Below are 458,519 nucleotides of genomic sequence, written 5' to 3'. Positions count from 1 at the left end.
TCGTCGCCACGGCGTCGAGCGCCGTCGTCTGATAATTGGGGCACGTATCCAGTCCGCACACCTCCGCGCCTGCCGTGGCGAGATAGCCCGTGCCTGCCACGCCGAAGTTGCGTTCGTCCCAGTTCATCGCCGTCGCCAGCAGGGACGTCCACCGTTCGCTCGACGGTTGTGCTCCGACACCCTGTGTGTACGAATCTCCGACGAACGCGGCGACGAGTTGCGGTGCCGCAGCTTCGGTGGTCGGCGAAGCGCTGGTGGTGGTGGCCGGCGGCTGCGAGGTGGGCGGAGTGAAGGCAGCGACAGAAGCGGTGTCCGGAGCTGCTTCGCGCGTGGAGTTCACGAACAGGGCAACAGCGACGAAGGCGAGCGCAGCGACGACTGCTATCGCACCACTGACCTTCCACCACACATCTCGCGCCGCACCGCGCAAACCGGCCATGACGGTAGATTCTGCCCGACGCAACAGTTCGACGGTCCGGTTATTTCTGCGCGACTCGGAGAAAGACCGAAAGCGTCGGTCGAGAGTGGCGAGGATCACCTCGAGTTTCGCGGGCGCCCGATTACTGCTTATCGTCGCACCGCAGAGGGGTCTGGCAGTGCTGCCAGCGGGGGACGGTCGGCACGTCGGGAGTCCGAAATCGGGTTCCGTAGACCCGATGAATGCTCACAACGGGACATTTACTTGATTGTGCTCGTGAATCAAACGAATGAATTGTGAGGAGAGACGCGGCTTCTCATCCGGTGCACGGAAATGAATTACCTATGTAACGATTGAGCCACGCAGTGACACGTTGCGAGTTGTACGAACGAACGAGGAGCGCGAAAGCATGGAGATACAGGATTATCTGAGAATCCTGAAGGCGAGGTGGATCATCATCGCCGTCACCGTGATCGTCGCCATCCTGGGTGCGTTGGGCGCGTCCCTGTTGACGACGCCGCTCTACGAGTCGAGCGCACGGATGTTCGTCTCCACCTCCGGTGGAACGTCGGTGAGTGAGACGTACCAGGGCAACCTGTTCTCGCAGCAGCGAGTGGCGTCCTACTCGGAGTTGGTGACCAGCGAGGCACTGGCAGCCCGAGTGCTCGACGTCCTTCCCCTCGGACTGACGCCGTCGCAGTTGGCCGCGAAGGTCAAAGCGTCGTCGACTCCCGACACTGTTCTGTTCGACATCACCGTCACCGACCCGTCCCCTGCGACTGCTCGCGACATCGCCAACGCAATGGCCTCGGAGCTGACGACCCAGGTACGCGACCTGGAGACCCCGGAAGACGGCGGAACCCCGTCGGCGGGCGTCAAGACCTTCCAACAGGCCGACGCGTCCGCATCACCGGTCAGCCCGAACACCAAGCGCAACCTCGCCCTCGGTGCCGCCGTCGGTCTGTTGCTCGGTATCGCACTTGCCGTATTGCGTGATCGTCTGGACAACACCATCAAGGACCGTCGAGAGATCGAGTCGATCTCCGGCAAGGCGTTGGTGGGTACCATCCCGTTCGACAAGGAGCGCAAGACGCATCCGGCCGTCGACTTCCAGGATCTCGCCCAGTCGTCCAGTGCCGAGGCCTTCCGTGAGCTCCGCACCAACCTGCAGTTCCTCGAAGTCGATCATCCTCCGCGCGTCATCGTCGTCACCAGCGCGATTCCGAGCGAGGGCAAGACGACCACAGCGGTGAACCTGGCCGTAGCGCTCGCCGAAGCCGGACACCACGTCGTTCTCGTCGAGGGCGATCTGCGTCGCCCCCGCATCTCGAAGTACCTGGGTCTCATCGGATCCGTCGGCCTCAGCACTGTTCTCGCCGGACAGGCCAAAGTGGACGAGGTGCTGCAGCCGACCAGGTACGAGGGTCTACAGGCTTTGGCGTCCGGCCCGCTGCCGCCCAACCCGTCCGAGCTGTTGGGCTCGGAAGCATCTCGCGCACTGATGGTCGAGCTGCGCTCCAAGTTCGACTACGTGATCGTCGACGGCGCTCCGCTGCTGCCGGTCACCGACTCGGCCGTTCTCACCACCCACAGCGACGGCGCTCTTCTGGTCACCCGCTACGGGCACACCAAGAGCAACGAATTGTCCAGGGCCATCGGCAATCTCGAAACCATCGGGGCGCACGTCCTGGGTGTGGTGCTGGCATTGACGCCTTCGAAGAAGGGCGACATGTACAGCTACTCGTACAACTACTCCGCTGACGCCAGCCTGCCCAGGCAGACGGCACCGCCGGTTCCCGCGCCTCAGGCTCCGGTTGCAGCGCCGGCTCCTCCGACCCCCGCGGCGGCACCTGCTGCGCCGCAACCTGCCTCGGTGCGTCCGGGATCGACCCAGACTGCATCGGCTGCACCGAGCGCAGCCGCACGTACCGCAGCCCCCGCCGCCGCACCGTACTCCCGGGCACGTCGCGCCGAGACACCCGGCGATGTGCCCAGAAACGGCGTCGAGAACCCCGGTCTGAGGAAATGAGCACTGGGCGACCGTGTTCATCACGATCGCCCAGAGCTTCGCTTGGACCCTCCACTGATGACAACCCCGCAAAGGTCATCGTGGCGAGTGCGACCGGGTCCATCTACAACCGGGACGGTTCGGTTGCGACGGTCACCGCGGTGGCACAGCGCGACAACTTGTCTCAGTCGCGGGTCCAGCAGCAGGCAGCGCAGGCGCACACTCGGGTGTGCTCGCGCCGACCTGTGAGGGTGGCTACGAGACGGCGAATCATGGCGGTCACGCCGCATATTCGTGACCGATCACAGTATGGATGGGTCCGACTTCGGCCCGTCCGGATCGGGCGCATAACGCGAGATGTGGAGCGCGACCAAGCCGGTCGATTCCAGAGCCTCGAGTCTGGGAGATGGGGGTCGGGGTGTCGGTGCGCGGTTTCGTGAAGATGGTGATCGCGGGCTGGCGCGTCGTCGCCGTGTCCATCGTGCTGTCGATGGCGACGGCATTCGGAATCACCTCGCTGATCACGCCGGTGTACGAATCACGCACTCAGATGTTCGTCTCCAGCTCGGGGTCCACGACTGTGAGCGATACGTACGTGGGGAACTTGTTCGTGGGGCAGGCCGTGTCGTCGTACGCAGAATTGGTGACCAACGAGGCTGTGGCCTCGAGAGTCGTCGCCGATCTCGCGCTCGATCTCACTCCGGCGGAGTTGATCGACAAGGTGTCGACGTCGTCCTCGCCGGATACCGTCGTGTTCGATATCGTCGCCACCGATACCTCGCCGGAGCTCGCGCGCGATATCGCGAACACCATGGCCGCGGAAGTGAGTGCAGTAGTTGCGGAGCTCAACGCTCCCGGGAACGGGGAGCCGCCCTCGGTGGAGTTGAAGACCCGCCGTCAGGCCGAAGCGTCCGATGCACCGATCAGCCCGAATGCCCGGGCCTATCTGGTGGGCGGAGCAGTAGTGGGACTTTTCATCGGAACCGTGTTGGTGCTCGCCCGTCACCGTGTGAGCGGGACCGGACGCTAGGCGCGTCGCGCGACCGCCGACACTGCGCGGGCAAGTGCGTCGGACAGTTCACTCTCGCTGGTGGAACGAGCGGACAGGTCCTGATCGTCGAACACGGCCTGGGACGCGCCGATGGCGAACAGGATTCTCCAGGTGGCCTCGGCATCGGCGTCGCTCGTTCCGAACCTCGCCGACAGCCAGCCGGTCACGGTGTCGGCCAATTGATGGTTGGTGCGAACGATCCGTGTGGCGAACAACTCTCCGTCGGTCGTGTTGCGGGACTGGATGAAGAACGCGCGCATGGCACCCCGGTGCTCGGCGAACACCGCGAGCGCGGCTTCGGCGAGCATCTGCACAGCTCGGTCGTCGTCGGATTCTTGTTCTGCGGCTGAAAATGCCGCTGCAGCAGCAAGTTCGATGCGAGTCAGCACGTCTTCCTGGGCTGCCATCAGCAGGCCTGTTCGATCTCCGAAACGATGGTAGATGGACCCGTTGGACCCGCCGTAGCGCTGGGCGACGGCAGCGATCGTCACCGCCTGTAGGCCGCCCTCGTGCAGCAACTCGATGGTCGCCGCCACCATTCGCGCAGTGGATCCTTCGCTGCGGGACTGCACGGGCGTACGCACGGCCCCATGCTAGTCGGCTCGTAGGGCTTGCCAAATTAGAGTGAGCATTCTAGTTTGAGGATATGACGACGATCACAGTGCGCGGACAGCGGTTCGGCGGGGTTCCCAGGGATCACTGGAGGCGTGTCAACGACTCACTCGACCCGGACACCGATTTCGTGCAGATCTATCGAAACCTGGCTGTGCACGAGTTCCCGTGGGACATCACGCAGGCGCTGTCTTTCGCGCTGTTCCGGACGTTCGCGGTACCGGGTATCGGCAAGCTCCTCGACGACACCGGTGCATTCACCGGGGCCACTCAGAAGCGCTACGACGACACGGTGCTGCTGCTCGAGGTGCCGTTCCTGCGGGGCTTCGACGACGAGCAGGGCCGTGCCGCGATCCGCCGGATCAATCAGATGCACCGAAGCTACGACATACCCAATCACGAGATGCTGTACGTGCTCGCGACTTTCGTCGTCGTTCCGCAGCGCTGGATATCCGTGTGGGGTAAACGGCATATGACCGACATCGAAGTACGAGCATCGGTCAGGTATTTCCGAACGCTGGGCAAGCACATGGGGATATCGGACATGCCCGACTCGTTCGAGGGCTTCGCGCACTTGATGGACGACTACGAAGCGGAGTACTTCGCCTTCGATCCCGGCGCTCGACGCGTCGCCGACGCCACTCTGGCTCTACTCGCCTCGTTCGTCTCACCCGTCCCGAAGGGAGTCGTTCGCGTGGTGAGTCTCGCTCTCATGGATGCGCCGCTGCGGAATGCGTTGGGCTACAGCCACCCTCCTCTGGCGCTGGAGCGGCTCGTCACAGCCGCGATGCGTGCGCGGGGACGTGCTCTGCGACTGTTTCCTGCTCGCCTCACGCAGCGACGCAATGCCGACTCGCAGCGAATGCGTTCCTATTCGGACGGATTCGACATTGCCCAACTGGGCACGTTTCCGGGCGGGTGCCCTGTGCGTTCCGTCGACGCACATGCGTCTCGAAGCGGTCGCGCTACGAGTTCGTCACCGGCGATCGAATGACGATTCTCCCGCACAGTCAGTGGGCGTTATCGGTCGGACACTGGTCGGACTAGCGCAAAGTCAACTACCGTCCAGTGTGTGGAACTAGGAAAAACCGGTTTCGGAGATCGAATCAACGCACTGTTGACTCAGCATGCCGAGAAGGCCGGCGAGTCCCTCAATACCTATGCACGTCGGGCGATCATCACTCGGCTCGTCACGGAACTCGAACGGGAGTCCTCGCCGGAGGTGGCCGCGGTGCTGGCGGACGCCCGTAGCTTCGAATCCGAGAGCATCGAGTTGTCCGATCTCGATTCGACGGCTCCCCGACAGACGCACCTGCTCATCGACGATGTGGACAGGGTCGCCGCCGTACGAGCTACGGGCATGATCGGCAGTCCGCGTGACGAGCAGTTCGACAAACTGGCCCGGATGACGTTGCGAGCGATGGGAGCGCAAGGCGCGTCGATCTCGTTCGTCGACGATCGAACGCAATTCATCAAAGCCAGCGTTGGAACCACGGGAACAGCAGCGCAGCCGCAGACTGTGGCGGTGGAACGGTCTGCGTGTCGTGTCGTTGTGGAAACCGGAGAAACGTTGGTGGCCCCGGATATCAGAGAGCATGCGCTACTGAGGGATCACGCGACTTCCGAACTGATCGCATACATGGCAGCGCCGATCAAGTCCGAAGCAGGTTATACCGTCGGGATTCTGGATGTGTGGGACTACCGGCCGCGCAAATGGACGGCCGGTCACGTGAAGACCCTCGAAGACATCGCCTGGCTCATTCGTCAGAGAATTCCCTTCTAGCAGTTTGTTTTCCGGTGACGGCAATACTTCCGATGGTCGCCGAAAAGTCGCGGTGAGTGATAAGTGTTTGGTGTTTCGAAATGTCGAATGCCAAATGGCCTGACCGCTCGGCTGGCATGAATATCGGAAGGAACCGTGCATCGTGCCGGACTCTCACGGACCAACGATGATGAGATCGACAACACCGCACTCGGTGAAGCTGCGTTTCGGGAGGAATGTATCCGATCGAATTCGTATCGACCCGGTTCGCACGATCGCCGCCGTTGTTGTCGATGTGATCGCCGCAGTCATCGGCGTAGCCGAAGGTGTTCAATGGCGGTCCGGCAGTATCGCTGCGTTGGGTTGGCACCCATGGCTGTTCGTGCCGACGCTCCTTGTGCTCCTGGCCTCGAGGAAGCTCTACCGACGAGGTCTCCGGCGCAATTTCATCGATGAGATCGGCCCGGTCCAATCCGCCGTGGCTTTTGCGACTCTGATCACGCTCGCCCTTGTTCTGGCAACCGAGACATCCTATGCCCCAGGCCCGGTCATGGTCCGAGTCTGGCTGTGCGCGGCAGGCACACTCGCGATCGCCTGTCTGGCCCGTGCGTGGATGCAACGCTGGTTCCGAACGAGACACCACTCGAGTGCGCCGACCCTCATCGTCGGCAGCGGTCCCGTATCCGAGCAACTGGCGCACAGAATGAAGCAGTTCTCCGAATACGGGATGGATCCGATAGGGACGGTCGATTCCGTCTCAGACGCGAATCCCGCCGTGCATCAGGAACTCTCGAATCTCGGAACACTCACCGACCTGGCTCGATTGGTCCACGTGCATCGAGTGGAAGAAGTTGTGGTTGCGTTTGCTTCAGCTCCCCACGAAGAGGTGGTAGCAGCGATCCGTGCAGCACAGAACGCCGGTACTCGCGTCTGGCTCGTGCCTCGCCTGTTCGATACCGTCGGCGTGCACGCTCATATCGAGCATCTCGGCGGGTTGCCGTTGATGGTCCTGCGTCATGTCGATCCGAGAGGGTGGCAGTTCGTTCTCAAGGGCGTATTGGACAGGATCGGCGCGGGAGTGGCTCTACTTCTTCTCTCGCCGGTATTCCTTCTGCTCACGGTGCTCGTGCGGTTGAGCTCCCCGGGCCCTATCTTTTTCGCACAACAGCGAATCGGCCGGGATGGAGTCCCCTTCGACTGCTTGAAGTTCCGATCGATGCGCCCACCGCGGGACTCCGATGCCGATTTCGTTCCGGTCGAGGGGGCAGCACCCGGTGGAGTGGAAGGCGTGGACCGACGCACCAAGATCGGCAAGATCATGCGACAGACCTCACTCGACGAGCTCCCGCAGTTCATCAATGTGCTTCGCGGCGACATGAGCCTGGTCGGACCCCGTCCTGAGCGCCCGGAGTACGTCGACCTGTTCGCTGCGCAGATCAGACGCTACGGAGAGCGGCATCGCGTCCAAGCAGGTCTCACCGGATGGGCTCAGGTGCACGGATTGCGGGGCCAAACACCCATCGCGGATCGCGCGGAATGGGACAACTACTACATCGAGAACTGGTCCATCTGGCTCGATATCAAGATTGTGTTTCTGACCTGTATTGCAGTCCTGAAGCGATCAGAAGACTGACCGGCGCAGTCGGTCGGACGGGCATAGCTACACCCGGTCCTTACCCGGCTGGTGCGTCGGATCGATGAGGAACAGGCTGCTGCCGTCCAATCCGTCTCGGCGGTGGATGTTTCCGCGCAACCCGGCTTCGACCAGTCGCGCCGCGATCTCGTAGATCTCCTCGAGGCGATCGTCGGTGAGATCGGGCCTGATCGCGAGATGGATCTCGTCGCCGATGTGCCGCAGCACCGCCTCGAAGTTCGGGCTCACCGAGCTGTAGAGCTCCTCGCATTGGACGACCAGCGCGTCGGACATCACGAAGTCGTCCTCGGCTCCGAGCAACGGGATGACGCCGAAGTCCTCGAGAAGGTTGATCAGCTGTACCCCACTACGTCCGGCCGCAGTCGATCGATCCGCCAGCACACCGGATTCCACTTCCTTCGTCGTGAAGATCAGTGTCGCCTCGGCGCTGGGATCGAGCAGACCCAGATCGGCGCGCATCGCCGTCAACAGCAGCGAGTGCATCCGGATGATGTACGCGTGCTCGCTCTGCAGACGTTCGTGTGCCGGAGCGGGGATTCCCGTTTCGGGAGCCAGCGGGGCGAACACCCGACGGTCGATGCCCGTCGACAACTCCAACGCCAACGGATGAACCCGCCTGCGCGCGACCACCAATGCGGCGGAGAGCGCCAGATTCAACCGGTCGTAGGCCTTGTTCAAGGACTGCGTCGCAGCCGTGAGATCGCCGACCGGAGTCGAGACCACCGCTGCCGAAATCTCCTCCGCCACAACCCGATCGACATTCGACAGGGCGAACAGCAACTCTTGATACCGCGCCGTCACCTGATCGCGGCTCCACGAGTCGCTCTCACCCGACTGGCGCACCTGACGGTCGACGGCAGTGTGCAGTGCGGCCACCTCGCGGGAGATGACGTCCTCGTTGGCACCGACCCGACGCACACTGAGCGCCGCCCACGCCGCACCGAGGGCAGCGATGACGACGACGATCAAAGTCCACACCTGAACTGCCGTGACACCCGACTCCGAGGCAGCTACGACGCTGGTAGTCATGGGCTACATCATGCCCGAGTGTGTTACACGTTGTCCTTCTTTCGCCGCCCTAACCTGTGGCTGCGACATCCGGCAGGACCTGCGCCGCGATACGACGGGGGTCGTTCTCGGGTAACGACTCGATGAGGATTCGTCGTGGATGCGATGCCGCTCCGGTGATGAGGTATTTCTGGCCCGGTCGTACGCGGGCTGCTTCGTCGATCACTTCGTCCGGCCACTCGGATTTCGGAGCGGAGTCGGTGTCACGCAATGCGTCGGCGACGATGCGGCGTGGATCGTACTGGCGAAGATCCATCGACTCCCACTCCGAACGGCGCAGCGGAACGCCCATTTCGTCTTCTGCCGCGGTGCGGGTGGACTCGACGAAACTGCGCACGGAGCGCACGGTCCGTGCCAGTTGATGGGCGTATCCGGGTAGTCGCGATGGGCCGAGGACGAAGCCGGCGATGATCGCTACCAGGAACAGTTTCTCGAAGGTCAAGCCGAACATGATGTGAGCTCCGGTTTCGGTGAAGTCAGGATGCGTCGAGCCGCTCGGCGGTCGTGTATCTCGGTGATCACCACGGCCGCACCGAACAGGGTGGCCATCGGCAACGCGACCAGGAACATGGACAGGACGTCGGCGGCGGGAGTGACGAGCGCACTGAACAGGGCGATTCCGACGACGCTGAGCCGCCAACTGCTACGTAGTCGATGCGCAGAAAGGATGCCGAGGCAGTTCAACATCACCAGCAATGCCGGCAGTACGAACGCGATACCGGTCGCCAGCACGATCTTCATCACGAAGTCCACGTAGTACGAGGCGTTGAGGATGGTGCTGTCCTGGTCCGAGGAGAACCCGGCGAGCACGCTGACCATACGCGGGAAGATGGTGAACCCGAACACGCAGCCGGCCACGAACAGTGGCGCTGCTGCGGCCGAGAAACCGTAGACGTACTTCTTCTCCCGACGCGTCAAACCTGGTGCGAGATAGGCGAACAGCTCACGCAACCACACCGGAGACGACACGATCACACCGGCGAACAGCGCGATCCTCAGTTCGAGATCGAAAGCGCCGGTGACGGTGTCGAAGTTCAGGCTGGCATCACGGGAGAGGGCGAGCTCCTCGACGGGCGCACGGAGGATGTCGAGAATCTGGTCGGTGAGGGCGAACCCGATCGCCACGCCGACGATCAGCGACACCGCCGCGCGCACTGCGCGGCGACGAGCCTCGCGCACATGCCCGGCAAGGGGCATCGTTCCTCGCGCGGCGGTGGCTGTGCTCATGATGCGTGTCGGTACGGAACCGGAACGGACGCGTCGGCGAATGTCGGTTCCGTGGTGGCGGTGGTCTCGTCACGCGTCGCGGTCTTCTTGTCGTCGCGCACTTCGTCTTTCAGGATTCGCATCGACTGACCGACGCCCTTGGCGAGGGAGGGGAGCTTGGTCGAGCCGAACACGAGCAGCAGGATGGCGAGAACGATGAGGGCGTGCCATCCGGTGAGGTTGTGCAACATGGTGATTCCTTAGCTGGTGGGTGGTGTGAGGTGGGGGTGATCAGTTGGTCGGTGCAGAGCCGACATTGGGCGGTCCGCCCGCCGGGGGAGTGCCGCCGCCCATGGGGGCCTGGCCGCCACCGCCGCCGCCTCCGCCCGCGGGGGCAGCGCTCATCGTCGGTTCGGTGGTGGCGTCGATCGCCACCGCGAGCGATCCGACGTAGCCGGAGGCGGGATCGCCGCTGAACGTGCCCATCTCCAGCTCGTAGCCGTCGCCGAAGACATTGTCGTTGTCGAGGCTGCCCATCTGGGTCAGGTTCTTCGCCGACTCGGGATAGACGTCGGTCTTGTCCTGATAGATCGCCTCGAGCATGTCCTGCGGGAACGCGACCTGTGAGGTGGCAATGGCGTTGTCCACGTTGGTCGCCGACGAGGCGTCGGGGTATACCTCGAAGTGCATGTGGGTCCAGCGACCGGAGTAGCAGCCGGGAACGACGGTCTCGAAGGTGACGGTGCCGTCGGAGCCGGCCGCTTGGATGCCGCGCAGATACGTCTCGTCCTCGACCCCCTCGGAATACATCGAGTACTGGCCCTCCGCATCGCACTGCCACACGTACACGGCCGCACCCTCGTACGGTCGACTGTCGTTCGCCAGGTCGGTGAGCGTGAAGGTGAACGTGAGGGGCACTCCGCTCACCGTGGTTCCACCGTCCAGGCTGGAGGTGATGTCGCTGCGGACGATGCCCGATTCCTCGAGGACGTTGACGCCGTTGGTGCCGTCGGCCGGGTAGGGGCCATTGGTTTCCTGGGGGATCTCGCTCGTCGCCGTCGAGGTGGTCGTCGACGCGGCCACCGTGGTGGCGGCGGAACTTCCGGCGCTGGAGGTGCTTGAGCATGCGGCCAGAGCGAACGCGCCCGCTCCTGCGCCGACGAGACTCAGTACACGGCGGCGGGTGACGAGGGTGGTGATATCGAAGCCTGCGCCCTGGTCGACGACCTCCTCGGTGGGGCGGTCGAGAAGACGTCCCTCGTAGGCGGGTCCGTCGGGTGTATCGGTCGGCTCGGGGATTCGGGTCATCGTCGTACGTCTCCTTCGTTGCGGCACTGAATGTTTCGGTAGTGCCAATACTCTGGGACGTTGCGGTGAGGACCCTGGACCTCCGCTGCGAGGTTCCTGTGAACGGTGCGACCCGATGGAAGGCCTCTTAGTAGCTAAGGCTAACCTCATCATGCGTACCGATCTGAAGGACTGTGATGACTCTTCGTGTGACCACCCGCTTCGCTGCACTCCTCACCGCTGTCGCGGCCGCGTCCTTCGCGCTCGCCGGGTGCAGCTCGACGGAAACGACCGACAGCCCGGCCGCCGCCGCGTCCACCGGCTCGTTTCCGCTGACCGTGCAGCACATGTACGGCGAGACCACCCTCGACGCAGTGCCCGAACGGGTCGCGACGTGGGGATTCGGCACCACCGACGCGGTGCTCGCGCTCGGTGTCGTCCCGGTGGCGATGCCCTCGGCGGAGTACGGCGGCGGTGACGATCTGATCTACCCGTGGGTGTCCGACGCGATCGAGTCGTCCGGCGGTCCGGCCCCGGTTCTGCTCGACAACGTCACCGACGCACTGTCCGTCGAGAAGCTACTCGCCACCGACCCGGACGTGCTGTTGGCTCCGCATTCCGGGTTGACGCGGGCCGAGTACGACGCGGTGACCGCAGCCGGAGTTCCCGTCATCGCCCCGCCGGAGGAACTGTGGTCGACGCCGTGGCGCGATGTCATCACCACCACCGGTGATGTTCTCGGGGTGCCGGACAGGGCGCGTGATCTCGTCGCCGATCTGGATTCTCAGGTGCAGGACGCAGGCGCACGCCATCCCGAATTCGACGGCCGCACAATCGCATACGTGTCCGAGGCTGCCGACGTGTACTACCTACTACTGCCGTCGGACCCCAGAGTGGAGATGCTCGAGAACCTCGGCTTCGTCTCGCCTGCATCGGTGACCGACCTCGCGACCGACGACGCCACCTACTCGACCACGGTCTCGGCCGAGAACATCTCCACGATCGACGCCGATGTGGTGTTCACTCAGGTCGACACCGACGACGCCCTGCAGCAATTCCTCGATTCGCCTGTCTCACGCCAGATTCCGGCAGTCGCCGCCGGTGCTGTCGCCGGATTCGTCGGCCAGGAAGCCGGAGCTGCAGTGGGCCCGACGGCACTGTCGATTCCGTACTTCCTGCCGACTCTGGTCGACGGACTCGCAGCCGCTGTGAACACCGACCGCTGACGACGATGGGCAATGGTGGACGGCATTCGGACGAGCCCGGAGGCATCTGCGCGCGAGTAGTCTGACCGCGACGACATCGGTCGATTCCGGGAGTGCATTCATGACCTCACGCTTGCCCGACGTGTTCAGCCCGTCTGCAGTGCAGTACGGCGAGACCGTCAGAGTGGACGACCGCACGACCATTCTGCCGGTATCGCGTCGATCGGCTCGGGGAGCAGAGACCGCGGTGGGGGTGTTCACCATCACGGACGGCACGGCGGTGTGGACCCCCGCAGTCGATACCGGCCGCATCCAACTGATCGGGGTGCTCACCGGCCTCGTTGCTGCGACATTGGGATGTGCTGCGGTCCTGAGGCGGCCGCCGTGGCCGACCGTCACCATCGATCGTTGACCCAGGTCACGCCCGACGAAGGACGTCGCGGGTGAGCTCGAGCTGGCCGAGATGCTGGGCCAACTCGCGCACCAGGTGCGTCAACACCCATTCCGGGGTTGCGGTTGCGAGCTCCGGGCGGGTGGTACCCATGACGGTTCGATCGCGAATCCCCTCGCGTACTGCGACATTCACCCACTCGGGCAGACGCGACCGAACCTCGTCGACCCGCGTGATCAGATCGTCGATTCGGCCTGTGGCAGTGAACTCGGCGGCGCGATCCCGCGGGATCTTCAGACCGGCGATCACCGAACCTGCCCAGTACTCGATCACGGCCACGCTGTGGAACACGATGGCGTACGGACTGTTGGCACCCGGCAGGTCCGGCTTCGTGTTGGCCGGCTCGTCGCCCAGGTCCCGCAGGATCTCCGTCATCGACGACAGGCTCGCGCCCGTGATCGCCAGAAAGGCGTCAGCGACACGGCTTTCGGCGTCGTCCTGCTGCGAGGTCACCACGGGTACGGCTCGCAGTCGTCGAGGAAACAGCCGTACGGATCACGTCCCGGTTCGCCGTGCATCACCGGACCGTACACCCGATCGCCTGCCCTTGCGCCTTGCGCCTTGCCCCGGCCCTCGGGACACGGACGCCGCTACGACCGCGGGATCAGATTCGACGCGTGACCCGAACCACCGCATCGCGCAACGTCTTCGAGTGCACACCCGTGCCACTGACCGTTCTGGAACGTTCGAGTGCGGTGTCGATGCGCCACGAGGAGGCGTCGAACAGGGCGGTGATGTCTGTCGCGGTGACAGTGGCCTCGTGCGGTGGCTGCTCGTCGTCCCCGTGTGAATGATGATGCCCGCCGTCGTGCAGATGACCGACGATGAGCAGCGAACCGCCAGGCGCAACCCACTGCGCGATGTGTCGATAGAAGTCCAACTGCGGAGTCGACGGATGCGCGTAGTGGGTCGTCACCAGATCCCAACGGTCGGTCGGGTTCCACGTCGTGAGGTCGGCTTCGATCCAGGTGACGTCGACCCCCGCTGACCGCGCCTGCTTCGCGGCGGTGTCGAGGGCAGCGGCGGAGATGTCGGCACCGGTGACTCGCCAGCCCTGCTCGGCGAGCCAGATCGCTTCTGCTCCGGCACCACAGCCTGCGTCGAGCGCGGTACCGGGCGTCGATCCGGCCGTCTCCTGCACGAGATACGGATTCGCCGCGACGGTGCGGGATGTTCGGTCATCCCAATGGTGCTCCCAGTACTCCTTGTCGAATGCGTGCGTCATGTGCTGAGTCCTCTCCCGGTGGTGTTCCGGGATCAGAGTGACAGCCCGTTCATAGATATGGCAAGTATGTTTGCCATATCAGCAAGTTGCGCTGAGTCAGAAAGGTGCGTCGGTGATCATTCGATTTCGGCCTGCGCGCTTCGCCTGAAACATCAGCGCGTCAGCTCTGTCGAGTGTGCTGCGAAGACCTTCGTTCGGTCGCTGGAGCGTGTACCCGGCCGAGAACGTCACCCCCGATGACGTGGTGGCGGCGGCGAGAGCCTCGAGTGATCGAAGAGCACCGCGACGATCGCAATTGCGCAGAGTGATCACAAATTCCTCTCCGCCCCATCGAGCCAGGAGTCCATCGACGCCGATGCAGCTGCGGGCAGTCGACGCGAAGTCGCGGAGCAACGCGTCGCCGGCGGCGTGGCCGAAGTGGTCGTTGAACTGCTTGAAATGGTCCAGATCGAGAACCGCGACGACTGTGTCGACCGAATCGTCGTCGACGAGGGACACCGCGTAATCCGACCAGCCGCGACGGTTGAGTGCCCCGGTCAGTTGATCCGTTCGGGACGCGAGCAGGATGCCGTCCTCGACCTCTTTCCGTTCGGTGATATCGAGAGCGGCACCGAGCGTCCACTCGGCATCGGACGGACCGGTGAAAGGGACCAGAGTCAGCAGAACCCAGCGAATCTCGTCGTTCGGTAGAACGAACCTCACCTCGACCTTCACGGGTTCGTCCGCGGCCGTTCCAGCGGCCATCAGGTCCTCGACGCTGCCGTGGAGCGGGAGGTCGTCCGGGTGAGTGTGCACCGTCGCGGATCGACCGATCAGTTCCGAGGAGGGCAAGCCGACGAGTTCGCAGTAGGCCGCATTGACGTCGACGAAGAGCCCATCGGCGTCGGAGAGAGCCTGCGCCACGGGGCTGGAGGCGAACATGCGTCGGTACCAGTGATCCTCCACGACGCAACGACCCGCTTTCTCCCCTTCCCGGATGGGGAGTGTAGTTGAGGCCTGTGGCGCATTCGGCTGCCTGCAGCTCCGTCCGGCCGACTCGTGCGGGAACTGTCGCCGGTCAGCGGCAGATTGGCACGAATGTACGACTTTCGGGAACCGTGTGCGCGTGCGCACCGTCCAAGGGGTTGGGGTGGCCGGCCGACGATGGGGTCTCGATGACGACGAAGTGGCGAGAAGTGACGAGCATCGAGTGCCAACAGGATTTCGACGACCTGCTCGACGTCTGTATCGACATCGCCGCCGAACGGATCAGCGAGAACTGGGGACTGCACCCGGTGGCCGTCGTCAACGACCTCTCCGGCGGGCAGCGGGTGCTCGCACCGCAGCAGCCACTGGGAGACGGGGAGTCGCACGCGGCGATGCACGAGCAACTCGTCCGCGATCTGCGCGCCGTCGCCGATGATCTGCGGTCGTACGCCATCGTCTCCGACGCCACCGGCGAGGAGGCGTCGGGCACCTATCTCGAGGTCTTGCTCGAACACCGCGAATATGCGATGCGGATACTCGTCCCGTACCTGATGCCCGACGCCACGACCTTCGATCTGGGTCCGACGAAAGCTTCGGTGGGGCAACGACTTCTGTGGCCCTGACCGCTCCGCGAACGCGCGCGCGTTCGCCGAATGCGCGCGATATCGTGCCCGGATCGGTGGCGAATCCGAACGCGTCCGACAAGTGCGCGCGCGTGTGCGAAACCGGGGGCGTCGGCCTCCTCCAGGGGATTGGCACTCTCACCCGTCGAGTGCCAAAATAGAGGCACATTCTCACTCGAAAGGAGTCCGCAGTGACCGTCACCTCTCCCCACTTCGATACACGTGATTCGGACGACGACATGCCACCGAAGTGGTGGAACCGGCGCATTCGTACCCGCGCGCAGGTGACCGAATATGCCGTCATGTTCGGTGCGATGTCGATCGTCTCGTTCTGGGCCGCCGGGCTCGGCATCGCAGCAGGATTGATTGCCGTCGCCTCTGCTCTGTGGGCCGATCGCAGCCCCGACCTCTCCGGCCCGCGCGCCGATCGCAGTGACACCGCGCTGGCCATCGGAACCGGAATTCTCGGCATCGTCATCGGCGTGGGCTTCGTCGCGATGGTGTTGCCGTACTGGTGATGGAGCGACTTCGTCGCACGTGAGCGGAACTTCGTAGCCCACTACGAATTACCGTTCACGACCGAAGCGCCTGCCTCGAGGCCGGTCGACCGCACTGCGGTCGGCCGGTTTCGTCGTTTCGAGGAACATTTCTCATGTATCTGCGACGGAGCGTTGCACCAACCAGTTTTATGTGTGACGCTGTGTTGCGTACACATTGTTCGGACGCAGGCGGAAGGACCACCATGACTGCAGTCGACGACGCACGAACGCTCTACCGAGACAGGCTGCACGCACTGTCGACGGCATCGGTGCACCAGCACTTCGACGCCTTCCTCGACATCCCCTGGGACGAGCCCGAGTACGCGATCGTTCCCGACGATCCGCGCTGGGTGCTCCCGGACGCGGACCCGCTCGGTCACACCGACTGGTACAAGTCGCTTCCCCTGGACCGGCAGATTCACATCGGGATGTATCGCCAGGCCAGCATGGTCAAGGTCGGCCTGCAGTTCGAGCAGATCCTCATCAGCGGCCTCATGCAGTACGCCCTCACGCTGCCCAACGATTCACCCGAATTCCGGTACTCGACGCACGAGGCCACCGAAGAGTGCCACCACACCCAGATGTTCCAGGAACTGGTGAACCGCATCGGCATCGACGTGCCGGGTGGGCCCGCATGGTTCCGCAAGATCGTGCCCGTACTGACCCTTTTCGCGAGCCGATCCGCACCGTTCGGATTCTTCGTCGGAGTGCTGGCGGGAGAAGAGCCGATCGACCACATGCAGAAGGGCGTCCTGCGCGCCGGTAGCGTCGGACACCCCTTGGTCCAGCGAGTGATGCAGATTCACATCGCCGAGGAAGCACGACACATCGGCTTCGCCCATCAGTACCTCGAGCACAAGGCCCCGCGGCTCGGACGCTTCGAGAAGGCGTCGATCTCGATCCTCATGCCCGTCATCATGCGACTGCTGTGCGACGTGATCATGAAACCGAGCAAGCAGATGCGACGCGACCTCGCCATCCCCGACGAGGTTGTCGACGCCGTGTGGTGGAACAGCGAACCGTCACGAAAGGCATTGCGCGACACCTTCGGTGACGTCCGAATGCTGGCCGGCGAGCTCGGACTGATGAACCGCGTGTCCCGACGCGTCTGGCGCGCCCTCGGTATCGACGGACGCCCCTCGCGTTACCGCAGCGAGCCGTCGTTCGGCTGACTCTCGTCGAGGACGCTTTCGAGGGGCACCTGCGGGATCGCGATCCCGCGGGATGCCCCCAGTCCCTTGACCTGCAGCCAAATGGTGTCGGCCAGGAACGTCGCGAAATGATCGAGACCGGTGCGATGTTCGGTCTGCCCGCTCCAACTGCGCACCGCACCCATGCAGCCGGAGACGAGGCCCGCAACCCACGGCCGCACCAGCGACCAGTCGTCGGTGGTCAGGTCTGCGTGCACCAGTGACAGGAATGCCGCGACGCTCACTTCCAACTGCTCGGCCAGCAGAGCGTTGGTCTCCTCGAGAGGCGTGGGTGACTCGGCACTGACGTCCTGCTCGACGAATCGCGTCCACGCGGGATGCTCGGCCACCCAGCGTACGTAGGTGCTCACCATGCGATGCACCGCGTCGCGAGGAGTGCCGGTCAACGCGAACGACGAGACCAACGTGGCCGTCAACTCCGAGCAGATGGCGCGCTGAATGGCCGTGTCCAAGTCGGTTCGATCGCGGAAATGCCGGTACAGCCCGGTGCGGTGCACACCGGCCTCGGCCGAAATCTGAGCGGTGGTGAGCCGCTCACCGGGTGCGATATCGCGCGCCAGAACTGTCATGGCCGCGTCGATGATGTGGCGTCGGCGATCGGTGTTGTGCTGTTCCCAACGCCGCTTACGGCCATCGGACTCCGGGCGCTGGCCACCGTCACTCATGCTGCATGTTCTCACGTCCACATCGGGTGAGGACGTCAGTTGCTGCGTTTACGAAGCGCGAACAGCACGCCCGCCGCACCGACCACGACGACGACCACCGCGACGATCCAGATCGGAAAACCGCTGCTGTCCTCGGGCTCTTCTGCGGCAGTCGGTGTCGTTTCGGTAGGGGCGGTGGCTGCGGTTGCCGCCGACGTCGGGGACGCCTGGGTCAGTTGGAACGGAATGCTGCCGGTGATCGGATGCCCGTCTGCGGAGACCACTCGGTAGCCGATGGTGTACTCGCCCGCCGCACCGAGCCCGTCGAGATCGACGGTCACCGTGCTGCCGTCGACGACGGGATCCGATGCCCCCCATTGGGTTCCATCGGCTCCGACGACGGTGACGGTGGCGAAGTTCGACTGCACGGACTGATTGAACGTCAGGGTCACCTCGTCCGGGGCGGCGTCGAGCACGGAGTTCTCGGCGGGGTTGCTGGACTGCAGAGTTGCGTGCGCAGCTGCCGGGGCGATCGACAGTGCCGTCGCGGTGAGAATGGCGGCGGCAATCACGGCCAGGCGTTTCATCGGGTGCTTTCTTGTTGTGGTGCAGGGTTATTCGTGCGGGGGCTCGCCGGTGACCTTGTGGTCGGCGAAGTTGAGGCCCTCACGCACGAGCCGGGCGAGGTGACCGTCGGCCAGTCGGTAGATGACGTTGCGGCCGTCGCGTCGGGTCTCGACGAGTCCGGTGAATCGAAGCTTGGCCAGATGCTGGCTGACGGCGGTGCGGGAGGTTCCGGTGGCCGTGGTCAAGGCGCTGACGTCGGCAGGGCCCCGGTCGAGCAGCCAGAGGATGTGCAGTCGCGTGGGGTCCGAGAGCATCCGAAAGGTGTCGCTGGCCGTGGCCAGGCGTGCGGAGTCCGGTTCGACGGCATGGTCGAGACTGATGCGCGGTTCCTTCTTCGGTGGCATCGAACGTCGTCTCCCTACGCGGAGGCGACCACCGACACTCGGGAGCGACTCCACAGGCGTGCTGCGGACAGTGCCGCAAGTGTAGCCAAGCCCGTGAGCACCAGCGCCGCGGTGAACAGTCCGAACCGGGCCCCGACCCAACCCGCAATCGGATAGGTGAGCAGAAATGCCGCGTGTGACAACGAGAACTGCGCCGTGAAGATGGACGTTCGGGTGCTCTCGTCGGATTCACGACGCAGAATCCTCGCCGACGGGGTGTTGATCATCGACGTCCCGACGCCCAGCAGCACCCACGTCGCGGCCAGCGCAACCCAGGCGGTCGACCCTCCGTGCAGGGTCGCCACCAGTGTTGCTGCGGCAGTTCCCATCACGGCCGTCGCAGCCCCGGTGAGCATGAGGGTGTGATCGTTCGTAGATCCGAGGGCTCGCGGGATGCACAGTGCTGCGACCATCGAGCCGGCGCCGTAGCAGCCGAGAGCGATGGCCAGCTGGCTGCTCGATCCGCCGAACAGATCGCGGACGTAGAGAACGGAGTTGACCACCACGAGAGCAGTCGCCGCAGCGACCACCGTGTTCAACGCGATCAGTCCCTGAAGTTCGGTATTCCTGACGAACGTCGCGATGCCCGAGGTCGATCGTCGGATCTCGGGTGCGAGGTGTCTCGGAAAGTCGGTACCGACCACCATCACCGCGGAGACGACGAACCCCACAGCCGTGCCGACGAACAGCGTGTGGAAGCCGATGACCGTCAACAATGCGGCGGCGATCAGTGGGCTGACCAGTGATTCGAGGTCGTAGGCCAGTCGCGAGAGCGTCAACGCGCGGGTGTACTGCTGTGCGTCGGGCACCACGGACGGAATGACGGCTTGGAAGGTGGGAGTGAAGGTGGCCGACGCCGCCTGCAGAACGAAGATCAGGACGTAGACCTGCCACACCTGATCGACGAACGGCAATGCCAGTGCGGTGAGCGCCCTGACGGCGTCGGCGCTGACCAGCACGAGCTTGCGGGGGAGCGTGCCGGTCAGTGACGACACGATCGGAGCGACGAACACGTACGCGATCATCTTGATCGCGAGAGCGGTACCGAGCACGGCTCCCGCGGCACTGCCGGCAATGTCGTAGGCGAGCAGTCCCAGCGCCACCGTCAACAGTCCGGTGCCCAGCAACGCGACGACCTGCGCGGTGAAGAGGCGTCGAAACGCGGGGTTGGCGAACAACATGGATTCAACGTACACACATGTGCGCAAGTGCGCACTCGTGACGTCTACGAAAACGGCGCAGACAGGGTCGATAACGCGACTGGCCGCACGTGAAGCGATGTCTTTCGGTAGCGTCGTGCAGAATTGAGCGCAGTCGGTCACATCGAGTATTCAGAGGTGGTTCATGACCGTAACTCGCAACACGTCCAACGAGTTGATGCGTCGAGCCGTCGACCGACTGCCGTCGATGATCGGGTACTGGGACAGCTCGCTCAGCAATGTCTTCGCCAACCGCGTGTACGCCGACTACTTCGGAATCGAACCGCAGGATCTGGTCGGTCAACACATCGGCACACTGCTCGGCGAGGCGCTGTACGAGTTGAACCTGCCGTACATCACCGGTGTCCTCGCCGGCGAGCAGCAGCAGTTCGACCGCACGCTCATCGATGTCAACGGTGCTGTGCGCGTTTTTCAGGCCACCTACGTCCCCGATCTCGTCGACGGCGTCGTGGTCGGGTTCACCGAGTTGGTCGTCGACGTCAGTGCGCGCGCCGAGATCGAACGCGAACGAGATCGCGCGATCCGGCTGTTCCAGAACGTGATGGAGAACGCCCCGATCGGCAAAGCCGTGATGACCCGCGACGGACGCTGGCTCCAGGTGAACAAGGCGCTGTGCGAACTTCTGGGATACAGCGCAGAAGAGTTGCAGCAGAAGACATTTCGTGATCTCACGCATCCCGACGACATTCCCCTCGCCGACGAACATCTGAAGGGACTGGCCGATGGGACGCTGACGAAGGTGGCGTCGGAAAAGCGGTACATCCGTAAGGACGGAGCCACCATCTGGGTGCAGCGCAACGTGACCGTGGTGCGCGACGCCGAGGCCGGTGACATGATCATCGCGCAGATCCAGGACATCACCGCACGCAAGAACGCGGAAGCGACTCTGGAACGCCAGGCGCTGATCGACGACCTCACCTCCTTGGGAAATCGTCGACGACTCATGGCCGAATTGAACAGTCTCAAGGAACTGTCCAGCGATCGGCCGGTCGGAGTACTTTTCGTGGACGTCGACGCATTCAAGTCCATCAACGACCGATTCGGCCACGTCGTCGGCGATCGCGTGCTCGCCGCCATCGGACGTCGCATCCTCGACAACATCCGCGCCGAGGACATCGCCTGCCGAATCGGCGGAGACGAGTTCGTGGCCCTGCTGCACTCCGCCAGATCGGCCGAAGGAGTCGAACGCCTCGCCGACCGAGTCCGCGGACTCCTCGCCGGCCCCTACGATATCGACGGCACCGACATCCCGGTATCGGTGAGTGTCGGATGGAGCTGGGAACCGACCACCGACCCGGACCACCTACTGCGCATCGCCGACGAGCGAATGTATTCGTCCAAGCGCGCCTGAGGTCCGGATCGATGTGGGATTCGGTCGGTCAGAAAGCAACGGAGTCGTATTGATTCGACTCGAAGGGTTCTAAGCGATGACGACCTCGACGCCCTTGCTCTCGAAGGCGTCGATCTGGGCCCGAGATGCCTCGGAATCGGTGATGAGTGTGGTGCCCGGCGGGATGGGAGCCCAGGCGTGGAAGGGCTTCTGGCCGAGTTTGGCCGAGTGCGCCAGGATGTAGGTCTTCACTGCCCGCTCCATCATCAGTTCCTTGAGCTGGGTCTGCTCGTAACCCGCCTCGCAGATACCGAAATCCGCGGTCACCGCATCGGCTCCGAGGAACGCTCGGTCGAACGAGACTCGCCGCAGCGATGCCTCGGCCAGTGGACCGACGAACCCCTGACTCACGTGCCGCAAGGTTCCGCCGATGCACTCCACATGCACCTCGTCCGCGTCGACCAGTGCTTCGAGAGCGGTCAACCCCGCGGCGATGACGGTCAGATCGACCGCGGTGCGCAGAAACTCCGCCATTGCTCCGACCGTGGTGCCGGCGTCCAACAGAACCGTCTCACCGGGCTCGATGTACTCGGCCGCCTTGGCCGCGATGAGCCGCTTGGCGTCGTACCCCTCGAGGGATCGCTGTTTCACCGACGCCTCGTGGCGGCCGCCGATAGCGATGGCGCCGCCGTAGGTGCGGGCCAGCAGTCCTTGCTTGGTGAGGTGGTCGAGATCGCGTCGGATGGTCGAGGCCGTCACCTTGAACAACGCCGACAACTCCTCGACGCTGGTCAGACCGCCCGACTTCGCCAGCCGCACGATCTCACCGCGTCGGGCCTCCGATACTCGCAACACCCACCCCTGTCAGCTCAGTAGCGCTGGGCTGGTGGCCAATTCGGCCGCCTGCCGCAGAGCTTCGATCATGCTACCGGCCTCGGCAATGCCCTTGCCGGCAATGTCGAATGCGGTGCCGTGATCGACGGACGTGCGAATCACCGGCAGGCCGACCGTGATGTTGACTCCGGCCTCGATCCCGAGCACCTTGACCGGTCCGTGCCCCTGGTCGTGGTACATGGCCACGATGAGGTCGTAGTCGCCACGACCGGCCAGGAAGAAGGCGGTGTCGGCGGGCAGGGGACCGACCGCGTCGATGCCCTCGGCCTTCAACTTCTCGACGGCCGGGACGATCTTGAGGTCCTCCTCGCCGTAGCCGAACAAGCCGTTCTCGCCTGCATGCGGATTGATCCCGCAGACACCGATTTTCGGTTGGGCGGTGCCGGAGCGAACCAACGCCTCGTGTCCGCGACGAATGGTGCGCTCGACCAGCCCCGGTTCGATCTTGGCCACCGCGTCGAGCAATCCGATGTGGGTGGTGACGTGAATGACCTTGAGCTTGGGCGTCGAGAGCATCATCGACACCTCCTCGGTGCCGGTCAGGTGCGCCAACAGTTCGGTGTGACCCGGGAAGATGTGCCCGGCAGCGTGCAGCGCCTCCTTGTTCAGCGGCGCGGTGCAGATCGCCTGAACCTCGCCGCGCACCGCGAGTTCGCTTGCGACACGGATGTAATGGAAGGCCGCATCGCCCGCGGCTGCGGACAACTCGCCCCACTGGAGGTCCGCGGGGAGGAGATCGAGGTCGATGACGTTGATCCGACCCGGTGTGAACTCGGCGTCCTCGACACGCTGCACGGAGACGATCTCCACGTCGGTGCCGAGCACCTGCGCCGCCAGTCGTAGACGCGACGCGTCGCCGATCACTACGGGCCTGCACCGCTCGAGAGTGGCAGGGTCGATCATGGCGGGCACGATCACCTCGGGACCGATTCCGGCGCCGTCGCCCATGGTTACCGCGATGTAGGGCTGAAGTGTTGTGGTCATGCCAATGCCTCACTGTGAGAGAACGAGTGTGTGCTGTCGACGCCGCGCAGGTACGCGGTCATCGCGACGAGACTGTCCGGTCCGCCGAAGCTGCCGGGCCGTGTGGCGACGTATCCGCCTGCAGCCGTGCGGGACACGACTGCTCCGTGATGGATCTCGGCGATCGGATGAAGAGTGTTCACGCCCAGTGCGTCGAGAACGCGGCGAGCGGTTTCGCCGCCGGTGAGAACGAGTCCCACGGTTCGATCGCGGATGGCTCGGGCGACCAGATCGGCCAGCGCGGCCGAGATCTCGCTCGACCGAGCGGGATCGACCGGACCGGCCACCGTCAGGAGGGCAGTGCCGGCGTCGACGGCGTTGCGCACCGGAGTGGGATCGGTGCCGGCCAATAGGTGGTCGACGTGAATCCGGACGTGCGTCGCGCCGGAGCGCTCCAGTTCCGATACCTGCTGTACCGCAACGGCTTCTGCAGTTCCGACCACGACGAGAGTGGGGACGGGGTCGATCGGCGCAGCACCGGGAGTGCGTGGCTGCAGTGTTCTGGCCACCGCCGCGGCGAGCGCCGAGGTGCCCACCAGGCGGATGCCCGGTACCTGCGCCGACAGCTCGACGATGTCGTCGAGGTCTGCGTCCGAACGCACGTCGAACACTGCCACAGCACCGGAATCGACTGCAGCACCGAGCCCGTCGATTCCGTCTGCGAGTGCGACGGGCCTCGTGGGGACGTGCCCGAACAGGTCGGCTATCGAGGCAGGGGCATCGACCGTCTCGAGCGCCCACCGACCGCTCTCGTTCAGGGGCACCCCGTCGATGTACGGAACTCCGTGCTCGACGGTTCGGCCGAGGGCAGGAAGCCCGGCGGCGAAGACGACCGGTCCGGTGGCGAGGAGGCTCTCCACTTCGGCAGCGATGTTGCCCCGCAACATCGAATCGATCTTCTTGATCACCCGAACATGAGTCGGAAGAGTGCGCACCGAGGTCAGGACTCGGTCGGCGGCCTCGGCACCGGACATGACTCGGGTGCCGAGATCGACCACTCGGACGTCGCTCTCGCCGTGAACGTCGCCGATGTCGATACCGAGGGAGACGTCACGATCGAGAAACAGTGCCGCAGTTTCGGCTGCTCCCGACAGATCGTCGGCAAGTATCAGGATCTGGGGGCGCTGCGCGTTGCTCATCGTGCCTCACCCCTTCGTATCTGCGCTATGTGCGCATATGACGGTAGCATTATTGCGTGTTTCGCGCACTATTGTCATAAAGATGTTCCGCCGCACTGGACGATGGTCTGGCCGGTGATGCTGCGCGCGTGCGGTGACAGCAGGAAGGCGACGGTCTCGGCAATCTCGTCGGGATCGATGAGGTGACCCAGAGGTGGAGTGATCGGCGGAGTGGCGACCCGCCCCGGATCGCGGAGCATCGGAGTGTCGGTGGGTCCGGGGGCGACGACGTTGACAGTGATGCCGCGGCTCACCAACTCCATCGCCCACGACCGAGCCATGCCGACCAACGCGGATTTCGTGGCGACGTACTGACTCTTTCCGGCCACCCCGGTCATGGTTCTGCTTCCGATCAGCACCACCCGGCCACCGTCGTGCAGACGGGCGGCCAATCCATCGACCAGAACCTCGGCGGCGGCGACGTGTACCCGCCACATCTGCTCACTGTGCGCAGGATCGAGATCCCCGAGCCGGCCCGACCGCTGCACGCCTGCGGCGTGGACGATCGAATGCGGATCCGGCAAGTCGTCGATCAGATCGGAGACGGCCCGGGTGTCCGCAAGATCGACGCCGATCCAGCGGTTCGGTCCGCCGTCCTCGAAGCCCTGCGCGGGACGGGTCCGACTCAGCCCGGTGACGTGCCACCCACGGCCGGACAGCGTCCGGGCGATCGATGCCCCGATCCCGCTGCTGACCCCGGTGACGATGGCCTCTTGCGTCGAACTCATGCGCTGCCGGCCCGGTCCGATTCGAGCTGGACGTACTTGATCGCCTGACGAAAGTAGGTGTACGCGATGTGAAGCCGACCGTCGGAATCCTCCACGATGGACGGGTACGAGAACTCGCGGTTGGAGCCGTCACGAGAATTGTTGGTGAGGCAGTAACCGTCGCCGACATCGAGATCTCGACGGACAGGCCACGTCACCCCGCCGTCGGACGAGATGGCCAGCGTCATCGGCGCTCTCGGAGCTCCCCAGAACGCGGCGCGAGCATCACCGTCGTCGAGGGGAGACTGGGCCTCCTCGGTGCCGTCGGCCAAACCGTCGTCGTCGATCTCGTCGTACAGCGAGACGCGTCGTGCGGTGGCATCGAGCGCAGACGCATGGTTGTAGACCAGTGCAAGCGTGCCGTCGGCCCGGGAGACAACCTGAACCGACGAGTTGTTGTTCGGCAGTTCGGTGGGAACCGGGGCGCTCCAGGAGTCGCCGTCGTCGGTGGAGACGCTGCGGTAGATGTGATCCGCCCACCGGCTCCGATACAGCGCGACGAGCGAACCATCCTTCTGTACAACGATGTTCATGTGAACGCAGCCGACACTGTCCGGAACCACCACCTCACGCCACGTCGTACCGTCGTCGTCCGAGACCATGGCACCGCTGTAGTCCCGATCGCCGACCCATTTGCGCCCGTCGATCTTGACGCAGTGGAACACCGGCAGCAGTAGCCGTCCCGACTCGAGCCGAATCACGGTTTGGCGAACGAAGATTCCGCCGGCGTCGGTCTCGGGAAGCAACACGTGCGCCTCACCCCAGCTCAGGCCGCCGTCGGGGGAGATGCGACGCAGTACCCGTGCGGTGTCCTGGTTGCCGGCGTGCTGCGAGGTCCACAGCAACCACACCTCACCCGAATCACGGACGAACAGAACAGGATTCTGCTCCGACCGCGTCGGATCGTCGGACAGTTGGACGGGGGTGCTCCACTGATGCTCTCCGGCCCCGAGCCGGGAGAACCACACGCTGATGTCCGGAACACCCTCCTGCGTGCCGGCGAACCAGACGCACGCCAGCGCGCCGTCGGGCAGTATCGCCAGGTTGGCGGCGTGATTCTGCACCTGAGGTGCCGGAAGGAACGCGTCGGACCGTCCGGGCTCGGAGGTCTCGCGCACAGCGCCATCGGCGAGGAGATCGCCCGGGGTGAGGAAGCTGGTGTTGCTCATGTTCTACCTTCTGTTCTCGCTCAGGAGTTGAGCGTGACCGCAGCCATGTCGTAGGAGTTGGTGGGACGCAAAGCAATTCCATCGATGCGATTGCGACGGGCGATGACGGTCTTGGGGACGAAGGACCACAGGCAGGGCCAGGTGTCCCAGATCTGACGCTGGGCCTGGGCGAGTGTCTCGTTGCGAGTGGTGTCGTCGGCATCCTCCGAGGCCTTGGCGATGAGGGCGGTGATCTCGGGAAAGATGTACCCGTGGTAGGTGTCTCGGGTCTCTTCCTTGGCGGCGGTACCTGCGTACATGCCCTGCATGATCGTCACGGCCAGCCCGGTGGGACTGGGGTAGCCGTTGCCCAGGATGTCCCAGTCACCCGCCTTGCCCTGACGCCACGTCGAGATGTCACCGCCCGGCTCGAACTGCTGCAACGTCGCACGAACACCCACGGCGGAGAGCATCTGCAGAACCGACTCCATGATGTCGGTATCGGCGGCGAATTCGCCCGTCTCCCAGATGATCTTGACTTCGAGATCACGGACGCCGAGAGCGTCGAGCTCCTGCCTGGCTCGCTGCGGATCGTAGACGTACTCGCCTGTCTCGATGGCCCCGGTCAGGATGCCCGGGACGACGCCGCGTGACGGAGTCGCCGCCCCCTGCATCACCTGGTCGATCAGTGCGTTGCCGTTGATCGCGTAGCTCAGAGCTTTTCGGACGCGAGCATCGGCCAGGGGATGGCCTGCCGGTTTACGGAAGTTGTAGAACAGCTGGTTGAGCCGAACGCCGTCGGTGCGCTCGACGGTGACTCCCGCCAGACCCGCGAGCTGATCGGCCGCGTCCGGAGTGATGGCATCGATGACGTCGACCTCGCCGCTGCGCAGGGAGACGACACGGTTGGACTCGTCGGGCACGAACCGGACGCTGACCGACTCGACCGATGCCGCGGTGCCCCAATAGTTCGGGTTTCTCGCGAGCGAGTAGTTGCCGGTGCCGCGATCGGCCTGGGTCACCACGAACGGGCCGGTGCCGACGCCGTCCTGGAGATCCTCGGGAACGTTGTTCTCCGCGGGCGTGATCAGGATGTTCGACATCAGGTAGTCGAGCACCGGAATGGGCCGTTCGGTGTCGAGAGTGAACGTCGAGTTGTCGATCTTGCCGACCGTGGGCCACTCGGGAAAGAACGTTCCGACGAACGAGCCCGTGACCTGGCTGTACATGCGCAGGGCGGTGTCGACGTCCTCGACTCGGACGGGTCTGCCGTCGGAGTAGGTGATGCCCGGACGTAGATGGACCAGCCACTGCGTCGGCGCGACGAGTTCGAAGCTGTCGGCCAGAACGAGCTGGACCTTCAGCGACGGAGTGATGGTGGTCAGCGCCTCGCGGACGGAGCGTTGCACGGTCAGAGCCGCGTCGAACTGGAGGAGCTTGTTGTCCAGGCTCACCATCGATCGATTCATCGCGAGGCTGACGGTGTTCGGCCCGGGCTTGCCGGTGGGCGTCGCGCATGCCGACATCGCGCCGCCGAGGGTCAGACCCGCGCCGAGGATCAAACTCGAACGGAACAGCGTTCGCCGTGAAAAACGCTGGTTGACAAAGCTTTCGGTCATCATTGACCTCTCGTGACTGACACATCGAAATGTGGATGTCGGTTCGGGTCTCGAAGACCGCCGTCGACGAAAGTGATCGTGGACACAGGGCGACTGTACTACGAAATGCTTGAAGTGCGCAGAAAAATATTGAAGGTTGCGCAAACCGCGCATTAGTGCAATTGTGAGCTGAGTTACAACGAGGCAGTGTTATCGAAAGGTCGACGATGACCCAGGCAATACCAGTAGCGCAGGTGGGGCGATGACCCAGCTCACCGCAAGTCCACCCAGCGTGCCCGCGGCCACGTCCGCCACGAACTCCGTGCTACCCGCGTTCCTCACCGCGCCGATGGCTCGGTACGTGGTGCGTCGACTCGGGCAGAGCGTGCTCACCATCTTCCTGACGCTCACCACGGTGTTCGTGTTGATCCGAATGGCCCCCGGCGACCCGGCCTACTCCATGGCGGGGCCACTGGCCACCACCGAGGATCTGGCGCAGATCCGCACCAACCTGGGCCTCGACCAGTCGATCTTCACCCAGTACGCGCTGTACCTGAAAGGCCTGTTCACCCTCGACCTCGGTACCTCGTACTCCTTCCAGGCACCCGCGCTCGACGTCGTCCTGCAGCGCATTCCGTACACGATCACCCTGGCCTTCGCGGCCATCCTGCTGACCACCGTGGTGTCCATTCCGCTGGGTATCTGGATGGCCCGTCGCGCCGACACCCGCCGCGAGCTGGGCGCGAACGTCGTCACCATCGCCGGCCAGTCGATGCCGGACTTCTGGACCGGCTTGATGCTGCTCACCTTCTTCGCCGTACTGGTTCCGGTACTCCCCGCAGCCGGTTTCACCAGTTGGTCGTCCTTGATCCTGCCCGCAGTCACCGTCGCCATCCTGCAGATCGCACTGATCTCCCGAATGGTGCGACGCGAGATGGTCAGCGCGTACGCCTCGCCCTACGTCACCGTCGCCCGCTCCCGCGGCGTCACCGAGCGAGAGATCACCTGGCGCTACGCCCTGCGCAACTCCTCGATTCCGGTGGTGACCGCCCTCGGCACGCGCTTCGCGTCCATGCTCAACGGCGTCGTCGTGGTCGAGGTGGTCTTCGCCTGGCCCGGTGTCGGCTCGTTGGTGGTGCGCGCCCTCGAAACCCGCGACTACCCGTTGATCCAAGCAACGGTTCTAGTGACCGCAGTGCTCGCCGTCCTCGTGCAGTTGGCCGTCGACCTCTGTTACCCACTCCTCGATCCCCGCGTCCGCCTCGGGAAGGCAGCAAGCTGATGACAGTCGTCGACAAGCCCTCGGACACAGCACGTCCCAGCGCCGTCACCACCAAGGATTTCGCCTCGGCCGGTGCCACGCGCAGGAGACGAGACAGCCGCGTCAAGATTCGGATCGGCAGCGTGTGCGCGCTGGCCGTCATCCTCCCGGTGGCCTTCGCTCGCGTCCTGCCGCTGGCCTCACCCGACGCGACCGACCTCGCCCAACGGCGACTCGCACCGTTGACCGACGGCCACCTCTTCGGAACCGATCAGCTCGGTCGCGACCTGCTGGCGCGAGTGCTCTACGGCGGGCAGGTCTCGCTCACCGTCGGAATCCTCGCGGTCCTCGTCTCCGGCTTGATCGGGCTCACCCTCGGATCGCTGGCCGGCTTCTTCGGCGGCTGGGTCGACGCCGTCGTCTCCCGTCTCCTCGAAGCGCAGCTGTCCCTGCCGCTGTTGATGATGTTGCTCCTCGTCGTGGCATTGTTCGGCCCGTCCATCCCGGTCATCACCTTCGTGATCGCCATCGCGCAGTGGCCCGAGATCGCCCGTCTGACACGATCACTCGTCCTCGTCGAACGCGAGAAGCCGTACATCGCAGCCGCACGAGTGCTCGGACTCGGACGCATCGCGATCCTGCTCCGCCACGTGGTCCCCAACATCATCAAGCAGGCATCGCTGGTCGTCCTGCTGCTCCTCGCCCAGGCCGTACTGCTCGAGAGTGCACTGAGCTACCTCGGTGCCGGACCGCAACGCCCGTTCGCCACCTGGGGACGAATCATCTCCGACGGCCAGGACTACATCACCACCTCGTGGTGGCTCGTCACCCTCCCCGGACTGGTGATCGTGCTGCTCGTCGTCGGAGTCAACCTGCTCGGCGACGGTCTCCGAGATCGACCGGCCGGATCGAGCCTGCTGCGAATGTTCTCCCGCTCGAACAAGAAAGGGCGTGCTTGAGATATGGGCAATCTACTGAAGGTCGACGAACTGCAGATCGAGTTGGTCACCGACAAGGGCCTCATCCGGGCCGTCGACGGCGTCTCGTTCTGCATCGAAGCCGGTGAGACCGTCACCATCATCGGCGAATCCGGATCGGGCAAGTCCACGACGGCCATGGGCATCCTGGGCCTGCTGCCCACCGATCTCGCCGTGCTCTCCGGATCCGTGACCTTCAAAGACACGGAGATACTCGGAAAAGACAAGGAGCTGTGCGGTATTCGAGGCAAGCACATTGCACTCATACCGCAGGATCCGATGACGGCACTGAGCCCGGTACACACCATCGGTAGCCAGTTGCGCGAAGCCGTCCGGCACAGCGGCGTCGCAGGCCGAACTGCGCAGACCACGCGATGCATCGAACTGCTCGAGCAGGTCCGCATTCCCGACCCCGCCGGCCAGCTGAACAAGTACCCACACCAACTCTCCGGCGGCATGCTCCAACGCGTCCTGATCGCCGGCGCTCTCGCGGCCGGTCCCGAACTGATCGTCGCAGACGAGCCGACCAGTGCTCTCGACGTCACCGTGCAGGCCAGCATCCTCGACCTCCTCCTGGAACTGCAGGAGCGCACCGGCATCGGACTGCTCGTGATCACCCACGACCTCGGCGTCGCACGCTTGATGTCCGATCGCATCTACGTGATGAAGAGCGGAGTGTTCGTCGAGAACGGCGGAGCCGAGGAGCTCGTCAATGCTCCGCAGAATCCGTACACCAAGAATCTGCTCGACGCGATCCCACAACTGGGACCGTGGAACGAAGCAGCCGAGAAGGTCGAGGCCACGGTATGAGCGCACCACTTCTGTCGGTCGAGAACCTCGTCGTCGAATACCCGGTTGCCACCGGCACATTCCGTGCCGTCGACACGGTGAGCTTCTCGGTGGACAAGGGCAGCACCATCGCCATCGTCGGCGAATCCGGATGCGGCAAGTCCACCATCGCGAAATCCATCGTGCGACTGCTCACCCCCACGTCGGGACGCATCGTCGTCGACGGCACCGACATCGCGCACCTGTCCGAGAAAGCACTGCGGCCCTTTCGCTCCCGGGTGCAGATGGTGTTCCAGGATCCGTACGGATCGCTCGACCCGCACCTGACGGCCGTCGACATCGTCGGTGAACCGCTGCGGCTCAAAGGTGTTCGCAGCAAATCCGAGCGAGCGAAGAAGGCCGCCGAACTCATCGACCGAGTCGGACTGCCGACAACTGCCCTCGGTCGTCGGCCGGCAGAATTCTCCGGTGGTCAACGCCAACGGATCGGAATCGCCCGTGCGCTCGCGTCGGGTCCGGAAATCCTGGTGTGCGACGAGGCCACGAGCGCACTGGACGTTTCGGTCCAAGCGCAGGTGCTCGAGTTGCTGCGTGAGATCCAACAGCAGACCGGTTTGACCTACGTCTTCATCTCGCACAATCTCGGGGTCGTCCGCGAGATCAGCGAGACGGTCATCGTGATGTCCAAGGGTCGCGTCGTCGAAGGCGGCGATACCGAGGAGGTCCTCGCGCGACCCAAGGAGCCGTACACCCGAGCGCTGCGCGCCGCGGCTCTCGACCCCGCAGCCATGACAGGAATCAAACCACGACATGTCGTGTCGCGGCTCACGAAAACACCGGCAGGAGTTCCCGCATGACCTCGCTCGATATCTCACCCCTCGTCCTCGGGACCATGACGTTCGGTGACACCGTCGACGAATCCGGTGCCGCCAAGATGCTCGACGCAGCGCTGGACGCCGGGGTCACTCACATCGATACCGCCAACGGCTACGCGGGCGGAGAATCCGAACGGATCTTGGCCACCTTGCTCGCCACGCGCCGCGACCGGGTGACCCTGGCGACCAAAGCCGGTATGCCCCATCCCGACGCCGGCGACAACAGTCCGCTGTCTCCGAAAGGCCTGCGGCTCAGCGTCGATGCCAGCCTGGCGCGGTTGAACACCGATTACGTCGATCTGTTCTACCTGCACCAGCCCGATCGTGCGACGCCTCTGGTCGAGACTCTCACTGCGGTGGCAAAGCTGGTGTCGGAAGGCAAGATCAGGGCACTCGGCGTCTCGAACTTCGCGGCGTGGCAGATCGGTGACGTCAACCGAGTGGCCGACGAGGTCGGTGCTCCCCGGCCGATCGTCGCGCAACAGCTCTACAACCTGCTCGCCCGCCGGATCGAGGAGGAATACGTCGAGTTCGCGGCCGTCACGGGGCTGACCACCATGGTCTACAACCCGCTCGGCGGCGGACTGCTCACCGGAAAGCATTCTGCGGCAAACGAACCCACCGATGGCCGGTTCGGCGACTCGCGTCTGGCCGCGATGTATCGCGAACGGTACTGGAACACAGCAATATTCGACGCCATCACGCAGCTCGGTATCGTTGCCGACGATGCGGGGATGCCGCTCACCGAGCTGGCACTACGATGGTTGGTATCGAAGCCCGCGACCGGACCGGTGCTCCTGGGCGGATCCAAGGTCGAGCACCTCGAATCGAACATCGCAGCCCTCGGACGCGGGCCGCTCGACGTGGATGTCGTCGCTGCGTGCGACGAGGTCGGCGCAGCGCTCCGTGGCCCGATGCCGAACTACAACCGCTGAAGGATTTTGATGTCTGCACAGGAATTCGCTGCCCGCGTACGCAATCGCGAGCGCATCCTCGGGTATTGGTCGGTCATCGACAGCCCCGTCTCCACCGAATGGCTTGCACACGTGGGCTGGGACTACATTGCCCTCGACCTCCAACACGGTCTGATCGGCTACTCCGGCATGCTCGCCGGGATCACGGCAATCGACGCCGCGCACGGGCCCGCCGCCCTCGTCCGCGTCGAAGCCAACAACGCCACCGTCATCGGCCGCGCACTCGACGCCGGTGCCGCCGGAGTCATCGTGCCGCTCGTCGACACCGCCGCCGACGCAGCCGCCGCAGTATCCGCGGCGACATACCCACCATCGGGCATCCGGTCCTACGGACCGATGCGCTCACAACTACGCATCGGACCCGATCCCGCCGCGGCCAACCGCGATACCGTCGTGCTGGCCATGATCGAAACCCCACAAGGTTTGGCCAATGTCGAAGAAATCTGCGCAGTGCCAGGACTCGACGGCGTCTACGTAGGACCCTCGGATCTGCGATTGGCCGTCGGCGGATCCTCGCCCACCGACCCCTCCGTCGACGCAGAATTCGACGCAGCCCTGGTGCGAGTGCAGAAAGCCGCAGCCGCAGCAGGAATCACTGCGGGAATCCACACAGCCTCGGGAAGCATTGCTGCGCAGCGACTGTCCGAGGGATTCACCCTCGCCACCGTCGCATCCGACCTGACACACCTCAAAGCCGTGTCGGCCGAGCACCTAACGGCGGCGCAGGGGTAGGCCCGCGGTTCTTTCGTGAATCCACCTGGTACGCGATGTAGAGGTACAGGAAGCCGGTGATCGCACCGCCCAGGCACCCTGCTGCAATATCGAGTGCTGTGGAGCCCGAGTCGATCGCCAAGTGGATCAGAAGGAAGCCGATTCCGATCGCTGGGACGAGGGCCAGAGCGTTGATGTAATCGGCTCGGGTTGCGCCGCACCGCTTGCTCAGGGCCCCGGTCATGACCCACTCGCGAAATGGCTTCTGCATCTCGGCCTCCGACCTCGTATGGTCCATTTTGCCCGTTTTCTCTACGGTACCGGATAGTTCGCGGCGCTGACGATGTCGTGGGAGGGTGCGGGTATGCGTGCTCTGGTGTTCCTCGCGGTCCTCGCGATTCTGTACAAGTGGCCGCTGTTCGGAGACAGCCCCGGCGAGTGGTCGGCACTGCTGCAGGGCATCATGTTCGGCACGATAATCAGTACCGCGGTGACGCCCGCGGGATGGAAGGCGATCCGACGCATCAGAAGTCGACTCGACGGGTCGTACAGTCCGCCCCGGTCCCCGCAGCGGTGAAATCGGGTGCAGCTGACCGCGCTCAGCGCGGCTGGCTGCACCGGATTCGATCGAGAGTCGCGACGATTTCGGCGATCACGCGGTCCATGTGTTCGGTCAGGTCGACCCACGTGTATCGGAGGACCGTCCAACTCTGAGTCATGCCGTTCTGCCTGATCCGATCCCGTTGGAATGCATCGTGATCGGAGTGGAATGCCCAGCCGTCGATTTCGATGGCGACCATCTCGACGAGGAACGCGACGTCGAGTTCGTATTCGCCCCATCGATAGTTGACTGCCCAGCCGCTGATCTTGCGGGCCCGGAACTCGCCGATCAAGAGTCGCTCTCCCTCGGAGCGGGCACCATTCGCTGCGACTTTCAGTAGCCGCTTCGCTTCGGGAGCGCCGGTGCGGCCGGCGTTTCGCGCGTGGGCTTGCTGTAATCGTCCGAGGTCGGTGTGTCGCTGAAGTGCCCGATCCATGATGTGTGATTTCCCGATCGAGGCTTCGAGAACGGTGAGTTCGAGAGACGTGACCTGAAGTCCGCGGCGCTCGACGATGTCCTTGCTGTGGATATCGCGGCGACGGAGTCGGCATCCCTCGGCCCGACTGCGCCCGTTGCGCGGAGTGGTGACGTCGATGATGCTCGGCACCTCGGTGATCACCCCGTGCCAGAATGCCGCGGCCTCGCCGCTGAGCACAGCGTTGGGTCCGGCACCCCACACAGCGCAGCGAATGCGGGCGTTCGCAGTGAACGGGCGGTCGACGACGAAGTACACCCCGCGGTGAATCGTTCTCCACGCACCCGCGCGCACCAAGCGGTCCACAGCATCGCCGCTCAGGCCGCAGAACGCCGCCTGCGCGCGAGTGATGACGCCGTCGTGCTGCGCAAGCCAGTCACCGAGCATGTCCACTTGGACGTGCACCGGGCGGGGGCGGTTCCACGAAACGAATCGGGTGCACTGGACCGCGCTCAGCGCGGTTGGCTGCACCCGATTCTGTGTGTTTGAGTCATCTGCATGGATTGGGTCGCCAAGGAGCTATGCGTGGCAGCGGCCAGTGGTGCGTGCACGGCTGCGGTGCTCATCTGGTCGAGTGTCAACGGTCGGTGGTGGGACCTGACCCTCCCCGCGGTGATCGGCGGAGTGGTCGGACTCATCGTCGGCCTGGTCGCGGTCGCAGGTGGGCATTACGCAGCGCGGACTGCGGTGTTCTGGCCGCCTCGCACTCGCAACCGGTGGAGACATCGATTCGCGCTGTGTTCGGCAGCGGCCGTGACGCTGATGGTTGGGGGACTGCTCGCATGGGCCGAGGCAGCGTCGGTAAATCCTTCTCTGCACCCGGAGTCGTTGACAATGCTCGCAACACTGACATCGGTGAGCTACATATTTGCGTACGTTCTCGCGCCTGCGTCGGCGATCAATGGCTTCGACGTACGCGCGGGGAAGTAGGCCAACCCTGTAGCCGCGCAGCCCAGACACCTCGCAGAAACGTCATAGTCTAGTGAGCCCGACCCCGACACGACTGACCTAAGATCTCAGGGCCGGCAGGTGTCGATTATGTGCCACGGTTACGGCAACGACTGGAATTGCCACTGGTGCAACGAGAGTGACGACGGTGAGAATGAGCGAAGGCCAGGGTGCGGTGTAATCCCACGTCGCGGTCGCGACTATCAGCGCAGCGAGTACAGCTGCGGCCTGAGCACCGACGCGAAGAACGGTAGATACGAGCGGGGGACGGACAGCAAATTGCCCGATCACCACCGGCACATAGTGGCCCTCGTTCACCCGCGACAGCTGTTTGGTCGCGGCCGTCATCATCGCCGCACCGAGTGCGGCGGTCAGGAGACCGAGAAACAACATGCTCGGTATGATACGCAACGGGCGGGCTCTAGGCTGCCAGGATGACAAATGCACGCGATCCGCAGCGACGCAGAGACCCTTCTTGGCTTCGCGAGATTGCTGTGCTTGTCGTCGTTGCACTGGTGTTGAGCGTTTCTCTGCAGACGTTCGTCGGCCGCGTGTACTTCATTCCGTCCGAGTCCATGGAGCCGACGCTGCACGGGTGTGCGGGATGTACGGGTGATCGGATCGTCGTGGACAAGACGACCTTTCGTTTCGATGACCCGGAGCCAGGTGATGTGGTGGTGTTCCGTGCGCCAACCCAGTCGTGGAACGTCGGGTACAGCTCGACGCGGTCGACCAACCCGATAGCAAAAGCGCTCCAAGACGCCGGTTCCTGGGCGGGACTGGTTGCACCCGACGAGAACGACCTCGTCAAACGCGTCATCGCAACCGGTGGCCAAACCGTGCGATGCTGCGATGTGCAAGGTCGCGTCGAGGTGGATGGTCAGCCACTCGAGGAGCCATACGTCGTCATGGACTTCCCCTTCATCGAGAACACGCTCACCTGCGAGACCGCTCCCCAATCCGGACGCTGTTTCGGGCCGGTGACCGTGCCCACCGGAAATCTCTGGATGATGGGTGACAACCGCAGCGGCTCAGCCGATTCCAGAGCTCACCGCATAGACGAACTGGGCGGCACGGTCCCCGTCTCAGATGTCATCGGCAAAGCGCGCCTGATCGTGCTGCCGCCGTCGCGATGGGGCACCATCGAGTCTCCGTCGATTCGGCAACACTGATCAGAATCCGAGATCTCGCTTGCGGCGCTCGCGCTCGAGTCGACGTTGCTCCTCCGCGCGGGCTCGGCACTGCCGAAGAAATTCCGCATCGGCATCGGGATTCTGCGCGGCCTGACGACCGGGGCGCGTCTCGTACTCCGGAAACGCAGAATTGCTGACGCGACGGTTACGGCCGCCGGAACCTCCCCAAATTCCGCCACCGATCGGGCGTCCCGCGAACAACCATGCCAACGAGCCGGCCAACGGGAGAAACACCACCAACAGCAGCCACACGATCTTCGGGAGGAATCGCACTCCGCCGTCGTCGGCCGTGATCACGTCGATCAGGCAGAACACCCACAGCAACATCACCAGCAGACCGAGATACGGCATGTGATCCTCCATGTTCAAGACCGTTCGGTCTGTTGTATCGAGGATCGTAGCGGGATTGCTGTGAAATCAACAGATGGCACAGAATGGACAGGGCGATTCCAAGGTAGGAACAGTCAGTGACCTTGGGAGTAGATGAACAATGACGACTGCCGCGAGTTCCTGGTGAGCAGGACGGTCACGGGGTCGGACGTCGCCTGCGGAGAACGCGAGGTGGACAGCATCTCGGCCTCACAGGCCATACCCAGGGCAGTCCAGGTGCTGGTGGATGCAGCAGAGCACGTGACCGGTTGCAGTGGCGGATAGGAAGGGTTAGCTGCCGATAGTGCAACGTCGTCCTGTTTGCTCGACGCGTCGAATCGCGCCCACCACGCGGGTTGGCCGACGAACTCGGCGTGGGTGAAGGCCTGAACGAACTCGAAGTCACTAGGAACGTCGAAAGCTATGTCTTGCAGTCCCTTCGACACTGCTTCCTGGTCCATGGATTTGCGTTCGCCTGGCTCGAACGACGTGCACGACGCGGTGAGAACGGCGAGGACCACCAGCGTGGGAAGTGTTGTCCACGAATTCTTCATGTCACCGAACCCGAGTGAGATCGGCGTACGCCTCCGGCGGCAGTTCTCGGAAGTCTCCCATTCCCGCTATGCGTCGGCAGCCATCGAGTTCGACCGTGATGCGGGTGGTTCCGGAACCGTCCGGGCGGCGTAAGTCGGCGTACACGAACCGTGTCGCTGGAGTGGAGCACGGCGGCGCGATGGGAGCGGCGGTGAGGATGCCGACCAGTTCGATGCTGCTCGGCCGGTCGAGGGTGGCTGAGCTTCCGGGCACCGTCCCGATCTCGACCGGGAAGGCGGACGCACTGTCGACGACCGGATACGTACAGATCTGCAGAAACCCGACGTCATCAGTAGGCATCACGAGCGCGGGAGGAAACGAAGCGGTTCCACTGGTCTCAGCCTCGATTGCTCGGTCGACGTATTCGGCTGTGGTGTTGAAAAATTCGCCGACAGCGGGTCCCGTACACGTGGTCGCGTAATCATAGTCGTACCCCGTGGGGTGCACGGTTCGGGAGACTTCTTCGAGTTCGCTCAGCGCGCGCAGCGGTTCGTCCTGCAGTCCGCAAGGAACAGCAGGCCACGCCGGACGAAACGCGCGCCCGGACTCGTCGACGAACCACAGCCCTGCGGGTGCTTCCACCGGGTATGCGCAGCTCGCCATCACGTGTCCCGCATAACGCTCCGAGGGAACCGTGAACGCATCCAATGCAGCGCCGACGTCCCCTCGCAGGCGTACCGAATCCAGTGTCAACACGTTGTCGTCACTGAGCGCTCTCTCGCACCGCAGTACCTCGACCGGCTTGAAATACCGCGGGGGATATCCCGGTGTCGGAGCATCTGCGGTGATCTCGGGGTCCCATGGCCCGGATCCGGTGAGCGCGGTGAAAATGTTCTTGGTGATGCAGTTCGGAGTATGCGTCGTACCCGCTGTGGGTGGTCGATACGACTCTGTCTCCAATCCAGAGGAGGGAACGATGTAGCCGCACGCCGTCAACAGTCCGCACGATGCAACAGCCAGGGTTGCCCGAACGGATCTGCGCATGCCTCAGGCTACCCACCCTCGGTTCGATGATTCGGTTGGTTCGCGTATGTCTCAGGCGGCACAGAATCGGGTGCAGCCAGCCGCGCTCGGCGCGGTCGCCTGCACCCGATTCGACCCGGAATGCATGCTGTCAACGGTCACCGCGAATCTCTGGGCACGAACTGGCCGGCGGTGGAAGCGATGAGTGCGATTCCGAAACCCGCGCATTGCAATCCTGTCATGTTCTGTCCCAACACGATCCATCCGAGTACGGCCGCGGTGAGCGGACTGAGGATGCCGAGCAGGGAGACGTTTGCGGAGGGCAGAGTGCGGGCACCGCGGAACCAGAGCGCGTACGCCATCGCACCGCCGATGACCGCGAGCCACGCGTAGCCGAGTACAGCCTCGGCGTCGATGGCCCATGGTCCGTCGTCGACGATCGGAATCAGCGGAATGATCACCATGCCGCCGACAAGTAGTTGCCACGCAGTGGAATTGAGTGGATTGCTGTTCGGCGGTACTCCCCAGCGTTTGGTGAGGACGACGCCGGTTGCCATGCTGGCGGTGCCGATCGCTGCGGCGGCGAGGCCTATCGCGTCGAGTCGAACTGTGCTGGACATGGTTGTCAGCGCTACCCCGACTACGGCGACGAGCGCCCATCCGACCTGAACAGGACGGGTGCGCCCCCACCCGAACGCCGTGGACATCGCGATGATGATCAGAGGTTGCGCAGAACCGACGACGGCTGCAGCGCCTCCCGGAAGTCGATAGGCCGCCACGAACAGCATTGGAAAGAACAATCCGATGTTCAGCACCCCGAGGGCAGCAGTTTTCAGTCGCCAACCGTGTCCGGGAATGCCGGGTGCGATGAGCAGGAGCAGCAGCCCTGCCGGAACCGCGCGAAGGACGCTGGCGGTCATGGGCCGATCCGGAGGAAGAAGTTCGGACGTCACCAAATATGTTGTCCCCCAGACAATAGGGGCCAGTGCGGCTGCGGCAGTGATCCCCAGGGTCGAGGATGCGCCGCGTGGTCCCCGAGTGTGGGTCGAATCAGCACCGGCATGTGATGCCCGCATCGCACCTCCTGGTTCAGGAAACATCTTAACGTTGAACTATCGCTGCGTTGAACGGTATGCGTATGCTTGCCGGACGTCAACTGTTCAGCGGTGAGGGGTCTGTAGGTGTCGAACGAGGCACAGGATGCAGTGGATCGGATCCTGCAACAGTGGAAAGTCGAGCGGCCCGACGTCGATGTCAGCCCCATGGCAGTCATCGGGCGCATCGGCAGAGCCGCATCCATTCTGGACAAGCGTATTCAGGCGACTTTGGCCGAGTATGGTTTGCAGCCGGGAGAATTCGATCTGGTCGCTACGCTTCGACGCGCCGGGGCCCCGCATCGCCTCACTGTCGGTCAATTGCTCGACAGTGCGATGGTCACGTCCGGAGCCATCACGAACCGCTTGAATCGGCTCACCGACAAAGGGTTGATCGAACGCGAAATCGACCCGACGAACCGTCGAGTGGTCATCGTGCAATTGACGCCTGCTGGAATTTCGGCAGTGGACGCCGCGCTACCGGCACACGTGGCCAATGAGGAAGTGCTGCTGGCATCACTGACTCCTGACGAACGAAGCCAACTCGCTGCCTTGCTGAAGCGAATGCTGCTCGACATTCAGCAGTAGCAACCCCGTCGTATCCTTGGCCGCATGGGCGAATCACAGATCGACTTCCGAAGGCCCGCTCTGATTGCCATCGATGTACAGGCGGGATTCGACGATGCTGAGTTCTGGGGTCCGCGAGATAACCCGTCGTGCGAAAGCAACATCGCTGCCCTGCTTCGCTTGTGGCGGTCCAGGTCATGGCCGGTGGTGTTCGTCCGACACGACTCCGACAACCCTCTGTCTCCGTTGTCGCCGAGTAGTTCTGGGCACGCGTTCAAAGACGTCATCGAAGGAAGTCCAGATCTGCTGATCAGCAAGCGGGTCAATTCGAGCTTCTACGGAACCCCGGATCTCGATGCCTGGCTCCGGGCCGAGAGCATCGATCAGGTCGTCATCTGCGGGATCACGACAAATCATTGCTGCGAGACGACGGCTCGCATGGCCGGAAACCTCGGGTACGACACCTACTTCGTCATCGACGCCACGCATACTTTCGATCGAGTCGCGCTCGATGGAACCACTGTGCCTGCCGCGACCTTGTCTGCGATCACCGCGACAAACCTGCACGACGAATTCGCGACTGTCGTCACAACAGACGAGCTGCAACGGCACATCGATTCGTGAACATCGCACTTACGCTCGTACTGATGGTCGGACTGTGCGCGTTCGCCTACAGCGCTGCAATTGGCTTTCGAGGAAAGGCGCTGAACGTCGACTACTACGGACGGGGCGTACCGGACCGGGTGAAGACGACGCCGCACCTGCGTGCCCGAGCGAACAGGCTGTTCGTGGTCTGCGGCGTCGCTGCCGCCACTTCGATGCTGGGTCCGTTGATGTGGCTCTTCGCAGATTTTCAGCGCGAACGAACAACGTGGGAGTTACTCGGTCTGGCCGCCTATGCCTTTGTCGTAGTGATCGTCGGCAGTTACCCGTTCGCAAAAATCAAGAGCCTGTGACTGCTTCGCAGTGGTGTGATTATGTGCCCTGGGCGGCACTTTTTCGCACCACTGCCGAAGGCGCTGGGCCGTCGTAGCGGGCGATCGGGCGAATGATCTTGCTGTCGTGCGACTGCTCGACAATGTTGGCGCACCACCCGACCATCCGACTGCATGCGAAGGTGGGCGTGAACATCGACCGAGGAATTCCGCACAGCTCCATCACGACGCCGGCGTAGTACTCGACATTGGCGTACAGCTTGCGGTCCGGCTTCAGATCGGCCAGCGCAGCGGTGATGACCTTCTCGACCTGCACGGCCTTGTCGATCAGGTCGCCGCCCAACTCCTGAGCCGTATCGCGAAGCATCACCGATCGGGGATCGTCGGTTCGATACACCGGATGACCGAAGCCCATGATGCGCTCGCCTGCAGTAATTTTCGCTCGCGCCCAGGCGTCCGCGGAATCGATGTCGGCAATCTCGTCCAGCCCGTCGAGGGCGCGATCCGGGGCACCGCCATGCAATGGGCCCGCGAAGGCACCGATCGCGGCGCACACTGCGGACGCGATGTCCGACCCCGTCGACGCCACGACTCGCGCGGTGAAGGTCGACGCGTTGAATCCGTGATCGATCGTGGCGGTGAGGTATCGGTCGATCGCTCGGGCGTGGTCGTTCTCGGGCACCTGCCCGGTGATCATGAACAACCAGTTCTGCGCCGTCGTCAGATCATCGCGTGGCTCGATGGGATTCTGGCCGGTCCTAATCCTGTGTACCGCAGCCAGAATGGTCGGCGTCATTGCGCACAGCCGCAGCGCCGTCGTTCGCTTGTCCGATTCCGACGACTCGTACAGCGGCACAGCACCTGCCATTCCCGACAACACCGTCCGCAACGCGAAGAGTGGTTGCTCGGGACCCGACAGTGCCACCGTCTTCACGGCTGCGGCGACGTCCGTCGGCAGCACGCGCAGTGGTGCCACCGTAGGCAGGAACTCGGCGCGTTCGGGGTCGCTCGGCAGCCGGCCCTCGACCATGAGGAACCATGCATCCTCGAACGTCATGTGTAGCGCGATGTCGATCGCCGAGTACTGGCGGTAGTGATAGAAACCCTCGTCGCCTCGTACATCTCCGATCGATGTGGTGGTGACGACGACGTTGTGGAGCCCGCGTGGGGCGTCGAGAACGGTCATGGCTGCACTCCTTTGCGCTGGTCAACCCCTACGATCCGCGCTAATGTTGATTCTTGTCAATGTTGATCGAGTCAATACGAAAGGCGGCCATGACGCACGCTGACGGTCGGAACATGCTCACCACCGCGCAGGCCGCCGCGCGGCTGGGCGTCAAGCCGGAAACGGTGTACGCCTACGTCAGCCGCGGTCTGTTGACCAGCACTCGGCTTCCCGGAGTGCGGGGAAGCGTGTTCGACGTAGACGAGGTCGAAGCCCTCGCGGGACGCGACACTGCTCGGCGCACCGACATCGGTGCCGTGGAACGAATTCGGACTCGGATCACCCTGATCGACGACGGGCATCTGTACTACCGGGGGCGTGACGCGGTCGAGCTCAGCTCACACACTTTCGAGTCGGTCGCACATTTCGTGTGGACGGGTGAGTTGCTGGACGCAACGCGATTCGTCGCCGATCCCGTTGTGGTACAACGATGCCGAGACGCGCTGGGTCTGATGGCACCGAATTGCCGGTCCATCGATCGGATCCGCATCGCCGTCGATATCGCCTCCACCTACCGACCGATGCGATTCGACACCGGATCCACATCCGTTGTCCGCGAGGCAGAGCAGCTGCTGGTGACGGTCGCAGCAGCCCTCGGTCGTGGTTCCGCGGACCTGCCGATCGCCGAATCGCTTTGGGAAGCAATCACGTCCGACGAGACCGATCCGAACGGGTTGACGGTGCTGCAGGCCGCGCTCGTCCTGATGTCCGATCACGGCCTGGCCGCGTCGACACTCGGAGTTCGGGTGGCAGCGAGCACCCGGGCCAATCTGTACTCGGTTGTCGCCGCAGGACTGGGGTGCATCGACGGCCCCCTGCACGGTTCCGCTGCAGACCCCGTCATTCGATTCATGTCGTCAGCGATCGACGATCCGATAGGCGCTCTCGCAACACATTTGAGGTCGGGAGAACGGGTTCCCGGCTTCGGACACGTCATCTACACCGACCGAGACCCACGCGCCGAGGAACTGTTGCGATTGCTTCGGGACCCTGCCCACGGTGCGGACCCCACAGTGGTCGCTGCCGCGGACGTCGTCATCGAAGAGGTGAGCAACAGATTCGATACCTTTCCGAACTCGGACTTCGCTCTCGCCACGTTCACGCTCGCCTACGGGCTCAGGGCGGATACGCCGGAAACGGTGTTCGCCTTCGCCCGCATCGTCGGGTGGACCGCACACGCCCTGGAGGAATACGACGAAGCGCCCCTTCGCTTTCGGGTTCCCGGCATCTACACGGGCACTCGACCGGGAACCTACTGAGGCGTCGGGCAATCCAGTAACGCGAACGCAGCACGCAGCTGCACATGTGCGGCGGCGATCTCCGCTGCATTGCCGGCCAGGTGGTGCAGAAGGGCGCGCTGAAAGATGCCGTCGAGCAGGATGTAGGCGGAGGCCTTGTCGAGCGCAGGAGTGGTGCCGCGAAGTTCGCAGTATCGAGATACGACGCGCCAGATCATGTCCTCGCGACGCTCTTCGATCTCGAGCACGTCGCTACGGAACGAGCCGTCGAACAGGGCCTGATTGCGCAGGTCGTACCAGAGCCGATGGATGCCGGCGTCTGCCGCCAGAGTGGCGAAGTACTTCGCTTCGAAGTCCGCGCAGAGGCCGGTGGCGTCGACCGCGTTGGCCACCACCTCGTCGTAGCGGGTGACACAAATGGCCTCGTATTGGCGAACGGCGTGCGTGATGAGGTCGAGTTTGTCGGTGAAGTAGTAGTGCAGAACGCCGTGCGAGTACTCGGAATTCTGCGCAATCTCCCGTAGTGAGGTGCGGGCATAACCCAATTCGGCCAGCGTGTGCAGCGTCGCCTGGGCCAGTTCGGTTCGTTTGGACTCGAACTTGTTGCGGGCGCGCTCCTCGATACGCGCGCGCGGATCAGCGGTTTGGGTCATGGTCCGTGTCCTTTCCGCGCGTGGTCGTCACCTCAGTGTATGCCCGGCGTCCGATCGGGAAACCTCGGCGTCCGGCAGATCTTGGGCAGTTGTCCAGAAAAAGCTTGACGTCTGTATAAATTCTATCCTAGTGTGATCCACGGCACACGTCAGAAGGGCGGATGTTCCCGACGTCCCCTCCGGTGCCCGACGTCTCAACCCATCTCGGTCCGCCGTGCGGACGGGCCGATCACGAGAGGACTTTTCATGCCAACCGACAAGCGCGTCGTCGTCTACGGAGCGTCGGGATACACCGGCCGACTGATCTGTGAATACCTGCGCGAGTACAACATCCCGTTCCTGGCCGCCGGACGCGACGAAGGCCGAGTCAAGGGCATCATCGACGTGGTTCCCGGAATCGAGACCGTCGAACACGACGTCGTGGAGGTCGAGCACACCGCAGCGGCTCTCGCCGAAGCATTCCGGGGTGCCGAGATCGTCCTCAACACGGTCGGACCGTTCTCGCGGTACGGGCACGAAGTTGCGCAGGCCTGCATCGAGATCGGTGCGCACTACACCGACACCACAGGTGAGCAGGACTGGATGATCGACGCCGAGGCCAAGTACGGCACCGAGTTCGCATCCCGAAACCTCGTACTCACACCGGGTTTGGCGCAGATGTACAGCATCGGTGAGATCGCAGCGAACATCTGCCTCGAGACGCCGGGGTTGGACACACTCGACATCGAGGTCTTCTGGAAGGGACACCCGACGGTCGCGTCGACGAACACGATCCTCACCAACGCCGCGTTCTCCAAGGCCTACTACCTGGAGCAGAACGAGTACGTCGAATGGCCGGACGACGGCGTCATGCAGGTCGTTGTGCCCGGTCAACACGACCTGGGCCTGGCTCTTCCCTGGGGTGGGACATCCCATCCGGTGTGGTTCAAGAACGATCCGCGCGTAGCGAACGCCCGGGCCCTGGGCGGCGTGATCAACAAGCCGCTGATGCTGGCAGTACCCCAGATCATCTCTGCCGCACTGGCTCAGATGGAAGGCAAATCCGACGCGGAGAAGTACCAGATCATCGACACGGTGTCGTCGTCGGTGCGCAGCGAGACGCCCCCACGGGAGAACCCGCGCATCAACACCTCACTCGACTCGGTCTACGCGTCGGGACCACTCGGTCGCGTGCATACCGTGATCCACGGCAACTGCAACTACAAGCAGACCGCTCTGCTCAACGCATACGCAGCGGCGCATCTGCTGCAGGGACCGCCGAAGAAGGTCGGATTCGCCTCCAGCTGCCAGGCATTCGGACATCGGGAACTGCTCGGCGTGCTTCGCGCGTTCGGGCTGGTGCTCGAACCCATCGTCACCGCACACAGCTGAGGACAGGGCCGATGCGCCTGTCCGATTATCTCGACAAGGGTGTGTCACTGGGTCGAGACGCACCCTGTCTCACCATCGGAGACACCACCCGAACCTACGGCCAGGTGTACGACGACACGGTGACGATCGCTGCGGCTCTGCAGCACAACGGGATCGAGGCGGGTGACCGGGTCGCGGTGCTCTCCGTCAACGACCCACTTGCGCTGACCTGCGTCTTCGCCATCTCGCGAGCGGGGGCAGTGTGGTGCCCGATCAATCCACGTAACGAAGCCGACGAGAACCGGCAACTGTTCGACCTGTTCGGTTGCCGATTCCTGTTCTTCCAGAAAGCCTTCGCGGAGCTCGTCGGACGCATTCGTGATCAGCTACCTCGGCTGGAATGGCTCGTCTGTCTGGACGGCGACGTACCGGGAGCAGTGTCGTACGAGCGATGGCTCGCCGAACACGGCTCCGATGCGGTTGCCGACAGACGACCGGCAGACGGGTTGTGCATGATCGCCGGCACCGGCGGGACGACGGGAAAGCCCAAGGGGGTGAGGCTGACCGAGGAGAACATGATGACCTCCACGGCCACCGCACTCATGAGCTATCCCTTCGGGGACCGGCCTCGGTACCTGGCTCTCGCGCCGCTGACCCACTCGGCGGGTGTACTGACGTTTCCCATCCTCAGTCTCGGTGGACACGTCGTTGTGATGGGTGCACCCGACGTCGGAAAGTTTCTGTCCCTCATAGAGAAACACGGGATCACTCACGCGTTTCTGCCGCCGACAGTGATCTACGGTGTTCTCGATCATCCGGATCTCGACATCACGGATCTGTCCTCGCTGCGCTGCCTCTGGTACGGGGCCGCGCCGATGTCACCGACTCGACTGGAAGAGGCCCTCACCCGCATCGGGCCGGTTCTCGGACAGCTCTTCGGTCAGACCGAGGCACCGAACATGATCGCAACACTCGCTCCGGCCGATCACTTCCGCAGCGACGGATCGATCGCCACCGAACGACTGAGTTCTGCAGGCAAGCCGACGCCCCTGACGACGGTGGCGATCATGAACGACGACGGTGGACTGGTCGAACGCGGCGAGCGTGGTGAGATCGTCGTCCGCGGTCCGCTCGTGATGCAGGGCTACCACGAGAATCCCGACGCCACAGCCGAAGTCGGTGCCCACGGTTGGCACCACACCGGAGACATCGGGTACCTCGACGACGACGGCTACCTGTACGTCGTCGATCGTGCCAAGGACATGATCATCACCGGCGGGTTCAACGTCTACTCGGCCGAGGTGGAACAGGCCCTGCTGTCGCACCCGTCGGTGAAGGAATGTGCCGTCGTCGGACTGCCCGACGACAAGTGGGGCGAACGCGTCACCGCGGCAGTCCTGTTGCGACCCGGCCGTGACGCGTCCGACGAGGATCTGATCACCCACGTGAAGGCACGAATCGGAAGCATCAAGGCACCCAAACAGATTCAGATCTGGACCGATCTTCCCCGCTCGAAGGTGGGGAAGATTCTCAAGACCGAAGTACGCAGCACCATGTCTCACTCATCATCGAAGGGAAACACACCATGACCGAGTTCGAGGGCAAGCGAGTATTCGTGACCGGATCCGGAGCCGGCATCGGAAAAGCCATCTCCCAGATGTTCATCGAGCGCGGTGCACGCGTCGTCGTCAGCGACATCGACGAAGGCGCAGCAGCGAAGACGGCCGAGGAGATCGGGGCCGCCGGAATCGCGAACTGCGATGTATCCGACGAGAGCCAGGTGCAGAGTGCGGTGGCACAGGCCGTGGAGATCCTCGGTGGACTCGACATAGTCGTCAACAATGCGGGAATCGAAGTGTCGTCGCCGCTTCTCCAGCAGTCGACGGAGAGCTTCGACAAGATCTACTCCGTCAACGTCAAGGGCACCTTCCTGGTGATGAAGGCCGCGATCGGTGCACTGGTCGAGTCGAAGGGCAATATCGTCAACATCGCTTCGCTCGCCGGAGTGGGCGGAACCGCGTTGCTCGGGTCCTACTGTGCCACAAAGGCTGCGGTCATCCAGCTCACGCGCGTCGCCGCCATCGAGATGCGCGCATCGGGAGTGCGGGTGAACGCCGTGTGCCCGGGATTCGCCGATACCGCAATGGTCGATCGATTGGTCCCGGATTTCGAAGCCGCAACCCAGATCCCGTTCGGTGACCTCGTCGCCGCCAAGCAGGGACGACTGGGCACTCCCGAGGACATCGCGGAAGTGACGCTGTTCCTGGCCTCCGACCGGGCGTCGTGGATCACCGGAAGCCACTACATCCTGGACGGAGGCTTGTCGGCGTCGCTCGTCTAGGTTCGAGGGTGCCCCGTCGTCATCCCAGGGCGACGGGGAGCAACCCTCGAGGCGTCTCGGACGCAATGTTCGCCAGTGCACTGTCCAGCTTCGGATACCGAAACTCGAAACCGCTGCCCGTCAACACTTGTGGACCCACCCAACGACTCTTCAAGACCAATTCGGCCTCGGTGCGGATCACCCGTGCACCGAATTGAAGCAGCCATGCCGGTGTCGGTAGACCGTGACTGCGGCCGAGAGCGATCCTGACCTGCCGCATCAGCTCCTCGTTGGTCACCGGGAACGGAGTGGCGACGTTGACCGGGCCGGAGATGCCAGTGTTGTCGTAGAGGTGATCGAGGACGCGCGCCACGTCGGCGACATGTACCCAGCTGAACATCTGGCCGCCGTCACCCATTGTGCCGCCGAGCCCCACCCTGGCCAGGTCGATGATCGGATTGATCGCTCCGCCGCCTGCACCCAGCACTATCGACATCCGAAGCGCCACTCTGCGAATGGCCACATCGGCATCGAACAGCTCCCGCTCCCACGCGCGGGCGACCTCGACGGAGAATCCCGACCCGATGTCGCCGGATCGTTCGTCCATCGGCCTGTCGCGCGAATCGCGATAGATGGTGCCGGTGCTCGCATTGACCCACAGATTTGGTGCGTTGGGCACGTCCGCCAGGGCGCGGCCGAGTCGAGCCGTCGTCTGGATGCGCGAGGACATGATCGCGTCCGCGTTCGTCTTGTTGTAGCGACAGCTCACCGAGCGGCCGGCGAGATTGACGACCAGATCGGAACCGTCGAGCACATCGACGAGGCTGCGATGGTCGGACCACGTTGCTTCGCTGGATGTTCCGCGGCCGACGGTCCTGACGCGAATGTCATGATCTTCGTAGTATCGACGCAAGTAGCCGCCGATGTAGCCGGAGGCACCGCACAGGACGACGGTCGACGGTGAATCACTCATTGTTCGAGCCCTTCTGGGGACGTCATGCGTTTCAACAGCCCGGCCACGTCGGTGACCAGCCCCCGCGCCACCGGGAGTCGAGCGAGGCGTACGGCTTTTGCAACCACTGGTACGAGCCCGTCGACCAATGTGCGGGTGCGTGCCTGGTTGTCCGAGGAATCGGTGACCCAGTGAAGGGTGACACCCATGTAGATCATCCAGAGCAGCTGTGGGAGCACGTCTTTCAGAGACGTCGGAACCTTCTGCTTCGACGTTTCCAAGGTGGTTCGCATGAGGTCGATGGCCATGGACCTTGCGTCGGACGATTCCTGCGAGAACGGGCTGGAACTGGACCTCGTGGGCAGCGCCAGCTGCAGGAAGGAGCCACCGAAGGCGTGATACGGCTCCATGACGTCCAAGCCGGAATGCAGAACGGCAGCAAGGTTTTCGGACAGCGAACCGCCGTCGACGAGAACGTCGAGGGCGCGCTCGCGGTGGTCGCGCTGAATCACCATGTACAGCTCGTTGACCAGCTCGTCCTTGCCGGCGAAGTAGTAGTACGCATTACCCAGTGAGACGCCCGCTTCGTCGGCGATGCGACGCATCGTGGTTGCTTGAAACCCTTCGTCGCGAAAGAGACGTAGTGCAACCTGGACCACCTTGTCGCGAGTCTCGGACGTGCGAGCCATCGATTCACCTCAATTCTGAACGTGTTCAAAATTGACCATAGGCCTAAATTTGAACATGTTCAAGATGGGAGCGACGACTTTCCGGACTTTCGCGGGTCGGCGGCTCTGCCTTTGCCGCATCGGCAAGCGTCAGTGGCGTGCGAACAGGCGGCAGAGTGCATCGAACCCAGGTTTTCTGGTGTAGTCGTCGCGAAGTACGCCCCACTCGTTCTGCCATCGGTCGTCGGTGACGATGTCCCTCAGGCCGAAGAGCTCGTAGACCATCACATTGCATTCCGAGTTGACGACTGCCTCGGCAACCAGTTCGAGAATTTGCGCTTGCGTGGCTTCGTCTCGGCCCGCTCCTGTCGGCCACCCGGTTTCGGTGACGTGAAACGGGAGAACAGAGGAGAAGCCGGCGACAGTAGCGCGGTGTCGTGCTGTGCGCACGAGATAGGTTGTCGCGTCCGAAATCTCGTGCAGTGGAACCGGATGGAAGACATCGGGGAAAAAGTCGAGTCCCAGGTAGTCGAGCTGAGCGACCAGGGCTGGAGTCAGCGAGCCGGCAAGGCGATGCCAGAACGCCTCATCGGCAAGCCCGGCTGCGTTCACGCCGATGAGGACATCCGCACCTGTCCGCGCACGCTCTTCGACGGCGGCTGCGACTGCTGCGGAGACGGCCTCGAAGCAGCCTGGGCTACCGCCATCGAGCGGTGCAGGCATATTCAGCTCCTCGCCGATCTGAACCTTGCCGCCTCCCCAACTTTGCACGTCGTTCACCGCTCTCCGCACAAACCGCGAAAACCCTTCGGTGTCCGGTTCGGAAGACTGGTAGCTACATACGAGGTCGATTAATCGCCCACTGCCGGCGTACGCGGCGGGGTTCGCAGGAGTAGCTTCGATATTCGCGAAATTCCCTACGCCGGAGCCGAAATGACGGAAGCATCTGACGTAGAACTGCTCGGCACGTCCCTGCAACTCGGTCAACGCAAGAAGTGTTTCGTCCACCCGCTCGGGTGGGGCGTCGACTGGCTGAAACGTCACCAAATCAGCGTTCACCACGCCGGGCCATATGCCGAAGATCATCGATTCCCCCTAGCCGTATACGGTCACTTAGTCGGAGACGGTAGCCGTATACGGTCATGATGTCTATCCTTTATCTGTGCCGACCAACGCTCTACTGAACCCGCTGGTCCTACCGATCCTTGGGTTGCTTGTCGAAGAACCCCGGCACTCTTATGCAATCTTTACCGAGCTCCGGTCTCGTCACGCGCACATGACCGTGCGCAACGGCACCGTCTACACGCTGATCGAGCGCCTTAGAGCAGAAGGCTGGATTCGAAACGACGACTCTCGAACGCCTTCAACCGTCGAAATAACTCCCGAGGGTGTGGAAGCACTCAGGCAGAAAGTGATTCGGCAGGTTATAGACTCGGAATTGATTGACGGACACGCCTTCACTACCGCACTGGCGTATGTCGGCATACTGGACAAACAGGACGCCCGAGAGTTGTTGTCGGTGCGAGCCACAGCGGTCCGCGATGCACTTGCAGGACTGGACGACGTGCTGAGAAAGACCGACGTGCCCCCGCTGCACATGATCGAAGCCCACTACATGCGTTCGAAGCTCGCCCACGACGCTGATTGGCTCGAACAGACCATCGCGGATGTCGATAGCGGGAATCTCGTCTGGGTGACCGGTCGTTGATCGTTGCCGACGTATGCGTGGATCTGATCCGGCCTTCCTTATGTGAGGACGCTGGCGGCGCGGTTCCCGCGCGGCAAAAGCCCCTCGTACGTAGCGTCACTGGTATGAACCACGAACCCGCTGTAGCAAGTCGGCATGTCAGTCAGGTCATCGGGTGTACACCCGAGAAGGTGTACGAGTTCGCGGCGAACCCTGCGAACCTACCGAGATGGGCAGCAGGACTGGCGAACAGTCCCGTGACCATCGAGGGCGACAGACTTCTCGCTGAATCGCCGATGGGACAGGTGACAGTACGTTTCGTGCCACACAACGACCTGGGCGTCCTCGACCATGACGTGACGCTGCCGTCAGGGACCGTTGTGAACAATCCCGTACGGGTGCTGAGCCACCCGAATGGCGCGGAAATCTTGTTCACGGTGCGTCAAATCGAACTCAGCGACGAAGAATTCGAGCGCGACCTCTGGATGGTGGCCGAAGACCTGAGAAGGCTGAAGGAAGTACTGGAAACTCAGTGACCACATTGGTCCATCAACATCGAGACGTACGCGTTCAATCGATCCTCCACAAGTCGCGGCGTCAAGTCGATGCGGCCCGCATCGCGCCACGGGGCGGCCCAGGACTGCACCTCCTCTGAGCAGGCCAGTGCATCGCGTACGCGCCAATACTGTCGCGTCAGAGTGCTTTCGGAGAGAGCGCCGCCGGCCTCTTCGTAGGCGAGGGCGAACCGTGGTCCCCACTGCGGCCCGTGCAGCAGAGCCAGGTTGGTCGAACAATGTGCCACGTCGAGATCCGTCGGCCCCCATGATGCCCCCGCCCAGTCGACAACCCCGGTGATCCTGGGCGCGGCGTTCTGCGATACGTCGAACAGAACATTCCCGGGTTGGAAGTCGCGATGCAGAACTCGCCCGTCGTATGTGGGTACAGGCCTGCGAAGTACGTCGATCGCGGCGGCCCACACAGCCGCTTCGGCTCGTGCAGGGACCACGACGGTATCGGCCGTCGTCCTCGCCTGATACTCACGGGGCCGAGTACTGGAATCCACTGCATGAATCTCGACGAGTTGCTGAGCGAGGAGGGGGACTCTATCGTCCACGCCCGCGTCGGAGAGAACCGTCGAACCCGGCAGATGAGTCATCAGTAGCGAGGGATACTCGCAATGAGTGGCTGTGGAATCGAATGCCAACAGTTCGGGGACCGGTACGGCTGACCTCGAAAGCGTTGTCAAAGCTGCGCTTTCCCGCTCCAACGAGTCCTGTGCGTGCTGCACACTGGCTGGTTCTGTATAGGTGCGCAACACGAGGTTCCGACTGAATCCATCGGTGGTCCAGACGGTCAGCTTCCGCATCTCCGCGGTGATACCGCCGGATAGCATTTCGGACTCGGTGATGCGTTCACCGGTGTTCAGGTGTCGACTCACCCATGCACGAGTGGACGGACGCACTGTCGAGGGTGGTCCGGATTCGGTCACGACGTCACTGCACCAGACGACTCGAGCATGTGCAAGGTTGTTTGCCTGACGGGACAGCGACGATTCGGTACTGCACTGACCGAACGTCACGGAACGACTCCGAGGATCGCGCCCGCTACTGTTGCTCCCGTGAGGTGATAGCTTGCGGTGACAGCTCCGAAGACGAATGGTTGCGGAGTGTGGGGCGTCAGCGCGTTGGTCAATGATGCTGCAGCGGAGGCCAATCCGACACCGAGGCCGACGAGTACGCCCGATGTCACGGCGTCCGCGTCGATGGCGTCGAGAACGAGAGAGATCACGATGGTCGTCGCCACCGAGCAGCAGAGCGGAACCACGTAGTAGGACAACGGGAATCGGCCGCCCGTCTGCGCCCGATCATGCCCGATCGAACGATCCCACGCACGCCCGAACAGGGGACCGAACCAGAGCGCGCCGAGGGCGTAGTACACAACCGCCGCCACGGCTACATACAGCCAGTTCACGACACTGTCCTTCGGCCCGGTTGAGTCGCCCGGTCGACGACGGTCCAAGATCTGGTGGTCATGACGTGATCGTCTCGAGACTGAAGGCCGGTTGTATTGCAGAATTGCGACATGGAAGAAAGGCGGGCCGTGTCGAAGCCCATCGACGTTCACGAACGATCCGGCGTCATGGCTCCCTCGCTTCTTCGTCGCTTCGACGCAACCTGGCACGATCCGGCTGCAGAGGTTCGAGATGTAGTCGACGCGTACTGGAGTGTGCGATGGGAATTGTCCGCGGACGAAACCATCGAGCAGCGAGTCCTCGAGTTTCCGGCAGTCACGGTCAGTGTGGAGACCGGTGCAGTGCCTGCGCCGTTCATGCTCACAAATGTTCAGCGCAGGGCGTGGTCCCGGACGATCGAAGGTCGAGGCTTCGTGTTCGGCGTCAGACTGCGTCCAGCCGGCCTGGCTGTGGTGTCCAACCTCGATCCCACGAGACTTCCCGCAGCGCAACCGATCACCAGAGAACTCGATGACCTCCTCTTCGGCATGCTCGGCGCCGTATCCGCGCAGGATTCGGCTGCCGACCATGCTCGACGGGCAGATTCGGTGATCACCGAGATGGTGGCGAATCGACCACCCACTCCCGAACACCGACTCGCGAACGCCGCGGTCGACGCATTGGCGCAGGGGGCCGGCAGGGAATCCGGGCAATCCGTGGCAGGAAGGCTCGGGGTCAGTGAACGTGCCGTGCAGAGGGCACTGCGATCGACACTCGGGATGGGCCCCAAAGCAGTCGCCCGGCGGGTTCGACTACAGGAAGTGTTGCAGCGACTCTCGCTTCCCGATGCCGACGCTGCCCACATTGCCGCGGAACTCGGATATGTCGATCAAGCCCATCTGATCAACGACTTCCGAGGCGTCGCAGGAATTACGCCGGGCGCGTACCTTCGTGAACTCGCTGCACTCGTCCGCGCCTGAGAGAGGTTCTGCCGAAGGTCCTCTGCGCGCGGATACCTCGGCCTCCGTCACCGTGTCGTGTACCGACTACTCGGAATCGATCGGCGCGCCGGCGTCCAGTGGTGACCGAAGCTGCGTAGTGGAGTACTCGCTGCACTGCGCGCATCGGGTGAGCAGACCATGCGTGCACGAGACGACGTGCGCGAGAAAGCGCTCGGCATGGTCGAGTTCGGCTTGTTGCCGTCGTATTCGAGCCAGATGTTCTTCGATCACCGACGTTCGTTCGGGCTCGTCTCGATGAAGTATCAGGCGAATATCGGCCAAGCTGATTCCGACTCCTTGACAGGCTCGCAGCACCCGCAGTCGTCGTACATGCTCCTCGCTGTAATCGCGGTGGCCCGACGGTAGACGTTCGGGCACAACGACTCCGACGTCGTCCCAATGCCTCAGGACATGGGTGGGAACGTCGATCTGCCGCGCAACTTCTCCGATCTTCACCCACCGATATTCTCACGTTGACTTCAGGTCGACCTGAAGTTTTAAGGTCATCTCCATGACGCCCGAACGTTACGATCTACCGGAGCCCGTCTTCGTGTCCGTGTGCGGCGATCGGGTAGCGACCTACGAGCTGACCCCCGAGTCGGACGCACCATCCACTGACGTCGTGTTCTGCCATGGAACTCCCTGGTCGGCGCAGGTCTGGGCGCAGGCCGCTCGCCACCTCGGCGTCGGTCATCGGGTCTACCTGTGGGACATGCCCGGATACGGCCGCTCCGCGCGGGGACCTCGGGTGCGGACCGATCTGGCCACGCAGATGTCCCGGTTCGCGACGTTGCTCGAGCACTGGAAGTTGGAGCAGCCCTGTGTCGTCGCGCATGATATTGGCGGTGCTGTCGCTTTGGGAGCCCACCTGATACACGGATGCGACTACGGCAGTTTGTTCTTGTGGGACGTGGTGACACTGGACCCGTGGGGGTCCGAATTCTTCAGGCTCGTGGCGGACAACAGTGAGGTCTTCGCTGCGTTGCCGGCGTCCCTGCACACTGCGTTGGTCTCCGAATACATTGCCGGAGCAGCGCATCATCGGCTGGACCCAAACATCGTCGCGATGTTGACCGAACCCTGGATATCCGACGAGGGACAGCCTGCCTTCTACCGACAGATCGCCGAACTGCGGCCCGAGGACACGCGACCGATCGTCGACGCGCTTCCCCGAGTCCGCTGCGACACCTCCATCGGATGGGGCCGACAGGACCCCTGGATTCCCGTCGAACAGGCATATCGATTGCGACAGTTGGTGCCGGGTAGATCGCCTGTGATCACCCTCCCGGGTGTGGGGCATCTGAGTCCGCTCGAAGCTCCAGCACTCGTCCAACAGGCCCTGGACCCGTGGTTGGCGTCAACGTGAGCCGGGCCATCGGTCAAAAGGACCGAAGCTGTCCGCATCTGTTCCTACCGTCGGCATCGCACCTGGAAGACCGGGTGTCGCACGCCGTCGAGAGGAACAGAGATGAATTCGACCGAAACCACAGCGGTGGTTCTGCGCTCGCACCGCACGGATGTCGGTCAGCAGCCGTCCGACCTGCTGGAGGTTCGAGTCGTGGATCAGCGACCTATCGGAGATGGAGAAGTGCTCGTAGAGAACATTTTTCAACAGATCGTTGCTGTGCATGCCTACCTGATGTTCGAGAACCCGGGTCTCCCGCTGTCGGCCTTCGAGGTCGGTGCGCCTCTGTACGGGCCGGCGGTCGGGCGGGTAGTGGAATCTCGATCGGAGATTGCGCTCGGAACCGTCGTGCAGCACAACCAGGGGTGGAGGGACCTGACCGCGATAGCGTCGAACGCGGTATTTCCCGTTCCAGACGGAGTGTTCCCAGGCCCTGAGTACATGCTCAATCAGGGAGTGACGTCCTTCCATGGCATGGTCGACATCGCAGGAGTGGGTGCGGGCGACGTGGTTCTGGTCAGCGGGTCGGCAGGTGGAGTGGGGTCGATCGCAGGGCAGATCGCCAAGGCGCAGGGTGCCGCGTTGGTGATCGGTATCGCGGGTGGTCCGGACAAATGCGCTTACCTCACCGAGCAGCTCGGCTTCGATGCGGCGATCGACTACAAGAACGAGGATCTCGACGCTCGTCTCGGTGAACTCGCACCGAAGGGCATCACCGTCTTCTTCGACACCATCGGCGGCACGCAGTTCGAGACTGCCGTCCGATACGCAGCGTTCGGCGCGCGATTCGCGTTGTGCGGGGCGCTCGCCGGACAGATCGGCGGCGGTGGCGGCGGACATCCGCGTTTGGACATCATGACCGCGATCGTCAAGGAAATTCAGATCCGGCCGTTCACGACCATGCATACCCCCGAACAGATCCAGGCTTGGATCGGCCACTACATCCCCTCGTTCTCGCAGGGCACGATCACTTTTCCACACACTGTGCTGGAAGGTCCCCTGAGTCGAACGATGACTGCGTTGGACGAACTCCTGGCAGGTGACCATCGTGGAAACCTGATCGTGAAGCTGGCCAGTTGACGTGGTTCATTAAACCGTTGCGGGCGGGCCTGGTGGATACTGGGCCCCGTGGTGCTGAGACGAATGGGAACGTCCCTTATCGGAGGCAGAGGGGCCCAGTGGGTTCGCGAGCTGAACGAGCGACACCCCTGGAGTCACAACGACTACTTTCACAGCTGGATTCTGGCGAATCTGCCGGAGCGGCGTGGCTGCGCAGTCGACATGGGTTGTGGTCGAGGCGGTCTGGTGCGTGCGCTGGCTCCGCATTTCGAGTACGTCGTCGGGGCCGACGCCGATGGGGAGATGCGCCGAATCGCAGAGGCAACTTCTGCCGCTGCGGACAACGTGTCGATCACGGATCGCCAACTCGACTCCTGGGCAGACGATTCGATCGATCTCGTGACAATGGTCGCCGTCCTGCACCACCTCGACATGGACGACGCGTTGCGCCATGTCGAACGAATTCTTGCGCCGGGCGGGTGTGCGCTCATCGTCGGGCTTGCACCACCGCGAAGCGTACGAGATCTGCTGTGGGACTCCGTCTCCATCGTCACCAATCCGCTCATCGGATTTCTGCACCGCCCGTGGCCTAGCCCGGTTACGGCACCGCCGGCACCGTTCCCGGTCAAAGATCCGGTGCTGAGCTTCGACGAGATCGGTCACATCGCGAAGAAGCGGCTCCCGGGCGCGATCATGCGACACCGCATAGGGTTTCGGCACACAATCGAGTGGACCAAGCCGGGTGGGTAGTCACACCCACGGTGCTCGACGTTCCCACCACGGCATCGTTCTGGACCGGTCGATCTCTACGGTCACGTCGCGGTACCGCTGATCCAATCGAGCTACTGCGACGCGTAATCGGTGGGCACGACGCCCGTCGCGTCGCATGAGTCGTTCCAATGCGTCGCGCGGCCCGTCGCCGAAGAAGTGGCCGTCGCATCCGGGACAACCCGTGAATCCGGCCAAGATCGGCACCCGATTGTCGAACAACGCTCTGGGCTTTTGGTCGACGCGATCTTCGAGATACTCGACTCGCCGACGCCACTGCGCCAGATATTGGAGTGCCCAACCATCGGTCCGTGCCTTGCGCGGCCTGTGGGGGTTCACCGGACGAACGGGGGCATTGCCCTCTCGTGAAGAATTGTCATCATGTTCGCCATATCGGAGGCGGGGCCGGTGAGTGCTTCGGGTTGGTGACGCGAACGTTACCGCAGTATCGGTACTGGCAGAAGACGAGCGGGTACAGCATGGGGGAGTCGGTCCAGGGAAGGACGAGTATATGTGGGACGCACACAGCCCGGGTGTGCTGCAGTTGCCGTCGGGCAGCGTAGTTCGTGGACGCGCCTTGCGTGACCCGATGCCTGACGGACCTTCACCGGATTTCGGGGTCTACTTGCAGGGCAAGGATCCCGGCGGGTTCGACTGGGACAGTCGCTGGGTTCGTTGGCCCGACTTCTGGCTCCCGTCCGACTCGAAAGAACTCGAGGTCGTGCTTCGAGAAGTGCTGCGACGCTGCGCAACCGAGAGAGTCGAGATTGCATGCACCGGCGGTGTCGGACGAACTGGCACCGCATTGGCGTGTCTCGTCGCGCTCGACGGTCTGCCCGGCGACGCGGCCATCGACTACGTTCGGCGACAATACTCGCCTCGGGCCATGGAAACGCCCTGGCAGAAGCGCTTTGCGAAGACGTTCGTGAAACCGGGCTCTCTGCTCTGAGCAGAATCGCCGACCCGTCGTGGAATCGAGGCCTAGGCTCCGATCATGGGCGAGGTGATACGAATCGATGAGCGTCGAGCAGCACGCGCAGTGGAACCGTTGTGGCGCGAAGTAGTCGGTCGACGGCTACGCGAGCGCAGACACGCTCGCGGTGACACTCTGGCCGATACCGCTGCCCGGGCAGGCATTGCGCCGCAGTACTTGTCGGAGCTCGAACGCGGCCGCAAGGATCCGTCGAGCGAGATTCTTGCGGCCGTCGTCGGTGCATTGGGCACGTCCATGGCGGAGATCTCAGGCCTGGCGCATCACGACCTGTCCCGCGGCGACGCGACCTTGATGGCTGCCTGACGACCCTCTAGCACCTGGTCGACGACGCCGTAGTCACGCGCAGCCGGTGCCGTCAACACCAGATCACGGTCGGTGTCGTGGCGGAGTTTCTCGACGTCGCGTCCCGTGTGCTTCGCGAGAATTGCTTCCATCTCGGCTCGTACTCGAACCACCTCGTCGGCAGCCAGAATCAGATCGGGGATGGTCCCTCGGCCCTGCGCCGCAGGCTGATGCAGCACCACCCGGCTGTGGGTCAACGCCGAGCGTCGCCCCGGTGCTCCCGCCGCGAGCAGTACCGCCCCTGCCGCCACCGCTTGGCCCACACATGTTGTGGCAACGGGTGATCCGATGAATTGCATCGTGTCGTAGACGGCGAGCATGGCAGCCGTGTCACCGCCCTCGCAGTTGATGTACATCGAGATTTCCTGATCGGGGGAGTCGGCCTCCAAGTGGAGCAGCTGTGCGATCATCGCATTCGCCACACCGGCGTCTATTCCGGTACCGAGATAGACGATGCGCTCACTGAGCAGGTGCGAATAGACGTCGACGACGCGTTCGCCGCGCGAATCTCGCGTGATGACATTGGGAATCGTGTACGTGCTCATCGTGCCAACTCCATTCCGAACGACACCCGTCGCGCAGGCATGACCTGATCGAACGAGTCGACGATTGCGTCGACGAACCCGTACTCGCGGGCAGCCTCGGCGGTGAACCAGCGATCGTGCAGAGAGTCGTCGAAGATCTGCTCGCGTGTCTGCCCGGTGTCGTCGGCGATGAGGCCGAGAACCGTATCTCGGGTATGCCGCAGATCGTTGGCCTGCACCTCGACTTCGACGGCCGACCCACCGATGCCGGCGGACCCCTGGTGCATCAGTATTCGAGAATGCGGCAGGGCATACCGCTTACCGCGCGTGCCTGACGACAGTAAGAACTGACCAGCGCTGCAGGCCAATCCGAGTGCCAGCGTCGACACGTCGCAGGGTACGAGGTGCATCACGTCGCGGATGGCGAGCATCGCGGGAACCGACCCTCCCGGTGAGTGAATCCACAGGGCGATGTCGGCGGAGGGATTCTCGGCCGCCAACGTCAGCAGGTGAGTGGTAAGGACGGTGCCGTTGTCGTCGTCGAGGGCACCGTCGAGCACGAGAACCCGATGGCGGAGAAGTTGATTGCGGAGTTCGGGCGGGAACATTCGAGGTGATTCGCTCATGATTCGAGTCTGCGTCCGAATCCGGTTGCACTCCAGTGCTTCTGCTGTGGGCAGCGACTCTGCTCACAGCTTCGTTGTATGTGGAGGGACAATGGTGAGATGACCGCACTCGAGTTCTCCGAATCCATCGTCGTCGCTGCGCCGGTCGACGACGTGTACGCCGTCGTCTCCGACATCACCCGAACAGGAGAATGGAGCCCGATCTGCCAGGAATGCTGGTGGAACGAGGCCGACGGCGGTGGCGTCGGATCGACCTTCACCGGCCGGAACGTGGTGCCGGGCCGCACGTGGGAGACCGTGTCGACAGTGGCGGCAGCCGAACCCGGCCGCGAGTTCGCGTGGGTGGTGGGCGACAACTTCGTCCGCTGGGGCTACACGCTCGACCCCGTGGACGGTGGCACACGCCTGACCGAGAACTGGAACTTCCTGCCGGGCGGTATCGCGCACTTTCACCGCAAGTTCGGCGACGACGCGCAGAAGGAAATCGACACTCGTAGCCAGGCGGCACTCGACGGTATCCCTCGGACCCTGGCGGCAATCAAGCGAATCGTGGAAGCCGAGGCCTGATCGCTGCCGGCCAGGTGTACTCGCTTTCCACTATTCGAGGCCGATGAAGGAAATTCCGCTTGCTGACGCGAATTGTGGACGCTGACTGCACCATCGACGGATATCCTGCCCGCATGGCAGCAACGGTTCTGCGGATATCCACAGTGCTCGAATCACGGGGCCCCGCGGCAGCGATCGTGCTCAGTGACGAGCAGGTCGCGTCCCTCGGTTCCACCAAGACTCCACCGGTTCGGTTCACGATCGGTGGGCAAACGGTGCAGGGGCGCATCGGCCGGATGGGCGGAGAAAATCTGCTCGGACTGAACAAGAGCGTTCGCGCCACACTCGGCGTCGAGGCCGGCGACACCGTCGACGTGACTATCGAATTGGACGACCAGCCGCGGGTCGTCGAGCTACCGCAGGCCTTGGCGCAAGCTTTGGATGCGGATCCCGCTGTTCGCGCAGCGTTCGATGCGCTGTCACCGTCGACGCGAAAAGAACACGCAAGATCCGTCGCCGACGCGAAACGTAACGACACCCGCGAGCGGCGTATCGCGGCCATCGTCCAGTCCCTTCGGTCCTGAGGCCACGTGCTGCCTGCTGCTGTCGAGGCCGCAAACGCGCGCGCATTTGTCAGGTGCGCGCGATTCAGCTGGCGAACAAGTGACCGATTCGCGAGCGTCTCGCGAACGCGCGCGCGTTTGCGATCGACGTCGGGCTCACACCACCGCTGCGGGTCTGCTCGACGCGATGGTCGGTGCAGGCGTACCCGCGGAGCTGAGGCCGGCGAGGATTTCTACAGCCGAGGTGATGTCGGGCAGTGAACGGGTGAAGGGAATGCGTTGATGATCGTCGAAAGCGTATCCCGTTCCGAATCGCAGTCCCGGCGCCAGCAGCAATCCGTGCGAATGGGCTTCGGCGACGAGGGAACTGGATCGAATGCCGTCGGGTAGGGAACACCATAATGCCAGGCCTCCGTTCGGCACTCGAAAGTGCCAGTCCGGCAGTTGATCACGCATCAACGCGACGGTGTGGTCACGAGCAACTCTCGACGCCTCCGCGCGCACCCGACGCACCTCGTCGTATCGACCGAGCAACTCCGTAGCGGCCAGCTGATCGATGACGGACACCGAAAGTTGGCGTCGCGCATAGGTTGCGGCGATTCTCGACAATAGACCTGCCTCGGCTCGAACCCAGCCGACTCGCAGCCCTCCCCACACCGTCTTGCTCGTCGACCCGATCGTCACCGTCGCAATATCCGGGGTTGCCGCCCCGAAAGGTTCGATGTCGGGCGACCCGTCGAGAGACAGATCGGCCGCGACCTCGTCGACGATCGTCAGCACCGCGTGGCGGTGCATGGTGGCGGACAGTTGCCGCCGGGTTCGGAGAGTCAGCCGCGCGCCCGACGGATTGGAGAAGTCGGGCATGAAATACGCCAGCGTCGGAGCGCTCTGTCGAGTGGCTCGATCTGCCGATGTCACGAATTCGTCGGTGTCGTCCGGGTCGATGGGCACCGGGATGCAGCGACCGCCCAGTGAATGAACGAGTTCGACGACACCCGGGTACGTCGGGTGCTCCACCAGCACCCGGGCACCGGGCTCGGTGAACGTGGCCAACACCGCGTGGATGGCGTCGGTGGCACCGGAGGTGACGAGAACGTTGTCGGCCGTGGTCGGTACTCCACGCCCTCGGTAGTACGCGGCAATGGCTTCGCGGAGCTCGAACAAACCGGACGGAGCGTAGCCACCCAGGGAGAAACGATCTCGAATCTTCTCTGCCGCAACGCCGTACGCATCGGACAACAGAGGCGAGGCCGAGGGGGACGCGTTGACGAACTCCAAATTGGCAGTCTCCCGGTCGCCGGCCAGCGATCCCCAGGACGGTAGCGAACCCGTCGGGGAAACATAGGTACCCGAGCCTCGCTGGGCGCTGATCCAGCCGCTCTCCCGAAGATGACGATAGGCCGACGCAACCGTCACCCGACTGACGTCCAAACTGATCGACAGCGCCCGCTCCGCAGGCAGCCGCGTCTGAGCCGATACCTCACCGCTCTCGATGAGCCGACGCAACTCGTCGGCGATCTCGAGGTAGAGGGGACCCCCGGATCTGTTCCGCAGCGTCGACGGGCCGATCCGTGCGGCCAATTCCGGGGCCGAGATCGCGGTCGCATCGTACGAGTCCATGCATGCCACTCTTGCACACTGGACTGCACATTTTCGGCCGAAAGCAGTCCATTGTTGGTCCATGATCGCAATTGGAGCTGTATTGGTCCTGTCCATGGTGGGCGCAGGGTGGACTGTGGTCGCACTGCGCGAGGGTGGACGATGCGGTCCTGCCGGACCACCGCGCAGTCGTGTTCGGTCCGACTGAGACCCGTACCTTGCGCTGGACGACTGGCTGCCGGAAGCAGGCGACAACGAAGCCCGACCCGATCCGGTCGTTCGCCAGGGAGGCCGTCACCGACGTGGATCCACGACGACGAAGGAACCTCGCGCACCGAGCCGCTGCGTTGGCCGAGCGACCTGGCCCCGGTACCGCCGGTGGACCGCTGGCCACGTTCACTCGGCGCATTCGTCACCCGCCGCGACTACGGCGAGGACGGGTACGTTCCCGGCGTCCGGCACAACGGACCCAGGCCGCACCTCGGCGTCACGCTCAACGGCAGGCCACGTCACGCGCGGCCTCGGCGATCGGTGGGTGCTGTTCGTTAGAGTCGATCCGGAACACCTGCGTTTCGTACCGGAGAAGTAAGTCCCTCGCCGAGGAGGCCCGACGTGTCGATCGCTGCGTCACCCGTGGAGTTCTCCACCGCCGGGCTTCCCTCCGTCGAGCGAATACGACGGTGGGAGGGGCACAACTCCGAGGTGCTCATCGGACTGAGATGCCGCAGCCTCGATGGCGCGTCTCTCGAGGCGACCGAAACCAACGTCCAGGTCGGATCGGTCGGCCTGGCTCGCGTCGTCGGAACATCCCATGTCGTCGAGCGAGATGCCGAGTTGATTCGGCTCCGGCCGTCGGACTCGGTGGTCCTGTACTTCAGCCTGGTCGGCGACGCGTTCTTCTACTCCGAGGACGGAGTTCGCACCGTCGGCCCCGGCGAGGTTCTGCTGTGCGATGCAGACAGAGCCTTCATGCGTGGTTTCTCGCACGGCCTCGAGGAACTCGTCGTCAAGATCCCGCGCGGCATCTACTCCGACGTCACCGGCGAGCACTCTCTCGCGGCCCCGAAGGTCTTCGACTTCTCGGCGAACGGCAACGTGCACGCCGCCGCCCTCGCCGCCCGGGTGAGCCGTGCGACTCGCGCCGACGAGCCCACCGCACCGGACGAGCGGACGATCCTCGAGCTGGTCTCCGTCCTGACCGGTGGAACGCGCAGTGACGGCGGTGCGGCGCATCGCGCATCTGCCCGCTCCTATATCGAACGCCGTCTGATGGACGCGTCGTTGTCCGCCACCGACGTGGCCGACGCCATCGGAATCAGCGCCCGGCACCTGTCCCGGGTGTTCGCCGCGGACGGCACCAGCGTGCCCAAGTACATCCTCGAGCGGCGCCTCGCTCGCGCACACACGGTGCTGACTTCACCGTCGGGACGTTCGGCGTCGATTGCCGAGATCGCCGCCTCCTGCGGATTCGCCTCTGCCGCTTATTTTTCCAGCGCATTCTCGGCAAGATTCGGAGCCAGAGCATCGGACGTTCGACGCGATGCCGTGGTGCTGCGCTCGGTGCGTTAGTTTCGCGATTGCGCCACCGTTGTCGATTTACGCCGACATGACGGGATCGATGGCCACCCCCGGTGTGATGCAGGACACTGGTTTGCAAGACCCGAGATCAACGTCGGGCGCAACGAAGGGTGTGTTCCATGCCGGTGTTCGACGACGGCCAGAAGGCCACAGAGTTGCCCGATTCCTCGGTGGTCGAGACCGACGTTCTCATCGTCGGCTCGGGGCCCGCCGGTGGATCAGCAGCGTTGCTGCTGTCCACTCTCGGGATTGCCAACATCATGATCACCAAGTACCGCTGGACGGCCAACACTCCGCGCGCCCACATCACCAACCAACGAACCATGGAGGTCTTCCGCGACGTCGGTATCGCAGACCAGGTATTGGCCGACGCGACCGAGCACGGGCTCGTCGGCGACACCGTCTTCTGCACCTCGATCGCGGGCGAGGAGATCGGCCGCATCCGCACGTGGGGTACCGGAGCCGACCGAGAAGCGGACTACCAGCTCGCGTCGCCGTGCCTGACCGTCGACATTCCCCAGACGTACCTCGAGCCCATTCTGGTGAGGAACGCGACGATGCGGGGAACCCAGGCCCAGTTCTCCACCGAATACCTTTCGCACGTGCAGGACGCCGACGGGGTCAGTGTCTCGGTGATCGATCGACTCACCGGACACCGCTACACGATCCGTGCCAAGTACCTGATCGGTGCGGACGGAGCGCGGTCCAAGGTGGCCGCGGACATCGACCTTCCGCTCGAAGGCGCAATGGACATCGCCGGGTCGATGAACATCACCTTCAAGGCCGATATCGCCGAGTACGTCGGACACCGACCGTCGGTGCTGTACTGGGTGATTCAGCCCGGATCCAATGTCGGTGGCATCGGTGCCGGTTTGGTTCGCATGGTCCGGCCGTGGAACGAGTGGCTCGTGGTCTGGGGATTCGACATCGCACAGCCGCCACCGGTGGTCGACGAGGCCGCCGCCGTCGAGATCGTTCGGAGCCTGCTGGGCATGCCGGAGCTCGACGTCGAGATCACCGGAACATCGTTGTGGGGCAACAACGAAATGTACGCCACGCACCTGCAGAAGGGGCGGGTGTTCTGCGCGGGCGACGCCATCCACCGGCATCCGCCGAGCAACGGACTCGGCTCGAACACCTCGATCCAGGACTCCTACAATCTCGCGTGGAAGATCGCTGCGGTAATCAAGGGCCAGGCGGGTGACGAGTTGCTCGATACCTACTCCGCCGAGCGCGCCCCGGTGGCCGAGCGAATCGTCAAACGCGCCAACCGATCCGGTCGTGAGTTCGCAGACCTGTTTCATGCCCTCGGAGTCACCGACGCCAAGACCGAGGAAGAGATGGTCGAACGCATCGAAGAGCGTAAGGCCAACACGCCTGCGGGCGCGGCGAAGCGGGCCGCGCTGGTGCAGGCAATGGAGATCAAGAACTACGAATTCAACGCCCACGGAGTGGAACTGGGCCAGTTCTACACGTCCACGGCTATCGTTTCGGACGGGGTACTGCCGGAACCGGAACGAGACTCGGACCTGTACTACCAGGTGTCCACCGTGCCCGGATCGCACCTGCCGCACGCCTGGGTGGGCGACCACATGCACAAGCACGCGATGATGGATCTTGCGCCCTACGACCGCTTCACGCTGATCACCGGAGTGGCCGGATCGGATTGGGAGTCGGCGGCGGACAAGATCGGCCACGAGTTGGGCGTATCCGTCGAGGCCGTCGTCATCGGACCCGGACGCGACGTCACCGACCTGTACTTCGATTGGTCTCGGCTCCGTGAAGTGACCGAGAGCGGTGCGTTGCTGGTCCGCCCGGACAAGCACATCTGTTGGCGTGCAAACGAACTCGTGGCAGACCCCGAGGGTGCCCTGCGGCAGGCATTGACGGCGGTCCTGTCGAGATGACCTACGCCTTCGTCTACGAGGCGAACCCGATGCGGGTGCGATTCGGCGCGGGTTCGCTGTCGACTGTGGCCGACGAGCTCGACCACCTCGGGCTGCGGCGCGTCCTCGTTCTCTGCTCGCCGAGCCAGAAGGGCACAGCCGAACGCATTGCCTCGACGCTCGGAGACCGATGCGTGGGCGTGCGGGCCGACGCCGTGATGCATGTGCCGTCGGAGGTGGCGAAAAGATCCAGCGCCGAGGCTCTTTCGCTCGGTGCCGACGGCTGCATCACCGTCGGGGGCGGATCCTCGATCGGCCTCGGCAAGGCCATCGCCCTGGTGCACGGATTGCCGATCGTGGCCGTTCCCACCACGTACGCCGGATCGGAGATGACTCCGGTGTGGGGTCTGACGACCGACGGGCGCAAGGAAACCGGTCGCGACATCAGAGTGCTGCCACGCAGCGTCGTCTACGACCCCGAGCTGACGACCGGTCTTCCGGTCGACATCTCCGTGACGAGTGGAATCAACGCCGTGGCGCACGCCGTCGAAGCGTTGTACGCACCCGACATCAGCCCTATCGTCGCGCTGATGGCCGAGGACGGTGTGCGCGCACTCGCATCGGCGCTACCGGCGATCGTGGCCGATCACCTCGATCCGCAGGCGCGCAGCGATGCCCTCCACGGTGCTTGGTTGTGCGGTGCCACTCTCGGTGCCACGACGATGTCGTTGCACCACAAACTGTGTCACTCGCTCGGCGGTACCTTGAACCTGCCGCACGCTCCGACCCACACCGTGGTGTTGCCGCACGTGTTGGCCTTCAATCAGTCGGCGGCACCGGGCGCAGTGGCGGCGCTCTCGCGTGCGCTCCCCGGCTCCGGTGACCCGGCCACCCGGTTGTGGGAGCTCTGTCGCGCACTCGGCGCGCCACGGTCCCTGGCCGAATTGGGTATGAAGGAGAAGGACATCGACCGAATCGCCGACGACGTGACGAGCAGATCGTACGGAAACCCGCGGCCCGTCACCCATGAGGCCGCCACCGCCGTTCTGCACGCAGCGTGGGCCGGCGGCCCGCCGACCGACATCGGACAGTGAGAGAGACCATGACCGAGCAGACCATGACCGGACAAGCACAGGATGCCGTCGAAGAACAGTTGGTGGAGAACGTACTTCGATCGTTCGACGACTGCACCGACCCTCGATTGAAGCAGGTGATGACCTCGCTGGTGCACCACCTGCACGGGTTCATCCGTGATGTGAGACTGACCGAACAGGAGTGGAACAGCGCCATCGGATTCCTGACCGAGGTCGGTCACATCACCGACGACCGCCGTCAGGAGTTCATCCTGCTCTCCGACGTCCTCGGGGCGTCGATGCAGACGATCAACGTGAACAACCCCGCCTACGAGGACGCGACCGAGGCGACAGTGTTCGGCCCGTTCTTCGTCGACGACGCACCGCGTATCGAGAACGGTGGTGATGCATCGGGAGGTGCTGCAGGACAGCCGTGCTGGGTGGAAGGGACCGTGCGCGACACCGCCGGCACGCCGATCCCCGGAGCACGCCTCGAAATCTGGGAAGCGGACGAGGACGGGTTCTACGACGTTCAGTACGACGACGCGCGAGTCGGCGGTCGAGCACATCTTTACACCGACGACGACGGGCGCTATCGATTCTGGGCGTTGACTCCGACTCCGTATCCGATTCCCCACGACGGCCCCGTCGGACGAATGCTCGCTGCGACCGGTCGCTCGCCGATGCGTGCCTCGCACCTGCACTTCATGGTGACGGCACCGGGGATGCGCACGTTGGTGACGCACATCTTCGTCAGCGGTGACGAACTGTTGGACAGCGACACCGTGTTCGGAGTGAAGGAATCCTTGATCAAGGATTTCGTCGAGCAGCCGTCGGGAACACCGACTCCGGACGGTCGCGACCTCGGCGACAGGACCTGGGCCAGAGCCGACTTCGACATCGTGCTCGCACCGGCCGACATGTGAGACCGCCGGCCCGGACGATCGGTCAGTGGCCGACCGAGCGCCCGGCGGTGATGGAATCGACGTACGGAGTCAGCAGTAGTGCAAAATCATCTGCTGCGGAGGCGATATCGGGTGGCGGCTCGGGGATGTAGCTCAATGCCAGACGCACGATTGCCCGACTGATGACGTCTGCCTGACGCGGGCTCGCGCCCACCCACCCGCGCTGGAACGTCTCGGCCAGACGGTCTCCCGCGCGCTCGATGAGTACGGCACTGTCGGTGGTGATCAGCCGGAGCAGATCCTCGGGTGCGTCGCCACCGTGCAGCGATCGCACCAGGGGATCGAGCGCACTCAACTGGAAGAACGACGAGAAGCCTTGGCGCAGAGCAGCCGATGCGTCGTTCTCGTGTTGATACAGCGCCGTTTCGCACATCGCGACGAAGAGGTCGGTCAATCTGATGGCGTACCCCTGCGCGACGCCGCGTCGTGAACCGAACTCGTTGTACAGGCTCTGTCTGCTCAGCCCTGCTGCCTTGGCGATGTGGCTCATCGTGACGTTGCGCCAGTTGCGCTCGTTCAACAACTCACGCAACGCATCGAGCGCGGTATCGCGCGCAAGACTGGACGCGGCTTCACGGTATCGACCGGGGGTCGACGTCTGTTCGGCTGCGGGCATGAACACGACTCTATCGAACGACCGCATGTGGTCGATCCAGCCAATCCTCTCCGAGGAGATCCCGATCGATGGGATCACCGCTGGCGATGAAGGATCTGATCTGCCTGATGTCCTTCGGGAACCCCACGCCGATGGCCCCGACGAGCCGGCCGTCACGCAGCGCGCATGCGGTGAAGCGGCGGTCGGCAACAGAGCCGCGAGCCACCACGTACTCGTCGGTCGCACCGGTCCACCCCGCGAACTGAAGGTTGACGCCGTGTTGGGTGGACCAGCCCCACGGGACGTCGAGGCTGCCCGGATCCACGCCGATCATCGAGCGGGCAGCCCGGGTGGCCTGATCCAGTGCGCCGTTCCAGTGCTCACTCCGATACGTCCCGCCGAGGATCGTGTTGGGTACCTCTGCCACGTCGCCCGCGGCATAGATGTTCGGTATCGAGGTCTGCATCCCCGCGTCGACCAGAATCCCCGATCCGATCTCGAGGCCCATGTCTGCTCCGAGTTCGACGTTGGGCACCGAGCCGACGGAGACCAGCACGGTGCCGGCGGACCACGAACGACCGTCCGCAGCGGTCACGAGAAGTGTTCCGTCACGTTGCTCGGCGAGGTCGGTGACGGCGACGTCGGTGTGGAACGCGATGCCGTTGTCTGCGTGCAGGTCGACGTACATCTGCGAGATCGTGGCCGGAGCGATCCGGTTGAGCGGTGCCGCTGCGGCCTCGAGCACCGTCACCTCGGCTCCCAGGGACCGAGCAGCCGCGGCCGCCTCGCATCCGATCAGTCCGCCGCCGATCACCAACAGTGATCGGGTGCGCAGAATGTCGGCGTGCAAGGGCTCGACATCGGCGACACCTCGGAGGGTGAACACGTGGCCCGGAAGGTCGAGTTGCCGGGCCCGAGAGCCGGTTGCCAGGAGCAGCGCGTCGTATGGAACCGGGTCGCCGTCGTCGAGCAGCACAGTCGAATCGGTGAGGCCGACAGCCGTGACACCCGAGCGCACGTCGACACCGTCGATCGCCGAGCCGAGCTGCACTTGCTCGATCGACTTGCTTCCGGTCAGCAACTCCTTGGACACCGTCGGTCGGCGGTACGGCGCAGCCCGTTCACTCCCGACCATCGTGATGGATCCGGTGAAACCCTCGGCGCGTAGGGCTTTGGCCGCGGTGTACCCGGTTGCACCCGAACCGATGATCGCGATCGCGTGCGGAACGGACGCACTCACCCGCGCTCGACCTCGACCATCTCGAAATCGACCTTGGCAGCGCCACAATCGGGGCACGACCAGTCGTCGGGAATGTCGTCCCAGCGAGTGCCGGGTTCGATCCCGTCCTCGGGCCACCCCAGTTCCTCGTCGTACTCGAATCCACACTGAACGCAGCGGTAGAGCTTCATGCCTTACTCCTGAAGTCGATTTTCTCGCGGACACCGCAATCGGGGCAGGGCCAGTCGTCGGGTACGTCGGACCATGCTGTGCCGGCCGGAAAGCCCTCGCGCGGAGCGCCGTTGGTCTCGTCGTAGACGAACTCGCACACCGGGCACTCGAAGGCGGCCATCACTTGGCTCCGTGCGCGGCGAGGATCTTCTCCCGCTTGGACGGCTGGATGTTGACCTTCGTGATGTCGCCGTCGTAGTGGTCGAGAACGCGGTGGTCCATCACCTTGCGCCACACGGGTGGGAAGTACGCCAGCGAGATCATGCTCGCGTATCCGCTCGGCAGGTTCGGTGCCCCGTCCATGCTGCGCAGAGTCTGGTAGCGGCGGGTGGGGTTGGCATGGTGATCACTGTGTCGCTGAAGGTGATACAGGAAGATGTTGGTCACGATGTGATCGGAGTTCCAGCTGTGCTCGGGGGTGCATCGCTCGTAGCGGCCGTTCTCCTTCTTCTGCCGCTGCAGGCCGTAGTGCTCGAGGTAGTTGACCGTTTCCAGCAACGAAAAGCCGTAGATCGCCTGAATCACCAGGAACGGCAGCACGATCGGACCGAACACCGCGACGAGCACCGCGTAGAGAACAACGGACATCAGCCACGCGTTCAGTACGTCGTTCCGAATGCTCCACGTGCTCTTGCCCAATCGCTCCATGCGCGTCTTCTCGAGCTCCCAGGACGACTTCAGGCTGCCCCAGACGCTGCGAGGGAGGAAGGCCCAGAAGCTCTCGCCGAACTTCGAGCTCGCCGGATCCTCGGGAGTGGCGACGCGAACATGGTGGCCGCGGTTGTGTTCGATGTAGAAGTGGCCGTAGAACGTCTGTGCCAGCGTGATTTTCGACAGCCAGCGCTCCAGACTGTCCTTCTTGTGGCCGAGCTCGTGCGCAGTGTTGATACCGACGCCGCCCATCACACCGATGCTGATGGCCAGACCGATCTTCGAGGCCAGTCCCAGTCCACCGTCGATTCCGAGCCAGGACAGGTTGTCGGCCGACCAGAGGTAGCAGGCGAACACCAAGCTCGCCAACTGGAACGGAATGTAGGCGTACGTGCAGTAGCGGTAGTACTTGTCTTCTTCGAGCGCCTTCATCACCTCGTCGGGTGGGTTGTCGCCGTCGGTACCGAAGAACCGGTCGAGGATCGGGAGCAACCCGTAGACGAGCAGCGCGCCGATCCACCACCAGACCGGGGACACGGCGTTCCAGCCGAGCTGGTTGAAGGCCCAGACCAGGCCGGTGGCCACGAACACCGCTGTGGGCGGGATCAACCCCATCAGCCAGAGGTAACGCTTTCGGTCGTGCCATTCGGCAACCGGCGTCTGCGCCTGGTTGTCGACATTCGATGCGGTCATCGTCACTCCTCGTGTAAGGCCGATCACTATGGATTGGACAATACACCGAATTTGTCATTCCGGTAGACAAATTTCCAGATTTGTACAAACGGCCCGGCGCTGTGGCCGCGACCACAGAGCCACCGTTCGGACAGATTCAGCTGCTACCTTCCGATTCGTTGTGGCCGGTAACAAACGGTCGCAGCGCACGCAGGTCCGTCTGTATCCCGTCGGGGGTACTTCACAACAGGAGTAGCTATGGACGCATTCATCGCCAAGATCATCGTCGACGTCATCCTCGGGCTCATCGGCAGCGGAAGCGCCGAGAGCGGCAGCACCGCAGTGAGCGCAATTCTGGGTTCCTGACCTCGAACGGCTGCGCCGGTGCGATATCGGCGCAGCCGACCCGAGCGTCGTGTCGCGGTGGGAGGACGTCGTTTGTAGTCTTAGCCGCGACGAAAGGGCACCCATCCAGCCATGAGCTACGACAACGACTACCCGTACGGAGACCATCGCAGCTCTCGTAGTCGCCGCAGGCGTCGTCGTTCCAAGAAGAGGACCGGTCGACGCATCCTGCTCGGTTTCGGGGTCTTCGTCGTGGTTGCGCTCGGACTCGGTGCCTGGCTCGCCTACACGGCCAATACCGCATATACGTACCTCGATCAGGCTCGGGGCTACGCTCAGGCAGCGAAAACTGCTCTGCTGGCAGGGGATACGCAGAAGGCCGAGACCTCCGTGGACGACGCGGTGCGCACCTCGACCCAGGCGAAGGACGCCACCGATTCGCTGATCTGGCAGGCGGCTGCCGCGATTCCGTACGTGGGCCAACCGCTGGACGTCGTCTCGCAGATCACCGACGTCGTCAACGGGCTGACCGTGGATGTGCTGACGCCGTCGGTCGAGGTGGGGGCCACGCTCGACCCGAGTCAGCTGCGCGGGCCCGACGGTGCCATCGACATCGCTGCTCTGCGCGCCGCCTCGCCTGCGCTGTCACAGGCCGCGGCCGCAGCGGACGTACTGAACACGCAGTCCCAGGCCATCGCGGAACCGGAGTTCGTCGCTCAGGTCGGCGACGCTCGAACTCAGCTGCAGGATCAGACGCACGAACTGACGACTCTGTTGACCAACACCGACATCGCCGCCAAGGTGCTCCCCGCGATGCTCGGTGCCGACGGTCCACGCAACTACTTCATGGCCTTTCAGACTCTCTCGGAATCTCGTGGAACCGGTGGACTGATAGGCGGATTGGGCATCGTGCGTGCTGTCGACGGCAAAGTCGCGGTCGACTCGCTCGGCAGCAACCGCGAGCTCCGAATTCCGTACGACCCCATCGATCTCGGTCCGGACTTCTTCAACACCTACGAGAGTCGCTTCCAGCCCACGCAGAATTGGCAGAACAGCAACGTCAGCCCGCACTTCCCGTACGCCGGTCAGATCTGGCAGTCGATGTGGGAGCAGGAAACCGGCGAACGTGTCGACGGCGCTCTGGCCACCGACCCTGTTGCTCTGGGCTACATCCTCGATGTCGTCGGCCCCATCACGATGGGTGACGGTGAGGTGATCGACGGATCGAACGTCGTTCGGATCACGCAGTCCGACGCATACTTCCGGTTCGAGGACGACAACACCGCGCGCAAGGCCTATCTCCAGGACCTCGCCGCCCGAGTGGTCGCGAAGATGCAGGGCAACATCGGATCTCCCAGCGCGCTGCTCGAGGCACTCGGCAAGGCCACCAGTGAAGGCCACATCGCAGTGTGGAGCGCGGACCCGGCACTGCAAGCGATCCTGGGACCGACCAGGATCGGTCACGAAGTTCCCGACAGCCCCGACCCGTACGCCGCGGTGGTGGTGAACAACGGTGCAGGCGGCAAGCTCGACTACTACCTGCAGCGCAAGGTCACCTACTCCGCACAGTCCTGCGACGGCCCGACGCGGACCACCCGCGTGGTCGCCGAGATCACCAACAACGCTGCGCTGCAGGACTACACCACCTACATCGCCGGCAGACAGAACGACTCCACCCGATACGACGGACCCCCGGGAACCAACCGATCGGTGGTGGCGCTGTACGCAACTCAGGGCGCGACCTTGACGAACGCCACCATCAACGGAACTCCTCTGTTTCTGCTGACCGCTGCCGAGCGCGGCCACCCGGTGTTCTACGTGCCGGTCGTCATCGAGCCGGGGCAGACCAAGACCATCGAGTACAACCTCGTCGAACCGACCGTCGCCGGCGAGGCGCAGGCACCGGTTCAGCCGCAATCGGTCCCGGCACCCACCGAAGTGGACTTCCCCGACTGCAACTGATTCCCCGCGTCACCCCTAGGGCAGAATCCCCGGCGTGCGAAGAACTCGACTGTGGATCGCCGGCGCACTCGGGTTGGCGCTCGCCGCCGCGCTCGTGGCGGGACCACTGAGGAAGCCGGCGCTGACGATCCACAACGCGCACTGCTTCGGGTGGAGCGTCAACGACACCGGACCACGGTTGGTGACGCTGGGAGACTCGATGGCCCAGGGCAATTCACGTGTCGACTGGGGAATTCACGGCAACACGTCGTGGTATTCGTACCTCGTGTGCGGAGACGATGCTCCCGCCGCCGATGGTGCCAACTTGGGAATCAACGGCGCGACCACGACGCAGATCCTCGCCCGAACCGACGAAGCGCTGGCCGCGAACCCGGACATCCTCGTCGTCAACGGCGGCACCAACGACCTCGCCCGATCGGTACCGCTGCCCCGGATCATCGAGAACCTACGCGCCACCCTGGACCGGGCACACGACATCGACACGGTTGTGATCGCCACGGTGCCGTCGTCGCGGAAGGTCAGCGCAGACGACCTGAACGACGACATTCGCGCACTGGCCGCCGAGCGCGGCATACCCGTCGCAGAATTCGCGCCACTGCTCGACCGACCCGGAGCCACGTTCGACGGCGTTCATCCCACTGCGAGGACGGCTGCCCGGATGGCAGCGGAGGTAGCCGCGGTGGTCGGAGTTCGGGCGACGTAACAGTCGTCGTGCCGGATGTCGGATGAGCTGCTAAATTCGCCCGATATGCACCGAATGTCGGGGAGGTATTCGGTGGAATCGTAGAAAGCTGGCAGTGGATGATCACACGTCGTCAAGACGCGTGCATCGAAATCTCGTCGACGATGGCCGTTGCGGATCTCGCCCGAACGGTCGTCGACACCGCCGAACGTGGCTTCGGTCGATGGGGTATCGAGTATCTGGGACCGGACGGCACCCGCCTCTGGTTCGGAGTGCACCGTCTCGGATTGGGGAGAAAACGCGAAACGGTGATGCGGTTCATCGTCACCGTCGACGCCGATTTCGATGGCGCACAAGCCCGTTCGCAGATCGAGCAGTTCGTCTGCAACCCGGCATCGGGCACATTCGTGCCCATCGGCCCGCGACAACTGCGGGGGTACCCGACCTATCTCGCGTATCTGCGCGCGATACGGACCGCGGTACTCGATGCGGATCCGGGCGCGCACGTGACGATGGTGCCCGAAGTGCGGACCTGACCGTTCGTGAAGCGGCGACCGACGCGGAATCCAGTCGAAGATGAACGCCGAGGTGCGTGATCAGAGGCGGCCCTGTTGGATCGCAACGACGACGAGAGCGATCATCGCAATCGTGAGGATTGCTAAGAGCGCCATATGAATTGGATCGGTCGAACCCGGCGGTCGAACCTCGTTCGGACCCCTTTTCTGGAGCATGTCACAGACTGTAGGTCACATTCTCGGATTGTGCACAGGATGAGTGGTACAAAGCGAGGTCCCGTCGCAATTGGTTCGCACATGTGTTCGACAAAGAGTAGAGTCGAGATCGGCGGAGCCGGGAGGGAAGCCCGGCTCCGCCGCCCGAATGTGGACGGTCCGTAGAAGGCCCAGTGAAGTGGACGGTGATCCGATGGACGACGTACTGCGCAAGGTCGAGGAACTGAAGGCGTTGGTCGTCGAGCTCGAGGCTCTGGATCGACAACGCGTCGGGCTGGGGGATCGACTGGTGGATCTGGAGCACTTCTTTCGCCGAGCCGGATGCCCCGAACTGTCTCAGCAGGCCCTCGATGCGTTCGTGGTGACCTACGCAGGTCGCGTGTTCGAATTGGCCGATGGCATGCGCGGATAAGGCCGTGTGAGCAAGTTCCCGACTTCTCGGACCGGGTGGTTTCGTCTGTGGTTGACTTGTTCATCCTCGTCGGGACACTAGGAAAGCTGCTCGATCTGTGAACAGTCTTCGCCAATGGTGGTCGCTTCCGGTCGACTACGGGTGGAACGTTGCGTACGCACGGTCCCAACAAGCACTGCACGTCACCAGAATTCTCATCGGAATCTTCTGCTGGTTCTACGCGGCCGCTGCGGCGATCGCCCTGACCATCCCGGGACTCGGAGACAGCGGTGCTGCGCGATGGGCACTGTGGTTCACCGTCGCGACGACGCTGCCCCTCGGGTTGGCCTGGCTGATCGGAGGCTGGCCGTCCTGGCCGATGTCGGTCGCCTTCGTGCTCTACGCCGACATCGTGCTCGCCGCAGTTCTTCTGACCGTCGACAAGCCGTCCGAGATGTTGCCGATGGCTGCGCTGTTCACCGTGATGGGCAGCTACGTCGTTGGCTTTCACGGCCCCAAGCTGTTCACCGCTCACCACCTCTTCGCGTTCGTCACCGTCGCCGCGCTCTACACCTCGGCCATGGTGAACGACCCCGAACGGCGCTTGCAGACCAATCTCTATCTCGTGATGCTGATCCTGGTGATGTTCTCGGCACCGCTGATCTGCCATTCCTTCCTGATGCTGCTGCGCCGCGACGCCACCGGCGCGTTCTACGACCCGCTCACCGGAATGCAGAACCGACGGGGCTTCGACGCGGCGATCGGCAACCTCGACCTTCGTTCCGGTGCGGATGCGGAACTGGCCGCCGTGGTGATCGACATCGACAACTTCAAAGCAGTGAACGATCGATTCGGTCACGAGCACGGAGACACCGTCATTCGTCTGGCCGCGAGCCGAATCCTCGAACTCTTCCCGACACCGGCAGTGACGGTGCGACTCGGCGGCGAAGAATTCGCGATCGTGTGCCTCGCCGAAGTCGACACGGTGATCGACAGATCCGAGGAATTGCGCAGCCGTTTGAGCGAGTCGACCGACCGTTCCCCGCTCACGGCGTCGATAGGCGTCGCGCATGCGGTTGTCGACGCGCGGGGTGTCGCGGAGGACGTCGATGTGTTGCTCAGCCGGGCCGATCGAGCCATGTACCGGGCCAAACGGATCGGCGGCAACCGCGTCGCGGTGTACGACGACGGGGAGCCGTCCGTCCATCCGGTCGACGAACGGCACTGAACGACGGCGTCGACCGCGTTCCGCGACGGAACCGGTCGACGCCGCCGATCGAGGTGTGAACCGCTACGCCACCTCTGCCGCAATCGCGGACCGGGTGCCGACATCGAAGACCGGATCGGTCAGATGCACGTCGAGAGTGTTGCCGGGACCGGCGATGATCGCATTCAGCACCGACGTGAACGCGCCACAGTTCTGGAACTGCGGAATCGTGTACGTCCCCTTGACGTGTGCATCGGCCTGGTTGTTCTGGATCAGATCGATAGCATCGAGCGAACCGGACAGGTTGGCGGTGGTCTCGGCGGTGACGCAGTTGCTACCCGCCGGGATCAGGTCGACCGCAGCCGATCCGGCCGACCCGGTGTCGATGCCCAACGGCTTCACCGAATCGATGCGAATCTTGAAGCTCTGCGCGACGTCGAGATCCAACGTCGGTGCCTCGTCCGGTCCGCCGCGGACGATGGTGCCGGACACCGGGGTCGCGTCGACGATCGAGATCGTGAAGTTCGCCAGCGTCGCGGGACCGAGTTTCAGATCGGCCGATGCCTGCGGCAATTCGAGCGACCCGGTCACCGTGCCACCGACCAGATCGACGTCCGTGGCGAGATCGGTGGTGGGAAACACCACCGGTTGGCCGGTCTTGGCGATGACCGTCGTCGTATCTGCCTGAAACGTGATGGGAAGGGTGTCGGCGGCATTGGCCGGGGCGGCGACGAGCGTGCCCAGGGCGATGCTCGATGCCAATGCCGTCATGGTGACGACAGTCTTGTTGCGGATCTTCACGTGTTCTCCTTCTCGGGAACGGTCGATGTGGAACGAGGTAGGACGGGAATCAGGACAGGGTGAAGGCCGGGTCGGGCTGGACCGACAGGCTGTTGACGGTGCAGTTGCCGGACATCGGCTGGTTCGTCGCGGTGAGCGTGTTCGTCATGTTGTCGAAAGACCCGGCCAACGTGGCGGGCCCGCAGTTGTATCCGACCAGCGAGAAGGCCACGTTGGACACCTCCCCGGTGGTGGCGCTGGTGGGAGTGAGGGTCCAGGGCAGGTTCTTCAGCTGGGGCAGGCCACACAGTCGGTTGGAGCCGCTGATCTGGGCATCGGTGATCGTCGCCGACGAGCCGTCTGCGCTGGTGGTGCCGCTCAGGTTGATGGAGCAGCTCACCGGCAGACCGAACGACGCCGGAGTGCTCACGACGATCGTGCCGGGTGCCGTGAAGGCGGTACCAGCGGGGGAAATGGTGGCGGCGCCGGCGCTGGCGGCACCGACTGTCGCACCGGTGATGGCAAGAGCGGCGACTGCGGTGACGAGTGTGCGAGAGCGGGTCGGCGGGTTGAGCGTCATCGATCGATCCTCCAGTCCAAGACGGATCCGGACCCGGTCGTGGCATCCGGTGGCACCGTTGATTCGGCAGCCGGGAGGGACGTTAGGTTGACGAAACATATGTCGGAAATGGTTTGTTTCAACTCTGTGAGAAGTCACAATCCGGTCGGTATGTTTGTTGTACGCAGTAGTAACTGAATCCGGCTGCTACCCGGAAAGTTAAGCGCAACACCGGCATTCGTCCCATTTTCGCGCCTCGGTCGGGCCTGGCGTTCCTTCGACCTTCACCCCGTGCGTCGTTATCTTTCCGTTATACAAAGTTATCAAAACGAGACAGTCGTGACCGTCTCGGTGACATCTCCGTCGTCGAGCATGGTCGGAGCGAAAGAAAACACCTCGACCAGGTTTGGAATTACAGTTCACCCCCGCGTGACGGGGGTCGTTTTTTCGTGTCAAACTGAGGTGTGACGTTCGCGCTGGCCGAAGCAGGATCTGCAGTCGACACGGACACGGGAGAGTTGACGGTGCAGCCGTATTTCGCCCCGGTCTGTCGGCTGGACAACGGTGCGCTCGCAGCCATCGAAGTGCAGCTGCGCGGCCCGGAGAACGGTCCTCTCGCATCGGCAGATGCGCTCAAGCGCGCAGCCAGGGCCATGGACGCCAAGCGCGAGCTCGACGCGCTCGCGTGGGGTGTGGCCCGGCTCAACCAATCGGTGCGACTGCCGATGCTCGTGTCCATGGACGTCGACTCGCTCGCTGCCCTGGATGCAGCCACCGAAGAACAGTTGCGCCGCGACATCGTGGTCGTCACCGAGGCTGCTCTCGTCGACAGCCCGGCGCGCACTCTCGCCGCAATCGACAAAGCTCGACGCGAAGGCAAAGTGGTGGCCGTCGACGACGTCGGTCGCCGGCCGCAGTCGATGACCCTTCTCCCTCTCATCGAGCCGGACGTGATCATCCTCGCCGAATCGATGGTCTCCCGCCGCCCGGATCTGTCGACTGCGCGTACCGCTCACGCCGTTTCGGCTCAGGTCGAACGAACCGGAGCCGTGGTCGTGGCGAGCGGGGTCGACAGTGCGCTGCATCGGACCCGCGCACTCGGACTCGGTGCCACCTACGGGGTGGGAGAGCTGTATCCGGCCGCGCAATCGACGGAAGAGCTACCTTCCGACGCGGCCGAGGTGATGCCTCCGTTCCCGACCTGGAGCACGCCGACCGTCGCCGCCGAATCGCCGTACGGCATTGCCTCCGCAGGCAAGACGGCAACGCGCAGCACCAAGCGACTGCTGGTGGCGATGAGCACCTCGCTCGAGATGCAGGCCGCGGCTGCTGGGCCGGAGACATTGGTACTCGGCACTTTTCAGCGCGCCGAACACTTCACCCCGACAACCCGCAGCCGCTGGGTGTCGATGACCGAGCAGATCTCCTACGCCGGCGTCTACGGCGTAGGCATGGGATACGTGCAAGAGGGCGGCATCGTGCATGCGCCCCTCGACCCGATGGATCCGCTCGTCGAGGAGTGGAACGTCGTGGTTCTCGGCCCGCACTTCTGCGGTGTGCTGGCAGCAATCGACCTACATCGCGGTGAGGTGGACGCCGACCGTGAGTTCGATTACGTGATGTCCTACGACCGCGCGACCGTAGTTCGTTGTGCCCGAGCAATTCTGGCGCGCTTCTGAGCCCTTCTGCCGAGCTCCCGACCGGCTATGTTTCGGGTGGCCGCGTCAGGGCATACGGCACACAAGCGATTGTGTAGTCCGGACTACTCCATCGCCTAGGCCTCGCACGTTGAAAACACAGCGTGCGAGGCCATCTTCTTTCTTCACGGGGCTGTGGCCCGCCGAATATGGTCGAGTGCCACTTCGCGCAGCTTGCGATTGGAGCGCTGAGACTGCTCGGTGAGCATGTCGAACGCAGCCTCCGGGCCGATGCGATGCATGGCCATCAGGATGCCCTTGGCCTGTTCGATGGGTGCGCGCTTGTCGAGAGCCTTCTGCACATCACTCGGCTCGCCGACGTGAGAAGACTCCCCTGCATCCATGCGCACTATTGTCACCCGAGTTGGAACGCCGCAGGTCAGACACTAGATGACGCGCCGAAAACGCGTCGAAGAGAGTTGTCGCCGTGACCTTGTTCGTAGCGTTCCGTTACCGCGCCGTGATCAGGCCGCAGGGTTGGAAAGTGGCCGCCCGATGAGGAATTCGAGCGTCCGGTACGCGTCGGTACGACGACCGTTGCTCGCGTTGTCGTGATACGCGGCACCGGCGACGACCACTCCCACCGGAATGCGACCCGACTCGATGTCGCGAGCCGTCTGCTCGGCGCACTCACGCAGCACCGGGCAGTCGGCGCACAAACGCCACGCCCGCTCTGCTCGCTTACGTCCATGGCGGGGAAGTTGCTGCGAGTCGTATGCATCCATGTCGTCGATGCACGCACCTTTGAGGCGCCAGACCTGGTCATCCGTCATCGTCGTGATCCGTTTCGCGTCGTGCCGATCGTTCCACGACCTCTGTTCCCCGTTGCGAGAAACTCGAAACACCCAAATACCTTGCGCCGCCCCTGGGCCCGCCGGAGTCGACCGGGTAGGACGGCGCAGACGTCAGGCGGAGTTCAGCGCCGAGTGCCCGACCGACGGCAGCACCAGATCTCGAAGATGCCGCACCCCCGCCGTGAAGGCTCGACACCGGCCTCGAACTGTTGGGTCGTCCTTCGACCGGTGAGCCGCTGCGGGCGAGAAGTCCCCGCGACGGTGGACCTTATGCTCTGGTTTAAGACATGCCCTGAGGCCACGATGAACCCATGATGCCCACTACGCGGGCGCTCGCCCCCCGGAACCGACGATGGCCGTGGCTGGGTGCGGTGTGCGCCGGAATCTCCGTCAACGCGTTCGCCGGTGCGATCGGATTGGCCTCCGGTGCGATCGACCTCGGTGCCGAGGCGCAGGCGCGGTTGCCGATGTCGAGCACATCTCTGGCCGCCATCGCATTGGTCCTGGTGGTCGGTGTCCCGATGGGAGTGGCGGCCGCGTCGGCGCTCGCAGGCGGCGGCAAGACCGGACCCATCGCTCACACGGCCGGGGTGCTGCTTGCTGCCTGGATCGTGGTTCAGCCGATGGTGATCGGTGAAACCAGCTGGCTACAAGGATGTTTCGGTGCGTTGGGCGTCATCGTCGCGGTTCGTGGGTGGCGAATAGCAGCGCTCACCGACCGTCTGACGGCTCGCCGTGCATGACTCCAGAGACGAAAGGGCAGAACGCATGGAAATACTGGTCGCGACGGCGGGGCGTCACGGGGCAACGGAGTCGCTCGGGCAGGAGATGGCGCGGGTGTTTCGGCACGACGGTGTCCAGGTGGATCTGTGTGCTCCCGATTCCGTCGACGACGTCGACCGGTACGACGCTGTGGTCATCGGCAGTGCCGTCTATTCCGATCGTTGGGTCCCGTCGGTCAAGGGCCTGGTAGACCGGGTGTCCCGGTCGGCGCATCCGCCCGTGTGGCTGTTCTCCTGCGGACCGTTGCATTCGAGTGAGCGACCGGTCAACGACACCGCCGATGCCGCACACGCAGTGTCGGTGTTGGATGCCCGTGCGCATCGAACGTTTCCCGGACGGCTCGATGTGGACGTGCTGTCGGCAGGGGAACGGCAGGTGTTCTTCGGTTCCGGTGCGAGCGCCGGAGACTTTCGAGACTGGGTAGCGGTGTGCAACTGGGCGCGGGAGATAGTCGCCTGTCTCACGGTCGCGGAGACGGGCGCGTGACCGACTCCAGCATGGCCGAATCCACTGTCGGCCAGGAGCTTCTGTCGGCCAGGAGAATCGATGTCCCGACTGCCGTCGCGGTCCGCCGGGTGGACTGGCGGTACCTGCTCACGGAGAAGTAGGGCCCTGATCCGTCGACCTCGTCTGCTCGGACAGAGAGCCGGAGTGCGGCAGCCGTTCGACGAGTACCCCACAGATGTCTTCTGCCCAACGGGAGATATCGGCGGGAGATCGGCTGTCGCCATCGGGGGCGTTGATCAACCCGACGATCACCCGCTCGAAACGCGACAGACGTGATCGGTCCAGCTTGCCTCCGAATGTTCGATGCTCGACAGCCCAGTCGGCCTTCGTTCCTTTCGGTCGAGCTTCGGCAGCAGTGCTTCCGTCCACCGGACCACTCGAGAAGAGCCACACCGGAATCGTTCTCAGTTCGGCCTGTTCCCTGGCGACCAACGCGCGCGCGTCTCGGAGCCACCTGCCCATGTACACGCCGCTACCGATGATCGCGGCGTCGTACTCGGCGATGCTGTCGACGTCGGACGCGTCACGAACCTCGACCGTCGACCTGTTGTCGTGGCGGGACAGCTCGCGGGAGAGATCCGAACCGAGCCAGTATCCGATCTCTCGGGTGGATCCGTGGCGGCTGGCGGTCGCGATCAGTACTCGCATGGTGTGTCCCCGTCGTCGGTTCGGTTTCGGTCGAATTGCCGTGAGGTTCGATGAACCACTGTGCACCGTGCCATTTCGCTCTCCATCGGTTCGGCAGTCACGACCACCGCCACTGCCGAATCTCCGGGAGATCCTCGAAGTGCTCTCGGATGTAGGCGTCGTGTCGTGCGAGTCGGTCCTGGCAGTGCTGTCGCAGTTCCTCGGCACCGGCCGGCGCAGTGCGCGCTCGGTCCAGTGCTGCGAGCGCGAGGTGATACCGACTGATCTTGTTCAGCACCACCATGTCGAACGGTGTTGTCGTGGTGCCTTGTTCGATGAATCCGCGAACGTGGAACCGTTGGGGTTCGGGTCTGCCGTGCACCAGTTGATGCACCGCACGGGGATAACCGTGGAACGCGAAGACCACATCGACCGACGCGGTGAACAGATCCACGAACTGCTCGTCGGAGAATCCGTGCGGATGATCGACGACGGGGAGCAGCGCCATCAGATCGATGACGTTGACCACGCGAACCCTGAGTTCGGGAGTCCACGTGCGCAACAAGTCTGCGGCAGCGAGGGTTTCCTCGGTCGGCACGTCGCCGGCACAGGCCAGAACTATCGCGGGGTCCTCGCCGGCATCGGCCACTTCGGTGCCGGCCCAGTCCCAGCGGGACGCACCGGCCGCTGCGTGCGCGCGTGCCTCGGGAAGCGTCAGATACTGCGGGTGACTCTGCTTGTCCACCACCAGAACGTTGACGTGACCTCGACTGCGGAAGCAATGATCGGCAACGGCGAGCAGGGTATTGGAGTCCGGTGGCAGCCATACGCGCACCACGTCCGGCGCCAGGGGAATCACCGCGTCGATCAGCCCGGGACCCTGATGGCTGAATCCGTTGTGGTCGTTGCGCCAACACGTGCTGGTGAGCAGCACGTTGAGCGACGCAACGGGTGCGCGCCAGGGGAGCGTTGCCGCGTGCTGGAGCCACTTGGTGTGCTGGATCAGCATCGACACGCTCACCATGGCAAAGGCCTCGTAGCTCGCGAACAGGCCGTGTCGACCCGACAGCAAGTACGCCTCGAGCCAGCCCTCGCACAGATGCTCGCTGAGCACCTCCATCACGCGGCCGTCGGGACCGAGATCGTCGTCGAACTCGGTGGTCGGCAGCTGCCAGCACCGGTCGGTGGCCTCGAACACGGCCTGCAGGCGGTTGCTCGCGGTCTCGTCGGGACAGAACAGGCGAAAGTTGCCGCCGCCGTTCGGCTGTGCGTTGTCGAGGTAGATATCGCGCATCATCTCCCCGAGTACGGTGGTCGTCTCGTGCGACGTGCGACCAGGGGACTCGACGGTGAGCGCGTAGTTCTCGAGGTCTCGAATGACCAAGGGCTGCAGCAGCACACCGCCGTTTGCGTACGGGGTGGCACCGAGACGTTCGGTGCCCGACGGTGCGAGCTCCCGAATCGACGCCACCGGGGCACCGTTGTCGTCGAACAACGATCGGGGATCGTAGGACAGCAGCCACTTCTCGAGCAGTTCCAGGTGTGCAGGATTCTCCCGGACACCCGACAACGGCACCTGGTGCGCCCAATGGGTGCCCTCGATGCGCTTGCCGTCCACCTCGTGCGGACCGGTCCAGCCCTTGGGCGTACGCAGAACGATGGCGGGCCAGGCGATGTCGCCTCGTGGGTTGCCGCCTCGCGCGGCGTGCCGAACTCTCCCGATCGCATCGTGGGCGCGGGTGAGGGCAGATTCGAGGGCCGGGAACACCTCTCGCGGGTCGGTGCCCTCGACGAAGATCGGTGTCCACCCCTGGCTTCGTAGGAAGCGTTCGACTGCAAGGTCGGCGCTACGACCGAGAACCGTCGGGCCGGAGATCTTTCCATCGTTGAGATGCAGGATCGGCAACACTGCTCCGTCACGGACCGGGTTGAGAAAGGCGGGGATCTTCCACGAACCGGACAGGGGACCGGTTTCGGCCTCACCGTCCCCGACTACACAGGCGACGATCAGATCGGGATTGTCGAACGCTGCGCCGGCGGCGTGGACGAGGGCGTAGCCCAGCTCGCCGCCCTCGTGAATGCTGCCCGGGGTCTGGACGCTCACGTGGCTCGGAATGCCTCCGGGAGTAGAGAATTGACGGCACAGCCGTCGGACTCCGTCGTTGTCGAGCGAGACGTCCGGGTAGATCTCGCTGTACGTGCCTTCGAGGTAGGTGTTCGCCACCATCGCCGGGCCGCCGTGTCCCGGCCCGGTGACGTACAGCCAGTCCGAATGGGTTCGGCGAATCACGCGGTTGAGGAGGGTGTAGATCATCGACAGACCGGGACTGGTGCCCCAATGCCCGAGCAGTCTCGGCTTGATGTGCTCCGTTTCCAGTGGCCGACGCAGCAATACGTTGTCCTGCAGGTAGATCTGAGCCACCGTCAGATAGTTCGCCGCAGCCCAATAACGCAGGTCTGCGTCCAGTTTCTCGGAATCGTATGTGGTGTCGACGGTCGGCGTGGTCATCGGTTCGTGGGAACGACGACGACGGGAACGTCCACCGAATGCAGCACCGCACGTGAGGTGGAACCGAGAAGCATCGACGCGAATCCGCCCCGACCACGGCTCCCCACGACGATCAACTGCGCAGTATCGGACGCACGGACCAGTTCACGAACCGGCCTGTCCCGAACCACCACCCGGTGGATGGTGACGTCCGGATAGTCCTCCGACCATCCGGCCAGGCTCTCCGCCAACGACGTCTTCTCGGCGAGTTCGGAGTCGACCCACGGTCCCTCGTCGTCGCGCGTCAACACGCTGCCCAGTTCGAGGTCGCTCCAGGCGTGCACCGCAATGAGGTCGACCCCCCGCAGCGATGCTTCCTGGAGGGCGAACCCGATGGCCGGTTGGCTGTTGGACGTGCAATCCACACCGACGACGACCGGCCCGTCGCCGACGATGGTCGACTTGATCACTGCCACAGGGCATTTGGCGTGCGATACCACCGCGGTGCTGACCGACCCGATCAGTCCACCGGTGAACTCGCCGAGACCCCTCGACCCGACGACGATCATGGCGGGTGCGACGTCGAAATGCGTCAGGTTTCTTGCAGCGGAGCCGTGCTCGAGTCGAGTGTCGAGAATCAGCGAATTTCCGGCCGCCGTCTTGTGCGCAGCATCGACCGCTGCGGTCAGCACACGCTTGGCCTCTATATCGGGGTCCGTGAACGCGCCCATCCGAAGGCTGATGGCGTCACCGTAGGTTCCCGGTGCAAACAGCGACGACGTGACCAGCTCGAGCGGGGCGTGGCGTCGAACAGCCTCGCGCGTCGCCCAGCGGACCGCGCCGAGGGATGTGGCGGATCCGTCGACTCCGACGACTATCCGGTTCGATGCAGTCATGACCTTGTCCCGTCCATTGACCTTCGCGTGTGGAACACCTCGAGCATTACCGAGTGGGGCCGATGCGGACAGAGGCGGAAGTCCTTCGGTGCGGGGCGGAAGTCCCTACCAGTTACCCCTGGGGGGTATGTCTTGCTATCGTCGATGTCATGCATTCAGTGATCCGACGCAGTCGCCCGGGCTTCGCCTCGGCGACCGGATTGCTGATCGCGCTGACGATCTTCGGGGTGCTGCTGATGCACTCGGTGACACCGACCATGTCGGTGAGCAGCGAACACGCTGCCATGGCGTCGACGACCCACCACGAGGATCCGGTACAGGTGGCAGTCGGTGAGCACGACTGCCCGCCGACGCATCAGATGATGCATCCGTGCGCGGGAACCACGGTGGCGTGGGCTGCGTTGTCGGTCCCGGCGACGAGCGTCGATGTCGTCCACGCCCCGATGTCGGACGACGGTATCGGTGGGCGCACCGACTCCATCTCGGAGCGTGCGCCGCCGTGGACCCTCTGGGAGCTGGACAGATCGGTGACCTTACGAGTGTGACATGCAGTCCGGTGGAGGCACACCACCGGCGGATCGGCATACCCAGATCCCTGTATTTCGCACTTGTTCAAGGAGATTCACATGCGTACAACACTCGTCTCTTCGCTGGCCGCTGCCACCGTGAGCGCATTCCTTCTCGCCGGCTGCAGTAGCGACGACTCGTCGATGGACGGCCATTCGATGGGCTCGCCGAACTCTTCGTCGGAATCCTCGGCGTCGTCTGACCAGGCCGACGCGTCGGCAGAATTCAACGATGCGGACGTGATGTTCGCGCAGATGATGTACCCGCATCATGCGCAGGCGGTCGAGATGGCGGCAATGGTCGAGGGCCGCACCGAGAGTCCGGACGTAGTGGCCTTGGCGTCGGCGATCGAAGCCGCTCAGCAACCCGAGATGGACCGGATGACCGCCTGGCTCACCGAGTGGGGCCAGCCCATGCCCGACATGAACATGGACATGGGCGGAATGGACCACAGCTCGGGCATGGGCATGATGACTCAGCAGGACATGGACGCATTGAGTGCGGCCACCGGTGGCGAGTTCGACAGTCAGTGGCTGACGATGATGATCGAGCACCACGAAGGTGCGATCGAGATGGCGAACGTGGAGATCGAAGACGGGACATTCCCGCAAGCGCAGGAGATGGCTCGCATGATCGTGGCCTCACAGCAGCAGGAAATCGACACCATGCGGACGTTGCTCGGCTGAGCTGCACCGAAGCGAGGGCCGCATCCCCGTATCGGGGGTGCGGCCCTCGAGTAGGCTGAAAAATCGGAGAATCCTTCTCCGTACATCGGTCCGAGGGAGACAGTTCGCAATGGCACGTCGACGGGTTGTGGTCATCGGTGGAGGATTCGGCGGACTCCACGCGGCACGGCGTCTGCGCAACGAAGACGTCGATGTCACCGTGCTCGAGCGCGGTACCTCGCACGTCTTCCAGCCGCTGCTCTACCAATGCGCCACCGGTCTGGTGTCGGAGGGCTCGATCGCCAGTCCGCTGCGACACCTGCTGCGCAAACAGAAGAACGTGTATGTGGCACTGGGTGAAGCGACCTCGGTGACCCCCAGTGTCGACGGCTCAGCGGGTGACGGCGGAGTGGTGACGGCGAGCCGATTCGACGGCTCGACCTTCGAGCTGCCCTACGACTACCTCGTCGTCGCCGTCGGAATGCAGCAGGCGTACCACGGCCACGACGAATACGTGCAGTGGGCACCGGGCATGAAGACCCTCGACGACGCCCTCGCGATCAGGCGAAAGTTGATCTCCGCCTTCGAGATGGCCGAGTCTCTCCCCACCCCCGAGGAGCGCAGGCCGTGGCTCACCTTCGCGGTGGCCGGTGGAGGCCCGACCGGAGTCGAATTGGCCGGTCAGATAAGAGAACTCGCCACCAGAGCGTTGGCAAAGGAGTTCGATTCGATTCACCCGTCGGAAGCGCGAGTTCTGCTGTTCCACGGCGGCGACCGCGTACTCGAATCCTTCCCCGACTCGCTGACGAAGAAAGCGCAACGCACCCTCGATGCCGTCGGCGTGGAAACGCATCTCGGTGTGCACGTCACCGACGTCACGGCCACCGACGTCGAGGTCACAGCCAAGGCCGAACCCAAGACCGTCACACGCTACGACACCCACACCGTGCTGTGGACCGCAGGCGTGGAAGCTGTCCCGTTCGTGAAGCAACTCGCCGACGCCATGGGAGTGGAGCAGGACCGATCGGGACGCATCGCCGTGCAACCGGATCTCTCGATCCCCGGACACCCCAACGTCTTCGTCGTCGGAGACATCATGTCGCTGAACAAGCTTGCGGGAGTCGCCGAGGTGGCCATGCAGGGCGGCCGAGCGGCGGGCGCGGCAATCGCAGCGGACCTATCCGCTTCTGCGCGAAAGGATTTCAAGTACCGAGACCTCGGCACTGCGGCCTACATTGCCCGCGGACACGCACTGGTGCAGGCCGGGCCGCTGCGCATGTCCGGGTTCCTCGGCTGGGTCTCGTGGGGCGTCATCCACATCGCGTTCCTCGCCGGCAACCGCAATCGCGTCGGGACACTGATCAACTGGGCCGCAACCCTGGCCACCGGCACCCGACGCGAACGAGCCATCACCTACGGCGACCCCGAAACGGCGCGGAAGCCGTACAACTGAGACCGACGTCAGTCGCTGTAGGTGTCGACCTGTGGCCTCGACAGGAGTACGGCACCTGGGTTCAGGATTCCGGCCGGGTCGAGAGACTCTTTCAACGCCCGCTGCACCGAAATCGACACTTCATCGTGCTCGACAGTTAGCCACCTGCTCTTCAGCCTGCCCACACCGTGCTCACCGGTGATGGTTCCCCCGAGTGCGAGGGCGCGACGGGTGATCGCATCGAACGCGGACACCGCTGCGGCGCTACTGGCCGGATCGGCGGCGTCGTAGATGATGGTCGGATGCAGGTTGCCGTCGCCCGCGTGCCCGAAGACGCCGATGGTCAGATCGTGTTCGGCAGCAATCTCTTCCACTGAGGTGATCAGATCGGTGATGGCAGAGCAGGGAACAGCGACATCGTCCAGTAACCAGTCGCCGAGACGTTCGAGCGCAGGGAGCGCGAGTCGACGGGCTTCGAGCAGCATCGCCGCCTCCACGGGATCGGAGCCGACGACCACATCCTCGGCCCCGAACTCGGTACAGATGGACTCCAGCACGGTCATAACGGATTCGGCATCGGCGTCGTCGCTCTGAATCAGCAGTAGCGCTGCGGTGGTGTCGCCGATTCCCATCTTCGTCATCTCGTCGACTGCCTTCACCGTGGTGCGATCGAGGATTTCGAGCATCGATGGGGTGATTCCTGCGGAGGCAATCTTCGATACTGCCGAACCTGCCCCTTCGAGAGTGGGAAAGGCGGCGACAAGGGTGTGCGGGTCACGCGGTGCAGGCAATAACCGAACGGTGATCTCGGTGATGATGCCGAGGGTGCCTTCCGAGCCGATGAGTAGATGCGTCAGGTCATATCCCGCAACACCTTTCACGGTGCGCCGGCCAGTTCGTAGGACCCGCCCATCGGCCAGCACCACTTCGAGACCGAGGACAAAATCGCCGGTGACGCCGTACTTCACGCAGCACATTCCGCCCGCATTGGTCGCGACGTTACCGCCGATGGTGCTGAAGGTGACGCTGCCTGGATCCGGCGGATAGAACAGACCGGCCTCCGATGCCGTGGTGCGCAGATCGGAAGTGATGACCCCCGGTTCGACGACGGCGAGGCGGTTGACCCTATCCAGTTCACGTATTCGGGTCATCCTATGCAGACTCAGCACAACCGAGTGGGCAGAGGCGTTGGCTCCGCCGCTCAGTCCACTCCCTGCACCGCGTGGTATCACTGCGATCGAATGCTTGCTTGCTGCCGCCATGCAGGCCACGACATCAGCGGTGGTGCGAGGCATGAGCACCGCTGCCGGAACCTCGCTGTGGGTGAACTGGGACTGATCGCGGGCATACCCGGCCAAGATATCCGGGTCCACGACGACGATGTCGGCGGGCAGAGCATCGACGAGGGCTGCGATGTCGGTGGTTGCAGGAGCATTCATCGGAGATCCTCGACAGCTGCCCGATGTTCTCGAGCAAGTTCGACGTAGTGGTGGGCATTGGTGCCGTTCGCCTCAACAGTCTCTGCATCGAGCGTGCGCCGGATCTTGCCGGGAACACCCGCAACCAACGACCCCGCTGGAATCACGGTGTGCTCGGTGACCACAGCCCCTGCGGCGATCAACGACCCGGCACCGATGACGGCTCCGTTCATGATCACTGCACCCATTCCGACGAGGACGCCGTCCTCGACGGTGCAACCGTGCAGGATCGCACCGTGACCGACGGACACGCTGTTGCCGACAAGAACCGGCATTCCAGGGTCCGCGTGGATGACACAGTTGTCCTGAATATTGGTTCCTGCGCCGATGGTGATGGGTTCGGCGTCGGCGCGCAGCGAGGCTCCATACCAAACACTCGTGTTCTCCTCGAGTGTCACCGCGCCGACGACGGATGCGTTCGGGGCAATCCAGGACGACTGTGGGACAACAGGTCGCTTCGATCCGAGGGGCACAACAACACCTGTCTTCGGGGTGGTCACAGTGCCCGCACCGCCAATCCGCCGTCGACAGGCAAGCAGACACCATTGATGTAGGCCGATTCGTCCGAAGCGAGAAACACTGCGGCGTTCGCGACGTCCCACGGTGAGCCCATCCGGCCGGTCGGACTGCTGGCATGTCGAGCCGCCATTGCCTCGGCTGCAGCGTTCGGGTCCACCAATTGGCCTGTCACCAAGGGAGTATCGATCAGACCGGGGAGAACCGCGTTGACCCTGACGCCCTGGGCCGCATATTGCAGGGCCAGGGCGACGGTCAGCTGATTGACGGCCCCCTTCGTTGCGCTGTAACTCGGGTAGTTGAAGCCGGTGTAGCGAATGCTGGCGGTGGAGGAGACATTGACGATCGAGCCGCCGCCGTGCGCGAGCATCGCAGGCAGGACGTGCTTGCAGGTCAAAAAGACTCCGGTCATGTTGACGGCTACCGATCTGTTCCACTGTGCAAGATCGAGTTCGGTGATGTCTCCGACGCCCGCTGCGCCGACGTTGTTGTGCAACACGGTCGGTGGGCCCAGCGCCTCGATGGCCTCTGCCACTACCGATCGAACTTGCTGCTCGTCGGTCACATCGGCAACCAAAGCCACCGCGCTGCCTCCTGCGGCGGTGATCTCCGCGGCGGTCAACTGGGCTTCGGCGTGGTTGCGGTCGATAGCGGCAACGGTTGCACCTTCGCGGGCGAACGCAAGCGCAGCAGCGCGGCCGTTGCTCAACGCCGCGCCGCTCGAACCGGCACCGAACACCAGCGCAACCTTGCCTTCGAGTCGGCCGGTCATCCCGAGATCTCCTCAACCAGAAGCTCGAATGTCACCGCGACGAGATTGCCGCGCTCGGCGAGTTCGCCGGTGTGCACAGTCCCGTGGCGATCGATGGCGCAGACCGACACGTGCGCCTCGGAGAGCCGGTCACCGTCGACGCTCGCGTGGCCGGAGATAGTCACTTCCGTTGCCGGCCCGTCGGCGACAGCGGTGCCGTCGCCGCGAATCAGCGTGGCCCCGACAAGGCTGCCCAGGCTGCCGCGGACCGATGCGGTCTGCATTCCCGCGTCGATCATGACGCGTCGGATGGCGTCGTGTATTTCGACGCCTGGCCGCACGCGCGTCATGACAGCACGGTGAGAACTGCTGAGCGACACAGCTGTCGGCGACGGAGTGAACACCGGCATTGCGGTCTCGTCGTCCGCGCCGCTGGTGAGAGCAACCGAATCGAAAGCATGCACAATTGCCTCCACCGGAGTGGCGCCGACGATAGTGTCCGGCCAGAGATGACCGCCGCGGAGGACACCGTCCGCGTCGAACCAAGCTGCATGGCAATGCATGAAGCGTTCGCCGTCCCGGCGACCTACCGTTGCACTCCCCGCAACGATGGTGGCAGGCGCTGCGGTCTCGAACGTCTCGCTGTACCAGGCTGCGCGAGAACCGTCGGTGCACAGTGCCGGGATGCAATAGGAGACGCGGGACAATGGTCCACCGAGCAGTTCCACCTGCGCCGAATCGGCACCCAGGCGCGTCAGTGCCTCGTCGATCGCGTCGACAAGGCGGCGGCCGGGAGTCAGCGACAACCGTTCGACCGTGGTCCCCGTCGTAACGGACTCGAGTCGTTGCGCCGCTTGTTCACCCGGGTGCACAAGCGGTTTCAGGACCGTGGAGGCGGTCATGATGCCGTCTCCAGGTTCTTCGCGTACGGGCCCCACTTCTGCTCGGCAAGTTCGTCACGAATCGTTCGCTTGACGATTTTGCCGTAACCGGACTTCGGCAGCGAGTCGCGGAACAGGATGTAGCGCGGAACCTTGTAGCGAGCCATTCGCTCACCGAGCCAGGCTGTGAGTTCCTCGGCCGTCACTGTTCGGTCGGTGCTCCGAACACACACTGCAACACCGACTTCACCCCACTTCGGGTCCGGTACACCGAGCACCGCGACCTCGTCGATCGCGTCATGGGTGAGGATCTTCTCCTCGATGTCGCGCGGGTGAATGTTGGAACCACCCGAGATGAACATGTCCGACGACCGGCCGGTGACGTAGACGAACCCGTCCGTATCCACGACGCCGAGGTCGCCGGTACGAAACCAACCGTCCCTGAATGCCTTTGCGTTCGCCTCGTCGTTGTCGAGGTAACCGGCGAAGACGGCGGGTCCGGCGACGCACAGTTCACCGATGTCGCCGGGCGGAACCTCGTGACCGGTTTCGTCCTGGACGCTGACCAGCATGCCGGTACGCGGATAACCGCACGTGGACGCGGCGAGCCCTGCGGGTATCGGCCGTCCGTGCTCGGCACTGGGGAGGACGGTGATGTTGCCGGTCACCTCGGCGAGGCCGTAATACTGAACCAGGACCTCGCCGAGTACCGCGCGCGCTCGCTGCTGATCCGGGGCGTACATCGGAGCGCCGGCGTAGATCACATGCTTGAGCGAAGAATGGTCGTGCCGGTCCACTGCAGCGTCGTCGACGAGAACCTTCAGAATCGTCGGCACGGTGAACATGTTGGTCACCCGCTCCGATTCGACCAGGCTCCACACGTCTTCGGGAACCAGGCTTGCCGACGAAGGCAGAACCGTCGCGGCACCGCGTGCAACCTGTGGCAACATGTGCACACCTGCTCCGTGGGACAGCGGCGCGACAACGAGTGATACGTCGTGGCGGTCGGTGGTCGGCATCAGATCTGCGAGGTGATTGTTGATGACGAAACCGAGCTGATCGTGCGTCAGAATTGCGGCCTTCGGGGTGCCACTGGTGCCGGATGTGAAGAAGTACCAGGCCGGATCTCCCTCCCAGGTGGCCAGGGTTTCGGGCACCGTCGTCGACGACGTGATGTCGGCGACGGAGTCGGCATTCTCGCTCTCGATCCACAGGACTCCCGCGGGCAGACCGTGCGCGGCCTGGACTGCATCGACGTGCGAGGCGGTCGACGCATGTCCGATCATCACACTGGGCCTGCACACCTCCGCAATGACCACGACGTCGTCATCATGCAGCCGCGAATTGACCGGTGCGAGAACAGCACCCACGCGCCACGTTGCGAACATAGCTTGGATGAACTCGGGATGGTTGGGGCTGTCGAGCATGACGACATCGCCCTTCTGGACGTCACGGCGCTGCAGATCTGCGGCCAATGCGTCGACACGTCGATCCAGATCCTGCCAGGTCCACCTCGTGGTGCCGTGCACGACGGCGGTACTGCCGGGGAGGCGCCGAGCGGTTTGCTTCAATATCTCTGCCAGATTCGCAGCACGTCTCGGCATGCTCATCGGACTCCCTCCAGAACGGTGGCGTAGTTCGCGACTGCTGCTCCGCCCATATTGAAGACCGCGGCCCGATGCGCGTTTGGCAACTGCATGTCTCCGGCCTCGCCGGTCAATTGCATTGCCGCCATGACGTGTTGGGACACGCCCGTAGCCCCGAGTGGATGCCCCTTCGCCTTCAGGCCGCCGGATCGATTGACCGGCAGCAGCCCGTCGGCCTCGGTGCGGCCCTCGGTCAACACCTCGCCGCCCTTACCGGGCTCGGCAAGTCCGAATGCCTCATATTGCAGAAGCTCCGCGATAGTGAAGCAGTCGTGCGTCTCGATCAGGTCCAGCTCCGCGAGGGTGACCCCAGCGGCGGCGAGGGCTCCGCGGAATGCGCGGGCACCACCGTCGAACGCAAGCACGTCATTGCGTCGGGCCAACGCGAGGTGATCGTTGGCTTGATGACGACTGAGAATGCGGACCGAACGGCGCGAAGTGCTAGCAACTTCCGGCAACGCGACGACCATGGCGGCGGCACCGTCGGACACCAGGGAACAGTCGGTACGCAGTAGCCTGCCCACGACAGCAGGGTTCTTGTCCGACGGCGTCGCGCAGAAATCGAACCCGAGATCGCGTCGTAGATGCGCGTAGGGGTTGTCTACACCGTTGCGGTGGTTCTTGGCTGCGATGCGGGACATCGCCTCCCGCGGATCACCGTAGCGGTCGGCGTATTCATCGGCGAGAGAGGCGAATACACCAGCAAAGCTGCCCATGTGCTCCTCGGTTGCCCGATGAGAACCAGAAAGGAGAATGTCGTTGATGGCGTCGTTCGAGGTGGCCGTCATCTTCTCGGCACCCACGATCAACGCGACTCGGCCTCGCCCTGCCTGCAGATAGTCGAGTCCCGTGTAGAGGGCGGCGCTGCCGGTGGAGCACGCATTCTCCACGTGCACAGCAGGAACGAGAGCCAGATCGGGCTGACCGGCACCGACGAGTGCGCCCTCGAAACCCTGCCGGGAGAAGCCGTTGTTGAACACGCCGACAGTGATGATGTCGACGTCCGCGGCGTCGAGTCCCGCGTCGGCGAGAGCGCTGACCGACACCTCGGCGATCAGCGACTCGACGTCCGGGCTCTCACTTTTCCCGAATTGGGTATGTGCCCAGCCGATGATGTGCGGTGCGCTCACGTCTGTCCTCTCGTCATGTCGCGTGAGGCGGATCACGTCCCCACGCCCTGTCATGGTCGTCGTATGCCACGTTGCGGTGCACCGTCGCAGGACGAGAGGACTTGCAGCGAATTCCTCTCGTTGTCGAATGCCGCTGTTGCGACAGCGGGAGGAAAGCTGGACTCGTTTCCCCTCTCTCGGCTCGATGATCGGGAACGGCTGTCGCAACAGACTGAGTGCACATCGACACAGAATGAGGGGCTGACGTGCGCGCAGTGCTCAAGACCGAACCTGCTCCGGGCTTCGACCTGGTGAACGACTACCGCGAGCAGGACCTGGAGCGTGGACACGTTCGCATCGAAGTCGGTGCAGTATCGGTGTGCGGAACCGACCGCGAGACGTACGAGTACGGCCCGGCAGTCCGCGACCTCGGCTTGCGGTTGCCGGTGGTGACGGGGCACGAATGCGCAGGCACCGTGATCGAGGTTGCCCCCGACGTATCCACATTGCGCGTCGGAGATCGCGTTGCTGTCGAGACTCACGTCGCGTGCTCGGACTGCTACCAGTGCGCACTCGGTAATGCCCACAATTGCCTGCGGATGGACCTGCTCGGTCTGACGATGGACGGCGCATTCGCCGAGCGAGTGGTACTCCCGGCGTCGACGTGCTTCCGACTACCGGACGAGCTGACACTCGAAACGGCTGCCCTCCTCGAACCTGCGGGGAGCGCGATGCACGCTGTGCAACGGAGCGGGCTGAACCTGGACGGCGCGCACGTCCTGGTCAGTGGTGCCGGGCCCGTCGGTCTGGCCGCGCTGCAGATTGCTCGCGCGAAGGGAGCCGAAGTGCTTGTGGTCGAACCGAACTCGCACCGCGCCGCAATGGCAGTCGAACTTGGTGGATCGCTGGTGGCGTCGGGTGAACACCTTGTGGAGCGGGTGTGGGAAAGGACCGGCGCGGCGCAAGGCGTCGACTTGGTTCTCGAATGTTCCGGAGCCCTCCCTGCGCTTGCGGCTGGATTCGACGTCGTCCGCCGTGAGGGCACCATCGTGAGCGTCGGGTTGACCAACCGACCTCTCGAACTGAACGCGACACGGCAGTTGATCAGCCGGGGACTGACCCTGCGCGGCAGTTTCGGTCGTCGGATCTGGGATTCGTGGACGGAACTTGCCGGCCTCGTGGCATCGGGAAGCGTTGATCTTTCTCGTCTGGTCTCGCACCGCATGGAACTCGAAGATGTGGAAACGGCGATCGGGATGCTGTCCGGTGACGCATGCAAAGTGGTCCTCTATCCGCAGGGAGTGCCGGCGGAGCTTCGAGATTCGGCCGTGTCGCTCAACGCCCTTTGAAGGGCGGGAACGGATCGAATCCCTCGGCTCTCATGGCATCGGCGACGCGTAATCCGAGGTGCAGGTGCAGACGGACGGTGCCGTCGTCGAGGTCGATGTCGACCGCGTCGCGGATGCGGTCGAGTCGGTAGTACAACGTGGTTCGGTGAATGAAGAGGGCCTCCGCGGCTCCCGGGCCGGATCCAGCGTGGTCGAGGAAAGCCCGCAACGTATCAAGCAATCGGCCGGACGGGTCCACCTCGGCGAGGCGGCGTAGCTCCTGTGGAACCGCGGTGATGTCGAATTCCTGTGTCGGGATCCTGGCCAGTACGCCGAGGACCCCGGCACGTTCCCAGCTGACGACCGAGTCCTCACCGAATCGGCGCGCGATGGTGGCGGCGAGGCCGGCCTGCCGTGCGGACAACCACGCCTCGTTCATCGCAGGTACGAGCGCTCCGATTCCGGCTTCGACACTCGTGCCGCGGCCTGCCACGTCTGCTGCGTCGCGCACCATCGTTCGGGCCTCGGCGACGACAGTGTCCAGGTCGCGTGCGGCAGTCGCCAGGTACACGAGATGCCCGGCGGCGCCGTCCACACTGTGCAGCGCATCGCCGCGACTGCGGGAACGAGCGGCGACCAGCGCATGCCGCAGCGCGATCGCAGTCAGGTCGCTGTCCTTTCCCTGCCGCAAGGCCAGGGTGACTACGCGGACACCTCCGGGTATGACAGCCAGCTCGGCGAGGGCACCCTCGCGCGCAGACTCCTCGGCCCCGAGTGCCGCAGTCACCAGGGCCTCGGATCGACCCGAATCGAGTGGCATTCGGTCTGCCACCATCAACGGGGCGACCTCGTTCGCCACTTCACCGATTCGAGCCAGATCGGCATCGGTGACAGTTTTCTCGGCATCGATCACAAGGATCATGCCCAATGTCTCGCCGCGCCAGCGAATGGGCACGCCTGCACGGGCGTGAAGACCGAGCGCTTCGGACCCGTCGATCCTGCCGGGCTTGGTCCATTGACCGATGCCGCTGGACAGCAGAAAACCGATAGCCTCGCTGCCTGCATCGCGGTTCAGAATAGCTCTGATCCGAACGGGGTCCTCGTCGCCGAAGTGGCGGCTTGCGAACAGCATTCGTACTTCGGGGTCGTTGACGACGACCGATCTGCCGAGCTCATCGGCGAAGCGGTCGACCACAGCTTGGACGCTGTCTCTCGACATGGGCCGAGCGTACGCGTGGTGAGTTCGGCCCGAAGGGGCCCTATACGGTGCGTTCGACAAAGAGAGGAAACTAGGAGCTCGAGGTTCGTCAGTAAACGGTCGTGACTCAGGTCACTGCGGGAGCACAGTGTGTAAGCCCGCCTCATGTGGTGGGTCTCGGATCGAAGACTGGAGTGATAGATGACGTCACGCACCCACCTGCCCGGCGCTGCGACGCCGGACAACGAGATGGCCACCCGCGTGATGCGCAAAGTCGCACTGCGCCTGATTCCGTTTCTCGGGCTCGCCTATTTCCTGAACTACATCGACCGGACGAACATCTCGTTCGCCAAGTTGACGATGAGTGAGGATCTCGGCCTGACCGAGACAATGTACGGACTCGCCAGCGGCTTGTTCTTCGTCGGGTACATCCTGTTGGAAGTGCCGAGCAACCTTGCTCTCCACAAGTTCGGTGCGCGTCGTTGGATTGCTCGAATCCTGGTGTCCTGGGGACTTATTGCGGCCCTGATGGCATTTGTACCCAACGCGACCTGGCTGAACATCGCCCGTGTTGCGCTCGGTATCGCCGAGGCCGGCTTCTTCCCCGGCATCATGCTTTATCTGACGTTCTGGTTCCCCAGGGCAGTGCGAGTCCGACTCGTCGGCGTGTTCATGGTTGCGCTACCACTGTCGAGTGCGTTCGGTGCACCGATCTCGGCGGCGATCATCCAGTACTGGGACGGTCTGTTCGGCCTGGAAGGATGGCGAGTGATGTTCCTCGTCGAAGGAATCCCGACGGTGTTGCTCGGCATCGCGGCATGGTTCTACCTCACCGACCGGCCGCGTGAAGCCAAGTGGCTGAACGCGGATGAACGTAGCTGGCTCGACAAGCGTATGAACTCCGAGCACTCCGAAAAGGCCGAGTCCGGCCACGGGTCCGTTCGTGATTCACTGCGTAACCCGACGGTGTGGCTACTCGGCGTGACGTACTTCGGCATCGGCTACGGGTTGTTCGCGATCAGCTTCTTCCTGCCGACAATCGTCGCCGGATTTGCCGAGCAGTTCAACACCACCTTCTCGATCGCCGAGAACGGAATGATCGTAGCGGTGCCGTTCTTCATCGCCTCGGTTGCGATGATCCTGTGGTCCAGACGATCCGACCGCCGCAAAGAGCGGATGTGGCACCTCATTGCCCCGACTGCCCTTGCTGCAGTGAGTGTTCCGATCGCGATGTACATGAGCTCGCCGTTCCTCACCATGGTGTTCATCACGCTCACCGCAGTGGGAATCTTCTCCGCACTGCCGATCTTCTGGTACTTGCCGACAACCTTCCTCACCGGGGCTGGAGCCGCAGCGGGCATCGCGCTGGTGAACACCATAGGTGCATCGGCCGGACTGGCGGCGCCCTACATGACGGGCTGGCTGCTCGACACCACCGGAACCTCGAAAGCGGGCCTGTGGGTAGTGGGCGCTTTCATGGCCATGGCGGTGGGACTGCTGTTCGTGGTACAGGCTCGACTGCGCAAACTCGATCGAGAACTGGTGTAAGTGTGTTGTAGTAATTCCGGTGTTGGCCCGACCGCAATCATGTTCGGGCCCACACCGGTTGATTGGTTCAGTCGGCTGCGAATCAGCCGATGCCGGGGATGAAGCCGGGGTAGACGAAGTGCCCGGGACCGCCGCCGGGCAGCAGCTGGCCCGTCGAACCCGGATAGTTCATGTTCAGCAGAATCAGCTTGTGCGGGTTGCCATTCGAATCGGCCTGCCAGCAGGAGCCGAGCACGCCGTGAAATCCGGTGCACACGATGCGGGTGCTGTTGCCGTAGGGCGAGGTCAGTCTGTTCTTGCTGACGAAGGGGTTCCAGTAGTCCGGGTCCTGAGGAGTGAGGAAGCCGGTGACGTCCTGTGGGGCCGTCGGACTCGGGTACGGCGGAGGAGTGGGCCATTCGTCGGCCGCGGCGGTTCCCCTGCCGAGGGCGGCGGCACCTGCAATGACACACGCGATGACGGCTGTGCGACGAAACATCTCGATCGACTCCTTCGCTGGGGCTGGTGACCGATAGACCATAGACACCCGCTCCGAGGCAGCACCTCTAAGTTCGAGACATGATCGCAGATCGGTACGGGTCCGTTCTGGCAACGGTATGCGGTGGATTCGTTGCCGGATACTCGATTCGGGAATCGCTCGGCTGGGACATGTTCCACATCGAGTCGTCGGGCAAGTGGTACGGGGCATTCGTTTCCGCGCAATGGGCAGGCTTCCTGGCCGTGTCGACGGCCGTGCTCGTGCTGGCCGTCGCGCATTCTCGGCGCTCCTCGGCACCGGCCGCAGTGGCCGCAGTGCTCGGGGCGGTGGTGATCGCACTGCCGTCGTTCGTGCCGATCGCCGCCAATCAAGCGGTGACCACCAACGCCCTCGGTGCGGGCGCTCTGGTGGGCGTATGCGGTGTGATCGCCGGCGGACGCAGAGTTCCGTCTGCCGGTATCGCAACAGGGCTGCTGGGCTCGATGCTGTTCTACGACGCGATCTCTGCTCTACGAGGACCGCGTGAGGGGCGGTGGATGGATGGTCTGGCACCGTATTACGTCGAGTCGACCGTCCCACTGCTCGTTCTCCTCGTGACCGCAGGGCTTCTTGTCACGATGGCCAGGCGAGCACTCGTGATCGGATTCGAGGCGGCCGATGCTGCAGTCATCGGTGTACTCGCATTCGTGTACCTGATCGTCTACACCTACCTCGGCAACACGGCGTCGACGACGAGGCTGTGGATGTTCGCCGTGGTGATCGCCGTCGTATCGACGTACGCCGTCGCGCTGAAGCTCGACGGTCGCGACGGGAGATACCTCATGCTGGGGTTGGCGATCGCGGTGTCCGGGGTGAACTCGCTGGGATGGTCCAACGCGTCGTGGTGGGTATTCGCTGCCGCCGCTGTGCTGTTCGTCGGCGCAGTACGGGTGGGTCTGCACCGAGACCTGTCGACCCTCGCGCTCGTGCTGCTCGCCGTGGTCACGGCCACCGGTCTGCTCGCGATCGACGACGGTACGGTCAATGTCGTTGGAACCGTTGCGTATTGCACTCTGTATCCGGTCGCCCTCGGCCTGGCCGTCGGATCGATGCAACCGGTGCGCGCGATGGCGTCGAGCATCACGCCCCTGATTCCGTTCGCGCTGACGCTGTTCTGGGTGTCGGCTCCGGTGCCGCCGCGAGAATTCTTCTGGACGGACGGCACATCCGACGACTACGAGCGGCCCATCGTCTCGCTGTATTCGCCGCTGCCCGTGGGTGTGGTGACTGCGGTGATCGTCGTCGCGGCCTGCATTTTCGCCACCCGCGGCGACCGCCCGGACCATCACGATCGAGTCTCGGAATCGTCCGGTCCGTGACGCTTCGGACGGTTGCTCGAGGTAACGTCACCTCATCTTCGGCCGATGTAGAGACTCGACCGGTGTAACTCGACGAAAAGGTGAAACAGCGTGCCACGATCTCGACGACACGGCTTCCGGCGAATCGGTTCGGCTACGGCCGTCGCCCTCGCAGTGGCGATTCTTCCGACCGCGCTGATGACGCCCGTCGCGTCCGCAGACGAATTGCCTGCGGCCACGACGCAGTCGAGCAACGGATCGCGAATCGAGTCGGTGAACACCCTCGACAACCGCCAGGTTCAGCTCCAGGTGTTCTCGGCGTCGATGAACCGCACCATTCCCGTGACGGTGCAGCGGCCCGCCGACGAGAGCGTGTCCCGCCCGGTGCTGTACCTGCTCAACGGCGCAGGCGGCGGCGAGGATGCAGCATCGTGGCAGTCGCAGACCGACGCCGAGGCCTTCTTCTCGGACAAGAACGCGTACATCGTGACCCCGCAGAAGGGCAAGTGGTCGTACTACACCGACTGGCTGCAGGACGATCCGAAGCTCGGTAGCAACAAGTGGAGCACCTTCCTCGGCGAAGAACTGCCCCCGCTGATCGACGCCCAGTTCGACACCAACGGCCGCCAGTCGCTCGCAGCGCTGTCGATGACGGGCACCTCGGTTCTCAACATCGCGATCAAGTACCCGGGCAAGTTCACCGGCGTCGCTGCTTACAGTGGATGCGCTCAGACCTCCGACCCCATCGGTCAGCAGTTCGTGAAGCTCGTCGTCGAGACCTACGGCGGCGGCAACGTCGAGAACATGTGGGGACCGCTCGACGGCCCCGTGTGGCGCGAGAACGATCCGCTGCTCAACGCCGAGAAGCTCCGCGGAACGCAGATCTACATGAGCACCGGTAGCGGCCTGCCGGGTGCACCGAACGACACCTTCGCCAACCCGCGCCTGAAGAACGATCCGGCGACGCTCGCCAACCAGGTCATCGTCGGCGGCGGCATCGAAGTTGCCACCAACTTCTGCACCTCGAACCTGGCCAAGCGCCTCGACCAGCTCGGCATCCCGGCCACCGTGGACTTCCGCCCGATCGGAAACCACTCGTGGGGCTACTGGCAGGACGACCTGCACAAGTCCTGGCCCTTCCTGGCGGGATCGCTCGGCATCTGATCCTCGGAACACCGAACAACGGCCACCTGCACCCCGCGTGCAGGTGGCCGTTCTTCGTTTCCCGAGGCGGTGGATCGGTGCAGAAATCGAACGTATGATCGAACGATGGCACGGCGCGCACAACCTCGACCGGCGTCCGCCGTGCGCCCCTTCAAGTTGCTCCGCCCGCCGCTGAAGGTCTGGATCGACCTGAACATCCTCTATCCACTACCGCCACACCACGCGTCGAAGTTCAACCCCGAGGGATTCGACGTGCGACGCGTCGTACCGGGAGATCTGGTCGAATGGTCCATCACCGTGGACGGGGATTGGCTCGGTCGCGTCACGTACGAGTTGATGTCGCGAGACCGAAGCGAAACCGTCACGCACTGGGTGCCGAGCCGGGCACTCAAGCCCCTGTAGGGACGACAAGAGCTGTAGGGACGAGAAAGCTGTCGGAACGAGAAAAGCCCCGCCTCGAACGGGAGGCGGGGCTTTTCTGTGCACTTACCTTCAGAAGCTGTGCTTGCGTGCCTTCTTGGCGAGCTTGCGGGTGGTGCGCTTCGACGGAACGAACAGGTGAGCGGCGCTGCGGCGACGGTTGCGTCGACGGATCAGCACGAACGCGACGGCACCGGCTGCGGCTGCGATGGCGGCGATGACCGGAGTGCCGACCTTCGCGGCCTGGGCGACATCGTCGCTGTCGATGTTGCGAACCGTGTTCTTGACGTCGTCGGCGACGGCGGAGGCTTTGTCGGCTGCCTTGTCGGCGACCTGGGAGGCCTTCTCCTTCACATCGTCGACGTCGACGTTCTGGACCTTGTCCTTGACCGTGTCCTTGACATCCTCTGCCACGTCGGCGGCCTTGTCGGCAACGTCGGAGGCTGCGTGCTTGGCTTCCTTGGCGGCATCGGTTGCGGTGTCGGCCACGTTCTCGGCCGCGTCGGACACGGAGTCTGCAGCCTGGTGGGTGTTGGCCTTGGCCTGATCCGTTGCACCCTCGGCGCGGAGGCTGTCGTCACCGGTGGCCTCGCCGACCTTCTCCTTCGCAGTCCCGGCCAGTTCCTCTGCCTTGTGCTGAGCCTTGTCGATGAAGTCGGCCATCGGTGCGTACCTCTTTCGTGTAGGTCGTCTCCGGACATCCGGAGCTGGGGGGCGTCGCGGACGACGCCGATAAGTATGAGTCGATCCGGCTGCTCCGAAACATACGTCCTACAGGAGTGTGATGGGTCACTATCGACGGTCGGGGCTTCCGAGTGAGTTCATCGTTGGCGTAGACGGCTCCGCAGTCGCTTCGGCCAGGTCGACCGCGTCGGCTTGTACGCGCCGGCGAGGGCGCGTCGGTCGAAGTCCATGCCTGCGCCGCGCGAGGTGAACAGAAGGAGAGCGATGACTCCTGCGGCCCCGACCACCACGGGAGTCATCGGGTACTGGTCCCGGTCGAGATGGGGGTGTATCCGGTGAGCTCACGGGTCGTTCCGTGGGCTCCACTCCCAACGGAGGGGGTGAGGTTCATGATGGATTCCTCTCATCGGTATGCGTCGAGGCTGCCATTGACATCGCCACTCGTCAATGGCACATTGTGTGATGTAGGTCGCGATTGCCTGCTCGATCGGTCGAAATCGCGGTGGTGTTCGGCAAACAGTGAGGCGCGGCGTGACGAAAAGCCAAGGTCGGTGGCCCGAGTTCGACGGTTCCGACGACAACGTCGAGGACGTTCTCATCATCGGTGCCGGTATATCGGGCATCGGAGCCGCATATCGCTTGCAGCAGATGGCGCCGGAACTCAGCTACGCAATCCTCGAAGGTCGCGAGCGAGCAGGCGGTACCTGGGATCTGTTCCGATACCCCGGTATTCGCTCCGACAGTGACATCTTCACGTTCTCGTTCCCGCACACGCCGTGGCAGGGCGACACACTGCTCGCTCACGGAGAAGACATCCGCAACTACATCGTCGATACCGCCTACGCCAACGGAATCGACGAGCGCACGCGTTTCTCGACCATGGTCACCGCAGCGAACTGGGACTCGTCGACGGACATGTGGACGGTCGACGCCCTGACGAACGGTGTTCCCACGACCTACCGCAGTCGATTCCTGTTCCTGTGCACCGGCTACTTCGACTATTCGGGCGGGTACACCCCCGACCTTCCCGGGCTGGACGAGTTCACCGGTCAGGTGGTGCATCCGCAGCAGTGGCCCGAGGACCTCGATCACTCCGGCAAGAAGGTCGTCGTGATCGGAAGTGGAGCAACCGCAATCACATTGGTGCCCACGCTTGCGGCCGACGCCGCGTCGGTGACGATGCTGCAGCGCTCACCGACCTACATAGCGTCGCTGCCGATGACCGATCCGTTCACCACGATCACCAAACGCCTGCTTCCGGACACGCTCGCGCACAGCGCACTTCGCTGGCGCAACGCCCTGTTGATGGTCGGTTCCTACCAGCTCTGCCGCCGTGCACCGAAGACGGCCCGCAAGGTCTTTCGCGCGATGACGAAAGCCCAACTGCCGCGAGGGTACGACGTCGACAAGCACTTCAAGCCGACGTACGCCCCATGGGACCAGCGGCTGTGCGTCGTACCCGACGGCGATCTGTTCGAGGCCATCCGCTCCGGTCGAGCGAGCGTGGTGACCGACCGAATCGCCGAGATCACCGCCGACGGCATCCTGCTGGAATCGGGCGACGAAATCCCGGCCGACATCATCGTCACCGCAACGGGATTGAAGCTGCAGGCGTTCGGCGGTATCGAGTTGTCGCTGGACGGTGAGCGGCTCGAAGCGCACGACAAGTTCGTCTACAAGGGCCACATGCTCGAGGACGTACCCAACGTCGCATGGTCCATCGGGTACACGAACGCATCGTGGACGCTCAAGGCGGACATGACAGCGCAGGCTGTGGCCAAACTCCTGGTGTACATGCGATCTCACGGATACACCCATGCGATCCCGGACCGGCAGGGCAAGGCTGTCGACTCTCGTCCGGTCGTCGATCTGGCCGCCGGTTACGTCACGCGGTCTCTGAACGAGCTACCGAAATCGGGGACCGAACGCCCGTGGTCGGTGCGCCAGAACTACATTCTGGACAGAATCGACGCACGGTTCGACGATCTGACGGAATCGATGACGTTCGGCCGTGCGGCGAAGTCGAGCGCGGCTGGAACGGACTCGTCGGGAACGACGAACGTGTATCGCATCCAGCCGAGAAAGATCGGTATGCAGTGACGTCGGACATCGATGGACTCACCCTGGCTCACACGATCCGGGGCGAGGGCCCTACCTTGGTGCTCATTCACGGCATCGTGCACCGGCAACACGCGTGGGACAGCGTCGTCGAGACTCTGGCACGGCACCGGCGAGTGGTGACGGTGGATCTGCCCGGCCACGGAGCGTCACCGGAATTACCCACCGAGGAATTCGACCTCGGTCCGTGGATCGTGGCAGAGCTCGAGCGCTTCCTCGAGCACGTGGCCGTGGACGGTGAGAAGCCGCACGTGGCCGGAAATTCGCTGGGTGGGTACTTCGCACTCGAGCTCGCGGCCCGTGGGTCGGTCGCTTCGGCCACCGCACTCTCACCGGCGGGCTTCTTCCGCGGCCACTGGGATCAGACACGAGCACTGCTCGTCTTTCGCTTTCTCAGGGCCGCGTCCCGGGTCATCGGTCCGATCGCACCGGCCGTCATGAGGAACGTCGTCGGTCGTACGATCGCCAACGGCGTGTTCTACGCCAGGCCGTGGCGAGTTCCGGCGGCGACGGCCACGATCGACGCGCTGAGCATCACCACCAACCGTGCGATCGACGCAGCGGGTAACGCGGTGCCGCGCTTCAGCGTTCCGGTCGACGAGACCGTTCCCGTCACCGTCGCGTGGGGGCGTCGCGACTGGGTTCTGCCGGTGTACCAGGCACCGCTGGTGCGTCGAATCTTTCCGCAGGCCGACGTGACGACGTACCCGGGGCTCGGACACGTGCCGATGTCGGACGATCCGGAGTTGGTGGCGTCGATTCTGCTGAGGGGATCACGAGCGGTATCGCAATCGGCATGAGCGTGGCGGTGAAGGTGGACGGTCGTAGCGACCGGTGGCGCGAGCACAGAATCACCCGGCGACGTGAACTGCTCGATCGCACACTGGCAGCAATTCGCGAGCACGGACACGACGTGGGCATGGATGCCATCGCCTCCGCGAACGGTGTCTCGAAAACCGTTCTGTACAAACATTTCACCGACAAGAAGGGTCTCGCCGACGCCGCGATGGCTCGATACGTCGAGACTGCACTGATGCCTCGGATCCAGGACGCGATGTCCGAGGACCTCGACGAGTACCGGCTCACCCGCGCAGTGATCGGTGCCTACGTCACGACGGTCGCCACCGATCCCGACATCTACATCTACGTCCACGCCAACAATGCAGTCAGCGGCAATCATGAGATCATCACCGCAGCGGAGGGGCTGATCGCAGACTTGCTGGCCACGGTCATCATCGACAGATTCGGAGAGCGCGAGTTCTCGACGGCCGGCTCGATGCCCATCGCATTCGCCATGATCGGTGCGGTCCGGCTGGCATCGCACTGGTGGATCTTCGATCGAACCATGACGGCCGACGAACTCGTCGACTACCTCACCATGATGGTCTGGGGCGGAATCGCGGGCATAGCGCGCGCTGCGGGATCGGCTGCGACCTTCACGTCGGAGCCTCACTCGCTGACGCTCGAGGGCTGAGCGCCCCACTCCGGCATCAGCGGTCGAACACCGCGCGAACCGTCGTCGAATCGGGCACGGACTGGCACGCCAATCGGACGCCGTGCTGGAGTTCGTACTCGTCGAGAGTCTCGTTCGCGAGCATGGTCACGGTGCCCTCGGTGAGCGTGTAGGCACACCCGCCGCAGGTTCCTTCGCGGCACACGTACGGCGGATCGAGACCTAGTTCGAGCAGGCGGTCGAGCAGCTTCGTGTCCGCATTCCAGGTGAACTCGGTGTCCATTCCGTCGATCTCGACCCGAGCGGTGACGGAGTTCGCATCGGTTCGGTGGGGCAACTCGGTGTCGGCGGTCCGAAACGGATTGGACTCGAAGGAGGAGAACACCTCTCGATGGGTTCTGTTCGCGGTCGTGCCGGTGCGGGTGAGCCATTCCTCGGCGACGTTCATGTACTGCGCAGGCCCGCACAGGAACGCCTCGCATTCGTCGGGAACTGTCGCGTCCATCGACGCCAGTCCGACAGCGGTGGGCAGCCCCGAATCCGAGGTGTACCAATGGTGAATGTCGAGACGATCGGGAAAGCGAGACCGTAGTTCGGTCAGCTGCTCCCCGAAGATCACCGAGTCACGGTTCTGGTTGGCGTAGACGAGGGTGATCCGATTGTCGTGCTCGAACAGGGCGGTCTTGACGATCGACATGATCGGGGTGATCCCGCTGCCTGCGGCCATGAGGACGAAATCCACGTCCCAGCTCTCGGGTCCGAACATGCCCGACGGTTTAAGCGCCCTCAGTCGCATCCCGCGAACGGCGTTGTCGTGCAACCAGTGTGACGCCACTCCGCCCTGGATGCGCTTCACTGTCACGGTGGGGAGCAGGTCACGGACGGGGGAGCTCGAGAAGGAGTAGCAGCGGGCCACCGAACCGCCGACGGTGCACGGAATCTCGAGGGTGAGAAATTGACCCGGCTCGTAGCGAAACCGGTATTCGTGGTCCTCGGGGACCCTGAAACCGAGAGAGATCGCATCGTCGATTTCGTAGGTCACCTCGGCGATCTCCACCTCGAAGATCCTGTCCTCGGGACCGATGGCAGAGGTATCGAGATCCGCCGATGGTGAGCTCTCGAAAATCGTCACGTGTGCTCGCTCTCCTTGCGTACATGGTGTCGGCCGTCACTGTTCCACACTTCACCACCAATTAATAGGCCATTGACAAATGGCGAATAGGGGGTGACAGTGATCACGTGACCTCGACCATCGACGACGATCATCTGCCGCACGGCGTATCGCGATCAGGCTGCAGGCGAACACGTCTCGCTGCCGTGACGACTCGGCTGCTTCTGCGTCCGGTGACGAACCTGCTTCCGACCTCCCGCGGCGGCATCGAGTTCTCTCGACGCCTCGTCGCCACCTCGATGAACCTGTTCGGCCCTGTGCCGAAGGGAACGACGGTGGACCTGGTGGCCGACGGCTCGGTGCGCGGCGAATGGGTACGAGCGCCCGGCCGAACGCCGGGGCAGCGAGTGATCCTCTACATCCACGGCAGTGCCTACGTCATCTGCTCGGCGCGGACGCATCGTGGTCTGACCGCGAGGCTGTCCAGGTCCACCGGCCTGCCGGTGTTCACGGTGGACTATCGGCTCGCCCCGGAACACCCGTTTCCCGCGGCGGCCGACGATCTCGAAGCCGCGTACCGCTGGCTGCTGAGTCAGGGGTACGACGCTGCGAACATCGTCATCGCCGGGGACTCGGCCGGTGGCCACCTGGCCGCAGACCTGCTGATCGAGAACGACCGGACCGGCACGCCGCAACCGGGAGCGATGGTGCTGTTCTCGCCGCTGATCGATCTCGATTTCGAGCTCTCGGCCCGGATGGAGCGCATACGGACGGACCCGATGATCTCGGCGAAGGCGGCGCGAGGACTGGTCTCGCTCTACACGGACGGCCACGACGCGAGCCTCCCGCGACTACGGCTCGATCTCGGCCGTGTGCGAGAGCTGCCACCGACGCTGATCCAGGTGGGCGGAGCCGAGATGCTGCGGGGCGATGCGCGGCATCTGCACTCGATGATCGACCAGGCAGGAGGCAGCAGCGAACTCGAAATCTGGCCCGATCAGATGCACGTGTTCCAGGCCCTCCCACGGTTGATACCCGAGGCCGAACATGCGCTCGAGCGTGCAGCCCAGTTCGTCACCAGGGCACTCGACAGTCAAGTCGAACAACATGATTCGAAGGAACAGGTGAGCAGATGAGGACCAAGACCGGGAAACCCTCGTACGGATCGAGAGCGGTGGTGACCGGCGCGGGCAGCGGCATCGGCCGTGCGTTCGCGCTGGAACTGGCTCGTCGCGGAGGAGCCGTCATGTGCGCCGACATCTCGTTGCCGCGAGCGCAGGAGACCGTCGCGATGGTGAACGCTCTCGGCGGCACCGGATACGTCGTCGAATGCGATGTGTCGATTCGCGAGAACGTCGAGGAGCTGGCGCTGCGGGCCGGCATCGAATTCGACGGGCCCACCACGGTGGTCATCAACAACGCAGGCGTTGGAATCGGCGGAAAGCCGGTCGGCAGCATCGGTTTCGAGGACTGGAACTGGGCTCTGGGAATCAACCTCTGGGGTGTGATCCACGGCTGCGAGGTGTTCACCCCTGGACTGCGTGCCGCCGGTGAGGGCGGGATCATCAACGTCGCGTCCGCGGCAGGCTTTGCCGCTGCGCCGCTGATGGGTCCGTACAACGTCGGCAAGGCCGCAGTGATGAGCCTGTCGGAAACGATGGCGGCGGAGCTGTCGGGTACCGGTGTACGGGTGTCGGTTCTGTGCCCGACGTTCGTCAAGACCAACGTGGCCGTCGACGGCCGGATCACCGCCGGCTCGTCGCGGCTGGCCGAGTTCGCGATGCGCTGGACCGGACGGTCTCCCGACAAGATCGCTGCCCGAACCCTCGACGCCTTCGACCGGGGTCGGCTCTACGTCGTGCCCCAGTTCGACGCCAAGGCAGTCTGGCGATTCAAGAGACTGCTGCCCGCGGTCTACGTGCGTTTTCTCGGGTTGCTCAATCGTGTGATGCCCGCCGAGCAGCAGCAGGCGAAGAACGAATCTTTCACCTCGACGACCACAGGAGCCTGACATGGCAATGGATTTCGAAGACATGTTGACCAAGATCAAGGACCGTCAGTGGGCCTTGGCGGACATCGACTGGGACGGCCCCGGCGCCGAGACCATCGGTCCCGAGCTGCACGCCAAACTCAAGCCCTTCATGTCGGATCTGATGTGGATCGAGAACGTGGGCGCTCGTGGTTTCGCGGCGATGGCGCTCAAGGCTCCGAACGAGACGCTGGCGGAGATCTATCGCTACTTCCACGCCGAGGAGCAGAAGCACGCCAACGCCGAGCTCGCTCTCATGCGTCGTTGGGGCATGCTCGACGGCGACGAGATGCCCGAGCCCAACATCAACGTCAAGCTCGTGATCGACTGGCTCGACAAGCATTCCGACGGATTGTCGCTGGCCGTGCTGGGCACCGTCATACCGATGCTCGAGGTGGCACTGGACGGCGCGCTGGTGAAATTCATCATGGACGAGATCGAGGATCCGGTCTGTCAGGCGGTCTTCAAGAAGATCAACTCCGACGAATCACGCCACCTGGCAGTCGATTTCGCGGTCATCGAACTGCTCGGTCATTCGCGGATGCGCAAGATCTTGGTCGACACCGTCGGGGCGTGGATGAACCCCGCCCTCATCGTCGGCACACTGCGGTACATCCCGCTGCTGAACAAGATGCGCGACAACATCGTCGAGATGGGCGTCGACGAGGAGCGGCTGTACACCGCGATGAAGCGATTCAAGAGTGTCGGGGAACGCAGCCCGGTGGCCTTGCGGGTACCGATGTATCGCATCGTGCAGTGGCACGGCAGCATCGTGATCAACCGCAAGCACCCGTACCACGTCCTGGCGGACGGGCTGGTGAAGCTCACTCGCCGATACCCGAGCAGGACACTCAATTCCGAGCCGACCTGGGCCAAGGAACTGACCTACGAGCCCGTCGCATGAGCAAGTTCGACGTGCGCGAAGCCGTACTCGACGCGGTGATCGTCGGTGCAGGTTTCGCCGGAATCGGCTCCGCCATCCGACTGCGCAACAGGGGTATCGAGAGCTTCGTCATCCTCGAACGCGGCAGCGCCGTCGGCGGAACCTGGCGCGACAACACCTATCCGGGCGCGGCGTGCGACATCCCGTCCCGGTTGTACTCGTACAGTTTTGCGCCCAATCCGAACTGGTCGCACACCTACTCCGGTAGTAGCGAGATTCTCGACTACATCCACACGATGGTCGACGAGTTCGACATCGAGTCGCGTATTCGATTCGGGCACAACGTCGTCGACATCATCTGGAACGAGGCGTCCGGGCACTGGCACCTGAGCATCGACGGGCATGCCGATGTTCGGGCACGCACCGTGGTCATGGCGTCGGGGCCGCTCGCCAACGCCAGCCTGCCGAACATCCGCGGAATCGACACCTACGAGGGGCGCAAGATTCACAGTGCTCGGTGGGATCACGACTACGACTTCGCGGGTAAGAAGGTCGCCGTCGTCGGAACCGGAGCGAGCGCCGTGCAGATCGTTCCCGAACTGGTGAAGATCGCCGATACGGTCAAGGTGTTCCAGCGCACCCCCGGGTGGACGCTGCCCCGAGTCAATCGGAGAACGCGGAACAGCACGCAGCGTCTGTACGCGCGGTTCCCGCAGGCCCAGACCCTGGCCCGGTCGCTGTGGTTCTGGGGTCACGAATCCGTCGCACTCGGTGTCGTGTGGAAGACCCCGTTGACACGCATCGTCGAAACGGTCGGGCGAGCCCATCTGCGCCGTCAGGTTCGCGATCCCTGGCTGAGGCGGCAGCTGACACCTCGCTTCCGGGCCGGCTGCAAGCGACTGCTGATGACCAGCGACTACTACCCGGCGCTGCAGAAGCCGAACTGCACGCTGGTGACCTGGCCGATCGCGACGCTCTCGCCCAAGGGAATTCGGACCGTGGAAGGAATCGAGCACCAATTCGACGCGATCGTGTTCGCCACCGGATTCGACGTCTCGAATACCGGGACTCCCATACCGATCACCGGACGCGACGGTCGGGTGCTGGCCGACGAGTGGAGCGCAGGGGCCAAGGCGTACAAGAGTATTGCGGTATCGGGCTATCCGAACATGTACTTCACGTTCGGTCCCAACTCCGGCCCGGGGCACAGTTCGGCGCTGGTGTACATGGAGGCGCAGATCGATTACCTCGTCGAGGCGATCTCTCTCGTGCTCGAGGGAAATCTGCACAGCGCCGATGTACGCCAGGACGTCCAGGATGCGTACAACGAGGACATGCATCGCAAACTCGCCAAGACGACCTGGAATTCCGGTTGCAGCAGTTGGTATCTCACCGAGGACGGCTTCAACGCCACCATGTTCCCCGGCTTCGCCACCCAGTACGTCGATCAACTCCGCCACGTCGAGCAGGACGACTTCACCATCGTTCCGCGCCGCGTCGACGTGCCGCTCGAACCGGCACGGGCCGTCGCCCGGTCGTGAATTGCTCCGGAGCAAGCCCGTCGCCGTGCTGACGTTCGGACTGCGATCCTCCTTCCGCCGCGTTGTCGACGTATATCCTGTGGGTCGACGCGCGGCGGAGGTAGGGAGCTCGGTGGAGTATCGAATCGACGACTTGGCCCGAGAGGCCAAGACGACCACTCGCAACGTGCGGGCGTACCAGGAACGCGGTCTGCTGCCGCCGCCCACGCTCCGAGGACGAGTCGGCATCTACAACGACGACCACCTGACGCGACTGAAAGTGATCGACTCGCTGCTCCAGCGGGGTTTCACCTCGGCGCACATCGCGGATTTCCTCTCGGGCTGGGAGCAGGGCAAGGACCTGGAAGAGATACTTGGCCTGCAGGAAATCGTGACTCGCAAGTGGTCGTCGGCCGAGACCACGATCATTCCCGTCGAACTGATCGCGCAATTTCTCGGCGAGGACAACGACGACATCGTTGCCCGACTGATCGAAGCGAAACTGATCAGAATCGACGGGGACCAATGCGAGATTCTCGACCCCACCCTCCTCGAGGTGTTCGTCGATCTGAGCCAGTACGGCTTCACCCTGGAACAACTGCTCGACCAACACGAACGAACCGCCTCGAAGATGAACGCCATCGCCGAGTCGATGGTGGGCAGCGTGACCGACCACCTGATCGCGCAACACGGTCCCGGCTGGCTCCCCAAATCGGGGGAGGTGGCCGAGACGACCGAGATGTTCGAGAAGATGCGCGCACTGGCGATGAAATCGGCACAGGCAGAACTCGCCCGCGCCCTCGATCGCGTCCAGGAACAGGCACTGAGCGACTACCTGTCGCAGACGTTGGCCAGACAGAACGACTAGACACAGTTTGAAGACTGCGACAATCGGACATACCTGGCTCCCGACAGCCGAACGGCGGCTGACCGCCTAAGGGGGCACCATGAGGTTCGTAACACTGATCGTTCTCGTCTGGTTGATCATCGGCGCATTCGCGTCGTACCAGCGCGGAGATTTCGAGAGCGCACCGGAGAACTGCGCAGGCGCAGGCACCATTGCGCTGACCGTCGTCGCAGGCCCGCTCAACTACTTCGGTATCAACCCCGAGGTGACCGACTGCAACGTCACGGTTCCGCAGCCGAGTGAGTGATGTGAGTCGCTGACCGCGCGCCCGCGGAGCGCCTTCCCTAACCTGGGGAGGTGTTCCGCGGACGCCTGCTGCTGTTTCTCGCCTTCGCGATCCCTGTTGTCCTGGTGTCCGCGATCGGTGTCGGCGGATACGTCACGTTCACCAAGGCTCGCGTCGATCCGCTGACCACGGCCGACGCGATCGTCGTACTGGGCGGTGAACACGACGGCCGCGAGGCCTACGGAATCTCGCTCGCCGAACAGGGTCTGGCGAAGACGGTTGTGCTCTCCGACCCCTACGGATCCGGTGACTCGACGATGAAGAAGGCGTGTGCCACATCGTCACAGAAGTTCGAGGTGCTGTGTATCCCGCCGGTTCCGTCGACCACGCGCGGAGAGGCCATCTTCACCCAGGAACTCGCCCGCGAACGCGGGTGGAACCACGTCATCGTCGTCACCTGGCGATATCACCTGCCGCGCGCCCGCTACATCTTCGATCGATGCTTCGACGGCACCGTCACCATGCGTCCGACGCCACGCTCCTACGACTTCTCCCTCGTCGAATGGGAATTCACCTACCTCTATCAGATCGCCGGATTCGTCAAGGCCGGACTGCAGGGGTCGTGCGAGGACTCGACGAGCGACTGACGGATCCGAGTCAGGCGATCTTGTGATAGAGCGTGATCCCGGACTTCCACGCCAGGAACCCGAACATCACCGCGGCGATACCGCCCACCACATTGGCCGCGAAGAACGTTGCAGCGCTGCGATACTGCTGATCCCGAGTGAGCCGAAGCGTGGCCAGCACCACGGTGGCCATCGGGGCCACCGAGGCCAGAAATCCGACGCCCACGAGCGAACGAAACCGGTCCGGTGGATCGAGCGCGAACACCAGTCCCAAGGCCGCGCACGCCACCAGATTCAGTGCGGACAACCGTCGCCGAGACCTGATCGCGTGCGAGAACACGAACTGCCCGAGCGCAGCGAGTCCGCCTCCGGCGGCCACCAGGAGCATCGTCGTCATCGAGCGCTGCCCGTCCTCGGCCTCGTGATCGCCGCGCCGAATGCCATCGCGAGGAGCGCCACCACCGGTGTGGCCAGCAGATAGACCACCGAATTCCATGCACCACGATGCGTCACGGCGTGGAATGCGTACAGACCGAACGTGGTGAACCCGCACGCCAGCCCGAACACTGTTGCACGGGCAACCGGAGCCGGTCGGCCCCACAGATACCCCAACGCCGCACCGACGACGAGGCATCCGAACACGTTCACTCCGAACGTGCTCACCAGCAGCCACCTCGGCGATGCCCGCCACGTCCAGACCTCGTACCGCAACGCCGCACCGACCGCGCCGCCGACCGTGACCGCGACGTATTCGCCGGCCGAACGACGGCGAGATTCGCGACGGTTCGCGCTGTGCAGTCCCTCGATCACCGAAGCGAGCCTAACGGGAGTCGGGTCGGTCGGCCGATCGGGAGAAAGTCCGCCAGGGGGAGGCGAGGTAAAGTCTTCGTGTGACTGCGGACGACATGGGCCTCGGGCCCCAGCACTTCGATGTGATCGTGGAATGGCGTGACCAGGACGTCGTTCTGGCGGTGTCCGGTGAACTGGATCTGGTGACTGCCCCCGATCTGTCCGAGTCGGTCGCTCTCGTGCTCGAGAAATCGCCGACGGCTGTGGTGATCGATCTCAGTGATGTGGGATTTCTCGCCTCTGCGGGCATGTCTCTGCTGGCGTCGACGCATCAGCAGCTCGGCGGCGAGGCCGGGTTTGCAGTGGTCGCGGACGGTCCGGCGACCGGACGGCCTCTCACTCTCGTCGGTTTGGACGAGGTGTTCGGAATCTATGCAACGGTCGACGAAGCATTCGTTGCAATTCATGCGGGTAGATCCTGAACTTTTGGGTAGACGGGATTCATGATGGCGACTCTCTTCGGAGGTGACGACTCACGTACCGACAGCTCGATCTCGACGGCAGGTGCGCGAATGGAAGAACTGCTGTTCACCGGTGAACCTGCCGATGCGGATCGAGCGTCGGAGCTTCGTCGTGAGCTCGGTGACTGGTTGGGCAATGTGGGCGTCGACCCCGATCGTGCGTACGACGTGGTGCTGGCCACGTACGAGGCAATAGCGAACAGCGTCGAGCACGCGTATCGAGACCACACCGATCGCGGGACACTCGACATTCGGGTCACATGTGCCGCGGAGGGTCGGATAGAAGTGCGGGTGACCGATCGCGGGGACTGGGCATCGCACAACTCCGATCCCAACCGCGGGCGTGGTGTCCCGCTGATGCGGGCGCTGGCCGACAGCGCCGCCGTCACCTCGGACCAGGACGGTACGACCGTGCACATGATCTGGAACGCGACCTAGACCCCACCGCCCGATCCGGCACACTGGTGCCATGGTCGACGTGCAGATCGCTACGGCAGAGAAGAAGAAGATCACAGTCCCGAATCTGCGTGTGCTGTGGCAGTTCGTGCGCCCGCACCGCCGGACTCTCTCGCTCGGCCTGACACTCGGTCTGATCGGCACCGGAGCAGCCCTGGCGACGCCGATGGTCGCCAAAGGAGTGCTCGACGGTCTCGGCACCGACTCGTCCCTGATGATGCCGGTGCTGATCCTGGTCGGTCTGCTGGTGGTGGGCTCACTGGTTCTGTATCTGCAGTGGATCGTGCTGGGGGTCCTGGCCGAACGCGTGGTCCTGGACGCCCGTAAATCCATCGTGCGCAAGTACTTCGGTGCCACCGTCGGAAGTCTGGGCACCCGGCCCACCGGAGAACTCGTCACCCGGGTCACCTCCGACACCGTTCTGCTACGCGAGGCCACCTCGAATGCGTTGGTGGCCATAGTCAACAGTGTGGTCGGCCTCGTCGGCGCACTGATTCTCATGGCCGTGCTGGATCTGGTGCTGCTCGGCGCGATCGCCGTGGCCATCATTGCGATCGCGGTGCTGTTCGCTCGCCTGATGCCTCCGATCGCCGTCGCACAGCGGCAATCCCAGGAGGCAGTGGGCCGCCTCGGCGGAATTCTCGACGGCACGCTGCGGGCGATTCGGACCGTCAAGTCCAGCAGGGCCGAGGCCCGCGAATCGGAGCGAGTCATCTCCGAGGCGCGAATCTCCGCGCAGCACAGCGTCAGGGCGGTCAAGATCTCCGCGTTGGCATGGACGTTCGCCGGAGGCGGAGTGCAGTTGGCGATCATCGGAATCCTCGGCCTCGGCGGCTATCGCGTCAGCACCGGAGCACTGGCCGTGTCCAGCCTGATCGCGTTTCTGCTGTACGCATTCCAGGTGATGGGCCCGGTGTCCACACTGGCCACGAACATCACCGCACTGCAGGCCGGTATGGCCGCGGCGGCCCGAATTCGCCAGATCGACGACCTGGTCACCGAGAAAGGGGAGACGGGTTCGAACCGGTCTGAGAAGACCCGTGCGCCCGCTCCGGCCCTCGAATTCCGCAGCGTCACAGCACGATACGCACCGGGTAGGGAGCCGGCCGTGCGCGGGATGGACCTCGAGGTGCCCGCGTGTGGACACACCGCGATCGTCGGACCGTCGGGGGCGGGCAAGACCAGCGTCTTCTCGTTGATCCTGCGCTTCCTGACGCCCGAGGCCGGCGAGATCAGGCTCGGCGGAACCCCGTACGACGAGCTGACCATCGACGAGGTACGAGCCCGGTTGTCCTACGTGGAGCAGGAGACGCCGGTTCTTCCCGGCTCGATCCGAGAGAACCTGCTGTTCAGCCATCCCGAGGCCAGCGAGGCCGACATCTGGGCGGCGCTCGAATCGGTGCATCTGGACTCGGCGATCCGTGCGTTGGACGAAGGGCTGGACACCGACCTGATCGGATCGACCGTCTCCGGTGGACAGCGTCAACGAATTGCGTTGGCCAGGGCTATCGTTCGGCGTCCGGAAATTCTTCTGCTCGACGAGGCAACCGCTCAGGTCGACGGCCGCACCGAGGCGGCGATCCACGAGGTGATCCGATCGATCGCGACCGACTCGGCCGTCGTGACCATCGCGCACAGGTTGTCCACCGTGCTCGACGCCGACACGATCCTCGTGATGGAGGACGGAGTTGTCCGCGCCAGGGGCACGCACTCCGAGCTCATGAACACCGACTCGCTCTACCGAGAACTTGTGGCCGCGTTGCGAATCGGTGACAACACGGCGTTGACCAAGCCCGGCTGAGCGCGTTCTGCCGGTGTCTAGGGGCCGGCGTCGGACTCGGGCTCCGTGGTGCTGCTCTCGTCGTCCGAATCCTCCGTCGAGGTGGTGGTCGTCGTGCGGTCCGAGGACGGGGTTCGGCGCGGACTACGCGTCGTGGTCTCGGGCCGATCCGGAGTCGTCGTCGTGGGGCGAGCGGTGGTGGGTACCGCGACCTGCCATGTGGGCGACGGCGGGACGATGACGATCGTCGAGGTCGGTGTCGTCTCGACCGAACTCAGGCTGTCCGACTTCAGAGCGGGCGGACGAACGGTCTCGCTCGAGTCGTCGAACGCACCACCGAGAGCGCCGATGGTCAAACCCACTGCGACGGCCACGCCGGCGCTCGCCACTGCTGCCGACGCGATGACCTTGTCGCGCATGCACAGACCCTAACGCCGTGGCCGGACCCGGATGGTCGGCAATGATGCGAGAACGTTACCTCAGCGAGCGGAGTGGTGAGAGGTGGACGGTCACTGGGTCGCCAACCGCAGAACATGAGGCAGCGTCTCCGCGATCAACTCCCCGGCCTGCTCGTACACCGAGTGATCACGCCGATACGGGTCGCCGATGTCGAGTGTGTCGACACGGTGCACCGCCCGTGCGTCGGCCAGGGTGGCAACGGTGCTCGCGCCCGACGCGGCAGCGAGACCGGCCGCCTCGAGCAGCGTGAAGGTGCGACGCATCTGTCGCGGTGCAAGGGCGAGAACGGCGTCTCGATGTGCCGCCGTCATCGTCAGAACGAGGTCGGCATCGGCAGCGATCGCAGGCGTGAGGCGTCGGGCGACGAAACCCTCCGGGTCGCCGCCGAGCTGCGTCAGCACCGTCGCAGCCGTCGGGTCCATGGCATGTCCGGTCAACCCCTGCGTTCCGGCGCTGCTCGCGGTCAGCTCGAACCCGCCCTCGCGCGCGAAAGCAGCCGCAAGTCGCTCGGCTGTGGGCGATCGGCAGATGTTCCCGGTGCAGACGAACAGAACGCGCATGCCCGCAACTGTAGTGCTGTGGTCGGGTGCTGCACTGTGCACTGCGGGACGCGCTACAGTGAGCCATTGGCAGGGGGATCGAGACTCGTTCGTGACATCGAGTCTCGGCGTGTGTTCACGGGGAAGTCGACCGAAGGCGGGTAATGACCGAAGTTCTCGGCGTGTCGGTGGGAGCCAGTGCCGTGCGCATGGCTCGCCCCGACGCGCGCCCTCAGGATTCGGGTCGGCTCGACTTCCACCACGACACCGTCGACGCCTACTGGGACCGCGCGGAGGAATTGGCCGCCGAATCGATCGGCGTCGTGCTCTCGCAGCCGGGCGACGGCGGACCGGTGCAAGCGACGGGCGTCGCGTATCGAGACCAGCAGCAGTTCGGCGAGATCCAGCAGGCGATGGCGAGTCAGCGGCTCTACAACTACCGACTGGTTCCCGAGGCGCGAGCAGCGTTGCAGTACCTCGAGGCGTCGGGCGAACTGGGACACTTCGGAACCATCGCTCTCTACGATCTCGGCAGCTCCGGACTGACGATCAGTGTCATCGACCGCGGCACCGGGCAGGTCCTGCTCGCCGAGCGCACCATCGACATCAGCGGCGACGATTTCGATCGGCTCATCTCGGACAACCAGCTCGCCAAGCAGGGCGTCGACATCGCCGACAACCAGGAACTGAGCGAGTTCACCGCGCGATGCCGAGTGGCCAAGGAACAGCTCTCGACCAGCGGCGCGGTCTGCCTGCCCGGTGACGGCGGCGTGATCCTGATCTCGCGCGAGTCGTTCGAGTCTCTGGTGACCGTTCCGATCGAGTACTCGGCACGGTTGGTCCGTGACGTGATCAGTCGGTCGCCCAAGCACGTCGATGCGCTGTTCCTCATCGGCGGTGGAGCACGCATTCCGCTGGTGGAATCGATTCTCACGGCGTGGATCGGCCTCCCCGTCGTAACCCCGGCGAACCCGGAATCGGTGGCCGCACGCGGCGCGGCGCTGCTCGCGACTCCGGTGGCCGACGCACAGCGCCGACCGGGCCCGCAGCCGGGCGTTCGGCAGTCTCCGTCCGATCCCGCATCGTTGACCGGAGCTCCGGACTGGTTGAGCCCGGAGCCCGCTGCCGACAAGCCCGCCGACTCCAAGCGCAAGGTGCGCGGCGCAGTACTGGTCGCAGGCGGTCTCGTCGCAGTCGCTGCACTCGGGTTGTCCCTGGGGTACGGCGGCAGCTCCACGGAGCCGACGAGTGCACCGACCGAGACGACCGCACCCGCCACCGCGGAGCCCACGACGCCGAGGACCACCGTGCCGCCCACCACCGCAGCACCCACCACCACCGTGCCGCCGACCACAGAGGCAGCTCAGGCTCCGGCCCGGACGTACTCCGAGCCGGAATATGTGCCGCCCGCCGCGCCTGCTCCTGCGCCGGCCCCGGCTCCGCTGATCCCCGGCCTGCCGCAGATCCAGTTGCCGCAGATCCAGCTTCCGCCCGCACCGGTGATCGAGTTGCCCCGCTTCTAGCCGGTGCCGGCGGCCGCCCAGTTCAGGGCAGCTGCAACTCCGCGAGAACGGCCAGGTGATCGCTGTCCGGGATCGCCAACGGCTCGACCGACCGGGCGCGGACGTTCTCACTCGTCACCACATGGTCCAGGCGCGCGAGCGGACGCTCCGACGGGAACGTGCGGAACAGGCCGGCACCCGCCCCGTCGGCCGCGTCGGAGAACGGGGACGATGCCAGTGTGCGGAACTGCCGGTGGTCGTTGGTGGCGTTGAAATCGCCGGCGACCAGCACAGTGCCCTGGTAGGTGTCCATGATCGACCGCATCCGGGCCAGGTCGGCATCCCACTCGGTGGTGTGGCGCGGTGTGGCAGGAGACATGGCGTGGAAGGACACGACGGTCAGCTCCTGCCCGTCGACGGTGGTTCTCGCCTGCACCGGTACGAATCCGAAGTTGTCGAGGCGGGTGCCGTCGGTCAGCGGGGTGCGGCTCCACAGTCCGGTGCCATCGGCGACCGGGAGCGCAGCGGTGAAGGAGAACGGCAGAAGGTCGTCGATGCCCGCGGCCTGTAGATCGGTGACCTCTTCCGGGGTCAGTTCCTGGACAGCGAGAATGTCGACATCGTTGCTGCGCACCGCGTCGACGATGGACGCGGCGTCGGCGTCACCGTGCGCCACGTTGATCGTCAGGACCGACAGTTCCGGTCCGGTGTTGTCCGGGCCGTCCGCGAGGAACATCGGCACCTGAACCCCGACCACCGCGATGGTCACCAGTACTGCGACGGCCGATCCGCTACGCGAGCGCGCCGCGGCGAACAACAGCACGGCGACGATCGAGGCGATACCGAGATACGGAGCGCCGACGACGAAGGCAACAAAAGTGATCTCTGTCACACCTATCTGGCGAACGAGGAACATTCCGACTACGGCTGCGAGCAGAGCCCAGCCGATGACCAGCGCGGCGCTGGTTGCAAAACGGCGCATCGCGCGTGTGCCTCCTCATGCGAACCCGAGTTGGGCGTGGATGTGTCAGGTGTTGTCTACACTCGGCATGTGCCCAGCTCAGAGCCATTGTGTAAGTGCCATCACGAACAAGCTGCGCACCAGCATTACCGGCGCGGAACCGACTGCTCGCTCTGTGATTGCCCCCGGTATCGGGGTCAGGAATCACTGCTGTCGAGGTGGTGGCCGCGCAGGTAGTTCGTCCGGGCAAAAACAATCCTACCGTCCGATCGAGTGCGAAGAACAAACCGATTCGTTAGGATTAGGGGCCTGGATACAGGCAATACGGACAAATGCGGCTCGGGGACCGTCCGACATTCGATCCGGTAGGAGAGGCTTCATGTCGAACGATGCAGTGCTGGACAGGCTCGGGACCAGCCTTCGAGTCCTGGAACTCGACCCCATCAGTTACCGACCGCACCCGATACACAATCACGACCGCATCTGGACCGAAACCAACTGTTACGTCGACCTGTGGATCGAAGTTCTGCATTCGTTCGGTGCCGATCCGACCCCCGCTCTCGCTTTCGTGCTGAGCGCCGGATGCGACGGGCGACAGTGGGACTTCGTGAAGATCGCGCCCGAGGACCTACGCACCCTGTACGGCATCGGTGTCGCCGAGATGAACGTGTGGCGCCCGGTGCTCGAGCACGTCGTCGAAGGCCTGGAAGACGGCATCCACGTCACCGTCGAGGTCGACGGCTTCTGGCTGCCCGACACCGCAGGGACCAGCTACCGCAATCAGCACACCAAGACCACCATCGTGCCGAACCTCGTCGATCGCGACGCCAAGGTGATGGGGTACTTCCACAATCGGGGCTACTTCGAGCTCACCGGGGCCGATTTCGACGGCATCTTCAATCTCGCTCCGGAACCGCACGCCGAGGTGCTGCTGCCGTACGTCGAGCAGATCAAAGTGGACGCCGCGGTTCTCGACGCCGGTTTCGGTGACCGTGACCTCGATGTCGCTCGCGCACACCTGGCGCGCCGCGCTCCGGGTAACCCGGTCGATGCGCTCGCCCGTCGTATCATCGCCGACATCCCGCTCGTGCAGACCGCCGGCCCCGACGCCTTCCATCTGTGGTCGTTCGGCCTGCTCCGGCAGTTCGGCGCAACGGCAGAACTCGCCGCGAACTATGTGCACTACCTCGAAGGCCGAGGCGTGGCGGGCGCCGCCGTTGCCGCTCCGCACTTTCTCGCCGCCGCCTCCGGTGCCAAGGCCGTTCAGTTCCGGATGGCACGCGCAGCACGTGGCCGGGACGTGGTGCTCGACGAGCCGCTGATCGAGATGAGCAAGAACTGGATGGCGGCCATGGACATCGTTGCGGGTGCATTGGGCACGTGATCGATCTGCTCGACGGCGTTCGGTGGCGTCTGGCCCGAACCGACGCCGGTTCCGTTCTCGACCCCCGCGACCTACGAGACGATCTCGACTGGATCGACGCGGTGGTGCCGGGCACGGTTGCCACCGCGCTCGGAAGCTCACTGGCAGTGAATCCGGACGATCACGACTGGTGGTTCGTCGCCGATGTCCCCACCGGTGACCATCGCCGGGTGCGAACGAGTTTCGGTGGCATCGCAACCCGTGCCCAGATCTGGATCGACGGCGTCCATCGCCGAACCGTGACGTCGATGTTCGTTCCCGAGACTCTCGATCTGACGGACTGCGGTGACACCGTCGCCATCGCCGTCCACATCGAATCGCTGAGTGCGCATCTGAAGTCTCGACGCGCACGCGGTCGCTGGCGATCGTCGATGATCGCCGCGCAAGGGCTGAGGCACGAGCGGACGACGATGCTCGGACGCGCACCCGTGTACGGGCCCCTTCCGGTACCGGTCGGACCGTGGCGCCCGGTGTCGATGTCGGTGATCCCCGACGTTCGTCGTGTCGCCCTGTCGACGGCGGTATCGGGTACGGACGGCATCGTCACACTGCGCGCCGAGCTCGATGCGCCAGCGGCGGCTCGAATCATGATCGACGACACCGTGTCCGGAGTTCACACGGTCGAACTCGGAACCGTCGAGCACATCGACCGGTCGGTGACGCTACCCGACGTCGAACTCTGGTGGCCCCACACTCACGGCCGACCGCGGACCTATCGCGTCGCGCTCGAGGTGGACGGCGTCGTGCATCCCATGGGCGTCGTCGGGTTTCGTACGGTCGACCTGGACCGCACGGCCGGCGGCGCAATCCTGACGGTCAACGGTGAGAACGTCTTCTGTCGCGGAGGAACGTGGACCCCGCTTGACCCGGTGCGGTTGTGGTCGCCGGAGCCCGAACTGCGGGCGGCACTCGAGCAGCTCCGGTCGGCGGGCCTGAACATGGTGCGCATCGTCGGCACCCTGGTGTACGAGCAGCCCGAATTCTGGTCGCTGTGTGCGGAACTGGGCATCATGGTGTGGCAGGACGTCATGTTCGGCACCATCGACCCGCCCACCGACGACGCTTACACCGCAGCGGTCACCCGCGAGCTCGACGCGTTCGCCGACACCGTATCGGCCAACCCTGCCCTGATGGTCGTCAGTGGTGGAAGCGAGACCCAGCAGCAACCCACGATGGTGGGACTCGCGGCCGATGATCAGCGAATGATGATGCTGGACAGCGTCGTTCCCGATTTTCTCGCCGATCGCCTACCCGGAGTCGCGTACGTGACATCGAGCCCGTCCAGCGTGAGCGGAGAACTGCACACACACGTGGGCGACGGCATCGCGCACTACTTCGGCGTGGGCGGATACCTCCGGCCACTGTCCGATATCCGCACTGCCGGCGTGCGTTTCGCGGCAGAATGCCTGGCCTTCGCAGTCCCGCCGGAGCGGGCGCAGGTGGAGAAATTCTTCGGGTCCGCTGCCGTCGCCGGTCACCACCCGGATTGGAAGGCCGCCGTCCCCCGTGACCGCGGCTCGTCCTGGGATTTCGAGGACGTGCGAGATCACTACGTACGCACGATCTTCGGCGTCGACCCGCACCTGATCCGGCGAGACGACGCAGAGCTGTACCTCGATTACGGCAGAGCTGCGATCGTCGAAGCCTTCACCGAAGCGTTCGGGCGTTGGCGTCGAGCATCCTCGGGGTGCGCCGGAGCCCTCGTGCTGACGCTACGAGACACCGTCCCCGGCGCAGGCTGGGGCATCGTCGACACCGCCGGTGTGCCCAAGGCTCCCTTCTACGCATTGGCGCGGGCAAGCGCCCCGGTGGCATTGCTGTTGTCCGACAATGGACTCGACGGCTATTCGGTGGAGCTGGTCAACGACGGGCCGGCACGCTCGGGCAGTATCCGAGTGGTGTTGCACGCCTCCCGCGGCAGCCACGAGTACGAACGCGCGGTGCACGCCCCGGCGAACGGATCCGTCGCACTGACGGTGGATTCGATCGTCGGTACCTTCACCGACGCCAACCATGCCTACCGCTTCGGCAGTCGAACCTACTCCGCCGTCACGGTCGTGTTCTCGGACGACAATGGTGTGGAGGTGGCGCGAACCACCGCGCTCGTCGGCGCGCAGAGTCGGCAGAACACGGTGGGATTGGTCGCCAGTGTCGTCGAAACGATCTCGGGGAACTGGGAACTGACCGTCCGAGCCGACTGGCCGGCGCAGTACGTCTGCGTCGACATCGACGGCTTCGAGGTGTCGGACTCGTGGTTCCACCTGGCACCGAACGAACCTCGTACCCTGACTCTCGTCGGTCGTGGCGCGAGTGCACCGCGCGGACATGTGCGCGCGCTCAACTCGGTGGAGCGGGCCTCGGTGGCACCGAGGCCGTGAGCAGAAATTCGTAGTGGGCTACGAAGTTCTGTGCACGTGCTGCTAGCGGCTCGTGCTGAGTCTGCCTCGGGCATAGCCGATTCCGGCTGCACCGACGCTTGCCACCACGGCCATCGCGCCCCATGCGCGTGCCGGGTTGCCGCGCGCAGCGGCGCTGGTCTCCCGGCCGACCGCACGAGGCAGAATCTTGGCGGTGTACGCCCGCTCCGAGGACAGTGCGTCCTCGGCCCCGATCAACCGGGCGATGGCGGCCTTGGACACGCCCTCGGCGTAGCTGCGCGTGATGAGGTAGCGCGGACGAGTGCGGTCGGCACTGACCGTGTGATCGACGACGATCGAAGGATCGAACACGATCTGGGCGTCCGGATGCGTCTGGCGCAGACGGATGCACAACTCCGTCTCCTCGCAGCCGAGGGGGACACGTCCGATCCGGCCGATGCCGGAGACGAATCCGCCGAGTGCAACGACGGGCTCACGGCGGAACGACATGTTCGCGCCCATGAGATTGCGGACCTGAGCGGTTTCCGTCGGCTGCCCGCGGTAGGTGCACCCGACGACCCAATCGAGTTCGCCGGGTTCACCCACTACCTCGGCCGGTAAGAAGGCCGGACGCTTGTCCGGCCATACCGGGTATGCAGAGCCCCCAACGGCGTACACGGCATCGTCCGAGTAATGGGACAGAATGGCTCCGAGCCACTCTGTGGTGCGCGGTGAGGCGTCGTCGTCCAGAAAGACGACGATCTCACCGGTCGCGATATCGAGCGAGGTGTTGCGCGCTCCGGAGAGGCCGCGAGGGTGGTTGTTCTCCACCACGTTCACGCTCCGGTGCAGCGGCGAGAACTCGTCGCGTGCGCGTTCGGCCAGTTGCGCATTGTGATCGATGACGACGATCAGTTCGTCGGCAGGCACGTCCTGGTCGAGGACGGCCGTCACGGCGGCCCGGAGTTCGGACCATCGAGCCAACGTGTACGCGCAGATGACTACCGAGGAAGTCGGCAGACTCACGCCGTCTTCTCGCGGAGTTCGAGAACCTCGTTGTAGGACTCCAGAGCCTCGAACTCGAGGTCCATGTCGGTACGGGCGTCGATCGACTCGCGCAACGGGCGCACGATGGACCTGCGCTTGATCCTGCGGGCACGCATGCGTTCGGTCATCAGGGTGCGCAACACCCGGAAGCCGTCCGAGAACGTGCGCAGATTGCTCTGGCCGTAGATGCGGGCCAGTTCGACGCTCGGCACTTCCTCGATGCGCACGGACGCCTCGGCGAAGCGGCAGTTGATGATGGTCTCGATCTCGAAACCGTCGCCCCAGAGCATCATGCCCTCGGCACCCGGCTGATCGACGACGGGCAGGTCGAGGACCGGCACCAGATCGCGCCAGAAGGCGTTGTAGCCGTAGCAGAGATCCGAGAAGCGAGTTCCGAAGAGCGTGTTGGCCACGAGGTGCAGGCCACCGTTTCCTGCGCGGCGCAGCGGCGTGATGTCGTGGCTCCCGCCACCCTCGCAGAACCGGCTGCCCTTGGCGAAGTCGGCACCGGCGATCAGGGCGTCGACGAAGCGCGGGATCTCTGCGGCATCGGCGGAGCCGTCGGCGTCGAACATGACGATGATGTCGCCGGTAGCGGCCTCGAAGCCGCATGCGAGCGCGTTGCCCTTGCCCTTGCGGGTCTGCTTGATGATGCGAATGTCACCGCGAATCTCGCGTGCCGCGTCGATGGTGCCGTCGACGGATCCACCGTCGACCAGCACGAGCTCGTAGTCGTGAGAGAGCAGGGGGAGGACGTGACGAAGGTTCGCGGCCTCGTTGAGCGTCGGGATGACGACACTGACGCGGGGATTCTGACGATTCAACATATCCATTCCACATGGGTCGAGTGCGATGGGCAGATGTCTCCGAGCTCCGTGAATCGACCCCCGCCGCATCCACAGACAGTGCCTTGACGTTCGTTCTGAAGCGTAAGAACCTGTTTCCTTTGACTGAAAGCAAGCTTAAAAGAAGCTGCTGGTTTGTCAAGCTGCAAACAAACCAACTGGAAGATTGTTTGGAGATTCACGTCATAGTTTGTGAACCGAATCAACGAGATCGGTACTGATAGACGATCGTGTCGGCGTCCTGATACCGCACCGACCACGCCGAATTGGTGGCGAGCCACTGCCGGAAACGGGCGACCGCATCGTCGGCGACGAAACCGTAGTACTGCATCGCCTCGAGCGACTGACGAGTCAGCACCATGTAGGTAGGTGTGTCGCTGATCGACGCGTTGTAGTCGATCTGGCCGAGCTTCTCGGGCGTCGGGAAGCCCTCCATGTACTCGGGGCCGAGCGCGTAGAGCGGGACGTCCCAGTATTCGTTGGCCGCGGTCAGTCGTCCGTAGTCCGACGTCGACCGGGCCGGGTAGCCCGAGGAGTACAGCATCGTGATCGCGGTTCCGTTCGGCGACTGCGCGGCCACCGCTCGGGCGTCGTCGATCTGTTCGCGATTCTCGAGGACGATCGGCCACAGGCCGAAGTAGCTCTGCAAGCCCAGTACAGCGGAGCCGATGGCCCCGGCAGTGGCGACCGCAACCGAGGTCCTGGCCGTGAGCCTGCGGGCCCGGGACGGGCGATCCTGGGACGGCGTCCGATCGAACAGCGCCAGGAACAGGGGAACGATCAGGAGCACGCAACCGGGAATCGCATAGAGGTACACCCGGAAGATCGCCTCACCGCCGTAGCTCTGGCCGGCGAGGAGCATGATCGAGCCGAACGCCATCACCATCGGAGCCCAGAACGTCTTCTTGGTGCGCCAGGCGTAGACGGCCGAGGCGAACGCCAGCACGAACACCCCACCGGAGAGTGCGCGGCAGACCAGAGACGTGATCTGTTTGCCGAGCACACCCTCCGCCTCGACGTTGCTCGCGGCGTTCTGCACGGGATCGAACCCCTGGAAGAGTCCGTACGGTGCCACGATCGGCAGTCGCGGATACAGGTATCCCAGCAGGATGATGCCGAGCGGAATCATCAACCACCACGGCTTGGCTCGTCGCGTCACCAGCAGCACGCCGGTGACGGCCATCAGCCAGTACGGGGTCAGTTGGTGCGTGGGGACCAGTGCCGCGAACGGAACGATGGACACGTACGCCGCGGACCTGGTGAGTGTCGAGGACATCAACAGCGCCAGGAAGCCCACGGCGAGCAGTAGCGCCCACGCCTGCGGTGAGTAGTAGTCCTGGCCAACCCAGTTGATGACCTCGGCGAGCATCGCCGCCGTGATCGCTGCGCGCTTGTCGAACTTCATGACCCGTGCGAGGCCGTAGACGGCCGCCGCGAGCACCACGTGGATCATCGGCGCGAACACGTGCGCCAAGGACAGCGTGTCGTATCCGGTGACGTGCTGGAACCAGGCCGAGACGAGGAAGAAGCTGGGCCACTCGCTGTAGATGTCGACGCCGCTCGGTGCCAGTCGGTTCAGATCCAGAACGAACTCCGTGACGGCGACGTGCTTGTACGTCCAGTCGTAGATCGGAGCGGACGTGACGAGCGTGACGGTGAATCGCTGCACCACGATGGCCAGGCCGATGGCGACCACCATGGTGCGAAGCTGATGACGCCGCAACGCGATCAGGAACGCCGCCATGACCAGGACCATGCACAGCACCAGTCCGGGGCCGGTTCCGGCGGTCAACAGCCCGAACTGCGAGTACGTCGCGCGCTCGAGACCCGGCAACAGCGGCAGCCACAGGAAGAACGCCAACGCCAGAATCAGGCCGGCGACGTTGCGTCGCAACGTCTCGCGATCGGTCAGCACGAACCGCACGTGGGCGAGGGCGGACGCTCGCGACGACGGAGCGACGACCTCACGTGCCCGCGAGATCCACACCGGCAGGTCGGGACGGCCGTGCTTGCGGTACCAGAGCAGCGACGACCCGATCAGGGCCAGACACAGCCACAACGTCCACATCCGGGGCGACCAGCGGTAGCCCCACATCGCCGCCGACACCATCAGGGTCACCACCGAGATGCTCAGAATCGGCAGGGCAGCAGGAACCGCGGTGCGAGGAATACGGACCCAGGACAGGATCGCGGCCCCGGGTCCGAAGAACAGCAGGACCGTCAGAAGCACGACGCGAACCAGTGTCGGCAGCGCGATCATGGAGGTCAGACCGGACAGCGCGGCGAGAACGCTGATGTCGGCGTAGCGCAGTCGGCTACCTGCGCGCCGCCGTGTTCCTGCAGCGGAGTCGGTGGTGCCGACGGGCCAGTCGACGGTCCAATCGGACGGAACGAACAGCTTGTGCCGCAGATCCGCGATGGACCGGTATCCGGAATCAGTCGAGGACTGGGTCACGGTTCACCCCCGCCAGAGGAGTACGTTCGCGACCTTCGCGCCTGCTGCGCCGGATGGCCGCGGGGCCCTTGGCGATGGACAGCAGTTCCATCCGGCCGATGCCGTCGGGAAGGTCGGCAGCGAGATCGTCGGGAGGGGAGGCGACCTTGCTCATCTTGGCGGACAACCGAATCGCGCTGCCGAGTCGGCGGACGGCCACCGTGGCGGCCAACATTGCCGATCTGCGGTCGGTGGCGACCGTGTACAGCCACGCGCCGAGTCCGAGCCCGTATCCGCGGGCCTGTACCGCCAACGCCTCCGAATCGGCGCGATGACGGTGCCACACGATGGCGGCGGGCTCGTAGACCAGCTTGTCGCCGGCCATCAGCACTCGGAAGAACATGTCGAGGTCCTCACCGCCGTTGGTCGGAGATCCCACTCCCAACGCCTCGTCGAATCCTCCCAGGTCGAACATCCGCCCGCGGTCGACGGCGAAATTGGCTCCGGTCCCGTACATCCCGACCTGGAACGGAAACAGCGGCACGTCGGCCGGCGGATTCTTCAGGTCGTAGACCCGAGGAGTCACCGAACTCGCCCACCCGACGCGGCGATCGAAGTACGCCTGCGCCTGAGTTCTGATCTCGCCACTGGGGACGATGCCGGACACGCACGTCACCCGATCGGCCCGCCCGAAGCCGCGCGCGATGCTCCGCAACCACCTCGCATCCACGGCGACGTCGTCGTCGGTGAAGGCGACGATGTCGTGTCGGGCCGCCCGCAACCCCGTGTTCCTTGCCCTCGACAGACCCGCCGTCGGCTCGGACACGACGCGAACGCGGGGGTCGCCCAGCCCGCGAACGTACTGCTGCGTGGCATCGGTCGGGGACGCGTTGTCGACGACGACCACCTCGAAGTCGGGGTAGTCCAGAGCGGACACCGACGCGAGCGCGCCCTTCAAGTGCTCGACTCGGTCGCGGGTGCAGATCACCACGGTGATCGGCGGCAGCGTCCCATCGGGGTCGGGCAGCGCGTCGGGCATCGGAACCTGCGCGAGCGACATCGCAGCCCGTCGCACGTCGTGTGCCGCGACCGCGCCGTCGACGACATCGAGTTCGACGAAGCCGAGCGGGTCGAGTCCGCGTCGGATCAACAGGCGGGCACGGCGGTAACCGTCGGAATCGTCGAGGGCGAGAAACTCCGGAAGATCCTGCTCCAGGTCGATGTCACCGATCCACACGGCACCGTCCCATTCGGGAGCCTGGTGTCTGGGGAGCGCGGGAGGTAACACGGGGATGGTCCTTTCGGGGTGACACGTACGGGCAAGTGCAGCTCGGTCTCAGTCGGCGCGATACCGCACCCAGTCGACCGACATCGTCGCCGGAAACGGCGTGGAGTTGTCGGTGGGACCTGGCCAGTCGCCGGCGACCGCGACGTTGAACAGCAGGAAGAACGGCTTGTCGAAGACCCAGTAATCGTCGCCGCCGATCAGGTCGTCCGGAGTGACGGTGGCCAAGGTGGTGCCGTCGATACCGGTGGTCACGCGGCCCGGCGACCGCTCGACCCAGTAGGTGTGGAAGTTCTCGGACAGCGGCTCCGGCGGAATGCCGCCCGCGTCCACTTTCTGGCTCGTCATCGAATCGGGTTGGGGGGCATGGATTCCGGTGTGGTACTGGTCGGCCTGGTTCAGCGTCTCCATGATGTCGATCTCGCCGGACAGCGGCCAGCCGACGGAGTCCAGGTCGGTACCGAGCATCCAGAAAGCCGGATGCAGTCCGGCTCCGGCCGGCATCTTGATCCGAGCCTCGACGCGGCCGTAGGTGAACTCGAACTTGTCCTTGGTGGTCACGCGGGCCGAGGTGTACCCGTCACCGTTGCGCATCGCGTTGACGACCATGTGGCCGTCACCGTCGAGAGACGAGTTCTCGGTCGAATCGGTGTAATTCTGCTTTTCGTTGTTGCCCCAACCGGTCTGGCCCACGTCGTGACTCCAGCGGTCGTCCGACACGGCGTCGCCCGCCGTCCCCGAGAAGTCGTCGTAGACGGTGAATCCGGGCTTGGCGGCGGCAGTGTTGGACGCCGACGTCGTGGAACTCGCGTCGATGGTGCCTCCAGCGGTGGAGTCGGGATCGATGTCGGCTCCGTCCGAGCGGTGAGAAAGCCCGTACACCGTGCCTGCCACGACCAGACCGAGCACGATCAGGAACGCCAGCACGGACGGCCACCGCCGTCGGGGAGGCTCGACGATGAGTCCGGTTCCGGGAAGCCGCGAAACCTCGACGGTCCCCGCGCCGGACTCTCGGCTGGATGCGGCGTGACGACTCACGCGGTCTCGTCGCCGGTCTTCGGTACCCGCGTCGCCTTGAACTGCGACACCGACAGTACGACTATGCCTACGAGGAGCGCATAGGTGGCGATGCGTTCCATGGAGCCGATACCGAGTCCGAATTCGTGTCCGCTCATGTAGGCGAAGTAGCCGGCCAGCCCGACGGCTCCGAGCGCGGTGACCACGACGCGGATGGGGCGTCGCAGGCTTCCGTGGCCGCCCGCGATGACGAGGCCGAAGTTTCCGAACACGAAGAACACGGTGGCCCCGAACGAGTGGATCGGGTAGTTCACGCCCTGGTTGACGACACCTGCGGTGATGGCACCGGCACCTGCGACGACGAAGAACGAGGCGGCTCTGCCGTCGATTCGGCGGACGATGTACCAGGATCCGCCCACGGCCGCGATCGCCACGCCGAACAGCACCATCGACGCGTTGAGCAGAACGTAGAGCTCGCTGCACGGCCAGTTGCCGGTGGGCCCGCAGAACGGGATGCCGAGCTCGCTGATGTAGTTGTTCCGGTAGCTGTAGAGCCCGCGCCACGTGGCCGAGACGATGTACTCGACGAGGACGAACTGCACCACCGACAGGCCGGCCCACCGAGCGACATGGGCGACGAAACTCGAGCGCGCGGGCGCGACGGTGTTCGACGTCGGCCGGTTCGCATCGGGTTTCGTGGGGCGTTTCGCTTCGGTGGTCATGCGGTCTTCTCCTGAGGGGCGAGCAATGCGAGGGGGTCTGCCGCTACGAGATCGAGTGCGGCCTGCACGGTGTGGCTGTCGAAAACATTGTCGTGGAACGACGCCGAGACGAAGACGACCGAACCGATGGTCTCCATCGTGATCATCACCGACTCCGGTCGACCCGGATCGGCGATCACGAAGAAGGCGCGGTCGGCGGGCTCGGCCAACCAGGAGACCGGCTCCAGCTGCCTGACTCTACCGACATCGGAGTACATGAGCTTGACCTTGGGCCGGACCGGTACGCGGTCGTCGAACACACCGGACACGGCCCGGTGCTCTCGCTTGTACTTGATGGTGCTGATCGTCGCCGACGCGATGGGACGGCCCTTGGCGATGGCACCGGCCAGTGCGTCGTTCACGTCCCCGGCCGAGGTGGGATCGATGTCGGTGAAGCCGATCCCGGCCGCGAAGTTGCCGAGCACCACGGACGACGGCGGAAGGTATCGCCTGCAGTCGAACAGGAAGGCAGCAGAACGATCGAGGGGGAACGACGTGCGGGCGAACGCCGAGGCCACCGCAGCGCACATCACCGCGCTGACGCTCGCGCCGGGCAGATGGGATTCCCGCCACCGCCGGATCGCGTCGGTGGTACCGAGCCGGGTCACCGCGGTGGCCACCGCGGCCGAGGGTGCCCACGGCCGAAATGCCGACGGCGACGGGGTGTCGGGTGCGGCGGCCGAGGTGGTGGACTCGTGGTTCGAGCCGGGGCGTACGCGGTCGTAGATCGTGTCGACGACTTTCCTGGGATTGCGAACGACCCAGCGCAGCAGGGCCTTTCGAAGAGGATGGCCGTCGACGGCACGGTCGGCCCACGCCGGAAGCGGTGCATCCGGACGCGCGTCGGCCAGGTACGCGAACAGGTCGACCGGCAACAGAGCGTCGCCGAGACCGTGATTGAGATCGAGGAACAGGTAGCGACCGGCCAGACGCATCCGAAGAGGAATCCCGGGCGCGGACGCGTGCGAGAACTCGGTGAGTTCCTTGGCCAGTTGCTCGCGACCCACGGCCGGTCCATCGGCGATGTGCTCGAGCACCCGTTCCGGTTCGTAGACCCAGCCCGCCGAGGACTGGTCGGCGCGCAGGCCCAGCCGTGTGGCAGGACCGATCGAGGCCAGTGCGAGTACGCGGCTCTGCACCCGGGCGAGATCGCCGAAGTCAGCCGGTCCCAGGACGGTCACGATGCGCGAATCGGACCGCAGCATGTCCAACGAGCTGGCGCGATAGGTCTGAGTCATGGTGCCGTCCTGTGTTGAGCATGGACCGGAATACGGCGCGGTGACGGATCGTCGAGCGGCGGTGGACCGTCCTGGCGCTCACGTGGATGCGGTTCACGGTGCCGAGGTCCACCGTCTCGGGGTTGTCGGTGACGCGATCGAGGCGATCCGGCGTCGTGATCGTCGATCGGCCCGCGAGGTCCGGGGGAGTCCGACGGACCCGGGTTCTCACCGGACTCGCCGTTGCTGCCTGCGGACAGTTCACGAATCCAGCGAACGAGCGGCACGATCAGGACGACGGCACCGAACGCCTCGGCGGCGAGGTACGCCCAGCCGACGGCAGCGATGCCCATGGACGACGACAGTGCCACCGAGCCGCCGATGATGATCGAGGTGGCCACCACCTGCACGATCACGGCCAGTCGCATGCGTCGACGGACGCGGGCCAGACCGTCGTACAGCGAACCGACGACGGACAGTGGGATGGTGAGCGCGGCCAGCTGCACGATGATGGTGCCCTGATCGCGGTAGCCCTGGCCGATCAATCCGAGGCCGAACGGCGCGATGAACGCGAGAAAGATCGACCCGCCCAGTGCGACGATGCACACGAGCGTCATGAACCGCTTGGTCAGGCGGTGGAACTGCGCGGGGTGTGCCGCCACCTCGGCCACGTACGGTCCGATCAGAACGCTGATCAGGATGTAGAGGGCGCTGACGATCGACCAGGTGAGGGAGAAGTACGCGTTCTCCTCGGCACCGAGGGTGGCAACGACGATCATCGGCACGAGCAGCGGAGCGAGCGAGCCGAGAGCGGTGATGCCGTATGCCGAACCGAAGTAGGCCCACATCTCGCGCCTGGGCGGAAGGTCCGGCTTGCCGGCGTACCGCTGTTCGGTCCGGACGTTCTTCATGATCGCGCGCAGGACGAAGATCGACGCCACGACGGCGGGGACCGCCCAGGCGGAAATGATCGAGGTACTGCGCTCGGTCGCGAAGAGGGCCAACAGCAGCACGAACTTGGCGACCGCGTGGAAGACGTTCTTGGCGGCCGCCCAACGTGCGACGCCCAGGCCGGATGAGGTCTGATCCTGCAGCGCGAACACCGCGAGCACCGCGACGAAGAACGGGAACGACACGATCTCGGCAGTGCTGGTGAACATCTCGTCCACCGGCGCGACCAGCAGGAAGCCGCCGCCGAGCACGAACGCGAATGCCGTGACAGTGAGGTAGCCGCGCACGATGAACGACTTGGCCAACCGACCGGAGATCGGCAGGAATCGCTCGTACATCGAACCGAGGCTCAGATTGGACAGCGTCGAGAGCATCACCGCCGAGGTGATGACGGCCGACGCGCTGCCCACTTCGGCAACGGGATACAGCCGACCGGCTGCGGCCCAGAACAGCAGGCCGAGAGCGCCGGTGATGGCCGTCGAGAGCATCAGGGCCATCGAGTTGAGCGCGAGATTGCGATCGGAGGCCTTCGAGCCCGGTCCGCTGTCGGGTTGCGGTCGTTCGACGGCGTCGGCGACCGGGGAAACGTCGACCGAGTGCACGGCATCGTGCCGAGGTACGGTCGGCACCGGCATCGTCGGGCTGTTCATCAGACCCAGGTCGAACCGAGCCGGTTCGATCGGATACCACCGAAGTTGTTCGAGCTGTTCGTGCTTGGGCGGCAGGATCCTGGGAGCGCGGTGCTTCACAATCGAACCTTCCCCACCGGCACGGGCGGCGACGGGGCGGCGATCTCGACGTCGAAGGCAGCAGAGGCGGCCGTCACCAGTTCGGCTCGTACGTTCTCGCGCAGATCGCGACCGTAGAGCGAGTGGTCACCGGAGTCGAAGGAGGTGACAGTGGGTACCGACGATCGACGCTGGAGTCGGCGCATTCCCTCCGGGCCCCGATTGGTCTCGAACCAGGTGGTGTCGCTGGGGGAGAGCAGAACCTGCGTCTGCACCTGACGGTCGCTGAGAATGCGCAACGAGATCTCGGGAACCTGGATCAATCCGCGCCGTCCGAGCCAGATCCACAGTGCGTACGGAATCCGCGGCTGCAGTGCATTCTTGGTCCGCACACCCCAGTGGTGGAGACGGTCGAGTGCGCGCGCCTTCAGCCCCGTTTCCTCGATGTGCATCGAGGAACGCTTGACGAATTCGAGACGACGAGTGGTCCAGTCCAGGGTGTTGAGCAGTACTGCGGCCCGAACCCCCAGTTCCCTGGCGGCGAAGCTGGAATACCATGAGCCCGAGCACATTCCGGCAACCATGACGTTGTCCGGAGTGGTCCCCGACTGCCGGACAGCGGTGAGCGCGTCCTCGTTGCCTTCGTCGCTGTAGAGCCGGGTCAACTCCCCATCGGACACGATTCCGCTCTCGCCGGTGCCGCGTCGATCGAAACGCACCGTGGAGACTCCGAAGCGGGGCAGCAGCCGCGCCAGCTCCACCCACATGCGGACCGGACCGACGCGGTGCTCGTTGGCAGTGGGGTACAGCACCACGGTCGGTCCGCCTGCGCGGCATCGATCCGAGGTGGACCGAATCGCGAAAAGCTGCTGTGCGCCCAGGTATTCGATGTTCTCGCGGATTCCGTCGACCACGGACGTCGAGCGATGCTGCAGCTCGATCCCTCGTGCGCGCTCGACCGGAAATCTCGATGCCGTCCACGTCGCGAGGTAGGCGATGTCGGCCGTCGGGATGATGACCTCGAAATCGCTCGGCTCGAGAAAGTCGTCGTGAGCGGTCAACGTGTGTTCCTGAGCCGCGAGAGTCTCGACCAGCTTGCGTACCGGCTTCGTATCGCCTCGCTCGGCGCGGGTGGCGACGAGCACCGGCGCGTCGGTACTCGTCTTCGCGGCGTCCAGTGCGGAGAAGTCCGCGGCCGAATCGGGATGCAGCACAGCGCCGATGATCGACACCCTGGGATCGGTCTCGGAGTCGGTGGTGACGCTCACCGAATACAGCGCGCGCTGCTCGTGCAGATACGACCGCCCTTTGACGACCGGATCCCACAGCGTCAACGCGGTCAGTGGCCCGCACTCCGCGGCGACCGAACACGCCAACAAGGCACCGACGCGCAGACCGACGAGGCCGACCTCGCTCACCCCGCAACCTCGAACGTAGTCGACGGCCTCGACGATGCTCCGCCGCCAGTGCTCGACCGCGCCCGGCTGATCCTGATCACCCCACGAATCGCCGGTGCCGCGGTAGTCGAACCGCAGCACCAGAAGTCCCTGCTCACAGAGCTTCTGCGCAAGCAGGGTCATACCGCGATACGAATCGACCTGCTCCTTGCCGAGCGGCGGGCACAGGACGACGCCGCCGCGTGCCCGACCGCCGGACGGCACGTGGACGGCGCCGAACAGCGGCGAATCGGACGGGCCGAACCACGTCGGGTACTTGCCGCCCGCCGTACGTGGAGAGGACTCGGCGGGAACTGAGCCGATGCGCCGAGGAGCGGTGCGGGAGCTGTTCACAGATTTGGTCCTTCGTGTACGTACACGGGTGAAGCGGGAACGATCAGTTGCGCAGTGCGGCAGGCCAGCCCGATCGATCGAGTCCGTGGGTGCGGAGCATCGCCAGTGCGATGCGTTCCATGCCGAAACCGACGCACGCGCTGTGGGCGGGTTCACCGTCGACGGTCTCGATGCCGAAGGTGTGCCCGAAGTGATCACGGTGGCAGTTGCACGAGACGACCGCGGTGCCCTCGTCGAGATCTCCGTAGAGCTTGACGACCAGTTCGGTCTTGAGGTTCTCGTTGCGCTGGTTCGCCGCGAGCATGCGTCCGGCGCGACCGAAGAAAGGATCGTTGGCGATGACCGCCTCGGCTTCCAGTCCCAGATCCGCCAGCACCTGGAGCCCGCGCGGTACCCAGCGTTCGCGGTGTGCCACTGCTTCGTCGGGGGTGCCGACTCGGACGAACTCGTGCATCCGAAATGCCTGCATCCGAGCCGGATCCACGGCGGGCTCGTGCCGGAAGCAGTAGCCGTAGATGTCCATCAGCGTGCCCTCTTCGGGCAGCGTGCCGGTGAGCATCGAGTACGACGGGTGGCACGCAGCCGAGACCAGCATGGTGCCCGCGGACTGGAGGAAGTGATCCCAGTCCTTGCCGTCGGACCGTTCGGCCAACAATTCCGCGTGGGCCTTGTTGTCGCCCTCGAACGTGTTGATCGCACCGGTGAGGTTGGGGAACGACGCGATGTAGTCGGTGCGCTCGAACGCTTCTCGCGGAAAGACCGGAGCGAATCGAAACCTGGTGGCCTGACGGCCGTGTTCGGCGACCCCGGCCGCGGTGACTCTGGCGTCGACGAACTCGATGATGTCCTCGAATTCGCCACTGCGCCCGTACAATCCGGGAATCGAACTGGGTACCAACAAACCGGCGTCAATGAGCTCGGCGCGGAAAGCTGCTCGGGCGGAGTCGAGTTCGCTGATCTCTGTCTCCGGTGCGGAATGCGTGGTAGTCATCACTTGCCCTTGTAGACGAGGGAGAGCTGAGCGTTGTGACCCAGAATGCGTTCGTTGCTGACCATGATCGCGGACCCGTGTGCATCACGAAGATGACGGCCGATGCTCATCTCGCCGCCCTGTCGGTAGCCGGAGATGCCACAGATCTGCAGAGCCTTGCCGACGATGTCGATGACGAGCGAGGACGCGGTGACCTTGACGTTGTTGATCTTGAGCGCGAAACCGATGGCTCCGAGCTCCGCGGGGCTGTCGGCGATCGCCTCGAACTTGGCTGCGGCACCGAACACCGTGTCCACCAACTGCTCGTGCACCACCATCAGCTCCGCGAGACGCAGCGCGCTCGGCGGCGGCGTTCCCGGAGTTTTGCGTGCGGCCTTCTGGACCGACTTGCGGGCCTTGGTGACCGCGGCATCGGCGATACCGAGCCACGCGGATCCCCACAGCACGTGCGCCACCGGGAGCATGGTCTGAGCGGAGATGTCGCCGTAGTTGTCGCCGAGGATGTTCGACGTCGTCGTGCGTGCCTCCAGCATGAAGCCGGGACTGCAGGTGCCACGGAAGCCGAGGGTGTCCCAGGTGCCGGTCTTGACCAGCGTCACGTCGGGCTTCTCGCACACCACGAGCACCTGATCGCTCGGCGGGCTGTCCACGCTGCGCCGCGCCGTCGCCAACACGATCTGTGCGTACTCGCCGTAGGAGATGACCGGTGCGTTCTTGCTGAGCGTGATCTGCTCGCCGTCGTACTCCACCGCACAGCTGCTCGAGCGAACGTCGCCGCCGATGTTGATCTCGGTGGTGGCAGACGCCACCAGTATGCGATCGGTCACGATGCGACGCTGCAGGTCTGCCATCGCGTCGGACTTGCCGTGGCGGACGATGCTGAGCACCTGCGACTGGTGCATCACGAAGATCATCGCCGTCGATGCGCACTCGGCACCGAGAGCACGCGAGATCCGCGCTATGTCGGTCAGTGTTGCCCCGCCTCCGCCGAACTCCCGCGGAATTCCGACCCCGAGCAAGCCGGCGTCGCGCAGCGCATCCACCGATTCGGTGGGGAAACGGGCATCGCGGTCGACCTCGTCGGCATAGGTCCGCAGTACGGCCAGCACGTCGGTGATCGACTGGTCGATCGAGCTCTCGTAGACGGTGGTCATGGCCTCAGTCCGTCAGCTGGGCGATGGCCGCGGCGATCGCGTTGATGCTGCCGAACGTCGACTTCTGCAGCATCGTGTCGGGGAACTCGACGTCGAATTCGTCCTCGAGCGCGATCATCACGTTGACGCTGGCATGCGAGGTGAGGCCGCTGTCGTAGAGATCGGCAGCCTCGTCGATGCCCTCCACGGGGACCGGCAGTTTTCCGAATTTCTCCAGAACGGTTCGCACTCGAACCACGTCGTGAGCATTGAGCGTCTGCATCGAAACCTCCACCGATCGCGTTAACCACGAGACCGGACGGCCTCGTCGTCGACTCAGGGTCGGCTGGCTGTGCGCCTTTTCGACCCAAAGTCTCCCCAGACCCCTCCAAACAATATCGTAGATTGTTTAGTAGCGTTACCGGGATGCCCGCATCGGGTTCGAGGACCGCCGTACACTTCGAGTGGAGCGGGGGCTCGTACGGACGCCCGATCGGGCGTCGAAACACAATCTGCGAAGGACTGTCTGGTCTATGGGTGGCGTCTGCGGGGTGTCAGTGGGTACCGGTGCCGTGCGCATCGCGTACATCGCCGACGGCCGCCGCGTCGAGGACTCCATCGACGCAGAGGGCGCACACGACCTGCTGCCGGGCAAGCTCGTCGACCTCGGACCGTTCGAGGACATCGTGCTCGCCGGGTGGGACACCGCAGCCGTGACGGCTCTGCTGGAGACCCTCGGCGACGGCACCGTGCCGAAAGCCCGCATGGTCGACGAGTCCCGCGCCCTTCTCGCCTACGCCCGCACCGTTCCGGAACTGGCCGACAAGGACTACGTCCTGGTCGTCGACCTGGGCAAGAAGGGACTCTCGGCCACCGCACTCGACGTCGCAGGCGAGTACGTCGAGTGGACCGCACGCACCGTCGACATCAGCGGCGACCGCTTCGACGAAGTGGTCCGAGGCATCGTGATGGCGAAGGGAATTCTGCCGGCTCCCGTCGGACCCGAGGGCGACCAGGAGTACCAGGCCTTCTTCCGGGAACTGAAGGAACTGGTGAGCTCGTCGGTGGGCGTCAGGGCTCCCAACCGCGGCCCGATGTTGCTCAGCCGAAAGGAGTTCGAGCGAGAGATCACTCCGCTGGTCTCCGACGCCTTGGACTGGGCCTCCAAGCAGGCACCCGACGCGGTACTGCTGATCGGCGGCGGTGCAGCCATTCCCGCAGTGCGCAGCATCATCGAAGACAAGTGGAACGTCCCGGTCCACGTGCCCGACGCCCCTGCGATGGCCGTCGCCAAAGGCGCGGCACTCGACGAACGACCCGCCCGAGCCTCGCTCGACGCCGATGTGGGAACAATCACTGTTCCGGACGACGCGTCGGAACTGCTCGACGCACCCGAGGCGCTCGCCGCTCCCGACACCCTCGATGCACCGGACACCTTCGTCCTCGACCCCGTCGAGGAGTGGATGGTCGACGGCCTGACCGTCGACCAACTCGCGACCGAGGACCTGACGATCCCGTCGACCACCTTCGAGACCGACCTTCTCGTACCCGTACCCCTCCAGCCCGAGGTGTCGGAACCGGCTGTACCCGAGCCCGGCGTCGTTGCCGAGCCGGTACGCCGCGGCCGCCGCACCTGGTCGATTCGTGACGCGTCCGTACTCGCCGCTGTGAGTGTGCTGATCGTCGCGGTGGTGGGACTGGTGTTCACCCGAGGAAACACGCCGCCACCCACCCCGCTGATCGACCAGCAGATTCCCTTCGATTCCACGTTCGCCGCGGCCCTTTCCGCCGCCGCGGGTCCCGCCGACGAGGCTGCGCCGGGTCCCGTCGAATTGCCTGTCCTCGGGCCCGCTCGACTGTCCGACGCGGACCTGTACGAGCGTGCCTTCAGCTACGACGGCGAGATGTACCAACCGGTCGTCGATCCGGAGCTGCCGGAATAGACCGGGGGTCTCGTTCGCGCGGGCCGCTCGGGGAACGCGACCGGTTCCGTCACGCGCGGGTGCGCAGCCCACCGGGGCGCGCGCCCCGCCGATTCGGCCGAAGCGGTAGCCTGGCGCTCTGGACGGGGTGTACCGCGTCCGAGAAACATTGTCGATCGAAGTGAGGCCTGACGCGTGACTGTGCTGCTTGGGGTGTCCATGGGGACCCGAGCCGTGCGCACGGCGCAGCCCCGAGCCGAGCAGTTCGGGGCACCGGTCGCCGATCCTTCCGGCCTGGTCAGCGACATCGACCGGCCGCTGTTCTTCCGCAACGAACTCATCGACAGCGTCGGCGGGGACCTTCCGCATCTGGCCGCCGAATCGATCGGTGCGGCAGCCGAAACCGAGCCCGAACTCGCCACCGGCGTGGCCTACCGCGACCCCCGTCAGGCCGACGCCCTGCATGCTGCCCTCAGCGGTGCGCACCTGCACAACTATCACCTGGTCCACGAGGTGGAAGCCGTCGTCGAGTACCTGGCGGCGACCGGTGAAGCCCGCAACTGCAGTTCCGTGGCCCTGTTCGACCTCGGAAGTTCCGGACTGACCGTCAGCGTCGTGGACCTGGTTCAGCGCACCGTCGTCGCCTCGCAGCGATCCGGTGAGTACAGCGGAGATCTGATCGACGCCTACGTCCGCAACAATCAGCTCCAACGCCTCGGCAAGCAGTCGACCGACCCGGACATGGCGCTGTTCGAGAAGCGCTGCCGAATCGCCAAGGAACGCCTGTCCACCCAGGACGCGGTGTGCCTGCCCGATGCGAGCGGGATGATCCTGCTCTCCCGTGAGAACTTCGAGCTGCTCATCACCGACCTGCTCGACGAGGCCATCGAGTTCGCTCGCGAGGTGATGATCGGGGCCAACGTTCCCATCGACGCCGTCGTGCTGATCGGCGGCGGCGCACGCATGCCGATCGTGCAGCAACGCGTCGGACCGCTGCTCGAACTGCCGTCGATCGTGCCGACCGAGCCCGAGACCGTCGCGGCACGTGGGGCTGCACTGACGGCACGGCCGCATTCGCGCACGCGAACCGGAACCCGACGATCGCCAGACGCTCGTCGGCCGGTGGAGTCCGCCGCACCGATCGCACCCACGTCGCAGGTACGCGCGGAACCTGCTCCGGTGCCACCTCCGCTGCCCGCTCCGGTCCGGCCGGTCCCGGCTCGCGCCGATTCGCAGCACGCCGCGCCGGCCGCACCAGCGCCAGGGCCCACTGCAGCGCGTCCCGTCCCCGCCCGTCCCTGGATCGCGGCGGCACCGATCGGCGAGGGCTCGAAGTCTCAGGACACGGTGTCCGATGTCCCGGTGTCCGATGTTGCGGTGTCCGACGTCCCGGCCGAGCCGATCGAAACGGTGGAGGGTTTCGCGTCCTCGAGATTCACCGACTCGTCGGAGTCCGGTGCAGTCGAAACGGTTTCGGACACGACACCGGTAGTGGAAGATGTTCTCGACGACCACGTGCAGGGGGCGCGGGTCGACGGGGAGGTCGTTGCGTTGAGTACGAACACGGGGGATTCGTCTGCCGAGGGCTCTGTTGCCCAGTCCGAGGCAACCGACGACGGCAAGCCGGTTCCGTTCCAGCTGAAGAACGTCTACTGGCTCGACGCCGATTACGACGACGACGATGGCGAGGACGATCGCACCCGGGCTCGGCGCAGGCTTCGCACCGGAGGTGTTCTCGCACTGGGTCTTGCGTCGGTGGTGGGCGTCTCCGCGTTCATGCTCACTCAACAGAACACACCGCAGGTGGTCGACACCTCGGTCAGTCGCACCCAGGCGGAGGTGCCGGCGGTCACCACGACGGTGCCCACGTCCGTGGCGCCGGCTCCTGTGTTGCCGCCGCCCGCACCGGAGACCACCGTTGCACCGACCACGGTGCCGCCGGAGACCGAGGTCTACCAGGAGCCGTGGACGCCGGAGCCGACGACGACCACGGCCGAGCCCGCACCGCCGCCGCCCGTCGAGTCCGTTCCTCCGACGACGACGCAGCAGCCGCCGCCGCTGATCCCGGGTTTCCCGGACTTCACGTTGCCGGTGTTCCCGCCGGTCGCTCCTCCCGCTCCCTGATCGAACTCACTTGTCCGCGTGCTTGTTTCGCGGTCGGATGTGCTCGAAGATCAGGATGGTCTCGGTGGCGGCCACGGCCGGGTCGGCACTGAGATTCTCGACGACGAAGTCGCGCAGAGTGGCGGTGTCGACGGTCGCCACATGCACCAGGAAGTCGTCCGCACCGGCAATGAAGTAGATGTTCAGCGTCTCCTTCCGCGAGGCGATCTTCGATCCGAATTCGCTGATGCGGCGTCGAGCATCTGCTTGCAGCCGCACCGAGATCATGGCCTGGATGCCCTGGCCGAGAGCCTCGGGGTCGATGTCGGCGTGAAAGCCGCGGATGACACCGCGTTCGACGAGGGCGCGAACCCGGGCCAGTGCGGTGGACGGAGCGATACCGGCCGCCGCGGCGAGCGCGTTGTTGGGTGTGCGGGCGTCGCGGCGGAGCTCGTCGAGCAGGATGTGGTCGATTCGGTCCAGGGGGACCGGCCGAACATCGTTCGGCTGCGCACCCTGTTCGACCCCCTCGAATGAACTATTGCGTGCCATTTCTCGACTGTACAGAATTATGTTCACTTCCGTTGCGTCGATTTCGTAGATAATTCATAGTTGGCCTACACGGATGGAGCCTCGGCTTCACGTCACCCACCACCGAGGAGGCCGCCATGAAGATCGGAATTCCACGCGAGATCAAGAACCACGAATACCGGGTGGCCATCACCCCGGCGGGCGTGCACGAACTGGTCTCGCGAGGACACGAAGTGATCGTCGAAACCGAGGCAGGGGCCGGATCGTCGTTCACCGACACCGACTACAAGGCCGCCGGTGCGCAGATCCTCACCGATGTCGACGAGGTCTGGGAGACGGCCGACCTGCTGCTCAAGGTCAAAGAGCCCATCGCCGAGGAGTATTCACGCTTGCGCAAGGGGCAGGTGCTGTTCACCTACCTGCATCTCGCCGCATCCAAGGAATGCACCGACGCGCTCCTGGAGTCGGGTACCACAGCCATCGCCTACGAAACCGTCACTGCGGCAGACGGTTCCCTGCCGTTGCTCGCACCGATGAGTGAGGTTGCCGGACGCCTCGCGCCCCAGGCCGGTGCCTACCACCTGATGTCGAGCGAAGGCGGACGTGGAGTTCTCATGGGCGGAGTTCCCGGAGTGCGGCCCGCCAACGTCGTCGTCATCGGAGCCGGCGTTTCCGGAAAGAACGCCACTGCAATCGCTTTCGGCATGCACGCCGACGTCACCGTGCTCGATCTCGATGTGAAGGCGCTGCGCGCCATCGACGATCAGTACCGCGGGGCCGTCAAGACGCTGGTGTCGAACGCCTACGAACTCGAACAGGCCGTTCTGGCAGCAGATCTCGTCATCGGTGCCGTACTGGTGCCCGGCGCGAAAGCACCGAAGCTCGTGTCCAACAGCCTGGTTCAGCGCATGAAGCCGGGTTCGGTTCTGGTCGACATCGCCATCGATCAGGGCGGCTGCTTCGAGGATTCGCACGCAACCACCCACGCCGATCCCACGTACAAGGTGCACGAGTCGGTGTTCTACTGCGTCGCCAACATGCCCGGTGCCGTGCCGCGCACCTCCACCTACGCGCTCACCAACGCCACCCTGCCGTACGTCGTCGCCCTCGCCGACAAGGGTTGGGAAGCTGCATGCGAGGCGGACCCGGGTCTGAAGGCGGGACTGAGCACGCACAACGGCGCCCTGCTCTCGGAAACCGTCGCGGCCGCTTTCGCCTGAGGAGCGGCTGCGCCGCACGTGCACGGAAATTCGTAGCCCACTACGAACTTCTGCTCACATGGGGCGAAGCCGCTCTACGCACTGTGGCGGCCGGAGCGCCGGGTCTTGCGGGTTGGTCCCGCGGCCCGGCGCTCTGCTCGGTTCGAGGTTCCTACGACGGTGATCGGCCGCGCCAACAGCACAGCGATCGCCGTGGTCAGCGGCACCGACAACGCCAGCGCCACACCGCCCACCGCGGACCGAACGATCTCGATGGCCACCGAATCGCCGGTGAGTACGTCCTGGATGGACCGGTCGGCGACGCTGAAGAGCAGCAGCAGCGGCAGCGCACCACCGGCATAGGCGAGCACGAGCGTGTAGACCGTGCTGGCGATGTGGTCACGCCCCACCCGCATCGTGGCGGTGAAGATCTCGCGCCGCGACGCCGTCTCGTCCACCGAGGCGAGCTCGAAGGCGGCCGAGGCCTGCGTGATCGTCACGTCGTTGAGCACTCCGAGCGAGCCGATGATGAAGCCGGCCAACAGCAGGCCGGTGACGCTGACGTTGCCGATGTACGTCTGTACGGCGGTGTTCTGTTCCTCGGACAACCCGGTCAGGTGGGTCATACGGATGGCGACGTAGGACAGCACCGCCGCCACCGCCATGGAGGTCAGAGTGCCCAGCAGCGCCGAGCTGGTGCGCAGATTCACCCCGTGCGCCAGATACAACACGGCGTAGAGGATCACCGCCCCGGCGACGAGGGCGACCGGAATGGCGGGTGCACCGTCGAGCAGGGCGGGCAGCATGAACACCACCAGCACGGCGAACGCGATAAGCAGCCCGACCAGTGCTCGGAATCCCCGCCAGCGCGCGACGACGCAGATGACCACGGCGAACACGCCGACGATCAGTGCCAGCGGCAGTCCGCGGGAGTAGTCGTTGAAGGAGTAGCGGACTCCACCGGCGGGGTCGGTCTGCACGACCAGCCGGATGTCCTCACCGGCGCTCAGGGTTGGTTGGCCGGGCCCGGGCGCGATCTCGAGAACCGTGCGCTTGCCTGCGTCGGCACCGGTGGTGATGTCGACGATGCTGCGCTGACATTCGTACGAGTCGTTGACCGCAGGCGTCGGGTCGCCGGTGAACGCCCGGCCTGCGTCGGGACTTCCGCACGGCCCGATGCTCTGCGAGGTGATGGTGCCTGCCTCGGTGGACACCGCTCCACCGCCTGCGGTCTGGAACGGCAGCGGGATGTCGATGCTCTGCTGGCTGGGCCACAGAGCGATGGCCCCGCCGATCACGGCGATGGCTATGGCGACCAGCAGTCCGACGACGACCTTGGCCGCCACCGGTCCCAACGGCACCGGTGAGTCGCTGTGACCGTGACCATGACCATGACCCACATGAGATCCGAGGCTCGATTTACTGCCGTCGGAAGGACTGCCGTGTGATTCCACGGTGTCAGGCTAGTGGCCGATGCGAGGAGCTCGGTGGCGGGGAGCAGGGGGGGCGTCCCCCGCCACCACCTGACCGACCCGGGGGGGGAGGGGTACGACCAGGGCTCGCGGGCACCGAAGTGCCGTCCGCCAATGTACAGATCATTCGTCGTTCAGGCGGGATCGCCCCGATGTTTTGTGCATCACTTTCAACTACTTTTCGGTAACTTCGTGTCTCACTGCTTGTACGACGCGAGGAAATTGCCGAACCTCTCGATTGCCACGGCCAGATCTCGTGCCCACGGCAGCGTGACGATGCGCACGTGATCGTGGCCGGGCCAATTGAATCCGGTGCCCTGAACCACCAGGATCTTCTCCTGCAGCAGCAGATCCTGGACGAGCTTCTCGTCGTCGTAGATCTCGTGGACTTCGGGATCGAGTCGCGGGAACGCATAGAGTGCACCCCGCGGTTTGACGCACGAGACGCCGTGGATCGCGTTGAGCTTCTCCCACGCGACGTCGCGCTGCTCGAGCAGTCGGCCGCCGGGCAGGATCAGATCCTCGATACTCTGATATCCGCCGAGTGCGACCTGAATGGCATGTTGCGCAGGCACATTGGGGCACAGCCGCGTCGACGCGAGAAGGTCGATGCCCTCGATGAAACCTGCGGCGTGAGCCTTCGGTCCGGTGATCGCCAGCCATCCGGCGCGGTACCCGGCCACCCGATACGCCTTGGACAGGCCGTTGTACGTCAGGCACAGCAGGTCGGGAGCCAGGCTCGCCAGCGAGGTGTGCTCTGCGTCGTCGTAGAGGATCCGGTCGTAGATCTCGTCGGCGAGCAACAGCAGCTGGTGCTTGCGCGCCAGATCGACGATGCCTTGCAGCACCTCTTTCGAGTACACCGCGCCGGTCGGATTGTTCGGGTTGATCACCAGCAGTGCGACGGTCTTCGGTGTGATCTTGGACTCGATGTCCGCCAGATCGGGATTCCACCCGTTCTCCTCGTCGCACATGTAGTGCACGGCCTTGCCACCGGACAGCGTCGTCATCGCCGTCCACAGCGGGTAGTCCGGGGCCGGGATCAAGACCTCGTCACCGTCGTCGAGCAACGCCTGCATCGTCATCGTGATGAGCTCGGAGACTCCGTTGCCCAGATAGATGTCGTCGACGTCGAGCTCGGGGAAACCCGGTTCGAGCTCGTAGCGCGTCACGATGGCCCGTCGCGCCGACAGGATGCCCTTGGACTCCGAGTACCCCTGGGCCACCGGCAGCGCCGCGATCATGTCCCGAACGATCACGTCGGGGGCCTCGAATCCGAACGGTGCCGGATTGCCGATGTTGAGCTTGAGGATGCGATGCCCCTCGGCCTCGAGCCGGGCGGCATGGGCGTGTACCGGTCCGCGGATCTCGTACAGCACGTTCTGCAGCTTCGTCGATTGCTGCAACGTGCGATAACGCGGCTGGGAGTGGATCTGCGGAGTGGTCACCCGTCACATCGTGCCAGGTGGGCGGTATCGGTTTCCACGAGGTTGTTTCGCGCGGGGTTGTTCGAGCGCGTTGTCGGTGCCGGGTGGAACAATCTCGTTCCATGTGCGGACGGTATGCCAGTACCCGGAGTGACAGCGACCTGCAGGCGGTGTTCGACATCGCCGAGACCGTCGGTGCGGAGGTGCCACCGTCGTACAACGTGGCCCCCACACAGACGGTGCGGACAGTGCTCGAACGGTCGCCGAAGGACGAACCCGAGGCCGACGCCGTGCGGCAACTGCGGTCGGTGCGGTGGGGCCTGATTCCGTCGTGGGCCAAGGACGCGAAAATCGGTTCCCGACTGATCAACGCCAGATCCGAGACCATCACCGAGAAGCCGTCGTTCAAGAAGGCGGCAAGCCGTCGGCGATGCATCGTCCCTGCCGACGGGTACTACGAGTGGGAGAAGCGCGACGGAGCGAAGGTGCCGTACTTCTTGCACCAGGACGGCGTGCTCGCGATGGCCGGGTTGTACGAGCTGTGGCGAGACCCCACCAAGGCCGAGGACGACGAAGCACGTTGGGTCTGGTCGGTCACCGTGCTCACCTCGCCTGCCGCCGATGCGCTCGGCCACATCCACGATCGCTCGCCCGTCGTGCTCCCGCCGGATCTGCGCGCGAGTTGGCTCGACCCTGCGGTGACGGACCTCGGTGACGTGCGAGACCTGTTGGCCGCGATCCCGGAACCACGGCTCGAGCCCTACGAGGTGAGTACCGCGGTGAACAGCGTGAAGAACAACAGCCCGGAGCTCTTGACGCCGGTGTAGGGGTGGCTCAGGCGAGTCGCAACCGGCAGATGTCGGCGATCGCGGCCCGCTCGTCCGGCGTCAGCTCCTCGGCGACCGGCGAATCCAGTATGCGACGCAGTCGCTGGAAGTAGGTACGCGCGTCGACGCCGAATGCCACGTAGATGTCCTCGTCGCTGCCACCGCCGTATCCACGCCAGGTTCGGCCGAATGTCAGAATCTCGTGGTCCACCGAATGGGTAGTGGTCCGGCGCATGGTGTTCCCCCTCGTATTACTTGCCTCCCATCATCCGGGTCACGGTTGAAGAGCCGGTGAACACTGCGTTACGTGCGCGTCAGTTCACTAGGGTGGTCGGGGTGACCGCACTCGCCTTCGGATCCTGGCCCTCGCCCATCACCGCAGCAGATCTGTCCTCGGCGGGCCACCCCGTCGAGGGTGGTTGCTTCGTCGGCAGCGAGATCTGGTGGTCGGAACTGCGGCCCGCCGAGCAGGGCAGGACGGCCATCTGCCGCTATGTCGACGGCGAAGTGCAGCCCATTCTGCCCGCACCGTTCAACGCCCGCACCCGCGTCCACGAATACGGCGGGGGAGCCTGGACCGCGACGGCAGACGGAGACATGGTGTTCGCCGAGTTCTCCGATCAACGCGTCTACCGACTCACCCCCGGCGGGGCACCGGTACCGCTGACTCCGAAACCTGCTGTGGCGTCGGCCATCCGGTACGGCGATCTCTCGGTGGTCGGCACCGACGTGATCGCAGTTCGTGAGATGCACGACGCAGGCGCGGTGTCACGAGACATCGTGGCCATCGATCTCGGCGGCGGTGGGGTGCGTTCGCTGGTGGCGGGCTCGGACTTCCTTGCGTTCCCGAGACTCTCGCCCGACGGCACCCGCATTGCCTGGATCGCCTGGAACCACCCGCAGATGCCCTGGGACGGAACAGAATTGCGCGTGGCTTCGCTGGCCGATCCGTCGTCCTGGACGGTGCTGCTCGGTTCCACCGAGGAATCGGTGATGCAGCCGGAATGGATCGACGACGAATCGCTGTACGTCATCAGCGATCGAAGTGGTTGGTGGAACCTGTATTCGGTCACGCTCGACGGTTCGGTGACTCCGCTGGTGACGCTCGACGGCGACTTCGGTGCTCCGCTGTGGCGGTTGGGGTCGAGCTGGTATTCGGTGCTGGACGACGGGAAGCTGCTCACCGTGCGCACCGTCGGCACCGACACGTTGGCGGTGTTCGATCCTGCGTCCGGGGCACTGGAGGACATCACGCTCGACGGTGTGACCTCGGTGGGGCTCGGTGGGCGCGCCGGGTCGACGGTGCTCCTCAAGTGCGGTGGAGCCAGGGTGGCAGCGGGGTTGTTCGCCCTCGACCTGGAATCCGGCGAATTGACCTCGGTACGTTCGGGTTTCGAATCCGTACCCGACAGCGCATACCTGCCCGAGGGACGTCAGGTGACATTCCAGGGGCCCAACCGTGAGGTGCACGCCATCACCTACGCGCCGCGCAACCCGTCGTACGAGGGCTTGGACGGTGAACTGCCGCCGTACGTCGCGTTCGTTCACGGCGGCCCGACAGCGCACGTCGCCCCCGCTCTGAACCCGTTGTTCGCGTACTTCACCAGCCGCGGCATCGGCGTCGTCGATGTGAACTACGGCGGGTCGAGTGGATACGGCCGCGAATACCGCAACCGGCTGCGCGGGCAGTGGGGAGTGGTCGACGTCGAAGACACCATCGCCGCGGTGCAGGGTCTGGCCGACAGCGGGCTCGCCGACCCACGCCGGTTGGCCATCGAAGGCGGGTCCGCAGGGGGTTGGACGGTGTTGGCCGCGCTGACATCTTCCGACGTGTTCGCCTGCGGTGCATCGTACTTCGGCGTCGCCGAGCTGGAGCTTTTCGTCGCCGAGACCCACGACTTCGAGTCCCGCTACATCGACGGGCTCATCGGACCTCTGCCCGAGGCCATCGACCTGTACCGCACCCGCGCGCCGGTCAACAACGTCGACGGATTGTCTTGCCCGGTGCTGTTGTTGCAGGGGCTCGACGATCCGATCGTGCCGCCGTCGCAGGCCGAGCGGTTCCGAGATGCCATGGTGAACAAGGGAATTCCGCACGCCTACCTGGCCTATGTGGGCGAGTCGCACGGATTCCGCAAACTGGAAACGCAGGTGAACGCGCGGGAATCAGAACTGTCCTTCTACGGCCAGGTGATGGGCTTCACGCCGCCCGGAATCCCGGAGCTGCAGTTGTGGCGCCCCTCTAGCTGAGTGGTGGGTGCGCGCGCTTCGCTTCCAGAAATTCGAGGAGCGCGCTGGGGATGGCGCAGTACTTGCTGTTGCCCTCGGACAACCTGCTGCCCACCTCGAACGCTGCCTTCGACGGGCCGTCGTTCTCGAGGATGAGGGCACAGAGGCGCTCATCGGTGCGGCCGGACTCGCAACACTGCTCGACGTGCGCTCGGTCGTCGGGGGTCAACGCCGTCCACCACTCGTCGTAGCGGCGAAAGAGCTTGTCCGCGTCGTCGGTCATGCCTGCTCCCTACTTGTCGGTACGCCTTCGGGTCCGACCATACTCACGGTGTCCGATTCGGGCACTTTTGAGGGGGGTGCTCGGCGACCTCACACCGCTTGTGCAGGGTGCGCGCCCGTGTTTCGACGCGACGAGGGGCGCGCGGTCGATAGAGGGGTCGCTCGGTCGCCTACGTTGCCTCGTGCGGCTCTGTCGGCAGCGTCGCGGATCATCCGATCGACGAGCTCGGGGTGATCGAGATCCGACCAGGCGATGCGCACCACCTGGCGGCCGGTTGCGCGAATGCGATCCTCGCGACGCTTCTCGTCCCACAACACATCGGCCGCAGACTTCCCTTCGGGCACGTAGCGTCCGTACTTCACCTTGCCGTCGAATTCGACAACGGTCTCGAGGTCGGGCAGATCGAAATCCGCGCGCCCGACGAAACCGCGGGAGTCCGTGATCTGCACCTGCAGCTGCGGTGTGTAGCCCAGCTGATGCAGCACTACTCGGGCACGTGACTCCCCGACACTCTCGGACCGGCCGTCCATGAATTCCGCGACTCGACGCGCCATCCGGTTGCCTGGATGGTTCGGACATGAATCCAGCGCTGCGACAACATCTTCGGAGGTGAGCCCGCGGGTTCTCGCAGCGAAGTCCGCGATGCAGACGGCCGTCTCGAACGGAAGCGTACGAGCGCAATCGGCAACCGTGCGCGCCGGACCGGTGACACGCACACCGCCGAGGTCGACGATCTCTTCGTCGGTGTACGGCGAGGTGTGCACTGCTCGAACGGCACTGCTACGACCGCCGCCCCGGGCACGATTGCGGGTGATGTGCACCCGGCTCAGGTCGGCATTCCACACGTCGAGACCATGGAATATCGCTGCGCTCACATGGCTGACCACGGCATCGGGAGCAATGGTCGCGTCGAACACCGCCTCGGCGATGACCCGATGCTTGTCTTCCCTGGGCAGTGCGTCGAATTCGTCTCTGCTGACGAACCGTCCTGGACGGAGTCGACGCCACGCTCGCGTTCGGCAGTAGCGCTGCAACTCTGCGTCGGAAATGCCGCGGGAGAGTGCGTCGGATCGCGAGACGATGCGGGTCATGAACGAATGCTCTCGGGCGCAATCGCTTTCGACAACCCCCCACTCGGCAGATTGTGGATAACCGGTGTGCCTGTGGATAACTCGTAGGAGTGGACCTCACACCCCTACTGACGACTGCGCGCCCCTGCTCTGAGGTGAGCAAGGGCGCGCAGTCGGTGAAAAGGGTGTGAGGTTACTTCCGGCGCCCCGGAACCTTTGCCCCCGGAGCGAATCCGAGTCCACCGGCCTTCGGCTTGGGCGGAGTGCGATCGTCGGATTCACCTGCTGCGTCCGACGCCTCGGCCTTCGGTGCCTCGGCTGCCGGTGCCTCGGACTTCGGGGCCTCGGGTGCAGCGGCTTCCTCGGTCGGCTCGGCCTTCTCGGGCTCTGCAGTCTTCGGCTCAGCGGGTGTCGCGGCGGCCGCACCGGGCGTGCGTGCGCCCGGCTTCTTGAATCCGGACTTCACGGCCAGGCCCTTGGGCTGGACGGTCGGCTTGGATTCGGTTGCGGCCTCGGTGGCGGGTGCCTCCGACGCCGTCGCCTCGGCGGTAGGAGCCTGGGCAGCAGGAGCCGCTGCAGCAGGAGCCTCGGCCTCGGGAGCCTCAGCAGCAGGAGCTTCGGCAGCAGGCTTACCCGGTGCCTTGGCGCCCGGCTTCTTGAATCCGGACTTCACGGCCAGACCCTTGGGCTGGACGGTCGGCTTGGATTCGGTTGCAGCCTCGGTGGCGGGTGCCTCCGACGCCGTGGACTCGGCAGTAGGGGCTTCGGCGGGCTTACCCGGTGCCTTGGCACCCGGCTTCTTGAAGCCCGACTTCACGGCCAGACCCTTGGGCTTGACCGACGGAGTCGACTCCGAGGTCTCTGCGGTGGCAGGTGCTTCGGCCGCCGCGGGAGTCTCGGCAGGTGCAGGTGCAGCGGCCTTCGCGCCGGGTGCTTTGCCCTTCATCTGCAGGCCCTTACCGCCGGGTGCCTTGCCGCCGGCCATGCCGAGACCCTTGGGCTTGGCGGCGGGTTCTGCGTCGGCACTGTCGGCCGGTGCAGCGGAACCGGGTGCCTTGGCTCCCGGAGCCTTGGCCAGACCCTTCATCTTCAGTCCGCCGGCCTTGGGAGCCGGAGCTGCCGGAGCGGACTTCGCCTCGGCCGGTTCCTCGACGGGTGCGATCCGCTCGGCCTCTTCGACCTCGGCGGCATTCTCCGTTGCCAGCTCCTCCTGAGGAGTGCGCTCGCGGGGGATGACCTTGATGTTCTCGGCCAGCACGGAGGACTCGACGCGGGTGATCGACTCGAGCATCAACTGTGCGACGTCGACGACCTCGACGCCCTCGTGTGCGCCGCCTTCCTGACGTGCGGTGACACCGTCGGTGAGCATGACGCGGCAGAACGGGCAACCCGTGGCGATCTTCTTGGGGTTGGTCGCCAGTGCCTCGTCGACCCGGTCGATGTTGATGCGCTTGCCGATGTTCTCTTCCATCCACATGCGTGCGCCACCGGCACCACAGCACATGGACCGCTCACCGTGACGCGGCATTTCCTTGAGGTTGGAGCCCGATGCGGCCATGAGCTCACGCGGGGCGTCGTACACCTTGTTGTGACGGCCCAGGTAGCACGGGTCGTGGTAGGTGATGTCCTGGCTGACCGAGGCCACCGGGATCAGCTTCTTCTGCCGCACGAGTCGGTTGAGCAGCTGGGTGTGGTGGACCACCTCGTAGTCGCCGCCGACCTGCGGGTACTCGTTGCCGAGTGCGTTGAAGCAGTGGGCGCAGGTGACGACGATCTTGCGCTTGTTCTGCTCGACACCCTCGAAGACGTTGTTCAGCGTCTCGATGTTCTGCATGGCGAGCTGCTGGAACAGGAATTCGTTGCCCGCGCGGCGAGCGGAGTCACCGGTGCAGGTCTCGTCGGCACCGAGCACCAGGAACTTCACGCCTGCAGTGGCGAGCAGTTCGGCGACGGCCTTGGTGGTCTTCTTCGCGCGGTCCTCGTAGGCACCGGCGCAGCCGACCCAGAAGAGGTACTCGTAGTCCTGGAACGAATCGGCGTCCTGGCCGAAGACCGGGATGTCGAAGTCCATCTCGTTGATCCAGTTGAGCCGGTCCTTGGAGTTCTGGCCCCACGGGTTGCCCTTGTTCTCGAGGTTCTTGAACAGACCTGCGAGCTCGGACGGGAACTCCGATTCGATCAGCACCTGGTAGCGGCGCATGTCGATGATGTGGTCGACGTGCTCGATGTCCACCGGGCACTGCTCGACGCACGCACCGCAGGTGGTGCAGCTCCACAGCACCTCGGGATCGATGATGCCGCCCTCGATGGCGTCGGCGACGAGCTTGCGATCGGCTTCGTCACGAGCGTTCTGCGGGATGGCGTCGAGCGCCTTCTGGTCGACGTTGCCCTCGGCGTCGACGAGTCCGACCTCGTCGCCCGCCATGTCCTTCTTGCCGCCGGCCAGCAGGTACGGGGCCTTGGCGTGGCTGTGGTCGCGCAGCGACATGATCAGCAGCTTGGGGGAGAGGGGCTTGCCGGTGTTCCAGGCGGGGCACTGCGACTGGCAGCGGCCGCACTCGGTGCACGTGGTGAAGTCGAGCCAGCCCTTCCAGCTGAAGTCCTCGATCTTGCCTGCGCCGAACGCGTCGACGTCGGGGTCGGCCTCTTCCATCTCGAGGACCTTGCCGCCGGACATCATCGGCTTGGCCGGGCCGAGTGCGACGGTGCCGTCGTCCATGCGCTTGAAGTAGATGTTGGGGAACGCGGTGAAGCGGTGCCACGCGATACCCCAGTTGATGCGCGAGCCGACGATGTAGAGCCAGATCATGCCGGACATCAGCTTGATGAAGGCGAACACCGAGACCATGTTCGAGTTGGCCGGCAGGAGCTCGGCCAGGCGCATCGTGAAGAAGTCGGTGTAGGGGTTCGAGTGTCCGTAGGTGGCGATCTTGCCCGCCTTGACGAACACCATGCCCAGGCCCTCGATGAGCACGACGGCCTCGACGAAGTAGGCGGCCTTGAACCCGGAGCCGGCGAAGCGCGACTGGCGCTCGGGCTTACGCGGGTGGTTGAGCTGGCGAATGATGATCAGCGTGGTGATGCCGATGACGGTGCCGAGTCCGAGCAGCTCGTCGATGAGGTGGTAGGCCGCGGTGTCACCGACGATGGGCCAGTGGAACTCGGGGTTGAACGTCTGGCCGTAGGCCTCGAACCAGACGATGGCACCGAGCATGAAGCCGATCATGACCAGCCAGTGCGCCCAGCCGACGGTGCGGAACTTGACCATCTTGGTGTGAGCCAGGAACTCGACGACCATCTGCTTGAAGCGAGGGACTATCGGTCGCCAGCGGTCGGGTGCCGGCTGGCCCAGTCGCACGATGTTGAACATCCGCAGGCCCCCGCGAATGAAGACGTACCAACACACGAGGCTGAGCAGAGCACCGACTGTGCCCAACGTGATCGTCAGGGCGTTCATGTCGCGGCCTTTCGCTAAAGGTGGCAGCTGGAGGGCTACCGCGGGTTCAGCCCGTCGAGCTGGATTCCGGTCTATGTTACTCGCCAGTAGTAATTCCGCTGTACTGATGGGTAACTTAGCATCGCCGGGTGAAGCGATGCTGGTGGGTGCTGAAATGAGGCCGTCCGACGGGTGGGCTGAACTCGTCAGTAGGTTGTCTCGCAGATCACCGTATGCGTAGGCCGTCGAGGTGTTCTCGCAAAGGCAGTCCTTACTTGGCGGGGAGTCGCCGTATCGGTATCCGGCGGAAACCGACGCCGAGTACTGGTTGCGCTCCAGTCTCGGGGGCTACGACAGATTGCAGCGACTTCGATGGAGTCGACGTATGCCGATACCGCGCGGGCGGCGAATCCGACTGTGACAGTGAACAAGTGGTGGAGGTCGGGGCGGTTTCAGAAGGACAACGATCGGTCCGATTTGTACGCTACAATTTCGAGCGCACCACAAGTCTCAGACGCGTCATCGGGGTGACTTTGCGTTTGACGGTTGCTTAGCGGAACTGCCAAGCACCCACTGCACAGAAACGGAACTGAACTCCACATGAAACTTCGCAAACTGGCCGTCACATCGGCCCTCGTCGCAGTCGCGATGGGCCTGGCCAGCGGAACCGCGTACGCGCAGCCCGCCGAGGAAACAGCCCCCGGTGACACCAACTACACCGTCGACCTCGAAGATCGCACGATCGTCACCACCATCGATGCAGGCGTCTTCAAGGTCGCCGACGACGGCAAGACGGTCGACGTCCTCGACGCCGCCGACAACACCCTCGTGACGCTTCCGCTCTCGTTCAACCTCGGCGGACTCAACTTCCCGTACGAGCAGAACGTCGACGACAACGGCAAGACCCTGCGTCTGGTTCCGAACCTCGACTTCACGAAGGCATCGGCCAACTCGCGCAGCATCGGCGCGACGACCGTCGCCTCGCCCGAGGAGAACCTCAAGGCGCAGCAGAACTTCTCGTCGCAGCTCGGTATCGCGACCGCGATCGGTGGCTTCACGGGTACAGCCATCGGTGCTGTTGTCGGTGGACTCGGTTTCCTGGGCGGACCCGTTGGCTTGGCGTCGGTACCGCTCGGTGCAACGGTGGGCGGCATCGCGGGCACGATCATCGCCGGCGGACCCACTCTCGTCGTTGCCGGTATCGACTTGATCAACACGCTGAACGCGGCACCGGGCACCACGGTCTGGGCCAAGTAGCCTTCAGCTCATACGCCGAGCAGGGCCCGCACTCTCACCGAGAGTGCGGGCCCTGTTTCTTTCGAATCCGTCAGGCTCCGTGGATGGTGGCGAGCGAAATGGCCTCGACGACGATGGTGTAGGCGTAGCCGAAGAGTGTGAATCCGACGGACAGCAGTTCGGTCATGGAAGGTTCCGCCTCAGCAGTCGAACGGGTGCACTGTTCGAGCGCGACAATGCGCCTCGCAGCGATGGACTCGTCGGATCATACGGAGCGCGGGTGTGTTTGTCCGAGTGGACGCCTACGAGGTGCGGATGGTCAGACCGGGGTTCTCTGCGAGTACGTCGTTGATGGGGGTGGCGAACAGCTCGGGTCGCTGACCCTGCAGCATGCTGACGACGGTCGCGATCTCGCAGGAGGGCTGGTCTCCCACGTTCGACGCATTGGCGATGCCGACGGCGAGGGTGCCGCTGACGACGGGGCCGCCGCTGTCGCCGCGTAGCGCGCAGATCGAGGTGGAGAAACTGCGGTCCAGGACGTTGTCTCCCAGTGCCACCTGCAGACCGGTGGAAAGAATTGTGCCGCAACTGAATCCGGTTCTGGATCCGGACTTGCAGACCGGCGCGCCCACGATCGGGTCGACCGTGCCGGTGACATGCAGCGGGTCCGCTCCGGGGACTCGCACTGCGTTGCTCTCGAATTCGGCGACGTTTGCGTCGTCGATGTCGATCAAGGCGTAGTCGTTGCGCGACTGGCTCGTTCGGTAGAACGTTCCGAATTTCGAGCCCACGAGACTGCCGTACATCGGGTACGCGCCCGTCAGTGCTGCGGAGCCGGTATCGGTGGTGCTCGGATTGCAGTGGCCTGCAGTGATGTTCACCGATCCGCGCGTCGGGTCGACGGCATTGAACCCGAGCGAGCAACGTTGTCCGAGGCCGGCCGGTGTGCCCGCGAGAAAGCTGTCGCCGCCGAGATACGAACTCGCACGGATCGGGCCTGCCGTCGGTGACGGATCGAAGGGGAGTAGGTCCCACAACGGCCGGACGGCATCGAACATGGCCTGCGGGATCACGAGGGGCGAGGCATCGATCTCGAAGCCGTTGGCGGACGCGGCATCTGCCACGTCGGCGCGGGTAGGTCCGTCCGCCACCGCGACGACGGGGCGTCCGTCGGCGTCCAGCCACGCGCTCGCGACCCCGTCGGAACCGACCGTATCGGTGAAGTCGGCCAGTCGACGTGCCGCGTCGGCCCGATCGAGGAATTGTTGCGGAGTCAGGCCGAGGTCACGGGCCACGGCGTCGGCCAGCGCGGGAGGCAATGGTGGTTCTGCGCTCGCGGTCGGTGCGAACACCGCCATCGTCGCCAGAATCGGAACCGCGACGAACGACAGCCGGAAAGCTCGGCGACGCATAGAAACCTCTCCCCCGGGCATCTCGTGATGTGATGCCGTTCACCCTGGAGTACGACTATAGGCGGTGGAGGGCTCCCGAAGTACCCGACTCAGTCGGTTCGCAGCGTGGCTCCGGTTGCGCGCGTGACCTGATCGATGGGAATGCCCAGGCTGGCGGTGCCGCCGTACTGCGCGAGCGCGAGGTTCGCCTCGTTGCAGTCGGGTGCGCCGCCGCTGTTGGATCCGCTGGTGATGCCGAGGGCGAGTGTCCCGGTCACGATGGCTCCACCGCTGTCTCCTGCGAGAGTGCATGCGGTGCTGGCGAATCCGCGCACGGTGCGGGACGTGCCGTCCTCCATGTAGAGCTGCGTCTCGACGCGATCGGCCGCAACCACTCCACAGGTGAACGAGGACGACTGCCCGGACTTGCAGACCGGTGCGCCGATGACCGGTGATGCCGTTCCGGTGACGGTGACGGTGCTGCCGTTCGCGCCACGGACAGTGGGGCGGTCGAGTCCCGACGCGATGCCGGTGTCGTTCAACGCGATGACCGACCAGTCGAGGCCGTCCTCCGCGCCCAGACTCGACCGATCGAACGACCCGATCTGCGTGCTGCGTGCAATATCGGCCGGATCGGGAAGATAGACCGGTGCGCCGCCGGATCCGGTGGCCTTGTCGGGATTGCAGTGGCCTGCGCTGAGATTGACGGCGGCACCGGAGGGGTCGACGGCGTTGAAGCCGAACGAGCAGATGCTGATGTCGGTGGCCGGAGCGTCGGCGATGGGTCCGGAGGTGGTGACGTAGGTGTCGCCGCCCATCGGAGTCGGGTCGACCGGCTTGTTTCCGCCGGGAGAGAGAATGACCTTGATGTTCGCCAGCAGCGTCGGCAGATTCAGTGCGCTGCCGATCGGGCTGTTCACGAGGTCGATGACGATCTGATTGTCGATGAAGTCGATGGCGGTGCCGTTGATCTGCTCCGAGATCTCGCGGGGGAGGCCCGCGATCCAACTGTTGAGATCGGCCAGCGACTTCTCGAGTCCGTCTGCCGACACGGGCGACTGCGCGGTGGCGTATCCGTCCTTGGCGACGGCCTGTGCCGCAGCAGGCGAGGTGACGGCGACGACGGCATTGCCGTCGGGCCCGATCCAGGCACCGGCGAAGTCGGCGGGACGGCTGGCCCGGAAGTCCGATGCGTATGCGGACAGTTCCTGCGCACGGGCGGCACGATCGAGGTACTCCTGCGGGGAGATCTTCAGATCTCGCTGCACGGCCTCGACGAGCTCGCGGGGAAGCTGATCGGCGGGTGACTGGACGACGGGGTCCGCTGCTGCCGTCCCGGAGAACGAAGCGAGAAGAACGAAAGCCGTCGAACACAGCACTGCGGCACGCAGCGCCCCGGTGTTACGCATGAAATCCCTTCATCGGGTGCTTGGCATCAGCGACCCACCCTAGGGCATCGGGCGCAAAATCAGTGTTCGTGCAGGTCAGGGGTTGGGGACCGGGTCGGTCGTGGTCGTCACCGGAGCCGAGGTCGTGGTGGTGGTCGTGGTCGTGGTGGTGACCGGGGTTGTCGTCACCGGTGTCGTGGTGACCACCGGTGTCGTGGTGGGGACCACCGTCGTCGGCGCGGGTACCGGCGCAGGCGGCGGGGCAGGCTGGGGAGCAGGCGCGGGCGGGACGTACGGCTCGTACGTCGGCTCGTCGATCACTTCCGGAACGACGACGGGCTCGACGGGGCTCGAGGTGGTGGTCGACGGCGTGCGAGTCGAGGTGACGATCGGCGAGCCGGCATCGGTGACGGTCGGAGGCGTCGCGGCGGGGCCGGAGCCGAACACTCCGCTCACTGCCGCGATCGCGAGCACGATGATCACGCCTGCCGCTGCGCCGGCCACGATGGTGGCGATCGTTCGGGAGCGCTCGCTGCGTTCCTTCTTCGCCCCTGCCGATGCGTCGACAACCGGGGTGGCGGGAACGTAACCGGTTGTCGCGGCTTTCTCGTCGACCGGAACGATCGGCTCGGATCGAAATTCCGAATGGTCGAACACCGGAGCGACCGCGGGAATGGCCTCGGAGAAGGCGAGCGACGGTTCCGGCGCGACGACCGGGATGGCGTCGGTGTCGAGGGACTCCGTGCCGTCGTTGCGGGTGACGATCGGCGCGGCACCGGTCACCAGGGAGTTGCCGTCGACGTCCTCGACCTCGGCGAGTACCAGTGCGCCGCGGGTCGCAGCGAGCGGCTCGACGAGGACTCGGCCCGACGAGCGTTCACCGAGGTGCGTCGCGACCGACGGGAGTGCGGCGCTGGCGCCGGTGAGTATCACGGTGCCGGTCCCCGGTACGTCGAGCCGGTGGAGCAACGGCGCGACGAGGTCCGCGAACTCGGCTCGTGTCACCGTCGTGGACTGCGAGACACCGGGAAGTTCGACGCAGATCGTGGCGGTCTCGGCCGTGCTCAGGGTCTGCTTGGCCGCCTCGCACGAGGCGACGACGCCGGCAAGGGCAGCCAGGACTGCCGCGTCGGACAGGTCGATGTGCTCGCGATCGGTCACCACGTGATCGAAGAGTGCGTCGGTGAAGGCGTCTCCGCCGACGCCGGAGACACGGACGGTCCCACCCCCGGGATAGGTGGAGATGTCGGTGCCGGTGGCTCCGATGTCGACCACCGTGACCGCAGCCGAAGAGCTCGGCTGCGCGAACGCGCTCGAGGCTTTGGCGTCGGGCACCAGGGCAACGTCGGCGAGGCCGGTGTGATCGAGGGCGTCGCGCAGCAGGGCGACGGCGGCCCGGGTCCACCGCATCGGGTACGTCATGGTCGTGACGGGCATGTCGCCGACCACGCCGTCCTTCGCCGACACCATCGTCACGAGGCAGTTGGCGGCGTTGGCCATCAGGTCCTCGGCGCGGTAGGCGTCGGCGTCGGGCTCGAGATCCTCCTGCTGACCGACCAGATCGACGAACCGGGTGAACGGGGCCGTGTCGGCCGATTCACCGAGGTGGGCGCGGCCGTCCTCGTCGAAGCGCAGGGTCGTCGGCAGGACGACGATCGTCGGTTCGTCCTCCACCGATGCGCGGTAGGCCGCGACGGACCTGGTGTTGCCCACGGTGATTCCGAGGTGACCGGTACCGCTCATCGAGTGTCCCCTGTCGATCGGTTGTTCGGCTCCCGGTCGGAGGGTGTGCCGCCGCGGGCCGCCGGAACCTGCTCGGATGCAGTCTGCTCGGTGTCCTGGCCGGATTCGGGAGTCTCGGTGGGCGGGTCGGTCGGCTCCTCGACCGGCAGTTCCGGCTCGACCGGTTCGACGAAGATCGGAGGCTTTTCGGGGGTGGTGTCCTCGGGTGCCTCGTTCGCCGGGCGTGTCGAGATCTCGGTCTCGGTCGGCTCGCTCCGCGGGAGGTCGGAGGTTTCGGTCGGAGTCGTCTCCTCCGCGAACGTGGTGGTCGCGGGCAGCGGAACGACGGGAGCGATTTCGGCGGCAGGCTCGAGAACGACGGTGGGGAAGTCGGTCGGGCCACCCGACCCGGAGCCGATCGAGGATGTCGGCGGCACCACCTGGGCATTGTCGATGGTGGGGACCGCGGTATCGGTGGACGTACCGAGTTGCAGCGCGACGAGTGCGGCACCGACGGTCAACGCAGCAGCGAACGCCGCCGCAGCGAAGAGTGGGCGACGGTCGGATCCGGTCGGGGAGATCACCGCGAACCGCTCGGTGACGGCATCGACGGGGAATCGAGCAGCCAGAATCGCAGCACCGCGGGCGGCGGCGACGGCGGAGTCCTTCTTCTGCAGGGTCTGCAGGACCGACGCGTTCCACGCGGCGAGCGCCTCGGCCTCGGGCACCAGCGAGACGTGGGCGAGGCCGTGTGCGTTCATCGCCGAACGCAGAGCGAACACCTGCTCGGCCGTCCAGCGGGCAGGGTAGGTCGCGGCCGCCGCCAGATCACGCGGCTGCAGATCGATCGACGACGCGACCTCGGTGAGAAGGCACAGCAGGGCCATCGACGTCAGCTGCTCGGCAGGCAGAACAGTGCCCTTGCTGCCGCTGACACCCACGCCGTCGGCGAGGGTGTCGAGAAAATGTGTGTAGGCCTCGGACTCGTCGTCGGTCGCATCTCCGAGCGAGACGGTGCCGTCGGGATGAGTGTTGAGCACGGTCTCGTGCAGTGACGCCAGGTGCAGCGAGGGTCCGGGCGCGATCGGATGGGACACGGCGGCGACGGCGCGCTCGTCGTCCAGGTAGAGGCCGACATCCGGTGCGCCGACACTCGCACTGCCGGGCTGCTCGGTCATGGTGCTGCTACCTGTTCTCGACTCGGGGAGTGGTGCTCGGTCGTTATGTCGCTCCCGGTCCCCGCACAGTTACAGGGTCGACGCCCACGCTGGTCGAGGCCCCGTAGCCCATGGCGCGCAGCATCGAGATCAGCTCCGATCGCGACTGGGCACCGAGCCTGCGCCGGATGCGGGCCACATGATGCTCGACGGTCTTCGGGGAGATGTAGAGCCGGCTGCCGACCTCGCGATATGTGACTCCGAGGACGAGCAGTTCGGCGACCTCGGCCTCGCGTTCGCTCAGCGAGCCCGTCGGCTGCGGCGTCGACCGCGGGTTGTCGCGCCCGGTCGAGCTGGGTTGGCGCAACGACCTGGCGATGTGCAGCAGCGACGTCGCCGTCGCAGTATCGGTGACGGTCAGGGCGGCCTCGCTCGCCAGTCGGGCTCCGTCCCATGGCAGCCCGAAGGCGGTGAGGGTGCGCGCGGAGGTCTCCACCTCGGTTGCGTCGGGTCTGCCCTGCAACACCCCGAGCCATGCGCGACCGGCAGCGGCGAGAGCGGCGCTGTACGGGTGAGTCGGAGCGGCAGCGGCCAGGGCCTTGGCGTGCGGCACCAACGCGTCGGGAGTCTGGGCCACGATGGCCGCCTGAACCTGGTACCAGTGCAGCGCCGACGCCCAGACGGGCGGATCGCCGAGCGCTGCGAGCAGATCGGTTGCCTGCGACACCAGATGGTCGACGCGGTCCACCTGGCCGAGTCGTGTTGCGGCCAGTAGCAACTCGCCCAGGGGCAGCAGCGCGAACAGGTCTGTGGAGTACTCGGCGATCACGCTCTGCGCCTGGGTCCATGCCGTGATGAGTGACCCCGAGTCACCGGACCTACGAGCCAGACCCACCCGAATCGCGTGCAGGAACAACTGATTGCGCACGTGCGACACCGGAATCCGCAGTGCCTCGATCGCGGCACCGGCATCGGCGGTCTCTCCCCGCAGCATCGACGCCCAGGCCCCGACGAGGCTCAGCCTGGTGTGCGCCTCGGAACCAGGACGATGTTCGCCGAGTGCCCGCGTCACGATGGAATCCACCCGGGGCAGATCGCCGCAGTGCACCGCGTGCAAGGCCGACACGGCGGCGGCGGTATCCGGTGTGCACGAGCGATCGGATGCATTGCCCGTCAATGTCATTGCCCGCATCAGTGCATTCGCACTCGCACTCGACGCCGCTGCGTTTCGCGAATCGATCGACCCGATCACTCCGGTGACGAGCAGGCTGCCCGACGCGGTACTCGACGTCGGCGCGAGAGCGGACACGGCAGCCATGGAACGGTCGGCGGCGCTGCGATCACCGGCTGCCGCGGCGGACAGGGCAGCCCACACGGCGTCGGGTCCGAGTCGGTCCTCGCCGAGCCACGCGAACAACTGCGCACTGCGCGAGGACATTCCGCGTTGTGCCGCAATCGACGCCGACACTCGCACCGCGGTCCGCAGATCCGCCGCATCGCACCCCGCGGCGCCGTCGAGAATCGCATCGGCGAATTTCGCCGCCTCGTCCAGATTCCCGGTGGCCGCCGCGACCTCGGACCGTCTCGCAGCCAGCATCATCGAATCGAACCCTGCCTCGACTGCCGCGCTGTACAGGGCACCGGCGGCATCGACGGGAGCCGAATCCGCCTGCTGAACAAGGTAATCGGCGAGCCCGGCATGAACGACGCCGCGCTCCGCCAACGCACGGGCCGCGGTGGCGTCGAGCAGGCGGGATCGGGTGGCGACCTCGGTGATCGACGAGAGCAGGACGCGGCAGCGCCCGTCTCCGATCATCTCGATCAGTGGGGCCTCGGCGGACGGAATCAACGTGCCCGTGGTGTCGAGCATGCCGGAGCTGCAGGCCAGATCGACGATCGACTCGACATCGGTCGCACGCGGCACGATCTGCGCGGCCGATGCCGGGTCCGGTGTGACGCCGAACCGAGCTGCGAGCAGCAGTGCCCGTGTGTCGTCGGTGGTCTCGATCAGCATCCGACGGTGTTGTTCGGCAATCGATTCGGCGACCACGCGAAGCGGAGCCGGATCGGAACGGTCCCCGCCGAGCGCACCGAGGGCCGCGTCGACAGCGGCGAGAACTCCGCCGGTCGCCTTCGCGACGGCAGCGGCGAGCGACGCCGAGATCGGCCGGACGGTTGCTGCTGCCCTGGCCGCAATGGCCACCTTGTCCAGCGGAACCAGTGTCAATCGATTGGAACCGGCGGACGCGATCAGCTTCTCGATGCGTGAATCGAAACTGCGCGGCGCGGTGGCGACGATCAGAGTGATATCGGATCGCGTTGCAGCCGCTGCGATCTCGTCGAGACGCTGTTCGGACAGCAGGTGCGCATCATCGACGAGAATCGTCGAGCCGGACGGAGCGTCGGCGATGGTGCCCGCGTACACGTCCGTCGACGCCGCAACGGACTCGAGAACCGCGGATCGGCCGGAGCCGTTCACTCCGACGACGACATGAAATCCGTTGGCGGCGAGAGCATCACGGACGAAACGATCGGCACGCTCGACGCCGACGAGTCCGGAACGCGTACTGGTCACGATCGACCTATCGGCCGGTCAAGCCGCCGAGGGCTCCGCCGAGCCCGTCACCGACGCCGCCGACGACACCGCCGAGCCCGTCGCCGACACCGCCGACCACTCCGCCGAGCCCGTTACCGACGCCCTGTCCGACATCGCCGAGGGTGGGGCCCTGATAACTGGGAACCTGCACGCTCGGTGCCTGCGGAACCTGCACGGCAGGCGGCTGGTAGCTGGGAACGGTCGGAGCAGCGACGGACGGGACAGTCGGAACCGTGGCCGCGCCGTTGTCGGCGGGGGCTGCAGCAGGCGCCCCCGCGACCGGAGCGCCGGTGGCGGGGTCGATCTGCGTGACCGTGCCGTCGGCGTTGACCACCGTGGTCGGTGCGCTCTCGGATCCGGTTGCGGCGACACCGTTCTCGCCGGTGGCCGCCGTCGTCGTGGCGGCATCCGCCACCGCTGCGGTGGTGCCCGGCGTCTCGGTGCTCGAGATCGACGTTTCCGCGTTCGATTCGGCCGGAGTGGTGTTGTCGGAGGTCAACGCCGTTCCCACCGACAGGCCTCCGCCGGCCAGAAGGGCGAGGACGAGAACGGATCCGGCCACGACGCCGGCCTTCTTGCGACCGGACATCCCTGCGTCGGATTCGACGGCGGTTGGCGTCGGTGCCGGCCGGGGGGTGGGGCGAGGCATCGGCGCGGCCGCCGCAGCGGACGCCACTGCCGTGGTGGGCGCCGCGGCCAAGGCTGCGGCGTCGTCGGAGGAGGTGGCGTCGGCGATGTCGCTGCCGAGAATCGCGGCACCGATTGCGACGGTCAGTTCGGGACGCGGTCCGGCGACCACGGGTGCACGCAGTTCGGACGACATCAGCTCGGCGACCAGTGGTATGGCCGAGCTGCCACCGACGAGGACCACCTGGTCGATGTCGGTGACGTCGAGGCCGGCGGCCGTGACGGCGTCGCGTACCACCCCGATCGACCCGAGCAGAGATGCGCGCACCAGTTCTTCGAGCTCGGAGCGCACCAGGCGAACCTCGGTGTGCAGGCCCGGCAGGTCGACCGTCAGGGACGTCGAGGTGTCGTAGGAGAGTTGTTCCTTCGCTTCACCGCAGCGTGCCCGCAGTTCCACCAGCGCGCCGACGGTATCGGGATCGAAGGGATCGAATTCGAAGGACTGGCTGCCCGAGACGGTGTCGAGCACGTACTGCATGATCGCGTGATCGAACTGCGCTCCGCCGTACTCCTGCGAGTGAACCCCGGAGCCGACGGTGCCTGCCTCGGAGCCGGTGCGCATCAGAGTGACGTCGAGTGCGGTCGCACCGAGGTCGTAGACCACGGCCAGGCCATCGGACTGCGTTCCTCGGGTGACTTCGAGCCAGCGCATCGTTGCGACGGACTCCGGGACCAGCGTGACGTCGGTGAGCCCCGCGCGGTCCAGCGCGTCACCGAGAACCTCCGCGGTGTACGCGGTCCAGCGAGTGGGGTGAGTGACGACGACGGTAGGAGCGGACTCGGTTCCGGCGGAGGCCTCGGCGACGAGCGCGCGAGCAGCGGTGGCGTACAGGTCCTCGGCGTGATGGCTGCGGCCGTCGTCGTCGATCAGTTCCACCGGATCGCCGACCCGGTCGGCGAAGCCGCTGATCAGATTCCGAGTGGACCGGTCCCACAGCTCTGCCAGACGCGGGGCTTCGCCCGGGCGGAGGTCGAGTGCCGAACGCTTGACCACCGAGGTGACGGGATCGGTGTCCAGTGCGGCCGCCGCCGTCACCGAACCGATACGTATGCCGAGCCCTGCGTTCATCGTCGTGTCGCCGCCTTCGTCTCGCCCTGCCGTCGGTAGTACTGCCGTTACTCGCACTGTCGGCAGAAGCTACCTATTCGTTACGTCTCACAGCAGGTTAGAGCGTGAAACGAGTGAAATCCCCTAAAGCGCCGAGATCCCCTAATCGAAGTCCCCTGGCAACCCCCGGGGGAGTAGGGGGATCGGCCCCGTTGGGCGGGGGCTCTGCGGTGCATAGCTTTGTGATCAACCACGAAGCACCCCTCGTCAAGGAGACCCACGATGGCTACCAACGCCGTACTCGATTTCATCCTCAGCCTGCTGCGCGACGACCAGGCCGCAGCCGCCTACTGCGCCAATCCCGAGACAACGCTGGCCGCCGCGGGACTCGGCGACGTCACTCACGCCGACATCGTCGCGGTCGCACCTCTGGTCGCGGAGTCGGGACTGTTCGCCGGTGCGGGCAGCCAGCTCTCGGCCATCCTGGGTGCAGGCGGGTCGGCGGGACTCGATGGCGCACTCGCCGGAGGCGCGAGCCTCGGTGGCGGACTGTCCGCCGGACTCGGATTGGCAGCAGGCGCAGTCGCAGGCGGCGGACTCGCAGCGGGCGGCAGCCTGACCGGCGGAATCGACGTCATCGGTGAGATCGCTGCTTCCCTGCAGGCAGCACTCGCTGCAGCGTTGGCAGTCGGAGGCCAGATCGGTCTCGAGCTCGGCACTGCCTTCGGCGGCGCACTCGACGCTCTGATCGGTGCAGGCGCAGGTATCGGCGGCGGGCTCGGCGGCGGCGTGGATCTGGACCTCGACGGTCTGCTCGGCGGAACCGTCGGACTCGGCGCGGCACTGACCGGACTGATCGGAGCAGGCGCAGGCATCGGCGGTGAGATCGGCGGAGACATCGCCGCACAGCTGCAGGCAGCACTCGACGCCGCCATCGGCGCGACCGGTGCCGTCGATCTCGGCGCACTGGCCGACATCCAGGGCGGCCTGGCCGGCGCACTCGGTGCGGTCTTCGGAGTCGGCGGAACCATCGGCGCAGAGCTCGGCGCTGCCCTCGGAGGAGTCTTCGACGCCGCACTCGGTGCCGGAGCCGGACTGGACATCGCCGGCGACCTCGGTGCCGCTCTGACCGCGGGAATCGGCGGCGCACTCGGTGGGCTGGGAACCATCGGAGCAGATCTGACCACCGACATCGGTGCCGCATTGGACGGAGCGCTCGGCGCAGGCGGCGCACTGGTCGGCGACCTCGCAGGCGGAGTCGGCGCGAGCCTGGGCGGTCTCTTCGCCGCAGACGGTGCCATCGCAGGATCCATCGGATCCGCGCTCGGAGCAGTCCTCGACGCAGGTGCCCTCGCAGACCTCGATGTCGACGCCCTGCTGGCCGCGGGCGGCAACCTCGGCGCAGTTGTCGGCGGCGCACTGGGAACCGCACTCGATCTCGACACCAGCGCAGTCGGCAGCCTCACCGCCGCACTCGACGCTGCACTCGACGGCACGATCGGAGCAGGCGCAAACATCGGCGGCGGACTTGTCGGCGGCCTCGAAGGCGGAGTTGCCGGCGGCCTCGAAGGAATCCTCGGAACGGCATTCGGCGTCGGCGGAGCAGCCGGAGCCCAGCTCGGCACCGCCCTCGAATCGGTACTCGACACCAGCGCAGCACTCGACCTCGGAGCCGCACTCGGAGCCGGAGCCGACGTCAGCGCAGGACTCGTCGGAGCGATCGACGCAGCAGTTGCCGCCGGAGCAGACCTCTCGGGAACCGTCGAAGGAGCACTCGCCGGAGTCGGCGGACTCGGCGCAGACCTGTCGGGCGGCCTGGCCGGACTCGGCGGACTGGGCGCGGGCCTCACGGGAGGACTCGCAGGCCTCGGAAACGTCGGTGCCGATCTGACCGGTGGTCTGGCCGGCGTCGGGAACGTCGGTGGCGATCTGGCCGGTGGTCTGGCCGGCGTCGGGAACGTCGGTGGCGATCTGGCCGGTGGCTTGGCCGGCGTCGGAAACGTCGGTGCCGATCTGGCCGGTGGCTTGGCCGGCGTCGGGAACGTCGGTGGCGATCTGGCCGGTGGCCTGGCAGGCGTCGGGAACGTCGGTGGCGATCTGGCCGGTGGCTTGGCCGGCGTCGGGAACGTCGGTGCAGGTGTGGCCGGTGGTCTGGCCGGAGTGGGTGATGCAGGTGCGGGTCTGACCGGCGGCCTGGCCGGACTCGGCAGCCTCGGCGGCGGTATCGCGGGCGGAGTGGCAGGCGGAGTCGCAGGCGGCGTGGATGCTGCGGCCTCGGCCGGTGCCGGACTCGAAGGAGCCGTCACCGGTGCGGTGAGCGGCGGAATCGATGCAGCGGCGTCCGCAGGTGCGGGCCTCGAAGGTGCCGCGGGAGCTGCAGGCTCGGTTGCCGGTGGCCTCGAAGGTGCCGCGGGCGGAGTAGTCGACGCCGGAACCTCGGTGGGCGGCGAGATCGCGTCCAACGTAGGCGCAGGACTGGACACCGGTGCCTCGATCGGAGGCGACTTCGCGTCCACCGTGGGTGCGGGTTTGGATGCTGGTGCGGACGCTGCGGCTTCCGCGGGCGGCGGGTTTGATTCCGCTGCCGACCTCGGTGGCCAGGCCGCGGGCGGCCTCACCGGTGGCCTGCAGTCGGGTGTCGAGGGACTGGCAGACGCAGGCGGCAGCCTTTCCTCCGCGGCATCGGGATCGTTCGATCACTCCAGCTCGTTCGATTCCTCGGCTTCTGCGAACGGCTCCGGCTGGTCGAGCGTCGACTCGGACGTCTTCGGTCAGGGCGAGACCGATTCGAGCCTGTTCAGCGACTCGAGCCTGCACGGTTCGGTGGACTCGGCAGCGGACTCCCTGGGACATGTGACCGTCGATCACGACTTCGACCCGACGCAGCCCTGATCCCCTCGCCTGCGGGTAGGCAATGACATGACTCGGCCCCGAGTGTTCCCCGGCACTCGGGGCCGAGTCGTGGCTAGAGTTCGTTCCTGGGCGTCAGTGGAGCCCGGGTACCGCGGAAGTCGACGAGAACGGTTGTGAGCACGAGCGTATGGACGGGCAATCTACGGAGCTGGCAGAGCTGCTGAGCCGAACCGCGGCGGTGGCGACATCGGCGGGAAGATCCGACCTGGTGGATCGAGTCGAGGCGGCGCGCTCGCGAGTGCTGGATCCACGTCGACGCATCATCGTGGTCGGACCGCTCAAGCAGGGCAAGAGTCAGTTCGTGAATTCGCTGCTCAATCTGACGGTGTGCTCGGTCGGAGACGACGAGACCACCGCCATCCCGACCGTGGTGTCCAATGCCGAGAGCCTGTCCGCGCAGCTCGTACTCGCCGATCCGGGCAACGAACCGATTCGAGTCGATGTTCCGCCCGAGCAGATCACGACGGTCACCCCGTCGAGTCCGCTGGCCCAGGGCCGTGAGGTGTTGCGCCTGGACATCGGGGTGGCGAGCCCGTTGCTCGCCGACGGGTTGGTACTGGTCGACACTCCCGGAGTCGGTGGGCACACGAATCCTCACGCTGCAGGCACATTGGGTCTCATTCCGTCGGCCGACGCGGTGCTCGTCGTGTCCGATGCCTCGCGCGAATTCACCGAGCCGGAACTGTCCTTTCTCCGGCAGGTGCAGGGACTGTGCCCGGCCGTGGCGGTGCTGATCACCAAGATCGACCTGTATCCGCACTGGCGGCAGATCGTCGAGGCCAATCGTGGACACCTGGATCGCGCAGGCATCGACGTGCAGATGTTGCCGGTCTCGTCTCTGTTGCGTTCGCACGCACTGCGTTTGAACGACGAGGAACTCAACGCCGAGTCCGGTTTCCAGCAGCTCTACGCGTTTCTGCGGGACGACGTGGTGGCCCGGGCGGATGTGCTGGCGCGCTCCTCGGTCTCGCTCGATGTCCGTTCCGTCACCGAACATCTGACGCTCTCGTTCGGTAGTGAGCTTGCGGCACTGAAGGATCCGGAGCGGGCCGCCGCGGCCGTCGCCGGGCTGCAGCGCGCCAAGGCCGCCGCCGAGGAGCTGCACAAGCGGTCGTCGCAATGGCAGCAGACCCTCGGTGACGGTATCGCCGATCTCGCCTCCGACATCGATCACGATCTGCGCGACCGGTTGCGGCGCGTCACCCGGGAAGCGGAAGAGACCGTCGACGAGGGGGATCCGGGCAAGGATTGGCCGCAGCTCGGCGAGTGGCTCGAGGAGCAGATCGCCGCGTCGGTGGGCGACAACTTCGTCTGGGCTCACGAACGGGCACTGTGGCTTTCGGAGTTGGTGGCCGAACACTTCGCCTCGTCCGGAGCGGCAGCGTTGCCCGATCTGGATCTCGGTGATCTCGACAACGTCCTCGATCCCGTCTCGTCCCTGGCCGATCTGGAATCCGGTCGTATCGGAATCACCCAGAAGGTCCTGGTGGGAATGCGCGGGTCTTACGGCGGTGTGCTGATGTTCGGCCTGATCACCACGTTCGTCGGATTGAGTCTGCTCAACCCGATTTCGATCGGTGCGGGCGTACTGCTGGGCACCAAGGCGTACAAGGAGGACAAGGAGAACCGCGTCAAAGCGCGGCGGTCCGAGGCCAAGATCGCGATCAGGCGATTCACCGACGACGTCAGCTTCCAGGTGGGCAAGGAGTCCAAGGACCGGCTGCGGCAGATTCAGCGAGTCCTGCGTGATCACTTCACCTCGATCGCCGAGCAGACGCTGCGCTCGCTCAACGAGTCGTTGCGCTCGGCGCAGGAGGCCGCCGCTGCCGACAACACCGACCGTGCCGCTCGCATCGCCGCGCTGGAGAAGGACATGCGGGTGGTGGCCGAACTGAATTCTCGGGCAGTGTCTCTGGTCGAGGACGCTGCCGTATGAGCGTGGCGGCTCTCGCCCGGGCCCGCGACCTCATCTCTGCGGCACGATCGACGTACTCCGGTGATGCCGAAGCGTCCTGGATGCTCGACGAATGCCTGTACCGCCTGGACGAGCCGCTGCGGGTGGCCCTCGCGGGATCACTCAAGGCAGGTAAGTCCACGCTGCTGAATTCTCTCGTCGGCCAGGATATCGCCCCGACCGACGCCACCGAGTGCACGAAGGTCGTCACGTGGTACCGCAACGGCGTCACTCCCGCCGTCACGGCCTGGTACGACGGCGACCGAGCCGCGAACGTGCCGGTGCAACGGCGCGACGGGCGATTGACCTTCGACCTCGGGTCGTTGACGGCCGCACAGGTCGACCGACTCGACGTCGAATGGCCTGCAAGCGCTTTGGCACAGACGACGATCATCGACACCCCCGGTACCTCGTCTCTGTCGCGAGATGTGTCGGCACGCACGTTGGCGATGCTCACGCCCGAGAACTCGTCGTCGGGTGCGGACGCCGTCGTGTATCTGCTGCGCACTCTCAATGCGACCGACGTGTCGTTTCTCGGTCAGATCGGCGCGCACGTGGGCGGCGATTCGGGACCGCTCGGTGTGATCGGCGTCGTCTCGCGAGCCGACGAGGTGGGTTCGGGGCGGATGGACGCGATGATGTCGGCCAAGGAGGTCGCTGCGCGATTCGCGTCCGAACTCGAGGCCACCGGCCTGTGCCAGGCGGTGGTTCCGGTTGCAGGACTGCTCGCGCTCGGCGCGGAAACCCTGCGGCAGAACGAGTTCGCGGCCTTCGAGATGCTGGCGACGGTGCCCACCGAGGATCTGCAGTTGGCGATGCTCTCGGCCGACCGTTTCGTGCGCGCGGAGAGCACGCTCCCGGTCGATGCAGCGCTGCGGGCCAGCATCGTCGACCGGTTCGGGCTGTTCGGTATTCGGATGGCTGTGACGTTGATTCGGCTCGGGGTGCGCGATTCGCCGACGCTGGCTGCCGATCTGGTCGAGCGCAGTGGGCTCACCGAACTTCGGTCGGTGATCGACGTGCAGTTCGGTCAACGTGCCGACCAGCTGAAGTTGCATTCGGCTCTGGTTGCGCTGCAACGGATCCTGGAGTTCAGGCCGGAGTCTCACGCGCTTCGCACCGAGGCCGGCCGAATGCTCGCCGACGTGCACGGATTCGCCGAACTGCGTCTGCTCGGTCGATTGCGTTCCACCACACCGAAACTGCCCGACGGCGGACTGCTCGAGCTGCAGCGCATCATCGGTGGCTTCGGTATCGCTGCCACCGAGCGACTCGATCTGCCTCCCGATGCCGGACGAGCTCAGCAGCGCGACACCGCGCTGGCGGCCGTGCACAAGTGGCGCGCATTGTCCGAGCATCCACTGCTGGACCGGTTCACCTCGACCTCGTGCGCCACGGCGGCCCGCAGCGCCGAAGGAATACTCGCGTCTCTGGCCTGATCTATCGGGCCGAATCGGTCGCGGCGATCCGGTCGATCGCCTGGCGTAGCGGCATCGGTCGGGCAATGTGATATCCCTGCGCCATGTCCACGCCCAGTGTGCACACGTAGTCCCACATCTGTTGGCTCTCCACGCCTTCGACGACGGTTCGTGCATCGAGCGCTTTCGCCAGTCGCACAGCGGCATCGAGGATGGCTCGGCCGCGCGGGTGACTCGATGCTCGCTGAAGCAGAGATCGGTCGATCTTGATGACGTCCGGTTCGAGTCTGTCGAGCAGCTCGAGGTTCGAGTATCCGGTGCCGAAGTCGTCGATGCTGATCTTTGCGCCGAATCGTTTCAGTATGCCCAGGGTGTCTCGGGCTCGACCGTGCTCGTCGAGCAATGCCGATTCGGTGACTTCGATGACGAGCTTGTCGAACCCTCCTGGTGGTGCCCAGGTGATGAGACGGTCGATGACGTCGCGTTCGTCGAGTTCGATTCCGGAGAAATTCGCGGCCACCTGTGGGCGGGTCTCACCGAGCTCGTCTTCGAGTAGGTTCAGATCCGCATCGAGCAACGTGAGAACGATCTTTCCCAACGCCCGGAGATGGCCTGTCTGAGTGGCGTGGTCGATGAACTCCTGAGCGGGAACGACGACCCCGTTCCGTCGCCATCGGACCAGTGCCTCCAGCATCGTCACCCGGCCGGTGCTCACATCGACGATCGGCTGGTAGTGCAACTCGAAATCCTTGTTGCGGAACGCTTCTCCCAGCTCTTGGCGGATCGATGCCCGGTCGTCTGCGATTGCGTTCATGCTTGCAGCGAAGTACATGTGACGGTCACGGCCGCACTTCTTCGCTTCGTACATGGCCGTGTCGGCGTTGTGCAGCAGTGCGTCCGCAGTTGTGCCGTCGTCCGGACTCAGGGCGATACCGATCGATGCCGAGACGTACACCGTCGCGTCGACGAGGGTGATCGGGTTCCGTAAGTCCAGAAGAATTCTGTGCGTCAGAATCTCGAGGCTGTCCAGGTCCTCGCTTCGGGTCACGAGAACGGCGAATTCGTCGCCGCCGAGACGACCGACGATGTCGTGTCGACGTGCAGCCTGCTGCAGTCGTGCAGCAACCGTGCGCAGTACGACATCACCCGCACGATGCCCGAAGCGATCGTTGATCTCCTTGAAGTCGTCCAGGTCGATCCACAGTGCAGCGACTCTCGTGGTCCCGGAATCCAGGAGTTCGGCGAGGCGTGATCGAAAGAACTGCCTGGTGAGCAGACCGGTGTGTCGGTCGAACTGTTCCCGAGCGGCCAGGTCGGCGCTGATTTCGCGTATCCGTGAGGTGTCGTGAACGATTGCAACCGAATGCGGTCCGGCGGGCGAATCGGATTTCACCGGTACGGCACGGAATTCGATACTGATCGGATGCGAAGATCCATGTGCGTCGACGACCGTCCAGCTGTCGAACGCACCGTTGTTCGCCGGACCCGGTTCGATCTCGGGTGAAGGGGCCACGGCTCCGGCCCTTCGATCGATGAGCATCGACAGGCTCGTTCCGATCAATTCGTGTGGCTCGAATCGGGTGATGGCCGTGAAACCGGTGCTGATGGACAGTATCCGGTTCTCGCGATCGAGCACGACGATTCCGGCGGTGACCGTGCCGAAGAGTGCGTCGAGTACGGCGCTCCGCTCCGCTGCCTGGTCCTCGAAGACGCGGCGGTCGGTGACATCGACGGCGCTGCCGATGACCAGTCGGTCGGCGGGGTCGGTCGTACGGACCGTGTGGGCAACTTCTTCGATCCAGCGAATCGATCCGTCCGGACGGACGATGCGATACTCGCATGTCCAATCTTGTTCGGCAGCAGCAGAAACAGTGGCGACTCGGTCTCGGTCCTCCGGGTGCACGGTCGACAGAAGTAGCCGCGGCTCCGCCATGACCCTGTCGCGGTCGAGACCGTAGATGTCCTCGACGCGTGAGTTGACGAACGTCAGCGTGCCGGTGGCGTCGCGCTGCCAGACTATCTCGCGGATGGAGTCGGCAACGAGGTGAAAATTGCTCAGTGCGGCATCGCGAGCCCGCCTCGTGGCGCTGATCTCGCCGACATCGGTCACCACCACGATGACACCCCGCACGTCGCCGTCGGAACCCAGGTAGGGCTGGGTCTGCAGAAGGTAATCGGCGTTGGCGCTGCTGATTTCGCGTATGCGCGACTGGCGATGGTCGAGTGTCGCGTTGAGGTCCTCTTCGAGGCCGGGGATCTCGACCGTGGAGGGAATGGCTGTGAGCGGTCGGCCTCGGTCCGCGTCGATCAACGAGAACAAGCGAACGGCGAGGGGAGTGAAGCGGGTGACGCGCAGTTCGCGGTCGATGATGATCAGTCCGCTGGTGAGCGACGACTGAATGTTGGTGAGATCGGAGTTGGCCTGTTGCGCCTCGTTGGTGCGCGCTTGGAGTTCTTGGTTGAGGGTCGTCAGCTCCTCGTTGGTCGCTTCGAGTTCCTCGTTGGCGGCCTGGGCTTCTTCGGTGGTGGCCTGTAATTCCTCCGAGGATGCCTGCAGCTCTTCGTTCATCGCCTGCAGTTCTTCGTTCGAAGATCCGAGGTCGGCGACGATGGCCTCCAGCGCCCGCTGCGTGGAGTCGAGCTGTGCATTCATGTCCAGGACGGGTGTGGACGAATCCACCGTTCCGTGCGTGGGCGCAGACTCCTCGGCGCGGAACGACACGACAGTCCGGGTCGTGAACTTCGTCGATACCCGAGCGCCCGTGATGCGCACGCGATGGGCCTCGCCGGCCACCAATTCCACAGTTGTGGAATCGGTTTGACGCAGTCGACTGAGTAGCGTCCGCACCGTGAGGCGATAGGGTTCCCGGATGATCTCGGCCACCGCCCCGGTCTGTCTACCCTCGCCGACCGTGCACCATCGTGAGACGTCGCCGATCACCTCGATCAGTACATCGCGGTCGTCGACGATCAGCATCGGAGCCGAGGTGATCTGGAGTATGCGGCGGTATGGGAGTTCGGTGTCGGCGCGAGTCGGGCCTGTGCCGCTCGGGAAATTGGCCCCGCCGGCCGGTGGAGCTTGAAGGCGTCGAGTCATGGCGATGGACGGCAGGCGGCTCGAGTCGCCCCGCCGGTAGATTCGGTGTGTGTAGTCGACCGCGGTGAACACGGCATCGACATTGGAGATTCGCTCCGACAAGCCGAGGACGACGAGCCCGTCCGGCACCAGGGCGTAGTGGCACAGATCCATCACCCGTGCCTGCAGGCGCGGCTCGAAATAGATGAGTGTGTTGCGGAGCGAGATCAGGTGCACCCGAGGAAACGGCGGGTCGTACGCCACATTGTGGCGAGCGATGATCATGCACTCGCGCAGTTCCGGGACGACGGCCCATCCGGCGGTGGACTGATACATCCATCGGTCACGAAGCCGTTGTGGAACGGCCTCGACCTCGGTGGCGCGGTACTGGCCTCGCCGCGCGACGGTCAGCGCAGCGTCGTCGAGGTCGGTCGCGAACACCTTCAATCTGCTGCTCAGCCCACTCCTGTTCTCGACACCATCGAGAGCATCGGCAGCCAACATCGCAATCGTGTAAGCCTCTTCTCCCGTTGCACATCCGGGTATCCACAGGCGGAGGGGTTCGTGAGCCGCCAGCGAACGGACCACGGTCTTCAACCGCAGTCCGACGCTCTCCCACACTGCTCCGTCGCGGAAGAACGAGGTGACACTGACGAGAATCGCTCGTGCGAGTGCACCGGCTTCGGCGGTGTCGTCCGCCAGCGAGGCGGCATACTCGGCCACCGAGATCCCTTTACCGTGTCGACGACGCTCGATCTGTCGACTCAACGTCGAACGCTTATAGCCCGAGTAGTCGATACCGGTGGCCAGGCGCAGGCACTCGACGATCGTCGCCAGATCTGCCGCGTCCGGATCCGGGGTGTCGGTCGAGACCTCCGACCGGGGTCGGTCGTCCGCTGTCCCGTCCGTTGTGGGACCGGTCTTCTCGTCCGCAGGGCGCGCCGATCGTCCGAACAACAGGTCGTGTAGTTCGGTGCCGATGGACTCGGCAGGAGCGGTCAGATTCACCGACCCGGTGTCGAGGGTGGAGGTGGGCATCTGCTCGAAGGCCGCGGTCGTCGGGTCCTGGACTGCAACGACCCCGCCGCCGTCGCGGATCGCGGTCGCCCCGGCGGCACCGTCACCGCCGCTGCCGGACAGGACCACGCCCACGGCGTCGGGGCCGAATTCCGAGGCCAACGACTGCAGCAACCGATCGATGTTCGGCCATGGTCGCTTGTGTGGACTGGGTTGCGGAAGTCGTATCGAGTCCTTCGCGACCACGATGTCCGAGCCGGGAGGCCCCACGTAGACGACCCCCGGTTCGAGCTTCGCTCCCTCCACGGCGGCCACCACTGCCATCGTCGTGTGGTGCGAGAGAAGTTCCACCAGGGCACTGTCCTGATTCGGAGCTCGGTGCTGAGCTACGACGAAACACCAGGAAGCGGCGGCCGGAGCTCCGGAGAGGAACTTGGCGACCGCGTCCAGTCCACCGGCCGAACTGCCGACTCCGACCACCCGCAATCTGGGATGGCCATCGTTTCCGTCAACCATCGGCAGGCACCTTCCTGGACGTGGGCACTCACTCAACCACACGATGACCGGTACCGTGTGTTCTTCGGACGCGCGGACGCGACTCGTCAGCGCCGGGGTGCGAGCGCGACGAGGGTGGTGGCCGCGGAGGTACCCGCGACGACGAACGGCCCCCAGTGCAGGACGCCACCGAGCAACGCGGGAGCGTCGGAGACGAACGTCGAGAACGTGATCGATGCACCGACGGTCAGGATTCCGACCGCGCCCATCAGGACCTTCGACGACGTCGCTGCATTGCGCAGTAGATTCAGTGCGACGAAACCGAGCAGCACGAGCACAGCCGCGGCGGCCCCACTGGACAGCAGCGTGGCCGAGGCAGTGTTGCGGACGTCGGCCGCACTTGCTGTCGAATCTTGTTGCGCTACTGCAGTTTCGACGCCGGAGAGCACAGGCTCCCAGTTCAGGGCGACCGCGGCGGCCAACGCGAGAATCAGTGCCGCTGTCAGTGCCCACAGCGCATTCGCGACCTTCGGCAGTACCGAGGAAGTGGGCTCCTGCCGTGGCCGCAGCGGTTCGACGGCGACATCGGGCCGCGGTGGTTGCGGACGGGGAGGGCGGGGCCTCCGCGATGTCGGGTCGTTCTGTTCATCGGCCACGCGCAGGAGTCTATCCGTCGGCGGTGACGGGCCGCTGTCTCAGCGCAGCACCACCGGCACACCCTCGTACGGACGCAGGGTCATCGGGAAGCTGTTCAGCTCGTCAACGGTGGCGATCTCGTTGTCGTCGAAGACATCGACCGCGCAGGTACCGGGCACCAGGTGCTTGGACTGGATGGTGGCACTGATCTCCTCTGACGAGAAGTTGAGTACCGTCGCTTGGATGGTTCCCTGGCTGAGCTCGTGCACCATGACCAGCAGGCCCTTGTGCGAGACCGTCGGAATGTCGATCTGCTGAGCGGTTGCGATTCCGAACCGCTTGCGCAACTCGATGATTCGCGCCAACTGGCGGGCGAACGACTGTGGGTCGGCCAGCTGCTCGGGGAGCGAGCCGTACAGGCTGCGCCCGCGGGGAATCCCCGACTCCGAGCGCACGGCTTCGGGGAAGTACCCCATCAGATCGTGTGCACCACGGTTGAGCCACCGAGTGTCACCTTCGCGGATGAGGTCGTCGACCTCCTCGGCGTCGATGGGCAGAATGCCGAGCAGATCCCAGCCCGACAGGGCGAACACGCCCGGCTGCAACGCGTTGTACATCGCCAACAGCAGGTGGGCCCGCTTGACGGTGTCGATGTCTCGCTCGTCCATGCGGTCCAGATCGCGGATGCCCAGCGATGCGGTGATCACGCTCGCTGTGGTGCAGGCGATTCCGTTGGTGGTGAACGTTCGGTTGTACGGTGCCCACCGTCCGGTGAGTCGATCGGTCAGCTCACCGCGAATACGGTCGCCCAGATCGCTGCCCTTGACCGCCTCGCCGCCGTAGGTGAACTCGTCCTCGGCGTGCAGGGTGGCGAAGTGGATGAGCTCGAACGTCATCTCGTCGTGGTTCTGCAACGCGTGCACCAGAGACGCCGTGTCGACGCCGTGATCGCGGGCCAAAGTCATGGTGAGCCTGAGGAATTCGGTGTTCCCCATGACGAGGGCATGCTGATATGCCGGGCGGTTGATGAAGTCGTACGACAGATCGGCTCCGTTGGCACCCATGGCCTTGATGTCGTCGATGGTCAGGTTCAGCTCCTGGAAGGTGAACCCGCCCATCTTGCGCACCACGCTGGCGATCAGGTGGTTCGCTGCCTCGGACAGTGGATGGCCCTCGGACCAGCCCGGTCCCTCGGCTCGACGCTCCACACCGAGAAAACCGTTGGCGTCCAACCGCAGTGCGCCTGCACCCAGATCGGCGATGGAATGGCATGCGTCGCCGATCACCAGTCGCATTCCGGCGAAGGAGGGATCGAGCCAGTTGATCGACGGCTGACCGGCCTTGAAGTAGTGCAGGTACACCCAGCGACGTTCGACGCCGTCGATACCGACGACGGGAGGTGTTGCGCTCCAGTTGGTTTCCTTCACGCCGAGCTCGTAGAAGATGACACGCTGCAGCTGACCGATGATGTATCCGGCGCGGGCGAGATTGGCCTCGGCCTCGGCGTCGATGTTCTGAGAATCGGCACCGGCCCGCACTCGCGGCAGCAGATGCCAGTCCTGCGGTTCGATCTCGACCATGTGGTAGATGCCGGGGTAGTCGGCCACGGCCATCTCGGCGAGTCTGAAGTCCGCGCCCTTGCCGGTGTGGCCGGGAACGATGTCGTCGATCACGATGCCGTCGTACGCCGAGGCCACCACGCACAGGCGTCGGAACTCTTCTTCCGATCCGAATGCGGGGTCGATCTGCATGCCGATCCGGTCGAAGTGTCCGTCGACCGAGGGGGTCGGACGCCAACCGTGGATACCGCCTGCCACCTTCACCGGGCCGGTATGCACTGCGGTGACACCGATTTCGGAGAACGCCTGCCACAGCTTCTCGTCGCCGAGAGTGCTCAGGAAACTCGTCTGTGGGGCGTTGATCACCGAGATGGGGTACGCGGTGAACCACACCGGTGCGCGCTCGACGGCGGCGCGCGGATCGGGGTCGGCATACGGGTTCTGCCACATGCTGCCCTTGCCCGAGAGTTGCTCGGCGATCAACTTGGCATCGCGCAGCATCGACTGTTCGGTGAGCCAGTCCACGTACTCGGGGTTCGACGCCACCGGTTCGCTGTCGGGAGTGGGGCTGTTGCTTCGGTTGGCGCGACGCACCGAGGGTCGAAGTGGTTTCGGCCGAGCCGGATAGAACTTCTCGTCGTAGGTGATCTCGCTCGGTTCGTGCTGCACTTCGGGATCCATGTGCCTCCGTAGCCTCGCTTTTCCTCAACCCTACGTAGGGCGCGGCCGATCCGCAGGGTTGTGGTTCCCCTGATCGGTGAGCGGTGAAACCTGGCTCGCCGACCGGTGAAACCTACGCCGAACTACACGGGTGTGATTCGTCAGGGGCCCTTTGCTTCGATATGCGAATGTCATCGAATCGAGACCGCCTGGTGTGGAATGTCTGATTCGGATAGGCCATAGTGAGTCAGGTACCAACTGACCCATCTGTCACATCAGACTCATGAGTCACATCCCCCTCAGCTACAGGAGTTGTTCATGCGACGTCTTGCCCGCACATCGATCCTGGCCTCGACGGCCGCTCTGGCCGCCGCCATCGGTGCGGTCGCCCTCGCACCGGCAGCATCGGCCGAACCGGCACCCGAACCCGTCGGCCCGCTCGGCTCGGTGGTGCTCGAAAGCCCGGACCTGGTGGTGACCATGGCCGCCGTCTGCGACACCACGGTCGAGGACGCACCCGAGGGTGGTGTCGTCGCACTGCAGGTCAAGGTCGACAACGTCGGCGCGGACGACGCCTCGAACATCAACGTCAACTACGGCGCACTGCCGGGCGTGCAGGGTCAGAACACCGAGGCGACCATCGAGGCAGGCGAAGCGGCCACGTACACCGTGCCCTCGGTCGATCGTGAATGGATCGCTCGTCCCGCCGGTGCCGCGGCATTCGCCAGTGCACTCGATGCGAACTTCCTCGACAACATCACCGGTGGCCTGCTCAGCCACAGCTGCATTCCCGCACCGGCCGAGGAGCCTGCCGAGTAATTCCTTCCGCAACAGCTTTCTCCCCGCTGCGCCGCGACGATCCTTGCTGATCGTCGCGGCGTACTGCTGTGGAGGGGCTTCGCCCCATGTGAGTAGAAGTTCGTAGCAGGCACCGAATTTCCATGCACGTGCGGCGCAGCCGCTCCCTCGGGAACAAATTCGCCACACCCTCCGTTGTGCAGGTCAGCAGCCTTGAGTGGATGAGGCTCAAGTTGGAAGTTGACGCAACAGATCGCGTTATGCAAACTTGAGTGGAGTTCGCTCACCCAGGGACTGAATCCACGCAATAACAGGAGGAAACATTATGGCTCGTGCGGTCGGTATCGACCTCGGGACCACCAACTCGGTCGTGTCCGTCCTCGAGGGCGGCGAACCGGTTGTCGTCGCCAACTCCGAGGGATCACGCACCACCCCGTCGATCGTCGCTTTCGCCAAGAACGGTGAAGTGCTGGTCGGCCAGCCCGCGAAGAACCAGGCGGTCACCAACGTCGATCGCACGATTCGTTCCGTGAAGCGCCACGTCGGCACGGACTGGACCGTGGAGATCGACGGTAAGAAGTACACCCCTCAGGAGATCTCCGCGCGCACGCTGCAGAAGCTCAAGCGCGACGCCGAGGCATACCTGGGTGAGGAAATCACCGACGCGGTCATCACCGTTCCCGCGTACTTCGAGGACGCACAGCGTCAGGCCACGAAGGAAGCCGGCCAGATCGCCGGTCTCAACGTCCTGCGCATCGTCAACGAGCCCACCGCGGCAGCTCTCGCATACGGCCTGGACAAGGGCGACAGCGAGCAGACCATTCTCGTGTTCGACCTCGGTGGCGGCACGTTCGACGTCTCGCTCCTGGAAATCGGCGACGGCGTCGTCGAGGTCCGTGCGACGTCCGGCGACAACCACCTCGGTGGCGACGACTGGGACGAGCGCATCGTGACCTGGCTCGTCGACAAGTTCAAGGCTCAGAACGGCATCGATCTGACCAAGGACAAGATGGCGCTGCAGCGTCTGCGTGAGGCCGCCGAGAAGGCGAAGATCGAACTGTCCTCCGGGCAGAGCACCTCGATCAACCTCCCGTACATCACGGTCGACGGCGACAAGAACCCGCTGTTCCTCGACGAGCAGCTCAGCCGCTCGGAGTTCCAGAAGATCACCTCCGACCTGCTCGACCGCACCCGCGCGCCGTTCCAGGCAGTGGTCAAGGACTCCGGCATCGCCGTCAAGGACATCGACCACGTCGTGCTCGTCGGTGGTTCGACGCGTATGCCCGCCGTCTCCGAGCTGGTCAAGGAACTCTCCGGTGGACGCGAGCCCAACAAGGGCGTCAACCCGGACGAGGTCGTGGCCGTCGGTGCTGCACTGCAGGCCGGTGTGCTCAAGGGTGAGGTCAAGGACGTTCTGCTCCTCGACGTCACGCCGCTGTCCCTCGGCATCGAGACCAAGGGTGGCGTGATGACCAAGCTCATCGAGCGCAACACCACCATCCCGACGAAGCGTTCCGAGACCTTCACCACCGCTGACGACAATCAGCCCTCGGTGCAGATCCAGGTCTTCCAGGGTGAGCGCGAGATCGCCTCGCACAACAAGCTCCTCGGCTCCTTCGAGCTGACCGAGCTGCCGCCGGCTCCTCGCGGCGTCCCGCAGATCGAGGTCACCTTCGACATCGACGCCAACGGCATCGTGCACGTCACGGCCAAGGACAAGGGCACCGGCAAGGAGAACACGATCAAGATCCAGGACGGCTCCGGCCTGTCCAAGGAAGAGATCGACCGCATGGTCGCCGACGCGGAAGCTCACGCAGACGAGGACAAGGCTCGTCGCGAAGAGGCCGAGGTTCGCAACCAGGCCGAGTCCCTCGTCCACCAGACGGAGAAGTTCGTCAAGGACAACGAGGACAAGGTCGACGCCGAGCTCAAGGGACGCGTCGAAACCGCCATCGCCGACGCCAAGACGGCTCTCGCGGGCAGCGACATCTCGGCAGTCAAGACCGCCGTGGAGAAGCTCTCGACCGAGTCGCAGGCTCTCGGCACCGCCATCTACGAGGCTCAGGCCAAGGAGCAGGGCGGCGCAGAGGGTGGCGCGCAGGCCGCTGACGACGGTGTTGTCGACGCAGAGGTTGTCGACGAGCCCGCCGACGACACGGACAAGAAGTGACGTCGGAGAACACCGAGCAAGAACCGGTCACTTTCGTGGACAAGCGAAAGATCGATCCCGAGACCGGTGAAGTACGGGAAGGTGACGCAGTTCCGGAGCCCCTCGTGGGCACCGGGGCTGCGCCCCAGCCCGACTCGGTGGACGAAGGGACCGTCGACGGTGACGTAGTCGAAGACCCGCGTGACACGCAGGTTGCCGAACTCACCGCCGATCTGCAGCGCGTCTCGGCGGAGTACGCCAACTACCGGCGTCGCACCGACCGAGAGAAGCAGACCGGAGCGGAGAACGCGAAGGCGTCCGTCGTCTCGCAGCTTCTTCCGGTTCTCGACGACCTCGAGCGAGCCCGCCAGCACGGCGATCTCGAAACCGGACCGCTCAAGGCAGTGGCAGACAAGTTGGCAGGGGTGTTCTCGAACATCGGCCTGACCACCTTCGGGGCCGAGGGCGACGCCTTCGACCCGGCCATCCACGAGGCCGTCTCTCACGAGGGCGACGGCAGCAGTCCCGTCGTCGGGACGCTGATGCGTCCGGGCTACAAGCTCGGCGAACGCGTTCTGCGGACCGCGATGGTCGGCGTGGTGGACAGCGCAGCACAAGAATCGGATGCACCTGCGTCCGACGAGCAGTAAACAGAAATAGCGCGAGAGGAGGAAACGCCCGGTGAGCCAGCGGGAGTGGATCGAGAAGGACTTCTACAAGGAGCTGGGCGTTTCCTCCAGCGCGACTGCAGAAGAAATCAAGAAGGCGTACCGAAAGTTGGCTCGGGACAACCACCCCGACGCCAATCCCGGCAACGCCTCGGCCGAGAACAAGTTCAAGGCGGTCAGTGAGGCGCATGCCGTCCTTGCCGACCCGGCCAAGCGCAAGGAATACGACGAAGCACGACGACTGTTCGCCTCGGGCGGATTCGGTAGCCGCGGTGGCGGTGGATTCTCGCCCGGTGCAGGCGGATTCGGCGGTGGAGGCCAGACCTTCGACGTCGGCGACATCTTCGGTCAGGGCGGCGGCGACGGCGGAATCGGCGACCTGTTCGGCGGCCTGTTCAATCGCGGCGGCGCGCAGCAGCGCACCCAGAGCAACCGGCCCCGACGCGGCAGCGACGTCGAGACCGAGACCTCGCTGCAGTTCCGTGAAGCGGCACAGGGCGTTACGGTCCCCTTGAAGCTGACCAGCCCGTCCTCGTGCACCACCTGCCACGGCAGCGGCGCGAAGCCCGGAACCAGCCCGCGGGTGTGCCCCCGATGCAACGGCCAAGGCGTCGTCAACAGAAACCAAGGCGCGTTCGGCTTCAGTGAGCCGTGCGACGACTGCCGCGGAAGCGGATCCATCATCGACGACCCGTGCGCCGACTGCCGCGGAACCGGAGTGCAGAACCGCACCCGCACCATCACCGTGCGAGTCCCGGCCGGCATCAGCGACGGCCAGAAGGTGCGACTCGCCGGTCAGGGCGAAGCGGGACTGCGCGGTGCACCGTCGGGCGACCTGTTCGTGACGGTTCGGGTCAAGCCCGACAAGGTATTCGGCCGCAGCGGCGACGACCTGACGGTGACCGTTCCGGTGAGCTACGGCGAACTGGTGCTCGGTACCACGCTGTCGGTGCCCACCCTCGAGGGTCGCGTCGGCGTGAAGGTTCCACCGGGAACCGTCGACGGCCGAGTGCTGCGCGTGCGCGGTCGCGGCGTCCCGAAGAAATCCGGTACCGGCGATCTGATGGTGACCGTCAAAGTTGCCGTCCCGCAAAAACTGGACGATGCTGCCACCGACGCTCTGAAGACTTATCTGGAAGCCGAGAAGGCCAGCGGATTCGACCCGCGGGCCGGGTGGGCAGGTGTGTGATGTCGGTCCCTCCCGAGGGTGGATCCGCGAAAGCCGGTGGCGGTCAAGCTGATCCCGACGCCCAGGTCTTCGTGATCTCGGTGGCGGCACAGCTGGCCGGCATGCACGCGCAGACGCTGCGCACCTACGATCGACTCGGTTTGGTCACCCCCCACCGCACCACCGGCGGTGGGCGCCGCTACTCGCCGCGTGATGTCGCGCTGCTTCGTGAAGTACAGCGACTCTCGCAGGACGAAGGCGTCAACCTCGCCGGTATCAAGCGCATCATCGAGCTGACCAATCAGGTCGAGGCATTACAGGCTCGGGTTTCCGAGTTGGCTCAGGATTTGGCCAACGTGCACGCCAGTTATCGACGCGACCTGGTGCCGATCCAGCGCAACGCCCTCGTGGTCTGGAAGCCACGCCACCAGCGTTAGATTCGCTTCACGTTTCTCCCGCTCATTTCTTCGCAAACGCGCGCGCCCTTGTCAGGTGCGCGCAGTTTCGGCCCCGTCTGTTCGCAAACGCGCGCGCTTTTGTCGGGTGCGCGCAGTTTTGCCGGTAATTCGGTCGCCATTTCGCGCGCGTTCAGCGAATGCGCGCGCGTTTGCGGTGGCGAGTGGTGCTGAGGGAGCGAACCTGGGCGGGGCTGGGCTGTGCGGGTCGGGCTCGGTTCACGGGGGCTGCGTTGTGGGTGTCTCGGGCGCATCTCCTCGCAAACGCGCGCGCTTTTGTCGGGTGCACGCAGTTTTGCCGGTGATTCGGTCGCCATTTCGCGCGCGTTCAGCGAATGCGCGCGCGTTTGCGGTGGCGAGTGGTGCTGAGGGAGCGAGCTTGGGCTGGGCTGTGCGGGTCGGGATCGGTTCACGGGGGCTGCGTTGGGTGTCTCGGGCGCACCTCCTCGCAAACGCGCGCGCTCTTGTCGGGTGCGCGCAGTTTTGCCGGTGATGTGGTCGCCATTTCGCGCGCGTTCAGCGAATGCGCGCGCGTTTGCGAGACACCCGGCACCGACCCCTATTCTGGTCGGCATGCAGGCGTGGAGTTCGACGGTCGTTCAGTATCACCGTCTTCGGAACGATCTCGCCGTGATCAGACTCGAGGGCGACGCGGTGCCGTTTCGGGCGGGCCAGTCGGTGTCGGTCACGGTTCCTCAGAACACTGCTCTGACGCGGCGGTACTCACCTGCGTTGCCGCCTTCTCGAGACGGCAAGCTGGAATTCCATGTTCGAGCCGTGCCTGCCGGTTGGGTGAGCGGATCGATCGTCAACGAGACGCGGCCCGGTCATGTGTGGCAGATCAGCGATCCGCAGGGTGGTCTCCATGTCGACGATTCGGGGCGCGATGTGGTCATGATCGCGGGTGGGACCGGTCTCGCTCCGTTGCGGGCGATTCTGCTGGACCTCACACGTCGCGAGCAGCCGCCGAACGTGACGCTCTTCGTCGGCGGTAAGTCGCCTCGTGATCTGTATGCGGGCGACATGCTGTGGCTGATGGCAGCGGAGTTCCGGTGGTTGACAGTGGTACCCGTGGTCGATCAGTTGCACGAGCCGTGGGCGTCGGATCGATGGAACGACCGCATTCATGCCGAGATCGGTTCCAGCGCATCATTTTTCGAGCCGGAGCATTGCTGGGAGGGCAGTGTGGCCGACGTCGTCGCAACGCAGGGGCCGTTCCCGGATCGCCAGATCCTGGTCTGCGGCTCACCGGGTATGGAAGCAGCGACCATGCGCGCGCTCGTCGAAATCGGCACCCCACTCGACACCATCCGCCGCTCGAGCACTGTCCTCTGAACATCAGGGCAGTTGCAGAATCCGACGTAGGTGCGCCAGATCTTCGGCAGAGACTGTCGTGAATTCCGGTGGCGGGGCGTCGGCGATCGCTCGGGCTTTCTCGGCGAGGAGACGTCCGGTAACGGTGAGCCCGATGATGCGGCGTCGGCGATCCTCGGGATCTTCGGTACGCAGAACCAGCTCGCGCTTCTCGAGTTCGCGGACGTTGAGCGAGACGTACGGCGCGTCGGAGGCGAGGATCTCGGCCAGCTCGGTGATCGTCCGATCGCCGGTGAGCAACTTGGTCAGCAGCTTTGCTCGCAGGAAACTCATCCCGGTGGCGTCGGCGACGGCTCTTCGGGTGTCGTGCTTCTCGAGCATCAGTGCGCGCATCTCGCGCCAGACGTGTGCTGCATCGCCGGTCATACGAGCACCGGTTGGTCGATTCGATCGGCGGTTGCGCGTGCCCATCGGCCAGTGGTGACCACTGCGAGCGCGGTGACGATCACGCCTGCGCCTGCGATGACGAACCAGGCAGGAACCGCGGCGGCGGTGAAGCCATCGGAGATCTCGCCGACGATGCTCGCCGTGACGATGGATCCAACGACGGCCACGCCGAGCGACTGGCCCACCTGCCTGCTCGTCGATGCGATGGCCGATGCCACTCCGGCCTGGCTGCGTGGCATTCCGGACACCGCGGTGTTGGTGATCGGGGCGTTGACCATGCCGAAGGATATTCCGAAGATCACGTATGCGACGGCCAGCCATGCGAACGACGTCGTCGGAGTCAGTCGGGTGAGCATCAGTGCCGAGGCCACGAAGCCGACTCCGGCGACGAGCAGCGGAATGCGCGCTCCGAGGGTGCCGACGATGCGACCGGAGATCGGCGCGAAGATCAAGGTCATCAACGCCATCGGCAGGGTGTAGAGACCGGCGTGCAGTGGTGAGTATCCGCGCACGTCCTGCAGGTAGAGGGTGTTGAGGAACAGGAATCCGCCGAGGGATGCGAACGCGCACACGGCGATCACCGTCGCTCCGCTGAAGGGTGCGCTCCTGAAGAACTTCAGTTGGATGAGCGGTTCCTCGATCCGCGACTCGACCACCAGCAGTCCGACGAGAGAGCCGACGGCGACGGCACCGGTGAACACGATCAGCGGGGATCCCCAACCCTTCGCGGGACCTTCGATGATGGTGAACACGAGGGACGCGAGGAACGCGAAGATGAGGAACTGGCCTGCAGGGTCGAATTTGCGTGAGTGTTCGGCTTTGGATTCCGGGACGAACTTCAGTGTCATCGCCAGCGCGAAGATTCCGATCGGAACGTTGATCCAGAAGATCGACTGCCAACCGGCACCGGTGACGAGGACTCCGCCGAGGGCGGGGCCGGCCGACATCGAGATGCCGACGACGGCACCCCACATGCCGATCGCTCCTGCGCGTTCTTTCGGATCGGTGAAGGTGTTGGTGATGATCGACATCGCGACAGGGTTCATCATCGAGCCGCCGATTGCCTGGAGCATGCGGAAGGCGACGAGCCAGCCGAGCGACGGTGCGATGCTGCACAGCAGGGAGCCGAGGACGAACGTTCCGGTGCCGATCAGGAAGAAGCGCTTGCGGCCGTACTTGTCGGCCATCGAGCCGCCGAGCATCAACAGCGATGCCACGACCAGCGTGTATGCGTCGATGATCCACTGCAGACCCGAGACCGATGCGTTCAGATCCGCGCGCATCGACGGCAGCGCGACGTTGACGATCGTGTTGTCGGTGCTGACGAGGAACAGGCTCAGGCAGCAGATGCCGAGCACGAGATACCGGTGTCGTCGAGTCAACTCGCCCACGTTCACCTCCGCGATAATGCTTGTATATCTACAACTATTACATGAGTACTCCTAAATTGTTCGACGAGCAAGTGAGATGCGGGCCAGGCAGGCCCGATAGGGTGTGTGTCACAGACTTGCTCGAACCCGATTGCTCGCTGAATGGAGAACAACAGTGGCTTCCGAGATCGCACCAGGCGACCTGGTTCAGGCGTCCGGGCATGCCGGCCCGTGGAAGGTGCTCGAGATCCGTCAGGGTCTGGCGTTGCTCGAGCATCACGACGGTCATCGGTTGTCGGTACGCACCACCACGGTCGAGGTGGTGCGCAAGGCGTCGAACAGTGAAGGTTCGGCTCGGCAGGCCGAGACGGAGACCGACAGCCCCTCACTGTTCGACGAGAGCTGACCTACCGCCCTCTACCGTCGACTGCGTACTTCTGGCGCAGCGACGTCGAGATCTGCTTGTACTCACGCAGCTTCTCGCTGCGTGCTCGTGCATCGTGCCTGGAGGTGGCCCAGGCGTTCTCCCGCAACAGCTTTCGGTAGTTGCTTAACCGTCTCTCGGTGAGCTCGCCCGCGTCGACGGCGGCTAGTACCGCGCACCCGGGTTCGCGTTCGTGCGCGCAGTCAGCGAATCGACACGACGCGGCGAGTTCGTTGATGTCGGAGAAGGCACTCGCCACAGCGTCTTCCGATCCTTGGACGCCCACCGAACGTAGTCCAGGCGTGTCGAGCAGCACCAGTTCTCTCTCCGGGATGGGCACCAATTCCCGATGCACCGTCGTGTGCCTGCCTTTGCCGTCGCCCTCGCGGGTCGACCCGGTGGCGAGAACCGCACCGCCCAACAGAGCGTTGCCGAGTGTCGACTTGCCCGATCCCGACGGGCCGATCAGGGCGACCGTGCCGCGCAGATGTGCTGCCAGCGAATCGATTCCGCCGTCCGATACTGCACTGGTGCTGCACACGGTGACGCCCGGCGCGGCGGACGACAACACTTCTTCGGCGACGCTTCCGCTGTCGGTCTTGGTTATCGCGAGGACGGGAACAGCGCCGCTGCCCCAGGCAAGGGTGATGTAGCGCTCGACGCGACCGAGGTCGAGGTCGGTGTCCGACGCGACCGTGACGACGACGGTATCGACGTTGGCTGCGAGAACCTGTGTGTCGGATGTGGTTCCGGCGGAGGCGCGTTCGACGGCCGTGCGGCGGGGCAGGATGGCGATCAGCCGGAACGATTCTCCGTCGAGTGCCACCCAATCCCCGGTGCAGACGGCACCGCCCGTACATCGAGCGATTCCGTTCTCGGTGGCGGCGTCGAATCCGCCGCGGTCGACGCGAACTACGCGGGCGAGAACTGCGTCCTGAGAATGCTTTTCGAACTCATCGAGCCAGTGCCGATCGAGGCCGTAGTGAAGTAGAGAGGACATGCGAGGGTTCCTTCGGAGAGGAGTGACGTGGGCTCGGGTGTGCGCTCGTCCAGGTGGCCACGATGCCCACCTCCTCACTGTTGGAATACACAAAAAGAAACCGTCGACGGCAAAGTTACAGCCGTCGACGGTTCGAAGGAAAGCGAATTTATCGGGTGAGGTTGGTGCCCTCCGCCGGCGCTGCGAGCGCGGTCAGGAAGGAGCGGGCCCAGCGATCGACGTCGTGGGCGAGAACCTGCCTGCGCATGGCGCGCATGTGACGCTTGCCCGACTCCGGGTCCTGCTCGAGGGCTCCGATGATCGCGTCCTTCACGCTGTCGAGGTCGTGCGGGTTGCACAGGTATGCCTGTCGCAATTCGGCTGCGGCACCGGTGAATTCACTGAGTACCAGTGCGCCACCGAGATCGCTGCGGCAGGCCACGTACTCCTTGGCGACCAGGTTCATGCCGTCGCGCAGTGGCGTGACCAGCATGACGTCGGCGGCGACGAAGTAGGCCAGCAGGTCGTCGCGGGGGATGGGCCGGTGCAGGTAGTGCACCACGGGGTGGCCCACCTGGCCGTACTCGCCGTTGATGCGGCCCACCTGCTGCTCGATCTCACCGCGCATGGCGACATAGCTCTCGACGCGCTCACGGCTGGGCGTCGCCAACTGCACGATGACGTTCTCGGCCGGATCGACGCGGCCCTCTTCGAGCAGTTCGCGGAACGCGTTGAGCCGAACGTCGATTCCCTTGGTGTAGTCGAGGCGATCGACGCCGAGCATGATGCGCTTGGGGTTGCCCAGGTCCTTGCGCAGTTGCTTGGCCCGATCACGGACGGCCTTGGAGCGAGACTTGGTGTCGAGGTCACCGGAATCGATGGAGATCGGAAACGCGCCGACTCGCACGGTCCGGAAGCCGACCTGCACGACGCCCAACTTCGACCGCACTCCGACGGTTCCGCGGGACGTGGTTCCCCCGGCGAGGCGTCGGGCAAGGTAGAGGAAGTTCTGGGCACCGCCGGACAGGTGGAACCCGATGAGGTCCGCACCGAGCAGTCCTTCGACGATCTCGGTGCGCCACGGCATCTGCATGAACAGCTCGATCGGCGGGAACGGGATGTGCAGAAAGAATCCGATGGTCAGGTCGGGGCGCAGCATCCGCAGCATCTTCGGGACGAGCTGGAGCTGGTAGTCCTGAATCCAGACCGTCGCCCCCTGTGCCGCGGCCTCGGATGTCTTCTCGGCGAAGCGACGGTTCACCTCGACGTAGGCGTTCCACCAGTCGCGGTCGTACTCCGGCTTGACGATGACGTCGTGGTAGAGCGGCCACAGTGTCGCGTTGGAGAAGCCCTCGTAGTACTGGGTGTACTCCTTCTCGCTGATCGGCACCGGCCGCAGCTGCAGGTCGTCCTCGACGAACGGCTCGACGTCGACGTCCGAGACGCCGACCCACCCCACCCACGCGCCCTTGTTGGCACGCAGAATCGGTTCGAGAGCGGTGACCAACCCGCCAGGGCTTCGCTTCCATCGTGTGCTCCCGTCCGGGAGCTTTTCCAGATCGACCGGCAACCGGTTGGCTACGACGACAAAATCCGAACCCTGCGAGGCGTCAGCCACAACTGTCCAATCCGCTTGTAGATCCTTGGGTAAACAGTCCTGCGAAGAGCGTCAGTCGGTCTTCGCTACGGGATCTATACCCAACATCGACAGCAACATGCGGCACTCGTCGGCATCGGTCGCGTAGGCCGCGACGACGCGCTGAGCCTGGCTGGCCGTCTCGTATTCGAGTGGGACGATGTCTTCGTCGGCGATGTCGTTGTCGGTGGAGGTCTTGGCAGGCATGGTGTTCTCCGTACTCTCTGCTGGGCTTACATGGTGTTCGCTGGTCCCGACTCTATGTAAATGTGGCACCCCATCGCCAGTTCCCGATGCCCTAGGCTGCAGCAAATGACCGTTTCTGTGCCGCTCCGCCGTGCTCGGACAGTGGTGGAGGTGCCCTCTCCGGCCACCGGCTCCGCAATTCTGCGTCGCACCGTTCGACGGCATCGCACCCGCCTGATCGTCTCGTCGCTGCTGTTCGGGGTGCATCAACTGTGCGAAACGATGGTCCCGGTGGCGATCGGACTGATCGTCTCGCGGGCCATCGACACCGGTGATGTGACCGCGATGGTGCTCTCGTTGGTCGGTCTGGCGGCCTTGTTCGTCACCCTGTCGTACGCGTGGCGGATCGGTGCCCGCATCATCGTGGTCGCCATCGAGCGGGAGGCGCACCTGGTGCGCGTGGAGGTCGCCGGTCGCGTCCTCGATCCGCGGGGTGTGCGTACCGAGTTGTCGGCGGGCGAGTTGCTGACGGTCTCGACGTCCGACGCCGAGAAGGAGTCCTGGATTCTCGATCTGATCGCACGGGTCTTCGCGTCCGCGGTGGCGGTCGTCGCGTCCGCCGTCGCGCTGATCGTGATCGACGTTCCGCTCGGTCTCGCCGTCGTCATCGGGACACCGGTCATCCTCATCGCGCTGCAACGACTCGCTCCGTTGCTGACCCGTGCTGCCACCGCGCAGCAGGCCGAGGTGGCCGGGGTGTCGGGTATGGCAACCGATCTGGTCAGCGGTGTCCGGCCGCTTCGCGGAATCGGTGCCGAAGATGCCGCGACGCAGCGATTCGTGACATCGAGTCGAACAGCGTTGGCTGCGACTCTGAAGCTCGCTCGCGCGAACAACGTCTATCAGGGCCTGTCGGCAACGGTCAACGCGTTGCTGGCCGTCGGGATCGCCGGTACCGCCGGGTGGTTCGCGCTGCAGGGCCGGATCTCGGTCGGTGAGTTGATCACCGTCATCGGCCTCGCTCAGTTCGTCATCGAACCTCTCACCGGATTGTCGAAGATCCCCGGCGTGGTGGCGATGGTGCGCGGATCCGCCGATCGGCTCGCCCTCGTACTCGGTGCGGAACACGTTCTACCGCAGTCCGAGTCAACGGTTCCGGTAGAGACAGATCTTGCCGTCGACGACGTTCGGTTCCGATCGCTCGACGGTCTCACGTTCCGCACCGAACCGGGCGAGATGCTCGGCGTGGTCACGTACCGGCCGCAGGACGGGGAAGCGCTCGCTACGCTGCTGTCCGGTCAGATCTCCGACGCCGACTACACCGGATCGGTTCGTATCGGCGGTATTTCGGCGGGAGAGATCGATCTTCGACGCGCCCGAGAGACCGTGCTCGTCGAACCCCACATCACCGACCTGTTCGCGGGAACCGTCCGCAGCAATGTCACCGCAGGCCGGGAGCGGCCCGACGCCGAACTCGACGTCGTGCTGCACGCCTCCGCGGCCACCGATGTCGTCGAATTGCACGAGGCCGGTCTCGATCACGCCGTCACCGACCGCGGAGCCAGCCTGTCGGGCGGCCAACGCCAGCGAGTGGCGTTGGCGCGCGCACTGTCGGTCGACGCCCCGGTCCTGGTGCTGCACGACCCCACCACGGCCGTCGACGCCGTCACCGAGCACGCCATCGCCCGCGGCATCGCCGAACTTCGACATACCGAACGAGGCTCGCAGACAACGATCCTCATCACCACGAGCCCCGCGTTGCTGTCGGTGACCCATCGCGTTCTCGTCGTCGACGACGGTCGCGTCGTCGCCGAGGGCACGCACCACCATCTCGCGTCCTCGGACGCGCAGTACAAGGACGCGGTGCTGCGATGACCACCCCCGAACTTCTTCCCATCGCCACAGGTGCTCGCTCCGGTCGGTGGCTGCTGGAACAGCTGCGTCTGCGGAAAGTTCGCACCGCGGTGACGCTGCTGCTCGGCGCGGTTGCCGCGGCCATGTCGCTGGTGCCTGTCTACGTGCTGGGTGTTCTGGTCGACCGTGTTCGCGACGGTGCCGACACCTCGACGATCATCGGTGTCGTCGTCGTGATCTCGGTGGCCGCGGTGATCGGCGGCATCGTCACCGGTTTCAGCGGCTATCTCATCAGCACTCTCGGTGAGGGCATTCTGGCGTCGCTGCGCGAGGCCGTCGTGCGCCGCGCGCTGCATCTGCCCGTTGCGACGTTGGAGCGAGTGGGCAAGGGCGACTTGCTCTCCCGAGTGGGCGACGACGTCGCTGTGATGGCCAAGTCGATCGGTGAGGTGATCCCACAGCTCGTCGGCGCGATCCTGCTCGTGTGTCTGAGCATGATCACGATGCTCGGCATCGATTGGCGGCTCGGCCTGGCGGGGCTCGTCGCGCTGCCGATGTACGTCCTCGCGCTGCGGTGGTATCTGCCGCGCTCGGCGCCGAAGTACGCGGCCGAACGCGTCGCGATGGGGGAGCGAGCACAGTCGTTCGTCAGCAGCATGCAGGGCGCGAAAACCGTTCGTGCGTACGGACTCGAGTCGGCGCACCTGAGCGAGATCGACCGAGCGTCGGCGAAGGCCCGAGACATCGGCGTCGACGTGTTCCGCCTGTTCACCCGCTTCGGATCTCGGAGCAACCGCGCCGAGTGCGTCGGACTGTCGGTGATCCTGCTGGCCGGATTCCTGCTCGTACGAGGCGATTACGTCACCGTCGGCGAGACGACGGCCGCAGCGCTGCTGTTCCATCGCCTGTTCAATCCGATCGGCACCCTGCTGTTCACGTTCGACGACATCCAGTCCGCCGGTGCGTCGTTGGCGCGTCTGGTCGGCGTCATCGACATCCCCGATGAGCGACCCGTCGGCGACGGTTCCGTGCCCGCCGACGCCACCTTGGACGTCACCGATCTGCGGCACGAGTACGAGTCCGGGCACGAGGTGCTGCACGGGGTGAACCTGAAGGTCGGTGACGGCGAGACCGTCGCACTCGTCGGATCCACCGGTGCAGGCAAATCCACGATCGCAGCGATCGCGGCCGGTTCCATGGCGTCGACGGCAGGGACGGTTCGTGTCGGCGGAGCATCACTGGATGCGCTGGGCAGCGACGGGTTACGACGACATGTGGCGATCGTCAGTCAGGAGGTCCACGTGTTCGCCGGCCGATTGATCGACGACGTGCGGCTCGCCGCACCGGCTGCCGGTCGCGGCGACGTCGAAGCCGCGCTGCGTACCGTCGGAGCGTGGGGGTGGGTCGAGGCGCTCGAGAACGGACTCGACACCGCCGTCGGTGAGGGCGGGCACCAGTTGACCGCGGCACAATCGCAGCAATTGGCCTTGGCGCGTTTGGTTCTCGCCGATCCCGCCGTCGCGGTGCTGGACGAGGCCACCGCGGAAGCCGGCAGTTCCGGTGCTCGCGATCTCGAGGCCGCCGCCGAGGCGGCCACGAAGGGACGCAGCACGTTGATCGTCGCGCATCGCCTGACGCAGGCCGCTGCGGCCGACCGCGTGGTGGTGTTGGAGCACGGCCGGATTCTGGAGCAGGGTCCGCACGAGGAGCTGGTCGCGGCCGGTGGACGATACGCACAGTTGTGGGAGGCGTGGCAAGGCCGCTGATCGATATAGGGATTTGCCTAAAGCTATTAGTTTTGGTTACGGTGTCCTCGAATCGACGAGGAGGCCGACATGGCACGCGCAGGATTGACCGCGCAGCGCATCGTGGCAGCAGGAGCGGATCTGGCCGATGAGGTCGGCTTCGATCGCGTGACTGCCAGCGAGATAGCCAGACGCTTCGACGTGAAGGTGGCGAGCCTGTACTCGCATCTGAAGAACTCGCACGAGTTGAACGTCGGGATCGCGCTGCTGGCGTTGGAGGAACTGGCCGATCGGGTGTCCGAGGCCCTGGCAGGCCGAGCGGGCAAGGACGCTCTGGTTGCCGTCGCCGACGCGTATCTCGACTATTCGCGCGAACATCCAGGTCGCTATGCAGCGACGCAGTTTCCGCTCGATCACGAGACCGCTCTCGCGAGTGCGGGCGTGCGTCACTCGGCGATGATGAAGGCGATTCTCCGCGGGTACGACCTCGGCGAAGAGGATCAGGTGCACGCAGTTCGATTGCTCGGCAGTGTCTTTCACGGCTACGCGAGCCTCGATGCGGCCGGCTCGTTCGCTCACAGTGCCCCCGACTCGCAGCAGTCCTGGGTCCGCATCCTCGACGGAATCGACACACTCTTACAGCACTGGAGGCAGTGACATGGAACCGATCTCCGAACGCGACATCAGGTCGTCGTTCGTCAACTCTTCCAAGGGCGACGCCGGTCGGCTCTCCCTTCCCGACATGTTCGACGCTGTGCCGTGGGACGATCTCGACTTCTTCGGTTGGGTCGATCCCAAGCTCGCCGGGAGGAGCTACATCGTCGTTCCTTCGCGAGATCGCCTGCGTGGAATCTCGTTGCGCTACAAAGTCGGTGGGCCGCGAACGGCGCAGATGTGCAGCATCTGCCTCACCACGCACGCCAACGGCGGAGTGTCGTTGATGGCTGCCGCGAAAGCAGGCGAATCCGGCAGGCGCGGCAACACGGTGGGCACCTACATCTGCTCGGACCTCGCCTGCTCGCTCTACGCGCGCAAGAAGAAGACCCCGGCGCTGGGCCGTCAGTTCAAAGAGGACTTCGACGTCCCGACACGAACCGCGGCAGTCGAAGACAACATCGCCGCGTTTCTCGCTCGGGTTCTCGATTGATCAACTGATGGTGGGACCGCGCGCCCCGATCGACGACTGCGCGCCCATACTCTGATGTGAGTAGGGGCGCGCAGTCGGCAAAAAGGGTGTGAGGTCCTGTCGGAGATAGGACCGGTCGACGTCATTCGCCGACAAGACCGAAGTCAGTCCTTGTTCTTCTCCGCGATGAACAGCTTCTCGATGCGCTCCGCCTCGTCCTTCTTTGCGGCGGCTTCGTCGGAACGCTCGGCGGCCTCGGCCAATTCGGCCTCGGACGGCGCAGCGGCCAGCTTCTCCTGCTTGTCGACCTGGGCCTGCTGAGCCTTCTTGCGATCCTCGGCGGCCTTCGCGGCGGCAGCGGCCTGCTCGTCGGCCTTCTTCTTTTCCGCAGCGGCCTTGCGCTCGGCGTCCTGAGCGGCCTCGCGCTTGCGTTGCTCGGCCTCCTGGCGGGCGTCACGTGCGGCTTCCTGAGCGGCGGCGTCGGCTGCGCGGCGATCCTTCTCGGCCGTCTCGCGAGCGACCTTCAGTTCGTCGTCGGCCGCGGCCTTCTTGGCCCGAGCCTCGGCGTCGAGACGTGCTGCCTCGGCGCGGTTCTCGGTGCTGTCGACGAGGGTCTCGCCGCGGTCGGCGAGGCTCTTGTCTCCCAACAGGTTTCCGACGGCGCGGTCCAGCGATCCGAGCGTGTGCTCGTACACCAGACGCGCGGGTGCTTCTGCGTTCATCTTCTCGACGACGTTGGTCTCGATGAGCTGCAACGGAATTCGGGCGATCTTGTACTGGATGCGAAGGATGGTCAGTGGTATGGCTAAAACGCTCATGAAGCGAAACTCCTGGTTCGAGGTAGTGGTTCAGGCCTGGTTGCGGAGCTCTTCGGCCTTCTTGCGATCGGCTTCGGCCTGACGAAGGGCTTCCTGGTGCTTCTGTGCGGCCACCATCTCGTCGGAATCGGCCGCGGCCTGCTCGATGCGACGGTCCTCGTCGGCCTCGATCTGTTCGGCGGTCGCGTCGAGCTCGGCTGCAGCGCGCTCCTGCGCCACTACCTCACGCTTCTCCTGTTCGGCGGCTGCGAGCTGAGTCTGGCGAACCCGATCGGCGTTGGCTTCGGTGACCGCGGCGTTCTCTTCTGCGGCTTCCCGACGGCTCTCCGCTGCGGTGCGCACATCGGCCAGCTCCTCGGCGGCCTCGGTGGCCTGCGCCTCGGCGACCCGCTCCGTGGCATTGGCCTCCTTGCGCTCGCGGGCCTGCGCGGCCTGCAACTGGCCCTCGGCTGTCAACGAGTCGTTGCCGGTCACCGCACCCGCGACCTCTTTGGCCTTGCCCTTGATTCCGTCGAGCAGTCCCTTGCGTGCTTCGCCCGCTACGTTCTCGTCAGTCATGTAACACCAGGTACCCACTGGCTGTTCGAGTAACCCCACGTCGGTATCGGACGATACGATCCCCGACGGACGAATCAGCAGTAAGGAGACGTATGCCAATCGCCAAGATCAACGGCATCGACATCAATTACCAGGTCAAGGGCAGTGGAGACCTGGTCGTTCTCGTCATGGGCACCGGCAGCCCCGGTCGTGTGTGGGAGCTGCATCAGGTGCCGGCGCTCACAGCAGCGGGCTACCGGGTGTGCACGTTCGACAATCGCGGCATCGCTCCCTCGTCGGAGAGCACACACGGCATCACCATGAAGGACATGGTCGCCGACACCGCCGGTCTGATCGAGCTCGTCCGCAACGGTGACGAGAAGGCCTACGTCGTCGGAACGTCGATGGGCTCACGCGTCGCGCAGGAGCTTGCGCTGAGCAGGCCCGACCTGGTTCGCAAAGCGGTGTTCCTCGCCGGCCACGCGCGGGTCGACGAGTTCCAGAAAACACTTGCACAGGGTGAACGAGCCCTCTACGACAAGCGCGTGGAGCTTCCCGGCACCTACTCTGCTGCGGTGACCGCGGTGATGAACCTGTCGCCCGCGACGTTGCGTGATTCTCGCGGGGCGCGTGACTGGCTGGACCTGTTCGAGTTTTCCGCGTCCTCACCGTCTGCCGGAGTGCGCGCTCAGCTGGGCATGGAGGACGATTTCGATCGAACTGCCGCCTATCGCGGGGTGGCGGTGCCGTGTCTGTCGGTCGGATTCGCCGACGATCGGATGATCCCGCCTTACTTGGGCAAGGAGTTGGCCGACGCCATTCCCGGTGCCCGGTACGTGGAGATCGCGGACGCCGGGCATTACGGATATCTCGAGCGCCCCGAGGCCGTCAACGCCGAACTGCTCGGCTTCTTGAAGGCCTGACGGCACCACGGCCCGACCTGCGTTGCTAGGGTCGTGTGGCACCTCACGGTGCAGACTTACCAACCAAACGTTCGCGACGAGTGAGGCGAGATGAGTACCAACCCGTTCGATGACGAAGACGGACGCTTCTTCGTGCTGGTCAACGACGAAGACCAGCATTCGCTGTGGCCGACGTTCTCCGAGGTCCCTCAGGGATGGCGTGTCGTCTTCGGTGAAGACACCCGCGCCGCGTGCCTGGAGTACGTCGAGAAGAACTGGACCGACATGCGTCCGCGCAGCCTGCGTGAGGCCATGGAGGCCGACGCTGCTGCACGCGCATCTGCTGAGGGAACCCCCAGCACCGAGGCCTGAGCTCCGCCTTCTACGAAGGACTCGTACCGCGCCGCCGACGAACTGTCGGTCGGCGCGGTTCTTCTGTGCGGCGGAGCGTCGGGCGCAGTAGTTCCTCGGTGCGCGCGAGAATGCGTGGTCGACGCAGGGTTCGGGCACCCCACTCACCCAGTGTCACACCCGCGGCCAAACCGCAGCCGACGCCGAACGCCGCGAACAACGAGCTGATACCGAGCAGTAGCTGGTCGTTGAGGATCGCGTACAGACCGCGATACAACGCCAGGCCGGGGAGCAGCGGAGTGATGCCCGCGACGGCGACGATCAGCGGCGGAATCAGCGCACGACGTGCCAACAGACCACCTGCGAATCCGACGACGGTAGCGGCGATGGCCGAGGCGATGATCGGTCCCACATTGAGAGTCTGCGAGAGCAGATACACCAGCGAGCCCGCGAAGCCGCCCATGAATGCAGCGGTCAACGCACGACGTTCGGCGTAGCAGGCCAATGCATAGAACAGCGACGCTGCCGCGCCGGCGATCACCTTGGTGGGGACCTGCAGGATGTCCGGTGGGGCCAGGTTGCTGATCTGCGGTAGATCGCTGCCGATCAGCGCAGCCAACCGCAGAGATGTCGCGACGCCGGCGATGATGCCGCCGGTCATCATCAGTACCTCGAAGAATCTGGACACCGCGGTGATCGGTGCACCGGTGATCGCGTCCTGCACCGAGCCGACGAGCGAGAGACCCGAGAGCAGCACGATCACACCGGCCGCGATGATCTGCGACGGCGAGATGTCGATGTTGAGTTGATCCTGGAAGTTGTAGAGGGTGATCGCCGGTGTCGCAGCCACGAAGCCTCCGACGACCTGCTGGAAGAAGAACGGCAGGCCCGCGCGGTTGAGTACGCGCCCAATGCGGTCGATCACCATCGTCGTCAGGAAGCTGACCACAGCAACCAGCGCGCCACCGCCGAGCAGCACACTGATGGCCGCGGCCATCCCAGACCACGCCAGAGTCGCAATCCACCGGTTGTACGGGTGCGGAGCCTTGGTGATCTCGTCGAGCCGCTCGAGCGCCGCACTAGGCGGCACCATCTTCACGCGCACGGCGCGGATGAGACGGTCGACCTCGGCCAGCCGCGTGAAGTCCATCGATCGGTAATGCACGATGCGCATCGTCGACGCCGGGGGACGCGTCGGGCCGCGGTGCGCACTGAGGGTGATCGAGTTGTACGTGACGTCCACATCGCACCGTGCGAGGCCGTACGTCGCGGCGATGAACTGCACCTGAGTCGCGGTATCCATCGCTGCCGTGCCCGAGGCCAACAGAACTTCGCCGACGCGAACCGCGAGATCCAGGACCTCCGCAACCGACGCATCGTCGGTCAGATCGATCGGACGAAGGGGCGACGGTGCTGCGGTCGGTGTATCGATGGTGGCCCGACGCTCACCGGTGAGACGGCTCAGCGAAGCCGTCAGGTCTTGCAGGAAAGTCATGACCGTCTTTACACGTTGCTGGGGTGATCCACCGACAAGGTACCTGTTGACACTGAGCGTCCGATGAACGGATATGATTGCCTCGCTTCACTGCCTCCTTAGCTCAGCGGTAGAGCACTCGCCTTGTAAGCGAGCGGTCAACGGTTCAATCCCGTTAGGAGGCTCCACTCAAGAAGGCCCCTGACCAGCAATTATGCGAGTCAGGGGCCTTTCTGGTTTCCAGGCTAGATTGCCGAGTTGTCACGACTTGTCACAAGTCGTTCCAAACTCGCTGCAGCGAGGGCCAAGGCGTCATCCTGAGAGTGCGCGTAGGTACGCATCGTGAAGGCCGAATCTGCATGCCCCAGCCAAGCCGAAATGACGGCAATGGGGACCCCTTGAAGGTGCATCAGGGTGGCGCATGTGTGCCGAGCATCGTGCAGTCGAATCGGGGTCACGCCTGCCGACTTGCAGACGGCTTGCCAGTAGTTCGAGACGGTGTCCGGGTGGTACGGCTGGCCGCTCTCGTCGCAGACAACGTGGGTGCCGGGACCGTAGGCCTCGCCGAGCGCCAGACGCTCCCGTTGCTGCTGAGTCCGTGCTTGCTTCAACGCTTTCGTCAGTGCTGGAGTCAGCGGAAGACTCCTGGTCGACCTCTCGGTCTTGGTCTCACCCTCGACCACCTTGCCATTCACTGAAACCCGGTTGTTGGAAATCTGCACCCGACCAGCGTCGAAGTCGATGTCGATCCATCGCAGTCCACACACCTCACCTCGCCGGAGGCCAGATAGCGATAGGTGCCACGCATGCCCGTTGCGGTCTGCGTTGGCTGTGGTCAACACGGTCCGAACCTCGGCCTCGGTGAAGGTCTTCATGGCCTTTTTCGTCCGAGGCATCCGGTCGACCAGTGCAGCCACATCGCGGACCAACATGCCTTGCTTCACCAGGCCGGTAAGGACCGCGCTGATCGTGTTGATCATGGGATTCACGGTCTGTGGCCCCCAAGGCCGGCGCGGCTTGCCCTTGCTGTTCGGCAGCGTTCCGGCTACCAGCTCGTTGATCAGTGCATCGATATGAGCCTTGGTGACCTTCTGGACAGGCAGAGACCCGTACTTCTGCCGGAACGGAGCAAGGGCGTGACGTGACGCGCTGAGTGTGGTCGGGCGTACCCGGCGGCCCATCAGCCAGTTCTCGCATGCCGTGTCGACGGTCAGCTCCGAGGATGAAACATGGGTGCCTCGAGCCACCTCATCGAGCACGCGGGCCAGCACTGCCCGTGCTTCCTTCTCGGTGTCGTACCTCTTGCGCGTCTGCACACGCTTGACCTTGATTGAGTGCGTGCCGTCCTCGTTCTGGACTGGGATCTCACGCGTACCGGCGTCGACGGTGACCTGATAGCGGGCCACCTTCTTACGGGTCGTCCGGTCGGTGACCATGTACTTCGTGATCTGAGGCGGGAGCTGCTGCCTAGCCATCAGAGTCCACCGTCCAGCCCTTTTCGCGCATCTGGCGCGCCAACTTAGTGAGATTCGACTTGATGGCGGGGACCATGAAATTCATCTGGACCGTAGGCGGGCCGGTCGAAATTTTTGGTTCGTCTCCAACTCTAACGGGCTGACTTGATGTGGGCAGATCGTCGTCGAACTGCATCTGACGCATGCGGGCCAGAGTGCGAGATGCTTTGAGCCGAGCGATCTCTGGCGACGGATACTCCTCTAACGGGTCGAGCGGGATCTCTCCACCGAACCACCGCACACCGTCGATGGCCGACAACTCGAGACCCGGAGCTACCTCCACAGGGCCGTCGGGAACGTCGCGGTAGACCAGCGAGATTGGCGGGACACCCAGTGCCAGAGCAAGTCTGACGATGGTCGAGACGGACGGCATGGTCTTGAGTCGCTTGTACTCGATGTTGGAGACGATAGAGCGTGGAAGTCCTGCTGCTTCGGCGAGCTTGGCCTGAGAGAGTCCAGCGGCAGACCTCAGGTCCTTTAGATCATTGCCGAGCCTCTCTGCCGACCGCTGCTCCCATTCGGACCACTGCTGTTCCGTCAGTTGCATCATGAGGATGCAATATACGCCAGGTATTGCATTATGTCGATAGGGCTGGTTGAGTCTCACTGGGATGCAATCGCACCCCGTTTTCGTATCTAGAGGAAACATTGGGAGAACGTCATGGCACATCTACTCCAGACGGACCAGGCGTCCAGTCGACTCGGCATCAGCCGCAGCAAGCTCTTCGGGCTAATTCAGTCGGGCGAGCTGCCGTCCGTGAAGGTCGGAAAACGCCGACTGGTTTCCGATTCGGCCATCGATCAGTTCATCGAGAAGCTTGAGGCCGAAGCCAAGCGAACGAACGCTTGAGCAAAACGAGAACCGTCCCGCTCCTGATCCTCGGTTGCAGCCGAGGGAAGCGGGACGGCCAGAACGCCCACCTTGAAAGGCAATTCAATGATTCATTCTAGTCCGCTGAGCCCGAATGAGTACGAGCAGCACGCAACTCGCCTCCTCTTGGCCGCAGTGATGTCCGGCCGACGCTTCGTTGTCAGTGCTGTGTTGTCCTCAATCAAGGCGCGCCGTCCCCATCATTGGATGAATGGACTGATCGTCAAGGAAATGGAGGCCAAGGGCTTGCTCCGGCACGCGGGGTACGGCGGATCGCGCTTTCCATTGGATAGGGGCAAGCCCTCGAATCTTTGGATCTGCAACGGGAGCATGGCCCGGATCAGGGCAATGAATCTACTTGCGGCAGACGGGAAGGGCCGAGATGCCCGCTGAGTGCTCGACGAGCGAATCTGACAATGTCCTTGCTGAAGGCGCGACTCAGGACGAAGACTGCAGCGGGCGGGCGATTCTCGACGACGTGCACTCTGCAATCGGCCGCTACTGCCAGCTGCCCAGCGCCGAAGCCCTGGACGCGGTTACTCTCTGGGTTGTTCACACCCACGTAAGCGACGTCTTCGACTTCGCACCTCGATTGGTAGTCCGCAGCCCCGAAAAGCGTTCTGGCAAAACGCGCTTGCTGGAGATACTCGCAGAGCTCGCTCACTCGCCACTGAGGACCGTGAACGCGTCCGTCCCGTACATCTTCAGATCGCTGAACGAGCCTGGCGGACGCACATTGTTCATCGACGAAGCCGACGCTTTGTTCGGCACCCGCAACAAGGCAGACCAGCACGAGAGTCTTCGCGGCCTCTTGAATGCCGGATTTCAGCGCGGCCTCACCTACGGTCGAATGTCGACCGAGATGCTTCCAGAGGAGTTCGACGCGTTCGCGCCGGCCGTCGTGGCGGGAATTGGCCGGATGCCCGACACAATCGAGGACCGTTCCGTCATCATCCGAATGCGAAGGAGAAAGGACTCGGAAGCAGTCGCTCCGTTCAGGATTCGCCGTGACCGGCCGGCGCTCGAGGTGATGAAGGACCGGATCGCTCTTTGGGCTGTGGACGCCGCCACTCGATTGATGGACGCTCAGCCCGACATGCCGGTCGAAGATCGTGCAGCGGACGTTTGGGAGCCCTTAGTTGCAGTCGCGGACGAGGCGGGCTCGGACTGGCCGTCGAGGGCTCGAAAGGCAGCTCTTGCTTTGACTGCGCAGGCCGAAGTTGACGACGTAGAGGCGAACAAGACACGCATCCTGGCGGACATCCGAGCCGTGTTCGAAGGTAATCCGACAACATATTTCTTCAAGGCAGACGATCTTTGTGCGGCTCTGATGCGTCTGGATGAGTCACCCTGGGCGGATAGGTCGCTGAGCCCATCGAAGCTGGGGCAACAGCTCAAACCTTATGGAATTCGTACTTCGCATAATGCCGACAAGTCTGGACGAGGGTACCGGATTGTCGACTTCCGGGATGCGTTTGAGCGGTACATCCCGGTCCTTACTCCGGAGGCATAGCGGGTTAAACAAGGGGCAGGCTGGGAGTGACTGCGAAGGTAGCGAATCACCTGACGGTTGTCCGTCAAGCTGTCTTGCCCATGAACGACGAGATCCTATGGCGTCCGGTTTATCGCTGGCCGGACGCCATAGGACACCTTAGGACGCCTTTTAGGGACCCCACCAAACTTGGACCAGCGTCCTTCAGGGGCGAGTGGCACATCAACCGAAAGATTGTCCTTTCTCTTCGCTGTGCTTCTTCGCACTGCAAGGCCCGGGACATAGGGGTTGCCTGGGAGAAAGTGGGAACTCGCCGCGGTGAGCGATGAATTGGCGATCAAAAACAACTTCAGCCAGGTTGTCTTAGCTTCGTCGACGAAACGCTGACTCAAGGAACCGAGTTCGGTTGCGGTGCCACTGGAGTGGTCGCATGATTGATTCCCCGTTATGTAGGTCGCCAAGCTGTGGAAGGCAGCCCGGGTTGTCCAACATGTGCGCGGTGGAGACGGTTTTGGGTACAAAGTCGATCATCGTCGTTGTGGGTGTCTAGCTGGCATTGTTTCTTATCGATCTTAGCTATGGGCCCGCGTACCGTAAAGGTGTCCCAAGTCGTTGACCTGCTGATCTCTGGACGCCTTCAAGGTGAAATAGCGAAGTGGACCTGACTTTGTCCGTCCCAAAACTGTATGAACTGAACCTAGTCCACGACCATCAAGTGTCAGAGAGGGGCACCCTGCAATTTCTGCGGCAGGACTCCGCTGGTGCGAGCCTTCCGGTCCGAAAGGGAAGTGAGAGAGATGAAGTGAGTATTGATCCCTGCCCTGGCGGTATAGTCATGAGTGCGACGGGTTTGCTTCACTGGTTACTGCAGGAACAAGCAGAAGCGGTCTGAGAGGTTTTGCAATCCAGGCTGTGGATCGTCTGTCTGCGCACCTTTTCTCAACACAGCGGTTTCACAAGCGTGATGTCCGAAGGTGTGATGTTTGATCAGTAGGCAATCGCTGGGTCTATTTCCTTGCCCGGGCGGGGGGGGGGCCAGTTCGTAGGACGGTATTGCTCTGCCAGGTAGTCGGATGGCGCACTGGTCTCTGGCTGGCTTGGGTTGCCTATTGCTTGAGCATATTGCCTGCGATGATTGATCTGGCCGTACGCGGCTGTAACGCCAGTCCTCTTTGTGCGGCCATAGGGTGTCGATCTGGAAGCTCCGAGGAGATTGATCCCTCCTCATCTCAGCTCTGGTGGAAGGAGATCGAGCATCTCGACAGCGGAGCCATTCCATTGATAGCGGACAGGGGTGGTCTCCCCGTCAGAGCACGCATTGCACGACTGGCCGGTTCGGTATGTGAGGGTCACCGTGTCCGATTCTCCGGTGCGTACGGCCAGATCGGTGAACGGCAGTGCCTCGTAGGTAGCTGTCCCCTGAAAGACGCCCCGGTTGAACATCAGCGCGTGGGATGGCGAGCTGCCAGTACCACCCTCAATGGACACGACGACAGCCGACAACTCGGCGCATGGGTCAAAATTGCTAGCTAGCGGAACATCTGACCATGATCGTCCGGTAATTGGTTCGGGGCCGAGTTTCGCCAGGCCACCAGCGATGGCCTCCTGTTCAGCGGCAACGCCGCATTCGGAAGAAGGTTCCTGCGCCTGCGCGCTTGTTGTCGTTCGACCAGACAGGGGCGATACCGGCTGCCGAGGCGACCCCGTGGTCACCGAGCGAGTTCCGGCCGAACATTCTTGTGCGAGGACGTCACGGAAGCGCGGGTAGGGACCCTCGAAGTACATGCTGCTGACCATCGATGAGCCGCTGAATACTAGGTCGTTCGGAAGTTCGAGGACGTTGGTCACCGTCGCGGGTAGGTCAATGCTGATCACGTTGGCGTTCTGATCTACGTCCAGCTCTTCAGCAACGACGCGGTCGCCTTGCTCCACATACGCCGAATAGGACCCTTCGACTTGGCTGCTCGGACCGATGCTGACATTGACTGTCGGACTAACTCTGGCGGGGTCTGACAGGACTAGAAGAACGGAGAGTTGCTCACGTCCGTTGAACCACCCAGACGTGGGTCGCGGCACAGTGTCGACGAATGATACGGACAGATCGATACCCGACTGGTCGAACCTGGAGAGCGTCATGTTTTCGGCCACCTGGGACGTTGTCGTTCCCCCAGGAGCTCCTGTGCAGTTCACTGTGCTGGGGATGCTCAGGCTCGGTGCCTGGTCACTCGTCGCTCCACAACCCGCCACGGCCGCCGCCGATACGACGGCCACGCCAAGCATTGCGCCAACCCTTTGTCGCGTAACCCCTACAAATCTGTTGCCGCTGCCACTTGAGCTACCCAACGCCTGATCCCTCCACTGTTCCGCGATCTACATCGTGAGCTATATCCGATTTTGGGATATTTGGTTACAGGGCGATGCCCTTGTCCCGTGGAGAAATCGATCTACTCAGCCGAGTACAGGCAGCTCTGCCTGAAGCTCCGCTCGCTGAGGGTCGAAGCCGGGCTGACGCAGGTCACTGTGGCGGGAAGCCTCGGCGTTCCACAGTCGTTCGTCAGCAAGTACGAGTCCGGAGAGCGAAGGCTGGACGTGATCGAGCTCGAGCACGTCGCCCGGGCACTCGGTACAACGGCGTCCCAAATCTTGTTGGCCCTCAAACCGAACGTCTGAGTCGATGTTCGACTTCTGAGTCTCGTCGGAGGGGAATCGCCCGTGTCGCCTATGTGCGTCGCAACACCGTGGAACCGAACCGGCCCACCTGGCGTCTGATGCAGTAGCGGTCTTCGCTACGAGGACGCTGTCAATGACAGAAGTTGTCAGGTCAACGTGGGGGTGATTGGTCCGATGACAAACGAGCTCTTCGTAATGAGCGGCGAGTTGTTCGACGCGTCTCGTCAGATGGACGGCAAGGCTGACGACATAGCGCAGGGGGTCTCGGCTCTAGCTAGATCAGTCGATGACTTGATGGTTGGCGGATGGGAAGGTACTGCGGCAGCTTCCTTCGACTCAGCTTGGATGGACTGGCGGATCGGTGCCGATGAAGTCGTCCAGGCACTTCGCGATGCGGCTGAGAATTTGCAGTGGGCTGCCTCGGAGTATGACGCTCAGGATGCGCAGACCGCGTCCGAGATCGCTGCCAAGGGGCGCTGAAGTGCCCCGGCACAAGATTGACCTCGAACAACTGCAAGTGACCATCGATGCAGTAACTAAGTTCAGCTCCGCAGTCGACTCGGACCTCGAGCGTATGTCCGTGGTCGTCGAACAGATGCAAGTGCACTGGAACGGAGATGCCGCCGCAGCTCAACTGGAAGCCCACAGTCGGTGGGTTGCCGGTGTCGCACGAATGCAAGAGGCCCTTGAGGATCTTCGTCAAGCTGCGCGCACCGCACACGGCAACTACCAGGGCGTCGGCGACATCAACACCCGGATGTGGCCGTGAGCCCACCGATGGTCTGCGTTCCCGACGACTTTCTGACTGCCGCCGATGGCTTCCTACAGGTACATGAGGAAATGAGCGGCCACGTAGTGCAGCTGGGAAGCGTCCTGAAGTCGTCGGGCGGAATGGCTGGTACGGACAGCGCGGGCACCAAGTGGAGCTCTGCGTACGACCCAGCAGCGTTCGATGGCATGGATGCTGCCTCAGCACTTGTCATCGGCGCTGGCCAAATGGCAGACCTACTCAAGGCTACCGGGATCAACCATCAGAATGCCAACGACCAGTCCGTCATCGGTGTCAACCCAGCCTCGATTGCTGTGCCCAGCGATTCGGTACCGATATTCAGGGTTCCCAGCTTCCCTGGGGCTTATGGCGGCACGAGCGACGCACCGCTGTGGTGGGGTCCAATTTCGTCATACGTCCAGGGCGAGGTTTGGCCGAACGGGCATCAGGACCAGCTGCGGGTAGCCGCTGAGGCGTGGCATCTCGCCGGACTCGGGTTGACTTCTGCGGCCATGCACGTTGCGGGTGTGAAGCGGTTGATCGAGGCGCAGCAGACTCCTGAGGCCCCTCAGGTGATCGAGCAATGCACCGTCTTCGTTCGGCAAGTATCCGCAGTTGCGGATCAGTTTGAGGTGCTGTCATCGGCCTGCAGCGCCTACGCGGACTCGATTGACACGGCGCATTCGGAGATTTTGGCTGAGCTGAGTGAGCTCGCCGTGGCCACGGTCGCAGTCGAAGCGGTGGCAGTGATCGCCTCGTTGGCCACGGCCGGTATCGCTGCGGCACCTGCTCAGACTTTGGTTGCGGCAAGGCTGACCGTGGCCGGGGCACGGATCGCATCGACAATCAGAACCTTCACGGTCGCGGCCGAGGCATCGGCGCTCCCCGCCGTGTCGGCCGCCGGAGCGCTCGCCAGAACCGTGGACGAACTGACGCCGTTGCTCTCGGCCCGTGCCATCATGTTCGCAACCGAAGCCAGTGGCGTGATTCCCGACATCGCCGGCATCGACATAGCTGGATCGCGACCCTATCTACGCATAGGCACCAAGGACCAGATCAGGGACAACGCCAGAAGGACAGCAGACGGAGATTTCATCGACCCGAACACTGGAGCGATCATCCCGAAAGACGGCCCCTTCCACTACGGGCACAGGCCGGGCAACGAGTGGTGGCGTATCCAAGAGCAGGCCCGTCGAGAAGGCTGGACGCGGCAAGAGCTCAACGACTACTACAACAACCCGAACCTCTACGACATCGAGGACCCGGCATCGAACATGAGTCACCGCTTCGAACTACCGAGAGAAGGACAATGACAGACCGTGACGGCAGGATCCCGCTTCATTACGCCGCAAAGGACAACGACCTACAAGCAGTCCACACCGAGCTCGCTGCGGGGGTGGATGTGAACGCCACCGACAAACTCGGGTTCACTCCCCTTCACTTCGCGGCCCAGGAGGGTGCAACTCAAGCCGCAACCGCGCTCATCGAACGTGGTGCTGAGGTCGATGCAGCGAACGCCTACGGCAACGCGCCTCTTTGGGTCGCACTGCTGAGCCCATCGGGAACTCCGGAGATGCTGGAGCTGCTCCGGGCGAGCGGCGCGGACGTCAACCGACCGAACAAGTCTGGGCGGTCGGCACTCGATGTTGCGCGCATTCTCGAAGACAGCCCAGTACGCCAGGTATTTTCGGATCTTCTGTGAGGTTGCAGCGTTTGCAGAACGAGGAAGAGGAGCATCTACATGTCCGAAAGCGACCTGACCCCACAGGATCGGGTGCGTCAGGAGGTCGAATCCCTACGAGCAGCAGCGGCACATGTCCAGGCTGAGGTTGCGGCCCTACGAGGTCGAGCAACGTCGCCATCACGTTCGGTAGTAGTTGAGGTAGATGCGTCAGGCTGCTTACGCGACCTGGGGCTGACCCCAAATGCGATGCGCTTGCAGCCTGAGGAACTGTCGAACTTGATCGTGGCCACGTTGAAACGAGCTCGGGAGGATGCTCAGACTCAGTCGGAGAACAAACTTGCAGATTTGGGTGCCAACAAATATCTGAACGACGCGGCAGCATTCGTCCGAGAGTTCACGGGTGAGGCAACCAGACCGCAGACTGGCGAGCGGCTATTCCCCGCCCATGAGAATGAGCTGAGCTGGCTTCAGGAACGTGGTGGATCGATTTTCGACGCGACAGAAAACCGGACAACCGGTAGCTGAAACGTTGCACTGACCCCAAGTGTTGACGCACAGCGTCATTCGGTGGGTTGAACTCGCAGGTTCCTCGAAGTCATTCGGCGCGCATTAGGCCCCGACGTAACGTCTGAGGGGTGACCCTCACGACATTTCCGCAGGCGACCGAGCGTCGGGCACGGGCCTTAGCCGCGTACATGGACGCCAACGTCTTGGATCAGTCTGGCTTCCATTGCTCGAGCGAGCGATCCTGCCGCCAAGACGCTCTCTATCTGAAGAACGGCGCACCGCGTGCGAATCGGTCCTTCTGGGCCGGTCAGATGTCTCACGTCGGACAGTTTTACGACATCGAAACCTCTGGTGTCCCTTGGCGGGTCATGATGGTTGGGATGGAAGTCGGCCGACCTCACGAGCACATCACGCTCCTTGACAGGCGACTGCAACAGCGCGGTGCCATAGACGTCGAGTTCAAGACCCGCAGGCCGCACATGAAAGGAACGACGAGCGCCCTGAGGTTGGCATTCGGACGCAATCCCGGAACCGACTACACGGGCGAGATGCTGACGTTCGACAACGATCCAACCCCTCGGCACGTGATGGAGTGCTACGCCCTTGCGAACATGCGGCTCTGCTCTGCGGTCGTGACTGGAACCACCACGTCAGCGGGGACGCAGAAGATGAGCGAGAACTGCCTGCGCCACCTCGAAGCGACAGTTCGCATACTCGAACCCACCCTCGTCATCTTGCAAGGCGTGGGCATCGGACGCACCGTGATGGCCAGCCTCAAGTCCGCCGAGCTGGTCGATAGGAGCTTGCCCCACCTTCACTACTGCGAACTGGGAGGTGTCACCACACTCGTGGCCGACTTCCCGCACCCGTACCAGCAAGGGAGCAACAGCCACATGAACTGGGGTCGCAGTGCTTCGACCGAGTACCTAGCGACAATTGTCTCGCCGACCATCCGAGCAGCCAGATCCTTTGCGCTGAACTAATCCGCGTGATCGAAGACCCCGGCCCTCCGGGTACGGCCGAATACACTGCTAAGCAGGTTGACACGTGCGAAAGACACTCGATTCGGTTGGCCTTTCGCAGCCGTCGTCAACGAACCCGCCACCGGCCAAGGGCGTCTGCGAGGACTATCTGCAGGAAAATTGCAGGCTCTTACCCCCGAGTTGCCGTGCCAAATGAGCTGAGCTGGCTTGTGGAACTTGGCGGACCGATCTTCGTGCGCCAGCGAAGCGAGACATCCCACTGCTAAATCACTGTACTGGCCCCAAGTCCCTTGCACGCAGCGCGAATGGCGAGTCGCGGTCGTCGGCTGACTGCGGTCAGACGAGGCCGACCAATAATTGGTGCAGTCTTTGTGATCTTTCGTATACCTCTGCCGAGTCGCCCTGATGCACTATGGACAGATGGCCAACACAACGATCCTCGCACGCGCATCTTCGCGTGTCAGCGGAGGACTGGAGTGGGTTGAGCCTGGTGAGGACATCACTGCGAGGTCGTTTCCAAAATACGAAGCTTCAGCGCCCGGTCGACCCATCCGTATGGGCACGGAGCAACTATTACGGATTGCAGTTGCACTTAGGGAGTACAACTTTCGGACTACGCACCTGCAGTTGGTGAACTCAAACATGCTTCCGCTATCGGACCCGGCTCAAGAGCAAGACGTACGCGAAGAAGCGATCATGCTGCTCCTAGTGTCTACAGCCGAGGATGTTCTCTCCTACTTCCGGCAGCGAGCCCGCGGTATACACGTTGTAGCAATCGAGATGCGCGTAGCCAAGGGCGGAGGGCGTATCACTCTTCGCCGCGACGGATGGATCACAGTTCACAACACCCGCAACACTCCGCTGGTGAAGAGCAGTCTCCAGGAGACTTCTGAGCTGGTCGGGATCGTGTGACGGAACTGTACGGAGTCTTCAAGCTCGCCGCGGCCCTAGCGTTGTACCTCTTCTTAGACCCGAGGCTCGCTGGATGGGCGGAGCCGCACGGGCACGTGGGGTCGATAGTCGCGGAGATTGTGAACATCACCGTGAGCGCCGCCGTCGTGTACGCGGTTACCGGCCGATTGCTGCAGCGACCGCGACTAACCGTCAACTGGGTTCATGACCGAGTTGAGACCGCGGGCCCATGCGTTCAGCTCACGCATTCTGCGGCCAACTTTCATCGGATCCGGGTCTTCGATCTTCAGTTGCGGTACGAAGGTTCGTCACTTCTTGCCAAGGGCCTCGCAGGGCTATGCAAGCACCGGGGAGCAACTGTGGTGATGTCGCTCGTTCCCGATCAAGTCGCGATTGTCGTACTCGAAACGAGCGGCGTACTCCACAATACGGCGAGCGTGACCTCGCCAACTACTGTTACTTTCGCAGTTCGCGAACCGCAGATTGACGTCGTAACCAGCTGGATCGAGGTCAGTTTAGAAGCCCACCCCAACTGCGGGGCGTTATCTCCCGTGAAGTGCCGGTATTCCATTCAGGTCGGAGGACTGTGGGGATGGCTATCGAAGCTGCTCGTTCCGGTGTCTTCACCAGTTGAGATGTTCGAACTCAGGAGGGCGTGAATGTCAAACCTCACAGAGGGACAGTTGCACTGCAGTCCGATCCGAGTTCGATCAAGGCTGGGGTTGGAGGATCTGGCTAGGGGACTCCGAGATCAGCGGTATGCGGGGGACGTTCCAGATAGGGGTTGGGGAAGCGTTCTGGACGATGTCGATGACTTCCGGAACCCGTCTCAGCACCGACCTGACGTGCAGTCTCCGGCTGTATCTGAGGGAACCGCTGTGTTGCCTCGCCGACTCAAGGCCCGCTTCTACTGGGACGCTGTCGACGTCAAAGCGAAGAGAATTTTGGCGTCCCGACAAGAATCGGCGGACCCCAGAAGTGTCCATATCTTCTCCGCTGTGGACCTTATTATCGCGGAGACGGTGGAGCCGGACGTTTACGAAGGGGTCTTCACCACACGAAATGAGAAGGAGATAGGTCGATACGTGAACGAAGGGATACGGAGCTCCCTCGCCGAAATTGACCCCAGTGCAACAGTCCAGATGGACAGTCTCGATTTCGCAGTTCCGAGCGATTTTTTCCTCTGGCTAGTTCATCGCTACGACGGTGACCAGCAGCTCGACGCGTCGATCAATCTGGAGATCATTCGAAGGCTGTACTCCGAGGACGGCCTGGCGAGATCAGTAAACCTGGCAGCGGGTGCCCAGATGGATCGTGCAGAGTTGGCTGCTGCAGTCCTGCAGGAGTCAGGAAAGCTAGGACCGGCACAGTTCGCCGTCTACGACTCGGACCTTGACCTGACACTTGAGCTTGAGCTCCACCCGGACGGTAGCTTCCAGATAATCATCGGGCAGTGCTTTTACGAAGACAATCACCCCCGAGCCCTCAAAGGCCCGATGCTTGTTGACGACGCTGTCTACCGAGTTTTGCCGCGAATTACTTCGGCCTATTCGTCCGACTCCACTTGGCCTTCGCCTGGTTATCTCGACCTTATGGACAAGGCGCGCAGGGTCTTGACCCAGCATGCCGCCCAGCCCTAGGCCCGTTCCCACCCACCTTGCCCGGTGCAGTTCAACAAGGGTCGGTCTACCCACCCTCGTTGCACTCGTCCTTGCAGCTACCCCCGCCTCTTCAGGAGACATACATGCGTCGTACCGCACTTGCCGTAATTGGAGCACTATCAGCTGTCCCGCTTGCCTTTCTCTCCTCCACGCCGGCGTCGGCAAATCCGGGCGACATTGAAGCCGTCTTCACCAGCACGGTCAATCCTGATGGCGGCAATTCGGTCACGGGAACTTTTTCCGCGAAGAAGGCGAACCAGCCGTTCTCCTGCGTCATGAGCGACAACGCCGTTAGCGGTGAACTGCTCCTCTACGGCACTAGCGGATCCAGCCAGCCGCCCCGTCCCGTCATATCCGTCACGGATACCGACGTGCCTGATGGCAAATACGCCATCGAGTGGATCTGCTATATGTTCGACACGGAAACCGGTCAATTGGTTCATGACGGAACCACAGCGGCTCTGGCCGGGCAGCCTGGCTACAGTTCGCCGACCATGCTTGAGGTTCCAGCAGTCGTAATCCCAGAGCCTGAGGCTCCGATCTGCACCGGGTCGGCTTGCTTGCCAACCGGATCATTTGGCTTTTGACTTGATTGAAGCGCTTCAGTTCGTGCTGGTGACAGGCCCACGGCGGCAGCGGTGTCTCTACGGCGACCATCTGCCACAAGTGAGCCGCCCCGATGGCAGGTTTTGTGGGATCCTGTCCCGGATGTAACGCCCTGGCCACGGACCGGGATCAAGGGTTAAGCACTCGGCGGACTGACCTGTCGAGCGACGTCCATCCCGACGGCACCAAGGACAGTTCATGTGGATTCTCTTCTACATTTTTGGCGGCTCACGACGTAGTGGCCCTCACCCGAAGTCCTTGAAGGCTCGAATGAATCGCAGAAAGGCAAGCAAGCGGGCAGTCAAGCACCAGATCGCCCACGAGGTCCGGTTGCAGAAGGCGCGGAGAAGGGCCGGACTGACGAGCTCCCAAGATGGTGCGCATCACACGGCTAGTGGGGGCAAGACATACAGCATCCGTCGAGGCTGGGGCCAGGACTAAAAGCACTCGTCGTGTTCTGCGCGACCGGCAGCGATGTCGGCGGCGTAAAGGGCCGTGAAGCACCGAGGACAGGTCCCACGGGTGGCCACGTGAGACAGACAGTCACAACTCTGGCAAGCCGGACAGAGCGCTTCGGCCCACTTGATGCAGCGCTCGGAAGCCGCTGTTATCTCGAATACCTCATTGCATGCTTCGGAAGAGCACACCCGGTCGGCAACCGACCAGCTGTCGTCCGCGTACCGCTCAAGCTTGCGATTGGGCAGTCAAACCGACTAGTCAGTCGGCTTCCAGTGTGCAAACCGTCGAACGTCGAACGGGTATACCTCGAACTCCTCATCGCCATCAAGAATCCCAAGCACGATGTCAGCGGGTTCGTCGTAATACGGGCTGCTCGTCTGATCGACGGGCCACTTACGCCCTGGGTGTGTCTCTACGACAACGGCAGGAAACCCTGCGGCCGGATACCGCCGATTCTTTAACAGAGGCTTCCACGTCACTAAGTCGCCAGGCGCGAACACTTCAGGTTCCATCAAAAAGAAGCGAGCTGCATCGCTGAGCTTGTCCGCGTACCCCGGTTGCGATGCAACCTGCAAGTACGCGGCATCCTGGTTCGCTCGCAACCTTCTGATGTCCTCCAAAATGTCTGCTGGGCTAGACGCGCCTGCCAGGTCGGCATCTTCCTCGGGGACTTGCGACATCACATCGTCGAACTCAGAGCCGTTCATTCTCATGCTCCTTCAGTAGCTTGTCCACGAAGTTGGCCGTCTTCGCCGCGCTGAAATTGGTGTTGCGAACGCTCCCGCCGGTCAACACCTCTAGCGCCACCATGTCGTTGGCTGAAGGCACTCCGGATATCGCGCCGTCCCTGATCGAGCTCCTAGGGAAGCGTGTTCTGCGCCTGCGGCTGCGGCGCTTTTCAATCTCCAACAATGTTTGGACACGTCTGAGCTCGCCCTCCAAATTTTGGATCTTGTCCCGCTCATAAAACGCTAGCCGCGCCTCCACCTCACGAGTGACGTCGTCCTCGTCAACGCCCTTCAGGATTGCAGCCTGGACCAGCGCACGCTGGTAGAGGTCATAGTCACCGCTTACTTTGAACCATGTAGCGTCGGTCACACTGCGTTCAACTCGGTCTACGCCCGCAGATCCCTCAAATACCTTCCGTGCGTTGGCAACCTCAGGGTTAGTCGAGGAAACTCCCGCCAGGGACAGCCGACTCTCGTAGAAGTTCTGCGCCTCATGGGCAAGCGAGGCCCCGGCTGTATAAAAGTGCTGGGCTAGGCCTATAAGCGAACGGAAGGCGTTCGGCAGAGCCTTCCAAGTCTCCAGTCGAAGCACATCCGCACCACCAACATCAACGAATCGTTGGTAGTGGTCGACGAACTCAGGGCCAGCGACCCAAAAGACCTGCCCTTCACCGACTCGGAGACGTCTGTGCGAGCTTGCGGTCGGATCAAAGGCTACGTAACCGGGCTCGTCAGAAACATCTGTGCGTGCCAGACCACTACTAATCGACCACTGCTCACCACGGGTAGCCCGAGGGGCCCCTTCGTAATTAATCACAGGGTTCGCCAAGAACATTGAAGCCTGGTTACCCGACCACAGGCCGAGAACACCTACGACCCTGTATCTTGCGACGCTCATACGGAAACCTTACCTATCCAGGGCGTTTAAGGTGTGCATTGAGTCCCCGAGCTGTCTGGGAGTGTGCTAGGGGTTTGCGAATCACTCCACCGACATGATCTCGTTCGTCGCGCCTAGATACGGGTCGTCTGTCTCGGCCGATATGCTCTCGACAAATCGCGTATGGTCGGCCATCTCATCGCGACTCTGGCCGAAGAAATCTCTGACCCAGATCAGATAATCGTCGTGCTGCGCCCTTGTCCAGTAGAGGACGTAGGGACGCGGGAACGCTCGGTTTGGAGCTTGCATTTCCACGGCGACCTCCCAGCTCCAGCTTTGAGCGTCCCCCGGTCTGACAATGACTTCCAGCAGCGCATGATGCGTAGGGTCCTTGCCGGTGACGTAGTCGGAGAGTCCACCGGGGAACGCCTCTTCGAGCCACTCACCCATTGGCTCCAGGTAATCGTCGAACCCGCGCCGCGTTCTCTTATAGAAGACCCGCTTCCCGTCGGGCGTGCTCGTGTCAACCTTCGTTCTCATCTTGTTGCGCCACAGACCGCCTGTATCGAACGGACTAACGCTCCCTGATGGAGGGGTGGTTGCCGACGGCTTACCGGAGCAAGTCACTAGCGACGAGTAATCGGGGTGCGCTCGACCGACGTACCAGTAGCCAGATGGTTCAAGATCGAGCCCCAGCTCAGCCGCGACAGTCCGTCCCCTACGTGCTGTTTGGAGGGACCGGAAATCAAGAGTCAGTCGCCTAAAAAGTACTTCTTGCCACGTCAGCGCGTCATCGGTCCCAGGGGGCGGTTCCAACTCCAGCAGCCCCTGGGTGCAGATCCCCGCCAGTCTCACGTTCACCAGCACTTTAGTACCAGATGGGCTTAGCCACCGCACGTCAAAAGCGACTACGTCACTCAATCAAATGACACCGTCAGAAGCGGCCTCGCTACCATCCAGGACTCGTGGGCAGAAGTCTGCATCTGTCACAACGTCGACGGTTCGAATCTGGGCCGGTTCCCCTGGGACGAGCAGCGCGGGATCGACGCCGCGTCAGCAGATAGCCCCTGCAGGGCCCTCGCATCCGGGCCTGAGCTTTATTGAGCGATTCTGCGCTTGTTGACGACCACAGCGGCGGGCGATCTGCCGTCGCATAAACGATGGGTTGATGAGACGACGAGGCTTCCCGGCTTCTTCGCTCAGGATCCCACCTAGTCGCAGTTCGTCGTGTCTCAAAAACCTGTCTCATATCTGCTAGTCTCAAAACCAGTGGGGTAATGGGGTAGTGAGACAGGAACGGTTATGGCGGCCATCGGATACGCAAGAGTGAGCACGGTTGATCAGGATCCACAGCTGCAACTCGACGCGCTGGCGACTGCGGGGGTGTTGAGGGTGTTCACGGACCTCGGAGTAAGCGGGGCCAAGGCGGACCGCCCGCAGCTTGCCGCGTGTCTCGATCACCTCAGAACCGGCGACACACTCGTCGTGTGGAAGCTGGACCGTCTCGGTCGCGACACCCGGCACGTCCTCGATGTCATTTCAGACCTCACAGCCCGAGGAGTGACGTTTGCGAGCGTGACTGAAGGTCTCCACACCGAAGGACCGATGGGCAAGGCGATGTTGACGATTATGGCGGCCTTCGCGCAATTGGAACGAGACATCATGCTCGAGCGAACTCGGGCAGGACTTGTCGCCGCAGCGGCGAAGGGCCGTCGTGGGGGAAGGCCCAGTAAAGTCGCCGCGGCCGATGTGGTTCGAGCGCGTGACCTTCTCAGCAAAGGCCTGACAGCTGATGAGATCGCCAAGATGCTGGGAGTCAGTCGTGCCACGGTGTACCGCCACCTTCGCGACTCTCCGGCGGAACCATCGTTGGTTCACCCCGAGGCGGCTCCCTGAGCCTGAAAGCGTCGGTATCGTAATTCGATGCGCACCGACACCGACGCCCTGCCAGTTCCGGAATGGCTTGCTGTGGCCTCGCCATAGCGCTTCGATACCGCAATCCGAGTCAACACCCGGTGGTGGGAGCGAGTTCTCTCGCAGGCCGGCTCAGCTGCCGGTCATCTTCCAGCGTTCAGATCCTGAGTTAATTTTCCGTCGAGACGCCCGTGCACGTCGGCGACGCCAAGTTGGCAGTCGCGTTCTTCAGGTCGACGCGCAAGGCCGTGACCGCATCCGCGTGTCGGTCCCGTTCCCAGGAGTTCAAGCTCCTCCTTCGATATGGTCCCCTTGTGATTACCGGTGACCTCAAGAGCAAGATTGACCGTGTCTGGGACTCGTTCTGGTCGGGCGGCATCAGCAACCCGCTACAGGTGATCGAACAGGTGACCTCGTTGCTCTTCATCCGCCGACTCGACGACCTCCAGATCCTGGCCGAGAAGAAAGCCCGCATTACCGGGAAGATCGAGGAGCCAATATTCCTGCCCGGTCAGGAAAACCTGCGTTGGAGCCGTTTCAAGAACGCTGACGCGGAAGTGATGTTCAAAATAGTCGGGGAACAAGTGTTTCCGTTCCTGCGCGCACTCGGCGGTGGCTCTACGTACTCCGAGCACATGAAAGACGCCCGGTTCACCATCCCGACACCCGCGCTGTTGTCGAAGGTCGTCGACATGCTCGACGACATCCCAATGGCCGAGCGCGACACCAACGGCGATCTCTACGAGTACCTGCTGTCGAAGATCGCTAGTGCAGGCGTCAATGGACAGTTCCGCACGCCGCGCCACATCATTAACCTGATGGTCGCCATGACCGCCCCGTCACCCACGGACGAAATCTGCGACCCAGCCTGCGGAACCGCCGGGTTCCTAGTCGCCGCATCGGAGTATGTCCGGGAAACGCACCCGTCAGCCCTGACCGAACCGACCCAGCGCAACCACTTTCATCGGTCGATGTTCCACGGCTACGACTTCGACCCCGTCATGCTGCGCATCGGCAGCATGAACATGCTTCTCCACGGCATCGAAGCTCCCGATATCCGCTACCGCGACTCACTCTCCGAGGGTGCGAGCGAGGACACCGAGAAGTACACGCTGATCCTGGCCAATCCACCGTTCGCAGGGTCACTGGATTACGAGGCCACCAGCAAGGACCTGCAACGGGTCGTCAAAACCAAGAAGACCGAATTACTCTTTTTGGCGTTGTTCTTGAAGCTGCTCAAGCCCGGTGGCCGGGCAGCAGTCATTGTTCCCGACGGAGTCCTGTTCGGGTCGTCGAAAGCGCACAAGGAACTGCGCAGAGTCCTCGTCGAAGACCAGAAGCTCGACGCGGTAGTCAAGCTGCCCTCGGGTGTGTTCCGTCCCTACGCTGGTGTCTCGACGGCGATCCTGCTTTTCACCAAAACTAATTCCGGTGGCACCGACCACGTGTGGTTCTACAACGTCCAGGCCGACGGCTACTCTCTCGACGACAAGCGCAACCCCATCGCGGCCAACGACTTGCCCGACGTGCTGGCCCGCTGGCAGAAGCGCACCACCACCGAGAAGACGCGGGCGTCCACCGACCAGTCCTTTTGTGTGCCGAAGGCCGACATAGTCGCCCAGGACTACGACTTGTCGCTCAACCGATACAAGGAAATCGTCCACGACGACGCTGAGCACCGGCCCCCACTTGAGATCATCGCCGACATTGAAAAGCTTGAGCTTCAGATCACACAGGGCTTAGCCGACTTGAAGGCGATGTTGTCATGACTGAGATGCTGCCGCTGGAGGAGGCGATTGGCCTGGAGCTTGGATTCCCCTTCAAGTCAGGGACCTTCAACACCGATGGCACCGGATTACCGCTTGTGCGCATTCGCGATGTGGTTCGTGGATTCAGCAATACCTACTACGACGGGTCCGTCGATTCCCGGTACTTGATAGCCAACGGCGACTACCTCATTGGGATGGACGGCGAGTTCAACGTCGGACGGTGGAGAGGGGGCAAGGCAATCCTCAACCAGCGGGTCGCCAAGTTGGGGGAACCGCGGCACGGGGTTGATAAGGACTACGTGGCGAGATTCCTGCCCGCCGCGCTCAAGGCAATTGAAGATCAGACACCCTTCGCGACGGTTAAGCACCTCTCGGCGAAGAAGCTGCGGGCCATTATGATTCCGTTGCCACCGCTCAAAGAGCAGTACCGGATCGCCGCGATCCTCGACAAGGCCGACGCCCTCCGCGCCAAACGCCGCCAAGTCCTCACCAAGTCCGACGCGCTGGTCAGCGCGATATTTCTCGACATCTTTGGCGATCCAATCAAGAACGCCGCTCTGTGGCCTAGCAAGCAGATAGATGAAATCTGCAGGATCGTTCGTGGGTCGTCGCCGAGACCACAGGGCGATCCGAGGTTCTTCGGAGGTGATGTTCCAAGGCTTATGATCTCCGACATCACGCGGGATGGGAAGTGGGTAACACCGACTACCGACTCTCTGACCGAAGCGGGCGCTCTTCGCAGCCGCCCTTGTCCCAGGGGCACGATTGTAATGGCAGTGAGTGGAAATATAGGTCTGGTATCGCGCTTGGCAGTGGACGCTTGCATTCACGATGGCTTCGTCGGATTCCTCGACCTGCATGAGGAGATCTTCCTACCAGACTTTCTTCTTGAGGTTCTCAATCTTTCGAGGCGAATGCATACCAGAAATGCTGCAGGTGCGATCTTCCAAAACATCACAACAACGGATATAAAACGGATGCAAGTCATCATGCCGCCGATCGATCTCCAGATGGAATTTTTGCGTCGTGTTGATCAAGTGACAAAAGCGACTGATCGCCAGCTCGCTGGAACTAAGCAACTTGACAGCCTGTTTGCGGCTGTGCAGGCCCGTGCTTTCCGGGGAGAGCTTTGATAGGCAATTTCGACTTCCTCAAAGCCACTCTCCCGGGCGCGTTCGAGAACTGCGCTCGAGCCGAGTCGTACCTGGAGAGCGACCCTCGTTCTGCGTGCTTCTACAGCCGCCGTGCGGTAGAGGGTCTGGTGAATCACCTCTACGACGTTTTGAACCTTCCGATTCCATACAGGGACGATTTGGCGGCGAAGATCAACGACGCAGCCTTTGCCGCGAAAGCAGGCGCTGGCATCGGGCAGAAGCTGAACCTGATCCGCAAGGTCGCCAACACCGCTGTCCATGAGAACAAACCGATCAGGGTTGACGTCTCGCAAGCGGTGTTAAGGGAGCTGTTCCACGTGATGGTGTGGGCGGCCTACCGCTATTCGCCGAACCCGCAGGCTGTCCCGACGAAGGCCACTTTCGACGCCAAGCTCGCAAGGGGCGCGGCACCGCTGAGCCGGGATGAGCTGGCCAAGCTGGCGCAGAAGTTCAAAGAACAGGACGAAGCACACGCGAAGGCGTTGGCCGAGAAGGATGACCTTCTCGCGACGCACGATGCGGAGATCGCGGCGCTCCGCGTCCAGATTGCCGCCGCACAGGCCGCGAATTCCACACACGATGATCACGACTATTCCGAGGCGCAGACACGCGACCTCTTTATCGACATCTTGCTCGCCGAGGCGGGATGGCCGCTCACCGATCCCCGCGACCGTGAGTACGAAGTTGCCGGAATGCCCAACAAGGACAGTAGAGGCTTCGTCGACTACGTCCTGTGGGGGGCTGACGGCCTACCACTGGCGGTAGTCGAAGCGAAACGCACAACCAAGAGTCCCCAGGTTGGCCAGCAGCAGGCAATGCTCTACGCCGACTGCCTGCAGAAGCAGTTCGGTCGCCGGCCTGTCATTTTCTACACCAGCGGCTACGAACATTGGATCTGGGACGACGCTGCTGGTTACCCGCCCCGCGAAGTCCAAGGCTTCTATACCCGCGATGAACTGGAACTCTTGATCCAGCGCCGCACGACCCGACTCCCCCTTAGCGCCGAAGAAGTCAACACCGCTGTTGCTGGCCGCCCATACCAAGTCCGAGCCATCAAAGCCGTCGGTGGCGCGTTCGACCGCAAACAGCGCCAAGCGTTGCTCGTCATGGCTACAGGGTCGGGTAAGACTCGGACGGTGATTGCGCTGGCCGACCAGCTGATGAAGGCGAATTGGGTCAAGCGGGTCCTGTTCCTGGCCGACCGAACGGCCCTGGTCAACCAGGCGACGAGCGCGTTCAAAGCGAGCTTGCCTTCCGCGACAACAGTCAACCTGGTCACTGAGAAGTCCGCGGACGGTCGGGTGTACGTGTGCACCTACCCGACGATGTTGAACCTCATCAACGGCGTCGAGGGTGATCTGCGCAAGTTTGGGCCCGGTTACTTCGACCTGATCGTCATTGACGAAGCGCACCGATCCGTCTACCAGAAGTACGGCGCGATCTTCGAGTGGTTCGACTCGCTCCTCGTTGGACTGACCGCCACCCCCAAAGACGAAGTTGACCACAACACATACAGGTTGTTCCAGCTCGAAGACGGTGTCCCGACCGATGCCTACAGCCTCGACGAAGCTGTAGGCGAGGGGTACCTCGTGCCACCCGTCGGAATCTCTGTCGGGACGACATTCCTGCGGCAGGGCATCAAATATGCCGACCTGACCGACGACGAGAAGGATCAGTGGGACACCCTCGACTGGGGCGAGGACGACCGACCGGACGAGGTCACCGCCGAGGAGGTCAACCGGTTCCTCTTCAACGAAGACACCGTCGACAAAGTCCTCGCCATCCTGATGGATCAGGGTCACAAGGTTGCTTCCGGTGACCGACTCGGCAAAACCATCGTCTTCGCAAAGAACAAGGACCACGCAGAGTTCATCCAGAAGCGCTTCGATGTCCAATACCCTGGATACGGAGGGCAGTTTGCGCGTGTCATCACCCACGGCATCAGCTACGCGCAGTCCCTGATCGACGATTTCTCCGTGACCGACAAAGCTCCACACATCGCGATCTCGGTGGACATGCTCGATACGGGGATCGACGTCCCCGACGTCGTCAACCTGGTCTTCTTCAAAATGGTGCGGTCGAAGTCGAAGTTCTGGCAAATGATCGGGCGCGGAACCCGACTACGCCCAGATCTGTTCGGTCCCGGTCAGGACAAGACAGACTTCTTCGTCTTCGACTTCTGCGGGAACCTCGAGTTCTTCAGCCAAAATTTACCCGGCTCCGAAGGCTCGACCCAAAAGTCACTCAACCAGAGACTCTTCGAGAACCGCCTGGGACTGATCACTGCACTCGACAACAGCGAGCCCGACCTGCGCGACTCAACCGCCAAGACGTTGCACACCATCGTCGCCGCCATGACCCTCGATAACTTCCTCGTGCGACCGCACCGCAAATGGGTCGAGCACTACGCCAAATGGGATTCTTGGAAAGCTCTGACTCCGGAAGCGGCGACCGAGGTGGCGGAGCACCTCGCCGGGCTGCCCTCGACGGCCAAGGACGATGACGAGGACGCCAAACGGTTCGACCTCCTGATCCTGCGCCGACAGCTTGCTCAGCTCGAAGGCGACGCAGTCGCCGCCGAACGCATCCGTGAACAAGTCCAGAGCATCGCTACGGGTCTACTGAGTCAGCTCTCGATCCCCTCGGTTAAAGCCCAAGAGGCCCTCCTCGACGAGCTTGCCGGCGATGAGTGGTGGGTCGATGTCACCCTGCCGATGCTCGAACTCGCCCGGTTGAGGCTACGGGGCCTGCTGCGTTTCCTGGAGAAGATCAAGAAGGCAAAGGTCTACACCGACTTCGAGGACGCCATCGGCGAACAGACCGTGGTGGCTTTGCCCGGCGTCACACCCGGAACCAACTGGGAACGATTCCGAGCCAAGACGGCCGCCTACCTCAAACAGCACGAGGATCACGTTGCCCTGCAGCGTCTGCGGCGCAACAGACAGCTCACTACCGAAGACCTCGAAGCCCTTGAAGGGATGCTTGCCGCTAGCGGGGCCAGTGCCGTTGATGTCGAGCGGGCCAAACAGGAAGGTGCGGGGCTGGGTTTGTTCATTCGGTCCCTGATCGGGCTTGACCGCCAATCGGCGCTCGACGCCTTCGAGAGTTATCTCGACCGCACGCGCTTCGACGTTAACCAGGTCCGGTTTGTGACTCTGATCGTTGACGAACTCACCGCGAACGGTGTCATGGACCCGGCGCGGCTGTTCGAGTCACCCTTCACCGACAATGCAAAGGAAGGGGCATACTCTCTCTTCCCTGACCAAGACGTCGAGGTCATTGCGGACATCCTGCGGGGTGTTAAGGCCAGCGCGGTGGCCGACGACTCTGTCGCGTGAGTAGTGGGCTGCCGTTGAGTCCGCAACTGATGTGAATAGCAGTGTCGGAGAAGGACACTGGTTCCCTCCGGCGTAGTCAGGTCTGAGCGTTCGGGAGTGACTCCGTTGAGGAATCGACTTGTCACGAGGTTGTCACAACTCGGTACAAACGAACCGACACCCACTGACACCTACTGACCCAGGAACTGCAGGTCAGAGCCAAAACGCGAAACTCAATGGGATGCAACGGAACTCCAGTTAATCGCCTTGTAAGCGAGCGGTCAACGGTTCAATCCCGTTAGGAGGCTCCACTGCTCCGATCCCGCTACTGGGGTCGGAGTTTTTTGTCTGTGCGGGCCGGTGCGGACGGCTCGCGCGCACATACGCCCCTCGTGGGAATTCACGGCGCCTGCAGGAGGTGTGGATTCCGACGAGGGGCGTGGATTGCCGGGTACCCCGACCGTTTCGGTCAGGGCGTACGCGTGGCGGCCAGTCGATGCTGAACGATGGCGACCACAGCCACGACCGCAACTCCGACGGCGAAGAGGCCCACGGCGGCGGGCCATTCGTTGCCGACGGCCAGTAGTTCTCTGTTCTCGCCCTGCCACGGCCACAGTGCACGCAACGACCCCAGCAGCAGGCCGGCAGCGGCGACCATCGCCAGGTCGTGGTAGTTCGCCAGCAACCGTTCGAGCACTCGAACGAAGCTGACCAACCCCACCAGAGCACCCAGGGCGAACACGGCCAGGTACGTCAGGTTCCGCTCGTCGACGGCCGTGAGCGTCGGCGCATACAGGCCGATGACCAGCAGAAAGAACGAGCCAGATACACCTGGCAGCACGAGCGCACATATTGCGATCGTCGCGGCGAAGAACACCAGAATCAACGACGGATTCGACGCCTCGACCCCGGGTAGCGACGTGAGAACGACGACCGCAACAGCGAGAACGGCGAACAGAGCCACGGCGGACAGTCGGGACCGGGTGGTGGGGAAAGCTCCACGACTGATCTCCATGAACGGGATCGCCACAGACATCGCGATCATGCCCATGAACAGTGCCTTGGAGTAGACGGGCTGATCCGTGACGAAATCCGCCATGATCCCCGCCACCGAGAACACCATCAACAGCATGCCGACGCCGACCGTGACGAGCAGCCACCAATCGACCTGACGGATCTCGGCGCGTACGTCGGATCGTGTGAGCACGGCCTTGGGGATGTCCGTCAGATGCTTCGCCGACGCGATTGCCCTGGTGTAGATGCCGGTGACCAGGGCGACCGTGCCGCCGGAGACCCCGGGAACCGTTTCCGCCAGACCGATCAGACCGCCGCGAACGACGTTGGCCGCCAATTCCGTCGCCGGCGGCCGCCCCCTGACAACGTCATCGAGTCCGGGTTGATCCTGCTCCTTGTCACCATGTTCGGAGGGCGTCTGCCGGTTCGTCGTCATGCCCGAATCGTCCCAAACGCCGCAATACTGCTCGACACCGGCTCGACAAGCTCGGGTGTGATCGCACCCGCGAGCGAGCGTTCGACGGTTCGATCCGCGCTACCCATACCCCGCCACGAATCAGCTCCCCGTTCTTGTGAACCCGACGCCGATCGGAGTCGGGTATCCGAAACGGAGGAGCCGATCCGAGGTGGTCGGTCACAGAGACGGCCTCCGCGAACATCGGCGTGGATCCGAGTATTCAGCGGAAGATCAGCTCGTGCCAGAACCGATCACGTCCAGGCCAGTCGAGACCTGTTGTCCCAATAAATTTCCGGCGACTCGGCAAGGTTCGGATCGATCGTCGAGATCAGTTCGCGGTCGATCGACAGAGCGGCGACATTCTGCTGGAGTTGAGCCACTGTGGCCGCGCCGGAGAGCACGACATCGGCCCAGGGTTGGGCGAGTGCACGTGCCAGCGCCAGCGCGTCGCGGCCGATTCCGGCGGAGTCCGCGACGCGGGCGAGTGCAGAATCTTCGGCCACCAGTCGGCCGTTGGCCATGGCCTCTTTGACGACGACGAACCAGCCGGCTTCGTGTGCTCGTGCCAACGCCGGGCCGACGGACGGCTCGAGGGGGTTCCACGTCGACTGCACCGAGCTGAACACCCCGATCTCCAGCGCTGCATGCACCACGTCGGCTTGATGTGGCCCGCTGGTACTGATGCCGATTCGGGTACCACTCTCGGCTAGGGCATGTAGGTCGTCGAGCAGGGCAGTGTCGCTCAGGGCTGGACTGTCCGGGGTGACGCTGTGGATCAGGTAGTGGTCCGGTGCACCGCCCAGGTCGCGCAGAGTCTGCGGCCACTGCTCGGCCAATCGGGCAACCGAGTGCTCTTTCACTTCGTGCACCTCGGCACCCCGCTGGAAATCGGCGACGTACGCGTATCCCCATTTGGAGCCGATCACCAGCGTGTCTCGCCGAGAAGGGTGTCGCGACAACCAGCTGCCGAGGAATCGCTCGGCAAAGCCGTAGGAGCGCGCGACGTCGAAGTGTCTGATTCCGCTGTCCCATGCGGCGTCGAGTACTGCGTGGCACAGCTGCTCGAGGGCTGCCGGATCGAATCGCCCGTCGACGGCATCGGAGTGCCCGACCGTCAGGTACTCGGGGCGTCCGAGGGCGGCAAGGCCGAGACCGAGTTGGGTCATGTCGTCAGTACTTTCGTTGTGCCGTGGCGGAAACAACCACCATATCTGCGATCGGACCGCGCTCGCGTGATCGATACCAGATGTTGCGAGGCAGGATCATCGAGCTGAGACTGTGAACTCGGGGCGCACTCGGTGTGCGCCTGCAGTACGGCCACGAAGGAGAGAGCTGTTGACCGATTTTTCAGGTAAGCCATTGATCGGCGAGATTCGGCTTGCACGAGCTCGAGCCGGATTGAGTTGGGCCGCTGTGGCCGAGGCCATCGACATGCCGGTGGCATGGACGGTGTCGGCACTCTACGGACAGCATCCCCTCAGCCTCGCCCAGGCCGACCTCCTTGCCGAAAAACTGGGCATGCCCGACGGTTCGTTGTTCGAGCTGACCCTGGCTCCCTATCGTGGGTCACTGGACATCTCCTCGGACCCCACGGTCTACCGATTCCACGAGGCGCTGCAGGTGTACGGCCCTGCGCTCAAAGAACTGATCGCCGAGGAATTCGGCGACGGCATCATGAGCGCCATCAACTTCACGATGAACATCGAACGACGACCGCACGATGACGGAGATCGGGTCGTGGTGACGTTCGACGGGAAGTTCCTCGACTATCGATGGACCGAGTAGGCCGAAATCGACAGTAAGGGGGCCGATTCGGAAGATGGGCCGACCAGTGCGCGTCGCATCCATTCGTACACTCTCTCGTCGTTGAGGAGGGTGAAGTGGTGTGCGCTGTTGATCGCCAGACCGTCGTCCGGACGAAGTCCTATGTCACGCAGCTTGTTCCGTCCTCCGGCGCTGTCGGTGCGGACCAGGCCGTCGCCCACGAGGATTCCGATCGGGTGTCGCGGGTTTCCTGTGATGACGGCGGACGCGTGATGATGCCGCACCCCCTCCGGAACCGAGATGTCCGCGGCCGCTCCGACGTCGAATCCGTCGGCGTAGCTGGCATGTCCCTCGTCCTCGGTGATCGCTCCGTGAATCAGGTCGCGGACTCCTGCGCTTCGACGCGCCAGCAGGTTCGCGAACGGACGGGTCTCGGGCGCTGTTGCCAGCGCTGCCGTGGCGACGTGAACGCCGCGCGCAAGCGGCGCACCCAGATGTGGTGTCCCCAGGGTGAATACGTCCGTCAACAGCTCCACCCATCGGCGGCCGTTCTCCGCAGCGTGGTGTGCGGCGCTGCGCGAGACCAGCCCGCCCATGGAATGACCGACCAGGGTGATGCGGTGAACCCTGACGGGCCAGGCAGGCACGAGCTGTTCCAGCAGGTCCGACAGGTCGGCACCGTTGGCGGCAATTCGACGACCGGTGTTGTAGCGCAGAAAGATCGAGGTCGTTCCGGATTCTGAGTCCAGGCGCTGCCCGTACGTGGGTCGCCCACCGAGCCGCCATGCCGATTCGGTCTCGACGAGCCCGTGCAGGAACACCACGAGGTGCGCTCCCGCGTCGGGAAACGCCGTGGCCAGAGCGCGGTACTTCGGAACTACCGGGCGTCCGTCGACACGTATCGACATCGGGTAGGCGAGGACCCGGGAACTGCGCTCCATGTCGTCGCCGATGAGACCGTGCAGGACGGCGATGGTCTGAGCGCCGCGGGTGGTGTGCGACGGTGACGGCCGCGCATCGTCCTCGGTGACCTCGTCGCCGGTCACGTCGGAACTGCCGGTCAGCGCACCGACTGCTGTGGCTGCGCCGGTGCAGGCGGCGGCGATGCTCGCGTAGGTGCCGGCGGCGATCGCGTCGTGCATCAGCTGTATCGGCAAGGCAGCCGGCCCGACGCCGAGTTTCACGGCGGCAAATGTGCGTCGTGCAATTGCCGAGTGAACTGCGCGAACACCACCCGCGGCCGACGCCAGCTCGCGAAGTGCGATTTCTGCGAGTTCACCCAACTCCTGTGTGCGCTGAGTTCTCTTCCCCACTCGATTCAGTGTACGTGTGTCCACTGGATCCGTCAGGGCTGCGATGGCTGCGGTTTTCCCACGTCACCGTCGCTCGAAATACTCGTGGACCTGGCGTACCGACATCGCTCCTTCACCGACCGCGGATGCGACTCTCTTCACCGAGCCGCTGCGGACGTCGCCCGCGGCGAACAAGCCGGGTCGGCTCGTTTCGAGCGTCCCGCACAGCGCTGCTCCGATCTGCAGGGCACCGTCTCCACGAGCGAGAGCTGCGTCCGTACCGGTGACGACGAACCCGTGTTCGTCGAGTGCGATGGCGTCGGCAAGCCACCCCGTGTAAGGCGTCGCTCCGATGAACACGAACAGGGCGTGCGCTCTGATCGTGGCCTGTTCGCCCGTGCGGTTGTTCTCGACCACGACTTCGTCGAGGTACTTCTTGCCGCGGACCTCGCGAACCTCGGTGTGGCGGTGCACGGTCACGTGCGGGTGGTGCTCGATCTGGTCGACCAGGTAACGGGACATGCTCTTTCCGAGATCGTCATTGCGGATGAGCAAGTGGACGTCCGAAACATGTTCGGCAAGAAACACTGTCGCCTGGCCTGCGGAGTTACCGCCGCCGACGATGGCCACCGGGTCGGTCCCGCACATGCGAGCTTCCTGATGAGTGGCGGCGTAGTACACACTCGTGCCTTCCAGTTCCGCGATACCGGGAACGGTCAACTTGCGGTACCGCGCGCCGGTGGCGAGCACGATGGACCGGCCGCGAACCGTGCCGCCGTCAGAGAGCCGGAGCACGTGGTACCCGGCCTCGGACGTCAATCCGGTCACCTCTGCCGAGACCAGGATGCGGGCACCGAACTTGTCGGCCTGGATCACGGCCCGCTCGGCCAATTCGGATCCGGAGATTCCGGCCGGGAATCCCAGATAGTTCTCGATTCGGGAGGAGGTGCTGGCCTGTCCCCCTGCGGCGATCGTCTCCAGTGTCACCGTGTTCAACCCGTCCGACGCTCCGTATACGGATGCGGCCAGTCCGGCCGGTCCTGCACCCACGACGACGAGATCGAACACGTCCTGGGCCGCGTTCGGCACGGAGAGTCCGACGATGCGTGCGAGCTCTGTGTTCGTCGGATTGCGCAGTACCTTCTCGCCGTGCCAGATGACGACGGGAACGTCCTCGGGGGCGATGTCCAGGCTGCGCAACAGCTGCTCCGCCCGCTCGTCCCGCTCCAGATCGATCCATTTGTGAGGCAATCGATTTCGCATTGCGAACTCTCGAAGCCGCAACGTGTCCGGTGAATAGCAGGACCCGATGATCCGGAACCCCGAGCCGAGCCCGATCAGCAGGTGCCGACGCAGCAGGTAAGCCCGCAGGATCAGATCGCTCAGCACTGGATCGTGGGCAACCAGTTCGCGCACCCGCTCGGCGGGAGTGACGAGCAACTCGCCGTCTTCGATCGCTTCGGCGGTGTAGAACGCCACCTGACCTTCGAGCAGTCCGAGCTCACCCAAGAAGCGGCCGGGTCCGTGCACGCGAAGTATCCGACGTTCACCGTCCCGGTCACCCTCGTCGAGAACGGCGACCTTGCCGGACAGAACGACGAAGAAGTCGTTGCTGGGCGCACCCTCGCGTATCAGCACTTCTCCGGTACGAACCGATCGACGTGTGCCACCGACCTCGAGCACTGCGACCTGATCGTCCGTCAGCCGCGGGAACGCGCCGTGCTCGTCCGTGGTCTCGTCGACGACGGCTGGACCGGCGTCCTCAGACGAGATTTCGGTCGACATAACACCACCTCCAAGTTTCTCCGGGCTCCATCGACCGAACGATCGGATGGCCGACGACATGTGCGTGCGCGCTCGCGTGTCTGCCCGGCGAGGAGTCGCAACACCCGACGTGCCCGCACGTCAGGCACAGCCTCAGGTGCACCCACGGGGTGCCGAGACGGAGGCATTCTTCGCAGCCCTGCGGGGTTCTGGGCACCACGGACCGGATTGCATCGACGTGCGGGTCCACTGGCACGAACGTCATGATGTCGCCTCCTTGCCTGCATTCTCCGAAAGCGCTCGATCGAGCCATGCGCGTAGCTGGGGTACCGGGGCTGCACCGGCCTGCCGAGCGAGGACCTCACCCCGATCCATCACCAGCAGGGTCGGCACGGCCCTGACGGTGAATCGTTCGGACGTCAGGGGTGCGGCATCCACGTCGACCTTGACCAGCTTGATCCGGCCCGCGCGTTCTCGGGCGAGCTGTTCGAGCGCCGGGCTGACCATGCGGCACGGTCCGCACCAGGTCGCCCAGAGATCGACGAGTACGGGCACCGAGGGGTGTTCGGCGATCTCCGCGAAGTCCTCGTCCCGTGCTGCGGCGATCCACGGCAGCGGCTCGTGGCAGTTCCCGCACCGGGGTGTCCCGTCCGCTGCGGCAGGCACCCTGTTGACCTTGCCGCAGTGCGCGCACTTCACCTTGTCCGATTCCATGGCGACATCTCCTCTCAGGCCGCCGCGACGGCGGGTTCCGCATACGCGACGACGAGTTCTCCGTCGACCACCGTGACGGTGATGGTGCCGCCTGGTTCGATGTCCCCTCGCAGTAGCGCGCGACCGATCTTGGTCTCGACCTCGTGGGCGATGTACCGACGCAATGGCCGTGCACCGTAGACCGGGTCGAATCCGCGTTCGGCGACGAGCCTGCGCGCATCCGGGGTGATGTCCAGATCGATCCTGCGCTCCGACAAGCGGTTTCGAAGATCGGCGAGCTGCAACCCGACGATGTGCTCGATCTGGGACAGGGTGAGTGGGGTGAACAGCACGATGTCGTCGACCCGGTTGAGGAACTCGGGACGGAAATGCCCACGCAGTTCCGCGAGTACCCGCTCGCGGGCGTTCGGCTCGATCTCGCCGTCGGGTGTGACTCCTTCGAGGAGATGCTGGGAACCGATGTTGGAGGTCATGATGATCACCGTGTTCCTGAAATCGACCTGCCTGCCTTGTGAATCGGTGATCCGGCCGTCGTCGAGCACCTGCAGCAGGGTATTGAACACATCTGCGTGCGCCTTCTCGATCTCGTCGAAAAGCACTACCGAGTACGGCTTTCGGCGCACCGCCTCGGTGAGCTGTCCGCCCTCGTCGTACCCCACGTATCCGGGAGGTGCCCCGATGAGCCGGCTCACCGTGTGCCGCTCCTGGTACTCGCTCATGTCCAGGCGCACCATGTTGTCTTCGCTGTCGAAGAGAGCGCCGGCCAATGTTTTTGCGAGCTCGGTCTTTCCCACGCCCGTCGGGCCAAGAAAGATGAACGACCCGATCGGCCGGCGTGGATCACGGATGCCGGACCTCGCCCGGATCACCGCGTCCGCGACCAGCTGCACCGCCTCGTCCTGGCCGACGACCCTCTCGTGCAGAATCTCGTCGAGCTGCAACAACTTCTGTCGCTCGCCTTCCTGCAGCCGAGCGACCGGGATCGAAGTCCACGCAGCCACGATTTCGGCGATCTCGTCCTCGGTGACCACTTCGCGCAACAGCGGGCTCCGGCCTTGTCTGGTGACCAGCTGCTCCTCTGCCGACTCGAGCCTGCGTTCGAGCTCGACGATCTCGCCGTAGCGCAACTCGGCGGCCCGATTGAGGTCGTAGGCGCGCTCCGCCTCCTCGGCCTCGTGGCGCAAGCGCTCGAGCTCGCTCCGTAGCTCTTGCACCCGGCGGATCGCCTGTCGCTCCGCCTCCCACTGAGCGTGCCGGGCATCGGCCTCGGCCCGCAGGTCGGCCAGCTCCTTGCGCAGCTCGTCGAGACGTGCCTTGCTCGCGCCGTCGGTCTCCTTGGACAGCGCGGCATCTTCGATCTCGAGCCGGGTCACCTTCCGGGTGAGTTCGTCGAGTTCGGCCGGCATCGAATCGATTTCGGTGCGTAACCGAGCGCACGCCTCGTCGACCAGATCGATGGCCTTGTCCGGGAGAAAGCGGTCGGTGATGTAGCGGTGCGAGAGGGTGACGGCAGCGACGAGAGCGCCGTCCTGAATCTTGACGCCGTGAAACACCTCGAGGCGTTCGCGGAGTCCGCGCAGGATCGAGATGGCATCCTCGGCGCTCGGCTCGTCGACGAGGACGGTCTGGAACCGTCGCTCCAGTGCCGCATCGGATTCGATGTGCTTGCGATACTCGTCGAGCGTGGTGGCACCGATCATGTGCAGCTCGCCTCGGGCGAGCATCGGCTTGAGCATGTTGCCGGCGTCGAGAGACCCCTCACCGCCCACTGATCCCGCACCGACCACGGTATGCAACTCGTCGACGAACAACAGAATCCGCCCGTCGGCTGCCTTCACCTCGGCCAGCACCGCCTGCAGACGCTCCTCGAATTCCCCGCGGTACTTCGCGCCGGCCACCAGGGAACCCATGTCGAGTGAGAAGATCGTTCTGTCGCGCAGGCCTTCCGGAACGTCGCCGCGGACGATCCGCTGGGCAAGGCCCTCGACGATCGCGGTCTTCCCGACGCCGGGGTCGCCGATCAGAACCGGATTGTTCTTGGTCTTGCGGCTCAGGATCTGCGTGACCCTGCGGATTTCGGCGTCTCGTCCGATCACCGGATCGAGTTTGCCCGCCCGCCCCTCGGCGACCAGATCGCGTCCGTACTTCTCCAGCGCGTCGTACGCACCTTCCGGGCTGGCCGAGGTGACGCGTTGATTGCCGCGCACCTTCGTCAGCGCTGTGAGGAAGGAGTCCCTGGTGATTCCGTGACGGGCGAGTACTCGCCCTGCCGCAGTGGCCGAACCCTCTTCGGCGAGGCCCATCAGGAGATGCTCCACCGACACGTAGGAATCCTTGAGCCGCTTCGCCTCTCGATCGGCGGCGTCGAGGAGCACGGACAAGCGTCGGGTGATCGTCACCTGACCGGTCCCGGCACCGGGGCCGCTGACCTTGGGCCTTCGCGAGAGTTCACGTTCCAGATCGGATTGCAGGGCATCGACCTCGGCACCGGCCTGCTCGAGCAATCGGGGCACCAAGCCATCCTGCTGACCGACCAAGGCGAGCAGTAGGTGCTCTCCGTCGACCTCGGTGTGACCCATTCTGGTCGCAAGGCTCTGGGCCTCCTGCAGTGCTTCGCGCGACTTCTCGGTCAGGTTGCTGATGTCCATGTGGTTGTCCTCCTTCTGCGGGAAGATGCTTCGAGTGTCTCGATTCGTTCCAGCAGGTCGAGCACGAGCCCGATTGCCGAGTAGTTCAGGCCGAGACCGGTCCGCAGTCGTCGAATGCGGGCTGCATGGGCCACTTCGGTTGGTGCGAAGAACATTTCGCCACCTACGACGCGATCGGCGTCGAGCAGACCGAGGACCACGAGCTTCCGTGCAAGTTCCGGATGCAGCCCCGTACGTTCGGCGAAGGCGTCGGTCGACAATTCGGTGCGTCGAACCAGTACGTACCGGACCACCGGGTTCGGGTCGCTCATGTCTTTGTCCTCGGATCGAAGTTCGATTCTGCGGCCAACTGCTCGAATAGTGCGCGTTCGCGTGCTGTCGGTTTCGACGGCACCATCACCTTGATCTCGGCGTACAGGTTGCCGTTGGTGCCACGTGGATTCGGCATTCCTTCGCCGCGCAGTCGCAGCTTCCTTCCAGTCGACGAGCCCGGAGCCACTTTCACTTTCGCCTCGCCACCCGGGGTGGGAACGGCGACGGTCGCCCCGAGGACCGCCTCCCATGGCGATACCGGGAGGTCGACGTGAATGTCTCGGCCCTGTACTCGGAACCGGGAATGTGGCTCGATCCGTACCACGAGGTACAGATCCCCTGGCGGCGCGCCGCCGTTGCTCCGTCCGCCTTGCCCGGCCAACCGAATTCGCTGGCCGTCCACGACCCCGGCCGGAATGTCGACGTCGTACTGCCGTCCGTCCAGTCCGAGCGTGCGTGTGCCGCCCCGGTACGCCTCCTCGACTGTCAAGGCCAGTTCCGCTTCCTGATCGGCACCGGGAATCGGCCCGTACCCGCCACCGCCGCCGAACATCTGCCCGAAGAGGTCGTCGAGATCGACGCCACCGTCGCCACCGGAACCGAAGTGCACGCGTCTGCTCCCGCGGTCGTATCCTCCGCCGCTGTTCCCGCCACCGCCGTACCCACTCGAGTTGGTGCGGGTCCGTTCGTCGTAATCCTCGGGGACACGCCGAAAGTCGGCACCGAACCGGTCGTAGCGTTTCCGCGTGTCCGGGTCGGACAACACCTGGTAGGCCTCGTTCACCTCCTTGAACGTGTCTTCCGCAGTGGGGTCCTTGTTCACGTCGGGGTGATACTTGCGAGCCAGCTTGCGGTAGGCCTGCTGGATCTCGTCGGTGCTCGCACCCCGCGGGACTCCGAGCGATTCGTAGTGGTCACGCGCCATCGGTGCTCACCCCTCGGGGCGGCTGACGACCACCGACGCCGGCCGCAGTTGCCGTCCGTCCTCTCCGTAACCCGGACGGACGACGTCGATCACGGTCCCGGACGGAAGGTCGGGCCGGACCACCACGCTGACCACTTCGTGCAATTGCGGGGAGAACGGAACTCCGACCTCGTCGTGACGCTCGAAACCGAACCGTGACAGCACCTGCACCGCCTGATCGCGGATCGCCTTGACGCCGTCGACAACGGTCTGCGAATCGCTGTCCGCATGTGCCAACGCAAGTTCCAGATTGTCCAGTACCGGCAGCCACGCCGCGGACACCTTCGTCACCTCCGCGGCCCGTTCTCGCTCCAGGTCCTTGGCATACCGCTTGCGCAGGTTGTCCAGATCGGCAAGGGCTCTGCGCCAGCGGTCGTCGAGTCGAGCCTCCTCGGCACTCGTGGCGGCGTGATCCGGTACCGTTTCGGTTCGATCTCCTTCCGTGACGTCGGCCGCTGGTTCGGGTGTCGAATGATCTGCAGCCCTTTCCATCTCGTGCCTCAGCTTCGATCGAATTCGGCGTCGATCACGTCGTCGTCATCGGTCGAGGCCGCGTCCGCGCCACCGACCTGACGTCCGTCACCGCCGTCCTGTACCGGCACGAGCCCGTAGAGGAGCTGTTGGAGCTCGGAGGCGAGTGGTTGTACATCTGCAGGCGAAGCGCCGTCCTTCACGGCCTTTCTGGCATCGGCGATCAGCATCTCGGCCCGTGCCCTGTCGTGCGGTGGCGCGCTGTCACCGAGTTCGGCGAGTCGCCGTTCCACCTGATACGCAACGGAATCGAGTTCGTTGCGCGCGTCGACAGCTTTGCGCAGCGCCTCGTCATCGCCCCGATTCCGTTCGGCCTCGGCCAGCATGCGTTCGACCTCGCTCGGGTCCAGATTGCTCTGCTCACTGATCGTGATGCTCTGTTCCTTGCCGGTGTCCTTGTCCCTGGCCGTGACATTGAGGATGCCGTTGGCGTCGATATCGAACGTGACCTCGACCTGGGCGTCGCCGCGCGGTGCGGGCCGGATGTCTTCCAGACGGAAACGTCCGAGCGAACGGTTGTCGGCGGCCCGCTCGCGTTCGCCCTGCAGCACAACGACATCCACGGCGGACTGCTCGTCCTCCGCGGTGGAGAACACTTCGCTGCGGCGGGCCGGGATGGTCGTGTTGCGCTCGATGATCTTGGTCATCACCCCGCCCTGTGTCTCGACGCCGAGAGACAGCGGGGTGACGTCGAGCAGCAGCACGTCGGAGACCTCGCCCTTGAGCACGCCGGCTTGAACCGCCGCGCCGAGAGCCACGACTTCGTCCGGATTGACGCCCATATGGGGGTCCTTGCCGCCGGTGAGCCGGCGAACCAGGGCTTGCACCGCCGGGATGCGCGTCGAACCACCGACCAGAATCACTTCGTCTATGTCGTTGGCGGTGACCTTGGCATCACTCATTGCCTGTTTCACCGGGTCGAGGCAGCGCTCCACGAGATCCGCCGTCAGATCCTCGAACTTCGATCGCATGACGGTGGTCGTGAGGTGCTTGGGACCGTCCGAATCGGCGGTGACGAACGGCAGGTTGACCTGGGCCTGGGTCACCGAGGACAACTCGACCTTGGCCTTCTCTGCGGCCTCGAAAAGGCGCTGCAACGCCTGTGCGTCCTTGCGCAGATCGATGTTCTCCACCTGCTGGAAGTCGTCGGCGAGGTAGTCCACCAGGCGTCGATCGAAGTCGTCCCCGCCCAGGTGAGAGTCGCCGGCCGTCGACCGAACCTCGACGACACCCTCGCCGACGTCGAGCAAGCTCACATCGAAGGTGCCGCCGCCGAGGTCGAAGACCAGTACGGTTTCGTGGACCTGCTTGTCCATGCCGTACGCCAGCGCCGCAGCGGTCGGCTCGTTGATGATCCGCAGGACTTCGAGGCCCGCGATGCGGCCGGCGTCCTTGGTGGCGTTGCGCTGCGCGTCGTTGAAGTACGCCGGAACTGTGATGACCGCTTCCTTGACCTTCTCGCCGAGAAACTTGCTCGCGTCGTCGACGAGCTTGCGCAGTACGAGGGCACTGATCTCCTCCGGCGCATACTTCTTGCCCCGCACATCGATGCGGGCCTCGCCGTTGTCACCGGCCACGATGTCGAAGCTGACCGCTCTTGCCTCATCGGAGATCTCGTCGTAGTGGCGTCCGATGAAGCGTTTCGCCGAGTAGATTGTGCCCTTCGGATTCAAGATCGCCTGCCGTCGGGCAAGCTGACCCACCAGCCGTTCTCCGCTCTCGGTGAAGGCCACCACCGACGGCGTCGTCCGCGCTCCCTCGATATTGGAGATCACCACCGGCTCGCCGCCTTGCCAGCTGGCGATGACGGAGTTGGTGGTGCCCAGGTCTATACCCACAGCTGTCGCCATGACTCGTTCCTTTCGATCGGTCCGGCCGGTGAGCATGTGGACGGCGTCGTCCGTTACCCCGACATCGGCGAAGACTTGGTGGTGAGGTGGTTGTACTGGCTGGTACGAGTCGAGATCGACTCGCCTGTCGGGCAACGCAGGTCGAGAAGGTAGCCGGCAGGACGCAGCGCCGAACTGACTTCTTGAGAACGAATCAAGTTGATAGACAGCACTATTCGACGAACCGACGAGGGTCACCGCCCTGAACTCTTTGGTCGCGATCTTCGTCGTCGGCCAGTGTCGGTCGTTCGATATTTCTGTATCCGTGAAAACAGATCGTGATGTTCGAGCCGATACGCGGTGTGGGCAGTTCGCAGCAGCGCACTGAATTGACCGGTAACCCAAAACGTTGGCACATCAACATGTTTCGCGACGTGACCGAAATTCGGCCGGCGCTGCACCTGGCGTGTCTATTCCCTCTACCGGTCGAGTCTCCTCTCTCGGCTGCGAGATTACTAGGGGCAAAACCAAATTCGTTCTTGCGCGGACTGCAGGCCCTTCCCTTTGCCGGTCCGAGGTGTGATGCTTGGCCGTGTCCACCACCTCGAACAGGAGAATCGTCATGGTCACCAAGGCACTGCTGGTCCGACTCGAAGCCAAGCCCGGCAAGGAAGATGCAGTCGAGGAGTTTCTCCGGTCGGCCCAACCGCTCGTCGAACAGGAGCCCGGCACCCGACCCTGGTTGGCGGTACGGTTCGGCCCATCGACGTTCGGCATCGTCGATGCTTTCCCGGACGACGCCGCCCGTGAAACGCATCTGAACGGACCGGTCGGCCAGGCTCTCGGCGAACGGGCGGACGAACTCTTCGCCTCGCCGCCCGAAATAAGCTACCTCGATGTACTCGCCGAGAAGCTCTGACCTGGACTGCACACTTCGTTCACCTGCGAGCCCGACTGTCGTCCTGAATTGTTGTCCCGCTTCGGTTGTCCGCTCGGGTGTGTGCCGACAACATGTCCACGCTGAGTGAAATCGGTTGTCCCAGTTGATTTCCGGTGATTCTGCGAGGTGCGTATCGTTCGTCGATCGGTTCGCGGACACCGGCGCTGTGACGCGCCGACAGGGGTGGGCACGACCGGGTCTCGGCGCGAGTACCGTCGGCTCAGTCTCGGCGGCCGACCACCGGGTTCAGTTCGGAGGCCGCGAGGCCGCCGGGCTCGACACCGGGGAGGAACTCGCGCCACGTGCCACTGATCAGCGTCGGCGATTCCACGACCCGAGCCCCGTCGGCGAAATAAGTGGTGGCCAGTGCTCGGCGCGGCTGTGTCGTCCGGTTCGGCCCGGCGGTGTGGAAGCACAGCGCGGAGTGGAACGACACGTCGCCCACTTCGAATGGCTCCGATGCCACCGCGACGCTGCGCTCGACGAAGCGCTGGGCGACGGCCTCGTCGTACGACGTGCCGACCTTGTCGAACTCCAGGTCTTCGACCTCGTCGAGCACGTCTGCTCCGCGCGCGAACGACAGCGGACCCATTCGGCCAGGGATGGCCGACATCGGCATCCACGCAGTGACCGCCTGGACGGTCTGCAGTGGGAAATGCTCCGCGTCGTGATGCCAGGGCGTGCGTCCACAGCCGGGCTCCTTGGACAGCGCGTTGTCGTGGTAGAGCCGCACGGCCGGTTCGTCCAGCAAGGCCGCGGCCAGGCCGCCGATCCGGGGCGAGAGTGCCACGGCACGCATCAGGTCGTCGTGGAGCCACATCTGCTCCAGTGCGGTGAACCGACCGGCGACGTTCTCGCCGTGCTCGGCGCGCAGTAGCTCCTCGAGGCGCTCGGCGAGGCGTCGTACCAGGGCAGGGGAGAACACGGCGGGCAGTCGGACGAAGGCCTCCCGAGCGAAGGACTCGACCGCGGCCGGGTCGAGGTCGTACGGCTCGGCAAGCTCACGCTCGACCTGCTCGTCGGACGCTGCGTCGACGTCCGGCAGGCCCGGCCCGTCGACCAACTCGGCGGGCACCTGGTCGTTGGCAGCCAGAGTGACGTACCAATCCCACCAGTCCTGATCGTCGCCTGCCCAGTCCTGGTCGATACCGCCATCGCGATTCTGCTGGGGGAGCCGTTCGTTCGTCGGAGCCGCAGGTTCGTTCAGAGCCACAGCAGGGCCGCCTCGTGCGAGAAGGTGTAGGAACCCGACTTGTCGCGACAGGAGGCGAGGTAGTCGCCCAGCACCGGTGCAGCCTCCATCTCCTCCAGCGACACGGAGTCGTCGAAGGCACAGCGCTGCAGAAAGCCCTCGGCGACAACACGATCGGATGTCCCGGTGGTGTACGTGACGCGCTGGTCGCGCACATCCGCGCCGGCTCGGATCAGCGCGTCGCGCACCTGCTCGGCCGTCGTGTACGGGGTCGCGTCACGCACGCCTGCCCGGAAGGCGTCGTAGAACGCCAGGTAGTGGGAGCTCGCCGTGGCCTGCGCGACCAAACCGAGGCCGCCGGGGGCCAGTGCAGCCACGAATCGTTCGGCTGCGGCGTCCAATTCTGTGGGCGGAAGGGCGTACAGCGCGTGGGTGGCCCACACGATGTCGTACCCGGTCCGATCCGCGGGCAGGTCCTGCAGGGTCATCACCAGGTCGTCTCGAGGCACGAACGGTGTGCCGAGGGCTCCGCGAGCCTCGGCCACCGAGAAGGCAGACGGGTCGAGCAGGTCGTAGGCCAGCTCGGGCACCGTCGACAGATCGGTGTAGCGGCGTAGAGCGGTGGGGAACTTGCCGCTGCCGCAGGCCACGTCGAGCAGCGACCAGCCGTCGTGGCTGTGCTTGGCGAGCAGGGCGGGCCAGTCGGCGGCCAGTGCCAGTTGGTGGTAGTCCTCCGTGGCCAGGGCGTAGAAGGCCTCCATGCCCGTGCGGCCGGCCTCGCTCCAGTGCTCGAGACTGCGCTCGGCCGTGTCTCCGTTGCTCATGGCACTCCTCTCGGGAAGCCAACCCCAACGCATTCCCGGGTGCGTCGTGGTTCACTCGATGTGGTGTCCAACATAGCTCCGTATCCGTCGAGCGACGCTGCAGCCGGGTTCCTCGACGCGTTACGCGCCCTGCGGCGTGACTCCGGACCTCTGCCCGGTCTCGCGCCCGACTCCTACGCCCGAGACCACGCCGCTTTCGAGCGACTGTCCGACCAGCGCGGTCTGATCGCCGAGCACCTCGCCGCCCGGCTGGCAGCGATGGGGGACGGACCGATCTCGGTGCTGTCGGTGGGCTGCGGTGACGGGTCGCTTGACGTCCGGCTCGCCGCCGGTCTGGTGGAGCGGCTGTCCGGGCAACCGGTGCGGTACGTGGGTATCGACCCCTGGCCCGGGAGTGTGGAGTTGTTCACCGCCAGGATGGCCGCGCTGACGACCGCCGAGCTCAGCGTCGATGCGCACGTCGCGTCCTTCGGCGACGCCCCGGTCGACGAGGCTTTCGACGTCGTGTTGTTCGTGCACTCGATGTACTACGTCGCCGACGTGGGGGCGACCCTGCGAAGCGCTCTCGACCTGCTGCGGCCCGGCGGTGAGCTGTGGGTGGCCGTTGCACCGTCGGCTGCGCTCAACGCTCTGGTGGGCGTTCTCGCCCCGCCGCTGGAGGGCCACCGGCAGTGGTTCAGTGCCGACGTCGAGAAAGCCTTCGTCGACGGCGGGATCGCAGTGGACGACGTGGCCACTCTGGACGCGTTGGTAGACCTCGCCTCTGCCGGCGACGAGGTACTCGACTTCGCAGTGCAGGCCCGGCTGACTCCCGAGTTGTACGGCACCGTGCGGGCCTATCTCGACGCGGTCTCGGTGCCGGGCACCGACGGCAGACTTCGGGTGCCGCACCCGGTCGACGTGTTCGCCGCAACCCGTCGTCGACCGGTCACGCAGGATCTGCGCCGGCAGTGATGCAATGGCTGTCAGGGCGTGGGGTCGACGAAGATGTCGAGGGCAATGGGTTCTTCCCCGCCGTAGGGAGCGAGATCGGTGATCCCGGATTCGGCAAGGACGTCGATGTCGATCAGAGTTCGGCCGTTGATCTCGCCCTGTTCGCGACCCAGTACGGCGACTGCGGCGTCGGCCATGATCTGTGGCGAACGCGAATGTGCCACTCCGGCTTTGCCTCCGAGGAGGTTTTCCACCGCTGCTGTGGCGATCGTGCTCTGCGGCCACAGGCAGTTGCTCGAAATCGGAAGGTGTGCGAATTCTGCTGCGAATCCGAGTGTCGCGAGCGTCATTCCGTACTTGGCGAGCATGTAGCCGGGATGTTCGCCCAGCCACTTCTGCGACATGTTCAGCGGCGGCGACAGCGTGAGAATGTGCGGGTTCGGTGACTCGGCGAGGTGGGGGAGGCACGCCTGGGTCAAGGCGAACGTGCCGCGGACGTTCACCTGCTGCATGAGATCGAACCGCTTGATCGGAAGATCCTTCGTACCAGCGAGATTGAGCACACTGGCGTTGTTGACGACGATATCGATTCCCCCGAATCGGTCCACCGCCGTCCGAACGGCCTTGGCGATGTCCTCGTCCTTGCGCACGTCGCCGACGACGGCAACGGCGTCACCGCCTGCGGCGACGATGTCGGCGACCGCGGTGTGAACAGTGCCGGGAAGGCGGGGATCGGGGGTGTCCGTCTTGGCGAGAAGCACCACGTTTCCGCCGCGTTCGGCGATGGCGATGGCGATTGCCAATCCGATTCCACGACTACCTCCCGACATCACTGCGGTTCGGCCTTCGAAGCTTCGTTCGGTCATCGGTGACTGCTTTCGTTCGAGTACTGGAGGGCGGTCGAGTGGGTGGATCGTCTGCCGGCGAATGCGGAGAATCGTGCACGTGTCTTTGGATTGAACATCCATTTCTCCATACAGTCAATACTGACTGCTTTTGGGTCGACGGGCCAGACATGCTCGCGCACCGCAGTATTGCTGCGCGTTCGCGAATGGCGCGTTTGCCGTGGGCGCACTCAGCGGCAACACTCGATGCATGCAATCACGCAGCCTCGTCACGCAGAATCGCATTCTGGATGCCGCAGTGCAGGCCCTGGTCCAGTTCGGCTACGCCGGCGCATCGACGGTGAAGATTCAGGAACTGGCGGGCGTGAGCCGGGGTCGCATGTTGCACCAGTACCCGTCGCGGGACGAGTTGTTGGTCGCTGCCGTCGAGCACCTGGCGTCGGGCCGTGTGGATGACGCGGGTGCGCAGGTCGATTGGCCCGCGACGCCCAGCGCCCGGATCTGTGCCGTGGTGGACGCGATGTGGTCGACGTACCAGCAGGACTACTTCTGGGCGGCGACCGAACTCTGGATCGGGGCTCGGCACAACGACGGACTCCGCCGAGCGCTGGTCCCGGTGGAACGCGCATTGAACAGGCGGGTCCGCACCGCGACCGATGCGATGTTCGGTGCACCGTTCACCGAGGCACCGGCATACCCCCTCGTCCGCGAGCTGCTCAACACCAGCATGCGCGGCGTCGCTCTGACGTACGCGTTCGACCGACGGAGGCCGGGTAGCGAGCCGGATCTGGCGATGTGGAAGGACCTGGCGCTGGACCAGTTGCTCGGATCGGACCACGTGACGGAAGCCTGAGCTCCGGTCATTCTCCGACGCGGCGTGAGCGCTGGGGAGGTTCTGTCGAGTAGTTCAGGAGGCGTTCGCGGAGCGCAGGTTCGAGCTGTTCGGCGCGCGGGCTTCTCAGCTGCTCGGCAAGCCGCCGCCGGTATTCGGCCATGTGAAGCCCGAACTCCACGAACACATCTGCCGCCGACGCGCCTCCGTACGGCTCCCATGCCATAGCAAATGCCGTCAGGCGGTCGACCGAGTCGAGAGGTGTCATCGTTCGCTCCTTGGTTCGTTCGTTCCGACGATCTCCGTTCACATATTGACACGAAGACGTTCCTAGTTGCATGGTGAACTGAGAACGGTGCCGTTCCTGTTTGGTGCCGATGACGGAACGTGGAGGTAAGTCATGGCAACGAACGCGGCACTGATGTCTCGAAAGTGGGTGACGGGGCGGGCGGTCGGTCGCCGGATCGAGGAACTCGACCCGGTTGTGGGCAACGAGGAAGCCACGCATCTGAGCCTCGAAGTCCGTTATGGCGACGCCATTTTCGCCCATGCCGCGTACACCGTGGCATTCGCTCGACAGGTGGCGGTTCCGTCGATCGCGCGAATTCTGTACCGGACCGGTACCGGCGACATGATGCACGACGTGCGCAGACGCAACGACGACACGCTGCTCTTCTTCGGCGAGATGCTCCATCACGGGCATTCCAGCGAATACGGCCGATCGATCATCGACCGCATGGAGCAGATCCACTCGCGGTTCGGTATCACCGACGACGACAAGCTGTACACATTGGGTTCGCTGGCCTTCGAGCCGGACCGCATCGTCGAACATCTCGGGTTGAGCGTCTTCACCGACAACGAGCGCGAAGCGCGTTTTCACTTCTGGCGTCAGGTCGGGGAGTACATGGGCCTCGATGTTCCGCAGACGCGAGAGCGCTTCTTGCGCTGGACGTTCGACTACGAGTCTCGGTACGAGCACACTGACGGTGCCCGCAAGATCGTCGATCAATTGTTCCTCGATTGGCAGGAGCGATGGTTCCCCGGTCGGACGAAGCGCTTCGCCGACGGCATTCTGCTGTCGGTGTTCACCGAAGACCTGCGTGCGATACATCGATTGCCCGAGCCGTCGCGAGGCCATCGGCATGTCGTGCCGCCGGCGATCGGTGCGTACCTGGCATTTCAGGGCGTTCGCCCGCATCGGCCCCACCGATCCTGGTCCGATCACTTCGGAACGCGGCATCCCAAGCCACTGGACATTCCCACACTCGGCCACCGCAGGGCCGTCGGACGCACCGAGGGCCCGGCACTGGGAAGCCGTTGATGGACAACAGAGTCACGAGGACTCCGATGTACGCACGCGACGAGGCGGAGTAGTCCCGACCGTCGGGCCCTCCAGTCGTTCGATCCCTCGCACGGCAGTGGACGAATCACGTTGCTCTGACAGATAGTGGTCCGATGGACACGCTGAATCCCGATGTACCCGACGACGTCTTCGCCGACGTGTTGAAGCAGATCTCGCAGTTCGTGCGGTCGCGTGTCGTCCCGCGCGAACTCGAGATCATGAACACCGATGCCATCCCGGAGGATCTGCGCACGCAGGCTGCCGAGATGGGATTGTTCGGCTATGCGCTTCCGCAGGAGTGGGGTGGGCTGGGCCTGAATCTGATTCAGGATGTCGAGTTCGCCATGGAGCTCGGGTACACCTCGTTGGCGTTGCGATCGATGTTCGGCACCAACAACGGAATTGCCGGGCAGGTGCTGGTGGGGTTCGGCACAGAGGAACAGAAGGCGAAATGGTTGCCGGGTATGGCGTCCGGTGACGTCGTTGCGTCCTTCGCGCTGACCGAGGACGGGGCCGGATCCAATCCGGCGGGCCTGAAGACCACTGCGACGGTCGACGGCTCCGGGTGGGTCATCAACGGCAGCAAGCGGTACATCACCAATGCGCCGATCGCGAACATGTTCGTCGTCTTCGCGAAACTGGACCCGAAACCGCTGAGCGGCAACGGTATTGCGGTATTCCTGGTTCCCGCCGACGCTGCGGGAATCGAGGTCGGTGTCAAGGACGCGAAGATGGGGCAGCAGGGATCCGGCACGGCCGACGTGAACTTCACCGACGTACGCGTCGAGGCCGACGCCTTGGTTGGCGGCAACAGCGATATCGGCTACAAGGCGGCGATGACGTCGTTGGCGCGGGGGCGTGTACATATTGCGGCGCTGGCCGTCGGTCAGGCGCAGCGTGCGCTGGACGAATCGGTCTCGTATGCCGCGGCGTCCACGCAGGGCGGTGAGCCGATCGGGAACTTCCAACTGGTGCAGGCCATGATCGCCGATCAGCAGGTCGGTGTGATGGCGGGCCGGGCCATGGTCCGTGAGGCTGCGCGGGCGTGGGTGCAGGAGACCGATCGGCGTATCGCGCCGTCCGCGGTGAAACTCTTCTGCACCGAGATGGTGGGCAAGGTGGCCGATCTCGCCGTCCAGATCCACGGTGGTGCGGGGTACATGCGTGAGGTTCCGGTCGAGCGCATCTATCGGGATGTGCGACTGCTGCGCCTGTACGAGGGCACGAGCGAAATTCAGCGACTGATCGTCGGTGGCGGCCTGATCCGGGCCGAACAGAAGCGTAACTCGTAAGCGCGGTTCGGCTCGATGGAAATGCTCGGAGGGATACTGGTTTCCATGACTGACGCCACGTCCTTCACGATTCTTCGCTCCGACCATGTCGGATTCTCTGTCGGGTCGCTCGATGACGCCCTTCGATTCTGGATCGACGGTCTCGGAGCAACCCTCGAACGGACGGCAGAGATGGGCGGGGAATTTCTGGGAGAGGTCACCGGAGCACACGGAGCGGCAGTTCGGATGGCGGTGGTCACCGTTGCGGGTCAGACGATCGAGCTGCTGGAGTACCGCGATATTCGCGGAGAGTCTGGGTCGTCTCGACCCTACGATCCGGGTTTCGCCCACCTTGCATTCGAGGTCGACGACATCGATGCGGCCCTGACGCGCATAGCGGAGTTCGGGTGGACGGCGCAGGGAACTCCACAACCGATTGCCGGCGGCACCAAGGTGGGCACCCGAGTCATGTACGCAGTGGGCCCGAATGGAGAGACCATCGAATTCATGGAGCCGCCGCGGTGACGATCAGGCAGGTGCGCGCAGGAAGTCAGGTTCCGCAGTAGGTCCGAAAACCGGCACTGAAGTTCTCGGGAGCAGGCAGGGCGTAATCCGCCCGGTCATCGTGTCGGTCGAACGGCGATGTGACGACCTCGAGAAGACGCTCGAAGGGCCCGAGATCGCCGGTAGTCGCAGCCTGGAGCGCAGCGTCGACCAGGTGGTTCCGGGGAATGTATGCTGGGTTGACGCGGTCCATACCGTCGGCGACGGATGAAAAGTCCTGTCCCCGAGCCGAAACCGCAGTCCTCCAACTCTCGAGCCAACTCCTGGAGGCGTCGGGTGGGACGAGGGAGTCGAACGGCACCGAGTTTCCGCGTAGGTTCTCGGCGAGGGCGCGGAAAGTCAGGGTCCAGTCGGCGCGGTGATCCGTGAGCAACCGATGCAGATCGTCGACGAGAGCGCCATCGACTGCACCCTCGTCCAGGCCGAGTTTGGCGGCCATCGCGGCGCCGTAGTGCTGTCGGTAGCGATCCCCGTAGGTGTCCAGGACCGCGGTCAGGGCGGTGATCGCGAGATCGGGAGTCGAATTCACCAGTGGCAGTAGTGTTTCGCCGAATCTCGCCAGATTCCACCCGAGAACGGCGGGTTGGTTGCCGTAGGCGTAGCGGCCACCGTGGTCGATGGAGCTGAACACCGTGGCGGGATCGTAGGCGTCCAGAAAGGCACACGGCCCGTAGTCGATGGTCTCGCCGGAAATCGTCGTGTTGTCGGTGTTCATGACGCCGTGCACGAATCCGACCGACATCCATTGTGCGACGAGGGACGCCTGAGCATCGACGACGGCCTCGAAGAATGCGAGGTAGCGATCCTCGGGTGCTCGCTCGACGAATTCGGGGTAGTGGCGGGCGATCGCGTAGTCCGAGAGGGTCTGCGCGAGTCCCTCTCGTCTGGCAGCGAACTCGAAGGTGCCCACCCGCAGATGGCTCGACGCGACCCTGGCCAGTACCGCGCCGGGCTGCGGACCTCCCTCTCGCACCACCTGTTCTCCGGTCGTGACGACGGCGAGTGAGCGGGTGGTGGGGATGTGCAGCGCATGCATCGCCTCGCTGATCAGGTACTCGCGCAGCATGGCTGCCACCACCGCACGCCCGTCACCACCGCGCGAGAACGGCGTGGCACCGGAACCCTTGAGATGCAGATCGACCCGACGGCCCTGATCGTCGCGAAGCTCACCGAGCAGCAGCGCTCGGCCGTCCCCCAGCAAGGGCTGGTAGTTGCCGAACTGATGACCCGCGTACGCCATCGCCACGGTGGCGGTCTCGGTCGGAGAAACGGATCCGGACAGCACGCCGGCCCCGTCCGGAGTGCGCAGCGACGCAGGGTCGAGCGCGAGTGACCGGGCCAGGCCGTCGTTGAGGATCAGAACGCGAGGATCCGGTGCGTGGGTGCCCTGCCACGGCAACGTGACGCCGGGGACCTGGTCGGCCAAGGTCGACTCGAACCCGAATGGGGGCAGGCTCGTGGTCGAAACGCCCGGTCCGAAAGATTCGCTCATGGTTCAGGGGTACCACGAATCGTGGCACCCAACCTCCCGGGACTGCAGTCCGACTCCGATCAGCCGCGAGAGCCTGCCGTCACGCGGGTGTTCTGCTCACCCTCGACGGTCTCGTACCCGGCCGCCGCATCGAAACGGATGTGCACCCGTCCGTTCTCGTCGTCCACCGACACCCGCGCCCGCACTCGATACACCTCGGCGATGAGTTCTTCGGTCAGCACGTCCGCAGGTGCGCCACCTGCGACGACCTTGCCGTCCTGCAGCACGAGCACCTCGTCGCAGAACATCGCGGCCAGATTCAGGTCGTGCAGCGCGACGATGCTGGTGATCGGCAGACGGGCGACGAGGGCCAGCAATTCGAGCTGGTGATGGATGTCGAGGTGGTTGGTCGGCTCGTCCAGCAACATCTCGCGAGGCTGCTGGGCGAGTGCGCGTGCAATGTGCGCCCGCTGCTGCTCACCACCGGAGAGCGTGCGCCACAACCGATCCGCTTTGTCGGTGAGTCCGGTCTGCGCGAGCGCGTCGTCCACTGCGTCGTTGTCGAGGTCGCTACCGCCGAACGCCCCGCGATGGGGGATCCGTCCCAGACGCACGACATCGCCGACCGTCACGTCGACGTCCGTGTGCGCGTGCTGTCCGACGACCGCGACGGCGCGAGCGATGTGCTTGCGTTTGAGCGAACCGAGCTCGGCACCGTCCAACTCGACGACGCCTGAGGTGGGCGACGCGGCCCCGGCCAGCAGGTGGAGCAGCGAGGACTTACCAGAACCGTTGGGTCCCAACAGGCCAACCGTTCGGCCGGGCGCCGGGTGCAGTGTCACTCCGTCGACCACGAGTGCGCCGCCGCGCTTCCAGGAGACGTTCGACGCGTGCAGTGTCATCGAATTCCTCTCTTGCGAGCCATGATTGCGATGAAGGCAGGGACGCCGACCAGTGCTGTTCCGACGCCGACCGGCAGTGGGGTCGGGGCGAAGGCGACTCGGGAGACGGCGTCGACCCACACCATGAAGATCGCGCCGATGACGGCAGTGGTGGGCACGAGGCGGCTGTGGTTGGGCCCCACCAACAGTCGCGCCGCGTGCGGAAGAATGAGGCCGACGAAACCGATGGCACCGGCCACGCTGACGAGTGTCGCAGTGATCAGGGCGGTTCCCACGAGCAGTGCCAGGCGCACCTTCTTGACGTCGAAGCCGAGCGAGGACGCCACCGAGTTTCCGAACGCGAATGCGTCGAGCACGTACGCGTAGTAGCAACAGACCACTGCGCCGATACCGGCAACGGTCACACAGAGCACGACGTCGTTCCATCGCACTCCCTCGAACGATCCGAGGAGCCAGAACATCACGCCGCGGGTCTCGTCGGAGTCCGCGAACGCGAAGATCACGAAAGATGTGAGCGCCGAGAACAATTGAGTGGTCGCGACACCGGCGAGGATGACGCGGTCGTTTCCGCTACCGGACATGCGGGCAAGGAAGAGCACCAGCCCGAACGCAACGAGCGCACCGATGAACGCGCCGCCCGACAGCCCGAGTGCGGCACCGCCGACACCGAGAACGCCGACCACCACGGCTCCCGTCGACGCACCCGAGGACACCCCGAGCACGAACGGATCCGCCAACGGATTGCGCAGAAGCGACTGCATGATGACGCCGCAGATCCCGAGCCCGACGCCACTGGCCGCAGCGACGAGTGCTCGGGGGAGCCGCTCCTCCCAGACGATCGCGTTCTTCGACACTTTCACCGGCACATCGGTGACGCCGAGATGGTTGAGCACCACATCGCGAACGTTGACCAGCGAGATGTTCGCGGGCCCGAGCGTGATGGCGACGAGAACAGACACCACACACAGCACGACACCGCCCAGCAGAGCCAACCCCCAACGCCACAGGTGGCGGGAGGTCTGCGATCGCTGGGCGGTCCGCCGCGGGGTGATGGTCGCGGTCAGGACGACAGTCCCAGGTCGCGCAGTCCGGCCGACACCTTCTCGACGCCGTCGACGGCCCGGATCGACGGGTTCATCTCCGCGCCGTGCAGCGAGATGTAGCGCTTGTCGCGGACGGCGGCCATCGTGCTGGTGACGGGGTCGGACTCGAGGAATGCGATCTTGTCGGCGAGCAGGTCACCGGGGAAGCGATTGCGGGCCAGGTCACCCAGTACGAGGACGGTCGGATCCCGATCCACCATGGTCTCCCAGCCGACGGCGGGCCAGTCGTCGTCGGTATCGGCGAAGACGTTCGTCATTCCGACCGTTCTGGCGAGCAGATCGGCCGAGCCGCGTCCGCCTGCGATGTACGGGCTCTTGGTGTCTGCGAACCAGAAGGCCACGGACACATCGGCACTTGCGGTTCGCGCGGTGGCGTCGGCCATGCGGGTCTTCAGTTCTTCGACGAATTCGGCACCGCGCTCGTTGACGTCGAAAATCGCCGCGAGTTCGGTGATCTCCTGGTACAGCGACTCCATGGTGAGCGGCGTCGTCCGGGTGTTGCCCCCGTTGACGCTACGACCGGCGTCGCAGTCGGTGGGGGAAAGATACGTGGCGGCACCGGTTTCGGTGAAGCGCGAACGCTGCGCGACGCCGCCCTGCTCGAAGTGGCGTCCGAACGATGCGGTGACGAGGTCGGGTTCGGTATCGACGACGACCTCGTAGGTGGGGGCATTGTCGGCCAGTCGAGGAACCGCGGCGTTGGCGTCTGCGAGGTTGTCGCGGACCGGATCGGTCCAGGATGCGGTGCCCACCATCCGATCCTGCACACCGAGCGAGAGAAGGATTTCGGTGGAGTTCTGGTCGAGTGACACCACTCGCTGCGGGGCGGAGTCGAAGGTGACCGACTCGCCGCAGTTCTCGATCGTCAGCGGATACGACGTCCCGCCGTCGGTGGCCTCCGCGGTGGCGTCGGAGACCTCCTCGGATGCTCCGCAGGCGACGAGCGATCCGATCAGGGCGGCGGCGGCAGCGAGGGTGCCTGCGCGGCGACGAACGTTGAGCACGTGGAATGTCCTTCGGGTTCAGACAGCAACGAGCCGCCGGGGATTGCCCGACGGCGGCACACACCGATGTGCGTATGAGCACAGGCTAACCTTTGTCTTGCGCCGATGGAAATCGTGGCATTCGATCGGGTCCGAAAGGACACGATGCGCGGCATACTCGTCCTATGGCCGACTTCAACCAGATGATCATCGACGAGTTCCGGAGCAACGGCGGACACGTGTCGACGGCGGGGTTCGGTGATGCGCTCGTCGTGCTGCACTCCATCGGAGCCAAGAGCGGTGAGATCCGGTTGAACCCACTCATGGCGATTCCGGAGGACGACAGTTGGCTGATCGTGGGCTCGGCAGCCGGCTCACCGAAACATCCTGCGTGGGTGCACAACCTGCGTGCACACCCCGCCATCGACGTCGAGGTTCCCGGCGACGGTGCCGTCCGAACCATCGCGGTGGCCGTGTCGGAACTCCCCGACGACGAGTGGGACGCGAACTGGCAGAAGTTCTTGGACGCGTCCGAGGGCTTCGCGAAATACGTCGAGACGGCGGAGGGTCGTCGGTTCCCGATCTTTCGGTTGACGCCGGCCTGACTCGATCACGCCGGTGCGGGCGCGGAACTGATGTCGATCGCCGCGCTCGCGAAGTGCTCGGTTCGACCCACTTCGCTCGCGGCACAGGCTCACGGCCGTGGAATCTTTGTCGACCTACAGGTGAACAGTCGGTGTGGTTGCGCTCGATTCCGGGGTGCCGGTCTCGGTGGACGCTGTGTCGACGCGCAGCAGATCCGCTGCAGCACATGCCCGGGGGCACCGGAATTGTCGCGATAACCGTGGTTTCGCGGGTTTCGGATATCGGTTCGGGACCATCGGACCGGAAGGGCCGAATGGCTTCTGTTGGTGCACAATGCTTGTCGAACTGCACTGCTCGACGACGGGGACGAGATATGCACATTGTCGTGGGAACCACGTGTGTCGCCACAGCGGCGGCTCTTCGTCGGTTCGTGTCGCAGGCGTCTGCGCCGTTCGTCGACAGCTCGCGAAACATGATCATCTGCCGAACGTGACCGGCACCGGCACCAGACGGCGTGCTTCCCCTCGGTCGACCCGCGAAAAATCGTCGCGGACAATACTGCAACACAGAAGGATTCGACGTGGCCGCAACCGTGGAGCAAGCCTCCTATGTCTTTCGTGAGTGGCACAAGCGCATCGGGGATCGAGACGCGCCCGCTCTGTCCGAGTTGTACGCCGCAGGTGCGGTTCTCGAAAGCCCCTTGGTTCCGGTGCTGTTCGATCTGCGATCCGGAATAGTCGAAGGACGAATCGCACTCGACAGCTTTCTGCAGGAGACCACGCGCCGGCGATCCGACGAGAACGAATCGCCGTCGCCGGACCGCGTGGGCATCTACACGTTCGACGGGTACCGTCTGGTCTGGGAACACCCGCGTCAGACGGCGAACGGCGACAAACTCGATCTCGTCGAGATCGTGGAGCTCGACGGACCCCTCATCTCGAGACATCGAATCTATTGGGATTGGCACGGAATCGGGCGCATCGATCCCGCCGAACGACCTCGAGTCACTCGACGGGATCGAATCGGTCGGAGCTGACGGTGCACTGCGCCGCACGTCGGTGGTGCTCTCCGGGCGCGGCCCTGCTCAGTGGGTGAGGGTCTTCTCGCGGTCGGCAATCCGGGCCGCCAGGGAGGTCGCGAGTTCGGCGACCTCCGCAGCGAGAGCGTCGGGGGTCTTGGTATCGGTTTCGTGCAGGAAAGTTCTCGACCCCACTGTGGCACCGCAGTATTCGACGATACCGCGTTCGATCTGCGTGCGGAATGCGTCGTACACGCCGTGGCGCTCGAAGCTGTCGGCGTCGTCGCCGGCAAGGGAGACCAGGTGGATGGTGAGTCGATCCAGCTTCTTGACGATGCCGTAGTCGGCAGTGAGATCGTAGGCCCATCCGCTGACGAAGACGCGATCGATCCACCCTTTGAGCAGGGCAGGCATGGACCACCAGTACATGGGGAAGACCAGAACCAGGTGATCGGCGCGGTCGATTCTGTCCTGTTCGGCCCGCACGTCCGCGGGCGTGTTTCCCTTTCCCCGAAACAGATCGAGGTCGCCATCGGCGAACCGTGGGTCGAAGTTCTCCGCGGCGAGATCGGCCGTCTCGACGGCGTCACCTGCAGTGCGGATTGCGTCGGTCACGGATCGGGCGACGTGGTGGGTCAGTGAGTCGGGGTCGGAATGGGAGACTACGACGAGTGCGGTCATGGCTGGTTCCTTCGGTTCGGCGAAGCGGCTATGTACCAACAGTAGGTTACTATTCGTATATAGCGCAAGGAGGTGCCCGATGGCCCGGACGCGACTGTCTCGCTCCGACCGATACGACCAGTTGGTGGCGGTCTCCTGGGCTCTCGTGCGAGCGGAGGGGGCCGACGCTCTGACGCTCGGCCGACTCGCCGAACATGCAGGCGTCGCAAAACCCGTGGTGTACAGCCACTTCGCCTCGCGTGCAGAACTGTTGGCCGCACTGTTCACAGAATTCGACGACCGACAAACGGTCATGCTCGAGGAATCGCTCCGATCCGCGCCCGACTCGTTGAACGGACGCGCACAGGCCATCGCCGACTCGTACGTGGGCTGCGCGTTGGCGCAGGGGCGTGAGCTGACGGGTGTCCTGGCGGCACTGGAGGGCTCGCCCGAACTCGAACAGGTCAAGAGGACTGCCGAACGGGCGTACTCCGAACGATGCCGGTCGATTCTCGAGCCGTACAGCGGATCCGGGGGTATCTCGGCACCCTCGATCACCGCGATCTTCGGTGCAGCGGAGGCGCTCTCTCAGGCGGCGGTATCCGGCACTCTCGCACCGGAGGACGCGACCGATGAATTGACCGAGTTGATCATCGCCGTCGTGGGAAAGCTCTGACCCGCAGCTCACTCGGCGATGAACATCGGCCTACCGACAACCGGGTCGGCCACCACTCGGGCGCGGATCTCGAATACGTCTTCGAGCAGCGTCGGTGTCACGATGTCGCGCGGATGACCGTCGGCGACGATGACACCATCGCGCATGGCCACGATTCGATCGCAGTACCGCGCTGCTTGATTGAGATCGTGTAGCACCATCACGACGGTCTTCCCCCGATTCGCGACCAGATCGACGACCAGCTCCATCACATCGATCTGATGACGCACGTCGAGGTACGTGGTGGGTTCGTCCAGTAGCAGTACTTCGGTTTCCTGCGCCAAAGCCATTGCTATCCAGGTACGTTGACGCTCCCCGCCGGAGAGCGAATCGACAGTTCGGTCGGCGAGGTGGAGGATTCCGGTCGAGGACATCGCTGTGTGCATGGCCTCGTCGTCGTGCCGTCTGAGCATCGACAGGGCACCGAGCCTCGGGTATCGACCCTGTTCGACGAGCTCTCGGACACGCAGCCCCTGCGGTGCGATTGCGGTCTGGGGCAGGATCGCGAGTCGTCGGGCTGTCTCGATCGACGACCGATCACGCAGAGGGGTGCCGTCCAGCCGTATCTGTCCGTGCCGAGGAGCCAAGACCCTGGCCAAGGCCATCAGCAACGTCGACTTGCCCGATCCGTTGGGGCCGACCAACGCGGTGACCGTTCCCTTCTCGATAGCGATGTCGAGGTGCTCCGAGACCGTCCGATTGCGATACCCGAGCCCGAGGTCGACAGCCTCGAGAATCGGTGTGGTGACGTAGCCCGTCATCGGGCGTCCTTTCTGATCAGCCAGATGAGATAGGGAGCGCCGACGAGTGCCGTCACGGCCCCGACCGGAAGCCCTGATACATCCGGTCCGCTGCCTGGGATGTCGATCGACGCACTGAAGGCGAGTAGGTCTGCGGAGGACAGCAACACGGCACCGCCGATCACGCTGACCGGAATCAATACTCTGTGGTCGCCGCCGAGCGCGGCCCGCGCGGAGTGAGGTGCGATCAAACCGACGAACGCGACGGCACCCGCGGCCGTGACGGCCGTTGCCGTGGCCAGTACCGCGATGGCGAGCAGCAACATTCGAGTCCTGTGGGGGCGAATCCCGAGGCCGGTGGACGTCGCGTCGCCCAGCACGAGCGCATTGGCGAGTGACGCACATAGAAGCCCGGCCGGTATCAAAACGATTGCCCAGGGCCACAGTCGATTCCAATCGTCGATAGTCCTGGCATTGAGAGAGCCGATCAGCCAGCGAAGGACCACCCCCATCGGTTGGGCATCGACGACGAGCAGCAGTGACGTCACCGCGGACAGGACAGCGCCGATCAGGATTCCCGCGACCGCCAGGGAGCGTCGGCCCAGGAGGTACAGAGCCAGTCCGGCGCCTGCGGCACCGAGTAGTGACGCCAGGGGCGCGGCACCGGAGGCAGGTAGCACCAGAATCGACAACACAACGCCCAGTGCCGCACCGGATCCCACGCCCGTCGTCGACGGTTCGGCCAGGGGGTTGCGCATGACCGCTTGCAGCAACACGCCGGCCAGTGCCAGGAGTGCGCCGGCGACCAATCCGACGAGCACCCGTGGAAGGCGGTAGTTCCGGACGATGATCTCGTGTGCCCGTAACTCCGACGTGCCGGTCAGTACTCTGATCACCTCGGCCGCTCCGAGTTCGCTGCGCCCCGAGACGAGGTGAAGTATCACCAGGCCGGCGACGCACGTCATCGCGATCACCACGAGGTGACGAGCCTTCATCGCGTGGCGGCCTGTCTGTGCAGAGCGATCAGCAGTACCGGAACCCCGAGAAGAGTCGTCGTGATGCCCACGGGAATCTCGTTCGGATACAGCATGATTCGCGACGCCAGATCGGCGGCAGCGAGCAGGAATGCGCCGATGACGGGCGTGAGCAGAAATACCCGCCGTGAACTGCTCGTGTGCAGAGCCCACCGAGCCAGATGTGGAGACAGCAACGCGACGTAGGCAACCGGACCGCACACCGATGACACTGCGGCGGTGAGCGCAGCGGCACACACCAGTGCGATCAGCCGGGTCGGTACCACGGAGATGCCAAGTCCCGCAGCCACATCGTCCCCGAGTGCAAGGGCAGCGACCCGATGCCGCATGAGCAGAGCGAGCGGGATGAAGACGGCGAGCCACGGTGCCGCGACACCGAGATGGGTCCACCCTCGCTCACCGAGACTGCCGAGCAGATACCGAAAGAGCAGTGGCAGGTTCCCTTCGGTGCCCAGGCTGACCAGCGCGATGACCAGTCCCGACGCGAGAGCGCTGACCGCAGCGCCGAGCAGTACCACGCGGTGCGGGTCGCTGGTCGGTCCGACGGTGGTGATCACCGCGATGCCGGCGACAGCTGCGCCGCACAATGCCAGATAGGGAAGAGCTGTGAGCGGCAACGGAATGGCAAACACGGCAACGGCCGTCATCGCGACAGCTGCACCGGAGGACACGCCGAGAATCTCCGGACCGGCAATCCTGTTGCGCAGTACATCCTGCATCAATGCTCCTGCCAGGCCGAGGGCCGCACCGCTCACCAGGCCCAGCAGCACACGCGGCAGTCGAACGAGCGCAACGTGCCGATGGAGGGGATTCGACGGGTCGAGCACGGCGTGCAGCGCGCGCGCCGGATCGAGAGTCGGCTCACCCAGGCACAGGGCCAGCACGATCACGGCGACGCAGGCGCAGGTACCCGCGGCGTGAACCCCTCTATCGGTAATGGTTATCATTTCGGACACATCATTCTGCAAAGGAGTTCCCATGCGCAAGTTGTCCGGCTCTTCTCGATCGTTCGCCGCACTCGCACTCTCGGTGTTCGCGCTCGCAGCCTGCAGTACTGCCGATGCGGGCGACGTCGACGCGGCATCTGCGGTCACGGTCACCGACGACAGCGGAACGGTGATCGAACTCGATGCACCCGTCGAGCGAATCGCGTGTCTGACGCTCATGTGCGTCGACGCGTTGAAGGAGGTGGGCATGACCCCAGTCGCCTACCGTGAGGAACTTGCAGCCGATCCCCGCTACGCCGGCCCGGATGCCGACATGCGCAAGATCACGGGCGGATTCGGTGAAGAGAACGTCGAGGACATCGCGCTCTCGGAACCGGACCTCGTCATCGGACTCGGGGGAGTACAGGACGGGTTGCGCGGTGCCGTCGAGGAAGTGGCACCGATGTACCTGGTGAACCCGACATCCTGGCGGGATTCGGTCGAATTCCTCCGCACCATAGGCCGTGTGACGGACCGGCAGCAGGAGGCGGACGCCGCTGCCGAGGCGTTCACCGCCGAGGTCGACGCGTCCGCAGGGAAGTGGAGTGGCCTCACGACGCTGTCGATGTACGGCGAACCGGGCAGTCTCGGAGTCGATTCCGTCGACACCCCCGTTGGCTCGCTTCTCGCGGAGGTCAGTGACTATCCGTGGCAGGCGGGAACCGATGCCTTCGCGACGGTATCGGTGGAGCAGATCGCGTCGGTGGATCCGGATGTGGTGTTCGCGCAGGCATTTTCGTCGGGCTCCGACAGCGAGCCTCTCTCGGACCGGCTGGCGAGCAATCCGTTGTGGTCGGGTGTGGCGGCGGCCCGCAACGATCGGGTGATCGAGGTGGACGCCGGGGTATGGGCGACAGGGCGCGGAACGATCTCGTTGCGCATGGTGCTCGCCACTGTGACCGATGAGCTAGAAAGTTCGTAGCCGTTATTGAAAATCATTATCACTTGACGTAGGGTCGGACACCTCGACGATGTCGAGTCCATGGATCGGTTGCACTGCAACCGATTTGCCCATCGAAGAAGGAGAACCATGAACGACAACGAGCTGTTCCGTTCGATCCAGTCGCCGGTATCCCTGGCGACGCACTCCGCGGGCCACAGCAACGCCCTGGTCGAGAATCCCTTCGAGGAAGCCGAGGACTGATCTCGGTGGGGTCTGCACACCACCATGTGCAGGCCCCGGCCGGGCCGTCGCCATGAAACTTGCACCCAGAACCGAACTGTACGAATCCGATTCGGGATTCGTGCTCCGCACCGCCGACGACGAACACTTCGCTCTCGCGCTCGACCGCGAGGAATTCGATCAACTGGCGGTAGCTTTGGACGGCTCCGCGGCACCGGTGTCCGCGAAACCGAAGACGGCGCTGTCCACGCTACTCACCGCAGGCCATGTCGTTCCCGATTCGTCGACCGAGGAGGTTGCGGTGCTCGGCTGCGGCTCTGTCGCTGCTGCGCTGGTGGGAATGCTGGGGCGCGTCGGTAAGTCCACAGGGCGTGCGGCGACTCGATCGATCTCCGTGAGTGACAACGGCGTCGAGACTCTGGGGTCCGGTGGGTCGATCTGCTGTTTCCGTGACGGCAATCGTTACGTCGTTGTGCCCGAGGGGGTCCGGCTGACCGATGTGACGATGCGGCGCGCCGCATCCCGTCGGAACAGGCAACGAATCGAGGACGGCTACGCCCCTCGCGCCGGCGGGCGGCGTCTGATCTCGTCGATCCATCCGGTGTCCGACGCGGCGGCCGAATTCGTGGCGGCTCAGGTTCTGGCGGAGGTCATCGATCCCACGGCCGACCATTGCGTGACGGCGATCGACCTCCGTACGCTGCGGGTGACTCGGCACCCGATTCTGCCTGTACCGGAACCGCCTCGATGACGGAGCGCGAGTACAAGATCGGGGGACTTCGTACCTTCGTCGTGAAGGCGCGGAGTCCGCGTGCCGTGCTGTTGATTCGCACTCCGTACAACAGCGAAGCTCACCTCGCCGAGGCTGCGGGCTGGGCCGTGCGCGGATTCACCACGGTCGTCCAGGACGTGCGCGGCCGATACGGCTCCACCGGGTCGTTTCACCCATATCACGGTGAAGGGGCCGACGGCTTGGCCTGCGTCGAGTGGATCACCGCGCAAGCGTGGTGGTCGCAGGCCCCCTTTCTGTTCCTCTACGGCACGTCCTACGGAGCGCACTGTGCCACCGAAACCGCTGTCGCTGCAGCTGAAGTCGAGGGAATAGCCGGCGTATCGGTCGTCGTGCCCGCTCTGGGGATGGGGGAGACGGCGCGAAATCGAGACCGGGCCTTCTACCTGCAGTCGCGCCTCGGTTGGTGGTCCGAGCACGGCGATGCCGCCCACTCTGGCAAGAGTTCGGCATCGGCCGATCTGCTGGAGACGCTGCCGGTGTCCGACATCGGAGGCTCGTCGAGCCCCCCGATACCCTCGTGGCGCTCGGTCCTGGAGGCCGGCAGGTCGGATGCGGAACGCAGGAACCACGCTGCAGCACAACATTGTCCGCTGCTGGCGCAGGGTGGGACTGCGGACTGGTTCGGCCAGGACACCGTCGACCTCTGGTCGTCGTGGGGCGGCCCGTCGGCACTCGCCCTCGGACCGTGGGATCACTCGATGCGGGGGTCGGGTCGCGCCGAGCGCATGAGCGCATGGCTGGGTGCGGCGCTCGACGGTCGGCCGTGGACCGGAGCGCAGCTGTACGGACACCCCGGTGGTCCGCTGCGGCTGGAGAACTGGCCCACTGCCCGAGCGACGATCGAGCTGCCCGGTGGCAGCTTCGTCGCAGATCCTCTGCAGCCCTTCCCTTCCTGTACACCCGGCACCGATTTTCGTGGACTGGCGACACGCTCGGATTGCCTTGCCCGTCCGGTGCCGTGGCGAGCCGGAGCCGTTGTCGGAACTCCCGTGGTGCGCGTCGACAGCGGCGACTGCGACCGGCACTGGGGCGCGATGCTCGTCGCCCACCGGCGCGGCGGCGAGGTGGAGCAACTGACTCACGGCATGTCCCTCGACTCCGTCGTGCATCTCGCGCCGCTGTCCACACACATTCACGAGGGAGAGGAACTGACACTGATGATCTCGGCCCACGCCTTCCCGCGATATGCCCGCGATCTGCACACCGACGACGATCATCTGTACGGAACCCGAGCGGTGCCGATGCAACGTACCGTGCGCGGCATCGAGTTGGAGATGCCTGTATGAGCGATGTCTCCTTCCGCGCAGACGATCTGGTCGACCCCTTCACCGGATTGATCCGTGCGCTGCATCCGGTCGAGAGGCTCGACGGGATGCCGGAACGGTACGTCGGACTGACGGCGGAGATCGCCGATACCCGTGCGCTCGGACAGTGGCCGTGCGACTTGGTGTCGCTCGGTACCACTTTCGCGGATCCCGCAGGGGCCCGTATTGCGGCGATCGGCGAGGCAGTGGAGCGGTACTGCGGAAACTACGTACCGAACACGCTGCGCTACGCAACTCCCGCAGAACTGCGCGCCGAGGGCGTCCGCCATTGGGGGAACGAGACATTCGAGTTCTTCGCGCCCTGGCAGCTGAACTCTGCAGGCTTTCCGTTCGAGCGTTTCACCCAGAACTCACGAGTCGCCTGGGTCGACGGGACATCGGACGACGGGGCGTGTGTCGCAGTTCCGGCCTCGTACGTGTACCTCAACTGGCGCGGCGGATCTCGCAGGAAGGACCCGTGGATTCATCATCTGAACTACGCCGGCATCGCCACCGGACAGGGGCTCGACGACGCGGCCACACGTGGACTGCTCGAGCTCGTGGAGCGAGATTCGCTGTCGCTGTGGTGGCACTTGAACCTGCCTGCGCGGGGCATAGATCCGGCATCGGTGCCTGGACTCACGGCAGACCTCGGCGATTCACGACTGCGGTGTCATCTCCTCGAGCTGCCATCGTACTTCGGAGTTCCGGTGGTAGCGGCCGTTGTTCATGATCTCGAACTCGGAATCGTCGCAGGCGGCTTCTCGGCGAAGCTGGACCCGGTCGAGACGGCACGCAAGGCCGTTCTCGAAGCGATCCACAGTTGGGTCTTCACCCGAGGGCTGGTCGAGGCAGACGGCTGGGTGTTCGGGTCGATGCGCGCCGGGGTGCTGTCGCCGGGTCTCTACCTGGACCACCGCGTCGATCGCAGCTACCTCGATGCCGCCGGAGCGCGCAGTGAACACGTCCGCGACCTGGGCGCACAAGCCCAGGTGTGGCTCGATCCCCGTACTCAGGCCGCGTACCTTCCCCGCTTCACGAATCCGGCGGAGACGGTATCGATAGACGAGCTTCCCCGCGGCACCGCCGACGGTATACGGAGCGCGCTCGCGGTAGCGGGCCACGAGGTGGTCGTCTGCGACATCACCACCTCGGACGTGGCGTCGACGCCACTGAGGGTGGCCCGGGTCTGTGCCTCTGGCTTGATTCCCAACGCCCCGGCCGCATTTCCCTACTTCGGGCTACCCCGATGGCGCGACATCGCTCGGCAGCACGCGCCCGATTGCGACCCGACCGATCCGAACACGCTGCTGCTCGCTCCGCCTCCGAGCCTGTGACCGCCTTTCGACGCTTCGTCCTTGCGCGTGCGGTCGCCTGGATCGGCAACGCGATGTCCACGGTGGCCGTGCCGATGCTGGTCTATCAGCTGAGCGGCTCGCCGCTCCTCTCCGGTGTCGCCTTCGCAGTGGAGTCGTTGCCCTACCTGATGTTCGGACTGATCGCAGGTGCGCTCGCCGACAGGTACGACCGGCGCGCAGTCCTGCTCGCCGCTCAACTCGGCAGTGCACTGGCTCTGGCCAGTATTCCGGCGGCCCACATGATCGCGTCGGTGACCGTTGCACACCTGATGATCGTTGCGTTCGCCGTGTCGACGCTGTTCGTCTTCTTCGATGCAGCGTCCTTCGGCGTCGTACCGGCCTTGGTGGGACGCCGTCGAATCGCGGACGCGACAGGCACACTGGTCAGCGTCGGGACGGTGATCGGGATCGCGGGACCGTTGCTCGGTGGTATCGCCGCGACGACGCTGGGTCCGCCGGGTGCCATCGCGATCGACGCACTGTGCTTTCTCGTCGCGACGGTGGTCACCTCGACGATCGCGATACCCGTGAGCGCCGCGTCGGCTCGGGGCGGTTCCGATCTCGGCAGGTCGATCGTCGAGGGTGTGGCATTCATTCGGCGGCACCGCGTGGTGCGGGCACTGACTGCGGTCGGCGTCGGGGTGAGCATCGCCAACGGTGTGGTGGTGGGACTGATGGTGGTCGTCGGCGTTCGGCAGCTCGGTCTCGCCGCCGAGGATGCGAGAATTGGATCACTCTATGCAGCAACGGCTCTCGGAGCATTCCTCATCAGTCTGGTCAGTGCACGAATTCAACGGGTGGTCGGGACCGGCGTGATCACGTGCCTCGGCTTGGTGGTGGCCTTCCTGTCGATGCTGGCGTGGTCCGTCACGGGCGCACTCGCTGTGTCTCTACTGCTCCTGATCGTCTATCAGGCCGCCAACACCATGATCGTCGTCAATGGCATCGTGGTTCGTCAGTCCGTCACGCCCGACCACCTGCAGTCCCGGGTGAACACCACGGCGCGGATGATCGCGATGGGTGGAACTCCCTTCGGAGCTGCGGCAGGCGGCGCCGTTGCCGATATGTTCGGCGTGACCGCGGCCGTCGTGCTCGGAGCGGGCGCGCTCGCTCTTGCGGGGGCGGTAGCCCTGCGGCTCGGGGTGCCGCGGCTACCGTTGCTCGCCGTCCTCGCCGAGTCAGCCGAGCGCGAAAGCCAGTAACGGAACGGACAGTCGGTCCAGGCGGAGCAAGTGCGAAAGCTCTTCGTCGTAGAAGCCCGAGATTGCACAGCACGCCGATTCGAGTGCAGTCGCGACCAAATACAGGTTCTGCGCGGCGATGCCGGCGTCGATGTGAAGGGTGCGATAGTGGCGTTCGCTGTATTTGATCAGGGTTCGGTCGAGGCGTCCGACGAGAATCACGACGAAGGGTGCCCGCCGCGCGAATTGTGGCTGCACGAGGCATGATTCGAGTGCGTCGACGCACGGTCCGGTGCCGGTTCTGCTCAGAACGTGTCGATGTGGATCGAAAAGGTAGGTCCCCGGACCGATCTCACCTGTACCGCGGAGGACCACGAGATGCAGGTCGATCGAATCGAGACCGCCTGCCGTCGGATTCATCCGGAAGGTGTGTGGCCTGCCGTCCGGCCGCTCGGTAGTTCGACCGGGCCCCGCTGCCGACCGGAGAAGAGTCGAGAGCCGCAGCGCGTCCATGTCCGCGAATCGGTAGTGCGACCGGCGGTCGCGCAGTGCTGTGCGGAGCTGCATCGGTGGGAGTGGCGGCGGCGACGGCAGAACACATGTCCCGTCGGCTGCGGGGACGGTCGGAAGGCCCGATCCGGTGCCGCGATCGACGAGGCGTCGGTGCACATCATGGACGCGCGCAACCGTGGAATCGAACGAATCTTCGGCCATGGAGCTCGACCCTAATCCAATACGGTAATCAGTGTCGATAAGGCGTCGAATGTTTCGATCGGCGGCCGTTCCTACGGGCGGTGCACGGCGGGGAATCGGTTGCGCAACGCATCCAGCTGGCGGTGCAGCTCGTAGAGCGACTGCTTCTGAGTCTGGGCCTCGTCGCTGTGCCACACATGGCTGCGCGAATCGCCGACTCTCAACGCCTTGCGGGCGAGTTGCTCGGAGTCCTCGATGCGACTCGACGCAGCCGCGATCTCGGCGCTCAGCATGTCGGCGAACACCCTCGCCTGAGCCGCGTCCGAATTCTCTGCCATGTGCGACCACTCTCGATCTCGCGGCTCGACCGTTGATCGTTCGAGTACCGATGATCAGGATAACCAACCGTAAAAAGACCGTTGGACCGGCTTTGGTGTAACGGGAGCGTCGCTGCCGTGCCCGGACTACTACTCGGTGTAGTCGGTAGTAAGCTCCCGTCCATGTCCGAGCCGACGGAAGGATTCGCGCCTCTGCGCGGTGCCTCCGTGGGCGGACTCTCGGCGCTGGTCACCGCCTGGGCGCACACCGTCGGCGGCGGGATGGCCCCGTCCGATGCGTCGATCGTGCTGCTGGCGCTGGTGTGCTCGGCCGTCGGATACGCAACCGCGGTGGCACCGACGGGGGCTGCACCGCGCACTCGACTGCTGGTCGTTCTCGCTGCGACCCAGTCGATCGGCCATCTACTGCTCACCGTCGTCGACAGTCACCATCACGGTCCCATGATCACCGAGCAGATGTTCGCGGCCCACGTGGTCGCCGTCCTGGTCGGTGCCCTGGCCATCAGGGGTGCAGAACTCGGCATCCGACGCGCGGTGACCTCGCTGGGCAGGGCTCTCCCACTACTGGCCGCCCTCGTCGTCGACGACAAGCGCATCGCCCCGCCACTGCCGGTGTACCGGATTCCGGGATCACCGCGACTTCTCGACCTTTCTGGCTGCGGAAACCGCGGGCCACCGGCTCGAACTGCCTGAGCACAACCCACCGTCACACCCGCCTTGCTCGTCAGGCGTCGGGTAGTGCGTTGTTGCCGCATTCGATCCTGTACTTCGCACTGTCGTCGATTCGCGCCGTCTGCGCACGGCTCGATCCGTCGTGCGATGCCACCTCGCGCACATCCGCGCGCCCAGTCATGCCTTCACGAAAGAAGTCCTCGTGTCCACACCGGAAATGGAACGCGTCGCCGATCCTTCCCCGCCCACCCGTCCGACCAGCCCCCGTAGCTGGCGTCCGCTGATCCTGCGGCTGCACTTCTATGCGGGAATCCTGGTCGCACCGTTCATCCTGATCGCCACCATCAGCGGCGGGCTGTACGCCGTCGCGCCGACCATCGAACAACTCGTGTATCGGGACTACCTGCACGTCGACCCCACCGGCCCGGCCGTACCGGTGGCGGATCAGATCCGAGCTGCGCAGGCAGAACAACCCGACCTCACCGTCGCCGCAGTGCGACCGGCCACGGACCCCGGCGACACCACCCGGGTGATGTTCACCGACCCCTCCCTCGGTGAATCGAAGCGGCTGGCCGTCTTCGTCGATCCCTCGACCGCGACGTCCGTGGGCGAGTCGACGGTGTACGGCTCCTCCGGCGCGTTACCTCTACGCACCTGGATTTCCGAGCTCCACCGCCACCTGCACCTGGGTGAGCCCGGTCGGCTCTACAGCGAACTCGCCGCATCGTGGCTGTGGGTGATCGCGCTCGGCGGGCTCTACCTGTGGGTCGAGCGCTACCGGCGCAACCGCGACAAAGCCAGGCTGCTGACCTTCGATCGAAAGTCCAAAGGCCGCAACAGGTCTTTGAACTGGCATGGTGTGGCGGGCATCTGGATCGCCGTCGGTCTGGTATTTCTCTCCGCCACCGGACTCACGTGGTCCACCTACGCGGGGGAGAACGTCACCGAGCTGCGTTCGGCATTGAGCTGGACCACACCTGCCATCACCGAGACCATCGGCTCTTCCGACGCGGCGACGCCCGATCATTCCGGTCACGGCGGGCATTCGATGGACATGGCGGCCGACGCGTCGACGACGAACAGCAATGTCGGACGCATCGATTCGGTCCTCGACATCGCGAAGGCCAACGGTATCGACGGGGCCGTGGAGGCGTCGATCCCAGCGTCGGACGACGCAGCGTTCGTCGTCGCCGAAACCCGCCGGCCCTGGCTGATGTCGAACAACTCCATCTCGATCGACGGCAGCACCGGCACGGTTGTCGACACCCTGTACTTCTCCGACTGGCCGCTCGCGGCCAAGCTGGCTGCCTGGGGTATTCAACTGCACATGGGAACGCTGTTCGGTGTGGCCAATCAGCTGGCCCTGCTCGCGCTTGCAGTTGCGCTGGCATCGGTCATCGTGCGCGGCTACATGATGTGGTGGAAGCGCCGGCCCACCAAGGCAACCGGTCTCACTGCGGGCCGGCCGCCCCTGCGCGGCGGTCTTCGCCGTATCTCGCCGATCTCCGTCGCCGTCTTGGCGGTCGTCGCCGTCGCCGTCGGCTGGTTCGTCCCACTCCTCGGGCTGAGCCTGGTGGCCTTCCTCGCTGTCGACGTCGTGCTCGGCTCGTTTCGTCGAGCTCGGACCAGAGCCGCCAATTCCGCTGCTTCCCAACATGAAAGCGAACTCGCATGAATATCACCCGTCGCACCTCGACGCTGGTGACCGCGCTGTCGGTCACCGGCCTGATGCTCACCGGATGCTCGAGCACCCAGCCGGCCGCCGCGGCGAAGGAGTCCGATTCCGTCGTCGTTCGCGAGCAATGGGTCAAAGCCGCCGACTCCGGTATGACCGCGGCGTTCGCCGAATTGCAGAACACCGGCGACGCGGACGTGCACGTGGTCGGTGCATCGTCACCGGCATCGAGCCGAATGGAATTGCACGAGATGGCAACCGGGGACGACGGAGCGATGGTGATGCGGCCCAAGGAGGGCGGCTTCGTCATTCCGGCGGGCGGCACCCACGTGCTCGCCGCGGGCGGCGACCACCTGATGCTCATGGACGTCACATTTCCGCTGACGCCAGGAGCCGACGCAGAGTTCACCCTCGAGTTCGAGGATGCGTCGACTGCGACGTTCACCGCCCAGGTCAGGGACTTCTCCGGGGCCCAGGAGAACTACGAGCCCGGCACCATGGGCATGAACACGGACGGGTCGGCGACCCCTGCGCCGACGCACGGTGGCTGAGAACGAGAACCGGTCTCCACGCTCGCTGAGCCGGCGACGCCTCCTCGGTGGAGGCGTCGCCGCGCTCGGCGTCGCGGGCGTGGGAGCAGCGACCGGTTACGGAGTCTTCGGCAACCATGCGGCCGAGACGACCACCGGAGCCGACACGGTGCCGTGGCGCGGTATTCATCAAGCCGGGATCGATACCGTTCCGCCGCAGGCACACTCGACGTTCGTCGGTCTGAATCTGCAGGATCGTGTCGGACGCGACGAGCTGATCGGGATTCTGAAGGTCTGGACCGAGGACATCGGACGGCTCACTGCCGGTGCACCCGCGCTGGCCGATACCGAGGCGGAATTGGCACTTCGGCCGGCGCGTCTGACGGTGACGGTCGGACTCGGCACCGGTGTGTTCGATGCGATCGGTCTGCCGGATCGGCGCCCAACGTGGCTGGCGCCGCTTCCTGCGTTCGGAATCGACCGTCTGGAGCCGGGATTCACCGGTGGAGATCTGTTGCTGCAGGTGTGCTCGGACGATCCTGTGACCGTTGCGCACGCAGTGCGGGTACTCGCCAAGAACGTTCGATCGTTGGTGACGATCGCCTGGATGCAGCGCGGGTTCCGGCGATCGCGGGGTACCGAGGAATCGGGCACCACGATGCGCAATCTGATGGGCCAGGTCGACGGCACGGTCAATCCGGCGGCCGGAAGTACGGACTTCGACGGTCTGGTCTGGGACGACGGCAGCGAGCAGCCCTGGATGCAGCACGGAACGTCGATGGTGTTGCGGCGCATTCGAATCGAGATGGATACCTGGGACGAATTGGACCGACCCGGCCGCGAGTTGTCGGTGGGGCGAACTCTCGACACCGGTGCGCCGTTGACCGGAACCGACGAGTTCGACGAGGCCGATTTCGACGTGACCGATCGATTCGGCATTCCGGTCATCCCACCGTCCTCGCACATCGCTCGGGCGCGGCACACTCACGACGGCGAGCGAATCTTCCGGCGGGCGTACAACTACGACGACCCACCTGCTCCCGGCTCGGTGTCGAACTCCGGGCTGCTGTTCGCAAGCTATCAGCGCGATGTGCTCACCCAGTTCCTCCCGATTCAGCGGCGCCTCGCCGAATTCGATGCGCTCAACGAATGGACGACACCCATCGGGTCCGCGGTGTTCGCCGTGCTGCCGGGAGTGGTCGACGACGGCTATCTGGGCCGGAGCCTGCTCGAGTGACGGCCCGACACACGGGTGCGCTCAGAAAGAGGTCGCCAGGGCGACGCCGAGCGCGGTCAGTGTGTCGACGAACTCCACTTCGGTGAAGTCCAGATCGCCGCGAAGCCACCGGTCGAGTAGCTCGGTCGTCCCTGCCACCATCAGGACGGTCGCTGCCTCGGCCCGTGGGTTCGCGGGGTCGGCGTCGAGCACTGCTCGCATCAGCAGTGGTGTGAACGTGTCGACCATCTGTCGGCGTCGCGCCTCGAGTGCGGGATTGGCCGACGCCGAGGTGTACAGCAGGGACGACCGTGGATCGGCGGTGAGCGCGCGCACCAGAACGGCTGCAGTCTGGGCGACGCGGTCCGAGGTCGACCCCTGTTCCTGCACAATCTCTTCGAGAGCAGTTCCCACGGTGTCGATCACGTCGTCGAGAGCGCTCACCAGAATGGCGTCGCGGTCTCCGAAACTTTCGTAGAAGTACCTCTTGGACAGGCCGGCGCGCGCACAGATGCCGTCGACCGTGACGGCGGCGACACCGGACTCCGCAACCACGTCGAGGCAGGCGTCGAGCAGTTTCTCGCGGCGCTCGCGGCGACGTTTGTCTGCGGCGACACCTCGGTAGGGGCGAACGACCGGCGGCATGACTACATCTTGACACGGGGGTGTGCCCAGTAGTGTCGCGAGCCGAACAGTGCGGCGAGGCGGGGACGGGGGTGTCGGCGCTAGACGAGCGTCGGCGCGTTGTCCACGTTGGACAACGCCAGACCCATGCTGGTGGTCATGCCGATCCCGGTCGTGACGGTGACGATGTGCACACGGTCGATGGGCTCTTCCAGCAGGAATTCCGAACCCGGTGCGGAGCAGTACGTTCCCTGCCATCGCTCGACGACGTCGATGCGGTCGACTCCGAACAGCGTTCTCGCTTCGCCGAGCAACACCTCGAAACCGTCTTCGCTCTGGAACGGCGAGGTGGTGATCTCGCGAACGTGGGTGTCGCCCAACAGGATCGACCCGTCCGGTTGTGGGGTGTACATCTGGTGCAGGTCGAGTTCGACGTAGTCGGGATACTCGGCCTGCAGGCGGGCAGCGACGTCTGCAACGGCGGGCAGGTTCTCGAAGCCCGAGTACCTCAGCAGCGACCAGCCGGTGAACAGCGGCGAGGGAAGCGGTGCACGCAGCGGCATGGTGGCTCGCATCATGTGCAGTCGGCACCGCACCAGTCCGCCGCGTTCGGCGCTCTCGGGAAACAGGCGATCGATGTCGTGGTTGACGGTGACGAACGTGGCACCGGCATGCAGGTCGCCGCGGGAGGTGCGAACGATTCCCGGCGCGAACGACGTTGCAGCGGTGCGCCAGTGGAAGTCCACCCCGGAATCGGCGAGCCAGCGTGCGACGGCCGGAGCGGCGGAGCGAGGGTCCACCTGGACGTCCAGAGGCAGGTACATGCCGCCGACCACATCGGTGTCGGCAAGGGGGAGTCGGTTCAGTACCTCGCTGCGGTCCAGCAGCTGTACCTGATCCTCGCCCCGTAGTTCGGCGAACTGCTCGAGCACCGCGAGCTCGTCCTCGTGCCGGGCGACGCAGTGAGTTCCCGATTCCGCTGCCCAGAAGTCGGCTTTTCGGGCGAGGTCGAGCCAGTGACTGCGGCCTGCTCGCGCGTACTCGAGTGCGGTCCCGGATTGCGCTGTGATGCAGGCGTGTCCGAAGTTCTGGACGGAGGCACCTGCGACACGATCGGCATGATCGACCACTGCCACGGTGAGTCCGCGCCGATGGGCGTGATACGCGTGTGCGAGGCCGACGATCCCGGCCCCGACGACCACGACGTCGTACGTCGATGTCATACGGAAAGTCTTTCTGCTGAGGTCATGTCAGGCGTCCATGACGGCGGTGAAGGTCATCCGGTCTCCGCGATAGAGCGACCGTCGGTGTTCGATGGGAACACCGTCCGTGTCGTAGGAGACACGGCCGAGCAGAAACATCGGTGTCCGAGTGTCGACGGTGAGCAGTGCGGCTTCCCTGGCATCGGGGAGGACGGTTTCGATGGTGTCGACAACGCGCCCGAACGTGACTCCCCGGGCTGCCAATTCGGCATAGAGAGACGTTCGGTGATCGAAACTGTCCTGTAGCCCCGGGATTCGATAGGCGGGAATGCGGGTCGTTTCCAGTCCGACTCGCACGTCGCCGGTGGTGAAGACGCGTTCGAGTTGCACCACCTCCGAACCGATCTCGATCGCGAGGAGTTCCGCCAGCACGTCGTCTGCTCGGAACACCTCCCAGCCGACCAGAATTCGAGTGGCGCTCATGCCCTTCTCGCGCGCGGCCTCGGTGTAGGAGCCGATCGCCAACGGCAGTACCACCTTGGGTTCGGCCACCACCGTCGCCCGGCCGCGACGTTCGATTCGACCGGCTACCAACAGTTCTCGGATGGCTTGACGCAGTGTCTCGCGGGACACGTCGTATCGATCGGCGAGATCGCGCTCGGACGGAAACGCGTCGCCCGCAGACATGCCGTCGAGCATCGCGTCGAGGCTTCTGCGGACGATCTGATGCTTGAGTACGCGAGGTTCGGTGTCCACGGCCATGGACCAACCATAGCATCAATTGGTCTAGACCTAATTGTCGTGCGACGTTCACGGTCCGTTCACTCACGTTCCACGTAATGGTCTATACCAAACGGCAGTCTCTTCCCCATGCCGAACTCCACCAGCCCGAACACCAGCACCCCCGTCGAGCTCGTCGTCCTCGACATGGCCGGAACGACTGTCACCGACGACGGTCTGGTACTCGAATCGTTCGATGCCGCAGCCACCGCCGTCGGACTTGCCGACGCCGGTCCGGAACGCGACGACGCCCGCCGCTACGTGCTCGACACGATGGGTCGGTCCAAGATCGAGGTGTTCCGCGCACTGTTCGGAACAGAGGACCGCGCTCAGGCCGCCAACCGCGCCTTCGAATCGGCCTACGACGCCCGCATCGACGCCGGGGTCTCACCCGTACCCGGTGCGGCCCAGGCGATCACGAAGCTTCGCGAATCCGGAATCACCGTCGTCCTGACGACCGGATTCTCGGCACCCACCCAGAATCGCATCATCGACGCGCTCGGCTGGCGGGATCTGCCCGACGCATTCCTCGCACCCGGGAGTGCCGGTCGTGGCCGTCCGCACCCCGATCTCGTGCTCTCGGCCGCCCTGCTCGCCGAGGTGACCGACATTTCCGCGGTCGCCGTCGTCGGTGACACGTCGAGCGACATCCTGTCCGGTCGCCGAGCCGGCGCATCGCTGCTGGTCGGCGTCCTCACCGGAGCTCACTCCGAGACCCAGCTGCTCGAAGCAGGTGCCACCCACGTGCTCGACAGCGTCGCAGACCTTCCCCCCATCGTCCTGCCCTGAACAGCTCTGCCCTGAACATCCACCACACCCCGAACGGACATCACGCCATGATCATCACCTCTCGCCGTCGTGCCGGAACCGCCGCGGCCGTGCTCTCTGCCGCGGCTCTCGTCGCAGCCGGTTGTTCGAGCTCATCCGAGGGAGCCACCACCGATCAGGGATTCCCCGAAACCATCACGCTCGCAGCCATTCCCGCCGAGAACTCCACAGACCTGAAAGCCAGCTACGACCCCGTCATCGAGCGGCTGGAGAACGAGACCGGAGCGAGCGTCGAGTTCATCCAGGCCTCGGACTACGCCGGCGTGGTCGAGGGCCTGATCGCAGGCAACGTCGACATCGCGTTCTTCGGCCCCTTCGCGTACGTCGTCGCAGGCATCAACGGTGCGGAGATGACACCGCTGGGTGCCGTCGTCCAGGACGAGGGAACTCCTCCCGGCTACCAGTCGTACGGAATCGCTCGTTCGGACAATGCCTCGGTGAACGGTCTCGCCGACTACGCAGGCAAGAAGGTCTGCTTCGTCGACCCGAGCTCCACCTCCGGATTCCTCTACCCGACAGCGGGACTCATCGAGGACAACGTCATTTCCTCCGGTTCCGAGGCCGACATCTCCGCCGCGATGACCCCGATCTACGCCGGCGGACACGATGCATCGGCGCTGGCCGTCAAGGCCGGAGACTGCGACGCCGGATTCGCGTTCGACACCATGGTCGACCGCACGATGATCGACAACGGTGAACTTGCACCCGGTGAGCTCAAGACCGTGTGGAAGTCCGAGATGATCGCCGGATCGCTCTTCGCAGCCAACAACGATCTCGGTGCCGACGCCATTGCCACGCTCCAGGACGTCTTCAGCGAGGGTATGAACTCGGATGCCTTCGTGGCCGACGGCATCTGTGCCGAGGAATGCCGCATCACCGACGAGGACGCCTGGGGCGTCGTTCCCGCCCAGGACAGCGATTACGACGGCGTGCGCCACGTATGCGAGGTCACCGGCTCCGAGAAGTGCCAGGGCTGATGATGTCCGCACCGATGGACCGGGGCGACGTGGTGGTCAGTGTTCGCAACGTCACCAAGACATTCGGATCCACCACAGCGCTCGAGAACGTGAATCTCGATGTGCATCACAGTGAGATGTTGGTTCTGCTCGGGCTTTCCGGCTCCGGGAAGTCGACGCTGTTGCGGTGCATCAACGGCTTGCAGCCCGTGACGTCGGGGAGCGTCACTGCACTCGACATCCGGGTCGATCTGGCGAACCGCCGCCGTGTGCGCGAGCTACGCCGAGATGTCGGCTTCGTCTTTCAGCACTTCAATCTCGTGGGCCGGCTGAGTTGCCTCGAGAACGTACTCGTGGGAGGCATCGGCCGACTGTCGATTCCGCGCTACGGCGCACTCACCTACCCGAAAGCGATGCGAGAGGAAGCCCGCGCGTGCCTCGACCGAGTCGGGTTGGCGGACTTCGCCGAACGGCGCGCCGACACGCTGTCGGGTGGACAGCAGCAACGGGTGGCGATCGCACGCACCCTGATGCAGCGTCCGCGGATCGTCCTCGCGGACGAACCCGTCGCCTCGCTCGACCCCGAGAACGCGGGCGTGGTGATGGATCTGTTGCAGCGAGTGTGCAGCGAGGAGAAACTGACCGTGGTGTGCACGTTGCATCAGGTCGATCTCGCCCTCGGCTGGGCCCATCGCCTCGTGGGTCTCCGAGACGGTCGGGTGGTGCTCGATCGCCCCGCCGCCGGTCTCCAGCGTGATGACATCATGCCGATCTATCAACGGATCGCGCCCGACCCCGGGAGCATGACCACGGTGGCACCGACGTGACCGTCACCGTCGAACCGAAGCCCACGAACACTGCAGGGCAGAAGGATCCGCAGCGGCGTCGATGGCTGTTCCCGGCACTGGGTGTCGTCGCGCTCGTTCTCACCGTGCTCTCGGCGGGCTACATCGACTTCGCGCCGACGACCTTGATCGAGGGTCTCGAGGATGTGGGCAACCTGCTCGAGCGGATGCTGCCGCCGCGTGTCGACGACACCGGAAGGATCGTCTCCCTCGCGCTCGACACCTTGCTCATGGCAGTGCTGGGCACCGTGCTCGCAGCGGTCGTCTCGGTACCGCTGGCGTTCCTCGCGGCACGGAACACCTCGCCCCACCCGGCCCTGTACGGCATCGCGCGCGCCGTCATCACCTTCTGCCGGGCGATGCCGGATCTGCTGTTCGCGGTGCTGTTCGTCCGGGCGTTGGGAATCGGTGTGCTGCCCGGCATCCTGGCTCTGGCACTACATTCCATCGGCATGCTCGGCAAACTGTTCGCCGACGCCATCGAAGAGACCGATGTCGGACCACGAGAGGCGCTCCGTGCCGCTGGAGCCGGCTACTACCGGGAGATGATCAATGCTGTGGTCCCGCAGGTTGTTCCGGCGTGGATCGGCGCCTTCGTCTATCGAATCGACATCAACCTGCGCATGTCGGTCGTGCTCGGCTTCGTCGGGGCAGGCGGCATCGGTTTTGCCCTGCAGGACGCTCTCCGCGGACTGATCTACCCGCGTGCTCTCGGAATCGTGTTGGTGATCCTGGTGATCATCGCCGCAATGGAATTGGCAGCGATGGCTCTGCGCCGCATGCTGCTGGTCCCGTCCGCGGCCGGCCCGCAGCGCGATCGACTGATGCGCCTCGGGGCGTCGGCTGTGCTCTTGTTCGCGATCGTGGCGTCGTTCGTGATTCTCGAGTTGGATCCGCGCTCGCTGCTGACCTGGATCGGGCCGTCGATCGAGGTGTTCGGTCGAATGGTCCCACCGGATTTCTCCGCTTTGGGATCGGACCTGTTCGACGCCGCCGTACAGACCGTCGCCATCGGAGTCGTGGCCACCGCAATCGGCATCGTGCTGTCGATTCCCGTCGGAGTTCTGGCTGCGCGCAACGCAACTCCGCATCCCGCGGTGTACTGGGTTGCGCGATCCTGGATTCTGTTGGTTCGGGCTGTGCCCGAACTCATCCTCGCCGTCGTGTTCGTCGCAGCGCTCGGATTGGGTCCGGTGGCAGGAACCTGCGCACTGGCCATCGGATCCGTCGGATTTCTCGGCAAACTCGTTGCGGACGCGATCGAGGAGATCGATCCCGGTCCCCTCGAAGCGGTGGCGTCGGTGGGTGGCGGTTGGTGGAACAGGACATCGAGTGCCGTTGTTCCTCAGGCCATTCCGTCGATGGTCGGTTCGAGCTTGTATCTGCTCGACGTGAACATTCGTACCTCGACCATTCTCGGGATCGTCGGTGCGGGCGGTATCGGCTTTCTGCTCTTCGAGTCGATTCGTACCCTGAACTTCGACGTCGCCGGTGCGATCGTTCTCGTCATCTTCGTCGTCGTGTACATCGTGGAAAGGATCTCCGGATGGATCAGATCACTGCTGGTCTGACACCGGCCGCCGTCTGGACGGGGAGCGGGATCGAGATGTGGGACATCGAGATTCCCGCCCTCGAGTCGGGTGATCTGCTGGTGCGCGTCGATCTCGCCACGGTGTGCGGGAGCGATCTGCACACGGTGTCCGGTCGACGGCACGGAGCGTGCCCGTCGGTACTCGGGCACGAGGCCGTCGGTCGCGTCGTCGCCGTCGGTGATGCCACATCCCCAGCGGCCGTCGGGGATCGGATCGTGTGGTCGGTGACCGTGCCCTGCGGCCGATGCAGTCGATGCGTCCGCGGGTTCACGGCCAAGTGCTCGTCCGTGCGCAAGGTGGGTCACGAATCTGCCCAGAGTCCATGGGTTCTCAGCGGCTCCTACGCCCGACACATCGTGCTTCCTCGCGGTACCGCAGTGGCCCGGGTTCCCGACGCCATGCCCGATGCCGTCGCCGCACCGGCAGCGTGTGCGACGGCCACGGTGATGGCGGCTCTCGATGCCGCGGGTGCTTTGGACGGCCGACGGGTACTGATCGTCGGGGCCGGAATGCTGGGGGTCACCGCCGCCGCGGCGGCATGCGAGCGAGGGGCATCGGTGACGGTCGTCGATCGAGATCCGGAGCGACAGAGACAATCTCGTGCATTCGGGGCCGGTGAGGACGACGGTACGCGAACAGATGTGGCGATCGACTTCTCCGGATCGTCGGAGGCCGTGCAGTCGGCGTTGGGGCGACTCGACGTCGGTGGGCGGCTCGTGCTTGCCGGATCCGTCGCGCCGGGTCCGCCGATCACCGTCGACCCGGAAGCAGTGGTCCGGAACTGGCTGACCATCACCGGCATCCACAATTACGAGCCGCGGCACCTCCATCAGGCCGTTGCCTTCCTACGCGACACCGGCGCGAAGTATCCGTGGGAATCCCTCGTCGAGGCACCGGTGCCGTTGGCCGAACTCGCGTCGGTGTTGCGGCCGACGCCGTCGGGAATTCTCCGATCCTCGGTCGCGCCGTAGGTTCCGGGTCTGTCCACCGGCTCTGTCGTGAACACGCCGGCCGGGGCGTGTCGCCGACAGCGTCGCCCTCGACATAGCGAGCGACGATCACATCCGGCCGATGCGGGCCCGGCGTTCGGATTGCGTTTCGTTCGAGCGGGATACCCGGAGGTCATGCCCGAAGGTGACACCGTGTTCGTATTGGCCGCGAGGTTGCGTCGAGCATTGGACGGCGCATCGTTGCGGGCCGGAAGGCTGCAGGTGCCCGCGCATGCAGTCGAGAATCTGGCCGGGCGAACCGTCGTCGCACACCGGACCCACGGCAAGCATCTACTGACCGATTTCGACGACGGCACGACGCTGCACACGCATCTGCGGATGAGCGGATCGTGGACGGTGGTGCGGGCCGGTCGCTCGATTCCGCAGCGTGTCCGACCCGACGTGCGGGTGCGGCTCGCCGCGGTCGACGGGCCCACCGCCTACGGAATTCTGCTACCGGTCGTCGATTACGGATACACACCGGACATGAACGCGCTGATCGCACATCTGGGACCGGACCCACTGCACTCGAAGTTCGACGCAGACCGAGCGGTTGCCAACATCGCCGCTCAGGGAACGCGGCCGATCATCGCGACGCTGCTGGACCAGAGGGTGATCGCCGGGCCGGGGAATCTGTGGGCGAACGAGCTCTGCTTTCTGCGCGGGCTGTGGCCGTGGACACCGTCGACCGCCGTCGACGCCCAGCGGTTGGTCGCGTTGCTCGAACGAGCGATGCGTCACTCGGCGACGGTCCCGGGTGCGATGCAGGTGACCACCGGGGACACTCGCCGGGGCCGCACGCATTGGGTCGCCGGTCGAGCCGGGAAGCCGTGCCTGCGGTGCGGAACATCGATTCGGGTGGTCGCAGAAGTGAACGGTGACCCGGACAGGCGTCGAACGTGGTGGTGTCCGAGCTGTCAACCGGAGCAATAGCGACGGGCGGTCGATCGCTGTTGTCTCAACGAGATAACCGCGCGCGGGTATCGCGTGTCGCCTGCCGATACCACTGACAGCCATTCCTCGCGAGCAGCGAATCGAAACCCCGTCGTCTCGTCAGAAGGTCGAGTCCGTCGGATGATCGGTCTCCACCAGATCACGGGCCACGAGGTGCAGAGGGAGGTTCTGTTGCTGTGACAGCTTGGCCAACAGCTCGAAGGCCTGCACCGCGTCGAGGTCGTAGCGTTCCATGATCATGCCCTTGGCCTGACCGATGATGTCTCGACTGGCCAGACCGGTTCGGAACTGCTCGTGGTCACGGGCGCTGAGCATCGCGATGGCAGCGTGGGCAGAAAGCGCTTCACCGATGGTCACCGCGTCGGCGTGGAATGCGCCGGGTCGGTCGCTGTAGAGCACGAGCGCACCGAGGTCGTCGGCGTTGCTGTAGAGCTGGAACGCAGCAAGTGATTTGAAACCCTCTTCGACGGCGGTGGCAGCGAATCGAGGCCACCGATCCTCGTCGGTCAGATCGGCGGCGACGACGACGTCGAAGTGATGAACCTCGGTGGAAATGGGTCCTTCGCCGAGCTCGTACTGCAGGCGACACAGCTTCTCCGCGACCGGATCGGTGGACGCGACCACCGTCCGCTCGCCCTTCTTCACCGTGGTGATGCATCCGGTGACTGCACCCGGGATCATCGTGATGGCAGTACGCAGAATCGCATCGAGTGTCTGCGGCATCGAGCGCCGAGTCTCACGCAAGGATCGGGCGAATTCGGCCAAGCTCGAGGCGTCCGCCGATGCAGCTGTGTTGCCTTCGATAGAAGAGTGCGGCATGCACACAGTCCTCTCGCATGGGACCCCTGCCGACTTCGTCGCAGAGATCCGAGATCATGCGCCTTCTGCTGGACGCTCGATTCGGCCGACGGTGTCGGCTCCGTGCATTTTATACGCTGCCTTCGGGACGGTTGTACGTAGAACCGTCGAGCATCGGCGGCGGCACCCGAAAACGCAGCGAGGGCCGCCGATCCGCAGATCGACGGCCCTCGCGGGTGCGTCTTACTTGAAGGTGTCCTTGATGTTCTCGCCGACCTTCTTCACGCCTGCCGAACCCTGGTCCTTCTTGCCCTCGGCCTCGAGGTCCTTGTTGTTGGTGGCGTCGCCCACAACTTCCTTGGCCTTGCCGATGGCGTCTTCTGCTGCGTTCTTGGCCTTGTCGATGAAGCTCATGTGAGTCCCTTTCTCGTTTCGTGCGGTGTCAGTAGTTGGTCGATGCTCGAACCGGAAAGCGCACGGCGAACCTATGAGATCTGGGTCACATCGGACGCCGCGCTCGGTCGACGTTTCGAGGAGCGGCACGGCGGATACATTCGAGCGATGATGGTCGGCAAGGTGGACAGCTTTCAGCGCAGGCACCCGTCAGCGGGTTTCCCGCTCGCAGTTCTGTACAAGTTCCTCGACGATCGAGGTGGATATCTCGCGGCTCTCATCGCGTACTACTCGTTTCTCTCGTTGTTCCCGTTGCTGCTGCTCTTCACCACCGTGTTGGGAATCGTGCTGGCCGGCGACCCCGAATTGCAGAGTCGAATCATCGATTCCGCGATGAGCCAGATCCCGGTCATCGGTGACCAACTCGGTCAGCCGGACCGCCTCAGCGGCGGAACGACCGCCATCGTCATCGGCGTGGTGGGGTCGTTGTACGGCGGACTCGGAGTGTCACTTGCCGCGCAGTACGCGATGAACACCGCGTGGTCCGTCCCGCGAAACGAACAACCGGATCCGATCAAGGGACGCCTGCGAGGGCTGTTGCTGCTGAGCACCGTCGGCACGGCGATCATCGGACTGACCGTTCTCAACGGAGTCGCGTCCTCGGGTTTGTTCGGTTTTGCCGGCGGTGCGTTGGCGCTTGTCGGAGTCGTGGTCGTCAACGTCGTGGTCTTCACCGCCGCATTCCGTATCGGCACCGCCCGAGCCCTGACCGTGCGTGAGGTGCTGCCCGGCGCTGCGATCGCCGCGGTGATCTGGCAGGCACTGCAATCGTTCGGCGGGATCTACATTCGCTATGTCGTCGGCAACGCCAGCGCCAGCAACGGAATCTTTGCAATCGTCCTCGGCCTGCTCGGCTTTCTCTACGTCTCGTCGGTGCTCATCGTGCTGTGTATCGAAATCAATGCCGTACGAGTCGATCACCTGCATCCCCGGGCGCTGTTGACGCCGTTCACCGACAACGTCGAACTCACCGAGGGTGACAAGAACTCCTACACCGGACAGGCAGAAGCGCAGCGCAACAAAGGATTCCAGGACATCACGGTCACCTACGACGAGCCGGATTCGGTGACGGGGGAGGACGCGCCGACCAAGTGACCCGTGTGTCCACTGTTTCTGCTCGCGAGCGGTTCCCCTGTTCGGATGCGAATCGTGGTCACTCCAGGCGGCTCGGAATTTCTGACATGCATGGGAAAAATAATGCGGTGGTGCTAAAGTTGGGTTCATGCCATCGCCCAAGGCGGACCGTCCCGAACCCACATTCATTCAGAACGCCCGTCGCGAACAGCTGATCCACTGCGCTGTCGATGTCATCGCGGAAGCGGGGGCGGAGAAGGCGTCGTTCGTCCGCATCGCCGAGCGCGCCGGAATCAGTCGCGGCGTCATCTCCTACCATTTCGGCACCCGCGAGGAACTCCTCGATGGCGTCGTCCAGCTCGTCTACGCACTCGGTGAACAGGAGGTCGGACCTCTCGTTCGTGCGGCAGGTTCGAGTCGAGAAGCGTTGCTGGAGTTCATCGGCGGCAGCGTCATGTTCTACGCTGCCTACCCTCGGCACATGAAGGCACTGTCGGCAATCTTCGCCACAGCTCCCGCTCGCGGTGAACGATCCGAGCACGGAGCCGAGATGCTCGAAGTTCACGGCCTTCTCGAGTCGGGGCAGCAGACTGGTGAGTTCCGGTCCTTCGACACCCGGATCATGGCCATGACGATTCGCGCTGCTCTCGACGCGGCCGTGTGGCAAGTAGGAGCTGGCGACGATGCGGTGAAGCTGGCCGACGAGCTGCGTCGAACATTCGATGCCGCAACACGATCGGACGGCCGATGAGGAAGTGGCCGGTCGCCCTCGCTGCCGTGCTCCTGGTACTCGCCGGGTGCGCATCTACCTCGGGTCCATCCGACAGCGCGCCCCTCGACGTCGCCACGACCACAGCTACCGTGCACGGGGTTGCTGCGCAGAACACGCGGCAATTTCTCGGCATCAGGTATGCGGAGCCTCCGGTCGGTGATCTGAGATGGTCACCTCCACAACCGCTTCCGACATCCGACGACGATGCCGACGCCACTGCGCCGGGTTCGCAGTGTCCGCAGAGCTCGGCCGAGTCCGGTGGAACACCGACGACGGACGAAGATTGCCTCTTCCTCAATGTGACGACGCCGCTGGTGACGTCGAACGAGCCACTGCCGGTGATGGTGTGGTGGCACGGCGGCGGTTTCACGTCTGGAGCGGGCTCCGCATACGAAGCTCAGCGGATCGCTTCGGAGGGCAATGTCATCGTGGTGACGGTGAACTACCGACTGGGCATGCTGGGTTACCTGGGGCTCCCTGATCTGGACGGGGGCGGCAACTTCGGATTCGCCGATCAGATTCAGTCCCTGCGGTGGGTGAACGACAATGCCGCAGCATTCGGGGGAGACCCCGATAACGTCACCGTGTTCGGAGAGTCCGCAGGCGGTATGGCGGCGTGTGCTGCGTTGACATCGCCTGCCGCGCAGGGGTTGGTGGACAAGGTGGCCATCATGTCGGGGTCGTGTGCGTTGAACTTTCCGACCGACTCGATCTACCCGGGCGTGCCCGAGCAACGACCCTACGTTGCGCTGGCCGACAACGAGGCCACCGGAGCCGAAGTGGCGAAGCAACTGGGATGCTCGGGCTCGGGCGCGATCGAATGTTTGCGTGCGCTGCCCGTCGATGCTCTCGTAGCGCAGGGACAGAATTTCTCCAATCGACTCGCCTACGGTACCGAGCTACTACCCGCCGATCCGGCGCGTGCTGTCGAAGCCGTTGCAGCCCTGGACGTTCCGGTGTTCTCCGGTGGCAACCGGGCCGAACAGAATTCGTTCGTCGGTGGGGCGCTGTTGGCGGACCCGACTTCGGTGACAGCCGATTCGTATCCCGCACTCCTCGCCGATGCATTCGGACCCGAGGCCGACCGCGTCGCCGATCTGTATCCGCTGCAGAACTTTTCGTCTGCGGCGTTGGCATGGGCGTCGGCGACCACCGATGCCGGTTGGTCGTGCCCGACGTACCGAAACAACCGGGCTTTGGCAGTGAATGCGCCGGTGTATTCGTACGAGTTCGCCGATACCGGGACCGCCGACGTCAGTGGCGTCGGTGCGTCCGGTGTGCCACAGGATGCCGCACATGCAACGGATATGCCGTACTTCTTCGACATTGCGGGACACGATCTGCTGAAGACTCCGGCGCAGCACGATCTCGCCCGAACGATGATCGCGTACCTCACCTCGTTCGCCCACACCGGAACACCCAGTGCAGACAATGCACCGCCGTGGCCTCGTACCACCGCAGACGTGAGCCCCGTTCTGCAGTTCGTCTCCGACGACATCTCGGTGATCGACGCCGATGCCGAGCATCACTGTGACTTCTGGAATTCACTCGCGCGCTGACGGATGGGTTCGGTCGACGGGCAAACGCGCGCGCATTCGTCGGATGCGCGCGGAATTGCCGGGTGATCGGGCGCTGATTCGCGCGCGGATGGCGAGCGCGCGCGCGTTTGCGGGGATCTGGGGCGGGTGACCGGCCACTGGTGCGGGTGGCAGACGTGTGCGGGGTCGAAGTTCGCGGGCGTGCGGGCGTGCGGTCGTGCGAGGGCGCGGAGTCACAAACGCGCGCGCATTCGTCGGATGCGCGCGGAATTGCCGGGTGATCGGGCGCTGATTCGCGCGCGGATGGCAAGTGCGCGCGCGATTGCGGGGAACGGGGGACCGGCAGCGGGGGGACCGGCAGCGAGGGACCGGGGAATCGGCAGCGGAGGGCGGGCCGACGATGGCGGACGTCGACGACCGGTGGCGATGGAGTGACCCCTGTCACGAACCGGCTGACCGGTCGGCTGAAACAAACTTCGAGTTCGTTTCGCGAAAGCGCATGCGCAAGCGCTTGTATGCGTCCTAGGCTCCTGCAATCGAGCGACGCGACCGCGTGGCCAGGGGACAAGGGAGTCCACATGTTCAATCACCGTCGGAAGTCCGCGCTGACGATCGGGACCGTGCTCATGGCCGGTTCGCTCGTGCTGGGTCTGACCGCCTGCAGCAGTTCGGATTCGGACAGCGTCAAGGTCGGGCTCATCACCAAGACGGACTCGAATCCGTACTTCGTGAAGCTCCGCGAGGCAGCACAGGCCAAGGCCGATTCCAGCGGAGCCGAGTTGGTGGCCCTGGCCGGCGCATTCGACGGTGACAACGAAGGGCAGGTCGCGGCGATCGAGAACCTGGTCGGCCAGGGTGTGAAGGGAATTCTGATCACCCCGAACTCGTCCACCGGAGTGCTCGACGCGATCAAGAAGGCACGTGACGCCGGCGTCGTCGTCATCGCCCTCGACACCGCAACCGACCCCGAGGACGCGGTCGACGCCACCTTCGCCACAGACAACAAGGCGGCCGGAGTGAGCCAGGGTGCCTGGGTCAAGGGCACGCTCGGCACCACCGCACCCCAGGTCATCATGCTCGACGGCACCGCAGGCGGCACGGTCGACACCTTCCGTCACGACGGGTTCCTCGAAGGCATGGGTCTGACCGACAGTTCGCCGGAGATCGTGGGCCAGGAGAACACCAACGGTGATCAGACCAAGGCGCAGACCGCCATGGAGAACCTGCTGCAGCGCGCTCCGGGCGTCAACGCTCTCTACACGATCAACGAGCCTGCAGCTGCGGGTGCGTACCAGGCGATTCAGTCCGCCGGTCGCGCCGACCAGATCACCATCGGGTCGATCGACGGTAGCTGCACCGGCATCGCGAATGTGAAGTCCGGCATCATCGGCGCGACGGTGCTGCAGTTCCCCGCGAAGATGGCCGAGCAGGGCGTCGACGCAGTGGTGAAGTTCGCGCAGGACGGCACCAAGCCCAGCGGTTTCAACGACACCGGTTCGCAGCTCGTCACCGACAAGCCCGTCGCCGGAATCGATTCCCAGGACACCGCGTGGGGCGAAGCGAATTGCTGGGGCTGATCGCGAATTCCCGGACCGCCGTCGAGTACGAGGACTGATCAGTGAGTACCGAAACCGCTGCGCCTCCCAAGGCACCGAGCCGGTTCAACGTGGGAACCGTCCTGCGTGAACCGCTGCTCGGGCCGTTGGCCGCGCTCGTCATTGCCATCATCGTGTTCAGCTCTATTTCGAGCTCGTTCCTCAACCCGCAGAACGTCTCTCTGATTCTGCAGCAGTCGGTGGTGGTCGGCATTCTCGCCGTCGGCCAGACACTGATCATTCTCACGTCCGGGATCGATCTGTCGATCGGCGCGGTCGCGGTGATGGGCACCATCGTGATGGCACAGTCGGCCGGGGCGAACGGACCGGTCGTAGCGTTGGGTTCGACGCTTGCCGTGTGCGTGGCGTTCGGCGCGATCAACGGCGGATTGGTGACGGTACTGAGACTGCCGCCGTTCATCGTCACGCTCGGCACGTTCACCGCGATCCAAGCGGCCACCAGACTGTTGGCCGGATCCGAGACCTATCAGGTCCCGAGCGGGCCGCTGACATTTCTCGGCACCTCGTTCAAGGTCGGTAGCTTCTCCACCACCTACGGCGTGGTGGTGATGCTGCTGGTGTACGCCGTGATGTGGTACGCGTTGTCCCAAACATCCTGGGGCAGGCATATTTACGCGGTCGGCGGGAGTCCGCAGGCCTCGGACCGTTCCGGCATCAAGTCCGGTCGCGTGCTGTTCTCGGTCTACATCGTCACCGGCGTCATCGCGGCGATCGCGGCGTGGGCGGCTCTCGGACGAATCCCCAATGCCGACCCGAACGCGTATCAGAACGCCAATCTGGAAACGATCACCGCGGTGGTCATCGGTGGAACCAGCCTGTTCGGTGGCCGCGGTACCGTCATCGGAACTCTCGTCGGAACCCTGATCGTCGGTGTGTTGCGCAACGGTCTCACCCAGGCAGGCGTCGACAGCCTGTACCAGAACATCGCGACCGGCATTCTCGTCATCGTGGCGGTGGCCGTCGATCAATTCGCACGTCGGAGGTCACAGTGAACGCCCCTCTCGCTCTGGAAGCGCGTGGTCTGGTCAAGACCTACGGCAGCGTGACGGCCATCAACGGTGCAGATTTCGAGTTGCGGGCCGGTGAAGTGTTGGCGGTGATCGGCGACAACGGTGCCGGGAAGTCCAGTCTCATCAAAGCTCTTGCCGGGGCTGTCATTCCGGATTCGGGTGAGATCCTGATGAACGGATCGCCGGTGTCGTTCAAGAACACGCGCGACGCACGAGCGGCAGGCATCGAGACGGTCTATCAGGACCTGGCCGTCATTCCGGCGCTCGACATCGCCTCCAACGTCTACCTGGGGCGCGAGATCAAGCGTAAAGGCATCAGCGGCAGTCTGTTTCGACGTCTGGACATGCCGAGGATGCGAGAGGAGTCGTCGAAGCACCTGCAGGACCTCAAGATCGGTATCAAGTCGGTCAACCAGGCGGTCGAGACGCTCTCCGGTGGCCAACGTCAGGGTGTGGCCGTAGCACGGGCAGCAGCGTTCGGCCGCGGAGTGATCATCATGGACGAGCCGACTGCCGCACTGGGTGTGCGAGAGTCGGGCATGGTGATCGATCTGATTCGCACCATTCGCGACCGCGGCATACCTGTGGTGCTCATCAGCCACGACATGCCACACGTGTTCGAGGTCGCCGACCGGATCCACATCCACCGCCTCGGCAAGCGGGCGGGCGTGGTCGATCCGAAGAACCGCAGTATGTCCGAGGTCGTCGCGCTCATGACCGGCGCGGAGGAGCCGACCGACGATGAACGCGCCGGGCTCTGAATCGACAAGCCCGGTCGGTGTTTTCGTCGGGCTGGCGACACTCGACGTGATCCATCGAGTGTCGGCAGCGCCGGCACCCAACCAGAAGATCACCTCGAGCGCTCAGTTCGTCGCGGCGGGAGGTCCTGCCGCCAACGCGGCCGTCACCTTTGCCGCGCTCGGCGGGACGGCCGTGCTCGTCACCGCACTCGGAGACGACCCGGTGGCCGCGCTGGTGAAGGCGGACCTGGCTGCGTTCGGCGTCCGCGTGATCGACGCGGCCGCCGGCTCGAGCAGATCGGTGCCCGTCTCGGCGGTGACGGTGATCGAATCGACCGGCGACCGATCGGTCGTCTCGGCCGACGCCGTGAACTCCGACGCCTCGCCGCCCGAGGGGCTGGAGGCCGTCGTCGCCGGTGCCGACGTCGTTCTGGTCGACGGGCACCACCCCCTGATCGCCTGCGCCGCCGCGGAACATGCGGCGGCGCGGGTTACCACGTTGGTCGTGGACGCCGGTCGCTGGAAACCGGTGATGACCGAGCTGATCGAGCACGCCACGGACATGGTGTGCTCGGCGGACTTTCGCGCCCCCGGCACCTCGGACACGGCCGCGAACGCCGCGGAACTCGTTGCATCCGGTGTGCGGACCGTCGTCACCACCCACGGCGGCGAGCCCGTCGAGTGGTGGTCCGAGGGATCGACCGGATCGGTCGATGTGGAGCCGGTCGCGGTGGTCGATACTCTGGGTGCCGGGGATGCGTTCCACGGCGCGTATGCCTACTACTGCACGCAGCCGGGCTCGCTGGCCGAGCGCATCGACAGTTCGGCTCACGTTGCCGCGCTGCGCTGCTCGGTGATCGGCCCCAGAGCATGGCTACGCGAACTTTCCATCAACGGACTCGAAAGCGACAACGGTGAGCATTGACCAGGACGTACAGGAAGCCACCCTCGACGAACTCGTGGAGCTGGCGCGAAAGCTGGCCGTACCGGGTGAGCGGCGCATACTCGGCCTGACCGGTGCACCGGGTGCCGGAAAATCCACTGTGGCACAGCAACTCGTCGACGCGCTCGGGCCCGAACTTGCGGTACTGGTTCCGATGGACGGATTCCATCTCGCCAACGAGGTGTTGATCGAACTGGGTCGGCTCGATCGCAAGGGTGCCCACGACACGTTCGACGACGGTGGATACGCGCGGTTGATCGCGGCCGTTCACGATCAGCAGCCCGGTGGTCCCCTCGTGTACGCGCCGAGATTTCGCCGAGAGATCGAGGAGTCGATCGGTTCCTCCATCCCGGTCCCGTCGACTGTTCCGCTGGTCATCACCGAAGGCAACTACCTGCTGATGGAATCCGATGCGTGGCCGGCGGCGCGGGCGATGATCGACGAAGTCTGGTTTCTGGCTCCACACACGAGAGTTCGGCACGAGAGGCTGGTGGCCAGGCACGAGGCCTACGGAAAGTCGCACGAGGACGCGGAGTTCTGGGCACTGGGATCGGACGAACGCAACGCGGAACTGATCGGGTCCACCGCACGTCGCGCCGATCGAATCCTGCGGCTGACATGACGATTGCGCAGAACCACGAGACACGACAGCGCTGGGCCGACTGACATGCCCACGATGGACGACGTCGCCCGATTGGCAGGTGTATCGGTATCGACTGTCTCGCACGTGCTCAACGGAACTCGCAACGTCAATGCCGCCACCCGGGAACGTGTCGACGCAGCGATTGCCGAGATCGGATACCGCCGCAACGTCGTCGCTCGATCGCTCGCGGCAGGTCGGACTCACACCGTGGGACTGTCGATCGCCGCGTTGACCAACCCGTATTTCGGAAGCCTGGTCCATGCCGTCGAGCAGCGATTGTCCGAGGCCGGTTACGTCTTGATCCTCGGTGATTCGCACGACGAGCCCAGGTCCGAGCGGAGGGTGACGGACTCGTTGCTCGACCGTCAGGTCGACGGCATGATTCTCGCACCCGCGGCGGGCTCCGAATTCTCGACGATTCCCGAGATCGTCCGCAGTGGAACGCCTCTGGTGTTGATCGACCGGATGCTCGACGTCTCCTGCGATCAGGTGGGTCCGGAGAACGACGCGTCGGCGTACGAGCTCACCACCCACCTCCTCGACGCCGGACACCGACGTATCGCGATCGTGCGCGGCATCGAAGGGATCTCCTCCACGACCGAGCGATTCGACGGCTACGCCCGCGCGCTGGCCGATCGAGGAATCGAACTCGATCCTCGACTGATTCTCGACGGCCGGTCCAACGTCGAGGTGGCCGAATCTCGGGTGCGTGAGCTGATGTCCGGTCCGGACCGGCCGTCGGCCCTGGTGTCGATGAACAACTCGATGACGATCGGATCGCTGAAAGCTGTTCGAGGCCTGGGTTTGTCGATTCCGGCGGACCTGGCCTTCGTCTGCTATGACGACTTCGAGTGGTCGGACCTGTTCGAGCCTCGGCTCACGGCGGCAGCTCAGGACGTGCAGACCATCGGCCGAACCGCAGCCGACCTGGTTCTCCGGCGCATCGAGGGACACGAGGACGCGCCCCGATCGATCCGAGTACCGACCACCTTCACCCACCGAAATTCCTGCGGCTGCAGTGCACCTCGAGCCGACGTGCCGGCCGCACCCGAAAGATAGGACAGTTCATGCCGATTGCCAGTCCGGACCAGTACGCCGCCATGCTGGATCGCGCCAAGGAGGGCGGGTTCGCCTACCCGTCGATCAACGTCACCGGTTCACAGACACTCAACGCAGCCCTTCAGGGCTTCGCCGAGGCCGAGAGCGACGGGATCATTCAGGTATCGGTCGGCACGGCGCTCTATCTGTCCGGCAATGCGGTGCAGAACCGCTTCGCCGGCTCCAAGGCGCTCGCACAGTACGCCCACGAAGTGGCGCAGCACTATTCGATCTCGGTGGCGCTGCACACCGATCACTGCCCAGCCGAGAATCTGGACGACTGGGTGCGGCCCCTGCTGGCCGACGCCATCGACCGACGCGGACGCGGACTCGACCCGCTCTACCAATCGCACATGTGGGACGGCTCGGCGGTGCCGCTCGACGAAAACCTGCGTGTCGCTCGGGAATTGCTCGATCTGTCGATGCAGGCGAACACGATCCTCGAAATCGAGGTCGGCGTCATCGGCGGCGAGGAGGACGGCGTCTCGCACGAGATCAACGAACAGCTGTACTCGACCGTCGACGATGCTCGGGCCACGATCGCCGCGCTCGGCGCCGGTGAGCGCGGTCGCTACATGACCGCCCTGACCTTCGGCAACGTGCACGGTGTCTACAACCCAGACTCGGTGCACCTACGCCCGGAAATCCTCGCCGAGATCCAGGCCGTCGTCGGAGCCGAGACCGGTAAGGACAACCCGTTCGATCTGGTGTTCCACGGTGGATCGGGATCCAGCGCAGAAGATATCGCCTCCGCGGTCGCGAGCGGGGTGATCAAGATGAACATCGACACCGACACCCAATACGCGTTCACCCGGTCCATCGCCGGGCACATGATCAGCAAGTACGACCAAGTCCTCAAGGTCGACGGCGAGTACGGCAACAAGAAGGCCTACGACCCGCGATCGTGGGGCAAGCCGGCCGAGACGGCGATGGCGGCTCGGGTGGTCGAGGCGACGCAGATGCTGGGCTCGGCAGGTCGCACGATGCGCTGAGAGTCTTTTTGGTCGAACGTGTCGAAATCTGCGGACCGGTTCCGTCCCAGGGTCGAATGCGGCAAGAATGGCCGCATCGGACGACAGGAGACACCATGGCCGAGTACCTCATGCTCAAGCACTACCGCGGAGCCCCCGAGCCTGCCGACTGGATCCCGATGGACCGGTGGACACCCGCCGAAGTGCGCGACCACATCGAGTTCATGCAGGACTTCGCCGCCGAACTCGAGAAGACCGGCGAATTCGTCGACGCGCAAGCTCTGGCCCCGGAGGGAACGTGGGTGCGCTCGGATGGGGAAGGGAAGCCTCCGGTCACCGATGGCCCGTTCGCGGAGACGAAGGACCTCATCGCAGGCTGGATGGTGATCGACGTCGACTCCTACGAACGCGCGCTCGAGCTGGCAGGGCAGCTGTCGGCAGCGCCCGGTGCCGGTGGGAAGCCGATCGACGAGTGGCTCGAACTGCGTCCGTTCATGGAGGCACCTCCCACCATCGCCGACTGACGACCGTCGTGGATCCACGGATTCTGCGGGAACTGACGCCCGCGGTGATCGGCGTTCTCGTCCACCGCGGAGCAGATTTCGCGGCGGCCGAGGATGCTGTGCAGGAAGCGATGCTCGAGGCGATCTCGACGTGGGTCTCCGAAGCACCGACCGACCCGAAGGGCTGGTTGGTCACCGTTGCCTGGCGGAAATTTCTCGACGCGCAACGCTCCGAGAACGCGCGACGAGCACGTGAGGATCGAGTCGCCGCCCAACCGGATCCCGGCAGTGTCGGCGGCGTCGACGACACGTTGCAGTTGTTCTTCCTGTGCGCGCATCCCTCGCTCGGTCCCGCGGCAGCGGTGGCACTGACTCTGCGTGCCGTCGGGGGATTGACGACGCGGCAGATCGCGCAGGCATACCTGGTGCCGGAGAAGACCATGGCGCAACGCATCAGCCGAGCCAAGCGCACGGTGCGCGACGTGCGTTTCGACGCCCCCGGTGATGTGGGGACGGTACGACGGGTGCTGTATCTCGTCTTCAACGAGGGGTACACCGAGGACATCGATCCGGCGGCCGAGGCGATTCGGTTGGCCCGGCAGCTGGCCAGGTTGTCCGACGACGAGGAAACGGCCGGACTGTTGGCGCTGATGCTGCTTCACCACGCACGCCGTTCGGCCAGGACAGGGCCCGACGGTCACCTCATTCCTCTCGCCGAGCAGGATCGATCTCGTTGGGATACAACGCTGATCGCGGAGGGAGTGCAGATTCTGCAGACTGCGCTCGCCCGAGATCGGTTGGGAGAGTTCCAGGCGCAGGCGGCCATCGCCGCCCTGCACGCCGACGCGTCGCGTGTGGAGGAGACCGACTGGGTGCAGATCGTCGAGTGGTACGACGAGTTGCTCGCTCTCACAGGCAGTTCCGTCGTGCGGCTCAATCGAGCGGTGGCGATCGGGGAGGCCGACGGTCCGGCGGCGGGGCTTGCGGCACTGGGCGAGGTCGATTCGGCCGTCCCGCGGCACACAGCAGCGGCCGCGTACCTGCACGAGAAGTCCGGCGATCTGCAGCGTGCCGCCGAGTTGTACGTGCAGGCAGCCGAGAGGGCGTCGTCGATGTCCGAGCGGCACCACCTGACGCTGCAGGCCGCGCGGATCCGGGCCGAGTGAGCCCCCCTGGGAGCAAGCGAACGGACCGATCGGTTTCGTAATCCGATCGTTAGCGGTAGGAAGCGAAATTCGTGCGACCCTCGTGTGGTGCTGATGCTGCGTGTGGGGCAGAAGAGGAAGAAGCGGACTCGATCCGCTGCGGTCGTGGCGGCTGCGGCGGTGGCGTCGATGCTGATGACCGGAGCGTCGGTGCAGGCGCTGCCGGGGAACACGGGGTCGGCCGACGCGGCTGCGGGCGCCGTCGGCATCCATCAGGTGTCGGCGACCCGAGCGGTACTGAACGTGTTCTCCCCGTCCATGAATCGCGTCGTATCCAACGAGGTGCTGCATTCCCCCGACGACGGACCAGCACCCACTCTCGTGCTGCTCAACGGCGCGCTCGGCAACGAGGACGGCGTGGGCTGGCTCAACAATTCCGGCGTCGAGAAGTTCTTCCTCGACAAGAAGGTCACCGTGGTGGCACCGATCGGTGGCCGGTTCAGTTTCTACACCGACTGGCAGACAACGGATCCGGTGCTCGGCAGCAACAAGTGGCAGACCTACCTCACCCGCGAACTGCCCGCCGCCGTCGACGCAGCCTACGGATCGACCGGCAGGCGCGGCGTGGCAGGGCTGTCGATGAGTGGTGGTCCGGCACTCGACCTCGCGATCCAGGCCCCGGACGTGTTCGACGCGGCCGCGTCCTTCAGTGGATGTCCGGCACCGTCCACTCCGCTTGCCACGGCGGGTATATCGGCGATGATCGCCGGCGGACTCAACAATCCCTTCAATATGTGGGGGCTACCGGGAAGCCAGGGATGGCGCGATCACGACCCATCGCTCAACGTCGAGCGGCTGCGCGGAACCGCGGTGTACGTCAGTTCGTCCCGCGGACTCCCGGGGCCTGTCGATCGCATTCCCGAAGGCGCGATCCCGCCCTTCGGAGGGATGGCGGTCGAAGCGATGGTCAACCACTGCACGTCGATCTTCGTCGACGCTCTGCGCCGAGCCGACGTGCCGGCGACGGTGTCCATGCGCGAGGAGGGCGCGCACACCTGGCCGCTGTTCGAGGATCAGCTACGCGAGGCGTGGTTCACCACGCTGGCACCTGCTCTGGGAACCAGGTGATTGCGCCGACACCGGCGCGGGTACGCGTCGGTGGATAACACCGACGAAGGGACGACTCGAACATGTCGAAGGACGAATTGCACAAGGGCGACAAGGTCGAATGGCAGACCCACGGAACGAAGACCGAGGGCGAAGTGGTGGAGAAGATCACCTCCGATACCGAAGCCGCAGGCCGGACCGTGAAGGCATCGAAGGACGACCCGCAGTACCGGGTCGAGAGCGACAAGTCGGGTAAGGACGCGGTGCACAAGCCGGACGCGCTCGACAAGAAGGACTGACGACACACGGCTCTTCCGATGCACCCGAGTGCGCGGCCTCGGGTGCATCGGAGGATCTCAGGCCTGAGGCACCGAACGTTCTGCGCCCCAACTCCGTTCGATGTAGCCTCGGATCCGCTCGATGTCCTCGGCCGGGATTCTCTCCGGCTCGCCGTGCTCGAGTGGATCGGTGTGGAAGATGTAGAGCCGTGAGGCGAACTGGTCGAACGGCAGCGAACCTTCGCCTGCGCGTTCGCCGTTGCCCGCCGTACCCACCACGACGCCGTCGCCCCAGTCCTGCCCGCTGTCGTTGTTCGGGTTGAAGAAGTACACCCGCATGACACCGTCGGGGTCTGCGGACACCCGCAGAATCGTGATGGCGTGCCACCCCACATACCGTGCCGCACTGTCGGTTACGGCCACACCGGCCGGTTGTGGATGGATCAACGGTTGGTGCCCGTTGTACTCCGGGTGGTACGCGGCGTAGAACTGCCGCAGGAAGACGTCCAGGTCCACGAGATTGCCGGTCGCGACGTCGACGTCGATGTGGAATTCGCGTGCCGACCACCAGCCGTGGAATTCCGGGTTGACCCAGCGGTGCGGATCACCGGGACGATCGGCACAACGCCGGACCATCTCGGCGTAGATGCGATCGAGGTGCGGAACCAACAACAACGACGCGGGATCGAGGTCAACCGGATCGGACGTGGCGACGCCGCTGACGCTCTCGGTCGACGAGATCGACTGCCCCTCGAAGTGCATGACGATCTCCTCGTCACGCGCCGCCCACACCACCATCTGCAGCAGGTAGTCGGGATCGTTGTAAGCCCACATCGACAACGCCCGCGCCGACTGACACGTCGGGTTGTCCCCCTGGCCGACGCCCAGGGGCTGCCCGAGCATCGAGAGCAAACCCCCGAGCAAGCGTGACTCCGGCGCGGGGACGGGCCCGAACGAGGTGATCAGTCGCTCCCGCACCGCAGGAGCGAGTTTCAGCGAGATCTGGCGCCACAGGGACGGCACGATCGGCGGCTGATGCAGAATTCCCCGATCGAGCAGCAGCGCCAATCCGTAGAGGCACTGCGCGGTCTCGGGATACACCGTCTCCTCGATGAGGCGATGAACCAGTTCGGGATACCGCGTCAGGCAGGTCCGGCCGGTATCGGACAGACCGAGCGCCTCGGGCAGAACATACGAGTAATGGTCGACGAGATACTGCGTCAGCGTCGCGTGGTACGGCGAGACCAGACCGGTGTCGTGCATGGCCCGCGCGAATCCACGGGCCTCGAACTGCAATGCCTCGACGTCCATCGCCTCGAGCCGAGACCGGTACACCTCGACGCCCGGGTCCTCGCGGCAGGCATCGGTGGTGCCGAACAGCGCCGTGATCAATCGATCGAGGCCCTGCCCGGAGTTGCCGAGGTCCACGGTCGGGTCGTCGCGATAGATGGCGATGCGCGTGACCATCGCCTTGATGGTGTCCACCTGAATCGGACGCTGGCGCAGAATCCGCCAGATCTCCTCGACCAACTCGTCGAGCACGCTGTCGTACCCGATCTGCTGCGCGACGTAGCCGAACAGATCACGAATCAAATGCGCTGTGCGGCCCAATCGAACTCGCTCCGACTCCGACGGCGGTGTGAAGAGCACGTCGAGGTTGAGTGCGAGAACCTGCGAGAGAAATCGCCGAGCCTCCTCGGCGGTCACGGCAGGATGCTCGTACTCACCCGCGACGATCGCGATCATGCGCAGTTCGCTGGTCGCCTCGAGCACCACGGTGTCGTCGTTGCCGCTACGCAGGCTCGGCCCCACGAACGCCGGGACGAGAATGTCCGGCTGGGCCCAGTCGGTACCTGCGAACAGTCCGGCCTGCTCGAGCATCGCGGCTCGTTCGCGAATTGCGCTGCAACCGCCGGGCTGCAACAACACTCGATGCAGGCCGTCGAGCACCCGCCGTACCTTGGTGTTCTTGCTGAACTCGGGTGCTCCGGCCAGCGCCTCGGTGGCGTGGTCCAGCTGGGCCAGCCGTGACACCAGAGCCTTGTCGACCGGTGCAGAGTCGTTCATCGTCTGCGTCGATGGTTCGTGGTCGTTGCCGAGTTGCTGCTTCACACGTAGAAGTCCAGTTCTTCCTGTTGCCTGAGCAGATCACGCATTCGGTACGGGTCCTCGCCGAAGAAGTACAGCAGGCCCCAGTGAGTACCGAATGCTGTTCTCTTGGTGACGGTTTCCTCGACCGGAGCGGACAGGTCGTTGGTCTCGTAGTAGTCGTCGTCTGCGGTGACATCGGGGATGACGAGATCGCTGACGACGCGTCGCCGCGGGTAGACGCCGAAGCATCCGGCGTGACCGGTGGCGTCGACCACCTCTCTCGGGAAGAAGGCGTCGATCTCCTCCTCGGTGGTCTTCGGGTCGAACGCCAATGCCAGGCCCTGGTACGCGTTGAAGCCGTAGGCGCGCTCGAGCAGCTCGAAGACTTTGAAACCCGGTGGCCGGTAAGCGACTTCACCGAAGTACATCTCGCCGTCGCTGGTGACGAAGTACTCGGGGTGAATGAAACCGAACTCGATGTCGAAGGCCTTGATCAGCTTCTCGATCTGCACCGTGATCTGCTCGCGGTACTTCTCCAGTTCCGGTGTGGCCGGGACGAACACCGAGTAACCGAGCCTGACGTACTCGGAGATGTTGAGGAACTTGATCTTGCCGTTGTGAATCCATGCTTCGACCGCGAATTCCCAGCCGTCGAGGTGCGATTCCATCAGCGCCGGAAATTCCTCGTCGGGAATGGAGTCGACCTCGTCAGGGGTGCGAATGACGCGGTGGCCGAGGCAACCGGCCTTGTCGAAGGCCTTCACATGAATCGGGTCGTTGGGATCGCCGTCGAGCTTGAGCAGCGTCTGGTTGACACGCTTGAGGAATCGAATGACGTCCTCACGGTCGTGGGCTTCCTCGAAGATGCCCACTCGAATGCCGCCGAGCTGAGCACGGCGCTTCATCAAGGACTTGTCGCGCAACAGCATTGCCTGACCGAACAGGCGTGGGTTGCCGAGCAACACCGAGTTGATGGCACCGGCCCACTCCACTGTCTCCTCGTACAACGGAATCGCGACGTCGACGCCCTTGGCCTGCAGGGTCTCGGCGATTTCCAGCGAGCGATCGTTGAGTCGCTCGAAGTTCCACGGGAGGTACGGAATGTCGTGCTCGGTGCAGTACGCCTCGGCCCACTCCGGGGCGACGACCACGTAGCGCCGATCGAACTTGTCCAGTGCTTCCACTGCGGCCAAACTCCAGCCCAGCAGGGCCACGAAACCTTTGTTCGGGTCTTTCTCCAGCCTGTCTGGCCGAGCCATGAAGTTCCTTCCCCTTGATGATTCATCGGTCGAGGTCCTTCGCTCCACCGTACAGAGGCGCAAACGGTCGCTCGGCACCCCTGTCGGTGACGGTGGATCACGAACCCGCCGTACGCAGGTGCTCGGTGCGGTTCACGATCGACAGATCTCCGCCGATCGTGCACGATCGTGACCGACGAGGTGCGGTGCGCGCCTACCGGGAACGAGGAGTGCGGAATGACGGTCGACAAAACCGGTGCCGAGGTCGAGATCTCCCAGCAGGCGGACCGTTTCACCGTCTCGGTGGAGGGTTCGCAGGTCGGCTTCACCGAGTTCGCCGACGACGAGCAGGGCAGACGCATCTTCTTCCATACCGAGGTCGACGCAGCCTACGGCGGACGTGGTCTGGCAACGATTCTCGTGCAGCAGGCGCTCGACGCCACCCGTTCCGACGCCAGGCGAATCGTTCCGATCTGCGAACTGGTGGCCGCCTTCGTGGGTAAGCATCGGGAGTACGACGACATCGTCGAACCGGTCACCGACGAGATCCGGCAGTGGCTGGCCGACCGGCAGGGCTGACCGCGGGAATACCGTCGAACACCGCCGGGTTGAAGCGCGTAGAGTAGTTGCAGAGTCAACTACATTGCCGAAAGGGAGCCCATGCCCGCAGTGACGGTCGACAACATCCTCGCGTTGCCCCGCATCCCCATGCCCGACGCCACCGCCGTCCCCCGGCCGGTCCGGTCGGTCACGACGGCACCGACGGGATACGAGGGGGAGGGCTTTCCCGTTCGCAGGGCATTCGCCGGACTGGACATGTCGTCCCTCGACCCGTTCATTCACATGGATCAGATGGGCGAGGTGAATTACGCGCCCGGTGAGCCGAAGGGGACGCCGTGGCATCCGCACCGCGGGTTCGAGACGGTGACTTACATGATCGACGGGATCATGGAGCACAAGGACTCCCACGGCGGCGGCGGAATCATCAGCGGTGGCGACACCCAGTGGATGACGGCGGGCGGTGGCATTCTGCACATCGAGGCTCCGCCCGAGCATCTGGTGATGTCGGGCGGGCTGTTCCACGGTGTGCAGCTCTGGGTCAATCTGCCGCGCGAGAACAAGATGGCGCATCCGCGTTACCAGGACATCACCGGGAGCAAGGTGGCGCTGGCGTCGAGTCCGGACGGCGGTGCGCTGGTACGTGTCATCGCCGGCGAGATCGCCGGTCTGCAGGGGCCGGGTTCGACGTACACCCCGATTGCGCTCTCGCACAGCACGATCGCGCCGGGAGCGGCGCTGACGCTGCCGTGGAATCGAGAATTCAACGCACTCGTCTATGTTCTCGCGGGAGAGGGCACGGTGGGCGCGGAGAAGCGTCCGATCAGGATGGGGCAGACGGCACTGTTCGGCCGCGGCGACACCATCGAGATGTCCGCATCCGCGGTGGGGGAGTCGCTCGAGGTGTTCGTTCTGGGTGGCCGGCCGATTCGGGAACCCGTCGCGATGGCAGGCCCGTTCGTGATGAACACCAAGTCCGAAGTGCTGCAGGCGTTCGAGGACTACCAGGCCGGTCGGCTCGGAGTCCCCGTCGAATAATCGCGCCTACCGTGCAACGATCTCCGGCATGAGCGACGCAGAACCCGGTATCGGTGGAACACGGCTGTACAGCCGATTGGTCACCCGCGCGGACGGCCCGCTCGAGCCCGCGCGGGCGGCCAGGAGGCTTTCCGCCTACGTCTACGGAAACATCCTGGTCCTCGCGGCGGTCGCAGCATCGACGCCGAGCTCGATCGAGCACGGAACGGCGGCTGTCCTGGTTCTGGCCACTGCGGTGACGACGTTTCTCGCGCATGTGTTCGCGGATTTCGTCGCGGGCAGTCAGATCCCCGAAGCCCACGGTGATGCCACCGACGAGCAACGCAAGTTCAAGGCCGTCGAGGAATTTCGCGATGCCGTTCCCATCCTGAGTTCCGGCACCGTCCCTGCGTTGATGCTGGCCCTCGGTTGGTTGTCGGTGCTCCCGGGCCAATGGTCGGAACTGCTGGCCGGCGCAGTGATCGTGGTGCGCATCGCCACGATTCAGATGGTCACCCAGCGAATTCGCGGCAATCGCTTGACCTTCCGTGCCTTTCTGGGTGGCCTGGCCACCGCTGCGGTTGCTGCGTCGATCGTGCTGGCGAAGGTGTTCCTGGGGCACTAGCTCCCGAACTCGGCGTACAACTCCGGTAGGAAGCCCGCGAGATGGTTCATCTCCTGTCCGCAGTGCAGCAGGAGGTCTCGGGCGAGATCGAGGCCAAGAACGAGGTCCGTCGGGTCCACCGACGCCCCACGGCCGACGGCGCACGCGGCCTGCTTGACGTCCGGTACGTGGAGCCCTCGTAGGTTCAGGAAGAAGCGGCTACGCATCTCGGCACCACCGTCGACAGGGCGCACCTGGTGGGCCAGCCATCCCAGATCCACCGGTGCGATGGAACTGCCCACTCGGCCGAAGACGATCGTCTGATCTGCGGGAACGTCGAATCCGTGCGCGATCGGATCGCGAAAGGCAATGCCCAGCTGCTGCAGCTTCGGACCGACGTATTCGTCCACGAACGTCGTGTTGCCGATGTACTTGGCCTTGTCGGGAATGTCGAGTGACGTTCGATCCTCGGCGAAGTCCGCGTAGAGGTGGGCATCGGGATGCCACAGCTTGTATCGCGCGGCCTCGGTGGAATGCCAGCCGAACCACCAGTCCCACATCGCTGCCGTCACGCGCGGCATCACCGTACGGACCGCCACGAACGTCACCCCGTCGGCGCGGCGACCGTATCCGGTCTCGATCGTGGAGTAGCCGGTGGACGCGAGATCGGTTGTGATCGCATCGAATCCGGGGATCGACTCGGGCGCGAGGGCAGGTCCCGCGTAGGCGTCCGCGACGACCGCCGGTGCGGGCGTCGTCCTCGGTGCCATGTATCGGGCATACGGCAGGTTTCGATCGGCCTCGCGGTAGCCCTGGTAGCGCTCGGTGCACTGGCCGCCCGAGCCGGTCGCCGGGGCAGCTGCCGCCTTGGCGACCGGGCCGACGACGGCGATGGTGGCCGCGGCAGCCGCTCCGATCATGATCTGGCGTCTGGTGGGCCCCCGGCCCGTGTTCCCCCCGATGCTCAACATCGGTTGAGACTAGGTCTCGGAATCGACGGATGTCAACGGCCTGGCACTACACTGCGCGGTATGAGGTCGGCACACTCCAAGGACGACGAGTCGAGAGTGCGTCGGCGCGACGAGATCGCCACTGCCGCCATCGAGGTGCTCGCCACGCAGGGGCTGCGCGGCTTGACCCACCGGGCGGTGGACGCCGCAGCGGGACTCGGCCCCGGATCGGTGAACTACCACGCGCCCACCCGGAGTCGGCTGCTTCACCTGGCTCTCGGTCAACTGTTCGTCCGCGATTTCGAGGTTGCCGGAGCGACGTTCGGCACTCTGGTGGACGTCAAACCGCTCACCGTCGACGTTGTGATATCCCACATCATCGACTTCATCGACGCCATGACATCGGCAGACGCGGTCAAACGGGTGATCGCGCGCCACATCATGCTCGGCGAGGCGCAGCACGACGACGAAATCCGCGAGTTGTTCGACAGTCAACGTGCCGCATTCGTCACCTACACCCAGTGGATCGTCGCCTCGCTGGACTCCGAGGATCCGCCCTCCGACGCCGAAACTCTCGTAGTGATGATCGAAGGTCTCGTTCAGCGGCAAGTGCTGATCGGATCGCGACTTTCCCCCACCTTCATCGAGCAGATGTTGCGCAAGATCATCGTGGCCTCGCCGTTGGTCGAGGGCTGACCGGGGGACGTTGCTTCACCCCAGCAGCGTGCGACGCTCGGTGTGGGTGAAGGTGAAGATCGTTGCGCCGAAGCTGAGCAGTGCGGTCAGAAGCAGCACCTGGGGTCCGGTGATGACGACGCCGATGAAGGCTCCGATCGCTCCGCCCAACGCGAACGATCCGAGAAGGGCTGTGTAGCACAGCCAGTCGTAGCGCGTTCCCCCGCCGAACAGGTGCCGTTCGATACCCTGGCCCAGCTTCACCAGCGTTCCGGTGACGTAGCTCAGCGGAATGTAGGTCTCTTCCTTCTTCGTGAACGCGGTGTTCAGTGCGCCGAGTGCGAAGGCCACCAACAGAATCGGGTAGAAGTTCACGTTCGCCGACGACCATCCCGAGATGGCGATGTCGATGGCTCCCGCTCCGGCGAGCGCGATCGTGGTCAGCACCGTTGCTCCGTGGGGATGGTTCGACCAGTACCGACGGCGGCAGATCGACGAGATCACCACCCCGGCCAGAAAAGAGCCCATGAGCGCGAGAGCCGCTATCGGTGAGGCGCCCGGGGTGACCTCCTTGCCCTCGGGGTGCCCGAAGTGCCCGACGACAGCACGTTCGGTGTTGCCGGTCATGAAGGTCACGAAGTAGCCGGCAGAATGCAAGAACGCCACTGCGCCCACCATCCCGGCCAGTCCGGACAATATCCAGGACAGACGAGCTTCGGGACCGACTGCTGTGTCGCGGCTGATTGCCACCGGAGAAGTCATGACTCGATTCTCCTGGCTACGGGCGAACCGGCAAATCTTTGAGTTGTCAATCACATAACCGACGCCGATTCACCATTCGCCACCATTCCGCGATGCATCACCCTGTTTCCCACGACTCCGCTGTGATCGGCTCGATGCATCACACATCGGTTGTCCCACATCACCACATCGCCGGGTGCCCACGCATGCCGCAACAGGTTGGTTTCGCGAGTCGAGTGCTCGAACAGCACTCGCACGGTCTCGTGCGCCTCCTCGGAGGACATTCCACTGATCGCGACGCACCGCGCCGGTGCCGACAACGCCAGTGCAGTGCGCCCGGACACGGGATGCACTGCGAACAGGGGATGTTCGGCACTGGAATCGGTGTCCGACGCCACCCCGGTCACGCGATGCGTCACGGTTCGTCCGGCCAGGTTCGCTTTCAGGTCGGCGGGCAGTGTGTCGTAGGCCTCGTACTGATCGCTGAACAGCGTGCTGCCTCCGGCTTCCGGTACCTCGACCGCACGTAACGCGGTGTAGGCAGGCGGATTCGGCACATACGTGGTGTCGACGTGGAACGTCGACTTCGGCGGTGTGGTTCGGCCGACGTTGCTGATGACGTTCAGATCGGGGAAGCCCGGCACCGGCGTCTCGCCCTCGGTGAACATCATGTCGCCGAACCGTCGGAGAAACGCCAGGAAACCCGCGTCGTCCAAGGGCTGCTCGCGCAGAATCAGCACGCCGTGTTCGGCCAACAGCGCTCGCAGTTCTTCGGTGTCGGTAGAGCTCAGGTCCAGCTCGGTGATCTCGATTCCCAACGTCACGAGGACAGCTCCTTCACCGACAGTTCGTCGAGCGATCGTGCGAACAGTTCCTCGACGGCGATGCCCGCCGCCGAGGCCATCACCGCGAGCACGCTCGACGGCGAGTACGAGCAGTACAGGCCGGCCTCGAGGAACCACGGCTCCCCGTCGGGGTCGATTCGGAAGTCGAAGAGACCGTAGTGTCGGCAGCCGAGAGAGCGATAGCACGATCGTGCTGCGGCCCAGACCTTCTCGGTGATCGGATCGGAGACGTCGACCATCCACGCCTTGGTCTGCTCCTTCGCGACCAGGTACAGATCTCCGTCCGAGGTGCGATTCAACTTGTCGGCGCTGGTGCGGATCGACTCGACGGCGTACTCCTCGAGCGGAAGACAGATCAGCTCGTCGCCTCGGGCGATGATGCCGCAACGTACCTCCCGACCGAGTGGAACGTACGACTCCACCAGTGCCGCAGACGAGTACGCCAGAGCCTCGCTCACTGCGGTTGCCAGACGGTCGGATTCGCGAACGAGCGCGACGCCCATCGAGTTGTCCGAGTCCACCGGCTTGACGACCACGGGCAGATCGACGTCGATGTCGTCGCCGCAGCGGACCACCACCCCGGTGGGTACGGCGACCCCGGCCGCAGCGACGACGGCTCGGGCACGGGCCTTGTCCGCCGTCATCGCCATCACATCAGGACCGTTGCCCACGTACGGCACGCCCAACAGATCGAACAGACTGCGGTACGTCGTCATCCCGGGCAGGCAGAACATCTGCGGCACCATGACGTCGAAATGCCACGACGACATGATTTCCACTGCCTGTGCCAACGACATCTGCTGCGCCGCAGCCACACTGGCGGCATCGATCGCGCCGGGGAAGCTCCAGAGCCCACCGGGGGAGACGAACGCCACCTCGAAGCGGTAGTCGGGACTCCCGCCGAGCGCGTCGAGGAATCCGCCCGCGTACACCCGTGACAGATCGCAATGGAACTCGTCCACCGACGATCCGACCAACACCAGTACCGACAGGGTCATCAGTCGCCTCCGTTCTCCACGAGTTTGCCGATGTTGAAGTCGATGCGCGACCAGCCACGTCGTGCCAGCAGATTGCGCAGCAACAGGGACGGGATCTGGAGGTGGTGTACGAGAAAGTACGGCAGAGGATCCCATCCGGTCAGGATGGCGTCCTTGCCGCGGAAGATGCTGCGAAGGCGAGCTTTTCGGTTGCCCTCGGAGAACAAGCGCCATATCTCGTGGTAGACCCAGTAGGTCGGCCGAGCCGTCGGACGCGGCACGATCACCGGGTGGCCGTCGTCGAGATACGCGGCCGCCAGGTCGGGATGGTCGTAGAACATCGTGATGGCCGAGTGGGTGCGGGGGTTGCATTCGATCGCGTAGATGTGGCCGTCGGCGGCGGATTCTATGAAGTCGAACGACAGCTGGCCGGTCACGTCCAGAGAAGAGACGAATGTTTCCACCCAGCGCAGGATGTCCGGCTTGTCCACCATCTCGTAGTTGACCTGGAACGCCGAGGACACGCAACAGCCGTACACCTGCAGCCGACCCTGGCGTACCGTGCCGTGCGTGCAGTACTCCTGACCGGCGATGAACTCCTGCAGAATCCACGGATCGTCGTCCGTGATGTGCAGGCTCCTGGCGAACGACGAGTTCCGCTCCGGTGTGCGTGCCGACAACCGCGTCAGGTCCATTCGCCCGACCGGGTTGTACGAGATCCGTTTCAGGATGTATTCGCGACCCGGCGGAAACTCGAAGTCGTCGATCTGGGCGGGATCGGTGATCCGCCGGAAGTCGGGCACGCGAAGTCCCAACGATGTTGCGTGCTCGGAGAATCGAGACTTGTCGTCGACCATTCGCACGGTGTCCGCGTCGCCGTGGATCACTTCGCAGTGCGGGTCGAGCACGGCCCTGGCGTCTGCGTCGTGAATGCTCGCCGCAGGGCTGGCCACGGGGACGAAGACATCGACGTTCTCGCGTCGAACGATGTCCAGCAGAGCCTGCGCGTATCCCGGGGCACCCGGATCGGGTACACAGTGAAATCGGTCGACGGCCCGGGAGAACCGGTGGCCGGTGAAGCGGTACTTGGCCGATTCCACCAGGATCACCCGATGCCCGGCGAGGTGAAAGGAGCGAGCGAGCTGCAGTGCCTTGGTCATCTTGCCGCCGCTGATCAGCACCGTTCTGGGTGACTCGGATCGGCGGGTGGGCGGCGCAGTGCCACCGATCGCGGCCACCGCCGTCGCCGCGAGGTCGACGGGCAGGGTGGCCGCGAGACCGAGCAGCGCGGCAACCGTACGAATCATGTTCGACGGATGAGCGTGACGCCGTCGCGCAGAGGAAGCAGAACCTGCTCCACGCGAGGGTCGTTCGCTACGTAGTCGTTGAATTCTGCGACGGCCCTGCCGTTCTCGGTGGGCTGTTCGCTGTACGGCTGGCCCTGCAGCAGGGTGTTGTCGACCGCGATCACGGCGTTCTCGGCGAGCAGTTCGCTACCGAGCAGATACTCCACGTAGGCGCGGTACCCGGTTTTGTCGGCGTCGATGAACACCAGGTCGAAGCGACCGTCGAGCCGTCGAAGGGTCTCCAGTGCCGGACCGACCTCCACCGTGATGGACGAGCCGGCAGGTGATTCCGCGAAGCAGGACTGCGCGAACTCGGCCACGTACGGATCCACCTCGCACGCGACCACCTCACCGCCTGCAGGCAGAGCCTCGGCCATCGCCAGTGCCGAATAGCCGGTGAACATACCGATCTCGAGTACCCGCTTCGCCCCGGTCATGTGCACGAGAAACGCGAGGAAGCGTCCCTCCACGTGGCCGGAGAGCATCTCCATCTCCAGGGGCCCCGAGCCGGAGACCACGTCGCGTGATCTCCAGTCCTCGGTGCGGGTCCGCGACGCCAGTGTCGCCAGCGCTGCGGATTGGGAGGTGGTACAGGTGTCGAGATACGGGTCGAGTCCCGCTGCGAGATCGCGGGCTCGATGAACACGGGTGGTCAGCTCGTCGGTCACCCCGGCGCCGGCGTCGAGCAGATCTGCTATCTCGCTCAGCTCACGCGCCAGAATGGTCGTCGGGGTCACCGGTCGCGGGGCCTTCGTCACGGCGTCGGCGCGGTGAACATGTCGAGGCCCTCGCCTGCCCGGGGGAAGTCCAGGCAGATCTTCTTGTGCAGCGTCAGGACATCGGCCAGCTCCGATGCGTCGAGGTCGTTGAGGAAGCGGCACGTGCCGATCGGATCGGGCACCGCGGCACGCAGGATCCCGTCGCGTGTCTTGAGGATCGATGCCGTTGCCTCGGAAAGCAATTCGGGTGTCAGGTACGGGCTGTCCAGGGCCAGGCCGATGCTGGACATCACACCGAGTACGCGATCGCGGTCGGCCGTGGACAGATGTCCGCGTTGCTCGGCGACGGTCGTCGAGAGCGCCATGTCGATGTTGATCGCGTGACCGTGGAAGAACGGTGCAGGCGGGGTCAGCTCGAGCGTCGGACTCCAGGTGTGACCGAAGGCGATGACGCGATCGAGATCGATCTCGTGCAGATTGGGGGCCTCGAGTTCGAGCATCGTCGCGATCGCCGAGTAGGTCAGTTTGTCTGCGACCGAACGTAATTCCGCTGTTCCGTCGAGATGGCCGAATCGGGTTCGCAGCAGTTCGGGCCCGTACTGTTCGAGCATCTCGAAGATTTCCAAGTTGCCGACCACGGAGATCTTGATCAGCTCGGCCATGCCGTTGCGCACCTGGTCCTCGGGCAGCGTGCCGAGGAACGAGAAGTCCAGCAGCACCTTCTGTGACGCGTGGTAGGCACCGAGGCGGTTCTTGTGCTTTCCGTAGTTGACGGCCACCTTGATGGACACGCTTGCATCGATCAAGCCGATCAGGGTGGTGGGAATGCGGATGTACGGGGTGTTGCGGCGGTAGCTGGCGCACGCGAATCCTGCTACGTCCGTTGTCAGTCCGCCGCCCACCACCAGTACCGGCTCGGTGCGGACCAGACCGAATGCATCGAACTCACCCACGATGCGCTCGAAGGTCTCCAGCGACTTGGCGGTCTCCGCGATGTGCACCGGAACCACCGTCAGCGCGATCTCGTGGTGATCGAAGTATGCGCTGATCCGGTCGCCGTAGATGTCGTGCACCGCTTCGTCGACGACCATCAGCGCGCGACCGTACGGCCGGTAGCTGTCGGCCAATTCGGTGTTCTCGATCGCGAACACCCCGTCGACGTAGATCAGGTCGTACTCGATGCGCTCGTATCCCTCGACGCGAAACGACCTGTCCCCGGCAACGACCTGGGCCTGAAGATTGCTCACTGGTTACTCCTGGAGGATTGGATGAAAAGGTCAGACAAAACGCGCGCTCCGCAGGTCGGGCTCAGGCGGAGAGCAGAGCTCGGACGCGCTCGGGATCGAGTGCATCTACGGTCTCGGTGGCCGAGTCGAATTCGGTGCCCGCAGTGTTCTCGTTGGGGAATGCCACACAGGTGATGCCCGCAGCCGCTGCCGCCTGGACACCGCCGGCGTTGTCTTCGATGGCCACACTGTCGGACGCGTTCTCGCCCAGCGTCTTCAGCGCGTACTGGTACGAGGCGGGGTCGGGCTTTCCCGGCTCGACCGAGGTGGCGTCGACGATGACGTCGAACGAGTCGGCTGTGAGTTCGGGAGACAGAGCCGCGAGGAGCGCGTCGATGTTCTCTCGCGAGGTCGTCGTCACGAAGCCGACTTTGAGGCCGTTCGCTTTGGCGGAGTCGATCGTGTCGGCGACTCCCGGACGTGTCTTGACGTCGGACTCGCCGATCAGTCGTTGGAAGATCTCCGATTTGGTGGCGTGTACTGCCGCGGCGTCCACCTCGGTACCGGTCTCGGACGCGTATTCGCTGATGCGGTCGGCACCACCGTTCGAGCCGAGCATGGCCCGGTAGTCGTCCCGGGACCAGTTCCAGTTCAGATCGTGCGCTGCGAACGCCTCGTTGAACGAGCGACGCTGCAGTTCGGACGTGTCGACGAGTGTGCTGATCGAGCCGAACAGAATTGCGGGCATGGTTGCCTTTCGGAGCGAGAGACGTTGTACCAGTCAACGTCTCGCGTAAGCGCGATGGGGTGAGTTGGTTCGGGGGGTATGCCCCATCGGAGTCGAACGGGAAACCTTCGAATTTTTTCGGCCGAGCGATCGTCAGCGGGGCCGCACGGGTGCAGCCAGAATGGTCGGTGTCGAGCGGCCGCGCAGTGTCACCGTCTCGCCCGTCGTCCAGTGCGTGCGTTCGTCGTCGGATGCGTGATCGAGCACCGTCGACGACGTCAGCACATCGGTGTCGGGGTCATCCTTGGCGAGATCGGTGAGCCGGGCCGCCTGGTTCACCGTGTCGCCGATGACGGTGTACTCGAAACGCGACTCGGCGCCGATGTTGCCTGCGATGACCGATCCGTACGTGACTCCGATGCCCAGCTCGTAGTCGCCGTCGATGGACAGTTCGGCCGCCAGGGTGCGCGCGGTGCGTAGTGCGGCGGTCGCGGGATCCGGGTGATCGACCGGAGCACCGAAGATCAGCAATGCGGCATCACCCTCGAACTTGTTGACGAATCCGCCGCCTCGCTCACCGTGCTCCACGACGACCGCGAAAAATCGATTGAGCCAGTCCACCACGGCTTCGGCCGATTCTCGTTCGGCGCGAGCCGTCGAACCCACGAGATCGACGAACAGCACCGCCACAGTCCGATTCTCGCCGCCGAGGCGGGGTGCGCTCGCGAGCGCTCGTTGGGCGACGTCCTGGCCCACGTGGCGACCGAACAGCGATCGGAGACGTTCGCGCTCGTCCAGTCCGACCACCATCTTGTTGAACCCGTTCTGCAAACGGCCGATCTCGGAGGCGTCGTAGACGTCGACACGGGTATCGGTCGCCCCGGCTTCGACGCGTTGCATGGCGCTGCTGACCTGCTGTAGCGGGTCCGAGACGGAGCGTCCGACCAGAAACATGCCGCCGAATCCGACGACCAGGGCAACCGCGGAGAGCGACACCATCGCGGGGGAAAGATCGACGTCGGGAGGGATGACGGTGTCGATCAACCTGCCGAGTCCGATGAGGCCCAACCCGAGAACGGGAATCGCTGTGCTCAGGACCCAGATGAGAACGACACGAAGCCGAACACCGAGAGCTGCGGAATCGGTGACCGCACCGACGTCCATCACCGCGGCTGTGATCGGGCGAAGAGTTCGTTCGGCCACCAGGTAACCCAGCGAGCACGTTGCCAAGCCGCCGAAGCTGACGGCGATCGCCACGATGATCGACAGCGCGGCACCGGCCGACGCATTGACCGAGACGAACACCGCGACGCCGAGCGCCCACAGCAGAACGTGGACGCCGAGTTGGCGCAACGGCAGTCGGACGACGGCGATCGCGGTCTCGTCCGTCGGTGTTCCTCCGGTGTGCAGCCACCGAATCAGGAGTGCTGCGACGCGGAGCCCGAGCCCGATACCGATGGCGATCGCGACCGGTAGGTACACGAAAAACGCCAGGTAATTTCGGTCCGACAGGATCTCTTCGGAACCGACCGGCAGCGGCAGGACGAAGCGCGCCAATACGAACACGATGACGGCCCCGATGGCGTTGGCCGACACCATTCCCACCGCGTACAGACGCATGGGTCTGCGTTCGAGGGCAGATCGCAGGGCGGCGATCACCGGTGGTTCTCCGTGTTCGGCACGCTCGAACTCTAGGGGTCCGGCGAAAAGAATCCAGGAACCTCTGCCCGAACGACTACCTGTGTCGCTGAGTACCTGGTAATCTCCGTAACAGTTACCTACAGCTTTTCGACGATGGAAGGAACCACGGCGATGACCAGCACACTGTCCCGGAACGACGTTCTCGAGCCGGAGGACGTTTCCGCTCGTCTGCTCGATTCCGCCGCCCAGCTGTCCTACGATCCGTCCGAGGAAGTCGACTGGGAAGCCGACCTCGATCCCTCCCTCTACGGACTCAATCCGGAGTGGAGCACCCTGTACGGGACGAAGCTGTGGGACGAGATGAGCGAGGAGCAGCGCATCACGCTCACTCGCCACGAGGTCTGCTCCATCATGAGCACCGGTATCTGGTTCGAGATGATCCTGCAGCAGATGGTTCTGCGCGATCAGTACTGCAAGGACTCGTCGAACTCCGACTTCCAGTTCGCGCTCACCGAGATCGCCGACGAGTGCCGTCACTCGATCATGTTCGCCCGCGCCTGCCAGAAGATGGGCATCAAGGCATACCTGCCGCGTCGATCGAGCATCGAACTCGGCCGCGGCTTCAAGGCTCTCGCGTCCGCCGAGGTCGCCTACGGCGGCATCCTCGTCGCCGAAGAGGTGCTCGACGTCATGCAGCGCGACTGGATGCGCGGCGAGAACGTGCTGCCACTCGTGCGCACCACCAGCAAGATCCACGTCGTCGAGGAATCACGGCACATGACCTTCGCGCGCGCTCAGATGCGTGAGGAGATCGCCCAGAAGAGCCCGGCTCGCCGCAAGACCAGTGCGCTCGTCGTCGCGATCGCTGCTCGGCTGATCGTGTCCAACATGGTCAACAAGGAGGTCTACGCAGCAGCGGGCCTCGACGTCGACCGCGCGGTGAAGGAAGCGAAGAACAACGCGCACCACCACACGATGATGCGTACTTCGAGCGAGCACCTGATGGCATTTCTTCTCGACTGCGGTTTGATCACCAAGCCGGCCGAGATGATCTACCGTCGCTTGCACATGCTCTGATCGCACCGCTCCCGCTCGAGGCCGTGAAGGACATCCGATAACCCATGCCGTTCGCGATCACGCAGAACTGTTGCAACGACGCATCCTGCCTGTCGGTGTGTCCGGTCAATTGCATTCACCCGACACCCGACGAGCCGGACTTCGGTAAGACGGAACTGCTCTACATCGATCCGCGCTCGTGCATCGACTGCGGAGCCTGCGCCGACGCGTGTCCGGTGGACGCGATCACGCGCGTCTCGAGACTGACGCCGGATCAGCAGATCTATGCCGACATCAACGCCGACTACTACAAGGACAAGCCCGCCGTGGCCGAGTGGGGCGCGCCCCGATTCCCGGTGGCGACGGTCAACGACCTACCGCCGATCGACATCGCCATCGTCGGAACCGGGCCTGCGGCCTGCTACACCGCTCAGGCGTTGCTGAGGGTGCCCGGCACCAGCGTCACCTTCTACGACCGGCTGCCTGTCGCGGGCGGTCTCGCCCGCTACGGCGTCGCTCCCGATCACCTGGGTACCCGACGCATCAGCGAGCACTTCCGTGGGATCTTCGCCCATCCTCGGGTGACGATGAAGCTGGGCGTCGAGGTCGGCAAGGACGTCGACCACGTCGAACTGGCCCGCAAGTTCGATTCGGTGGTCTACGCCGTCGGTGCCGACAAGGACCGGGCCCTCGAGATCCCCGGTATCGACCTCGACGGATCCGTCAGCGCGCGCACCCTGGTGGGCTGGTACACCGGCCACCCCGACGTTCCCGCCGACACGATCGATCTCGCCGGCGTCGACCGCGTCACCGTCATCGGAAACGGCAACGTCGCGCTCGACGCGGCTCGTATCCTCACCGCCGACCCGGATGGGCTCGACGGAACCGAGATCGCCCCGCACGCGCTGGCCGAGCTGCGTCGCCATCGGGTGAACGAGGTCGTCGTCCTCGCCCGTCGTGGCCCCGAGTTCGCGGCGTTCACCCGTTCGGAATGCAAGGCGCTGGTCGACCGCGTCGGCGTCGACGTCGTCGTCGCAGGACCGGACGGAATCGTCGACGCGATCGATCGCCTGCCGTTGTCCGCTCCCGCATCGGCTCTTGCCGGGGCGACGCGAGTCGAGCTGGGATCTACTGCGCAGGGCCGGCGCATCGTGTTCGCGTTCGGCCGGGCACCGGCTGCTCTGCACGGAAGCGGCTCGGTGGAGTCCATCGAGGTAGGGGTGGGTGAACACGCGGTCACTCTCTCGTCGGAGCTGGTGCTGCTCGCGATCGGATACCGCGGAACTCCGTCACCGGGCATCCCGTTCGACGACATCACCGGCACCATTCGCAACGAGGGTGGTCGTATCACCGCCGCCGACGGCACTCCGGTTCCAGGCTGTTACGTCGTCGGTTGGGCCAAGAGAGGTGCCACTGGTGGCATCGGCGACAACAAGATCGACGCCGAGGAAACCGCCGAAGCGCTGCTGGCCGACGTGCCGACACGCGGGTCTGCGCGTCCGCTCGGGTGGTACGGAAAAGTGAGCGCGGCCCTGGGCGACCGCGTCTCGCGAGTGCGCTGACCGGCCGGTATCGCTCGGTTCTGTTCACCTTGTGTAGCAGTCTCATTCGAGTCTGAGCGATTCGGATGTGCAGCGCGGCGCACAGGGTTACCGTTGAGTATGGCTGAACGGGGGGCCAAGCCCCAGGTTTCTTTTGTGAGACGGACGATGCTGCGCGCAGTCCGATCGTTGTTCAATCCGCTCCGGCCCGACGACTACCTGTCGATGATCAATCCGCTGTGGACCACTCGCGAACTTCGAGGGAAGGTCGAGCGGGTGGTTCCGGAGGGGTCGGAGGCCGTCTCGGTGTACATCCGTCCAGGTTTCGAGTGGCAGGGCCACACGCCCGGGCAGTACGTCCGACTCGGAGTGCTGATCGACGGTCGGTACCACTGGCGGGCGTATTCGATCACCTCCGATCCGGATCCGGTGGACGGCCTGGTCAGTGTCAGCCCCAAGCTGGTGCCCTCGGGCACTGTCTCGCCGTACCTGGTGGGCACCATCAGAACGGGCGATATCGTCCGACTCAGCGAAGTCGAGGGTGAGTTCACTCTGCCGAGCCCGATTCCGGAAAAAATGGTCTTCATCAGCGCGGGCAGCGGGATCACGCCCATCATCAGCATGTTGCGCGCCCTCGACCACCACGATCAGGTGACCGATGCAGTCGTGGTGCACTCGGTGCACAACCGCGAGCAGTTGATGTTCGCGGACACGCTCGACGAGCTCGAAGCCAAGCACGCCGGGCTCACGGTGAAGTTGCGGATCACCAGCGACGAGGGGCGGATGAAGGCCTCCGAACTGGACGAGCTGGTTCCGGATTGGCGTGAGCGTGAAGCATTCTGCTCCGGCCCGGGTGAACATCTGGACGATCTGCGCTCGTACTGGAAAGACCAGGGCGACTACGACAGATTCCATCACGAGAGCTTCCAACCGGTTATCGGCGGCGGAGACGACGCGGGCGAGGGCGGCACCGTGCGCTTCCTCAACAGCAAGAAGGACGTCGAATGCGACGGCGGCACAACCATTCTCGCCGCAGGTGAAGAAGCCGGGTTGGATCTGACCTACGGCTGCCGCATCGGCATCTGCCACACCTGTGTAGGTACCCTCAAAAAGGGGCGTTTACGTGACCTACGTAACGGGGATATCTCCGAACCTACGGGGCAAGCGGTTCGGATCTGTGTCAACACCGCCGAGGGCGACATCGAAATCGAACTCTGATCAACCATCGAACAGGGGAATTCATGACGATCGACGAAACCACCAGGCGTACCGGCACCAGTGACGAACCGGTGAACCCGTTGGCGCACCTGAGCGACGAGACCATTGCCGAACTGGCCAAGGAGTTCGACGCCATTCACGACGAGGTGTACGCCAGCCTCGGCGACAAGGACCGCAAGTACATCACGTCGGTGATCGCCGCCCAGCGTCAGTTGCTGGTCGCGGGGCGTGTGCTGCTTCTCGGCTCCACCAGCAAGCCGGCCTGGCTCGCCGGAACGACATGCCTCGGGATCGCGAAGATCCTCGAGAACATGGAGATCGGCCACAACGTCATGCACGGCCAGTGGGACTGGATGAACGATCCGGAAATCCATTCGTCCGTGTGGGACTGGGACACCGCCTCCACCGCCAGTTCGTGGAAGCACTCCCACAACTACGTGCACCACACGTACACGAACATTCGCGGCAAGGACAAGGATCTCGGGTACGAGATCATGCGTATCGACCCACGTCAGAAGTGGCACCCTGCGTACCTGGCCCAGCCGTTCTACAACGTTCTGCTGATGGCGTTCTTCGAGTGGGGCGTCGCCCTGCACGATCTCGACATCGAGGCCATCCGTCGTGGCGAGAAGCCGATCAAGGATCTCGTCGAGGACCTCAAGGGCATCGGCGTCAAGGCTCGTAAGCAGTTCGTCAAGGACTACGTGGGCTGGCCGATCATCAGCGCCGGTGCGTTCGCGCTGGCGCAGCTGGCTTCGGGTGGCCGGTTGCCCGAGAGCAAGAGGTCGCGTCTGGCGTCCAAGCTGCGTGGGTCGGCTCGGTTCGGAAAGAACCGCAGGACGGCGTCCTTCCTGGACAGCCGGTTCAGTGGAGTGGAGAGCACGTTCCTGTCCACGTTGGCCGCCAACTTCACCGCCAACATCATTCGCAACGTCTGGTCGAACGCGATCATCTTCTGCGGCCACTTTCCCGACCAGGCCTACACCTTCAGCCAGGAAGAGGTCGAGAACGAGACTCGCGGCGGATGGTACGTCCGTCAGCTGGTCGGTGCCGCCAACATCGACGGCGGACCACTGTTCCACCTGATGAGCGGCAACCTCAGCTACCAGGTGGAACACCACCTCTACCCGGACATGCCCAGCACTCGCTACGCGGACGTCGCGCCGAAGATCAAGGACATCTGCGAGCGCTACGAGCTGCCGTACAACACCGGACCGTTCTTTCAGCAGTGGGGCATGGTCCAGCGGACCATCGCACGGCTGGCGTTCCCGGGCGGCAAGACTCGGCCGAAGCCGGGCCCCTACCGTCCTGAGGAGAGCTGGCGTCGTAAGTTCGCCGAGGGTGCCACCAAGGACAGCGAGGCCGCGAAGACGCGTGGGCGCGTGCCCGCAGGGCACCCGGCTGCCGGGCCCGAGCACAACTCCGGTGGCGTCGACGTTGCGCCACCGCCCCGCGGCGACGACTGAGTTTCGTCCGTAGAGAGCCGACAAGAACCGCGGCCACCCGACTTCCGGGTGGCCGCGGTTCTGCGTTGTGGTGGGTCAGGTCATGTCGACGTCCTTGGTCTCGATCAGCCTCTTGGTGCACACCAGACTCAGTACCGACAACAGGGCCAGCATGACGCCGATGGAGATGCTGCCGAATGCGGCCGTGAGCGGCGCGGCGAGCATCGGCGGAATCGCTCCACCGAGAACTCCGGCGAGGTTGTAGCCCAAACCTGCTCCGGTGTAACGGAATCGAGTCTGGAACAGCTCGGGGAGCAGGGCTCCGGTCGGTCCGTAGGCCACTCCGAAGATGGCCAGCGTGACGCACATGCCGATCACGAACGCTGCCGGTGACCCGGTGTCGAGAACGGGGAACAGTGCGATCGACCAGGGTATCGCGATGATGCACGCTCCCATGATCACCCGCCGACGTCCCACCCGATCGGAGTAGGTGGCAGAGACCGCGATCGCGATTCCGAAGATCACCGCGGCTCCGATTCCGGTGATCAACACGAACGGGCGCTCGAATCCGAGTGTCTTGGTGCCGTAGCTCGTCAGGTACGCGGTTCCCATGTAGAAGAAGGCGAACAATGATGCCAATGCACCTGCAGCAGTGATGATTTCGCGCTTCTGGATGCGCCAGGCGTCGAAGATCGGCAGTTTCGTCGGAGCCGCGTTCGCCGGTGCCTGCTCCTCGACGAGCTTGTTGGCGCGAAAGACCGGGGTCTCCTCGATGGCCAACCGCATGTACAGGCCGATGAGTACCAGAACGGCGCTGAGCAGGAACGGGATTCGCCAACCGTAATTGAGGAACGTCTCGTTGGTATCGCCGAGCAGGAGACCGGTCGCGAGGAATGTCGCGCTGGAGAAGATGAAGGCGGCCGACGGTCCCAGCTGGGGGAACATCGCGTAGAACCCGCGTTTGCCGGGCGGTGCGTATTCGGCCGTGAGCAGGGTCGCGCCGGCCCATTCACCGCCGACCGCGAACCCTTGCCCGAACCTGAGCAGTACCAGGATGATCGGCGCGGCCACGCCGATGGTCTCGGCGCCGGGGAGCAGACCGATCGCGAACGTGGACACACCCATCAGCAGCAGTGTCGAGATCAGGGTCTTCTTGCGGCCGATGCGGTCACCGAAGTGTCCGAACAGCACTGCGCCGACGGGCCTGGCGATGAATGCGACGGCGAACGTCGCGAACGAGGCCACCGTGCCTGCGGTGGAGCCGAGGGCCGGGAAGAAGATCGTCGGGAAGACCAGCGCTGCTGCGGTGCCGTAGATGAAGAAGTCGTAGAACTCGATCGTCGTGCCGATGCCACTGGCGACAGCGACCCGGCGGACACTGGTCTTGGTCTGCACCGCAGGTGGCGTCGATGCGGACACACCCGGGTCGTCGGGTGAGACAGTGGTCATTGTTCCTCCGTTTTGTCGGGTATCGGGTAAATGTGCGATACCGAGTGCGACGAACGGTAGTGACCCGGGTCACCCCACGAATACCCCCGGATGGGGGTGTGGGTGGCGGAGAGTGCGCACGTCCGCCGAGGGTTCGACTCAGGCGCACCTCAGGGTTCGCCGGTACCGTTTCGTCACGGGGGCGGAGAGCCCGTTTCTGCGGTCGGTGAAGCGGAGGTGTTCGTATGTCCATAGACCACAATCGAGACGTGTTCGACAGCGCGCGGGTAGCCGCTGCATACGTGGAGTACGCGGGTCCCACCGATGGGTTTCTCGACCGTGGGGAGGCGGCGGCGCTGGTCGCAGCAGCCGGGGTTGCTCGCGGAAAACCGGTACTGGATGTGGGCGTCGGCAGCGGCCGAACCACGGCGCTGCTGCGACTGCTCAGCGACAACTACGTCGCGATCGACTACGCACCGAACATGATCGCGAGCTTTCGACGGAACTTTCCCGACTTACCGGCGCACGTGGCCGACGCACGTGATCTCGCGGACTTCGCCGACGGCGAGTTCGGCTTGGTTGTGTTCAGCAACAACGGAATCGACACCGTGACACACGATGAACGCCGTCGGATACTGGCAGAATTCCACCGAGTCCTCGGCGAGTCCGGAACTCTGGTCTTCTCCACTCTCAACCGCAACGGACCGTCGTTCGGGGAGAAGCCGTTTCAGCTGAGCAGGCCGACCCAGAAATTCACGTTCTCACTCGAGCGCATCGTGACCGCCGTCGGCAGGCGACTGCTCGATCCCGCCGGAGTCGTTCGTAGCGTTGCCAATTGGTGGTCTGCGCGCAGTCGAGTCGTCGATCGCGGAACGTGGGCCGTCGCTCCGCTCGCTGCGCACGATTTCGCTCCGTTCATGCACTTCACCACGGTGACGGATGTGCGACGACTGGTGACCGACGCCGGATTCACCATCTCCGAGATCTTCGCCGACGACGGTTCGATCGTGGCACCCGACGCTCCGACGAGCTCGGCGGACAACTTCACCGTCGTCGCGCGAAAGTAAGGCTCTCAGCCCAGTCGCTCGAGTGCCTCGGTCATCTTCTCCACCGTATCCGGCGCGACCTTCGCCTCGAACCCTGCCTTCAGAAACGGGCCGGCCACCTTGGCGGCACCGTTGAATTCGATTTTCGCGTGGTAGTCGACTCGGGTCGAGCGCGGTCCTTCGGCGGTCAACGTGATGTCGTCGACGCTCGTGGCCGTCTTGTTCTCACCTTGGAACACGACGTGATCGGGCTCGTCGGTGACCAATGTGTAGGTCAGTTCGGTGGTGATACCGAACAATTTCGAGACGTTGTGCCACTGCGTGCCGACGGCAACCGGACCGTCGGAAATCTGTGTACAACTCTGGGTCCCGGGATCCCACGCTGCCGCATTGGAGAAGTCCCGGAGAAATGCCGCTGCCTTCTCGATCTCCACTGCGGCGGTGAATGTTCTGGTGACGTCGACCATGACGCTCTCTCTTTCTTCTTCGTGTGGATCAGTCTTCGAGGCGGACGCCGAGATGGTCGGCGAGACGGCGCATGGTGTCGACGATCTGATCCTCGGTCACCCGGGGGAAGCCGGCCATCTTCCTGAACTCCTGGTCGGTGACGCGTGACCAGTCGTAGACCTGAGTCAGGGCAGTGCGATCCTCGGAGACCGCGTCGAGCTCCCAGGACCACCGCGTACCGCGAGGCTCCATGCCTCGACGACGAGGAATCCATCCGATGCGCCGGTCCTGCTCGAACACGAACACGGTGTTCTCCATGACGTACTCGCCGAGCTCCGGCTGATACATGTCCATCGCGAAGGTGTCGCCCACGGCCCCCAACGGCATCGGGTCGATCGCCCCACGCAGCATTTCCGAGCCGTCGACCGCGGCCTGGACCTCGGGGTTGACGAGCGCGGTGAACACGGAGGCGGGGGGAGCGTCGATCACGCGCCGAACGGTCAACTCGTCGGTCATGGAACACGCCTTTCAGTTGTTTGTGCTGGCTACGGACTTACCCCCGGCTGCGGGGAAAGAAACTCCGATCGCCGTTTTTGCCTCGCAGTGGACACAGCGACGAAACACGACCGCCACCAATCGTTCGTACAGTCGCCGGGTCGGACTCCGCACAATCCAGGTGCGGAGCAGCACCTTGTCAAGGGGTAGCCATGAGTGGAAATACCGTCCGCCTGCAGGCGATCAAAGACGTCGAGGCGTATGTACCGCCTGCGGTCAGCTTCGTCGGAGACGAGAAGCCGGGCGAGATCTTCGGTGAGAACGTCTTCAGCAAGGTCGTCATGCAGAAGCGTCTGCCCAAATCGGTCTTCAAATCGGTGATGGCAACGATCGACAAAGGCAAGAAGCTCGACCCCATGGTCGCCGACGCTGTCGCGTCGGCGATGAAGGACTGGGCACTCGAGAAAGGCGCGACACACTACGCGCACGTCTTCTACCCGCTCACCGGGTTGACGGCCGAGAAGCACGACAGCTTCTTCGATCCGGTCGGTGACGGCAGCGCACTCGCGGAATTCGCGGGCAAGACCCTGATCCAGGGCGAGCCCGACGCATCGAGCTTCCCCAACGGCGGCCTGCGCAACACGTTCGAGGCGCGCGGATACACCGGCTGGGACGTCACCAGCCCGGCATACGTGCTCGAGAACCCGAACGGCAACACTCTCTGTATCCCGACGGTGTTCGTCTCGATGACCGGTGAAGCCCTCGACCACAAAACGCCGCTGCTGCGCAGCCAGCAGGCGATGGGCGGTCATGCCGAGCGCATCCTGAAGCTCTTCGGCCACGAGAACGTCGAGAACATCGTCTCGTTCTGCGGCCCCGAGCAGGAGTACTTCCTCGTCGACAGGCACTTCTTCCTCGCCCGGCCGGACCTGCTCAATGCGGGCCGCACCCTGTTCGGCTCGAAGCCGCCCAAGGGCCAGGAGTTCGACGATCACTACTTCGGTGCCATCCCCGAGCGGGTGCTCGGCTTCATGATGGACACCGAACGCGAGCTGTTCAAGCTCGGCATCCCGGCCAAGACCAGGCACAACGAGGTCGCACCCGGACAGTTCGAGATCGCCCCGATGTTCGAGCGCGGAAACATCGCGGCCGATCACCAGCAACTGCTGATGACGACGTTCAAGACCATCGCCAAGAAGCACGGCATGGAGTGCCTGTTCCACGAGAAGCCCTTCGAGGGCGTCAACGGCTCCGGCAAGCACGTCAACTTCTCGCTCGGAAACTCCGACCTCGGATCGCTGCTGGTTCCCGGCGACAACCCACACGACAACGCGCAGTTCCTGGTCTTCTGTGCCGCCGTCATCCGCGCGGTACACAAGTACGGCGGTCTGCTGCGCGCGTCGGTGGCGTCGGCGACCAACGATCACCGCCTCGGCGCGAACGAGGCTCCGCCCGCGATCATCTCGATCTTCCTCGGCGATCAGCTCGCCGACGTGTTCGATCAGATCGCCAAGGGCGCGGCCACCTCGTCGAAGGGTAAGGGCACCATGATGATCGGTGCCGACACCCTGCCCGTGCTGCCGACCGATCCCGGTGACCGCAACCGAACCAGCCCGTTCGCCTTCACCGGCAACAGGTTCGAGTTCCGTGCACCCGGTTCGATGCAGACCGTCAACGGCCCCATGGTCACGATCAACACGATCATGGCCGAGGCTCTCGACTACATGGCGACCAACCTCGAGACGGCCGTCGCCGACGGCACCGATTTCGACACCGCGGTGCAGAACCTGTTGACGGAGATCATCACCGAACACGGCGCCGTGGTGTTCAACGGCGACGGCTACTCCGACAACTGGCAGATCGAGGCCGAGGCACGCGGTCTACCGAACCTGCGTACGACGCTCGACGCGTTGCCGGAGCTGATCTCGGATTCGGCCATGGAGCTGTTCGAGAAGTACAAGGTCTTCAACCACCGTGAGATGCACTCGCGCTACGAGGTGGGACTCGAACAGTACGCGTTGACGGTGTTCGTCGAGGCTCGTCTGACCCTCGAGATGGGCCAGACCTCCATCCTGCCCGCAGCGGTGCGATACCAGACCGAGTTGGCGCAGAACGTCAGCGCGCTCAAGGGTGCCGGTGTCGACGATGTGGACATGACTGCGCTGCAAGCAGTGTCGGCTCCACTGTCGGAGCTGCGCGCAGCGTTGACGACGTTGAAGACCGCCCTCGAAGCCGACCCCGGCGGCGAGGCACTCGCCGAGGCGACACACGCGAAGGACGAACTGCTGCCGGCAATGGCCGCCGTTCGATCTGCCGCGGACACCCTCGAGGCAATGGTGGCCGACGATCTCTGGCCGTTGCCGACGTACCAGGAAATGTTGTACATCCTGTAGTGCGCTGCGGGCAGGAGTGGAGCCTGCGGAACGACCGGATAGCGCAGTGGTGTGGATAAATGCCCCGGAGGGCACTTATCCACACCACTGTTGTTTTCGGGGTGAGCAATATCTCGAGTCGGAATAGCTCGATGGATCTTTCGGGTTCGGAGTGAACAGTGGCAAAGACTGTGCACGCACTCGTGAGGAGAGAGATTCATGAAGTTGTTTTCCCCGTTGGCACTCGGTGAGCTGAAGCTCGACAACCGGTTGGTGATGGCCCCGTTGACACGCGTGCGTTCCGGCAAGGACGGTGTGCCGGGCCCGCTGGTGGTCGAGCACTACAAGCAGCGCGCATCGCTGGGGCTGATCGTCAGCGAAGGCACCTACCCGAGCCACGCCGGCCAGGGCTTCCCGGGTCAGCCGGGCCTGGTGACGGACGAGCAGATCGCCGGCTGGCGCAATGTCGCCGACGCGGTCCATGCCGACGGCGGACTGATCGTCGCGCAGGTGATGCACGCAGGTCGGGTGACGCACGAGGCGACGACGGGTGGCCACGAGGTCGTCGGACCCAGTGCCATCGCCATCGAGGGGGACACCCACACCTACGAGGGTAAGAAGCCGTACCCCACCCCGCGTGCGCTGCGCGAAGACGAATTGCCCTCCGTGATCGCAGATTTCGTGCAGGCGTCGAAGAATGCCATCGCCGCCGGAATGGACGGCGTCGAGATTCACGGTGCCAACGGCTACCTGTTGCACGAGTTCCTCTCGCCCGCCTCGAACCAGCGCGACGACGCCTACGGCGGCTCGTCGGAGAACCGGGCGCGCTTCGTGGCCGAGGTCGTCGAAGCAGTGGTCGCTGCTCTCGGAGCGGGCAAGGTCGGGATTCGCATCTCACCCGAGCACAACATCCAGGATGCGCTCGAGACGGACGCCGACGACGTGCGCGCCACCTACCGTGCGTTGGTCGAGCGGCTCGCGCCGCTGGGACTGGCGTACCTCAGTGTGCTGCACAAGGATCCGTCGGGCGATCTCGTCCAGGATCTGCGACAGGCGTTCGGCGGACCGGTGCTCGTCAACAGTGGCTTCGGTGAGATCACCACCCGCGACGAGGCGCTTTCACTCCTCGACAACGGAATCGGCGACGCAGTTGTCGTCGGCCGTCCGGCGATCGCGAACCCCGACCTCGCCTACCGTTGGCGCGAGGATCTGCCGTTGAACGAGCCCGATCCGAGCACCTTCTACACCGATGGTGCCAAGGGCTACACGGATTACCCGGCCCTGCAGCACTGAGAGTGCCTGAGGCAGTGGTGCGGTCGAGTGCCCCTGAGGGCACGCAGGAGTGGAGCCTGCGGAACGACCCGAGAACAGAGCCGCACCACTGCGCGGAGTGCACTAGAAGTCGGCGGTCTTGCGGGCCCTGATCTTGCTGACGATCGAGAACACCACGGCGATGATCATCAGTGCGTAGAGCACGATGGTGATCGCGCTGCCGACCAGGATCGACGGGTCGCCCTCGCTGACGGCCAGAGCGCGTCGGAGTGACTCCTCGGCCAGCGGGCCGAGGATCACCGCGATCAACACCGGTGCCAACGGAATGTCATAGCGGCGCATCATGAATCCGACGATGCCGAGCCCGAGCATGAAGATCAGATCCACGATCGAGGCACTCGATGCGTACACGCCGAGGGCCGCGAACACCGAGATGCCGGCGTAGAGGTAGTTCTTCGGGATCTTGAGCAACTGCGCCCACAACGGTGCGAACGGCAGGTTGAGGATCAACAGGACGATCATCGCCACGAACAGGCTGGCCAGTAGGGCCCAGACGATGTCGCCGCTGCGCTCGAACAACAGCGGTCCGGGCTGCATGCCGTACTGCTGGAAGGCAGCCAACATGATGGCCGCCGTTGCCGACGTCGGAAGACCCAGGGCCAGAAGCGCTCCCATGGCCGTACCGGCCGTGGAGTTGCCGGCTGCCTCGGGTCCCGCGACACCGCGAATGGCACCCTTTCCGAACATCGGCTTCGTGCGCTTGCGATCGAGTCTGCGCTCGGTGCCGTACGCCAGGAAGCTCGGCACTTCGGCACCACCTGCGGGGATCACACCGAACGGCACACCGAATGCCGTGCCGCGCAACCATGCCGGCATCGCATCGCGGAACTCGGCCTTGCTCAGCCAGGGGCGTCCCTGCGACTTGATCAGGCTGCGATCCTCGGGTCGACCGATCTTGGACGCGATGTGGATGACCTCACCGAGTGCGAGCATCGCCACGGTGATGACGACGATGTGAATTCCGTCGAACAGGGCGGGTACCTCGAACGTGAATCGTGAAGCGCCCGAGGGGCCGTCGATGCCGATCACGGCCAGGGTGAGGCCGATCAGCAGTGCGGTCAGGCCTTTGAGGGCCGAGTCCGAGACCACGGCCGAGGTGGCGATGAACGCGAACACCGCGAGGGCCAGGTACTCGGCGGGGCCGAAGTTCGTCGCCAACGACGCGAGGGTGGGAGCGAAGAACACCACCAGGGTGGTGGCGACGATGCCGCCGATGAACGCTCCGATGGCAGAGGTGGCCAAAGCCTGTGGGGCGCGGCCGTTCTTGGCCATCCGGTGCCCCTCGAACGTCCCGGCGATTGCGGTGCTGTTGCCGGGTGTGTTCATCAGGATGCCGGAGATGGAATCGCCGAACAGGCCGCCGAAATACACTCCGGCGAACATGATCAGCGCTGCGGTGGGGTCGAGGGTGAAGGTGACGGGCAGCAGCAGGGCCACCGCCATGGCGGAGCCGAGACCGGGTAGGACGCCGACGGCGGTGCCGAGCAGCGCGCCGACGAACACCCAGACCAGGTTCATCGGGGTCAGCGCGGTGCCGAACCCGTCGATCAGATTGCTCAGTGAATCCATCGTAAGTTCAGCTCCGTCAGAAGATCTGGGCGAGAACGCCGCCGGGGAGGGTCAGGCCGAGGCCCGCGGAGAATGCGATCTGAACCGCGCTCGAGACCAGCAGAGCGACGGCGGCGTCGAACACGTAACGGCGACCGCCCAATCCGATCGAGACACCCCAGAACAACAGCGCGCCGGCGAGAACCCACCCGAGCGGATCGAGCAGTGCGATGAACACCGCCACCGATCCGACGGTGATCGACAGGGTTCGCCAGTTGCTGACGGTGCCGGTGTGCGGCACGCCGTCGCCGTCCACCCCACGGTCGACGACGTCGGGCTTGATCAACAGTTGAAGGGTGACCAGCAGGGCGACGACGAAGCAGCCTCCTGCAACGATGGCCGGAAAGACCTGCGGGCCAGGTGATGTGGCGGTGGGCGGAACCTGCATCGTGACGGTTCCGTAGACCAGGAAGGCTCCGAGTGCGACGAGCAGCGCCGGAACGATCAGTCCACTGCGGCCCGTCCAGAACGATCGGGATGTGTCCGTGTCGGTGGTCGTCGTTGTCATACCAGTCCCAACTCCTCGAGAATTCCGGTGATACGTGTCTGTTCGACGTCGAGGAACTCTCCGAATTCGTCTCCGGTCAGAACCGATTCCTTCCAGCGGTTGCGTTCGACGGCCGTGGCCCACTGTTCGGTCTCGACCATCTCGGAGACGATCTCGACCAGTGTCTGTCGGTCCTCGTCCGAGATGCCGGGAGGGGCAACGATTCCGCGCCAGTTGACGAGGTCGACGTTGTACCCCTGTTCGATGAACGTGTCCACGTCGAATCCCTCGAGGGGCTCGGGCGCGGCGACTGCGAGTGCGCGCACATTGCCCGCCTCGATCTGATCGCGGAAGTCGTTGAACCCACTCACTGCCACGCCGACGGTGTTCGACAGCAGTGACGTGAGTACTTCACCGCCGCCGGAGTAGGCGATGTAATTGATTGCGGCCGGGTCGATGTCGGCTTCCTGTGCCAACTGGCCCGCGACGATGTGGTCGATGCCGCCGAGCGAACCGCCGCCGATCGGAAGTCCTCCGGGGTTCGCCCGCCACGCCTCGATCATGTCTTCGAGATTCTGGATCGGTGAATCCCTCGGCACGACGAACACTTCGAAGTCCTCGGCCAGTTTCGCGATCGGGACGGTGTCGGCCAGAGTGGTCTCGGAGTTGTTGATCGCGATGCCGCCGAGCATGACGGTGCCGGTGATCATGACGGTGGTGGGTTGCCCGCTCAGGTTCTCGAGCTGGCTCAGACCGATGGTGCCGCCTGCACCGGGGACGTTGACGACCTGGGCGTTGTTGACGATGCCGTCGCTGCGCAGTGCCTGCTGCGATTCACGGGCGACGAGATCCCAGCCGCCACCTGCGGCGGCGGGCGCGATCAGCGTCAGTTTCGCTCGTGCGTCCGAGCCGCTGGCGCTGCGAGCGGCATCGATACCTGCCACGGTCACCGCTCCCACCACCACCAATGCGCCGACCGTCCGTAGCAGTGTGGGCGATATCGCCATCAGAGACCTTTCGTGTGGTGTGTCACAGCGTCAGGTTAGATACAGTTTGTCTGATTAGTCCAGTTCACAACTCTCCGAGGTGATCCTCGGTGGATACGACCAACGAGCAACGAACAACGGGAGAGAACGTGTCGGTATCGAGCGCAGTGGCAGTGGCGATGAGCAACACACCGGAGGGGCAGGAAGCGTTGCGTCGCGGTGCCGCCGAGGCCGAACTTCGTCAGGCTCCGTTGATCGTATTGTCCGTGGTGGACCGGGATTCGGTGTCCGCGGACGACCGCAACTCCGCGCAGGCCGAGGTCGAACGGACTCTGCCCGGTATCGCGACCATGGTTCGAGTGGAACCCGACGGCGGAGACCCGGCCGGTGCTCTGGTCGACCTCGTCGCGGACGTCGGTGCGGGAATGGTCGTCATCGGTTCCAAGCGTCGATCCGCGGTCGGCAAGTTCTTGATGGGCAGCACCGTGCAGAGAGTGCTGCTCGACTGCCCGGTGCCCGTTCTCGTCGTCAAGGCACCGTGACCACGACGTCGCACGGTAGTATCGGACAAAACTCTCACCACACGACCCTGAGGAATCATGGACAGCGATAAACCCGGGCCGGACACGGCTCCCCGCACTACGGCTACTACGTGCGAGGCGGTGTCCGGCGAATGAGCGTAGTGCTCACTCTCTTGCTCGGCCTGCTCGTCGTTTTTCTCATCACCGTCGCGACCGGCTACTTCGTAGCCCAGGAATTCGCGTACATGACCGTCGACCGCTCCCGGCTCAAGGCTCGCGCCGAGGCCGGTGACGCCGTCGCGGCTCGGACGTTGACGGTCACCAAACGCACCTCCTTCATGCTGTCCGGTGCGCAGTTGGGCATCACGGTCACCGGCCTGCTCGTCGGCTACGTGGCCGAACCGCTGATCGGGCAGTCGTTCGGCGCGATACTGGGCGGCGTCGGGGTTCCGACGGCCGTCGGTGTCGGACTCGGTGCCGTACTGGCGATCACGTTCGCGACATTCGTGCAGATGCTCTTCGGTGAACTGTTTCCGAAGAACTTCGCCATCGCGCGTCCCGAGCCGGTGGCCCGCTGGCTGTCGCTCTCGACCACCATCTACCTCAAACTCTTCGGCTGGTTGATCACCATCTTCGACCAGTCGTCGAACCTGCTGCTCAAAGCGCTCAAGATCGAGCCGGTGCACGACGTGGAGCATTCGGCCAGCCTGCGCGACCTCGAGCACATCGTCTCGGACTCACGCGAGACAGGCGATCTGCCCGACGAACTGTCGACACTGCTCGACCGTATCCTCGACTTCCCAACTCGCACAGTCGAACACGCGATGATCCCGCGTTCGCGCTCGGCCACGGTCCGAGACACCGACACCCTTGCCGAGGTCGCGGCTCTGATGGGCCAGGAGCATTCTCGATATCCGGTGCTCGACGAGGACGACGGCATCGTCGGCGTCGTCCATCTCGCGGACGTCCTGTCCGCGACGGTGCCGGAGTCCACCCCGATCTCCGAGCTCACGCGGGACGCGCTGATCCTCCCGGAGATTCAGAGCCTGCCCGACGCGATGCGCGAGTTGCGCTCGACGAAGAACCAATTGGCCTGTGTGATCGACGAATACGGCGGTCTGACCGGTGTCATCACGATCGAGGACCTGGCCGAGGAACTGGTCGGCGAGATCACCGACGAGCACGACGACGACCTGTCCGATCCGAGCCCGGTCAGTGCCGACGACGGCAGCTGGACAATGGCCGGTGAGGTACACGTCGACGAGGTCGAGCGAGCGATCGGCATCGATCTTCCCGAGGGCGATTACGAGACCATCGCCGGTTTCGCCATCGCGCACAACGGATCTCTCCCCGACGTCGGGGAACGGATCGAAGTGGACCTACCACCGGACAACGCCGATCTGGCGAACGACGAGGAGAGTCCCGTTCGCTTCGTGATCCTGGAGATCGAAGAGATCGACAGCCACGTCCCGTCCCTGCTGACCCTGACGCTCGGCGAGCGTGACCCCGAGCACGACGACGAGTCGGCCGAGACGAAGGAAAGTGTGCACCGATGAGCAACATCTGGGTCTTCCTGGCCGTCACGATCGGCCTCATCGCTGCCAGTGCCTTCTTCGTCGCCGTCGAGTTCGCGCTGTTGGCCGCCAAGCGGCACCGGCTCGAGGACGCCGCTCCCAATTCACGCTCTGCGCGGGCAGCTCTGCGCAGCTCGTCCGAGCTGACAGTCCTGCTCGCCGGCTCCCAGCTGGGTATCACCGTCTGCACCCTCGGTCTCGGTGCGACGACCAAACCGGCCGTGCACTACTGGCTCACGCCGTTGTTCGAGAGCGGCGGCCTGCCGTACTGGTTCGCCGACGTTCTCGGCTTCGTACTCGCGCTGATCGTCGTCACCTTCCTGCACCTGGTGGTCGGAGAGATGGCTCCGAAGTCCTGGGCCATCGCCCATCCGGAGAAGTCCGCGACGATGCTCGCAATCCCGATGCGCGGCTTCATGTTTCTCACCCGTCCGGTGCTGACGGCGCTGAACAACATGGCCAACTGGTGCCTGCGGCGGGTCGGCGTCGAGCCGGCCGACACCGTGGGCACGGGCCAGAACGCGGACGATCTGCGTCAGCTGGTGGAGCATTCGGTGAATGTCGGTGCTCTCGATGCCAGCTACCAGGCGCAGATCTCGAGTGCGCTCGAACTGCAGGAGCTGACGGTCGGTGACCTGGTGCGCGAGTTCGGCAAGCCCACGTCGGTACCGTCGACGGCGACCATCGACGACGTGCGTGAGGCCTCGCGTCGCTCGGGGCATCTGCGGATCCTGGTCAGCGACGCGGATGTGGTCAAGGGAGTGGTGCACGTCCGCGACACGTTGACCGCACCGCAGACCCTCGCCGAGATCACGCGTCCGGCGTACACGCTGGAGTCGACGACCCCGGTGTACGTTGCGCTGCAGTCGATGCGGGAGACCAGGCACCACCTGGCGCTGGTGGTCGACGGTTCTGCTGCCGCTGACGATCCGGCGCGCAGCGTCGGCGTCGTGACACTGTCCGATGTGCTGACGCGGCTGTTGCCCCAACCCGTCTGATTCGATTCCGCCTTCGAACGAGGCATCCCCGCCCGGCCTGCGTGGCCGAGCGGGGATGCTTTGTCGTATCGGGTCGTAGATCTCAGACCGGGGCGACAACCAGCAGGTGTGCCCAGTACGACGCGACGTCGTGGCCGAGTTGGGGGAGCAGAACGTCGTAGAGCAGGTAGGACATCATTGCCGTCGAACTCCTTGTTCAGCGGGTCGTTGCCGACTCGCATTCCGAGACTGTGGGTGACCGAGACTGTGGGTCATTCAGACTCTAGATCACGCGGCCGTCGGTGACATCCATATCGCGCACTCGCCCCCCGTGGCGCACGTCAGCCGATGCAGCCCTGCAGGGTGGTGAAGCTGCCCGCGATTCCGGCACCGTCGCACACCGCGCCGGTCGGGGTGAGGGTGACGGTGGAGCCCGGTGCTGCCACAGCGATGGAGAGCCCGAGGCCGGCTGCCGTGTTCTGTGCCACGGCACCGGGGCCGAATGCGATCGCTGCAGGCGCACCACCGAAACTGCCGTTGCTGACTGCGGTTCCACCGTTCAGTCCGAGTGCAAGGGCTGCGGCATTGTTCATTGCTTCGGCCGAACCCCACCCCTCGAGGCCGAGGCCGGCCGCCGCACTCGCGACGTCTGCGGAGCTGTCGCACTGCGATCCTCCGAGGATCGCAGCGATATCCGCCCCTCCCGGGGCGGTGGTGCAGGCGACCGGCGCTGCTGATGCGGTGCCGGGTACCAGTGCCGCGAACGCGCAGGCGAATCCGAATGCTGCGGCTCCGCCGACAATCCTCTTGGTGTGGAACATGGTGAATGCCTCCCGAGATCGGTGCGTCGGCACCGGTGTGCCGAGCGTGACGGTCGCTGGGCCGTGTTACTGGGGACCCGACTCCCTGACATCGAGTCTCGACCCGCCCGGGCGCAGCGGGGGTTCGGCAATATCTCGAAAACATCTCGTTAGAATAACGCTGAGGTAACAGTGTTGAGGAGTGTGGTCGGTCCCTACGATTGCTTGATGATCGGACGTATCGATGAGGTCGTTTTCGACTGCTCGGATCCGGCGTTGCTCGCGCAATTCTGGGCCGGCGTGCTCGGTGGGAAACCCGCAGTACGCGACGACCGCTGGCATTACGTCGACGTTCCCGGCTTCACCCGGCTGGCGTTTCAGCGGGTCCCGGAGGGCAAGTCGGTCAAAAATCGACTCCATCTCGACGTCGACGTGCCGAGCATCGACGTTGCTGTCGAGCAGGCTATTGCGATGGGTGCGTCGGTGTTCGGCGACCGGCACTCCGACAAGGCGGGATCCTTTCAGGTGCTCCTCGACCCCGAGGGCAACGAGTGGTGCCTGGGACGCCACCCGGGTGAGCTCGGTCGATCAGCGAGTGTCGTGTTCGGCGCGTGATTCGAGGACGGTGGGCATGTTGCCCTCGATGAGTTCGATCAGATCGCTCAATCGGGTACCGACTTCGCGTCCCAGCGGGGTGAGGCTGTACTCCACCTTGGGCGGAATGGTCCCCTGCACGGTGCGAATCACGAGACCATCCCGTTCCAGGGTCTGCAGAGTTTGCGAGAGCATGCGTTCGCTGACGCCGTCGACGCGTCGGCGCAACGCATTGAACCGGTAATCACCCTCGGTGAGCGCCGCGAGCGCGAGCACGCCCCACCTGCTGGTGGCGTTCTGCAACGTCTGCCTCGACGCACAGTCCCGCGCGAAGACGGACGCTTCGAGTGATTCGGTGGCCTCGGACATACCTCCATGCTAGCGCATGCGAAAGGCATAGTGATGACCATGGGGGTTGCACTGCACGAAAAGTAAGTGCATAGTGGGTGAGTACTTGAAACCTCAACCTCAGGAGCTCGATCATGACCACAGCGGTAACCGGAGCAACGGGCAACCTCGGCGGCCTCGTCGTCGACGCACTCATCGAGCGTGGCGTTGCACCCGCCGAGATCGTGGCGGTGGTCCGAAACGCAGACAAGGCTTCGCCACTGGCCGAACGCGGCGTCGTGGTTCGGGTTGCCGACTACTCCGATTCGGCCGCGATGACGGCAGCTCTCGCAGGCGTCGACAAGCTGCTGCTCGTCTCGGGTTCGGAGGTAGGTCAGCGAATTGCACAGCACACCAACGTGATCGAGGCAGCCGAGACAGCCGGAGTCGGCCTCATCGCCTACACGAGCCTGCTGGCCGCCGATACATCCGGAGTGAGCCTCGCGCCCGAGCACAAGGCCACCGAGGAACGCCTCGCCGCGTCCGGCATTCCCGCGGTTTTCCTGCGCAACGGCTGGTACTGGGAGAACTACCTCGGCTCGCTCGCGCAGACCATCGAGGGCGGAGTGCTCCTCGGCGCGGCAGGAAACGGCAAGCTGGCCGCCGCGTCCCGCGTCGACTTCGCGCACGCGGCCGCCGCCGTGCTGACGCTCGACGATCAGGGCGGAAAGATCTACGAGCTCGGTGGCGACGAACGCCTCACCTACGCCGAGCTCGCGGCCGTCATCGGCGAGATCTCCGGCAAGTCGATCGCCTACAAGGACGTTTCCGAGTCCGAGTACGCCGCGATTCTCCAGGGCGCAGGACTGCCCGACTTCGTGGCAACCATGTTGGCCAGCGCAGATGCGGGAATCGCGCGCGGCGAGCTCGACACCGACTCCGGCGATCTGCAGGCCCTGATCGGTCGAGCATCCACTCCGGCCGCAGAAGTACTCCGCGCCGCAGTGTGACGGGCATCGGGGGCGGTACTTGTAGCGTGGGCGCGGTGAATCACTCCTACACGCGCACCATGTTCCTGGCCGCCTCCGTCTCGCTCGTCCTGCTGACGGGTGCGTGCAGCTCGGACTCCGACGCCTCGTCCTCGGCGACGTCCGCGTCCTCGGCTTCGTCCGCCGCCGGTGCCCCGGCCGCCGCGAGCACCTGCCCCACAGCGGCACCCGACGCCGCGGCCACCCCCGACTGGACCCTCGACGGGGACTCGGGCAGCATCGCCGTCGTCGGATCCACCGACACCGCCGCGCCCGCGGTCACCGTCGACACCCCGTTCAGCGTCGCCGAAACCCAGGTCGAAACGTTGGCAGCGGGGGACGGGCCGGTCATCGCGTCCGACGCCGAGGTCTCGGTCTGCTACGTGGGCGTCAACGGACGTACCGGAGAGACGTTCGACAGCAGCTTCGAGCGGGGTGCACCGATCGAATTTCCACTGGACGGAGTCGTCGCCGGCTTCCAGAAGGCCATCGCCGGACAGACCGTCGGCTCGACCGTCGCCGTGGCGGTCACCTCGGCCGATGGATACGCGACCGGCAATCCGGCAGCCGGAATCGAGCCGGGCGACAGCTTGATCTTCGCGATCTCGATCCTGTCCGCGAGCTGAGTGCCTCCGGCAGTGGTGCGGTTGTGCGCCCTCCACGGCACACAACCGCACCACTGCGGCTCCGCCGCACTTACACCGTCGAGAGCTGCTGAATGGTCGTCGCGCCACCCGGGGTGGGTGTCGTGGTGATGAAGTTCGAGTCGTAACCCAGCGATTCGACGACGCCGCGGATCTCACGGAACTGCTCGACGCTGACGTCGGGCGTGCGCTTGAGCACGAATCCGGACGTGCGGTTGGGGCTTCCGACGAACGCCCACGAGTAGTCGTCGGCAATGTAGGCGACGATGTAGTTGGTCGGACCGTCGAGGCTCTCCTGGGTGGGCACCCCCGGGAAGCTCACATGCAGTTGGGCATTGGTGACGGTGTCGTTGACCCTGGCGTTTCCGACGATGCGGTTCTCGCCGCCGGTCCAGGTGGTGCAGGTGTTCTCGACGCGAATGTTGGTTTCGTCGATCATCTGGTAGTTCGCCTGGGTGTCACGAGCGCAGATCAGGTTGAACGGCTGTGGCACCGCGGCAACCTGGTTCCAGGTGCCCAGGTAGCGATCGACATCGAGTGACGGGATCGGAGCCAGCGGCTCCAGGCCGACCGATCCCAGTGGACCGACCGGCTGCGCCTGAGCCGGGGCCGCGGTCAGCAGTGCGCCTGCGGCCAATACTCCGGCAATTGCGGTGCGTCCGAGTGCGGTACGGATGTTCATCAATTCGCTCCTTGTGTTGCGGTTGTGGTTACGGTCTCGCTGGAATCGATTCTGTTCGGCCACCAGATTTTCGGGCCGATGAGGGTGAACAGGGCGGGAATCACGACGGTGCGCACCACGAAGGTATCGAGCAGAATGCCGAGTCCGACGATGATGCCGAGTTGGGTCAGGGTGATCAGGGGCAGGACGCCGAGCACGCAGAAGACTGCTGCCAGAACGATTCCCGCGCTCGTGATGACACCGCCGGTGGCCGAGACGGCGCGCACGATGGCCGATCCGGTGCCGTGCCGAGGCGTCTCCTCGCGGGTGCGAGTGACCAGGAAGATGGTGTAGTCCACACCGAGCGCGACCAGGAACAGGAACGCGAACAGCGGGGTGTTGTCGTCGAGGGCGGGGAAGCCGAAGACGTGCAGGCTCACCCAGCTGCCGATTCCGATCGCTGCTACTGCACTCAATACCGTTGTGGCAACCAGGATCACGGGTGCGACGAGGGCACGCAGCAGTACCAGGAGCACGGCGAGCACGACCGCGAGGATCGCGGGGATGACCACGAGGCGATCGCGGGCGGCTGCGTCGGATGTGTCGAGTGCCTTGGCGTCGCTGCCGCCGACCTGTGCGCGGTCCACGCCAGCGAGTGCGGCGCGCAGGTCCTGTACCACGGCGAACGACTCGTCCGATGCGGGGGCCGCATCGGTGACGACCGAGAGGCGGGTGAGTCCGGTGTCGGAATCCGCGACGCGATCGACCGACACGACACCGTCGATGCCCTGGGCGGTGCCGATGACTGCGTCGATGTCTGCGGTGGGAGCCAGGACCGTCATCGGATCGGCGGATCCGGCCGGAAAGTGTTGCGAGAGAGTGTCGAAGCCTTCGACGGACTCGGCGGTGACACGGAACTGCTCGGTCTGCGAGAGTCCGATCTGCGTTCCGAACAAGGCCGCGCAGCAGGCCAGCAGCGCGACGATGGTCACCGAGGCCGTCGCCACGGGGCGTCGGGCAACATCTGCCGCGATCGAGTGCCAGACGCCCTCCGTGGTGGTGTCACGGTCGGACTCCTTGGGGACGAAGGGCCAGAACAGCTTCGGGCCACACAGTGCCAGCAGGGGCGGCAGTACGAACAGTACGAACACCGCTGCCACGACGAGGCCTGCGGCGGCCAGGGCGCCCAGGCTGCGGGTGCTGGGCAATATTGCCAGGAGCAAGGTCAGCAGCGCCAGGACGACGGTGGCGTTGCTGGCGAGGATGGCGGGCCCGGCCTGGCGAACGGCGTGGCGCAGGGCGAGGCGATGATCGGGCTCGCGCCGCAGTTCCTCGCGGTACCGAGAGATCAACAGCAGCGCATAGTTGGTGCCGGCACCGAAGACCAGCACGCTGGTGATTCCCGACGTGGACCCGTCGAAGGACAGACCGGTGACCTCGGCCAGCGCGGTGCCGACGGTAGTGGCGAATCGGTCTGCGAAACCGATGACGGCCAACGGCACCAACCACAGGATGGGCGATCGGTAGGTGACGATGAGCAGGACGGCCACCACGAGCGCGGTGACGGCGAGAAGGGTGAAGTTGGCACCGGAGAACGAGTTCGCGATGTCGGCTCCGAAGGCCGGTCCGCCGGTGACCTGAGCGGTCAGATCGGGCGACAGGCCCTCGGTTGCTGCGGACCGCAGTTCGGTGATCAGTTCGTTGAGGGTGAAGCCCGACAACTCGGAATCGACCTGAACCAGCGCAATCGCAGCTTTGCCGTCGGGTGCGACGATCGGGGGCGGGCCGGGCTCGTCCGGTACCGAGCGATCCACGGCGATCAACCGGCTCTGCGCGGCAGCTGCGTCCTCGATGTCGGCCGGTGTGAGGTCACCGCCATCGGCGCGGCTCAGAACCAGAATGACGGGTGCGGTGTCGGAGTCGGGGAACTGGGAGAGGAGCTCGTCCACCTGGTAGGACTCGGCCGACGTCGGCAACGAGTTCGGTGACTGGCCGGCGGAGTCGTTGCTGCCGACCAGACCCATCACGGCGACGGACAGAACGAGGACGGCGAGCGCGATCGCCCACGATCCACGGTGCGTCACGACTGCGGCGACGCGGTCCCAGGCTGCGGTGTTCTCGGTTCGAGTGCTGTCCACGTGACAAACAATCTCATTTACTTAGATATTAAGCAACTGAATCTCTTGTGGGCAGTAGTCTGACCATGACCACAGCGAAGGAGTTACCACCGACATGGCCGACCGAAACCAGCTCGAATCCGCGATCTCCGCGGATCTCCGAGCGCTGTCGTCGGTCTCGGAACAGATCGGCCAAGTGTTCGGTGCTCTGCACAGCCTGCGGCCCAACGACTTCCGCGCGCTGCTCCACGTCATGGTTGCCGATGTCGAGGGTGCGCCGCTGACGGCGGGGGAACTGGGCACGATGTTGGGGCTGTCGTCGGCGGCGATGACCTACCTCGTCGAACGCATGATCACCTCCGGGCACATCCGCCGCGAATCCGACGCATCCGATCGACGCAAGGTCATTCTGCGATACGACGAGCACGGAATGGAGGTTGCACGCGGGTTCTTCGGCCCCCTCGGCAGGCGCACGAGCGCCGCGTTGGCGGACCTTCCCGACGCCGATCTCGCCGCCGCGCATCGGGTGTTCGAAGCGCTCATCGGAGCCATGCGAGTACACCACGCCGACCTGGGAGACAGCCGCCGGTCGTAGCGAATGTTCCTGGTCCGATGTTCGAACCGCTGGTGGACGGCCTGCGCAGAATCGATGCTGGACTCCGAGCGTGCGAGTGCCGTAGGGTTGGCGCTGGTTGAGCTAACAGCCGGTCACGGGGAAACGCAGCGAAGTCGGCGTCCGGGTCAGGCTCTATTCTGCTCCCGCTGCATCGATCGGTTTCCCCCTCAGTTCGACCGATCGATGGGATCTGCCATGAGTGTTGAATCTTCAGGCAACAAAGTTCGAACCACCCCGGTGACTGTCGCGGAGAAGTCCGTGTCCGTCGCAGCGACCGGAGCAATCTTCACCGCGCACGACGGCCCCGACGGTTCACTCGTCGTCGCCGTCCACGGCGACATCGACATGCGCAGCGCGCCGATGTTCTCCGATTTCGTCTGCAGCCGCATGTCCAGCAAAAGGCATGTCACTCTCGATCTGTCCGATGTCGAATTCTTCGGCATCGCAGGTCTCACAGTCTTCGATGCAGTCCGTGAGTACACGGTAGGCATCGGCGCATCATGGTCGATCGTCGCAGGACGCTCGGTCTCACGTCTGATCCAGGTCGCCGACCTCGAGTCCACGATTCCGACGGCTCGTCCCTCGAACGACCGGTAGTACTCCGGCGATCACCGCCGCGACAAGAGGTGGGCAGCTCCGATTCAGGGGCTGCCCACTGTTCGTTCGGCCCGATCGCACCACTCCGATTCACAGATCGGACGACCCCGATCTACGGTGTGACCGAAGTTCGGGATCGTCCGAAACTGTTGCAGCACAGGCGAACTAGTCTTTGGTTCCTTCGGAGTCGCTGAAGAACGCCCACTCGCCGTCGTGCTCGACCTCGAGCCGCCACCCCAACTCCTCGTTGTCGGCGCGGCTGTCCTTGAACCAGGCGTGCGCGTCCTCGGAACTGGTGATGTCCTTGGTCTCGACGACGGTTCCGTGCGGATCGATAACTCTGTAATTTGCCATGCAGCCAGGGTGCCCCGATGTCGCAGAACCTAATCCACGTCGGGACGCCGCGGCCGACTCCTGGGATCCGCACACGCGCGCGCATTCGTCGAATGCGCGCGGAATCGCCTCCGAAACGATGAGATTCTGCGCGCGGATGACAAACGCGCGCGCGTTTGCGGGGACCGGGTGGTGCGGGCGACCGGGTGGTGCGGCGACCGGGTGGTGCGGCGACCAGGTGGTGCGGCGACCAGGTGGTGCGGCGACCGGGTGGTGCGGCGACCCGGTGGTGCGGCGACCCGGTGGTGCGGCGAGTGAGTTCCGGTGCACCCTCAGGTGCGCGAGAGGACCGATCGCGCGAAGAACATCAGGTTCGCGGGGCGTTCGGCAAGCCTGCGCATGAAGTAGCCGTACCACTGCGATCCGTACGGGACGTACACGCGTACGTTGCGTCCCGCGTCCACGAGTCGACGCTGTTCGGGATCGCGGATTCCGTACAGCATCTGGAACTCGAAGTCCTCGGACGACCGTCCTGCAGCCGACGCCAGCCTGTCCGCCGCCTCGAGCATCTCCGGGTCGTGCGAGGCCACCATGGGGTAGCCGCGGCCGTTCATCAGGATCTGCAGGCATCGGAGGTAGGAGTCGGAGACCTCGCGTGCACCCTGGAACGCCACCGACGACGGTTCGTTGTACGCACCTTTGCACAGTCGGATACGAGATCTCGGCCCGGACAGGTCGTGGCAGTCGGCCTCGGTGCGCCGCAGGTAGGCCTGCAACACCGTGCCCAGGTCGGGGAAGTCGACGCGTAGTTCGCGGACGATCGACAGGGTCGAATCGGTGGTGGTGTGGTCCTCGGCATCGACCGTCACCCACACCCCGGCCGCGGCGGCGGCCGTACAGATCGTCCGTGCGTTCTCGAGCGCCAGAGTCCGGTCGATTCCCTGGCCGAGTGCGGACAGCTTGAGTGATATCTCGAGCGCGGTTGCATCGGCCTCTCGCGTCGAAAAGCGTTGTACAAGTGAGAGATAGGCGTCCACGGTTGCCTTCGCCTGGCCTCGGTCGGTGGTGTCCTCACCGAGGTAGTCCACCGAGACGAACCGGCCCGACGCCAGCAGGGCGTCGACTGCGCTGACGGCCGCGGGCTCGGATTCGCCCGCAACGAAGCGGTCGACGAGGGACCGGGTGGCGCGTAGACGTGTCACGGTCGCCTGCAGTTTGGGTGAACGTGCAGCCGCGAGCAGGGCCGGACGCAGCGGATTGCTCAGCAGGGTGGTCATCGCGTGCCCTCGCCTTCCTGATGCGGGTAGCCGTGAGTGGTCGGCGGGACGAACGTTTCCTTCACGGTGCGGGCCGAGGTCCACCGCAGCAGGTTCTGCGGTGAGCCCGCCTTGTCGTTGGTTCCCGACGCGCGGGCCCCGCCGAACGGTTGCTGTCCCACCACCGCGCCGGTCGGTTTGTCGTTGACGTAGAAGTTGCCTGCGGCGAATCGCAGTGCCGCATGGGCTTGTTCGACGGCGGTGCGATCGGTGGCGATGATCGCTCCGGTCAACGCGTACTTCGATCCGGTGTCGACGGTGCGCAGTGTCTCGGCATAGGCGTCCGGCCTGCTGTCGTCGTAGACGTGCACGGCCAGGATCGGCCCGAAGTACTCGGTGGTGAAGGCCTCGTCGGTGGGGTCGTCCCCGAGTAGCACCGTGGGGGAGACGAAGTACCCCTCCGAGTCGTCGCAGGTACCACCGGCGGCGATGGTCAGGCCGGGAACGGACTTCGCTCGATCGAGAGCAGCTGCGTTGCGGTCGAACGCCTTTCGGTCGATGACGGCACCACCGTAGTTGGACAGGTCGGTCACGTCGCCGTACTTCAGTGCCGAGACCTGCTCGATGAACCCGTCGCCCATCGAAGCCCACAGCGACTTCGGTACGAAGGCCCTCGACGCTGCCGAGCATTTCTGACCCTGGAAGTCGAAGGCACCGCGAATCATGGCGGTGGTCAGCACATCCGGATCGGCGGAGCTGTGCGCGACGACGAAGTCCTTGCCGCCGGTCTCACCCACGAGCCGTGGATACGAGTGGTAGTTCGAGATGTTGTTGCCCACCTCGCGCCACAGCGTCTGGAATGTCGCGGTGGACCCGGTGAAGTGGATACCGGCCAGCCGTGGATCGGCAAGGGCCACTTCGGAAACCATCGGTCCGTCACCGAGAACCAGATTGATCACCCCGGGTGGAAGGCCTGCGGCTTCGAGCAGCTGGAGCGTCAGATACGCGGCGACGGCCTGCGTGGGCGAGGGCTTCCACAGCACGGTGTTGCCCATCAGCGCAGGTGCGGTGGGCAGATTGCCTGCGATGGCGGTGAAGTTGAACGGGGTGATGGCGTAGACGAAGCCTTCGAGCGGCCGGTATTCGACGCGATTCCACACTCCCTGTGCCGAGACCGGCTGCTCGGCGAGAATCTGTCGGGCGAACGCGACGTTGAACCGCCAGAAGTCGATCAGCTCGCAGGGTGCGTCGATCTCCGCCTGGTAGGCCGACTTGGACTGACCGAGCATCGTTGCCGCAGCGATTCTTTCGCGCCACGGACCGGACAGCAGATCGGCGGCTCGCAGGAACACCGCGGCGCGCTCGTCGAAGGGAAGCTCGCGCCACGCGGGGGCCGCTGCCGTCGCAGCATCGATGGCGTCGCGCACGTCCCGGTGGGTGGCACCGGTGAAGCTACCGATGACCGACGAGTGTCTGTGCGGTTCGACGACGTTCTCGCGCGGGCCGTCGGCCTCTCGGTGAATGCCGCCGATGACCTGACGGATCTCGACGGGGGAACTACGGAGCTCGTCCAATCGGCTGCGCAAGCGGGCACGTTCCGGGCTTCCGGGGGCGTAGGTGTTGACCGGCTCGTTGATGGGGGTGGGGACGGATGTGACGGCGTCCATGGCTGCTCCTCGTCTTCGGTGTGTGCTGCTCATTGAAGTCCGATCCGCACCTCGTTCAATCAGCCCATCGGCCAAAGAATTGGTGATCTACTTGTCCGTATGGCCAACACTGTGTCGCTGCGTTCGATGCTGACCTCGCTGCACAGCGCCGTCGTCGAACTCGTCCTCGCGCCGGTAGGAACGGATATGGAGGTCGAGTCCGTCGCGCTGCTCGATGCCGACGACCTGCGGCTGCCTCCGGGAGCATCCTCCGATCTGACGCTGCTGGTGGGCGTGACCGAGGCCGACGTGGTGCGGTGGTTCGACGATCTCGCGTTGCGCCCGGTGGCGGATCGACCGCTCGCGGTGCTGACCAAGGTCGGCGCCTCGACTGCGCTGTCCTACGGTGCGCGGGAGGCAGGTATCGCACTGGTCGCGGTGCACCAGCAGACACGGTGGGAGCTGTTGCTGTCGATGATGCGGGGAGTTCTCGACCAGGTCCGTGCCCAGAGCTCCGACGACGGACTGTTCGGAGCCGATACCGATCTCTACGAACTCGCGCAGACGGTGGCGTCGCTGACGAAAGGCATGGTGAGCATCGAGGACGAGCGCTCACATGTGTTGGCCTACTCGGCATCCGACGACGCGGCCGACGAACTGCGGACCCTGTCGATCCTCGGACGCGAAGGTCCGGCCGACTACCTGCGCAGACTGCACGAGCGAGGTGTGTTCGATCGACTCCGCCGCACCGACGACGTGATCGACGTACCGGCCGACACCGAACTGGGTATTCGGCGACGCCTCGCGGTCGGGATACGTCGCATCCACGGGAGCGCGACGACTCTCGGGACGATCTGGGTGCAGGAGGGTGCCGCCCCGCTCGCCGCCGACGCCGACGCGGTACTGCGCGGTGCCTCGGCCGTCGCGGCTCGACTGATCACCCGCATCGCGAACGCCCCGACCAACGAGGCCCTGCAGATTCAGCGCCTGCTCGGTGCACGGGGCGGCGGTGTCGACGTCCCGTCGCTCGCGTCGGCACTGTCGATCCCCACCTCGGGATCGGCGGCGGTCGTCGGATTCGCTGCCTGCGGGGAATTCGAGATCAGCACCTTGGCACCGTCTATCCGATTGCACGCCAGCGCTTTTCGCCGTGACTCGTTGGTCACCACCATCGGTGAGAGAATCTACGCACTGTTTCCCGGGGTGGCGTCGGGCACGGGGATCGCGGCGTGGACCGCCGATGCGGTCGGGCGAATCGAGACGCGCACCTCGCTGGCGTTGCGCGCTGCGGTCGCCGCACCGATCGCCGATCTCGACGGGGTGGCCGTGGCCAGATTCGAGGTCGACCGAGTGCTCGACGGCACCACCGGCGAGGTGCGGGTCACGACGCTCGAGGAGTCGAGAACCTCCGTGCTGCTGGGCGAAATCCTGGAACTGATCGCCAATCACGAACAGCTACGAGACCCGCGCATCACCGCCCTCGACCGATACGACGCGACCAACGACTCCAGAATGCGCGAGAGCCTCGAGTCGTACCTGGCGTGTTTCGGTGACGTTCGGGCGGCCGCCGAGCGACTGCACATCCACCCGAACACCCTGCGCTACCGCATTCGCCGCGTCGAGCAGATCCTGGACCTCGATCTCGGCGATTCCGATGCTCGCCTGTTGGTGGAACTGCAGCTGCGCATGTGAGAGCGGCTTCGCCGCACGTGAGCGGAAATTCGTAGCAGGCTACGAAGTTTCATGCACGTGCCGCACCGGTGCTCGACCTGATCACCAGGCTCGGTTCGATGCTCGAACGCATGGTGCTTCGATTTCCGGTGTCGATCTGGTCGAGCAGAATCTCGACGCTCCGGATGCCTACGTCGGTGAACTCCTGGCGGATGGTGGTCAGGGGCGGCGAGAAGAATTCCGCGTCGGGAACGTCGTCGAAGCCGACCACACTGACGTCCTGCGGCACTCGCCTCCCGTGGGCGTCCAGTGCGCGAAGCACCCCGAGCGCCATGGAGTCGTTGCCTGCGAACACCGCGGTGACGTCGGCGTTCCCGGCCAGTTCGCTGCCGGCCTCGAACCCCGATCTCGCGGTCCAGTCGCCGCCGAGAGTGGGCGGTGGCTCCACGCCGGCATCCTCGTGGGCCATCCGCCACCCGGTGACGCGATCGGTGGCCTCGTACCACCCCAGCGGCCCGGCAACGTGCCACACGGCGCGGTGCCCGAGCGAGAGCAGGTGCGCGGTTGCGGCCTTGGCTCCGGCGATCTGATCGACCGAGACCACGGCCAGATCGCCGGCGGGCGAACCCTCGACGGCCACCAGCGGCAGCTCCCCGGCCAGATCGGCGATGTCGCCGCCGTCGGTGCGCAGTGGCGCGATGACGACCACGCCGTCGACGCCCTGCTTCTGCAACCGGCGCACGCAGGTGATGATCGCCGATTCGTCGAAGGAGGTGGGGACGGCGACCACCACCGAGTAGCCGGCGTGGCGTGCTGCGTATTCGACGCTGTAGAGGGTCGAGACCGGGCCGTACAGAGCGTTTCCGGTGCCGACGATTCCGATGGTCTTGCTGCGGCCGGTCACCAGAGCACGAGCGGCGGTGTTGGGGCGGTATCCGAGCTCCGAGATCGCCCGATCCACTTTCGTTCGCGTCGCCTCGGTCACGTTGGGGTGACCGTTGATGACGCGAGAGACGGTCTGGTGGGACACACCTGCGAGCCGGGCGACATCGGTCATGGCTGGTCCGCGTGTCGGCGTCATCGTCGTGCTGCTCCTCTCGCGTCGTCGAAGACAATCACAGCATGCCGGGTCCCTCGGCGCCCGCGAACATGCACGTCAGGTGGGTGTGTTCACCGCCGTGCCGGTCGTGGTGGGCGCAGGCTTGCCCTGCTCGGCACCGGTGAACATCTCGGCGGGCACGGGCACACCGAGATAGCTGCTCGGGGGCGCGGCTTTGTCGCCCTTGTTGCCCTTGCCGCTCGCTGCTCGACGCTTGGTCCAGATGTCGAACGCAACCGCCGCGAGCAGGACCAGGCCCTTGACCAGCTGAACGCGCTCACTGGGTGAGCCGATGAGCGACATTCCACTGTTGATCACGGCGATGATCAGCCCGCCGGTGAGTGCGCCGACGATGCGGCCGACGCCGCCCTGGACTGCTGCGCCGCCGATGAAGGCCGCTGCGATGGCGTCGAGCTCGAAGCCGTTGCCTGCGGTGGGTCCGGCCTGGTTGAGGCGACCGGCGAAGATGATTCCGGCCAGGGCCGAGAGGACGCCCATGTTGACGAAGATCCAGAAGGTGACCGGCTTGACCTTGATGCCGGACAGCGAGGCAGCGTGGATGTTTCCGCCGATGGCGTAGACGTGCCGACCGAACACCGTCTTGCCTGCGAGGGTGGAGTAGCCCATCACCAGCACGGCGAGCAGGATCAGTACGTACGGCAGGTTCTTGAAGCGAGCCAGCTGCACCGCGATGGCGAGTACGAGAGCGGCGGCGAAGGCCATCTTGATCAGGAACAGCGGCAGTGCGTCCACGGTCTGGCCGTACTTCTGCCGACCGGTGCGAGATCGCCACTGGCCGAACACGATTCCGACGACGGCCAGGATCGCGACGAGCAACGTGAAGATGTCAGCCCCACCCAGTGGTCCGAGTCCCACGTTGCCCAGGAAGCCGGGCAGGAAGCCGTTGGACAGTGTGCGCACCGGTCCGGGGAACGGCCCGATGCCCTGGTTGCCGAGAACGATGAGAGTGACTGCGCGGAAGACGAGCATGCCTGCCAGCGTCACGATGAACGCCGGTATGCCGAAGTACGCGACCCAATAGCCCTGCCAGGCGCCGATCAGGCCGCCGACGATCAACGTGATCAGCACCGCCAGTGGCCACGGCACGTTCTGTTGAACCATGAGGACACCGGCGATGGCACCGGTGGCCGCGACGACCGAGCCGACGGACAGGTCGATGTGGCCCGCGATGATGATCACGACCATGCCGATGGCCAGGATGAGGATGTACGAGTTCTGCACCACCATGTTGCTGATGTTCTGCGGCACCAGAAGCTGACCGCCCGTCAGCACGGTGAACAGGACGATGATCAGCGCGAAGGCGATGAAGATTCCGCTCTGGCGAAGGTTGCGCGTGAGCAACCCCCGCACGGTCGACAACTGATTCATCGAAGTACTCCTGTTCCACGGGTCATGAGATGCATGAGCGATTCCTGGGTCGCGTCCTCGCGAGTGACCTCACCGGTGATACGGCCTGCCGACAGTGCGTAGATCCGGTCGCACAGCCCGAGCAGTTCGGGGAGCTCGGAGGAGATCACCAGGACCGCCTTCCCGGCGTCGGCGAGATCGTTGATGATCGAATAGATTTCGAACTTCGCGCCGACGTCGATTCCTCGTGTCGGTTCGTCGAGAATGAGCACATCGGGATCGCTGAAGATCCATTTGCTCAACACGACCTTCTGCTGATTGCCGCCGGAGAGTTTGCCGACCACGGCGGCCACGTTCGGTGCCTTGATGTTCATGCTCTTGCGGAAACCCTCGGCGACCTTGAACTCCTGGTTGTCGTCGACGAAGCCTCCCGTCACCAGCTTGTCCAGGGCGGCGGTGGAGATGTTGCGCTTGATGTCGTCGATCAGATTGAGGCCGTACCGCTTTCGGTCCTCGGTGGCGTAGGCGATCCCGTGATGGATGGCATCGTTGACCGACTTGACGTGAATTTCCTTGCCGTACTTGTACAGTCGCCCCGAGATGTCGATGCCGTAGCTTCGGCCGAAGACGCTCATGGCCAACTCGGTGCGTCCGGCACCCATCAAGCCGGCAAGACCGACGATCTCCCCGCGGCGCAGACTGAGATTAGCCTTGTCGACAACGGTCCGGCCGTGCTGCGTCGGACTGTGCACGGTCCAGTCCTCGATACGCAGAACTTCCTCTCCCACGGTCGATTCGTGCGGCGGAAACCGGTGCTCGAGATCGCGGCCGACCATGAGCGAGATGATGCGATCCTCGGTGACGTCCGGGTCTCGCATATCCAGGGTCTTGATGGTCCGGCCGTCACGGATGATCGTCGTCCGGTCCGCGATGGCCGCGATCTCGTTGAGCTTGTGCGAGATGATCACGCACGTGATGCCCTCGTCCCGCAGACCGCGTAGCAGGTCGAGGAGGTGAGCGGAATCCGAATCGTTCAGTGCCGCAGTCGGTTCGTCGAGAATCAGCAGCGTCACGTCCTTGGACAACGCCTTCGCGATCTCGACGAGCTGCTGCTTGCCGACACCGAGGTCGCTGACGACGCTGACGGGGTTCTCCCGCAGCCCTACCCGGTTCAGTAGGGCTGCGGCCTCGGAATTGGTGCGGTTCCAGTCGATGAACCCGCGCGTGGACCGCTCGTTGCCGAGAAAGATGTTCTCGGCGATCGAGAGGTACGGACTCAGTGCGAGTTCCTGATGGATGATGACGATGCCCTCGGCCTCGCTGCCCCGGATGTCGGAGAACTCGCACGGCTTACCGTCGAACACGATGTCGCCGTCGAAGGTGTCGTGTGGGTACACACCCGACAACACCTTCATGAGCGTCGACTTGCCTGCGCCGTTCTCGCCGCAGATCGCGTGGATTTCGCCGCGATTCACCGAGAGAGTGACGTCCTGTAGAGCCTTGACGCCGGGAAAGGTCTTGGTGATGCCACGCATCTCCAGGATCGGGCTCGTCATCGCCGAACTCACTTCAACTGATCCTCGGTGTAGTAGCCACCCTCGACCAGCAGCTTCTCGTAGTTGTCCTTGTAGACGATCTCGGGCTGCAGCAGGTACGCGGGAACGACCTTGTCGCCGTTGTCGTAATCGGTGGTGTTGTTGGTCTCGGGCGTCTGACCGTCGAGCATGGCCTGAGCCATCGCGATCGTGACCTCGGCCAGCTGACGGGTGTCCTTGTAGATCGTGGAGTACTGCTCACCGGCGATGATGGACTTCACGGACGGCACCTCGGCGTCCTGTCCGGTGACGATCGGGTACGGCTGCCCTGCTGTTCCGTATCCGTTGCTCTTGAGTGCGGAGAGGATGCCGATGGACAAGCCGTCGTACGGCGAGAGCACGCCCTGCACCTTCTGGCCGGAGGAATACGTCTTGGTGAGCAGATCCTCCATGCGCTTCTGGGCGGTGGCCGGATCCCAGCGCAGTGTCGCAGCCGTCTCGAAATCGGACTCGCCGCTGCCGATCTTCAGAGTTCCCTTGTCCAGGTATGGCTTCAGGGTGTCCATGGCACCGTCGAAGAAGAAGGTGGCGTTGTTGTCGTCGGGCGAACCGGCGAAGACCTCGATGTTCAACGGGCCGGCCGGGGCATCGGCCTTGTCGGTGCCGTCCTCGTTCTTCAGGCCGAGACCGACGAGAAGCGACGTGGCCTGGTCGACGCCGACCTTGTAGTTGTCGAACGTCGCGTAGTAGTCGACGTTGGGCGAGTTACGGATGAGGCGGTCGTAGGCGATGACGCCGATGCCGTTGTCCTTGGCTTCCTGCAGCTGGGTGGTGATGGCGGTGCCGTCCACGGAGGCCACGATGAGAAGCTTTGCGCCCTGGGTGATCTGGTTCTCGATCTGGTTCACCTGGGTGGGAATGTCGTTCTCGGCGTACTGCAGATCGACCTTGTAGCCCTGCCCCTCCAGCGCGCTCTTGAGGTTGTCGCCGTCGGCGATCCATCGAGCCGAGGACTTCGTCGGCATCGTGACGCCGATCAGGGCGCCCGCCGTGCTTCCGCCTTCGGCCGGAGCCTGGTCCGCGGTCTTGGTGCTCGATCCACACGCGCCGAGCGTGAGGGTGAGCGCCACCGCGGCTGCGGCGATGGATAGGTGTCGAAACTTCATCGTTTCTCCCTGCGTAGTGGAGTAGACCGTGAAGCGGGGTCCGCCGGGGTGTCCCGTGTGGTTCGCATCACATCAAGACGAAAGTGTGAGCGATAACATCGGCATTGTCAAAGATTTCTTTTTCGCACCCACGTGACCAGTGTGAGCGCTAACATCGGCCGACTCGAGACGACCCGGGACGTACCCGTCGGACGGGTCAGTGCAGTTCGTGCACCGACTGCTTACCGCTCTTGAGCCACCGACTCGGAAGTCGCCCGACCAGCTCTCCCAGCGGATGTACCGCGGCCGAGAGGATCTCGACGGAATCCTGCAGGATGTCGATCGAGATGCTCATCCGCTCGATGTTGGGGGCCACCGACGTCAACGTCTCCGAGAGCTTGACCAACTGATCGAGCGGGCCACCCTTGGCGGTCAGTCGCTCGATGGCTCCGTCCTCGGCGAGGAGCGTTTCGAGGATGCCCTCCTCGGCGATGGCGCGTTCGATGAGGCCGTCCTGACGCGTGAGCACCTCGAGCGGACCGTCCTTGGCCGTCAGTCGTTCCAGCGGTCCGTTGGTGGCGGTGATGCGGTCCAGCAGACCGCCCTCGGCGAGCAGTCGTTCGAGCGGTCCGTCCTCGGCGAGCAGCCGGTCCAGGGGTCCGCCGGGAGCCAGGATTCGCTCGACCGGGCCGCCAGGGGACAGCAGCCGCTCGAGGGTGCCGTCCTCGGAGGTGAGGCGGTCCACGACGCCACCCTGGGCGAGCAGGCGATCGAGTGGCCCGCCTTCCTTGAGGGCGTTGCCCAGGGCGCGGTCGTCGGAGGTGAGCTGGCCGAGCTGGGCCAGCAGTTGCATCGTGCCGCCGCGCGGGTTGGCGAGCGAGGCGACACCTGCGGTGCCGGACGCACCGGTGGCCAAGGCCATCCTGGTGGTCGCCAGAGCGACCTCCGCGACGCCGATCGCCTGTTCGGCGATGGCAATTCCGGCGTGCGCGGGCAGTGTGATCGCTGACACCCAATTCATCGTTTTACTGTAACTGCTCGTAGCCCGGAAAATCAGTGAAGAACCTTCAGTCCGACGACGCATCCGACGATGCCGACCAGAAGCGCAACCTTGAGCAGCGAGGCGGATTCGGCACCGGTGATCATGGCGTACGTGACGGTGAGGGTGGCACCGATTCCCACCCAGACGGCGTAGGCGGTGCCGGTGGGCAACGATCGCATCGCGATCGCGAGGCCGATCATGCTGAGCACCACCGCGACGCCGAATACGACGGACGGTCCGAGTTTGGTGAAGCCCTCGGACTTACCGAGTGCGGTTGCCCAGATCGCTTCGAGGACGCCGGAGACGACGAGAATCAGCCAAGCCATGAGAAATCACTCCTTGCACCGTCTTGTCGCTGTTCGGGTACGGTGCGCTCGTCCGATTGTCGGAAGTGACTTGTACGATCGTACCAATTCGTGTGCACGGTGGCCATGGCGTCAGTAGGCGTACGTGTTCGCCGGTGCCTCGATCCGCGCGACCGCCGACACCGTCATCGTGGGTGTGAACGACGTGTCCTCGGTCGCGGTCGCCGCGTCGACCGTCCCCGAGATCTCCAGCCAGGTGCCGTCCGGAATGTCGTCGAGAGCCGCGCTACCTGCGTCGAGATGGATGCGAACGGATCTGGCGTCGGCCGCGCAACAGATGATGAGAATGCGGGCGAGGTCGAGGCCCTCTCTCGTGCCGTCGGCGCGCGGCGAGCCTCCGTTCGCGGTGGCGACCGCGAATCCGGTGACGCGAATCTCCCGTCCCTCGAGGCTGCCTTCGGTGTCCCTGACCGCGCGTTGTACGACATCGAGCAGTGGAACCTCGGGCACGTACTCGTCCGGCAGGGGTGGAAACGCCGTCCTCTGACGATCGGCCGCCGAGGTGACGGATCGATCACCCACTGCCGAGACTCCCAGCGCGGGCGGTGCGACGAACAGGATGACCGCGAGCGGGACCAGCAGCAGCCAGTACGGTCGCGAATCATGGTCGTGTCCGTCGTCTCCGGGCCCACCGCGGCGGATGTCGGCGACGATCGACGCGATCGCCAGGGCGGCGATCAACACCCCGGCGGTCAGCAGATACGGATGCAGTGACGGTTTGACGTATCGCACAAAGCTTCCGTCCAACGAGATCTTGACCGTGGCTCCGCCGAGGAGCAGCAGCAGCAGATTCTGTACCTCGCGTCTCATCGCATACCCAGGAACACGTAGCCGCTCACCGAGGCGCACACGATCGCCACGACGAAGGTCAGGGGAGCGAAGCGAGCCACGAAGCCGCGTCCGAAGCTGCCCGTCTGCATCGCCATCAGCTTGACGTCGACAGCTGGTCCCACCACCAGGAAGACCAGCCGCGGCAGCAGCGGCAGCATCGACATGCTCGCCGCGACGAACGCGTCGGCCTCCGAGCACAGCGCCAGGGCCACCGCGAGGACGGCCATCACCAGGATCGACAGCAACAACTGGCCGGCGAGATGGGCGAACACCCAGTCGGGGACCACCAGATGCAGCAACGCGGCGGCCGCTGCTCCGAACACGAGAAAGGCTCCGGCCTGCAGCAGGTCCGTACGCGCGGACTCTCGGAACGTCTCCCACTTCGAGGTGCCGTGCCGGTGTTCGCGATCGGCGAGGCGAGCGGTGATCCACTCGGCCTTGCCGAACCTTGTCCACAGCCGGCCCATCACCAGAGCGGTGGCGAGCGAGCCGAAGAACCGTGCCAGAACCATCGCCGGCTCGCCGGGAAAGGCCACCGCGGTGGAGACCAGGACGACGGGGTTGATCGCCGGTGCCGAGAGCAGAAACGCCAGGGCTGCAGACGTCGGAACACCCTGATCCATCAGCCGGCGCGAAACGGGAACGGCACCGCACTCGCAACCGGGCAACGCCATTCCCGCGAGTCCGCTCATTCCGACGGCAGCGGTGGCGTTCTTCGGCACCACCTTCTGCAGCACCGCGGGCGAGACGAAGGCGGCGATGCCTCCGCTGACGAGCACTCCGAGCACCAGGAACGGCGTCGCCTGCACGAAGATCCCGGTGAACACCGTCGCTCCGGTCCGCAGTGCAGGCGACGAGTCGACCCACCGGGCCACGTCGGCACCGAACGCGATGCCCAACACGAGCAGAGTTGCGAATACGTGCATGGATGACACGGGAGGTCGAACCCTGGTGCGGGTGCCCGGGTTCGCGTCGACCATGGTGCTGCCATCATGCCTCCTCGTCGGGGGCTCACAGCAACCTCACAGCGAGAGTCCAGCGAACGGGCAGCATCTCGCGCGATGATGGACACCGTGAGCGAGACACCCGAGGCCCGAGTCCTGATCGTCGACGACGAACCGACGATCGTCGAACTGCTGTCGGTCAGCCTCAGGTACCAGGGATTCGAGGTGGCGACGGCGTCGTCCGGCCCCGAGGCATTGGACAAGGCCCGCAACTTCAGGCCCGAGGCTCTCATTCTCGACGTGATGATGCCCGGCATGGACGGCTTCGGTCTGCTGCGTCGGCTGCGGGCGGACGGAATCGATGCGCCCGCACTGTTCCTGACCGCACGAGACTCCGTGGAGGACAAGGTGACCGGGCTGACCCTCGGTGCGGACGACTACGTGACCAAGCCGTTCTCGCTCGAGGAGGTGGTGGCCCGACTCCGGGTGATCCTGCGCCGTTCGGGCAAGAGCGAGGACGCGCAGCCCTCCCGAGTTGCGTTCGCGGACATCGAACTCGACGACGACACCCACGAGGTCTGGAAGGCGGGAGAGCCGGTCTCGCTCTCGCCCACCGAATTCACACTGCTGCGGTACTTCATGGTCAACGCGGGAACGGTACTGAGCAAGCCGCGAATTCTCGATCACGTGTGGCACTACGACTTCGGCGGAGAAGTGGGAGTGGTGGAGTCGTACGTGTCCTATCTGCGCCGCAAGGTCGATACGGGCGACACCCGATTGATCCACACGTTGCGGGGCGTCGGCTACGTCATGCGCCAGCCACGGTGACGGGCATTCGAGGTCGGATTCGAAGTCTGCCGCTGCGCTTCACCTTGGTCGCCGCGCTGTTGCTCCTGGTCGGTCTCGGCCTGTTGGCTTCGGGGATTGCCGTGACCTCCTCGCTCGAGACGTCGTTGATGCGTCGTCTCGATCAACAACTGATCGAGGCGTCCGTGGGCTGGGCCAGGCCGGGTAACGAACGCCCGCCCTTCCCGGTCGACGAGCCCAATCCAAGTCGCCCGCCGTCCAACTTCTACGTTCGTTTCGTCGCCGACGACGGTACCGTGCGCGGCCCGATCAACGATGTGACAGAGGATGTTCCGGATCTGTCGGGCACGCCGTCGGCGGCCCCGAAAACCGTCGGTTCCGAGGGCGACCCGTCGAAGCAGTGGCGGGTGATCACGGTGACCAACAACGAGGGCTCCACCACCGTCGGAATGTCGCTGAGCGCCAATCAGCAGACCGTCAGCAGACTCGTGGTACTCCAGTTCTACATCGGCGCAGCCGTGTTGCTGGCACTGGCCGTGATCGCCTACTTCGTGGTGCGGCGCAGCCTGCGACCGTTGCGTGAGGTGGAGACCACCGCCGCGGCCATCGCCGCCGGAGACCTCCACCGTCGAGTTCCCGAGTGGAGTGAGAAGACCGAGGTGGGCCGGTTGTCGGCGGCCCTGAACGGCATGCTCTCGCAAATTCAGCGTGCGTTCGCGGCCACTGCCGCCTCCGAGGAGGCCGCGCGCGCATCCGAGGATCGAATGCGCCGCTTCGTCGCCGATGCCAGCCACGAATTACGAACACCGCTGACGACCATTCGCGGGTTCGCCGAGCTGTACCGACAGGGTGCGATGAGTGACATCTCGCTGCTGATGAATCGAATCGAGGGCGAGTCGGCGCGCATGGGCCTGCTCGTCGAAGACCTGTTGATGCTCGCGCGCCTCGACGCGCAACGACCTCTGGACATGCGGCGCGTCGACCTGCTGACCGTCGCCGCCGATGCCGTGCACGACGCCAAGGCCGTCTCGCCCACGCGGGACATCTCCCTGAAAGTGTTGGCCGGGCCGGGAATACCCGAAGTCCGCGGCGACGACGCGCGGCTGCGTCAGGTGCTCGCGAACCTCGTCGGAAACGCCGTACGGCACACGCCGGAATCCGCGTCGATCACCGTGTGCGTCGGGACCACCCAGTCGTCGGTGCTGCTCGAAGTACAGGACACCGGACCCGGTCTGGGCAAGGAAGAGGCCGCACACGTCTTCGAGCGCTTCTATCGAGCCGACTCCTCGCGCACACGCGAGAGCGGGGGCAGCGGGCTCGGTCTGTCGATCGTGGCGGCCCTGGTCGCGGCGCACAGCGGAACTGTGACAGTGCAGAGCGCCCCGGGGCAGGGCGCGACCTTCCGAGTCGAATTACCCCGCGCCGACGGTTGATTCGCGTGCCGTTGCGGCCTTCTTGCGGTCGGCCAGCTTCGTGTACGCGGCTGCAGCGAGTGGCGCGGCGACGAGCATCGACACCAACCGAATCACCTGAACGCACGCGACGAAGGTGACGTCCGATCCCGTCGTCGCGGACACGGCCAGCACGGCGGCCAATCCACCGGGCGTGGTCGCGAGGTAGCCGGTGAGCGTGCTGACTCCGGTGATCGCAGACAGTGCCCAGCCGAACAATGCGCAGATCACCCCGATCGATACGACCAGCAGTGCAGCCCACGGGAAGATGCGACCGATCGCCCGCAGGCTGGAGACGGTGAAGGCGAGCCCCGCCTGCCATCCGATGACGATGAACGCCACCGGCAGCAGCACGGCGGGTACCGAGATGTCGACCGGCCAGCCGAGCAGTTCGCAGGTGCCGGCGACGATCAGTGGTCCGAGGGTGGCGGGCGCGGGCAGTCGGATGATCCGAGCGAGAACGATTCCGGCGATGACGGCAGCGATCAGAAAGGCGGTACCGATGTACCAGGGCGTCGTCAAACGCTCGGACGATGCTGTCCCACCACCGGTGTCGGTATGGAACGCGAACGTGACGATCAGCGGCATCGTGACCACCACGAGTGCGACGCGTAGGTACTGGACCACCGCGACGATGCGCTCGTCCCCGCCGAGTTCTCGGGCGATGGACACCAGACCCGTTGCGCCACCGGCAATCAGGGACAGCGCTCCGGTGACCGGGTCGACATCGCGATGCAGAGCCAGCAGCGCGCCACAGCCTGCACTGACGACCAGTGTCCCCGCACCGACGAGAACTGCGGGAATCCAGTTCTCGCCCAACGCACCCAGTGTGTCGGTGTCGAGCATCAACCCGATCGTCACCGCCAGTGTGCCCTGCGCCGCCATCGATGCCGGACGGGGGACGGCAGCCGGACCGAGGCCGGTCAGCGCGAAGACAACGGCGACGACAAGTGCGGCGAACAGCGACGGTGCCGTCAGACCCAGAGTCGCGAAAAGGGCCCAGCCCCCGACGGATACGGCCGCGAGGCCGATCCATCGGAGGCTGTACCCCAGTACTCGTCTCATCGGTGTGGGAGCACTCATGCTCCGGACTTGACCAGCAGAACCGGGACCGGGATCTCGAGGAGCAGACGCTGAATGGTCTGTCCCATCAGGAACTTTCCGACCGCCGAGCGGTGCCGCGAACCCACCACCAGGATCTCCGACTTCTGCTCCTCCACCAGGGTCAGCAGTGTGTTGACGGCGTCGGGGTCGGGCCTACCCACTGCCACGGTCCAGGAGACCGCGTCGGCGTGGTCGATGTCGGTCAGAGCGGTCTCCACCGACGTGGACACGGCCTGCGTCTCGGCGGCCTCGGCGGACGGTTCGGCCGATCCGGAGAGTGCGTGCAGGACGACCAGGTCCGTCTCGCGGATGCGTGCTTCTCGAACGGCTGCCGCCAGTGCTGCGCGGCCCTCGGGTGAATTGTTGTGCAGTACGCCAACAGTCATGACGGTTTCTCCTACGCGAGATGGGGTGGGGGATCAGCCGAACGGGATCTGGCCGAGGACGATGCCGACGGCAAGCATCGCGAGGGAGACGACCACCGCTCGCCACAGCACCTTCTTGTGGTGATCGGCCAGCGACACTCCGGCGAGGGTGACCAGCAGCAGGATGGCCGGAACCAGCGGGCTCTGCAGGTGGACGGGCTGACCGGTGATCGAGGCACGGGCCATCTCGACCGGGTCGATGCCGTACTTGCCTGCGGTCTCGGTCAGCACCGGCAGGATGCCGAAGTAGAAGGCGTCGTTGGTCATGAAGAACGTCAGCGGGATGCTCAGGATGCCGGTGATGACGGCCAGGTAAGGGCCCATGCCGGACGGGATGACGTTGAGCAGCCACTCCGCCATGGCCTCGACCATGCCGGTGCCCTGGAAGACGCCGGTCAGAATTGCCGCGGCGAGCACCATGGCGACCACCGAGACGATGGACGACGAGTGCCGTGCGATCGCGTCGCCCTGCTCCTTGACCTTCGGGAAGTTGACCGTCAGGGCAATGGAGGCAGCGATCATGAACAGCACCGGGATGGGCAGGATGTCCATGACGAGGATGACGAGGAGGATGACCGTGAGAGCAGCGTTGAACCACAGCAGCTTCGGGCGCAGGGTGTCGCGGTTGGGGTCGAGACCGTCGAAGAACTGACCCGATTCGCCGTCGTCCGATCCGCCGGTGCCTGCACCGCCGGTTGCCTTGCCACCCTTGCGGATACTGCCGCCGCCACCGGAGGCCACCAACTCGGGCTCGTAGATCAGCTTGCCGATGCGTCGGCGCTCCATGATACCCAGGTGAACGGCGAAGAGCAGCACGATGATCAGGCCGACGATCATGGAAGGAACCATCGGAACGAAGACGTCGGACGGGGAGATGCCGAGAGCGGAAGCAGCGCGAACCGTCGGGCCGCCCCACGGAATGATGTTCATCGTGCCGTTGGCGAGACCGGCTACGACCGTCAGAATGACCGGGCTGACACCGAGTTTGAGATACAGCGGCAGCAGGGCGGACGTGACGATGATGAACGTGGTGGAGCCGTCACCGTCGAGCGAGACGACCATGGCCAGAATGGCCGTTCCGACAACGAGTTTCATCGGATCGTTGCGCACCAGGCGCAGAATGCCGCGCACCAGTGGGTCGAACAATCCGACGTCGATCATGATGCCGAAGAAGATGATGGCGAAGAACAGTAGGGCCGCGGTGGGGGCCAGCGACTTGATGCCGTCGGTGATCATGTCACCGATGCCGAGCCCTGCGCCGGCCAGCAGACCGAAGATGACGGGTACGAGGGTGAGTGCGACGACGGGCGTGGCTCTCTTGGTCAGGATCAAGAACATGAAGGCGGCTACCATGAGGAAGCCGAGTATCACCAACATCGTGCACTCCTTCTCGAATGTGTGAGGTGGGTCCGGTTGGACTGCGTGTGTGACTGAAGTTACGTAACCGGCATCACATGGTCGCCGTTGTGCGCACTACCCGCGCAAGCAACGTAAAGAGCCTTTTGCGCATTGTGCTCGAGCCCGCCCGACGCATAGCCTGAACGAGTGCGATTGAGGACCCAGGTGCTGTTGTTGCAGGCAGCGCTGGTGGCGGTGGCCCTGGCTGTGGCGTTCGGGGTGTTCGCGATCAGCAGCGGCAGGCAGGCGAGCGAGGAGTACGGCGAGCGCGCGCTCGCGGTCGCCCGGACGGTGGCGTCGGACCCGGAGGTGCGCTCGCTCGTCGAGCAGTTCTCGGCAGTCGACACCGCAGGCACCGATGCCGCGCCCGCGGGAGTGCTGGCGGGCGGGGCCTTGCAGCGCGCGGCCGAGGGTGCTCGCACCCGTACCGACGCCCTGTTCGTCGTCATCACCGACGATCGCGGTCTTCGCTTGGCGCACCCCGATCCGACGGTGCTGGGTCAGCGGGTGAGTACCGATCCATCCGGTGCGCTGGCGGGCAACGAGGTGGTCGAGCAGGAGCGCGGCACGCTCGGCGACTCCGTACGCGCGAAAGTGCCTGTGCTGGCGCTCGGTTCGACCGACGTGGTGGTCGGCGAAGTGAGCGTGGGCATATCGACCACGGCCGTGCGTACCGAGCTGGTGAAGGATCTGGTCAACGGCGGGCTGGTGACCGGTGCCGTGCTGTTGCTCGGGCTGGCCGGCTCGACCCTGTTGGCGCGCAGGTGGAAACGACTGACGCTGGGGCTCGAGCCGGAGGAGCTCGCCGAATTGGTGCGTGAACAGGAGGCCGTGCTGCACGGCATCGGCGAGGGCGTGGTCGCCATCGATCCGAACGGCGTCGTCACGGTCGTCAACGACGAAGCGCGCTCGTTGCTCTCGATCGACGGTAAGCCGGGGATGCGGATCGAGGACATCGGTCTGACTCCGAGACTGCTCGAGGTCATCGAATCTCCGACGTCCGAACCCGTACTCGCGGCGGTGAACGAGGTCGTGGTCGTCGCAGCCGCTCGAAAAGTGCTGCGTGACAATCGCAATCTGGGTACGGTGCTGACCGTGCGTGACCGAACGGACGTCGAGACGCTGACGCGTCAACTCGACGCGGTGCAGTCGATGTCCGCCGTACTGCGCGCCCAGCGCCACGAGTTCGCGAACCGAATGCATCTGGTCAGCGGACTGCTGCACGAGGGCCACCCGGATCGTGCGTCGCAGTACATCGACGAGATACTCGGTGTGGGGCCGAGATCGGAAACCGTCGAGGGTATCGATGCCCTCTCCGACGCCTATCTGCGGTCGTTCCTGACCGCGAAAGCCGCGCACGCGCGTGAGAGCGGGGTGCGAATGGTGTTGGGCGAGAACACCTGGGTCGGGGGAGAGGTGGCCGTTCCCGTCGACGTGACGACTGTGCTGGGCAACCTCGTCGACAATGCGATCGATGCTGCCAGGCTGGGAGTCCGCCGGCCCGCCGAGGTGGAAGTCGAACTGGTGCAGGACGGTTCGACCCTGCACATCGTGGTCGTCGATTCCGGCGACGGTGTGGATCTGGAAGTCGACCAGGTGTTCGTGGAGGGAGTCTCGACCAAGTCGACGGCGGACTCGCCGGGCGGCCGAGGGGTGGGATTGGCGCTGAGTCGGCAGATCGCACGTACCCGCGGCGGCGACGTGACGCTGGCCGATGTCGGTGGGCAGATCACCGACGAGAACGAACGAGGAGGCGCAGTGTTCATCGCGTCGATCCCGGACGCACTACTGACCGACGAGGTGTCGCAATGAGAGTACTGGTGGTGGACGACGATTTCCGGGTCGCGGATCTACATGCGGCACTGGTGAATTCGCTGGCCGACTACGAGGTGGCCGCGGTGGCGACGAGCATCGCCCAGGCGCGGGAGTTGGCGTCGACGCAGGCGTTCGATCTGGCGCTGGTCGACGTCTATCTGCCCGACGGATCGGGAATCGACCTGGTGCGCGAACTCGAGTGCGACGCCGTGGTGCTCTCCGCCGCGGCGGATCAGCAGACCGTTCGATCGGCGTTGGCCGCGGGTGCCTGGACGTACCTGATCAAACCGTTTCCGCGCTCGGCGTTGGTCGATCGCCTCTCCGGATACCGGACGTACCGCGGCGCTCTCGACCGTTCGGACGAGCTGAGCCAGGCCGACATCGACAGCGGACTCGACGCGTTGCGTCCGCGCGCGGCGGCACCGCTGCCGTCCTCGCAGTCCGTCACCCGTGATCTGGTGCTCGACGCCGTGCGCGCGACCGCCGATCCGATGTCCGCGGGTGAAGTTGCTGCGGCCATCGGCATTTCACGTGCGACCGCGCAGCGTTACCTGGCCACCCTCGTGTCCAAGGGTCGACTGCGCATGCAGCTGCGCTATGGGTCGACCGGCAGGCCGGAGCAGGAGTACTCGCTACCGCCGGGAGCGTGAGACCGCCACGACCACGGCTCCGCACACGGAAATCGCCGCGGTGACCAGAGCTGCGGTGTTCCACCCTTCGGTCAGCGCAGTCGTGCTGTGGCTGCTGATCGATTGGGTCATTCCGCGGGCTCCACTGCCCGCAAATTGGGTCATTCCGCGGGCTCCACTCCCGCCGGCCGGAACGGCCACCACCGCAACGACGGTGACTCCGATGGCGGAGCCGACGTAGCGCGCGGTGTTGTTGGCACCGCTGCCCATACCGCCGCGGCCGGTGGGCACGCTGGCCACGGCCTCGCGTCCGAGAGCGGCGTTGAGTATCCCGCTGGCGACTCCTGCCACGAGCAGTCCCGGCAGCAGTCGCGGCCAGGATGCGTTCTCGGACAACCCCGTGAGCATCACCATGCCGATCGCGACGCCTACCAGACCGACGGCGAGTTGCGTCCGACCGCTCATCGATGCGGGCAGCCTGCGGGCGAGCAAGGCGGTGACCACGGACGTGGCCGACCACCCGAACAGCAGCAGGGCGGCACCGAGCGCATCGATTCCCAGAGCGGTTCCGAGGAATCCCGGCATGTACGACATCAGGGCGATGATGCCGCCGCCGGTGGCCAGCGCGGCGACCGTGGCGGCCAGAAACGGTGGGTGCCGGAAGAGTGTCAGATCGAGCATCGCAGTGGCACCCCGCAATTCGAGGACCACGAACGCGGACAGTAGCAGGGCCGCGAGGACGAAGAGCACGATCGGAGTAACGGCGATCCAGCCCTGCCTGCCCTCGACGAGAGCGGCCAGCAACGCGGCGACGCCCGTGGCCAACAGCAGCGCACCGACCGGATCGAGGCCACGCGGGGCGTCGGACCTGGATTCTTCGACGAGCACATGCGCGGCGACGGCCAATGCGACCGTGGCAACCGCGAGAACCACGTACGCCTCCCGCCAGCTCGCCCAGCGATCGAGTACGGCGGCGAGCAGCGGGCCGAGAGCGATGCCTGCACCCACGCTCGCGCCCCACACCCCGCTCGCCTTCGCGCGCACCGGACCGGCCGGGTGAGTGTGCGCGATGATTCCCAGGCTCGACGCGATGACGGCCGCGCCGCCGAGACCCTGCAGGATGCGGGCGAGGACGAAGATCAGAGTGTCGGGAGAGACGGCGCAGACGATCGCGCCGACGGCCAGCACCGTCGCACCGAGTGCGAAGGTGCGTCGACGGCCGAAGTCGTCGGCGACGGTACCGGTGGTGAGCAGGGCGGCAGCGAGGCCGATGCTCATCGAGCTGAGAATCCAGGTGCGTCCTGCTGCGTCGGACATCAGGTCCGCGGCGGTGCTGTTGATCGTGGCAAGTGGTGCGGTGAACGCCATCAGAGTCAGCAGGGTGCCCAGCGCTGCGATGGTGAGCGCGCGGGTGCTGTTGTCGGTGCTGACGGGCGAGGGTGCAGCGTCGGTCATCGTCGTCCTTTTGGTCTGGTGATCGAACTGTAAACGCCCAACTTGGTTCGGTCAACAGACTGTACTATCGCGTCATGGCACTCGGAATCGACTACGCCCGCCAGGACTGCTCCCTGGCCCGTGCCCTCGAACTCGTCGGCGAGCGATGGACGATGCTCATCGTGCGCGATTGCTTCTTCGGGGTCCGACGCTTCGGTGATTTCCAGGTCCACCTCGACATCTCCAAGGCGGTCCTCGCGCAACGACTCGGCGCACTGGTCGAGGCCGGGCTGCTCGAACGACGAGCCCGCGCCGTCGAGGGCGGACGCGACGACTACGTCCCCACCGCCGCCCTCGAACGACTGTGGCCCGCCGTGTTCGCCCTGAGCTACTGGGGTGAGGAACAGACGGCGAAACCCGCAGGGAAGCGTCGACGGTTCCTGCACGCGACCTGCGGAACCGACCTCGGACCGTTGGGGATCTGCCCCGAATGCGGACTCGCGCCCGGTCCGCACGACATCGACACCGATATCGGCCCGGGCTACGACCCCGACACCCGATCCGACGAGGTGTCCATGCACATGCGGACGCGTCGACGCCTGCTCACGCCTCTGCGGTGAGCGAGGTGCGTCAGTCCGGGACGTGAGCCGCGTGCCCGAGTTCACGCAACGCCGCGCGCAGCTTGGTCGCTGCCTCGTCCTGCGACTCCGCCGACGGATTCGGGTCGGCACCGGAGATGTCGAAGTTGCCCATGTCGTATGCCGGAAACACGTGCAGATGCAGGTGCGGCACCTCGAGCCCGGCGATCAGCAGTCCGGCGCGGGGAGCGTCGAACGCGGTCCTGACCGCCTGGCCGATGATCTGGGCAACGGCAGTGATCTTGGCGAACGCGGCACCGTCGACGTCCTGCCACTGGTCGATCTCCTCGCGCGGAACCACCAGTGTGTGGCCCTGAGTGACCGGTGCGATCGTCAGAAACGCCACCACGTCGTCGTCCTGCCAGACGAAACGTCCCGGGATTTCGCCGGCGATGATCTTGCTGAAAATGGAAGCCATGGGAACAGGATGCCCTACCCGATTCGACCGGGGCCGTTCCACCGGTCGCGTCTCCCAGGTGATTGCCAGGTTCATCGCAGGGTGGGTCCAGCTCGGGGCCCGATTCTGGTCCACATGACAACGAATTCCCTCGCACGAGCAGGCCAGCGGCCCGGCTCGAACGCCACGGCCACTCTCGAGGTGGTCATCCCGGTATACAACGAAGAGGCGGATCTCGAACAGTGCATTCGTCGTCTACACGAGCATCTGGAAGACCGGATCCCGTTCCGGTCGCGCATCACGATCGCCGACAACGCCAGTACCGACGGCACCCTCGCGGTGGCACACCGGCTGGCCGACGAGATCGAGGGAGTCCGGGTTCATCACCTGGACGAGAAGGGCCGCGGACGAGCACTCAAAGCCGTCTGGCTCGCATCGGACGCCGATGTCGTGGCCTACATGGACGTCGATCTGTCGACCGACCTCAACGCTCTGATGCCGCTGATCGCGCCGTTGATGTCCGGTCACTCGGACCTCGCCATCGGATCACGACTCAACCGATCGTCCCGGGTGGTCCGCGGTGCGAAACGCGAATTCATCTCGCGCAGTTACAATCTCATTCTGCGCACGTCGCTGCGCGCACGCTTCTCGGATGCGCAGTGCGGTTTCAAGGCCATGCGCACCGACGTCGCCCGACAGCTGTTGCCGCTCGTCGAGGACACCGGGTGGTTCTTCGACACCGAATTGCTCGTCATCGCAGAGAAAGTCGGCCTGCGTATCCACGAGGTGCCCGTCGACTGGGTCGACGACCCGAACAGCAGCGTCAACATCGTCGACACCGCCGTCAAGGACCTGCAGGGATGCTGGCGCGTCGGCCGCGCCCTGGCCACCGGCGTACTGCCGGTCGCCGAACTGCGTCGAAGCCTGGGACGGGAGCCGCTCGTGCCCGGAGTGCCGCACGGAATGATCAGCCAGATGGTGCGATTCGGCATCATCGGCATCGCCAGCACCGTCGCCTACGCGTTGCTGTACCTGGTGCTGCACTCGTTGATCGGCGCGCAGGCCGCGAACTTCTTCGGACTACTGATCACCGCGGTACTCAACACCGCGGCCAATCGCGCCTTCACCTTCGGCGTCCGCGGATCGGACGGCGCAGGCAAGCATCAACTGCAGGGACTGGCGATCTTCGGTTTCGCTCTGCTCGTCACCAGCGGATCGCTCGCGGTACTGCATGCCTGGGTGCCCGATGTGTCCCGGCACGTCGAACTCGCCGTCCTCATCGTCGCCAATCTCGTTGCCACGGTGTGCCGATTCGTCGCACTGCGGTGGGTCTTCCGTAGCTCCACGTCGTCCGATTCGCAGTCCGCCGGTTCGGAGAAGAATCTGTGACGACGACGATCGAACGCCCCGCCGCGGACGCCTCGGCCGCGCCCGTCACCTCCCCGCGATGGGAGTGGATCGGTCTGGTCGCGTTGCTGGTCGGCACCGGCGTCGCCTACATCTGGGGACTCGGTGCCTCGGGTTGGGCCAACTCCTTCTATTCCGCTGCGGTGCAGGCGGGTTCGGTGTCGTGGAAGGCCTTCTTCTTCGGATCCTCCGACGCCGCCAACTCGATCACCGTCGACAAGCCCCCGATGTCGCTGTGGTTGATGTCGTTGTCGGTGCGCATCTTCGGCCTCAACACCTGGGCGATGCTGGTGCCGCAGGCGCTCCTCGGAGTCGCCTCGGTGGCACTGCTGCGCGCCACCGTCAAGCGTCGCTTCGGCGGCGCGGCCGGTCTGCTCGCAGGCCTGGTGCTGGCCGTCACCCCCGTTGCCGCACTGATGTTCCGGTTCAACAATCCCGACGCGCTGCTCGTGCTGCTGATGATCGCATCGGTCTGGGCACTGCTTCGCGGCGTCGAGACCGGAAAGACCAAGTGGCTGTTGATCACCGGCATGTTCGTCGGATTCGGCTTCCTCACCAAGCAGCTCCAGGTGATGCTCGTCGTACCGCCGCTGGCGTTGACCTACCTGATCGCCGGACCGCCGAAGTTTGTCACCCGGCTGGTGCAGTTGTTCGGTGCACTCGGCGCGATGATCGTCTCGGCCGGATGGTGGATTCTGATCGTGGAATTCTGGCCGGCGTCGTCGCGGCCGTGGGTCGGCGGTTCGCAGAACAATTCGATCCTCGAACTCACGCTCGGCTACAACGGATTCGGTCGGCTCAGCGGTGACGAAACCGGAAGTGTCACCCCCGGCCGCGGCGGTATGGGCGGGGGTATGGGTGCCGACATGGCCGGGGGAATGCCCGGGGGCATGCCCGGTGGTATCTGGGGAGAGACCGGCATCCTCCGCATGTTCGACGCCTCCCAGGGCGGCCAGATCGCCTGGCTTCTCCCGGCCGCGTTGATCCTGTTCGTGGTCGGACTCGTGTTGCGCGGCAGAGCACCTCGAACCGACGGGCAGCGTGCGTCGCTGATCGTGTGGGGATCGTGGTTGCTCGTGACGGGGCTGACGTTCAGTTTCATGGCCGGAATCTTCCACGCGTACTACACCGTTGCTCTCGCACCTGCCGTCGCCGCACTGATCGGCATCGGCAGCGTGGTGCTGTGGCGTCGACGCGACACGTACTGGGTACGCATCGCGATGGCCGCCGCCGTGGCGTCCACCGTGGCGATGGCGTGGGTATTGTTGCGCCGCAGTGAGAGTTTCGTGCCGTGGTTGAAGTGGGCGATTCTCGTCGTCGGAGTTGTTGCCGTCGTGACGCTGCTCGTACCCGCGCTGACCCGGGGCAAGCTGGCGGCGGTGTCGATCCTGGCGGTGATGTTCGCCGGCCTCGCCGGGCCGACGGCGTACGCGGTCGACACGATCGGTACTCCGCACACCGGTGCCATCGTCTCGGCCGGCCCGAACACCGGTATGCGCGGGTTCGGCGGTATGGGCGAGGGCCGTCGCGGTCAGGGCGGTATGCCGGGCGGAATGCAGTTGCCGGCAGGCGTCCAGCTACCGGCCGGGATGCAGCCACCGGCGGGATTCCCGGGACAGGCCGGTGCTCCCGGCCAGATGCCGGGTGGTGCCGAGATGGGCGGCATGGGCGGCGCAATGGGCGGTCTTCTCGAGGGCAGCAAGCCGACCACCGCGATCACCGAGATGCTCGAGCAGGACGCCGACTCCTACACCTGGGTGGCAGCGGCCATCGGAGCCAACACGGCGGCCGGCTATCAATTGGCCACCGAGGAGCCCGTCATGCCCGTCGGCGGGTTCAACGGCACCGACCCGTCCCCGACTCTCGCCGAGTTCCAGCAGTACGTCGCCGAGGGACAGATCCACTACTTCATCGGCGGCGGAGGGATGCCGGGAATGGAGTCGGGTACCTCGGCGGAGATCTCCGCCTGGGTCACCGAGAACTTCACCGCGACCACGGTCGACAACGTGACGTTCTACGACCTCACGCAGTAACACCGAACCACCACGAAAGAGCCCCGCACCATGACAGGTGCGGGGCGCTTTCGCGTCGAGCAGATAGTCTGATGCACTGTGCGCGTACTAGTCATTGGTTCCGGTGCTCGTGAGCACGCCCTTCTACTTGCGTTGAAGGCCGATCCGTCGGTCGAGAAGCTGTTCGTGGCTCCCGGCAACGCAGGCACCGCGAAGCTCGCCGAGCAGCACGTGGTCGATGTCGCCTCCGGTGAGGCGGTGACCGCGCTGGCGAAGAAACTCGACGCCGATCTGGTCGTCATCGGACCGGAGGTTCCGCTGGTACTCGGTGTGGCCGACGCTCTCCGCGAGGCAGGCATCGCCGCATTCGGTCCGTCCGCAGACGCCGCTCGCATCGAAGGATCCAAGGCCTTCGCCAAGGACGTGATGGCAGCAGCGGGTGTCCGCACCGCGCACAGCGAAATCGTCGATTCGCCCGCCCTGCTCGACGCAGCCCTCGACCGTTTCGGCCCCAACTGGGTGGTCAAGGACGACGGCCTGGCCGCAGGCAAGGGTGTCGTCGTCACCACCGATCGGCTCGTCGCCCGCGATCACGCTGCCGAACTCCTCGAGAACGGCCACCCGGTGCTGCTCGAATCGTTCCTCGATGGACCCGAGGTGTCCCTGTTCTGCCTAGTCGATGGCGAGACCGTGGTGCCTCTGCTGCCCGCGCAGGACCACAAACGCGTCGGCGACGGCGACACCGGACCCAACACCGGCGGCATGGGCGCATACACCCCGCTGCCGTGGTTGCCCGAGGGCGCAGTCGAGGAGATCGTCCGTGATGTGGTGAAACCCGTTGCCGCCGAGATGGTGCAGCGTGGCGTGCCGTTCTCCGGTCTGCTGTACGCCGGTCTGGCGATGGGTGCCGACGGCCCGGCGGTCGTCGAATTCAACTGCCGCTTCGGTGATCCCGAGACCCAGGCGGTGCTGGCGCTGCTCGATTCCCCTCTCGGTGAGGTGCTGAACGCGACGGCGACCGGCACGCTTGCCGCACTGCCGCCGTTGCGCTGGAAGGACGGTGCTGCCGTCACCGTCGTCATCGCCGCCGAGAACTACCCCGGTCGACCGCGCACCGGTGACGAGATCCTCGGCTCCGACGGGGAAGGCGTGCTGCACGCAGGCACCGCGGTGAAGGACGGCGCAGTCGTCTCCGCGGGCGGCCGCGTGCTGAGCGTGGTCGGCACCGGATTCGACCTCACCGCCGCCCGCGACGACGCATACTCCCGTATCGCGGGAATCCGTCTGCCGGGCAGTCACTTCCGCACCGACATCGGCCTGGCTGCGGTGGAGGGTCGCATCTCGCTGTAGATGTGCTGCGTCGGCCGGGTTTGTCGAGGCCGGTCGTCGGGGGCAAACGCGCGCGCATTTGTCGGATGCGAGCGAAATCGCCTCCGAAACGACGCGATTTTGCGCGCACATGGCACATGCGCGCGCGTTTGCGAAGGCGTGAGGTACCGAGCGTCCCAGGATCAGTAGGGTCGAAACAATGCACAGTGAATCCCAGCGATCGATGGTCGAGCCGTTCCACGTGATGGATGTGTTCGCCGCGGCGGCCGAGCGGGCGCGCACTCACGGCGACGTGCTCTCGCTTGCTGCAGGTCAGCCCTCGACGCGAGCGCCCGAGCCGGTACTGCGCGCCACCCGCGAGGCCCTGGACGCGCAGCTGCTCGGGTACACCGAGACGCTGGGCATTCTGCCGCTGCGTCGCGCGATTGCCGAGTACCACAGCGCGCGGTACGGCATCTACGTCGACGCCGACGACGTGGTGATCACGACCGGGTCGTCGGGCGCATTCACGTTGCTGTTCCTCGCTGCGTTCGACGCGGGGGACACGGTCGTCATGGCCAGGCCGGGTTATCCGGCGTATCGAAACACGTTGGCGGCGTTGGGCTGTCGCGTCGTCGAACTGGATTGCGTCGAAGAGACCCGGTTCCAACCGACCGTCGCCATGCTCGAGGAACTGCCCGAGCCGCCCGCCGGGCTCATCATCGCGAGCCCGGCCAACCCCACCGGCACGATCATCGACCCCGACGAGCTCGCCGCGATCGCGCGCTGGTGCGACGAGCACGGAACTCTGTTGATCTCGGACGAGATCTACCACGGCATCGCCTACGGGGACGCGCGGACGTCCAGCGCCTGGGAGACCTCCAAGGAATCCGTCGCCATCGGATCGGTGTCGAAGTACTTCTCGATGACCGGGTGGCGTCTGGGCTGGATGCTGCTGCCGACGCGATTGCGCAGAGCCGTCGAACGATTGGCGTCGAACATGACGGTCTGCCCACCGGCGATCTCCCAGGTTGCCGCCATCGCGGCGTTCACCGAGGAGTCCCGCATCGAGCTGGATTCACATGTCGAGCGCTACGCCGTCAACCGCCGCATTCTGCTCGACGGTTTGCCGGCCATGGGTATCACCGACCTCGCACCGGCCGATGGTGCCTTCTACGTGTACGCCGACATCGCGCACCTGACCGACGATTCGCGAAGTTGGTGTGCGCGAGTGCTGTCCGAGACCGGGGTCGCTTTGGCGCCGGGCATCGATTTCGACACCGTACGCGGGAACCACACCGTGCGATTCTCGTTCGCAGGCACCACCGCCGACGTCGAGGAGGCGTTGGAGCGCCTTCGTCGCATGTGAGTGTTTCCACGTAGCAGGTTACGAGGCAGGAGGGGAGCCTGCGGAACGACGGGACGGCACGGCGCTCACATGCGGCGCAGCCGCTCCAGCGCCTCGGCGATATCGGCGGCATCGACGTCGCGGTGGGTCACGAAACGCACCTTGCCCGCGACGGTCACCGCGGCGATACCCGACTCGGCCAACTCGGTGACCGTCGATGCCGGATCGGGAACCGTTGCGAGCACGATGTTCGTCTCCGGCTCGGTCACCTCCCAACCACGCTCGCGCAAACCGGACGCGAGGGTCGACGCGTTGGCGTGATCGACGGCCAGATCACCGATCCGATCCAACGCCACGAGCCCGGCCGCAGCCAGGACGCCGCCCTGACGGACGCCGCCGCCCAACATCTTTCGTACACGCCGAGCCTCGTGAATCCTCGCGGAATCCGAGACCAACATCGAACCGACCGGCGCGCCGAGGCCCTTGCTCAGGCACACCTGAACCGTGTCCGCACCGGCAGCGAGCGAGGCGATCGGAACATCCAGAGCCACAGCGGCATTCCACAGTCGCGCCCCGTCCAGGTGCACCTTCAGCCCGCAATCACGTGCGGCGCCAACGAGATCCGACCACTCGTCCGGTCCGAACACGGTACCGCCTGCGAAATTGTGGGTGTTCTCGAGCGACAACAGCGTGGTCCGCAGCGCGAAGTACGGTCCGTCGCCGCCGGCTTTCGCGCGCACCGTCGACGCGAGGGGACGGCCGGGCCCACCGTCGTGGGGGAGGGCGTCGGGCATTCCGCCCGCCAACCATGCGGCGGTACCGAGCTCGGACCCCAGCACATGGGCGTGCTCGGGTGCCAGGAATCGATCGCCGCGCTGCAGATGCAGCATCAGCGCGATGATGTTGCCCATCGAGCCCGACGGCACCCACAGTGCCGCCTCGAATCCGAGCAGACCTGCAACGGCTTCTTCCAGTGCCGCCATCGTCGGATCGTGATCGAGGACGTCGTCGCCCACTTCGGCGTCGGCCATGGCTTTTCGCATGACCGAATCGGGTCGGGTGATGGTGTCGGAGCGGAGGTCGATCGTTCGATGTGCCACGAATACTGACAATTCCATAGCGCGAAAGCAGTCCGACGAACGGCCTCGAGCTGGCACGATGACTTGAATGTCCGCAGGTCCGACCGAGTCGCAGCACAAGGTGTCGGGTGCGACTCCGAAGGGGGTGCGCCGCCGGCAGGCACTGGCGTCGGCCGCTGCGGACCTTCTCGTCGAAGGCGGATTCGACGCGGTGCGGCACCGTTCCGTGGCCGCACGAGCCGGGCTCCCTCTTGCGTCGACCACCTACTATTTCGAGTCCCTCGGAGACCTGGTGGCCGCGGCAGTCGACGTCGTGGGCACCCGTGAGATCGATGTGATGCGCGGCCGCATCGAGGACGAGGGCAAGTGCTCGAACGAAATGGAGTCGACGGTCGACCTCATCGTCGACCTGCTGATCGGACCGCAGGACGGACACGAGCAGCTGATCGCGAGATACGAACGCTTCATCGCCTCGGCACGCCATCCCGAGCTGCGAGAGGTTCAGCTGCGCCTACGCGCCCAGATCGACGACCTGCTCACCGACGTCCTGCGCCGGTCGGGTCGAACCGTGCAGGAAGAGCAGCTTCGACGACTCGTGGCGGTGGTGGACGGAGCCGTGGTGGGCGCGCTCAGCGAAGTGGACCCCGACCCCCGCCACATGGCCCGAAGCATGTTGCTGGCCGTCATCGACATCGTCGCACCGGCGGAACAGGTGCCGGCGGACTGACTGCTACCGAGCCGAGATGTTCGGCCCCGACTCGGCCCGGTCGGTCTCGCCGGAGTCTGCATCGTGGATCGGTGGCACCTCGCACACGCCGTCCGTGCAGACGAGGCCGTGGTCGTCGCCGACGATCTCCAGAGGACCGCTCATGAGCCTGCAGCGGCCTTCTGCAGGACGTCGGCGAACACCGACGGGTCCTGCGCGCCGGACACACCGAACCGTCCGTCGATCACGAAGAACGGCACACCGCTGATTCCGTAGGCGATGGCCTGCTCCTTGTCCGCGCGCACCGCCGGCAGGAATTCCTCGGACTTCAGCGCCTCGACCACCTCGACACGGTCGAGGCCGACCTCCGCGGCCAGGTCGGCGAGGTCATCGGTGCGGCCGACGTGGCGACCCTCCTCGAAGTAGGCCGCCAGCAGGCGCTCCTTCATCTCGATCTGCTTGCCCTTCGACTTGGCGAAATGCAGCAGCTCGTGCGCCTTGACTGTGTTGGTGTGCTGCAGGGCGTCGAAGTCGTACGCGAGCCCCTCGCCTGCGGCCAGCTCGGTCATCTGCCCCAACATCTGCGTGACCTGGGCGGCCGGCATGCCTTTGTGGGAGACGAGAAAGTCGACCTCGCTGCCGTCGAAGTCGACCGGTGTGTCGGGTGCCAGCTCGAACGAGTGGAACTCCACCTCGAGCGTCCCGCCGTCGGCGGTGAATTCCGCGGCGCCTGCCTCGAAACGGCGCTTACCGACGAAGCACCACGGGCATGCGATATCGGACCAGATGTCGACCTTCACTGTTCGGCTCACGACGCCTCCAACAGCGGAATGCGCTGCGGTTATTCCACGCGGCGTCGACGGGCGAACGAGACGCGTGCACGAACGCGGGCGGTCGGTGGTGCAGTCCTTTCCGAAAGAGTGCAGTCGTCTTCCGAGGCCGACAACTGCGCCACGTAAGCTGGATGCTCGTGAGCATCCCGAATGTCCTGGCCACCCGTTACGCGAGTCCCGAACTGGTGGAGCTGTGGTCTCCGGAGCACAAGATCGCCCTGGAACGCCAACTGTGGATCGCTGTGCTGCGCGCGCAGTCCTCCCTGGGAGTCGACGTACCCAACGCTGCGATTGCCGACTACGAAGCCGTCGTCGACCAGGTCGATCTCGCGTCCATCGCCGAGCGTGAGCGCGTCACCCGGCACGACGTGAAGGCACGCATCGAGGAGTTCAACGCCCTCGCCGGCCACGAGCACATCCACAAGGGGCTCACCAGCCGCGACCTCACCGAGAACGTCGAGCAGCTGCAGATTCTGCGTTCACTCGAACACGTGCACGCGCACGGTGTCGCCGTCGCGAAGCGATTGGCCGAGCGCGCTGCCGAATACTCCTCCCTGGTGATGGCCGGCCGCAGCCACAACGTCGCAGCTCAGGCCACGACGCTGGGCAAGCGTTTCGCGTCCGCGGCGGACGAGCTGCTGCTGGCTCTGGCCCGGGTGCAGGAGCTGATCGCTCGTTATCCGCTCCGCGGAATCAAGGGGCCGATGGGCACCTCGCAGGACATGCTCGACCTCTTCGGCGGCGACTCCGCCAAGCTCGTTGCGCTCGAACGCATCGTCGCCGACCACCTCGGTTTCCGGCACACGCTCACCAGTGTCGGCCAGGTCTACCCCCGTTCGCTCGACCACGAGGTCGTCTCCGCGCTGGTCCAGATCGGTGCCGGACCGTCCTCGTTCGCCCACACCGTTCGCCTGATGGCGGGCCACGAACTCGTCACCGAGGGCTTCCAGGCGGGCCAGGTGGGCTCGTCGGCGATGCCGCACAAGATGAACACCCGCTCGTGCGAACGTGTCAACGGCCTGCAGGTGGTGCTGCGCGGCTACGGCTCGATGGCCGCCGAGCTCGCCGGAGCACAGTGGAACGAGGGCGACGTCTTCTGTTCCGTCGTGCGCCGCGTGGCGCTGCCCGACGCCTTCTTCGCCATCGACGGTCTCATCGAGACGTTCCTGACGGTGCTCGACGAATTCGGCGCGTACCCGGCCGTCATCGCGAAGGAACTCGACCGCTACCTACCGTTCCTCGCGACGACCAAGGTGCTGATGGCTGCCGTGCGCGCGGGCGTCGGACGCGAAACCGCACACGAGGCGATCAAGGAACACGCCGTCGCGGTGGCGCTGGCCATGCGTGAGCAGGGACTGGAACCGGACCTGCTCGACCGTCTGGCCGCCGACGATCGCCTGCCCCTCGATCGCGCTGCCCTCGATGCGGCGCTGGCCGACAAGACGGCCTTCATCGGGGCGGCCGACGCTCAGGTCGCTGCCGTCGTCTCGGCAGTGGAGCGGCTGATCGCGAAATTCCCGGCTGGGGCGTCGTACACGCCGTCGCCGATTCTGTAGTCAGGAGAGGACGTCGGGCAGGTCGGCGACCGAGTCGATCACGTGGTCGGGTTCCATCGCGAACTCGTCCGTGATGCGTCGATCGAGCATGTCCTGACGGAACTTTCCGGTGCGCACGAGCACTCCCGTCATCCCGACGACCTGGGCGGCGAGTACGTCGTTGTCGAGATCGTCCCCGACCATGACGACGTCGTCCGGGTCGACGCCCATTCGCTCGGACGCCGTCCGGAATCCCAGTGGTGCAGGTTTCCCGATGGCTTTCGCGGTGTGCCCCGACGCCTGCTCCATACCGCCGAGGTACATGCCCGTGTCGATGCGCAGCCCGGCACCGGTGCTCCACATCAGCGATCGATGCATCGCAACGACGGGTATGCCTCGGCACAGCCAGTCGTAGACGCGGCTGAGCCGCTCGTGCGTGAACTCCGGGCCTGCGCCGCCGACGACCACGACATCGGGATCATCGGACGTCTCGTCGACGAACTCGATTCCCGGCATGTCGCCTGCGATCTCGCCGTTGTTGATCAGCACCACCCGCGCGTCGGGATAGTTCTCCCGGAGATGGTCCGCAGTGAGTGACGCGGCCGTGACGATTTCGTCCGAGTGCACGTCCAGCCCCACCTCGCGCAGTGCCGTAGCGATCTGCTCACGCGTCTTCGACGTCGTATTGGTCAGGAACGCGCGCGCAATGTCCTTGCTGTCCAGGTACTTCAGAGTGTCCGCTGCCCCTGGCACCGCCTGCCACGACGTGACAAGGACGCCGTCGATGTCGAAGAGAACCCCGCCGATGCTCATCGGCAAACAGTAGTCTCCGGGTCCGGGCCCCGCAGCCTCAGAGCGCCGAGCGCCTACGCTCGGTGGCTGTGAACCCCTACACGATTTTCGCCGAGATCATTGCCGGGACGGCCGAGGCGTCGCGCGTCCACGAAGACGAGACTGCGCTTGCGTTCATGGACATCAGGCCGCTCACCAGCGGACATGTGTTGGTGGTGCCCAAACAGCAGTTCCGAACCCTGGCGGAGTTGCCACCCGAGATCGGGGCGCACCTGTTCGTGGTGGGGCAGAAGGTGGCCGCCGCTGTGCGAGCAAGCAATCCGCGTGTCGCGGGCGTCAACTTCTTTCTCGCCGACGGCACGGTGGCCGGTCAGGAAATCTTCCACGTGCACCTGCACGTCATCCCTCGGATGATCGGCGACGGCTTCGGGCTGCGGGCCCGCCCGTCGTCGCCGCAGCGATCCGAACTCGATCGGCAGGCCGCCGAGATCGCGGCTGCCCTGTAGAGAGCGAGGGCCAACACGGGACCACCGGCAGATGCGCCGGTGGTCCCGTGAAGGTGGTCGGAACGAACTATTCGGCCGTGACCTTCTTCGCCTTGGACAGTGCGTCGGCGTAGACGTTGATGGTGTTGGTGTAGCGGCTGTAGCTCTTGTTGGCGCCGTAATCCCACAGCACCATCTGTTGGTTGTCGACGGCGGAAATGGTGTCGAAGCCGGGGTAGCGGCTGGGAATGTCGGCGAGCTTCACGTCGGCCGCGTTGGCGACGTCGTGGTAGACGAACGCCACATCGGCGTCGACGGTCGACACGTTCTCCCAGGACACCTTCTTCCAGTACCCGTCGTCGGTACCGTCGGGGGTGTACATCTTCAGTCCCCAGCGCTGGTAGTCGCTGAAGTCGGGGTCCGCTGACGGATCGAGTACGTACGCGACGTCGAGTGGCCAGACTCCTACGCCGGTGAGGTCCTGGCGTTCGGAGGCAACCTTCTCGAAATTCGCGACGGCGGCGTCGTAATCGGCTTTGATGTCTGCCAGTTGCGGGGTGTCGAGGTCGACTCCGAGTGAGGACGCAAGCCCCGCGTAGTTCTCGATGGTCTTTGCCGTCGATGTCGTGTCCAAGGTGACTCCCAGGGTGGGAGCGAGCTGATCGATGGTGTCGGCCTTGGACGAATCGGCCGTGGTGGTCAGCTTGCCGAATTGCCCGAACCTCGGGTTGAACTCGCCGATGACCAGATCCGGGTCGAGGCTTGCCGCCTTCTCGAAATCGAATGTCCCCCAGCTCTCGCCGACCGATTCGATGCCGGACAGGTCGGAGCAGCTCAGAATGGGGCTGGTGCTCATCGGCGTCGTCGACCAGATGGCGACGGGTTTGATTCCGTACGACATCAGCGCTGCGGCGGATTCCTCGTCGGCGATGATTCTGGTCGGTTGCGACTCGAGCGAGATGGTCCGACCGCGGCCGTCGGTGTAGGTGAACGGTCCTTCTTCTCGATCGACTGTCTCGACGCGGTCGTTCTCGCTGCACGCGGCCGGGTTGGCGTTCAGGTCGACGACCTGGGTGCGGTGGTCTTCCAGGTCCGTGTCGTTGCTGCTGCACGCCGATGCAGCAAGAAGAACCAGGACCGCGACGCCTCCGACGAGTGCGTGCTGTCGGGATCCGAAGTGGCCCGTCCTGTGGTTGTGGTGGGAAATCATGAGTCACTTCCGTTGTGGGTCTGCCGGTCCGATGTCCTGGGCGGGTGGTGCAGGTCCGACCACTCCTCCGGGCGGACAGATGTTAGCCTGCTGAGGGTCGACTAAGCGAGGGTAGCCTTTCCTTATGCATCTGGGTGGCAAACCTCCTGGCCGCGACCGGTACGACGCACAGCAGCCGATCGAAGGGGATGCACCGAATGGATCAGCAGGGAACAGGGCTCGACGAACTGCGAACGTCGGTCGCAGAGCTGATCGGCTCCGAGCCCGACGCTGTGCCGGTCGATGCGAACCTGTTCGAGTTGGGGCTGGAATCGATCGTGCTGATGCGGTTGGTCGGTAGGTTTCGCAAACAGGGCAGTGCGGTGACGTTCGCCGACCTCGCGGCGCAGCCGACGATATCGGCGTGGTGCGAATTGGTCGGTGCCGCAGACGAACCGGTACCCCGGGCACCCGTCCCCGAGGCGGTAACGGCCGCGCGCACGCTCGACACGGACAGCTTCGATCTCGCTGTACTGCAGCATGCCTACTGGATCGGCCGCAGCGCTGAGCAGCGGTTCGGTGGTGTCTCGCCGCACCTCTACACCGAGTTCGACGGCAGCGCAGTCGATCCCGATCGACTGCGCGTAGCACTCGAAGCCGTGGCCCGCAGGCACGACATGCTGCGCGCTCGGATCACCGACAACGGACAGCAGGTGATCGAATCCACGCCAGGGTGGCGCGGGTTGACGGTGCACGATCTGCGGAGCGAGGACGACGCAACGGACGAGCTGGAACGAACTCGTCAACGCCTGACGCACCAGATGCTCGACATCGAAGCAGGAGAGGTGTTCTCGGCCGATCTGTCGTTGCTCCCGGACGGTCGAACGCGACTGCATCTGGACATGGACATGATTGCGGGCGACGCCGTCAGCTTCAGAATCCTGGTCGCAGATCTGGCCAAGGCATACGACGGACAGGTGCTTCCCACCGTCGATTACAGCTACGCGCGCTACCTCGCCGACCGCCCGCAGGATCGCCGCGAGGCGCGGGCGCAGGCACAGCGATACTGGACCGATCGACTCGACGCGCTGCCCGGTGCACCCACTCTGCCTCTGCTGGAACATCATTCGGGATCTCCGTCGGCGACCAGGCGGTCGTTTCACCTCGATTCGCAGAACTATTCGCTGTTGCAGTCGCGGGCTCGCGCACATGGCGTCACCCCGGCGGTAGCGGTGGCAGCGGCGTTCGCCGAGGTGGTCGGGGCCTGGTCACGTGAGCAGCGATTTCTGCTCAACGTTCCGATGTTCGACCGTGCCCCGACGCACCCCGCTGTCGGTGATCTCGTCGGCGACTTCTCGTCCTCGGTCATGCTGGACGTCGATCTGAGCGAGAACCTGTCGTTCGCCGAGCGGTCCCGGCAACTGAGGGCTCGACTGCACGAGGATGCCTCGCACGTCGACTACTCCGGAGTCGAGGTTCTCCGTGACCTCGGCCGTCGTCGGGGAGAACCGGTACTCGCGCCCGTGGTCTTCACCAGTGCGCTCGGGTTGGGCGAGTTGTTCGACGCCCGCGCGCGGGAAATTTTCGGGGACCCGGTGTGGATCATGTCGCAGGGACCGCAGGTCGTACTGGACGCCCAGATCACCGAACTCGACGGCGGCGTGCTGGTCAACTGGGACATTCGCGAGAACGAGTTCCTGCCAGGGGTTTCCGAGGCGATGTTCGACGCTTTCGAGACGCTGGTTCGCGGACTCGTCGTCGACGGTGACACCGTGTGGTCGGAACCGGTGGGTCGGCTGGTTCCGCCGCGTCAGCTGGTCTCACGAACTCCGTCGGCCGATGTGCCCCGAACGGACGCGTCCCAGGCAGCCGGGAACGAGTCCCTGCACCGCGCCTTCTTCGATCGCGCGTCGCAGAATCCCGATGCGGTGGCGCTCGAGTGGGGCGAGAACGAGTCGATGACGTACGGCGATCTGTGTGAACGAGCGCTGAGAGTGGCTGCGACACTGAAGGATCGAGATGTGGCAGTGGGCGACACCGTAGGGGTGACGCTGCCGAAGGGGCCCGATCAAGTGGTCGCAGTTCTCGGTGTGCTCGCCGCGGGCGGGGTGTACGTCCCGATCGGCGTCGACCAACCGGCGAGTCGCGCTGCTCTGATCGCGCGAAAAGCAGGGTTCGCGGTGACGATCGGAGGAAAGGGTGGCGACGGCCTCGCGGTGTCCGACGCGGTCCTCGGCGACGCTCTGCCCGCCCCACATCTCGGACCCGACACCGCTCCCGCGTACATGATCTTCACCTCCGGTTCGACGGGAGAGCCCAAGGGTGTGGTCGTGTCGCATCGTGCGGCGATGAACACGATCGGCGACCTGGTCGACCGATTCGCGCTGGACGAGCGCTACCGCCCGTTGTGCCTGTCCGAGTTGGATTTCGACCTCTGCACGTTCGACCTGTTCTCGGTGTTCGCCGCCGGCGGCAGCGCCGTGCTCGTCCAGGAGCACGAGCGCAAGGATCCGCAGCGGTGGGCCGCTCTGATTCGTGCGCATCGAGTCACGGTGATCAGCTGCGTACCGCCGCTGCTGGACATGGTCCTCTCCGCCGGTGAGGATCTGGGTGACTCGCTGCAGGTCGTCATGCTCGGCGGCGACAAGGTCGGTGTCGATCTCTACCGCCGACTGAGGGCAGCCGTTCCGGAATGCCGATTCGCCGGACTCGGGGGCGCAACCGAAACGGCCATCCACAACAGCATCTGCGAGGTCGTCGAGGTCGATCCGCACTGGCGTACGGTGCCGTTCGGACTGCCGCTGCGTTCGATGGCGTTGCGGGTCGTCGATGCGCGCGGGTATCCGGTGCCGGACTGGGTGCCCGGCGAGCTGTGGGTGGCAGGAACAGGATTGGCCGACGGTTACCTGGACGACCCCGAGCGCACGAGCGAACGCTTCGTCGAGGTCGAGGGATATCGCTGGTACCGCACCGGCGATCTGGTTCGCTACGGCACGGACTCGATGGTGGAATTCATCGGCCGCGTCGACAATCAGATCAAGATCAACGGGTTTCGCATCGAGCTGGGAGAGATCGAGTCGGTCCTGGTCGGCGATCCCGACGTAGCCGCCGCCGCGGCAGTTGTCGATCGCTCGGGCGCTGCGGTGGTGATGGCAGCGGTGGTGCTCTGCGATTCCGACGCGGATTCCGACGAGACCGTCGCGGGCATCACCGCCAGGGTTGCCGACCGTTTGCCTGCCCACATGGTGCCGGACCGGATGGTGGCACTGCGGGCCCTGCCGCTGACCGTCAACGGGAAGATCGATTCGGCGGCAATCGTCCGACTGTGCCGGGTGGCAGGTGATACCGAGCGGGTCAGGGCTCGTGTCGCGCCTCGAACTCGACTCGAGGGTGCACTCGCCCTGATCTGGCAGAGCGTGCTCGGTGCCGAGGAGGTGGGAGTCACCGACACCCTGTTCGCGCTGGGCGGCGACTCCGTGCTCGCGACCACCATCGTCGCTCGAATTCGCGCGGCTTTCGACGTCACCTCCGTCACGGTGAGGATGCTGTTCTCCGCGCCGACCGTGTCGGGTCTGGCGGAGTCGATGATCGCAGCCGAAGGTGACGCCGAACTGCTGGAGGCGACCGCAGAGATCTACGTATCGATCGAATCCATGACGGAGGACCAACTGCTGGCCGCACTCGACCACCAGCGCACCCCCTGAATCGACATGCCCACCCACTCCTTCCACGATCGGGAATCCACAGTGCACCCAGTCATCGAGCACAACGCTGACTTCGTACCGTTCGACCGGGGCCGCGCCCGAACGTACCTCGACGCCGGACTCTGGCGCGAGACAACACTTCCCGACGTGTTCACCTCGTGGGTGCACCGCTTCGGCTCCAGACGCGCGGTAGTGGACGAATCCGAGGAGCTGACGTACGACGAGCTGTATTCGCGAGTACGAGCGACCGCAGCAGGGTTTGCCGACCGCGGCATCGGGCCGGGGGATCGAGTGGTGGTGCAACTACCCAATTCGGTGTCGTTCGCGGTCGTACTGCTGGCGTTGCTCGAGTGCGGCGCGGTCCCGGTACTGACTCTCCCCGCACATCGCCGACGCGAAATCAACCATCTGGCAGCCACATCGAAGGCCGTGGCGTACGTGATCGCCGACCGGGACGGACAGTTCGACTACCGTGCGCTCGCCGACGAGACAGTGGCGGCGGTACCGAGCATTCGAGACGTCTTCGTCGATGGATCGTGCGGCTCGCACAGTCCGTTGTCCGAGGTCGTCGGTACGCCACGGGATTTTCCGCGCGCGTCCCCTGCGGATATCGCGGTGCTGTTGGTATCCGGCGGAACGACGGGTCTGCCGAAGTTGATTCCGCGTACCCACAACGACTACGAGTACAACGCACGGGCCAGCGCGCAGGTCTGTGAGCTGACGGCCGAGGACGTGTATCTCGCGGTTCTGCCTGCCGCGCACAACTTTCCGCTGGCCTGTCCTGGTCTGCTCGGTGCTCTCGGGGTCGGAGCAACAGTGGTGTTCTCTCGTACCCCCAGTCCCGATCAGGTGTTCGCGGTGATCGAGCGGCATCGGGTCACGGTCACCGCGCTGGTTCCGACGTTGACACATCTGTGGTGCGAGGCGACGGACTGGGAAGAGGCGGACCTGTCCAGCCTGCGCTTGTTGCAGGTCGGGGGAGCGAAGCTGACACCCGAGATCGCCAAGATCGTCGAACCGTCGCTCGGGTGCCGGTTGCAGCAGGTGTTCGGGATGGCCGAGGGGCTCTTGAACTACACGCGGACCGACGACGCACCGGAGCTGGTGATCGGCACCCAAGGACGTCCCCTGTCCGAGCACGACGAGATCCGGATCGTCGACGCCGACGGTCACGACGTACCGGCAGGGCAGACGGGCGAGCTGCTCACCCGCGGCCCATACACGATCAACGGCTACTACGCTGCGGCAGAGCACAATACGACGGCCATCACCCCCGACGGTTTTTACCGTAGCGGAGATCAGGTTCGACGATTGCCTTCCGGTCACCTGGTCGTCACCGGCCGGATCAAGGACGTCATCACCCGCAACGGGGAGAACGTCGCGGCCGACGAGCTCGAGGATCTCCTGCTCACCCATCCCGGAGTTGCCCGAGCCGCGGTGATCGGAGTACCCGATCCCGATGTGGGCGAAAGCATCTGCGCCGTGATCGTGCCGAACGACAGCGCTCGGAACGACAGCGCTGGAAACGACAGCGCTCCGACCGTCGCCGAGGTGCGAGCATTCCTCACGGCCGCAGGCTGCGCGGGGTTCAAGCTGCCCGACCGCGTGGTGACCCGACCGTCGCTGCCCGTGACGGCAATCGGCAAAGTGGACAAGTCCTTGCTCGTCACGCAGTCCTCCGAACGGCAGGCGACTCGATGAAGGCGACGGATCTCGACGACATCAAGCGCCGGTTGCTGGCGGATCGGCTCCGGCGCGCCCGGGGTGGCGAGACCGCCGAGATCGAGCGCGGTCCTCTCGCTGACCTCGAATCGCCCGAATTCGGTGCGCTGAAAGCACGATTCGGCTCCGTCGACGATGTATGGCCGTTGTCTGCGCTGCAGCTCGGGCTGGTCTATCAGGTCGGCGTGGATGCGGACGCCACCGAGCTCTACACCGTTCGTACCGTGAACGAGGTGAACCGGGTTCTGTACGGCGACAGGGTTCGTCGTGCTCTGCAGTCGGTGGTCGACTCCACTGCGGCGCTGCGCACGGCATTCGTCACTCCCGACGGCGGCATGCCGGTGCAAGTGGTTCTGTCGACGGTGCAGGCACCGTTGACTGTGGTGGACCTCGGTAGCTGCTCGGCGAGCGAGATCGACCAGCAGTGGAACCGGATACTCACCGACGACCGGCAGCGGTCGTTCGACATCGTTGCGCCGCCACTGTTCCGGGTCACGCTCGTGCACTTTCCCGACGGTGTCGATCGCCTGTTGACGACCTACTGGTTCGGGTGTTTCGACGGCGGGTCCTCGGCGTTGTTGGTCTCGCGTGTCCTGGAGCAGTACGACGGCGCGAGCCCGAACCTCGATCACGGCTACCGGGAGTATCTGCGCTGGTCGACCTCTCGCGACCGGGCCGAGTCCGAGCGGGCATGGCAGCGCTGGTTCGGCGATGTCGACACGCCCACACTGGTGGCCGAATCGGGTCGGGGCGGCGACGAGGCTCCTCGACGCGTCGAACGGAGACTGTCGCAGGCGGTCTCCGGACGACTGGATTCGATTGCGCGCGAATCCGGGTCGACGCTCTTCACCGTGTTGGCGGCCGCGTGGGCCGGGGTGCTCATGCGCATATCCGGTCGGTCCGACGTGGTGTTCGGTACCGCCGTTGCCGGGCGCCCGATGGAGGTGCCGGGCTCGGAGCATGCCATCGGCGCGTTCATCAGTACCGTTCCCCTCCGGGTCACGGCGGGCGGATCCGATACCGTCGCGGGCATCGCTGCGCGAGTGCAGGATCAGCGCCTGGATCTGATGGCACACGACACCCTCGGTCTCGGCGGCATTCAGAAGGCGATCGGTGCCGGTGCGCTGTTCGACACCCTGCTGGTGCTGCGCAACGCGGCCGGTCCTGCAGTCGACACCGGTGCTCCGTCGGAGCATCGGGTACGACACGTCTCGACCGTCGACGGCTCGGAGTTCCCGGTGTCGATTGCCGTCGACCCGGGTAGCGAGCTGAACCTGTCGGTGACGTACCTGCCCGACTCGGTGGACGACGATCGCGCACGGTATCTACTCGACTCCTTCGAGAACGCTCTGAAAACCGTTGCCGAGCAGCCCGATCTGCCGATATCGCAGTGGCCGTCACCGGCCGCCGAATCGGTGAGCATCGTGGACAACGGTTTCGACGACAGGCTCGAGCGCCTGGGCGATTCCACGATCGCCGAGTTGCTCGCCGACCGGGCCGCATCCATGCCCGACGCGACCGCGCTGGTGTTCGGGGCCGAACGAGTGACGTTCGGAGACTTGGACGCGCGCATCGGTGCGTGCGCACGGGCACTCCTGCGCCGAGGTGCCGGTCCGGAACGCATCGTCGCCCTCGCGCTGCCGCGGTCGGTGGAGATGGTGGTGGCGCTGTTCGCGGTACTGCGCACCGGCTCGGCCTATCTGCCCCTCGAACTCGACTATCCGAGCGATCGCCTCGACCTGATGTTGGCCGACGCACTGCCCACGATCCTGGTGACGACCACCGAGACGCAGGCCCGAGGACTGACGACCGACGCCACCGAGATGATCGTCGACGATCCCGCCGTGGCAGCCGAATTGGCGGAACTTGTCAACCCGTCGGAGTTCGACTCGGGGCCGTTCGCGCCGGGGACACCCGGCCGCCTCGAGCACCCGGCCTACGTCATCTACACCTCGGGCTCCACCGGCACGCCCAAAGGCGTCGTCACCCCGTACCGGGGTCTGACGAACATGCAGATCAACCACCGAGACGAGATCTTCGTTCCGACCATCGCCGCGGCCGGGGATCGGACGCTGCGGATCGCGCACACCGTTTCGTTCTCCTTCGACATGTCGTGGGAAGAGCTGCTGTGGCTCGTCGAGGGCCACGAGGTGCATGTCTGCGACGAGGAATTGCGCCGTGACGGCGAAGCATTGGCGCGATACTGCGAGCAGAACCTGATCGACGTGGTGAACGTGACGCCCACGTACGCCGGGCACCTGCTGGACCTGGGATTGCTGAACGAGCACGACGGACATCGGATTCCGCTGGTGCTCCTCGGCGGGGAAGCGGTCCCCGATTCGTTGTGGCAGCAGCTCGGCGGCGTCGGCTACAACCTCTACGGACCTACCGAGTACACGATCAATGCGCTCGGTGCGGGTACCCGAGACAGCGACACCCCGTCGATCGGTGCACCGATCCTCGGAACCCGCGCGTACGTTCTGGATCAGTGGCTACGTCCCGTCCCCGTGGGATCTGTCGGTGAGCTGCATCTGTCGGGTGTGGGTCTGGCCCGCGGTTACCTGCACCGATACGCACAGACGGCAACCAGTTTCGTCGCCGATCCCTGGTCGCCGGGCGAGCGGATGTACCGCACCGGCGATCTGGTGCGGATCAGGCCCGATGGCCTGTTCGACTATCTGGGCCGTGCCGACGACCAGGTCAAGATCCGCGGCTATCGCGTGGAGACGGCGGAAGTCGAGCGGGCAGTGACGAACTGCGACGCGGTTGCCGGTGCGGTGGTGCGAGCGGTGGAGATCGGCGCGGGTACCCGGGCGCTCGCCGCGTACGTGGTTCCCCGCGATGCCGCTGCGGGCGAGGACCATTCCGCGTTGTTCGGATCCATTCGGGACGAGCTTGCGGCCGTCCTGCCGGAGTACATGGTGCCCACGCTGTTCGCCGCGCTGGAACGCGTTCCGATGACGATCAACGGCAAGCTCGATGTCCGAGCTCTGCCCGCCGTCGATGCCGCGGGCGGCGGTACGTTCGTGCCGCCGCGAACACCGGTGGAGACGATGTTGTGCGAGATCGTCGAGGCGGTTCTCGGGGTCGGCAGGGTGGGTATCGACGACGATTTCTTTGCCCTCGGCGGTGACAGCATCACCTCCCTCGCCGTGGCATCGCGGGCGCGCAAGGCCTCGATACCGCTGGCACCGCGTGAGGTGATGCGCAAGCGAACAGTGCGGATGTTCGGTGCGGAGCTCGTCACCGACGACTCCGCCCGGCCTGCGGTCTCTGCTGCGGCGGTCACCGTGGATCTGTCCCAGGACGAGCTCGACGAATTCGAAAGCAGTATCTGAGTGACCGAGACGACGACCGATACCGCGGCTGCTCCGCAATCCAAGATCGCCGCTGTCCTCCCGCTGACGGCGCTGCAGACCGGCATGTACCTGCAGTCGAGTCTTGCTGCGGCGACACAGGACCCGTACCTGTCGCAGACAGTGCTCGACCTGTCTGCTCCGGTGGATCGCGGCCGTCTCACCCGCGCCCTCGAACATCTGCTCGAGCGTCATCCGAACATCAAAGCGCAGCTGCGCCAGCGCCGTAACGGTGACCTGGTGTGGGTGGTTCCGCGCGCATCGACACCGGAACCGACACCTGTCGTCGGAGAGTGGAACGATCATCTGGGCCGCGACAGGTCCGCCGGATTCGCGTTCTTCGAAGGTCCGTTGATCCGATTCGCGTACTCCACCGATCCTCGGTCGCCACGGGTACTGATCACCTACCATCACGCCCTGATGGACGGATGGTCCGAGGCCATCTTCGTTCGTGAATTGATCGCCCTCTACACATCGGTGGAGTCGGCTGCTCTGCCCCCTGCTCCGGACTTTGCCGACTACCTGGCCTGGACGGCCGGTCAGGATCGTGATGCGGCGCTGGCGCGGTGGGCGCAGTATCTCGACGGCTTCGATTCTCCGACCCTGATCGCAGACGGCGCACCGTCACAGGCGAATTCATCCTCCCGTATCGATCTCGACATCGACGACCGGCTGGGACGACGCGTCGCCGACTACGCGCGGAGCCGCGGAGTGACCACGAACGTGGTGGTGCAGGTGGCGTGGGCGTCGATGCTGGCAGCTCGTACCGGAGCAGTCGACGTGTCGTTCGGAATGGCGAGCTCCATCAGGCCGTTCGATCTGGACGGGGCCGAGGCGATGGTCGGTCTGCTGCTCAACACCGTGCCCGTGCGGCTTCGGTTCGATTCGACGTCGGCGGTCGCAGAGGTGGTCGACGGCCTACAGGCAGACCATCTCGACCTGGACGAGCACCGATTCCTCGGCCTGTCCGACATCGCCGGAACCGTCGGTGGCGGTGAATTGTTCGACACCATCGTCGTGTACCAGAACTATCCGGCACCGGTCCCGAATACGAGCGAGCCGGCCGTCGAGCACCCCGTCGTGGACGAGGTTACGGTACTGGGCGCGCACATGAGTTTTCCGATGGCTCTGATCGTCGGGCCCGACCCGACGCTCTGGGCATTCGTCCTGCACGACGACTCAGCCGTCGATCATCGTTCGGCCACGGTGTGCGCCGAGACCTTCGTCGAGATGCTGGACCGACTGACGAGCCGTCCGGACGTCGATGTGCCGCAGCTCTTGTCGGCCCCGGACGGCCAGGGATACAGCGTCGGGCCACACCGGTCGGTGCCGACGCTGGAAGCGGCCCTTGCAGACAGGTTCGCGCGGTCGAGCGAGGACATCGCGCTGGTGGTCGGCGACAATGAGACGACGTACGGCCGACTCCGGACTCGGGTGTCCGAGGTGTCGGCGCTCCTGCGCGCCCACGGCGTCGGGACCGAGAGCCGTGTCGCTATCGCCCTCGGCAGGGGTACGGACATGGTGGCCGCGCTGCTGGCGACCATCGACGTGGGTGCGGTGTTCGTTCCCATCGACATTCGCTACCCGCGCGAGCGTATCGACCACCTGTTGTCGGATTCGTGCCACGACATCCTGTTGGTCGACGACGCCACACCTGCCGCGCTGGCCGAACTCGAGACCGCGACGAGAACCCGTTCGAGTTCGGCTACGGGGGCGGTGGAAGAACCCTTCGCCCTGAGCATTCCGGGCGACTGCGGGGCATATCTCGTCTACACCTCGGGTTCGACAGGTACACCCAAGGGTGTGCTCGGCTCGAGGAACGCGCTCGCCAATCGCCTGCACTGGGCGACCGAGCGATGGGGCGGACCCACGAGTCGGATTGCCAAGAGCTCGCTGTCGTTCATCGACGGGGCCACGGAACTGCTCACCGGAATCCTCGCGGGTCAACGAGTGGTGTTGGCGCAGGACCACGAGTACGCCGACGCGGGCGCGTTGGCTGCGCTCCTCGAACGATCCGGTGCCGAGCAGATCACCGCCGTCGGGTCACTCGCTGCGGCATTGGCAACCACCTCGACGCCGGAATGCCGTTCGCTGACCGGTTGGATACTCAGCGGAGAGCCGTTGACCAGCAGCATGATCGACGCCATCGGACACGCCACGCCCCACGCCTCGGTACACAACTCCTACGGCTCGTCCGAGGTGGCCGGGGACGTCGCGGTGCATCGCGTCGCAGGTGATCCGACGGTCATCGGAACGGCAGTGAACAACACGGTCCTCGGGTTGCTCGACGGCCGCTTGCTCCCGGTACGGAATGGCGTCGGCGGCGACATCTACGTCTCGGGAGCCCAACTTGCCCGCGGGTACGCCGGCAGGCCTGCGGACACCGCGGCTCGCTTCGTCGCGGACCCTCGCGTCGACGGTGGGCGAATGTATCGCACCGGTGACCGCGCCTGCATCGTCGACGACGGAGCGCTGGAATTCCTGGGACGCGACGACAGGCAGGTCAAGGTCCGGGGACATCGCGTCGAGCTCGGTGAGGTCGAGAACCTCACGGCCGACAGCGAATCCGTGAACGAATGCGCGGTGGTGGCGGTGACGGACAGCGCAGGCGCGACCGTGCTCGTTGCTTACCTGACCCCCGAGAGTGTCGATACCGCGGCAGTACGCGACGCTCTGCGCGCCCGTGTACCCGACTACCTGGTGCCGACGTTCTGGGTGCCGCTCGACCGACTGCCGAACACTCCCAACGGCAAGACGGACCGGATCGCTCTGGTACAGAGAGGAATTCCGGACAGCGAACCCAGCCGCTCACGTGCAGCTGCCACCGACGACGAGCGTTGCCTCGTCGGCCTTTTCGTCGACGCCACTCGTGCGGGTGCCGAGTCCATCGGCGTCGACGACGACTTCTTCGCACTCGGCGGCGACAGCATCACCGCCATCACGCTCGTGTATCACGCGCGGGGAGCCGGGTTGGCCATCACCACGGCGGACGTTTTCGAATGCCGTACCGTCTCCGGACTCGTCCGACGAGCCCGACAGGCCGAATGTGCCGTCGGCGCAGCGGAACCCGACAGCACTACCCCGTTGCTCGATGCAGACGATCTGGCCGAACTGAGCCGACTCGGTGTCGACGCCGATCTCGCACGTCCGGCGACTCCGCTGCAGCAGGGTCTGGCATTCCAGTCCGTTGCCGCCGGGGACGGCGTCGAGGAGATCTACGTCATCGCCACCGAGTTCGAGGTGCGCGGCGAGCTACGCACCGATCGACTCGACGCCGCGCTGGACGCGCTGTTCGATCGTCATCCTGCTCTGCGCTCCCGCTTTCTCACGCTGAGTACGGGGACCACCGTCGCCGTCCGTGATGCAGGTCGGGTGCCGGTCGTCAGGCACGCGGTGGACGATCCGGATTCGTACTCGGCGCGCGCATCGGTGCTCGAGGATCGCCGTACCTTCGATATCGAGCACGATCCGCTCGTGCGAATTCTCGTGCTGGACTGCGGAGAACAGCTGCACCGTGTGGTGCTGACCGTGCACCATCTGCTCGTCGACGGGTGGTCCATGGGGACCGTCGGCACCGAGTTGTTCATGCTGTACCGAGGCCGAGATCTACCGGCTCCGGCTCCGTTCGACGACTACCTGCAGTGGCTGTCGCGTCGGGACGACTCGTCGATCGATGTATGGCGCGAGGCGCTCGGCCCGGACGTCGCTCCCACGACCATCGCGCCGTCCGCACCGCTGACCTCGAACGACCGGTCCGAGGTTCGGGAGATCGAGATCGGCTGGGATGCCGACGACACTGCTCGCCTCACCGACTCCGCCCGTCGGCGATCGGTGACGGCGAGCGAGCTGATCAATGCGGCATGGGCCGTGGTTCTGTCGTCCTTCACCGACAGCGAATCGGTCGTGTTCGGGTCGACGGTATCCGGCCGCCCGACGGACCTGGACCGTGTCGGGGACATGGTCGGGTTGTTCATCAACACCATCCCGGTGCGCGCCGCGGTCGGTCGCGATGCCACCCTGTCGTCGATTCTCGCGGGCCTGCGCGAGTTCTCCATCGCCGTTGCCGCGCATCATCACGTCGGCCTGTCGGACATCCAGAAGGCAGTCGGCCGGGGGACACTGTTCGACACCCTCGTGGTGTTCGAGAACTTCGCCACCGCCGAAACGAACGGTATCGACTCGGAGGACTTCTCGGTCTCGGTCGCCCGGTTCCATACGGTGACTCATTACCCACTGACGTTGACGGTGTTCCCCGGCGAAAGACTGCGGCTGGTGCTCGAATACCGCAGCGACGCCGTGTCGGCGGAGCGCGCACATGCGGTGGCGTCGGCCATGAAGGCAGTGCTTCGAACGTTCGCCGAGCCGGGCGACCCGCCCATCGCGTCGGTGTCCCTCGTGGACGAGTCGACGGCGGCTCGGCTGACCTCGGAGTGCGCCGGCATCGAGCGCGCCTACCCTGACGGAACAATGGTCGACTTGTTCACCGATCGTGTTGCGCAGCAGCCCGATTCGATCGCTGTTCAGGACGACACCACGGTGTGGACGTTCGCGGAGTTGGATCGCGTGTCCAATCGAATTGCACGATCGCTCATCGGATCCGGAATCGGCGCCGAGGACATCGTGGCCGTCGAGGCCCCGCGCACGGCGACGACGATGGCAGCGATCCTCGGCGTGATGAAGTCGGGGGCTGCCTACCTGCCGATGGATCCGAACTGGCCGGTCGAGCGCACTCGCCAGATCCTCGACGAAGCACACCCGGTGGTCACGGTGACCACGGATTCCGTTGCGGCGCTGCAGCCGTCGTCCACGGATTCCGTCGCCGTGACCGATGCGGAGCGTCGGGCATCGTTGCATCCCGATCATCCGGTGTACACGATCTACACCTCCGGTACGACGGGTGTGCCCAAGGGCGTTCTGGTCTCGCATCGAGGCCTGGCCAATCTGTACCACTCGCACCGCGAGAACGTGCACACTCCGGCGATCGCTCGCGCGGGCAAGCCCACCCTGAACGTTGCGCACGCGTGGTCGATGGCCTTCGACGCGTCCTGGCAACCGCAGCTGTGGCTGTTCGGCGGTCACACACTTCATCTGATCGATCCGGGGACCGTCCTCGACCCGGTGGAACTGGCAGCCCGGCTGACGGAGCTGTCGGCGGACTTCGTCGAGGTCGTGCCGTCGTTGCTCGAGCAGATGATGCGAGTGGGATCGATCGACACGCTGTCCACGGTCGGGGTCGGCGGAGAAGCGGTATCTGCGGACCTGTGGAATCGACTGCGCACCAGTGAGACCCTGGTGGCCTACAACTTCTACGGCCCGACCGAGGCGACGGTGGATGCGGTGTACACCTCCACCGAACTGGTGAGCGAGCCGGTGATCGGTAGGCCGGTGACCAACATGCGGGCATATGTGCTGGACCGCAACCTGCGGCTGGTCCCGCCCGGCGTGCTCGGCGAGCTCTACCTGGCCGGTCCCGGAGTCGCGCGGGGCTACCGGCACGCACCGGGGCGTACGGCTCACCGCTTCGTTGCCGATCCCTTCGCTGCGGACGGCACGCGGTTGTACCGGACCGGAGATCTCGTGGCGTGGAACGAGAATGCTGCGCTGCGATACGGCGGCCGCTCGGACGATCAGGTCAAGATTCGTGGCCACCGAGTGGAGGTGGGGGAGGTCGAGGCTCGATTGCGCGACCTCGACGCAGTCGCCGACGCACGAGTGGTGGTCCGAGGTGCCGCTACCGGGAACGCCACGCTCGCCGGGTATCTGGTTGCGGCGTCGGATCGCGAGCTCGACACGAATCTTGCCCGTGCCCGGTTGCGGGGTCTGCTGCCGTCGTACATGGTGCCGGCGTCACTGACCGTGCTCGATGCTTTTCCGCTGTTGCCGAACGGCAAGGTCGATGCCTCCGCATTGCCCGAGCCCGTGTTCTCGACACGGACCGGGCGTGCTCCACGTACCGATGCCGAGCGGCGGATCTGCGCTGCCGTGGCCGAGGTGTTGCATCTGCCCCAGGTCGGTGCCGACGACGATTTCTTCGATCTGGGCGGCGACAGCATCATGGCGATGGAGTTGTCCGCGAGGCTCCGATCGGCCGGCGTCGGGGTGTCACCGCGGCACATCGTGTCGCTCCGTACGCCGGAAACCATTGCAGGTCAGCTCGAGTCGAGCGAACCGTCGAACGCAACCCCTGCTGTCGGCCCCTACGGGGACGTTCCGCTGACACCGATCGTCCGGTGGATGGACGCACTCGACGGGCCCATCGACGAGATCTCGCAGGCGGTGTTGCTCGATGCTCCGGCGTCGCTCACCGAGGACTCGCTGACGCAGCTCCTCGTCCGCCTCGTTGCTCGGCATCCGATTCTGCATTCTCGATTCCAGCGGAGCCCGGGTTCGGAGTCCAGCTTCACGGTGTTGCCGGACGGCACCGCCGATGTGACCGAGTGGATTCGCATCGAGGATTGCGACGGAACGACCGAGTCCGAGCCGGCGGATCGGGTCGCTGCCGAATCACGTTCTGCACGTGCGCGGTTGAATCCGGCCGCGGCGAGGATGGTCGATGTCGTGTGGCTGCGGCACGGACGCGATCCGGCGTCGTCGGGAGAGCTGCTGATCACGCTGCATCACCTCGTGGTCGACGGAGTGAGTTGGCGGATACTATTGCCCGATCTGGTCGGTTGCTGGACGCAGGCCGCCGTCGAGCGAAACCCCGTCGGTCCGTCGATGCGGCAGTGGGCGTACGAGATGCGCAGTCTCGCAGACTCGCCCGAGGTGCTCGCCGATCTCGACTACTGGGCGAGCATCGGTGACGGAGCGGCGCAGATTCCGTCGACGCGGCCACTCGACCCGTCGATCGACACCGGTGCCCGCGTGCGTACCACTCTCTTCGCCCTGTCGGAGGACGAGAGTGCAGGGCTGATATCGGCGGTTCGTACTCACCTCGGGGTCTCCGTCGAACACCTGCTGTTGGCGACTTTCGCTGCGGCAGCGGCGCACTGGACGAATCCCGATGCGGTGGACCCGCAGTCGTTCGTCGTCGATGTCGAAGGTCACGGACGCTCGGGAGTGGCCTCCGACCGAGTGGACGGCTCGGCCGTGGTCGGATGGCTCACTGCGGTGTTCCCGCTCCGTCTGACCGCGAAGCCTCGGGATCACCGCACCTTGACCGCGCACGAGGGGAATCTCCCTGCGGCAGAGTCCGTTCTGCGTGAACTGACAACCGCCGCCAAGGCGTCCAGGGACTCGGTGCCGGGAGATGGATCGACCTATGGACTGTTGCGGTGGATGGGCGGCGACGCCGGCGAGACTCTGCGCGGAACACCCGGTGCAGACATCGAATTCAACTACCTCGGTCGTTTCGACGCGACAACCGACGGGCCGTTCGGTGCCAGTCGGCTGCGCAGCAGCCTCGACTCGACCCCTGGGGTGAACACCCCCTGCGGCTACGCGTTGATCGTGGACAGTTACATCCACGACCTCCGTGGCTCGTCCGTGCTGGGTGTGACGATGAGCTGGCCGGAGGGGGTGCTGTCCGGTGTCGAGGAACTCGCGGGGCTGTGGCACGACGCGTTGTCGGCCACGTGCCGAATACTCGCTGCCGGCGCTCCTAGTGAGGCAAGGGTTACCTCATAAGTGTTACCTTGTCAGTCGCCTCACCCGGTCGGGTGTTGGACGCCGAAGCGCGTGGTCGAGTCGAGAGGTACCGAGCAACGATGAAGGTTCGTACGAAGTGGATGAGGAGCGCCGCGTCGATCGCGCTCGCCGGAGGGCTGACCATCGCCCTCGCCGCCGGGTGCAGCAGTGGTACCGACGAGGCACCCACAGCCGAATCCACGACTGCTGCGCAGGAATCGGCATTCCCGGTCACCATCGATTCCGCACTCGGATCCGCGACGATCCCCGAGGCACCCGAGCGGATCGCCACCTGGGGTTGGTCCAACCAGGACGCCATTCTCGCCCTCGGTGTCGTGCCCGTCGCCATGCCGACCTTCGACGGCGCTCAGTACGGAGCGGACGACCGCGGCATTCTGCAGTGGGACGCGAAGGCGCTCGCCGACCTGGGCGGCGAAACACCCACGCTGCTCTCCGGTGACGGAACCGGCGCGGTCCCGGTCGAGCAGTTCGCCGCCGCCGCCCCCGATCTCATCTTCGCCCCGTACTCGGGACTGACCCAGGAGGAGTTCGACCAGCTCTCCGACATCGCGCCGGTCGTCGCGTACCCGGACGAGCAGTGGACCACCTCGTGGGAGGACCAGCTGACCATCGCGGGCAAGGCCTTGGGCAAGGAGAAGGAGGCCGCCGATCTGGTGTCCGGAGTCGAGGGTTCCATCGCCGACGCGGCTGCGAAATATCCGGCGCTGAAGGGTAAGACGGTCACCATCGCGCTGCCCAACGCTCCGGGCACGTTCGCCGTCAGCAAGGACGACGACGTGCGCGTCGAGTTCCTCGAACAGCTCGGTCTGGTCAACGAGCCCACCATCCAGGAGGCCGACCCGGTCGAGGATCCCGATGCCGTGTACTTCGAGCTCAGCCTCGAGCAGGCCTCGCTGCTGAAGTCGGATGTGTTGTTCGTCGTCGCCTACGACAAGGAATCGCTGGGTGCCTTCCTCGTCGAACCGGCCGTGGCCTCGCAGCCCGTGCTGGCGCAGGGGCGCACTGCATCGACCGAGAACCTCAGTGCAGACAAGAACTTCGCGTTCGGCGGCCTGACGGTGCTCACCATTCCGTACATCCTCGACGACGTGGCATCGGCGCTGAACACCGCCGCCGAGAACGTCCAGGGCTGATCCGAGCGCAGGCCCACCCGACGCACCGCAGACGTGCATTCATCCGAGAAGGAGCGTGTTTCACCGTGGCAAGGTCCCACCGACTTCAGGTCGTCTTTCCCGAAGTCATCCGTACGGCCACCGTGATCGACACGCGGCAACTCGGTCCTGGAATGCGCAGGATCGTGTTGGGTGGGCCGCAGCTGCGTGAGTTCACGCGTGACGGATTCGAGTTCCCGGCGCTGCGCAGTGAGGGATTCGACGATTTCGTTCGCCTGTTCTTTCCCCTCGACGACACGGGCACGATGGCGCTGCCCGTCCAGCACGAGCGCACGGTGGAGTGGCCGCGCGACCCGCGGCCGGTTACTCGCAACTACACCGTGCGCAGCGTCGACACCGACAGTGCGGAACTGACGCTCGATTTCGTCACCCACGACACCGGAATCGCATCGACGTGGGGGCGTCGCTGCTCGGTGGGTGACTCCATCCCGCTGCTCGGTCCGGTGCGGTCGGGTCATGCACCCGCCGAAGTGGATTGGGTGTTGCTCGTCGGCGACGAGACAGCGTTGCCTGCCGTTGCTCGCTATCTCGACGAGGCCGCGGCGGGGGAGCGAATCCGGGTGTTCGTCGAGGTGGCCGACGCCGAGCGAGAACTACCGCTGCCGACGGCCGCCGACGCCGAGATCACCTGGGTCCACCGCGACGGCGCAGTTGCAGGCACCGGGGATCTGCTCGAAACGGCCGTGCGCAGAGCGCCCTGGTGGGACGGAACCGTGTTCGCCTGGGTCGCAGGCGAATCCACAGCGCTCAAGGGCATCAGGCGATACCTGCGGGAGGATCGCGCCCTGCCGCCCGAAATGGTCGAGGTCACCGGATACTGGCGTCGCGCAGAGGTACTCACTCGCACGGACGATCCGGAAGTTCCCGATCTGACCGCCCGCGAATCCGAGCCGTTCGACAGGCTCGCCGAACGTGCGGAGTTGTTCTCGCCCTTCGCAATCAGAGCGGCCAACACGTTGCGCATCCCGCTGCATGTCTCGCGCGGCGTACGCACCGTTGGTGAACTGGCGACGGTCACCGGCACCGACGTGCGAGCCTTGGCAAAATTCGTCCGCTATCTGCGGGCCGTCGACGTGCTCGGCGAGGACTCCGACGGCGGTGTGGTCCTCGCCGATATCGGTGAGGCCATGCTCGGTGACGACTGGATCTCGCATTGGCTGGACCTCGAGGGAATCGAGGCGCGAGTGGAACTGTCGATCACCGGGCTCGTGGAGAGCCTGCGCACCGGCGGTGCCAGCGCCAGCCTTCTCACCGGCAGGACGTTGAGTGAGGACCTCGCAGATTCGTCCCGGCTGACCGAACTGCACCACAATCACATCGCCGACGAGGCTGCGTTCCTCGGTCCGGCCCTCGTGCAGGACTATTCGTTCGACGACGTGTCGACGTTGGCGGTGACCGGTGCGGCCTCCGGTGTGGTGCTCGGCTCGATCCTGACGGCCAACGACGCGATGTCGGCAACCGTTCTCGGATTGCCGAGCGAGCTCGACCTCGTCCGACGTGATCTGCAGACGAGGCCGGAACTTCCGGCGCGCGTGACCGAGTGCGCTCAGAGCGTCGTGTCCGAACCGCGTACGACCCCGGCCGGTGGATTCGACGCGTATCTGTTGCTCGAGGTCACCGGGCACTACCGCGACGACGATCTGGCGTTACTGCTGGCGAGTGCCGCATCGGGCGTCTCCGAGAGCGGCAAACTGATTGTGGTGGAACGGCTGTCGGACGAGCAGTCGATCAACGAGGACCAGGCCGAGTTCGATCTGCTGATGCTGTGCATGCACGGCAGCGGAGTGCGAACCAGAGCCGAGTTCGAGTCGGTGGCAGCCGCGGCGGGACTGACGGTGACCGCGTCTCGACTGGTCGGTTGGGGTATCGCCGTACTCGACCTGCGGCGTGCGTCCGAAGCCGTTGTGCGCGAGGTCTAGTTAGGTTAGCGTTGCCTACTGAAGGCGCGCGGCGATGCTCTCGGCATGTCGGTTGCGCGCGATGCGCGGTCTCGGACCGATTCACCGTCAGGAGTGCACATACACATGACCGTTGTCGAAGAAACGGCGTCGGGCACGGCCGATACGACCATCTTGCAGCGCGGGTTGCAGACGGTGGTCACGTTGGCCGAGTCCGGCTTGTTCGACGAGTACGTCGTGTACGAGAACAGAGGACGCTGGGTGTTCGCGGGTGGCGTGGTCGCTCGCATCGTCCTGCAACCGGATGTCGTCACGACAACGCGGGGGAGCGGGGCACCGACGGTGCGTCGGTGGTCCGGCAACCCGGCGGCGGCGTTGCGTGAGGCCTGTGACGGTCTCACTCGCGAATCCTGGAATGCGTACGGCTACGTCGGATTCGGGTTCGCAGCCCACCTGCACGACGCCGTCGCCGAGTCCGGCTCCGAGTCCGACGAGGTGCTCGCCCACTTGGTCGTGCCGCGAGTCGAGGTCCGATTCGGACATGACTGCGACGATATCGAGGTCACCGGAACCGAGGAGGACCGCGCCGCGGTGTTCGCCGTACTCACCGCCGCCTCCGTCGACGAGCCACCGACGGTCCACCCGCTCGATGTCGGCGGCGACCTCGACGACTATCGCGGTCGGGTGGCGCAAGCTGTTGCAGAGATTCACCGAGGTGAGTACGCCAAGGTCATTCTCTCTCGCACGGTGCGTATTCCGTTCGATCTGGACATGCCGGGTACCTACCGGGCGGGGCGAGCAGCGAACACTCCGGCTCGCTCGTTCCTTCTGCACCTCGGTGACCTACGTGCCTCGGGTTTCAGCCCGGAGCTGGTTGCGTCCGTCGACGCACGTGGTGTGGTCACCACCGAACCGTTGGCAGGCACGCGGGCCTTCGGCTTGGGTTCCGATGCCGACTCCGCAGCGAAAACCGATCTCGAGCAGGATCCCAAGGAAATCACCGAACACGCTGTGTCCGTTCGTACCTCGTTCGAGGAGCTGGAATCGATCGCACGACCCGGGTCGACCGCCGTGTCGGACTTCATGAGTGTGCGAGAGCGCGGAAGCGTCCAGCACCTCGCGTCGACCGTGCGGGCACGTCTGCGTGACGACCTGTCCTGCTGGGACGCTTTCGGGGCCCTGTTCCCGGCCGTCACGGCATCGGGCATTCCCAAACGTGAGGCCATCGAGGCAATAGGGCGGCTCGACGACCCGCCCCGCGGCCTGTACTCCGGGGCCGTCGTGAAGGCGTCGTCCACGGGGGAACTCGAAGCGGCGCTGGTGCTTCGAGCTGTGTACGAACAGCGCGGATCGGCATGGCTGCGTGCCGGTGCCGGCATCGTCGGCCAGTCGACTCCCGATCGTGAATTCGACGAAACCTGCGAGAAACTCGGCAGCGTCGCCCCGTATCTCGTCCGTAAGAAGGAGGAAGACGCCTGATGCATCGCACCATGTTGGGTGGAAAGATCCACCGCGCCACTGTCACTCACGCCGACCTGCACTACGTCGGTTCGATCACCATCGACTCCACTTTGATGCACGCCGCCGACCTGATCGAGGGCGAACAGGTTCACGTCGTCGACATCACCAACGGAGCGCGCCTGGTGACGTATGTGATCGAAGGGCACCCCGGTTCCGGTGTCATCGGAATCAACGGCGCAGCAGCGCATCTGGTGTCCCCAGGTGATCTGGTGATCATCATGTCGTTCCGACAGGTGGAAGACTCCGAGCTGTCCTCGCACACCCCGTCGGTGGTGCACGTCGATTCTGCCAACGAGATCGTCGCTCTCGGAGTCGACCCGTCCGAGCCGGTTCCGGGTGCCGTCGATCAGATGTCGGGGGCGAGCGTTCGATGACGTCGCACGAGAACTACGACATCGTCGGCGTCGGATTCGGGCCCTCCAATCTGGGACTGGCCATCGCGATCGAGGAGCACAACCGAACCTGCGCTCCCACAGAACGGTTGACGGCCTGCTTCGTCGAGTCCAAGGACGAGTTCGCGTGGCACCCCGGCATGTTGTTGCCGGGGACGACGATGCAGATCTCGTTTCTCAAGGACCTGGCGACCCAGCGCAATGCAGGCAGCGAGTACACCTTTCTGGCGTACCTGTCGGAGCACGGTCGACTCAATCACTTCATCAACCTGCAGACGTTCTTCCCCAGCAGGCTCGAATTCCACGACTACCTGACGTGGGCCGCCGGAAAGGTCGACGCGACGGTGCACTACGGCACCCGGGCGGTGGACGTCGTCGACACCGGTGACGGTTACGGCGTCCGAACCGAGGGACGACGAACCAGGACCGTGCGGGGTCGCAACATCGTGCTCGCCGGCGGTTTGACGGCCACCCTGCCGGACGGGGTGACGGCGTCGGCGCGGCAGTTCCACAACCACGATCTCCTCGGGCACCTGGACCGCCTGCCGTCGCGGACGCATCGCACGTTCGTCGTCGTCGGTGCCGGGCAGAGCGCGGCCGAGGTGGTGGACTACCTGCACTCGTCGTACGGCGATTCCTCCGTGCACGCGGTGCTCCGCAAGTACGGGTACAGCCCCGCCGACGACAGCCCCTATGCCAATCGCATCTTCGATCCGACGGCCGTCGACGACTTCTATTCGTCGTCCCACACGCTGCGCGAGCAGCTGCTGCAGTATCACCGCGGTACCAACTACTCCGCCGTCGACCTGCCCCTGATCGAGGAGCTGTACTCGCGCGAGTACGCCGAGCGGGTCAGCGGGCAGCGCAGGCTGTTCGTGCACGGAGCATCTCGAGTGGTCGACGCCGTCGAGGAGCCGTCCGGCGTCCGGGTCGCCGTCGAGCACGGCCCGACGGGTCTGGCCGAGGACATACTGTGCGACGCTGTCGTCTATGCCACCGGCTTCACGTCCCTCGATCTACCCGAGATCCTCGGTCCGCTGTTCGACGCCGTCGAATACGACTCCCGCGGTCCTCGCGTGACGCGGGACTACCGACTCGTGACGCGCGAACCGAGTGCGGGTTCGATCTACCTGCAGGGCGGCACCGAGCACACGCACGGTCTGACCTCGTCGTTGCTGTCGAACATCGCTGTTCGCAGCGGTGAGATCGTGAAGTCCGCAGTGAGCGCGAGGGTGCGATCGGTGGTGTGAATCGGGTGAGTGCGAGCGTGGGCGACGAGCCGGAACAGCGAGATGTTCCGGCCGAAGTCGGTGGTCTCGCTCGCACCGATGCGCGCCGGGCCGCAGGGTTGTTCGTCGTCCTGGGTGTTCTGGCAGCGCTGTGCTTGGTGAGCATTTCGGTGGGCACCGAGTACATCCCGATCGGTCGGGTGTGGCACGGGCTGCTGCACGTCGACGGATCCACCGAATCCGTGATCGTCCGCGAACTGCGGCTTCCGCGTACGGTTCTGGGTTTGCTCGTCGGACTCGCCCTCGGGGTCGCCGGTGCGCTGATTCAGGCGATGACGCGAAATCCGCTGGCCGACCCGGGAATTCTCGGCGTCAACGCCGGGGCGGCGTTCTTCGTCGCGATCGCCGTCGGCGTGTTCGGTTTCACCGGAATCAGCTCGTACATCTGGTTCGCGTTCGCCGGGGCGGTGTTCGCAACGATCGTGGTGTACGCGCTGGGGTCACTGGGGCGCGCCGGAGCCACTCCGATTCGCTTGACGCTCTCCGGAATTGCGCTCGGTGCGGTACTGGGCGGCGTCACCTCGGGCATGCTGCTGCTCGATCCGGATGCCTTCGACAGGATGAGGTTCTGGGGCGCGGGTTCGTTGGCCGGTCGAGGTCTGGACATCGCGTCCGAGGTTGCCCCGTTCATCGCGCTCGGAGTCTTTCTGGCGGCCCTGATCGCTCGTCCCCTCAATGCGATATCGCTCGGCGACGATCTGGCCCGGTCACTGGGAGCGAACGTGGTTCGGACGCGAATCGTCGGCGTCGTCGCTGTGACTCTGCTCGCCGGAGCCGCGACGGCGGCGGCCGGGCCCATCGGATTCGTCGGACTGATGATCCCGCACATGGTGCGCTGGATCGTCGGACCGGACCAGCGTTGGATTCTGATCTACACGGTGTTCGCGGCACCGGGATTGCTGCTGCTCTCGGACGTGGTCGGCCGCATCGTCATCAGGCCGGGGGAGCTGCAGGTCGGTATCGTCACCGCGTTCGTCGGCGCACCGGTGCTGATCGTGCTCGTTCGCCGGAAGAAGGCGAGCGGACTGTGATCGGTGAGCAACGCGGCGGCAACATCGATTTCGGTCGAAAGTTGTGGGTCGTGCGAGTGCGGGATCGAGTGGACGGCCGCATCGGCATCCGAACGGTGGGCGTCTGCGCGGCCTTGCTTGCCGTGACGGCGGTGGTCTCCATCGTCGCCGTCGGTACCGGCGACCTCTACATTCCGCCGAACGAGGTGCTCGCCGCAGTGTTCGGCGATGCGCCACGCCTGACCGAGATTGTGGTGATGGAGTGGCGGTTTCCCCGAGTGGCACTGGCCTTCCTGTTCGGTGCCGCCCTCGGTGTATCGGGCGCGGTCTTTCAATCCTTGACGCGAAATCCGTTGGGTAGCCCGGACATCATCGGGTTCGGTACCGGTTCCTACACCGGCGCGCTCGTCGTCATCCTCACTCTCGGTGGTGGCTACTACCGGACCGGAGCAGGCGCGCTCGTCGGCGGACTCGCAACGGCCGCCGTGGTCTACCTGCTCGCGTACCGGCGCGGGGTGCAGGGCTTTCGGTTGATCATCGTCGGGATCGCGGTCAGCGCCGTGCTGGCCTCCGTCAACACCTGGCTGGTGATCAGGGCCGATCTGGACGACGCCATCGCGGCCGCCGTGTGGGGTGCGGGCACCCTGAACGGGCTGGGGTGGTCGCAGGTAGGGCCGGTACTGGCAGTGTCGGTCGTCATCGCGTCGTGCTCGGCGGTGCTCTCGCGTCGGCTGCCGATGTTGGAGATGGGGGACGACGCGGCGAGGGCGCTCGGCGTGCGCGCCGAGCCGACCCGTCTGATGCTGGTGTTTCTGGGTGTCGCGTTGATCGCGATGGTCACCGCGGCCGCGGGACCCATCTCCTTCATCGCGCTCGCTGCGCCGCAGTTGGCTCGCCGCCTCACCGGCACCTCGTCGGTGGCGCTGATGCCTGCCGCGTGCATGGGAGCGCTGCTGCTGGTCGTGAGCGACGTTGTCGCGCAGCGCGTGTTCGCTCCCACCCAGCTGCCGGTGGGTGTGGTGACCGTATCGGTCGGCGGCGCATACTTCGTGTGGTTGTTGGCGCGGGAAGGCAGGAAGCAGTGACGAAGCCTCGATTGCACACCGACGAGATCACGGTCGGATACGGCAGCAGCGTCATCAGCGAGAACCTGACCGTCGAGATTCCCGACGGCAAGTTCACCGTCGTCGTGGGACCGAATGCCTGTGGTAAGTCGACTCTGCTGCGGGCGCTCTCGCGGCTGCTGAAGCCGACGCACGGAACCGTTCTGCTGGACGGGAAGGCGATCTCGTCGTATCCCGCGAAAGAAGTTGCCCGACGCCTCGGCCTGCTTCCGCAGACCTCCATCGCGCCCGACGGGATCTCGGTGGCCGATCTCGTTGCGCGGGGCCGTTATCCGCATCAGAAGTTGATCCGGCAATGGTCGGCGGTGGACGAGGCTGCGGTGATCGAGGCCATGAACGCAACGGCAGTGACATCGCTGTCGGCTCGTCCGGTGGACGAGCTGTCCGGCGGACAGCAGCAACGTGTCTGGGTGGCAATGGTTCTGGCGCAGCAGACACCGCTGCTGCTGTTGGACGAACCGACCACCTTTCTCGACATCGCCCACCAGATCGAACTGCTCGACCTGTTGGCCACTCTGAACCGCGAGAACGGCCGCACTCTCGTCGCCGTGCTGCACGACCTCAACCACGCCTGCCGGTACGCCGACCACATCATCGCGATGAAGGACGGCGCAGTGGTCACCGAGGGTGCGCCCGCCGATGTCGTCACCGCCGAGCTGGTCGAGGCGGTCTTCGGGCTGCCGTGCCGCATCATCGACGATCCGGAATCGCACACTCCGCTGGTGATCCCCAAGGTGGTCGGTCGCAGGCTAGGCAAGGCTTAGTTTAAAGTTGAGGGAGAACGGCCCCGAGTCGGCCCTGAGGGTTTCTCGCAGGAGTGACGTCGAGATATGTATCGAGGACGAAGATGAGTGAACAACCGCGTGGCTTCCACTACGCCGACGTCGTTGCGGTGGAACGACTCACGGTGCACATGGTGCGTGTGACCTTCGGCGGCGAGCACGTCGCCGGCTACCGCACGCTCGGGGTGCCCGACGAATGCGTCGGAGTCTATTTCCCCAGGGCAGGCGAGGTGATCCCGCCGCCGATGACCGAGGTCGACGGTCTCTGGTGGTTCCACGGTCTCGACGACGCTCCCGAAGGTCGCAACTACACCATTCGCCGCCTCGACGAGGAGCGCGGTGAGCTGACCATCGACTTCTTCGCACACGAGGGCGGTGTCGCATCGACCTGGGCCCAGCAGGCCGCCCCGGGGCAGACGGTGCTCTTCACCCGCCCCCGCTCCTGGTATTCACCGCCCGCCGACGTCGAATGGCTGCTGTTGGTCGCGGACATGACCGGGTTACCTGCGCTCGGTCGTCTCGTCGAGCAGTTGCCCGCCGGAACGCGTGCGCACGCGATCGTCGAGGTGCTCGAGCGCGGCGACATCCAATCCTTAGAGACCCCCGCCGACGTGACGTTCGATTGGCGTATCGGATCCGGAAACGGCGACAGCGCAAGCGTTCTCGACGACGCGGTGTTGGCGTACCCATTGCCCGAGGGACGTGGCTACGTGTGGTTCGCCGGCGAGGCGTCGTCCTCGCGTCGGGTGCGCAAGTACTTCCGCAAGGAATTGGGCTACGACATCGCGTATTTCGACATCATCGGGTACTGGCGCGCCGACTCCGAGAAGTGGCTCGAGAAGTACAAGCAGTATCAGGAGGAGGCGCTGGCGGTGTACAACGGCGTCATCGAATCCGGCCGCTCGGAGCAGGAAGCCAGCGAGGCATTCGATGCGCTGCTCGAACGTGTCGGACTGTAGGTGAGCAGAACTTCGTAGCAGGGGTCGAATTACCGCTCACGTGGGGCTGCGTCGAACTCGTAATCCGGCAGCTCGAGCGTCGCCGCGTCGGGACCGAGGAACTTGCTGGTCACGGCCTGTACAGGCTTGGATCCGGCCAGGCGAAGTACGGTGCGGAATGCAGCGACTCCTGCCGAGGTCTTCGGATGCGCGACGCGAGGCACGCCGGGTGGGAGTTTTTGCGCCTGCTCGACGAACGGACGCATACGCGCCTCGAAGGCCTCGAATCCGGCGCGATGATCATTCGCCCGCGCGAGCTCGCCCGCGAGCACGTACGCGCCGGTGACCGACAACGTTGTTCCCATGCCGCTCAACGGCGTTGCGCACCAGGCGGCATCGCCGAGCATGCCGATTCTGCCGTCGGACCAGCGCGGGGCCTTCACCTGCGCCAGGTAGTCGACGTACAGTTCCGAGTCCGGTCCCAGCGAGTCCAGGATCCGGGGCACTTCCCAACCGACATCGGCGAATGTCGAACGCAGGGCGGCGATGACGCGTTCGGTGGACGCCCCCTCGTAGCCGCTGTCGTCGGACACCCAGGACAGGCTGAATCGCGTCGTGCCGAGGTTGTCCGGTCGTAGATTCGCCACGCGAGATCCGGGGGCGTTGTACCAGCGCCACCAGCCGTCGTCGCTCGGTCCCGTCGGCAGTACGCCGTAGGCGGTGTACAGGCCGACGGGTGTGGTCTCGGCCTCCCCGGAGAACACCAGTTCCCTGCTGCTGGAACGTATTCCGTCGGCGAAGAGAACGAGGTCGAACCTTTCCGCTGCGCCCGTTGCGAATGTCACATCGACTCCGTCGGCATCCTGGACCACGCCGACGACGCGATCGCCGTAGCGATACTCGGTCCGTGGTCCGGCGGACTCGACGAGGATCCGTGCGAACTCGCCGCGCAGAATCTCCAACTCCGCCGTCGGCCCGTCATGGGTTCCGTCGCCGGCCGGGAAGGCCGCGATGGTGGCGTCGGCGTCGTCGACGAATCGGGTGCCCTTCTCGGTGGTGCCGTTCGCGAGGAGGGTCGCGTCCAGGCCCATGCGCTGCAGCACCTTGCGGCCGGAGCCGCGAACGTCGATGTTCTGGCCGCCGAGTCGCAGTTGCGGTGAGCGTTCGAGGACGGTGACCTCGAAGCCGGCTCGGTCCAGCCAGAACGCCACGGTGGGACCGGCGATGCTGGCACCGGTGACGAGAACACGAGAAGTCATGGGGCGCGCATGCCCGGGCGGCCGGTCGTTCAATCCCGGAGGGAAAGTAGCTGAGCCTCACCTTTGTGGTGTACTTTCATCGAATTGTCTTCAATGTCCCGTTTTCGTCAGGAGAACCGTGTTCACCGTTCGCCGTCTGGCGCTGCTCTCGATCAGCGCAACCCTCGCCCTCGGTCTCGTCGCATGCAGCTCGGACGGCTCGTCCGACGACGGCACGTCCACCTCCGAGTCCGCCTCCGCTGAGTCTGCCCTCGTGGTCTACTCCGGCCGCGGTGAAGAGCTCGTCGACCCCCTGATCGAGCGCATCGGCGGCGGTATCGAGGTCGATTACTCCGGCAACACCAACGCCCAGGCCGCAAAGATCCTCGAAGAGGGCGACGCGACCCCGGCGGACGTCTTCTACGGACAGGACGCAGGAGCACTCGGTGCCCTCGACGAGGCGGGCGCTCTCGCACCGCTGCCCGAGGACATCCTCTCCCTCGTCCCCGAGCAGTACCGCGGTGCCGACGGCACCTGGGTCGCCACCTCCGCGCGGGCTCGTGTGCTGGCCTACAACTCCGATTCGGTGCAGGCAGCCGACCTGCCCACCGGCATCGACGGACTGCTCGACCCACGCTGGCGCGGACAAATCGGCTACGCACCGACCAACGCCTCGTTCCAGGCCTTCGTCACCGCCCTGCGCGTGCAGCGCGGCGAGGACGGCGCCCGCACCTGGCTCGAGGGATTCGTCGCCAACGAGCCCGTCGCCTTCGAGGGCAACGGCCCGCTGCTGACCGCCGTCAACGACGGACAGGTGGCCACCGGTCTGCTCAACCACTACTACTGGTACCCCTTCAAGGACGAGAACGGCGACGACGCCCCGGTCGAGCTGCACTACTTCGAGCCCGGCGACCCGGGCGCGCTGATCAACGTCGCCGGTGCGGGTGTGCTGGCTGCTTCGGACAACCAGGAAGCAGCCTTCGATTTCGTGCGCGAGTTGCTCTCGACCGAATCGCAGACGTACTTCGCCAACGAGACCGCCGAATATCCCGTCATCGACGGAGTCACCTCCGACTACGACCTGCCGCCGCTGTCGGAGCTGGGCTCGACCGATCTCGATCTGGGTCGTCTCTCGTCCCTCGAGGCCACTCAGACCCTGCTGACCGACGTCGGAATCATCTAGGCAATCCTCGGTTCCGGGCTCGTGTCTGCACTCCAGCCGCTTCGGCGGCACCACTTCGGCGGTCGTCCCGTTCTCGGGACGGCCGCGTTGTGCGTGGGAGCGCTGACGCTGACACCGCTGGTGTATCTGTTCGTCCGAGCGTTCGACGGCGGCACCGAGAAGGTCCTGGGGCTGCTGTTGCGGCAACGCACACTCGACCTCGCCGTCCGCACGGCAACACTGACGCTCACCGTGCTCGTTGCATCGGTCGTGGTCGGGACGCTGCTGGCGTGGTTGACCGTACGGACCGATCTACCGGGGCGACGCTTCTTCGCGATGGTGCTCGCCGCCCCGCTGGCCATCCCGTCGTACGTGTCCGGATATCTGTGGATCGCCGAGTTCCCCTCGTTGGCAGGCTTTTCCGGCGCAGCCCTGGTCCTCACGCTGTCCTGTTTCCCGCTGGTGATGCTGCCGGTGTCCGCGGCCTTCGCCACTGCGGACCCGTCGTTGGCCGAGGTCTCGCGCACCCTCGGTCGAGGCGCTGTGCGCACGGCGCTGACCGTCGAGTGCCGTCGCGTCGTTCCGGCCGCGGCGGCGGGTGCGCTGCTGGTCGCGCTCTACACCATCAGTGACTTCGGGGCGGTGGCTCTGATGCGATACGACGCCTTCACGCTCGGCATCTACAGTGCGTACCGCGGGGGACTCGATCGCACCGCGGCGGCTGTTCTCGGATTGGTCCTCGTGGTGGGCGCGTTGGTGCTCACCCTCCTCGAACGGCGTGCCCGACGCGGTGCCACGGCGAGGGTGGGATCGGGAACCGACCGGATGGCCGAGCCTGTGGTTCTGGGCCGGTGGCGCGTGCCTGCTCTGGCCGTTGTCGTTGCAGCCCTATGTGTTTCGGTGCTGGTACCGATTCTGGCCCTGGCGCGGTGGCTGAGCCGATCGTTGCGCTTCACCGTCGACTGGGTGGACGTGCTGGCCGTCACGGCCAAGACCGTCCAGTACTCCGCGACCGCCGCGGTGGTGGTGGCCGTGCTCGCGTTGCCGGTCGCGCTGTTCGCGGCCCGATCCACGTCGAGGGCCGCCCGCGGTGCCGAATTGTCCACCTACATCGCGCACGGACTACCGGGTATCACCGTCGGGCTCGCCACGGTCTTTCTCGGAATCAGGTTCCTGCCGTCGTTCTACCAGACGGCGGTGCTGCTGGTGCTGGCATACGTGGTGTTGTTCCTGCCGTTGGCCGTCGGCAGTACGAGAGCGGTCGTCGACGCCACTCCCGTTGTCCTCGAGGATGTCTCACGGACCCTGGGCGCGGGCCGGCTGCACACCGACCTTCGAGTGACGATTCCGATCGCGGCTCCCGGCATCGCCGCCGGGGCCGCTCTGGTGTTCCTGACCGTCGCCAAGGAGCTACCGGCGACGCTGATGCTGCGCCCTCGGGGAGTCGACACGCTCGCGACCACGCTGTGGTCCACCACCGAGGCGTTCCGATACGGCGAGGCGGCTCCCTACGCCCTGGCCCTGATCCTGATCTCGGTGGTCCCGACCGTCGTACTGACACGGGCGCTGGGGCGCACGACGCGGAAGCGAGTAGCACTGCCATGAGCATGGTGATTTCCGGACTCGTTGCCTCGTACGGCAGTACGACCGTGCTGCACGGGATCGACCTCGACCTCGGCGACGGCGAGATGCTTGCCGTTCTCGGCCCCTCCGGCTGCGGCAAGACGACGCTGTTGCGATCCATTGCGGGACTGCACCGCATCGACGCGGGCCGGATCACCTCGGACGGGCGGGACATCTCGGTGGCGGGGCAGATTCAGGTGCCACCGGAGAAGCGGGGAATAGGCCTGATGCCGCAGGAAGGTGGACTCTTCCCACACCTGACGGTACGAAGAAACATCGAATTCGGTTTGCGTGCAGGGTTTCTGCGACCCCATCTGTCCGGTCGCGCTGAGCGCACGCGGCGGGTCGACGAGATGCTCGAGCTCGTCGGACTGCCCGACGCCGGTGGGGTCAGACCCAGCGAGCTCTCGGGCGGCCAACAGCAGCGCATCGCGTTGGCGCGGGCGCTCGCGCCTGCTCCGTCGGTGGTGCTGATGGACGAGCCGTTCGCCGCCCTCGACGCGGGGCTACGTACCTCGATCAGGCAGGACGTGCGAGAGTTGTTGCAGTCCAGCAAGACCGCGTCGATCCTGGTCACCCACGACCGCGCCGAGGCACTCGGAACTGCCGATCGGGTCGCCGTGCTGCTGGGTGGTCGCTGCGCCCAGATCGACACCCCGCGTGAGGTGTACGAGCGACCCGCCACACCCGCGATCGCGCGCTTCGTGGGCGACGCCTACTTCGTCGACGCTGCGGCCCACGGCGGCCACGTCGACACCGTCCTCGGGCGTCTCGAATCCACAACCCGAGAGACGGGAAACGGACAGGCGTTGCTTCGGCCCGAGCAGCTGCTGGTCTCGGAGTTCGACGACGGCGCATTCGTCGTCGAACACGAGCTCTTCACCGGCCCCGAATCCTCGGTCACCCTGCGGCACAGCGCCACCGGGCTGCGGCTTCGAGCCATCGCCCGGACCGGCGACCGACTCGCCCCCGGCACCGCCGTCGACGTCACGGTGACATCGCCGGTGCACTGGTTCGAGGGTTCGGCGGACTAGTTTTCGCAGACGCACCGGCACGACCGGCCGTGCCCGGCACGATCACGCGCCGGACCGACGAAACGAGGGCCATGCCGACAAGCAACCGAAAGGGACGCTATCGGGTCGGCTCCGCTCCACGCTTGGGCATGAACAGTGCCGCGACGGCCATCACCGCCGCCGCCGCCAGGACACCGAGAAAGACCGGATGGATGGCGTCGGACAGTTGTTCGGGGCTCGGGTCGGCGGAGATCCGTGAGTTGACGATGGCACCGAACACCGCGACTCCGACTGCGCTGCCGATGGAGCGGGCGAACATGTTGGTCGAGGTGGCGACGCCGCGCTCGGACCATTCAACGCTCGACTGAGCGGCGATGAGGGTGGGGCTGGCGATCAGACCCATACCGAGGCCGATGACGAAGCACACCGCGCCCACCTGCCACACCTGTGAACCGGCACCGAGGCCGGTGGCGAATGCCGCTCCGACGACCGCGATGGAGGCACCGATGAGCGCCGTGGTGCGGAAGCCGAACCGCAGGTACACCCGCCCGGAGAGCGATGCCGCGATGGGCCAGCCGAGTGTGAGGGTGGACAGGGCGAATCCGGCGACGATCGCGCCGGTGCCGAGCACGCCCTGCACGAAAGTCGGAACGTAGGACGTCAGGCCGAGAATCAAAGCCCCGACGAGCAGCGAGATGGAACTGCTGACCACCAGCACCCGACGGGTGAACACCCACAGCGGCAGGATCGGCTCCTCGACTTTGGTCTGCACCACTGCGAACGCGGCCAGCAAGGAGAATCCGGCGACGAAGATGGCGATGCTGACGGGGGAGTTCCAGGCCCAGGACTGTCCGCCCTCGAGCAGCCCGAGCAGCACCATCGCTGCGCCCACCGTCAGCAGGCCTGCACCGAGGTAGTCGATCTTGGGCTTGGTGCGTTCCACGGCTCCCTCGTCGAACTTGCGCCACAGCATCACCGCGGCCAGCGCGCACAGCGGAATGTTGACGAAGAAGATCCAACGCCACGTCAGGAACTCGGAGAAGATACCGCCGAGCGCCGGGCCGAGTACCGAGGACATCGCCCATACGCTGGCGAGGTAGCCCTGCACCTTGGCGCGCTCGGCCAGGGTGTAGATGTCGCCGGCGATGGTGATGGCCATCGGCTGCACGGCACCCGCGCCGAGACCCTGGACAGCACGGAAAGCGATCAGGGCGGGCATGCTCCAGGCCAAGCCACACAGGACCGAGCCGAGTAGAAACACCGCGATGCCGAACAGCATGATCTTCTTGCGGCCGAACAGGTCGGCCAGTTTGCCGTACAGCGGCACCGATACCGCCTGCGCCAGAAGATAGATGGAGAACAGCCACGGAAACTGAGTGAACCCGCCCAGGTCGTCGACGATGGACAGCACCGCCGTGGCGATGATGGTCGAGTCGAGAGCGACCAGAGACGTGCTGAGCATCAGCGCAACCAGTATCGGTCCTCGTTCGGAGCGGAATCCGACATCCGATGTCGTGTTGTTCGTTGCCACAGCTACCAGTCTGATGCCTGCCGGCACCCCCGCGGCCACCGGCCCAGATAGTGTTGAACACCGTGCGACCATCACTGAGTAGCTACGAGCATCTGGCCGGCGGCAAGGTCCGCGATCTGTACACGATCGACGACGCGCATCTGCTGCTCGTCGCGAGCGACCGAATCTCGGCCTACGACCACATCCTCGACACCCCGATCCCGGACAAGGGACGCGTGCTGACGGCGATGAGCGTGTTCTTCTTCGAGGAGCTCGGCGGCGTCAACCACCTGGCCGGCGATCCGCTCGACGAACGCATTCCCGCCGAACTGCTCGGCCGTGCCCTCGTGGTGAAGAAGCTGAACATGGTGCCGATCGAATGCGTCGCGCGTGGGTACCTCACCGGATCCGGGTTGGCGGACTACAACGCGACCGGAGCCGTGTGCGGCGTGCAGCTTCCCCCCGGGCTCGTGGAATCCAGCAAACTCGACCAGGCGATCTTCACGCCCGCGTCGAAGGCCGAGATCGGCGACCACGACGAGAACATCACCTTCGACCAGGCCGTCGAGCAGGTCGGTGCCGAACTCGCGTTCAAGCTGCGTGAGGACACCATCGAGATCTACACGCGCGCAGCCAACTTCGCTCTGGAACGCGGAATCATTCTGGCCGACACCAAGTTCGAGTTCGGTACCGACGCCGAAGGCAACCTGGTCCTCGCCGACGAGGTTCTCACCCCTGATTCCTCACGCTACTGGCCTGCCGATTCGTACCAGGAAGGCCGCGTCCAGCCCAGCTTCGACAAGCAGTTCGTCCGCGACTGGTTGACGGGCGAATCCGGCTGGGATCGCAGCTCCGACACTCCACCGCCACCGTTGCCGGACGACATCGTCGCCGCAACCCGCAGCCGCTACATCGAGGCCTACGAGCGCATCTCGGGTCTGAACTTCGACGATTGGGTCACGCCATGACGATCACCCCTCCCGTTGCCAAGAAGGTGCCGCACGAGCGCACCCATCACGGGGACACGTTCATCGACAACTACGAGTGGTTGCGCGCCAAGGACGATCCCGAGGTGATCGCCCACCTCGAAGCCGAGAACGCCTACACCGAGCAGCAGACGGCCGGCCTCGAATCACTGCGAGGAAAGATCTTCGACGAGATCAAGTCGCGAACCCAGGAGACCGACCTGTCCGTGCCCACGCGCATGGGGCAGTGGTGGTACTACTCGCGCACCGTCGAGGGACAGTCCTACGGACTCCAATGCCGTTGTCCCGTCGACTCTCCCGACGACTGGACCCCGCCCACCCTGTCGTCCGACGTGGACGTCCCCGGTGAGCAGATCCTGCTCGATGCCAACGAAGAGGCGAAGGGACACGACTTCTTCTCCCTCGGCGCGTTCTCGATCAGCCTCGACGGCACGCTGCTGGCCTATTCGACCGACACCGAGGGCGACGAGCGCTACACACTGCGTTTCAAGAACCTCGAGACCGGCGAGCTGCTCGCCGACACCATCGAGAACGTCGCGCCCGGGGCCACCTGGACGGCCGACGCCACCCACGTGTTCTACCTGACGGTCGACGAATCCTGGCGTCCCGACACCGTCTGGCGGCACACCCTCGGCAAGTCCGAGGACGTCGAGGTCTTCCACGAGCCCGACGAAAGTTACTGGGTCGGATTCGGTTCCACCCGCAGCGAGAAGTACCTGATGATCTGGGTCGGCTCGAAGATCACCTCCGAGTGCCTGGTGCTGGAATCCACCGATCCCGAGGGCGAGTTCCGCGTCGTACTGCCCCGCACGGACGGCGTCGAATACAGCATCGAGCACGCCGTCGTGGCCGGTGAGGATCGATTCCTCATCACCCACAACGGCTCGGTGAACGGTTGGGGCACCGAGGGGGAGAAGGCCGAGAACTTCCTGCTCGCCGAGGCTCCGGTCTCGGACCCACTCGATCAGCGCACGCTGGTTCCGCATCGCGATGACGTCCGCGTCGAGGACATCGATGCGTTCGCCGGCCACCTGATCTTCACGTACCGACGAGAAGCCTTGACGCGCATGGCGATCTGGCCGCTGACCGACGAGGGGTACGGAGAGTACCGCGAGCTCGAGTTCGACGAGGAGCTCTACTCCGTCGGCGCAGGTTCGAACCCGGAATGGGATCAGCCGCTGCTGCGGATGGTGTACACCTCGTTCATCACCCCCGGCCAGGTCTACGACCTCGACATCGCCAGTGGCGAACTGCTGCTCCGCAAATCACAGCCGGTTCTGGGCAAGTTCGATGCCGGTGACTACGTGCAGCACCGAGAGTGGGCCACTGCGCCGGACGGAACTCAGGTTCCGCTGTCGGTCATCGCGCGCAAGGATGTCCCCGAGGGGCCGGCTCCCACGTTGCTCTACGGCTACGGATCGTACGAGGCGTCGATGGACCCGTCGTTCTCGGTCGCCCGGTTGTCGTTGCTCGACCGCGGCATCGTGTTCGTCGTCGCACACGTACGCGGCGGCGGCGAGATGGGTCGGCACTGGTACGACAACGGCAAGACGCTGAAGAAGAAGAACACCTTCACCGACTTCATCGCTGCCGCACAGCATCTCATCGACACCGGGCGCACCTCACCGAAGCATCTGGTCGCCGACGGCGGCAGCGCAGGCGGACTGCTCATGGGAGCGGTGGCGAACATGGCACCGGAGCTGTTCAACGGCATCCTCGCCAACGTTCCGTTCGTCGATCCGCTCACCTCCATCCTCGACCCGTCACTTCCGCTGACGGTCATCGAATGGGACGAATGGGGAAACCCGTTGGCCGACAAGGAGGTGTACGAGTACATGAAGTCCTACAGCCCCTACGAGAACGTCGAGGCCAAGGACTACCCGTCGATCCTGGCGATCACGTCCATCAACGACACTCGCGTCCTCTACGTCGAACCCGCCAAATGGGTTGCGGCTCTGCGAGCGACGAAGACCGGTGACTCGGACCTGCTGCTCAAGACCGAAATGAGCGCCGGACACGGAGGAGTCAGCGGACGCTACGAGAAGTGGAAAGAAGCGGCTTTCGAGTACGCGTGGATTGTGAGCGCCTCCGGCGCACGTGCATAGAAATTCGTAGCCTGCTACGAATTTCCGCTCACATGCGGCGCAGCCGCTCTAACGCCACACGTAGCGGACCTGCGGTCGCCCGGCCTTGCCGTATTCGGTGTGCCGGGTGACCAGTCCGTCGTCGGCGAGGCGCTCGAGATATCGCCACGCCGTCACTCGGGACACTCCGACGACCTTGGCGGCCTCGGAGGCGTTCAGTCCGTCGGCCGCTTCCTTTATGCTCGCGGTGATGCCGTCCATCGTCTGCGGGGCGATGCCCTTGGGTGTCGAGACGCGTTCGTCGGCCGTCCGCAGATGCGCCATCGCGCGGTCGATGTCGCGTTGACTCGACGCGTTCTCTCCGGCAGGCAACGCGGCATGGAATTCGCGATAGCGCTCGAGCTTGTCGCGGAACGCGGCGAACGTGAACGGCTTGAGCAGATACAGCACGATGCCGTGTGCCACGGCGGAGCGCACCACCGACAGATCCCGTTCGGAGGTGATGGCGATGACGTCGGGACTCGGGCGTAGACCGCCGAGCGCCGCCGCCACGTCGATGCCGCTCGCGTCGGGCAGACCGATGTCGAGCAACACCAGATCGACGGCCTCGGTGCTGGCGAAGCGCATGGCCGACGCTCCGGTGTGCGCCACCCCGGCCACCTCGAAGCCCGGGGTTCGCTCGACGTACGTCTTGTGCGCTTCGGCGATCAGCGGTTCGTCGTCGACGATCAGGACGCGGATCACGAGAGCGATCCCGGGATGGTGGCGACCATGACCGATCCGTACGTCACTTCCGAGGTCAGGGTGCCGCGATGGCGACCGATCACCTGAGTCACCAGGGCGAGGCCGAGACCGCGTGAGCCGGACTTGGTCGAGTAGCCGCGCCGCAGAGCAGCTTTGAGCGTCTCCGGCGGCATTCCGGGACCGCTGTCGGCGACTCGGACGACGAGTTCACCATCGGCGTCACGGACCGTCACTTCGACCCACGGCTGGTCGGATTCTTTCGAGGCATCGATGGCATTGTCTATCAGATTGCCTACCAGCGTGACCAATTCACGTGCAGTGAGCACACCCTCGTGCTCCATGGCCGTGTCGTCGGTGATCGTCAGCTCCACGCCCTGCTCGGCGGCCTGACTGACCTTGCCCAGCAGCAGTGCAGCGAGTGCAGGTTCGCTGACCGCGTTCATCAGGCGATCGATGAGAGCCTGCGAGAGTTCCAGATCGGCCGTCGCGAATTCGACTGCCTCCTCGGGTCGGCCGAGCTCGACCATGGTGATGACGGTGTGCAGCCTGTTCGCCGACTCGTGAGCCTGCGAACGCAGCGACTCCGCGAAACTGCGCACCGAGTCCAATTCACCCATTAACGAACGCAATTCGGTCTGATCTCGAATCGTCAGCACATTGCCCAGGCGTCGGCCCTCCCACATCACCGGATCCTGATTGACCACGAGCACACGGTCCTTCGTCAGATGCAGTTCACCGCGCACGATGCCGGTGTCCATCTGCTGCATGGACTCCGGCAACGAGCCGAACGAGACAGGGCCCTCGGGCAGATCGAGGAGGCGTCGGGCCTCGTCGTTGACCAACTCCGCCTCGTCACCCCGGCCGAACACCAGCAAGCCTTCACCGATGGAGTGCAGAACGGCGTCGTGATGCTCGTACATCGTGCGCAGCTCCGCAGGAGCCATCCCCAGTGTCTGACGCCGGAGCCGGCGGCTGAGCAGCGTCGATCCGGCGGCGGCGACGACGAAGGCGGCGAGAACGACCCCGACGATGAGGGGTAGACCCTGGAAGAACTGGTCGCTGATCTTGGCCCTGGTCACGCCCGCCGAGACGAGGCCGACGATCTCGCCGGAGGAATCGGTGACCGGCGTGACCGAGCGGATCGACGGGCCGAGAGAACCCACGTACGTCTCGGTGAACGTCTCACCCTGCAACGCGCGATCGATGTTGCCGCTGAACGGCTTACCGATCAGGTCGACGGTCGTGTGGGTGAAACGGGTCCGATCCGGGGCCATGACCACGATGAAATCGACACCCGTGACCTGACGGATCTTCTCGGTTTCCGGCTGCAGCCGAGACGTCGGATCGTCGGACTCGATCGCAATGGGCGTCGACGGTTCGTTGGCGATACTGACCGCGATCGCCGTGACTTCGCGTCGGGTCGCGTCGTCGCTGTTGGACCGCTCGTTGAGCACCGTCAGGATGCCGCCGGCGAACACGACGACCGCCATGACGACGAGCTGGAGCACCAACACCTGGCCGGCGACGCTCAGTGGGCGCTTCGAGGACAACGCAATCCTTTCGTGCAATACATCGAACGTGAACGAAATGAACGTATAGGTGACTCCTGTCACCCGGTGCAGCAACATCATCTCTCAGCAGGGGTGATCCACCTCACTCCACTCCCAGTAGTCACGAAGTCAGCAGTTCGACTCGCGCTTCACCGGAACCCAGAAGGAACATTCATGACAACCATCGATGCGGAGCGGTTCGACAATCCGCCCACCGAGCCCAAGAAGAAGCGCGACAAGACTCACTGGCTCTACATCGCCGTGATCATCGCCGTCGTCGCCGGCGTCATCGTAGGACTGACCGCCAAGGACTTCGCCGTCGAGCTCGCGGTCCTCGGCACGCTCTTCGTCAGCCTGATCAAGATGATGATCAGCCCGGTCATCTTCTGCACCATCGTCCTCGGTATCGGATCGGTTCGAGCGGCAGCCAGCGTCGGCCGAGTCGGTGGCCTTGCCCTGGCCTACTTCATCACGATGTCGACCATCGCCCTCGGTATCGGCATGGTCGTCGGCAACCTGATTCAGCCCGGCGAGGGACTCAATATCGTGCCCGGCGGTGGCGATGAGTACGCCAAAACCGCAGAGGGTGCAGGCGGAACCATGGACTTCATCGCCGGCATCATCCCGGAGAGCTTGCTGTCGTCGCTGACCGCCGGATCCGTCCTGCAGACGCTGTTCGTCGCCATCCTCGTCGGCTTCGCGCTGCAGGCCATGGGCAAGAGCGGCGAGGGCATCCTCAAGGGCATCGGTTCGGTGCAGAAGCTCGTCTTCCGCATCCTGACCATGATCCTGTGGCTCGCCCCGATCGGTGCCTTCGGAGCCATTGCCGGTGTTGTCGGCAAGACCGGGTTCGACGCCGTCATCCAGCTCGGCACCCTGATGCTCGCCTTCTACATCACCTGCTTCATCTTTGTCTTCTTCTTCCTCGGACTGATCCTGCGCTTCGTCTCCGGCTTCTCGATCTTCAAGCTGGTCAAGTACCTGGCCCGTGAGTACCTGCTCATCGTCGCCACGTCGTCCTCCGAGTCGGCCCTGCCGCGTCTGATCGCCAAGATGGAGCACGTCGGAGTCGAGCGCACCACCGTCGGCATCGTCGTCCCCACCGGATACTCGTTCAACCTCGACGGCACCGCGATCTACCTGACGATGGCCTCGATCTTCATCGCCGACGCCATGAACATGCCGCTCTCGATCGGCGAGCAGTTCTCGCTGCTGCTCTTCATGATCATCGCCTCCAAGGGCGCAGCCGGCGTCTCCGGAGCCGGTCTGGCCACGCTGGCCGGTGGCTTGCAGAGCCATCGCCCCGAACTGCTCGACGGAGTCGGCCTGATCGTCGGAATCGACCGCTTCATGTCCGAGGCCCGTGCGCTGACGAACTTCTCGGGTAACGCCGTCGCCACCCTGCTGGTCGGCACCTGGACCAAGACCATCGACAAGGACCGGGTCAACACGGTGCTCGACGGCGGCCTTCCGTTCGACGAGGAGACCATGGTCGACGACCACCTCCCCGAGGACGACCGGCCTGCAGACAAGCAGGTCATCATCGAAAAGCACGCCGCCAAGGCGTAGTGCCTGCCGGGCGCCGCGCATCCCCCCGTCGCCCGGTTCGGAAAACCGAGAACGACCCCGCCACCAGCGGGGTCGTTCTTGTTTTCCACGTCGGTTCCCGTTCTCGGCGTACTCACAGGTAAGTTCGGATGATGACTGAAGTTCAGAACATCGGCATCAACACGCTGGGCGGTGCGCCCACCTCGCTCGACGAGTACGCCGGACGGGCCGTGCTCGTGGTCAATGTCGCGTCCAAGTGTGGACTGACCCCGCAGTACGAAAAGCTCGAGAAGCTCGCCAACGATTACTCCTCTCGTGGCCTGTCGGTCGTCGGAGTGCCCTGCAACCAGTTCGGTGGCCAGGAGCCCGGCACGGCAGAAGAGATCGAAACCTTCTGCTCCACCACCTACGGCATCACGTTCGCGATGACCGAGAAGGTCGACGTCAACGGTGACAATCAGCACCCGTTGTACGCCGAACTGACCAAGACCGAAGACGCCGAAGGCAAGGCCGGAGACGTCCAGTGGAACTTCGAGAAGTTCCTGATCTCGCCCGACGGCGTCGTCACCAACCGTTTCCGTCCGCGCACCGAGCCGGACGCCCCCGAGGTGCTCGCAGCGATCGACAAGATCCTGCCGAAGGAAACGATGACCGTTTAGCTTCTGTCTGCATCGACTTCGAGCCTCGTTCACGCTGGTGTGCGAGGCTCGAGTCATGTCTGGACGTCTGATCGTGTCGGTGAGCGGTATCAAGAACGACACCTACGAGCACGCCGCCGAGTTCGCGCGGATCCTCGACGGACGAGGCGTTCCGCTCTCACTGCTCGTCGCGCCTCGGTTGAAGGACAAATACCGTCTCGCAGCGGACGTGCCCACCCAGGAATGGTTGCGGGCGCGACGCGACGGCGGCGACGCGATCGTTCTGCACGGCTACGACCAGGCCGCGACGAAGCGTCGACGCTCCGAGTTCTCCGCACTGCCGCGTCACGAAGCCCGACTTCGACTGATGGCCGCCGACCGCGTCATGGAACAGACCGGCCTGCGCACCCGGGTGTTCGCCGCTCCCCGCTGGATCGCTTCACCCGGTGCCGTGGAAGCACTGCCCGACGCGGGATTCCGAACGTTGGCTGCGCTCAACGGTATTCACGACCTCCACCGGGACGGTGTCGTCCGCGCCCGAGTCTGGGGAATCGGCGAAGGATTCAAAGCCGAACCCTGGTGGTTCAAAGCACTGGTACTCGGCGCAGGCCGCACCGCCCGCCGCGACGGAGTGGTACGCCTGGCCATCAGTGCCAAGCAACTCGGACGGCCCGGACCGCGCCAGGCAATCCTGGACGCCATCGACCTCTCCCTGCACCACGGAGCCGAGGCCGGGGTCTACGAATGGACCCCACGCACCAAATCCCGCGTGGCCTAGCGGACCGTTTCGCTCGCTTCGCTCGCTCTCGCGTCAATGGACCATTGCACTCCCCAGACGTATGCAATGCGACATTCACGCGCACGGGGTTGTGGCGTGAATGGCACTTTGCAGCGCTCAGACGTATGCAATGGTCCATTGACGCGAACGGGGTGGGCGCGGTCGTAGACTCGCAACAATGAGTGTCTCGACTGTGACCCTGGACGACATCGTCGCCGCGCATCGTATTCTGCGCGATCGCAATCCGCTGGTGCAGTGTCTGACCAACACCGTGTCGGTTCAGTTCGTCGCGAATGCACTCCTGGCCGCGGGTGCCGCTCCGGCGATGGTGGACAACCCAGAGGAGGCGGCCGGTTTTGCGGAGATCGCCGACGCGGTCCTGGTCAATCTCGGAACTCCGACGGCGGCGCAGGTGGAAAGTTCTCGGCTGGCGTCGGCCGCGGCGAGGGCAGCGGGGAAGCCGTGGGTACTCGATCCGGTGGGAGCAGGCGGTCTGCCGTGGCGAACCCAGGTGGCCGTGGAGCTGCTTGCCAACCGGCCCAGCGTCATTCGCGCAAATGCATCGGAAGTCATGGGACTGGCGGGCGCTGACGGCGGATCGCGCGGGGTGGATTCGTCTGCAGCCGTAGCAGATTCGGTCGAAGCGGCCCGGTCGCTGCTCGATCGAGTGGACGTGGTGGCTGCATCAGGGGAGATCGATCACATCCTCGGTCCCGGCGGCCTGGTGAAGGTGGGCGGCGGAAGTGCACTGCTGCAGCGAGTTACGGCTACCGGGTGTGCGCTCGGTGCACTGACGGCTGCCTACTGCTCGGTGTCACCGAATGCGCTGATCGGTGCCGTCGCGGCGCACGCGCATGTCGCGGTGGCGTCGGAGATCGCGGCCCGGTCGACGTCGCGGCCGGGATCCTTCGCTGCCGCGTTCCTCGACGGACTCGACACGGTGGACGAGTCGGCAATTCGTCAATTGGTTCGGCTCGACATCGGCTGGCCTGAATGACGCGCGCTCCAATGTGCACCTGGCGTTCCACTGTGCCGCAGTATCCGCGGGAATGTCGCGAAATGTGCGCGTAGTGGTGCGAAAAATGCAGATCGCTGCGAAGGTAACGCCCTCTTGACCGAAACGTGATGTAACGGAACATGTTTGCGGGCGGCCATACCTGGCGTCGGGCAAATCGAACCAGGTGGTCTCATGAAGCGAATTCTCCTCGTCATCCTCACTGCTCTCAGCCTTGTCGCGTGCGGAAACTCGGACGAACCGAGCGCAGCGCCGGTCACTGCTGCCCCCACCACGGCGTTCACCTCGAGCGCTCAGGCCCCGGCCACCCAGCCACAGGCCCAGCAGGACGAGGGCCGGCCGATCGTCGACGCCGGGGGCGCAGAGCCGAACGGTCCGGTCGACTCGAACACCGAGGAACTACCGGAGAACAACTCCCTGCCCGACGGCGAACAGCATGCACCGGGCTCGGAGTACCCCATCTGCCTGGGGCTGGACTCCACGAGGGTGGTCGACGCGGTCGCGTCGTTGCCGGAGTACTTCCCGGGCGAGCCGTGGATCGCAACGAAAATCGGTGACGCCTGCGCGCCGTTCACCTGGGTGCGAGCCGACACCGGCGGGACCGTGTCGTCTCCGACGCACCTTCTCTTCTTCGCAGGTCACAACTACGACTACCTGGGCACAGCGACGCTCGAGCCCACCGCGTTCACCTCAGTGGTGGGCCAGACCGCCGACACCGTCACCGTGAACTACCGCTGGCCTCTCGCGAACGACGCCAACGCGAATCCGACCGGCGGCCCGGTGACGATCGACTATCGGTGGGACGGGACGCAAGTGACCATGATCGGGACCCTCCCGCCCGAGGTCACGGGCTAGATCGAGACGGAGGATTCCTCGGGTAGCTCGCGGATTTCGGCGTCGGACATCTCCTTGAAGCGGCCGTAATAGATGCCGCTGGCCTGCTCCGCAACCACGGCCTGGTGAATGGGGAAGGCCATCCGCGGCGCCACCGCACGCAGGAATTCGACGGTTTCGGACAGCTTCGACCAGGGCGCTGCCGCAGGAAGTGCGAGCACGTCGACCTGTTGTTCTGGAACGAACAGCGAGTCGCCCGGATGGAAGAGCTGGCCGGGGTTCTCCGGGGTGCCGAGCAGGTAGCCGGTGTTGTCGATTTCGGGCAGCTCGGGATGGATGACGGCGTGCGTGCCGCCGACGCCGGTAACCGTGATGCCGCCGACGGTGAAGGCCTTGCCTGCGGGAGCTGCCGCCCATTTGCCGCCGAGCTGGCCTGCGGTCATCGGATCGGCGTGCAGTGCCGCTCGCGGATTCGCCTCGACGAGCGCGGGAAGCCGTTGCAGATCAACGTGATCCGGATGCTGATGGGTGACGAGGATCGCGTCGAGTCCGGTGATGCCCTCGAACCCGTGAGAGAACGTGCCGGGATCGAACAACACGGTGGTGCCGTTGAGTTCGACGAGAACGCAGGAATGTCCGAAGTGTGTCAGCCGCATGGACTCCACAGTAAGCGCGGTTTCGCGCCTCCCGCCAGGGCTGCGTAGACTCCCACCTGCCGGTAACTGTCTTGCTGTACGTATTTCAAGGAGCGCTTTCGTGGCCCGAGTCGTTGTCGATGTCATGCCCAAGGCCGAGATTCTCGATCCGCAGGGTCAGGCGATCGCAGGAGCGCTCGGCCGTCTGGGGATCTCCGGCGTGTCCGACGTCCGCCAGGGCAAGCGCTTCGAGCTCGAGGTCGACGACACCGTCGACGACGCTGAACTCGAGAAGATCGCAGAATCACTGCTGGCCAACACCGTGATCGAGGACTGGACGGTCACTCGCGTCTCGGTGGAGCCCGCCGCATGAGCGCCCGCGTAGGGGTCATCACGTTTCCCGGGACCCTCGACGACGTCGACGCCTCGCGCGCCGTCACCCTCGCCGGTGGCGAGGCCGTCAGTCTGTGGCATGCCGATGCGGATCTGAAGAACGTCGACGCCATCGTCGTCCCCGGCGGATTCTCGTACGGCGACTACCTCCGGGCCGGTGCAATCGCTCGCTTCGCCCCCGTGATGGAGTCCGTCGTGAAGGCCGCCGAGGGTGGCATGCCGGTTCTCGGTATCTGCAACGGCTTTCAGGTGCTCTGCGAAGTCGGCCTGCTCCCCGGCGCGCTGACCCGCAACGAAGGCCTGCACTTCGTCTGCCGCGATCAGTGGCTGAAGGTGGAGAACACCGACACCGCATGGTCGTCGCGGTACGAGCCCGGTGCCGAGATCCTGATCCCGGTCAAGAATGCCGAGGGCCGGTTCCAGGCACCGCAGAACGTGCTCGACGAGCTCGAGGGCGAGGGTCGCGTCGTGTTCCGCTACAGCGGCACCAACCCGAACGGATCGCAGCGGGGGATCGCAGGAATATCCTCGGCCAACGGTCGGGTCGTCGGTTTGATGCCGCACCCCGAGCACGCCACCGAGCCGTTGACCGGACCGAGCGACGACGGCCTGGGGATCTTCTACTCGGCACTGGACACGATCGTCAACGCCTGAGTTTCGTGTCGGTGGTCGCGGATACTGTGCCGACATGACACTGACCTTGGGCATGATCACGTTCGACACAACCGATCCGGAACCGCTCGCACACTGGTGGGCGGCACAAGTGGACGGAACGATCGTGGAAGAGAACGACGGCTGGTTCTACGTCGTCGAACTCGCTGCGGCCCCGTACCGAATGGCGTTTCAGAAGGTCGACGACCCGACGCCGGGCAAGAATCGCGTCCACCTCGACATGACCACCCTTGACCTCGACGGCGAGGTTGCGCGGCTGGTCGAGGCGGGTGCAGGCGAAGTTGCGCAGCACACCATGGGCGACTTTCGCTGGGTGACGCTGAGCGACCCCGACGGCAACGTGTTCTGCGTGTCCGGGTCGCACTGAGCAGCGAATGCCGGCCCAGGCATGGGTGACTCTGGTGGTGGGCGTCCTCGCCGTCGTCGGAGTCGCTCTCACCATTCGTCAGCGCACCGTCGCCGACAAACGAGCGCAGGCATGGCAGCGGATCACCTGGTGCCTCGACCACACAGTCAGCACGGACGACGCCGAAGCTGCCCTGGGGTGGGACATCTACGGGGCGGTCACAGATTCGCCACTCATAACCAGAACAGAACAGGACGTTCTCGTTGCCGTCGCCGATCGCGCCCTCCGACGCGCACTGGCGGAACCCTCTGAATGCGAGGACACTGACAATCGAGTCGATGAACTGGAGGAACCGCGATGACCACCGCCGAGGAACGCAAGATCAAAGCTGGGCGTCCGGAAGTCGCCGCGGCCGCGGCTCGCGCATCGATCGCAATCCGTGAACGCAACGGGCGTGAGGTACCTCAGTGGATTCGCGACGCCGCAGCGGGACGACCCACCGTCCCGCCGCCCGAATAGCGCGCGTCCTATCGGGACACGAGCGCCCAGCATTCCGTCTCTGGAATGCGGGGCGTTCGTCGTGAATGCCAGGCGTTCGGACCGTCGAACACAGTCATGCCGCACACTCTCGCAGCTCGGTCACAGTCGAGGCGAAGATGCCGGCGGGTTCGATCGAGACCCCGTCGAACACCTGGCAGTACTCGCCGTCTCGCCAGAAGAACACCGAGCGCGACAGTGGGCTCGGTGTGTCGCGCGAGAACACGTCGGCCAGTTCGGCGAGCTCGGCTGCTGCCGCGAGCGCCACGTCGGCGTTGCGCGGCCGGTGAAAAACGAACTCGTAGGCATTGGGAACCACGAACAATACGCCGTACAGACATTCGCCGAGGTGCGCGGAGATCAGCGTGGTCATATCGGCAACCTTCGACGCGAGGTAGATCGAATCACCGCTGAGGACCTCGATGTCGATGCTGTTTCTGCTGAGAATTCGGCCGTCCTCGAACTTCAGCGCTGCGGTGTTCCTTCGTCCGGCTGCCCAGGCGGCGTTCAGGTCTCGGCCGACGAGATGCCGATCTGCCAGTGTCACAGCGCGATTCGGAGAAGACAGGTTCAGCACCCGTCGCGGTGCGCCCGGCACGTCGAGTAGTGGGACGGAATACTCGTACTCGCACTCACCCATAGCCGCCAGGGCTGACGGAGCGATGACGCGCTCGCGCAGCCTCGAGTGGAATTCGTCGTCCGACAATCCGGTGAAGAACGTGGGATCCGCCTCGCGCATCGTCTCGATCATGAGGTCGACATGGCCGGCGATGATGCCGTCCCACGCCGATCGACTCACCCCGGAGCATCGGGCGAACACATTGTTCAGTGACATGCGAACGCCCGAGCCCACCGCCAAAGTCGTCGCGTCCTCGCGGTGAACCACCACCCCGCGCTTGCGAAATGCTTCGATCGTCTTCATTCGCACGATGGCGAATGTGGTCGCGTGAACTGCGCCGTAGTCGGGCAAAGAATGAAATTTCATGACGTCGTCCCCCCGGTCGGTGTGTGCTCTCGAGGTGTTCGACGCGGCGGCTGCCACAATGGTTCCCATGTCGACTCACGCCTCCGCCACCGGTCTCTGCAACTTCGTCGACGTCTCGCCGTCACCGTTCCACGTCTGCAACACGGTGTCGGTGCAGCTCGAGGACGCCGGATTCGTACGCCTCGAGGAGACCGACGCCTGGTCGACGGACCCGGGCCGCTACTACCTCGTTCGCGGCGGATCACTCGTCGCGTGGAGTACCGAGCACAGTAATTCGGGTCGTTCCGCAGGCTCCACTCCTGACGGCCCCTTCCGAATCGTCGGCGGGCACACCGACAGCCCGAATCTTCGGGTGAAGCAGCATCCCGATCTGCAATCCGCGGGCTGGCAGATGGTGGGCCTCGAACCGTACGGTGGTGCCTGGCTCAACTCCTGGCTCGATCGCGATCTGGGTATCTCCGGCCGGCTGAGTGTGCGTGACGGCAACACGGCCCGCGAGGTACTGGTGAAGGTCGACGAGCCCATTCTGCGAGTTCCGCAGCTGGCAATCCACCTGTCCGAGGATCGCAAGGGCGTCACCCTCGATCCGCAGCGACACGTCAATGCCATTTGGGGCGTGGGTAATTCACCGCAGTCGTTCATCGCCTACGTCGCCGAGAGAGAAGGCGTCGACCCGCATTCGGTACTGGGTTGGGAGTTGATGACACACGACCTCGCACCCAGTGCCGTCGTGGGCGTCGAGTCCGAACTGGTCAGTGCGCCGCGTCTGGACAATCAAGGAACCTGCTACGCCGGGACTCAGGCTTTGCTTGCAGCAGTGGACAATCCGACCGGAGTCACGCCGGTGTTGGCACTGTTCGACCACGAGGAAGTCGGCAGTATGTCCGACCGCGGCGCGTTCTCGGATCTGCTGAACACAGTGCTCGAGCGCATCGTGCTCGGACGCGGCGGTGGGCGTGAGGAATTCCTGCGCACGATGGCCGGATCCATCTGCGCCTCGGGCGATATGGCGCACGCGACGCATCCCAACTACCCGGACCGGCACGAGCCCGCGCATCGCATCGAACTCGGTGGGGGACCGGTGCTCAAGGTCAACCAGAATTTGCGCTACGCAACGGATTCCGCGGGAGCGGGTGCCTTCGCGCTCGCCTGCGATCAGGCCGGGGTTCCCTTGCAGCGCTACGTACATCGCGCCGATCTGCCGTGCGGATCGACCATCGGACCCATCACTGCGTCGCGCACCGGCCTGTCGACGGTGGACGTCGGCGCAGCTCAGCTCGCCATGCACTCGTCACGAGAATTGATGGGAGCTGCCGACGTGAAGGCATACGCCGACGCGTTGGCGGCATTCCTCGCTCCTGCCTGAGCTCGATCGGCGGCGCAAACGCGCGCGCAGTCGTCAGGTGCGCGCGGATTCGTGACACGTGCGGTGGCAATTCCGCGCGCGTTCGGCAAACGCGCGCGCGTTTGCGGGGGTCGGGGGGCGGAGGGTGTGGGCGGAGGCTGAATACCGCGGCGCGACCCCGTTCGTGTTCCCCGTTTCTCGTTCGGCCAGTCGCAAACGCGCGCGCATTCGTCAGTTGCGCGCGGATTCGTGACCCGTGCGGGGGCAATTCTGCGCGCGTCTGGCAAACGCGCGCGCGTTTGCGGGATCCGGGGGTGAGCCGGGCGGCTGGGGTGAGCGGGGGCTGGGGTCAGTGACCCAGCGCCCCGAAGACTCAGATCGGGCTCAGTTGTAGGCACGCATCTGCCGCGAGCCAGAACAATTGTTCGCGCACTGTCGTCGCCTTGGTCCAGCCGCGGTGATCCCAGTCGGCGGCGAGGGAGTCGCCGGCGTACAGCAGTTGCGCGAATCGCACTCCGCGGAATCGGGCCACGGCGCAGAAGGCCGAGGCCTCCATGTCGACGGTTCGGCAGCCTTCTTCGACTCGGCGGGAGACGCGGGCACGGGTCTCGCGGTAGAGCGCATCGGTGGTCCAGGAACGCCCGGTGACGAAGTCGACTCCGGCGTCGGTCAGTACGGATTGCAGCACGGCCACGCCTGCCGGGTCGGCGTCGACCACGCGGCCCGGTGGCAGGTAGTGGAACGAGGTGCCCTCGTCGCGGACGGCGCTGTCGACCACCATCACGTGTCCCATGCCCAGGTCGTCGGACAGTGCTCCCGCGCCGCCGACGGCCACGAACTGGGTGCATCCCATCGCGATGGCCTCTTCGAGGAACAGTGCCGCCAACGGCGCACCGACGCCGGGGTGGAACACGGCGAGCTTCTCTCCGTGTCGTTCGATCTCGTAGACGGGGTGTTCGCCGTGCTCGGAGCGCATGACCGACACGACTCGGGCGTCGCCTTTCGCGCAGATGCTCTCGATCACCTCGGAGAAGAAACAGACGACGGCTTTCGGCGGAACGTCGACTCCCTTGGCCACCATCGACGGGTCGATGACGCCCGTTTCGTCAAGATCGTTCTCGGTCAGCGCGATGTCCATCAGGTGATGTTCGCACGAGGCGACGCTCGGCCCTGCACGACCGATGCCGTACATGTCTGCGGGTCCCGATAGACTCTCCCTGGCATTTCGCTCCATCGAAGGGACCTATTCCTCGTGTCCGCTAGCTCTGTACCCACAGACACCGTCTCCAACGCCGTCGCCACCCCCGACGTTGCGCAGCCGTACAAAGAACTCGGACTCAAGGACGACGAATACGTCCGCATCAAGGAAATCCTCGGCCGTCGGCCCACCGACGCCGAATTGGCGATGTATTCCGTCATGTGGAGCGAGCACTGCTCGTACAAGTCCTCGAAGGTGCACCTGAAGTATTTCGGCGAGACCACCACCGACGAGATGCGCAAGCCGATGCTCGCGGGTATCGGTGAGAACGCGGGCGTCGTCGACGTCGGCGACGGTTGGGCCGTCACGTTCAAGGTCGAGAGCCACAATCACCCGTCGTACGTCGAGCCCTATCAGGGTGCAGCGACCGGCGTCGGCGGCATCGTCCGCGACATCATGGCCATGGGTGCCCGCCCGATCGCCGTCATGGACCAGCTGCGATTCGGTGCCGCCGATGCACCCGACACGCGCCGTGTCCTGAGCGGGATCGTCGCGGGCGTCGGCGGTTACGGAAACTCGCTCGGCCTGCCGAACATCGGCGGCGAGACGGTGTTCGACGCCTCCTACGCCGGTAACCCCCTGCTCAACGCCCTGTGTGCCGGCGTCATGCGTGTCGAGGACATGCATCTGGCGTTCGCGTCGGGCCTGGGCAACAAGATCATTCTGTTCGGCGCACGAACCGGTCTCGACGGCATCGGCGGCGTGTCCGTGCTGGCCTCGGAGACCTTCGATGGGGACGAGACCGGCGGCGGCCGCAAGAAGCTTCCGGCCGTTCAGGTCGGCGATCCGTTCACCGAGAAGGTGCTCATCGAAGCCTGCCTCGAGCTGTACTCCAACAAGCTGGTCGTCGGCATCCAGGACCTCGGCGGTGCCGGATTGTCTTGTGCCACTTCGGAACTCGCCTCGGCGGGTAGTGGTGGCATGCATATCGAGCTGGAGAAGGTGCCGATGCGCGCCACCGGCATGACGCCCGCCGAGGTGCTGTCGAGCGAATCCCAGGAGCGCATGTGCGCCGTGGTGACGCCCGAGAACGTCGATGCATTCATGGCTGTCTGCAAGAAGTGGGACGTGTTGGCCACCGTCATCGGTGAGGTCACCGACGGCGAGCATCTGCAGATCACGTGGCACGGCGAGACCGTGGTCGACGTTCCGCCGAAGACCGTTGCGCACGAGGGACCGGTGTACAACCGTCCCGTGCAGCGACCCGCCACCCAGGACGATCTGGTCGCGAACACCACTGCGTCGCTGAAGCGTCCGGAGACCGGTGACGAGCTGCGGGCGACGCTGCTGAAGATGATCGGCTCGCCGCAGCTGTGCAGCCGTCGATTCATCACCGAGCAGTACGACCGCTACGTGCGCGGAAACACCGTCCTCGCCGAGAACGCCGACGCCGGCGTCATCCGCATCGACGAGAAGACCGGTCGTGGAATCGCTTTGGCCACCGACGCGTCGGGCCGCTACACCGCACTCGATCCTTACCAGGGCGCGCAGCTCGCGCTCGCCGAAGCCTTCCGCAACGTCGCTGTCACCGGCTCGACGCCCAAGGCCGTCACCAACTGCCTGAACTTCGGCTCGCCCGAGGACCCGGGCGTCATGTGGCAGTTCCAGCAGGCCGTGCGCGGACTGGCCGACGGCTGCGTCACCCTCGGTATTCCCGTGACCGGCGGCAACGTCAGCTTCTACAACCAGACCGGTGCAGAGCCGATCCTGCCGACGCCCGTCGTCGGTGTACTCGGCGTCATCGACGACGTGCATCGCCGCATCCCCACCGGCCTCGGACTCGAGCCCGGCGAGACGCTGATCCTGCTCGGTGACACCCACGACGAGTTCGACGGGTCCATCTGGGCGCAGGTCGAGCACGACCACCTCGGCGGCGTGCCGCCCAAGGTCGATCTCGCCCGTGAGCAACTGCTGGCAGACATCTTGCTCTCGTCCTCGCGTGACGGACTGGTCTCGGCAGCCCACGATCTGTCCGAGGGTGGCCTCGCGCAGGCCGTCGTCGAAGCTGCTCTGGCCGGTGAAACCGGTTGCCGCATCATCGTTCCCGAGGGCGCCGATCCGTTCGTGACACTGTTCTCCGAGTCCTCGGGCCGCGTACTGGTCGCCGTACCGCGCACGGAAGAGACTCGCTTTACCGGCATGTGCACCGCCCGCGGTCTGCCGTGGGTGCGCATCGGCGTCGTCGACGAGGGCTCGGATTCGATCGAGGTGCAAGGGCAGTTCTCCGTCCCGATGACGGAACTGCGCGAGACGTTCGAGAGCACTCTTCCCAGACTCTTCGGCTGACCGAGGTGGGGGGACACACATCGGAGCAGCAGCTCGCCGAGCCCGACTCCGCACTCGAGCAGAACGAGCATCACCGCTACCACCTGCCGACGGTCGAGTTCTCGGTCCCCTCACCGGACAAGCACCCGTTCGTCATGTGGGCCTGGGGCCTGCTGCGCCTGGACTTCACCGGAATTGCGTTCGGCGCGTTGTTCTTCTGCTGGTCGTTGACTCCGTCGCTGCTCCCGCGGGGATGGTTGTTCCAGGGCATCATCGGCGGTATCAACGCGGCCATCGGCTACGCATTCGGCGTGGCGGTGGGATGGGCCGTCACCCGTTGGTGGCTCTCGTCCCGATCGTGGTGGCCGTTGCCGCGCAAGATCGAACTCGCCGTCAAGGTCGCCGTACCCGTCCTCGCGATCGCAGCGTCGATGATCATGTTGGCGATCTCGGCGGAATGGCAGCGTGAGCTGGCCGCACTGATGGACGCCGAGGGCACCACCACCACGGGATACTTCCGAACCGGTGCACTCAGTATCGCCGTTGCGGCGCTGTTGATTTCGGTGTGGCGGGTGTTGCGCGACCTCGTTCGTCTGCTCGCCCGGCAGATAAACCGCGTCGTGAAGATGCCACGCGAAGTTGCCAACGCGCTCGGAGTCGTCGTCCTCGTCGTGCTGTCTGTAGCGCTGGTTCAGGGCGTCCTGCTCCGGGCCGTCTCCGAGGTCACCAACTCGGCCTTCAGCCTGCAGAACGACGAAACCCGCGACGGCGCAGAACAACCCGTGGCCGACGAACGGTCCGGTAGTCCGAACTCGTTGGCACCGTGGGACACTCTCGGATTCGAGGGCCGCAACTTCGTCTCCAGCGGACTGCGCGCCGACGAGATGGAGCGGGCCACCGGCCGTCCCAGCCTCGAGCCGATCAGGGCGTACGCCGGCCTGGAAACCGCCGAGACCCAGGACGAGCGACTGAACATCGTGGTCGCAGAACTCGAACGTACCGGGGCGTTCCAGCGCGCGGCTCTCGTCGTCGTTCCGACCACCGGAACCGGATGGGTCAATCCCACCGCCATCGAAGCCGAAGAGCTCATGTTCGACGGCGATGTCGCCACCGTCGCATCCCAGTACTCCTACCTGCCGAGTTGGATCTCCTTCATCGCGGAGGGCGACAAGGCCGCGCAGGCGGGCAGAGCTCTGATCGACAAGGTGCACGACCGCTGGCTGCAGGAACCGGAGGCCACCCGCCCCAAGTTCTACGTCTACGGCGAGAGCCTCGGCACCCAGGCGGGCGAGGGCGCGTTCGACGGGTTGGCCGACATCCGGGACACCACCGACGGCGTGCTGTGGGTGGGGCCACCGAACAACAACCGCATCTGGAGTCAGTTCGTCAGCCGACGCGACCCGGGAAGCCCCGAGGTTCGGCCGGTCTACTCCGAGGGACTGACGGTCCGATTCGCCGACAACTCGTCGGGCATCCCGCCGGAGGATCAGCCCTGGTACGAACCGAGAATCCTCTACGTCCAGCACGCGTCGGATCCGGTGGTCTGGTGGTCACCCGATCTGCTGTTCGAGCGTCCCGACTGGTTGTCCGAGCCACCCGGTCCGGACCGGCTGCCGAGTATGCGGTGGTTCCCGGTCGTCACCTTCTGGCAGGTGGCCGCCGACCTGACCAACGCTGCGGGCGTTCCCGACGGGCACGGCCACAACTACGGAACCCTCGTGCTCGACGGCTGGGTTGCCGTCGCCGCGCCGGAGGGGTGGACCGACCGCGACACCGAACGAGTCCGCGGAGTCATGGAGCAATTCGCCGGCCGAGACGGTCCCGAGAAGTGACCACCGAGGCGTTGGCGATCGGCTCCGCGACGACGGCCTGGAGTACCTACGTCCTTACCGCGCTCGGTCTTGATGCCCGTGCGAGGGCGGTGGCCAATGCCTCGTTCGCAGTGGCCGTTGCGGCGGTCTCGGGCCGCAGCGCCGCGCAACTGGGATTGCGCAATACGGTTGCAGGCGTGAAGTGGGGCGCGGCGGCGTCGGCCGTTCCGGTACTCGGATCGGCCGTCGTGGCCGCGATTCCCGCGTTGCGCCGCCGGGTCCGGCCGTCCGAGGACGAGCTTGCGGAGTGGGTTCTGTTTCGAATCCCGGTGGGGACCGTGCTCACCGAGGAGTTGCTCTTTCGCGGCGTGCTCGACGCTGCATCGCCCGCTCTGTCGCCGATCTTCTTCGGGCTCTGGCACATTCACCCGGCCCGGGCGGCGGGTGACACCGTGGTCGGGACGGTCGTGGCGACGGCCGCGGCCGGGGTGGTGTTCTCGTGGCTGCGAGCCCGAAGCGGGAGTGTGCTCGCGCCGGCCTTGCTGCATTACTTCCTCAACGCCGGCGGCGCCGTTCTGGCGCATCTCGCTGCGAACGACAGGAGTTCGACGTAGTGCCACCACACAAGGAAGTCGGTCCAGCCGAGGTACGCGACGCCGTGCTGGCCGTCGAGGACTGGATCAAGGGCGAGGCGGACAAGCCTGCGCGGGCGCAGATCGCCGCAGCGGTGCGCACCACTGCCCGAACTCTCGGCCAGAACGCGCCGGGATCCTCGGTGGAGGTGCGGGTGCCGCCGTTCGTCGCGGTGCAGTGCATCGTGGGGCCGCGCCACACCCGCGGAACTCCGCCGAACGTGGTCGAGACCGATGCGCTGACGTGGCTGCAGGTGGTGACCGGAATCCGGAATTTTGCCGACGCACTCGCCGACGGCTCGATCGATGCGTCGGGCAGTAGGGCGGCCGAGGTGGGGCGCTGGCTGCCACTGATGTCCATCAGGTGATCGGCTCCAATTCGGACACGCGTTCACCTGCTGGGAATCTCCCGTCCACACGATGCGTTGACTCGGGCCGTGTGCCCGTAGACTCGGGCATGGCCCCCCGCCCCGTACCCCCAAGGGAGCAATGCCCGTGACCAACGCCGATTTGTCGGTCGACAGTCCGAATCTTCTGGTAGGCAAACCGCTCGACGAACCGGAGAACGAGCCGCGGGAGGAGTGCGGAGTCTTCGGAGTGTGGGCACCGGGCGAGGATGTGGCCAAGCTCTCGTATTACGGCCTCTATGCGCTGCAACACCGTGGTCAGGAAGCTGCCGGCATCGCCGTCTCCGACGGTTCCCAGGTGTTGGTGTTCAAGGATCTCGGGCTCGTCAGCCAGGTGTTCGACGAGCAGACACTCGGTGCCATGCCCGGGCACGTCGCCATCGGACACTGCCGCTACTCCACCAGTGGATCGGTCACGTGGGAGAACGCGCAACCGATCTTCCGCACCACCACCGCCGGGACCGGGATTGCACTCGGCCACAACGGAAATCTGGTGAACTTCGCCGAGCTCGCGACCAAGGCACGCGACGCAGGGCTGATCAGCGACCGGCTGCAGGGCAACGGCACGTCGGATTCCGACGTGGTGACCGCGCTGCTGGCCCACAAGGCCGCCGACTGCACCATCGAGCAGGCTGCGATGGAGTTGCTGCCGCAGCTCCAGGGTGCCTTCTGCCTGACGTTCATGGACGAGCACACCCTCTACGCCGCGCGCGACCCGCACGGCGTCCGTCCGTTGTGCCTCGGCCGCCTCGATCGCGGCTGGGTGGTGGCCAGCGAGACGGCAGCACTCGACATCGTCGGCGCCGCGTTCGTCCGCGACATCGAACCCGGTGAGCTCCTCGCGATCGATGCCGACGGCGTTCGGTCCTCACGATTCGCGGCCCCCGAGCCCAAGGGCTGCGTGTTCGAGTACGTGTACCTCGCTCGGCCGGACAGCGTCATCGGTGGCCGTTCGGTGCACTCGACGCGTGTCGAGATCGGACGACGCCTTGCCAAGGAGCATCCGGCCGACGGCGACCTGGTGATTCCGGTGCCCGAGAGCGGAACTCCCGCTGCGGTCGGTTTCGCGCAGGGCTCCGGCATTCCGTACGGCCAGGGCCTGATGAAGAACGCCTACGTGGGCCGCACGTTCATTCAACCGTCGCAGACCATCCGCCAGCTCGGTATCCGACTCAAGCTCAATCCTCTCAAAGAGGTCATACGGGGCAAAAGACTGGTGGTGGTGGACGATTCGATCGTTCGCGGCAACACCCAGCGAGCCCTGATCAGGATGCTGCGCGAGGCCGGTGCGCTGGAGATTCACGTGCGTATCGCGTCGCCGCCGGTGCGCTGGCCCTGCTTCTACGGCATCGACTTCGCTTCTCCCGCAGAGCTGATCGCCAACGGTGTCGACTCCGAGGACGGGATCCTCGAAGGCGTCCGCCAGGCCATCGGTGCCGACTCGCTGGGGTACATCTCAATCGACGGCATGATCGCCGCGTCGGAGCAGCCCGAATCACGCTTGTGCGCAGCTTGTTTCACGGGCAAGTACCCCATCGATCTGCCTGCGGACAATGCGCTCGGCAAGCACGTACTCGAAGGTCTGTTGTCCTCGGCGGCCGGGCAGCCGGTGGACAACGACGCGAATGTGAGCGCTCTTAGTCGTCCGTGAGCTGGGCGTTCCTGCAAGGGAACAGCGGGGTTTTCTCAATGCCACATATTGGAAACAGTCCGTCGGTACTGTCCCGAGTTACATAGGACACACCGATTTGGATAGAGGCATTCAGATGACCCTGTCGCCCGACGACGGACGCATGCAGCGCTACAGCGCGGCATCGAAGACTGCAGTGCGCAAGCACGGCAGGAAGACCGCTGCAGTGGCAGCACTGTCGGTACTCGCACTGACGGCCGCAGCCTGCGGCTCGGGACGCACCGACGCCGGAGGATCCGGCGACAGCGGCGGCGAGACCATCACGGTCGGCACCACCGATCAGGTGACATCGCTCGACCCGGCCGGCTCGTACGACAACGGTTCGTTCATGGTGATGAACCAGACGTATCCGTTCCTGATGAACTTCGCGCCCGGTAGCTCCGAACTCGAGCCCGACGCGGCCGAGAGCTGCGACTTCACCGAGCCGACCGTCTACACGTGCACGTTGAAGGACGACCTGAAGTTCGCCAACGGCAACCCGCTGACGAGCGAGAGCGTGAAGTACTCGTTCGATCGGATCGTCGCGATCAACGACCCCAACGGCCCCGCGTCGTTGCTCACCAATCTCGACAGCATCGCCACGCCCGACGAGAAGACCGTCGAATTCACCCTGAAGGCTGCGAACGACCAGACCTTCCCGCAGATTCTGGCGACCCCGGCAGGACCGATCGTCGATCAGACCGTCTTCCCGGCCGATTCGATTCTCGACGACGACGCCATCGTGGCGGGTACTCCGTTCGCGGGCCCGTACTCGATCTCGAGCTACGCCAAGAACTCCCTCGTCAGCTTCGCCGCGAACGGTGACTACAACGGCATTCTCGGAACGCCGAAGACGTCGTCGATCAACGTCAAGTACTACACCAGCTCCGACAACCTCAAGCTCGACGTGCAGAACAAAGCCATCGATGTCGCGTGGCGCTCGCTGACCCCGACGGACGTCGAATCGCTCGGCAGTGTGGACGGACTGACGGTGCACGAGGGACCCGGCGGCGAATCGCGCTACATGGTGTTCAACATGAACACGATGCCCGGCGACACCCCGGAGCAGAAGTTGGCCGTGCGCAAGGCGATTGCGTCCTCGGTCGATCGTCAGGCGCTGTCCGACGGCGTCTACAAGGGCACCTACACCCCGCTGTACTCCGTGGTTCCCACCGGACTGGCCGGCGCGAACACCGCCTACGGCGATGTCTACGGCACCACGCCGAACCGCGACGAGGCGGCTGGATTCCTTTCCGCCGCAGGCATTGCCACTCCCGTTCAGCTCAACCTGCAGTACAACCCGGATCACTACGGTTCGAGCTCGAGCGAGGAATACGCCGCGATCAAGAGCCAGCTCGACGCGACGGGCCTGTTCAACGTGAACCTGCAGTCCACCGAGTGGAGCACCTACACCAAGGAACGCGTCGCCGACGCCTACCCGGTGTACCAGCTGGGCTGGTTCCCGGACTATCCCGATGCAGACAACTACCTGACGCCGTTCTTCGCGCCGGACAACTTCCTGCAGTCGCACTTCGAGAGCCCGGCCATCACCTCGCTGCTCGATCTCGAACGCACGACCGCCGACGAGGACGCTCGGATGCAGATCATCGGTCAGATTCAGACCGAGCTCGCGACGAACTACCTGCCGACGCTTCCGTTGTTGGAGGGCAAGCAGATCGCCGTCGCCACCGACGAGATCAGCGGTGTGGACGAGACTCTCGACGCCTCGTTCAAGTTCCGTTTCGTCACTCTCGCCAAGAGCTGACCGGTGCCCACTACCGCGGACGCGCCGGTAGGGGAGAAGCAAGCGCAGCAGGCGAGCGCGCCGTCACGGTACGGCGCGCTCGCCCGCTATCTCGGGGTCAGATTTCTGCTGATCATTCCGACTGCCTGGATTCTCGTCACCGTCGTCTTCTTTCTCATGCGTGTGATCGGTGATCCGATCACCGCTGCCCTCGGCGGCCGCCTTCCCGCCGAACAGATCGCCCAGCGCAAGGCCGAAGCCGGCTACGACCGGCCGATCCTGACGCAGTACTGGGAGTACCTGACCGGATTGCTGCGCGGCGATTTCGGCCGCTCGGCCACCGACAATCGCGCGATCAGTGACGTTCTGCTCGTCAACGGTGCTGCGACACTGGAATTGGCGTTCTGGGCACTGCTGGTCGCCTTCGCGGTCGGCATCCCGCTCGGCTTCTTCGCCGCCACCCATCGGGACCGATTCGGTGACGCCTCGCTGCGGATCTTCGCGATCCTGGCGTATGCGGCACCGGTGTTCTTCGTCGGCATGCTGCTCAAACTGCTGTTCGCGGTCAAGCTCGGCTGGCTGCCGGTGGCCGGACGAGCCAGCACGAACGTGGAACTGGCACTGCAGAACGTCTCGCCCAAGACCAACATCCTCATCGTCGATTCGTTCCTCTACGGAGAGACGAGCTACACCGTGGACGTGCTCGAGCATGCGGTACTTCCCGCACTCGCTCTGGGTCTGCTGACGGCCGGAGTGTTCCTGAGGCTGGTGCGCGTCAACCTGATCCAGACCCTGCAGGCACCCTTCGTCGACGCCGCGCGCGCTCGCGGATTGAGCGAGGGCACGGTGACGCGACGGCATGCGTTCCGCAACGCCATGATTCCCATCGTCACCGTCATCGGCCTGCAGATCGCCGTACTGCTCGGCGGAGCGGTGCTGACCGAGACGACCTTCGAGTGGCAGGGCCTGGGCTACGAACTCGCCCGGTACCTGCAGGCCCGCGATTTCGTTGCGGTGCAGGGCATCGTGACGTTCCTGGCCGTGGTGGTCGCCGTCGTCAGCTTCGTCACCGACGCGATCGTCGCACTCATCGACCCGAGAGTGAGGTTCTGATGAGCACCGAAGTCGTGCTGTCCGACGTCCCTCCCACCCGTCCGCACCGCCGAGGATTTCCGGGCGTCGCGTTCGTCAAGTCCACGTCGGGGCTGCAACGCGTCACCCTGATCGTCGGGTTGGCCCTGATGGTCGGGTTCGTTGTCGCCGCAGTGTTCGCTCCGCTCCTCGCGCCGTACGGGTTCTCGCAGACCAGCGACGCCGGGCAGGATTTCGCCCGCCAGGCGGCTCCGTCCGCGCAGCATTGGTTCGGCACGTCGGTCCGCGGCGAGGACGTGTTCTCCCGCGTGATCTACGGTGCGAGAACAGCATTGATGGTGATCGCATCGTCGTTGGTGCTCTCGCTGATCATCGGTGTTCCGCTCGGCCTGGCCTCGGGCTACATCGGCCGTTGGTTCGATCGCGTCCTCGTACTGTTCATGGACGCGATGTACGCCTTTCCGTCGCTGCTCCTCGCGGTGGTCATCTCGATCGTCGTCGCAGGCGGACAGTCGTCCAGTTTCGGCGGTATCGCGTCCGCGGCAATCGCCATCACGGCGATCTTCGTGCCGCAGTACTTCCGCGTGGTACGCAACGCCACGGTGGCGGTCAAGACCGAACCGTACGTGGACGCCGCCCGGGTCACCGGGGCCGGTACTCCACGAATCCTGTTCCGGCACATCCTCGCCAACGTGGTGCAGACACTGCCGGTCATCATCACCCTCAACGGTGCCGAGGCCATCCTGACCCTCGCCGGGCTCGGATTCCTCGGCTTCGGTATCGAACCCACCTCCGCCTCGGAGTGGGGCTACGACATCAACAAGGCGCTGCCGGACATCTCCAACGGCATCTGGTGGACGTCGGTGTTCCCCGGCCTGGGCATCGTGCTCGTGGTGCTCGGCCTGACCATGGTGGGCGAAAGCGCAAGCGAGACACTCAATCCGCTGCTGCGCACCCGCAAGAAGTTCAAGAAGGCGGTGAAGGTATGACATCGAGCGTTGTGACTCCACGCGAGTCCGCACTGTCGGTGAAGTCGCTGTCCGTCACGTTCGCCACCGATGCCGGCGAAGTCGACGCCGTCACCGAGGTCTCGTTCGAGGTGTATCCCGGCGAGGTCCTGGCGGTGGTGGGTGAGTCCGGATCGGGCAAATCCGTCAGCGTCCGGTCCGCCATCGGACTGCTACCCGACACCGCACGCGTCGAGGGACACGTGGTTCTCGGTGGCCAGGACGTGACGACGCTGAGCAACAAGGCGTGGGCGCAGTTGCGCGGCAACAAGATTTCGATGGTGTTCCAGGAACCGGGTAGCGCCCTCGATCCGCTGTTCACCATCGGATATCAGATCGTCGAGGCGCTGCGTGCGCACACAGGCGCGGACGGTAAGCGGATGGCGGCCAAGGACGCCAAGTCGCGAGCCGTCGAACTGCTGTCGATGGTGGGTCTGCCCAGTCCCGAGCAGCGGTTCTCGTACTACCCGCACGAGCTCTCGGGCGGGCAGAAGCAACGCGTCATGATCGCGATCGCCATCTCGTGCGAGGCGAAGGTCATCATCGCCGACGAGCCGACCACCGCCCTCGATGTCACGGTGCAGGCCGAGATCCTGGAGTTGCTCCGCGATCTCAAGGACCGGCTCGGCTGCGCCATCGTGCTGATCACCCACAGCATGGGCGTCGTCTCGGATCTGGCGGACCGCGTCGTCGTCATGCAGAACGGTCGCGTCGTAGAGGAAGCCCCGGTGGCGCAGCTCTTCGACGCACCCGCGGACGACTACACCAAGAAGCTGCTGGCCGCGGTGCCCACACTGGCCGCGGTGGAGTCCGACAAGACGGTCGACACCTCGGGTGAACCGGTACTCGACGTCTCGCGACTGGTGGTGCAGTTCTCCGGCGGCGTCGGCTCACCTGCGTTCAGGGCCGTCGACGACGTCTCGCTCACCATCCACCGCGGCGAAACCCTCGGACTGGTGGGAGAATCCGGCTCGGGCAAGTCCACGATCGGCAGATGTGTTGCAGCACTGCAGAAGCCGACGAGTGGCAGCGTGACGGTGATGGGACAGAACATCGCAGGCGTGAGCGAACGCAAGCTCAAGCCGCTGCGCAAGCGATTCGGCTTCGTCTTCCAGGACCCGTCGGCGTCACTGAATCCGCGACTGACCGTCGGGCAATGCATCGCCGAGCCGATGATCGTGCACAAGTACGGCTCCACGGATGCGATCGCCGCGAGGACCACCGAATTGCTCGACGCCGTACAACTGCCGTCGGGCACCGACAAGCGCTACCCACACGAGCTCTCCGGTGGGCAGCGGCAACGCGTCAGCCTGGCGCGGGCACTGGTGCTCGGTCCGGATCTGGTGGTGGCGGACGAGCCGACCAGTGCCCTCGACGTCTCGGTGCAGGCAGCGGTGCTGGACCTGTTCGAGGCGCTACAGCAGGAATTCGGTTTCGCGTGCCTGTTCATCAGTCACGATCTCGCCGTGGTGGACCGCGTCGCGCATCGGGTGGTGGTGCTGCGCAACGGGGGCATCGTCGAAGAGGGAACACCGTGGAAGATTCTGCGATCCCCGGAGGCGGACTACACGAAGAAGCTGTTGGCTGCGATTCCCGGCAAGCGCCTGCACACGTGAGTTCTTCTCCTGACCGGGCACTCCGGTACCGTTGGGGCCGCGCCGCACCGGGCGCTGACATGAACTAGTACACAGGCTGGAGCCGAATGACCGAGGAATCCCAACCCACGAGCGCAACTCACTCGGGCGGTGCCTCCTACGCGGCGGCCGGGGTCGACATCGCCGCAGGAGACCGAGCAGTGCAGCTGTTCGCGCCGCTCGCCAAGAAGGCCAGTAGGCCCGAGGTGATGGGCGGTCTCGGCGGTTTCGCCGGTCTCTTCGCACTCAAGGGCGACTACCGCGAGCCGGTCCTTGCGGCCTCGACCGACGGCGTCGGCACCAAGGTCGCCGTCGCGCAGGCCCTCGGCAAGCACGACACCCTCGGCCTCGACCTCGTGGCCATGGTCGTGGACGATCTCGTCGTCTGTGGTGCCGAGCCGTTGTTCCTGCAGGACTACATCGCCGTGGGCCGCGTCGTTCCCGAGCAGGTCGCCGAGCTGGTCAAGGGCATCGCAGAAGGCTGCATCATCGCCGGCTGCGCTCTGCTCGGCGGCGAGACGGCCGAGCACCCGGGACTGATGGCCGACGGCGATTACGACCTCTCGGCCACCGGCATCGGCGTCGTCGAGGCGGATTCGATCCTCGGACCCGAGCGGGTGCGTCCCGGTGACGTCGTCATCGGCATGGGATCGTCGGGTCTGCACTCCAACGGCTACTCCCTCGCCCGCAAGGTGCTGCTCGAGATCAACCACATGGATCTCGGCGGACACGTCGAGGAATTCGGCCGCACTCTCGGTGAGGAACTGCTCGAACCCACCAAGATCTACGCCAAGGACTGCCTCGCGCTCGCAGCCGAGACCGACGTCCGCACGTTCTGCCACGTGACCGGCGGCGGACTGGCGAACAACCTCTCACGGGTCATGCCCGAGGGTCTGGTCGCCGAACTCGACCGCACCACCTGGAGCCCGGCTCCGATCTTCTCGCTGATCGCTCAGCGCGGACGCGTCGAGCGGGCCGAGATGGAGCAGACGTTCAACATGGGTGTCGGCATGGTCGCCATCGTGGCACCCGAGGACGTCGACCGAGCACTTGCAGTGCTGACCGCACGCCACATCGACTGCTGGACTCTCGGCACGGTGAAGAAGGCGACCGGTAAGGACGTCGCCGACGAGCGTGCGTTGCTGCTCGGTAACCATCCGCGGTTCTGACCGCGGCAAGGTTCTGATCGTCCGAACATCGGGCGAACAAATGAGGGGGAGCCGCTGTGCGGCTCCCCCTCAGTCGTTGTCGTGCACAGTACTAGCGTCGCCAGTCCTCGTACTCGTCTTCCTCGACTCGGGAATGCACATCCGAGTCAGAGTGGATGCCACGATGGGAGTTGGACGAACCACCGGAGAGCTCTCTTTGCAGACTCTCCAAGTCCGTTGTCGGCGAGCTGTACTTGAGCTCACGAGCGACCTTTGTCTGCTTTGCCTTAGCCCTGCCTCGGCCCATGGCGGTGCCCCCTCGCGGACTTGCGGGGCGGCCTGGGGAAATTTGGCGGCCCCGTTAGAGTTGGTATTTCTTCCTGGCACACACTCTAGCGCGCGAATCGCTGCGATGCGCATACGGCACCACGTGTTGGGGGCGCGCACGGTGATGCGACACGCCCGGGCCGGGGGTCGATGCCGCCTGTACCTGCGCATATCCGTGCAGAGGCAAACTATCTTCGTTCTGCGACACGAAATCGGTAGTGCTGCGCGTCATGGTCTCCGCAACGATTCGAGCGCTGCAGCGGCGTCGCGGTACACCTTCGGTGCCAATCCCGGCGCGTCCAGCAGAGTCTGCATCGCTGCGTGATCCCTCCCCTCGAACAGCATCCGCACCGTCACCCCGTGCTCGGGGACCGACGTCACGCTCACGGCGTCACCGCCGCCGAAGACCCCGGGTTCGAGCACTCGGAGATACGCACCCACATCACCGCGCGCGGTGAAGCGACGGATCCAACCGGGCTCGCCCATCCACCGTGCGAACGTTCCGCAGGGCTTGCGGGCGATCGTCACCTCCAACTCCACACTTCCCACTCGCCACCGCGAGCCGATCACCGCATCGGTCACCGGGACACCGGTGGTCCGCAGGTTCTCACCGAAACGTCCGGGAGGAACGGGCGTGCCCAGCTGATCGGCCCAGTACCTCGCCTCGTCCTCGTCGTAGGCATAGACGGCCTGATCGAGTCCGCCGTGGAACTTCGTGTCGCGGCAGTGATCACCGCCGATGCCGAGCTCGTGGACGTCCACCGGCCCGTCGACGGGCCGTTTGTCGATGCCACTGTCGACCACCGCGCGGCGTCCGAACGGAACATCGGCGTGCACGACGCAGACAGCGAGAACGGTTCCGATCACCGGCCGCGCAGGCGGTCCACCGCAGCGCGACCGGCCTGGACGTCGTCGTACGACGGGATCGAATCGGGATCGATCGACGCCGCACACGGACCCGCCTCGAGGGCGGTATCGACCGGAACGGTCCGCTTGAGCAGAGCCAGTGCGATCGGCCCCAGCTCGAAGTGATCGATGACGGTACCGAGGCGGCCGACGGAGCGTCCGCCTGCGGTGACCGGATCGCCGGTGCCGGGCCGACCGTCCGCAGAACCGTCGAGATGCAGCAGCACCAGGTGCCGCGGCGGGCGACCCAGATTGTGCACGCGGGAGACGGTCTCCTGCCCGCGGTAGCAGCCCTTCTCCAGATGCACCGCGCCGAACTCGGCGGCGCTGCCGATCCAGCGAACCTCGTGGGGGATGGTCTTCTCGTCGGTGTCCACTCCTACGCGCGGACGCAACGATTCCACGCGCAACGCGTCGAACGCCCAGGTTCCGGCGGGAGCTGCTCCGGCGTCGCGCAGCCGGACGAACCAGTCGGTGATGTTCTCGCGGGGGATCACCACGTCGTACGAATTCTTTCCCGGCCAGGGCATACGCCGAACGAAACCGCCGCCGTCGATCGGCGAAGCACCGTAGATCTCGGTCGGAGCAGGCAGGTCGGCCTTCGCGAGCACCGAGGACGCGTCGGATCCGAGAACGGTGAGAACGGCGAGTTCGTCGGCCTGGCGGGGTTCGGCCTTGGCCCAGAACACCATCTTCTTCAGAAACGAGAGCAGATCCGGGCCGGCTGCGCGCTCGGTGTCGATGTAGGTGACGCCGGCCAGGTCGGTCTGCACGAAGTGATGCTCGATGCGGCCGTTGACGTCGAGACTGAGATTCTCGGCCGAGCTGCCGTCGGCCAGGTTCGTCACGAGTTGGCTCGAGATGGTGTTCAACCAACTCAGGCGCTCGTCTCCGCTGATGGCGAGGACGAAGCGGTGGGACCGATCGATGACGGCAGCGCCGCTGACCGCGTCGCGTTGTTCACCGAACGGATTGCCGTAGTGCCAGGCCACCCCGGCATCGACGCTGTCGTCGGGGGAGGGCACTGCGCCGGGGAGTGTCAGAAGTGGACTCGGGCTGATCGTGACTGTGTCGGACACAGCTCCATAGTAGGAGCCCGTCGGCGAGGCAACTCGATGACCGGTCCCTTTACACCCCCGAAACGGCGATGACACGGCACCGCGACGGCGCATACCTAGCGTGTCGATCCATGAAGAAACTGGCGCATCCAGCCGCGCAGATCGGCCTCGCCGCGATCGGCGGCATCGTGTTCGGGTTGGTGGTCGGCGAGTGGGCCGCGAACCTGAAGTTCATCGGCGATCTGTTCATCCGACTGATCCAGATGTCGATCGTCCCGCTGGTGATGGCCTCGGTCATCGTCGCCACCGGATCGATGGCAGGAGCGGGAACCGGCAGGATCGCCTTCCGCACCTTCAAGTGGATGATCGGGTTCTCGGTGGTCGCGGCCGTGCTGGCCTGGGTGCTGAGCAGCATCGTTCGCCCGGGCGCGGGCATGGTGTTCACCCAGCAGCTCGATCCGTCGCTCGAGGAATCGGCGGGTGAGGCGCTCGGCTGGCAGGACACGTTGCTCAACTTCGTCAGCACCAACGTGTTCGACGCCATGTCGACGGCGACGATGGTGCCGATCATCGTCTTCTCGCTGCTCTTCGGTATCGCGCTGCGCAGTCACATCACCAAGACCGGCAACACCCAGGTGCTCTCGTTCATGGACCAGATTCAGCAGATCGTCCTGACGATGATCCGGCTCGTCATGGTCATCGCCCCGGTCGGTGTGTTCTGTCTGCTCGCCGCGCTGGCCGGAGACGTCGGGTTCTCCGTGGTCTCCACCGCACTGAGCTACCTCGGCACCACTCTCCTCGGGGTGCTGATTCTGTTCGCGCTCTTCGTCGTGGTCGTGACGATGCGAACCCGATTGAACCCGTGGAAGCTGCCCAGCAAGCTCACCGAGCAGACGGCCGTAGCAGTGACGACCACGAGCTCGGCCGTCACGTTCCCGACGGTGCTGCGCAACACCGTCGAGAAGGTCGGCGTCAGCCAGAAGGTCGCCAACTTCACGCTGTCGATCGGGCTCACCATGGGCTCGTACGGTGCCGTTCTCAACTACATGATCGTGGTGATGTTCCTCGCGCAGGCAGGCAACATCGAGCTGAGTCTCGGGCAGATCGTGCTCGGCATGGGCCTGGCGGTTCTGCTCAACATGGGCACCATCACCGTGCCCGGCGGATTCCCCGTCGTTGCGATGTTCCTCGCGACCTCGCTCGACCTACCGTTCGAGGCCGTCGGCCTGTTGATCGCCGTCGACTGGTTCGCCGGAATTCTCCGTACGTTCCTCAACGTCAACGGAGACACGTTCGTCGCCATGCTCGTGGCCAACGCCGACGACGAGATCGACCGCGAGGTCTACAACGGCACCAAGGTCGTCGTCGCCGAGGATCTCGACCTCGACGAGTACGCCGACGCGATGGCGGCGGCCGACCGAGCGGATTGATCGAACGCGTCCGCTCCCCTCTAGGGTGACGGGCATGTCGGAGTCGGTAGTGGTGACGTTGGACGGCCGGGTGCACGACGCGAATCGGCCGTTGCTGTTCGCCGACGATCTGGCCGCGGTGCGCGGCGACGGGGTGTTCGAGACGCTGCTCGTGCGCGACGGCGCGGCGTGTGCGGTCGAGTTGCATCTGGCTCGGCTGGTGGCGTCCGCGAAGGCACTGGACCTGCCCGTTCCCGATCTCGACCAGTGGCGCGCCGTCGTCGAACAGTCCGTCGAACTGTGGGCGCGAGAGTCCGAGAACGAGGCAGTCCTGCGTCTGGTTCTCAGCCGCGGACGCGAGGGCGGCGGTGACCCCACCGCGTACGTGACGGTGGGAGCGCTGCCCGAGCGAGTGCGAGCCGCGCGCACCGACGGGGTGTCGGTGATCACGCTCGATCGCGGCTACTCGGTGGACTTCTCGTCCCGAGCGCCGTGGCAGCTCGCGGGGGCCAAGACGTTGTCGTATGCCACCAACATGGCCGCGCTCCGGCACGCGTCCGCTCAGGGCGTCGACGACGTCATCTATCTCAGCAGCGAGGGGCGGGTGCTCGAAGGTCCGCGCTCGACGGTGGTGCTCGCGCGCGGTAAGACTCTCGTCACACCGTCGGTCGAGCAGGGCATCCTGGCCGGAACCACGGTCGCCGGGTTGTTCTCCGTAGCCGAGTCCGCCGGTTGGACGTGCGAACGCGGACACCTGTATCCGGCGGATCTCATTGCCGCAGATGGTGTTTGGCTGGTCTCGAGCGTCACTCTCGCCGCGCGGGTCACGACGATGAACGGCGTCCCGCTGGGCACTCGGCGGCACACCGACGACGTTCGATCGATGGTCGATGCCGCCGTTGAGACGGCCGAAACTCGGTAGGAGTCCAACGACTCTGCCGAAGGACTCTTCCCTACTACTACTCGTAGTAGTACTGTCGAATTCGTCGCGGGCCAACGCCCTGACCTGCGGTGTTACCCGTCACAGTACGGGTGGAAGAGTTCGGAGCCTTGATGGACGCCTTGGATGTCTCACGATGGCAGTTCGGTATCACCACCGTCTACCACTTCATACTCGTTCCCCTCACGATCGGCCTCGCTCCGATGGTGGCTGCCATGCAGACCATGTGGGTGATCACCGGCAAGGACTCCTGGTACCGACTGACCAAGTTCTTCGGCAAGCTCTTCCTCATCAACTTCGCCCTCGGCGTCGCCACCGGCATCGTCCAGGAATTCCAATTCGGCATGAACTGGAGCGAATACTCCCGCTTCGTCGGTGACGTGTTCGGCGCTCCGCTCGCACTCGAAGGCCTCGTCGCCTTCTTCCTCGAATCCACGTTCCTCGGACTGTGGATATTCGGATGGAGCAGACTCCCCAAACTCGTTCACCTGGCCACGATCTGGCTCGTCGCCATCGGCGTCAACGCCTCGGCGTTCTTCATCATTGCCGCCAATTCCTGGATGCAGCATCCCGTCGGCGCGATCTACAACGAAGAGACCGGCCGCGCCGAACTGACCGACATCTGGGCCCTGCTCACCAACAACACTGCACTGGCAGCATTTCCACACGCCGTGGCCGGAGCGTTCCTCACCGCCGCGACGTTCGTCGGAGGCATCTCCGGCTGGTGGATGGTCCGCGAGGCTCGTAAAGCGAAGACCGAGAACGAGTTCGACACGCTCCCGGCCCCGGCCACCGGGGTCACTCCGCAGGCTCCGCTCCCTGCCACCGACTCGCGTTCGATGTTCAGGTCGGCAGCGCGCATGTCCTTCATCGTCATGATCGTCGCGGGCGGCGCGCTGGCCATCACCGGAGACATTCAGGGCAAGCTCATGTTCGAGCAACAACCGATGAAGATGGCATCCGCAGAATCGTTGTGCGACACCGAGACCGGAGCCAGTTTCTCGCTCCTGACCGTGGGCACCCACAACAACTGCGAGTCCGTGGTCCACCTCATCTCGATCCCCGGCCTCACCTCGTTCCTGGCGGAGAACGACTTCGGTGCCACCGTGCAGGGAGTCAACCAACTGCAGGAGCAGTACGAGCAGCAGTTCGGCCCGGGCAACTACAAGCCCAACCTGTTCGTCACCTACTGGGCATTCAGGATGATGATCGGACTGGCCGCAGGCTCAGCACTGCTCGCGATCGCGGGACTGTGGGTCACTCGGGGTGGCCGGATTCCCGACCAGAAGTGGTTCTCGCGGTTGTCGCTGCTGGCCATTCCGACGCCGTTCCTCGCGAACAGCGCCGGTTGGATCTTCACCGAAATGGGCCGCCAGCCATGGGTCGTCGCACCCAACCTGTCCGGCGTCGATCAGATTCGGCTCACCGTCGACCAAGGTGTCTCGGACCATCCCGTCGGCCTCGTTCTCGCCTCACTGGTGACGTTCACACTGCTCTACGCCGCTCTCGGTGGGGTGTGGTTCTACCTGCTCCGACGCTACGTGGTCGAAGGGCCTCTCGAACACGACGCGCATCCGCACGTCGACCCACCGGAATCGGAAGACGAAGAGCCCAAACAGCTCTCGTTCGCCTACTAGGGGATAGCAATGTCACTGCCCGAATTCTGGTTCTTCGTCATCGGCTTCTTCTTCGTCGGCTATTTCGTGCTCGAAGGGTTCGACTTCGGCGTCGGAATGCTCATGCCCATTCTCGGGCGGCACCCCGATTCCGCCACGGGGGAGAAGCGTCGACGCACCGTACTGAACACGATCGGCCCGGTCTGGGACGGCAACGAAGTCTGGCTCATCACCGCAGGCGGCGCGCTGTTCGCAGCGTTCCCCGAGTGGTACGCAACATTGTTCTCGGGCTTCTACCTGCCGCTGCTGCTGATCCTGGTGGCACTGATCCTGCGCATCTGCGCCATCGAATGGCGTGGCAAGATCGACGATCCGGTGTGGCGCAGGCGCTGCGACATCGGCATCGGTATCGGCTCGTGGGTACCGGCGGTGCTGTGGGGCGTTGCCTTCGCCAACATCGTGCGCGGCGTCGCCATCGACGAGAACAAGAAGGTCACCGCCGGCTTCTTCGATCTGCTCAACCCCTATGCACTGCTCGGCGGAGCCACGATGGCACTGGTGTTCGCGCTGCACGGCGCGGTGTTCATCGCACTCAAGACCTCGGGAGACGTGCACGAGGACTCGGTGAAAATCGCGACGCGACTGGCAATTCCGGCAGTTCTCGTCGGCGGATCATTCGCTGTGTGGACCCAACTCGCCCACGGCAAGACATGGACCTGGGTACTCGTCGGCGTGGCAGCGGTGGCCCTGCTCCTCGTCGTCGCGCTGACGGCGAGAGTGCGTGAAGGCTGGGCCTTCGTGTTCACCAGCATTGCCATCGTTGCGGTTGTGGTGCTGCTGTTCGCCTCCCTGTTCCCGAACGTCATGCCGTCCAGCACGGATGCCGCCTTCGATCTCACCATCGCGAACGCGTCGTCCAGCCCGTACACACTGAAAGTGATGACCTGGGCCGCAGCGTTCGCCGCACCCGTCGTCATCGGATACCAGGGGTGGACGTACTGGGTCTTCCGCCAACGCATTTCGAGTGCCCACATCCCGGACTCGATCGGACTGACGGTGAAATCGTGACCGCCTCCGCTCGCACGCGGGGACCGGTCGATCCCCGACTGTGGAAATACTCTCGATCCGCGCGGGGCTACCTGATCGTCACGGTTGCACTGTCGACCGTCGTCACGCTCTGCATCATCGTGAGCGCGTTGACAATCGGAACTGTGCTGGCAGGGGTCATCACCGAACCGACGGCCAGATCGCTGTCCGCCTGGACGACGGAACTGGCGGTGCTAGCGGGCGCAGTGGCCGTCCGTGTGCTCGCAACCGGAGCTCAGTCCCGCTACGCGCACCGGTCGGCGTCACGTGTGGTGGCCGAGCTGGAAGTGGAGGTGCTCACTGCAGCAACGCGATTCGAGCCTCGCGAGCTCGACCGGGAGCGGGAAGAATTGGTCGTCGTCGTGACCCGAGCAATCGGGGGTCTGCGGGCGTACCTGACCGGATACCTGCCGGCGCTGGTGTCGGCGGCCATCGTCACTCCGCTGGTTCTGATCGTCATCGTCACCCAGGACGTGACGTCGGCGGTGGTCATCGCGGTGACCTTGCCGCTCATTCCGATCTTCATGATTCTGATCGGGTTGCTGACCAAGGGCCGAGCCGCGGCGACGCTCTCCACGATGACCAGGCTGTCTGCACAGTTGCTCGATCTTCTGGCCGGCCTGCCGACCTTGCGCGCGCTGCGTCGCGAACACGGACCGGCCGCTCGCATCCGCGCACTGGGTGACGCGCACCGACGAACCACCATGCGCGCGTTGAAGATCGCCTTCCTGTCGTCGATGGTGCTCGAGTTGCTCGCGACCCTGTGTGTCGCGCTCGTGGCCGTCGGCATCGGATTGCGCTTGGTCTTCGGCGAGATGACTCTCGAAGCGGGCATCATCGCGTTGATCCTGGCCCCCGAGGTGTACTTCCCGCTGCGCGCCGTGGGGACCCAGTTCCACGCAGCAGAGGACGGCGTCGAGGCCGCGGAGCGCGCCTTCCGAGTCCTGGACAGGCGTACGACACAGCCGACCGGCCGCCGGACCGTCGACGCTGCGACCGCGAACATCGAACTCGCCGGACTCACCGTCGCGAGCCGGGACGGCGACGCTCCGGCCCAGTTGAGTGCGCTGTGCCGACCGGGCACCATCACGGTACTGACCGGGCCCAACGGCTCGGGTAAATCGACTGCACTGCACGCGGTTCTGGGACTCACGACGCCCACGAGCGGCGCGGTTCTGGTCGGCGGTGTGCCCGTGGTCGATCTCGATCTCGATCGATGGTGGGCACAGGTCGCCTGGCTTCCGCAGCGGCCGATATTGCTTCCCGGCACGCTCCACGAGAACGTCACCCTCCACGGCATGCCCGACGCCGCCGCACTGGACGCGGCCTGCCGCGCTTCGGGATTCGATGCCGTACTGCGAGAGCACCCGAACGGCTGGAACACTCGCGTCGGTCAGGGTGGAGTCGGTCTGTCGCTCGGCGAGCTGCAACGTCTGGCCCTGACCCGAACGTTCGTCTCCGCTGCTCCGGTGATGGTGCTGGACGAGCCCACGGCGCACCTGGATGCGGCGAGCGAACGGACTGTGCTGCAGGCCCTTCGAGATGCAGCCGATCGCGGGGTCACCGTGGTGATGGTCGGTCACCGGCGCTCGGTACTGCACGCCGCAGACCGCGTCGTCGAGGTGCGAAGCAGCTCAGAGGTGGCACGGGAGTTCGATCATGTCTGATCTACGACGCGCGCTGGCCCTGTTCGAGCTGTCCCCACGGCGGGTGGCACTGGCCGTGGCCGCAGGCGTGGCAACTCTCGGCAGCGCACTGGCACTCGCCGCACTGTCGGCATGGTTGATCACCCGAGCCTGGCAGATGCCTCCGGTGCTGGATCTGACCGTCGCAGTGGTGGCCGTTCGTGCATTGGGCATCTCCCGCGGCGTGTTTCGCTATCTCGAACGATTGACCACACACGACGCGGCCCTGCGCGGTACGACGGCAGCACGCACGAGGATCTACGAACGACTGGCGAACGGGCAGGGCGCGCTCACTCTGCGGCGCGGTGACGTCCTGGCTCGCACCGGGGCGGACGTCGACGTGCTCGGCGACGTCGTCGTACGCGCGATCGTTCCCATCTGCGTCAGCGTCGTGATGATGCTCGCAGCCGTGGGCCTGGTCGCCGGTATCGCGCCTGCTGCCGCGTCGATCCTGGCGGTGTCCTTGCTGATCGCGGGGGTGGGCGCACCGATCCTGGCGGCGCGGTCGGCACGGGTCGCCGAAGAGGCCGGAGCCGACGCCGACGCGCGGTTCACCGAGACGGCCGTTCGGGCACTCGACCACGCCGCAGAGCTGCGGGTCGCCGGACGACTCGACGCGACGCTCACCGAAGCCCATGGGGCAGCTCAGGACTCGGTTCTCGCACGCGACCGGGCGGCACGACCGTCGGCGCTGGCCGATGCCGCCGGTCCGCTGTCGATCGGTGCATCGGTGATCGGGTCCTTGCTCGTCGGCATCGGGCTGTACGGACCGACCGGAGGCACCTCAGGTGGCATGACACCGATGGCCCTGGCCATCGTCGTGCTGGTTCCGCTGGCCGCCTTCGAGGCGACGGCGGCACTGCCCGGAGCGGCAATCGCCCTGATGCGTGGACGAATCGCGGCAACTCGAATCCTCGCCATGCTCGATGCGGCTCCGCCGCAGTGGCGTGGTTATGTGCCCTCTGAGGCACTTGACCGCACCACTGCGCGAAGCGCACTGATCGGACCCAGCGGATCGGGCAAGAGCACGATGCTGCGGGAGTTCGCCGAGGAATGCGGTTCGGAGGCAGCGCTGTTCGCCGAGGACGCGCACCTGTTCGACACCTCGATTCTGGAGAACCTGCGAGTGGTGCGCGGCGATGTGGACGAGCAGGAAGCAATCAGGGCACTGCAGAAAGTCGGCCTCGGTCCATGGCTCGACGCTCTGCCTCTCGGAGTCCACACCACCCTGGTGGGCGGCGCCCAGGCAGTCTCCGGGGGAGAGCGCCGCAGACTGCTGCTCGCGCGGGCCGTGCTCAGCACGGCACCGATCGTGCTGCTCGACGAACCGACCGAGCACCTGGACCGAATCTCCGGCGAATCGATACTGCGCCAGCTGCTCACCACGGACGGAGGATTGTTCGGAGCCGACCGAACAGTGGTGGTCGTCACCCATCAACTGCCGGAGCACACCGACGCCGACCAGGTGATCGACCTCGGCTCGGACAGTGCGAAAAAACTCTTTGCCGACTCGGAAACTCGGGCGTACGTTGTGAAGTACACGAGAGAGGAGGTGGTCTGAAGTTGATGAACTCTAGGACGCGTGAGGTGGCTGTCAGCTAGCCGCAATCGCTGACGGATTCACTGCGAAGACCGCGCGAGCGGCAAGCGAATCCCAGACAGCTACCCGGCCCCCGAGCCCCCGACCTGTCCGGTCGGGACCTGACATCAGGTATGGCTCGGGGGCCGTTCGCGTGCAGTGGGTAGTGCTGGAGAGTCAGCCGATGTAACGAGTCAGGCGCGCGGACAACCGCGGTGCCAATGGGCCGTCGGCGACGACTCGTTCTTCGACGTACGCGAGATCCCCGCCTTCGACAATGCCGTAGAGCCGCTTGGCCCCGCCGACCAACGCACCCGATGTGCTTCGGATGACGACATCGGTGGCCAGTTCCCAGGACGACTTGGTGAGTGCATGGCCGTAATACAGTTCGACGACGCCGGTGCTGTGTGTCAGCAACAGCTCGACGACCTCTTCGTCCTCGGAACCCTTGAGCCCGTTGCCACCGCTCATGCGCCAGAACCCGGTTTCGCGGAGATCGGGGTGTGCGAAGTTACCGTCGGAATTGAGTCGCCACGAACGTGATTCCCAGCTCAGGTAGCTACCGCCGTCGTGGGTGACGACGATCTGCTGACCGAAGGGGTAGTCGGTACCGGACTCGGGGTCGTGGCCTTCGCCTTCACCGCGCCACACGCCGACGAGAGGCAACAGAGCGAGCATCGACGGGTGCAGATCGGGGCCGAGGCGGAGGTTGGCCGTGTCGTCGGGATGCGGGATGTCCGGCAGGACCGGAACGTTCCGCGTCGACGCGTCGGCGAACTTCTGCTCGGCAGCCGCTATTGCTTCGTCGCCACTGGTGATGGGGGTGTCGAGCCCCTCGTCAGCACTGCCGGGTCGACCCGCAACCGGTTCTGTCACGATTCGTCGTTGACCAGTCGGTAGACGACATACAGCGAGAACGCGATGATGGCTACTGCCGCAAGCGCCAGCAATACCTCGAAGAAGATGACCACGAGAGCGAGTTTAACCCGCTGCGATCGTCGTCGAGAACAGCGGCCCGAATCCGGGCTGTGTCCTTGGTGACATCTACCCAACTTCGGGGTCGTCAGTGCGCTGGATCACTCGTATTGATGGAGAAAGTCCGGCGAGCAGGTACCTTCTTCGGGGGGCGTCGGGTGCTCGAGGGCGAGGGCTCGACGTTTTTCACTGTGTTCTGTCTCGAAGGCTGGGGAGGTCTCCGTAACAATGCTGCGTCGTAAACGGACATCGTCGTTCGGATCCGTGTCGTTCAAATCGGCGGTGTGTGCACTGGCGTTGGCTCTCGCCGCACCGGCAGCCGCGCTCGCCGCCCCGGATTCGGGATCGGCGGATTCCGGCTCGTCCGACTTCGGGTCGTCGCAGGGCCCGAACATCGACCCCAACAATTACGCGCAGGACTGCCCGGATGTGTTGATGCTCGCCGTGTCCGGTGCCACCGACTCGGATTCGGGGCGCAATCCTCTGAACGAGGAATCGTCGACCGTGGCGTCGAACTGGGTCGGCAACGTCACGGTTCCCACCGGTGAGGTCAATGCAGGCAGCCCAGGCACGGTCGGCTGGCTGTACGTTCCCTACGCATCGACGTACGGCGTCGGTGTGCTCGACGACGTTTCGACCTATCAGAACACCATCGCCGAAGGCATCGCGTCGACGAATCGTCTGATGGACGAGTACAAGACCAAGTGCGGTGACAGGACGAAGTTCGTTCTGGTCGGGTACAGCGTCGGCGGCGAGATACTCGACCGGATGGCCGTCGAGATCGGCCACCGCAATCCCGACGCGCTGGTCACCGCCGACGATATCGCCGGAGTGATGATGGTCGGATCGCCGTACCGGCCGGCCGGGGTGCCGAATTTCGATGACGAGCCCGGCGAGTCGCTCGGTGGATTCATGGACCAGTCGCCTCGGGACTACGGAACGTTGACCGACAAGGTCACCTGGTCGTGCCGACCCTGGGATCTCTCGTGCGATGCACCCGACAAGATCGAACTGCTGCAGCTGGCCCTGGGGGTTCTGGGCCAGATGCGCTTCACCCTGCTCAACCCCGTTCAGACGGTGGCCGATTTCGCCCGGACGGTGTCCACGATCGCCACTCGTGCGATCGTCGACATCGCGACGAACAAGTCGTGGCTCGAATCGGACGAAACGCTGCTACAGGTCCTGGTGAAGGTGTCCGACCAGCAGTATCAGGTCGACGACGCCAAGGCGGTGGCGGCTCTGTCCCCCGACCAGCTGCTCGCCGACCTCAACTGGGCACTCGGGCCGGGTGCGGACACCGTCGAGGCCAAGCTGCGCGCCGAGGGCGAAGGAATGGTCGAGAACAACAAGGGCATCGCCGACGTCGTACTCGGGCCGTACCTGCTGCTCGGATTCCTGCAGCACCTGTCGTACTGGTACAACGACCCCAACGACGGTTACGAGTGGGAGAGCGAGAAGATCGTCGCGTGGGTGACGGACCTCGCCCGCACCGAGCGCGAGAAGAAGCAAGCACCTGCTCCCGACGCCGCCGCACCGCAGGACGCGCCCGCCGAGGCCCCGGCCGAACCTCGACTGCTGCCGGAGCCGGGGACGGTCACCCAGATCAGCGATCTCGGCGCGTTCCTCGAGTCCCAGGGAATCCCGGTACCGGAAGGGATGTTCCCGCCGCAGTACTCGACGGTTCCCGATCCGGCGGCCCCGGCACCCGTTCCCAACTAGAGGCCTCCGGAAGAGCGAAAAACCCCCGCACCTGCGAGCAGGTGCGGGGGTTTTCTCGTGAGATACGAACGGGCGGAATCAGACTCCGACGGTGACGTTCGCCGAGTGCACGCCTGCGCCGTCGGGAGCGATGACGGTGTCGCCGTTGCCCGATGCCGACAGTGCACGCAGCGTCCACTGTCCGGGGGCGGCGAAGAACCGGAAGTCTCCGGTGCCCGACGCGACGACCTCTGCGGTGAATTCGCCGCTGCCGTCGAGCAGACGCACGAAAGCGCCGGCTACGGGCTCACCGTCGCCTGCGAGGACGCGGCCGGTGATGACCGTCTCCTTCTCGACGTCGACGCCTGCGGGGATGGTCTGGCCTTGCACGGGTGCTCCACACATATCAGCGAACCTCCAGCTCGATGGGTGCTCCGACGAGAGAGCCGTATTCGACCCAGCTGCCGTCGTAGTTCTTGACGTCTTCCTTGCCCAGAAGCTCCTTGAGGACGAACCAGGTGTGGCTCGAACGCTCGCCGATGCGGCAGTAGGCGATGGTGGCCTTGCTGTCGTCGTAGCCCTTGGTCTTGTACAGCTCTTCGAGCGCTTCGTCGGACTTGAACGTGCCGTCCTCGTTGGCGGTCGTGCTCCACGGGATGTTGATCGCGGATGGCACGTGGCCACGCTGCTGCGCCTGTTCCTGCGGAAGGTGAGCCGGGGCGAGGATCTTGCCCGAGAACTCGTCGGGCGAACGCACGTCGATCAGGTTCTTGTTGCCGATGGCGTCGATGACCTCGTCGCGGAACGCGCGGATCGACAGGTCGGGTGCCTCGGCTCGGTACTGCGTGGTCTCACGGCTGACGACGTCCTTGGACAGCGCGCGGCCGTCGAGCTCCCACTTCTTGCGGCCACCGTCGATGAGCTTGACGTCCTTGTGGCCGTACAGCTTGAAGTACCAGTAGGCGTAGGCGGCGAACCAGTTGTTGTTTCCGCCGTACAGGACGACGGTGTCGTCGTTGCTGATGCCCTTGGCCGACAGCAGGTCCGAGAACTGTTCCTGGTTCAGGAAGTCGCGGCGAACCGGGTCCTGCAGGTCCTTGCGCCAGTCGAGCTTGACCGCACCTTCGATGTGTCCGCCGTCGTAGGCGCTTGCGTCTTCGTCGACCTCGACGAAGACGGTCTTCGGTGCGTTCAGGTTCTGCTCGGCCCAGTCGGCAGAGACCAGGACGTCGGAGCGGGCCATGGTGTTCCTTTCGGTGTTTCTCTATGGATCGGTGTAGGTCAAGCAGTGGTGCGCGAGGTGGTGCGCAGTCGCGCAGCGAGGGGGTAGATCATGCAGCCGAGGCATACCGCGAATGCGGCGTTGAGGAAGGCCGCGAACAACGCGAAGCCCGTGGCCACGGTGCCGACGACGGGAGCGCCGAGCGCGAAGCCGAGAACTCCGACGGCGGCGAACACGAAGCCCACCAGTTGAGCGAACTTCAACGGTGCCACCGGCTCGCGTTCGCTGGTGGGGGACAGCCTCGGTGCGACGAATGTCGCGTAGATCGTGCCGTACGGACTGTGCTTGGGTCCGCGGACGGCTCCGATTCCGAACACGATCGCCTGTAGCCCGAGCAGGATTGCCGCCGCGGGGACCGAGAACGTGGTGAGGACGAGAACGAGGACCAGGACGGCGGTGGTGATCCATGCGGCGAAGCGCGGTCCGCGAACATCGACCTGGTCGACGGTGGTGTCGGTGGTGGTTCTGGTGTCGGGTGTCGACATCGAGATGTACTCCTGTGCGAGGCCGGGGCACGCCGGATGGGCAGTGCTCGGACGTGGATTTCGATCATCGGGCCGGACATCACGCATGGGCGTGGCGGCAGAAGGAAATCAGCAGCAGCGACAGCAACAACCGCCCAGTCGGCACAGATCAACTGTGCGTCGACTGGTGAGCATCAGCTCGCGGCGGGAGAACACGAAGAGCATCCTACCCGTTACCAGCGTCGGGTCCTACCGTCGGTCTCGGGAGGGCCGGTCAGAGGTTGTCGAGCGCGGACCGTAGCGCCGCAGCGGACGGCACCCCCGCGATTCTGGAGCGCCGTTGCAATGCGCTGTCGAGGACGAAAGTCGTGGGCAGTGACAGCACGCCCAGCTCGCGGGCGAGGATCGGATGGGCGTCGATGTCGAGTTCGAGTTCCCGAGCGTCGTTTCGCCCGTCCAACACCTGCCCGACGACGCGTCGCACAGCTGCGCACGGCCCGCACCAGTCCGCCGAGAAGTGCAGCACCGTCGCGGAGTCGGTCGCGGCACCTGCGTCGAGCAGAAGTGGGTACAGAGCGTCGGTCTCGGATTCGGTGGTACGCACTGCCCGCACTGCACCCGATCGGCTGCGGAGGAACAATCCGGTGGCGACGGCCAGTATCGCCACGACGACCAGAACTGTGATACCTGTCACGGCTTCTCGATCTCGTTGAGGTCGATGGTCACGTTATCGCCCGACCCTTCGATGACGATCTGCGAGCCCTCCGCGTAGACGTCGGTCGGGAGGAGCCCGAAGGGCAGGCTCTGACGCTCGATGGTCTTGGTGAACAGCCCCAGCACCGTGGGCTCGGCGAAATCGGGGATCGAGAAATCTGCCTGACCCTCCGGGCCGAAATAGAAGTCCGACGCCACGATGGCGACGCTGTCACCTTCGAGCAACAGATCGGCCTTGACGCTCACCGTCGTCTCGAGGGGGCCGACCGGAACCGTTCCGGTCAGCACGACGCCACCGGTCGTGGTCTTGCCCGACCCACCGGAACCGCCGGTACCGTCCGACTTGTCGGCCGGCGGGGCGGAAACCTGCAGGTCGACGATGCCGAGGAACCGGCCGAGGTCCGTCGCCTCGATACGGACGCGGCCGTCGAGCTCGTCCACCGGGATCGCTCGAACGTTGTTGTCGATCAGGTCGGACAGCGCGATGTGCACGCCGCGGAGATTGGCCTCGATCGTCGTCGAGCCGACGTAGTCGGTCGGCACGTCCTGCGCTCGGATCTCGATGTTCTGATAGCGGCCGTCCGCCGCCTGGGTGAGGAACGGGAAGCCGTGCACGATCACCTGAGGGTCCGAGGTGAGCTCACCGCCCGCGCGGATCGCGCGGGAGACCCGGTACTCCGAGTAGGCCGCTGCGCCGAAATCGACCACGAGCGCGAGGGCCAGCAGGCTGGCGAGTCCGATGAGAAGTGTGCGCACGGGTCCATTGTGACCGACGGATCGCGTACTGCCCTCTTCGGCCGGTTGTACGGACAAGCTAGTCTGTGTCCTTGACGATCACTCCAATCCAGCCTGGGCTGGACCGGCCAGCAGTAAGAATGGAGACGCAGTGGAGCTCCTACTACTGACCTCCGATCCCCATCCGGAGGGCGTTCTGCCGTCCCTCGCTCTCCTGGCGCATCACGTACGCCCGGTGCCCACCGAGGTGTCCTCGCTTCTCGAAGCCGGTTCGGCAGACATCGCACTGGTCGACGCGCGCACCGATCTCGCTGCTGCTCGTGGTCTGTGTCGCCTGCTGGGGAGTACCGGATCGGCCATCCCCGTCGTGGCAGTTCTCACCGAGGGCGGACTCGTCGCGGTGAACTCCGACTGGGGCCTCGACGACATCCTGCTCCCCGGCACCGGCCCCGCGGAGCTCGACGCTCGACTGCGGTTGCTGGTCGGCCGTAGCGGGGGAGTTGCCAGCCCGGAGACCTCGGGCAAGATCACGCTCGGCGAACTGGTCATCGACGAAGGCACGTACACCGCGCGTCTACGGGGCCGTCCGCTCGATCTGACCTACAAGGAATTCGAGCTGCTGAAGTATCTGGCTCAGCATGCGGGCCGGGTCTTCACTCGCGCCCAGCTCCTGCAGGAAGTGTGGGGCTACGACTTCTTCGGTGGTACGCGCACCGTCGACGTCCATGTTCGACGCCTCCGCGCCAAGCTCGGTACCGAGTACGAGTCGCTCATCGGAACCGTGCGGAACGTGGGATACAAGGCTGTTCGTCCGGCGCGCAATGCCAAGGGTGGACCGGTGGCATCGGATGCTGCCGGCGGGGATTCCGACGATGCGGATTTCGAGTTCGAGCAAGAGAGTACGCTCTCGTAGATGAGTTCGGATCCTGCCTTCGACGTCCATTCGATCGACGGCGGAGCACCGTCTTCCCGAGTTTCCTACGAGATTCATCGAATCCTTTCGCGCGCAACGGAAGCCGACGGCACTGCGCCCTTGTCGGAGCAGGCCGTGAAGGCCGTCGACGACGGCGACGAGGTCGTTCGGTTCGTCGCGACCGAAGACGATCGTGTGGTGGGCTACGTCGGAATCGCCGACGGGATGGCCGAGGCCGTCGTCGACCCTTCCTTCCGCGGTCACGGTGTCGGGCGCGAATTGGTTTCTCACGCACTCGATGTCGGCTCCGATACCCGTATCTGGGCGCACGGCAATCTGCCCGCCGCACGGTCCGTCGCTGCGGCGCTCGGGCTGCAGGTCGTTCGCGAGTTGCTCCAGATGCGTCGCTCGTCCGGGCATCCCGATCTTCCGGATGTTGTTGTGCCGGAAGGTATTTCACTCCGAACCTATCGGGGGCATCAGGACGACGCCGAGCTGCTGCGCGTGAACAATGCGGCCTTCTCGTGGCATCCCGAACAGGGTGGCTGGACCGATCGCGACATCGACGCACGGCGAGAAGAATCGTGGTTCGATCCGGCGGGCCTGTTCCTGGCGTTCGAGGAAGGCAGTGACCGCCTCCTCGGTTTCCACTGGACGAAGGTCCACCGGGCCGAGGGTGCGGAACCGGCCATCGGCGAGGTGTACGTGGTCGGAATCGACCCGCAGTCGCAGGGTCGTGGTCTGGGGCGGGTGCTGACGCTGGCCGGCCTGCACTATCTACGCAGCAGAGAACTGGGCCAGATCATGCTCTACGTCGAGGCCGACAACACCGCTGCCGTGCACACGTACACCAAGCTGGGCTTCGAGAACTACCACGTGGATGCCGCCTACGCGCGCAGTGCGTGAACGGACACACCGACTGCGGTGTTCATCTCCCGTTCACCTATGCGGGGGTAAACGTCTACCACCTGCCCTTACCTTTCTCGATGGGCGACAACCTACGTCGCCTGGTGCGAGGTTTCTTTCGGAGCCGGCACCCACACAGTCACAGCGCGGCCGCTCAGGTCCGAGCCGTGGACACGGCCTACAGATTCCCCGGAGGAAACAGGTGAACCTCAAGCGCAACGGTGCTCTCATGAGTGCAGTGGCCATCAGTGCCATGTTGCTGACCGCATGCGGTAGCGACGCCAACGTCGCCACCACGGACGGCGCATCCGACTCCTCGGCTACCTGCGAGGGCAAATCCCCGCTGACCGGCGAAGGCTCGTCCGCGCAGCAGAACGCAATGTCCAACTTCACCTCGATCTACTCCGGCGTGTGTGCCGGCAAGGCAGTCGAGTACACCACCAGCGGCTCGGGTAACGGCCGCACGCAGTTCGTCGCCGGACTGGTCGACTTCGCCGGCTCCGACTCCGCGATCAAGGACGAGCAGGCAGTCGAGGCGGCCACCCGCTGCGACAGCAACCCGGCGTGGAACCTTCCGCTGGTCTTCGGACCGGTCGCCGTGGCCTACAACCTCGACGGCGTCGACAACATCGCGCTGAACCCGGACGTCATCGCGCGCATGTTCACCGGCCAGATCACCACCTGGAACGATCCCGCCATCGCCGCACTCAACGAGGGCGTCGACCTGCCGGCCACCGCGGTCACCCCCGTCTACCGCTCCGATTCCTCGGGCACCAGCGACAACTTCCAGCGCTTCCTCGCCGCTTCGGCTCCCGAGGCGTGGACCCTGAACCACAGCTCCGACTGGGCCGGCGGCGTCGGCGAAGGTGCCAACGGATCCTCGGGCGTGGCCCAGGCAGTCGCGGCCACCCCCGGCTCGGTCACCTACGTCGAGAAGGGCTTCGCCGACCAGGAGAGCCTCGGCACGGCTGCCGTCGACTTCGGCAACGGACCGGTCGAGCTCACCACCGAGTCGGCTGCCGCAGCCATCGATGCGGCAACGTTCTCCGGCGAGGGCAACGACCTCGTCATCGACATCGACGCGCTGTACGCCAGCAACGAGGCCGAGACCTACCCGCTGGTTCTCGCAACCTACGAGATCGTCTGCTCGGCGGGCTACGACCCCGAGACCTCGGCAGCAGTCAAGTCGTTCCTGCTCAGCGCAGCCAACGAGGGTCAGCAGGGCCTCGAGGAAGCCGGCTACGTGCCGCTCCCCGAGTCCTTCAAGGAGCGTCTGACCACCGCTATCGAAGCAATCGCCTGATTCAATGAGACGTAACCCTGCTTCGGCTCGTGGCAACGCGAGCCGAAGTAGGACCGTCCTCGACCTCCACACGAGACAGTGAGCGGTATGAGCGACACCCACTCGATGACCGGCGTCCCCTCTGCGGCTACCGTGCCCACCGCGGGTGCCGCGCACAAACCGGAAGAACCACAATTGTCAGACAAGAACAAGACGGGGACCGTCACACGTCCCGGTGACAGGATCTTCTCCGGCCTCGCCAAGGGCTCGGGCATCTTCATCATCGCCCTGATCGCCGCCGTGGGCATCTTCTTGCTCTGGCGTGCCATCCCCTCACTGTCGAACAACACGGTCAACTTCCTGACCTACAACGGCGCGTGGGACACCTCCAACACCTCGGCCATGGTGTTCGGCGTTCTCGATCTCTTCCTGGTCACCGTCACGGTGTCTCTCTTCGCGCTGATCCTCGCGATGCCTGTCGCACTCGGCATCGCCATCTACCTGACGAACTACGCACCCAAGCGAGTCGCGGGACCGCTCGGTTACGTCATCGATCTCCTGGCCGCAGTTCCGTCGATCGTCTTCGGCCTCTGGGGCCTGTACGTCCTCGCGCCCGCCATCAGCCCGTTCGCAGAGTGGCTGAACGCCAACCTGGGTTGGTTCCCGCTCTTCGGCACCGGCTCGGTCTCCATCGCAGGCGGTGGCACCATCTTCACCGGTGGCATCGTGCTCGCGGTCATGATCCTGCCGATCATCGCAGCCGTGACCCGCGAGGTCTTCATGCAGACGCCGAAGGGGCAGATCGAAGCAGCTCTCGCCCTCGGAGCCACCCGCTGGGAGGTCGTGCGCACCACGGTCATTCCGTTCGGAAAGTCCGGCTACGTCAGCGGCTCCATGCTCGGTCTCGGTCGTGCACTCGGTGAGACCATCGCGCTCTACATCATCATCCGCAGCACTCAGGCAACCTTCGGCGGAACATTGTTCGACGGCGGTTCCACGTTTGCCACGAAGATCGCGCTGGCCGCGGGCGAGTTCAACAACCCGCTCCAAGCCGGTGCCTACATCGCCGCGGGTCTGGTGCTCTTCATCCTCACCTTCGTCGTCAACGCCGGTGCCCGCGCCGCCATCGCCGGAAAGAAGGACTGACCCGTGACCGCAACCATGGACAAGCCCGTCAAGGAACCGACGTTCCAGGGCGTCAGCGCTCGGCGTAAAGCGTCCAACCTCACGGCGACGATCCTCGTCAGCCTCTCGGTGCTCGTCGCACTCGTACCGCTCATCTGGGTGCTCTACACGGTGATCTCGCGCGGACTGTCCGCCGTGGTCTCGCCCACCTGGTGGCAGAACTCGCAGGCCGGCGTCACCCAGTTCATCGCAGGCGGCGGCGCTTACCACGCCATCGTCGGAACACTCCTGCAAGGACTGTTCTGCGCCATCATCTCCATCCCGATCGGCATCTTCGTCGCCATCTACCTCGTCGAGTACGGGGCCGGTACACGACTGGCTCGAGTGACGACCTTCATGGTCGACATTCTGACCGGTGTTCCGTCGATCGTCGCGGCCCTGTTCATCTACGCGCTGTGGATCGCCACCTTCGGATTCCAGCGCTCCGGTGTCGCCGTCGCATTCGCCCTTGTGCTCCTGATGATCCCCGTGATCGTGCGCTCGGCCGAGGAAATGCTGCGCATCGTCCCGCAAGACCTGCGCGAGGCGTCCTACGCCCTTGGCGTCCCGAAGTGGAAGACCATCGCCAAGATCGTCATTCCCACGGCCCTGTCCGGCATCGTCACCGGCATCATGCTCGCCCTGGCCCGCGTGATGGGCGAGACGGCACCGGTGCTGATCCTGGTTGGATCGGCCACCGCCATCAACTTCAACATCTTCTCCGGGCCGCAGACGTCTCTGCCGCTCATGATGGTCGACCTGCAGAAAGCAGGAACCGGCGTGCTCACCGCTGAGCGCATGTGGGGAGCAGCCCTGACGCTGATCCTGATCGTCGCAATACTCAACATCGGCGCGAAGTTGGTCTCGAAGTTCTTCTCGCCCAAGAACTTCTGACCCACCCGACTCCAGCGAATTCTAAGGAACGAAGAACATGGCAAAGCGTCTCGATCTCAAGGACGTCAACATCTACTACGGCAAGTTCCACGCCGTCTCCGACGTCACTCTGGCCGTACCGCCGCGCAGCGTCACCGCGTTCATCGGGCCGTCCGGATGCGGTAAGTCGACCGTCCTGCGTTCGCTGAACCGTATGCACGAAGTCACCCCGGGTGCCCGCGTCGAGGGTTCGGTGCTGCTCGACGGCGAGGACATCTACGGCAGCGGCGTCGACCCCGTGGGTGTGCGTCGCACCATCGGCATGGTCTTCCAGCGCCCCAACCCGTTCCCGACGATGTCGATCCGGGACAACGTCGTTGCGGGCCTGAAGTTGCAGGGCGGCCGCGGCAAGAAGGAACTCGACGAGATCGCCGAGCGCTCGCTCAAGGGAGCGAACCTCTGGAACGAGGTCAAGGATCGCCTCGACAAGCCCGGTGGCGGCCTCTCCGGCGGTCAGCAGCAGCGTCTGTGCATCGCTCGCGCGATCGCCGTCTCTCCCGACGTCCTGCTGATGGACGAGCCGTGCTCGGCTCTTGACCCCATCTCCACCCTCGCCATCGAGGACCTGATCCAGGAACTCAAGCAGGACTTCACGATCGTGATCGTCACGCACAACATGCAGCAGGCCGCCCGTGTGAGCGACCAGACCGGCTTCTTCAACCTCGAGGCGACCGGCAAGCCCGGCAAGCTCATCGAGATCGACGACACCGAGAAGATCTTCTCCAACCCGACGCAGAAGGCCACCGAGGACTACATCTCCGGCCGCTTCGGATAACCACACACGAACGAAGAAGCCCCCGCTGAGCACAGGCTCGGCGGGGGCTTTTTCGACATCTGCGCTCGTTGCCCCGATGCGAGAACCGAGTAGCGTTGCAGCGCAGCGCTACTCGGTTCTCGACGAGGGCAGGCCTACGAGGTGGGGATGTTGTTGTGGCTCAGGTCGATGGGCAGCTCACCCGTCACCAGGAAGATCACTCGACGGCCGACCTCGACGGCGTGGTCGGCGAACCGCTCGTAGAAGCGACCGAGCAGGGTCACGTCCACCGCAGCAGCGACCCCGTGGCTCCACTCACGGTCCATCAACACCGTGAAGAGGTGACGGTGCAGATCGTCCATCGCCTCGTCCTCCTCCTGCAGCTTGGCAGCGCGCTCGGGATCGCGGGTCTCGAGGACCTCACGAGCCGACGCGCCGATCTGGACGGCGAGGCGACCCATCTCGGCGAAGTACCCGTTGACGACCTCGGGGAGGGCGTGGTTCGGGTGCCTGCGGCGGGTGATCTTGGCAACGTGCAGTGCGAGCGCGCCCATACGGTCGATGTCGGCAACGATCTGAATGCCGGCCACCACCGAACGGAGATCGCCTGCGACCGGAGCCTGCAGGGCGAGAAGGGTGAATGCCTTCTCCTCGCACACCGCGCTGAGCTCGGTGATCCTGTCGTGTTCGGAAATGACCTGCTCGGCGAGCACCAGGTCTGCTTGAAGGAGGGACTGAGTGGCCTTTTCCATGGCCGCACCAGCCAGGCTCGCCATCTCTCCGAGGAGATCGGCAAGCTCGTTCATCTGTTCGTTGTAGGCGACGCGCATGAGCGAAGTTTAGTAGCTCACACCGACCAGTTCCCTGTCCCGAGGGTTAACGGAGCATGAATGAAGTCAGGCGCACGTGTCGTCGGCCGCGTTGGTGTACGAGAGATCCTCCGGAAGGGGCGCACTCTGGGTGGTTCCTTCCACCTGAGTGGGATCGATTTCGGTACCGAACGCCGTCGGGTACTGGGTGTATCCGGGATAGTTCGAGCCGAGCACGACCTCGACGACATTGTTCAGGCTCGGTGCCAACTCGATGGCGGCGCCGGGAATCGCCGACGCGACCGTCGCAGCGGCGGCTTCCTGATCCTGGGAGTAGCGCACCACGGTCTGCGCTGCGGTGCCCGAGAAGTTGCCGACCGTCAGGATCTGGAATCCGTAGACCGCGAGTTCGTCGGACGCCGTCTGCGCCATCCCGGCGATGTCGGATGCGTTGGACACCTGAATCGACACGGTCGACGGGTCCACGGCCAACAGTGGCGCGTCGGGTACGGCGGCAGGTGCGGATGATTCGGGTGTCACCGGCTCCGCTCGTTCCTCGCCGGGCAACGGAGCGTCGTCGATGATGGCCTGGAAGATCGCACCGATCGCGTCGTCGTTCGGGATCTCGTTGCCGTAGTCGTTGGTGCCGGTGGTGGGGATGGTCAGGAAGGTGACCGCGCCGGCGTCCACGTTCTGCAGCGAGCGTCCCAGTGTCACCAGGTCCTGAGTCTTGACGTTCTCCACGAACGTGTCCGAGGTGAACGCGTTGACGAACCCGTTGAGCTTGCCGGGATCGAGCAGCACGTTGTTCGAGAGCGCGGACCGCAGCAGCGACGACAGGAAACGCTGCTGTCGCTTGATGCGGCCGTAGTCGCCGTTGCCCTCGGACTCGACGTTGCGAGCCCGAACGTAGTTCAGCGCGGTGCGGCCGTCGATACGTTGTGTTCCGACGTTGGGAAGGACATTTCCGAGTTCGTAGTCGAACAGGGGTTGCGCGGTGCAGACCTCGACGCCGCCGACCTCGTCGACCATGGACTCGAACCCGGCGAAGTCCATCCCGACGAAGTGTCCGATACGCAGGCCCGAGATCTTCTGGATGGTCTTGACCAGACACTTCGGGCCGCCGAGGGCGTAGGTGGCGTTGAGCTTGTCGCCGTAGGCCTCGGGGAACATCTCCCCGGTGTAGGTATTGGTGATGTTGTCGAACTGCTCGCACTCCGGCCGCGTCACGTCGAGGTCGCGGGGGAAGGACACCGCGACGACGCGACTGCGGTCGGCGGGGATGTTGACCAACATGACGGTGTCCGAGCGCGATCCCTCGGCGTCGGCGACGGTTCCGGCTCCCACCTCGCCGCTGGCCCCGGCGCGGGTGTCGGTGCCCACGATCAGGTACGTCTCGTCACCGTACTGGCCTGCGGCGTCGACGACGTCGGTCGAATCGGGATCGAGAGCGGCGACCTGGAGAAATCCTTGATCGGTGTTGCGTAGGTATCCCCACACCACTCCGGTCAAGGCCACGGCCAGGATCGCGACGAGGGAGACCAGGCTTCGGCCGATCATCCGTACCCGACGGCGGCGACGTACCCGACTCATCGCCAACCGCGTCAGAGTCGGTCGATCCGCTGCGGGCGCGCCCACCGGTTCCGGTGCCGCATGCGGCGGCGGAGTCGGCGGCACTGCCCGGGCAGGCGAGGGAGTGGAATCGGTGATGGGGGCGATGACCTCGGTCGGCTCTTCGACTTCGGGACGTTCGTCAGGCACCTGCCGCATCGATCCCGAGCGCGACATCTTGTCCACCAACTCGGCGACCGAGACGGTGTCGGCGTTACGCGGTGATCGTTTGCCGAGCCTGCCGCTGTCTCCGGGCTGCGGTGGTTGCTCTGCGTCCGGTGTTGCAGGACGTTCGGAGCGAGGTGGGCGCTGTCCGGAACGTCCGATTGAAGACAGCGGGCGCTCCCATGGGGCGCGACCCTCGGGCACAGACGGGCCCGACTCTCGATCGTCTCCCACGAATTCGAACCTGGCCTTCCATCACACGCACGCGCCGTCAACTCGGCAATCCCAGCCATAGTACTGACTCGAGCGGCATGGTCCACTCGTGCGAGGTGGGCTGCTGGTCAGCCGCGAATCAGCCGCCGGAATGCATCAGATCGGCACCGGCGGGAACGCAGACGTCCTCCGGGTCGTCGAGCCAACCGTCGGGCAACGCAACCGCGCCCGGCGAGCCCTGCCGACCACGGGGGCCTTCGGCGTCCTTGGGAAACGGAACGGTCGGATCGAGTTGCGCCAGAAGGTCGTCCAGTTCGCCGAGAGTGGACACCAACGCCATCGAGACCCGAAGATCCGACCCCGCCGGGAACCCGCGGAGATACCAGGACACATGCTTGCGTAGCTCGCGCAGACCCTTGCTCTCACCGTGATGTTGAGCGAGCAGCTCGGCATGCCGGGCGATGATGGTGGCCACCTCGCCGAGGGTCGGTGGAGTGGGTTCGGGCCTGCCGTTCAGGCGGGCGCTGAGTTCTGCGAACAGCCAGGGCCGACCCAGGCAACCACGCCCGACGACGACGCCGTCGCACCCGGTCTCCGCCATCATGCGAACCGCATCGGACGCCGAGAAGATGTCGCCGTTGCCCAGTACCGGGATGCCGGAGACGTGTTCCTTCAGTCGCGCGATCTCGTTCCAGTCGGCAGTGCCGGAGTAACGCTGAGAGGCGGTTCTGGCGTGCAGTGCCACTGCCGCCGCGCCCTCGCCTGCGGCGATTCGACCTGCATCGAGATGAGTGTGGTGGTTCTCGTCGATGCCGACGCGGAACTTGACGGTGACGGGAATGTCGGTGCCCTCGGTCGCCTTGACGGCCGCAGCGACGATACGACCGAACAGGTTCCGCTTGTAGGGCAGCGCAGCACCGCCGCCCTTTCGGGTGACCTTCGGAACCGGGCAGCCGAAGTTCATGTCGATGTGGTCGGCCAGATCGTCGTCGACGATCATCTTCGCCGCGTCGTACGTGGTGTCCGGATCGACGGTGTAGAGCTGCAGCGACCGCGGGGTTTCGGTGGGGCCGAAGGTCGTCATGTGCATCGTCGCCGGCTGGCGTTCGACGAGCGCGCGTGCAGTGACCATCTCGCACACGTACAGACCCGAGGTACTGCCCGCCCGCTGCAACTCCTGCTCCCTGCACAGCGTGCGGAACGCCACATTGGTGACGCCGGCCATCGGTGCGAGGACGACGGGGCTGGCCAACTCCAGCGAGCCGATCTGCAGTGTCATGAGAGAAGCCTTTGGAACGGAGGGAACGTGATCATGGTGACGGCGGTGGGCCGAGAGCGACGGCCCGAAAACAGTGGTGCCCGGCACCGAAGTCGGTACCGGGCACACCAGCCGATCTGAGCTTACGACGCGCGTGCTTCGGCCTTCGCGCGTTCGCGGGCGAGGGAGCGATCGCGCATCTCCTCGAACTTGGTGGCCTGACGCTCGAGGTCTTCGAGGAACGCGGCGAGTTCCTCGCGCTTGTTCTCGCCGCGGCCGGTGAAGTCGTTGCGC

General features: G+C 64.8%; 437 protein-coding genes, 1 tRNA gene, 1 pseudogene and 1 riboswitch (1 of these 440 running past the window's edge). Of the genes and pseudogenes, 237 read left to right on the top strand and 202 right to left on the bottom strand.

Translation table 11 applies throughout. From position 1 onward, the window contains the following. Nucleotides 1-439 carry the 5' portion of an SGNH/GDSL hydrolase family protein gene (locus CH273_RS03235; RefSeq protein ID WP_052049765.1) on the bottom strand. 347 nt of this gene lie to the left of the window's left edge, so only the first 439 of its 786 coding nucleotides appear in the window; its start codon is at nt 437-439; its stop codon lies beyond the left edge, outside the window. 388 nt (nt 440-827) lie between these two features. Between CH273_RS03235 and CH273_RS03230 the strand changes: the two genes are divergently transcribed. Then, complete coding sequence (locus tag CH273_RS03230; protein ID WP_032396192.1) at nt 828-2,447, top strand: tyrosine-protein kinase domain-containing protein; 1,620 nt, start codon at nt 828-830, stop codon at nt 2,445-2,447. Between the two features lie 385 nt (nt 2,448-2,832). Beyond that, nucleotides 2,833-3,456, top strand: a complete 624-nt coding sequence (locus CH273_RS03225) for a YveK family protein (protein WP_032396191.1) — start codon at nt 2,833-2,835, stop codon at nt 3,454-3,456. Here the strand turns inward: CH273_RS03225 and CH273_RS03220 are convergent. Then, on the bottom strand, nt 3,453-4,061 hold the full coding sequence (locus tag CH273_RS03220; RefSeq protein WP_143546170.1) for a TetR/AcrR family transcriptional regulator: 609 nt from the start codon (nt 4,059-4,061) through the stop codon (nt 3,453-3,455). The genes CH273_RS03225 and CH273_RS03220 overlap by 4 nt on opposite strands. A gap of 62 nt (nt 4,062-4,123) precedes the next feature. Between CH273_RS03220 and CH273_RS03215 the strand changes: the two genes are divergently transcribed. The 3 genes from CH273_RS03215 (at nt 4,124) to CH273_RS03205 (ending at nt 7,484) form a co-directional block, all read left to right on the top strand. Beyond that, entirely contained in the window at nt 4,124-5,083 is a 960-nt protein-coding gene (locus CH273_RS03215; RefSeq protein WP_052049760.1) for an oxygenase MpaB family protein, read from the top strand. A 78-nt stretch (nt 5,084-5,161) separates the two neighbouring features. Then, nucleotides 5,162-5,872, top strand: a complete 711-nt coding sequence (locus tag CH273_RS03210) for a GAF domain-containing protein (protein ID WP_032396190.1) — start codon at nt 5,162-5,164, stop codon at nt 5,870-5,872. A 166-nt stretch (nt 5,873-6,038) separates the two neighbouring features. After that, nucleotides 6,039-7,484 (top strand): sugar transferase, encoded by a 1,446-nt coding sequence (locus CH273_RS03205; RefSeq protein WP_032396189.1) that lies wholly within the window; start codon nt 6,039-6,041, stop codon nt 7,482-7,484. A 27-nt stretch (nt 7,485-7,511) separates the two neighbouring features. On the opposite strand, the gene CH273_RS03200 is transcribed toward CH273_RS03205, so the two are convergent. The 5 genes from CH273_RS03200 to CH273_RS03180 are packed head-to-tail and all read right to left on the bottom strand — an operon-like array spanning nt 7,512 to nt 11,087. Next, a complete protein-coding gene (locus CH273_RS03200; protein ID WP_032396188.1) occupies nt 7,512-8,534 on the bottom strand; it encodes a hypothetical protein in 1,023 nt (340 codons plus the stop codon). Nucleotides 8,535-8,583: 49 nt separating this feature from the next. Continuing rightward, nucleotides 8,584-9,024 carry a Sec-independent protein translocase family protein gene (locus CH273_RS03195; protein WP_032396187.1) on the bottom strand — a complete coding sequence of 147 codons (441 nt, stop codon included), beginning with the start codon at nt 9,022-9,024 and terminating at the stop codon, nt 8,584-8,586. After that, on the bottom strand, nt 9,012-9,800 hold the full coding sequence (gene tatC / locus CH273_RS03190) for a twin-arginine translocase subunit TatC (protein ID WP_052049758.1): 789 nt from the start codon (nt 9,798-9,800) through the stop codon (nt 9,012-9,014). Before tatC ends, CH273_RS03195 begins: the two co-directional genes overlap by 13 nt. After that, entirely contained in the window at nt 9,797-10,030 is a 234-nt protein-coding gene (locus CH273_RS03185) for a twin-arginine translocase TatA/TatE family subunit (RefSeq protein WP_032396186.1), read from the bottom strand. Before CH273_RS03185 ends, tatC begins: the two co-directional genes overlap by 4 nt. 40 nt (nt 10,031-10,070) lie before the next feature. Further along, nucleotides 10,071-11,087 (bottom strand): dioxygenase family protein, encoded by a 1,017-nt coding sequence (locus CH273_RS03180; RefSeq protein ID WP_032396185.1) that lies wholly within the window; start codon nt 11,085-11,087, stop codon nt 10,071-10,073. 176 nt (nt 11,088-11,263) lie between these two features. On the opposite strand from CH273_RS03180, the gene CH273_RS03175 reads away from it, so the two are divergent. Both CH273_RS03175 and CH273_RS03170 read left to right on the top strand, forming a co-directional pair. Beyond that, nucleotides 11,264-12,292 (top strand): ABC transporter substrate-binding protein, encoded by a 1,029-nt coding sequence (locus CH273_RS03175; protein WP_032396184.1) that lies wholly within the window; start codon nt 11,264-11,266, stop codon nt 12,290-12,292. Between the two features lie 100 nt (nt 12,293-12,392). Beyond that, nucleotides 12,393-12,683 carry a hypothetical protein gene (locus CH273_RS03170; RefSeq protein WP_052049756.1) on the top strand — a complete coding sequence of 97 codons (291 nt, stop codon included), beginning with the start codon at nt 12,393-12,395 and terminating at the stop codon, nt 12,681-12,683. Nucleotides 12,684-12,689: 6 nt separating this feature from the next. Here CH273_RS03170 and CH273_RS03165 read toward each other — a convergent pair whose 3' ends face one another. From CH273_RS03165 to CH273_RS03155, 3 genes are all read right to left on the bottom strand, one after another. Further along, nucleotides 12,690-13,175 (bottom strand): DinB family protein, encoded by a 486-nt coding sequence (locus tag CH273_RS03165; RefSeq protein WP_032396412.1) that lies wholly within the window; start codon nt 13,173-13,175, stop codon nt 12,690-12,692. 151 nt (nt 13,176-13,326) lie between these two features. Further along, nucleotides 13,327-13,947, bottom strand: coding sequence for a class I SAM-dependent methyltransferase (locus CH273_RS03160; RefSeq protein WP_032396182.1), 621 nt, complete (start codon nt 13,945-13,947; stop codon nt 13,327-13,329). 96 nt (nt 13,948-14,043) lie between these two features. Next, the gene (locus CH273_RS03155) at nt 14,044-14,892 is read right to left on the bottom strand and encodes a GGDEF domain-containing protein (RefSeq protein WP_256991278.1); all 849 of its coding nucleotides are present in this window, start codon (nt 14,890-14,892) and stop codon (nt 14,044-14,046) included. A 209-nt stretch (nt 14,893-15,101) separates the two neighbouring features. Between CH273_RS03155 and CH273_RS03150 the strand changes: the two genes are divergently transcribed. The 3 genes from CH273_RS03150 (at nt 15,102) to CH273_RS03140 (ending at nt 17,247) form a co-directional block, all read left to right on the top strand. Beyond that, nucleotides 15,102-15,536: a hypothetical protein gene (locus tag CH273_RS03150; protein WP_032396181.1), complete on the top strand. Its 435-nt coding sequence runs from the start codon at nt 15,102-15,104 to the stop codon at nt 15,534-15,536. A gap of 191 nt (nt 15,537-15,727) precedes the next feature. Next, on the top strand, nt 15,728-16,054 hold the full coding sequence (locus CH273_RS03145; RefSeq protein WP_045200446.1) for a hypothetical protein: 327 nt from the start codon (nt 15,728-15,730) through the stop codon (nt 16,052-16,054). A gap of 224 nt (nt 16,055-16,278) precedes the next feature. Beyond that, the gene (locus CH273_RS03140) at nt 16,279-17,247 is read left to right on the top strand and encodes an AurF N-oxygenase family protein (protein WP_032396180.1); all 969 of its coding nucleotides are present in this window, start codon (nt 16,279-16,281) and stop codon (nt 17,245-17,247) included. Here CH273_RS03140 and CH273_RS03135 read toward each other — a convergent pair. From CH273_RS03135 to CH273_RS03120, 4 genes are read right to left on the bottom strand one after another with little or no spacing between them, the layout of a single operon-like run. Further along, nucleotides 17,220-17,951 (bottom strand): TetR/AcrR family transcriptional regulator, encoded by a 732-nt coding sequence (locus CH273_RS03135; RefSeq protein WP_052049750.1) that lies wholly within the window; start codon nt 17,949-17,951, stop codon nt 17,220-17,222. The genes CH273_RS03140 and CH273_RS03135 overlap by 28 nt on opposite strands. Nucleotides 17,952-17,986: 35 nt before the next feature. Beyond that, entirely contained in the window at nt 17,987-18,517 is a 531-nt protein-coding gene (locus tag CH273_RS03130; protein WP_032396179.1) for a copper resistance CopC family protein, read from the bottom strand. 27 nt (nt 18,518-18,544) lie between these two features. After that, on the bottom strand, nt 18,545-18,901 hold the full coding sequence (locus tag CH273_RS03125; protein WP_032396178.1) for an ArsR/SmtB family transcription factor: 357 nt from the start codon (nt 18,899-18,901) through the stop codon (nt 18,545-18,547). Nucleotides 18,902-18,915: 14 nt separating this feature from the next. Then, complete coding sequence (locus tag CH273_RS03120) at nt 18,916-20,121, bottom strand: MFS transporter (protein WP_032396408.1); 1,206 nt, start codon at nt 20,119-20,121, stop codon at nt 18,916-18,918. A gap of 163 nt (nt 20,122-20,284) precedes the next feature. Here CH273_RS03120 and CH273_RS03115 point away from each other — a divergent pair, with 163 nt between their 5' ends. Continuing rightward, nucleotides 20,285-21,511 (top strand): GGDEF domain-containing protein, encoded by a 1,227-nt coding sequence (locus CH273_RS03115; protein ID WP_032396177.1) that lies wholly within the window; start codon nt 20,285-20,287, stop codon nt 21,509-21,511. A gap of 69 nt (nt 21,512-21,580) precedes the next feature. Here the strand turns inward: CH273_RS03115 and CH273_RS03110 are convergent, their stop codons facing one another. The 6 genes from CH273_RS03110 to CH273_RS03085 form a co-directional block, all read right to left on the bottom strand. After that, on the bottom strand, nt 21,581-22,342 hold the full coding sequence (locus tag CH273_RS03110; RefSeq protein ID WP_179275409.1) for a DeoR/GlpR family DNA-binding transcription regulator: 762 nt from the start codon (nt 22,340-22,342) through the stop codon (nt 21,581-21,583). A 12-nt stretch (nt 22,343-22,354) separates the two neighbouring features. Beyond that, nucleotides 22,355-23,368 carry a 4-hydroxythreonine-4-phosphate dehydrogenase PdxA gene (gene pdxA, locus CH273_RS28080; RefSeq protein WP_032396175.1) on the bottom strand — a complete coding sequence of 338 codons (1,014 nt, stop codon included), beginning with the start codon at nt 23,366-23,368 and terminating at the stop codon, nt 22,355-22,357. Then, a complete protein-coding gene (locus tag CH273_RS28075) occupies nt 23,365-24,546 on the bottom strand; it encodes a four-carbon acid sugar kinase family protein (protein WP_052049748.1) in 1,182 nt (393 codons plus the stop codon). The genes pdxA and CH273_RS28075 overlap by 4 nt, the downstream gene beginning before the upstream one ends. 74 nt (nt 24,547-24,620) lie before the next feature. After that, on the bottom strand, nt 24,621-25,313 hold the full coding sequence (locus tag CH273_RS03095; RefSeq protein WP_032396174.1) for an SDR family NAD(P)-dependent oxidoreductase: 693 nt from the start codon (nt 25,311-25,313) through the stop codon (nt 24,621-24,623). Then, entirely contained in the window at nt 25,310-26,521 is a 1,212-nt protein-coding gene (locus tag CH273_RS03090; protein ID WP_032396173.1) for a sialidase family protein, read from the bottom strand. Before CH273_RS03090 ends, CH273_RS03095 begins: the two co-directional genes overlap by 4 nt. A gap of 20 nt (nt 26,522-26,541) precedes the next feature. After that, nucleotides 26,542-28,119, bottom strand: a complete 1,578-nt coding sequence (locus CH273_RS03085; protein WP_032396406.1) for an ABC transporter substrate-binding protein — start codon at nt 28,117-28,119, stop codon at nt 26,542-26,544. 328 nt (nt 28,120-28,447) lie between these two features. On the opposite strand from CH273_RS03085, the gene CH273_RS03080 reads away from it, so the two are divergent. Genes CH273_RS03080 through CH273_RS03055 form a run of 6 tightly spaced genes read left to right on the top strand, consistent with a single transcriptional unit; the run spans nt 28,448 to nt 33,706 of the window. Next, nucleotides 28,448-29,380, top strand: a complete 933-nt coding sequence (locus CH273_RS03080; protein ID WP_032396405.1) for an ABC transporter permease — start codon at nt 28,448-28,450, stop codon at nt 29,378-29,380. Further along, complete coding sequence (locus CH273_RS03075; RefSeq protein ID WP_032396172.1) at nt 29,380-30,318, top strand: ABC transporter permease; 939 nt, start codon at nt 29,380-29,382, stop codon at nt 30,316-30,318. Before CH273_RS03080 ends, CH273_RS03075 begins: the two co-directional genes overlap by 1 nt. A 3-nt stretch (nt 30,319-30,321) precedes the next feature. Further along, the gene (locus tag CH273_RS03070; RefSeq protein ID WP_052049746.1) at nt 30,322-31,146 is read left to right on the top strand and encodes an ABC transporter ATP-binding protein; all 825 of its coding nucleotides are present in this window, start codon (nt 30,322-30,324) and stop codon (nt 31,144-31,146) included. After that, on the top strand, nt 31,143-31,982 hold the full coding sequence (locus CH273_RS03065; protein WP_052049743.1) for an ATP-binding cassette domain-containing protein: 840 nt from the start codon (nt 31,143-31,145) through the stop codon (nt 31,980-31,982). The genes CH273_RS03070 and CH273_RS03065 overlap by 4 nt, the downstream gene beginning before the upstream one ends. Then, the gene (locus tag CH273_RS03060) at nt 31,979-32,935 is read left to right on the top strand and encodes an aldo/keto reductase (protein ID WP_032396171.1); all 957 of its coding nucleotides are present in this window, start codon (nt 31,979-31,981) and stop codon (nt 32,933-32,935) included. Before CH273_RS03065 ends, CH273_RS03060 begins: the two co-directional genes overlap by 4 nt. A gap of 9 nt (nt 32,936-32,944) precedes the next feature. After that, nucleotides 32,945-33,706 carry an HpcH/HpaI aldolase family protein gene (locus tag CH273_RS03055; protein WP_032396170.1) on the top strand — a complete coding sequence of 254 codons (762 nt, stop codon included), beginning with the start codon at nt 32,945-32,947 and terminating at the stop codon, nt 33,704-33,706. On the opposite strand, the gene CH273_RS03050 is transcribed toward CH273_RS03055, so the two are convergent. Then, on the bottom strand, nt 33,663-33,956 hold the full coding sequence (locus CH273_RS03050; protein ID WP_143546169.1) for a hypothetical protein: 294 nt from the start codon (nt 33,954-33,956) through the stop codon (nt 33,663-33,665). The two genes, CH273_RS03055 and CH273_RS03050, sit on opposite strands and share 44 nt — an antisense overlap. Before the next feature lie 93 nt (nt 33,957-34,049). On the opposite strand from CH273_RS03050, the gene CH273_RS03045 reads away from it, so the two are divergent. Beyond that, nucleotides 34,050-34,262: a hypothetical protein gene (locus tag CH273_RS03045; RefSeq protein ID WP_143546168.1), complete on the top strand. Its 213-nt coding sequence runs from the start codon at nt 34,050-34,052 to the stop codon at nt 34,260-34,262. A gap of 22 nt (nt 34,263-34,284) precedes the next feature. Here the strand turns inward: CH273_RS03045 and CH273_RS03040 are convergent, their stop codons facing one another. Continuing rightward, complete coding sequence (locus tag CH273_RS03040) at nt 34,285-35,166, bottom strand: type IV toxin-antitoxin system AbiEi family antitoxin domain-containing protein (protein WP_306436880.1); 882 nt, start codon at nt 35,164-35,166, stop codon at nt 34,285-34,287. A 120-nt stretch (nt 35,167-35,286) separates the two neighbouring features. Here CH273_RS03040 and CH273_RS03035 point away from each other — a divergent pair, with 120 nt between their 5' ends. After that, nucleotides 35,287-35,691: a hypothetical protein gene (locus CH273_RS03035; protein WP_143546167.1), complete on the top strand. Its 405-nt coding sequence runs from the start codon at nt 35,287-35,289 to the stop codon at nt 35,689-35,691. A gap of 78 nt (nt 35,692-35,769) precedes the next feature. Here the strand turns inward: CH273_RS03035 and CH273_RS03030 are convergent, their stop codons facing one another. After that, nucleotides 35,770-36,102 carry a hypothetical protein gene (locus CH273_RS03030; protein ID WP_032396166.1) on the bottom strand — a complete coding sequence of 111 codons (333 nt, stop codon included), beginning with the start codon at nt 36,100-36,102 and terminating at the stop codon, nt 35,770-35,772. Between the two features lie 41 nt (nt 36,103-36,143). Between CH273_RS03030 and lepB the strand changes: the two genes are divergently transcribed. Next, nucleotides 36,144-36,881 (top strand): signal peptidase I, encoded by a 738-nt coding sequence (lepB, locus tag CH273_RS03025; protein ID WP_032396165.1) that lies wholly within the window; start codon nt 36,144-36,146, stop codon nt 36,879-36,881. On the opposite strand, the gene CH273_RS03020 is transcribed toward lepB, so the two are convergent. The 4 genes from CH273_RS03020 to CH273_RS03005 form a co-directional block, all read right to left on the bottom strand. Then, nucleotides 36,882-37,253: a PLD nuclease N-terminal domain-containing protein gene (locus CH273_RS03020; RefSeq protein WP_032396401.1), complete on the bottom strand. Its 372-nt coding sequence runs from the start codon at nt 37,251-37,253 to the stop codon at nt 36,882-36,884. Nucleotides 37,254-37,366: 113 nt separating this feature from the next. After that, complete coding sequence (locus CH273_RS03015) at nt 37,367-37,825, bottom strand: hypothetical protein (protein WP_032396164.1); 459 nt, start codon at nt 37,823-37,825, stop codon at nt 37,367-37,369. A gap of 1 nt (nt 37,826) precedes the next feature. After that, nucleotides 37,827-38,849 (bottom strand): hypothetical protein, encoded by a 1,023-nt coding sequence (locus CH273_RS03010; RefSeq protein WP_032396163.1) that lies wholly within the window; start codon nt 38,847-38,849, stop codon nt 37,827-37,829. 137 nt (nt 38,850-38,986) lie between these two features. Then, on the bottom strand, nt 38,987-39,904 hold the full coding sequence (locus tag CH273_RS03005; RefSeq protein ID WP_052049741.1) for an EamA family transporter: 918 nt from the start codon (nt 39,902-39,904) through the stop codon (nt 38,987-38,989). Between the two features lie 105 nt (nt 39,905-40,009). On the opposite strand from CH273_RS03005, the gene CH273_RS03000 reads away from it, so the two are divergent. The 3 genes from CH273_RS03000 to CH273_RS02990 are packed head-to-tail and all read left to right on the top strand — an operon-like array spanning nt 40,010 to nt 41,445. Then, nucleotides 40,010-40,510 carry a MarR family winged helix-turn-helix transcriptional regulator gene (locus CH273_RS03000; protein ID WP_032396162.1) on the top strand — a complete coding sequence of 167 codons (501 nt, stop codon included), beginning with the start codon at nt 40,010-40,012 and terminating at the stop codon, nt 40,508-40,510. Between the two features lie 24 nt (nt 40,511-40,534). Further along, complete coding sequence (locus CH273_RS02995; RefSeq protein WP_032396161.1) at nt 40,535-41,113, top strand: cysteine hydrolase family protein; 579 nt, start codon at nt 40,535-40,537, stop codon at nt 41,111-41,113. Next, nucleotides 41,110-41,445, top strand: coding sequence for a hypothetical protein (locus CH273_RS02990; protein WP_032396160.1), 336 nt, complete (start codon nt 41,110-41,112; stop codon nt 41,443-41,445). The genes CH273_RS02995 and CH273_RS02990 overlap by 4 nt, the downstream gene beginning before the upstream one ends. A gap of 19 nt (nt 41,446-41,464) precedes the next feature. Here CH273_RS02990 and CH273_RS02985 read toward each other — a convergent pair whose 3' ends face one another. Then, complete coding sequence (locus tag CH273_RS02985; RefSeq protein WP_032396159.1) at nt 41,465-42,610, bottom strand: citrate/2-methylcitrate synthase; 1,146 nt, start codon at nt 42,608-42,610, stop codon at nt 41,465-41,467. Between the two features lie 89 nt (nt 42,611-42,699). Here CH273_RS02985 and CH273_RS02980 point away from each other — a divergent pair, with 89 nt between their 5' ends. Next, nucleotides 42,700-43,908 (top strand): citrate synthase, encoded by a 1,209-nt coding sequence (locus tag CH273_RS02980; protein ID WP_032396399.1) that lies wholly within the window; start codon nt 42,700-42,702, stop codon nt 43,906-43,908. On the opposite strand, the gene CH273_RS02975 is transcribed toward CH273_RS02980, so the two are convergent. Next, nucleotides 43,902-44,540, bottom strand: a complete 639-nt coding sequence (locus CH273_RS02975; protein ID WP_032396158.1) for a TetR/AcrR family transcriptional regulator — start codon at nt 44,538-44,540, stop codon at nt 43,902-43,904. The genes CH273_RS02980 and CH273_RS02975 overlap by 7 nt on opposite strands. A 246-nt stretch (nt 44,541-44,786) precedes the next feature. On the opposite strand from CH273_RS02975, the gene CH273_RS02970 reads away from it, so the two are divergent. From CH273_RS02970 to CH273_RS02960, 3 genes are read left to right on the top strand one after another with little or no spacing between them, the layout of a single operon-like run. Then, nucleotides 44,787-45,911 carry a DUF5938 domain-containing protein gene (locus CH273_RS02970; protein ID WP_032396157.1) on the top strand — a complete coding sequence of 375 codons (1,125 nt, stop codon included), beginning with the start codon at nt 44,787-44,789 and terminating at the stop codon, nt 45,909-45,911. A gap of 11 nt (nt 45,912-45,922) precedes the next feature. Continuing rightward, nucleotides 45,923-47,479 carry an acyl-CoA synthetase gene (locus CH273_RS02965; protein ID WP_032396156.1) on the top strand — a complete coding sequence of 519 codons (1,557 nt, stop codon included), beginning with the start codon at nt 45,923-45,925 and terminating at the stop codon, nt 47,477-47,479. Next, nucleotides 47,476-48,231, top strand: coding sequence for an SDR family NAD(P)-dependent oxidoreductase (locus CH273_RS02960; protein ID WP_032396155.1), 756 nt, complete (start codon nt 47,476-47,478; stop codon nt 48,229-48,231). The genes CH273_RS02965 and CH273_RS02960 overlap by 4 nt, the downstream gene beginning before the upstream one ends. A gap of 19 nt (nt 48,232-48,250) precedes the next feature. Here CH273_RS02960 and CH273_RS02955 read toward each other — a convergent pair whose 3' ends face one another. The 3 genes from CH273_RS02955 to CH273_RS02945 form a co-directional block, all read right to left on the bottom strand. Then, nucleotides 48,251-49,183 carry a TIGR01777 family oxidoreductase gene (locus CH273_RS02955; RefSeq protein ID WP_032396154.1) on the bottom strand — a complete coding sequence of 311 codons (933 nt, stop codon included), beginning with the start codon at nt 49,181-49,183 and terminating at the stop codon, nt 48,251-48,253. Further along, nucleotides 49,180-49,851 carry a TetR/AcrR family transcriptional regulator gene (locus CH273_RS02950; RefSeq protein ID WP_032396153.1) on the bottom strand — a complete coding sequence of 224 codons (672 nt, stop codon included), beginning with the start codon at nt 49,849-49,851 and terminating at the stop codon, nt 49,180-49,182. The genes CH273_RS02955 and CH273_RS02950 overlap by 4 nt, the downstream gene beginning before the upstream one ends. A gap of 129 nt (nt 49,852-49,980) precedes the next feature. Next, entirely contained in the window at nt 49,981-50,916 is a 936-nt protein-coding gene (locus CH273_RS02945; protein WP_032396152.1) for a hypothetical protein, read from the bottom strand. 76 nt (nt 50,917-50,992) lie between these two features. On the opposite strand from CH273_RS02945, the gene CH273_RS02940 reads away from it, so the two are divergent. Together CH273_RS02940 and CH273_RS02935 are read left to right on the top strand one after the other, a co-directional pair. Then, nucleotides 50,993-51,538: a PadR family transcriptional regulator gene (locus tag CH273_RS02940; protein WP_032396151.1), complete on the top strand. Its 546-nt coding sequence runs from the start codon at nt 50,993-50,995 to the stop codon at nt 51,536-51,538. A 104-nt stretch (nt 51,539-51,642) separates the two neighbouring features. Next, the gene (locus tag CH273_RS02935) at nt 51,643-52,053 is read left to right on the top strand and encodes a polyketide cyclase (RefSeq protein ID WP_032396150.1); all 411 of its coding nucleotides are present in this window, start codon (nt 51,643-51,645) and stop codon (nt 52,051-52,053) included. Here the strand turns inward: CH273_RS02935 and CH273_RS02930 are convergent. Beyond that, complete coding sequence (locus tag CH273_RS02930) at nt 52,047-52,883, bottom strand: phosphotransferase family protein (protein WP_230596882.1); 837 nt, start codon at nt 52,881-52,883, stop codon at nt 52,047-52,049. The genes CH273_RS02935 and CH273_RS02930 overlap by 7 nt on opposite strands. 209 nt (nt 52,884-53,092) lie before the next feature. Next, nucleotides 53,093-53,488 carry a DUF1761 domain-containing protein gene (locus tag CH273_RS02925; protein WP_032396149.1) on the bottom strand — a complete coding sequence of 132 codons (396 nt, stop codon included), beginning with the start codon at nt 53,486-53,488 and terminating at the stop codon, nt 53,093-53,095. Nucleotides 53,489-53,599: 111 nt separating this feature from the next. Here CH273_RS02925 and CH273_RS02920 point away from each other — a divergent pair, with 111 nt between their 5' ends. Beyond that, entirely contained in the window at nt 53,600-54,448 is an 849-nt protein-coding gene (locus tag CH273_RS02920; protein WP_032396148.1) for a helix-turn-helix transcriptional regulator, read from the top strand. A gap of 66 nt (nt 54,449-54,514) precedes the next feature. Here CH273_RS02920 and CH273_RS02915 read toward each other — a convergent pair whose 3' ends face one another. Next, nucleotides 54,515-54,925, bottom strand: coding sequence for a MerR family transcriptional regulator (locus tag CH273_RS02915; RefSeq protein ID WP_052049734.1), 411 nt, complete (start codon nt 54,923-54,925; stop codon nt 54,515-54,517). A gap of 55 nt (nt 54,926-54,980) precedes the next feature. On the opposite strand from CH273_RS02915, the gene CH273_RS02910 reads away from it, so the two are divergent. From CH273_RS02910 to CH273_RS02900, 3 genes are all read left to right on the top strand, one after another. Then, the gene (locus CH273_RS02910; protein ID WP_032396147.1) at nt 54,981-55,835 is read left to right on the top strand and encodes an alpha/beta fold hydrolase; all 855 of its coding nucleotides are present in this window, start codon (nt 54,981-54,983) and stop codon (nt 55,833-55,835) included. Nucleotides 55,836-55,937: 102 nt separating this feature from the next. Further along, a complete protein-coding gene (locus CH273_RS02905; protein ID WP_032396146.1) occupies nt 55,938-56,954 on the top strand; it encodes an MDR family NADP-dependent oxidoreductase in 1,017 nt (338 codons plus the stop codon). 63 nt (nt 56,955-57,017) lie between these two features. Beyond that, nucleotides 57,018-57,683, top strand: coding sequence for a class I SAM-dependent methyltransferase (locus CH273_RS02900; protein ID WP_052049803.1), 666 nt, complete (start codon nt 57,018-57,020; stop codon nt 57,681-57,683). On the opposite strand, the gene CH273_RS02895 is transcribed toward CH273_RS02900, so the two are convergent. After that, nucleotides 57,684-58,040 carry a hypothetical protein gene (locus tag CH273_RS02895; RefSeq protein WP_032396145.1) on the bottom strand — a complete coding sequence of 119 codons (357 nt, stop codon included), beginning with the start codon at nt 58,038-58,040 and terminating at the stop codon, nt 57,684-57,686. Between the two features lie 172 nt (nt 58,041-58,212). On the opposite strand from CH273_RS02895, the gene CH273_RS02890 reads away from it, so the two are divergent. After that, on the top strand, nt 58,213-58,650 hold the full coding sequence (locus tag CH273_RS02890; protein ID WP_032396144.1) for a protein-tyrosine phosphatase family protein: 438 nt from the start codon (nt 58,213-58,215) through the stop codon (nt 58,648-58,650). A gap of 45 nt (nt 58,651-58,695) precedes the next feature. Further along, nucleotides 58,696-58,998, top strand: coding sequence for a helix-turn-helix domain-containing protein (locus CH273_RS02885; protein ID WP_032396143.1), 303 nt, complete (start codon nt 58,696-58,698; stop codon nt 58,996-58,998). On the opposite strand, the gene CH273_RS02880 is transcribed toward CH273_RS02885, so the two are convergent. Beyond that, nucleotides 58,956-59,582, bottom strand: a complete 627-nt coding sequence (locus CH273_RS02880; RefSeq protein WP_032396142.1) for a ClpP family protease — start codon at nt 59,580-59,582, stop codon at nt 58,956-58,958. The genes CH273_RS02885 and CH273_RS02880 overlap by 43 nt on opposite strands. Beyond that, nucleotides 59,579-60,187: a ClpP family protease gene (locus CH273_RS02875; RefSeq protein ID WP_032396141.1), complete on the bottom strand. Its 609-nt coding sequence runs from the start codon at nt 60,185-60,187 to the stop codon at nt 59,579-59,581. The genes CH273_RS02880 and CH273_RS02875 overlap by 4 nt, the downstream gene beginning before the upstream one ends. Nucleotides 60,188-60,286: 99 nt before the next feature. On the opposite strand from CH273_RS02875, the gene CH273_RS02870 reads away from it, so the two are divergent. Further along, the gene (locus tag CH273_RS02870) at nt 60,287-60,754 is read left to right on the top strand and encodes an SRPBCC family protein (RefSeq protein WP_032396140.1); all 468 of its coding nucleotides are present in this window, start codon (nt 60,287-60,289) and stop codon (nt 60,752-60,754) included. Nucleotides 60,755-60,867: 113 nt separating this feature from the next. After that, complete coding sequence (locus tag CH273_RS02865; protein WP_032396139.1) at nt 60,868-61,317, top strand: YdeI/OmpD-associated family protein; 450 nt, start codon at nt 60,868-60,870, stop codon at nt 61,315-61,317. Nucleotides 61,318-61,452: 135 nt separating this feature from the next. On the opposite strand, the gene CH273_RS02860 is transcribed toward CH273_RS02865, so the two are convergent. Beyond that, nucleotides 61,453-62,916, bottom strand: a complete 1,464-nt coding sequence (locus tag CH273_RS02860) for an aminotransferase-like domain-containing protein (protein WP_032396138.1) — start codon at nt 62,914-62,916, stop codon at nt 61,453-61,455. Between the two features lie 591 nt (nt 62,917-63,507). Between CH273_RS02860 and CH273_RS02855 the strand changes: the two genes are divergently transcribed. The 4 genes from CH273_RS02855 (at nt 63,508) to CH273_RS02840 (ending at nt 68,358) form a co-directional block, all read left to right on the top strand. Further along, nucleotides 63,508-64,464, top strand: a complete 957-nt coding sequence (locus CH273_RS02855; RefSeq protein ID WP_032396137.1) for a helix-turn-helix domain-containing protein — start codon at nt 63,508-63,510, stop codon at nt 64,462-64,464. A gap of 128 nt (nt 64,465-64,592) precedes the next feature. Continuing rightward, a complete protein-coding gene (locus CH273_RS02850) occupies nt 64,593-66,380 on the top strand; it encodes an FAD-dependent oxidoreductase (protein ID WP_032396136.1) in 1,788 nt (595 codons plus the stop codon). After that, nucleotides 66,377-67,453 carry a maleylacetate reductase gene (locus tag CH273_RS02845; RefSeq protein ID WP_032396135.1) on the top strand — a complete coding sequence of 359 codons (1,077 nt, stop codon included), beginning with the start codon at nt 66,377-66,379 and terminating at the stop codon, nt 67,451-67,453. Before CH273_RS02850 ends, CH273_RS02845 begins: the two co-directional genes overlap by 4 nt. An 8-nt stretch (nt 67,454-67,461) precedes the next feature. Then, entirely contained in the window at nt 67,462-68,358 is an 897-nt protein-coding gene (locus CH273_RS02840) for a dioxygenase family protein (protein ID WP_032396134.1), read from the top strand. A gap of 22 nt (nt 68,359-68,380) precedes the next feature. Here CH273_RS02840 and CH273_RS02835 read toward each other — a convergent pair whose 3' ends face one another. Genes CH273_RS02835 through CH273_RS02815 form a run of 5 tightly spaced genes read right to left on the bottom strand, consistent with a single transcriptional unit; the run spans nt 68,381 to nt 71,786 of the window. Further along, nucleotides 68,381-69,013, bottom strand: coding sequence for a TetR family transcriptional regulator (locus CH273_RS02835; RefSeq protein WP_032396395.1), 633 nt, complete (start codon nt 69,011-69,013; stop codon nt 68,381-68,383). A 10-nt stretch (nt 69,014-69,023) separates the two neighbouring features. Next, on the bottom strand, nt 69,024-70,232 hold the full coding sequence (locus CH273_RS02830) for an NAD(P)/FAD-dependent oxidoreductase (protein WP_032396133.1): 1,209 nt from the start codon (nt 70,230-70,232) through the stop codon (nt 69,024-69,026). Further along, nucleotides 70,229-70,402, bottom strand: a complete 174-nt coding sequence (locus tag CH273_RS02825) for a rubredoxin (protein WP_032396132.1) — start codon at nt 70,400-70,402, stop codon at nt 70,229-70,231. The genes CH273_RS02830 and CH273_RS02825 overlap by 4 nt, the downstream gene beginning before the upstream one ends. Continuing rightward, complete coding sequence (locus tag CH273_RS02820) at nt 70,399-70,563, bottom strand: rubredoxin (RefSeq protein WP_032396131.1); 165 nt, start codon at nt 70,561-70,563, stop codon at nt 70,399-70,401. The genes CH273_RS02825 and CH273_RS02820 overlap by 4 nt, the downstream gene beginning before the upstream one ends. Next, nucleotides 70,563-71,786 (bottom strand): alkane 1-monooxygenase, encoded by a 1,224-nt coding sequence (locus CH273_RS02815; RefSeq protein WP_032396394.1) that lies wholly within the window; start codon nt 71,784-71,786, stop codon nt 70,563-70,565. The genes CH273_RS02820 and CH273_RS02815 overlap by 1 nt, the downstream gene beginning before the upstream one ends. A 456-nt stretch (nt 71,787-72,242) precedes the next feature. On the opposite strand from CH273_RS02815, the gene CH273_RS02810 reads away from it, so the two are divergent. From CH273_RS02810 to CH273_RS02790, 5 genes are all read left to right on the top strand, one after another. Continuing rightward, nucleotides 72,243-74,072, top strand: a complete 1,830-nt coding sequence (locus tag CH273_RS02810) for a DUF4012 domain-containing protein (protein ID WP_052049729.1) — start codon at nt 72,243-72,245, stop codon at nt 74,070-74,072. A 34-nt stretch (nt 74,073-74,106) separates the two neighbouring features. Continuing rightward, nucleotides 74,107-74,775, top strand: coding sequence for an SGNH/GDSL hydrolase family protein (locus CH273_RS02805; protein WP_082322534.1), 669 nt, complete (start codon nt 74,107-74,109; stop codon nt 74,773-74,775). A 98-nt stretch (nt 74,776-74,873) separates the two neighbouring features. Then, nucleotides 74,874-75,290: a hypothetical protein gene (locus tag CH273_RS02800; protein ID WP_032396129.1), complete on the top strand. Its 417-nt coding sequence runs from the start codon at nt 74,874-74,876 to the stop codon at nt 75,288-75,290. Between the two features lie 388 nt (nt 75,291-75,678). Next, on the top strand, nt 75,679-75,897 hold the full coding sequence (locus tag CH273_RS02795; protein ID WP_032396392.1) for a hypothetical protein: 219 nt from the start codon (nt 75,679-75,681) through the stop codon (nt 75,895-75,897). A 97-nt stretch (nt 75,898-75,994) separates the two neighbouring features. Next, nucleotides 75,995-77,104 (top strand): GGDEF domain-containing protein, encoded by a 1,110-nt coding sequence (locus CH273_RS02790; protein ID WP_052049725.1) that lies wholly within the window; start codon nt 75,995-75,997, stop codon nt 77,102-77,104. Nucleotides 77,105-77,167: 63 nt separating this feature from the next. Here CH273_RS02790 and CH273_RS02785 read toward each other — a convergent pair whose 3' ends face one another. After that, nucleotides 77,168-77,884, bottom strand: coding sequence for a hypothetical protein (locus CH273_RS02785; protein WP_032396128.1), 717 nt, complete (start codon nt 77,882-77,884; stop codon nt 77,168-77,170). A 49-nt stretch (nt 77,885-77,933) separates the two neighbouring features. Then, nucleotides 77,934-78,443: an alkane oxidation protein activator PraA gene (gene praA / locus CH273_RS02780; protein WP_032396127.1), complete on the bottom strand. Its 510-nt coding sequence runs from the start codon at nt 78,441-78,443 to the stop codon at nt 77,934-77,936. Nucleotides 78,444-78,886: 443 nt separating this feature from the next. Between praA and CH273_RS02775 the strand changes: the two genes are divergently transcribed. Continuing rightward, nucleotides 78,887-80,101, top strand: a complete 1,215-nt coding sequence (locus CH273_RS02775; protein ID WP_032396126.1) for an EAL domain-containing protein — start codon at nt 78,887-78,889, stop codon at nt 80,099-80,101. Between the two features lie 143 nt (nt 80,102-80,244). Here CH273_RS02775 and CH273_RS02770 read toward each other — a convergent pair whose 3' ends face one another. Beyond that, on the bottom strand, nt 80,245-80,463 hold the full coding sequence (locus tag CH273_RS02770) for an ANTAR domain-containing protein (RefSeq protein ID WP_082322533.1): 219 nt from the start codon (nt 80,461-80,463) through the stop codon (nt 80,245-80,247). Between the two features lie 120 nt (nt 80,464-80,583). Beyond that, nucleotides 80,584-80,892 carry a WhiB family transcriptional regulator gene (locus tag CH273_RS02765; protein ID WP_094630240.1) on the bottom strand — a complete coding sequence of 103 codons (309 nt, stop codon included), beginning with the start codon at nt 80,890-80,892 and terminating at the stop codon, nt 80,584-80,586. Nucleotides 80,893-81,224: 332 nt separating this feature from the next. Here CH273_RS02765 and CH273_RS02760 point away from each other — a divergent pair, with 332 nt between their 5' ends. From CH273_RS02760 to CH273_RS28070, 3 genes are read left to right on the top strand one after another with little or no spacing between them, the layout of a single operon-like run. Then, nucleotides 81,225-81,656 carry a hypothetical protein gene (locus CH273_RS02760; RefSeq protein ID WP_143546166.1) on the top strand — a complete coding sequence of 144 codons (432 nt, stop codon included), beginning with the start codon at nt 81,225-81,227 and terminating at the stop codon, nt 81,654-81,656. 25 nt (nt 81,657-81,681) lie between these two features. Next, the gene (locus CH273_RS02755; RefSeq protein WP_032396124.1) at nt 81,682-82,182 is read left to right on the top strand and encodes a flavodoxin domain-containing protein; all 501 of its coding nucleotides are present in this window, start codon (nt 81,682-81,684) and stop codon (nt 82,180-82,182) included. Beyond that, on the top strand, nt 82,179-82,304 hold the full coding sequence (locus CH273_RS28070) for a hypothetical protein (RefSeq protein ID WP_256991277.1): 126 nt from the start codon (nt 82,179-82,181) through the stop codon (nt 82,302-82,304). The genes CH273_RS02755 and CH273_RS28070 overlap by 4 nt, the downstream gene beginning before the upstream one ends. Here the strand turns inward: CH273_RS28070 and CH273_RS02750 are convergent. The 3 genes from CH273_RS02750 to CH273_RS02740 all read right to left on the bottom strand — a co-directional run bounded on the left by CH273_RS02750 (nt 82,291) and on the right by CH273_RS02740 (nt 86,214). Next, nucleotides 82,291-82,851, bottom strand: a complete 561-nt coding sequence (locus CH273_RS02750; protein WP_082322532.1) for a flavodoxin domain-containing protein — start codon at nt 82,849-82,851, stop codon at nt 82,291-82,293. The genes CH273_RS28070 and CH273_RS02750 overlap by 14 nt on opposite strands. Nucleotides 82,852-82,948: 97 nt before the next feature. Further along, the gene (locus CH273_RS02745; protein ID WP_032396123.1) at nt 82,949-85,339 is read right to left on the bottom strand and encodes a phosphoketolase family protein; all 2,391 of its coding nucleotides are present in this window, start codon (nt 85,337-85,339) and stop codon (nt 82,949-82,951) included. Next, on the bottom strand, nt 85,336-86,214 hold the full coding sequence (locus tag CH273_RS02740; RefSeq protein WP_032396122.1) for a universal stress protein: 879 nt from the start codon (nt 86,212-86,214) through the stop codon (nt 85,336-85,338). Before CH273_RS02740 ends, CH273_RS02745 begins: the two co-directional genes overlap by 4 nt. Nucleotides 86,215-86,363: 149 nt before the next feature. Here CH273_RS02740 and CH273_RS02735 point away from each other — a divergent pair, with 149 nt between their 5' ends. From CH273_RS02735 to CH273_RS02725, 3 genes are all read left to right on the top strand, one after another. Beyond that, nucleotides 86,364-86,759: a DUF6153 family protein gene (locus tag CH273_RS02735; protein WP_032396121.1), complete on the top strand. Its 396-nt coding sequence runs from the start codon at nt 86,364-86,366 to the stop codon at nt 86,757-86,759. An 81-nt stretch (nt 86,760-86,840) separates the two neighbouring features. Then, nucleotides 86,841-87,467: a DUF305 domain-containing protein gene (locus CH273_RS02730; RefSeq protein ID WP_032396388.1), complete on the top strand. Its 627-nt coding sequence runs from the start codon at nt 86,841-86,843 to the stop codon at nt 87,465-87,467. Nucleotides 87,468-87,576: 109 nt separating this feature from the next. After that, nucleotides 87,577-88,899, top strand: a complete 1,323-nt coding sequence (locus tag CH273_RS02725; protein ID WP_032396120.1) for an NAD(P)/FAD-dependent oxidoreductase — start codon at nt 87,577-87,579, stop codon at nt 88,897-88,899. Nucleotides 88,900-88,907: 8 nt separating this feature from the next. On the opposite strand, the gene CH273_RS02720 is transcribed toward CH273_RS02725, so the two are convergent. Genes CH273_RS02720 through CH273_RS02695 form a run of 6 tightly spaced genes read right to left on the bottom strand, consistent with a single transcriptional unit; the run spans nt 88,908 to nt 95,280 of the window. Then, nucleotides 88,908-90,317 (bottom strand): FAD-binding oxidoreductase, encoded by a 1,410-nt coding sequence (locus CH273_RS02720; RefSeq protein ID WP_032396119.1) that lies wholly within the window; start codon nt 90,315-90,317, stop codon nt 88,908-88,910. Next, on the bottom strand, nt 90,314-90,856 hold the full coding sequence (locus CH273_RS02715; protein ID WP_032396118.1) for a gamma carbonic anhydrase family protein: 543 nt from the start codon (nt 90,854-90,856) through the stop codon (nt 90,314-90,316). The genes CH273_RS02720 and CH273_RS02715 overlap by 4 nt, the downstream gene beginning before the upstream one ends. Next, nucleotides 90,853-91,644 (bottom strand): SDR family NAD(P)-dependent oxidoreductase, encoded by a 792-nt coding sequence (locus CH273_RS02710; protein ID WP_032396117.1) that lies wholly within the window; start codon nt 91,642-91,644, stop codon nt 90,853-90,855. The genes CH273_RS02715 and CH273_RS02710 overlap by 4 nt, the downstream gene beginning before the upstream one ends. Next, complete coding sequence (locus CH273_RS02705) at nt 91,641-92,525, bottom strand: PCC domain-containing protein (RefSeq protein ID WP_032396387.1); 885 nt, start codon at nt 92,523-92,525, stop codon at nt 91,641-91,643. The genes CH273_RS02710 and CH273_RS02705 overlap by 4 nt, the downstream gene beginning before the upstream one ends. Then, the gene (locus CH273_RS02700; RefSeq protein WP_052049721.1) at nt 92,522-94,114 is read right to left on the bottom strand and encodes an AMP-binding protein; all 1,593 of its coding nucleotides are present in this window, start codon (nt 94,112-94,114) and stop codon (nt 92,522-92,524) included. The genes CH273_RS02705 and CH273_RS02700 overlap by 4 nt, the downstream gene beginning before the upstream one ends. Then, nucleotides 94,111-95,280 (bottom strand): thiolase domain-containing protein, encoded by a 1,170-nt coding sequence (locus CH273_RS02695; RefSeq protein WP_032396385.1) that lies wholly within the window; start codon nt 95,278-95,280, stop codon nt 94,111-94,113. The genes CH273_RS02700 and CH273_RS02695 overlap by 4 nt, the downstream gene beginning before the upstream one ends. 245 nt (nt 95,281-95,525) lie before the next feature. Here CH273_RS02695 and CH273_RS02690 point away from each other — a divergent pair, with 245 nt between their 5' ends. After that, a complete protein-coding gene (locus tag CH273_RS02690; RefSeq protein WP_032396116.1) occupies nt 95,526-96,608 on the top strand; it encodes a zinc-dependent alcohol dehydrogenase in 1,083 nt (360 codons plus the stop codon). On the opposite strand, the gene CH273_RS02685 is transcribed toward CH273_RS02690, so the two are convergent. After that, the gene (locus CH273_RS02685; protein WP_032396115.1) at nt 96,595-97,806 is read right to left on the bottom strand and encodes a PucR family transcriptional regulator; all 1,212 of its coding nucleotides are present in this window, start codon (nt 97,804-97,806) and stop codon (nt 96,595-96,597) included. The genes CH273_RS02690 and CH273_RS02685 overlap by 14 nt on opposite strands. A gap of 180 nt (nt 97,807-97,986) precedes the next feature. Between CH273_RS02685 and CH273_RS02680 the strand changes: the two genes are divergently transcribed. After that, nucleotides 97,987-99,333 carry an MFS transporter gene (locus CH273_RS02680; protein WP_032396114.1) on the top strand — a complete coding sequence of 449 codons (1,347 nt, stop codon included), beginning with the start codon at nt 97,987-97,989 and terminating at the stop codon, nt 99,331-99,333. Nucleotides 99,334-99,415: 82 nt separating this feature from the next. On the opposite strand, the gene CH273_RS02675 is transcribed toward CH273_RS02680, so the two are convergent. Then, a complete protein-coding gene (locus CH273_RS02675) occupies nt 99,416-99,811 on the bottom strand; it encodes a hypothetical protein (RefSeq protein ID WP_032396384.1) in 396 nt (131 codons plus the stop codon). An 80-nt stretch (nt 99,812-99,891) separates the two neighbouring features. Here CH273_RS02675 and CH273_RS02670 point away from each other — a divergent pair, with 80 nt between their 5' ends. From CH273_RS02670 to CH273_RS02660, 3 genes are all read left to right on the top strand, one after another. After that, nucleotides 99,892-101,169 carry a hypothetical protein gene (locus CH273_RS02670; RefSeq protein ID WP_032396113.1) on the top strand — a complete coding sequence of 426 codons (1,278 nt, stop codon included), beginning with the start codon at nt 99,892-99,894 and terminating at the stop codon, nt 101,167-101,169. Between the two features lie 177 nt (nt 101,170-101,346). Beyond that, nucleotides 101,347-102,312: an alpha/beta hydrolase gene (locus CH273_RS02665; protein ID WP_371828374.1), complete on the top strand. Its 966-nt coding sequence runs from the start codon at nt 101,347-101,349 to the stop codon at nt 102,310-102,312. A gap of 105 nt (nt 102,313-102,417) precedes the next feature. Further along, nucleotides 102,418-102,714: a hypothetical protein gene (locus CH273_RS02660; protein WP_032376174.1), complete on the top strand. Its 297-nt coding sequence runs from the start codon at nt 102,418-102,420 to the stop codon at nt 102,712-102,714. 90 nt (nt 102,715-102,804) lie between these two features. On the opposite strand, the gene CH273_RS28355 is transcribed toward CH273_RS02660, so the two are convergent. After that, on the bottom strand, nt 102,805-103,395 hold the full coding sequence (locus tag CH273_RS28355; protein ID WP_082073804.1) for a CsbD family protein: 591 nt from the start codon (nt 103,393-103,395) through the stop codon (nt 102,805-102,807). Between the two features lie 158 nt (nt 103,396-103,553). Next, nucleotides 103,554-103,715, bottom strand: coding sequence for a hypothetical protein (locus tag CH273_RS27575; RefSeq protein ID WP_155290809.1), 162 nt, complete (start codon nt 103,713-103,715; stop codon nt 103,554-103,556). Nucleotides 103,716-103,947: 232 nt separating this feature from the next. On the opposite strand from CH273_RS27575, the gene CH273_RS02650 reads away from it, so the two are divergent. Genes CH273_RS02650 through CH273_RS02640 form a run of 3 tightly spaced genes read left to right on the top strand, consistent with a single transcriptional unit; the run spans nt 103,948 to nt 107,008 of the window. Continuing rightward, a complete protein-coding gene (locus tag CH273_RS02650; RefSeq protein ID WP_052049801.1) occupies nt 103,948-105,516 on the top strand; it encodes a flavin-containing monooxygenase in 1,569 nt (522 codons plus the stop codon). Further along, nucleotides 105,513-106,334: an alpha/beta fold hydrolase gene (locus CH273_RS02645; RefSeq protein ID WP_082322529.1), complete on the top strand. Its 822-nt coding sequence runs from the start codon at nt 105,513-105,515 to the stop codon at nt 106,332-106,334. The genes CH273_RS02650 and CH273_RS02645 overlap by 4 nt, the downstream gene beginning before the upstream one ends. Continuing rightward, complete coding sequence (locus CH273_RS02640) at nt 106,331-107,008, top strand: TetR/AcrR family transcriptional regulator (RefSeq protein ID WP_032396111.1); 678 nt, start codon at nt 106,331-106,333, stop codon at nt 107,006-107,008. The genes CH273_RS02645 and CH273_RS02640 overlap by 4 nt, the downstream gene beginning before the upstream one ends. A gap of 16 nt (nt 107,009-107,024) precedes the next feature. On the opposite strand, the gene CH273_RS02635 is transcribed toward CH273_RS02640, so the two are convergent. Further along, nucleotides 107,025-108,119, bottom strand: coding sequence for a ferredoxin--NADP reductase (locus CH273_RS02635; protein WP_052049718.1), 1,095 nt, complete (start codon nt 108,117-108,119; stop codon nt 107,025-107,027). Nucleotides 108,120-108,226: 107 nt separating this feature from the next. Here CH273_RS02635 and CH273_RS02630 point away from each other — a divergent pair, with 107 nt between their 5' ends. The 7 genes from CH273_RS02630 to CH273_RS02600 all read left to right on the top strand — a co-directional run bounded on the left by CH273_RS02630 (nt 108,227) and on the right by CH273_RS02600 (nt 114,310). After that, a complete protein-coding gene (locus tag CH273_RS02630) occupies nt 108,227-109,234 on the top strand; it encodes an alpha/beta hydrolase (RefSeq protein ID WP_306436879.1) in 1,008 nt (335 codons plus the stop codon). Continuing rightward, nucleotides 109,231-110,109, top strand: a complete 879-nt coding sequence (locus CH273_RS02625; RefSeq protein WP_032396110.1) for an SDR family NAD(P)-dependent oxidoreductase — start codon at nt 109,231-109,233, stop codon at nt 110,107-110,109. The genes CH273_RS02630 and CH273_RS02625 overlap by 4 nt, the downstream gene beginning before the upstream one ends. Nucleotide 110,110: 1 nt before the next feature. Beyond that, a complete protein-coding gene (locus CH273_RS02620) occupies nt 110,111-111,031 on the top strand; it encodes a hypothetical protein (protein ID WP_032396109.1) in 921 nt (306 codons plus the stop codon). Then, a complete protein-coding gene (locus tag CH273_RS02615) occupies nt 111,028-112,551 on the top strand; it encodes a flavin-containing monooxygenase (RefSeq protein ID WP_032396108.1) in 1,524 nt (507 codons plus the stop codon). Before CH273_RS02620 ends, CH273_RS02615 begins: the two co-directional genes overlap by 4 nt. A gap of 112 nt (nt 112,552-112,663) precedes the next feature. Then, a complete protein-coding gene (locus CH273_RS02610; RefSeq protein ID WP_032396378.1) occupies nt 112,664-113,398 on the top strand; it encodes a MerR family transcriptional regulator in 735 nt (244 codons plus the stop codon). A 79-nt stretch (nt 113,399-113,477) separates the two neighbouring features. Next, nucleotides 113,478-113,684 carry a hypothetical protein gene (locus CH273_RS02605; protein ID WP_032396107.1) on the top strand — a complete coding sequence of 69 codons (207 nt, stop codon included), beginning with the start codon at nt 113,478-113,480 and terminating at the stop codon, nt 113,682-113,684. Nucleotides 113,685-113,734: 50 nt separating this feature from the next. Further along, on the top strand, nt 113,735-114,310 hold the full coding sequence (locus tag CH273_RS02600) for a YdcF family protein (RefSeq protein ID WP_032396106.1): 576 nt from the start codon (nt 113,735-113,737) through the stop codon (nt 114,308-114,310). Nucleotides 114,311-114,320: 10 nt separating this feature from the next. Here the strand turns inward: CH273_RS02600 and CH273_RS02595 are convergent, their stop codons facing one another. Further along, nucleotides 114,321-114,686: a CrcB family protein gene (locus CH273_RS02595; protein ID WP_032396105.1), complete on the bottom strand. Its 366-nt coding sequence runs from the start codon at nt 114,684-114,686 to the stop codon at nt 114,321-114,323. Then, the gene (locus CH273_RS02590) at nt 114,683-115,099 is read right to left on the bottom strand and encodes a fluoride efflux transporter FluC (protein ID WP_032396104.1); all 417 of its coding nucleotides are present in this window, start codon (nt 115,097-115,099) and stop codon (nt 114,683-114,685) included. The genes CH273_RS02595 and CH273_RS02590 overlap by 4 nt, the downstream gene beginning before the upstream one ends. Before the next feature lie 80 nt (nt 115,100-115,179). Between CH273_RS02590 and CH273_RS02585 the strand changes: the two genes are divergently transcribed. From CH273_RS02585 to CH273_RS02575, 3 genes are read left to right on the top strand one after another with little or no spacing between them, the layout of a single operon-like run. Continuing rightward, on the top strand, nt 115,180-115,560 hold the full coding sequence (locus CH273_RS02585) for an STAS domain-containing protein (protein WP_371828371.1): 381 nt from the start codon (nt 115,180-115,182) through the stop codon (nt 115,558-115,560). 21 nt (nt 115,561-115,581) lie between these two features. After that, complete coding sequence (locus tag CH273_RS02580) at nt 115,582-116,037, top strand: ATP-binding protein (protein ID WP_052049716.1); 456 nt, start codon at nt 115,582-115,584, stop codon at nt 116,035-116,037. 31 nt (nt 116,038-116,068) lie between these two features. Continuing rightward, nucleotides 116,069-117,856: an ABC transporter ATP-binding protein gene (locus CH273_RS02575; RefSeq protein WP_032396103.1), complete on the top strand. Its 1,788-nt coding sequence runs from the start codon at nt 116,069-116,071 to the stop codon at nt 117,854-117,856. A gap of 17 nt (nt 117,857-117,873) precedes the next feature. On the opposite strand, the gene CH273_RS02570 is transcribed toward CH273_RS02575, so the two are convergent. Both CH273_RS02570 and CH273_RS02565 read right to left on the bottom strand, forming a co-directional pair. Next, on the bottom strand, nt 117,874-118,254 hold the full coding sequence (locus CH273_RS02570) for a hypothetical protein (RefSeq protein WP_032396102.1): 381 nt from the start codon (nt 118,252-118,254) through the stop codon (nt 117,874-117,876). Nucleotides 118,255-118,344: 90 nt separating this feature from the next. Beyond that, on the bottom strand, nt 118,345-118,854 hold the full coding sequence (locus CH273_RS02565) for an arsenate reductase/protein-tyrosine-phosphatase family protein (RefSeq protein WP_032396101.1): 510 nt from the start codon (nt 118,852-118,854) through the stop codon (nt 118,345-118,347). 143 nt (nt 118,855-118,997) lie between these two features. On the opposite strand from CH273_RS02565, the gene CH273_RS02560 reads away from it, so the two are divergent. After that, nucleotides 118,998-120,356, top strand: a complete 1,359-nt coding sequence (locus tag CH273_RS02560) for an Hsp70 family protein (protein ID WP_082322527.1) — start codon at nt 118,998-119,000, stop codon at nt 120,354-120,356. Between the two features lie 22 nt (nt 120,357-120,378). On the opposite strand, the gene CH273_RS02555 is transcribed toward CH273_RS02560, so the two are convergent. Next, entirely contained in the window at nt 120,379-121,317 is a 939-nt protein-coding gene (locus CH273_RS02555; RefSeq protein WP_032396100.1) for an endonuclease/exonuclease/phosphatase family protein, read from the bottom strand. A gap of 358 nt (nt 121,318-121,675) precedes the next feature. On the opposite strand from CH273_RS02555, the gene CH273_RS02550 reads away from it, so the two are divergent. Both CH273_RS02550 and CH273_RS02545 read left to right on the top strand, forming a co-directional pair. Next, the gene (locus CH273_RS02550) at nt 121,676-122,680 is read left to right on the top strand and encodes a DUF1839 family protein (protein WP_052049714.1); all 1,005 of its coding nucleotides are present in this window, start codon (nt 121,676-121,678) and stop codon (nt 122,678-122,680) included. Beyond that, nucleotides 122,677-125,097, top strand: a complete 2,421-nt coding sequence (locus CH273_RS02545; RefSeq protein WP_052049712.1) for a glycoside hydrolase family 2 protein — start codon at nt 122,677-122,679, stop codon at nt 125,095-125,097. Before CH273_RS02550 ends, CH273_RS02545 begins: the two co-directional genes overlap by 4 nt. Nucleotides 125,098-125,139: 42 nt before the next feature. On the opposite strand, the gene CH273_RS02540 is transcribed toward CH273_RS02545, so the two are convergent. The 12 genes from CH273_RS02540 to CH273_RS02485 all read right to left on the bottom strand — a co-directional run bounded on the left by CH273_RS02540 (nt 125,140) and on the right by CH273_RS02485 (nt 139,558). Further along, nucleotides 125,140-126,102: a glycosyltransferase family 2 protein gene (locus tag CH273_RS02540; protein ID WP_032396099.1), complete on the bottom strand. Its 963-nt coding sequence runs from the start codon at nt 126,100-126,102 to the stop codon at nt 125,140-125,142. After that, a complete protein-coding gene (locus CH273_RS02535; RefSeq protein WP_082073801.1) occupies nt 126,099-126,956 on the bottom strand; it encodes a glycosyltransferase family 2 protein in 858 nt (285 codons plus the stop codon). The genes CH273_RS02540 and CH273_RS02535 overlap by 4 nt, the downstream gene beginning before the upstream one ends. Before the next feature lie 214 nt (nt 126,957-127,170). After that, nucleotides 127,171-129,423, bottom strand: coding sequence for a hypothetical protein (locus CH273_RS02530; protein ID WP_052049711.1), 2,253 nt, complete (start codon nt 129,421-129,423; stop codon nt 127,171-127,173). Further along, nucleotides 129,404-130,690 carry a glycosyltransferase family 2 protein gene (locus tag CH273_RS02525; protein WP_230596858.1) on the bottom strand — a complete coding sequence of 429 codons (1,287 nt, stop codon included), beginning with the start codon at nt 130,688-130,690 and terminating at the stop codon, nt 129,404-129,406. The genes CH273_RS02530 and CH273_RS02525 overlap by 20 nt, the downstream gene beginning before the upstream one ends. Before the next feature lie 48 nt (nt 130,691-130,738). Continuing rightward, complete coding sequence (locus tag CH273_RS02520; RefSeq protein WP_230596856.1) at nt 130,739-131,725, bottom strand: glycoside hydrolase family 16 protein; 987 nt, start codon at nt 131,723-131,725, stop codon at nt 130,739-130,741. Next, a complete protein-coding gene (locus CH273_RS02515; RefSeq protein ID WP_032396096.1) occupies nt 131,722-132,426 on the bottom strand; it encodes a DUF998 domain-containing protein in 705 nt (234 codons plus the stop codon). The genes CH273_RS02520 and CH273_RS02515 overlap by 4 nt, the downstream gene beginning before the upstream one ends. Continuing rightward, on the bottom strand, nt 132,423-133,703 hold the full coding sequence (locus CH273_RS02510; RefSeq protein WP_032396095.1) for a hypothetical protein: 1,281 nt from the start codon (nt 133,701-133,703) through the stop codon (nt 132,423-132,425). Before CH273_RS02510 ends, CH273_RS02515 begins: the two co-directional genes overlap by 4 nt. Further along, nucleotides 133,700-135,382 carry a lipopolysaccharide biosynthesis protein gene (locus CH273_RS02505; RefSeq protein ID WP_179275407.1) on the bottom strand — a complete coding sequence of 561 codons (1,683 nt, stop codon included), beginning with the start codon at nt 135,380-135,382 and terminating at the stop codon, nt 133,700-133,702. The genes CH273_RS02510 and CH273_RS02505 overlap by 4 nt, the downstream gene beginning before the upstream one ends. Next, nucleotides 135,379-137,151, bottom strand: coding sequence for an alpha/beta hydrolase family protein (locus CH273_RS02500; protein ID WP_230596854.1), 1,773 nt, complete (start codon nt 137,149-137,151; stop codon nt 135,379-135,381). Before CH273_RS02500 ends, CH273_RS02505 begins: the two co-directional genes overlap by 4 nt. 43 nt (nt 137,152-137,194) lie before the next feature. Further along, nucleotides 137,195-138,142, bottom strand: coding sequence for an amino acid--[acyl-carrier-protein] ligase (locus CH273_RS02495; RefSeq protein ID WP_032396094.1), 948 nt, complete (start codon nt 138,140-138,142; stop codon nt 137,195-137,197). Next, entirely contained in the window at nt 138,142-139,296 is a 1,155-nt protein-coding gene (locus CH273_RS02490) for an acyl-CoA dehydrogenase family protein (protein ID WP_032396093.1), read from the bottom strand. Before CH273_RS02490 ends, CH273_RS02495 begins: the two co-directional genes overlap by 1 nt. Before the next feature lie 4 nt (nt 139,297-139,300). After that, nucleotides 139,301-139,558, bottom strand: coding sequence for an acyl carrier protein (locus tag CH273_RS02485; protein WP_032396368.1), 258 nt, complete (start codon nt 139,556-139,558; stop codon nt 139,301-139,303). A gap of 268 nt (nt 139,559-139,826) precedes the next feature. On the opposite strand from CH273_RS02485, the gene CH273_RS02480 reads away from it, so the two are divergent. Next, complete coding sequence (locus CH273_RS02480) at nt 139,827-141,218, top strand: acetate and sugar kinases/Hsc70/actin family protein (protein ID WP_179275406.1); 1,392 nt, start codon at nt 139,827-139,829, stop codon at nt 141,216-141,218. A 174-nt stretch (nt 141,219-141,392) separates the two neighbouring features. Further along, nucleotides 141,393-143,321 (top strand): Hsp70 family protein, encoded by a 1,929-nt coding sequence (locus CH273_RS02475; RefSeq protein WP_032396091.1) that lies wholly within the window; start codon nt 141,393-141,395, stop codon nt 143,319-143,321. A 6-nt stretch (nt 143,322-143,327) separates the two neighbouring features. Here the strand turns inward: CH273_RS02475 and CH273_RS02470 are convergent, their stop codons facing one another. Next, nucleotides 143,328-143,852 carry an Lrp/AsnC family transcriptional regulator gene (locus tag CH273_RS02470; RefSeq protein ID WP_032396090.1) on the bottom strand — a complete coding sequence of 175 codons (525 nt, stop codon included), beginning with the start codon at nt 143,850-143,852 and terminating at the stop codon, nt 143,328-143,330. Nucleotides 143,853-143,968: 116 nt separating this feature from the next. Between CH273_RS02470 and ald the strand changes: the two genes are divergently transcribed. Then, nucleotides 143,969-145,051 (top strand): alanine dehydrogenase, encoded by a 1,083-nt coding sequence (gene ald, locus CH273_RS02465; RefSeq protein ID WP_032396089.1) that lies wholly within the window; start codon nt 143,969-143,971, stop codon nt 145,049-145,051. Nucleotides 145,052-145,125: 74 nt separating this feature from the next. Here the strand turns inward: ald and CH273_RS02460 are convergent, their stop codons facing one another. Together CH273_RS02460 and CH273_RS02455 are read right to left on the bottom strand one after the other, a co-directional pair. Next, nucleotides 145,126-146,484, bottom strand: a complete 1,359-nt coding sequence (locus CH273_RS02460) for a YibE/F family protein (RefSeq protein WP_052049706.1) — start codon at nt 146,482-146,484, stop codon at nt 145,126-145,128. A 215-nt stretch (nt 146,485-146,699) separates the two neighbouring features. Beyond that, entirely contained in the window at nt 146,700-147,950 is a 1,251-nt protein-coding gene (locus tag CH273_RS02455; protein ID WP_032396087.1) for a pyridoxal phosphate-dependent aminotransferase, read from the bottom strand. Between the two features lie 101 nt (nt 147,951-148,051). Between CH273_RS02455 and CH273_RS02450 the strand changes: the two genes are divergently transcribed. Next, the gene (locus tag CH273_RS02450) at nt 148,052-148,756 is read left to right on the top strand and encodes an SOS response-associated peptidase (protein ID WP_032396367.1); all 705 of its coding nucleotides are present in this window, start codon (nt 148,052-148,054) and stop codon (nt 148,754-148,756) included. Nucleotides 148,757-148,763: 7 nt separating this feature from the next. On the opposite strand, the gene CH273_RS02445 is transcribed toward CH273_RS02450, so the two are convergent. Further along, nucleotides 148,764-148,991, bottom strand: a complete 228-nt coding sequence (locus CH273_RS02445; protein ID WP_032396086.1) for a DUF3263 domain-containing protein — start codon at nt 148,989-148,991, stop codon at nt 148,764-148,766. A gap of 101 nt (nt 148,992-149,092) precedes the next feature. Between CH273_RS02445 and CH273_RS02440 the strand changes: the two genes are divergently transcribed. Next, a complete protein-coding gene (locus CH273_RS02440; RefSeq protein ID WP_032396366.1) occupies nt 149,093-151,006 on the top strand; it encodes a dipeptidyl-peptidase 5 in 1,914 nt (637 codons plus the stop codon). Here CH273_RS02440 and CH273_RS02435 read toward each other — a convergent pair. The 3 genes from CH273_RS02435 to CH273_RS02425 form a co-directional block, all read right to left on the bottom strand. Continuing rightward, a complete protein-coding gene (locus CH273_RS02435) occupies nt 150,999-151,268 on the bottom strand; it encodes a hypothetical protein (RefSeq protein ID WP_032396085.1) in 270 nt (89 codons plus the stop codon). The two genes, CH273_RS02440 and CH273_RS02435, sit on opposite strands and share 8 nt — an antisense overlap. 89 nt (nt 151,269-151,357) lie before the next feature. Beyond that, entirely contained in the window at nt 151,358-152,359 is a 1,002-nt protein-coding gene (locus CH273_RS02430; RefSeq protein WP_230596852.1) for a type IV toxin-antitoxin system AbiEi family antitoxin domain-containing protein, read from the bottom strand. Nucleotides 152,360-152,531: 172 nt separating this feature from the next. Beyond that, on the bottom strand, nt 152,532-155,795 hold the full coding sequence (locus tag CH273_RS02425) for a (Fe-S)-binding protein (RefSeq protein ID WP_032396084.1): 3,264 nt from the start codon (nt 155,793-155,795) through the stop codon (nt 152,532-152,534). A 579-nt stretch (nt 155,796-156,374) separates the two neighbouring features. On the opposite strand from CH273_RS02425, the gene CH273_RS02420 reads away from it, so the two are divergent. After that, complete coding sequence (locus tag CH273_RS02420; RefSeq protein ID WP_032396083.1) at nt 156,375-157,031, top strand: hypothetical protein; 657 nt, start codon at nt 156,375-156,377, stop codon at nt 157,029-157,031. Nucleotides 157,032-157,312: 281 nt separating this feature from the next. Here the strand turns inward: CH273_RS02420 and CH273_RS02415 are convergent, their stop codons facing one another. From CH273_RS02415 to CH273_RS02390, 6 genes are all read right to left on the bottom strand, one after another. Further along, nucleotides 157,313-158,422: a S1 family peptidase gene (locus CH273_RS02415; RefSeq protein ID WP_052049704.1), complete on the bottom strand. Its 1,110-nt coding sequence runs from the start codon at nt 158,420-158,422 to the stop codon at nt 157,313-157,315. 89 nt (nt 158,423-158,511) lie between these two features. Further along, on the bottom strand, nt 158,512-159,810 hold the full coding sequence (locus CH273_RS02410; RefSeq protein WP_032396082.1) for a S1 family peptidase: 1,299 nt from the start codon (nt 159,808-159,810) through the stop codon (nt 158,512-158,514). A 75-nt stretch (nt 159,811-159,885) separates the two neighbouring features. After that, the gene (locus tag CH273_RS02405) at nt 159,886-161,532 is read right to left on the bottom strand and encodes an Hsp70 family protein (protein WP_032396081.1); all 1,647 of its coding nucleotides are present in this window, start codon (nt 161,530-161,532) and stop codon (nt 159,886-159,888) included. Continuing rightward, nucleotides 161,529-162,689, bottom strand: a complete 1,161-nt coding sequence (locus CH273_RS02400; protein WP_052049701.1) for a hypothetical protein — start codon at nt 162,687-162,689, stop codon at nt 161,529-161,531. Before CH273_RS02400 ends, CH273_RS02405 begins: the two co-directional genes overlap by 4 nt. Nucleotides 162,690-162,732: 43 nt before the next feature. Then, nucleotides 162,733-165,243, bottom strand: coding sequence for a helix-turn-helix transcriptional regulator (locus CH273_RS02395; RefSeq protein WP_052049699.1), 2,511 nt, complete (start codon nt 165,241-165,243; stop codon nt 162,733-162,735). A 7-nt stretch (nt 165,244-165,250) separates the two neighbouring features. Next, nucleotides 165,251-167,020 (bottom strand): Hsp70 family protein, encoded by a 1,770-nt coding sequence (locus tag CH273_RS02390; protein WP_032396080.1) that lies wholly within the window; start codon nt 167,018-167,020, stop codon nt 165,251-165,253. Between the two features lie 261 nt (nt 167,021-167,281). Here CH273_RS02390 and CH273_RS02385 point away from each other — a divergent pair, with 261 nt between their 5' ends. From CH273_RS02385 to CH273_RS02375, 3 genes are all read left to right on the top strand, one after another. Beyond that, nucleotides 167,282-169,891 (top strand): IniB N-terminal domain-containing protein, encoded by a 2,610-nt coding sequence (locus CH273_RS02385; protein ID WP_032396079.1) that lies wholly within the window; start codon nt 167,282-167,284, stop codon nt 169,889-169,891. A gap of 148 nt (nt 169,892-170,039) precedes the next feature. Beyond that, the gene (locus tag CH273_RS02380; protein WP_032396078.1) at nt 170,040-171,848 is read left to right on the top strand and encodes a dynamin family protein; all 1,809 of its coding nucleotides are present in this window, start codon (nt 170,040-170,042) and stop codon (nt 171,846-171,848) included. Then, on the top strand, nt 171,845-173,305 hold the full coding sequence (locus CH273_RS02375; RefSeq protein ID WP_032396077.1) for a dynamin family protein: 1,461 nt from the start codon (nt 171,845-171,847) through the stop codon (nt 173,303-173,305). The genes CH273_RS02380 and CH273_RS02375 overlap by 4 nt, the downstream gene beginning before the upstream one ends. A 1-nt stretch (nt 173,306) precedes the next feature. On the opposite strand, the gene CH273_RS02370 is transcribed toward CH273_RS02375, so the two are convergent. The 3 genes from CH273_RS02370 to treS all read right to left on the bottom strand — a co-directional run bounded on the left by CH273_RS02370 (nt 173,307) and on the right by treS (nt 180,748). Beyond that, nucleotides 173,307-177,893: an EAL domain-containing protein gene (locus tag CH273_RS02370; RefSeq protein WP_032396076.1), complete on the bottom strand. Its 4,587-nt coding sequence runs from the start codon at nt 177,891-177,893 to the stop codon at nt 173,307-173,309. Between the two features lie 86 nt (nt 177,894-177,979). Beyond that, complete coding sequence (locus CH273_RS02365) at nt 177,980-178,528, bottom strand: hypothetical protein (RefSeq protein WP_032396075.1); 549 nt, start codon at nt 178,526-178,528, stop codon at nt 177,980-177,982. A gap of 39 nt (nt 178,529-178,567) precedes the next feature. Next, the gene (treS, locus tag CH273_RS02360) at nt 178,568-180,748 is read right to left on the bottom strand and encodes a maltose alpha-D-glucosyltransferase (RefSeq protein WP_032396074.1); all 2,181 of its coding nucleotides are present in this window, start codon (nt 180,746-180,748) and stop codon (nt 178,568-178,570) included. Nucleotides 180,749-181,045: 297 nt separating this feature from the next. Between treS and CH273_RS02355 the strand changes: the two genes are divergently transcribed. The 6 genes from CH273_RS02355 to CH273_RS02330 all read left to right on the top strand — a co-directional run bounded on the left by CH273_RS02355 (nt 181,046) and on the right by CH273_RS02330 (nt 187,300). Continuing rightward, a complete protein-coding gene (locus tag CH273_RS02355) occupies nt 181,046-181,546 on the top strand; it encodes a hypothetical protein (RefSeq protein WP_032396073.1) in 501 nt (166 codons plus the stop codon). A 304-nt stretch (nt 181,547-181,850) separates the two neighbouring features. Then, nucleotides 181,851-183,695: a molecular chaperone DnaK gene (gene dnaK, locus CH273_RS02350; protein WP_032376212.1), complete on the top strand. Its 1,845-nt coding sequence runs from the start codon at nt 181,851-181,853 to the stop codon at nt 183,693-183,695. Continuing rightward, on the top strand, nt 183,692-184,324 hold the full coding sequence (grpE, locus tag CH273_RS02345; RefSeq protein WP_032396072.1) for a nucleotide exchange factor GrpE: 633 nt from the start codon (nt 183,692-183,694) through the stop codon (nt 184,322-184,324). The genes dnaK (CH273_RS02350) and grpE overlap by 4 nt, the downstream gene beginning before the upstream one ends. 31 nt (nt 184,325-184,355) lie before the next feature. Next, the gene (gene dnaJ, locus CH273_RS02340; protein WP_032396071.1) at nt 184,356-185,531 is read left to right on the top strand and encodes a molecular chaperone DnaJ; all 1,176 of its coding nucleotides are present in this window, start codon (nt 184,356-184,358) and stop codon (nt 185,529-185,531) included. After that, nucleotides 185,531-185,947 carry a heat shock protein transcriptional repressor HspR gene (locus tag CH273_RS02335; RefSeq protein WP_045196872.1) on the top strand — a complete coding sequence of 139 codons (417 nt, stop codon included), beginning with the start codon at nt 185,531-185,533 and terminating at the stop codon, nt 185,945-185,947. Before dnaJ ends, CH273_RS02335 begins: the two co-directional genes overlap by 1 nt. 591 nt (nt 185,948-186,538) lie before the next feature. Then, nucleotides 186,539-187,300, top strand: a complete 762-nt coding sequence (locus CH273_RS02330) for an FAD-binding oxidoreductase (RefSeq protein ID WP_032396070.1) — start codon at nt 186,539-186,541, stop codon at nt 187,298-187,300. A gap of 3 nt (nt 187,301-187,303) precedes the next feature. Here CH273_RS02330 and CH273_RS02325 read toward each other — a convergent pair whose 3' ends face one another. Together CH273_RS02325 and CH273_RS02320 are read right to left on the bottom strand one after the other, a co-directional pair. Continuing rightward, nucleotides 187,304-187,705, bottom strand: coding sequence for a MarR family winged helix-turn-helix transcriptional regulator (locus CH273_RS02325; RefSeq protein ID WP_032396069.1), 402 nt, complete (start codon nt 187,703-187,705; stop codon nt 187,304-187,306). Beyond that, complete coding sequence (locus tag CH273_RS02320; RefSeq protein ID WP_032396360.1) at nt 187,702-189,117, bottom strand: MFS transporter; 1,416 nt, start codon at nt 189,115-189,117, stop codon at nt 187,702-187,704. Before CH273_RS02320 ends, CH273_RS02325 begins: the two co-directional genes overlap by 4 nt. A gap of 154 nt (nt 189,118-189,271) precedes the next feature. Between CH273_RS02320 and CH273_RS02315 the strand changes: the two genes are divergently transcribed. Beyond that, complete coding sequence (locus tag CH273_RS02315) at nt 189,272-189,502, top strand: hypothetical protein (RefSeq protein WP_032396068.1); 231 nt, start codon at nt 189,272-189,274, stop codon at nt 189,500-189,502. A gap of 1 nt (nt 189,503) precedes the next feature. Here CH273_RS02315 and rsgA read toward each other — a convergent pair whose 3' ends face one another. From rsgA to CH273_RS27570, 3 genes are all read right to left on the bottom strand, one after another. Next, complete coding sequence (rsgA, locus tag CH273_RS02310) at nt 189,504-190,520, bottom strand: ribosome small subunit-dependent GTPase A (protein WP_032396067.1); 1,017 nt, start codon at nt 190,518-190,520, stop codon at nt 189,504-189,506. Between the two features lie 148 nt (nt 190,521-190,668). Then, the gene (locus CH273_RS02305) at nt 190,669-192,117 is read right to left on the bottom strand and encodes an alpha,alpha-trehalose-phosphate synthase (UDP-forming) (protein ID WP_032396066.1); all 1,449 of its coding nucleotides are present in this window, start codon (nt 192,115-192,117) and stop codon (nt 190,669-190,671) included. Nucleotides 192,118-192,168: 51 nt separating this feature from the next. Continuing rightward, the gene (locus CH273_RS27570) at nt 192,169-192,342 is read right to left on the bottom strand and encodes a hypothetical protein (protein ID WP_008710019.1); all 174 of its coding nucleotides are present in this window, start codon (nt 192,340-192,342) and stop codon (nt 192,169-192,171) included. 105 nt (nt 192,343-192,447) lie between these two features. On the opposite strand from CH273_RS27570, the gene CH273_RS02300 reads away from it, so the two are divergent. From CH273_RS02300 to CH273_RS02285, 4 genes are all read left to right on the top strand, one after another. Next, complete coding sequence (locus CH273_RS02300; RefSeq protein WP_179275405.1) at nt 192,448-194,196, top strand: ABC transporter ATP-binding protein; 1,749 nt, start codon at nt 192,448-192,450, stop codon at nt 194,194-194,196. After that, nucleotides 194,193-195,941: an ABC transporter ATP-binding protein gene (locus tag CH273_RS02295; RefSeq protein ID WP_032396065.1), complete on the top strand. Its 1,749-nt coding sequence runs from the start codon at nt 194,193-194,195 to the stop codon at nt 195,939-195,941. The genes CH273_RS02300 and CH273_RS02295 overlap by 4 nt, the downstream gene beginning before the upstream one ends. A 69-nt stretch (nt 195,942-196,010) precedes the next feature. Next, nucleotides 196,011-196,577 carry a TetR/AcrR family transcriptional regulator gene (locus tag CH273_RS02290; RefSeq protein ID WP_032396064.1) on the top strand — a complete coding sequence of 189 codons (567 nt, stop codon included), beginning with the start codon at nt 196,011-196,013 and terminating at the stop codon, nt 196,575-196,577. A 1-nt stretch (nt 196,578) separates the two neighbouring features. After that, the gene (locus CH273_RS02285) at nt 196,579-197,067 is read left to right on the top strand and encodes an FBP domain-containing protein (protein WP_032396063.1); all 489 of its coding nucleotides are present in this window, start codon (nt 196,579-196,581) and stop codon (nt 197,065-197,067) included. 143 nt (nt 197,068-197,210) lie between these two features. Here CH273_RS02285 and CH273_RS02280 read toward each other — a convergent pair whose 3' ends face one another. Further along, nucleotides 197,211-197,864: a hypothetical protein gene (locus CH273_RS02280; protein WP_032396062.1), complete on the bottom strand. Its 654-nt coding sequence runs from the start codon at nt 197,862-197,864 to the stop codon at nt 197,211-197,213. 30 nt (nt 197,865-197,894) lie between these two features. After that, nucleotides 197,895-198,422 (bottom strand): hypothetical protein, encoded by a 528-nt coding sequence (locus CH273_RS02275; protein ID WP_032396061.1) that lies wholly within the window; start codon nt 198,420-198,422, stop codon nt 197,895-197,897. Between the two features lie 92 nt (nt 198,423-198,514). Here CH273_RS02275 and CH273_RS02270 point away from each other — a divergent pair, with 92 nt between their 5' ends. Continuing rightward, complete coding sequence (locus tag CH273_RS02270) at nt 198,515-199,324, top strand: alpha/beta fold hydrolase (protein ID WP_032396060.1); 810 nt, start codon at nt 198,515-198,517, stop codon at nt 199,322-199,324. 90 nt (nt 199,325-199,414) lie between these two features. Next, complete coding sequence (locus CH273_RS02265; protein ID WP_008710007.1) at nt 199,415-199,675, top strand: MbtH family protein; 261 nt, start codon at nt 199,415-199,417, stop codon at nt 199,673-199,675. Between the two features lie 10 nt (nt 199,676-199,685). Here CH273_RS02265 and CH273_RS02260 read toward each other — a convergent pair whose 3' ends face one another. Further along, a complete protein-coding gene (locus CH273_RS02260) occupies nt 199,686-201,149 on the bottom strand; it encodes a threonine/serine exporter family protein (RefSeq protein WP_032396059.1) in 1,464 nt (487 codons plus the stop codon). Nucleotides 201,150-201,241: 92 nt separating this feature from the next. On the opposite strand from CH273_RS02260, the gene CH273_RS02255 reads away from it, so the two are divergent. Further along, nucleotides 201,242-201,316 (top strand) — tRNA-Thr (locus tag CH273_RS02255). A gap of 57 nt (nt 201,317-201,373) precedes the next feature. Here the strand turns inward: CH273_RS02255 and CH273_RS02250 are convergent. Further along, nucleotides 201,374-202,603 carry a tyrosine-type recombinase/integrase gene (locus CH273_RS02250; RefSeq protein WP_032396058.1) on the bottom strand — a complete coding sequence of 410 codons (1,230 nt, stop codon included), beginning with the start codon at nt 202,601-202,603 and terminating at the stop codon, nt 201,374-201,376. After that, on the bottom strand, nt 202,596-203,192 hold the full coding sequence (locus CH273_RS02245; protein ID WP_052049695.1) for a helix-turn-helix domain-containing protein: 597 nt from the start codon (nt 203,190-203,192) through the stop codon (nt 202,596-202,598). Before CH273_RS02245 ends, CH273_RS02250 begins: the two co-directional genes overlap by 8 nt. Before the next feature lie 111 nt (nt 203,193-203,303). Here CH273_RS02245 and CH273_RS02240 point away from each other — a divergent pair, with 111 nt between their 5' ends. Both CH273_RS02240 and CH273_RS02230 read left to right on the top strand, forming a co-directional pair. Next, entirely contained in the window at nt 203,304-203,492 is a 189-nt protein-coding gene (locus tag CH273_RS02240) for an excisionase family DNA-binding protein (protein WP_032396057.1), read from the top strand. Between the two features lie 379 nt (nt 203,493-203,871). Next, the gene (locus tag CH273_RS02230) at nt 203,872-205,026 is read left to right on the top strand and encodes a DUF3631 domain-containing protein (protein WP_143546165.1); all 1,155 of its coding nucleotides are present in this window, start codon (nt 203,872-203,874) and stop codon (nt 205,024-205,026) included. A gap of 1,203 nt (nt 205,027-206,229) precedes the next feature. Here CH273_RS02230 and CH273_RS02225 read toward each other — a convergent pair. After that, the gene (locus tag CH273_RS02225; RefSeq protein ID WP_179275404.1) at nt 206,230-207,141 is read right to left on the bottom strand and encodes an LppP/LprE family lipoprotein; all 912 of its coding nucleotides are present in this window, start codon (nt 207,139-207,141) and stop codon (nt 206,230-206,232) included. A 294-nt stretch (nt 207,142-207,435) separates the two neighbouring features. On the opposite strand from CH273_RS02225, the gene CH273_RS02220 reads away from it, so the two are divergent. The 10 genes from CH273_RS02220 to CH273_RS27320 all read left to right on the top strand — a co-directional run bounded on the left by CH273_RS02220 (nt 207,436) and on the right by CH273_RS27320 (nt 214,778). After that, nucleotides 207,436-207,675 carry a helix-turn-helix domain-containing protein gene (locus CH273_RS02220; RefSeq protein ID WP_032396054.1) on the top strand — a complete coding sequence of 80 codons (240 nt, stop codon included), beginning with the start codon at nt 207,436-207,438 and terminating at the stop codon, nt 207,673-207,675. Nucleotides 207,676-207,849: 174 nt separating this feature from the next. Continuing rightward, nucleotides 207,850-208,155 (top strand): WXG100 family type VII secretion target, encoded by a 306-nt coding sequence (locus CH273_RS02215; protein WP_143546164.1) that lies wholly within the window; start codon nt 207,850-207,852, stop codon nt 208,153-208,155. Continuing rightward, a complete protein-coding gene (locus tag CH273_RS27565) occupies nt 208,043-208,444 on the top strand; it encodes a WXG100 family type VII secretion target (protein ID WP_082322523.1) in 402 nt (133 codons plus the stop codon). The genes CH273_RS02215 and CH273_RS27565 overlap by 113 nt, the downstream gene beginning before the upstream one ends. Further along, nucleotides 208,441-209,757, top strand: coding sequence for an HNH/ENDO VII family nuclease (locus CH273_RS02205; RefSeq protein WP_143546162.1), 1,317 nt, complete (start codon nt 208,441-208,443; stop codon nt 209,755-209,757). The genes CH273_RS27565 and CH273_RS02205 overlap by 4 nt, the downstream gene beginning before the upstream one ends. Continuing rightward, on the top strand, nt 209,754-210,146 hold the full coding sequence (locus CH273_RS02200; protein ID WP_032396052.1) for an ankyrin repeat domain-containing protein: 393 nt from the start codon (nt 209,754-209,756) through the stop codon (nt 210,144-210,146). Before CH273_RS02205 ends, CH273_RS02200 begins: the two co-directional genes overlap by 4 nt. A gap of 39 nt (nt 210,147-210,185) precedes the next feature. Next, nucleotides 210,186-210,653: a YbaB/EbfC family nucleoid-associated protein gene (locus tag CH273_RS02195; RefSeq protein WP_082322522.1), complete on the top strand. Its 468-nt coding sequence runs from the start codon at nt 210,186-210,188 to the stop codon at nt 210,651-210,653. Between the two features lie 110 nt (nt 210,654-210,763). After that, the gene (locus tag CH273_RS02190) at nt 210,764-211,618 is read left to right on the top strand and encodes a hypothetical protein (RefSeq protein WP_032396050.1); all 855 of its coding nucleotides are present in this window, start codon (nt 210,764-210,766) and stop codon (nt 211,616-211,618) included. 908 nt (nt 211,619-212,526) lie between these two features. Next, the gene (locus tag CH273_RS02180) at nt 212,527-213,189 is read left to right on the top strand and encodes a hypothetical protein (RefSeq protein ID WP_032396048.1); all 663 of its coding nucleotides are present in this window, start codon (nt 212,527-212,529) and stop codon (nt 213,187-213,189) included. Next, complete coding sequence (locus tag CH273_RS02175) at nt 213,190-214,170, top strand: hypothetical protein (RefSeq protein WP_032396047.1); 981 nt, start codon at nt 213,190-213,192, stop codon at nt 214,168-214,170. 104 nt (nt 214,171-214,274) lie between these two features. Next, nucleotides 214,275-214,778, top strand: coding sequence for a hypothetical protein (locus CH273_RS27320; RefSeq protein WP_143546161.1), 504 nt, complete (start codon nt 214,275-214,277; stop codon nt 214,776-214,778). 732 nt (nt 214,779-215,510) lie between these two features. On the opposite strand, the gene CH273_RS02170 is transcribed toward CH273_RS27320, so the two are convergent. The 3 genes from CH273_RS02170 to CH273_RS02160 form a co-directional block, all read right to left on the bottom strand. Then, nucleotides 215,511-215,963, bottom strand: a complete 453-nt coding sequence (locus tag CH273_RS02170; RefSeq protein WP_052049688.1) for a hypothetical protein — start codon at nt 215,961-215,963, stop codon at nt 215,511-215,513. Further along, a complete protein-coding gene (locus CH273_RS02165) occupies nt 215,950-216,882 on the bottom strand; it encodes a hypothetical protein (RefSeq protein WP_143546160.1) in 933 nt (310 codons plus the stop codon). The genes CH273_RS02170 and CH273_RS02165 overlap by 14 nt, the downstream gene beginning before the upstream one ends. Nucleotides 216,883-216,963: 81 nt before the next feature. Continuing rightward, nucleotides 216,964-217,401 (bottom strand): hypothetical protein, encoded by a 438-nt coding sequence (locus CH273_RS02160; RefSeq protein ID WP_032396044.1) that lies wholly within the window; start codon nt 217,399-217,401, stop codon nt 216,964-216,966. 762 nt (nt 217,402-218,163) lie between these two features. Here CH273_RS02160 and CH273_RS02155 point away from each other — a divergent pair. The 4 genes from CH273_RS02155 (at nt 218,164) to CH273_RS02140 (ending at nt 225,036) form a co-directional block, all read left to right on the top strand. Continuing rightward, nucleotides 218,164-218,757, top strand: coding sequence for a recombinase family protein (locus CH273_RS02155; RefSeq protein WP_052049686.1), 594 nt, complete (start codon nt 218,164-218,166; stop codon nt 218,755-218,757). A 332-nt stretch (nt 218,758-219,089) separates the two neighbouring features. Next, on the top strand, nt 219,090-220,544 hold the full coding sequence (locus tag CH273_RS02150; RefSeq protein WP_032396352.1) for a type I restriction-modification system subunit M: 1,455 nt from the start codon (nt 219,090-219,092) through the stop codon (nt 220,542-220,544). Then, nucleotides 220,541-221,677, top strand: a complete 1,137-nt coding sequence (locus tag CH273_RS02145; protein WP_052049683.1) for a restriction endonuclease subunit S — start codon at nt 220,541-220,543, stop codon at nt 221,675-221,677. Before CH273_RS02150 ends, CH273_RS02145 begins: the two co-directional genes overlap by 4 nt. Next, the gene (locus tag CH273_RS02140) at nt 221,674-225,036 is read left to right on the top strand and encodes a DEAD/DEAH box helicase family protein (protein ID WP_230596848.1); all 3,363 of its coding nucleotides are present in this window, start codon (nt 221,674-221,676) and stop codon (nt 225,034-225,036) included. Before CH273_RS02145 ends, CH273_RS02140 begins: the two co-directional genes overlap by 4 nt. Nucleotides 225,037-225,484: 448 nt before the next feature. On the opposite strand, the gene CH273_RS02135 is transcribed toward CH273_RS02140, so the two are convergent. Both CH273_RS02135 and CH273_RS02130 read right to left on the bottom strand, forming a co-directional pair. Continuing rightward, the gene (locus tag CH273_RS02135; RefSeq protein WP_082322521.1) at nt 225,485-226,465 is read right to left on the bottom strand and encodes a DUF368 domain-containing protein; all 981 of its coding nucleotides are present in this window, start codon (nt 226,463-226,465) and stop codon (nt 225,485-225,487) included. Between the two features lie 272 nt (nt 226,466-226,737). Continuing rightward, the gene (locus tag CH273_RS02130; RefSeq protein WP_032396043.1) at nt 226,738-227,652 is read right to left on the bottom strand and encodes an aldo/keto reductase; all 915 of its coding nucleotides are present in this window, start codon (nt 227,650-227,652) and stop codon (nt 226,738-226,740) included. 169 nt (nt 227,653-227,821) lie between these two features. Here CH273_RS02130 and cynS point away from each other — a divergent pair, with 169 nt between their 5' ends. Then, nucleotides 227,822-228,271, top strand: a complete 450-nt coding sequence (gene cynS / locus CH273_RS02125; protein WP_045196854.1) for a cyanase — start codon at nt 227,822-227,824, stop codon at nt 228,269-228,271. Here the strand turns inward: cynS and CH273_RS02120 are convergent. The 9 genes from CH273_RS02120 to dnaK (CH273_RS02080) all read right to left on the bottom strand — a co-directional run bounded on the left by CH273_RS02120 (nt 228,253) and on the right by dnaK (CH273_RS02080) (nt 238,325). Beyond that, nucleotides 228,253-229,563: an esterase/lipase family protein gene (locus tag CH273_RS02120; RefSeq protein WP_082322543.1), complete on the bottom strand. Its 1,311-nt coding sequence runs from the start codon at nt 229,561-229,563 to the stop codon at nt 228,253-228,255. The two genes, cynS and CH273_RS02120, sit on opposite strands and share 19 nt — an antisense overlap. A 63-nt stretch (nt 229,564-229,626) precedes the next feature. Next, nucleotides 229,627-231,327, bottom strand: a complete 1,701-nt coding sequence (locus CH273_RS02115; protein ID WP_032396041.1) for an FAD-dependent oxidoreductase — start codon at nt 231,325-231,327, stop codon at nt 229,627-229,629. Then, nucleotides 231,305-231,571, bottom strand: a complete 267-nt coding sequence (locus CH273_RS02110) for a ubiquitin carboxyl-terminal hydrolase 14 (RefSeq protein ID WP_082322520.1) — start codon at nt 231,569-231,571, stop codon at nt 231,305-231,307. The genes CH273_RS02115 and CH273_RS02110 overlap by 23 nt, the downstream gene beginning before the upstream one ends. After that, nucleotides 231,568-232,020 (bottom strand): thioredoxin, encoded by a 453-nt coding sequence (trxA, locus tag CH273_RS02105; protein ID WP_032396040.1) that lies wholly within the window; start codon nt 232,018-232,020, stop codon nt 231,568-231,570. Before trxA ends, CH273_RS02110 begins: the two co-directional genes overlap by 4 nt. Before the next feature lie 14 nt (nt 232,021-232,034). Then, nucleotides 232,035-234,668: an ATP-dependent chaperone ClpB gene (gene clpB, locus CH273_RS02100; protein WP_032396039.1), complete on the bottom strand. Its 2,634-nt coding sequence runs from the start codon at nt 234,666-234,668 to the stop codon at nt 232,035-232,037. After that, a complete protein-coding gene (locus CH273_RS02095) occupies nt 234,650-234,979 on the bottom strand; it encodes a chaperone modulator CbpM (protein WP_032376243.1) in 330 nt (109 codons plus the stop codon). The genes clpB and CH273_RS02095 overlap by 19 nt, the downstream gene beginning before the upstream one ends. Further along, nucleotides 234,976-235,905 carry a DnaJ C-terminal domain-containing protein gene (locus tag CH273_RS02090; RefSeq protein ID WP_032396038.1) on the bottom strand — a complete coding sequence of 310 codons (930 nt, stop codon included), beginning with the start codon at nt 235,903-235,905 and terminating at the stop codon, nt 234,976-234,978. The genes CH273_RS02095 and CH273_RS02090 overlap by 4 nt, the downstream gene beginning before the upstream one ends. 6 nt (nt 235,906-235,911) lie before the next feature. After that, on the bottom strand, nt 235,912-236,436 hold the full coding sequence (locus CH273_RS02085) for a nucleotide exchange factor GrpE (RefSeq protein WP_032396037.1): 525 nt from the start codon (nt 236,434-236,436) through the stop codon (nt 235,912-235,914). An 8-nt stretch (nt 236,437-236,444) separates the two neighbouring features. Beyond that, nucleotides 236,445-238,325 carry a molecular chaperone DnaK gene (gene dnaK / locus CH273_RS02080; protein ID WP_032396347.1) on the bottom strand — a complete coding sequence of 627 codons (1,881 nt, stop codon included), beginning with the start codon at nt 238,323-238,325 and terminating at the stop codon, nt 236,445-236,447. 601 nt (nt 238,326-238,926) lie between these two features. On the opposite strand from dnaK (CH273_RS02080), the gene CH273_RS02075 reads away from it, so the two are divergent. Beyond that, a complete protein-coding gene (locus tag CH273_RS02075; RefSeq protein WP_032376247.1) occupies nt 238,927-239,223 on the top strand; it encodes a putative quinol monooxygenase in 297 nt (98 codons plus the stop codon). Nucleotides 239,224-239,464: 241 nt separating this feature from the next. Here CH273_RS02075 and CH273_RS02070 read toward each other — a convergent pair whose 3' ends face one another. Further along, nucleotides 239,465-240,457 (bottom strand): phytanoyl-CoA dioxygenase family protein, encoded by a 993-nt coding sequence (locus CH273_RS02070; protein WP_032396036.1) that lies wholly within the window; start codon nt 240,455-240,457, stop codon nt 239,465-239,467. Continuing rightward, nucleotides 240,448-241,260, bottom strand: a complete 813-nt coding sequence (locus CH273_RS02065) for a class I SAM-dependent methyltransferase (protein WP_179275402.1) — start codon at nt 241,258-241,260, stop codon at nt 240,448-240,450. The genes CH273_RS02070 and CH273_RS02065 overlap by 10 nt, the downstream gene beginning before the upstream one ends. Before the next feature lie 63 nt (nt 241,261-241,323). Between CH273_RS02065 and CH273_RS02060 the strand changes: the two genes are divergently transcribed. Beyond that, nucleotides 241,324-242,214: a class I SAM-dependent methyltransferase gene (locus CH273_RS02060; RefSeq protein ID WP_143546159.1), complete on the top strand. Its 891-nt coding sequence runs from the start codon at nt 241,324-241,326 to the stop codon at nt 242,212-242,214. Between the two features lie 11 nt (nt 242,215-242,225). Here the strand turns inward: CH273_RS02060 and CH273_RS02055 are convergent, their stop codons facing one another. Then, the gene (locus CH273_RS02055; RefSeq protein WP_032396345.1) at nt 242,226-243,059 is read right to left on the bottom strand and encodes an SDR family oxidoreductase; all 834 of its coding nucleotides are present in this window, start codon (nt 243,057-243,059) and stop codon (nt 242,226-242,228) included. A 229-nt stretch (nt 243,060-243,288) separates the two neighbouring features. On the opposite strand from CH273_RS02055, the gene CH273_RS02050 reads away from it, so the two are divergent. Beyond that, nucleotides 243,289-243,891, top strand: coding sequence for a TetR/AcrR family transcriptional regulator (locus CH273_RS02050; RefSeq protein ID WP_052049676.1), 603 nt, complete (start codon nt 243,289-243,291; stop codon nt 243,889-243,891). 7 nt (nt 243,892-243,898) lie between these two features. Here the strand turns inward: CH273_RS02050 and CH273_RS02045 are convergent, their stop codons facing one another. Beyond that, nucleotides 243,899-244,138: a hypothetical protein gene (locus CH273_RS02045; protein WP_032396344.1), complete on the bottom strand. Its 240-nt coding sequence runs from the start codon at nt 244,136-244,138 to the stop codon at nt 243,899-243,901. A 132-nt stretch (nt 244,139-244,270) separates the two neighbouring features. On the opposite strand from CH273_RS02045, the gene CH273_RS02040 reads away from it, so the two are divergent. The 3 genes from CH273_RS02040 (at nt 244,271) to CH273_RS02030 (ending at nt 247,008) form a co-directional block, all read left to right on the top strand. Then, nucleotides 244,271-245,191 (top strand): oxygenase MpaB family protein, encoded by a 921-nt coding sequence (locus CH273_RS02040; RefSeq protein ID WP_052049672.1) that lies wholly within the window; start codon nt 244,271-244,273, stop codon nt 245,189-245,191. Nucleotides 245,192-245,325: 134 nt separating this feature from the next. Next, complete coding sequence (locus tag CH273_RS02035; protein WP_032396033.1) at nt 245,326-246,504, top strand: acyl-CoA dehydrogenase family protein; 1,179 nt, start codon at nt 245,326-245,328, stop codon at nt 246,502-246,504. Between the two features lie 45 nt (nt 246,505-246,549). Then, nucleotides 246,550-247,008 (top strand): VOC family protein, encoded by a 459-nt coding sequence (locus CH273_RS02030; RefSeq protein ID WP_032396032.1) that lies wholly within the window; start codon nt 246,550-246,552, stop codon nt 247,006-247,008. Between the two features lie 25 nt (nt 247,009-247,033). Here the strand turns inward: CH273_RS02030 and CH273_RS02025 are convergent, their stop codons facing one another. The 4 genes from CH273_RS02025 to CH273_RS02010 form a co-directional block, all read right to left on the bottom strand. Further along, complete coding sequence (locus tag CH273_RS02025; RefSeq protein WP_032396031.1) at nt 247,034-248,539, bottom strand: protein adenylyltransferase SelO; 1,506 nt, start codon at nt 248,537-248,539, stop codon at nt 247,034-247,036. A gap of 59 nt (nt 248,540-248,598) precedes the next feature. After that, entirely contained in the window at nt 248,599-249,420 is an 822-nt protein-coding gene (locus CH273_RS02020; RefSeq protein WP_082322519.1) for an ABC transporter ATP-binding protein, read from the bottom strand. Beyond that, complete coding sequence (locus CH273_RS02015) at nt 249,417-250,412, bottom strand: FecCD family ABC transporter permease (RefSeq protein ID WP_462052385.1); 996 nt, start codon at nt 250,410-250,412, stop codon at nt 249,417-249,419. Before CH273_RS02015 ends, CH273_RS02020 begins: the two co-directional genes overlap by 4 nt. Before the next feature lie 68 nt (nt 250,413-250,480). Further along, nucleotides 250,481-251,527 carry an ABC transporter substrate-binding protein gene (locus CH273_RS02010; protein ID WP_032396030.1) on the bottom strand — a complete coding sequence of 349 codons (1,047 nt, stop codon included), beginning with the start codon at nt 251,525-251,527 and terminating at the stop codon, nt 250,481-250,483. Between the two features lie 164 nt (nt 251,528-251,691). Between CH273_RS02010 and CH273_RS02005 the strand changes: the two genes are divergently transcribed. Further along, on the top strand, nt 251,692-252,111 hold the full coding sequence (locus tag CH273_RS02005; protein WP_032396029.1) for a nitroreductase/quinone reductase family protein: 420 nt from the start codon (nt 251,692-251,694) through the stop codon (nt 252,109-252,111). Between the two features lie 560 nt (nt 252,112-252,671). Continuing rightward, nucleotides 252,672-253,127 carry a nuclear transport factor 2-like protein gene (locus CH273_RS02000; RefSeq protein WP_052049670.1) on the top strand — a complete coding sequence of 152 codons (456 nt, stop codon included), beginning with the start codon at nt 252,672-252,674 and terminating at the stop codon, nt 253,125-253,127. A 48-nt stretch (nt 253,128-253,175) separates the two neighbouring features. Here the strand turns inward: CH273_RS02000 and CH273_RS01995 are convergent, their stop codons facing one another. Beyond that, nucleotides 253,176-253,790, bottom strand: coding sequence for an NAD(P)H-dependent oxidoreductase (locus CH273_RS01995; protein ID WP_032396028.1), 615 nt, complete (start codon nt 253,788-253,790; stop codon nt 253,176-253,178). A 79-nt stretch (nt 253,791-253,869) separates the two neighbouring features. Between CH273_RS01995 and CH273_RS01990 the strand changes: the two genes are divergently transcribed. Then, on the top strand, nt 253,870-254,445 hold the full coding sequence (locus CH273_RS01990; protein ID WP_032396027.1) for a TetR/AcrR family transcriptional regulator: 576 nt from the start codon (nt 253,870-253,872) through the stop codon (nt 254,443-254,445). Nucleotides 254,446-254,453: 8 nt separating this feature from the next. Here the strand turns inward: CH273_RS01990 and CH273_RS01985 are convergent, their stop codons facing one another. From CH273_RS01985 to CH273_RS01975, 3 genes are read right to left on the bottom strand one after another with little or no spacing between them, the layout of a single operon-like run. Further along, nucleotides 254,454-255,245 (bottom strand): ABC transporter ATP-binding protein, encoded by a 792-nt coding sequence (locus CH273_RS01985; protein ID WP_032396339.1) that lies wholly within the window; start codon nt 255,243-255,245, stop codon nt 254,454-254,456. Then, complete coding sequence (locus tag CH273_RS01980) at nt 255,242-256,219, bottom strand: FecCD family ABC transporter permease (RefSeq protein WP_032396026.1); 978 nt, start codon at nt 256,217-256,219, stop codon at nt 255,242-255,244. The genes CH273_RS01985 and CH273_RS01980 overlap by 4 nt, the downstream gene beginning before the upstream one ends. Further along, the gene (locus CH273_RS01975; RefSeq protein WP_179275401.1) at nt 256,216-257,205 is read right to left on the bottom strand and encodes a FecCD family ABC transporter permease; all 990 of its coding nucleotides are present in this window, start codon (nt 257,203-257,205) and stop codon (nt 256,216-256,218) included. The genes CH273_RS01980 and CH273_RS01975 overlap by 4 nt, the downstream gene beginning before the upstream one ends. Before the next feature lie 31 nt (nt 257,206-257,236). Here CH273_RS01975 and CH273_RS01970 point away from each other — a divergent pair, with 31 nt between their 5' ends. The 6 genes from CH273_RS01970 (at nt 257,237) to CH273_RS01950 (ending at nt 263,024) form a co-directional block, all read left to right on the top strand. Continuing rightward, nucleotides 257,237-258,166 carry an ABC transporter substrate-binding protein gene (locus tag CH273_RS01970; protein WP_179275400.1) on the top strand — a complete coding sequence of 310 codons (930 nt, stop codon included), beginning with the start codon at nt 257,237-257,239 and terminating at the stop codon, nt 258,164-258,166. A 108-nt stretch (nt 258,167-258,274) separates the two neighbouring features. Continuing rightward, nucleotides 258,275-258,388, top strand: a complete 114-nt coding sequence (gene amiA / locus CH273_RS28060) for a streptamidine family RiPP (protein ID WP_254924168.1) — start codon at nt 258,275-258,277, stop codon at nt 258,386-258,388. A gap of 52 nt (nt 258,389-258,440) precedes the next feature. Beyond that, entirely contained in the window at nt 258,441-259,118 is a 678-nt protein-coding gene (locus tag CH273_RS01965) for a hypothetical protein (RefSeq protein WP_032396025.1), read from the top strand. Then, a complete protein-coding gene (locus tag CH273_RS01960; protein ID WP_032396024.1) occupies nt 259,115-260,446 on the top strand; it encodes a CocE/NonD family hydrolase in 1,332 nt (443 codons plus the stop codon). The genes CH273_RS01965 and CH273_RS01960 overlap by 4 nt, the downstream gene beginning before the upstream one ends. Then, a complete protein-coding gene (locus tag CH273_RS01955) occupies nt 260,443-261,801 on the top strand; it encodes a YcaO-like family protein (RefSeq protein ID WP_032396023.1) in 1,359 nt (452 codons plus the stop codon). The genes CH273_RS01960 and CH273_RS01955 overlap by 4 nt, the downstream gene beginning before the upstream one ends. Beyond that, complete coding sequence (locus tag CH273_RS01950) at nt 261,798-263,024, top strand: MFS transporter (RefSeq protein WP_052049666.1); 1,227 nt, start codon at nt 261,798-261,800, stop codon at nt 263,022-263,024. Before CH273_RS01955 ends, CH273_RS01950 begins: the two co-directional genes overlap by 4 nt. Here CH273_RS01950 and CH273_RS01945 read toward each other — a convergent pair. Continuing rightward, on the bottom strand, nt 263,001-263,717 hold the full coding sequence (locus CH273_RS01945) for a SagB family peptide dehydrogenase (protein ID WP_052049663.1): 717 nt from the start codon (nt 263,715-263,717) through the stop codon (nt 263,001-263,003). The two genes, CH273_RS01950 and CH273_RS01945, sit on opposite strands and share 24 nt — an antisense overlap. Before the next feature lie 71 nt (nt 263,718-263,788). After that, nucleotides 263,789-264,034 (bottom strand): hypothetical protein, encoded by a 246-nt coding sequence (locus tag CH273_RS01940; protein WP_032396022.1) that lies wholly within the window; start codon nt 264,032-264,034, stop codon nt 263,789-263,791. A gap of 162 nt (nt 264,035-264,196) precedes the next feature. Here CH273_RS01940 and CH273_RS01935 point away from each other — a divergent pair, with 162 nt between their 5' ends. After that, nucleotides 264,197-264,727 (top strand): hypothetical protein, encoded by a 531-nt coding sequence (locus CH273_RS01935; RefSeq protein ID WP_032396021.1) that lies wholly within the window; start codon nt 264,197-264,199, stop codon nt 264,725-264,727. A 31-nt stretch (nt 264,728-264,758) separates the two neighbouring features. On the opposite strand, the gene CH273_RS28055 is transcribed toward CH273_RS01935, so the two are convergent. Next, nucleotides 264,759-264,887, bottom strand: coding sequence for a hypothetical protein (locus CH273_RS28055; RefSeq protein WP_256991274.1), 129 nt, complete (start codon nt 264,885-264,887; stop codon nt 264,759-264,761). 21 nt (nt 264,888-264,908) lie between these two features. Here CH273_RS28055 and CH273_RS01930 point away from each other — a divergent pair, with 21 nt between their 5' ends. The 3 genes from CH273_RS01930 to CH273_RS01920 are packed head-to-tail and all read left to right on the top strand — an operon-like array spanning nt 264,909 to nt 268,148. Continuing rightward, on the top strand, nt 264,909-266,381 hold the full coding sequence (locus CH273_RS01930) for a PepSY-associated TM helix domain-containing protein (protein ID WP_032396020.1): 1,473 nt from the start codon (nt 264,909-264,911) through the stop codon (nt 266,379-266,381). Then, nucleotides 266,378-266,932: a copper chaperone PCu(A)C gene (locus CH273_RS01925; RefSeq protein ID WP_032396019.1), complete on the top strand. Its 555-nt coding sequence runs from the start codon at nt 266,378-266,380 to the stop codon at nt 266,930-266,932. The genes CH273_RS01930 and CH273_RS01925 overlap by 4 nt, the downstream gene beginning before the upstream one ends. Next, complete coding sequence (locus tag CH273_RS01920; RefSeq protein ID WP_052049661.1) at nt 266,925-268,148, top strand: Dyp-type peroxidase; 1,224 nt, start codon at nt 266,925-266,927, stop codon at nt 268,146-268,148. The genes CH273_RS01925 and CH273_RS01920 overlap by 8 nt, the downstream gene beginning before the upstream one ends. Nucleotides 268,149-268,169: 21 nt before the next feature. Here CH273_RS01920 and CH273_RS01915 read toward each other — a convergent pair whose 3' ends face one another. From CH273_RS01915 to CH273_RS01905, 3 genes are all read right to left on the bottom strand, one after another. Next, nucleotides 268,170-268,772: a TetR/AcrR family transcriptional regulator gene (locus tag CH273_RS01915; protein ID WP_052049660.1), complete on the bottom strand. Its 603-nt coding sequence runs from the start codon at nt 268,770-268,772 to the stop codon at nt 268,170-268,172. Between the two features lie 80 nt (nt 268,773-268,852). Then, a complete protein-coding gene (locus tag CH273_RS01910; RefSeq protein ID WP_032396018.1) occupies nt 268,853-269,974 on the bottom strand; it encodes a TIGR03364 family FAD-dependent oxidoreductase in 1,122 nt (373 codons plus the stop codon). Nucleotides 269,975-270,001: 27 nt separating this feature from the next. Beyond that, the gene (locus tag CH273_RS01905; protein WP_032396017.1) at nt 270,002-270,715 is read right to left on the bottom strand and encodes a GntR family transcriptional regulator; all 714 of its coding nucleotides are present in this window, start codon (nt 270,713-270,715) and stop codon (nt 270,002-270,004) included. Nucleotides 270,716-270,823: 108 nt separating this feature from the next. On the opposite strand from CH273_RS01905, the gene CH273_RS01900 reads away from it, so the two are divergent. The 6 genes from CH273_RS01900 to CH273_RS01875 all read left to right on the top strand — a co-directional run bounded on the left by CH273_RS01900 (nt 270,824) and on the right by CH273_RS01875 (nt 276,876). Then, nucleotides 270,824-271,522 carry a phosphonatase-like hydrolase gene (locus CH273_RS01900; protein ID WP_032396016.1) on the top strand — a complete coding sequence of 233 codons (699 nt, stop codon included), beginning with the start codon at nt 270,824-270,826 and terminating at the stop codon, nt 271,520-271,522. Nucleotides 271,523-271,569: 47 nt separating this feature from the next. After that, nucleotides 271,570-272,538: a phosphate/phosphite/phosphonate ABC transporter substrate-binding protein gene (locus CH273_RS01895; RefSeq protein WP_032396015.1), complete on the top strand. Its 969-nt coding sequence runs from the start codon at nt 271,570-271,572 to the stop codon at nt 272,536-272,538. A gap of 2 nt (nt 272,539-272,540) precedes the next feature. Next, a complete protein-coding gene (phnC, locus tag CH273_RS01890) occupies nt 272,541-273,344 on the top strand; it encodes a phosphonate ABC transporter ATP-binding protein (RefSeq protein ID WP_032396333.1) in 804 nt (267 codons plus the stop codon). Nucleotides 273,345-273,409: 65 nt separating this feature from the next. After that, nucleotides 273,410-274,933 carry a phosphonate ABC transporter, permease protein PhnE gene (gene phnE / locus CH273_RS01885; protein ID WP_230596880.1) on the top strand — a complete coding sequence of 508 codons (1,524 nt, stop codon included), beginning with the start codon at nt 273,410-273,412 and terminating at the stop codon, nt 274,931-274,933. Continuing rightward, nucleotides 274,909-275,925: a zinc-binding dehydrogenase gene (locus CH273_RS01880; protein WP_032396013.1), complete on the top strand. Its 1,017-nt coding sequence runs from the start codon at nt 274,909-274,911 to the stop codon at nt 275,923-275,925. Before phnE ends, CH273_RS01880 begins: the two co-directional genes overlap by 25 nt. 153 nt (nt 275,926-276,078) lie before the next feature. Next, a complete protein-coding gene (locus tag CH273_RS01875; protein ID WP_032396012.1) occupies nt 276,079-276,876 on the top strand; it encodes a DNA-formamidopyrimidine glycosylase family protein in 798 nt (265 codons plus the stop codon). Between the two features lie 120 nt (nt 276,877-276,996). Here the strand turns inward: CH273_RS01875 and CH273_RS01870 are convergent, their stop codons facing one another. Continuing rightward, complete coding sequence (locus tag CH273_RS01870; RefSeq protein ID WP_032396011.1) at nt 276,997-277,716, bottom strand: GAF and ANTAR domain-containing protein; 720 nt, start codon at nt 277,714-277,716, stop codon at nt 276,997-276,999. 222 nt (nt 277,717-277,938) lie between these two features. Beyond that, a complete protein-coding gene (locus CH273_RS01865) occupies nt 277,939-278,109 on the bottom strand; it encodes a CsbD family protein (protein WP_027495724.1) in 171 nt (56 codons plus the stop codon). Between the two features lie 150 nt (nt 278,110-278,259). Here CH273_RS01865 and CH273_RS01860 point away from each other — a divergent pair, with 150 nt between their 5' ends. From CH273_RS01860 to CH273_RS01795, 14 genes are all read left to right on the top strand, one after another. Further along, entirely contained in the window at nt 278,260-279,243 is a 984-nt protein-coding gene (locus CH273_RS01860) for a YihY/virulence factor BrkB family protein (RefSeq protein ID WP_032396332.1), read from the top strand. A gap of 127 nt (nt 279,244-279,370) precedes the next feature. Next, complete coding sequence (locus tag CH273_RS01855; protein WP_032396010.1) at nt 279,371-279,973, top strand: TetR/AcrR family transcriptional regulator; 603 nt, start codon at nt 279,371-279,373, stop codon at nt 279,971-279,973. Further along, the gene (locus tag CH273_RS01850; RefSeq protein ID WP_032396009.1) at nt 279,970-281,553 is read left to right on the top strand and encodes a carboxylesterase/lipase family protein; all 1,584 of its coding nucleotides are present in this window, start codon (nt 279,970-279,972) and stop codon (nt 281,551-281,553) included. The genes CH273_RS01855 and CH273_RS01850 overlap by 4 nt, the downstream gene beginning before the upstream one ends. 557 nt (nt 281,554-282,110) lie before the next feature. Further along, nucleotides 282,111-283,109, top strand: coding sequence for a substrate-binding domain-containing protein (locus CH273_RS01845; protein WP_032396008.1), 999 nt, complete (start codon nt 282,111-282,113; stop codon nt 283,107-283,109). 41 nt (nt 283,110-283,150) lie between these two features. Continuing rightward, on the top strand, nt 283,151-284,140 hold the full coding sequence (locus tag CH273_RS01840; RefSeq protein WP_032396007.1) for an ABC transporter permease: 990 nt from the start codon (nt 283,151-283,153) through the stop codon (nt 284,138-284,140). Next, on the top strand, nt 284,137-284,919 hold the full coding sequence (locus tag CH273_RS01835; RefSeq protein WP_032396006.1) for an ATP-binding cassette domain-containing protein: 783 nt from the start codon (nt 284,137-284,139) through the stop codon (nt 284,917-284,919). Before CH273_RS01840 ends, CH273_RS01835 begins: the two co-directional genes overlap by 4 nt. Next, nucleotides 284,900-285,823 carry a PfkB family carbohydrate kinase gene (locus CH273_RS01830; protein ID WP_032396005.1) on the top strand — a complete coding sequence of 308 codons (924 nt, stop codon included), beginning with the start codon at nt 284,900-284,902 and terminating at the stop codon, nt 285,821-285,823. The genes CH273_RS01835 and CH273_RS01830 overlap by 20 nt, the downstream gene beginning before the upstream one ends. After that, on the top strand, nt 285,813-286,463 hold the full coding sequence (locus CH273_RS01825) for a nucleoside/nucleotide kinase family protein (RefSeq protein ID WP_032396004.1): 651 nt from the start codon (nt 285,813-285,815) through the stop codon (nt 286,461-286,463). Before CH273_RS01830 ends, CH273_RS01825 begins: the two co-directional genes overlap by 11 nt. A gap of 45 nt (nt 286,464-286,508) precedes the next feature. Further along, entirely contained in the window at nt 286,509-287,543 is a 1,035-nt protein-coding gene (locus CH273_RS01820; protein ID WP_032396003.1) for a LacI family DNA-binding transcriptional regulator, read from the top strand. An 8-nt stretch (nt 287,544-287,551) separates the two neighbouring features. Further along, the gene (gene fbaA / locus CH273_RS01815; protein WP_032396002.1) at nt 287,552-288,574 is read left to right on the top strand and encodes a class II fructose-bisphosphate aldolase; all 1,023 of its coding nucleotides are present in this window, start codon (nt 287,552-287,554) and stop codon (nt 288,572-288,574) included. A 95-nt stretch (nt 288,575-288,669) separates the two neighbouring features. Next, the gene (locus CH273_RS01810; RefSeq protein WP_032396001.1) at nt 288,670-289,077 is read left to right on the top strand and encodes a YciI family protein; all 408 of its coding nucleotides are present in this window, start codon (nt 288,670-288,672) and stop codon (nt 289,075-289,077) included. An 8-nt stretch (nt 289,078-289,085) separates the two neighbouring features. Further along, nucleotides 289,086-290,222, top strand: a complete 1,137-nt coding sequence (locus tag CH273_RS01805) for an RNA polymerase sigma factor (RefSeq protein ID WP_032396000.1) — start codon at nt 289,086-289,088, stop codon at nt 290,220-290,222. 93 nt (nt 290,223-290,315) lie between these two features. Next, nucleotides 290,316-291,329 (top strand): alpha/beta hydrolase, encoded by a 1,014-nt coding sequence (locus tag CH273_RS01800; RefSeq protein ID WP_230596878.1) that lies wholly within the window; start codon nt 290,316-290,318, stop codon nt 291,327-291,329. A gap of 62 nt (nt 291,330-291,391) precedes the next feature. Continuing rightward, entirely contained in the window at nt 291,392-291,607 is a 216-nt protein-coding gene (locus tag CH273_RS01795) for a hypervirulence associated TUDOR domain-containing protein (RefSeq protein ID WP_032395999.1), read from the top strand. A gap of 57 nt (nt 291,608-291,664) precedes the next feature. Here the strand turns inward: CH273_RS01795 and CH273_RS01790 are convergent, their stop codons facing one another. Together CH273_RS01790 and CH273_RS01785 are read right to left on the bottom strand one after the other, a co-directional pair. Beyond that, nucleotides 291,665-293,653 carry a hypothetical protein gene (locus CH273_RS01790; RefSeq protein ID WP_032396330.1) on the bottom strand — a complete coding sequence of 663 codons (1,989 nt, stop codon included), beginning with the start codon at nt 293,651-293,653 and terminating at the stop codon, nt 291,665-291,667. Between the two features lie 41 nt (nt 293,654-293,694). Next, nucleotides 293,695-294,936: an ATP-grasp domain-containing protein gene (locus CH273_RS01785; protein ID WP_032395998.1), complete on the bottom strand. Its 1,242-nt coding sequence runs from the start codon at nt 294,934-294,936 to the stop codon at nt 293,695-293,697. A gap of 216 nt (nt 294,937-295,152) precedes the next feature. Between CH273_RS01785 and CH273_RS01780 the strand changes: the two genes are divergently transcribed. From CH273_RS01780 to CH273_RS01770, 3 genes are all read left to right on the top strand, one after another. Next, nucleotides 295,153-295,494, top strand: a complete 342-nt coding sequence (locus CH273_RS01780; protein ID WP_032396329.1) for a GNAT family N-acetyltransferase — start codon at nt 295,153-295,155, stop codon at nt 295,492-295,494. Between the two features lie 81 nt (nt 295,495-295,575). Beyond that, the gene (locus tag CH273_RS01775; protein WP_032395997.1) at nt 295,576-296,511 is read left to right on the top strand and encodes a pirin family protein; all 936 of its coding nucleotides are present in this window, start codon (nt 295,576-295,578) and stop codon (nt 296,509-296,511) included. A gap of 28 nt (nt 296,512-296,539) precedes the next feature. Then, nucleotides 296,540-297,115, top strand: a complete 576-nt coding sequence (locus CH273_RS01770) for a hypothetical protein (protein WP_052049658.1) — start codon at nt 296,540-296,542, stop codon at nt 297,113-297,115. Here the strand turns inward: CH273_RS01770 and CH273_RS01765 are convergent. Then, nucleotides 297,112-298,065 carry a DAPG hydrolase family protein gene (locus CH273_RS01765; protein ID WP_230596846.1) on the bottom strand — a complete coding sequence of 318 codons (954 nt, stop codon included), beginning with the start codon at nt 298,063-298,065 and terminating at the stop codon, nt 297,112-297,114. The two genes, CH273_RS01770 and CH273_RS01765, sit on opposite strands and share 4 nt — an antisense overlap. Nucleotides 298,066-298,125: 60 nt before the next feature. Here CH273_RS01765 and CH273_RS01760 point away from each other — a divergent pair, with 60 nt between their 5' ends. Then, on the top strand, nt 298,126-298,740 hold the full coding sequence (locus CH273_RS01760) for a TetR/AcrR family transcriptional regulator (RefSeq protein ID WP_052049656.1): 615 nt from the start codon (nt 298,126-298,128) through the stop codon (nt 298,738-298,740). A 15-nt stretch (nt 298,741-298,755) separates the two neighbouring features. Here the strand turns inward: CH273_RS01760 and CH273_RS01755 are convergent, their stop codons facing one another. The 8 genes from CH273_RS01755 to CH273_RS01720 form a co-directional block, all read right to left on the bottom strand. Next, nucleotides 298,756-299,481: a YoaK family protein gene (locus tag CH273_RS01755; protein WP_045196782.1), complete on the bottom strand. Its 726-nt coding sequence runs from the start codon at nt 299,479-299,481 to the stop codon at nt 298,756-298,758. A 50-nt stretch (nt 299,482-299,531) separates the two neighbouring features. Then, nucleotides 299,532-300,284 (bottom strand): TauD/TfdA dioxygenase family protein, encoded by a 753-nt coding sequence (locus tag CH273_RS01750; RefSeq protein WP_082322515.1) that lies wholly within the window; start codon nt 300,282-300,284, stop codon nt 299,532-299,534. Further along, complete coding sequence (locus CH273_RS01745; protein WP_032395996.1) at nt 300,281-301,303, bottom strand: D-alanine--D-alanine ligase family protein; 1,023 nt, start codon at nt 301,301-301,303, stop codon at nt 300,281-300,283. The genes CH273_RS01750 and CH273_RS01745 overlap by 4 nt, the downstream gene beginning before the upstream one ends. Beyond that, nucleotides 301,303-302,589 (bottom strand): ATP-grasp domain-containing protein, encoded by a 1,287-nt coding sequence (locus CH273_RS01740; protein ID WP_032395995.1) that lies wholly within the window; start codon nt 302,587-302,589, stop codon nt 301,303-301,305. The genes CH273_RS01745 and CH273_RS01740 overlap by 1 nt, the downstream gene beginning before the upstream one ends. After that, entirely contained in the window at nt 302,586-303,365 is a 780-nt protein-coding gene (locus CH273_RS01735) for an O-methyltransferase (RefSeq protein ID WP_032396323.1), read from the bottom strand. Before CH273_RS01735 ends, CH273_RS01740 begins: the two co-directional genes overlap by 4 nt. A gap of 17 nt (nt 303,366-303,382) precedes the next feature. Continuing rightward, the gene (locus CH273_RS01730) at nt 303,383-304,594 is read right to left on the bottom strand and encodes a sedoheptulose 7-phosphate cyclase (RefSeq protein ID WP_032395994.1); all 1,212 of its coding nucleotides are present in this window, start codon (nt 304,592-304,594) and stop codon (nt 303,383-303,385) included. Nucleotides 304,595-304,655: 61 nt separating this feature from the next. Continuing rightward, entirely contained in the window at nt 304,656-305,321 is a 666-nt protein-coding gene (locus tag CH273_RS01725) for an HAD-IA family hydrolase (RefSeq protein ID WP_032395993.1), read from the bottom strand. Nucleotides 305,322-305,453: 132 nt separating this feature from the next. Beyond that, nucleotides 305,454-306,959: an adenylate/guanylate cyclase domain-containing protein gene (locus CH273_RS01720; RefSeq protein ID WP_052049654.1), complete on the bottom strand. Its 1,506-nt coding sequence runs from the start codon at nt 306,957-306,959 to the stop codon at nt 305,454-305,456. Nucleotides 306,960-307,112: 153 nt separating this feature from the next. Here CH273_RS01720 and CH273_RS01715 point away from each other — a divergent pair, with 153 nt between their 5' ends. The 4 genes from CH273_RS01715 (at nt 307,113) to CH273_RS01700 (ending at nt 312,222) form a co-directional block, all read left to right on the top strand. Further along, nucleotides 307,113-308,018 (top strand): AurF N-oxygenase family protein, encoded by a 906-nt coding sequence (locus CH273_RS01715; RefSeq protein ID WP_045200329.1) that lies wholly within the window; start codon nt 307,113-307,115, stop codon nt 308,016-308,018. Between the two features lie 44 nt (nt 308,019-308,062). Beyond that, nucleotides 308,063-309,559 carry an FAD-dependent oxidoreductase gene (locus tag CH273_RS01710; protein ID WP_032395991.1) on the top strand — a complete coding sequence of 499 codons (1,497 nt, stop codon included), beginning with the start codon at nt 308,063-308,065 and terminating at the stop codon, nt 309,557-309,559. A gap of 99 nt (nt 309,560-309,658) precedes the next feature. Next, on the top strand, nt 309,659-310,756 hold the full coding sequence (locus CH273_RS01705) for a ferredoxin reductase (RefSeq protein WP_176459128.1): 1,098 nt from the start codon (nt 309,659-309,661) through the stop codon (nt 310,754-310,756). A gap of 23 nt (nt 310,757-310,779) precedes the next feature. Continuing rightward, complete coding sequence (locus CH273_RS01700) at nt 310,780-312,222, top strand: fatty acid desaturase family protein (protein ID WP_032395989.1); 1,443 nt, start codon at nt 310,780-310,782, stop codon at nt 312,220-312,222. A 75-nt stretch (nt 312,223-312,297) separates the two neighbouring features. On the opposite strand, the gene CH273_RS01695 is transcribed toward CH273_RS01700, so the two are convergent. Further along, nucleotides 312,298-313,650, bottom strand: a complete 1,353-nt coding sequence (locus tag CH273_RS01695) for an MFS transporter (RefSeq protein ID WP_032395988.1) — start codon at nt 313,648-313,650, stop codon at nt 312,298-312,300. A 224-nt stretch (nt 313,651-313,874) separates the two neighbouring features. Here CH273_RS01695 and CH273_RS01690 point away from each other — a divergent pair, with 224 nt between their 5' ends. Further along, entirely contained in the window at nt 313,875-314,696 is an 822-nt protein-coding gene (locus CH273_RS01690) for a class I SAM-dependent methyltransferase (RefSeq protein ID WP_032395987.1), read from the top strand. 5 nt (nt 314,697-314,701) lie between these two features. Here the strand turns inward: CH273_RS01690 and CH273_RS01685 are convergent, their stop codons facing one another. Further along, nucleotides 314,702-315,142, bottom strand: a complete 441-nt coding sequence (locus CH273_RS01685; RefSeq protein ID WP_032395986.1) for an SRPBCC family protein — start codon at nt 315,140-315,142, stop codon at nt 314,702-314,704. Between the two features lie 28 nt (nt 315,143-315,170). Continuing rightward, complete coding sequence (locus tag CH273_RS01680; protein ID WP_032395985.1) at nt 315,171-315,638, bottom strand: SRPBCC family protein; 468 nt, start codon at nt 315,636-315,638, stop codon at nt 315,171-315,173. Between the two features lie 191 nt (nt 315,639-315,829). Between CH273_RS01680 and CH273_RS01675 the strand changes: the two genes are divergently transcribed. Both CH273_RS01675 and CH273_RS01670 read left to right on the top strand, forming a co-directional pair. Beyond that, nucleotides 315,830-318,010 carry a glutamine synthetase III family protein gene (locus CH273_RS01675; RefSeq protein ID WP_032395984.1) on the top strand — a complete coding sequence of 727 codons (2,181 nt, stop codon included), beginning with the start codon at nt 315,830-315,832 and terminating at the stop codon, nt 318,008-318,010. Between the two features lie 198 nt (nt 318,011-318,208). Continuing rightward, the gene (locus tag CH273_RS01670; protein WP_032395983.1) at nt 318,209-319,282 is read left to right on the top strand and encodes an alkene reductase; all 1,074 of its coding nucleotides are present in this window, start codon (nt 318,209-318,211) and stop codon (nt 319,280-319,282) included. Between the two features lie 102 nt (nt 319,283-319,384). Here the strand turns inward: CH273_RS01670 and CH273_RS01665 are convergent, their stop codons facing one another. The 3 genes from CH273_RS01665 to CH273_RS01655 are packed head-to-tail and all read right to left on the bottom strand — an operon-like array spanning nt 319,385 to nt 322,423. After that, on the bottom strand, nt 319,385-320,890 hold the full coding sequence (locus CH273_RS01665) for a tripartite tricarboxylate transporter permease (RefSeq protein ID WP_032395982.1): 1,506 nt from the start codon (nt 320,888-320,890) through the stop codon (nt 319,385-319,387). 16 nt (nt 320,891-320,906) lie between these two features. After that, nucleotides 320,907-321,437: a tripartite tricarboxylate transporter TctB family protein gene (locus tag CH273_RS01660; RefSeq protein WP_032395981.1), complete on the bottom strand. Its 531-nt coding sequence runs from the start codon at nt 321,435-321,437 to the stop codon at nt 320,907-320,909. Beyond that, nucleotides 321,434-322,423, bottom strand: coding sequence for a Bug family tripartite tricarboxylate transporter substrate binding protein (locus tag CH273_RS01655; RefSeq protein WP_032395980.1), 990 nt, complete (start codon nt 322,421-322,423; stop codon nt 321,434-321,436). Before CH273_RS01655 ends, CH273_RS01660 begins: the two co-directional genes overlap by 4 nt. An 89-nt stretch (nt 322,424-322,512) precedes the next feature. Between CH273_RS01655 and CH273_RS01650 the strand changes: the two genes are divergently transcribed. The 3 genes from CH273_RS01650 to CH273_RS01640 all read left to right on the top strand — a co-directional run bounded on the left by CH273_RS01650 (nt 322,513) and on the right by CH273_RS01640 (nt 325,495). Continuing rightward, entirely contained in the window at nt 322,513-322,944 is a 432-nt protein-coding gene (locus tag CH273_RS01650) for a universal stress protein (RefSeq protein WP_230596844.1), read from the top strand. Nucleotides 322,945-323,075: 131 nt separating this feature from the next. Next, nucleotides 323,076-324,479, top strand: a complete 1,404-nt coding sequence (locus CH273_RS01645) for a hemolysin family protein (protein WP_032395978.1) — start codon at nt 323,076-323,078, stop codon at nt 324,477-324,479. Beyond that, nucleotides 324,476-325,495, top strand: a complete 1,020-nt coding sequence (locus CH273_RS01640) for a hemolysin family protein (protein WP_032395977.1) — start codon at nt 324,476-324,478, stop codon at nt 325,493-325,495. The genes CH273_RS01645 and CH273_RS01640 overlap by 4 nt, the downstream gene beginning before the upstream one ends. A 320-nt stretch (nt 325,496-325,815) precedes the next feature. On the opposite strand, the gene CH273_RS01635 is transcribed toward CH273_RS01640, so the two are convergent. Further along, nucleotides 325,816-326,295 (bottom strand): DUF6764 family protein, encoded by a 480-nt coding sequence (locus CH273_RS01635; RefSeq protein ID WP_032395976.1) that lies wholly within the window; start codon nt 326,293-326,295, stop codon nt 325,816-325,818. Nucleotides 326,296-326,502: 207 nt separating this feature from the next. Here CH273_RS01635 and CH273_RS01630 point away from each other — a divergent pair, with 207 nt between their 5' ends. Next, entirely contained in the window at nt 326,503-326,889 is a 387-nt protein-coding gene (locus tag CH273_RS01630; protein WP_052049791.1) for a VOC family protein, read from the top strand. Here the strand turns inward: CH273_RS01630 and CH273_RS01625 are convergent. Further along, on the bottom strand, nt 326,863-327,237 hold the full coding sequence (locus tag CH273_RS01625; RefSeq protein WP_032395975.1) for a winged helix-turn-helix transcriptional regulator: 375 nt from the start codon (nt 327,235-327,237) through the stop codon (nt 326,863-326,865). The genes CH273_RS01630 and CH273_RS01625 overlap by 27 nt on opposite strands. A gap of 113 nt (nt 327,238-327,350) precedes the next feature. On the opposite strand from CH273_RS01625, the gene CH273_RS01620 reads away from it, so the two are divergent. Both CH273_RS01620 and CH273_RS01615 read left to right on the top strand, forming a co-directional pair. Then, complete coding sequence (locus CH273_RS01620) at nt 327,351-328,205, top strand: SDR family oxidoreductase (RefSeq protein ID WP_032395974.1); 855 nt, start codon at nt 327,351-327,353, stop codon at nt 328,203-328,205. Nucleotides 328,206-328,264: 59 nt separating this feature from the next. After that, on the top strand, nt 328,265-328,849 hold the full coding sequence (locus CH273_RS01615; protein ID WP_032396320.1) for an FKBP-type peptidyl-prolyl cis-trans isomerase: 585 nt from the start codon (nt 328,265-328,267) through the stop codon (nt 328,847-328,849). 70 nt (nt 328,850-328,919) lie between these two features. Here CH273_RS01615 and CH273_RS01610 read toward each other — a convergent pair whose 3' ends face one another. Both CH273_RS01610 and CH273_RS01605 read right to left on the bottom strand, forming a co-directional pair. Continuing rightward, nucleotides 328,920-329,549: a lipocalin family protein gene (locus tag CH273_RS01610; RefSeq protein WP_052049652.1), complete on the bottom strand. Its 630-nt coding sequence runs from the start codon at nt 329,547-329,549 to the stop codon at nt 328,920-328,922. After that, entirely contained in the window at nt 329,549-331,552 is a 2,004-nt protein-coding gene (locus tag CH273_RS01605; protein WP_052049789.1) for an MMPL family transporter, read from the bottom strand. Before CH273_RS01605 ends, CH273_RS01610 begins: the two co-directional genes overlap by 1 nt. A 208-nt stretch (nt 331,553-331,760) precedes the next feature. Between CH273_RS01605 and CH273_RS01600 the strand changes: the two genes are divergently transcribed. Further along, nucleotides 331,761-332,240 carry a MarR family winged helix-turn-helix transcriptional regulator gene (locus CH273_RS01600; RefSeq protein ID WP_032395973.1) on the top strand — a complete coding sequence of 160 codons (480 nt, stop codon included), beginning with the start codon at nt 331,761-331,763 and terminating at the stop codon, nt 332,238-332,240. Between the two features lie 279 nt (nt 332,241-332,519). Continuing rightward, nucleotides 332,520-332,858, top strand: coding sequence for an STAS domain-containing protein (locus CH273_RS01595; RefSeq protein ID WP_230596842.1), 339 nt, complete (start codon nt 332,520-332,522; stop codon nt 332,856-332,858). 165 nt (nt 332,859-333,023) lie between these two features. Here the strand turns inward: CH273_RS01595 and CH273_RS01590 are convergent, their stop codons facing one another. From CH273_RS01590 to pruA, 3 genes are all read right to left on the bottom strand, one after another. Beyond that, entirely contained in the window at nt 333,024-333,212 is a 189-nt protein-coding gene (locus CH273_RS01590) for a hypothetical protein (RefSeq protein ID WP_032395972.1), read from the bottom strand. Nucleotides 333,213-333,523: 311 nt separating this feature from the next. Beyond that, on the bottom strand, nt 333,524-334,468 hold the full coding sequence (locus CH273_RS01585; RefSeq protein ID WP_032395971.1) for a proline dehydrogenase family protein: 945 nt from the start codon (nt 334,466-334,468) through the stop codon (nt 333,524-333,526). Beyond that, a complete protein-coding gene (pruA, locus tag CH273_RS01580; RefSeq protein ID WP_032395970.1) occupies nt 334,465-336,114 on the bottom strand; it encodes an L-glutamate gamma-semialdehyde dehydrogenase in 1,650 nt (549 codons plus the stop codon). The genes CH273_RS01585 and pruA overlap by 4 nt, the downstream gene beginning before the upstream one ends. A 99-nt stretch (nt 336,115-336,213) precedes the next feature. Here pruA and CH273_RS01575 point away from each other — a divergent pair, with 99 nt between their 5' ends. Continuing rightward, nucleotides 336,214-337,785, top strand: a complete 1,572-nt coding sequence (locus CH273_RS01575; protein ID WP_032395969.1) for a PucR family transcriptional regulator — start codon at nt 336,214-336,216, stop codon at nt 337,783-337,785. A gap of 49 nt (nt 337,786-337,834) precedes the next feature. Here the strand turns inward: CH273_RS01575 and CH273_RS01570 are convergent, their stop codons facing one another. The 8 genes from CH273_RS01570 to CH273_RS01535 all read right to left on the bottom strand — a co-directional run bounded on the left by CH273_RS01570 (nt 337,835) and on the right by CH273_RS01535 (nt 346,075). Continuing rightward, nucleotides 337,835-338,845 (bottom strand): LacI family DNA-binding transcriptional regulator, encoded by a 1,011-nt coding sequence (locus tag CH273_RS01570; protein ID WP_032395968.1) that lies wholly within the window; start codon nt 338,843-338,845, stop codon nt 337,835-337,837. Between the two features lie 75 nt (nt 338,846-338,920). Then, nucleotides 338,921-340,252 (bottom strand): multiple monosaccharide ABC transporter permease, encoded by a 1,332-nt coding sequence (gene mmsB, locus CH273_RS01565; RefSeq protein ID WP_032395967.1) that lies wholly within the window; start codon nt 340,250-340,252, stop codon nt 338,921-338,923. Then, the gene (gene mmsA, locus CH273_RS01560; protein ID WP_032396316.1) at nt 340,249-341,787 is read right to left on the bottom strand and encodes a multiple monosaccharide ABC transporter ATP-binding protein; all 1,539 of its coding nucleotides are present in this window, start codon (nt 341,785-341,787) and stop codon (nt 340,249-340,251) included. Before mmsA ends, mmsB begins: the two co-directional genes overlap by 4 nt. An 8-nt stretch (nt 341,788-341,795) precedes the next feature. After that, the gene (gene chvE / locus CH273_RS01555; RefSeq protein WP_032395966.1) at nt 341,796-342,932 is read right to left on the bottom strand and encodes a multiple monosaccharide ABC transporter substrate-binding protein; all 1,137 of its coding nucleotides are present in this window, start codon (nt 342,930-342,932) and stop codon (nt 341,796-341,798) included. Between the two features lie 196 nt (nt 342,933-343,128). Further along, nucleotides 343,129-343,932, bottom strand: coding sequence for a hypothetical protein (locus tag CH273_RS01550; protein ID WP_032395965.1), 804 nt, complete (start codon nt 343,930-343,932; stop codon nt 343,129-343,131). A gap of 32 nt (nt 343,933-343,964) precedes the next feature. Next, nucleotides 343,965-344,279, bottom strand: coding sequence for a DMT family transporter (locus CH273_RS01545; protein WP_032395964.1), 315 nt, complete (start codon nt 344,277-344,279; stop codon nt 343,965-343,967). Between the two features lie 12 nt (nt 344,280-344,291). After that, nucleotides 344,292-344,354, bottom strand: a riboswitch (guanidine-III (ykkC-III) riboswitch). Between the two features lie 36 nt (nt 344,355-344,390). Then, entirely contained in the window at nt 344,391-345,128 is a 738-nt protein-coding gene (locus tag CH273_RS01540) for a TIGR03943 family putative permease subunit (protein WP_032395963.1), read from the bottom strand. Beyond that, on the bottom strand, nt 345,125-346,075 hold the full coding sequence (locus tag CH273_RS01535) for a permease (RefSeq protein ID WP_230596840.1): 951 nt from the start codon (nt 346,073-346,075) through the stop codon (nt 345,125-345,127). The genes CH273_RS01540 and CH273_RS01535 overlap by 4 nt, the downstream gene beginning before the upstream one ends. Before the next feature lie 138 nt (nt 346,076-346,213). Here CH273_RS01535 and CH273_RS01530 point away from each other — a divergent pair, with 138 nt between their 5' ends. Beyond that, a complete protein-coding gene (locus tag CH273_RS01530) occupies nt 346,214-346,921 on the top strand; it encodes a response regulator transcription factor (RefSeq protein WP_032396315.1) in 708 nt (235 codons plus the stop codon). A 26-nt stretch (nt 346,922-346,947) separates the two neighbouring features. After that, the gene (locus tag CH273_RS01525) at nt 346,948-348,333 is read left to right on the top strand and encodes a sensor histidine kinase (RefSeq protein ID WP_052049787.1); all 1,386 of its coding nucleotides are present in this window, start codon (nt 346,948-346,950) and stop codon (nt 348,331-348,333) included. Here CH273_RS01525 and CH273_RS01520 read toward each other — a convergent pair. Genes CH273_RS01520 through CH273_RS01510 form a run of 3 tightly spaced genes read right to left on the bottom strand, consistent with a single transcriptional unit; the run spans nt 348,313 to nt 351,257 of the window. Continuing rightward, nucleotides 348,313-349,434, bottom strand: a complete 1,122-nt coding sequence (locus CH273_RS01520) for an AbrB family transcriptional regulator (protein WP_032395961.1) — start codon at nt 349,432-349,434, stop codon at nt 348,313-348,315. The two genes, CH273_RS01525 and CH273_RS01520, sit on opposite strands and share 21 nt — an antisense overlap. Next, on the bottom strand, nt 349,431-349,841 hold the full coding sequence (locus CH273_RS01515) for a universal stress protein (protein WP_032395960.1): 411 nt from the start codon (nt 349,839-349,841) through the stop codon (nt 349,431-349,433). Before CH273_RS01515 ends, CH273_RS01520 begins: the two co-directional genes overlap by 4 nt. Before the next feature lie 33 nt (nt 349,842-349,874). Beyond that, nucleotides 349,875-351,257, bottom strand: a complete 1,383-nt coding sequence (locus tag CH273_RS01510) for a CitMHS family transporter (RefSeq protein ID WP_032395959.1) — start codon at nt 351,255-351,257, stop codon at nt 349,875-349,877. A gap of 168 nt (nt 351,258-351,425) precedes the next feature. On the opposite strand from CH273_RS01510, the gene CH273_RS01505 reads away from it, so the two are divergent. Together CH273_RS01505 and CH273_RS01500 are read left to right on the top strand one after the other, a co-directional pair. Next, nucleotides 351,426-353,090 carry a sensor histidine kinase gene (locus CH273_RS01505; RefSeq protein ID WP_032395958.1) on the top strand — a complete coding sequence of 555 codons (1,665 nt, stop codon included), beginning with the start codon at nt 351,426-351,428 and terminating at the stop codon, nt 353,088-353,090. Continuing rightward, on the top strand, nt 353,087-353,743 hold the full coding sequence (locus CH273_RS01500; protein WP_032395957.1) for a response regulator: 657 nt from the start codon (nt 353,087-353,089) through the stop codon (nt 353,741-353,743). The genes CH273_RS01505 and CH273_RS01500 overlap by 4 nt, the downstream gene beginning before the upstream one ends. Here the strand turns inward: CH273_RS01500 and CH273_RS01495 are convergent. Then, nucleotides 353,726-355,177 carry an MFS transporter gene (locus CH273_RS01495; protein ID WP_032395956.1) on the bottom strand — a complete coding sequence of 484 codons (1,452 nt, stop codon included), beginning with the start codon at nt 355,175-355,177 and terminating at the stop codon, nt 353,726-353,728. The two genes, CH273_RS01500 and CH273_RS01495, sit on opposite strands and share 18 nt — an antisense overlap. 74 nt (nt 355,178-355,251) lie before the next feature. On the opposite strand from CH273_RS01495, the gene CH273_RS01490 reads away from it, so the two are divergent. After that, nucleotides 355,252-355,776, top strand: coding sequence for a winged helix-turn-helix transcriptional regulator (locus CH273_RS01490; protein WP_032395955.1), 525 nt, complete (start codon nt 355,252-355,254; stop codon nt 355,774-355,776). A 10-nt stretch (nt 355,777-355,786) separates the two neighbouring features. Here the strand turns inward: CH273_RS01490 and CH273_RS01485 are convergent, their stop codons facing one another. Further along, a complete protein-coding gene (locus tag CH273_RS01485; RefSeq protein WP_032395954.1) occupies nt 355,787-356,212 on the bottom strand; it encodes an HIT family protein in 426 nt (141 codons plus the stop codon). Between the two features lie 114 nt (nt 356,213-356,326). Between CH273_RS01485 and CH273_RS01480 the strand changes: the two genes are divergently transcribed. From CH273_RS01480 to CH273_RS01465, 4 genes are all read left to right on the top strand, one after another. Next, complete coding sequence (locus CH273_RS01480; RefSeq protein ID WP_032395953.1) at nt 356,327-357,580, top strand: bifunctional glycosyltransferase family 2/GtrA family protein; 1,254 nt, start codon at nt 356,327-356,329, stop codon at nt 357,578-357,580. After that, a complete protein-coding gene (locus tag CH273_RS01475; RefSeq protein ID WP_032395952.1) occupies nt 357,577-359,631 on the top strand; it encodes a glycosyltransferase family 39 protein in 2,055 nt (684 codons plus the stop codon). Before CH273_RS01480 ends, CH273_RS01475 begins: the two co-directional genes overlap by 4 nt. Nucleotides 359,632-359,709: 78 nt before the next feature. Continuing rightward, nucleotides 359,710-360,960, top strand: a complete 1,251-nt coding sequence (gene purD, locus CH273_RS01470) for a phosphoribosylamine--glycine ligase (protein WP_032395951.1) — start codon at nt 359,710-359,712, stop codon at nt 360,958-360,960. 178 nt (nt 360,961-361,138) lie between these two features. Next, nucleotides 361,139-362,287, top strand: coding sequence for a pyridoxal phosphate-dependent aminotransferase (locus CH273_RS01465; protein WP_032395950.1), 1,149 nt, complete (start codon nt 361,139-361,141; stop codon nt 362,285-362,287). 65 nt (nt 362,288-362,352) lie between these two features. Here the strand turns inward: CH273_RS01465 and CH273_RS01460 are convergent, their stop codons facing one another. Next, nucleotides 362,353-363,366: a threonine aldolase family protein gene (locus CH273_RS01460; protein ID WP_230596836.1), complete on the bottom strand. Its 1,014-nt coding sequence runs from the start codon at nt 363,364-363,366 to the stop codon at nt 362,353-362,355. Nucleotides 363,367-363,433: 67 nt separating this feature from the next. Here CH273_RS01460 and CH273_RS01455 point away from each other — a divergent pair, with 67 nt between their 5' ends. After that, nucleotides 363,434-364,072: a TetR/AcrR family transcriptional regulator gene (locus CH273_RS01455; RefSeq protein WP_045196709.1), complete on the top strand. Its 639-nt coding sequence runs from the start codon at nt 363,434-363,436 to the stop codon at nt 364,070-364,072. A gap of 3 nt (nt 364,073-364,075) precedes the next feature. Here CH273_RS01455 and CH273_RS27560 read toward each other — a convergent pair whose 3' ends face one another. Together CH273_RS27560 and CH273_RS01450 are read right to left on the bottom strand one after the other, a co-directional pair. Continuing rightward, entirely contained in the window at nt 364,076-364,216 is a 141-nt protein-coding gene (locus CH273_RS27560; protein ID WP_155290808.1) for a hypothetical protein, read from the bottom strand. Next, on the bottom strand, nt 364,213-364,863 hold the full coding sequence (locus CH273_RS01450) for a DsbA family oxidoreductase (RefSeq protein ID WP_032395948.1): 651 nt from the start codon (nt 364,861-364,863) through the stop codon (nt 364,213-364,215). Before CH273_RS01450 ends, CH273_RS27560 begins: the two co-directional genes overlap by 4 nt. Nucleotides 364,864-365,015: 152 nt before the next feature. Between CH273_RS01450 and purB the strand changes: the two genes are divergently transcribed. After that, nucleotides 365,016-366,440, top strand: coding sequence for an adenylosuccinate lyase (gene purB, locus CH273_RS01445; RefSeq protein ID WP_032395947.1), 1,425 nt, complete (start codon nt 365,016-365,018; stop codon nt 366,438-366,440). On the opposite strand, the gene CH273_RS01440 is transcribed toward purB, so the two are convergent. Then, nucleotides 366,441-367,232 carry an HAD-IIA family hydrolase gene (locus CH273_RS01440; protein ID WP_032395946.1) on the bottom strand — a complete coding sequence of 264 codons (792 nt, stop codon included), beginning with the start codon at nt 367,230-367,232 and terminating at the stop codon, nt 366,441-366,443. Between the two features lie 68 nt (nt 367,233-367,300). On the opposite strand from CH273_RS01440, the gene CH273_RS01435 reads away from it, so the two are divergent. Beyond that, entirely contained in the window at nt 367,301-367,717 is a 417-nt protein-coding gene (locus tag CH273_RS01435) for an HIT family protein (RefSeq protein WP_032395945.1), read from the top strand. A gap of 67 nt (nt 367,718-367,784) precedes the next feature. Here CH273_RS01435 and CH273_RS01430 read toward each other — a convergent pair whose 3' ends face one another. Continuing rightward, nucleotides 367,785-368,906 carry an ABC transporter substrate-binding protein gene (locus tag CH273_RS01430; protein WP_032395944.1) on the bottom strand — a complete coding sequence of 374 codons (1,122 nt, stop codon included), beginning with the start codon at nt 368,904-368,906 and terminating at the stop codon, nt 367,785-367,787. A gap of 197 nt (nt 368,907-369,103) precedes the next feature. On the opposite strand from CH273_RS01430, the gene CH273_RS01425 reads away from it, so the two are divergent. The 13 genes from CH273_RS01425 (at nt 369,104) to CH273_RS01365 (ending at nt 395,461) form a co-directional block, all read left to right on the top strand. Beyond that, nucleotides 369,104-372,589 carry a non-ribosomal peptide synthetase gene (locus CH273_RS01425; RefSeq protein WP_032395943.1) on the top strand — a complete coding sequence of 1,162 codons (3,486 nt, stop codon included), beginning with the start codon at nt 369,104-369,106 and terminating at the stop codon, nt 372,587-372,589. Nucleotides 372,590-372,595: 6 nt separating this feature from the next. Continuing rightward, on the top strand, nt 372,596-374,290 hold the full coding sequence (locus tag CH273_RS01420) for a (2,3-dihydroxybenzoyl)adenylate synthase (protein WP_082322514.1): 1,695 nt from the start codon (nt 372,596-372,598) through the stop codon (nt 374,288-374,290). Continuing rightward, nucleotides 374,287-377,649 (top strand): non-ribosomal peptide synthetase, encoded by a 3,363-nt coding sequence (locus CH273_RS01415; protein WP_032395942.1) that lies wholly within the window; start codon nt 374,287-374,289, stop codon nt 377,647-377,649. The genes CH273_RS01420 and CH273_RS01415 overlap by 4 nt, the downstream gene beginning before the upstream one ends. Beyond that, nucleotides 377,650-385,293, top strand: a complete 7,644-nt coding sequence (locus tag CH273_RS01410; protein WP_032395941.1) for a non-ribosomal peptide synthetase — start codon at nt 377,650-377,652, stop codon at nt 385,291-385,293. 80 nt (nt 385,294-385,373) lie between these two features. Beyond that, entirely contained in the window at nt 385,374-386,447 is a 1,074-nt protein-coding gene (locus CH273_RS01405) for an ABC transporter substrate-binding protein (RefSeq protein WP_032395940.1), read from the top strand. Nucleotides 386,448-386,512: 65 nt separating this feature from the next. Continuing rightward, entirely contained in the window at nt 386,513-388,405 is a 1,893-nt protein-coding gene (locus CH273_RS01400) for a siderophore-interacting protein (RefSeq protein WP_052049650.1), read from the top strand. A gap of 105 nt (nt 388,406-388,510) precedes the next feature. Next, nucleotides 388,511-389,863: a salicylate synthase gene (locus tag CH273_RS01395; RefSeq protein ID WP_032395939.1), complete on the top strand. Its 1,353-nt coding sequence runs from the start codon at nt 388,511-388,513 to the stop codon at nt 389,861-389,863. After that, on the top strand, nt 389,863-390,279 hold the full coding sequence (panD, locus tag CH273_RS01390) for an aspartate 1-decarboxylase (RefSeq protein WP_032395938.1): 417 nt from the start codon (nt 389,863-389,865) through the stop codon (nt 390,277-390,279). The genes CH273_RS01395 and panD overlap by 1 nt, the downstream gene beginning before the upstream one ends. Then, nucleotides 390,276-391,547, top strand: a complete 1,272-nt coding sequence (locus CH273_RS01385; RefSeq protein WP_032395937.1) for a lysine N(6)-hydroxylase/L-ornithine N(5)-oxygenase family protein — start codon at nt 390,276-390,278, stop codon at nt 391,545-391,547. The genes panD and CH273_RS01385 overlap by 4 nt, the downstream gene beginning before the upstream one ends. 5 nt (nt 391,548-391,552) lie before the next feature. Beyond that, nucleotides 391,553-392,617, top strand: a complete 1,065-nt coding sequence (locus CH273_RS01380) for an iron chelate uptake ABC transporter family permease subunit (RefSeq protein WP_032396310.1) — start codon at nt 391,553-391,555, stop codon at nt 392,615-392,617. After that, nucleotides 392,617-393,681, top strand: a complete 1,065-nt coding sequence (locus tag CH273_RS01375) for a FecCD family ABC transporter permease (protein WP_032396309.1) — start codon at nt 392,617-392,619, stop codon at nt 393,679-393,681. The genes CH273_RS01380 and CH273_RS01375 overlap by 1 nt, the downstream gene beginning before the upstream one ends. After that, entirely contained in the window at nt 393,678-394,484 is an 807-nt protein-coding gene (locus CH273_RS01370; RefSeq protein WP_032395936.1) for an ABC transporter ATP-binding protein, read from the top strand. The genes CH273_RS01375 and CH273_RS01370 overlap by 4 nt, the downstream gene beginning before the upstream one ends. Before the next feature lie 83 nt (nt 394,485-394,567). Continuing rightward, on the top strand, nt 394,568-395,461 hold the full coding sequence (locus CH273_RS01365) for a siderophore-interacting protein (protein ID WP_032395935.1): 894 nt from the start codon (nt 394,568-394,570) through the stop codon (nt 395,459-395,461). A gap of 29 nt (nt 395,462-395,490) precedes the next feature. Here CH273_RS01365 and CH273_RS01360 read toward each other — a convergent pair whose 3' ends face one another. Next, nucleotides 395,491-396,699 (bottom strand): FAD-dependent monooxygenase, encoded by a 1,209-nt coding sequence (locus CH273_RS01360; RefSeq protein ID WP_032395934.1) that lies wholly within the window; start codon nt 396,697-396,699, stop codon nt 395,491-395,493. Nucleotides 396,700-396,817: 118 nt separating this feature from the next. On the opposite strand from CH273_RS01360, the gene CH273_RS01355 reads away from it, so the two are divergent. From CH273_RS01355 to CH273_RS01345, 3 genes are read left to right on the top strand one after another with little or no spacing between them, the layout of a single operon-like run. After that, complete coding sequence (locus CH273_RS01355; protein WP_045196680.1) at nt 396,818-397,861, top strand: iron ABC transporter substrate-binding protein; 1,044 nt, start codon at nt 396,818-396,820, stop codon at nt 397,859-397,861. 21 nt (nt 397,862-397,882) lie between these two features. Then, on the top strand, nt 397,883-399,445 hold the full coding sequence (locus tag CH273_RS01350) for an ABC transporter permease (protein ID WP_230596832.1): 1,563 nt from the start codon (nt 397,883-397,885) through the stop codon (nt 399,443-399,445). Continuing rightward, nucleotides 399,442-400,497, top strand: a complete 1,056-nt coding sequence (locus CH273_RS01345) for an ABC transporter ATP-binding protein (protein ID WP_032395933.1) — start codon at nt 399,442-399,444, stop codon at nt 400,495-400,497. The genes CH273_RS01350 and CH273_RS01345 overlap by 4 nt, the downstream gene beginning before the upstream one ends. 97 nt (nt 400,498-400,594) lie before the next feature. Here the strand turns inward: CH273_RS01345 and CH273_RS01340 are convergent, their stop codons facing one another. Next, a complete protein-coding gene (locus CH273_RS01340) occupies nt 400,595-402,007 on the bottom strand; it encodes an MDR family MFS transporter (protein ID WP_032396306.1) in 1,413 nt (470 codons plus the stop codon). A 62-nt stretch (nt 402,008-402,069) separates the two neighbouring features. Between CH273_RS01340 and CH273_RS01335 the strand changes: the two genes are divergently transcribed. Next, nucleotides 402,070-402,954 carry a phosphoribosylaminoimidazolesuccinocarboxamide synthase gene (locus CH273_RS01335; RefSeq protein WP_032396305.1) on the top strand — a complete coding sequence of 295 codons (885 nt, stop codon included), beginning with the start codon at nt 402,070-402,072 and terminating at the stop codon, nt 402,952-402,954. Continuing rightward, entirely contained in the window at nt 402,951-405,077 is a 2,127-nt protein-coding gene (locus CH273_RS01330; protein WP_032395932.1) for a S9 family peptidase, read from the top strand. Before CH273_RS01335 ends, CH273_RS01330 begins: the two co-directional genes overlap by 4 nt. 48 nt (nt 405,078-405,125) lie before the next feature. Here the strand turns inward: CH273_RS01330 and CH273_RS01325 are convergent, their stop codons facing one another. Continuing rightward, entirely contained in the window at nt 405,126-405,800 is a 675-nt protein-coding gene (locus tag CH273_RS01325; protein ID WP_032395931.1) for a response regulator, read from the bottom strand. Further along, on the bottom strand, nt 405,797-407,290 hold the full coding sequence (locus CH273_RS01320; protein WP_230596876.1) for a sensor histidine kinase: 1,494 nt from the start codon (nt 407,288-407,290) through the stop codon (nt 405,797-405,799). Before CH273_RS01320 ends, CH273_RS01325 begins: the two co-directional genes overlap by 4 nt. A 234-nt stretch (nt 407,291-407,524) precedes the next feature. Here CH273_RS01320 and CH273_RS01315 point away from each other — a divergent pair, with 234 nt between their 5' ends. The 5 genes from CH273_RS01315 (at nt 407,525) to CH273_RS01295 (ending at nt 412,184) form a co-directional block, all read left to right on the top strand. Next, the gene (locus tag CH273_RS01315) at nt 407,525-408,919 is read left to right on the top strand and encodes a cation:dicarboxylate symporter family transporter (protein WP_032395930.1); all 1,395 of its coding nucleotides are present in this window, start codon (nt 407,525-407,527) and stop codon (nt 408,917-408,919) included. A gap of 128 nt (nt 408,920-409,047) precedes the next feature. Further along, a complete protein-coding gene (locus CH273_RS01310) occupies nt 409,048-409,557 on the top strand; it encodes a glutathione peroxidase (RefSeq protein WP_032395929.1) in 510 nt (169 codons plus the stop codon). Between the two features lie 55 nt (nt 409,558-409,612). After that, nucleotides 409,613-410,314 carry a DUF2334 domain-containing protein gene (locus tag CH273_RS01305; RefSeq protein WP_032395928.1) on the top strand — a complete coding sequence of 234 codons (702 nt, stop codon included), beginning with the start codon at nt 409,613-409,615 and terminating at the stop codon, nt 410,312-410,314. Nucleotides 410,315-410,492: 178 nt separating this feature from the next. Then, a complete protein-coding gene (thiM, locus tag CH273_RS01300; protein WP_032395927.1) occupies nt 410,493-411,311 on the top strand; it encodes a hydroxyethylthiazole kinase in 819 nt (272 codons plus the stop codon). A 192-nt stretch (nt 411,312-411,503) separates the two neighbouring features. Next, the gene (locus tag CH273_RS01295) at nt 411,504-412,184 is read left to right on the top strand and encodes an LppP/LprE family lipoprotein (protein WP_032395926.1); all 681 of its coding nucleotides are present in this window, start codon (nt 411,504-411,506) and stop codon (nt 412,182-412,184) included. Here the strand turns inward: CH273_RS01295 and CH273_RS01290 are convergent. Next, nucleotides 412,181-412,819, bottom strand: coding sequence for an MBL fold metallo-hydrolase (locus tag CH273_RS01290; RefSeq protein ID WP_032395925.1), 639 nt, complete (start codon nt 412,817-412,819; stop codon nt 412,181-412,183). The two genes, CH273_RS01295 and CH273_RS01290, sit on opposite strands and share 4 nt — an antisense overlap. A 100-nt stretch (nt 412,820-412,919) precedes the next feature. Between CH273_RS01290 and purS the strand changes: the two genes are divergently transcribed. The 5 genes from purS to CH273_RS27555 are packed head-to-tail and all read left to right on the top strand — an operon-like array spanning nt 412,920 to nt 414,728. Further along, nucleotides 412,920-413,171 carry a phosphoribosylformylglycinamidine synthase subunit PurS gene (gene purS / locus CH273_RS01285; protein ID WP_032395924.1) on the top strand — a complete coding sequence of 84 codons (252 nt, stop codon included), beginning with the start codon at nt 412,920-412,922 and terminating at the stop codon, nt 413,169-413,171. Then, nucleotides 413,168-413,845 carry a phosphoribosylformylglycinamidine synthase subunit PurQ gene (gene purQ, locus CH273_RS01280; protein WP_032395923.1) on the top strand — a complete coding sequence of 226 codons (678 nt, stop codon included), beginning with the start codon at nt 413,168-413,170 and terminating at the stop codon, nt 413,843-413,845. The genes purS and purQ overlap by 4 nt, the downstream gene beginning before the upstream one ends. Before the next feature lie 34 nt (nt 413,846-413,879). Continuing rightward, a complete protein-coding gene (locus CH273_RS01275) occupies nt 413,880-414,230 on the top strand; it encodes a VOC family protein (protein ID WP_032395922.1) in 351 nt (116 codons plus the stop codon). A gap of 7 nt (nt 414,231-414,237) precedes the next feature. Continuing rightward, a complete protein-coding gene (locus CH273_RS01270) occupies nt 414,238-414,570 on the top strand; it encodes a hypothetical protein (protein ID WP_032395921.1) in 333 nt (110 codons plus the stop codon). Then, nucleotides 414,567-414,728, top strand: coding sequence for a hypothetical protein (locus CH273_RS27555; protein WP_155290807.1), 162 nt, complete (start codon nt 414,567-414,569; stop codon nt 414,726-414,728). Before CH273_RS01270 ends, CH273_RS27555 begins: the two co-directional genes overlap by 4 nt. Nucleotides 414,729-414,822: 94 nt before the next feature. Here CH273_RS27555 and CH273_RS01265 read toward each other — a convergent pair whose 3' ends face one another. Next, on the bottom strand, nt 414,823-415,731 hold the full coding sequence (locus CH273_RS01265) for a hypothetical protein (protein ID WP_052049780.1): 909 nt from the start codon (nt 415,729-415,731) through the stop codon (nt 414,823-414,825). A gap of 58 nt (nt 415,732-415,789) precedes the next feature. Between CH273_RS01265 and CH273_RS01260 the strand changes: the two genes are divergently transcribed. Then, nucleotides 415,790-417,097, top strand: a complete 1,308-nt coding sequence (locus tag CH273_RS01260; protein WP_032395920.1) for a M18 family aminopeptidase — start codon at nt 415,790-415,792, stop codon at nt 417,095-417,097. Nucleotides 417,098-417,449: 352 nt separating this feature from the next. On the opposite strand, the gene CH273_RS01255 is transcribed toward CH273_RS01260, so the two are convergent. Continuing rightward, on the bottom strand, nt 417,450-418,214 hold the full coding sequence (locus CH273_RS01255) for a nucleoside phosphorylase (protein WP_230596830.1): 765 nt from the start codon (nt 418,212-418,214) through the stop codon (nt 417,450-417,452). A gap of 114 nt (nt 418,215-418,328) precedes the next feature. Between CH273_RS01255 and purL the strand changes: the two genes are divergently transcribed. The 10 genes from purL to purM all read left to right on the top strand — a co-directional run bounded on the left by purL (nt 418,329) and on the right by purM (nt 431,764). Next, nucleotides 418,329-420,620, top strand: a complete 2,292-nt coding sequence (gene purL / locus CH273_RS01250) for a phosphoribosylformylglycinamidine synthase subunit PurL (RefSeq protein ID WP_032395919.1) — start codon at nt 418,329-418,331, stop codon at nt 420,618-420,620. Nucleotides 420,621-420,703: 83 nt separating this feature from the next. Continuing rightward, nucleotides 420,704-422,431, top strand: coding sequence for an alpha/beta hydrolase (locus CH273_RS01245; protein WP_230596874.1), 1,728 nt, complete (start codon nt 420,704-420,706; stop codon nt 422,429-422,431). After that, nucleotides 422,428-423,024, top strand: a complete 597-nt coding sequence (locus CH273_RS01240; protein ID WP_032395917.1) for a CPBP family intramembrane glutamic endopeptidase — start codon at nt 422,428-422,430, stop codon at nt 423,022-423,024. The genes CH273_RS01245 and CH273_RS01240 overlap by 4 nt, the downstream gene beginning before the upstream one ends. After that, nucleotides 423,024-423,410 carry a sterol carrier family protein gene (locus CH273_RS01235; protein WP_032395916.1) on the top strand — a complete coding sequence of 129 codons (387 nt, stop codon included), beginning with the start codon at nt 423,024-423,026 and terminating at the stop codon, nt 423,408-423,410. Before CH273_RS01240 ends, CH273_RS01235 begins: the two co-directional genes overlap by 1 nt. Before the next feature lie 127 nt (nt 423,411-423,537). Next, the gene (purF, locus tag CH273_RS01230) at nt 423,538-425,100 is read left to right on the top strand and encodes an amidophosphoribosyltransferase (protein ID WP_032396301.1); all 1,563 of its coding nucleotides are present in this window, start codon (nt 423,538-423,540) and stop codon (nt 425,098-425,100) included. Between the two features lie 142 nt (nt 425,101-425,242). After that, nucleotides 425,243-426,883 carry an ABC transporter substrate-binding protein gene (locus tag CH273_RS01225; protein ID WP_045200295.1) on the top strand — a complete coding sequence of 547 codons (1,641 nt, stop codon included), beginning with the start codon at nt 425,243-425,245 and terminating at the stop codon, nt 426,881-426,883. A 105-nt stretch (nt 426,884-426,988) separates the two neighbouring features. Further along, on the top strand, nt 426,989-427,975 hold the full coding sequence (locus CH273_RS01220; RefSeq protein WP_045200293.1) for an ABC transporter permease: 987 nt from the start codon (nt 426,989-426,991) through the stop codon (nt 427,973-427,975). Continuing rightward, entirely contained in the window at nt 427,975-428,943 is a 969-nt protein-coding gene (locus CH273_RS01215) for an ABC transporter permease (RefSeq protein ID WP_032395914.1), read from the top strand. Before CH273_RS01220 ends, CH273_RS01215 begins: the two co-directional genes overlap by 1 nt. After that, nucleotides 428,940-430,577 carry an ABC transporter ATP-binding protein gene (locus CH273_RS01210; RefSeq protein ID WP_032395913.1) on the top strand — a complete coding sequence of 546 codons (1,638 nt, stop codon included), beginning with the start codon at nt 428,940-428,942 and terminating at the stop codon, nt 430,575-430,577. The genes CH273_RS01215 and CH273_RS01210 overlap by 4 nt, the downstream gene beginning before the upstream one ends. Nucleotides 430,578-430,663: 86 nt before the next feature. Further along, nucleotides 430,664-431,764, top strand: a complete 1,101-nt coding sequence (purM, locus tag CH273_RS01205) for a phosphoribosylformylglycinamidine cyclo-ligase (RefSeq protein ID WP_032376541.1) — start codon at nt 430,664-430,666, stop codon at nt 431,762-431,764. Between the two features lie 91 nt (nt 431,765-431,855). On the opposite strand, the gene CH273_RS01200 is transcribed toward purM, so the two are convergent. The 3 genes from CH273_RS01200 to ygfZ all read right to left on the bottom strand — a co-directional run bounded on the left by CH273_RS01200 (nt 431,856) and on the right by ygfZ (nt 434,055). Continuing rightward, entirely contained in the window at nt 431,856-432,050 is a 195-nt protein-coding gene (locus CH273_RS01200) for a DUF3073 domain-containing protein (RefSeq protein ID WP_082073787.1), read from the bottom strand. 248 nt (nt 432,051-432,298) lie between these two features. Further along, nucleotides 432,299-432,937, bottom strand: a complete 639-nt coding sequence (locus CH273_RS01195) for an MOSC domain-containing protein (RefSeq protein ID WP_032395912.1) — start codon at nt 432,935-432,937, stop codon at nt 432,299-432,301. Further along, nucleotides 432,934-434,055, bottom strand: a complete 1,122-nt coding sequence (gene ygfZ, locus CH273_RS01190; protein ID WP_032395911.1) for a CAF17-like 4Fe-4S cluster assembly/insertion protein YgfZ — start codon at nt 434,053-434,055, stop codon at nt 432,934-432,936. Before ygfZ ends, CH273_RS01195 begins: the two co-directional genes overlap by 4 nt. Before the next feature lie 110 nt (nt 434,056-434,165). Here ygfZ and CH273_RS01185 point away from each other — a divergent pair, with 110 nt between their 5' ends. The 6 genes from CH273_RS01185 (at nt 434,166) to CH273_RS01160 (ending at nt 442,331) form a co-directional block, all read left to right on the top strand. Further along, nucleotides 434,166-435,464 carry a dicarboxylate/amino acid:cation symporter gene (locus tag CH273_RS01185; protein ID WP_032395910.1) on the top strand — a complete coding sequence of 433 codons (1,299 nt, stop codon included), beginning with the start codon at nt 434,166-434,168 and terminating at the stop codon, nt 435,462-435,464. 34 nt (nt 435,465-435,498) lie between these two features. Beyond that, on the top strand, nt 435,499-436,365 hold the full coding sequence (locus CH273_RS01180; protein ID WP_032395909.1) for an aminodeoxychorismate lyase: 867 nt from the start codon (nt 435,499-435,501) through the stop codon (nt 436,363-436,365). A 131-nt stretch (nt 436,366-436,496) separates the two neighbouring features. Next, nucleotides 436,497-438,020 (top strand): cytochrome ubiquinol oxidase subunit I, encoded by a 1,524-nt coding sequence (locus CH273_RS01175; protein WP_032396299.1) that lies wholly within the window; start codon nt 436,497-436,499, stop codon nt 438,018-438,020. 9 nt (nt 438,021-438,029) lie between these two features. After that, on the top strand, nt 438,030-439,067 hold the full coding sequence (cydB, locus tag CH273_RS01170; RefSeq protein ID WP_032395908.1) for a cytochrome d ubiquinol oxidase subunit II: 1,038 nt from the start codon (nt 438,030-438,032) through the stop codon (nt 439,065-439,067). Beyond that, nucleotides 439,061-440,752: a thiol reductant ABC exporter subunit CydD gene (cydD, locus tag CH273_RS01165; RefSeq protein WP_032396298.1), complete on the top strand. Its 1,692-nt coding sequence runs from the start codon at nt 439,061-439,063 to the stop codon at nt 440,750-440,752. Before cydB ends, cydD begins: the two co-directional genes overlap by 7 nt. Next, nucleotides 440,745-442,331, top strand: a complete 1,587-nt coding sequence (locus tag CH273_RS01160; RefSeq protein ID WP_052049645.1) for an amino acid ABC transporter ATP-binding/permease protein — start codon at nt 440,745-440,747, stop codon at nt 442,329-442,331. The genes cydD and CH273_RS01160 overlap by 8 nt, the downstream gene beginning before the upstream one ends. A gap of 195 nt (nt 442,332-442,526) precedes the next feature. On the opposite strand, the gene CH273_RS01155 is transcribed toward CH273_RS01160, so the two are convergent. Beyond that, nucleotides 442,527-443,168, bottom strand: coding sequence for a heme-binding beta-barrel domain-containing protein (locus CH273_RS01155; RefSeq protein ID WP_052049779.1), 642 nt, complete (start codon nt 443,166-443,168; stop codon nt 442,527-442,529). Between the two features lie 384 nt (nt 443,169-443,552). Here CH273_RS01155 and CH273_RS01150 point away from each other — a divergent pair, with 384 nt between their 5' ends. Further along, a complete protein-coding gene (locus CH273_RS01150; protein WP_032395906.1) occupies nt 443,553-445,043 on the top strand; it encodes a cutinase family protein in 1,491 nt (496 codons plus the stop codon). 78 nt (nt 445,044-445,121) lie between these two features. On the opposite strand, the gene CH273_RS01145 is transcribed toward CH273_RS01150, so the two are convergent. From CH273_RS01145 to CH273_RS01125, 5 genes are all read right to left on the bottom strand, one after another. Continuing rightward, nucleotides 445,122-445,427: a DUF1416 domain-containing protein gene (locus CH273_RS01145; protein ID WP_032395905.1), complete on the bottom strand. Its 306-nt coding sequence runs from the start codon at nt 445,425-445,427 to the stop codon at nt 445,122-445,124. Between the two features lies 1 nt (nt 445,428). Next, a complete protein-coding gene (locus CH273_RS01140; RefSeq protein ID WP_032395904.1) occupies nt 445,429-446,265 on the bottom strand; it encodes a sulfurtransferase in 837 nt (278 codons plus the stop codon). Between the two features lie 38 nt (nt 446,266-446,303). Continuing rightward, a complete protein-coding gene (locus CH273_RS01135) occupies nt 446,304-446,789 on the bottom strand; it encodes a DUF4395 domain-containing protein (RefSeq protein ID WP_032396296.1) in 486 nt (161 codons plus the stop codon). Between the two features lie 253 nt (nt 446,790-447,042). Further along, complete coding sequence (locus CH273_RS01130; RefSeq protein ID WP_032395903.1) at nt 447,043-447,462, bottom strand: thioredoxin family protein; 420 nt, start codon at nt 447,460-447,462, stop codon at nt 447,043-447,045. Continuing rightward, nucleotides 447,459-448,238, bottom strand: coding sequence for an LmeA family phospholipid-binding protein (locus CH273_RS01125; RefSeq protein ID WP_032395902.1), 780 nt, complete (start codon nt 448,236-448,238; stop codon nt 447,459-447,461). The genes CH273_RS01130 and CH273_RS01125 overlap by 4 nt, the downstream gene beginning before the upstream one ends. A 130-nt stretch (nt 448,239-448,368) precedes the next feature. Here CH273_RS01125 and CH273_RS01120 point away from each other — a divergent pair, with 130 nt between their 5' ends. From CH273_RS01120 to pstB, 6 genes are all read left to right on the top strand, one after another. Beyond that, entirely contained in the window at nt 448,369-449,130 is a 762-nt protein-coding gene (locus CH273_RS01120) for a winged helix-turn-helix transcriptional regulator (protein ID WP_032395901.1), read from the top strand. After that, nucleotides 449,131-450,036 carry a mycothiol synthase gene (mshD, locus tag CH273_RS01115; protein WP_032395900.1) on the top strand — a complete coding sequence of 302 codons (906 nt, stop codon included), beginning with the start codon at nt 449,131-449,133 and terminating at the stop codon, nt 450,034-450,036. Between the two features lie 202 nt (nt 450,037-450,238). Continuing rightward, a complete protein-coding gene (gene pstS, locus CH273_RS01110; protein ID WP_032395899.1) occupies nt 450,239-451,339 on the top strand; it encodes a phosphate ABC transporter substrate-binding protein PstS in 1,101 nt (366 codons plus the stop codon). Between the two features lie 87 nt (nt 451,340-451,426). Next, entirely contained in the window at nt 451,427-452,464 is a 1,038-nt protein-coding gene (gene pstC / locus CH273_RS01105; RefSeq protein ID WP_032395898.1) for a phosphate ABC transporter permease subunit PstC, read from the top strand. 3 nt (nt 452,465-452,467) lie between these two features. Next, nucleotides 452,468-453,376 (top strand): phosphate ABC transporter permease PstA, encoded by a 909-nt coding sequence (gene pstA / locus CH273_RS01100; RefSeq protein WP_032395897.1) that lies wholly within the window; start codon nt 452,468-452,470, stop codon nt 453,374-453,376. 37 nt (nt 453,377-453,413) lie between these two features. Then, entirely contained in the window at nt 453,414-454,190 is a 777-nt protein-coding gene (gene pstB / locus CH273_RS01095) for a phosphate ABC transporter ATP-binding protein PstB (protein ID WP_032395896.1), read from the top strand. A 134-nt stretch (nt 454,191-454,324) separates the two neighbouring features. Here the strand turns inward: pstB and phoU are convergent, their stop codons facing one another. From phoU to CH273_RS28050, 4 genes and pseudogenes are all read right to left on the bottom strand, one after another. Then, complete coding sequence (phoU, locus tag CH273_RS01090; protein ID WP_032395895.1) at nt 454,325-454,999, bottom strand: phosphate signaling complex protein PhoU; 675 nt, start codon at nt 454,997-454,999, stop codon at nt 454,325-454,327. Nucleotides 455,000-455,065: 66 nt separating this feature from the next. Next, on the bottom strand, nt 455,066-456,988 hold the full coding sequence (locus tag CH273_RS01085) for an LCP family protein (RefSeq protein WP_032395894.1): 1,923 nt from the start codon (nt 456,986-456,988) through the stop codon (nt 455,066-455,068). Nucleotides 456,989-457,106: 118 nt separating this feature from the next. After that, nucleotides 457,107-458,246 (bottom strand): tRNA dihydrouridine synthase DusB, encoded by a 1,140-nt coding sequence (gene dusB, locus CH273_RS01080; RefSeq protein WP_032395893.1) that lies wholly within the window; start codon nt 458,244-458,246, stop codon nt 457,107-457,109. A gap of 122 nt (nt 458,247-458,368) precedes the next feature. Continuing rightward, a pseudogene (locus CH273_RS28050) lies at nt 458,369-458,519 on the bottom strand (acyl-ACP desaturase); the annotation flags it as partial.

The organism is Rhodococcus sp. 05-339-2 (assembly GCF_002258965.1).
GTDB lineage: Bacteria > Actinomycetota > Actinomycetes > Mycobacteriales > Mycobacteriaceae > Rhodococcoides.
This window is presented reverse-complemented; position numbering and strand designations above follow the sequence as displayed.

Coding starts and splice junctions, on each gene's coding strand:
- CH273_RS03230 (WP_032396192.1), top strand. CDS start 828: ATGGAGATACAGGATTATCTGAGAATCCTGAAGGCGAGGTGGATCATC.
- CH273_RS03225 (WP_032396191.1), top strand. CDS start 2,833: ATGGGGGTCGGGGTGTCGGTGCGCGGTTTCGTGAAGATGGTGATCGCG.
- CH273_RS03215 (WP_052049760.1), top strand. CDS start 4,124: ATGACGACGATCACAGTGCGCGGACAGCGGTTCGGCGGGGTTCCCAGG.
- CH273_RS03205 (WP_032396189.1), top strand. CDS start 6,039: ATGATGAGATCGACAACACCGCACTCGGTGAAGCTGCGTTTCGGGAGG.
- CH273_RS03200 (WP_032396188.1), bottom strand. CDS start 8,534: ATGACTACCAGCGTCGTAGCTGCCTCGGAGTCGGGTGTCACGGCAGTT.
- CH273_RS03195 (WP_032396187.1), bottom strand. CDS start 9,024: ATGTTCGGCTTGACCTTCGAGAAACTGTTCCTGGTAGCGATCATCGCC.
- tatC (WP_052049758.1), bottom strand. CDS start 9,800: ATGAGCACAGCCACCGCCGCGCGAGGAACGATGCCCCTTGCCGGGCAT.
- CH273_RS03185 (WP_032396186.1), bottom strand. CDS start 10,030: ATGTTGCACAACCTCACCGGATGGCACGCCCTCATCGTTCTCGCCATC.
- CH273_RS03180 (WP_032396185.1), bottom strand. CDS start 11,087: ATGACCCGAATCCCCGAGCCGACCGATACACCCGACGGACCCGCCTAC.
- CH273_RS03175 (WP_032396184.1), top strand. CDS start 11,264: ATGACTCTTCGTGTGACCACCCGCTTCGCTGCACTCCTCACCGCTGTC.
- CH273_RS03170 (WP_052049756.1), top strand. CDS start 12,393: ATGACCTCACGCTTGCCCGACGTGTTCAGCCCGTCTGCAGTGCAGTAC.
- CH273_RS03160 (WP_032396182.1), bottom strand. CDS start 13,947: ATGACGCACGCATTCGACAAGGAGTACTGGGAGCACCATTGGGATGAC.
- CH273_RS03150 (WP_032396181.1), top strand. CDS start 15,102: ATGACGACGAAGTGGCGAGAAGTGACGAGCATCGAGTGCCAACAGGAT.
- CH273_RS03140 (WP_032396180.1), top strand. CDS start 16,279: ATGACTGCAGTCGACGACGCACGAACGCTCTACCGAGACAGGCTGCAC.
- CH273_RS03135 (WP_052049750.1), bottom strand. CDS start 17,951: ATGAGTGACGGTGGCCAGCGCCCGGAGTCCGATGGCCGTAAGCGGCGT.
- CH273_RS03130 (WP_032396179.1), bottom strand. CDS start 18,517: ATGAAACGCCTGGCCGTGATTGCCGCCGCCATTCTCACCGCGACGGCA.
- CH273_RS03125 (WP_032396178.1), bottom strand. CDS start 18,901: ATGCCACCGAAGAAGGAACCGCGCATCAGTCTCGACCATGCCGTCGAA.
- CH273_RS03120 (WP_032396408.1), bottom strand. CDS start 20,121: ATGTTGTTCGCCAACCCCGCGTTTCGACGCCTCTTCACCGCGCAGGTC.
- CH273_RS03115 (WP_032396177.1), top strand. CDS start 20,285: ATGACCGTAACTCGCAACACGTCCAACGAGTTGATGCGTCGAGCCGTC.
- pdxA (WP_032396175.1), bottom strand. CDS start 23,368: ATGACCACAACACTTCAGCCCTACATCGCGGTAACCATGGGCGACGGC.
- CH273_RS28075 (WP_052049748.1), bottom strand. CDS start 24,546: ATGAGCAACGCGCAGCGCCCCCAGATCCTGATACTTGCCGACGATCTG.
- CH273_RS03095 (WP_032396174.1), bottom strand. CDS start 25,313: ATGAGTTCGACGCAAGAGGCCATCGTCACCGGGGTCAGCAGCGGGATC.
- CH273_RS03090 (WP_032396173.1), bottom strand. CDS start 26,521: ATGAGCAACACCAGCTTCCTCACCCCGGGCGATCTCCTCGCCGATGGC.
- CH273_RS03085 (WP_032396406.1), bottom strand. CDS start 28,119: ATGACCGAAAGCTTTGTCAACCAGCGTTTTTCACGGCGAACGCTGTTC.
- CH273_RS03080 (WP_032396405.1), top strand. CDS start 28,448: ATGGCTCGGTACGTGGTGCGTCGACTCGGGCAGAGCGTGCTCACCATC.
- CH273_RS03075 (WP_032396172.1), top strand. CDS start 29,380: ATGACAGTCGTCGACAAGCCCTCGGACACAGCACGTCCCAGCGCCGTC.
- CH273_RS03070 (WP_052049746.1), top strand. CDS start 30,322: ATGGGCAATCTACTGAAGGTCGACGAACTGCAGATCGAGTTGGTCACC.
- CH273_RS03065 (WP_052049743.1), top strand. CDS start 31,143: ATGAGCGCACCACTTCTGTCGGTCGAGAACCTCGTCGTCGAATACCCG.
- CH273_RS03060 (WP_032396171.1), top strand. CDS start 31,979: ATGACCTCGCTCGATATCTCACCCCTCGTCCTCGGGACCATGACGTTC.
- CH273_RS03055 (WP_032396170.1), top strand. CDS start 32,945: ATGTCTGCACAGGAATTCGCTGCCCGCGTACGCAATCGCGAGCGCATC.
- CH273_RS03050 (WP_143546169.1), bottom strand. CDS start 33,956: ATGCAGAAGCCATTTCGCGAGTGGGTCATGACCGGGGCCCTGAGCAAG.
- CH273_RS03045 (WP_143546168.1), top strand. CDS start 34,050: ATGCGTGCTCTGGTGTTCCTCGCGGTCCTCGCGATTCTGTACAAGTGG.
- CH273_RS03030 (WP_032396166.1), bottom strand. CDS start 36,102: ATGTTGTTTCTCGGTCTCCTGACCGCCGCACTCGGTGCGGCGATGATG.
- lepB (WP_032396165.1), top strand. CDS start 36,144: ATGACAAATGCACGCGATCCGCAGCGACGCAGAGACCCTTCTTGGCTT.
- CH273_RS03020 (WP_032396401.1), bottom strand. CDS start 37,253: ATGCCGTATCTCGGTCTGCTGGTGATGTTGCTGTGGGTGTTCTGCCTG.
- CH273_RS03015 (WP_032396164.1), bottom strand. CDS start 37,825: ATGAAGAATTCGTGGACAACACTTCCCACGCTGGTGGTCCTCGCCGTT.
- CH273_RS03010 (WP_032396163.1), bottom strand. CDS start 38,849: ATGCGCAGATCCGTTCGGGCAACCCTGGCTGTTGCATCGTGCGGACTG.
- CH273_RS03005 (WP_052049741.1), bottom strand. CDS start 39,904: ATGCGGGCATCACATGCCGGTGCTGATTCGACCCACACTCGGGGACCA.
- CH273_RS02995 (WP_032396161.1), top strand. CDS start 40,535: ATGGGCGAATCACAGATCGACTTCCGAAGGCCCGCTCTGATTGCCATC.
- CH273_RS02985 (WP_032396159.1), bottom strand. CDS start 42,610: ATGACCGTTCTCGACGCCCCACGCGGGCTCCACAACGTCGTCGTCACC.
- CH273_RS02980 (WP_032396399.1), top strand. CDS start 42,700: ATGACGCACGCTGACGGTCGGAACATGCTCACCACCGCGCAGGCCGCC.
- CH273_RS02975 (WP_032396158.1), bottom strand. CDS start 44,540: ATGACCCAAACCGCTGATCCGCGCGCGCGTATCGAGGAGCGCGCCCGC.
- CH273_RS02970 (WP_032396157.1), top strand. CDS start 44,787: ATGCCAACCGACAAGCGCGTCGTCGTCTACGGAGCGTCGGGATACACC.
- CH273_RS02965 (WP_032396156.1), top strand. CDS start 45,923: ATGCGCCTGTCCGATTATCTCGACAAGGGTGTGTCACTGGGTCGAGAC.
- CH273_RS02960 (WP_032396155.1), top strand. CDS start 47,476: ATGACCGAGTTCGAGGGCAAGCGAGTATTCGTGACCGGATCCGGAGCC.
- CH273_RS02955 (WP_032396154.1), bottom strand. CDS start 49,183: ATGAGTGATTCACCGTCGACCGTCGTCCTGTGCGGTGCCTCCGGCTAC.
- CH273_RS02950 (WP_032396153.1), bottom strand. CDS start 49,851: ATGGCTCGCACGTCCGAGACTCGCGACAAGGTGGTCCAGGTTGCACTA.
- CH273_RS02945 (WP_032396152.1), bottom strand. CDS start 50,916: ATGATCTTCGGCATATGGCCCGGCGTGGTGAACGCTGATTTGGTGACG.
- CH273_RS02935 (WP_032396150.1), top strand. CDS start 51,643: ATGAACCACGAACCCGCTGTAGCAAGTCGGCATGTCAGTCAGGTCATC.
- CH273_RS02930 (WP_230596882.1), bottom strand. CDS start 52,883: ATGCGGAAGCTGACCGTCTGGACCACCGATGGATTCAGTCGGAACCTC.
- CH273_RS02920 (WP_032396148.1), top strand. CDS start 53,600: ATGGAAGAAAGGCGGGCCGTGTCGAAGCCCATCGACGTTCACGAACGA.
- CH273_RS02910 (WP_032396147.1), top strand. CDS start 54,981: ATGACGCCCGAACGTTACGATCTACCGGAGCCCGTCTTCGTGTCCGTG.
- CH273_RS02905 (WP_032396146.1), top strand. CDS start 55,938: ATGAATTCGACCGAAACCACAGCGGTGGTTCTGCGCTCGCACCGCACG.
- CH273_RS02900 (WP_052049803.1), top strand. CDS start 57,018: ATGGGAACGTCCCTTATCGGAGGCAGAGGGGCCCAGTGGGTTCGCGAG.
- CH273_RS02890 (WP_032396144.1), top strand. CDS start 58,213: ATGTGGGACGCACACAGCCCGGGTGTGCTGCAGTTGCCGTCGGGCAGC.
- CH273_RS02885 (WP_032396143.1), top strand. CDS start 58,696: ATGGGCGAGGTGATACGAATCGATGAGCGTCGAGCAGCACGCGCAGTG.
- CH273_RS02880 (WP_032396142.1), bottom strand. CDS start 59,582: ATGAGCACGTACACGATTCCCAATGTCATCACGCGAGATTCGCGCGGC.
- CH273_RS02875 (WP_032396141.1), bottom strand. CDS start 60,187: ATGAGCGAATCACCTCGAATGTTCCCGCCCGAACTCCGCAATCAACTT.
- CH273_RS02870 (WP_032396140.1), top strand. CDS start 60,287: ATGACCGCACTCGAGTTCTCCGAATCCATCGTCGTCGCTGCGCCGGTC.
- CH273_RS02865 (WP_032396139.1), top strand. CDS start 60,868: ATGGCAGCAACGGTTCTGCGGATATCCACAGTGCTCGAATCACGGGGC.
- CH273_RS02860 (WP_032396138.1), bottom strand. CDS start 62,916: ATGGACTCGTACGATGCGACCGCGATCTCGGCCCCGGAATTGGCCGCA.
- CH273_RS02850 (WP_032396136.1), top strand. CDS start 64,593: ATGCCGGTGTTCGACGACGGCCAGAAGGCCACAGAGTTGCCCGATTCC.
- CH273_RS02845 (WP_032396135.1), top strand. CDS start 66,377: ATGACCTACGCCTTCGTCTACGAGGCGAACCCGATGCGGGTGCGATTC.
- CH273_RS02840 (WP_032396134.1), top strand. CDS start 67,462: ATGACCGAGCAGACCATGACCGGACAAGCACAGGATGCCGTCGAAGAA.
- CH273_RS02835 (WP_032396395.1), bottom strand. CDS start 69,013: ATGCCCGCAGCCGAACAGACGTCGACCCCCGGTCGATACCGTGAAGCC.
- CH273_RS02825 (WP_032396132.1), bottom strand. CDS start 70,402: ATGAAGCTCTACCGCTGCGTTCAGTGTGGATTCGAGTACGACGAGGAA.
- CH273_RS02820 (WP_032396131.1), bottom strand. CDS start 70,563: ATGGCCGCCTTCGAGTGCCCGGTGTGCGAGTTCGTCTACGACGAGACC.
- CH273_RS02815 (WP_032396394.1), bottom strand. CDS start 71,786: ATGACCGCATCGAATGTCGACAACCAGGCGCAGACGCCGGTTGCCGAA.
- CH273_RS02810 (WP_052049729.1), top strand. CDS start 72,243: ATGAGCTACGACAACGACTACCCGTACGGAGACCATCGCAGCTCTCGT.
- CH273_RS02800 (WP_032396129.1), top strand. CDS start 74,874: ATGATCACACGTCGTCAAGACGCGTGCATCGAAATCTCGTCGACGATG.
- CH273_RS02795 (WP_032396392.1), top strand. CDS start 75,679: ATGGACGACGTACTGCGCAAGGTCGAGGAACTGAAGGCGTTGGTCGTC.
- praA (WP_032396127.1), bottom strand. CDS start 78,443: ATGACGCTCAACCCGCCGACCCGCTCTCGCACACTCGTCACCGCAGTC.
- CH273_RS02770 (WP_082322533.1), bottom strand. CDS start 80,463: ATGGATGCAGGGGAGTCTTCTCACGTCGGCGAGCCGAGTGATGTGCAG.
- CH273_RS02765 (WP_094630240.1), bottom strand. CDS start 80,892: ATGACGGATGACCAGGTCTGGCGCCTCAAAGGTGCGTGCATCGACGAC.
- CH273_RS02760 (WP_143546166.1), top strand. CDS start 81,225: ATGATGCCCACTACGCGGGCGCTCGCCCCCCGGAACCGACGATGGCCG.
- CH273_RS02755 (WP_032396124.1), top strand. CDS start 81,682: ATGGAAATACTGGTCGCGACGGCGGGGCGTCACGGGGCAACGGAGTCG.
- CH273_RS02750 (WP_082322532.1), bottom strand. CDS start 82,851: ATGCGAGTACTGATCGCGACCGCCAGCCGCCACGGATCCACCCGAGAG.
- CH273_RS02745 (WP_032396123.1), bottom strand. CDS start 85,339: ATGACCACGCCGACCGTCGACACCACATACGATTCCGAGAAACTGGAC.
- CH273_RS02740 (WP_032396122.1), bottom strand. CDS start 86,214: ATGACTGCATCGAACCGGATAGTCGTCGGAGTCGACGGATCCGCCACA.
- CH273_RS02735 (WP_032396121.1), top strand. CDS start 86,364: ATGCATTCAGTGATCCGACGCAGTCGCCCGGGCTTCGCCTCGGCGACC.
- CH273_RS02730 (WP_032396388.1), top strand. CDS start 86,841: ATGCGTACAACACTCGTCTCTTCGCTGGCCGCTGCCACCGTGAGCGCA.
- CH273_RS02725 (WP_032396120.1), top strand. CDS start 87,577: ATGGCACGTCGACGGGTTGTGGTCATCGGTGGAGGATTCGGCGGACTC.
- CH273_RS02720 (WP_032396119.1), bottom strand. CDS start 90,317: ATGAATGCTCCTGCAACCACCGACATCGCAGCCCTCGTCGATGCTCTG.
- CH273_RS02710 (WP_032396117.1), bottom strand. CDS start 91,644: ATGACCGGCCGACTCGAAGGCAAGGTTGCGCTGGTGTTCGGTGCCGGT.
- CH273_RS02705 (WP_032396387.1), bottom strand. CDS start 92,525: ATGACCGCCTCCACGGTCCTGAAACCGCTTGTGCACCCGGGTGAACAA.
- CH273_RS02700 (WP_052049721.1), bottom strand. CDS start 94,114: ATGAGCATGCCGAGACGTGCTGCGAATCTGGCAGAGATATTGAAGCAA.
- CH273_RS02685 (WP_032396115.1), bottom strand. CDS start 97,806: ATGTCGAGAGACAGCGTCCAAGCTGTGGTCGACCGCTTCGCCGATGAG.
- CH273_RS02680 (WP_032396114.1), top strand. CDS start 97,987: ATGACGTCACGCACCCACCTGCCCGGCGCTGCGACGCCGGACAACGAG.
- CH273_RS02675 (WP_032396384.1), bottom strand. CDS start 99,811: ATGTTTCGTCGCACAGCCGTCATCGCGTGTGTCATTGCAGGTGCCGCC.
- CH273_RS02670 (WP_032396113.1), top strand. CDS start 99,892: ATGATCGCAGATCGGTACGGGTCCGTTCTGGCAACGGTATGCGGTGGA.
- CH273_RS02665 (WP_371828374.1), top strand. CDS start 101,347: ATGACGCCCGTCGCGTCCGCAGACGAATTGCCTGCGGCCACGACGCAG.
- CH273_RS02660 (WP_032376174.1), top strand. CDS start 102,418: ATGGCACGGCGCGCACAACCTCGACCGGCGTCCGCCGTGCGCCCCTTC.
- CH273_RS28355 (WP_082073804.1), bottom strand. CDS start 103,395: ATGGCCGACTTCATCGACAAGGCTCAGCACAAGGCAGAGGAACTGGCC.
- CH273_RS27575 (WP_155290809.1), bottom strand. CDS start 103,715: ATGACTCCCGTGGTGGTCGGGGCCGCAGGAGTCATCGCTCTCCTTCTG.
- CH273_RS02640 (WP_032396111.1), top strand. CDS start 106,331: ATGAGCGTGGCGGTGAAGGTGGACGGTCGTAGCGACCGGTGGCGCGAG.
- CH273_RS02625 (WP_032396110.1), top strand. CDS start 109,231: ATGAGGACCAAGACCGGGAAACCCTCGTACGGATCGAGAGCGGTGGTG.
- CH273_RS02620 (WP_032396109.1), top strand. CDS start 110,111: ATGGCAATGGATTTCGAAGACATGTTGACCAAGATCAAGGACCGTCAG.
- CH273_RS02615 (WP_032396108.1), top strand. CDS start 111,028: ATGAGCAAGTTCGACGTGCGCGAAGCCGTACTCGACGCGGTGATCGTC.
- CH273_RS02605 (WP_032396107.1), top strand. CDS start 113,478: ATGAGGTTCGTAACACTGATCGTTCTCGTCTGGTTGATCATCGGCGCA.
- CH273_RS02595 (WP_032396105.1), bottom strand. CDS start 114,686: ATGACGACGATGCTCCTGGTGGCCGCCGGAGGCGGACTCGCTGCGCTC.
- CH273_RS02580 (WP_052049716.1), top strand. CDS start 115,582: ATGATGGCGACTCTCTTCGGAGGTGACGACTCACGTACCGACAGCTCG.
- CH273_RS02575 (WP_032396103.1), top strand. CDS start 116,069: ATGGTCGACGTGCAGATCGCTACGGCAGAGAAGAAGAAGATCACAGTC.
- CH273_RS02570 (WP_032396102.1), bottom strand. CDS start 118,254: ATGCGCGACAAGGTCATCGCGTCGGCAGCAGTGGCGAGCGCCGGCGTG.
- CH273_RS02565 (WP_032396101.1), bottom strand. CDS start 118,854: ATGCGCGTTCTGTTCGTCTGCACCGGGAACATCTGCCGATCGCCCACA.
- CH273_RS02560 (WP_082322527.1), top strand. CDS start 118,998: ATGACCGAAGTTCTCGGCGTGTCGGTGGGAGCCAGTGCCGTGCGCATG.
- CH273_RS02555 (WP_032396100.1), bottom strand. CDS start 121,317: ATGCGCCGTTTTGCAACCAGCGCCGCGCTGGTCATCGGCTGGGCTCTG.
- CH273_RS02550 (WP_052049714.1), top strand. CDS start 121,676: ATGTCGAACGATGCAGTGCTGGACAGGCTCGGGACCAGCCTTCGAGTC.
- CH273_RS02535 (WP_082073801.1), bottom strand. CDS start 126,956: ATGGATATGTTGAATCGTCAGAATCCCCGCGTCAGTGTCGTCATCCCG.
- CH273_RS02515 (WP_032396096.1), bottom strand. CDS start 132,426: ATGACCACCGAAGCGAAACGCCCCACGAAACCCGATGCGAACCGGCCG.
- CH273_RS02510 (WP_032396095.1), bottom strand. CDS start 133,703: ATGACTCAGACCTATCGCGCCAGCTCGTTGGACATGCTGCGGTCCGAT.
- CH273_RS02495 (WP_032396094.1), bottom strand. CDS start 138,142: ATGACTACCACGCATTCCGCACCGGAGACAGAGATCAGCGAACTCGAC.
- CH273_RS02490 (WP_032396093.1), bottom strand. CDS start 139,296: ATGACCACCGTCTACGAGAGCTCGATCGACCAGTCGATCACCGACGTG.
- CH273_RS02485 (WP_032396368.1), bottom strand. CDS start 139,558: ATGCAGACGCTCAATGCTCACGACGTGGTTCGAGTGCGAACCGTTCTG.
- CH273_RS02470 (WP_032396090.1), bottom strand. CDS start 143,852: ATGGCACGCAATAGTTCATTCGAGGGGGTCGAACAGGGTGCGCAGCCG.
- ald (WP_032396089.1), top strand. CDS start 143,969: ATGAAGATCGGAATTCCACGCGAGATCAAGAACCACGAATACCGGGTG.
- CH273_RS02450 (WP_032396367.1), top strand. CDS start 148,052: ATGTGCGGACGGTATGCCAGTACCCGGAGTGACAGCGACCTGCAGGCG.
- CH273_RS02445 (WP_032396086.1), bottom strand. CDS start 148,991: ATGCGCCGGACCACTACCCATTCGGTGGACCACGAGATTCTGACATTC.
- CH273_RS02435 (WP_032396085.1), bottom strand. CDS start 151,268: ATGACCGACGACGCGGACAAGCTCTTTCGCCGCTACGACGAGTGGTGG.
- CH273_RS02430 (WP_230596852.1), bottom strand. CDS start 152,359: ATGACCCGCATCGTCTCGCGATCCGACGCACTCTCCCGCGGCATTTCC.
- CH273_RS02425 (WP_032396084.1), bottom strand. CDS start 155,795: ATGAACGCCCTGACGATCACGTTGGGCACAGTCGGTGCTCTGCTCAGC.
- CH273_RS02420 (WP_032396083.1), top strand. CDS start 156,375: ATGAAACTTCGCAAACTGGCCGTCACATCGGCCCTCGTCGCAGTCGCG.
- CH273_RS02415 (WP_052049704.1), bottom strand. CDS start 158,422: ATGCGTCGCCGAGCTTTCCGGCTGTCGTTCGTCGCGGTTCCGATTCTG.
- CH273_RS02410 (WP_032396082.1), bottom strand. CDS start 159,810: ATGCGTAACACCGGGGCGCTGCGTGCCGCAGTGCTGTGTTCGACGGCT.
- CH273_RS02405 (WP_032396081.1), bottom strand. CDS start 161,532: ATGAGCGGTACCGGTCACCTCGGAATCACCGTGGGCAACACCAGGTCC.
- CH273_RS02400 (WP_052049701.1), bottom strand. CDS start 162,689: ATGACCGAGCAGCCCGGCAGTGCGAGTGTCGGCGCACCGGATGTCGGC.
- CH273_RS02390 (WP_032396080.1), bottom strand. CDS start 167,020: ATGAACGCAGGGCTCGGCATACGTATCGGTTCGGTGACGGCGGCGGCC.
- CH273_RS02385 (WP_032396079.1), top strand. CDS start 167,282: ATGGCTACCAACGCCGTACTCGATTTCATCCTCAGCCTGCTGCGCGAC.
- CH273_RS02380 (WP_032396078.1), top strand. CDS start 170,040: ATGGACGGGCAATCTACGGAGCTGGCAGAGCTGCTGAGCCGAACCGCG.
- CH273_RS02375 (WP_032396077.1), top strand. CDS start 171,845: ATGAGCGTGGCGGCTCTCGCCCGGGCCCGCGACCTCATCTCTGCGGCA.
- CH273_RS02370 (WP_032396076.1), bottom strand. CDS start 177,893: ATGGTTGACGGAAACGATGGCCATCCCAGATTGCGGGTGGTCGGAGTC.
- treS (WP_032396074.1), bottom strand. CDS start 180,748: ATGGATCCCGAAGTGCAGCACGAACCGAGCGAGATCACCTACGACGAG.
- CH273_RS02355 (WP_032396073.1), top strand. CDS start 181,046: ATGCGACGTCTTGCCCGCACATCGATCCTGGCCTCGACGGCCGCTCTG.
- dnaK (WP_032376212.1), top strand. CDS start 181,851: ATGGCTCGTGCGGTCGGTATCGACCTCGGGACCACCAACTCGGTCGTG.
- CH273_RS02335 (WP_045196872.1), top strand. CDS start 185,531: ATGTCGGTCCCTCCCGAGGGTGGATCCGCGAAAGCCGGTGGCGGTCAA.
- CH273_RS02330 (WP_032396070.1), top strand. CDS start 186,539: ATGCAGGCGTGGAGTTCGACGGTCGTTCAGTATCACCGTCTTCGGAAC.
- CH273_RS02325 (WP_032396069.1), bottom strand. CDS start 187,705: ATGACCGGCGATGCAGCACACGTCTGGCGCGAGATGCGCGCACTGATG.
- rsgA (WP_032396067.1), bottom strand. CDS start 190,520: ATGTCCTCTCTACTTCACTACGGCCTCGATCGGCACTGGCTCGATGAG.
- CH273_RS27570 (WP_008710019.1), bottom strand. CDS start 192,342: ATGCCTGCCAAGACCTCCACCGACAACGACATCGCCGACGAAGACATC.
- CH273_RS02300 (WP_179275405.1), top strand. CDS start 192,448: ATGACCGTTTCTGTGCCGCTCCGCCGTGCTCGGACAGTGGTGGAGGTG.
- CH273_RS02295 (WP_032396065.1), top strand. CDS start 194,193: ATGACCACCCCCGAACTTCTTCCCATCGCCACAGGTGCTCGCTCCGGT.
- CH273_RS02290 (WP_032396064.1), top strand. CDS start 196,011: ATGGCACGCGCAGGATTGACCGCGCAGCGCATCGTGGCAGCAGGAGCG.
- CH273_RS02285 (WP_032396063.1), top strand. CDS start 196,579: ATGGAACCGATCTCCGAACGCGACATCAGGTCGTCGTTCGTCAACTCT.
- CH273_RS02280 (WP_032396062.1), bottom strand. CDS start 197,864: ATGAGCGTTTTAGCCATACCACTGACCATCCTTCGCATCCAGTACAAG.
- CH273_RS02275 (WP_032396061.1), bottom strand. CDS start 198,422: ATGACTGACGAGAACGTAGCGGGCGAAGCACGCAAGGGACTGCTCGAC.
- CH273_RS02270 (WP_032396060.1), top strand. CDS start 198,515: ATGCCAATCGCCAAGATCAACGGCATCGACATCAATTACCAGGTCAAG.
- CH273_RS02265 (WP_008710007.1), top strand. CDS start 199,415: ATGAGTACCAACCCGTTCGATGACGAAGACGGACGCTTCTTCGTGCTG.
- CH273_RS02260 (WP_032396059.1), bottom strand. CDS start 201,149: ATGACTTTCCTGCAAGACCTGACGGCTTCGCTGAGCCGTCTCACCGGT.
- CH273_RS02250 (WP_032396058.1), bottom strand. CDS start 202,603: ATGGCTAGGCAGCAGCTCCCGCCTCAGATCACGAAGTACATGGTCACC.
- CH273_RS02245 (WP_052049695.1), bottom strand. CDS start 203,192: ATGATGCAACTGACGGAACAGCAGTGGTCCGAATGGGAGCAGCGGTCG.
- CH273_RS02240 (WP_032396057.1), top strand. CDS start 203,304: ATGGCACATCTACTCCAGACGGACCAGGCGTCCAGTCGACTCGGCATC.
- CH273_RS02225 (WP_179275404.1), bottom strand. CDS start 207,141: ATGACGCTCTCCAGGTTCGACCAGTCGGGTATCGATCTGTCCGTATCA.
- CH273_RS02215 (WP_143546164.1), top strand. CDS start 207,850: ATGACAAACGAGCTCTTCGTAATGAGCGGCGAGTTGTTCGACGCGTCT.
- CH273_RS27565 (WP_082322523.1), top strand. CDS start 208,043: ATGAAGTCGTCCAGGCACTTCGCGATGCGGCTGAGAATTTGCAGTGGG.
- CH273_RS02200 (WP_032396052.1), top strand. CDS start 209,754: ATGACAGACCGTGACGGCAGGATCCCGCTTCATTACGCCGCAAAGGAC.
- CH273_RS02195 (WP_082322522.1), top strand. CDS start 210,186: ATGTCCGAAAGCGACCTGACCCCACAGGATCGGGTGCGTCAGGAGGTC.
- CH273_RS02175 (WP_032396047.1), top strand. CDS start 213,190: ATGTCAAACCTCACAGAGGGACAGTTGCACTGCAGTCCGATCCGAGTT.
- CH273_RS27320 (WP_143546161.1), top strand. CDS start 214,275: ATGCGTCGTACCGCACTTGCCGTAATTGGAGCACTATCAGCTGTCCCG.
- CH273_RS02170 (WP_052049688.1), bottom strand. CDS start 215,963: ATGAACGGCTCTGAGTTCGACGATGTGATGTCGCAAGTCCCCGAGGAA.
- CH273_RS02165 (WP_143546160.1), bottom strand. CDS start 216,882: ATGAGCGTCGCAAGATACAGGGTCGTAGGTGTTCTCGGCCTGTGGTCG.
- CH273_RS02160 (WP_032396044.1), bottom strand. CDS start 217,401: ATGAGAACGAAGGTTGACACGAGCACGCCCGACGGGAAGCGGGTCTTC.
- CH273_RS02155 (WP_052049686.1), top strand. CDS start 218,164: ATGGCGGCCATCGGATACGCAAGAGTGAGCACGGTTGATCAGGATCCA.
- CH273_RS02145 (WP_052049683.1), top strand. CDS start 220,541: ATGACTGAGATGCTGCCGCTGGAGGAGGCGATTGGCCTGGAGCTTGGA.
- CH273_RS02135 (WP_082322521.1), bottom strand. CDS start 226,465: ATGACGACGAACCGGCAGACGCCCTCCGAACATGGTGACAAGGAGCAG.
- CH273_RS02130 (WP_032396043.1), bottom strand. CDS start 227,652: ATGACCCAACTCGGTCTCGGCCTTGCCGCCCTCGGACGCCCCGAGTAC.
- CH273_RS02115 (WP_032396041.1), bottom strand. CDS start 231,327: ATGTCGACCGAAATCTCGTCTGAGGACGCCGGTCCAGCCGTCGTCGAC.
- CH273_RS02110 (WP_082322520.1), bottom strand. CDS start 231,571: ATGACGTTCGTGCCAGTGGACCCGCACGTCGATGCAATCCGGTCCGTG.
- trxA (WP_032396040.1), bottom strand. CDS start 232,020: ATGGAATCGGACAAGGTGAAGTGCGCGCACTGCGGCAAGGTCAACAGG.
- clpB (WP_032396039.1), bottom strand. CDS start 234,668: ATGGACATCAGCAACCTGACCGAGAAGTCGCGCGAAGCACTGCAGGAG.
- CH273_RS02095 (WP_032376243.1), bottom strand. CDS start 234,979: ATGAGCGACCCGAACCCGGTGGTCCGGTACGTACTGGTTCGACGCACC.
- CH273_RS02090 (WP_032396038.1), bottom strand. CDS start 235,905: ATGGCGCGTGACCACTACGAATCGCTCGGAGTCCCGCGGGGTGCGAGC.
- CH273_RS02085 (WP_032396037.1), bottom strand. CDS start 236,436: ATGGAAAGGGCTGCAGATCATTCGACACCCGAACCAGCGGCCGACGTC.
- dnaK (WP_032396347.1), bottom strand. CDS start 238,325: ATGGCGACAGCTGTGGGTATAGACCTGGGCACCACCAACTCCGTCATC.
- CH273_RS02075 (WP_032376247.1), top strand. CDS start 238,927: ATGGTCACCAAGGCACTGCTGGTCCGACTCGAAGCCAAGCCCGGCAAG.
- CH273_RS02065 (WP_179275402.1), bottom strand. CDS start 241,260: ATGAGCAACGGAGACACGGCCGAGCGCAGTCTCGAGCACTGGAGCGAG.
- CH273_RS02055 (WP_032396345.1), bottom strand. CDS start 243,059: ATGACCGAACGAAGCTTCGAAGGCCGAACCGCAGTGATGTCGGGAGGT.
- CH273_RS02050 (WP_052049676.1), top strand. CDS start 243,289: ATGCAATCACGCAGCCTCGTCACGCAGAATCGCATTCTGGATGCCGCA.
- CH273_RS02045 (WP_032396344.1), bottom strand. CDS start 244,138: ATGACACCTCTCGACTCGGTCGACCGCCTGACGGCATTTGCTATGGCA.
- CH273_RS02040 (WP_052049672.1), top strand. CDS start 244,271: ATGGCAACGAACGCGGCACTGATGTCTCGAAAGTGGGTGACGGGGCGG.
- CH273_RS02035 (WP_032396033.1), top strand. CDS start 245,326: ATGGACACGCTGAATCCCGATGTACCCGACGACGTCTTCGCCGACGTG.
- CH273_RS02030 (WP_032396032.1), top strand. CDS start 246,550: ATGACTGACGCCACGTCCTTCACGATTCTTCGCTCCGACCATGTCGGA.
- CH273_RS02025 (WP_032396031.1), bottom strand. CDS start 248,539: ATGAGCGAATCTTTCGGACCGGGCGTTTCGACCACGAGCCTGCCCCCA.
- CH273_RS02020 (WP_082322519.1), bottom strand. CDS start 249,420: ATGACACTGCACGCGTCGAACGTCTCCTGGAAGCGCGGCGGCGCACTC.
- CH273_RS02005 (WP_032396029.1), top strand. CDS start 251,692: ATGGCCGACTTCAACCAGATGATCATCGACGAGTTCCGGAGCAACGGC.
- CH273_RS01995 (WP_032396028.1), bottom strand. CDS start 253,790: ATGACCGCACTCGTCGTAGTCTCCCATTCCGACCCCGACTCACTGACC.
- CH273_RS01990 (WP_032396027.1), top strand. CDS start 253,870: ATGGCCCGGACGCGACTGTCTCGCTCCGACCGATACGACCAGTTGGTG.
- CH273_RS01985 (WP_032396339.1), bottom strand. CDS start 255,245: ATGACGGGCTACGTCACCACACCGATTCTCGAGGCTGTCGACCTCGGG.
- CH273_RS01980 (WP_032396026.1), bottom strand. CDS start 256,219: ATGAAGGCTCGTCACCTCGTGGTGATCGCGATGACGTGCGTCGCCGGC.
- CH273_RS01975 (WP_179275401.1), bottom strand. CDS start 257,205: ATGATAACCATTACCGATAGAGGGGTTCACGCCGCGGGTACCTGCGCC.
- CH273_RS01970 (WP_179275400.1), top strand. CDS start 257,237: ATGCGCAAGTTGTCCGGCTCTTCTCGATCGTTCGCCGCACTCGCACTC.
- amiA (WP_254924168.1), top strand. CDS start 258,275: ATGAACGACAACGAGCTGTTCCGTTCGATCCAGTCGCCGGTATCCCTG.
- CH273_RS01965 (WP_032396025.1), top strand. CDS start 258,441: ATGAAACTTGCACCCAGAACCGAACTGTACGAATCCGATTCGGGATTC.
- CH273_RS01960 (WP_032396024.1), top strand. CDS start 259,115: ATGACGGAGCGCGAGTACAAGATCGGGGGACTTCGTACCTTCGTCGTG.
- CH273_RS01955 (WP_032396023.1), top strand. CDS start 260,443: ATGAGCGATGTCTCCTTCCGCGCAGACGATCTGGTCGACCCCTTCACC.
- CH273_RS01945 (WP_052049663.1), bottom strand. CDS start 263,717: ATGGCCGAAGATTCGTTCGATTCCACGGTTGCGCGCGTCCATGATGTG.
- CH273_RS01940 (WP_032396022.1), bottom strand. CDS start 264,034: ATGGCAGAGAATTCGGACGCGGCTCAGGCGAGGGTGTTCGCCGACATG.
- CH273_RS01935 (WP_032396021.1), top strand. CDS start 264,197: ATGTCCGAGCCGACGGAAGGATTCGCGCCTCTGCGCGGTGCCTCCGTG.
- CH273_RS28055 (WP_256991274.1), bottom strand. CDS start 264,887: ATGACTGGGCGCGCGGATGTGCGCGAGGTGGCATCGCACGACGGATCG.
- CH273_RS01925 (WP_032396019.1), top strand. CDS start 266,378: ATGAATATCACCCGTCGCACCTCGACGCTGGTGACCGCGCTGTCGGTC.
- CH273_RS01915 (WP_052049660.1), bottom strand. CDS start 268,772: ATGCCGCCGGTCGTTCGCCCCTACCGAGGTGTCGCCGCAGACAAACGT.
- CH273_RS01910 (WP_032396018.1), bottom strand. CDS start 269,974: ATGACATCGACGTACGACGTCGTGGTCGTCGGGGCCGGGATCGTCGGC.
- CH273_RS01905 (WP_032396017.1), bottom strand. CDS start 270,715: ATGGCCGTGGACACCGAACCTCGCGTACTCAAGCATCAGATCGTCCGC.
- CH273_RS01900 (WP_032396016.1), top strand. CDS start 270,824: ATGCCGAACTCCACCAGCCCGAACACCAGCACCCCCGTCGAGCTCGTC.
- CH273_RS01895 (WP_032396015.1), top strand. CDS start 271,570: ATGATCATCACCTCTCGCCGTCGTGCCGGAACCGCCGCGGCCGTGCTC.
- phnC (WP_032396333.1), top strand. CDS start 272,541: ATGTCCGCACCGATGGACCGGGGCGACGTGGTGGTCAGTGTTCGCAAC.
- CH273_RS01880 (WP_032396013.1), top strand. CDS start 274,909: ATGGATCAGATCACTGCTGGTCTGACACCGGCCGCCGTCTGGACGGGG.
- CH273_RS01875 (WP_032396012.1), top strand. CDS start 276,079: ATGCCCGAAGGTGACACCGTGTTCGTATTGGCCGCGAGGTTGCGTCGA.
- CH273_RS01870 (WP_032396011.1), bottom strand. CDS start 277,716: ATGCCGCACTCTTCTATCGAAGGCAACACAGCTGCATCGGCGGACGCC.
- CH273_RS01865 (WP_027495724.1), bottom strand. CDS start 278,109: ATGAGCTTCATCGACAAGGCCAAGAACGCAGCAGAAGACGCCATCGGC.
- CH273_RS01860 (WP_032396332.1), top strand. CDS start 278,260: ATGGTCGGCAAGGTGGACAGCTTTCAGCGCAGGCACCCGTCAGCGGGT.
- CH273_RS01855 (WP_032396010.1), top strand. CDS start 279,371: ATGCCATCGCCCAAGGCGGACCGTCCCGAACCCACATTCATTCAGAAC.
- CH273_RS01850 (WP_032396009.1), top strand. CDS start 279,970: ATGAGGAAGTGGCCGGTCGCCCTCGCTGCCGTGCTCCTGGTACTCGCC.
- CH273_RS01845 (WP_032396008.1), top strand. CDS start 282,111: ATGTTCAATCACCGTCGGAAGTCCGCGCTGACGATCGGGACCGTGCTC.
- CH273_RS01830 (WP_032396005.1), top strand. CDS start 284,900: ATGAACGCGCCGGGCTCTGAATCGACAAGCCCGGTCGGTGTTTTCGTC.
- CH273_RS01820 (WP_032396003.1), top strand. CDS start 286,509: ATGCCCACGATGGACGACGTCGCCCGATTGGCAGGTGTATCGGTATCG.
- fbaA (WP_032396002.1), top strand. CDS start 287,552: ATGCCGATTGCCAGTCCGGACCAGTACGCCGCCATGCTGGATCGCGCC.
- CH273_RS01810 (WP_032396001.1), top strand. CDS start 288,670: ATGGCCGAGTACCTCATGCTCAAGCACTACCGCGGAGCCCCCGAGCCT.
- CH273_RS01800 (WP_230596878.1), top strand. CDS start 290,316: ATGCTGCGTGTGGGGCAGAAGAGGAAGAAGCGGACTCGATCCGCTGCG.
- CH273_RS01795 (WP_032395999.1), top strand. CDS start 291,392: ATGTCGAAGGACGAATTGCACAAGGGCGACAAGGTCGAATGGCAGACC.
- CH273_RS01790 (WP_032396330.1), bottom strand. CDS start 293,653: ATGAACGACTCTGCACCGGTCGACAAGGCTCTGGTGTCACGGCTGGCC.
- CH273_RS01785 (WP_032395998.1), bottom strand. CDS start 294,936: ATGGCTCGGCCAGACAGGCTGGAGAAAGACCCGAACAAAGGTTTCGTG.
- CH273_RS01780 (WP_032396329.1), top strand. CDS start 295,153: ATGACGGTCGACAAAACCGGTGCCGAGGTCGAGATCTCCCAGCAGGCG.
- CH273_RS01775 (WP_032395997.1), top strand. CDS start 295,576: ATGCCCGCAGTGACGGTCGACAACATCCTCGCGTTGCCCCGCATCCCC.
- CH273_RS01770 (WP_052049658.1), top strand. CDS start 296,540: ATGAGCGACGCAGAACCCGGTATCGGTGGAACACGGCTGTACAGCCGA.
- CH273_RS01765 (WP_230596846.1), bottom strand. CDS start 298,065: ATGTTGAGCATCGGGGGGAACACGGGCCGGGGGCCCACCAGACGCCAG.
- CH273_RS01760 (WP_052049656.1), top strand. CDS start 298,126: ATGAGGTCGGCACACTCCAAGGACGACGAGTCGAGAGTGCGTCGGCGC.
- CH273_RS01755 (WP_045196782.1), bottom strand. CDS start 299,481: ATGACTTCTCCGGTGGCAATCAGCCGCGACACAGCAGTCGGTCCCGAA.
- CH273_RS01745 (WP_032395996.1), bottom strand. CDS start 301,303: ATGACCCTGTCGGTACTGGTGTTGGTCGGATCGTCGGTGGACGAGTTC.
- CH273_RS01740 (WP_032395995.1), bottom strand. CDS start 302,589: ATGATTCGTACGGTTGCCGCGCTGCTCGGTCTCGCGGCCACCCTGCCC.
- CH273_RS01725 (WP_032395993.1), bottom strand. CDS start 305,321: ATGCCCGCAATTCTGTTCGGCTCGATCAGCACACTCGTCGACACGTCC.
- CH273_RS01715 (WP_045200329.1), top strand. CDS start 307,113: ATGACCAGCACACTGTCCCGGAACGACGTTCTCGAGCCGGAGGACGTT.
- CH273_RS01710 (WP_032395991.1), top strand. CDS start 308,063: ATGCCGTTCGCGATCACGCAGAACTGTTGCAACGACGCATCCTGCCTG.
- CH273_RS01705 (WP_176459128.1), top strand. CDS start 309,659: ATGGCTGAACGGGGGGCCAAGCCCCAGGTTTCTTTTGTGAGACGGACG.
- CH273_RS01700 (WP_032395989.1), top strand. CDS start 310,780: ATGACGATCGACGAAACCACCAGGCGTACCGGCACCAGTGACGAACCG.
- CH273_RS01695 (WP_032395988.1), bottom strand. CDS start 313,650: ATGACCACTGTCTCACCCGACGACCCGGGTGTGTCCGCATCGACGCCA.
- CH273_RS01690 (WP_032395987.1), top strand. CDS start 313,875: ATGTCCATAGACCACAATCGAGACGTGTTCGACAGCGCGCGGGTAGCC.
- CH273_RS01685 (WP_032395986.1), bottom strand. CDS start 315,142: ATGGTCGACGTCACCAGAACATTCACCGCCGCAGTGGAGATCGAGAAG.
- CH273_RS01680 (WP_032395985.1), bottom strand. CDS start 315,638: ATGACCGACGAGTTGACCGTTCGGCGCGTGATCGACGCTCCCCCCGCC.
- CH273_RS01675 (WP_032395984.1), top strand. CDS start 315,830: ATGAGTGGAAATACCGTCCGCCTGCAGGCGATCAAAGACGTCGAGGCG.
- CH273_RS01670 (WP_032395983.1), top strand. CDS start 318,209: ATGAAGTTGTTTTCCCCGTTGGCACTCGGTGAGCTGAAGCTCGACAAC.
- CH273_RS01665 (WP_032395982.1), bottom strand. CDS start 320,890: ATGGATTCACTGAGCAATCTGATCGACGGGTTCGGCACCGCGCTGACC.
- CH273_RS01660 (WP_032395981.1), bottom strand. CDS start 321,437: ATGACAACGACGACCACCGACACGGACACATCCCGATCGTTCTGGACG.
- CH273_RS01655 (WP_032395980.1), bottom strand. CDS start 322,423: ATGGCGATATCGCCCACACTGCTACGGACGGTCGGCGCATTGGTGGTG.
- CH273_RS01645 (WP_032395978.1), top strand. CDS start 323,076: ATGAGCGTAGTGCTCACTCTCTTGCTCGGCCTGCTCGTCGTTTTTCTC.
- CH273_RS01640 (WP_032395977.1), top strand. CDS start 324,476: ATGAGCAACATCTGGGTCTTCCTGGCCGTCACGATCGGCCTCATCGCT.
- CH273_RS01635 (WP_032395976.1), bottom strand. CDS start 326,295: ATGTTCCACACCAAGAGGATTGTCGGCGGAGCCGCAGCATTCGGATTC.
- CH273_RS01630 (WP_052049791.1), top strand. CDS start 326,503: ATGATCGGACGTATCGATGAGGTCGTTTTCGACTGCTCGGATCCGGCG.
- CH273_RS01625 (WP_032395975.1), bottom strand. CDS start 327,237: ATGTCCGAGGCCACCGAATCACTCGAAGCGTCCGTCTTCGCGCGGGAC.
- CH273_RS01620 (WP_032395974.1), top strand. CDS start 327,351: ATGACCACAGCGGTAACCGGAGCAACGGGCAACCTCGGCGGCCTCGTC.
- CH273_RS01615 (WP_032396320.1), top strand. CDS start 328,265: ATGTTCCTGGCCGCCTCCGTCTCGCTCGTCCTGCTGACGGGTGCGTGC.
- CH273_RS01610 (WP_052049652.1), bottom strand. CDS start 329,549: ATGAACATCCGTACCGCACTCGGACGCACCGCAATTGCCGGAGTATTG.
- CH273_RS01605 (WP_052049789.1), bottom strand. CDS start 331,552: ATGGGTCTGGTCGGCAGCAACGACTCCGCCGGCCAGTCACCGAACTCG.
- CH273_RS01600 (WP_032395973.1), top strand. CDS start 331,761: ATGGCCGACCGAAACCAGCTCGAATCCGCGATCTCCGCGGATCTCCGA.
- CH273_RS01590 (WP_032395972.1), bottom strand. CDS start 333,212: ATGGCAAATTACAGAGTTATCGATCCGCACGGAACCGTCGTCGAGACC.
- CH273_RS01585 (WP_032395971.1), bottom strand. CDS start 334,468: ATGACCACCCTGCTGAGCAATCCGCTGCGTCCGGCCCTGCTCGCGGCT.
- pruA (WP_032395970.1), bottom strand. CDS start 336,114: ATGGACGCCGTCACATCCGTCCCCACCCCCATCAACGAGCCGGTCAAC.
- CH273_RS01575 (WP_032395969.1), top strand. CDS start 336,214: ATGGCCAACACTGTGTCGCTGCGTTCGATGCTGACCTCGCTGCACAGC.
- CH273_RS01570 (WP_032395968.1), bottom strand. CDS start 338,845: ATGACGCCGACACGCGGACCAGCCATGACCGATGTCGCCCGGCTCGCA.
- mmsB (WP_032395967.1), bottom strand. CDS start 340,252: ATGAATCAGTTGTCGACCGTGCGGGGGTTGCTCACGCGCAACCTTCGC.
- mmsA (WP_032396316.1), bottom strand. CDS start 341,787: ATGACGAGCCCGATCCTGGAGATGCGTGGCATCACCAAGACCTTTCCC.
- chvE (WP_032395966.1), bottom strand. CDS start 342,932: ATGAAGTTTCGACACCTATCCATCGCCGCAGCCGCGGTGGCGCTCACC.
- CH273_RS01550 (WP_032395965.1), bottom strand. CDS start 343,932: ATGAATTGGGTGTCAGCGATCACACTGCCCGCGCACGCCGGAATTGCC.
- CH273_RS01545 (WP_032395964.1), bottom strand. CDS start 344,279: ATGGCTTGGCTGATTCTCGTCGTCTCCGGCGTCCTCGAAGCGATCTGG.
- CH273_RS01540 (WP_032395963.1), bottom strand. CDS start 345,128: ATGAGACGCGAGGTACAGAATCTGCTGCTGCTGCTCCTCGGCGGAGCC.
- CH273_RS01535 (WP_230596840.1), bottom strand. CDS start 346,075: ATGCACGTATTCGCAACTCTGCTCGTGTTGGGCATCGCGTTCGGTGCC.
- CH273_RS01530 (WP_032396315.1), top strand. CDS start 346,214: ATGGACACCGTGAGCGAGACACCCGAGGCCCGAGTCCTGATCGTCGAC.
- CH273_RS01520 (WP_032395961.1), bottom strand. CDS start 349,434: ATGAGTGCTCCCACACCGATGAGACGAGTACTGGGGTACAGCCTCCGA.
- CH273_RS01515 (WP_032395960.1), bottom strand. CDS start 349,841: ATGACTGTTGGCGTACTGCACAACAATTCACCCGAGGGCCGCGCAGCA.
- CH273_RS01510 (WP_032395959.1), bottom strand. CDS start 351,257: ATGTTGGTGATACTCGGCTTCCTCATGGTAGCCGCCTTCATGTTCTTG.
- CH273_RS01500 (WP_032395957.1), top strand. CDS start 353,087: ATGAGAGTACTGGTGGTGGACGACGATTTCCGGGTCGCGGATCTACAT.
- CH273_RS01495 (WP_032395956.1), bottom strand. CDS start 355,177: ATGACCGACGCTGCACCCTCGCCCGTCAGCACCGACAACAGCACCCGC.
- CH273_RS01490 (WP_032395955.1), top strand. CDS start 355,252: ATGGCACTCGGAATCGACTACGCCCGCCAGGACTGCTCCCTGGCCCGT.
- CH273_RS01485 (WP_032395954.1), bottom strand. CDS start 356,212: ATGGCTTCCATTTTCAGCAAGATCATCGCCGGCGAAATCCCGGGACGT.
- CH273_RS01480 (WP_032395953.1), top strand. CDS start 356,327: ATGACAACGAATTCCCTCGCACGAGCAGGCCAGCGGCCCGGCTCGAAC.
- CH273_RS01465 (WP_032395950.1), top strand. CDS start 361,139: ATGCACAGTGAATCCCAGCGATCGATGGTCGAGCCGTTCCACGTGATG.
- CH273_RS01455 (WP_045196709.1), top strand. CDS start 363,434: ATGTCCGCAGGTCCGACCGAGTCGCAGCACAAGGTGTCGGGTGCGACT.
- CH273_RS27560 (WP_155290808.1), bottom strand. CDS start 364,216: ATGAGCGGTCCTCTGGAGATCGTCGGCGACGACCACGGCCTCGTCTGC.
- purB (WP_032395947.1), top strand. CDS start 365,016: ATGCTCGTGAGCATCCCGAATGTCCTGGCCACCCGTTACGCGAGTCCC.
- CH273_RS01440 (WP_032395946.1), bottom strand. CDS start 367,232: ATGAGCATCGGCGGGGTTCTCTTCGACATCGACGGCGTCCTTGTCACG.
- CH273_RS01430 (WP_032395944.1), bottom strand. CDS start 368,906: ATGATTTCCCACCACAACCACAGGACGGGCCACTTCGGATCCCGACAG.
- CH273_RS01425 (WP_032395943.1), top strand. CDS start 369,104: ATGGATCAGCAGGGAACAGGGCTCGACGAACTGCGAACGTCGGTCGCA.
- CH273_RS01420 (WP_082322514.1), top strand. CDS start 372,596: ATGCCCACCCACTCCTTCCACGATCGGGAATCCACAGTGCACCCAGTC.
- CH273_RS01415 (WP_032395942.1), top strand. CDS start 374,287: ATGAAGGCGACGGATCTCGACGACATCAAGCGCCGGTTGCTGGCGGAT.
- CH273_RS01405 (WP_032395940.1), top strand. CDS start 385,374: ATGAAGGTTCGTACGAAGTGGATGAGGAGCGCCGCGTCGATCGCGCTC.
- CH273_RS01395 (WP_032395939.1), top strand. CDS start 388,511: ATGACCGTTGTCGAAGAAACGGCGTCGGGCACGGCCGATACGACCATC.
- panD (WP_032395938.1), top strand. CDS start 389,863: ATGCATCGCACCATGTTGGGTGGAAAGATCCACCGCGCCACTGTCACT.
- CH273_RS01385 (WP_032395937.1), top strand. CDS start 390,276: ATGACGTCGCACGAGAACTACGACATCGTCGGCGTCGGATTCGGGCCC.
- CH273_RS01365 (WP_032395935.1), top strand. CDS start 394,568: ATGAGTGAACAACCGCGTGGCTTCCACTACGCCGACGTCGTTGCGGTG.
- CH273_RS01360 (WP_032395934.1), bottom strand. CDS start 396,699: ATGACTTCTCGTGTTCTCGTCACCGGTGCCAGCATCGCCGGTCCCACC.
- CH273_RS01345 (WP_032395933.1), top strand. CDS start 399,442: ATGAGCATGGTGATTTCCGGACTCGTTGCCTCGTACGGCAGTACGACC.
- CH273_RS01330 (WP_032395932.1), top strand. CDS start 402,951: ATGACGATCACCCCTCCCGTTGCCAAGAAGGTGCCGCACGAGCGCACC.
- CH273_RS01320 (WP_230596876.1), bottom strand. CDS start 407,290: ATGGCGGTCGTCGTGTTCGCCGGCGGCATCCTGACGGTGCTCAACGAG.
- CH273_RS01315 (WP_032395930.1), top strand. CDS start 407,525: ATGACAACCATCGATGCGGAGCGGTTCGACAATCCGCCCACCGAGCCC.
- CH273_RS01310 (WP_032395929.1), top strand. CDS start 409,048: ATGATGACTGAAGTTCAGAACATCGGCATCAACACGCTGGGCGGTGCG.
- CH273_RS01305 (WP_032395928.1), top strand. CDS start 409,613: ATGTCTGGACGTCTGATCGTGTCGGTGAGCGGTATCAAGAACGACACC.
- thiM (WP_032395927.1), top strand. CDS start 410,493: ATGAGTGTCTCGACTGTGACCCTGGACGACATCGTCGCCGCGCATCGT.
- CH273_RS01295 (WP_032395926.1), top strand. CDS start 411,504: ATGAAGCGAATTCTCCTCGTCATCCTCACTGCTCTCAGCCTTGTCGCG.
- CH273_RS01290 (WP_032395925.1), bottom strand. CDS start 412,819: ATGCGGCTGACACACTTCGGACATTCCTGCGTTCTCGTCGAACTCAAC.
- purQ (WP_032395923.1), top strand. CDS start 413,168: ATGAGCGCCCGCGTAGGGGTCATCACGTTTCCCGGGACCCTCGACGAC.
- CH273_RS01275 (WP_032395922.1), top strand. CDS start 413,880: ATGACACTGACCTTGGGCATGATCACGTTCGACACAACCGATCCGGAA.
- CH273_RS01270 (WP_032395921.1), top strand. CDS start 414,238: ATGCCGGCCCAGGCATGGGTGACTCTGGTGGTGGGCGTCCTCGCCGTC.
- CH273_RS27555 (WP_155290807.1), top strand. CDS start 414,567: ATGACCACCGCCGAGGAACGCAAGATCAAAGCTGGGCGTCCGGAAGTC.
- CH273_RS01265 (WP_052049780.1), bottom strand. CDS start 415,731: ATGAAATTTCATTCTTTGCCCGACTACGGCGCAGTTCACGCGACCACA.
- CH273_RS01260 (WP_032395920.1), top strand. CDS start 415,790: ATGGTTCCCATGTCGACTCACGCCTCCGCCACCGGTCTCTGCAACTTC.
- CH273_RS01255 (WP_230596830.1), bottom strand. CDS start 418,214: ATGGACATCGCGCTGACCGAGAACGATCTTGACGAAACGGGCGTCATC.
- CH273_RS01225 (WP_045200295.1), top strand. CDS start 425,243: ATGCAGCGCTACAGCGCGGCATCGAAGACTGCAGTGCGCAAGCACGGC.
- CH273_RS01215 (WP_032395914.1), top strand. CDS start 427,975: ATGAGCACCGAAGTCGTGCTGTCCGACGTCCCTCCCACCCGTCCGCAC.
- CH273_RS01210 (WP_032395913.1), top strand. CDS start 428,940: ATGACATCGAGCGTTGTGACTCCACGCGAGTCCGCACTGTCGGTGAAG.
- purM (WP_032376541.1), top strand. CDS start 430,664: ATGACCGAGGAATCCCAACCCACGAGCGCAACTCACTCGGGCGGTGCC.
- CH273_RS01200 (WP_082073787.1), bottom strand. CDS start 432,050: ATGGGCCGAGGCAGGGCTAAGGCAAAGCAGACAAAGGTCGCTCGTGAG.
- CH273_RS01185 (WP_032395910.1), top strand. CDS start 434,166: ATGAAGAAACTGGCGCATCCAGCCGCGCAGATCGGCCTCGCCGCGATC.
- CH273_RS01180 (WP_032395909.1), top strand. CDS start 435,499: ATGTCGGAGTCGGTAGTGGTGACGTTGGACGGCCGGGTGCACGACGCG.
- CH273_RS01175 (WP_032396299.1), top strand. CDS start 436,497: ATGGACGCCTTGGATGTCTCACGATGGCAGTTCGGTATCACCACCGTC.
- cydB (WP_032395908.1), top strand. CDS start 438,030: ATGTCACTGCCCGAATTCTGGTTCTTCGTCATCGGCTTCTTCTTCGTC.
- CH273_RS01160 (WP_052049645.1), top strand. CDS start 440,745: ATGTCTGATCTACGACGCGCGCTGGCCCTGTTCGAGCTGTCCCCACGG.
- CH273_RS01150 (WP_032395906.1), top strand. CDS start 443,553: ATGCTGCGTCGTAAACGGACATCGTCGTTCGGATCCGTGTCGTTCAAA.
- CH273_RS01145 (WP_032395905.1), bottom strand. CDS start 445,427: ATGTGTGGAGCACCCGTGCAAGGCCAGACCATCCCCGCAGGCGTCGAC.
- CH273_RS01140 (WP_032395904.1), bottom strand. CDS start 446,265: ATGGCCCGCTCCGACGTCCTGGTCTCTGCCGACTGGGCCGAGCAGAAC.
- CH273_RS01135 (WP_032396296.1), bottom strand. CDS start 446,789: ATGTCGACACCCGACACCAGAACCACCACCGACACCACCGTCGACCAG.
- mshD (WP_032395900.1), top strand. CDS start 449,131: ATGAGTTCGGATCCTGCCTTCGACGTCCATTCGATCGACGGCGGAGCA.
- pstC (WP_032395898.1), top strand. CDS start 451,427: ATGAGCGACACCCACTCGATGACCGGCGTCCCCTCTGCGGCTACCGTG.
- pstB (WP_032395896.1), top strand. CDS start 453,414: ATGGCAAAGCGTCTCGATCTCAAGGACGTCAACATCTACTACGGCAAG.
- phoU (WP_032395895.1), bottom strand. CDS start 454,999: ATGCGCGTCGCCTACAACGAACAGATGAACGAGCTTGCCGATCTCCTC.
- dusB (WP_032395893.1), bottom strand. CDS start 458,246: ATGACACTGCAGATCGGCTCGCTGGAGTTGGCCAGCCCCGTCGTCCTC.